Origin of the sequence: Enterobacter sp. BNK-13 (genome assembly GCF_048685015.1) — a bacterium.
GTDB classification, from domain to species: Bacteria; Pseudomonadota; Gammaproteobacteria; order Enterobacterales; family Enterobacteriaceae; genus Enterobacter; species Enterobacter quasiroggenkampii.
Genome location: NZ_JBLQTP010000001.1, coordinates 2,554,846 through 3,010,673, shown reverse-complemented (window position 1 = coordinate 3,010,673; position 455,828 = coordinate 2,554,846). Strand labels below are relative to the sequence as shown.

The window sequence follows — 455,828 nt, the reverse complement described above, 5'->3', positions numbered from 1 at the left end:
CCGTCTGGTGACGGGAAAAAATAACCTATTGCTGACCGTGGGCGGTCCCGCGATTATGCTTGGTGGGTGGCTGTTTATTTTGTTCGTGATTTATCTGTTGCGTGCAATTTCCGCCAATGCGCGAGACAGGGAGCGGGAAAAGACGATCCTCAAAGAAGTTCGTCGGGGCAGACGTGCGCTGCAAATTCTGGCGGCTGAATGCTGCACGGCGCACTCCTCTGCGAATAAACCGTTTACGGCCATTGGCAGCAATCTCGTGAAAAATGAAAATGTCTTTTATCCCCAGATATCCTGGCGCGGGGAAGAAGATACCCGCCTGAGTCAGATAACCCGTACCGGGGGAACCAAAGAAGAGCAGCATCTTCAGGCATTATTCAGGGCGCTAACCCACAAACTGACGCAACCGCTGTCTTTTCTTCCAGCAGACAAGTCCGTAATGATGCTTCTGGAGCACTCCTCATCTATATCTGAGGAGAAAGCCTTCGCCCTTTTTTGGGACGCACTGCAGCAGTCAGGTATTCAGCAACCTGTTTCTATCCTTACCGGGAGAGGTGCGCAGGCGATAGATGACTGGCTCGACCACCATATCCGCAGCGAGTCTGTCCTTCTGGTGGTGTCGTGGCAATACGCCCCACTCAATACCTCAATGTCCGCTGAAGCTATAAGCGGAATACTGCTTGGGAACCGACTGACGCAGGACATCCTTCCGCCGCTGGCCTTTCTTCACCGCCCTGAAGCTGGAGAAGGAGAGCCTGACGCGTTGCACTATGCCATTACTCAGGCGCTCGATTGGGTGCCGGTTAGCACCGAAAAGCCGGAACATCTTTGGCTTAGTGGGGTTGATGCTGAAACCGAAGCGCATGCCACTTTGATGAAAGGTATTAGTGCTACAGGTCTGAAAAATGTCGACCCGCAGATGGGTTTTCATAATTTCAATGATTTTCTGGGTAATCCCGGTAATGCATCACTATGGCTTGCCGTGGCAGGTGCCACACAATCAATACAACAACAACCGGCACATCATTTACTGATTAGCCGCGATCAACAAACTGGAAAGGTCTGGAATATGGTGGTATCCCCTGCGTCTTCCGCTAAGGAAGGCGAAGCATGAGGCGCTTCTTCTCGCTGTTTAAAAAACCGGAAATTGTGTTCTGGCTTGTGGTGTTAATTGCGCTGGTTTGCAGCCTTGCTGTGGTGAGTATCGTCTACTTGCTGCCTGAAAGGTTACAGCTCATCAGGGAAACCTCCGGCTGGTATGCCTGGCTGAGCGGTTCTGTGGCAGCAAGTATTGCACTGGCCATAACTGGAGTATTTCTTTTCTTTGGTGCGCGAGCTGAAGGTAAACGCAGCTTCAGTAAAGAGCGGCAAAATGCGCAGGGTGATGATGTGAAGACGCCAACAAAGAAAGATGTAACTTCCCTATCTGCTGCAGTGACGACCAGTCAACAGATCCTCATCCACCTTCGCCGTCGCTACTCCTTTTTATGGCACAGCAAAGTTCGTCTTCTGCTTGTCACCGGCGATGAGGTGGCAATCGAACAACTGGTACCAGGCCTGCAGGAAAACCAGTGGCTTGAGTGTAATCGTACCGTTCTGATTTACGGCGGGAGTCTGACTGCTGAACCAGACCAGGAAAAATATACCGCGCTACGAAAACTGCGTCGCTGGCGCCCACTGGACGGTATTGTACGCGTCATACCCGCGTCGCTTAATCTGAGCCCACAAACTAGCGACAACGATTTACGTGGGCTGGAAAAAATTAGCGAACTGCTCGGATATTCCGCGCCGGTCTGGCTGTGGCAGCTGTGTGACAGCAAATGGACGCAGGAGAAACGTATTGAACAGGCGGTAGGTGCCAGCTTCCCGCTGCGTGCCAAAGCTGACGATATTACCCATCAGCTTGAGCTGATGCTACCTGCATTGCGGACGCAAGGGGTGAGTCAGGTTATTGAGAGCAATGGCAACGACTTCCTGCTGCGCTTGGGCCAGCACCTCAAAGAAGGCGGTATCGTCCGCTGGACTCAGCAACTGGTGCCATGGCTGTCAGCCTCACAGCCGCGTGTTCCACTGCGTGGCCTGATGTTCAGCCTGCCGGAGAAAAAACCTGCTGAAACGTCAGAAGCTGCAGATGCTGCATCTGTTGACGCTGAGAAGTATGTTCCCGAATCACAGCGTCACGCCCTGATCCTGCCCGTAACCTGGCAGGGCATTGTGGATGACTGCATCCGTGTGCGTGGCCGCCGTGTCGGTATGGCCTGGGAACAGACGCTGGCCTGGACACTGATGACTATCATCGGTATCTGGGGAGCGGGAATACTGCTGTCGTTCGCGATCAACCGCATGCAGATAGTCTCTGTTGCCGAGCAGGCGCATGCGCTGGTGGAGCATCCTTCCGTATCGGATTACCAGCTCACGGCTCTGCATACCCTGCGTAATGACGCCGGCCGCCTGCAGCACCGTATTCAGGAAGGAGCGCCCTGGTACCAGCGCTTCGGTCTGGACCATAACCAGCAGCTGCTCGATGCGTTGCTGCCCTGGTACGGCGTGGCAAACAACCGCCTGATACGCGACCCGGCGAATCAGGCGCTGACACAAAAACTCAGCGCATTGGCAAACTCTGCCCCCAACAGCGACCAGCGTGCACAGCTGGCGAAGCCGGGTTATGACCAGCTTAAAGCCTGGCTGATGATGGCCCGTCCGGATAAAGTCGACGGCGCGTTTTATGCGCAGACCCTGAAAACCGTGCAGCCGACACGAATGGGTATTTCTACCGGTCTGTGGCAAAGCCTGGCGCCGGATTTATGGGCCTTCTACATCACCGAACTGCCTAAGCAGCCACTGTGGAAAATCACACCGGATGCGCAGCTGGTCAGCCAGAGTCGCCAGTTGCTGCTGCAGCAAATTGGGCGTCGTAACGCTGAAAGCACACTTTATGAAAATATGCTCAAGTCAGTGCGTCGTAACTTCGCCGATGTCTCCCTGGAGGACATGACCAGCGGTACCGATGCGCGTCGACTTTTTACTACTGAGGAGGTCGTGCCGGGCATGTTCACCCGCCAGGCCTGGGAAGGTGGCATTCAGCAGGCTATCGAAAAGGCTGCAAATTCCCGCCGGGATGAAATTGACTGGGTGCTGAGTGATTCCCGTAAAGCCGTATCGGCGGATCTGTCGCCAGAAGCGCTCAAAGCACGCCTGACAGAGCGTTATTTCATTGACTTTGCCGGCAGTTGGTTGAATTTCCTTAACAGCCTGCACTGGAACCCGGCAAACAATATTGCGGACGTTACTGACCAGCTTACGCTGATGAGCGATGTCCGCCAGTCGCCACTGATTGCCCTGATGAATACCCTCGCCTGGCAGGGACAGACAGGCCAGCAAAGCGAAGGTCTTTCGGACTCCCTCATCAAATCGGCTAAAGATCTCGTCGGTGGAAAAGATAAACCTGCCATTGATCAGTCTGCGTCAGGGCCGCAGGGGCCGCTGGACGATACCTTTGGCCCGCTGCTACAGCTTCTGGGTAAAAACAAAGGTGGTAATGTCATGTCGGCGGACAACTCCCTGAGTCTGCAGACGTATCTGACCCGTATCACCCGCGTGCGTCTGCGACTGCAGCAGGTGGCCAGCGCTTCTGACCCGCAGGCAATGATGCAGACCCTGGCGCAGACCGTATTCCAGGGCAAAAGCGTGGACCTCACCGACACTCAGCAATACGGCAGCCTGATTTCGGCAAGTCTTGGCGAGGAGTGGAGCGGATTTGGCAGCACAATGTTTGTGCAGCCGCTGACCCAGGCCTGGGAGACCGTGCTTCAGCCGTCGGCTGCCAGTCTGAATGACAAATGGAGCCGTTCGGTTGTCGCGAACTGGCAAACTGCCTTTGACGGTCGTTTCCCGTTTGCTGCCAGCAAAAGCGATGCCTCTTTACCGATGCTGGCTGAATTTGTGCGTAAGGACAGTGGACGGATAGAGCGCTTCTTGTCGACAGAGCTCAACGGTGTGTTGCACAAAGAGGGTAGCCAGTGGGTACCGGATAAGGTCAACAGCCAGGGGTTGAACTTTAACCCGGCCTTCCTGCGGGCCATTAACCAGCTGAGCCAGCTGTCAGACATCCTGTTCACCGATGGCAGTCAGGGCATCAGCTTTGAGCTGCAGGCGCGTCCTGTGCCACAGGTGGTGGAGACGCAGCTGACCATTGATGGACAAAAGCTGCACTACTTCAACCAGATGGCCGACTGGCAAAGCTTCCGCTGGCCGGGAGAGACTTACAAGCCGGGAACGATGCTGACATGGACCACGGTCAACGCCGGTGCGCGTCTGTTCGGGGATTACAGCGGGACATGGGGCTTTATCCGCTGGCTGGACTTGAGCAAGCGTCAGCAGCTTGACCGCAGCCAGTGGATGATGAGCTTTACCGCACCGGATGGTCGCACCCTGCAGTGGGTGCTGCGCTCACAACTTGGAAAAGGCCCGCTGGCGCTGTTGGATCTGCGTGGTTTCAAGCTGCCGGATCACATATTCAGTGTCGACAGCGTGGCCACCGCTCAGGCGCTGATGGCTAATACGGAAAACAATGACATGGAAGGTGTCGAATAATGAGCACATTGCAGAATTTGGTTACCGCCTGTCAGGCTGGCGATGCTCAGCTGCGTGAACAGGCGCAGACGCGCACGGATAACTGGCAGCCCTGGCTTGCTCCGGTAAGCGTAGCCAGTCCGACAGGGGAAGACCCGGGATATGACGATGATTTTCAGCGTATCCGCGAAGAGGTTAATAAGCTCTCCGGGATTGATACTGAACTGATATGCACGCTTGCTGAAAAGTTACTGACCACCACGGCCAAAGACATCCGGATTGCGACCTACTACTGCTGGGCGCGACTGCACCAGGATGGCGAAGCCGGCTTTGCCGAAGGGCTTGAACTGCTTGCCGGATTATTGCAGCGCTACGGCATGCAGCTTCACCCGCAGCGGGACCGAAGCCGCAAGGCTGCACTGGAATGGCTTGCCGGTAGCCGTGTCCTGGACAGTCTGTCACTGTTTCCGGAGGTCATCCGCGAGGATGCACAGCGTACCGCCGGGGCCTTGCTGCTCATCAGTACCCGTCTGGAGACCGAGCCGGAAGCATCGCGGCCAGAGCTGAATGCCCTGTACAGCGGGCTGGAGTCTCGCCTGATGAAGGCCGGGGGTGTGGATGCCGTGGTACCGCAGAACGCAGGGAATAAGGCGCAGTCACAGCCCTTTACGCATGCGACCGAGTCAGATGCGCCGGTTCTGAACCGCATCACCTCCGGTCAGGATTTGCTGGCCCAGGCCCGTACCCTGACGGGATATCTGCGCGAGCAGCCTGATGGCTGGCTAGCCGCACACCGGCTGATGAAAAGCTTGCGCCATGACACGCTGAGAGCGATCCCTGCACCGGATGCCGAAGGGAAAACACGTATCGAACCACCGCGGGCTGACCAGCGGGCAATGCTTAAACGGTTGTACCTGCAACAGAGCTGGCTGGAGATACTGGAGCAGGCGGACAGCACCTTCTCGCGTGGCGCTAATCACCTCTGGCTGGATTTGCAGTGGTATATCCACCAGGCTCTGGTGAAATTGGGGCACGATGTGCTGGCCGATATCATCATCGCCGATCTGAAAGGGCTGCTGAGCCGTCTCACAGGACTTGAAACGCTGGCCTTTAATGACGGAACGCCGTTTGCCGATGAGGTCACGCTCAACTGGATAAATCAGAGCGTGCTGGGCGATTTGTCCAGCTGGCGGGATGAGCCGGTCAGTGCTGCTGGTGAGACAGATAACGATATCCTGCTCCTCGAGCCGGAAGCGCTGGATAAAGCGGACACTGACGGTCTGGATGCCACACTTCACTGGCTCCAGACCCGTCCAGGTTGCGACTCTACAAAAGACAAATGGCTGCTGCGCCTGCTGATGGCCCGCATAGCCGAGCAAAAGGGTAAAAATGAGCTGGCCCTGCATCTGCTGGGTGAACTCGATAGCGCCGCACGGTCAATCACCCTCACGCAGTGGACACCGGCGCTGTTATTTGAAGTGAAATCGCGCCGCCTCAGACTGCTGCGTATGAAAGCCGCTCGTAGTGAAACCGATAAATCACGCCTTCAGCCGGAGATGGACCAGCTTCTGGCAGGTTTGATTGCACTCGATCCGGCCAGCAGTGCAGTGCTTTGCGGTTGAATGGTAAATGAACTCAGGATGTGAAAGATGGCGAAAGGTTATTATCTGGTAAAGGGTGATATGACTACTTGCGGTGGAAAAATTCTTGAAGGTGACCCGACCGACACGGTCATGGGGATCCCTCTAGCCCGGGAGCAGGAGAATGTGACCTGCGGAAAGCATGCTGGCACGTACAAGATAGTGGGACATATTCCTAACAATAATGCCAATGGGCGGAAATATGCGGGTTCGCTGCATAGCACCAGCAGTTGTCCCTGTGGCGCAAAATTTATCCCTTCCCGGCATGAACGTACTTATGGTGGCTAATAACAACATCTGCCATCGTTATGTTTTTTCAACTTATGCTGAAGGTACACCAGGGTGCAGCTGTGCTCTGAATCCAAAGAAAACTAAGTAAAAATAAATATGGACGACTTAACCCTGCGTTATTACGACGCTGAAATGCGCTACCTGCTGGAAGCTGGCGAAGAGTTTGCCCGTGCTCACCCCGAGCAGGCAGCAATGCTCAACCTTGATAAAGCCGGAGCGCGCGACCCGTATGTTGAACGCCTGTTCGAGGGCTTTGCCTTCCTGATGGGGCGCTTGCGTGAAAAGCTCGATGACGACCTGCCTGAACTGACCGAAGGGCTGGTCAGCCTGCTGTGGCCGCATTATCTGCGCACCATACCGTCGATGTCGGTGGTGGAGTTCACCCCTGACTGGCGTGAGATGAAAGAGCAGATGCGCATCGCCAAAGGTTTCGAAGTGAACTCGCGGCCGATCGGCGAGAAGGCCACGCGATGTCGGTACACCACAACCAAAGAGATCACGCTCCTGCCGTTGTCGCTGGAGCAAGCCCGCCTGTCGACTGACCCTGACGGGCGTTCGGTTATCAGCCTGCGCTTTAACTGCAGCCATCTTGCCGACTGGAGTCGTATCGATCTCAGCCAGATCCCGCTCTACTTCAACGCTGATGCACCGCTGGCCTGCGCCATGCATGAAGCCTTTACCATGAACACAGCGCGCCTCTGGATACGGATGCCGGGCGACATGGGCAGAAGACCGCTCGACGGGTATTTCACCGCGCTGGGCTTTGGCGATGATGACGTCCTGTGGCCGAAGGGAAGCAGCAGCTTTAGCGGCTATCAGCTGCTGCTCGAGTACTTCACCTTCCGTGAGAAATTCATGTTCACGGGGCTGCGTGGGCTCGAGACCGTGGCCTTTCCGGCTGAGCTCCCATGGTTTGAAATCGACGTGGTGCTGGCAGAACGCTGGGAGCATGATTTCAGCTTTACCGAAAAGCATCTGCGCCTGAACTGTGTGCCGGTGATTAACCTGTTCCCGCTGGAATCCGATCCGCTGACGCTCAATTCCCTGCAGACCGAATATATGCTGCGCCCGATGCGCGTGCAGGATGGCCATACCGAGATATACGCGGTGGATTCGGTGATGTCATCAAGCCAGCATACCTACGTGCCATTTTCAAGCTTCCGCCACAAGGGCGGAATGATGCGTCATGAAGCCCCGGAATATTACTACCACACCCGCGTGCGCCGTGGCCCGTCGGGATTGCATAACACCTGGCTTATCCTCGGCGGGGAAGCGTTTGATAACCACACGGTGCCGGAGGATGAAAGCCTGTCGCTGACGCTAACCGGCACCAATGGCCAACTACCTCGCAGAGCGTTGCAAAGTACCGTGCTCGATACAGTGATGAAAACCACTTCAGCCAGTATCGCCGTGCGCAACCTGTGTGCGCCGACGCTGCCTTGTTATCCCCCGGCACAGGATCGCTTTCACTGGCGTGTGCTGAGCCATCTCGGCAGCGGCTTCCTGTCGATGATGGACAATGCCGACGTGCTGCGCGGCACGTTGGCGCTGTACGAGTGGACTGACAGCGAGATGAACCGCCGTCGTCTGGAGGCGATTATCGATGTGAAGCACAGTGAAACGGAACGCTTTGAGCAGGGATATCTGGTGCGCGGGGTGCAGATTGAGGTGACGCTTGAGAGCAACGGCTTTGCCGGGCGCGGCGATATCTGTCTGTTCGGCGAGATGCTGAGCCGCTTCTTTGCACTGTACACCGATATCTATCTGTTTAACCGCCTGTTTATTATTCTGCAACCGACCGGAGAGCGCCTGGAATGGGAAGAGAAGCACAACCGCCGTATTCCCGGCTGACCCCGCGGCTGGAGGCCGATCTTCACCGCATCAACTTTTATCGTTTATGCCAGCTACTGGAGAAGCGCCATCCGGACAGGCCGCTGATGGGCTCTACCAGCCATCCGGCGGATGACCCGGTACGCTTTGCGCCGCACCCTGGAATGGGGTTCCCGGCCAGTGAACTGAAGGCTGTCGAGTATGACGAGGGTGATGACAGCAGGCCACCGCTTATCCGCACGACCTTTATGGGGATGTACGGTGTTGATTCGCCTCTACCGACCGCCTATCTCGATGACATTTCCCAGCGCCGGGAAGGACATGAGGCGCTGCAGGGGTTTCTGGATATTTTCAGTCATCGCATCCTGACGCAGTTTTACCGCGTCTGGCGTAAATACTCGTATCCGGCCACGTTTGAGCCCGGAGGTACCGACAGCATTTCGCAGTCGTTATTGGGTCTGGTTGGTCTGGGAATACCGGGCACTGCGAATCATATAGCCACGCCAGTGTCCCGCTTTCTGGCGCTACTGGGTGTGCTGCAGCAGCCGGGCAAAACTCAGGAAGGGATGCAGGCACTGGTGCGCCTGCTGGCGCCCGATACGACGGTGCAGGTGAGTCCGTATTGTCTCCGGCCTGTAGATATTGACAGGCCGCTGGGTTTTTACGGTGACGAAGAGTTTCTTCTTGATGGCAATACGCCTCTGGGTGACGAAGCGATGGATGCCGGCAGCCAACTGCTGGTTGCTCTCGCAACGGACAACGAACAGGAAGCGCAGGGCTGGAAACCGGATGGCCAGTTGTACCTGGATTTCCTGGTAATGCTACGGGTATATCTGGGCTGGCGGTTTAAAGCCAGAATTACCCTGACCACTTCCGTACGTCTGCTGGCCGTTCCACCGCTTGGAGACAATCCTTTCTGGCTGGGACTGAACGGCGTGCTGGGCGCTGATGATGATAGCCTTCCGGATGATATTCCTGAGACCTTTACGACAGAGCTGGGTTATTACAGTGGCCTGGAGCCTGCAAAAACACAACAAGGAAACAGACGTGTTACGTACAAGTTTAATTAAGACTACGCGTTGGCTGATGCCGCTGATAGCACTCACTCTGACGGGCTGTGGGGTAACGCAGAGCGTCACCGACGGTACCAGATCGGCGTTCAATTCTGTGTTCTATAAAAAAATTAAAATCCTGCATCTGGATTTTACCGCACGTGAAGCGCTGAACACCGACTCCCGTGAAAGTAACTCGCTGTCTCAGCCGGTGGTGATAAGGGTTTACCAGCTTAAAGACCGCAAAACCTTTGATAAGACGGTGTATCAGCAGTTGCTTCAGGATGATAGCACCATTCTGAAAGACGACATGCTGGCCAGTCGTGATGTCGTGGTGAAACCGGGTGGCGATGCAAACCTTGATATGCCAATGGAAGAAAAGGCGCAGTTTGTCGCGGTGGTAGGGCTGTTCCGCCATCCGGATATGGACAACAACGCCTGGAAGCAGGTTATCAAACGCAGTGACCTGGATCCGGATAAACCACGTATCCTGGAAGCAGGTGATAACTCTCTGACGCTGCAACCGCTTAAGGACGACTGATGCCCTACGGACATAACACGCCTTCGCTGTATGAAATGTTAACGGGAAATTTTACAGGTGGCCTCAATCTCAACCAGGTCAGTGAGGAAAATCAGGTCATCCTCTCGGTACTGGATAACATGCAGCGTATCCTCAACTGTCGTGCCGGCACGCTGGCGCATCTGCCTGACTACGGCCTGCCGGATATGACCAAAATCCTGCAGGGCATGCCGGGAACGGCCCATGAGCTGATGGGCACTTTGTCTTCCGTCCTGCTCAAATATGAAACCCGCCTGAAAAAAATAACCGTTGTCCTGCTGGAACAGAACGTCCCCGGCGAACTGCGCTATGCCATTGACGCTGAACTTAAAGGGATTGGCCTGGTGCGCTACGGGACTGAATTTATGCCCGAAGGACGGGTCCTGTTAAGGCATCTCAGGCAACAGCAGTATCTCGACACCACTCTTCGTATATAAGGTCCGATAACATCATGTCTGTAAAATTACAGTTCCTGAAGAAGTTGCAGGCACGCCAACCTGCACCTGTTCCTGCCATCAGCAAGAGTCAGGCTGATATTGCAGAGTTTCGCCAGCGAATGGCCCAGCTTCAGGAGCAAATGGACGCGTGGCTGACGGATACGGGACTGAATGTGGAGCCACTGACGGTATCCGTTCCAGATCTGCTGGTGGAGGGCGGGGCTTTTGAGATTTCCGGTATCGTTTTGCGCTATGACAGCCGGGCAGTCAAATTTATGCCGATCTTTCTGTATGGACAGGGCGTCGCCGGTTGTGTCGAGGTGACTTTCTGTTCCGGGGACAAGGTGATTTCTCAAGGACGCCTGTTCATGCGGGTGGGGAACGCAAATGGCTGGATCTTTACTCCCCCTGATACCTCATCCCGGTCCGGACAACGATGGGATGAAGGTGTGTTTTTCGGTCTGATTTTAGCGCTGCTGCCATAGCGATATTTCTGAGTCATTGCACTTTTAAACGCAAAATAGCCCCTCACATCAACTGACGAAATTATCCACACGGATATGTAGGCCCTCCAGGATGACCACACATATAACGTTAAAAACCGGCGGCGACCCGCGCACGCTGCCAGATTACGCTGCTCTCCGCGATGAACTCAGCAAGCTGACGCATCCTGCTCGCCCGGATGTAAACTGGCAATATGTCGAAAAACGCTGTCTCTCTCTGTTTGAACAAAACGGTGTGGAGTTGCAGACTGCGGCCTGGTACACCCTTGCCCGGACTCACCTGTCTGGATTGGCTGGCCTGAACGAAGGGCTGGCGATTCTGGAGGCCCTGATTAGCCATCAATGGGACGTTTTCTGGCCGAAGACGCTACATACTCGTCTGGAAATCCTTACCGGCCTGAGCCAGCGACTGCAGCAGCGTATGCGTATACTTCCACTCAACAACAGCCATCTTAGCGAGCTTTATAGCACTGAAGCGTTGCTTACCCGCCTGAGTGCGGTGCTCCAGCGCCTTGAACTGAAACACCTAAGCCAGTTCGATACGTTACGAACAATGATACGTTCGAATGCTGAACGGCTGGAAAGCAGTAATGACGCATCAGATCAGAATGCACGCATGATGCCCGGTTGCGAAATACCTCAGGAAAGGGCAGAGCCGGTTGACGACGTGAAATGGGTCTATGTTGTGCAGCAGGAAAATCAGCCTGATGCAGAGGGGCTTACGACAGCGCACGGGGCGGTCAGACCATGGAAGCCCTTTGTCGCCGGGATGTGTTCTATGCTGGTGGTCTGCGTCGCCGTGGCGTGGGGAGGGGGCTTTCTGTCCAGACCCGATCCCTTAACGACTCAGGCTGTTGCCTCGCTGGCGCCGTTACCTGAAGCGCTTACACCTGCTCAGCAAGAGGCGTTAGCACAGCGAGGCACTTTATCGTCCACGTTTATCACAGAAACGCAGCAGCAGCTTGCCCGACTGGATAAGTTGCCCCCTGACTGGAATATTTCCTACAGCCTTCAGCTGTTAGCGCAACTCCAGACGGTGCGGCCGGAGGAGGCGAAGCCGCTCGCCGTGCAGTGGCAGCAAAAATTTAACGCGGCAGCGTTGCCTGCTGAGGCCATGAACAGCTGGTATCAGGGAATGATGAAGCTTCAGCAACTGAGCCATCGGCTGAGTAGTCTGGATGAGCAAAAGGGAAAATATATCACGGTGAGTGAGCTTAAATCGGTGGTTTTTTCGACTATACAGTCATTTAACCAAACAATACCGGCTGAAGAACAACTCAGACGCCTGTCACAGCATCCAACAGGAGGTGTGCTTCCTGAAGCCGAAAAGACCCAGCTGGAGTTGCGTCTTAAACAGCTGGCAACGCGTTACGCTCAAATAAAACGGGATTCTTCTTCGCAGTGAATTCTGCGGCGGACAGGCGAATGTGTTCAACAACGCGTGGAGGTCAAAGTGTCCCCTGCAGGAATCGAACCTGCAACTAGCCCTTAGGAGGGGCTCGTTATATCCATTTAACTAAGGGGACGAGGCGGCACGAGTATAGCCTTATTTACACTATGCGTTAAGCGCATCGCCGCCTGACTGCTCAAAGAGTCACCATTCAGGACGATTTTTTTGTCGATTTATCATCATTTTCCCGCGCCTTAAGCTCAGCTTTGCGTTTGTTCGACATGTCGTTACGGATTTGGGCATGGCTTAACAGCGCGAAGATAAACGTTCCGCCGCAGATGTTACCCGCCAGCGTCGGTAGGGCGAACGGCCAGAAAAAATCGCTCCAGTGAAGCGTACCGTTAAAGACCAGATACAGTATTTCAACGGTACCGACCACGATATGCGTGGTATCAGCCAGCGCAATCAGCCAGGTCATCAATATAATCACCACAATTTTGGCACTTCCTGCAGAAGGAAACATCCAGACCATTGTGGCGATGATCCACCCGGAGATGATGGCATTCGAGAACATCTCCACTGGCGTGTTTTTCATCACATCCATGCCGATTTTTACAAACGCGTCCCGGGTGGGTTCATCAAAGATCGGCATGTATTCAAACGCCCAAGCCGCGATGCCTGTGCCGATGATATTACCCAGCAGGACGACGCTCCACAGACGCATCAATAAACCGAAGTTGCCGAGGGTAGGGTTTTGCATTACCGGCAGAACGGCGGTCACCGTGTTCTCGGTAAACAGCTGCTGGCGGGCCATAATGACAATCACAAAGCCGAAGGTATAGCCGAGATTCTCGAGTAAAAATCCGCCGGGTACGCCTTCCAGCTGAACATGAAATATCCCTTTGGCGAGCAGAGATGCGCCCATTGAGAGCCCAGCGGCGATAGCTGACCAGAAGAGGGCCATGGCATCGCGCTCCATCTCTTTTTCACCGTCCTGGCGGATATGCTCGTGGATGGCCATCGCGCGGGAAGGCAGGCGATCTTCATCAATTTCTATTTTCTCGCCGCGCGCTTTCTCCTCGCTTTCAATTTCAATTTCCTCATTGCTCTCGCCAATTTTTTCTTCGCCCACTTCTTTCATATCTGCTCCCGGAGGTTGATCTTTCTGTTAAGCGTAGCGGCTTTTGTCGGGATGCCTGTGGGGATGCTCTTAAATTGGCGGCAATGACAACAAAGGTGATACATCTCTTTCAAAGACATTATAAAATTGCCAGCGAAACGAATTCCAAAAGCCAGGCTATGCTGAGATCAGAGTCACGGTGGTTACTGCCCGTAATTGTGCTCATAGACATCGGTAAACGTGCTGTTACAATCGCTTGCACGTTTACAGACGGAGCGTCAACGGCTCCGTTACGGATGGCAATCAACGATAGCCATACTGAACAGGGAGATATTTATGAAACTTCGGCTGTCGGCGCTTGCGCTGGGCGCGACGATGCTTGTGGGCTGCGCCAGCTCCGGGGAGCAAACGGGACGCTCCGATCCTCTCGAAGGATTTAACCGCTCCATGTATAGCTTCAACTACAACGTGCTGGACCCGTATGTGGTTCGCCCGGTGGCAGTGGCATGGCGCGATTATGTTCCACAACCCGCGCGTAACGGGTTAAGTAACTTTACCAGTAACCTCGAAGAGCCTGCGGTAATGGTGAACTACTTCCTGCAGGGCGACCCGTATCAGGGGATGGTGCACTTTACCCGCTTCTTCCTGAACTCCATTCTGGGGATGGGCGGCTTTATTGACGTCGCTGGCATGGCGAACCCGAAACTGCAGCGTGAACAGCCGCACCGTTTTGGTAGTACGCTGGGGCATTATGGCGTCGGCTACGGCCCTTACGTTCATCTGCCGTTCTATGGCAGCTTCACCGTGCGTGATGATGGCGGTGATATGGTCGATACGCTGTATCCGGTTCTGTCGTGGCTGACCTGGCCGCTGTCGGTAGGTAAATGGACGGTGGAAGGGATTGAAACCCGTGCGCAACTGCTCGACTCTGACGGTCTGCTGCGCCAGTCTTCTGACCCGTACATTATGGTGCGTGAAGCGTACTTCCAGAATCATGACTTTATTGCCAACGGCGGTAAGCTGAAGCCGGAAGAAAATCCAAACGCGAAGGCTATTGAAAACGAACTAAAAGATATCGATTCCGAGTAAATAAAAAAGGTGAGCAATGCTCACCTTTTTTGATTCCAGTACGATTAGAACGCGTAGTTGAAGTTCGTACCGAACAGCCAGGCTTTACCTTCAGAGGTAAACTCGTAAGGGCCTTCCTGGAACGTGACTTTCTGACCGTGCATATAAGAAACGCCCGCATCGATGGATGCATTCTCGTTGAACGCATATGTCGCGCCAGCACTTAACCAGAAGCGGTCCTGATCCGGAATGGAAATAGAACGCTTGTCTGCCGGAACCGGGCTGTCGTCAAATGCGATACCGGAGCGGAAAGTCCAGTTTTTATCGTAGTAGTAGGTGGTACCCAACGCAATACGATAGGCGTCGTGGAAGCTTTCGTCCTTATAGAACAGCGTTTGACCATTGGTTCCGGTCGCTTTCAGCTCCTGGAACTGGCTCCAGCTGGTATAGGCCAGGCTATAGTGGATCGCCCATTGAGGTGCAACGCGGTTGTAACCGGACACTTCCCACATTTCTGGCAAATGCAGTGACAGTGAACCTGGAACGGTCTGGTTTGACGTTCCCCAAGGAATGGTGGTACCCGCACCAGGAACCAGGTTGTTCACCGGCTTCAGGATGCCGCTCTTGTAATCGCCGTCGAAGTCAATTTTCACTTCGGAACGATAGGTCAGACCCCAACGGTTGTTTTTGTCCAGCTCGTACAGGATACCGGCGTTCCAGCCATAGCCCCACTCATCACCTTCAAGACTGGCAATTTTATTGCTGTTTTTTGGCAGGCGAGCAGTTTGCTCTCCGGAGTAACGTTCAATTTTGGCATCGGCGTAGACGGCATCAAAGCCCAGACCAAAGCTCCAGTTATCGTTCAGGCGATAAGCACCGCTCAGGTTCAGGTTCAGCGTAGTAAGGTCTGTTTTACCGCCGTATTCACCAGCCGGATAGTTGCTATTGAACTCGGTAGCAAGGCCGTAGTTAGAGGTTACGGATGCTCCCCAGCCAAACTGTTCATTGATAGGTGCAACGAAGTGCAGGTTAGGGACCCATGCTGTTGGGGCAATATTATCCGCTTTAAGGCTCGCACCAGTGAAAGGCGACTTGCCTGAAATATTGACATCAGGATCGATATAAACCGCACCAGCAGAGAAGGTCGGACGATCAAACATCATGATCAATGCAGGGTTACGACTCGCGTTACCCGCATCATCCGCAATCGCACCTTCCCCCGAATACGCGCGGCCAAGGCCAGAGGAAGAAAATTCGTTTAACTGAAAGCCCGCTGACCATGCGGAAGTGGAGACGAGTGCCACTGCGACTGCCAGCGCAGTCTTGTTGAACAGGGTTTTCTGGCTCATGACCATAACCTCATTGAGTTATTTTTATTCAATAATTGTTACATACCGTAACAGGAGCGCGAAGTGTAGGGTCTGAGGTATGACAGACAAATCAGACCAGTGGCCAGAGTATAGGTCCGACCAGCCTGAATGTTGCAAGTTTGTTTATTAATATTTTCAAACATGTTTCGTGAAACGAGATCTGGTTGGCAAAATTGTGACCATCGCGACTCACCCAAAAGGGTGGTTTTTGTTTTAGATCATTTTTTAGTGTGATATTGGTCACTTATCCGATTTTGCGCCATTAACGGCTGGAGAGAGCCCGAGCCGGGGCGTAAAATAGCAGCATCGTGTTTATCTCGCGCGCTGCGCGAATACAGAGGAAATTGAGCTATGAGTAAATGCAGTGCTGATGAAACCCCGGTTTGCTGCTGTATGGATGTTGGGACCATCATGGACAACACCGATTGCACCGCGTCTTACAGCCGTGTGTTCACCAACCGCGCCGAAGCGGAAGAGACCCTGGCCGCGCTGAGCAAGCGTGCGCGTGATGTTGAATCCGATCCGTGTGAAATCAAGTCGAACTTTACCGAAGTGGAAGGCGGCGTGAAGTTGGACATCGACTTTGTTTTCGCTTGCGAAGCAGAAACGCTGATTTTCCAGCTGGGTCTGCGTTAATCCTTTTTGTCCGGCGGCGCTTCGCTTGCACGGGCCTACGATCGTGTAGGCCGGGTAAGGCAACGCCGCCACCCGGCAACATACCGCACAAATGCCCCTGCCATGCAGGGGCATTTTCTTTTTCTTCTCTGTGTTTTAGCTCGCATTTTTTCGTTTCCCCGATTGGCTGAATGTAAAAAAATGGTTAAGACTATTATCAGGTCAGACCACTTTGCGTTTGCGAAAATTATTTTTACAGGGGAGTGTTATGAGTCAGGCATTACCGCTTATTACCCGTCAGGGCGATCGCATTGCCATAGTCAGTGGATTGCGCACGCCATTTGCGCGTCAGGCAACGGCGTTCCATGGCATACCGGCCGTCGACCTGGGGAAAATGGTAGTGGGGGAGATGCTGGCTCGCAGCGAAATTCCGCCTGAGGTCATCGAACAGCTGGTTTTTGGCCAGGTCGTGCAGATGCCTGAAGCCCCCAACATCGCGCGGGAAATCGTCCTCGGTACCGGGATGAATGTTCATACCGACGCCTACAGCGTCAGCCGCGCCTGCGCAACCAGCTTCCAGGCCGTGGCGAACGTCGCCGAAAGTCTGATGGCGGGTACCATTCGTGCCGGGATAGCGGGTGGAGCGGACTCCTCTTCGGTACTGCCGATTGGGGTCAGTAAAAAGCTGGCGCGTATCCTGGTCGATGCCAACAAAGCCCGCACGACGGGTCAGAAGCTCAAACTCTTCTCGCATTTACGTCTGCGCGATCTGATGCCTGTCCCTCCTGCCGTAGCGGAATATTCCACCGGCCTGCGCATGGGCGATACCGCCGAGCAGATGGCGAAAACCTACGGCATTACCCGTGAACAGCAGGATGCGCTGGCGCATCGCTCGCATCAGCTTGCGGCAAAAGCCTGGTCGGAAGGCAAGCTGAGCGACGAGGTCATGACTGCCTACATTCCGCCCTATCGCGAACCGCTTGCGGAAGATAACAATATTCGCGGCACCTCAACGCTGGCGGATTACGCCAAACTGCGCCCGGCGTTTGACCGCAAGCACGGCACCGTGACGGCGGCAAACAGTACGCCGCTGACGGACGGGGCTGCCGCCGTGATCCTGATGGCGGAATCCCGTGCGAAGGAGTTGGGCATTACTCCCCTGGGCTATTTGCGCAGCTACGCCTTCACCGCCATTGACGTCTGGCAGGACATGCTGTTAGGTCCGGCGTGGTCCACGCCGCTGGCGCTGGATCGCGCGGGGCTGACGTTGGCTGATTTAACCCTGATTGATATGCACGAAGCGTTTGCCGCGCAAACCCTGGCAAACGTCCAGCTGCTGGCAAGCGAGCGTTTCGCACGTGATGTGCTGGGCCGCGCCCATGCCACAGGCGAAGTGGATCAGAGTAAATTCAACGTGCTGGGCGGTTCTATCGCCTACGGTCATCCGTTTGCCGCCACCGGCGCGCGAATGATCACGCAAACATTACATGAACTCCGTCGCCGTGGCGGCGGGTTTGGCCTTGTAACCGCCTGTGCGGCGGGCGGCCTTGGCGCAGCAATGGTTCTGGAGGCTGAATAATGGATATGCCATCTGCATTTAATCTGACGGTTCGCCTCGATAACGTGGCCGTTATCACTATTGATGTGCCTGATGAAAAGATGAATACCCTGAAGGCTGAATTTGGCGTTCAGGTGCGCGCGATGCTAAAGCAGATCCGCGAGAACAAAGCCATTCGCGGCCTGGTGTTTATCTCTGCCAAACCCGACAACTTTATAGCCGGGGCGGATATCAACATGATCGCCCGGGCGCAAAGCGCGCTGGAGGCCGAAGAGCTGGCGCGTCAGGGGCAGCAGGTGATGGCGGAGATCAACAGCCTGCCAATCCCGGTTATCGCCGCGATCCACGGGGCGTGTCTGGGCGGTGGGCTGGAGCTGGCGCTGGCCTGCCATAGCCGTATATGTACCGACGATCCGAAAACCATTCTGGGCCTGCCGGAGGTGCAGCTGGGGCTGCTGCCTGGCTCCGGCGGAACGCAACGTCTGCCGCGCCTGGTGGGCGTCAGCACGGCGCTGGAGATGATCTTAACCGGTAAACAGCTGCGTGCCCGTCAGGCGCTGAAAGCCGGTCTGGTCGATGACGTCGTGCCACAGTCCATTTTGCTGGAGGCCGCCGTTGAGCTTGCGCTGAAAGGGCGTCAGGCAAGACGTCCTCTGCCGGTTCGCGAGCGCGTGCTGGCCGGCCCGCTGGGCAGAACGCTCCTGTTCAACATGGTGGGCAAAAAGACCGAACAAAAGACCAAAGGCAATTACCCGGCGGCAAAGCGGATCCTGGATGTGATCGAAACCGGGCTGTCGCAGGGCAGCAGCAGCGGCTATGCCGCGGAGGCCAAAGCCTTTGGCGAACTGGCGATGACGCCGCAGTCACAGGCGCTGCGCAGCATCTTCTTCGCCAGCACAGAGGTGAAAAAAGACCCAGGCAGCGAGGCATCGCCTGCGCCGCTGCGTGCCGTTGGCGTGCTGGGTGGGGGGCTTATGGGCGGCGGTATCGCTTTTGTTACCGCAAGCAAAGGCAAATTGCCTGTACGCATCAAAGACATTAATCCTAAGGGAATCAACCACGCGCTGCAGTACAGCTGGCAGAACCTTGATCAAAAGGTCAAGCGCCGCCATATCAAGGCAAGCGAACGTGATAAAACCCTGGCGATGATCTCCGGTACGACGGATTACAGCGGTTTTGCGCACCGCGATCTGGTGATTGAAGCCGTGTTTGAGGATCTGGCGCTTAAGCAGCAGATGGTGGCAGACGTTGAGCAGCATTGCGCCCCGCACACCATTTTTGCCTCTAACACGTCGTCATTACCGATTAGCGATATCGCAGCAAAAGCCGCGCGTCCGGAGCAGGTGATCGGACTGCACTTCTTTAGCCCGGTAGAAAAAATGCCGCTGGTGGAAGTTATTCCACACGCGACCACCAGCCCGCAAACCATCGCCACGGTAGTCAAACTTGCGAAGAAGCAGGGTAAAACGCCGATCGTGGTCGCAGACAAAGCCGGCTTCTACGTCAACCGCATTCTGGCGCCCTACATTAATGAAGCCATGCGGCTGCTGACGGAAGGCGAGAAGATCGAGCACGTCGACGAGGCGCTGGTAAAGTTTGGTTTCCCCGTGGGCCCAATCCAACTTTTGGATGAGGTGGGAATAGACACCGGCACTAAAATTATACCTGTACTGGAGGCGGCTTATGGCGATCGTTTTAGCCCGCCTGCAAACATTGTTTCTGCAATTTTGAAGGACGATCGCAAAGGCAGAAAAAATGAACGCGGTTTCTATCTTTACGGCGCGAAAGGGCGTAAAAGCAAGAAACAGGTCGACCCTTCGGTTTATGGGCTTATTTCGACCACCGGTCAGGGAAAACTGTCCGCCGTTCAGTGCGCTGAACGCTGCGTGATGATGATGCTCAATGAAGCGGCGCGCTGCTTTGGTGAGCAGGTAATCAAAAGCGCGCGCGATGGCGACATCGGCGCGGTATTTGGCATAGGTTTCCCGCCGTTCCTTGGCGGCCCGTTCCGTTATATGGATACGCTCGGCGCGGGTGAAGTGGTTGCTATCCTGCAACGTCTGGCTTCGCAATATGGTCCACGCTTTACACCGTGTGAAGAATTATTGCAGATGGCGGAACGGGGCCAGACATTTTGGCCTGCAAGGGAAACTGTCCTCGTAAGCTGAGGTCAAAGAAGGGTAAATCCTGAAGTGAATGAACCTGTTCTGGCGATTTTGTAAACAGAGATTGACTATACTTACGCCATTGAGGTAAAAAACAGCGTTTCATTCACCGAATGGATCAGGCACAATGCCCGGCCATCGGGTTTTCTACCTCTCAGCATTTATCGCGGGTAGTTAACGCCGGTGATTCTGGTTAACAAAAGCGGTGCAATATGCAAGTTTTTATCATGCGTCACGGCGACGCGGCACTCGATGCCGCCAGTGACTCAGTACGTCCTTTGACCGTGTGTGGCTGCGACGAATCTCGTCAGATGGCGACCTGGCTTAAAGGTCAAAAAGTGGACATCGAACGCGTTCTGGTGAGTCCGTTCCTGCGTGCTGAACAGACGCTGGAGGTGGTAGGGGAGTGCATGAACCTGCCTGCCAGCGTGGATGTTCTTCCTGAACTCACCCCCTGTGGCGATGTAGGCCTTGTCAGTGCCTATCTTCAGGCGCTGTGCAATGAAGGTGTTGCGTCCGCGCTGGTCATTTCCCACCTGCCACTGGTTGGCTATCTGGTATCTGAGCTGTGCCCGGGCGAGACTCCGCCGATGTTCACGACATCCGCCATTGCCAATGTGTCTCTGGACGAAACGGGTAAAGGTGTCTTTAACTGGCAAATGAGTCCGTGCAACCTGAGGATGGCAAAAGCCATCTGACGTGACGTGTGATTGTGCGGGGGCGCAAAACAGGCCTCCCGCCGTCCTGTCAGGGTAATTCTGGCGGCTGCCACTCTTCCACTTCAATCAACACCAGCAATGCGGCATCTCCGCCGTACTCTTTGGGTGCCTGATGAAACGCCATCACGTGTGGATGCTGAGCCAGCCACAGCGGCGTCTGTTGCTTGAGGATATGCTTACCGTGGCCGTGCATCACGCAGGCGCAAAAAACATGTTCGCGGCGACAGGCGGCGATCAATGCCCCCAGCTCCTGTTTTGCCTGCATCTGCGTTAAACCATGCAGATCGAGAAACAGCTCCGGCGAATAATCTCCGCGACGTAACTTTTTCAGTTCAAAATGGCTGACGTCTTCGCGCACGTATTTCACCGCACCCTGCGTATTGAGCAGCGGCTGAAATTCATCTGAAAAATAGTGGCTGTTATCCGCCTGCTCCTGCAGCAGCCGTTTGACCGGGACTTCGCTGATTTTTTTACGCTGCGGGCGATGAACGATGGTGTCCTGTGCGATTTTCCGCGTCCCGGTCATTAGCTGGCGGAAGAGCGCCTGATCCTCCTCGCTGAGCGATGTTTTCTTTTTCATTCGTCATTCTCATCTCGTATTTCCGATAGTGTACCCGACTAAACGCATTTTTTAACCTCAAGCGGTACGCGTCATTGCTGATTTATCGCCGTCTTCATGGCAAACTAGCCGCCGAAAATTATGCGAGCATGCCCTGGAGGAAAGAGTGGATAAAATATTTGTCGATGAAGCAGTAAACGAGCTGCATACCATACAGGACATGTTGCGCTGGTCGGTTAGCCGCTTCAGCGCCGCCAATATCTGGTACGGACACGGTACCGACAACCCGTGGGATGAGGCCGTGCAGCTGGTGCTGCCGTCACTCTATCTGCCGCTGGATATTCCGGAAGACATGCGCACCGCGCGCCTGACCTCCAGCGAAAAACACCGCATCGTTGAGCGCGTGATCCGCCGCGTCAACGAACGCATCCCGGTCGCCTACCTGACCAATAAAGCCTGGTTCTGCGGCCACGAGTTCTATGTCGATGAACGCGTGCTGGTGCCGCGCTCGCCGATTGGTGAGCTGATTAACAACCACTTTGAAGGCCTGATCGGCCATCAGCCGCAGCACATCCTGGATATGTGTACCGGCAGCGGCTGTATCGCGATTGCCTGCGCTTACGCCTTCCCGGAAGCGGAAGTCGATGCCGTCGATATCTCCACCGACGCGCTGGCCGTGACCGAGCACAACATTGAAGAGCACGGCCTGATCCATCACGTCACGCCAATTCGCTCCGATCTTTTCCGCGATCTGCCAACGCTGCAGTACGATCTGATCGTCACCAACCCGCCGTACGTCGATGCGGAAGACATGTCCGATCTGCCGAACGAATACCGTCACGAGCCGGAGCTGGGTCTGGCATCAGGATCTGACGGCCTGAAGCTGACCCGCCGCATTCTGGCCTGCGCGCCGGATTATCTGACCGACGACGGCGTTCTGATTTGTGAAGTGGGCAACAGCATGGTACATCTGATAGAGCAGTACCCGGATGTGCCGTTCACCTGGCTTGAGTTCGACAACGGCGGTGACGGCGTCTTTATGCTGACCAAAGCGCAGCTGCTCGACGCGCGCGAACACTTCAGCATCTATAAAGATTAATCCAGCGGGCTTCGGCCCGTTTCACAACGCTCAAACACAAACAACAACATCGGAGCCGTGATGGCAGGAAACAGTATTGGACAGGTATTCCGCGTGACCACCTTTGGCGAGTCGCACGGGCTGGCGCTGGGCTGTATCGTTGATGGCGTACCGCCAGGCATCGAACTGACCGAAGCCGATTTACAGCACGACCTCGACCGTCGTCGTCCGGGCACCTCTCGCTACACCACGCAGCGTCGCGAGCCGGACCAGGTCAAAATTCTCTCCGGCGTCTTTGAAGGACGCACTACAGGCACCAGCATTGGTCTGCTGATTGAAAACACCGATCAGCGCTCCCAGGACTACGGCGCCATCAAAGACGTGTTCCGTCCGGGCCACGCCGACTATACCTACGAACAAAAGTACGGCTTCCGCGACTATCGCGGCGGCGGACGTTCTTCTGCGCGTGAAACCGCGATGCGCGTGGCGGCTGGCGCCATTGCCAAAAAATACCTGCAGCAGAAATTTGGCATCGTTATCCGCGGCTGTCTGACCCAGATGGGCGACATTCCGCTGGCGATCAAAGACTGGGATCTGGTCGAGCAAAACCCGTTCTTCTGTGCCGATGCCGACAAGCTGGACGCGCTGGACGAACTGATGCGGGGCCTGAAAAAAGAGGGCGACTCCATCGGGGCGAAAGTGACCGTGGTGGCCGACGGTGTCCCGCCAGGCTGGGGCGAGCCGGTATTTGACCGTCTCGACGCCGACATCGCCCACGCGCTGATGAGCATCAACGCGGTGAAGGGCGTTGAGATTGGCGACGGTTTTGACGTGGTATCCCTGCGCGGCAGCCAGAACCGTGACGAGATCACGAAGGCGGGCTTCCAGAGCAACCACGCGGGCGGCATTCTGGGCGGTATCAGCAGCGGGCAGCAGATTATTGCCAACATCGCGCTGAAGCCAACCTCCAGCATTACCGTGCCGGGCCACACGATTAACCGCGATGGCGAAGAAGTTGAGATGATCACTAAAGGACGTCACGATCCGTGCGTGGGGATCCGCGCGGTGCCGATCGCAGAGGCGATGCTGGCGATCGTGCTGATGGATCACTTCCTGCGCCAGCGCGCGCAGAATGCGGATGTGACGACCACCATTCCACGCTGGTAAACATGAAAAAAACCGCAATTGCTCTGCTGGCGCTGCTGGCCAGTGGAGCCAGTCTGGCCGCGACGCCATGGCAAAAAATCACCCACCCGGTGGCGGGGAGCGCGCAGTCCATCGGCGCCTTTTCCAACGGCTGTATCGTCGGCGCGCAGGAACTTCCGCTGCAATCAGACACCTATCAGGTGATGCGTACCGACCAGCGTCGCTACTTTGGCCACCCGGATCTGGTGCTGTTTATTCAGCGTCTTGGCAACCAGGTGCATAACCTGGGGCTGGGCACGATGCTGATCGGTGATATGGGGATGCCTGCAGGCGGGCGTTTTAACGGTGGACACGCCAGTCATCAGACCGGGCTGGATGTGGATATCTTCCTGCAGCTGCCGAAAACGCGCTGGACGTCTGCCCAGCTGCTGAAGCCGCAGGCGCTGGATCTGGTGGCGAGCGACGGCAAGCGCGTTGTGCCGTCCCTGTGGACGCGGGAGGTCTCCAGCATGATCAAGCTGGCGGCAGAAGATAACGACGTCACGCGGATTTTCGTCAACCCGGCCATCAAGCAGCAGCTCTGCCTGGATGCCGGAACGGACCGCGACTGGCTGCGCAAAGTGCGCCCGTGGTTCCAGCATCGCGCGCACATGCACGTTCGCCTGCGTTGCCCGGCGAACAGCCTGGAATGTGAAGATCAGCCGCTCCCGCCGCCAGGCGATGGCTGCGGTGCGGAACTGCAAAGCTGGTTTGAACCGGCAAAACCTGGAACCTCTAAGCCTGAGAAGAAGACACCGCCTCCGTTGCCGCCTTCCTGCCAGGCGCTACTGGATGAGCATGTACTTTAATGGATAATTTCGTCGATCTGTTTATGGTGTCACCGCTGCTGCTGGTGGTGCTGTTCTTCGTGGCCATGCTGGCCGGTTTTATTGATGCCCTTGCGGGCGGCGGTGGGTTATTAACCGTACCCGCGCTGCTGGCGGCGGGCATGAGCCCGGCGCAGGCGCTTGCCACCAACAAGCTGCAGGCCTGCGGCGGCTCGCTCTCAGCGTCGCTCTATTTTATCCGCCGCAAGGTGGTGAGCCTGGCCGACCAGAAGCTCAATATCCTGATGACCTTTATTGGTTCCACGTCGGGCGCGCTGCTGGTTCAGCACGTGCAGTCGGATATTTTGCGCCAGATCCTGCCGGTTCTGGTCATCTGCATCGGGCTTTATTTCCTGCTGATGCCGAAGCTCGGCGAGGAAGACCGCCAGCGTCGTCTGCACGGTCTGCCGTTTGCCCTGATTGCCGGGGGCTGCGTCGGCTTTTACGACGGTTTCTTCGGCCCGGGGGCGGGCTCGTTTTACGCGCTGGCGTTCGTGACGCTGGCCGGGTTTAACCTCGCCAAGTCGACCGCTCATGCCAAAGTGCTCAATGCGACGTCGAACCTTGGCGGTCTGCTGCTGTTTATCATTGGCGGCAAGGTCATCTGGGCAACCGGATTCGTCATGATGGCAGGGCAGTTCCTGGGCGCACGCGCGGGTTCGCGTCTGGTGTTAAGCAAAGGACAAAAGCTGATTCGACCGATGATCGTCATCGTCTCGGCCGTAATGAGCGCCAAACTTCTTTATGACAGCCATGGACAGGAGATCCTCACCTGGTTGGGGATGCATTAATGAACAGTACGCATAAATACGAACAGCTGATTGAGATTTTTGACGGCTGTTTTGCTGACGATTTTAATACCCGTCTGATTAAAGGCGACGACGAACCGATCTATCTTCCTGCAGATGCAGAGGTTCCGTATAACCGCATCGTCTTTGCGCACGGCTTTTACGCCAGCGGTTTGCACGAAATTTCGCACTGGTGCATCGCCGGAAAAGCGCGTCGCGAGCTGGTGGACTTTGGTTACTGGTACTGCCCGGACGGGCGTGACGCCGCAACGCAGGGCCAGTTTGAGGATGTGGAAGTGAAGCCGCAGGCGCTGGAATGGCTATTCTGCGTCGCGGCGGGTTTCCCGTTCAACGTGAGCTGTGACAACCTCGAAGGCGACTTCGAGCCAGACCGTATCGTCTTCCAGCGCCGCGTGCATGCGCAGGTGATGGACTATCTTGAGAAAGGCATCCCGGAACGTCCGGCGCGCCTGATTGAGGCCTTACAGAATTATTACCACACGCCGGTGATCACGGCGGAATGCTTCCCTTGGCCGGAAGATCTTTAACAGAGGAAAGAAGATGATCGCAGAATTTGAATCACGCATTCTGGCGTTAATTGATGACATGGTGGAACACGCCAGCGATGATGAGCTGTTCGCCAGCGGTTATCTGCGTGGTCACCTGACGCTCGCGGTAGCTGAGCTGGAAGCAGGTGACGATCACTCTGCCGACGCTGTTCATGAGGAAGTGACCCGCAGTCTGGAGAAAGCCATTCAGGCCGGGGAACTTTCTCCGCGCGACCAGTCTCTGGTGCTGGGAATGTGGGACAATTTATTCCAGCAGGCTAAACGCTAAGCCGCCGCCTTCTCTTCCCTCTCCCTGTGGGAGAGGGTTAGGGTGAGGGCACCAGACCGCGCCCTACTTAACCTTCTTCCCCTTCAGCAGTTTCCGTACCCATAATCGATTCGGATTCAGACCCGCAAGCGTAACCCTGTCCAGCGGAATCGGCTCGTCGCTCATCTGCGCGGCTAACACTTCGGCCAGCAGCGGGGCAGAGCACAGCCCGCGGGAACCCAGTCCGCCCAGCATAAACAGCTCTGGATAGACCGGTGAAGTCACCGCCGTTTCCTGGTGTTCAGCCAGATCCTCATAGGCCGCAAGCGTCGCCTCGTAGTCCGGCACGTTGCCCGCCATCGGCAGATGGTCGCGGGTGGCGCAACGCACGCCGCAGCGCGCGTCACCCTCGCTAACGTCGACCTCTTTCGCCCACGCTGCATCCGGGAAACAGTCAATCAGGCGCTGGCGGTTCTGCAACTGATCCGCCTCGCTGTAGTGCATCTCCGTTTCGCCACGATGATAGCTGGCCCCGATGCAGTGATGGCCGTTAGAGGGATTTTGCGGCGTCAGATAGCCGTCATAGCACAGCACCTGACGCAGTTTGCCGAGCGCAGGCGCGGTCGGGATATGGCTCACCTGGCCGCCGACCGGATAAACCGGCAACGTCGCTGTCTGAATAAACTGGCTGATGTGATGCCCGTTGGCCAGCACAACGCTGGCATGGCTCGCCTCCCTGCCATCAGCGAAACGCAGATCCCAGCGTTCTGTCCGGGTGAGCGATGCAACCTTGTGGCCATACTGCACCGTCAGCCCTCGCGACTGCGCCAGGGCAATGACCGCCGCGGTCAGTTCAGCCGGGCACAGCCAGCCGCCGAGCGGATACTGAATGCCCCCACACCCGGTTTCCACGCCAGCGGTGTCTTTAACCTCTTGCGCGCTCACCGCGCGGGCAATCTCTTCGGGCAGGCCCAGAGAGAGCATCTGCGCGATCTTCTGCTGGCTCTTTTCATCCCAGCCAAGCTGCGTGACGCCGCACCAGTCATGGTCGAACGCCACCGGAAGCGCGTCATACAGGCGACGGGCGAAGGTAAACGCTGCCGGGAAAAACTGGAACAGGGCCGGGTCGTGCGCGCTTAAAAGCGGATAGAGCGCCCCCTGACGGTTGCCGGACGCGCCGCTGGCGGGCGCGTCGTCAGCACAGTAGAGCGTGACCTGCCAGCCGCGCTGGAGAAGCGCGAGCGAGAGCAGGGCGCTGGCGATCCCGCCGCCAACGATCGCCACGTCGCGCGATGCGCTGGCGCGGCGCGCAAACCAGGGCGTCTGAGCGGGGATGTCCAGCGTCTGCTCCATCCTGCCGACCAGCATGTCGCGCTTGCGGCCAAAGCCTTTGGTCTTCTGCATGGTAAAGCCCGCCTCCTGCAGCCCACGGCGGACAAAGCCCGCCGAGGTGAAGGTGGCAAGCGTCGCCCCAGGGCGCGCCAGCCGCGCCATCGCGTTAAACAGATGCTGGCTCCACATGTCCGGGTTTTTGGCAGGGGCAAAACCGTCCAGGAACCACGCGTCGACCTTCTGATTCATCGAATCATCGAGCCTGTCGGTCAGGTCGTTGATGTCGCCGAGCCATAAGTCCAGCGTGACGCGTCCGCCGTCCAGCATCAGACGATAACAGCCGCCGATGTGGGGCGGCCACTGCGCCTGAAGCTGCTCCGCCCAGGGCGCAAGCTCCGGCCAGCGCTGGTGGGCAAGCCGCAGATCGTGCGCGGTGAGCGGGAATTTTTCGAAACTGATGAAATGTAATCTTTGTAGCGTAGCCTCGGGGTGAGCAGCGTGGAACTGGTTAAACGCCTGCCAGAGGGTTAAAAAATTCAGCCCGGTGCCGAATCCACTTTCCGCGACCACAAACAGGCTCCGGGGGTGCGCCGGGAAGCGGGTGCTGAGCTGGTTTCCGTCGAGGAAAACATAGCGAGTTTCTTCGAGTCCGTTATCATTAGAAAAATAGACATCATCAAAATCTCGGGAAACAGGTGTACCCTCAGCGTTGAATTCGAGGTTGGCGGGTTGTATAGCGTTTTGTTTCACGTAAGTTACTCGTCTGACAGGCAGTGGCACGATCTTAACGATGTGAGTCCATCGGTGCAAATTTCCGCAGAAAATGTCTGATCGGACTTGTTCGGCGTACAAGTGTACGCTATTGTGCGACTCGAAACTTACTATAGTGCGACTTACAGAGGTATTGAATGAAACGTGCAGTGATTACTGGCCTGGGCATTGTTTCCAGCATCGGTAATAACCAGCAGGAAGTCCTGGCATCTCTGCGTGAAGGACGCTCCGGGATCACTTTCTCTGAAGAGTTTAAAGATTCAGGTATGCGTAGCCACGTATGGGGTAACGTCAAACTGGACACCACCGGTTTGATTGACCGCAAAGTGGTTCGTTTCATGAACGATGCCTCTATTTATGCTTATCTCTCCATGCAGGAAGCGATCAAAGATTCTGGCCTGAGCGAAGAGGTTTATCAGAACAACCCGCGCGTGGGTTTGATCGCCGGTTCCGGCGGCTCATCTAAAGCGCAGGTATTTGGTGCTGACGCAATGCGTAGCCCGCGTGGTCTGAAAGCGGTAGGTCCGTACGTGGTTACTAAAGCCATGGGTTCTGCGGTTTCCGCATGCCTGGCGACCCCGTTCAAAATCCACGGTGTGAACTACTCCATCAGCTCTGCGTGTGCGACTTCCGCGCACTGCATCGGTAATGCTGTTGAGCAGATCCAGCTGGGTAAACAGGACATCGTATTTGCTGGCGGCGGCGAAGAGCTGGGCTGGGAAATGGCCTGCGAATTCGACGCGATGGGCGCACTGTCCACTAAGTACAATGAGACTCCGGACAAAGCTTCCCGTACCTACGATGCGCACCGTGACGGTTTCGTCATCGCGGGCGGCGGCGGTATGGTTGTGGTTGAAGAGCTGGAGCACGCCCTGGCACGTGGTGCGCACATCTATGCTGAGATCGTGGGCTACGGTGCAACGTCTGACGGCGCTGACATGGTTGCGCCATCCGGCGAAGGCGCGGTACGCTGCATGAAGATGGCGATGCACGGCGTTGACACCCCAATCGACTACCTGAACTCTCACGGTACCTCTACGCCGGTAGGCGACGTGAAAGAGCTGGGTGCGATCCGCGAAGTCTTCGGCGACAACAGCCCGGCGATCTCTGCGACCAAAGCCATGACCGGTCACTCTCTGGGTGCGGCTGGCGTTCAGGAAGCGATCTACTCTCTGCTGATGCTGGAAAACGGCTTTATCGCCCCAAGCATCAATATCGAAGAGATGGACGAGCAGGCTGCTGGCCTGAACATCGTGACCAAACCAACGGAAGCGACGCTGACTACCGTCATGTCCAACAGCTTCGGTTTCGGCGGCACCAACGCCACGCTGGTCATGCGTAAGCTGAAAGCATAAGTTTTATGTTTGATTCAGAAGGGGAGCCATAAGGCTCCCTTTTTTTATGCATTGACAAGCAGCTGATCTCACAGGCAAACTTCACCACTCAACATTATCCTCACGATAATGCGTAAGCGTTTAACGTCAACCAACGCACCTTAATCCTGATAATCAGGTAGAGGGGGCGTGGCATTTCCCCGCCTTACTCTTCATTTCGGAGTAAAGCATGACTGCAGTAACACAAACAGAAACAACCCCTTCAGCGAACGTCTCGCTGTTCCGTATCGCCTTTGCGGTATTTCTGACCTATATGACCGTTGGCCTGCCGCTGCCGGTGATCCCGCTGTTCGTTCATCAGGAGCTGGGCTATGGCAACACCATGGTCGGCATTGCCGTGGGCATTCAGTTTTTAGCCACGGTGTTAACCCGCGGATACGCCGGACGACTGGCGGATCAGCACGGTGCAAAACGCTCGGCGCTGCAGGGGATGTTTGCTTGCGGGCTGGCGGGCGGCGCCTGGCTGCTGGCGGCTCTTCTGCCGGTCGATGCGGCGTATAAATTTGCGCTGCTGGTGCTGGGCCGTTTAATTCTTGGCTTCGGTGAAAGCCAGTTGCTGACTGGTACCCTGACCTGGGGAATGGGGTTGGTGGGGCCAGCACGTTCCGGCAAGGTGATGTCCTGGAACGGCATGGCCATCTACGGCGCGCTGGCCGCCGGTGCACCGCTTGGCCTGCTGATCAACAGCCAGTTTGGTTTTGCGGCGCTGGCTGCCACCACCATGGCGCTGCCGCTGGTGGCATGGGCGTTTAACGGCTCGGTGCGTAAGGTACCTGCGCACAAAGGCGAGCGTCCTTCCCTGTGGAGCGTGGTCGGCCAAATCTGGCAGCCGGGCCTGGGTCTGGCGCTGCAGGGTGTGGGTTTTGCGGTAATAGGGACGTTCGTCTCGCTCTATTTTATGAGCCGCGGCTGGGCGATGGCCGGTTTTACGCTTACCGCGTTTGGCGGCGCGTTTGTTCTGATGCGCGTGCTTTTTGGCTGGATGCCGGATCGCTTCGGCGGCGTGAAGGTGGCGGTGGCGTCGCTGGTCATTGAAACCATCGGTCTTCTGCTGTTATGGAACGCACCCGTGGCATCCGTGGCGCTTCTGGGGGCGGCGCTGACCGGCTGCGGCTGTTCTCTGATCTTCCCGGCGCTGGGCGTTGAAGTGGTGAAGCGCGTGGCCCCTCAGGTGCGCGGGACGGCGCTGGGCGGCTATGCGGCGTTTCAGGATATCTCATACGGCGTTACCGGGCCGCTGGCCGGGCTGTTAGCGACCTCGTTTGGCTATCCGTCCGTCTTCCTGGCCGGTGCGGTTTCCGCGGTGGTGGGGATCGTGGTGACGCTGGTGGCGTTTCGCAGAACGTGAGTCTTTGTTGCCGGGTGGCGGCTGCGCCTTACCCGGCCTACGGTTCGAGCCGTTGTAGGCCCGGTAAGCGCAGCGCCACCGGGCAAAATATCAGGCAACCAGCCAGAAAATCGCCAGCGCAATCAGCAGTGCAATAAACATCAATCCCGGACGCGCAGAGAGGGTTCTGAAGGTCTCCACGACCGGCGCAAACAGCGGGCTGTAGATCGGCTGAACATTTCTCACCTCCGGCACGCCACCTTCACGTTCGGCGCGGCGAACGAAGATCTGGTTGAGCAGGTCCTGCACCTGCGCGGTAGTCAGCACCGTCTGCGGCGTGGCCTGCCAGTTTTGCTGGGCATAATCCCGAATCACCTCGAACTCGTGCGGCTCAAGCGGCTGTTTCAGCGCGGCCTGGACAGTATGCAGGGTAGGGGCGCTCTGGGTGCTGAGCGTCTGGCGAGCCTGGAGCCAGGTCACCAAATGGGTAAACTGTTTGGCCGGGATCAGCTCGCCCGCCTTCACGCCGGACAGCTCCAGCATGGATTGCCAGATGAGCTTCGTCGGCTCGCCGGTGGCCGCGGCCAGCTTGGTCACCATCTGCTTGAGCGTATTGTGCTCGGCGGGCAGCAGCGGACGCTCGGTCGCCGGGCGCACCTGTGGCTGCGGAATCGACAGCTCATTGTTCTGCAGCAGCGTCAGCACGGTTTTGAGCTGATCGGGCGTCAGCTGGCCCAGCGCGGTCTGACCATACTGCTGGCGAATAAAATCACTCACCGCCTGGCGGTTATTTCCTTGGCCCAGCAGCTCCGTCAGCTGAGAAACAATCTGGCGCGTGGTGTGGTTCTGCTGCGCGGTCGTAATACGCTGGTTCAGATTTTGCTCGGCAGCGGGGAAATGGCGCGACTGCAGCGGTGCGTCGTTCCTCACGCCTAAATCATGCTTCACCCCGGCCCAGACTTCCGCGTTTTGCTGCGAAGTCAGCGCAATCAGGCGCGTGATCAGTCGCTCCAGCACGGTGCGCTGTTGCGTGGATAGCGGTTGTTCACCGGCAACGTTTGGCGTGACAGGGCTTTCACCCGGAGGGCGTGGCGGCGTACCTGAAATGGGCTGCATCGTCAAAAATCCTTAAAGTCAAAACTCAGCGTAAACCTGGCAGACGTATATGCCTGGCGGCCAGATTATGGCACACTTGGCAGGTTTTCTTCCTCTCAAACAGGTACTCAGACGTGAAAATCCTCGTTGATGAAAATATGCCTTACGCCCGTGAGCTGTTTAGCCGCCTGGGTAACGTTAAGGCTGTTCCTGGTCGCCCGATCCCGGTCAACGAACTGGACGACGCCGACGCCCTGATGGTGCGCTCGGTGACCAAAGTAAATGAGGCGTTGCTCGCCGGTAAGGCGGTTAAGTTCGTTGGGACCGCAACGGCAGGGACCGATCATGTGGATGATAAATGGCTGAAGCAGGCCGGAATCGGTTTCTCCGCCGCGCCGGGCTGTAACGCGATTGCCGTCGTGGAATACGTTTTCTCCTCGCTGCTGATGCTGGCCGAGCGCGACGGGTTTGCGCTGAAAGACCGCACCGTGGGGATTGTCGGCGTGGGTAACGTCGGCGGGCGCCTGCAAAAGCGCCTGGAAGCGTTAGGGATCCGCACGCTGCTGTGCGATCCGCCGCGCAAAGACAATGGCGATGACGGGGATTTCCGCTCGCTGGACGAGCTGGTTGAACAGTGTGACGTGCTGACGTTCCACACGCCGCTGTTTAAAGAGGGGCCGTATAAGTCGCTGCATCTTGCCGATGAGGCGCTCATTCGCCGTCTGAAGGCTGGCACTATTCTGATAAATGCCTGTCGTGGTCCGGTAGTCGATAACGCCGCGCTGCTGACGTGTCTGAACGAAGGACAAGATCTCAGCGTGGTGCTGGACGTCTGGGAGCCGGAGCCGGACCTCAACGTTGAGCTGCTTAACAAGGTGGACGTGGGCACCGCACATATCGCCGGTTATACCCTCGAAGGGAAAGCCCGCGGCACGACGCAGGTCTTCGAGGCCTACAGCGCCTTTATCGGTCATCCGCAGCAGGTGGCGCTGGATACCTTACTCCCCGCGCCTGAATTTGGCCGCATTACCCTTCACGGCCCGCTCGATCAGGCAACGCTGAAAAGGCTGGTGCATTTGGTGTATGATGTGCGCCGCGATGATGCGCTGCTGCGTAAAGTGGCAGGGATCCCGGGTGAGTTTGATAAGCTGCGCAAGCACTACGTTGAGCGCCGCGAGTGGTCTTCCCTGTATGTCATGTGCGACGATGCGTCGGCGGCGACGCTGCTGCACAAACTGGGGTTTAACGCCGTTCATCACCCGGCGCATTAATGTCTTCTTAATGCTCCCTGTCGGATACTCCGACAGGGACGCTTTTTTATTTCTGGAGTAAACCACCATGTCTGAAGGCTGGAACATTGCCATTTTAGGTGCCACGGGTGCCGTGGGCGAAGCCCTGCTCGAAACGCTTGCTGAGCGTCAGTTCCCGGTGGGCGATATCTATGCGCTGGCGCGTACCGATAGCGCGGGTGAGCATCTGCGTTTTAACAGTAAATCCGTCATGGTTCAGGATGCGGCGGCGTTCGACTGGACGCAGGCGCAGCTGGCGTTTTTCGCCGCAGGCGCTGAAGCCACTGCGGCGTACGTTGAAGAGGCGACCAACGCAGGCTGCCTGGTCATCGACCTGAGCGGCCTGTTCTCCATGGAGCCGGATGTGCCGCTGGTGGTGCCGGACGTGAACCCGTTTGTACTGGCTGATTACCGCAACCGTAACGTCATTGCGGTACCGAACAGCCTGACCAGCCAGCTGCTGACCGCCCTGAAACCGCTGATCGACGACGGCGGCCTGTCGCGCATTACCGTCACCAGTCTGCTGTCCGCGTCCGCAAACGGCAAAAAGGCCGTTGACGCGCTGGCCGGGCAGAGCGCGAAGCTGCTGAACGGCATTCCGATTGACGAAGATGATTTCTTTGGCCGCCAGCTGGCGTTCAACATGCTGCCGCTGCTGCCGGACCGCGAGGGCTCCGTGCGCGAAGAGCGTCGTATCGTCGATGAAGTGCGTAAAATTCTACAGGACGATGGCCTGATGATCTCCGCAAACGTCGTGCAGTCCCCGGTCTTCTACGGTCACGCGCAGATGGTCGGCTTTGAAGCGCTGCGTCCCCTCGCGGCAGAAGAGGCGCGCGATGCGTTTGGCCGCGGGGAAGACATCGTCCTCTCTGAAGAGAGCGAGTTCCCGACCCAGGTGGGCGATGCCACCGGCAGCGCGCATCTTTCCGTTGGCTGCGTGCGTAACGACTACGGTATGCCGGAGCAGATCCAGTTCTGGTCCGTTGCCGACAACGTTCGTTTCGGCGGCGCGCTGATGGCGGTCAAGATCGCTGAAAAACTGGTGCAGGAGTACCTGTACTGATGTCAGACGTGGAACAAAAGCCGGTTCATAAAATTGCCCTCGGTATTGAGTACGATGGCAGTAAATATTATGGCTGGCAGCGTCAGAATGAGGTGCGCAGCGTCCAGGAGAAGCTGGAGAAAGCGCTCTCTCAGGTGGCAAACGAGCCGATTAACGTCCTGTGCGCAGGCCGTACGGATGCGGGCGTTCACGGCACGGGGCAGGTGGTGCACTTTGAAACCACCGCCGTGCGTAAGGATGCCGCCTGGACGCTGGGGGTAAATGCGAATTTGCCTGGTGACATTGCAGTGCGCTGGGTGAAAGCTGTGCCGGATGATTTTCACGCGCGCTTCAGCGCCACCGCGCGTCGCTACCGTTATGTCATCTACAATCAGCGTCTGCGTCCGGCGGTGTTAAGCCAGGGCGTGACGCATTTTTATGAACCGCTCGATGCGGAACGTATGCATCGCGCGGCGCAGTGTCTGATTGGGGAGAATGACTTTACCTCGTTTCGTGCGGTGCAGTGTCAGTCCCGCACGCCGTGGCGTAACGTCATGCACATCAACGTCAGCCGTTTTGGCGCGTATGTGGTGGTGGATATCAAAGCCAATGCCTTTGTACATCATATGGTGCGGAATATTGTGGGCAGCCTGATGGAAGTGGGTGCCGGACACCAGCCGGAGAGCTGGATTGCAGACCTGCTGGCAGCGAAGGACAGAACGCTTGCGGCAGCCACGGCGAAAGCGGAAGGGTTGTATCTGGTCTCGGTAGACTATCCGGATCGGTTTGACCTGCCGAAACCGCCAATGGGTCCGCTGTTTTTAGCGGACTAAACAAAGGTGCAATTAGGGCTTAGACAATATGGACGTAATTCGTTTTTTAATTGATTTCATCCTGCATATTGATGTTCACCTGGCGGAGCTGGTCGCGCAGTATGGCGTCTGGGTTTACGCTATTCTGTTCCTCATTCTGTTCTGTGAAACCGGGCTGGTTGTCACGCCGTTCCTGCCGGGGGATTCCCTGCTGTTCGTTGCCGGGGCGTTATCGGCGCTGCCCACCAACGATCTGAACGTGCATCTTATGGTGGTGCTGATGGTGATTGCCGCCATCGTCGGTGATGCGGTCAACTACACGATTGGACGCGTATTCGGTGAGCGGCTGTTCAGTAATCCGGATTCAAAAATTTTCCGTCGCAGCTATTTAGACAAAACCCATGCGTTTTATGAACGCCATGGCGGAAAAACCATTATCCTTGCGCGCTTTGTGCCTATTGTGCGTACATTTGCACCGTTTGTGGCGGGAATGGGGCATATGTCCTATCGTCATTTTGCCATGTATAACGTCGTGGGGGCGCTGTTGTGGGTGCTGCTGTTTACTTATGCAGGCTACCTGTTTGGCGATCTCCCGGTGGTTCAGGAAAATCTTAAGTTACTGATTGTAGCGATTATTGTGCTTTCCGTACTGCCTGGCGTTATCGAAATCATTCGTCACAAACGTGCGGCGGCAAAGCAAGCGAAGTAAATGCACACTGGCGGTTCGACCACTTTTTTATCCAAAGTTTCGGGCTGTTATGTTTTAATGTGCAACATTCATGGTCTGTTGGAGGCAAAAATGGCATTATTCGCCTCTTATAGCAAAACTGGCATACGACCAGGTTCAGGCAGAAAGGTTATCAATGAGCTGGATTGAACGAATTAAAAGCAACATTACCCCAACGCGTAAAGCGAGCATTCCTGAAGGGGTATGGACGAAGTGTGATAGCTGCGGCCAGGTTCTGTATCGCGCAGAGCTGGAGCGCAACCTTGAGGTGTGTCCGAAGTGTGACCACCATATGCGTATGTCGGCGCGCAACCGCCTGCATAGCCTGCTGGACGAAGGTTCTCTGGTAGAACTGGGCAGCGAGCTTGAGCCAAAAGACGTGCTGAAGTTCCGCGATTCCAAAAAATATAAAGATCGTCTGGCCTCTGCACAGAAAGAGACCGGCGAGAAAGACGCGCTGGTCGTCATGAAAGGCACCCTGCACGGGATGCCGGCTGTTGCCGCTGCGTTTGAGTTCTCCTTTATGGGCGGCTCAATGGGCTCCGTGGTCGGTGCGCGCTTCGTACGTGCCGTTGAGCAGGCGCTGGAAGACAACTGTCCGCTGATCTGCTTCTCTGCCTCCGGCGGTGCGCGCATGCAGGAAGCGCTGATGTCGCTGATGCAGATGGCAAAAACCTCTGCAGCGCTGGCGAAGATGCAGGAGCGCGGTCTGCCGTATATCTCCGTGCTGACCGACCCAACCATGGGCGGCGTCTCCGCGAGCTTCGCGATGCTGGGCGATCTGAACATCGCTGAGCCAAAAGCGCTGATCGGCTTTGCGGGTCCTCGCGTTATCGAGCAGACCGTTCGTGAAAAACTGCCGCCGGGCTTCCAGCGCAGTGAGTTCCTCATCGAGAAAGGCGCCATCGACATGATCGTCCGCCGTCCGGAAATGCGCCTGAAGCTGGCGAGCATCTTGGCGAAGCTGATGAATCTGCCAGCGCCGAACCCGGATGAACCGCGCGAAGGCGTGGTGGTACCGGATCAGGAACCCGAGGCCTGATAACTGAAAAGGGCAGGGCCGGTTGGCGCTGCCCTTTTGCTTTCTAATCTGTTAATGACAACCGGGCATTATGGAAAATAAAAGCATTCCCCAAGCCACGTCGCCCCTGGCCGCGTGGCTTTCTTATCTGGAAAACCTGCACAGTAAAACCATCGATATGGGGCTTGAACGCGTAAGCCAGGTTGCGGCGCGTCTTGACGTGCTCAAACCGGCGCCTTTCGTGTTCACCGTCGCGGGAACCAACGGCAAAGGCACGACCTGCCGTACGCTGGAATCCGTCCTGATGGCGGCGGGTTACAGGGTTGGCGTTTACAGCTCTCCACACCTGGTACGCTACACCGAGCGGGTTCGCGTACAGAACCGCGAGCTGCCGGAATCCGCGCATACGGCGTCGTTTGCTGAAATTGAAGCCGCGCGCGGAGAGATCTCATTAACCTATTTTGAATACGGTACCCTGTCGGCCCTGTGGCTGTTTAAACAGGCGCAGCTGGATGTGGTGATCCTTGAGGTCGGTCTCGGCGGACGTCTTGATGCGACCAATATCGTGGATGCGGACGTGGCGGTGGTGACTTCCATCGCGCTGGATCATGTCGACTGGCTGGGGCCCGATCGTGAAAGTATCGGCCGTGAGAAGGCCGGTATTTTCCGGGCAAATAAGCCCGCGGTGGTTGGCGAGCCGGATATGCCGCATACCATTGCTGACGTGGCGAAGGAGAAGGGCGCGCAGCTGCTGCGCCGCGGTGTTGACTGGCAGTATGAGGTTCAGGACAACGGCTGGCGCTTTAGCGATGCGCAGGGCGCGCTCGACAACCTGCCGCTGCCCCAGGTGCCGCAGCCGAACGCAGCCACCGCGCTGGCGGCACTGCGCGCCAGCGGCCTCGTGGTCAGCGAACAGGCGATCCGCGAGGGCATACAAAATGCGATTCTGCCCGGACGTTTCCAGATTGTGAGCGAGTCACCGCGCCTGATCCTGGATGTGGCGCACAACCCCCACGCGGCGGCGTATCTCGCGGGACGTCTCAAATCGTTACCAAAAACCGGGCGCGTGCTGGCGGTTATCGGTATGCTTCATGATAAAGATATCGGCGGGACGCTGGCCTGCATGGAGAGTGTGGTCGATAGCTGGTATTGTGCTCCTCTGGAGGGGCCGCGCGGCGCGACGGCTGAGCAGCTGATGGAACATCTCGGCAAAGGCGCAATCTACAGTAGCGTGGCGCAGGCCTGGCATGCCGCGATGGCGGATGCTAAACCAGAAGATACCGTGCTGGTGTGTGGTTCATTCCACACGGTGGCACATGTCATGGAAGTGATGGACGCGGGGAGAACCGGTGGCGAGTAAGTTTCAGAACCGTTTAACAGGAACCATTGTGCTGGTCGCGCTCGGGGTGATTATTCTTCCCGGGCTGCTCGACGGGCAGAAAAAGCATTATCAGGATGAGTTTGCCGCGATTCCGCTGGTGCCGAAACCGGGTGACCGCGATGAGCCGGATATGCTGCCCGCGGCGACGCAGGCGCTGCCTGCTCAGCCACCGGAAGGCGCGGCGGAAGAGGTGCGCGCGGGTGATGCCGCCGCACCGTCGCTCGACCCGTCTCGCCTGGCGGCCACGAGCAACAGCGATATCGATCCTGTGCCGGTCGAGCAGCCTAAACCGGTTGAAAAACCGAAGCCGGTTGAGAAGCCGCAGCCGAAACCGCAGCGTGATAAAGCGGCAGAACAGCTCGCCGCGGCGTCAGAGACGCCTCCGCCAGCAAAACCGACGCAGCAGGACGCTGCTGCCCCAACGGGTAAAGCCTATGTGGTGCAGCTCGGTGCATTGAAAAATGCCGATAAAGTCAACGAGGTCGTGAGCAAACTGCGCAGTGCAGGATATCGTGTTTACACTTCACCTTCCACGCCGGTGCAGGGTAAAATTACGCGTATCCTCGTGGGGCCAGAAGCGTCTAAAGACAAACTGAAAGGGTCGCTGGGTGAGCTGAAGCAGATCTCCGGCCTGAGCGGTGTGGTGATGGGCTACAGCGCAAACTAAGTACGACCTGCTCCTTTAAGAGAGAGGCGATAAGCCACGGCGTTGAACATTTTTTCAGCGCCTTTTTTATTTACGCGCGGGAAGGAAATCCCTACGCAAACGTTTTCTTTTTCTGTTAGAATTCGCCCCGAACTGGATGACAGGGCGTTAAATCGTGGGACACATATGGTCTGGATTGATTACGCCATCATTGCGGTGATTGGTTTTTCCTGTCTGGTTAGCCTGATCCGTGGCTTTGTTCGTGAAGCGTTATCGCTGGTGACCTGGGGTTGTGCTTTCTTTGTCGCCAGTCATTACTACACTTACCTGTCTGTCTGGTTCACGGGCTTTGAAGATGAACTGGTCCGAAATGGAATCGCTATCGCGGTGCTGTTTATCGCAACGCTGATTGTCGGCGCTATCGTGAATTACGTGATAGGTCAGCTGGTCGAGAAAACCGGTCTGTCAGGAACGGACAGGGTGCTCGGGATCTGTTTCGGGGCATTACGAGGCGTGCTGATTGTGGCCGCGATCCTGTTCTTCCTGGATACCTTCACCGGGTTCTCCAAAAGTGAAGACTGGCAGAAATCGCAGCTCATTCCAGAGTTCAGCTTTATCATCAGATGGTTCTTTGACTATCTGCAAAGCTCGTCGAGTTTTTTGCCCAGGGCATAAACCCTGAGATGTGGCTTAACGAGGAAAAGACGAATGTGCGGTATTGTCGGTATCGCCGGTTTCATGCCGGTAAACCAGTCGATTTATGACGCGTTAACGGTGCTTCAGCACCGTGGGCAGGATGCTGCGGGTATCATCACCATTGATGCAAACAACTGCTTCCGTTTACGCAAGGCGAATGGCCTGGTAAACGATGTGTTTGAAGCCCGCCATATGCAGCGTCTGCAAGGTAATATGGGGATCGGTCACGTTCGTTATCCTACTGCTGGCAGTTCCAGCGCCTCTGAGGCACAGCCTTTCTACGTCAACTCACCGTATGGCATCACCCTTGCTCATAACGGCAACCTGACCAACGCGCATGAGCTGCGCAAAAAGCTGTTCGAAGAGAAACGTCGCCACATTAACACCACCTCTGATTCTGAAATCCTGCTCAATGTGTTCGCCAGCGAGCTGGATAACTTCCGCCACTATCCGCTGGAAGCAGACAATATTTTTGCCGCGATTGCCGCGACAAACCGTCAGATCCGCGGCGCGTACGCCTGCGTGGCGATGATCATCGGTCACGGTATGGTCGCCTTCCGCGACCCAAACGGCATTCGTCCGCTGGTGCTCGGCAAGCGCGACCTCGGCGATGGCCGTACTGAATATATGGTTGCCTCAGAGAGCGTGGCGCTGGACACCCTGGGCTTCGAATTCCTGCGCGACGTGGCGCCGGGCGAAGCGGTGTATATCACCGAGAAGGGCCAGCTGTTCACCCGCCAGTGTGCCGACAACCCGGTCAGCAACCCGTGCCTGTTTGAATACGTTTACTTTGCCCGTCCGGATTCGTTCATCGACAAGATTTCCGTCTACAGCGCGCGCGTCAATATGGGCACGAAGCTCGGCGAGAAGATTGCCCGCGAGTGGGACGATCTGGACATCGACGTGGTGATTCCTATCCCTGAAACTTCCTGCGATATTGCGCTGGAGATTGCCCGCATTCTGGATAAGCCATACCGTCAGGGCTTCGTGAAGAACCGCTACGTTGGCCGCACGTTTATCATGCCGGGGCAGCATCTGCGTCGTAAGTCCGTGCGCCGCAAGCTGAACGCCAACCGCGCGGAATTCCGCGATAAGAACGTTCTGCTGGTGGATGACTCCATTGTTCGTGGCACCACCTCTGAGCAGATTATCGAGATGGCGCGCGAAGCGGGTGCGAAGAAAGTCTATCTGGCCTCTGCTGCGCCGGAGATTCGCTTCCCGAACGTGTACGGTATTGATATGCCAACCGCCAACGAGCTGATCGCTCATGGCCGTGAAGTGGATGAAATTCGCCAGATCATCGGCGCTGATGGCCTGATTTTCCAGGACCTGAACGATCTCATCGACGCGGTACGTGCCGAGAATCCAGAAATTCAGCAGTTTGAATGCTCCGTGTTCAACGGTATTTACGTGACCAAGGACGTTGACCAGCAGTACCTCGACTATCTTGATTCGCTGCGCAACGACGACGCCAAAGCCGTCCAGCTGCAGAACGATCTTGAAAGCTTAGAGATGCACAACGAAGGTTGATGCTCTGGCAGGTGAGGGCGTATGCCCTCACTTGCAACTCCCCGGAAAATCCTGCACAGTCTGCCCTGAAATCAGTAAGGGCGAAAATCATGAAACGACTCATAGTTGGGCTCAGCGGCGCCAGCGGCGCGATTTACGGCGTACGTTTGTTACAGGTTCTGCGTAACGTGGCGGACGTCGAAACCCATCTGGTGATGAGCCAGGCGGCGCGGCAGACCCTCTCTCTGGAAACCGATCTCTCCCTGCGTGATGTTCAGGCGCTGGCGGATGTCGTTCACGATGCCCGTGATATCGCTGCCAGCATCTCCTCAGGCTCGTTTAAAACAGCCGGCATGGTTATCCTGCCCTGTTCAATTAAAACGCTCTCCGGCATTGTGAATAGCTATACGGACACCCTGGTGACGCGCGCGGCGGATGTGGTGCTGAAGGAGCGGCGTCCTCTGGTGCTGTGCGTGCGGGAAACGCCGCTGCACCTGGGCCATCTGCGCTTAATGACGCAGGCTGCGGAGCTGGGCGCGGTCATCATGCCGCCGGTACCCGCGTTCTACCATCGCCCGCAAACGCTGGACGACGTCATCAATCAGACGGTTAACCGGGTGCTCGATCAGTTTGACATCGACCTGCCCGACGATCTCTTCACCCGCTGGCAGGGTGCCTGAATCTGTGCACAAACCTGGTGCATGAAAAGACAAGTTGCCCTGTTTCAGGGCAATTATGCAACGGCGATCATATCCTCGACATTTAATTCGTTTTTTCCCTTTTTCTCTCTCCGGTTCGTTCGGCAGACCTGCTATCTTTCACCATTAAGGCAATATCGCAACGTTTTATTAACATATTTAACGTCGAAGTTTTGACCAGACGGCAATGTGGCATAAGACCTGCAAGATGAAGCCTGCAACACAACACACAACACAATACATAATAAAATCACGGTACTTGAGGGTAAATGTATGAAGAAGACGGTTCTGGCTCTGTCTTTGCTCGTGGGGTTAAGTGCGGCAGCAGGTAGCTACGCAGCGCTTCCACAGACGGTACGTATCGGTACAGACGCAACCTACGCGCCATTCTCTTCCAAGGATGCGAAAGGCGATTTCGTGGGGTTTGATATCGATCTGGGTAATGAAATGTGCAAGCGCATTGCGGTGAAATGCACATGGGTGGGCAGCGACTTTGACGCGTTAATTCCGTCGCTGAAAGCTAAGAAAATCGACGCCATTATCTCTTCTCTCTCCATCACCGAAAAACGCCAGCAGGAGATTGCCTTCTCTGACAAGCTCTACGCCGCGGATTCTCGCCTGATTGCCCCTAAAGGCTCTCCGATTAAGCCCACCATCGACTCGCTGAAAGGCAAACACGTCGGCGTGCTTCAGGGCTCGACGCAGGAAGGCTATGCCAATGCTAACTGGCGTGAGAAGGGCGTAGACGTGGTGGCTTATCAGAACCAGGATCTGATTTACTCTGACCTGGCGGCAGGCCGTCTGGATGCGGCATTCCAGGATGAAGTCGCCGCGAGCGAAGGCTTCCTGAAGCAGCCTGCGGGCAAAGAATTCGCGTTTGCAGGCCCGTCGGTGAAAGACAAAAAGTACTTTGGTGACGGCACCGGGATTGGCCTGCGTAAGGATGATACCGAGCTTAAAGCCGCCTTTGACAAAGCCTTTGCGGAGCTGCGTAAAGACGGTACTTACGACAAACTGGCGAAGAAATACTTCGACTTCAACGTATACGGTGAATAAACCCTGGCGCTAACGCACTGTAACGGTGCGTTACGGGAGCGGTTGACCCAATACGGTGCATCTGTTGCACCGTATTGGATCGCTTTGTGCATACTTACGCATTTATAATGCAAAAATTCCCGCCTGAAAGGCATTAATCTTTGCCTGACTGAGGGGATTAATGGCACATTAGCACCACCCCGTCGTCGTAAAAATCCCGTATGAAGACAGTTTGTTGAGGACAAATATGAAAAAACTCGTGTTGTCATTATCACTGGTACTGGCCTTTTCCAGCGCCACCGCGGCATTCGCAGCTATTCCGCAGAAAATTCGCATTGGTACCGATCCAACCTATGCGCCGTTCGAATCGAAGAATTCAAAGGGTGAACTGGTCGGTTTTGACATCGATCTGGCCAATGAGCTGTGCAAACGCATCAAAGCACAGTGTACCTACGTTGAGAACCCGCTGGATGCGCTGATCCCCTCCCTGAAAGCGAAAAAAATCGATGTGATCATGTCCTCCCTCTCCATCACCGAAAAACGCCAGCAGGAGATTGCCTTCACCGACAAACTCTACGCGGCCGATTCACGTCTGGTGGTGGCGAAATCGTCTGACATTCAGCCTACGCTGGAGTCGCTGAAGGGCAAACGCGTGGGCGTGCTGCAGGGCACTACCCAGGAAACCTACGGTAACGAACACTGGGCACCGAAGGGGATTGAAATTGTCTCCTATCAGGGCCAGGAAAATATCTACGCTGACCTGACGGCAGGCCGAATTGATGCGGCATTCCAGGATGAAGTCGCGGCTAGCGAAGGCTTCCTGAAAACGCCGGTGGGTAAAGATTACAAGTTTGGCGGCCCGTCCATTAAGGATGTGAAGTTGTTTGGTGTGGGCACCGGTATGGGCCTGCGCAAAGAAGACAACGAGCTGCGTGAGGCGCTGAACAAAGCGTTCGCTGAAATGCGCGCTGACGGCACCTACGATAAGCTGGCGAAAAAGTACTTTGATTTTAATGTTTACGGCGGCTAATCGCCCCGTCATATAACGTGCGGCCCCTCCCACGGTGGGAGGGGAAAAGACACGGTTCCACCACTCACGATACGACAGGGCTCGCGGTATGCTGTACGGATTTTCTGGCGTTATTTTACAGGGCGCGCTTGTCACCCTTGAGCTGGCTATCAGCTCCGTGGTGCTGGCGGTGCTGATAGGTCTGGCAGGCGCAGGGGCGAAGCTTTCGGCTAACAAACCGCTGGCGCTGATCTTTGAAGGCTACACCACGCTTATTCGCGGCGTTCCCGATCTGGTGCTGATGCTGCTTATCTTTTACGGTCTCCAGATTGCGCTGAACAGCGTGACGGACGCGATGGGCATGGGACAAATTGATATCGACCCAATGGTGGCCGGTATTATTACCCTCGGTTTTATCTACGGCGCCTACTTCACCGAAACCTTCCGCGGTGCTTACATGGCCGTGCCGAAAGGTCACATTGAGGCGGCAACCGCATTTGGTTTTACCTCATCACAAACGTTTCGTCGGATTATGTTCCCGGCCATGATGCGCTATGCGCTCCCGGGCATCGGCAACAACTGGCAGGTTATCCTCAAAGCGACAGCGCTGGTCTCGCTGCTCGGTCTGGAAGACGTCGTGAAAGCGACTCAACTGGCGGGCAAGAGCACCTGGGAGCCGTTCTACTTTGCGGTGGTGTGTGGCGTGATTTATCTGGTCTTTACGACCGTCTCCAATGGTGTGCTGCTTCTGCTCGAGCGTCGCTACTCCGTGGGTGTGAAGAGGGCTGACCTGTGATTGAGATTATTCAGGAATACTGGAAATCGCTGCTGTGGACGGATGGCTACCGCTTTACCGGCGTGGCGATTACGCTCTGGCTGCTGATCTCCTCCGTAGTGATGGGCGGTATTCTGGCGGTGTTTCTCGCCATTGGCCGCGTGTCGAACAATAAATTTATCCAGTTCCCGATCTGGCTCTTCACCTACGTGTTTCGCGGTACGCCGCTGTACGTGCAGCTGCTAGTGTTCTACTCGGGGATGTACACGCTTGAGATCGTAAAAGGCACTGAGATGCTGAATGCGTTCTTCCGCAGCGGTCTGAACTGTACGGTGCTGGCGTTGACGCTCAACACCTGCGCCTACACCACCGAAATTTTCGCGGGGGCAATTCGCTCTGTCCCTTACGGTGAGATTGAAGCCGCGCGGGCCTACGGCTTCTCGTCGGTGAAACTGTACCGCTGCATCATTCTGCCGTCGGCCTTGCGTATCGCGTTACCGGCGTACAGTAACGAAGTGATTTTGATGCTGCATTCGACCGCGCTTGCCTTTACCGCGACGGTGCCGGATCTGCTTAAAATCGCGCGCGATATTAACTCCGCGACCTATCAGCCGTTTACCGCATTTGGCATTGCGGCGGTGCTCTATTTAATTATCTCTTATGTTCTGATTAGCCTGTTCCGTAAGGCTGAAAAACGCTGGTTGCAGCATATAAAACCTTCTTCGACGCACTGAGAAAGATGATGGCTGAGAACAAATTAAACGTTATTGATTTGCACAAACGCTACGGCGAACATGAAGTGCTGAAAGGGGTGTCGCTGCAGGCTAACGCGGGCGACGTGATCAGTATCATCGGCTCATCCGGCTCGGGTAAAAGTACCTTCCTGCGCTGCATTAACTTCCTCGAAAAGCCGAGCGAAGGCTCGATTGTGGTGAGCGGGCAGAACATCAACCTGGTGCGTGACAAAGACGGCCAGCTGAAGGTGGCCGATAAGCACCAACTGCGTCTGCTGCGTACGCGTCTGACGATGGTGTTCCAGCATTTTAACCTCTGGAGCCACATGACGGTGCTGGAGAACGTGATGGAAGCGCCGGTTCAGGTGCTTGGCCTGAGCAAGCATGAAGCCCGCGAGCGCGCGGTGAAATACCTGGCAAAAGTGGGCATCGACGAGCGCCAGCAGATGAAATACCCGGTGCATCTCTCCGGCGGTCAGCAGCAGCGTGTCTCCATTGCGCGCGCGCTGGCGATGGAGCCCGAGGTGCTACTGTTCGACGAACCGACCTCCGCGCTCGACCCGGAACTCGTTGGCGAAGTGCTGCGCATCATGCAGAAGCTGGCTGAAGAGGGCAAAACGATGGTGGTGGTGACGCACGAGATGGGCTTTGCCCGTAACGTCTCGAACCACGTGATTTTCCTGCACCAGGGGAAAATTGAAGAGCAGGGGCATCCGGACGAGGTGCTGGCGAACCCGCAAAGCCCGCGTTTGCAGCAATTCCTGAAAGGCTCCCTGAAGTAAGAGGGCATCAGACCGCAGTGCAGGCCAATCGCCCGGTGGCGCTTCGCTTACCGGGCCTACGGGCTGGATGTTCTCCCTCTCCCTGTGGGAGAGGGTCGGGGTGAGGGCATCAGACCGCAGTGCAGCCTAATCGCCCGGTGGCGCTTCGCTTACCGGGCCTACTAATTCCGTTGTCGGCCGGCATATTCCAGCCGGTACACCCAGTCGTCATAGCGCACGCCGTCAATCTCATACGCCTTTTCCAGCACCTGCATACGCACAAACCCGGCTTTCTCCAGCACCCGCACCGAACCGCCGTTGTCCGCCAGCACATACGCGTTAATCGCCTTCACGCCGGTCTGGTTGAACGCATAATCACACACCGCGCGCAGCGCCTCGCTGGCGATACCTTTCCCTTGCGCGGCAGGTACAACCGTATAACCGATATCCGCCTCTTCACGATTCTCTGCGCTGATTTGCAGGCCGATATCGCCCAGCGGCGTATCATCATCCCGGGCGCGAATGACAAACACATGAGCAGCAGCGAGTCGCGCGGCAAACACGCGTCGGGTCTCTTTTTCCGGGGCGATGGCGGCCATATAGCGCATGATGCGGCGATCTTCACGTAGCGAGCGGAAGAAGGCCCAGTCAGTGGGTTCGAAAGGGGTGAGGTGAAGTCGGGGTGTGGTGATGGTTGCCATTGTGACGCCATATCTTCGGAAAATGGCCTGTCACTGTACCATATTCACCGCACCACATCCCCCAGCGCCTCTTCTAATTCATACCAGCGGAACGCAAACCCGGCCGCTTCCAGTCGTTTTGGCAGCGCTCTCTGTCCGCCTAATACCAGAACAGACGCTTCACCCATCAGCAGACGAATGACCGTGGCAGGCACGCGCAAAATTGCCGGACGGTGCAGGGCATGCCCCAGCGCGTGAGCAAACTGTTCATTACGCACCGGATACGGCGCAACCATATTGAACGGCCCGCGCAGATCGTTATCCAGCAGCCAGAGAATCCCGTTGACCATATCGTCGATATGGATCCAGGCCATATACTGACGGCCATTACCAATGGGGCCGCCGAGTCCGAGCCTGAAAGGGGGAAGCATCTTCGCCAAAATGCCGCCTTTTGGTGCCAGAACGACACCGGTCCGCAGCAGGCAGACGCGGGTTCGATCGCTTTGCGCCGCACTGGCGATACGCTCCCACTGGGCGCAGAGTTTGTGGGTAAACTCGTTATGGGGCGGCTCTTCCTCGGTCACCACCACCTCGCCAAGATCGCCGTAGTAGCCCACGGCGGAACCCGAAATCAGCACGGAAGGCGGCGTGTGGCTGTTGCGGATCAGCTCGACCAGCTTTTCGGTGATGTTCCACCGGCTGCTGCATAACAGCTGTTTTTGCTCTTCCGTCCAGCGCTTATCGGCGATGGGTTCACCCGCGAGGTTAATGACGGCGTCGAAGCCGTCCAGATTTTGCTGATCGGCCAGATTTTTCCAGATATCGACACCCGCCCCCAGCACCTGACGCGCTTTCTCCGGGCTGCGCGTGACCACGGTAATGTCGTGATGCAAGGCCTGCAGACGCGCAATGAGGTGACGACCAATCAGGCCTGTACCGCCGGTCAGCAAAATCTTCATACAACCTCCAGGTTTACGCCTGGCGCCGCCAGCTTAACGTCATGGAGACGGAATCGGCGTAGCGCAGGGCGTGAAGTTTATCGATCTCAACTTCAGCATAAGTGACCCAGTGATGTTCGCGTGCGATATCGAGCACATCCTGAGTTAATTTTTCCAGCAGAGAGAAGCGGTTATTCTCCACAAACTGGATAATGTTCTTGGTGATTGTGCGGTAGTTCAGCGCGTCATTGATATCTTCGCTGGCGCGCGCTTTGTCTGCGGGATAGTGAATCACCACGTTAATGACAATATCCTGACGGTTGGCGATCTCTTCCTCTTTGATACCGATAAAGGTACGCAGGCGTAAATTTTTTATACGAATAATGGCGTCTGGCTGTGACATTGCAGGTCTTCTCCGTGTCAGTATTTCCTGCCCATAATACATGAGTGCCTCACAGGCACCCAGCCTCATACCGGGTTAAATTTGCTGGATTTTTTGCATCGCCCGCTCGGTCGCCGGGCGGGTCCGGATGCGCTCGAACCAGTTGTTTACCGCCGGGTAAGAGGCCAGGTCAATTCGGTGTTTTTCATGCGTATTCACCCATGGCCAGCAGGCGATATCGGCAATACTGTAATGATCGCCCCCGAGCCACGGCGTTTTCTTCAGCCGACGGTTCAGAACGTCATAGAGCCGCTGCGTCTCGACCTGATAGCGTTCTATCGCGTAAGGAATGGGCTGCGGGGCGTAAGCGGTAAAGTGATGATTTTGACCCAGCATGGGGCCCAGCCCGCTCGCCTGCCAGAAAAGCCACTGCAGGGTATGGTGACGCTCACGCAGCTCGCCGCTCAGCAGCTTGCCGGTTTTCTCTGCCAGATAGAGTAAAATTTCACCGGATTCAAACAGGCTCAACGGTCTGCCCCCGTCCGCCGGCTGGTTATCAATAATGGCCGGGATTTTATTGTTCGGCGAGATAGCCAGAAAAAGAGGGCTGAACTGTTCGCCTTTGCTGATATCCACGCGAATGATCCTGTAATCCAGCTCGGCTTCTTCAAGAAAGAGGGTGATCTTATGGCCGTTTGGGGTAGGGGCGTAATAAAGGTCGATCATTCTCAACTCCTGTCCATGCGAAGAGTGGTGCCATGACAAATGAGTATAGGTGGTTGTTGTAAATCGTGAGTTTTCATCAAGTGACAGCGAGGCAAAGAGATTATATGTTGAGTAAAAACCGATCAGCCTATGAGGATGTTATGAACCAGCCCGTCATCACGTTGTGGTCCGATGCGAACTTCTTTTCCCCCTATGTTATGAGCGTATACGTTGCGCTGGCCGAAAAAGGGCTCACCTTTACGCTGAAGACCGTTGATCTTGACGGTGGTGAGCATCTTAAACCGCACTGGCAGGGCTACGATCTGACCCGACGCGTGCCGGTGCTGGAGATTGATGGATTTGCCCTGAGCGAATCGTCGGCGATCGATGAGTATCTGGAAGATCGGTTCGCCCCCCCGGAGTGGGAACGTATCTATTCTCACGATCTGCAAAAGCGCGCCCGGGCGCGGCAGATCCAGGCGTGGCTGCGAAGCGATCTGGTGCCGATTCGCGTCGAACGCTCCACGGACGTTGTGTTTGCCGGGGTGAAAAAGCCAGCTCTCAGCGCAGAAGGTGCAGAAAGCGCGCAGAAGCTGATTGAAACCGCCACCTCGCTGCTCGCCCATGGCAACCCAAACCTGTTCGGCGAGTGGTGCATTGCCGATGCCGATCTGGCGTTGATGTTAAACCGCCTGATCCTCAACGGTGATGAGGTGCCGCAACTGCTGGTGGATTATGCCGCGTTCCAGTGGCAGCGTGCCTCCGTGCAGCGCTATGTGGCACTCTCGGCTAAGCGCGCGGGCTGATAAGCCCTGCCGCTTCAGGTATCATGGGGGCAGTCTGTTTTCCCGAGGAGTGACTGATGAAACTGATGTTTGCGTCGGATATCCATGGATCGCTGCCCGCTACCGAGCGTGTCCTTTCCCTGTTTGCACAAAGCGGTGCGCAGTGGCTGATTATTTTGGGCGACGTGTTGAATCACGGCCCGCGCAACGCGCTGCCAGAGGGCTATGCCCCTGCGCAGGTCGCGGAAAAACTCAACCAGTTCGCCTCGCGCATCATTGCCGTTCGCGGCAACTGCGACAGCGAAGTGGACCAGATGCTGCTGCATTTCCCCCTTACCGCACCGTGGCAACAGGTGCTGCTTGAACAACACCGCCTGTTCCTGACCCACGGGCATCTTTTCAGCCCGGATAATCTTCCGGCCCTCGCGGCTGGCGATGTCCTGGTTTACGGTCATACTCATATTCCGGTTGCGGAAAAACGCGGTGAGATTTATCACTTTAATCCGGGCTCGGTCAGCATCCCAAAAGGCGGATATCCTGCGAGCTACGGCATGCTGGAAGGAAATACCCTGAGCGTTATCGCACTTAATGATCAGCAAGTTATTGCGCAGGTAGCGATTAATCCGTAAGTTACACCTCAACTGCAAACGCGCCGAAAGAGCGCTTAGAAGAGAAGGTTTCCCGATGGTGGAGCAGAGTCATTTGGCAAGTACAGAGTGGGTTGACATTGTCAACGAAGAGAATGAAGTGATCGCGCAGGCCAGCCGCGAGCAAATGCGTGCGGAGCGCCTGCGTCACCGTGCGACATATATCGTTGTGCATGACGGTATGGGTAAAATTCTGGTTCAGCGCCGCACGGACACGAAAGATTTTCTCCCGGGTATGCTGGATGCGACTGCAGGTGGCGTCGTCCAGGCGGATGAAGTGCTGCTGGATTCCGCGCGTCGTGAAGCGGAAGAAGAGTTAGGCATTGCCGGTGTGCCGTTTGCCGAGCACGGGCAGTTCTACTTCGAGGATGAACACTGTCGCGTCTGGGGCGGGCTGTTTAGCTGCGTCTCTCACGGCCCGTTCGCCCTGCAGGAAGAAGAAGTCAGCGAAGTGAACTGGATGACGCCGGAGGAGATTACCGCGCGCTGCGACGAGTTCACGCCGGATTCGTTAAAAGCGCTGGCGCTCTGGATGAGCCGCAACGCCAATAACGAATCGACCAAATCAGAGAAAGAGGAAGAGGCTGAGTAAGCTTCAGCAACTCTCTCTTAGACACAGACTGGACGCGATGGGCTTTTGATCGCGCCAGTCTCCGCCATTCAGGCGCTCCAGTAACGCTTTCCCGGCTTCAATGCCAATCTTACGATGCGGCACCGCCATGGTCGTCAGCGGCGGCTGACAGACGCGGCTCACGTCGCTATCGCCAAAACCTACCACCGCCAGATCGTCCGGCACTTTGATTCGCCTGCGCTGGCACTCGTACAGCGCGCCGCAGGCCAGCTCGTCAGAGACGCACACCAGCGCATCCAGCTCCGGCCAGGCCAGCAGGAACTCGGGCAGCTGCGCCGCGCCGGTCGAGAAGCTCGGCGGCATCGCCGCGTTAATGACCCGGTTCGGCGACATATGGTGGCGAAGCATGGCTTTGTACCAGCCCTGCAGATGCTGCTGGAAAATCCACTGCTCCTGGTTGGCACACAGCAGGCCAATATTCTGATAGCCGCGCTTAATGACCATCTCCGTGAGCTCATACATGGCCGCCACGTTATCAATCCCGATATTCATATCAATCGGATCGGCGCGCATGGCGCCCATCTCCATCACCGGAATTGAGGCGTTTTTCAGCCAGTGGCGAACGGTGTCGGTATGTTCAACGCTGAGCAGGATAGCGGCGGCAATGTTCGACGCCAGCAGCGTCTCCAGCAGTTTCTCCTCCTGCTCAAGACGATGCTGGGACTCAGCCAGCATGATCTGATACCCGGCAGGCTGCAGCACCTGCTGTAGCCCGGCGAACATCTCCGAGCAGCCTGCTTCGGAGAGGTTGGGCACCACCATGGCGATCGTCCATGACGATGCCGAGGCCAGGGCACTGGCGGCAAGATTAGGCATATAACCCAGCTCCTGCACGGCAGCTTCAATTTTTTCTCGTAGTTTATCGGAAACCTGTTCGGGCGTGCGAAGCGCACGGGACACGGTCATCGTGCCCACACCGGCAAGTTGTGCGACATCGGCGAGTGTCACTTTACCAGTACTGCGCCGTTTTCGGGTTAGAGACATACACCTTCCTGCTGACCAGACGCGTTCTTATTTTCCTTCGTTTCACGTGACAGGCAGTATACGCCTTAAATCCCTTTTTTTGCTGTGATTTAGCAACGTGATTGCAATTTGATAGCGCTATCACATTTCTGCATGATAACCATTGGTAGCGCTATCTTTGTGATCGCGATCGCAGTCAATCAGTGATGCGTTGAATAAAGTTTGCTCATCTTAAGCGTGTCGCGGGAGTGAAAAGTGCTCAAAAAATGGATATATGATACAACCATCACGCTGCAGGAGAGCGTGGAAGACTGGCCGCAGGCGCTGGAGCTGTGCGCGAAGCCGCTGCTGGATTTGCAGGTGATTGAGCCTGAATACGTCACGGCCATCATCCAGCAGCACCACACGTTAGGACCTTATTATGTGCTGGCACCAGGGCTGGCGATGCCGCATGCGCGGCCGGAGGAAGGCGCCAAAGGACTGGGGTTGTCGTTATTAAAACTAAAACAGGGCGTCTCGTTTGGTGCCGGTGAGTTTGACCCTGTCGACGTCATTATTATGCTCGCGGCACCCGACAAAAATAGCCATATCGAGATGATCTCGTCGCTGGCAGAGTTATTTTCCAGCGATACCGATATGGCCGAACTGCATCAGGTGAATACCCTGGAGGAAATTAAAACGATTATTAACCGCTTCTGATTTAATTCTTTAATCCGGTTTTTCACAACATTACGCGTCTGCGTGATGGGGCGTACTCTACTCAAAATAAGGGGACAACAATGAAAATCATGGCTATTTGCGGTTCTGGCCTGGGCAGTAGTTTTATGGTCGAAATGAATATTAAAAAGGTGCTCAAAAAGCTGGAGATTGAAGCTGAGGTTGAACACTCCGATCTCTCCTCAGCCACGCCGGGCGCGGCCGATCTGTTCGTGATGGCAAAAGACATTGCCGCCAGCGCCAGCGTGCCGGAAAGCCAGCTGGTGGTGATCAACAACATCATCGACATCAACGAACTTGAAGCGCAGCTGCGCGGCTGGTTCGAAAGACAATAACCCTGATAAGGCGAGGTGGATATGTTTATCCTTGAAACGCTGAATTTCGTTGTTGATATTTTAAAAGTCCCTTCGGTGCTGGTGGGTTTAATTGCGTTAATCGGTCTGGTTGCGCAGAAAAAAGCGTTTTCCGACGTGGTGAAAGGGACCATTAAAACCATCCTGGGCTTTATTGTACTGGGCGGCGGCGCCACGGTGCTGGTCGGGTCATTAAATCCCTTAGGCGGTATGTTTGAACACGCCTTTACTATCCAGGGCATTATTCCAAACAATGAAGCGATCGTGTCCATTGCACTGGAAAAATACGGTGCAGCGACCGCGCTGATTATGGCCTTCGGGATGGTGGCGAATATTATCGTCGCCCGCTTTACCCGCCTGAAGTATATTTTCCTGACCGGACACCACACGTTTTATATGGCGTGCATGATTGGCGTGATCCTGACGGTGGCGGGCTTTGAGGGCGTGGGGCTGGTCTTTACCGGGTCGCTGATCCTTGGCCTGATTATGGCTTTCTTCCCGGCGATTGCGCAGCGCTATATGAAGCGCATTACCGGCAACGATGAGATTGCCTTCGGCCACTTTGGCACGCTGGGCTACGTGCTGTCCGGCTGGATTGGCAGCAAGGTCGGCAAAGGATCCCGCTCAACGGAAGAGATGAACCTGCCGAAGAACCTGAGCTTCCTGCGCGACAGCTCGATCTCCATCTCCCTGACCATGATGATTATCTACCTGATCATGGCGGTGAGCGCCGGGCGCGAGTACGTCGAGGCCACCTTCAGCGCCGGCCAGAACTACCTCGTCTACGCCATCATCATGGCGATCACCTTCGCGGCGGGGGTGTTCATCATTCTGCAGGGCGTACGCCTGATTCTGGCGGAAATCGTTCCAGCCTTTACCGGCTTCTCGGAAAAACTGGTGCCGAACGCGCGTCCTGCGCTCGACTGCCCGGTGGTGTATCCCTATGCGCCTAACGCGGTGCTGATTGGCTTCCTGTTCAGCTTCCTCGGCGGGATTGTGGGGCTGTTCATCTGCGGTCAGTTTAGCTGGGTGCTGATCCTCCCGGGCGTGGTGCCGCACTTCTTCACCGGCGCAACGGCGGGCGTGTTCGGTAACGCCACCGGCGGACGTCGCGGGGCAATGATTGGCGCCTTTGCCAACGGCCTGCTGATTACCTTCCTGCCGGTCCTGCTGCTGCCGGTACTGGGCGCCATTGGTTTTGCGAACACCACCTTCTCTGACGCTGACTTCGGCGCGGTCGGGATTGTCCTTGGCAACCTGGCGCGCTTCCTGTCGCCGCTTGCCATCACCGGGCTGGTCGTGGCGCTGTTCGCGCTGCTGGTGGCGTACAACGTCTTCGCGAAAAACAAACCTGCGGGCGGTAACGCGCAGGAAAACACCGGAGCCAAATCATGAATGAGAAAGAGATAACCGAACTCGCGCGTCAGATTCGTCTTGAGACGCTGAAATCCCTGACGCAGCTGGGCTTTGGCCACTACGGGGGCAGCATGTCGGTGGTAGAAACCCTGGCCGTGCTGTCCGGCGCGGTGATGAAAATCGACCCGGCGGATCCGGACTGGCCGGAGCGAGACTACTTTGTCCTGTCGAAAGGCCATGCGGGCCCGGCGCTCTACAGTACCCTGGCGATCAAGGGCTACTTCCCGACAGAAGAGCTGAGTACCCTCAACCAGAACGGCACGCGCCTGCCCAGCCACCCGGACCGCCTAAAAACGCGCGGCGTGGACGCCACTACCGGTTCGCTGGGGCAGGGGATTTCCATCGCGGGCGGCATGGCGCTGTCGCACAGGCTGGCCGGGCGACCGAATCGGGTCTTCTGCATCGTCGGCGACGGCGAGCTGAACGAAGGGCAGTGCTGGGAGGCGTTCCAGTTTATTGCCCACCATCGCCTGAACAACCTGACGGTATTTGTCGACTGGAACAAACAGCAGCTCGACGGCGAGCTGGACGAGATCATCAGCGCGTTTGACCTGGAGGGCAAATTCCGCGCCTTTGGCTTTGACGTGGTGACGGTGAAGGGGGACGACATTCCGGGTCTGCTGGCAGTGACATCGCGCATCCCGACAGCCGATGCGCGTCCGTTAGTCGTCATCCTCGACAGCATCAAAGGCCAGGGGGTGCCGTATCTGGAGCAGCTCAGCAACTCACACCATCTGCGATTGACCGCGGAGAGCAAAGCCGCCCTCAACGAGACGATTCGCCAACTGGAGGCTTCACATGATTAAGGTTGCACCGGCAGGACAGAAAGACGCCGTTGAGATGCGTAAAGTTTACGCTGGTTTCGTGGCAAAACAGATTGAGGCCGGAAGTGACATCATTGCGCTCGAAGCAGACCTGATGAGCTCGATGGCGATGGACGGCGTGGCGCGCGACTATCCGCAGCACGTGATTAACTGCGGCATTATGGAAGCTAACGTCATCGGCACGGCCGCCGGGCTGTCCCTTACCGGACGCAAGCCGTTCGTTCACACCTTCACCGCCTTTGCCAGCCGCCGCTGTTTTGACCAGCTGTTTATGTCCCTGGACTATCAGCGCAACAACGTGAAGGTGATAGCGTCGGATGCGGGTGTGACGGCCTGCCACAACGGCGGAACGCATATGTCGTTTGAGGATATGGGCATTGTGCGCGGGCTGGCGCATTCGGTGGTGCTGGAGGTGACCGACGCGGTGATGTTTGAGGACGTGCTGCGCCAGCTTATCGACCTCGAAGGCTTCTACTGGGTGCGCACCATCCGTAAGCAGGCGCCGAGCGTCTATGCGCCGGGCTCCACCTTCACCATCGGAAAAGGCAACGTGCTGCGCGAGGGGAGCGATATCACCCTGATTGCCAACGGCATCATGGTGTCGGAAGCGCTGGAAGCCGCGCGCCAGCTTGAGCAGGAGGGGGTCAGCGCGGCGGTCATCGACATGTTTACCCTGAAACCCATCGACCGGATGCTGGTGAAAAACTACGCCGAGAAAACCGGGCGCATCGTGACCTGTGAAAACCACAGCATTCACAACGGGCTGGGGTCGGCGGTGGCGGAAGTGCTGGTGGAAACCTGCCCGGTGCCGATGCGGCGGGTGGGTGTCAAGGAGCGTTACGGCCAGGTGGGGACGCAGGATTTCCTGCAAAAAGAGTATGGCCTGACGGCACATGACATTGTATCGGCGGCGCGCGAGCTGCTGTAAATAAAAAAGGCGACCGGTTGAGTGGTCGCCTTTTTGTTGCCCGGTGGCGCTCGCGCTTACCGGGCCTACGGTCCTGTAGGCCGGATAAGCGAAGCGCCATCCGGCAAGACCTTACAATTACTGCTGCTGCGAAGACTGGATCGCCGTCAGCGCGATGGTGTAAACGATATCGTCTACCAGTGCGCCACGAGACAGGTCGTTCACAGGTTTGCGCATGCCCTGCAGCATTGGCCCGATGGAGATCAGGTCGGCAGAACGCTGTACCGCTTTGTAGGTGGTGTTACCGGTGTTCAGATCCGGGAAGATGAACACGGTAGCGCGACCAGCAACCGGTGAGTTCGGCGCTTTGGATTTCGCAACGTCAGCCATGACCGCGGCGTCGTACTGCAGCGGGCCGTCGATCATCAGATCAGGACGTTTTTCCTGCGCAATACGGGTCGCTTCACGTACTTTCTCTACGTCGCTACCTGCACCTGAGGTGCCGGTGGAGTAGGAGAGCATCGCCACGCGCGGCTCGATACCGAAAGCGGTCGCGGAGTCTGCGGACTGGATAGCGATCTCAGCCAGCTGTTCTGCAGTTGGATCCGGGTTGATCGCGCAGTCGCCGTAAACGTAAACCTGTTCAGGCAGCAGCATGAAGAACACGGAAGACACCAGAGAGCTGCCTGGCGCGGTTTTGATCAGCTGCAGCGGTGGACGGATGGTGTTCGCCGTGGTGTGAACCGCACCGGAAACCAGACCGTCAACTTCGTCCTGCTCCAGCATCAGCGTGCCCAGCACCACGTTGTCTTCCAGCTGCTCACGCGCAACGGCTTCGGTCATGCCCTTGCTCTTACGCAGCTCAACCAGACGGGCAACGTAGCTTTCGCGAACCACTTCAGGGTCAACGATTTCGATGCCTGCGCCCAGCTCAACGCCCTGAGAGGCCGCTACGCGGTTGATCTCATCCGGGTTACCCAGCAGCACACAGGTCGCGATGCCGCGCTCTGCACAGATAGCAGCCGCTTTAACGGTACGTGGTTCGTCGCCTTCTGGCAGAACAACGCGTTTGCCCGCTTTGCGCGCCAGCTCGGTCAGCTGGTAACGGAATGCTGGAGGAGACAGACGGCGGCTGCGCTCGGAGGTCGCGGTCAGGGATTCGATCCAGTCTGCGTTGATGTAGCCTGCAACGTATTCCTGAACTTTCTCGATACGCTCGTGGTCATCAACCGGCACTTCCAGGTTGAAGCTCTGCAGGCTCAGGGAGGTCTGCCAGGTGTTGGTGTTCACCATGAAGACCGGCAGGCCGGTAGCGAACGCGCGTTCGCACAGCTTGCTGACGCGTGGGTCCATCTCGTAGGCACCGGTCAGCAGGATCGCACCGATTTCCACGCCGTTCATTGCGGCCAGACAGGCTGCAACCAGAACGTCAGGACGGTCTGCGGAAGTCACCAGCAGGGAACCTGCGCGGAAGTGTTCCAGCATGTGCGGAATGCTACGCGCACAGAAGGTCACGGACTTCACACGACGGGTGTTGATGTCGCCTTCGTTAATCACGGTCGCGTTCAGGTGACGCGCCATGTCGATTGCACGGGTGGCAATCAGATCGAAGCTCCATGGCACCGCGCCCAGAACCGGAAGCGGGCTGGATTCCTGCAGCTTAGCCGGGTCAACTTTGATGACTTTCGCTTTGGACGAGTCGTCGAAGATCTCGGACAGGTCAGGGCGAGTACGGCCCTGCTCATCCACTGGCGCGTTCAGCTTGTTGACGATCACGCCGGTGATGTTGGTATTTTTCGCGCCGCCGAAGCTGCTGCGCGTCAGTTCGATACGCTCGTTCAGCTGTTCCGGGGTGTCAGTACCCTGAGACATCACGAAAACGATCTCTGCGTTCAGGGTTTTCGCGATTTCGAAGTTCAGAGACTGGGCAAACTGGTGTTTGCGGGTTGGCACCAGACCTTCAACCAGCACCACTTCCGCGTCTTGCGCGTTAGCATGGTAGTTGGCGATGATCTCTTCCATCAGCACGTCTTTCTGGTTGCTGGACAGCAGAGATTCAACGTGGCTCATCTTCAGCGGTTCGGCCGCCGGCAGATTGGAGTTCTTGCGAACGATGGTGGTGGTCTGGTCTGGCGCATCGCCACCGGCACGTGGCTGGGCGATGGGCTTAAAGACGCTCAGACGAACGCCTTTGCGTTCCATAGCACGGATAACGCCAAGGCTGACGCTGGTCAGGCCGACGCTGGTTCCGGTAGGGATCAGCATAATAGTACGGGACACGGTTAATCCTCTTTCGTTACCGCCCAAATGGGGCGGGTTACAAAACAGCACCGCCAGCATTGCTGGCGGTGTGGAATCAGGCAGTCAGGCGGTGCGCGTCTTGCGCGATGACCAGCTCTTCGTTAGTTGGGATAACGAGAGCAGGGCGGGTGCCTTCTTTGTTGATGAAGCCAGACTTGCCGAAGCGGGCAGCCAGGTTACGCTCGTGATCAACTTCGAAGCCCAGAACGCCCAGTTTGCCCAGGGACAGTTCACGAACCATTGCCGCGTTCTCACCGATACCACCGGTGAAGATAACCGCGTCCAGACGGCCTTCCATCAGCGCAGTGTAAGAGCCGATGTATTTCGCCAGACGGTGGCAGTAAACGTCCATTGCACGTTTAGCGTCTTCTTTCTCTGCGTAGTTGTCTTCAACGTAACGGCAGTCGCTGGTGACTTCGGTCAGACCCAGCAGGCCAGACTCTTTGGTCAGCATTTTGTTGATCTGGTCAACGCTCATGCCCAGGGTGTCGTGCAGGTGGAAGATGATCGCCGGGTCGATGTCACCGGAACGGGTACCCATCACCAGACCTTCCAGCGGGGTCAGACCCATGGACGTATCAACACATTTACCATTGCGGATAGCCGAAACAGAACCACCGTTGCCCAGGTGGCAGGTGATGATGTTCAGTTCTTCAACCGGCTTGTTCAGCACTTTTGCCGCTTCCTGAGTCACATAGAAGTGGCTGGTGCCGTGCGCGCCGTAACGACGTACGCCGTGCTCTTTGTACAGGCTGTATGGCAGGGCATAGAGGTAAGACTCTTCCGGCATGGTCTGATGGAACGCGGTATCGAATACGGCCACGTTTTTGTCTTTCAGATTCGGGAAGGATTTCAGCGCTTCAGCGATACCGATCAGGTGAGCCGGGTTGTGCAGCGGTGCGAAAGAGGCAGAGTCTTTGATGCCCTGGATCACAGAGTCGTCGATCACGACGGAGCTGGTGTATTTTTCGCCGCCGTGGACGATACGGTGACCAATCGCAGTCAGCTGAGCAGACAGTTCTGGTTTTTGTGCCAGAATAGTGTTAACGATAAAGTTCAGCGCTTCACTGTGAGCGGCGCCTGCACCTAAAGCCGCTTCTTGTTTGCTGCCGTCCATCTTCCACTTGATACGTGCTTCAGGCAGATGGAAACATTCGGCCAAACCAGAGAGGTATTCGTCACCGTTGAGCGCATCGATGATGGCGAATTTCAGTGAGGAGCTACCGCAGTTCAGAACCAGTACTAACTTACTCGACATGGAAGTACCTATTATTGATACGTGGCTAAAAAAACGTCAGTGAGTCTAACAGCGTAACGCATGATGACTCGGACATTTATGATTAACATCATGCCAAACGAACATTGTGGCATGATGGAAGAAATAACTATGATTTTATGCCATTTTGCACAATTTTCAGCCAATGGCATAATATGCAATAATTTGACGAGCTAATGATTCTCGTCTATGGCCCTATCAGGCTGGCACAGGATACCCGATACGGGGTAGAGATGACAAAATATTTTGAACGTTGTCATAGCTTGTTGTGGTTTTGCACGAAAATTTTAATTTTTATATGTGAAGTTGAGGTACAGCCATGTCGACACCAGAGAACCCGTCCGTAAATTTCTTCAGTCTGTTTCGTCGGGGACAGCATTACGCAAAGACGTGGCCAATGGAAAAGCGCCTTGCGCCGATGTTTATTGAGAATCGCACCATCCGCGCCACGCGCTATGCGATTCGCTTTATGCCGCCTGTCGCTATCTTTACGCTGTGCTGGCAGATTGCGCTGGGTGGGCAGCTTGGACCTGCCGTTGCCACGGCGCTCTTCGCATTAAGCCTGCCGATGCAGGGACTGTGGTGGTTAGGTAAACGGTCCATCACGCCCCTTCCTCCTTCTATTTTACACTGGTTTTATGAAGTGCGCGGTAAGCTGGAAGAGGCCGGTCAGGCGCTCGCCCCGGTGGAAGGCAAGCCGGATTACCAGGCGCTGGCGGACACGTTAAAGCGTGCTTTTAAGCAACTGGATAAAACATTCCTCGATGATTTGTGATTGATCATCGAAACGACGACGAAAAGAGGGCACAGTAACAATCAGTTACCGTGTCTTTTTTTTAAGTGCAATGCGCTACAGGAGTCGAAAGATGGAAATGACCCATGCTCAACGTCTGATTTTGTCCAACCAGTACAAGATGATGACTATGCTTGATCCCGATAACGCTGCGCGCTACAGCCGCCTGCAAACCATCGTCGAACGCGGCTTTGGTCTGCAAATGCGCGAACTGGACCGCGAGTTTGGCGAGCTGAAAGAAGAAACCTGTCGCATCGTGATCGACATTATGGAGATGTATCACGCCCTGCACGTCTCCTGGACGAATCTCAAAGATCAACAGTCCATTGACGAGCGCCGCGTCACCTTCTTAGGCTTTGATGCCGCAACGGAAGCGCGTTATCTGAGCTATGTTCGCTTTATGGTGAATACGGAAGGGCGTTATACCCACTTTGACGCGGGTACCCACGGCTTCAACGCGCAGACCCCGATGTGGGATAAATATCAGCGCATGCTGAGCGCGTGGCATGCCTGCCCGCGTCAGTACCATTTAAGCAGCAACGAAATTCAACAAATCATTAATGCCTGACGGAGGTGCGTGTGCAGTGTAGAGGTTTTCTGTTTGATCTGGACGGTACGCTGGTGGATTCGCTGCCGGTTGTGGAACGTTCCTGGTGCCATTGGGCTGACAGACATGGCATCGATCATCAGGACGTGCTGAATTTTATCCATGGCAAACAGGCCATCACCTCGCTACGGCACTTCCTGGCCGGACGCTCTGAGGACGACATTCAGGCGGAGTTCAAATACCTGGAACACATTGAAGCCACCGATACGGACGGCATCACTGCGTTACCGGGCGCGCGCGAACTGCTTGAGCATCTGAACGAGGCGCAGATACCGTGGGCTATTGTCACCTCCGGTTCCGTGCCGGTTGCCCACGCCCGACACAAGGCGGCAGGGTTGCCGACGCCGGACGTGTTTATCACGGCGGAGCGCGTGAAGCGGGGTAAACCGGAGCCTGACGCATTTCTACTGGGCGCTGAACTGCTGGGCCTCGATCCTGCAGAGTGCGTGGTGGTGGAAGATGCGGCGGCTGGCGTACTGGCCGGGTTGAACGCAGGTAGCCACGTCATCGCCGTTAACGTTCCGGCCGGTTCTCCCCGCCTGGAGGAGGCGGATTTGGTGCTGGATTCCCTGACGGCACTGTCTGTTTCAAAAGCCTCTGACGGAGTTGTAACCGTCTCGCTAAAAGTGTAATCCCATGATATGGCCCCACATTGCTGGGGCTTTTTTATGGCAAAATTCCTCATCTTCCACTGACAAGGATAGGTTGTGAACGGTGAACTGATTTGGGTCCTGAGCCTGCTTTTAATCGCCATCATTCTTTTTGCCACGGGCAAGGTACGCATGGACGCCGTCGCCCTGTTTGTTATCGTCGCGTTTGTGCTGAGCGGAACGCTGACGCTGCCGGAAGCCTTCTCCGGATTTAGCGATCCCAACGTTATCCTGATTGCCGCCCTGTTTATCATCGGGGATGGGCTGGTGCGCACCGGCGTAGCGACCATCATGGGGTCGTGGCTGGTGAAGGTGGCGGGCAGCAGCGAAACCAAGATGTTGATCTACCTGATGGTGACCGTCGCCGGACTGGGGGCGTTTATGAGCTCCACGGGCGTGGTCGCCATCTTTATCCCGGTGGTGTTGAGTGTTTCCATGCGGATGCAGAGCTCGCCGTCGCGCCTGATGATGCCCCTGAGTTTTGCCGGTTTGATCAGCGGGATGATGACGCTGGTGGCCACGCCGCCGAATCTGGTCGTTAACAGCGAACTGATCCGGGAAGGATTTGAGGGCTTCAGCTTTTTCAGCGTCACCCCGCTTGGGCTGGTCATTCTGGTCATGGGCGTGGTCTACATGCTGCTGACCCGGTTCGCCCTGAAGGGTGAAAAACAGGACAAAAACAAAGAAGGATGGAAGCGACGCACCTTCCGCGATTTGATTAAGGAGTACCGCCTTACCGGGCGCGCGCGCCGTCTGGCTATTCGCCCCGGCTCGCCGATGGTGGGACAGCGGCTGGATGACCTGAAGCTGCGTGAGCGCTATGGCGCGAACGTGATCGGCGTAGAGCGCTGGCGGCGGTTTCGTCGGGTGATCGTCAACGTCAACGGGGTGTCGGAATTCCGCGCGCGTGACGTCCTGCTGATTGATATGTCCACTGCGGATGTGGACCTGCGCGAGTTCTGCAGCGAACAGTTGCTGGAGCCGATGGTGCTGCGCGGAGAGTATTTCTCCGATCAGGCGCTGGATGTCGGCATGGCCGAGGTGTCGCTGATCCCGGAGTCGGAACTGTTGGGTAAAACCGTGCGGGAGATGGGGTTCCGTACCCGCTATGGCCTGAACGTCGTGGGGCTGAAGCGCGATGGCGTGGCGATGGAAGGGGCAGTGGTGGATGAGCCGATCCTGCTGGGCGATATCTTTCTCGTCGTCGGTAACTGGAAGCTCATTAGCCAGCTCGGACAAAAAGGGCGCGATTTTGTGGTGCTCAACATGCCTGTCGAGGAGAGCGACGCATCGCCAGCGCACAGCCAGGCGCCACACGCGATTTTTTGTCTGGTGCTGATGGTGGCGCTGATGCTGACCGATGAGATCCCCAATCCGGTCGCCGCAATCATCGCCTGCCTGTTGATGGGAAAATTCCGCTGCATTGACGCCGAAAGCGCCTATAAAGCCATTCACTGGCCGAGCATCATTCTCATTGTCGGGATGATGCCCTTCGCCCTGGCGCTGCAAAAAACCGGTGGGGTGGATCTGATCGTTAAAGGCTTAATGGACGTGGGCGGCGGGTATGGGCCGTACATGATGATGGTCTGCCTGTTTATCATGTGCGCCACCATCGGCCTGTTTATCTCGAACACCGCGACGGCGGTACTGATGGCGCCTATCGCGCTGGCGATGGCGAAGTCCATGGGCGTGTCGCCGTATCCGTTTGCGATGATGGTGGCGATGGCCGCTTCCGCGGCATTTATGACGCCGGTCTCTTCACCGGTAAACACGCTGGTGCTGGGACCGGGGAACTATCGATTCAGCGATTTCGTGAAGCTGGGCGTGCCGTTCACCGTGCTGGTGATGGTGGTGTGCGTGGTATTGATACCGGTCCTGTTTCCGTTCTGAGCATTTTGCCGGGTGGCGGCTACGCCTTACCCGGCCTACAACCCCGTAGGCCCTGCAAGCGCAGCGCCGCTGGGCGAAAATCAGAGTGGCGAATCCTGGCTGATCTCATCCAGCGATAAATGGAAGCTCGGTACAAACACCTGCATAAAGTAATCCATCTCTTCGCTGCGGCGGGATTCCAGCGTTTTTTCCAGGCGCGTTTTCGCCAGCAGGAATTCGTTATTCCCTGCGGACAACTCTTCGAGACACTTCAGATAGGCACACAGCGCGTCGGCCTGTTTGACCAGCGACTTTTCATCTTCCGTGTACTGATGCTCGTTGATAAGCGGCTCGAAGATATCACGCAGTTCTTCGGGCACCATCTCAATCAGCTTCTGCTGGGCAATTTTTTCAATAGCCTTATATTCCTGCGCAATTTGCGAGTTGAAATATTTCACCGGCGTAGGCAGATCGCCGGTCAGCACTTCTGACGCATCGTGGTACATCGCCAGCAGGGCGATGCGCTCTGGATTGACCTGACCGTTGAATTTGCGGTTTTTAATGGCGGCCAGCGCGTGAGCGACCATCGCAACCTGCAGGCTGTGCTCTGACACATTTTCCGTGCGGACATTGCGCATCAGCGGCCAGCGGTTGATGAGTTTCAGGCGGGAGAGGTGGGCAAAGAAATGACTCTGACTCATAGGTTACCTTTTGTCTTCACTGCGACAGGCGTTCATTGTGCGGGGAGGGGAGGCAAGATGCAAATTTGCGGATTTTGTAGGCCGGGTAAGCGAAGCGCCACCCGGCCGAAAGGCAATGTTACTGATGGTATCCGGAGAGGAAGCGCCCGAAGCGGCTGATGGCCATTTCCAGGTCATCTTCGCGCGGCAGCGTCACGATACGCACGTGATCCGGCCACGGCCAGTTAAACGCCGTGCCCTGAACCAGCAGCACTTTTTCCTGAAGCAGGAAATCAAGCACCATTTTCTGGTCGTCGTGAATATTGAAGCGCTTCGCGTCAATTTTCGGGAACATATAGAGCGCCCCGTTCGGCTTCACGCAGGAGACGCCCGGGATATCGTTGATCAGTTCCCACGCGCGGTTACGCTGTTCGTACAGGCGACCACCGGGCACGATAAACTCGCTAATGCTCTGATAGCCACCCAGCGCCGTCTGGATCGCGTGCTGCGCCGGAACGTTGGCGCATAAACGCATGGAGGCCAGCATCTCCAGCCCTTCAATATAGCCTTTGGCGTGTTTTTTCGGACCGTTTAACACCATCCAGCCCTGACGGAAACCGGCCACGCGGTAGGTTTTAGACAGGCCGTTAAAGGTGACGGTCAGCAGATCCGGGGCCAGCGCAGCGATTGAGTGGTGCTGTGCCGCGTCGTACAGGATCTTGTCGTAGATTTCGTCGGCGAAGATGATCAGGTTGTGCTGACGCGCTAGCTCGACGATCTCCATCAGCAGTTCTTTTGAGTAGACCGCGCCCGTCGGGTTGTTCGGGTTAATAATGACGATACCGCGCGTGCGGGGCGTAATTTTTGCGCGAATATCGTCCAGGTCCGGGAACCAGTCAGAGGATTCGTCGCACAGATAGTGCACCGCTTTACCGCTGGACAGCGACACGGCAGCCGTCCAAAGCGGATAGTCCGGCGCAGGGACCAGCATTTCGTCCCCGCTGTTCAGCAGGGCCTGCATGGCTTGCACAATCAGTTCGGAGACGCCGTTGCCGATATAGATATCTTCAACGGTAACATCGCGCATACCACGTGCCTGGTAGTGCTGCATGATGGCTTTACGTGCGGAGTAAAGTCCTTTTGAATCGCAATAGCCTTGTGCAGTGGGAAGGTTGCGGATCACATCAACCAGAATTTCATCCGGCGCTTCAAAACCAAATGGCGCAGGGTTACCAATGTTGAGTTTCAGAACCTTGTTGCCTTCTTCTTCAAGGCGTTTTGCCTCTTTCAGAACCGGGCCGCGGATGTCATAACAGACGTTATCTAGCTTGCTGGATTTTTCGATAGGGGACATGAACCTTTAACCTTTTCGCTATTATTGCCGCTCCCTGCCGTGGAAGTCAGCACGGAATAATGTACTCCCCCCTCGCTTCGTTTTGAAGGGTGTGCAGTAGAAGATTTTGTGCGGGGTGCAAATTTTTGATGAATCTTTTTCGCTGTGGGTACGCTTTTTCACTGTCTTAAAGTTGTGCGCATAGCGAGAGCTTAGGTTAAATGTGCTATTAATTTACCAAAATGCTGTATAATGTGCTGTTAAAAATAAGTGGTGAGTTTGACAGCGGTGGCAGTCACCCTGAGTGACTTTTCGTAAAACCTGAATGCTTGATACCTGTTTCTGTAATAGCATACTGTGGATAAAAGTTACCCATGTGAAATTAATGTTAAGTGCCATTAATGAATGGTCTTAATCTAAATTAAAATTTATTTATTATTAACCTATAAAATGCAACTTTAGTTAATTTTAATAAAATTAGTTTAGAAGCTTAACATTCTTCTTTAATCCTTAATATTGCAATAAGACTTATAAATAAAGTGGATTTGGGTTAAGATGTCTTCCAGGAAAGCAGAGGGCAGATGCACGTTTTTTGTATATCTGACCCTGGTTTTCCGAATTAATTGATTGTTATTGTTAGAGTTATCTCTGGCTGGAATGTGTCGCACATCTCCTGCTACGTTGACAGCGCTGCGATACAGATGGCAGAAAAGGTGTTATACCTTTAATGTAATTTACATAAACCTGCGAACATCTAAATATCCTGAACGTTTAAGAGAATAAAAATATCGTCATGAAACGTGCTTTCTGACTGTTGATATAAAGCAGCACAATAACTATCTGTCAGGCAGTCTGCCGGGCCGGGATGCGAGGGAAAATCTTCAGAGGGAATTGCTTAACTGTACACACACAGCTTCAACCCGGGCAGCTCCGCACGAGCAACCTGAAAGTGAATAGATATGATAAATGCAAATCGTCCGATAATGAATCTCGACCTCGATCTGCTGAGAACGTTTGTTGCGGTCGCCGATCTCAACACTTTTGCAGCAGCTGCTGCCGCCGTTTGCCGAACTCAGTCCGCCGTCAGCCAGCAAATGCAGCGGCTGGAGCAACTGGTTGGTAAAGAGCTTTTTGCCCGTCACGGGCGTAATAAGCTCTTAACGGAACACGGTATTCAGCTTCTGGGTTATGCCAGGAAAATTCTTCGCTTTAATGATGAAGCATGTATGTCATTAATGTTTAGCAACCTTCAGGGCGTGCTAACGTTAGGTGCATCTGATGAGTCGGCGGATACTATATTGCCGTTTCTTCTCAATCGTATTAGTTCGGTTTATCCGAAGCTTGCGCTGGACGTGAGCGTAAAGCGCAATGCTTTTATGGTTGAGATGTTAAATGAGAATAAAGTCGACCTGGTGGTCACCACGCATCGTCCCGGGCAGTTTGACTGCCTGACGTTGCGTACATCGCCTACGCACTGGTATTGCGCGGCCGAATACGTGCTGCAAAAAGGGGAGCCGGTGCCGCTGGTGTTGCTGGATGACCCGAGCCCGTTCCGCGATATGGTGCTGACGGCGCTGAATGAGGCTAATATTCCGTGGCGTCTGGCGTATGTGGCGTCCACGCTGCCAGCGGTGCGTGCCGCCGTGAAAGCCGGTCTGGGTGTCACCGCCCGTCCGGTAGAAATGATGAGCCCCGATCTGCGCGTTCTGGGCAAATCCGATGGCCTTCCTGCACTGCCGGATACGGAGTATCTGCTCTGCCACAATTCGTCCAGTCATAACGAACTGGCGAAGGTGGTGTTCGAGGCGATGGAAAACTACCATAACCCATGGCAGTTCGAGCGCGTTACCTCCGAAGGGGGGGATGACTCCCTGATCGTTGAAGGGGATTTTGAGTGATCGCTCGCTCAGAATTCTGGTAACAAAATGTAAGTGTAAAAAAAAGCCACTCGTGTGATTTTCACATGCAGTGGCTTTTTTTTAGCAAAAATACCCGCTTATGACGCGTGGGTTTTCGGGATATTCTATATTTATCAATTAACTAAATGGTTTTGTCTAAAACTTGTCCGTTTTCTGTTCTAACGTCATCCACATCCCTCCTATGTTAAAAAAACAGGAAATATGTTGCCGTTTTCCAGGTTGAATTAACAAAAGCGTGTCGCAGATCAAGAAAATACTCCTATTTGGGGGGAGGAATCGTTGGCAAATCCTGTCAAAATAGGAGGGTTATTTTTTTTACTTCCGAAACGGACACGATTCAACAACATACATTTGACGGAAAGTCATGTACCCACCAGGGTTAAAGGGCACCAAATGTTAATGAGAATCGCTCGATGTAATTTAATGTGAAGAAACCTTTGTTAAAGTTGACAATAGGTTATAGAAAGGAGTAAAAAACCCCATCATTTTGCTGTCTACGTCTCATTTCTGACAGTTAGTGTAAGGTTATTTGTTCCTCCCCATGAATCGATGTGATGCCCATCTGCCAGCAAGAGCAGTGTCGTTGGTATCACTTTTGATGAGTAAGCAATGAGTATGTCAACATCCACAGAAGTCATCGCTCATCACTGGGCATTCGCAATCTTTCTTATTGTAGCCATTGGCCTGTGCTGCCTGATGTTAGTCGGCGGCTGGTTCCTGGGCGGTCGCGCCCGTGCAAGGCACAAAAACACACCTTTCGAATCAGGTATTGATTCAGTAGGTACCGCTCGCTTACGCCTGTCTGCCAAGTTTTACCTGGTAGCCATGTTCTTCGTCATCTTCGACGTGGAAGCGCTTTACCTTTTCGCATGGTCGACCTCCATTCGCGAAAGTGGTTGGGTGGGCTTTGTCGAGGCCGCAATTTTCATTTTAGTGCTACTGGCCGGTCTGGTTTATCTGGTGCGTATTGGCGCGCTTGACTGGACGCCTGCGCGTTCACGTCGTGAACACATCAACCCGGAAAACAGTATCTCTAATCGTCAGCAGTAACAGCGAGGCAATAAGATGGATTATACGCTCACCCGCATAGATCCTAACGGTGAGAATGACCGTTACCCCCTGCAAAAACAGGAGATCGTAACCGACCCCCTGGAGCAAGAAGTCAATAAAAGCGTGTACATGGGCAAACTCGAACATGCCATGCACGATATGGTCAACTGGGGTCGTAAGAACTCCATCTGGCCTTACAACTTTGGCCTTTCTTGCTGCTACGTTGAAATGGTGACGTCATTCACTGCGGTGCATGACGTTGCGCGTTTTGGGGCAGAGGTACTGCGTGCTTCCCCACGTCAGGCTGACCTGATGGTGGTAGCCGGTACCTGCTTTACCAAGATGGCACCTGTTATTCAGCGTCTTTATGACCAGATGCTGGAGCCAAAATGGGTTATCTCCATGGGCGCATGTGCTAACTCTGGCGGTATGTACGACATCTATTCCGTCGTACAGGGCGTAGATAAATTTATCCCAGTGGATGTGTACATCCCGGGTTGTCCGCCTCGTCCGGAAGCCTACATGCAGGCGCTGATGCTGCTGCAGGAGTCCATCGGTAAAGAACGTCGCCCACTGTCGTGGGTCGTTGGCGATCAGGGTGTGTATCGCGCGAACATGCAGTCTGAGCGCGAGCGTAAACGTGGTGAACGTATTGCCGTCACCAATCTGCGTACGCCTGACGAAATTTAATTTGCGCCTGTAGGCCTGGAGAACACCTTCGCATATCACTACTCAAATAGCGCGAAGCCAGGCTCAACAGTCACCACGGACCATTTGCAATGGTGAACAATATGACCGACTTAACCGCGCAAGAAGCCGCCTGGCAGACCCGGGATCATCTGGATGACCCAGTCATTGGCGAACTGCGCAACCGTTTTGGGCCGGATGCCTTTACTGTTCAGGCTACCCGCACCGGGGTACCCGTTGTTTGGGTGAAGCGTGAACAATTGCTGGAAGTTGTCGATTTCCTCAAGAAATTGCCAAAACCGTACGTCATGCTGTTTGACTTACACGGCATGGATGAACGTCTCAGAACGCACCGCCAGGGTCTCCCTGCTGCGGATTTTTCCGTTTTCTACCACCTGATCTCAATAGACCGTAATACGGATATCATGCTCAAGGTGGCATTGTCTGAAAACGACATGCATCTGCCGACGATCACCAAACTTTTCCCGAACGCCAACTGGTACGAGCGTGAAACCTGGGAAATGTTCGGCATGACCTTTGACGGCCACCCGCACCTGACGCGCATCATGATGCCGCAGACCTGGACCGGCCACCCGCTGCGTAAAGACTACCCGGCACGTGCTACCGAATTCGATCCGTTTGAGCTGACCAAAGCCAAGCAGGATCTGGAGATGGAAGCGCTGACCTTCAAACCGGAAGACTGGGGCATGAAGCGCGGTACCGACAACGAGGACTTCATGTTCCTCAACCTCGGTCCAAACCACCCGTCTGCGCACGGTGCATTCCGTATTATTCTTCAGCTCGACGGTGAAGAGATTGTCGACTGCGTGCCTGACATCGGTTACCACCACCGTGGTGCTGAGAAGATGGGCGAGCGTCAGTCCTGGCACAGCTACATTCCGTATACCGACCGTATCGAGTACCTCGGCGGTTGCGTCAACGAAATGCCATACGTGCTGGCCGTTGAGAAACTGGCGGGTATTGTTACGCCGGATCGCGTTAACGTGATTCGCGTCATGCTGTCAGAACTGTTCCGTATCAACAGCCACCTGCTGTACATCTCCACGTTCATTCAGGACGTCGGCGCGATGACCCCGGTCTTCTTCGCCTTTACCGACCGTCAGAAAATCTACGATCTGGTAGAAGCTATTACCGGTTTCCGTATGCACCCGGCCTGGTTCCGTATCGGCGGTGTGGCACACGATCTGCCGCGCGGCTGGGACCGTCTGCTGCGTGAATTCCTCGACTGGATGCCGAAACGTCTGGCGTCTTACGAGAAAGCCGCGCTGCGCAACACTATCCTGAAAGGCCGTTCCCAGGGCGTTGCTGCCTACGGCGCGAAAGAGGCGCTGGAGTGGGGGACGACAGGGGCAGGTCTGCGCGCGACCGGTATTGATTTCGACGTGCGTAAAGCCCGTCCTTACTCTGGCTACGAGAACTTCGACTTTGAAGTCCCGGTGGGCGGCGGCGTGTCCGACTGCTACACCCGCGTGATGCTGAAAGTGGAAGAGCTACGCCAGAGTCTGCGCATCCTTGAGCAGTGCCTCAACAACATGCCGGAAGGCCCGTTCAAGGCGGATCACCCGCTGACGACGCCGCCACCGAAAGAGCGCACGCTGCAACATATCGAAACCCTGATCACCCACTTCCTGCAGGTTTCCTGGGGTCCGGTCATGCCGGCGCAAGAATCCTTCCAGATGATTGAAGCGACCAAGGGTATTAACAGTTACTACCTGACCAGTGACGGCAGCACCATGAGCTACCGTACCCGCGTGCGTACGCCGAGCTTTGCGCACCTGCAGCAGATCCCGTCCGCCATCCGCGGCAGTCTGGTCTCCGACCTGATTGTGTATCTGGGTAGTATCGATTTTGTTATGTCAGATGTGGACCGCTAATTATGCACGAGAATGAACAACCACAAACCGAGGCTTTTGAGCTGAGTGAAGCAGAACGTGCCGCCATTGAGCACGAGATGCACCACTACGAAGACCCGCGTGCGGCGTCCATTGAAGCGCTGAAAATCGTACAGAAACAGCGTGGTTGGGTGCCGGATGGGGCGATCTATGCGATCGCGAAAGTGCTGGGTATTCCGGCAAGTGACGTAGAAGGCGTAGCCACGTTCTACAGCCAGATCTTCCGTCAGCCGGTAGGCCGCCATGTGATCCGCTACTGTGACAGCGTGGTCTGCCACATCACCGGTTATCAGGGCATTCAGGCTGCGATTGAGAAGAAGCTCAATATCAAGCCGGGCCAGACCACGTTCGATGGTCGCTTTACTCTGCTGCCAACCTGCTGCCTGGGTAACTGCGACAAGGGGCCGACCATGATGATTGATGAGGACACTCACAGTCATCTGACGCCGGAAGCGATTCCTGACCTGCTGGAGCAGTACAAATGAAAACTGTAATTCGTACTGCTGAGACGCATCCGCTGACCTGGCGTCTGCGTGATGACAAACAGCCGGTATGGCTCGACGAATATCAGAGCAAAAACGGCTATGCCGGTGCGCGTAAAGCCCTTGGCGGCATGGCGCCGGACGACATCGTTAACGCGGTAAAAGAGTCTGGCCTGAAAGGCCGCGGCGGCGCGGGCTTCTCCACTGGTCTGAAGTGGAGCCTGATGCCAAAAGACGAATCCATGAACATCCGTTACCTGCTGTGTAACGCCGATGAAATGGAGCCGGGCACCTATAAAGACCGCCTGCTGATGGAGCAGCTACCGCACCTGCTGGTGGAAGGCATGCTGATCTCCGCGTTTGCGCTGAAAGCGTACCGTGGTTACATCTTCCTGCGCGGTGAGTACATCGAAGCAGCGGAAAACCTGCGTCGCGCGATTGCCGAAGCCACCGAAGCGGGGCTGCTGGGCAAAAACATCCTGGGTACCGGGTTTGACTTCGAACTGTTCGTGCACACCGGTGCCGGGCGTTACATCTGCGGTGAAGAGACTGCGCTGATTAACTCCCTTGAAGGCCGCCGCGCGAACCCGCGTTCCAAGCCACCGTTCCCGGCCAGCTCCGGCGTGTGGGGGAAACCGACCTGCGTAAACAACGTCGAAACCCTGTGTAACGTTCCGGCTATCCTCGCGAACGGCGTGGAGTGGTATCAGGGCATCTCCTCAAGCAAAGATGCCGGTACCAAGCTGATGGGCTTCTCCGGTCGCGTGAAAAATCCTGGCGTCTGGGAACTGCCGTTCGGTACTACCGCGCGCGAAATTCTTGAAGACTACGCCGGCGGCATGCGCGATGGCCTGAAATTCAAAGCCTGGCAGCCGGGTGGGGCAGGGACAGACTTCCTGACCGAAGCCCACCTTGACCTGCCGATGGAATTCGAAAGCATTGGTAAAGCAGGCAGCCGTCTGGGTACGGCGCTGGCGATGGCTGTCGACCACGAGATCGGCATGGTGTCGCTGGTGCGTAACCTGGAAGAGTTCTTCGCCCGTGAGTCCTGCGGCTGGTGTACACCGTGCCGTGATGGTCTGCCGTGGAGCGTGAAGATCCTGCGTGCAATCGAACGTGGCGAAGGCCAGCCTGGCGATATCGAAACACTTGAGCAACTGTGTCGATTCTTAGGCCCGGGTAAAACCTTCTGTGCCCACGCACCGGGTGCCGTCGAACCTCTGCAGAGCGCGATCAAATATTTCCGCGACGAGTTCGAAGCAGGCATCAAGCAGCCGTTCAGCAATACCCATGCGATCAATGGGATTCAGCCGAACCTGCTTAAAGCGCGCTGGTAACGACAAGAATTTTGATTAACGCTCGGTTTCGACCGAGCCAACTGGAAGCATGCTAATGGCTACGATTCATGTAGACGGCAAAGAATACGAAGTCAACGGGGCGGACAACCTGCTGGAAGCTTGTCTGTCTCTTGGCCTCGATATTCCGTACTTTTGCTGGCATCCGGCGCTGGGCAGCGTCGGTGCTTGCCGCCAGTGTGCGGTGAAGCAATATCAAAACGCGGAAGACACGCGTGGTCGCCTGGTGATGTCCTGTATGACGCCAGCCACCGAAGGCACCTTTATTTCGATTGATGACGAAGAAGCCAAACAGTTCCGCGAAAGCGTGGTGGAGTGGTTGATGACCAACCACCCGCACGACTGTCCGGTTTGTGAAGAGGGCGGTAACTGCCACCTTCAGGATATGACCGTGATGACCGGTCACAGCTTCCGTCGCTATCGCTTTACCAAGCGTACCCACCGTAACCAGGATCTGGGGCCGTTCATCTCTCACGAAATGAACCGCTGCATCGCCTGCTATCGCTGCGTGCGTTACTACAAAGACTATGCAGACGGTCAGGATCTGGGCGTGTATGGCGCGCATGACAACGTCTACTTCGGTCGTCCGGAAGACGGCGTGCTGGAGAGCGAATTCTCCGGTAACCTGGTAGAAATCTGCCCGACCGGCGTCTTCACGGATAAAACTCACTCCGAGCGTTACAACCGTAAATGGGACATGCAGTTTGCGCCAAGCATCTGCCAGCAGTGTTCCCTCGGCTGTAACACCAGCCCGGGTGAGCGCTACGGCGAACTGCGTCGTATCGAAAACCGCTACAACGGTACCGTTAACCACTACTTCCTGTGCGACCGCGGTCGTTTCGGCTATGGCTATGTGAACCTGAAAGACCGTCCGCGTCAGCCGGTTCAGCGCCGTGGCGACGATTTCATTACCCTGAACGCAGAACAGGCGATGCAGGGCGCGGCAGATATTCTGCGCCAGTCGAAGAAAGTGATCGGTATCGGCTCCCCGCGTGCCAGCATCGAAAGCAACTTCGCGCTGCGCGAGCTGGTCGGGGCGGAAAACTTCTATACCGGCATCGCCCAGGGCGAGCAGGAACGTCTGCAGCTGGTACTGAAAGTGCTGCGTGAAGGCGGTATCCATACCCCTGCGCTGCGCGAAATCGAATCCTATGATGCGGTCCTGGTGCTGGGTGAAGACCTGACCCAGACCGGCGCCCGCGCGGCTCTGGCGGTTCGTCAGGCGGTGAAGGGTAAAGCACGTGAAATGGCAGCGGCGCAAAAAGTGGCTGACTGGCAGATTGCGGCGATCCTGAACATCGGTCAGCGCGCGAAGCATCCTCTGTTTGTGACCAACGTCGACAATACCCGTCTGGACGATATCGCGGCGTGGACCTACTGCGCCCCGGTTGAAGATCAGGCGCGTCTTGGTTTTGCCATTGCCCACGCGCTGGACAACAACTCACCGGCCGTTGAGCTGGATCGCGACCTGCAAAACAAGGTTGACGTGATTGTTCAGGCCCTGGCCGGTGCGAAGAAACCGCTGATTATTTCCGGTACCAACGCCGGTAGCGCAGAGATCATTCAGGCCGCAGCCAACGTGGCCAAAGCCCTGAAAGGCCGCGGTGCTGACGTCGGTGTGACCATGATTGCCCGTGCGGTGAACAGCATTGGTCTGGGCATGATTGGCGGCGGCTCGCTGGAAGCTGCGTTAAGCGAACTGGAATCCGGTGCCGCTGACGCCGTGGTGGTGCTGGAAAACGACCTGCATCGCCATGCTTCTGCCGCTCGCGTTGACGCCGCGCTCTCCAAAGCGCCGCTGGTGATGGTGATTGACCATCAGCGCACCGCGATTATGGACAAAGCGCACCTGGTGCTCTCTGCGGCAAGCTTCGCAGAAAGCGACGGTACCGTTATCAACAACGAAGGCCGCGCGCAGCGTTTCTTCCAGGTTTATGACCCGTCTTACTACGACAGCAACACCGTGATGCTGGAAAGCTGGCGCTGGCTGCACTCCCTGCACAGCACCGTGCAGAGCCGTGAAGTGGACTGGACGCAGCTCGACCACGTTATCGACGCGGTGGTGGAAAAACTGCCTCAGCTGGCAGGCATTAAAGATGCCGCGCCTGAAGCGAGCTTCCGCATTCGCGGCCAGAAACTGGCGCGTGAACCGCACCGTTACAGCGGCCGTACTGCAATGCGCGCCAATATCAGCGTGCACGAACCGCGCCAGCCGCAGGATAAAGACACCATGTTCGCCTTCTCCATGGAAGGGAACAACCAGCCGTCTGCGCCGCGTTCGCAAATCCCGTTCGCATGGGCACCGGGCTGGAACTCCCCGCAGGCATGGAACAAGTTCCAGGCTGAAGTGGGCGGCTCCCTGCGCCACGGCGATCCGGGCGTGCGTCTGATTGAAGCTTCCGAAACCGGTCTGGACTTCTTCACCACCGTACCGGCGAGCTTCCAGGCGCAGGACGGTAGCTGGCGTATTGCACCGTACTACCACCTGTTCGGTAGCGACGAGCTGTCCCAGCGTTCACCGGTCTTCCAGACCCGTATGCCGCAGCCGTACATCAAGCTTAACCCGGCGGATGCCGCGAAGCTTGGCGTTAACGCGGGTGCGAACATCGCCTTTAGCTATGACGGCCAGACCATCAGCCTGCCGCTGATTATTTCTGAAAGTCTGACAGCAGGGCAGGTCGGTCTGCCGATGGGTATGCCTGGCATCGCGCCGGTTCTGGCGGGTGCGCGTCTTGATAATCTGCAGGAGGCAAAAGCATGAGTTGGTTAACGCCGGATCTTATCGACATCCTGCTGAGCATTCTGAAAGCGATTGTTATCCTGCTGGTGGTGGTCACCTGCGGCGCGTTCATGAGCTTTGGTGAACGTCGTCTGCTCGGTCTGTTCCAGAACCGTTACGGACCGAACCGCGTGGGCTGGGGTGGTTCACTCCAGCTGGTCGCGGATATGATCAAGATGTTCTTTAAAGAGGACTGGATCCCGCGCTTCTCGGATCGCGTGATCTTTACTCTGGCACCGATGATCGCCTTCACCTCGCTGCTGCTGGCGTTTGCTATCGTGCCGGTCAGCCCGACCTGGGTGGTCGCTGACCTGAACATCGGCATTCTGTTCTTCCTGATGATGGCAGGCCTCGCGGTTTACGCGGTCCTGTTCGCAGGCTGGTCCAGTAACAACAAATACTCGCTGCTGGGTGCGATGCGTGCTTCCGCGCAGACCCTGAGCTACGAAGTGTTCCTGGGTCTCTCCCTGATGGGCGTGGTGGCGCAGGCCGGTTCATTCAACATGACCGACATCGTCAACAACCAGGCCGACATCTGGAACGTTATTCCGCAGTTCTTTGGGTTTATTACCTTTGCCATCGCGGGCGTGGCAGTGTGTCACCGTCACCCGTTTGACCAGCCAGAAGCCGAACAGGAACTGGCCGACGGTTACCACATCGAATATTCCGGTATGAAATTCGGTCTGTTCTTCGTGGGCGAGTACATCGGTATTGTCACCATTTCCGCGTTGATGGTAACGCTGTTCTTCGGTGGCTGGCATGGCCCGTTCTTACCGCCGTTCATCTGGTTCGCGCTGAAAACCGCGTTCTTCATGATGATGTTCATTTTGATTCGCGCAGCGTTACCGCGTCCGCGTTATGACCAGGTAATGTCCTTCGGCTGGAAAGTGTGCCTGCCGCTGACGCTCGTCAACTTGTTGGTAACGGCCGCTGTCATTCTCTGGCAGCAGCCATAAGGGGCAATAGACCATGACCTTAAAAGAATTACTGGTAGGCTTCGGTACCCAGGTACGCAGTATCTGGATGATCGGCCTGCATGCGTTTGCCAAACGCGAAACCCGGATGTACCCGGAAGAGCCGGTATATCTGCCGCCGCGCTACCGTGGCCGTATCGTGCTGACGCGCGACCCGGACGGTTCCGAGCGCTGCGTTGCCTGTAACCTGTGTGCGGTAGCGTGCCCGGTCGGCTGTATCTCTCTGCAGAAAGCCGAGACGGTAGACGGCCGCTGGTACCCTGAGTTTTTCCGCATCAACTTCTCACGCTGCATCTTCTGCGGTCTGTGTGAAGAAGCGTGCCCAACCACGGCGATTCAGCTCACTCCAGACTTCGAGCTGGGTGAGTACAAGCGTCAGGACCTGGTGTACGAGAAAGAGGATCTGCTGATTTCCGGTCCGGGCAAATACCCGGAATATAACTTCTACCGGATGGCGGGTATGGCAATCGACGGCAAAGATAAGGGCGAAGCAGAGAACGAAGCTAAGCCTATCGACGTCAAGAGCCTGTTACCGTAAGGAGAGGGCAATGGAATTCGCTTTTTATATCTGTGGCCTTATCGCCATCCTGGCTACGCTGCGAGTGATCACGCACACCAATCCGGTGCATGCGCTGCTGTACTTAATCATCTCGCTGCTGGCCATTTCCGGGGTGTTCTTCGCACTGGGCGCGCACTTCGCCGGTGCGCTGGAAATCATCGTCTACGCCGGGGCCATCATGGTGCTGTTCGTGTTCGTGGTGATGATGCTGAACCTGGGCGGCTCTGAAATTGAGCAGGAACGTCAGTGGTTAAAACCGCAGGTGTGGATCGGCCCGGCAATTTTGTCGGCCATCATGCTGGTGGTGATCGTTTACGCCATTCTGGGTGTTAACGATCAGGGCATCGACGGCACGCCGATTGGCGCGAAAGAGGTGGGTATCACGCTCTTTGGCCCATACGTTCTGGCAGTGGAACTGGCCTCAATGCTGCTGCTGGCAGGTCTGGTTGTGGCTTTCCACGTTGGCCGCGAAGAGCGTGCTGGCGAGGTGCTGAGCAACCGCACTGACGACCGCGCGAAAAGAAAAACGGAGGAGCGCGCATGATCCCCTTAACACATGGACTGATCCTCGCTGCGATTTTATTCGTTCTGGGTCTGACCGGTCTGGTTATCCGCCGCAATCTGCTGTTTATGCTGATCGGGCTGGAAATCATGATTAACGCCTCCGCGCTGGCCTTCGTGGTCGCCGGAAGCTACTGGGGCCAGACCGATGGTCAGGTGATGTACATTCTCGCCATCAGCCTCGCGGCTGCCGAAGCGAGTATTGGCCTGGCGCTGTTGCTGCAGCTCCATCGTCGCCGCCAGAATCTGAACATCGATTCAGTAAGTGAGTTGCGTGGATGAACATGCTTGCCTTAACCATTATTTTTCCGCTGATTGGCTTCGTGCTGCTGGCGTTTTCTCGCGGCCGCTGGTCTGAGAATCTGTCTGCAACCGTCGGCATGGGCTCTGTTGGCCTGGCCGCGCTGGTGACAGCGTATGCGGGTATCGACTTCTTTAACAACGGGCGTCAGCCTTTCAGCGTGCCGCTGTGGACCTGGATGTCAGTCGGTGATTTCAATATCGGTTTCAACCTGGTGCTGGATGGTCTCTCCCTGACCATGCTCTCCGTGGTCACCGGCGTCGGCTTCCTGATCCACATGTTCGCCTCCTGGTATATGCGCGGTGAAGAGGGTTACTCCCGCTTCTTCGCCTACACCAACCTGTTTATCGCCAGCATGGTGGTTCTGGTCCTGGCCGATAACCTGCTGCTGATGTATCTGGGCTGGGAAGGCGTGGGTCTGTGTTCTTACCTGCTGATCGGTTTCTACTATACCGATCCGAAGAATGGCGCAGCGGCCATGAAAGCGTTCGTCGTGACCCGCGTGGGTGATGTCTTCCTCGCTTTCGCGCTGTTCATTCTTTACAACGAACTGGGCACGCTGAACTTCCGCGAAATGGTGGAACTGGCGCCAGCGCACTTCGCCGCAGGCAACAACATGCTGTGGTGGGCAACGCTGATGCTGCTGGGTGGTGCCGTGGGTAAATCCGCGCAGCTGCCGTTGCAGACATGGCTGGCAGACGCGATGGCGGGTCCAACCCCTGTCTCCGCGCTGATCCACGCTGCGACCATGGTCACCGCCGGTGTCTACCTGATTGCGCGTACCCATGGCCTGTTCCTGATGACCCCGGAAATTCTGCATCTGGTGGGTATCGTCGGTGCGGTCACGCTGGTGCTGGCAGGCTTTGCCGCGCTGGTGCAGACCGACATCAAACGCGTTCTCGCGTACTCAACCATGAGCCAGATTGGTTACATGTTCCTCGCGCTGGGCGTTCAGGCGTGGGACGCGGCCATTTTCCACCTGATGACGCACGCGTTCTTTAAAGCGCTGCTGTTCCTCTCATCCGGTTCGGTGATTCTGGCCTGCCATCACGAGCAGAACATCTTCAAAATGGGCGGACTGCGTAAGTCCATCCCGCTGGTCTATGTCTGCTTCCTGGTGGGCGGCGCGGCGCTGGCGGCACTGCCGCTGATCACCGCGGGCTTCTTCAGTAAGGACGAAATCCTTGCGGGTGCCATGGCGAATGGTCATATCAATCTGATGGTTGCGGGTCTGGTCGGTGCGTTCATGACCTCCCTGTATACCTTCCGTATGATTTTCATCGTATTCCACGGTAAAGAACAAATTCACGCTCACGCAGGGAAGGGGATTACCCATCACCTGCCGCTGATTGTGCTGCTGGTACTGTCCACCTTCGTTGGCGCGATGATTGTGCCTCCGCTGCAGGGCGTGCTGCCAGACACCACCGAGCTTGAGCACGGTCGCGTTCTGACGCTTGAAATCACCTCCGGTGTGGTCGCTATCGCGGGCATCCTGATCGCAGCATGGCTGTGGCTGGGCAAACGTACGCTGGTCACTGCCGTGGCCAACAGTGCGCCGGGCCGCCTGCTGGGCACCTGGTGGTACAACGCGTGGGGCTTCGACTGGCTGTACGACATGATCTTCGTTAAGCCGTTCCTGGGCATCGCGTGGCTGCTGAAGCGCGACCCGCTGAACAGCCTGATGAATATCCCGGCGATCCTTTCCCGCTTTGCAGGCAAAGGCCTGCTGTACAGCGAGAACGGTTACCTGCGCTGGTATGTGGCGTCCATGAGCATCGGTGCGGTTGTCGTGCTGGCGCTGCTGATGGTGTTGCGTTGATCGTTAAGTGAATTTTATTCGAATTCGTTGAAAATCAGGCCCCTGCTGGGGGCCTTAAAAAGGAATGTAAATCGCCATGTTACTACCCTGGCTAATATTAATTCCCTTCATCGGCGGCTTCCTGTGCTGGCAGACTGAACGCTTTGGCGTGAAGATGCCGCGCTGGATCGCGCTGATCACCATGGGATTGACGCTCGCGCTTGGCCTGCAACTGTGGTTGCAGGGCGGTTACTCACTGACCCAGTCTGCGGGCATTCCGCAGTGGCAGTCTGAGTTCATCCTGCCGTGGATCCCACGTTTCGGCATTACGATCCACCTGGCGATTGACGGTCTCTCACTGCTGATGGTGGTGCTGACCGGTCTGCTCGGCGTTCTGGCGGTACTCTGCTCCTGGCGTGAAATCGAAAAATACCAGGGCTTCTTCCACCTGAACCTGATGTGGATCCTGGGCGGCGTAATCGGCGTGTTCCTTGCCATCGACATGTTCCTGTTCTTCTTCTTCTGGGAGATGATGCTGGTGCCGATGTACTTCCTGATCGCGCTGTGGGGCCACAAGGCATCCGACGGTAAAACGCGTATCACGGCGGCAACCAAGTTCTTCATCTATACCCAGGCGAGTGGTCTGGTGATGTTGATTGCCATTCTGGCGCTGGTGTTTGTTCACCACAACGCGACCGGTACCTGGACCTTCAACTACGAAGACCTGCTGAAGACCCCAATGTCGCACGGCGTGGAATATCTGCTGATGCTGGGCTTCTTCATCGCCTTCGCGGTGAAAATGCCGGTGGTTCCGCTGCACGGCTGGCTGCCAGACGCGCACTCTCAGGCGCCAACGGCGGGTTCCGTTGACCTGGCGGGCATCTTGCTGAAAACGGCTGCCTACGGTCTGCTGCGTTTCGCTCTGCCGCTGTTCCCGAACGCCTCCGCAGAATTCGCACCGATTGCCATGTGGCTGGGTGTCATCGGTATCTTCTACGGTGCCTGGATGGCCTTCACCCAGTACGACATCAAGCGTCTGATTGCTTATACCTCCGTTTCCCACATGGGCTTCGTGCTGATTGCTATCTACACCGGCAGCCAGCTGGCGTACCAGGGGGCGGTGATCCAGATGATTGCGCACGGTCTGTCCGCAGCCGGTCTCTTCATCCTGTGCGGTCAGCTGTACGAACGTCTGCACACCCGCGACATGCGTATGATGGGCGGCCTGTGGAGCAAAATTAAGTGGCTGCCAGCGCTCTCCATGTTCTTCGCGGTGGCGACTCTGGGGATGCCGGGCACCGGTAACTTCGTCGGCGAATTTATGATTCTGTTCGGCAGCTTCAAAGTGGTACCGGTGATTACCGTGATCTCCACCTTTGGTCTGGTGTTCGCTTCCGTCTACTCGCTGGCGATGCTGCACCGCGCTTACTTCGGTAAAGCGAAGAGCGAAATTGCTGCACAAGAACTGCCGGGGATGTCGCTGCGTGAGCTGTTCATCATCCTGCTGCTGGTCGTACTGCTGGTGCTGCTGGGCTTCTTCCCGCAGCCGATTCTGGATACTTCGCACAGCGCGATGGGCAATATCCAGCAGTGGTTTGTTAATTCTGTTTCTACTACAAGGCCGTAATTCGCCATGACAATAACTCCACAACAACTGATCGCGCTGCTACCGCTGCTGATCGTCGGATTGACGGTGGTGGTTGTGATGCTCTCCATTGCGTGGCGACGCAATCACTTCCTGAATGCCACGCTGTCGGTCATCGGCCTGAACGCCGCGTTAGTCTCTCTCTGGTTTGTTGGCCAGGGTGGGGCGATGGACGTCACTCCGCTGATGCGCGTTGACGGTTACGCCATGCTGTATACCGGTCTGGTGCTGCTGGCGAGCCTGGCAACCTGTACCTTTGCGTACCCGTGGCTCGAAGGCTACAACGACAACAAAGAAGAGTTTTACCTGCTGGTTCTGATTGCCGCGCTGGGCGGCATTCTGCTGGCGAATGCGAACCACCTGGCCGCGCTGTTCCTCGGCATTGAGCTGATCTCTCTGCCGCTGTTCGGTCTGATTGGTTACGCCTTCCGCCAGAAGCGCTCGCTGGAAGCAAGCATCAAGTACACCATCCTGTCTGCGGCGGCGTCCTCGTTCCTGCTGTTTGGTATTGCGCTGGTGTACGCACAATCCGGTAACCTCTCCTTTATGGCGCTCGGCAAGAGCCTCGGTGACGGCATGCTGCATGAGCCGCTGCTGCTGGCGGGGCTGGGTATGATGATTGTTGGCCTTGGCTTCAAACTCTCTCTGGTGCCGTTCCACCTGTGGACGCCAGACGTATACCAGGGCGCGCCAGCGCCGGTGTCGACCTTCCTGGCGACGGCGAGCAAAATCGCCATCTTCGGTGTGGTTATGCGTCTGTTCCTGTACGCACCGGTGGGTGACAGTGAAGCGGTTCGCGTGGTGCTGGGCATTATCGCGTTCGTCTCCATCATCTTCGGTAACCTGATGGCGCTGAGCCAGACCAACATCAAACGTCTGCTGGGCTACTCGTCTATCTCTCATCTGGGCTACCTGATGGTGGCGCTGATTGCGCTGCAGAGCGGTGAGATGTCGATGGAAGCCGTGGGCGTCTATCTGGCCGGTTACCTGTTCAGCAGCCTCGGCGCCTTCGGCGTGGTGAGCCTTATGTCCAGCCCGTACCGTGGTCCGGATGCCGATTCACTGTTCTCCTACCGTGGTCTGTTCTGGCACCGTCCGATCCTGTCTGCGGTGATGACGGTGATGATGCTCTCTCTGGCGGGTATCCCGATGACGCTCGGCTTTATCGGTAAGTTCTACGTGCTGGCCGTCGGTGTGCAGGCGCACCTGTGGTGGCTGACTGCGGGCGTGGTGATCGGCTCCGCGATTGGTCTCTACTACTACCTGCGCGTGGCCGTGAGCCTGTACCTGAGCGCGCCTCAGCAGCTCAACCGTGATGCCCCAACCAACTGGCAGTACAGCGCTGGCGGTATTGTGGTTCTCATCTCCGCGCTGCTGGTGCTGATCTTCGGTATCTATCCGCAGCCGCTGATTGATATCGTGCAGCGAGCAATGCCATTGATGTAAAAACAAAAAACCCGCCTCGGCGGGTTTTTTATTGCCCAGCGGCGCTACGCTTGCAGGGCCTACGGGTTTTGTAGGTCGGGTAAGCGTAGCGCCACCCGACTAAGCCAGCTGTTTGCGGCTAATCAACGGCCCGTCAATCTTCTTCATCGAGCGGTCCAGCACTTCCTCAATCACTGACGACAGCTCGTTCAGCTCAAACTTCGCGACGTAGCCATCCGCTTTCACCTTACGAATATGGTCTTCGTTGGCGTTGCCGGAAAGGGAAGAGTGGATCACCACCGGAATATCTTTCAGTACCGGGTCGGTTTTGATTTTGCGCGTCAGCGTAAAACCGTCCATCTCCGGCATTTCGAGGTCGGTCAGCACCAGCGCGATCTTATCGGTGATGGGAACGCCTTCAGCCTGCGCCTGTGCGGCCAGAACCCCAATTTTCTCCCACGCCTCTTTGCCGGTGATATGCAGCTGCGCCGGGATCTCCATCGCCTGCAGACCTTTCTCCAGCATCGAGCGCGCCACTTTGGAGTCTTCCGCGACGATGGCGACCGCCCCCGGCTTGATATGGAATTTGGTGGTTTTCAGATTGGTGGCGTGCAGATCGTGGTTGGCCGGAGTGATGTCATACAGGATCTGCTCAACGTCCAGCACCATCGCCAGATCGTTGGTATCGCTCTTCTCGTCAAGACACGCAATGCTGGTGATGTAGCGACCGCTGACGGCAGTTTCCGCCGCGTGCACCTGCTTCCAGTCCAGACGCATGATGTTCTCAACCGACTCCACGGCAAACGCCTGCACGCTGCGCGCGTATTCGGTGATCAGCAGGATATTCAGCCCGGTGGTGGGCTTACAGCCTGCCACGGCAGCCAGGTCGATCACCGGGATCACCTGATCGCGAATATTCACCATTCCCATCAGCGGTGATTTCATCCCGGCGGGTTTCGTGAACTCCGGCATCGGCACAATTTCACGCAGCTTAAAGACGTTAATGCCAAACAGCTCAGATTTATTTTCGTTAAGAGAGGTGCCAAGACGGAACAGCAACAGTTCAAAACGGTTCGACAGGGTCAGATTCGCCCTGTCATCAATATCTTTCTGGAAATTATCCATTCTACCCTCGAGAGAAATGCTGACCTTTTAATCGTTATCGGCATCCTGAGGGAAAAATGAAGGACTAAACGCTGACCTGAGCGAAATCTTCGGCCAGCTCACATTCCGGGAACAGCGCGCGACACTCTGTCAGCAGCTTTTCACAGCCCCGCGTGTCGTAGCGGGAGCTGACGTGGGTGACGATGAGCCTCCCGACGCCCGCGTCACGGGCCAACTGCGCCGCCTGACGCGTCGAGCTGTGGCCCCGGCTGTTGGCTTTCTCTTCCATCGCCGTTTCGAGGGTCGCTTCATGTACCATCACGTCCACGCCCTGGGCCAGCGTGAGCGCCGCCCGGCACGGGGCCGTGTCGCCAAAAATTGCCAGCTTCTTGCCGGGCTGCGGTGCGGCGAGATAATCCTGACCGTTGATGACGCGCCCGTCCTCCAGCGTGACGGTCTCACCGTGCTTCAGGCGCTGGAACAGTGGTCCGGGTTTTACGCCGTCGGCCATCAACGCGGCGGCGTCCAGCGCGCCGGGTTTATCATGCGCGTCAATGCGATAGCCATAGCACTCGACAGGGTGATTTAGCGGCTGAGCACTCACCTTATAATCACCGTCATCGAAAATCAGGCCTTCGCTAATCTCAACGACCTCCAGCGGATAATCCGTCCACGACCCGCTCAGGCGCAGCGTGGTTTCAACAAATTCACGAATACCCGCAGGCCCATAAATCGTCAGCGGGTTGGCGTTACCGACCATCGAGCGGCTGCACAGCAGGCCGGGAAGGCCAAACAGATGGTCGCCATGCAGATGGGTGATAAAAATTTTATCCAGCTTGCCGGGGTGATAAGCGGTGTGTAACAGCTGATGCTGCGTCCCTTCACCACAGTCAAACAGCCACAGCCCGCCGCGGGTGGGGTGTTTAAGATCCAGCAGTATCGCCGTCACATTTCGTGAGCGGGTTGGCACGCCCGCGGACGTACCCAGAAAAATCAGTTCCATAACGCAATCAGCCCTTTGCCGAACGGGGAGGGGTTTAGTATAACGTGATGAACCCCAGGAAGGAGACTGACATGATCCAGTGGCAAGATTTACACCATAGTGACCTCACCGTTCATTCACTTTACGCCGTGCTGAAACTGCGCTGCGAAGTGTTCGTGGTTGAACAGACCTGCCCGTATCAGGACATCGACGGCGACGATCTCGTCGGCGAGAACCGCCATATCCTCGGCTGGCGGAATAACGAGCTGGTGGCGTATGCGAGGATTCTGAAAAGCGAAGACGATTTTGAGCCTGTCGTCATTGGCCGCGTCATCATCAGCGGCAAAGCGCGCGGTGAAAAACTGGGCTATGAGCTGATGGAGAAAACGCTGGAGGCATGCCAGAAACAGTGGCCGAACAAGGCGTTATACCTGGGCGCGCAGGCGCACCTGCAGTCCTTCTACGGCCACTTTGGTTTCGTGCCGGTCACCGAGGTGTACGATGAAGACGGCATTCCCCACATCGGCATGGCGCGGGAAGCGAAGCAGGCGTAATGACGAGTCGTTGGCTATAGTTAGCGGACTGGTGTACTAACATGGAGAAAAATATGTCATTTCAATCCTGGGATACCCGTATCGACGACGACCTGGCCTTACTGAGCGAAACGCTGGAAGAGGTGTTACGTTCCTCGGGCGACCCTGCCGATCAGAAATATATTGAGCTAAAAGCCCGCGCCGAGCAGGCGCTGCATGAAGTGAAAAACCGCGTCAGCCATGCGTCTGATACCTACTACTACCGCGCCAAAAAAGCGGTGTACCGTGCCGATGATTACGTGCATGAAAAACCGTGGCAGGGTATTGGAGTCGGTGCTGCCGTTGGGCTGGTACTGGGGCTGCTCTTAGCCCGTCGTTAGGCCGCTTAACCACTCCCTATACGTGGGTACTGCTATTTATTGCCAGTACCCCGTATAATACGAGGTTTTAACAGGGAGAGGTTCGCGTGAATTCGATTTTCCTCGCGCTGGAGCAATTGCGTACCCAGCTTTCGCAAGCGTTACCCGCAACACCCGGCATACGTCATTTCGACGTCTCTTTCCCGTTAAACGACGCTTTCGACCCTCTCGCCTGGCTTGGGGCGCAGCAGTGCTATCCGCAGTTTTACTGGCAGCAGCGTAACGGCGATGAAGAGCTGGCTGCGCTGGGGGCGGTGATCCCCTTTTCCTCTCTGGCGTTAGCCACGCAGTTTTTGCGCGAGCAAAACGCGGCAGGTGATACCCGTATCTGTGGCCTGAACGCCTTTACTCCGGAGCAGGGCAGCCTCTTTTTACCGCGACTGCTCTGGCGACGCACCGCCGGCACCGCTACGCTGCGTCTGCAGCTCTGGAGTGATTATTCACTTCAGGAAGATGCCCTCGCCGCGCGGGATTTTTTACAGCAACTCCGTCCTGCGAGATCTATCCGTCCGCTATCCGTTCAGGTTGAGCACGAAACCCATCAGCCGCAGCAGGCCGAATGGCTGACGCTTATCCGCAGAGCGACAGAGACCATCGCGCGCGGTGATTTCGAAAAGGTGGTTCTCGCCCGGGCAACCGATATCCGGTTTACACAGCGGGTTAACCCTGTCGCGCTGATGGCGGCCAGCCGCGCCCTGAATTTACATTGCTACCATTTCTGCATGATTTTCGACGCCAGCAACGCGTTTCTTGGCTCGACCCCCGAGCGTCTCTGGCGGCGGCGCGGCACGCTGCTGCGTACGGAAGCGCTGGCGGGCACCGTCGCCAGCCATGCCGATGATGGCCAGGCGCAGCGTCTCGGCGAGTGGCTGCTGAACGACGATAAAAACCAGCGAGAAAATATGCTGGTCGTGGAAGATATTTGCCAGCGTCTTCAGCACTACACGCAGACGCTTGAGGTACTGCCCCCCCAGGTGGTGCGCCTGCGTAAAGTGCAGCATTTGCGCCGCTGTATCTGGACCGAACTCAAACAGGCCGACGACGAGCAGTGCCTGCATATGCTACAGCCGACAGCGGCCGTTGCCGGTTTGCCGCGACAGCCTGCGCGCGAATTTATTCAGAAGGTTGAGCCCTTTAACCGCGAGTGGTACGCCGGTTCTGCCGGGTATTTATCGCCTGACCAGAGTGAATTTTGCGTGGCGTTGCGATCCGCCCGCGTCCAGGATGACTCCCTGCGGCTCTACGCCGGGGCCGGCATTGTCAGCGGGTCTGACCCGGAACAGGAGTGGCAGGAGATCGAAAACAAAGCGGCCGGATTGCGCTCTCTGCTCCTTAGGGATTAATACTGATTCGCGCAATCCCGATTCATATCAAAATTCCAATTTTTTCTATTATTTATACTGTGTCGCATTCTTGATACCGGACAATCTCATGTCAGTAAGTTCTTTTAACCGACGCTGGGCGGCGGTGATCCTTGAAGCCCTGACGCGCCACGGCGTCAGGCACGTGTGTATTGCACCGGGTTCTCGCTCAACGCCGCTGACGCTGGCGGCCGCCGAAAACCGGGCGTTGATTCACCACACCCACTTTGATGAGCGTGGCCTCGGGCATCTCGCGCTGGGTCTGGCGAAGGTCAGCAAAGAACCCGTGGCGGTGATTGTCACTTCCGGTACTGCCGTGGCGAATCTCTATCCGGCTCTGATTGAAGCCGGGTTAACCGGTGAAAAGCTGATTCTGCTGACGGCCGATCGTCCCCCTGAGCTTATCGACTGCGGCGCCAATCAGGCCATCCGTCAGCCGGGACTCTTTTCTTCGCATCCTTCGCAGACGATTTCGCTGCCCCGTCCCACCCAGGATATTTCGGCAAGCTGGCTGGTCTCCACCGTCGATCATGCCATGGAGACGCTGCGCAGCGGGGCGCTGCATATTAACTGCCCGTTTGCCGAGCCGCTCTACGGCGAGCTGGACGATACGGGTCTTGACTGGCAGCAGACCCTCGGCGACTGGTGGCAGAGTGAGAAACCGTGGCTGCGCGAGCAGACGCACCTTGAGAGCGCGAAACAGCGCGACTGGTTCTTCTGGCGGCAGAAGCGCGGCGTGGTTATCGCCGGGCGCATGAGCGCCGCCGAAGGCAAGCTGGTCGCCGAGTGGGCGCAAACCCTGGGCTGGCCGCTGATAGGCGACGTGCTTTCCCAGACCGGGCAGCCGCTGCCGTGCGCGGATCTCTGGCTGGGTAATGCCAAAGCGGTCACCGAGCTGTCGCAGGCGCAGATTGTGGTCCAGCTTGGATCGAGTTTAACCGGCAAACGGTTACTGCAGTGGCAGGCCACCTGCACACCGGACGAATACTGGCTGGTGGACGCGCTGGAAGGGCGTCTTGACCCGGCGCACCATCGCGGTCGTCGTCTGGTCAGCCGTATCGACGCCTGGCTGGCGCTCCATCCGGCTGAAAAACGCAAACCCTGGGCGGTTACCCTCCCGGACCTGTCGCGGCAGGCGTGGGAACTGACCCATGCGCGCTGTGAAGCGTTCAGCGAGGCCGGGCTGGCGCACCGTATTCGCCAGTACCTGCCCGACCAGGGGCAGCTGTTTGTCGGCAACAGCCTGGTCGTGCGGCTGATAGACGCCTTTTCGCAGCTGCCAGCAGGTTACCCGGTGTACAGCAACCGTGGCGCCAGCGGCATCGACGGGCTGATCTCCACGGCGGCGGGCGTGCAGCGCGCCAGCGCGAAATCGACGCTGGCCATCGTGGGGGATCTCTCCGCGCTCTACGATCTCAACGCGCTGGCGCTGCTGCGTCAGGCGTCAGCCCCGTTCGTGCTGATTGTGGTCAACAACAACGGCGGGCAGATTTTCTCCCTGCTGCCTACGCCGCAGAGCGAGCGCGAGCGCTTCTATCTGATGCCGCAGAACGTGCAGTTCGAACACGCCGCGGCGATGTTTAGCCTGAAATATCATCGCCCGGAAAGCTGGGAACAGCTGGGTGCCGCGCTCGGTACAGCCTGGAAACAGCCCGGCGCGACGCTGATTGAGCTGGTGGTGAACGAGGCTGACGGTGCGCAGACCCTGCAAAGCCTGCTGGCGCAGGTGAGCCAGCTGTGATCCTCTCGGGCGTGCAGCAGGCCGGAAAACCAGGCTATCCCTGGCTGGTCTTTTTGCACGGTTTTTCCGGCGATTGCCGCGAGTGGCAGGGTGTTGGGGAGCGACTTCGTGACTACCCCCGGCTGTATCTGGATCTGCCGGGTCACGGTGGATCCCGGCACCTGGGCGTCGAGGGCTTCGACGAGATGAGCGCGTTGCTCACCCGAACTCTGATTAGTTACAACATACTGAAATTCTGGCTCGTCGGGTACTCCCTCGGCGGCCGCATTGCGATGTTCCATGCCTGCCAGCAGCCAAAGGGGCTGTTGGGCCTGACGGTAGAAGGGGGACATCCGGGCCTGCAGGATGCCGATGCGCGACAGGCGCGGCTGGCATCCGACCGCCGCTGGGCAGCACGTTTTCGCAACGAACCGCTGGATAAGGTGTTCGCTGACTGGTACCAACAGCCCGTGTTTGCCTCCCTGACGGACGTCCAGCGCGACGCGCTGATCACCCTGCGCAGCCAGAACAGCGGCGCGGCGCTGGCGATGATGCTCGAGGCAACGTCGCTGGCCGTGCAGCCCGATCTGCGTGCTGCCCTGAGCGCGCGCCATTTCTCTTTTGATTATCTCTATGGCGAACGTGATGAGAAGTTTGCGGCCCTTGCCGCGGAGCTGAACGCTGTTCGCCATGCAATTCCCAACGCCGGACACAACGCCCACCGGGAAAACCCCGATGCGGTTGCGGCAAGTCTGGCTCAGATACTGCGTCTTCGAATAAAGGACACTCTATGATCTACCCTGATGAACACATGCTTTACGCCCCGGTTGAATGGCAGGACTGCTCCGAAGGCTACACCGACATTCGTTACCACAAATCCACCGACGGCATTGCCAAAATCACCATCAACCGCCCGCAGGTGCGTAACGCCTTCCGTCCGCTGACCGTGAAAGAGATGATTCAGGCCCTGGCGGATGCGCGCTACGACGACAACATCGGCGTGATTGTCCTGACCGGCGAAGGCGAGAAAGCGTTCTGCTCCGGTGGCGATCAGAAAGTGCGCGGTGACTACGGTGGATACCAGGACGACGCGGGTACGCATCACCTGAACGTCCTCGATTTCCAGCGTCAGATCCGCACCTGTCCAAAACCGGTGGTGGCGATGGTGGCGGGCTACTCCATCGGCGGTGGCCACGTGCTGCATATGATGTGCGACCTGACCATTGCCGCCGAGAACGCCATCTTTGGCCAGACGGGCCCGAAAGTGGGATCTTTCGATGGCGGCTGGGGGGCCTCCTACATGGCGCGCATCGTCGGTCAGAAAAAAGCCCGCGAAATCTGGTTCCTGTGCCGTCAGTACAACGCGCAGGAAGCGCTGGATATGGGCCTGGTGAACACCGTGGTGCCGCTTGCCGAGCTCGAAAAAGAGACCGTGCGCTGGTGCCGTGAAATGCTGCAAAACAGCCCGATGGCGCTGCGCTGCCTGAAAGCGGCACTCAACGCCGACTGTGACGGTCAGGCGGGTCTGCAGGAGCTGGCGGGCAATGCCACCATGCTGTTCTACATGACCGAAGAGGGTCAAGAAGGGCGCAACGCGTTTAACGAAAAACGCCAGCCGGACTTCAGCAAATACAAACGGAATCCGTAATGCGTCGCGCGCAGGTTTACCGCTGGCAGATACCGATGGACGCGGGCATGGTGCTGCGTGAACGGCGGTTAAAAACCCGTGACGGCTTCTTCGTGCATCTGCAGCAGGGCGAGCGGGAAGGCTGGGGCGAGATTTCGCCTCTGCCGGGCTTTAGCCTCGAGTCGCTGGATGACGCTCAGACGGCCTTGCTGGCGTGGGCGGACGCGTGGCGCGAGGGTGCAAATCCGGCGCTGCCGGAGGTGCCTTCCGCGGCCTTTGGTATCAGCTGCGCGCTGGCGGAGCTGGACGGCAGCCTGCCGGAAGCGGGGAATTACCGCGCGGCGCCGCTCTGCACGGGCGATCCGGACGAGCTGTTCGCGCTGCTCTCCGCCATGCCGGGCGAGAAGGTCGCGAAAATCAAAGTCGGGCTGTATGAAGCGGTGCGTGACGGCATGGTCGCCAACCTGCTGCTGGAGGCGATCCCCGATCTGCATCTGCGTCTGGACGCCAACCGCGCCTGGACGCCGCTCAAGGCGCAGCAGTTTGCAAAGTACGTCAACCCGGCCTACCGCAGCCGCATTGCCTTCCTGGAAGAGCCGTGCAAAACCCGCGAGGATTCGCGCGCGTTTGCCCGCGAAACGGGGATTGCCATCGCCTGGGATGAAAGCCTGCGCGAGGCCGATTTTGAATTTGCTGCAGAGCCCGGCGTCAGCGCGGTAGTGATTAAACCGACGCTGACCGGCAGCCTGGCGAAAGTGCGCGAGCAGGTCGCGGCGGCGCACGCCTTAGGGCTGACGGCGGTGATCAGCTCGTCGATTGAGTCCAGCCTTGGGCTAACCCAGCTGGCGCGCGTGGCCGCCTGGCTAACGCCGGATACGGTTCCTGGCCTCGACACGCTGAACCTGATGCAGGCTCAGCTTCTCCGCCCTTGGCCGGACAGCGCGCTGCCGTGCCTCGACGTCGCGGCGCTGGAGCCGTTGCGATGAGTTTTACCGACTGGCCGTGGCGACACTGGTGCGCGCTGTTTGCCGATAAACCGGCCCTGAGGCTGAACGACGAGGTGCTCAGCTGGCAACAGCTGTGCGCACGCATCGACAGCCTTGCGGCAGGCTTTCACCGGCAGGGCGTGGAGGAGGGCTGCGGCGTGCTGCTGCAGGCCCATAATCATCCGCAAACCCTGCTGGCGTGGCTGGCGCTGCTCCAGTGCGGGGCGCGTATTCTTCCCGTTAATCCGCAGTTGCCGCGCCCGCTGCTGGACGTGCTGCTCCCGCAGATGACGCTGCGCTTTGCGCTGGTGCTGGACGGCAGCTACGACGCTCTTCCTGCCCTGTGCATGCGCGAGACCGCCGATGCGTATTGCGCTGCGTGGCAACCGGCGCGGCTGGCCTCCATGACGCTGACCTCCGGCTCCACCGGGCTGCCGAAAGCGGCGGTCCATACCTGCGAGGCCCACCTTGCCAGCGCGCGCGGCGTTTTGGCGCTGATGCCCTACGGTGAAGACGACGACTGGCTGCTTTCGCTGCCGCTGTTTCACGTTTCCGGCCAGGGGATCTTATGGCGCTGGCTGCAGGCCGGCGCGCGGTTAACCGTACGCGAGAAACAGCCTCTGGAGCAGGCGCTGTGCGGCTGCACCCACGCCTCACTGGTGCCAACCCAGCTCTGGCGTTTGCTGAATGCCCACCAGCCTGTCGCACTGAAAGCGGTGCTGCTGGGCGGGGCGGCCATCCCTGTTGAATTGACCGGACAGGCGCGAGAGCAGGATATACGCACCTTCTGCGGTTACGGTCTGACCGAGTTTGCCTCTACCGTCTGTGCGAAAGAGGCGGACGGCGAGCCGGACGTGGGCTGTGCGCTGCCGGGCAGAGAGGTGCAGGTCGTTAACGGTGAAGTCTGGATCAGGGCGCAAAGCATGGCCTCAGGCTACTGGCGGGATGGCGAACTGATTCCGCTGACCAACGCGCAGGGATGGTTCGCCACACGCGATCGCGGCGAATGGCATGACGGCCGTCTGACGATCCTTGGCCGCATGGACAACCTCTTTTTTAGCGGCGGAGAAGGGATCCAGCCGGAATCGCTGGAGCGCGTTATCGCCACGCACCCGCAGGTTAACCAGGTGTTTATCGTTCCGCTGGACGACGCTGAATTCGGGCAACGTCCGGTGGCGGTCGTGGAGTGCGAGCCGGGAACGGATATCACCTGCTTACCCGACTGGGTCAGGGACAAGGTGGCGCGTTTTGAGCAACCCGTCCGCTGGCTGCTGCTGCCGACTGAACTCAAAAATGGCGGCATTAAAGTTTCGCGTCGCGCGCTGCAGGAGTGGGTTAACGCAACGCTGAAGGGATAATAGCCGTTTCAAATAGTTACAATCTACTGACCGGCCGCACGCAGAGTGCTTGATCCCCGGAAGACCCAGGTTAAAATCTCGCGGTTTTGGGACTTCTCTATAAAAATTGTGCGGGATCACGACAATGAAAAAAGTGGCATTACTGGGCTTCGGCCTGATGGTTGTATCTGCGGCGGCGAACGCCATTAGCATTAACGGCTCGGCGGGTCAGGATTATACCCACCTGGGCTTTGGCATGGGTACCGAGACATCCGGTCTGGCGATGACCGGCGGCTGGACGCATAACGATGACGACGGCGACGCGGCCAGCCTCGGCCTGGGTTTCAACGTTCCTCTTGGCCCGTTCCTGGCGACCGTCGGCGGTAAAGGTATCTATACCAACCCAAATGACGGTGATGAAGGGTACGCGGCGGCAGTGGGCGGCGGTCTGCAGTGGAAAATTGGCGACAGCTTTGGCCTGTTTGGTGAGTACTACTACTCTCCAGACTCCCTCTCAAGCGGTATCGACAGCTATGAAGAGGCCAACGCTGGCGCACGCTGGACCATAATGCGTCCAATCACCATCGAAGCAGGCTATCGCTATCTGAACCTGGCCGGCAAAGACGGTAACCGCGATAACGCGCTGGCCGACGGCCCGTACGTGGGCGTCAGCGCAGGCTTCTAATCTCTCCGGCGCGGCATGCTGTCGCGCCAGTTTCTCTCTGCTCCACCCCGCGTTTGCGCTATAGTGTTTTGACCAAATAAGCGGGAGAACACAATGATTAACGTGGAGATGTTATCCACCGGCGACGAAGTGCTGCATGGACAAATTATTGATACCAATGCTGCCTGGCTGGCCGATCTTTTCTTTGAGCAAGGATTACCGTTAACGCGCCGCAATACGGTGGGCGACAATCTTGAGTCACTGGTCGCTGTTCTGCGCGAGCGCAGTGAACAGTGCGACGTGCTGATTGTGAACGGCGGGCTCGGTCCCACCAGTGACGATCTCAGCGCCCTGGCCGCCGCGACCGCAAAAGGCGAAGGGCTGGTGCTGCATGAGGCGTGGCTCTCGCAGATGGCGCGTTTTTTCTCCGAACGTGGCCGCGTCATGGCCCCCAGCAACCGCAAACAGGCTGAAATTCCCGCCAGTGCTGAACTGGTCGATAACCCGGTCGGTACCGCGTGTGGGTTTGCCATGCAGCTGAACCGCTGTCTGATGTTCTTCACGCCGGGCGTGCCCTCAGAATTTAAAGTGATGGTCGAGCAGCAGATCCTGCCGCGCCTTCGCGATCGTTTTACCCTGCCGGAACCGCCGCTGTGCCTGCGTCTGACCACCTTTGGTCGCTCGGAAAGCGATCTGGCCCAGAGCCTCGATCACCTTCCGCTGCCGCCGGGCGTGTCCATGGGCTATCGCTCCTCCATGCCGATCATTGAACTTAAGCTGACAGGCCCGGCCGAACAGAAAGAGGCGATGCTGGCGTTGTGGCCCGAGGTGCAGCGCGTGGCGGGCGAAAGCCTGATCTTTGAAGGTACGGAAGGGTTGCCCGCGCAGATTGCGAAGCAGCTGCAGGCGCGTCAACTGAGCGTGACCTTAAGCGAGCAGTTCACCGGTGGCCTGCTGGCACTTCAGCTGTCGCGCGTCAACGCGCCGCTGCTGGCGAGCGAAGTGGTGCCGTTCCAGCAGGAGACCCTGGCGCAGACCGCCCGCTGGGCGTCCGAGAGAAGGGTGAAGCATTTTGCCGGTCTGGCGCTGTTTGTCGGCGGGCTGGATGAAGAACATCTCAACTTCGCGCTGGCGACGCCCGAGGGCACCCACGCCCTGCGGGTAAAAATGAGCATTACCCGCCACAGCCTGGCGGTGCGTCAGGAGGTGTGCGCTATGATGGCGCTGAACATGCTGCGCCGCTGGCTGAATGGCAAAGAGGTGGCCAGCGAGCACGGCTGGATTAACGTGGTTGAGTCGCTGTTCGTGGAGTAACGCCTGTGCCGGGGCCTTTCGCCCCGGCCATGTTCACCCGAGCGCCTTTGCCAGCAGCGTAATCGGATGCTCGCAGCGCTTGCTGGTGGACATCTCAATCTGCCACTTGCAGGTTTCGCAGTCCGTCACCACGATATCCGCGCCGCTCTCCTCAATTTGACGGAACAGCGGAGCGCCGATCGCCTGCGACGTTTCGTAGTTTTCACGCTTAAAGCCGTAGGTTCCCGCAATCCCGCAGCAGCGCGAGTCCAGCACCGTCAGCTCCAGCCCCGGGATTAACCGCAGCAGCTCCAGCGTATAGAGCGACCAGCCCATCTTCTCCATATGACACGGCGTGTGATACACCACTTTCAGCGGCAATTTCCCCAGCGGCAACGTCTGCCCGCTGTCCAGCTTGCGCCACAGGAAGCGTGTTGCCAGCTCGATGTGCTCTCGCAGGCCGGTGTTGTCCACGTCCAGCAGATGCGGATACTCATCGCGCAGGGTGAAGGTACAGGTGGACGAGGTCGCCAGCACCGGTATGCCTTTATCGACGATGGCTTCACGCAGGGAGGTGACATTGCTTTGAGCCTGCCTGCGCGCTTTATCGGTAAACCCGTTAGCAATCAGCGGCACGCCGCAGCACTTCTCCTTGCTAAGCAGCTGTACGCCGGTTCCCATGGCGTTCAGCACCTTCAGCAGATCTTTACCCAGCTGCGGATGGTTGTAATTCACATAGCAGCCGTGGAAAAAGGCCACCTGCTCGGCGTACTGCGCCTGCTCCGCCGCCACGGATTTATACCAGCGGCGGAAGGTGCCGTGAGAATATTTCGGCAGGCTGCGGTGATGGTCTATCTTCAGCGTGGCATCCAGCAGTTGGCGCACCGGTTTGAGAGCGGTCGCGGCATTCACGATGGGGGCAAAGGGCGTAGAGACGCTGCCCATCAGATCGGTGTGGCTCAGAATCGCGTCCCGCAGCGACGGCTTTTGCGTACTGTAGCGCGCCCGGGCGCGCTGGATAATATCGCCGATTTTCACATCCGACGGGCAGGCGACTTCGCAGCGTTTGCAGTTGATGCAGTATTTCAGGGCTTCATCGTACAGCTTGCCGTCCTTCAGGCGCAGGCGCTCGCCGTCCGGCCCGGCCTGTTTAGGCCCGGGATAGCGTGGGTTCACGCCGCTGACCGGGCAGACGGTGGTACACACCGTGCATTTGATGCAGCTTTCAAAACGGGTGTCGTTCATTGTTCAGCCTCCATGCGCTGGCTAATCTGCTCTGCCACATACAGCGCCGTGACGGCGCAGACTCCGCCACCGCATCCCTGGGCGATGGGATCGTATCCGCCCAGCAGCGAACCGATGGCAAAAAGAGTACTGACGGGCTTACCGGAAAGCTGAGGATGCAGGTGGTTATCGACAATCACGCCGAACTGCTGCCAGGGCTGCGGCGAGAAGAAATCACTCTGATACCAGTCCGCGCGAGAGGCTCGCTGGCGAACATCCAGCCCCATAATAGCTTCCCGAATGCCTTCCCGGCTGCTTAGCAGCCCGTTGCTGAAGAAACTGCCGCTTGCCAGCACCGTATAGCGGGCGCGAAGCGGAATATCCTCGTGGTTTCGCGTCCAGATTTCGCTTACCGCGCCGTCCACCAGGGTAATTTTCTTCACCTCATCCCCCGCCATCCACACGCCGCCCTGGGCAACAAACTGGCGCTGGAGCTGGGTGTGCAGGCGGATGCCGGGCACGGACGGGGGCAGCGTGGGCAGCAGGCCGAGCGAGCAGGGCAGACGATCCGAGAGCCAGCGCCAGAGCCGGTTGTCGCGTAAACCGAAGCAGGCGGGCATCAGCAGGGCGTCACAGTTATCGCTAAGCGGCCTGAGGGCGTCATACAGCAGCGGCCATTTCTCTTCGTTATCCAGAAAACGGGCGATATTCACCGCGCGAAACTCGCTCGGGTTATCGCGCAGGACATCAAGCTCAGGCAGTTCTATCTCTGCCGTTTCGGCGTTAACGCCCTGGCGACAGAGCGACGCCGCCGCGAGATGGGGCTGGAAATCCAGAAAGCCGCTAATCCCTACCACCCGCACGCGTTCCGCGCGAATGGGGGCAACGGGCACCTCCTCCGGGCTGAGCCACGCGGAACGCAGGGTGCCGAGCGGCGTGACGCGCTGATGATTGAGCCGGGCGCTGCCCTGCAGACGTGCGCCGCAGTCTGCCAGCAGCGCTTCGGTCTCCAGCGCAAAGCGGTCAATATGCTGCGCGCCAATCAGGTGATACGGGTGCTCTGGTGGCAGCTTATCGCGGTACGCTTCGTCTACCAGATCCAGCGAGCCCGACGAGAAGTGCAGGGCGCTCTGCCCCCGGGTGATAATCGCGCAGCGCAGCCCCTGCTTTGTGAGCTTAATGCCGCAGAGCAGGCCCGCCAGCCCGCCGCCGACAATCACGGTATCAAATTTCATCGTGTTGCTCCTTCTCAAGACCGCAAAGCCCCTGGTAGACCCAGCGGGTAAATTCACTTTCACGCAGGGCATCGCCCCAGGCGACAGGCTGAATACCTTTCCAGCGCTCGTTTAAAAACGCGCTGAGCTGATCGAGCGACTGGGTAGCGGTGGTGGTGTGAAAACGCTGCAACAGCCCGGCGGCGCGACAGGCGCACAGCTCGCCCTGGCAGGTGCCCATTCCGACACGGGTGCGTCGGCGCAGATCGAGCAGGCTGGTGACCGTCAGGTTCTCCACCGCGTACTGCACCTCACCGGCGGTGACGGCTTCGCACTCGCACACGAGACTGCGGCTTACTCGTCCTTCACCGAGCCACGGTGGCGTTCTGTCGCCGTGGCGGTATACCGCGGACCCGCGCAGCGGCGCGGGCAGAGAGATGATTTTTTGCAGCGTTTTTTCGGTGGACTGCCGCGATCCTGGCAGCGGCTGTTCTGCCGTCACGCACGGCCTGGTATTCCCCAGCTTGCGGCAGACGGCATCGGTTGCCCACTCGGCCATCAGGCGATAGGTCATCAGCTTGCCGCCGGTGATGGTGATAAACCCGTCCATGCCGTCGCGCACGGCGTGATCGAGCAGCACGATGCCCCGGCTGACGTTACGTCCGCTCGGATCGTTGTCGCTGGCGACCAGCGGACGCACGCCCGCGTAGGCGCGCAGAATGCGCGTCTGCGCCATCACCGGCGCCAGTTTTTCCCCTTCGCGCAGCAGGATATCCACCTCTTCAGCGGTGACGCGGTTGTAGTCAATTTCGCTGTAGTCCACGTGGGTTGAGGTCGTCCCGATTAACGAAATGGTATCTCCCGGCACGAGGATATCGGCATCAGACGGTTTGCGGCAGCGGTTGATCACGTGGTTATTGATGCGGTGGTCGAGGATCAGCAGCGAGCCTTTCGCCGGGAACATGCGCACCGACAGGTCAGCGTATTCCGCAATCCGTTGCCCCCAGATCCCCGCCGCGTTGACCACCACGGTGGCATACAGCTCGCTGTGTTCATTGTATTGCGCATTAAAAAGCCGCACGCCGCAGATGCGGTGGCCTTCGCGGATAAGGCCGGTCACTTCGTGCCCGGTGAGGATATGTGCGCCATGCTCCCGGGCGTCCAGCATGTTGGCTGCGGTCAGGCGGAACGGATCGACGGTGCCGTCAGGGACTTTCACCGCGCCGATAAGCGCCGGGTTAACCGACGGTTCCAGCCCCCGCGCCAGCGCCGGATCCATGGCTTCAGCCTGAATGCCCGCGGCGCTGCAGGCGGTAATAAAGGTGTCCTGAAAGGCGAGGTCATCTTCAGGAAGGGTAATAAAGAGGCCGTCGGTCGGCTCAATGCAGTGGCGGGCGATACGCTTGAGGATCTGGTTTTCAGCAATACATTCGCGTGCGGATTCCGCGTCGGTGACCGCATACCGGGCACCGCTGTGCAACAGGCCGTGGTTCCGTCCGGTTGCGCCCGTGGCGATATCATGGCGTTCCAGAAGCGTAACGCTTAAGCCGCGAAGGGCGCAATCGCGCGCGATCCCGGCGCCGGTTGCGCCACCACCAATGATTATCACATCGCTATAACGAGGATCGTGACTGGTCATTGTTTACCCTCTATATTCGTTTTTTACCATTTAGCCATATTAATTTTGTGGTTTGTTTGATTTCGAACATAAACGCGCGGAATTCGAAAGTGAAACGTGATTTCATGCGCTTTTTTGCGCATTCTGTCATATTTCTGTAACAATCTGTGCGTTGATTCACAGTAACAATCACCGTGATTTCTTAACATCCCCGCCTCTGGAATTCAGGTGCGAGCCACCTGCTCATTCATTTCAAGGCCACGGAGGCTGTTATGCTCAGTATCTTCAAACCTGCGCCCCACAGGGCGCGTCTGCCAGAGGCAGAAATAGATCCGCTCTATCGCCGTCTGCGTTGGCAAATCTTCCTGGGGATCTTCTTCGGGTACGCGGCGTACTACCTTGTACGTAAAAACTTCGCGCTCGCCATGCCGTATCTGGTGGAGCAGGGCTTTTCCCGCGGCGATCTGGGGTTCGCGCTGTCGGGGATATCCATCGCCTACGGTTTTTCCAAATTCATCATGGGCTCCGTATCGGATCGCTCGAATCCGCGCGTGTTCCTGCCCGCCGGTCTGATCCTGGCGGCCGCGGTCATGCTGTTCATGGGCTTTGTGCCGTGGGCAACCTCCAGCATTGCCATCATGTTCGTGCTGCTGTTCCTCTGCGGCTGGTTCCAGGGGATGGGGTGGCCGCCGTGCGGGCGTACCATGGTGCACTGGTGGTCGCAGAAAGAGCGCGGCGGCATCGTGTCGGTGTGGAACTGCGCCCATAACGTGGGCGGCGGTATTCCGCCTCTGCTGTTCCTGCTGGGGATGGCCTGGTTCAACGACTGGCACGCGGCGCTCTACATGCCTGCCTTTGGCGCCATTCTGGTGGCGATTATTGCCTTCGCCCTGATGCGCGATACGCCGCAGTCCTGCGGCCTGCCGCCGATTGAAGAGTACAAAAACGACTATCCGGATGATTACAGCAAGGAGCATGAAGAAGAGCTGACCGCAAAACAGATCTTCATGAAGTACGTGCTGCCGAACAAGCTGCTGTGGTACATCGCGGTCGCGAACGTGTTCGTTTACCTACTGCGCTACGGCATCCTCGACTGGTCGCCAACCTACCTGAAAGAGGTGAAGCACTTCGCGCTGGATAAATCCTCCTGGGCGTACTTCCTGTATGAATACGCCGGGATCCCAGGCACGCTGCTTTGCGGCTGGATGTCGGACAAAGTGTTTAAAGGTAACCGCGGTGCGACGGGCGTGTTCTTTATGACGCTGGTGACCATCGCGACGGTCGTTTACTGGCTTAACCCGCCGGGCAACCCATCAGTAGATATGGCCTGCATGATCGTCATCGGCTTCCTGATTTACGGTCCGGTGATGCTGATCGGTCTGCATGCCCTGGAGCTGGCGCCGAAAAAAGCGGCGGGCACGGCGGCGGGCTTTACCGGCCTGTTCGGCTACCTCGGCGGTTCGGTCGCGGCGAGCGCCATTGTGGGCTACACCGTTGACTTCTTCGGCTGGGACGGCGGCTTTATGGTGATGATCGGCGGTAGCGTGCTGGCGGTACTGCTGCTGATTGTTGTGATGATCGGGGAAAAACGTCACCACGCTGAAGTGCTGGCACGTCGTCAATAAGGAGCTTTGCGATGAAATTAACTCAGTTAGCGACAGGCCTGCTGCTGGCGGGCCTGATGACCGGGTCCGCGCTGGCGGCGGATAAAATCGTTATTGCCCACCGCGGCGCGAGCGGCTATCTGCCGGAGCATACGCTGCCGGCGAAAGCGATGGCCTATGCGCAGGGTGCGGATTACCTGGAGCAGGATCTGGTGATGACGAAGGACGACCAGTTGGTCGTCCTGCACGATCACTATCTTGACCGCGTGACGGACGTGGCGGAGCGCTTCCCGGACCGCGCCCGCAAAGATGGCCGCTTCTACGCCATTGACTTCACGCTGGCGGAGATCCGCTCTCTGAAGTTTACCGAAGGCTTCGAGATTGAAAACGGCAAGAAGGTGCAGGTCTATCCGGGACGTTTCCCGATGGGCAAATCTGACTTCCGGATCCATACCTTCCAGGAAGAGATTGAGTTTGTTCAGGGGCTGAACCACTCAACCGGTAAAAACATCGGCATCTATCCGGAAATCAAAGCGCCGTGGTTCCACCATCAGGAAGGGAAGGACATTGCCGCGAAGACGCTGGAGGTGCTGAAACAGTACGGCTACACCAGCAAGAAGGACAAGGTCTACCTGCAGTGTTTTGATGCCGCCGAGCTGAAGCGCATCAAAACCGAGCTGGAGCCGAAGATGGGCATGAACCTCAACCTGGTGCAGCTGATTGCCTACACTGACTGGAATGAAACCCAGGAGAAGCAGCCGGACGGGACGTGGGTGAACTACAACTACGACTGGATGTTTAAGCCGGGCGCGATGAAGCAGATTGCGCAGTACGCCGACGGCATTGGGCCTGATTACCATATGCTGGTGGCGGAAGGCTCAACGCCGGGCCACGTGAAGCTGACGGCGATGGTGAAAGAGGCGCATGCCAGCAAGATGCAAGTGCATCCGTACACCGTGCGTGCAGACCAGCTGCCGCCGTATGCCACGGATGTGAATCAGCTTTATGAGGTGCTGTATAAGCAGGCGGGCGTGGACGGACTGTTTACGGATTTCCCGGATAAAGCGGTGAGCTTTTTGAAGGATTAACGCTGAAATTGCCGAGTGGCGGCTGCGCCTTACCCGGCCTACGAACTGCGGTTTTGTAGGTCGGGTAAGCAAAGCGCCACCCGACACATTCACATCTCGATCTCGATATCGCCTTTTGCCCGGCAGCAGCAGGGCAAAATTTCCCCTTCGTTGATAAAGGCCAGCGGTTCGGTCAGCCAGTCCACCTGGCCGGCGACCAGACGGCAGCGGCACGAGCCGCAATAGCCTTCACGACACTGGTACTCGACCTCCACCTGATGCGCTTCAAGCGCCACCAGCAGGGAAGGGTGCTCTTCCTGGCACAGCACTTCTGTACCCGAAAGGCTCAGCGTGACGCGCGTCATCAGAGCTGGAAATCGCTCAGGTCGTCGGTGTTGACTTCAGAATCAATCTGACCGACCAGATAAGAACTCACTTCCACTTCCTGCGGCGCGACCTGCACGTTATCGGACACCAGCCAGGTGTTGATCCACGGGATAGGGTTAGAGCGCGTCTGGAACGGCAGGTCGAGGCCGACCGCCTGCATGCGGATGTTGGTGATGTACTCCACGTACTGGCACAGGATGTCTTTGTTCAGGCCAATCATGGAGCCGTCGCGGAACAGATAGTCTGCCCACTCTTTCTCCTGCTGGGCCGCCAGCACGAACAGGTCGTAGCACTCCTGCTTGCACTCTTCGGCGATTGCCGCCATCTCAGGATCGTCCGTGCCGCTGCGCAGCAGGTTCAGCATGTGCTGGGTACCGGTCAGGTGCAGGGCTTCATCACGGGCAATCAGACGGATGATCTTGGCGTTGCCTTCCATCAGCTTGCGCTCGGCAAAGGCGAAGGAGCAGGCGAAGCTCACGTAGAAGCGGATCGCTTCCAGCGCGTTAACGCTCATCAGGCACAGATACAGCTGCTTTTTCAGCGCACGCAGGTTTACGGTGATGGTTTTGCCGTCCACGTGGTGGGTGCCTTCACCCAGCAGATGCCAGTAGCTGGTCATCTCGATCAGCTCGTCGTAGTAATGGGCAATGCCTTCCGCGCGCTTCTGGATCTGCTCGTTGGTGACGATATCGTCAAATACCACCGCCGGATCGTTCACGATGTTGCGGATAATGTGGGTATAAGAGCGGGAGTGGATCGTCTCGGAGAACGCCCAGGTTTCCACCCAGGTTTCCAGCTCTGGAATCGAGATCAGCGGCAGCAGCGCCACGTTCGGGCTACGGCCCTGGATGGAGTCCAGCAGCGTCTGGTACTTCAGGTTGCTGATGAAGATATGTTTTTCGTGATCCGGCAGCGACTGGTAGTCAATACGGTCGCGGGAGACGTCCACTTCTTCCGGACGCCAGAAGAAGGAGAGTTGCTTTTCAATCAGCTTTTCGAAGATGTCATATTTTTGCTGATCGTAGCGTGCCACGTTGACCGGCTGGCCGAAGAACATCGGCTCTTTGAGCTGGTCGTTTTTCGTCTGTGAAAAGGTGGTATATGCCATTGCGGTGAGTCCTGTTGAGATTTTATTGCCCGGCGGCACTGCGTTTGCCGGGCCTACAAAACCGTAGGCCGGGTAAGCGTAGCGCCACCCGGCGAAGTGCTTAGATCTTACATGCGCCGCTTTCGCAGCCATCGTCCTGAATTGACGGAACCAGGTCGTCCTGCGCGTCTTCCGCACCATCACGGGTGTTGTGATAGTACAGCGTTTTCACGCCAAATTTGTAGGCGGTGAGCAGGTCTTTCAGCAGTTGCTGCATCGGAACCTTGCCGGACGGGAAGCGCGTCGGGTCATAGTTGGTATTGGCAGAGATCGACTGGTCGATAAACTTCTGCATGATACCCACCAGCTGCAGGTAGCCGTCGTTGTTTGGCATTTCCCACAGCAGCTCGTAGTTGTCACCCAGCGTCTCGTAATCCGGCACCACCTGACGCAGCACGCCGTCTTTCGAGGCTTTGATGCTGACGTGGCCGCGCGGTGGCTCAATGCCGTTGGTGGCGTTAGAGATCTGCGAAGAGGTCTCAGACGGCATCAGGGCAGAGAGCGTGGAGTTACGCAGGCCGTGCGTTTTAATGGACTCGCGCAGGCCTTCCCAGTCGAGATGCAGCGGCTCGCTGACGATCGCATCCAGGTCTTTCTTGTAGGTGTCGATCGGCAGAATGCCTTTCGCGTAGGTGGTTTCGTTGAACCACGGGCACGCGCCTTGCTCTTTCGCCAGCTCGTTAGAGGCTTTCATCAGGTAGTACTGAATCGCTTCGAACGTCTGGTGCGTCAGGTTGTTAGCGCTGCCGTCGGAGTAACGCTTGCCGTTTTTCGCCAGCCAGTAGGCGAAGTTGATCACGCCGATACCCAGGGTACGACGGCCCATCGCACCGCGTTTCGCTGCCGGGATTGGGTAATCCTGGTAGTCCAGCAGAGCGTCGAGGGCACGAACTGCCAGCACGGCCAGCTCTTCCAGCTCGTCCAGGCTCTTAATTGCGCCCAGGTTGAATGCGGACAGCGTACACAGCGCAATTTCACCGTTTTCGTCGTTCACATCTTCCAGCGGTTTGGTCGGCAGGGCGATCTCCAGGCACAGGTTAGACTGGCGCACTGGCGCAACGACCGGATCAAACGGGCTGTGGGTATTGCAGTGGTCAACGTTCTGGATGTAGATACGGCCGGTAGAGGCACGTTCCTGCATCATCAGGGAGAACAGATCAACCGCCTTCACGCGCTGCTTGCGGATGCTGTCGTCTTTTTCGTATTTGGTGTACAGACGCTCGAACTCGTCCTGATCGGCGAAGAATGCGTCGTACAGGCCCGGGACGTCGGACGGGCTGAACAGGGTAATGTCTTCGCCCTTCAGCAGACGGGTGTACATCAGCTTGTTGATCTGCACGCCGTAGTCCATGTGACGCACGCGGTTGCCTTCGACACCACGGTTGTTTTTCAGAACCAGCAGGCTTTCCACTTCCAGGTGCCACATTGGGTAGAACAGGGTCGCAGCACCGCCGCGTACGCCGCCCTGAGAGCAGGATTTTACTGCCGTCTGGAAGTGCTTATAGAACGGGATACAGCCGGTGTGGAAAGCTTCACCGCCGCGAATCGGGCTGCCCAGCGCACGGATGCGGCCGGCGTTGATGCCGATACCGGCGCGCTGGGAAACGTATTTCACAATGGCGCTGGAGGTGGCGTTGATGGAATCCAGGCTGTCACCACACTCGATCAGCACGCAGGAGCTGAACTGACGGGTAGGGGTGCGCACGCCAGACATGATTGGCGTAGGCAGAGAAATCTTGAACGTCGATACCGCATCGTAGAATCGCTTCACGTAATCCAGACGGGTATCACGCGGGTAGTTTGAGAACAGGCAGGCGGCCACCAGAATGTAGAGGAACTGGGCGCTTTCGTAGATCTCACCGGTTACACGGTTCTGAACCAGGTATTTGCCTTCGAGCTGCTTCACCGCCGCGTAGGAGAAGTTCATGTCGCGCCAGTGATCGATAAACCCGTTCATCTGCTCGAACTCTTCTTCCGTATAGTCTTCCAGCAGATGCGTGTCGTATTTGCCCAGCTCAACCATTTTCACCACGTGATCGTAAAGCTTCGGCGGCTCAAACTGGCCGTAGGCTTTTTTACGCAGGTGGAAAATCGCCAGACGTGCAGCCAGGTACTGATAATCCGGTGCTTCGCGGGAGATCAGGTCCGCCGCCGCTTTGATGATGGTTTCGTGGATATCAGACGTTTTGATGCCGTCGTAGAACTGAATATGAGAACGCAGTTCAACCTGGGAGATAGATACGTTGTTCAGTCCTTCTGCTGCCCAGTCGAGAACTCGATGGATTTTGTCCAGATTGATACGCTCGGTAGTACCGTCGCGCTTTGTCACCAGCAGACTCTGATTCATGTGGGTTTTACCTGTCCGTGAAATAAAAAATATCCCCCGCTTATCCACAGAACCGTCTTGTGACTAACTCTGTGGATAAATACTACATATAGGGGGTTTGCGATAAGAAAAACGCTATATGGTGAGTATTCTAGTATCGAATCTTTTCAGCACAAGGGTTGATTTTGACGTTAAATTGAGGTTGTGAAAGGGTAAAAAAGGCTAAGTCCTCGTACCGTAAGGCCTGGAAGACATGTCAATAATTAAGAAAAAAAATTCAAAATTTGATCGAGTGCTGATTTCTTCAACGGGAGGTCAGAATTGCGCAACATGATGTCGCGCAATCTTTATAAGAATAACGAATGACGTTAGTCGTTTTTGGCGGTTGTGTGCAACATATAGTTAACATCAACGCCCGGTGCGAGTTTGAATTTATTGGTCAGCGGATTGTAGTGCAGGCCGGTGATGTGCTGCTCCTTGAGCCACGTCTGGTCAACCCAGCTTAACAGCTCCGCCGGCTTGATGAATTTCTTCACGTCGTGCGTGCCTTTCGGCACCATGCGCAGCACATACTCCGCGCCGACGACGGCCATCAGCCAGGCTTTAGCGTTGCGGTTGAGGGTTGAGAAGAAGACCTGGCCGCCCGGTTTCACCAGTTTTGCACAGGCGTGCACCACGGACTGCGGATCGGGAACGTGCTCCAGCATCTCCATGCAGGTTACCACGTCGTACTGATGGGCATGTTTTGCCGCATGTTCTTCCACGGTTTCCTGCACGTAGTCTACCTGTATGCCAGACTCCAGCGCGTGAAGACGGGCAACCTGCAGCGGTTCAAAACCCATATCCAGGCCCGTGACGTTCGCCCCTTCGCGCGCCATGCTTTCCGCCAGGATACCGCCGCCGCAGCCGACATCGAGCACTTTTTTACCGAACAGACCGCCGGAACGCTCCGCAATATAGCCCAGACGCAGCGGGTTAATACGGTGCAGCGGTTTGAACTCACCTTCGAGATCCCACCAGCGGGACGCCACCGCTTCAAATTTGGCAATCTCTTCGTGGTCAACGTTGTGAGCCACCGGGGATTTTTCGGCATTCATGGGCGCTTTTACTCCTTATTTAGCAAGACGAATGAGTATATCAGGCAATCCCTGTGAATAAAGCGTATAGGTTTACCTCAATCACCTCGGCTGTGTTATAATTTGCGACCTTTGAATCCGGGATACAGTAGAGGGATAGCGGTTAGATGAGCGACCTTGCGAGAGAAATTACACCGGTTAACATCGAGGAAGAGCTGAAGAGCTCCTATCTGGACTATGCGATGTCGGTCATTGTTGGCCGTGCGCTGCCGGACGTCCGCGATGGCCTGAAGCCGGTACACCGTCGCGTACTATACGCCATGAACGTATTGGGCAATGACTGGAATAAAGCCTATAAAAAATCTGCCCGCGTCGTCGGTGACGTCATCGGTAAATATCACCCACATGGTGATACCGCCGTTTATGACACCATCGTTCGTATGGCGCAGCCATTCTCCTTGCGCTACATGCTGGTAGATGGCCAGGGTAACTTTGGTTCAGTCGACGGCGACTCCGCTGCGGCGATGCGTTATACGGAAATCCGTATGTCGAAAATCGCTCATGAGCTGATGGCCGACCTGGAAAAAGAGACCGTTGATTTCGTCGATAACTACGACGGCACCGAGCGCATCCCAGATGTGATGCCCACCAAGATCCCGAACCTGTTAGTGAACGGTTCGTCCGGCATCGCGGTCGGTATGGCAACCAACATTCCGCCGCACAATATCACTGAGGTGATCAACGGCTGTCTGGCCTATATCGATGATGAAGACATCAGCATTGAAGGGCTGATGACACACATTCCGGGCCCGGACTTCCCGACGGCGGCGATCATCAACGGTCGTCGCGGTATTGAAGAAGCGTACCGTACCGGCCGCGGCAAGATTTACATCCGTGCCCGTGCCGAAGTGGAAGCGGACGCCAAAACCGGCCGTGAAACCATCATTGTTCACGAGATCCCGTATCAGGTGAACAAAGCGCGTCTGATTGAAAAAATCGCCGAGCTGGTAAAAGAAAAACGTGTTGAAGGCATCAGCGCGCTGCGTGACGAGTCTGACAAAGACGGTATGCGCATCGTGATTGAGATCAAACGCGACGCGGTGGGTGAAGTTGTCCTGAACAACCTGTACTCCCAGACGCAGCTTCAGGTCTCCTTCGGTATCAACATGGTTGCACTGCACCATGGTCAGCCGAAGATCATGAACCTGAAAGAGATCCTGAGCGCGTTCGTCCGTCACCGCCGAGAAGTGGTGACCCGTCGTACTATCTTCGAACTGCGCAAAGCGCGCGACCGTGCGCACATCCTTGAAGCGCTGGCGGTTGCGCTGGCCAACATCGACCCGATCATCGAACTGATCCGTCGTGCGCCAACCCCGGCGGAAGCGAAAACTGCGCTGATTTCCCGTCCGTGGGATCTGGGCAACGTCGCCGCGATGCTGGAACGTGCGGGCGATGACGCGGCGCGTCCTGAGTGGCTGGAACCTGAATTCGGCGTGCGTGACGGTCAGTACTACCTGACGGAACAGCAGGCTCAGGCGATTCTGGATCTGCGTCTGCAGAAACTGACCGGCCTTGAGCATGAAAAACTGCTCGACGAATACAAAGAGCTGCTGGAACAGATTGCTGAGCTGCTGCACATTCTGGGCAGCGCAGAGCGCCTGATGGAAGTGATCCGCGAAGAGCTGGAGCTGGTCCGCGACCAGTTCGGCGACGAGCGCCGCACCGAAATCACCGCCAACAGCGCGGACATCAACATCGAAGACCTGATCAACCAGGAAGACGTTGTTGTGACCCTGTCTCACCAGGGCTACGTGAAGTATCAGCCGTTAACCGACTACGAAGCACAGCGTCGTGGCGGTAAAGGTAAGTCTGCAGCACGTATCAAAGAAGAAGACTTCATTGACCGCCTGCTGGTGGCGAACACCCATGACACGATCCTCTGCTTCTCCAGCCGCGGTCGTCTGTACTGGATGAAAGTCTATCAGCTGCCGGAAGCAAGCCGTGGAGCGCGTGGTCGTCCAATCGTTAACCTGCTGCCGCTGGAAGCGAACGAACGTATCACCGCTATCCTGCCGGTACGCGAGTACGAAGAGGGCGTGAACGTCTTTATGGCGACCGCCAGCGGTACCGTGAAGAAGACCGCGCTGACCGAATTCAGCCGTCCGCGTTCTGCCGGTATTATCGCCGTGAACCTGAACGAAGGCGACGAGCTGATTGGCGTGGATCTGACCTCCGGTTCCGATGAAGTGATGCTCTTCTCTGCTGCCGGTAAAGTGGTGCGCTTCAAAGAAGACGCCGTTCGTGCAATGGGCCGTACCGCGACGGGCGTGCGTGGTATCAAGCTGGCTGGCGAAGACAGCGTTGTTTCCCTGATTATTCCGCGCGGTGAAGGGGCTATCCTGACCGTGACGCAGAATGGTTACGGTAAACGTACGGCGGAAGGGGAATACCCAACCAAGTCTCGCGGCACGCAGGGCGTAATCTCCATCAAGGTGACCGAGCGCAACGGTTCCGTTGTCGGCGCGGTGCAGGTGGACGATGCGGACCAGATCATGATGATCACCGATGCCGGTACCCTGGTGCGTACCCGCGTGTCTGAGATCAGCGTGGTGGGTCGTAACACCCAGGGCGTGATCCTCATCCGTACAGCGGAAGATGAAAACGTGGTGGGTCTGCAGCGCGTTGCCGAGCCGGTGGATGACGAAGAGCTCGACTCCATCGACGGTAGCGTTGCGGAAGGCGATGAGGATATCGCGCCGGAAGCCGACACCGACGATGACGTAGCGGATGACGCTGACGAGTAATGTCTCCTGATGCAAAAAAGGGCCGGATTCCGGCCCTTTTCTTTTGCACAAGCAGATAAGTCAACGTTGCGACCTGGCGCGTTTACCGCTACCTTAACCACATTCTTTTGACCCCGACGGCGGAGCCTCGCCCCCTTGAAATACCTCGTCTCCTTTCGTACTACGCTGAAAGTCTCTCGCTATCTGTTTCGGGCGCTGGCGCTCCTGCTTTGGCTGCTGGTAGCCCTGTTCTCGGTGTTTTACATCGTTAACGCCCTGCACCAGAAAGAAGCGGAGATCCGCCAGGAGTTTAACTTAAGCTCCGACCAGGCCCAGCGCTACATTCAGCGAACGTCTGACGTGATGAAGGAGCTGAAGTATATTGCCGAAAATCGTCTGACGGCGGAAAACGGTATCCTTGCGCTTCGCGGGCGTGATGACAAAACCGAAGTCCCGGATTTCCAGCCGCTGTTCCCGGATTCCGATTGCTCCACCATGAGCAATACCTGGCGCGGCTCTCTGGAATCGCTCGCCTGGTTTATGCGCTACTGGCGCGACAATTTCTCCGCCGCCTATGACCTGAACCGCGTCTTCCTGATTGGCAGCGAGAATCTCTGCATGGCTGACTTTGGCCTGCGCGACGTGCCCGTTGAGCGTGACGATGCGCTGAAAAGCCTGCATGAACGTATTGTCAAATACCGCAATGCACCGCAGGACGAGCGCGGCAATAACATCTTCTGGGTGAGCCAGGGCCCGCGTCCGGGCGTGGGCTATTTCTACGCCCTGACGCCGGTTTATCTGGGCAATCGCCTGCAGGCGCTGCTGGGGATTGAGCAGACCATTCGCATGGAAAACTTCTTCACCCCGGGCAGCCTGCCCATGGGCGTGACCATTCTGGATGAAAACGGTCATCAGCTGATCTCACTTGCCGGGCCTGATAACCGTCTGAACGTCGAACCGCACTGGATGCAGGAGCGGTCGTGGTTTGGCTATACCTCAGGTTTCCGCGAGCTGGTGCTGAAGAAGAGCCTGCCGCCTTCGTCGCTCAGTATCGTCTATTCGCTGCCGGTGGATATGGTGCTTGAGCGGATACGCATTCTTATTATGAATGCAATTCTGCTCAACCTGCTGGCCGGGGGCGCGCTGTTCACGCTGGCGCGCATGTATGAGCGGAAAATCTTTATTCCTGCCGAAAGCGACGCCCAGCGACTGGAGGAACACGAGCAGTTTAACCGCAAGATTGTTGCCTCGGCGCCGGTGGGGATCTGTATTCTGCGTACCCAGGACGGGACCAATATCCTGAGTAACGAACTGGCACATAACTACCTGAACATGCTGACGCACGAAGACCGGCAGAGGCTGACGCAAATTATCTGCGGTCAGCAGGTTAACTTTGTCGACGTGTTGACCAGTACGCACACCAACCTGCAGATCAGCTTTGTGCATTCCCGCTATCGCAATGAAAACGTGGCGATTTGCGTGCTGGTGGATGTCTCCGCGCGCGTGAAGATGGAAGAGTCCTTGCAGGAGATGGCGCAGGCGGCAGAGCAGGCCAGCCAGTCGAAGTCCATGTTCCTTGCCACCGTCAGCCACGAGCTGCGTACGCCGCTGTACGGGATCATCGGTAACCTCGACCTGCTGCAGACTAAAGAGCTGCCGAAAGGCGTCGACCGGCTGGTGACGGCGATGAACAATTCTTCCAGCCTCCTGCTGAAGATCATCAGCGATATTCTCGACTTCTCTAAAATCGAGTCCGAGCAGCTGAAAATCGAGCCGCGCGAGTTTTCGCCGCGCGAGGTGATGAACCATATCAGCGCCAACTATCTCCCGCTGGTGGTGCGTAAACAGCTGGGGCTCTACTGCTTTATTGAGCCGGACGTGCCGCTGACGCTGCACGGCGATCCGATGCGCCTGCAGCAGGTCATCTCTAACCTGCTCAGCAACGCCATTAAATTCACCGATACCGGCTGTATTGTGCTGCACGTCTGCCGGGCGGGGGATTACCTGAGCATTCGCGTGCGCGACACGGGGGTCGGCATCCCAGCGAAGGAGGTGGTTCGTCTGTTCGATCCGTTCTTCCAGGTCGGGACCGGCGTGCAGCGTAACTTCCAGGGTACCGGACTGGGGCTGGCGATTTGTGAGAAGCTCGTCAGCATGATGGACGGTGATATCTCCGTGGATACCGAACCCGGCATGGGCAGCCAGTTCACCATCCGCATTCCGCTCTATTCGGCGCAGTATCCGGCAAAAGCCACGGTAGACGGGCTGAGCGATAAGCGCTGCTGGCTGGCGGTGCATAACGCCTCGCTGAATGACTATCTGACGGCACTGCTTACCCACAGCGGCGTGAGGGTGTGCCGCTATGAAGGTCAAACACCGGACGTGGACGATGTGCTGATAGCCGACGAGATGCTGGAACAGCCGTGGCAGGGGAGAGGGTCAGTGCTCTTCTGCCGTCGCCACATCGGTATCCCGGTTGAGCGTGCACCAGGGGAATGGGTACACAGTGTCGCCACCCCGCACGAGCTGTTGAGCCTGCTGGCGCGCATCTACAAAGTGGAACTGGAAGAGAGCGACGGCGCGGGTGGATTGCCGTCACCGGAGTCTCTGGCGTCGGTGAATGACGATATGATGATTCTGGTGGTGGATGATCATCCGATTAACCGTCGCCTGCTGGCTGACCAGCTTGGATCGCTGGGCTACCAGTGCAAAACCGCCAATGACGGCGTGGATGCGCTAAACGTGCTGAGTAAGAATCATATTGATATCGTGCTGAGCGACGTCAACATGCCTAATATGGACGGCTACCGTCTGACGCAGCGCATCCGACAGCTTGGCCTGACGCTGCCGGTGGTGGGCGTAACGGCGAACGCGCTGGCGGAAGAGAAGCAGCGCTGTCTGGAGTCAGGCATGGACAGCTGTCTGTCGAAACCGGTGACGCTGGACGTGCTGAAGCAGACATTGTCGATTTACGCGGAGCGCGTGAGAAAAACGCGGATATAAAAAAGGCCCGGAAGGGCCTTTTTTAATTGCCCGGCGGCACTGCGCTTGCGCGGGCCTGCGGGTTTTGTAGGCCAGGTAAGCGCGAGCGCCACCCGGCATAAACAGCGGAGATCAATCCTTGTCGGTTGCGCTCAGCGTGACGGAGGAGAGATAGTTCAGCAGAGCAATATCGTTATCCACGCCCAGCTTCATCATCGCTGATTTCTTCTGGCTGCTGATGGTTTTAATACTGCGGTTCAGCTTCTTGGCAATCTCGGTCACCAGGAAACCTTCTGCGAACAGGCGCAGAACTTCACTCTCTTTCGGCGACAGGCGTTTGTCACCGTAGCCACCCGCGCTGATTTTTTCCAGCAGACGAGAAACGCTTTCAGGCGTGAACTTCTTGCCTTTCTGCAGCGCCGCAAGCGCTTTAGGCAGATCGGTCGGTGCGCCTTGTTTCAGCACAATCCCTTCGATGTCCAGATCCAGTACCGCGCTCAGGATCGCCGGGTTGTTGTTCATGGTCAGAACAATGATCGAGATATCCGGGAAGTGACGTTTAATATATTTGATGAGCGTGATCCCATCACCGTATTTGTCTCCAGGCATGGAGAGATCGGTAATGAGCACGTGTGCATCAAGCTTTGGGAGGTTATTGATCAGTGCTGTAGAGTCTTCAAATTCACCGACTACATTCACCCACTCGATCTGTTCAAGTGATTTGCGAATACCGAACAGTACAATCGGATGGTCATCGGCAATAATTACGTTCATATTGTTCATGTATAAGGCTACCTTGCTACAGCAAGCTTTTGACGTAGGCGTCAATGTCGCTGATGTATTTTTCAATGCCAGAGGCATCTTTCTCACGAATTAGATGTTCCAGCGTTTCACATAACTGCTTGCCGGGAACCAGATTAAGCATGGCAAACACCCCTTTAAGCCGGTGTGCTGTCTGTGCCAGCGCTGCAAAATCATTCGCAGCGGACTCAGTATACAACCGCTTAACATCATCTGGTACTGTATCAACAAAGAGTGAATAGTATCCGCTGGCGTGAAGCTCGGCATTTTCATTACCGCCTAACGGTGATTCCGCTATCTCTTCCTGCGCCAGCTGCTCTTCTATTAGTTGTAGTACAGCTTCCTGCATCGCATTGCTTATATTAAAGTTGACGCGCAGCTGGCCAGGGCCGATTTTCCGCACGCCTGACTCATCATCGCTTAAAAGCAAGCCGGAGGCAGTAAGATTAGACGGATTATCAGTTAAAAACAGATCAAATTCTTGACTTGCAAGTCTTTCATCCGGCGTGATGCAGGCCGCACCCCAGTTTTCTAACTGACGAACGACAATATTGCGGATCTCGTTCGACGTAACATCGACCATCACCACGACATCATCCAGCAGACGCTCTTCATCTTCTTCCTGCGGATTGGCCGCCATTTTCACGTGCAGAGAATAGCGGGTGCCGAGAGATTCACGGGCCTTGATATTGAGATGGCCGCCGAGCTTACGCGCCAGCTGATCGCACAGCCAGAAGGTTAGGGCATTGGCCTTGCCGTAGCGATCGCTTTGCGTGTCATTCAGGAACGGGAAGTGCAGATTATCAATTTCACTCGTGGTGACGCCTTCCCCGGTGTCCAGGATGCGGAACGTCAGGCGGTCTTCTGCCGACTCCTCCGTACTGACTTCGAGGGTAATCTTGCCGATCTGCGTGGTGGTCACCGCGTACTGAATAATCATCAACAGTATGCGGCGCAGCGCTTCACGATCGCCGTGGCGTTCATCATTTGCCGGGAGATTGTTATTGATCAGCAGCTGCAGCCCTTTGCGCTTAATCACGGGCAGGACTTCCGGAACCACTTCATCGATCAGATCCTGAATGGAGAAGAGGGTGGGGGTTCCCTTCCAGAAATCATTCTCCAGCATGTTCGCCAGCTGGATCTCATCAACCATTCTGACCAGCGAGTCGGCCTGACAGGCAAGCTGGTGGCTTTCTGAGGTATTTAACGCCGCCGCCTGGGTCGCCAGCGTTTTTAACGGCTGCTTAAAGGCATCGCCAATGTTCTGCATAAATGCGGCGCGCCCCTGCTGGTTTTTCTCATACAGTCTTTGCGCCTGCTTGAGCTTTTTATTCACCAGCACTTCGCGATCCTGATCGCGGATAATGAAGATTTGCGTACGTGAAGCCACCTGGCTGCGGAACTGGCGGATTTCGTACAGTTCATTGTTGATGGTGGCCTGAATCACCCCCTGGTGCTGATCCGCCATGGTAGTGATGTTCTGCAGGTTAAGATGCGGCAGCAGATGGTCGGCAATTTTATTGCTCATTACCGTACGATTTGCTTCCTGATCGTGAACTAAGACTCCAAGCGGTAGCACGGAAACAATCTCTTCATTCAGCGCGCGTAATACGCGCAGCTCATTGCTGGTACCAGCCGGGACCGCCGCGGCGTCGCTCTGACGCCCCGACTGGAAGCGGAAGGTGCTGTAGCCAAACAGCGCCAGCGCCAGCAGACCGATATTCAGCAGCAGAGGCAGCAGGATATTTTGCAGCGTGTCGAGCAACAGCGTACCAAACGGCACCTGCCACACCAGACGCATACCGGTCGAGTTCAGGGATGAGGCAATTTCGATTTTTGAACCGTTAAAGGAGATCGATACGCTCTCTGCGGCCTCTTTGTCAGACGCCGCACGCATGTTCTGGGTGCTGCTGTCGGGCTCCAGACGGAAGCTATCGAGCGGCATATCCGGCGGGATTAAATCATTAATGGGTAAATCGAAGGCGACCACCGTCGCCAGATGCCCTGGCTGGTTGAAGGTAGTGCGCAGAGTAAAATAATGACCGTTTTGCCAGGCCAGGCGGCGCAGGGAAGAGAAGCTTTCACGTTCATCAAGGGCGTTCGCCTGCTGCAGCATCTCTGCCCGGCGGGAATCGACGATGCTGCCCACGGTGGTCTCTTTAAACCCGGAAGAGAGATCTTTTAACGGCAGCGTTGAGATCAGGATCATGCTGTTGTCCTGACCGTTCAGATAGTACATCGACCATGGCACCGTTTCGGCGCCCCAGAGGGTATCCAGATAGGTCGAAATACGCTGCGTCATCTCAAGCGTCGCGCTGTCGTGAGAGCCAAAAATAAGCGCCTCAGTCTTACGCTGCGGTTTTTCGAGGTAATAGACATCCTGCTTAAGCCGTGTCTCCTGAAGTCCATCTCCGGATGAGGAGGCCGGTGCAGCTGCAATATTGTCGTAAATCTGCCAGGTGGCGTAGCGCCAGGTATCGATGCGCTTATGCACGGCGTGGGTGATATCGACGACCTGATAGCTCTTGTCCTTCAGCCAGGCATTAACCGCGCTTTGTACCATCACCCCCATGGTCACTAACAGCACAACGATCAAAAGAAGAAAGAAACGGGTGATGCTCCCGGGGAGGAGGGAGAATTTACTCGGGGCGGTGGTTTCAGTCTGACTCATTGATATCTTTAACCCGTCATGGTCATGCTCTGTGGCGATAGGGCAGTATAAAGGGTAATAACTGAATTTCCAGCGCCACTGTCCGGGAAAAGGCGACTTTTTCAACGGACAATATCGGCGGCGGGCGGCGCAGTAAACATGTACAAACACGCCGTGCGCGTACAAATAATAAGTGCGCTCAGCCAGCAAATAGCACGAATTAACAAGAAATTAAGTTTTACATCAATTGTGCGTTCGCGAAGGACGGCCGATGAGAATTTAGTTAATAGTCGTTACAATTTCGGCTCGGTAGCACAAAAAATGAGAAGTTACGTAAAGAAAGGTAAAAAAAAACCGAATGCGAAGCATCCGGCTCAATTAGGGATAAACAGACATTCAAAACTGAATGACGGTAATAAATAAAGTTAATGATGATAGCGAGAGATATTTTAGAGATTAGGTACGATCTTGTTTTGTCATTCAGTGCTGTAACGATTTTTATTATAAACTATTGATTATTATGGTTCTGTTTTTTCTTTTGATTATAAGTGCTAAATTTCTAAGCTATTTGTGCTTTGTAAAAGTTCCTTGATGTTTACATTTTGAAACATGTTGACTGATAAATGAAACATCTTCAAAGTTTTCGTATCATATTCGCGTTGGATTATTCTGTAATTTTGCGGAGAATGAAATTGCCGACTGGTTAATGAGGGTTAACCAGTAAGCAGTGGCAATTATAAGGCATATAACAGAGGGTTAATAAAATGAAAGTTAAAGTACTGTCCCTCCTGGTACCAGCACTCCTGGTGGCAGGCGCAGCAAATGCGGCCGAAATTTATAACAAAGATGGCAACAAATTAGATCTGTACGGTAAAGTTGATGGTCTGCACTATTTCTCTGACGACAAGGGTAACGATGGCGACAAGACCTACATGCGTCTTGGCTTCAAAGGCGAAACTCAGGTTAACGATCAGCTGACCGGTTACGGCCAGTGGGAATATCAGATCCAGGGCAACACCAATGAAGGTGACAACCAGTCCTGGACGCGTGTGGCGTTCGCAGGTCTGAAGTTTGCTGAAGCTGGCTCCTTTGATTATGGTCGTAACTACGGCGTGATTTACGACGTGACCTCCTGGACCGACGTGCTGCCAGAATTCGGCGGTGACACCTATGGTGCCGACAACTTCCTGCAGTCCCGTGCTAACGGCGTGGCAACCTACCGTAACCAGGACTTCTTCGGTCTGGTTGATGGCCTGAACTTTGCTCTGCAGTATCAGGGTAAAAACGGCAGCGTAAGCGGTGAAAACACTAACGGTCGCAGCCTGCTGAACCAGAACGGCGACGGCTACGGTGCATCCGTGACCTATAACCTGGGCGAAGGCTTCAGCGTGGGTGGTGCGATGTCCTCCTCCAAACGTACCGCCGACCAGAATGCAGCTGGCGTATACGGTAAGGGCGATCACGCAGAAGTCTATTCTGGTGGCCTGAAATACGATGCCAACAACATCTATCTGGCAGCGCAGTACTCTCAGACCTACAACGCAACCCGTTTCGGTACCTCTAACGGCAGCAACCCAACTACCGCTTACGGCTTTGCCAACAAAGCGCAGAACTTTGAAGTGGTTGCTCAGTACCAGTTCGACTTCGGCCTGCGTCCATCCGTGGCTTACCTGCAGTCTAAAGGCAAAGACATCGAAGGTTACGGCGATCAGGATCTGCTGAAATATGTTGATGTGGGTGCGACTTACTACTTCAACAAAAACATGTCCACCTACGTGGATTACAAAATCAACCTGGTTGATGAAAATGACTTCACCCGTCAGGCGGGTATCGGTACTGACGATATCGTCGCGCTGGGCCTGGTTTACCAGTTCTAATCGCGTTAACGTGTGACGTAAGGGGGCCTGATGGCCCCCTTTTTTGTGCTTCTCAGATTCTCACAACGCCCCTTTTTTGGTGTACTCTTGCCGCCCTGGCATGAGGATAATAATGAATGGACATGACTTTTTTACGCGCCAGCTTTCTGGCTATGCTTTTTTTCCTAACCGCGTGTAACGATCCCGCGACCGTGGCGAAAACCGATGCACCTGCCGCGACGGTGCTCGAAGGTAAAACGATGGGCACCTTCTGGCGCGTCAGCGTGATGAACCTCGATAAAACACGCACGGATGAACTTCGCGGCAAAATCCAGTCGCAGCTGGACGCCGACGATCAGCTGCTGTCGACCTATAAAAATGACTCGGCGCTGATGCGCTTTAACCTCTCGACCAGCACCTCTCTGTGGCCGGTGAGCGAGGCGATGGCCGATATCGTGACCGAGGCAATGCGCGTAGGTTATAAAACCAACGGGGCGATGGATGTGACCGTCGGTCCTCTGGTGAACCTCTGGGGATTTGGCCCTAATAAACAGCCGGTGAAGACGCCCGAACAGGCGGCCATTGATGACGCCCGCGCCCGGACAGGGCTACAGCATCTGACCGTGATCAACCAGTACGGGCAGCAGTACCTGCAAAAAGATATCCCCGATCTGTTTGTCGATCTGTCGACGGTCGGGGAAGGCTATGCGGCGGATCATCTTGCTGCACTGATGGCGCAGGAAGGAATTTCCCGTTATCTGGTCTCGGTGGGCGGCGCGTTGGTCAGTCGGGGTATGAACGCCAGCGATAAGCCGTGGCGCGTAGCGATTCAAAAACCGACCGATCGGCAAAATGCCGTGCAGGCGATAGTGGATATCAACGGACATGGCATCAGCACCTCCGGAAGCTATCGCAACTATTACGAGCTTGACGGGAAGCGTATTTCGCACGTGATTGATCCGCAGACCGGACGCCCCATCACGCATAACCTGGTCTCGGTAACGGTCATTGCCCCCACCGCGCTGGAAGCGGATGCCTGGGATACCGGATTAATGGTTCTCGGCCCGGAAAAAGCCAAAGAAGTGGTCCGTCAGGAAGGGCTGGCGGTTTATATGATCACCAAAGAGGGCGATGGGTTCAAAACCTGGAGCTCGCCGCAGTTCAACAGTTTCCTGGTCAGCGACAAAAATTAAAAAGCAAGGTTGCGGGTTTTTTATCGGTGGCGCTCAGGCACGCTCTATGTATGCTTATACGAGGAGCCGATCATGAAAAACCCAACCTTAATGACCGATGAGGATCGCTGGCAGGCCGTGCTGGCCCGCGATCCGCTCGCTGACGATCAGTTTGTCTTCGCCGTGCAGACGACGGGTATTTTCTGCCGCCCGTCATGCCGTGCCCGCCACGCGCTGCGTAAAAATGTCCGTTTTTATCCTGATGCCCGGCACGCCACTCAGGCAGGCTTTCGTCCGTGCAAGCGCTGCATGCCGGACAAACGCGATCCGCAGGCGCAGAAGCTGGCAAAAGTAGAACATGCCTGCCGGCTTCTGGAGCAGGATCCCGCGTTAACCCTGGAGAGACTGGCGGAGCAGGTTGCCATGAGTCCTTTCCATTTCCACCGCCTGTTTAAGTCGGTAACCGGCATGACGCCCAAAGCCTGGCAGCAGGCGGCGCGGGGTCAGCGTCTGCGCACCGCGCTTACGCAGGGAGACAAAATTACCGATGCCGTGCTGGCGGCGGGGTTTCCCGACAGCAGCAGCTATTATCGTAAAGCCAACGATGCGTTGGGCATGACGGCGAAGCAGTACCGTAAAGGAGAGGTGGCCGTGCGGTATGCCATCCATGACTGTTCGTTAGGACGCTGTCTGGTTGCCGAAAGCGAGCGGGGGATCTGCGCGATTCTGCTGGGTGACACCGATGCGGAAGTCACCGCAGAGCTTGCCACGCAATTTCCAAAAGCTACGCACGCGCCGCTGGACGACGCCTTTGTGCAGCGGATCCACCAGGTCATTGCCAGTATTGATAACCGCGACGTACCGCTTGCGCTGCCGCTGGATATTCGCGGTACCGCGTTCCAGCAGCGCGTCTGGCAGGCCCTTCGCACTATTCCCTGCGGCGAAACGGCAAGCTACCAGCAGGTGGCGCAGGCGATTGGCCAACCCGGTGCGGTACGCGCCGTAGCAGGCGCCTGTGCGGCAAACACGCTGGCAATTGTGATCCCCTGTCATCGGGTGGTTCGCAACGACGGTGCGCTGTCGGGCTATCGCTGGGGGACGGCGCGAAAAGCGCTATTACTGAAACGTGAGGCGAAACGCCGGGAGGAATAATGCTCGATCTTTTTGCGGATGCTGAACCCTGGCAGGAACCGCTTGCGCCAGGGGCGGTGATCCTGCGCCGCTTTGCTCTCTCCCGTGCGGCGGCGTTGCTTGCCGGTATTGAAGAGGTCACGGCGGTTTCACCGTTTCGCCATATGGTGACGCCGGGCGGCTACACCATGTCGGTGGCCATGGCCAACTGCGGCGAACTGGGCTGGGCGACAAACGAACGTGGGTATGTGTATGCTCCAAACGATCCCACGACCGACCGGCCGTGGCCTCCCATGCCTGAGGTTTTTCAGGCACTTTGTCACGAGGCTGCCGTGGCGGCGGATTATCCGGATTTTCGTCCTGATGCCTGTCTGATTAACCGCTACGCCGTCGGTGCGAAGCTCTCGCTGCATCAGGACAAGGATGAGCCCGATCTGCGCGCGCCTATCGTTTCGGTATCGTTAGGCCTGCCTGCCGTCTTTCAGTTTGGGGGATTACGCCGCAACGATCCGCTCAAACGCATTATGCTGGAACATGGCGATGTGGTGGTGTGGGGCAGGGAATCGCGGCTTTATTATCACGGCATTCAGCCGCTGAAACCCGGCGTCCACCCCCTCACGGGGGAGTACCGCTTTAATCTGACCTTCCGTCAGGCTGGGATGCGTAAACTAAAATAAGAATTATTCTTGATGTCCGCGCAGGGCAGTTTACACTGCTCGCTGATTTTTATTGTCCGGATTGCCTGCATGCAACTACTTCTCCTCGTCTGGCGTCAGTACCGCTGGCCCTTCATCGCCGTTATGGCGTTAAGCCTGGCCAGCGCCGCACTGGGTATTGGCCTGATCGCGTTTATTAACGTTCGGTTGATTGAAATGGTCGACACCTCGCTCTCCGTATTGCCGGAGTTTCTTGGCCTGCTGCTGCTGCTGATGGCGGTTACGCTCGGCTCCCAGCTGGCGCTGACCGCGCTCGGCCACCATTTCGTTTTTCGTTTGCGCAGTGAGTTTATCAAGCGGATCCTGGACACCCAGGTCGAACGCGTTGAGCAGCTCGGCAGCGCCTCCCTGCTGGCGGGGCTGACCAGCGACGTACGCGCCATTACCATCGCGTTCGTTCGTCTGCCAGAGCTGGTGCAGGGGATCATTCTGACCTTTGGCTCGGCGGCCTATCTCGCCTGGCTCTCCAGCAAAATGCTGGCGGTGACTGCGCTGTGGATCGCCATTACCATCTGGGGCGGTTTTGTCCTGGTGTCACGCGTCTATAAACACATGGCGGTGCTGCGCGAAACCGAAGATAAGCTCTATAACGACTACCAGACGGTACTGGAAGGGCGCAAAGAACTCACCCTGAACCGCGAGCGCGCTGAGTATATCTTTAACCATCTCTATATTCCGGACGCACGCGAGTACCGGCATCACATCATTCGCGCTGATACCTTCCACCTGAGCGCGGTGAACTGGTCAAACATTATGATGCTGGGTGCCATTGGCCTGGTATTCTGGATGGCGAACAGCCTGGGCTGGGCGGACACCAACGTCGCGGCAACCTACTCGCTGACACTGCTGTTTTTGCGCACGCCGCTGCTCTCGGCGGTCGGCGCGTTGCCCACCTTACTGAGTGCGCAGGTGGCCTTTAATAAGCTCAACAAATTCGATCTCGCGCCGTTTAAAGCCGAATTCCCGCGCCCGCAGGCCTTCCCTGACTGGCAGACGCTGGAGCTGCGTAACGTCACGTTCCGCTATCAGGACAGCGCCTTCTCCGTGGGGCCGGTCAACCTGACGATCCGCCGCGGCGAGCTGCTGTTCCTGATTGGCGGCAACGGCAGCGGTAAATCGACGCTGGCGATGCTGCTCACCGGGCTTTATCAGCCGCAGTCGGGCGAGATTTTACTGGATGGCAGAGCGCTGAGCGCGGAGAAGCCCGAGGATTACCGCAAGCTTTTCTCGGCGGTGTTCACCGACGTCTGGCTGTTTGAGCAACTGCTGGGCCCGGAAGGGCAGCAGGCCAATCCGGCGCTGGTGGAAAAATGGCTGGCGCAGCTGCAGATGTCCCACAAGCTGGAACTTCAGGACGGTAAAATTCTCAATCTGAAGCTTTCCAAAGGGCAGAAAAAGCGCGTGGCGCTGCTGCTGGCGCTGGCGGAAGAGCGTGACATCATTCTGCTGGATGAGTGGGCGGCGGATCAGGACCCGCACTTCCGCCGCGAGTTTTATCAGGTGCTGCTGCCGCTGATGCAGCAGATGGGTAAAACCATTTTCGCCATCAGCCACGACGATCATTACTTTATTCATGCCGACCGTCTGCTGGAGATGCGCGACGGCAGGCTGAGCGAGCTGACCGGTGAAGAGCGCGATGCAGCCTCGCGTGACGCGGTGGCGCGCACGGCCTGATGCCCTCACCCTAACCCTCTCCCACAGGGAGAGGGGATAATCGTGGCCGTAATGCTGCTTTTTTCTCCATCCCGCCCCGTTGTTTATTCTTATTTACATATCCTCGCGCTATGCTTAATACCAACTTATTTCATGGATTTATGATTGATGTCGGTATTAAAGAAAAACAGCGCCAGACAGCGTGACCAGGAACGTGCGCGACTGATCTGGCTTCTCACGACCGATAAAGCGGTCACCTCTACGCTATTAGGCAAACTGACCCTGGCTGAGCAATATGATGTCGGCACTTTAGCCGACGATATTGCTGAGGTAGGTGCGCTGGTTGCTCACTTACCCCCGCCGGATCTGGCGGATACCCTGGAAGCGCTTCCCTCGGAAGAACGTCACGCCCTGTGGCGGCTGGTGCAGGATCACGAGCGCGGACAGGTGCTGCTTGAGGCCTCCGAAAACGTCTGGGACGACCTGATCGATGAGATGAGCGACCGGGATATTCTCGACGCTCTGCAAACCCTGGATATCGACGAACAGATTTACCTGGTTCAGCATCTGCCGCGAAACCTGACCGGCCGTCTGCTGGCGTCACTGCCTGCCGATGAACGCGCGCGCGTGCGTCAGGTGATGCACTACGAGAAAAACAGCGTCGGCGCGATCATGGAGTTCGGCGTTATCACGGTGCGCCCGGACGTGACGCTCGGCACCGTGCAGCGCTATCTGCGTCGCCTGGGCAAAATGCCGGATAACACCGATAAGCTGTTTGTTACCTCCCGGGATAAAACTCTGCTCGGCGAGCTGGAGCTGAAAACCATCCTGCTCAACAGCACCCAGCGGAAGGTGAGCGAGGTGATGGAAAACGAGCCGATGGTCTTCTCCCCGGAGGACGATGCGGAGAAAGCGGCGCGTACCTTCGAACGTGACGACCTCGTGAGTGCCGCCGTCGTGGACTCCGTCGGCAAACTGATGGGGCGTCTGACCATCGACGAGATCGTTGACGTCGTTTATGAAGAAACCGACAACGACCTGCGTGCGCTGGGGGGGATCAGTGCGGGAGATGACGTCCATGCCTCCGTCGGCAAGGCGGTGAAAACGCGCTGGGCGTGGCTGGCCATTAACCTGTGTACCGCGTTTATCGCCTCCCGCGTAATTGACGGTTTCGAACACACCATTTCGCAGCTGGTGGCGCTGGCCTCGCTGATGCCGATTGTGGCCGGGATTGGCGGTAATACCGGCAATCAGACTATCACGATGATTGTTCGCGCGCTGGCGCTGGAGAATATTCAGCCCGGCAACTTCGCCTTTCTGATCTTCAGAGAGATGGGTGTGGCGTTGATCAACGGCCTGGTCTGGGGCGGCATTATGGGGGGCATCACCTGGTGGTTGTATGACGATATGGCGCTGGGTGGAGTGATGATGCTGGCGATGGTGCTGAATCTGCTGGTGGCATCGATGATGGGCGTTATTATCCCGTTGACCATGACCAAACTGGGACGCGACCCCGCGGTGGGGTCGAGCGTGATGATCACCGCCATCACCGATACCGGCGGTTTCTTTATTTTTCTTGGGCTGGCGACGATTTTTCTGCTTTAAGCCGACACTTAATGCGGGCGGGAAGCAGCACCATGACGATAATCCCGCCCAGCACGCCAATCGCCAGATTGCCGGTTGATACCGTGGCGGCAACGGTCACCAGCATGACGACCGTTTCTGCAATCGGAGCCGTTTTCAGCGTGGCGGGCTGAAGGCTGTGCCAGCTGAAGGTTTTGACGGCGACAATCGCCATAATGCCCGCCAGCACCGCCATCGGGATGTTGGCCATCACGTCGCTGAGCGCCGTCACCAGGATCAGCAGCACGATGCCCGCAGCGAAGGTTGAAATGCGGCTTCGGCCTTTCCCCATCTCCACGTTAACAATGGTTTGTCCGATCATCGCGCAGCCCGCAATACCACCGTAAAATCCGGCCAGGATATTGCCGACGCCTAATCCAATGCTTTCGCGGCGTTTACTTGACGGTGTCGCGGTCAGCTCATCCACCAGCTTTGCGGTCAGCAGGGATTCCAGCAGGCCGACAAACGCGATGCTCAACGCGCACGGCCAGATTATGCTCAGCGTCTGTAGATTGAGAGGGACCAGAAGTTCACTAAGACCCGGCAAGCCGCCGCTCATGGCGCCTTCATCGCCCACGGTCGGCAGGCTTTGCCCGGTTGAAACGGTAAACAAGGTTAACAGCACAATCGCAATCAGTGGGGAAGGGATGCTTTTGATATAGCGCGGCACCCACAGCACGATCAGTATCGTCAGCACGAACAGGCCCACAATCAGCGGGCTTCGGCTCCAGAAATGGGGAACCTGCGCAAAGAAAATCAATATCCCGAGGGCGTTAACAAACCCGGTCATGACCGACTGGGGAATAAAGCGCATCAGCCTTGCCATGCCCAGCACGCCAAACAGAATCTGAATCACGCCAGCCATGAGCACGGCGGGAAGAATGTACTGTACGCCGTGCTGATGCACCATGGGCCCAATAACCAGCGCCACGGAACCGGCCGCGGCCGTGACCATCGCCGGGCGACCGCCCAGTACAGACAGGGCGAGACAGAGCACCACGGAAGCGATCAGGCTGACCTTCGGGTCAACGCCCGCCACCACGGAAAATGAGATGACCTCGGGGATCAGCGCCAGGGCGGTAATCACGCCCGCCAGCGTTTCACGCGTCAGCTGCTTAGGGGAACGCAGCACGCTGGCGACACGGTTTTCGGGAGATAAAGGAGAATGGGGTAGGGACATAACGTTTCGCTGGTTAGGGCAGGCTTCCGTGCGCGCGATCACAAAACGCAACATACTAGCCCGTTAAACCGCCCTTTACCAGACGCTTCGATAATTCCTCACAAACAATCCATCATTAAATTTCACAATTACAATAATTTCGTAACCTTTAAACAATATTTAAAAGTTGTTACCGTGCCCCCGCAGCTTTTTTCACCTGCAATTTCCACGCATCAAGCACTTTTACACTAAGGCATAAATTATGAAAAAAATGACTGCCATGCTCTTTTCTCTGGCCGTGGGGCTTAACACCGTCTCCATGGCGGCGAAAGCTGACGCACCAAAAGAGCAGGAAACGGACGTCCTTTTAATCGGTGGCGGTATCATGAGCGCCACGCTGGGAACCTATCTGCAAGAACTGCAGCCGGACTGGTCAATGACCATGGTCGAGCGCCTTGATGGCGTGGCGCAGGAGAGTTCGAACGGCTGGAACAACGCCGGTACCGGCCATTCGGCACTCATGGAACTGAACTATACGCCGCAGAAAAAGGACGGTTCCATTAGTATCGAGAAAGCGGTAGAGATCAACGAGGCGTTCCAGGTTTCTCGCCAGTTCTGGTCTCACCAGGTCAACAGCGGCGTGCTGCACGACCCGCACTCCTTTATCAATACCGTACCGCACATGAGCTTTGTGTGGGGCGAGCAGAACGTCAACTTCCTGCGCGCGCGCTACGCCGCACTGCAGCAGAGCACGCTGTTCCGCGGGATGAAATACTCTGAAGATCACGCGCAGATTAAAGAGTGGGCTCCGCTGGTCATGGAAGGTCGTGACCCGAACCAGAAAGTGGCGGCGACCCGTACCGAAATTGGTACCGACGTCAACTATGGTGAAATTACCCGTCAGCTGGTGACGTCTCTGAAGAAAAAAGAGAACTTCAACCTGCAGCTCAGCACCGAAGTGCGCGGTTTCAAGCGCAACGCGGATAACAGCTGGAGCGTGACCGTTGCCGATCTGAAAAACAATGAAGCTGAACACGTCATCAGGGCGAAGTTTGTCTTTATCGGTGCGGGCGGCGCGGCGCTGAAGCTGCTGCAGGAGTCCGGCATTCCGGAAGCGGACGACTACGCGGGCTTCCCGGTCGGCGGTCAGTTCCTGGTGTCCGATAACCCGGAAGTGGTGAACCGTCATCTGGCAAAAGTGTACGGTCAGGCTTCCGTGGGCGCGCCGCCAATGTCTGTTCCGCACATCGACACTCGTATGCTTGACGGCAAACGCGTGGTGCTGTTTGGACCGTTCGCGACCTTCTCCACGAAGTTCCTGAAAAACGGCTCCCTGTGGGATCTGCTGAGCGCAACCACCACCTCTAACGTCAAGCCGATGATGGACGTGGGGCTGGATAACTTCGATCTGGTGAAATACCTGATTAGCCAGGTGATGCTCTCTGACGACGACCGTTTCGAGGCGCTGAAAGAGTACTATCCGCAGGCGAAGAAAGAAGACTGGCGCCTGTGGCAGGCGGGTCAGCGCGTACAGATCATCAAGCGCGATCCGAAAGAGGGCGGCGTGCTGCGTCTGGGCACCGAAGTGGTAAGCGATAAGGATGGCACCATCGCCGCGCTGCTGGGTGCGTCACCGGGTGCGTCTACCGCTGCGCCAATCATGCTGCACCTGATGGAAAAAGTGTTTAAAGATAAAGTCGCCAGTCCGGAATGGCAGGCGAAGCTGAAGACCATTATTCCATCCTACGGCACGAAGCTGAACGGTAACGTGAGCGCGACGGAGCAGGAGCTGGAATACACCAGCCGCGTACTGCAGCTGCAGTACATCAAACCGCAGGCTGCGGATGCTGCGCCAAAAGCGGAGCTGAAGCCTCAGCCGGAAAACAAACCGGTTGCGGATATCGCGCTGTAAGGTAAAAAAGCCGGGTGGCGCTGACGCCTACCCGGCCTATGTTCGGTGTTGTTTTGTAGGTCGGGTAAGGCGAAGCCGCCACCCGACTTAATTTCAACGTACGACAGCCTGCTCAATCTTCTCTTCAGCCTTCCACACGCGATACTTCACTTCGACGTTTTCAGGCGTATAAACCACGATCGGCAACTTGCTGTTGTAGCGCAGCAGGCTATTGTCGCCCAGATACGCTGTCACAAATTTCTTCTCTTTCTTGCCATCCGGGCAGGCCATCATGGTGGAGACCGGCGAGGTCACTTTATCAAAGACGTAGTAGTCGTAACCCCAGCCTTCCAGCGTTTTGCTTTCCAGCTGACCACCCAGGCGATGCTGGTTGCAATCCACTTCCAGCGTCTTGCCAATTAACAGCTCTACTTTGAAATTCGCTTCATCCTGCTGTGCCGGCAGCTGGATCACCTGACGCTTCATCCCTTTATCCGCTTTCGGATACGGGGCGACTTTTTCCAGCGGCTGCTTTTTAGGGGTTTCGCTGGCGAAAGCACTGGTGCTGACACACGCGGCGGCGATGAGTGCGATGGCAAATTTAGGTGCGTTTTTCATTGTCATTCCTTTATGTCAAAACGATCCTGCACAGGTTAACATATCAACTATGAATGATTGGTGTTATTTACTTACATTTTCAATATGAATAGCGTAATAAACCACAGATTTGCCATTTAAGTAGAGATTTGTCCTGACGTGGAGTCCGGCAGGCGTTTGTGTTATTTTAGACCCTCTATAATGTTATTCATCTGTAAAAGGGAAGAGAGATGGTTCGTGCAAAACTGAAAACGCCTGAAGGCCGCAAGTTCCTCCTGGCGCTGCTGGTTGTGTTTATGATTGCTGCCGCATGCGTGGGGCGGGCCACCATTGTTGGCGTCATCGAACAGTACAATATTCCTCTCTCTGCCTGGACAACCAGCATGTATGTCCTGCAATCGGCGATGATCTTTGTCTACAGCCTGGTGTTCACCGTTCTGCTGGCCATCCCGCTGGGCATTTTCTTCCTGGGCGGACGTGATAAACACTAGACGCCGATTTGCGATATCGAAGCCATCCTGCGGGGTGGCTTTTTTTATGTCTAATAATTTATATTCGCATTTCCAGGATATTCTGTTTCGAACAAGACAGTTCAACATGAAGCAGGAGATGCGCAATGTTATCCCGGTTTGCAACGCTCAGCCGGATCCCGAAAGGAGTCTGGGTGGTGGGTGGCGTCAGTATGTTAATGGATATCTCCTCGGAGATTATTCACAGCCTGCTGCCGCTGTTTATGGTGACGACGCTGGGCGCCAGCGTTATTTTCATTGGTTTGATTGAAGGTCTGGCTGAGGCTACGGCGCTGTTTATCAAGGTGTTTTCCGGCGCCATCAGTGACTATCTGGGCAAGCGTAAAGGACTGGCGGTTCTGGGCTACGGTCTTGGCGCATTGAGTAAACCGTTGTTCGCTATCGCCTCTTCTTCCGGCATGATCCTTGGGGCGCGCTTAATCGACCGGGTCGGGAAGGGGATACGGGGAGCGCCGCGCGATGCGCTGGTTGCTGACGTTACGCCGCCGGAACTTCGCGGCGCGGCCTTTGGGCTGCGTCAGTCGATGGACACCGTCGGTGCATTTCTCGGGCCGCTGCTGGCCGTAGGATTAATGCTGCTGTGGAACGATGATTTCCGCACGATTTTCTGGATCGCGGTGATCCCCGGCGTGCTCGCCGTGGCGCTGCTTTTCTTCGGCCTGCATGAGCCGAAAACGCCCGTCGAACATAAACGCACGAACCCCATCAAAAAAGAGAACCTCAGGCGTCTCGGGAAAGGCTGCTGGTGGGTCATTGGCCTGGGGGCCATCTTCACGCTCGCACGTTTCAGTGAAGCCTTTCTTGTGCTGCGCGCACAGCAGTCGGGGGTGCCGCTGGCGGTGATCCCGCTGGTGATGGTGGCCATGAATCTGCTCTATTTCCTCTCTGCCTATCCGTTTGGCAAGTTATCGGACGGGATGAGCCACACCCGATTACTGCAGTGGGGGCTGGTGATGCTGATTGGGGCAGATGTTGTGCTGGCGCTGAGCACCCACTGGGCTGGAATGCTTCTGGGCGTTGCGCTTTGGGGAGTGCATATGGGGATGACGCAGGGGCTGCTGGCGGCAATGATTGCGAAAACCGCGCCTGCGGATCTGCGCGGTACCGCCTACGGCATTTTTAGTCTGGTCAGCGGCGTGGGATTGTTAGTCGCCAGCCTGGGCGCCGGGGTCATCTGGGAAACGTTTGGCGCAGAATATACGTTCTATGCCGGAGCGGTGATTTGCCTGGTCACGCTGGTGTACCTGCGCAAAACGCCGGACGAGGCGAAATAAAAAAACCAGCCATAAGAGGCTGGTTTTCAATGTGTTTTTGGTCGGCACGAGAGGATTTGAACCTCCGACCCCCGACACCCCATGACGGTGCGCTACCAGGCTGCGCTACGTGCCGACGCATAGAAAGAATACTACTCGATTCCGTTTCGAATGCAAGGGAATCCGTCGCTAACTGGTTTATTATTAATCAGTTAGCGACGAAGCGCTTCTCATCCGTCAGGACCTGCAGCAGCAGGCTCAGCTGCGGTTTCTGGTCTTTAAGCCGTTCACCCTGCAGGTTATACGTCTGATAATTCCCATTGTTGTTCAGCACCAGCGTCAGCTTCGGCGTGGTCACCACCAGCGTATTATTCCCCGCAGCCGTGACCCAGTTATGGCGGCGCGCGGCGCTGAAGAGATCCTGCCCCTGAGAATACTCGTTGGCTGGCGTGCTGACGTGTAGCAGGCGTTGCATCAGGGTGGTCATCACATCTTTATGCTCGGTAAGCATATTGATGCGCTGCGCCGGCGTACCCGGCCAGTGGATGACCAGCGGAACCTGCAGGTTCGGGCGTGACCAGCTCATGCTCTTCGTCTCGTCACCTAACGGGACGCCATGGCCTGCGGTCACGATCACCACGGTGTTATCCAGCTTGCCGGACTCACGTAGCGCGTCAAGCACGCGGCCAATCTGCGCATCAACATCACCCGCCGCGCGGCCGTAGCGGCGCGCGAAATCACTCTTATTGCTATTAGCAAGCGTAGTGCCGTTAAAGGAGACCCATGAGAACCAGCGGTTATCTTCCTGAGCATAGCGCTGGAGCCAGTTTATCCATTGGCTGGCGGTCTGCGCATCGGACTGATTTTGTGCCGCTGGCAGTGAGAAATCAGACAGCAGCGCCTGGCGGTAGAGCGGGCTGTTAAAGCCATCGGATGAGAACAACCCTAACTGATAGCCCTGCTGATTCAGCCCGGTGATCAGCGCCGCAGGTGTGCGGGTAGAGAGTACGCCGTCCATGTATCCGGCTGAAATGCCATAGAAGAGGCCAAAGATGCCCGCGTCGGTTGTGTTACCGGAGCTCATATGCTGAGTAAACGTGACATTTTGACTCGCGAAATTGGCCAGCGCAGGCATCTGCTTCTCGTAACGGGAATAGTTCAGGCCATCGACGGTGATCAGCAGGACGTTTTGCCCGCGGCCCATATCGCGATAGCGCAGGTCGCTCAGCGGATACTGCACGCTGACGGCTTCCGGGTTACCCTGCTCGATAAGACGTCGCTGGTACTCCTGCGCATCAAGCAGGCCATGTTTTTCGAGGAAGCGACGTGCCGTCATCGGGTACGAGAGCGGCAGGTTCGCGCGCTGCATGGTAATCGGGCGATAGAAGTTCGCATCCGCCCAGATATACATGATGTGCGAACTGATAAAGGAGACGAAGAAGAGCGCGGCGACGGGCTTCGCGTAGTGGCGTCGGCGGGTCAGGCTGCGCAGTTTTTGCCAGCTCCAGGTGGCAAACAGCATCTCAATCAACAGGATCACCGGGACGCTGATAAACATCAGCTGCCAGTCACGGGCCGTTTCGTTCTGGTCGGGGTTAATCACCAGTTCCCAGACGATGGGGTTGAGATGCAGGTGGAAGCGGGTGAACACTTCACTGTCGATAAGCAGCAGCGTCATCCCCACCGTCGCAAGGATGGCGGACAAGAATCGCATCAGACGCTGCGACATGACGATAAACGTCAAGGGGAACAGGATCAGCAGATAGGTGGCGAAAACCAAAAAGCTAAAGTGACCGACAACGCTTATCCAAGAGTAGATACGCCCGGTGAGCGTTGTTGGCCAGTCTGCGACAAACAGATAACGACAGCCAATGACCGTCGCCAACAGAATGTTGAACAGGGCAAACCAGTGCCCCCAGCTGACCATCTGGGAGACTTTTTCACGGTAGCGCTGACGATTCGTCACCATAAACTGTTGTTCGTATCCCTTAATGGGCCGGGTCGTTGCTGACGGACGACTGTAAAGCCTGGGCGAAAGATTTTGCGATCGCCTGACGCTGAGCCGGAGCAACGCTGGTGTTAATCAGGTTGGTGACCATATTTCCCAAAACCATCAGGGAGAGATCGGTCGGCGTTTTATGTTTTTCCAGTACGTTGACCAGCTCACTGAGCAGTTGTTCAACGTGTTCATCACTGTAGCGGGAATGTTGTGGCATAAATCAAAATCAGTTTGTTGATGAAAGGGCAACATATTACCGTAGCAACAGCTTTTTTTCCCCTTTTTTATCTGTTGTTGCACACATGTCCTGGTGGTGGTTGAATACCGCCCGGTCTAAAAGGAGAGTTTATCATGAGTCTGGAAATCAACCAGATTGCCTTGCACCAGCTTATCAAGCGCGATGAGCAAACCCTTGAAGTGGTGCTACGCGATTCGTTACTGGAACCTACGGCGACCGTTGTGGAGATGATGGCAGAGCTGCATCGTGTCTACAGCGCCAAAAATAAAGCCTATGGGCTGTTCAGCGAAGAGAGTGAACTGGCCGATAGCCTGCGCCTGCAGCGCCAGGGTGAAGAGGATTTCCTGGCGTTTAGCCGTGCGGCAACCGGGCGTCTGCGCGACGAGCTGGCGAAATATCCGTTCGCCGACGGTGGGATCGTGCTGTTCTGCCACTACCGCTACCTGGCGGTCGAGTATCTGCTGGTTACCGTGCTGAATAACTTAAGCAGCATGCGCGTGAACGAGCAGCTGGATATCAGCTCGACGCATTATCTGGATATTAACCATGCGGATATCGTGGCGCGTATTGATTTGACCGAGTGGGAAACCAACCCGGAATCGACCCGCTACCTGACTTTCCTTAAGGGACGCGTGGGTCGCAAAGTGGCGGATTTCTTCATGGACTTCCTCGGTGCCAGTGAAGGGCTTAACGCCAAAGCGCAGAACAAAGGGCTGCTCCAGGCGGTGGACGATTTCACAGCCGAAGCGCAGCTTGATAAATCTGAGCGCCAGACGGTGCGCCAGCAGGTTTACAGCTACTGCAACGAACAGCTGCAGGCTGGGGAAGAGATTGAGCTGGAGTCGCTGTCAAAAGAGTTGGCGGGCGTCAGCGAAGTCAGCTTCCAGGAATTTACCGCAGAAAAGGGCTATGAGCTTGAAGAGAGCTTCCCGGCGGATCGCAGCACGCTGCGTCAGTTAACCAAGTTTGCCGGCAGCGGCGGCGGGTTAACCATCAACTTTGATGCGATGCTGCTGGGGGAACGTATCTTCTGGGACCCGGCTACCGATACGCTGACCATTAAGGGGACGCCGCCGAATTTGCGCGATCAGCTTCAGCGCCGCACCTCGGGCGGTAAATAGCAGGCACAAAAAACCCCGCAGAAGCGGGGTTTTTTTTCGACAGGTTTGCGATTACGCGCGAACGAAGTCGATGTGAGTCAGTTTTGGCTTGAACGCGTGACGCTGAACAGCCTGAACTTTCACTTTTTCTTCTTTACCGCCAACAACGATGGTCAGAACTTCGCTGTAGAATTCAGCTTTGGTCTGCAGGTTCCACAGTTTGTCGTGATCCAGTTCGATTGCAACTGGAGCAGCTTCGCCACCGTAAACGATAGCCGGGAACTTGTTAGCGGTACGCAGGCGGCGGCTCGCACCCTTACCCTGCACGTTACGTACTTCTGCTTCGATAGTAAACATTGATTTCTCTCTGTATTTAAAACCCTACTACAGGCGACCCAGCAGCAGGTGAGTGTTCTGCCTCACGGATGTGAAGCGGGCGGCATTTTATACTCAAATGCCCCTCACATCAATGAAAAGTCCCGCTACCCGCGCAATTCGTTGGCGCGACGGAAGCGACCTTCGTAGTCAAAGAGTTTTTCGCGCACCTGCCAGAACTGGCCTTTTTTGCGGGCGACCACAAAATCCGGATGGCGCAATAGCACCTGCTGGCGCACGATATCGGCCACGGTGATCCAGCGCAGGGGCACGCCCGGAGTGCGGGTGTGCGGGCGGATAAACAGCTGTTCGAAGGCCGTTCGCTGGGCAGGCGTCTGAAGCCGGAAGCGCTCGCTGACGTCCGCCCCGTCTTCATCGTAATAGGTGATTTTCAGCCATTCGCCTTTTTCATCGGCGCCGGGCTGCAACGCCATGCCGGAACAGCGCAGCACCAGCGCATCTTTCAGCTTTAATGCCGCTTTCAGCATGTCGTCCGGGTCAACCAGCACCGTGTCGCACTCCCGACAGCGGCGAGCGGCAATGTCATTTTCGGCGTTGCACTGCGGGCAGTTTTTAAAGCGGAAACGAAAATCGCACTGCTCGCGATGCCCGTCATCATCTTCAAACCAGCCCTGACAGCGGCGGCCAAAATGTTCGATCAGCGTGCCGTCGGCGGTGGTTTTGCCCCAGAAGGTGTTGGCAAACCCGCAGGCAGGGCAAAAGACCTGCACGGGCACGTTGTCACTTTTCCCTTTTGGCGCGCCGACCTCAGGCGTATAGAGATCGTGCGGGTTACCGGCATAATCCAGAATCAGGCAGTCGGTTTTCCCCGGCGCCAGACGCAGGCCGCGGCCAACAATTTGCTGATACAGACTGACCGATTCGGTTGGACGCAAAATAGCGATCAGGTCGACGTGTGGGGCGTCAAAGCCGGTGGTCAACACCGACACGTTAACCAGATAGCGGAACTGCTGGGCTTTAAAGGCCTCAATCAGGCTGTCGCGCTCCGGGCCGGGCGTCTCGCCGGTGATGAGCGCCGCGTCGCCGGGGGGCAGTAACCCGGTGATTTCGCGTGCGTGCTCAACGGTGGCGGCAAAGATCATCACCCCTTTGCGCGTCGCGGCGAACTCCTCAATCTGGCTGATGATATGCGGCGTGATGCGCTTTTGCTTTTTCAGCTCCTGGTTAAGATCCGCTTCGCTGAATAACCCGTTGCTCTGCGCCTGCAGGCGGCTGAAGTCGTACTGCACCACCGGCATATCCAGCCGTTCAGGCGGCGTCAGGTAGCCATGTTTAATCATGTAGCGAAGCGGAAGCTCGTAGATGCAGTCGCTAAACAGGGCCTTGTCATCGCCGCGCACCATGCCGTGATAATGGTAACGATAGATCCAGCCTTTCCCCAGACGAAACGGGGTCGCCGTCAGGCCCAGCAGGCGCAGGTGAGGGTTCACCTCTTTCAGGTGGCACAGGATTTGCTGATACTGGCTGTCGTCGTCATCGCTGATGCGGTGACATTCGTCGACAATCAGCAGCGAAAATTCGCTGCGAAACAGATCCAGATTGCGGGCCACCGACTGCACGCTGCCAAACACCACTTTGCCGTGGCTCTCTTTACGCTTTAGCCCGGCGGCGAAAATGTCGGCTTCCAGTCCAAGCGCACAATACTTGGCATGGTTTTGCGCGACGAGCTCTTTAACGTGCGCCAGCACAAGCACGCGGCCGCGGGCCAGACGCGCCAATTCGGCAATGACCAGGCTTTTGCCTGCACCGGTCGGGAGCACAATCGCCGCCGGCTCGCGATGTTTGCGGAACCAGGCGAGGGTGGCGTCAACGGCTTCCTGCTGATAGGGACGAAGTGTAAAAGTCATAGGGTCTCGGTTTCGTTATTCCGCACATATACCCGTCATACTTCAAGTTGCCTGTGCGTTGGCTGCACTCGTTCACCCCGGTCACTTACTTATGTAAGCTCCCGGGGATTCACTCCTTTGCCGCCTTCATGCAACTCGAATTATTTAGGGTATAGATAGTATGCCACGAAACTTTTTCCCTTGAGTGGCGCAACCAGACCATTATACTGAACCGTTCCAGACTGCTTCTTTTTTCGGACCTGTTGTCCGACTTCCTGCACCATTAAGGCTAAAAAGATTTCATGCGACTTGATAAGTTTATCGCTCAGCAACTCGGCGTAAGCCGCGCTATTGCCGGGCGCGAAATTCGCGCCAGCCGCGTTACCGTGGATGGCGACATTGTGAGAGACAGCGCGTTCAAACTGCAACCTGACCATCAGGTGGAGTATGACGGCAATCCGCTGACCCAGCAGCACGGTCCGCGCTACTTCATGCTCAATAAGCCGGAAGGCTACGTCTGCTCAACGGACGATCCGGATCACCCGACGGTGCTCTATTTCCTCGACGAGCCGGTGGCGCACAAGCTGCACGCCGCAGGTCGACTCGATATCGACACCACCGGGCTGGTGCTGATGACCGACGACGGTCAGTGGTCACACCGCATCACCTCTCCACGCCACCACTGCGAGAAAACCTATCTCGTGACGCTGGAGTCACCGGTGTCGGATGACACGGCAGAGCACTTCGCGAAAGGCGTTCAGCTGCATAATGAAAAAGATCTGACCAAACCGGCGGTGCTCGAAGTCATCACCCCGACCGAGGTCCGCCTGACCATCAGCGAAGGGCGCTATCATCAGGTGAAACGTATGTTTGCCGCGGTGGGGAACCACGTTGTTGGCCTGCATCGCGAACGGATTGGTGCGATTGAACTCGATCCCGACCTGGCGCCAGGCGAATATCGCCCGTTAACGGAAGAAGAGATCGCCAGCGTCGGTCTGCCTTCGCACTAATTTCAGGAGAACTCTGTGACCACCAGGCCACACTCGTCGTTCAAAATCGTCTTCATTCTTGGCCTGCTGGCCATGCTGATGCCGCTGTCTATTGATATGTACCTGCCCGCGCTGCCGGTGATTTCCGCGCAGTTTGGCGTCCCGGCGGGCAGCGCGCAGATGACGCTCAGCACCTATATTCTCGGCTTTGCCCTCGGCCAGCTGTTTTATGGCCCGATGGCCGACAGCCTTGGACGCAAGCCAGTCATTCTGGGCGGGACGCTGGTCTTTGCGGCCGCAGCGGTTGCCTGCGCGCTGGCGCAGACTATCGATCATCTGATTATCATGCGTTTCTTCCACGGTCTGGCGGCGGCAGCGGCAAGCGTGGTGATTAACGCCCTGATGCGCGATATCTACCCGAAAGAAGAGTTCTCCCGCATGATGTCGTTTGTCATGCTGGTGACGACGATTGCGCCGCTGGTGGCCCCGATGGCCGGTGGTGCGGTGCTGGTGTGGTTCAGCTGGCATGTAATTTTCTGGATCCTGGCCCTGGCCGCGCTGCTGGCCTCCGCAATGATCTTCTTCTTTATTGATGAAACGCTTCCCGTCGAGCGCCGCCAGAAGTTTCACATCCGAACCACAATTGGTAACTTTGCCTCGCTGTTTCGCCACAAGCGCGTGCTCAGCTATATGCTGGCGAGCGGGTTCAGCTTCGCCGGAATGTTCTCCTTCCTGAGCGCCGGGCCGTTTGTCTACATCGAGCTGAACCACGTTTCGCCGCAGCACTTCGGCTATTACTTTGCGCTTAACATCGTCTTCCTGTTCATTATGACCATCATTAACAGCCGCTTTGTCCGACGGGTGGGGGCGCTGAACATGTTCCGCGCCGGGCTGTGGATCCAATTTGTGATGGCGATCTGGCTGGTGGTGAGCGCGTTTCTGGGCGTGGGCTTCTGGGCGCTGGTGGTTGGCGTGGCGGCCTTTGTCGGCTGCGTGTCGATGGTGTCATCCAATGCGATGGCGGTGATCCTGGATGAGTTCCCGCACATGGCAGGAACCGCATCTTCCCTGGCGGGGACATTCCGCTTCGGCATCGGCGCTATCGTCGGCGCGTTGCTTTCGATGGCCACCTTTACGACGGCATGGCCCATGCTGTGGGCGATGGCTTTTTGCGCAACCAGCTCGATACTCTTCTATCTTTACGCCAGTCGACCGCGAAAAGCGGTCCACTAAAACACAGAGAAGGCCCGGCAGGGCCTTTTTTGTTGATGCATATCAACCAAACCCCGTTCGTTTATGCTGTGTTTGTTTATTTTATGTAAAATCTATTTGTGTAAAAAGTCACATCATTGTATTCAAAAAGGTTGAGTTAGATCGCAGAAACGGGTACATATAGCGCCGACGCGAGCCTGAATACCGATAAAAAAGTGCTGAATAGTGCAGGCTGACGATGATGTGTTACTATAAATGTAAATAAATTGTGAAGTAAATTTTGCTTCCGGGGAACGAACGTGAATACATTACAACTTTCTATTGTCCATCGCTTGCCCCAGAGCTATCGCTGGTCGGCGGGTTTTGCTGGTTCGAAAGTTGAACCGATTCCGCAAAACGTCGCGGGCTGTGAAAACTGCCTGGTGGCGCTCAAGCTGCTGAGCCCGAGCGATGAAAATGCATGGCGGGTGATGGAGCGTCTCAGTCAGGCCCTGACGGATATCGAAGTGGACAGCTCCGTGCTGGAGTGCGAAGGTGAGCCGTGCCTGTTTGTGAAAAGCCAGGACGAGTTTGCTGCCACCTGCCGTCTGAAAAATTTTGGCGTTGCCATTGCCGAGCCTTTCTCCGGCCAGTACCCGTTCTGAGCGCTAGTCTGACGACAACAGCTGGCGCGTGTAGCGCTGCGTTGGCGCGCTAAATACGCGCTGGCAATCACCCTGCTCGACCACCTCTCCCTGACGCAACACAATCACCTGATGGCATAGCGCCCGCACCACCTGTAAATCATGGCTGATAAAGATATAGGCCAGCCGGTGCTTTTCCTGTAACCCTTTCAGCAGCGCCAGGATCTGCGCCTGAACGGTCCTGTCCAGCGACGACGTGGGTTCATCCAGAATAATCAGCTCCGGTTTCAGGATCAGCGCGCGGGCAATGGCGATACGCTGGCGCTGCCCACCGGAAAATTCCGCAGGGTAGCGGTGGCGCGTCTCGGGATCGAGACCCACTTCGGCCATGACCCGCATGACCTCCTGCTCGCGCTGCTGCGCGCTCAGGCCGGGCTGATGGACGCGCAGACCCTCTTCGATAATCTGTAGCACGCTGAGCCGTGGGTTAAGCGAGGAGTTGGGATCCTGAAACACCACCTGCATGCGGGGCCGCACGGGCAGCATCTGGCGGCGGTTCCAGCGGTGCAGCGGCATATCGTCAAACAGGATCTCGCCCTGGGAGGCAATTAAGCGCAGCAGCGCCAGACCGGTGGTGCTTTTACCCGAGCCGGATTCGCCCACCAGCCCCAGGGATTCCCCCGGGCGCAGCGAGAAGCGGAGGTTTTTCAGCACCGGGTTGCGATCGACAATGCGGCGCAGAATACCTTTGCGGATCGGGAACGAGACGGACAGATCCTCAACGCGCAGCAGCGGCGTGCTGTCCGCATCGAGAGGAACCGGGTCGCCGGAGGGTTCGCTGTCGAGCAACCGCTGCGTATAGGGGTGCTGCGGTGCGCTCAGCAGCGTTGACGCCGTATTCTGTTCAACACAGCGCCCGTTCTGCATCACCGCCACGCTGTCGGCCAGCTTTCTGACAATGCTCAGGTTGTGCGTGATAAACAGCAGGCTCATGTTCAGCTCGTCACGCAGTTCCCGCAGCAGCGTCAGTATTTGCGCCTGTACCGTCACGTCCAGCGCCGTTGTGGGCTCGTCGGCTATCAGCAGTTCAGGGCGCGTGAGCAGGGCCATGGCGATCATCACGCGCTGGCGTTCGCCGCCGGAGAGCTGATGCGGAAAATCATTCAGTCGTTTGGCCGCATTGCGTATGCCTGTGCGTTCAAGACAATCCAGAATTTCTCCCCGCGCGGCCTCTTTGCGCATCCCACGGTGCAGGGAGAGCACTTCATAGAGCTGTTTTTCCAGGCTGTGCAGCGGGTTAAGCGACACCATCGGCTCCTGGAAAATCATCGCGATTTTGTTGCCGCGAATGCCGCGCAGGGTCTGTTCGTCGGCGTGCAGCAGCGAACGGCCGTGAAAGAGAATATCCCCTTGCGGGTAGCTCACTGGCGGAGAAGGCAGCAGCCGCAGGATGGAGAGCGCCGAAACGCTCTTGCCTGAACCCGATTCACCCACCAGGGCCAGCGTTTCACCGCGCTGGATCTGCAGCGTCAGGTCGCTGACCACGGTGCGCGTCTCGTCCTGTTTTGAAAAGGCAATCGACAGGTTATCAATACTGAGCAGGGGCTGGGTCATCTTATACCGCCTTGTTCGGATCAAAGGCATCGCGCACGGCTTCGCCAATAAAAATCAGCAGCGACAGCAGCACGGCCACGGAAAGAAAGGCGGCGATGCCTAACCACGGCGCCTGCAGGTTGTTCTTGCCCTGCAGCAGCAGTTCGCCAAGCGATGGGGAACCCAACGGTAACCCGAAACCGAGAAAATCCAGTGAGGTGAGGGTGGTGATGGAGCTACACAGAATAAACGGCAGGAAGGTGAGCGTTGCCACCACGGCGTTGGGCAACATATGGCGGAAAATGATCCCGCGATCGCTCACGCCAAGCGCCTGCGCGGCGCGAATATAGTCGAAATTACGGGTGCGCAGAAACTCGGCCCTTACCACACCGACCAGCGCCATCCAGCCGAACAGGACGGTGATGCCTAATAGCCACCAGAAGTTGGGCTGTACGACGCTGGAAAGCAGGATGATCAGAAACAGCGTCGGCATGCCTGACCAGACTTCAATAATCCGCTGACACCACAGGTCAATCTTCCCGCCGTAGTAACCCTGAACGGCGCCCGCCACGACGCCCATCACGCTTGAGAAGAGCGTCAGCATCAGTCCAAAGAGAAGCGAGATTCGCGTACCGTACAGGATGCGTGCCAGCACGTCGCCGCCGTTAGCATCCGTTCCCAGCCAGTTTTGCGCGGAGGGCGGGGAAGGGAAGGGGCTTGTGGTGGCGAAGTTAATGCTGTTTGCGCCAAAACGTACCGGCGCCCAGAGCGCCCAGCCGTGCTGCTCAATCTGCTGGCGAAGCCACGGATCCTGATACTCCGCCGGTGTCGCAAATGGGCCGCCAAAGTCGCTTTCGCTGTAATTGGCGATGACCGGCACGTACCAGCGATCGTTAAAATGCACCAGCAGCGGTTTGTCGTTGGCGATCAGTTCTGAAAACAGGCTTAAGACAAACAGCACGGCAAAAATCCACAGCGACCAGTAGCCGCGGCGGTTGTGGCGAAAGCGGGCCCAGCGGGCCTGATTGACGGGGCTTAAACGCGGCATCATCGGCCCTCAAAATCGATTCGGGGATCGACCAGCGTATAGCTGATATCGCTGATGATATTCAGCAGCAGGCCAATCAGGGTAAATATATAGAGTGTGCCAAACATCACCGGATAATCGCGCGACACGGTGGCCTCATAGCCCAGCAGCCCCAGGCCGTTGAGCGAGAACATCACCTCTATCAGCAGCGAGCCGGTAAAAAACATACTGATGAACGTGGCCGGAAACCCGGCGATCACCAGCAGCATGGCGTTGCGGAACACGTGTTTCCACATGATCTGCTTCTCGCTCACGCCCTTCGCGCGGGCCGTGACGACGTACTGTTTACGAATTTCATCGAGAAAGGCGTTTTTGGTCAACATGGTGAGGGCCGCAAACCCGCCAATGACCGTTGCCAGAACCGGCAGTGTGATATGCCAGAGATAGTCGGTAATTTTCTGGTACCAGGGCAGGGAACTGAAATCGGCGGAGACGAGCCCTCGCAGCGGGAAAAGGTCGAAATAGCTTCCCCCGGCAAAAAAGACGATCAGCAGGACGGCAAACAGAAACGCCGGGATGGCATAGCCGATAATAATGAACGTGCTGCTCCAGATATCGAACCGGCTGCCGTTGTACACCGCTTTGCGGATCCCGAGCGGAATAGAGACCAGATAGATGATAAGCGTACCCCACAGCCCCAGCGTGATCGAAACCGGCAGGCTTTGCTTGATCAGCGTCAGCACTGACGCACTGCGAAACAGGCTATCGCCAAAATCAAAGCGGATGTAATCCCAGAGCATTTTGAAATAGCGCTCGTGAATCGGTTTGTCAAAGCCGTAGCGGTGGGTGATCTCGGCGATCACTTCCGGATCCAGACCGCGTCCCCCGCGGTAGTGGCTTTCACTGATATTCCCTACGCCGGTTCGCGCATGGCTGGCACCCATCCCTTCACCGCCGCCGCCGGGCATGCCGCCGCTGTTGCCAAATTCAATGGCGGCAATGGCCTGATCGACCGGCCCACCGGGGGCGATTTGCACGATAAAAAAGTTAATCGTGATGATGGCCCACAGGGTAGGGATGACCAGCAGCAGACGGCGGAGAAGATAAGCACCCATGATGATTCCTTATCGCCGCTCAGCGGGAAGTCTGGCGGCTTTGTTAACGTCATACCACCAGGTATCAAAGCCCAGGGAATAGACAGGGCGCACGGCAGGCACGGAGAACTTATCCCAGCGCGCAAGGCGATCTTCGCCCATATACCACATCGGCAACATGTAGTAGTTCCAGGTTAAGACCCTGTCGAGGGCGCGCCCGAGTGGCAGAAGCTTTTCTTTATCCCCCTGCGCCGCCACGATTTTCGCAATCAGCGCATCAATCGCCGGGCTTTTAACCCCCGGCGCGTTGTACGAGGAGTCGATGTAGCTCGAGGCCCAGGAGATTTGCAGGTCCGAGCTGGGCCACGGTTGGGCGGGCCACAGGCGCTGCATCATGTCGTAATCACGGCTGCGCATGCGGCTGGTGATCTGCGCGTTATCCACCTGGCGAATGTTCATGGTCACGCCCAGCCGCTCAAGGTTGTGCTTAAACGGCAGTACCCACTGATCGTTGCCCCCGGACGAGAGCAGCAGCTCAAAGCTGAGCGGCTTGCCCGTTTTGGCATCCACACGTTTTTGATTCTTCAGGTGCCAGCCCGCCTCATCCAGCAGCTTGCTGGCCTTCAGCAGGTTGTCGCGGTCGTAACCGTCACCCTTCGATGCGGGCGGCTGAAACACGGTGGTGAAAACCTGCGGTGGCAGTTCCGCTTTCAGCGGCGCCAGCAGGACCAGCTCGTCGGCTTTCGGATAATCGCGCGCGGCGTATTCGGTATTCTGAAAATAGCTGTTGGCGCGGCTGTAGGCACCGTAAAACAGCGCTTTGTTCATCCACTCAAAATCAAAGGCCAGGGAGATGGCTTCCCGCACCCGGCGATCGCTAAATACCGGACGCTGAATATTAAACGCCAGCCAGCGAGTGTCTTGCGCAGACGCATTTTTGTGCTCGTCTTTGACGATATAGCCTTTAGCAAAATTTTTGCCGATATAGCGGGTCGCCCAGTTTTTGGCGCTGCTCTCGACGCGCAAATCGAAGGCCCCGGCTTTGAACGCCTCAAACGCCACGTTATCGTCGAGGTAGTAATCATAGCGAAGGGTGTCGAAGTTCCAGCGGCCGCGGTTTACCGGCAGATTGGCCGCCCAGTAGTCTTTGACGCGGGAATAGACGACATATTGCCCCATGCGCCAGTCGGTGATGCGGTAGGGGCCGCCAGCCAGTGGTGGCGTTGAGAGCGGGTCGCTCAGCTTATGATCTTTCCAGAACGATTCCGGCATCACCGGCAGCGAGAACAGGCTCAGCATGTTCTCTTTGTTGGGTTCGCTCAGTTCGATGCGCACGGTGAGCGGCGCAATGGCTCTGACTGACGCGCCTTTATACACGATGCGGAACTGGGGCACGCCTTCGGTCATGAATTTATGAAAGGTGAAGGCGACGTCGCTGGCCTTAACCGGTGTGCCGTCGTGAAAACGTGCTCGCGGGTTCAGCGAGATTTCCGCCCAGGCGAAGTTATCTGCGTAGCGCACGTTCTCGGCAATCAGCGGATAATAGCTACCGGGCTCGTCATCGGAGGTGACAAAGAGCGTATCGTAAAGGGATTCCGTCCGCGCGGCCGCCACGCCGCGTAGGGCGTAGCGGTTGAAGTTGTCGAAGGTTCCCGTGGCGGAAAGCGTGACCTTACCGCCCTTCGGCGCGGCAGGGTTGACGTAATCAAAGTGCGTAAAATTGACCGCGTATTTCGGCTCGCCAATGACCGCGAAGGCGATATTTTCTTTGATGGCTTGCGCCTGGCTGGACAGGCTCGTGAATGCCAACATCAGCAACATAAAGCGCATAAGCATCTCGCGGCAGCTCCCTCTTTTACAGACCGGCTCGGTTAAGCTGAATAATAAGTGACGTCGCGGACAATGTGAAATTAATCGCCCTCGGGCGAAATATCAGGACGCCATTCGCGGAACTGCGCCAGCGGCATCGGACGGCTAATCCAGTATCCCTGCAGGAAGTTTACGCCGTGTTCGCGTAGCCAGGCCGCCTGTTCCGGCGTCTCTACCCCTTCGGCGACGGTCGACATATTCAGTCGTCTTGCCAGCGTCAGAACGGCATCCAGCACCGGCGACGTCACGGTCTCAGTACCGATCGCATTAACAAAACCACGGTCTATTTTGAGGTAGTCCATGGTGAAATGCTCAAGATAAATCAGCGCGCTGTGGCCGGTTCCAAAATCATCAATGGCGATTTCAAACCCTTCGTTATGCAGCCATTCGAAGAGGCTGTTGGCTTCCCGATGGTTAAGCATATCGCGCTCGGTAATTTCCAGCACGATCTGGAAATAATCCGGCGGCAGTAACGCTTTGAAGGTGCGCATATCGTCCTTGAAGCTTTCCGCATGCAGATGCCCCGGCGCAATGTTAATGCCCACCTTGGCGCCCGGAGGTAACAGCGTTTGTAATACGGGAGCGTCGTGAATGATAAGATCAAAGAGATGCAGCGTCAGCGGGACAATCAGCTTTTGCGCTTCGGCAAAATTAATAAACGCGTCCGGCGGAATTTCTCCCATTGTCGGGTGTTTCCAGCGCATCAGGACCTCAAGCCCGGTCATCCTGAGCGATTTGGCATCGACGACGGGTTGATAGACCACATAAAACTGACCGCGCTTGATGGCGCTTAAAATTTCTTTACCCGGGTTGAGCCGAATGCTGAGGATGTAGTAGTTAAGCGATCCGGCACAAATACCGCATACCAGGCCGAAAAACAGCGCATAGAGGATTTCATCGCCTGTCCATGCGTCCGCATACAGGTTGATGGTCAGGGGGACGTCTTTCAGTGTCGCCGTGCGGACCGGGATGTCATGCAGTTCGTGTGCATGAACCAGGGTGCTGGACCGCGTCGACAGCGCGTTATCGCCGATGATGATGGCGATACCCGCGAACTCGTCCTGGCGCTCCGTGTAGAGCAGGTAAGGCGTCAGATTAATATTCACTGAGGTGAACACGCCGCCATCCTTTACTAATGGGTTGCGGTACCAGATCGCAATCGCAGGTTCATCAGGCAGCATGGGGGTACCCGGAAGCAGGGCCATATCGATCTGTTTATCGATGTTAAGCTCAGGTATCAGCGTCTTCATCGGGACATTCATCGGGCCTGTCGCGGAAGAGCAGAATGCCATCTTGTCCCTGACCAGCAGGAAAGCGCGAACGTTAATGCTGAAGGCCGCGCGTGAGGTGAGTTCCTGATTGACGTCGTGGCAGGTATTTAGCGTGAGAGGCTGGAGAACATTGACCGCTTTTTTTAAATCGTCGAAATAGCTCCCCATGTAGGCGCTCACATCATTCACCAGGGTGTCGAATTTGACTTCTCGCTTGTGGTAACTCCAGGAAAATTGCAGGGAACCCAGGAGCAGGGCGGTAATGAGACCAGTGATAATACTGAGGATCAGTATCTTGCGATTACTGGAGAAGTAGCGGGTAAGCATAGACGTCGTGATTCCTGAAAAGCCGCTGGATGTATTCAGTGTAACGGGCAAAAAAAAACACTGCCGAAGCAGTGCTTTTTTTCATCATATCGCCAGCCAAGGGATAACCAACGATACAATAGCGATATTAACTGCGGGTCAGTACGCGGCGCGCTTCGTTATAACGCTTCTTCCAGTACGGTTCGTTCATGCTGGAAATGGTCACACCGCTGCTGGTGGAGGCATGTACAAACTGGTCATTACCAATGTAGATGCCCACATGTCGACCTGTCGAACCTGCACGGAACAGAACTAAATCACCGGTGCGCAGTTTGGTACGTGAAATCGACTTGCCCATCTCCTGCTGTTCATAGGTCGAACGCGGAAGATCTAACCCAAATTGCTCGCGGAACGTACGCTGTACAAAACCGGAACAATCAATACCTGTTTTCGTGCTGCCGCCAAGACGATAACGCACGCCTTTCCAGTCAGCATACTGGTCCATAATGCGGGACTTCACGTCCAGATTACGTACCATATTTTCAAATTCATCCTGAGAGGCTTGCAGTGAAGAGGAATCTTCCATTCCCACAACACGCGTCTCAGGATGCATATTCTTTGCGGTGTTCGATGTACTACATGCAGATAACAGTACCGCGACTGCTATCGCCGGGATCCCCCGTAAGATATATCTCAGAAACGGTTGAGATTTGACCATTTTGTTTATTATCCCTTGAAGTCCTTAACGACAAATATCGTTATAAAAATGCCAAACGTGACGAGACTAATTATCTGTTCACATTGAGACAATTCTTTCTGGTCACATTTGTGGCGTAGCGCACAAAATTATTCACCATCGAAATAATTATCCCTATGGGGCAAAACGAGTTCGAGATTAACCGATTGCCAGGGGTATTGCGAGTAAAAAAAGCCTTTTTTTTATAAGAAAATGTGATACAGAAAGTAAAAATCCGTAATTGCTTAAAATGCGGTCAGATCCGAGGCTTTATCGCGCAATTGCTTCATTTTTATCATGAATGTGATGACAAGAATATGACACTGGGAAAAGATCGTGGCGGGAAGGCTATCGGGGATCATGTCGATCCCTGATAGCTCACGTTAATTTAGGTTAGTTATTTGTTCAATTATTGTTGCGCTTTACCGGGAAGGTAGCGATCGAACAGCGCTATTATCCTGTCGCTCAGTGGGGTCATCAAACACCACGGCAGCGCAATCAGCGCAACGGAGAGCGAACCGACGGCAATATCGGTGAACCAGTGAGCGCCAATCATTACGCGCGGGAAGGCAAAAACCACAAAAATAATCAGGGCTATGGCAAACGCTTTTCTGCCGAAATAGCGAAGCATAATTGCGGAAAAAATAAGCAGCATCATGCCGTGATCGCCAGGGAAACTGTCCTTCGACGCATCTTTCGTTGGAATATGCAGCAGCTCACTGACGCGATAAATATCGGTGAAAAAGAGCGTTGGGCTGGAACGCTTAACCGGAATAATCGCGGTGGCCAGCTGGTTAATGATGACAGCAAACAGCAGCATCACCAGACCGATAATCAGAATACGTCGGCGTCCTGCTTTATCTTCTTTCAGCCAGAAAGAGAGCATCAGGCAGCCCATCGCCAGCAGCGAGAAGCCGTCAAAGGCGCGGTTGTTGGTGATGGCCACCAGCCACAGGAACGCGTTGCTCTTCACCAGCTCCTGGTTGAAGAAGTGGAAGAGGGCAGAATCCAGTGGGAACCAGAAACCATGATTCACCGGGATATACCAGGAGAAGAAAAGCGCCAGACCGGCGACATTAAGCAGTAATATCAGGGGAAATCGAGTTGTCATAACGTTCTGCATAGAGTGAAAACTGGGGCAACGTTAGCCGCCCGAACTTAAACGAATCCTCAACAGACTGGACTGGAGGGCATTCCAGTCGGCGTTAACCGCACTAATTAACTCTATTCGGCTGTCGGGCGGCGCCACGTTTTGCGTTTCAATAAAGAAATCGTCGCCCTGGCGGTTGATTCGCACCAGTCCATCCGGCGTGCGCATGATCCCTTTCACGCGATCGACGGGCGCAAGGCGGGCCCACTCCAGGATCCCAATGGTGTCAAAAACGGTTTCAGCATCAAAAATCCATCCGCAGGCCTGATATCCCTGACCGCTGTTCAGATTACGACGCCAGCGCTGGTGCTCCGGCAGACTCAGGGCTGCCAGACCCTGCTTAACCGGGTGACTGTGCGCATGCTCCGCGCTGGCGGGCAGCTCGGTGAGGTTCAGACGAGGCAGGTCAAGCAGGGCGCTATCAATATTCCCCTGGGTGGCCTGCACCCGCGTGCGATTGCCGCCAAAATGCTGCCACCACGCCTCCAGCGCGGCCTGGCTTTCTGGCGTGGCGCGATCTTCCTTGTTGGCGACGATAACGTCCGCCGAGGCGAGCTGATCGCGGAAGTTTTCGTTGGCCACCGCCTTGTCATCCAGAAGCAGACGCGGATCGAGCAGGCACAGGGTGGCGCGCAGATCGATCCACGGCTCGTAAACCGGTGCGGTCAGTAGATCGAGGATCTGCTTCGGGTGACCCAGCCCGGTGGGTTCAATCAGCAGGCGATCAGGTTTGCCATGACGCAGCAGGGTATTGAGCCCGACCTGCATCGGCAGGCCATTGACGCAGCACATGCATCCGCCGGGGATCTCTTTAATCATTGCGCCGCTGGATGACAGCAACGCGCCGTCAATGCCCACCTCGCCAAATTCATTGACCAGCACGGCCCACTTCTCGGCCGGATCTTTATTCGCCAGCAGGTGGAGAATTGAGGTGGTTTTACCGCTGCCGAGAAAACCGGTGATGAGGTTGGTTTTGGTCACGTGCGCTCCGGATGAGAATTGTGATGCTATAACACTGTTCTCTATCCTGGCGAAAAACGGGCCCCGTGAGAAGGGGAAGGGCGAACGGAGGCCTCATCCGTTCGCATTAAGCGCAATAATCGTTAAAGATTTAACGTTTCGATAACAGCCTGACGCGCGCCGTGGCGGGTAATGCGTTCATAGGCCTGGCTGACAGCCTCCACAAAAACGTGATTACGCGCAAGATCGTGACCGAAGACCTCACTCAGCCCCAGCAGCGCGTGGACGCGGCTGGCGTCGCTGCTGGCATTGACGATGGCGCGGATTTTATCGCTGAGGGGATCGCGAACGTCAATTGCGTTTCCGCGTTCGTCGGTACCGCTGACGTAGCGTATCCAGCCGGCCACGCCCAGGGCCAGCAGCGACCACGGCGTATTTCGCTCAAGATGAACGCGGATCCCGTCCAGCATTCTCTGGGGCAGCTTTTGGCTACCGTCCATCGCGATTTGCCAGGTCCGATGCTGGAGGGCCGGGTTGGCAAAGCGTTCGATCAGGCTATCGGCGTATGCCGTGAGGTCGACATCCTTGATGCGCAACGTGGGGGCCTGCTCGTCCAGCATCAGCCGACGGGCGGCTTCGCGGAACGCCGCGTCCTCCATGCATTCATTTATATGAGCGTAGCCCGCGAGGTACCCCAGATACGCCAGGAAAGAGTGGCTGCCGTTGAGCATGCGTAATTTCATCTGCTCCCAAGGCAGCACATCCTGCACCATCTGGACACCCGCCACTTCCCACTCGGGACGCCCGGCGACAAAATTATCTTCTACGACCCACTGAATGAACGGCTCGCAGCTGATGGCGCACGGATCTTCCACGCCGAGCGCGTCGGTGATTTCCGCCAGCGAGGCCTCCGTCGCGGCGGGCACAATCCTGTCGACCATCGTCCCCGGGAAACTCACGTGGCTATCAATCCATTCAGATAACCCTGCGGAACGTTTTTGCGCCATGCCCAGCACCGCGTTTTTCACCACGTGCCCGTTGTCAGGGATATTGTCGCAGGACAGCACGGTAAACGCAGGTAAGCCGCGCTCGCGGCGGCGGTGGAGGGCTTCGACCAGGATCCCAGGGGCAGAATGTGGCTCAGCGGGGTTTTCAAGGTCGTGGACGATCCGGGGGTTATTCAGATCGAGTTTTCCGGTCGCGGGATCGATGCAATAGCCTTTTTCCGTGATGGTGAGCGAGACAATCGCAACCTGAGGCTCGCAAAATTTCTCAATAATGGCGGGCAGAGAGTCCAGCTTTGCGTTCAGGCATTCATGGACAGCACCGACGATAATGGCCTCATTTCCTTCAGCCCCTTTTTCCAGCACGGTGAACAGATGATCCTGCGCGCGCAGCTGGCTCATCAGCACATCGCCGCTGAAAAGGCTAATCTCACAAATCCCCCAGTCGCCGCCTTTTTCATTCAGCACCCGGTTTGTTAACAATGCCTGGTGGGCACGGTGAAACGCGCCAAAGCCAAAGTGGACGATGCGGGAGCGTAATGACTGGCGATCGTAGCGAGGTTGCTGAACCCGGGCAGGAAGGGCGGTGGAGGCAATTGTCTTCATGAGATACACACCTGATTAACCATTAATTAACAATGCCAGTGTAAAGTTATATGACAGCAAATAAAATTGGTGAGCCGTAAATATCCCCGTTATGTGAGTTTGATCAATCAATGTGTGGCGGTGTATTGACCCTTCACGGCAAACATGTATGGTAGTCGTCATTGCAGTAGCACATATTGGTATAACAACTTAAGAGGGTGAGGCAATGGAACAAACCTGGCGTTGGTACGGGCCGAACGATCCGGTTTCTCTTGATGATGTGCGTCAGGCTGGCGCAACGGGTGTCGTCACGGCGCTGCATCATATTCCTAACGGTCAGGTCTGGCCGGTAGAGGAAATACAGACGCGTCAGGCGCTTCTGGCGGAGAAGGGATTAACCTGGTCTGTGGTAGAAAGCATTCCGGTTCATGAAGATATCAAAACCCATTCAGGGGAGTACCAGACCTGGATTGCTAACTACCAGCAGAGCATCCGTAACCTTGCGGCCTGCGGCATTGATACGGTTTGCTACAACTTCATGCCTATCCTGGACTGGACGCGAACCGACCTTGAATATCAGATGCCGGACGGGTCGAAAGCGCTGCGTTTCGATCAGATTGCCTTTGCGGCATTCGAACTGCACATTCTGAAACGCCCTGGCGCCGACGCGGATTACACCGCGGAAGAGCAGCAGCAGGCGCTCGCGTGGTTTAACGCCGCCAGTAACGCAGATATCGAAAAGCTGACCCGTAATATTATTGCGGGCCTGCCGGGGGCTGAAGAAGGGTATACGCTGGATCAGTTCCGCGCCCGCCTGGCGGAATACGGCGATATTGATAAGCAGCAGCTGCGTGAAAACATGGCGTATTTCCTGCGCGCTATCGTGCCGGTTGCGGAAGAGGTAGGGGTTCGCCTGGCCGTACATCCGGACGATCCACCGCGTCCAATCCTCGGCCTGCCGCGTATCGTGTCCACGATTGAAGATATGCAGTGGCTGAAAGAGACGGTCGACAGCATCTATAACGGCTTCACCATGTGTACCGGCTCCTATGGTGTGCGGGCGGATAACGACCTGGTGCGGATGATTGAAACCTTCGGCGATCGTATCCACTTCACGCATCTGCGAGCGACCTGCCGCGAAGAGAACCCAAAAACCTTCCACGAGGCGGCGCACCTGGGCGGTGATGTGAATATGGTGGCGGTGGTAGACGCCATTCTGGCGGAAGAGGCGCGTCGCAAGCAGATTGGCGATGTGCGTCCTATTCCGTTCCGTCCTGACCACGGCCACCAGATGCTGGACGATCTGCGTAAGAAAACTAACCCGGGTTATTCGGCAATTGGCCGTCTTAAAGGGATGGCAGAAGTGCGCGGCGTTGAGCTGGCGCTGAAGATGACGAAGTATCCGGAGCTGCTGTAACCGGAATTGTCGGGTGGCGGCTTCGCCTTATCCGGCCTACAAAAACACAAAAACCGGCTTCAGGGCCGGTTTTTTCGTAGGTCGGGTAAGCGTAGCGCCACCCGACAAATGCCACAATCAGTCAGCGCGGCCCATATAGCGTTTTTCTTCGATATGGATGCGGATCTTCTCGCCAGCAGAGAGGTATTCCGGTACCTGCACAACCAGGCCGGTCGTCAGGGTCGCCGGTTTGTTGCGGGCACTTGCGGATGCGCCTTTGATGCCAGGTGCCGTTTCAACGATTTCCAGATCGACCGTCTGAGGCAGTTCCAGCGCCAACAGCACGCCGTCCCAGGTCAGAACCTGCATGTCTGGCATACCGCCTTCCGGGATGAACAGCAGCTCTTCTTCAATCTGATCTTTGGTGAAGATATACGGGGTGTAATCTTCTTTGTCCATGAACACATATTCGTTGCCGTCGATATAGGAGAAATCAACATAGCGACGGGTCAGGGTGACGGTATCGACGATATCGTCACCTTTAAAGCGCTCTTCCACCTTCAGGCCGGTACGCACATCGGCGAAACGCATTTTGTACAGCGTTGCTGCACCACGGGCGCTTGGTGCCTGAATATCGATATCTTTCACAATCAGCAGTTTGCCGTTGTAATTCAGTACCATACCTTTCTTAATTTCGTTCGCTCTTGGCATTGCAGTAATCCTGTTTACGGGAGGTAAAAAATATCGCGCCAAATTACTCGCGCGCGGCCTTTCAGGCAAGAGGAATTCGTGGCTTTTGCTATCAATACACAAAAGGTGTTACTGTGCGCGCGATGCCCGACTGTACGGGCATCCGCCAGCGAAAGAGAGCATTTATGGATTGCCGTCCCGATTGTGGCGCGTGCTGTACTGCACCGTCCATTTCAAGCCCCATTCCAGGAATGCCCGAGGGCAAACCTGCCAATACCCGCTGCGTTCAGCTCTCGGAAACCAACCTGTGCATGATCTTTGGCTCACCGCTGCGTCCGAAGGTCTGCTCCGGGCTTCAGCCCACGGCCGAAATGTGTGGCAGCACGCGCGAGCAGGCGATGACGTACCTTCTTGAGCTTGAATCGCTCACCGCACCTTAAACGTCTTTAATCTTCGCCAGACAGCCTATCGTCAGCGTACACATCACCAGCGCAATCCAGAACACCGTGTGATAGTTCCAGATTTCGGCCACAACACCGGCCATTGAGCCGGCAATAATCCAGCCCACGCGGGTGGTATTAGTATAAAGGGTGGTGGCAGAGCCTGCCTGGCCCGGCATCAGATCCTGGAAATAGAGCATGCCTATCCCGGCGAGAATGCCAATATAGATGGCGTTCAGCAGCTGTAACGCCAGCAATAGCTCAGGCGTATGTACCGTCAGCATGCCGAGATAGAACAGCAGACCGGCGACGGCGGCGATGCGCATTAAAAAACGTTTCCCGAAGCGCTTTGCGTAATAGCCTGCGATAAGCATGGTCGGGATCTCAAGCCCGGCCGCGGTGCCCATCATGATGCCCGCCAGCTTCTCCGACAGGTGCAGTTCATTAATAATAAACAGCGGCATATTGATGATATAGAGGCTATTGGTGCCCCACATCAGCGTGCAGATCGCGAACAGGAGCAGGGCATCGCGGCGGTTACGGCGCGGCGCTTCCAGCACGCCCGTTGCCACTTTGGGCTCTTTGCGCATGGACGGCAGGAAGAACCACACCAGCGCGCCGCACGCCACAAACGCGACCGCCGCGCTCAGGTACATCACCGTAAAGCCAAAACCCATCGCCAGCGCGTAAGCCAGCGGCGGGCCAATCACCCACGCCAGCGACACCTGTGCACGCAGGACAGAGCTGAACATCACCGCTTCACGTCCGGTATGGTCGGCGTGTTCGCGGGCAAGCGCGAACAGCTGTGGGTTCGCCGTCGAACCAAAGCTGCTCAGGAATACCCCGACGAAAAGCAGAATGAAGTAGTTGCGGTTCCATGCAAACAGAACGCAGGCCAAAACCCCCAGCAGGCAGCAGAAAACGATCAGGCTTTTACGATCGCCTTTTCTGTCGGATCGCCCCGCCAGGAACTGACTGACCAGGATGCCGATGATGGCGCTTCCGGTAAAAAAGAAGCCAACCAGCGCCGGACGAACATGAACCTCATTGGTCAAAAATAAGCTCAGCGTCGGCGTCTGTAACGCACCGGCAATGCCCGTGAAGAAGGCAACAATCAGGAAGGCCGCTGAGGTCAAATCAAAGGGCTTCGGCGAGGCAGCCGCAGGGATGTTATGCATGTTTTATAATTAGCGAGTAGCAGAGAGGGGCGGAGTGTACGCCGTCAGCTAAAAAATAAACAGTGGGTGCGGTCAATGATGCCACGAAAAATCAAAATGGCATTTCATCTTGTATCCACATCGGCTGACCTTAGCTGAAACTGGCTTGCTGAACTTCAGCAAAATTCAGCTGAACGAAGAAGAAATGTGCTGTATCTCTAAATTCTGCAATCTGAAATACGAGTTTTCTTGCAAGGCATTGCAGAAAGCGCAAGACTTTTTGAAACGTTTCAGCGCTATCTTGTTTTAACAAACGGAGCAGGCTAGCGCATTTTTTCTCATTAAAGCTGAAACGATTCAAGTTCAGCAGGAGTGGAGAACCATGTTCCAGTTATCTGTTCAGGATATCCACCCGGGCGCTCAGGCCGGGGATAAAGAAGAGGCTATTCGCCAGGTTGCCGCTGCGCTTGTGCAGGCAGGTAACGTCGCGGACGGCTATGTCAACGGCATGCTGGCGCGCGAGCAGCAGACCTCAACCTTCCTCGGCAATGGGATCGCCATTCCGCACGGCACCACCGACACCCGCGATCAGGTGTTGAAAACCGGCGTTAAGGTTTACCAGTTCCCGCAGGGCGTACTCTGGGGAGACGGTCAGGTAGCCTATGCGGCCATCGGTATCGCGGCCAGCAGCGACGAACACTTAGGTCTGCTGCGTCAGCTGACGCATGTCCTGAGCGATGACGCGGTGGCTGAACAGCTTAAATCCGCCACCACCGCGGAAGAGCTGCGCGCCTTGCTGATGGGCGAAAAACAGAGTGAAGCGCTGAAACTGGATAATGAAACGCTGACGCTGGATGTAGTTGCTTCCGATCTGGTGACGCTGCAGGCGCTGAACGCGGGCCGCCTGAAAGAAGCCGGCGCGGCGGATGCCACCTTTGTGACGCGCGTGATTAACGATAAGCCGTTGAATTTGGGTCAGGGCATCTGGCTGAACGACAGTGCTGAAGGCAACCTGCGCAGTGCGATTGCCGTGAGCCGTGCGGCCACGGCATTTGACGTAGAAGGCGAACGCGCGGCCATGCTGGTGACCGTGGCGATGGCTGATGAACAGCCGGTGTCCGTGCTGAAGCGTCTGGGCGACCTGCTGCTGAACAACAAAGCTGAAAAGCTGCTGAACGCTGATGCTTCCACCGTGCTGGCACTGCTGACCAGTGATGATGCGCTGACGGATGACGTGCAAACCGCGGAGTTCGTGGTGCGTAACGAACACGGCCTGCATGCCCGTCCGGGCACCATGCTGGTGAACACCATTAAACAATTCGAGAGTGAGATTACCGTGGCGAATCTTGACGGCACGGGCAAACCGGCCAACGGCCGTAGTCTGATGAAAGTGGTCGCGCTGGGCGTGAAGAAAGGCCACCGTCTGCGTTTCACCGCGCAGGGTGCCGATGCTGAACAGGCACTGAAAGCGATTGGCGATGCCATCGCGGCAGGTCTGGGGGAGGGCGCATAATGAGCAGACGTGTTGCGACTATTACGCTGAACCCGGCTTATGACCTGGTAGGCTTTTGCCCGGAAATTGAGCGCGGCGAAGTCAACCTCGTGCGTACCACCGGCCTGCATGCTGCAGGCAAAGGGATCAACGTCGCGAAAGTACTCAAGGATCTCGGTATTGATGTCACCGTGGGCGGATTCCTCGGTAAAGACAACCAGGACGGTTTCCAGCAGCTGTTCAGCGAGCTGGGCATTGCCAACCGTTTTCAGGTTGTTCAGGGCCGTACCCGTATCAACGTTAAGCTGACGGAGAAAGACGGTGAAGTAACCGATCTGAACTTCTCAGGCTTCGAAGTGACGCCGTCAGACTGGGAGCGCTTTGTCAACGACTCGCTGACCTGGCTGGGGCAGTTTGACATGGTCTGCGTCAGCGGCAGCCTGCCGTCCGGCGTGAGCCCGGAAGCCTTTACCGACTGGATGACGCGCCTGCGCAGCCAGTGCCCATGCATCATTTTTGACAGCAGCCGTGACGCGCTGGTTGCGGGCCTGAAAGCCTCACCGTGGCTGGTGAAGCCGAATCGCCGCGAGCTGGAGATCTGGGCGGGTCGTAAGCTGCCAGAATTAAAAGATGTGATTGACGCTGCCCATGCGCTGCGCGAGCAGGGTATCGCTCACGTGGTGATCTCGCTTGGTGCAGAAGGCGCGTTGTGGGTTAACGCGTCTGGCGAATGGATCGCCAAACCGCCGTCAATGGAAGTTGTGAGTACCGTTGGCGCAGGGGATTCCATGGTTGGCGGCCTGATTTATGGTCTGCTGATGCGGGAATCCAGTGAACATACCTTACGTCTTGCCACTGCCGTTGCTGCCCTGGCCGTCAGTCAGAGCAATGTCGGTATTACCGATCGTACCCAGTTAGCCGCGATGATGGCGCGCGTTGACTTAAAACCTTTTAACTAACAGCAGGAGAGGAATAATGAAAACGCTGCTGATCATTGACTCCGGTCTCGGACAGGCTCGCGCCTATATGGCGAAGACCTTGCTGGGCGCGGCGGCACAAAAAGCACATCTGGAGATTATCGATAATCCAGGCGATGCAGAACTGGCCATTGTCCTGGGCGACAAAATCCCGGCTGACAGTGCGCTGAACGGTAAAAAAGTGTGGCTGGGCGATATTAATCGCGCGGTGGCACACCCGGAACTGTTCCTGAGCGAAGCGAAAGGTCATGCGTCTGTGTACAGCGCGCCTGTCGCGACGGCACCGGCTACGGCCACGGGCCCGAAACGCATTGTGGCGGTGACGGCCTGCCCGACGGGGGTGGCTCACACCTTTATGGCGGCTGAAGCCATTGAAACCGAAGCGAAAAAACGCGGCTGGTGGGTAAAAGTGGAAACACGCGGCTCCGTCGGTGCCGGCAACGCGATCACCCCTGAAGAAGTGGCTGAGGCCGATCTGGTGATTGTGGCGGCGGATATCGAAGTGGACCTGGCGAAATTTGCCGGTAAGCCAATGTACCGTACCTCCACCGGCCTGGCGCTGAAAAAGACCGCGCAGGAGTTTGATAAAGCGCTGGTAGAAGCGAAGCCGTATCAGGCAACCGGCGCGCGTCAGACAGCGACGGAAGGGAAGAAAGAGTCCGCAGGCGCCTATCGCCACCTGCTGACCGGCGTGTCTTACATGCTGCCGATGGTGGTCGCGGGCGGTCTGTGTATCGCGCTCTCGTTCGCGTTTGGTATCACCGCGTTTAAAGAACAAGGTACGCTGGCGGCTGCGCTGATGCAGATCGGCGGCGGCTCAGCCTTCGCCCTGATGGTCCCGGTACTGGCGGGCTTTATTGCCTTCTCCATTGCTGACCGTCCTGGCCTGACGCCGGGTCTTATCGGCGGCATGTTGGCCGTGAGCACCGGTTCCGGCTTTATCGGCGGTATCATCGCGGGCTTCCTCGCCGGTTACGTCGCGAAGCTGATTAGCTCGAAGCTGAAGCTGCCACAGAGTATGGAAGCGCTGAAGCCGATCCTGATCATCCCGCTGATTTCCAGCCTGGTGGTCGGTCTGGCGATGATTTACCTGATTGGTAAGCCGGTTGCGGGCATCCTGGCGGGTCTGACCCACTGGCTGCAAACCATGGGTACCGCGAACGCGGTTCTGCTGGGTGCAATCCTCGGCGGCATGATGTGTACCGACATGGGTGGTCCGGTGAACAAAGCGGCGTACGCCTTTGGTGTGGGCCTGCTGAGTACCCAGACCTACGCGCCAATGGCGGCGATCATGGCGGCAGGTATGGTGCCTCCGCTGGCGCTCGGTCTGGCGACGATTATTGCCCGTCGTAAGTTCGATAAAGCGCAGCAGGAAGGCGGTAAAGCCGCGCTGGTGCTGGGTCTGTGCTTCATCACCGAAGGGGCGATTCCGTTCGCGGCGCGTGACCCAATGCGTGTGCTGCCGTGCTGTATCGTAGGCGGTGCGGTCACGGGGGCGATCTCTATGGCTGTCGGTGCGAAGCTGATGGCACCACACGGCGGTCTGTTCGTGCTGCTGATCCCTGGCGCCATCACCCCGGTACTGGGCTACCTGCTGGCGATTGTTGCCGGTACGCTAGTGGCGGGTCTCTCTTACGCGGTGCTTAAACGTCCGGAAGCGGAAGTTGTGGCAAAAGCAGCGTAAGCGATAAACAACAAAAAAGCCGGGTTGCATTACGCACCCGGCTTTTTTTATGCCGCCTGTTCAGCGGTTTGCTGAGCCTTTAGCCAGGCAATCTCTTCTGCCCAGATGTCCGGATTAATGGTTTCCAGCACCATCGGAATACCGTCGAAGCGGGCGTCCTGCATAATAAAGCGAAACGCATCGTGGCCAATGTTGCCTTCGCCCAGGCTGTGGTGGCGGTCAACGCGGCTACCAAAGGCGCTTTTCGCATCGTTTAAGTGCATTCCGCGCAGGTACTTAAAACCCACAATGCGCTCGAACTCATCAAACGTGTTTTTCGTTGCCTCGGTGGTGCGCAGGTCATAACCGGCGGCAAACGCGTGGCAGGTATCAATGCACACGCCCACGCGGGATTTATCCTCCACGCCGTCGATAATCGCTGCCAGATGTTCGAACTTAAAGCCGAGGTTGCTGCCCTGACCAGCGGTATTCTCAATCACCGCGGTGACGCCTTTGGTCTTGTCCAGCGTGATGTTGATGGACTCGGCAATGCGCGCCAGGCAGGCATCTTCGTCGATCTGCATCAGATGGCTACCCGGATGGAAGTTCAGCAGCGTCAGCCCCAGCTGTTCGCAGCGCTGCACTTCATCAAGAAACGCCTCGCGGGATTTTTCCAGCGCCTCTTCAACCGGGTGACCGAGGTTGATCAGGTAGCTGTCGTGGGGGAGGATCTGGCCGGGCCCGTAGCGGTATTTCTCACAGGCGGCTTTGAAATCATCAATCACCTCAGCGGTGAGCGGTGCGGCGCGCCACTGGCGCTGATTTTTGGTGAACAGGGCGAAAGCAGTCGCCTCAATTTCGGCGGCACGAATGGCGGCATTCGCAAGGCCACCTGCAGCGCTGACGTGCGCTCCAACATATTTCATAAAGGGACTCCTGTTAACCCGAAATGCTTATGATAGCGGGTTAACAGGAGAAGGATGTAGTGGTTTATGCCATCAGGCTGTGGACCGCGAGGTTAATCGCGCCGCCGCCAACAATCAGCCAGATGAAGAGTACCAGCGCCATCAGCAGCGGTTTCGCACCGGCTTTTTTCAGCGCGCTGACGTGCGTGGTCACCCCCAGGGCCGCCATGGCCATTGCCAGCAGTACGGTATCCAGCGTCACCAGCATATCCACCACCGCTTTCGGCAGCAGATGGAAGGAGTTAAAGATAGCGACCACGATGAACAGGATCGCAAACCACGGAATGGTGATTTTACTTTTCTCACTGCCGCCCGCCGGAGCCAGTTGTTTAACCCGTGCGGCCAGGAAAATCAGGAACGGGGCCAGCATCATCACGCGCAGCATTTTGGCAATCACCGCTGCGTTTTCGGCGTCCGGGTTAATGGCGTGTCCTGCTGCGACCACCTGGGCCACTTCGTGCATGGTCGAACCGATATAGATGCCGTAGGTTTCCGGGCTGAACCAGTGGGCAACCAGCGGATACATGGCCGGGTAGAGGAAAATCGCCAGCGTACCGAAGATCACCACCGTCGCTACCGCCACCGTTACCTTGCTGGCTTCGGCCTTCACGACGGGTTCCGTGGCCAGCACCGCCGCTGCGCCACAGATACTGCTCCCGGCACCGATCAGCCAGCTGGTTTGCCTGTCCAGGCCAAACACTTTCTGGCCGATAAAACAGGCCAGTAAAAAGGTGCTGGTCAGGGTCAGAACGTCGATGGCGATCCCGCTCGCACCCACATCCGCAATCTGCGAAAAGGTAAGACGGAAGCCGTAAAGAATGATCCCAAGACGCAGCAGATGCTGCTTGGCAAAGATTACGCCGCCGTCGCAGGATTTCCAGATATGCGGGTAAACGGTGTTACCCACGACCATGCCGAGCAAAATGGCGAGCGTCAGCGCGCTGAAACCTGCGCCTGCGATGGCCGGGATGCTGCCGCCCCATAGCGCTACGGCGGTGACTGCAGCGCTGAGCGCAAGACCCGGCACGAAGTGCCACACTGTACGATGATGTTGTAAGGTGATTTCTGACATAACCTTCTCCTTTGTCTGGCTAAAGGTTACGGCGCTCTGGCTTAAAAATAAAATTGATTATATACTTATAATCAATCTATATAAGTGGTAAGCAACCATGCACATTACTCTGCGTCAGCTGGAAGTCTTTGCCGAGGTGCTGAAAAGCGGCTCGACGACCCAGGCGTCACAAATGCTGGCGCTCTCACAGTCTGCGGTCAGCGCGGCGTTGACCGATCTAGAAGGACAGCTGGGCGTTCAGCTTTTTGACAGGGTAGGGAAGCGTCTGGTGGTCAACGAGCACGGTCGTCTTCTTTATCCGCGCGCGCTGGCGCTGCTGGAGCAGGCTATCGAAATCGAGCAGCTGTTCCGCGAAGACAACGGCGCGATCCGCGTCTACGCCAGCAGCACCATTGGGAACTACATTCTGCCGGAAGTGATTGCCCGCTACCGCCGGGATTTCCCGAGCCTGCCGCTGGAGATGAGCGTGGGCAATAGCCAGGACGTCATCAACGCAGTGATCGATTTCCGCGTGGATATCGGCCTCATCGAAGGACCCTGCCATAACGTTGATATCATTGCCGAGCCCTGGCTGGAAGACGAGCTGGTGGTGTTTGCGTCCCCGGCCTCGTCGTTATTGCAGGGAGAGGTGACGCTGGAGAGGCTGGCGCAGGCGCAGTGGATCCTGCGCGAGCAGGGCTCCGGCACGCGTGAAATTGTCGATTATCTGCTGCTTTCCCATCTGCCGCATTTCCAGTTAGGGATGGAGCTTGGGAACTCTGAGGCCATTAAGCACGCCGTGCGCCACGGGCTGGGCATCAGCTGTCTTTCCCGGCGCGTTATTGCCGAACAGCTTGAAACCGGATCGCTGGTTGAAATCCCCATCCCGCTGCCGAAGCTAGTGCGCACGCTGTGGTGCATTCATCATCGTCAGAAACACCTTTCCAGCTCCCTGCAGCGTTTTCTGCGCTATTGCGAAATCTGACAGCGTCCCTCACCCCAAAGGGGAGAGGGAAAAATTATGCTTTACTTATAATCCTGGCCGCGTCATGAAGCTCTCTTATAACTGAGTATTTCTGCCGGAAGGAACGCGGATCGTCTGCTACAATCGCGCCTCATTTATTAAATGGACAGCATTTTCATATGGTTTCAGAAATTAAAACCACAGAAGCGCCCACGCTACGTCGTGAACTCAAGGCGCGTCACCTGACGATGATCGCCATTGGCGGCTCAATCGGTACAGGTCTTTTCGTTGCCTCTGGCGCAACGATTTCGGCAGCCGGCCCGGGTGGGGCACTTTTCTCTTATATCCTGATTGGCCTGATGGTGTACTTCCTGATGACCAGTCTCGGCGAACTGGCCGCGTACATGCCGGTATCCGGTTCGTTCTCGACCTACGGTCAAAAATACGTTGAAGAAGGCTTCGGCTTCGCGCTGGGCTGGAACTACTGGTACAACTGGGCGGTCACCATCGCCGTTGACCTTGTCGCCGCACAGCTGGTGATGAACTGGTGGTTCCCGGATACGCCGGGCTGGATCTGGAGCGCCCTGTTCCTGGCCGTCATCTTCCTGCTGAACTACATCTCCGTGCGCGGTTTCGGCGAAGCGGAATACTGGTTCTCTTTGATCAAAGTGGCAACCGTCATCATCTTTATCGTCGTCGGTGTGGCGATGATCGTTGGTATTTTCAAAGGCGCAGAACCTGCGGGCTGGAGTAACTGGACAATAGGCGATGCGCCGTTTGCCGGTGGACTGTCGGCAATGATTGGCGTGGCAATGATTGTCGGCTTCTCCTTCCAGGGAACCGAGCTGATTGGTATTGCTGCCGGTGAGTCAGAAAACCCGGAGAAGAATATTCCGCGCGCGGTTCGTCAGGTCTTCTGGCGTATCCTGCTGTTCTATGTGTTCGCGATCCTGATTATCAGCCTGATCATTCCGTACACCGATCCAAGCCTGCTGCGTAATGACGTGAAAGACATTAGCGTTAGCCCGTTCACGCTGGTCTTCCAGCACGCCGGTCTGCTTTCTGCCGCGGCAGTGATGAACGCCGTTATCCTGACCGCTGTACTGTCAGCCGGTAACTCCGGGATGTACGCGTCCACCCGTATGCTCTACACGCTGGCATGCGACGGTAAAGCACCGCGTATTTTCGCGAAGCTGTCCCGTGGCGGCGTACCGCGTAACGCGCTGTACGCCACTACGGTGATCGCCGGTCTGTGCTTCCTGACCTCTATGTTTGGCAACCAGACGGTGTACCTGTGGCTGCTTAACACCTCCGGGATGACGGGCTTTATTGCCTGGCTGGGGATTGCCATTAGCCACTATCGTTTCCGCCGTGGCTACGTCAAACAGGGTTATGACGTTAACCAGCTGCCGTATCGCTCCGGCTTCTTCCCGCTGGGTCCCATTTTCGCCTTCATTCTGTGCCTGATCATTACGCTGGGACAGAACTATGAAGCGTTCCTGGCGGACACCATTGACTGGGGCGCCGTCACGGCAACCTACATTGGCATTCCGCTGTTCCTCGTCATCTGGTTTGGTTACAAGCTGACGAAAGGAACACACTTCGTTCGCTACAGTGAAATGGAATTCCCGGAACGATTTAAACAATAACCGCACTTCCTCTCTATTAGCCCGCTCGTTTGAGCGGGCTTTTTTATTCCCGCCCCCTGAAACAAAGATATATTTCTTAACAATTTAATTGATAATAATTATCGTTTGCTTTATCGTTATCAAAAATAAGCGTGTCACCGACCCACCGGAGATGTGGGCGGCCAGGAAGACGCTGTGAGCAATGATGATTTGATTGAGTTGTATTTACCTCATGGAGATATGGAATGTTTAGGTTGAATCCCTTCGTCAGGGGAGGACTTTGCGCGTCCGCAATGTCCCTGGCCCTGCCTGTCATCGCAGCGGAATCCGGCGACACAATGGTTGTTACGGCCTCCGCGACCGAGCAAAACCTGAAAGACGCACCGGCAAGCATCAGCGTCATCACCCAGGAAGATTTGCAGCGCAAACCCGTTCAGAACCTGAAAGATGTGTTACGGGATGTGCCGGGCGTGCAGCTCACGAGCGAAGGGGACAACCGTAAAGGGGTAAGTATTCGCGGACTGGACAGCAGCTACACGCTGATCCTGATCGACGGCAAGCGCGTCAATTCCCGTAACGCGGTGTTCCGCCATAATGATTTCGACCTCAACTGGGTGCCGGTTGACGCCATCGAACGAATTGAAGTGGTGCGTGGGCCGATGTCTTCTCTTTACGGCTCCGATGCGCTGGGCGGCGTGGTAAACATTATCACCAAAAAAATCGGCCAGAAATGGACGGGTACTCTGAGCGCCGATTCCACAATTCAGGAACATCGCGACCGTGGAGACACCTACAACGGTCAATTCTATACCAGCGGTCCGCTGGTGGACGGTCTGCTGGGGCTGAAAGCCTACGGTAGCCTCGCAAAGCGTGAGAAAGACGGTCAGCAGAAGTCCTCTACCACGGCGAGCGGTGAAACACCGCGCATTGAAGGCTTCACCAGCCGCGATGCGAATGTGGAGTTCGCCTGGACGCCGTCTGAAAATCATGACTTTACGGCGGGCTACGGTTTCGACCGTCAGGATCGTGACTCGGATTCCCTCGACAAAAACCGCCTTGAGCGTCAGAACTACTCTCTCAGCCACAACGGCCGCTGGGGCGTCGGCAACAGCGAGCTGAAGGTGTACGGCGAGAAGGTGGATAACAAAAACCCGGGCAACAGCAATACGATCACCTCCGAGAGCAACGCGGTGGACGGGAAATACGTGCTGCCGCTGGGCGACATCAACCAGCTGATGACCTTCGGCGGCGAATGGCGTCACGATAAGCTGAAGGATCCGGTCAACCTGACGGGCGGTTCCGGCAGCAGTACGTCGACAAGCCAGTATGCCCTGTTCCTGGAGGACGAGTGGCGTATCTTTGAACCTCTGGCGCTGACCACCGGCATCCGTATGGATGACCATGATACCTACGGCGACCACTGGAGCCCGCGCGCCTATCTGGTCTACAACGCGACCGATACCGTCACGGTGAAAGGGGGCTGGGCGACCGCGTTTAAAGCGCCGTCGCTGCTGCAGCTGAGCCCGGACTGGGTCACCGGCTCGTGCCGCGGTGCCTGTGAGATTGTCGGTAACCCGGATCTGAAGCCGGAAACCAGCGAGAGCTTCGAGTTCGGTCTGTACTACAGTGGGGAAGAGGGCTGGTTAGAGGGCGTGCAGGCCAGCGTGACCACCTTCCAGAATAACGTCGATGACCGCATCAGCATCAGCCGTACGGCCAATGCGAAGCAGGCGCAGAGCTACCCTAACTACGTTGGCCTGAATGCGGACGGTGAACCGATATTCCGCTACTACAACGTCAACAAGGCGCGCATCCGCGGGGTGGAAACCGAGCTGAAATTCCCATTGGCGGACGACTGGAAAGTGACGCTGAACTACACCTACAACGACGGTCGTGATATCAGCAACGGCGGCAACAAGCCGTTGTCCGATCTGCCGTTCCACACTGCCAACGGGACCGTTGACTGGAAGGCGACGCAGGACTGGTCGTTCTATGTTCAGGGCAACTACACCGGTGAGAAACGCGCGCTGACCAGCAGCGACCCAACGCCGGGTGGTTATGTTATCTGGAATACCGGCGCCGCGTGGCAGGCGACGAAAAGCGTGAAGCTGCGTGCGGGCGTGCAGAACCTGCTGGACAAAGATCTGAGCCGCGACGATTACAGCTACACGGAAGATGGCCGTCGCTACTTTGTCGGTGTGGATTATAAGTTCTGATGTAACCTTTATGCCCGGTGGCGCTTCGCTTACCGGGCCTACAAAACCCACGAATGTAGGCCGGGTAAGGCGAAGCCGCCACCCGGCAATCGGCCGCACTTACCCGAACAAATGCTCCGCATGGAAGCGGAGATGATCCTCAATAAAGGACGCAATGAAGTAATAGCTGTGATCGTATCCCGGCTGAATGCGCAGCGTCAGCGGCCAGTCTTTCTGGCGTGCCGCTTCTGCCAGCACCGCAGGCTGCAGCTGTCCGGCGAGGAACTGATCCGCATCGCCCTGATCGATAAGCATCGGGATCGCATTTGCTGAGCTGCTGGCCAGCATCAGCGCGCAGCTGTCCCATGCCTGCCATTTTTCCGCATCCTCACCCAGATAGTGTGTGAAGGCTTTCTGCCCCCACGGCACCTGTGTTGGGTTCACAATCGGGGCAAATGCCGACACGCTGACGTATTTCCCCGGATTTTTCAGCGCCATGATGAGCGCCCCGTGTCCGCCCATTGAGTGGCCGCTGATTGCGCAGCGCTCGCCGACCGCAAACTGCGACTGCACCAGCGCAGGAAGTTCATCGCGAAGATAATCATACATGCGGTAGTGGCGCGCCCAGGGCTGCTCGGTCGCATTGAGATAAAACCCGGCGCCTTTGCCCAGGTCGTATCCGGCATCGTCGGCCACATCATCGCCACGCGGGCTGGTGTCAGGCATCACCAGCGCAATGCCCAGCTCGGCGGCAATACGCTGCGCGCCCGCTTTGGTGGTGAAGTTTTCGTCGTTGCAGGTCAGGCCGGAAAGCCAGAACAGAACCGGTGGATTTTCCGTCGGCGGCAGGAAAATGCTGAACGTCATTGCACAGTTCAGGGTGGTGGAGTCGTGCCGCCAGCGCTGCTGTCGACCTTCAAAACAACGGTGCTCTTCGAGCAGTTCCATGCAGGGATCCTTAATGAGAATGCGTATTCATAAAAACCATAATACAGCCTTTTCATTGACCTGTGAGTAACTTTCACTTTCGCCAGACGGCGAGATGCTGCATCATAAATTTACTTTTCTTTAACAATTGGAGCGGTCATGGCGCTGCGTATTGCGCTCAGTGGGTTTGTCGTGCTGGTGGTGGCGATGGGGATAGGGCGCTTTGCCTTTACGCCCCAGGTGCCGCTGATGATTGCTGCCGGACAGCTTACGCTGACCAGCGCGGGTCTGGTGGCGGCGATGAACTATCTGGGCTATCTGGTGGGCGCGTGGGATGCGATGCGTGCGCACCGCTTCGTTGAAACGCGCCTCTGGCTTGGCATCACCGGCGCGGTGGCGCTGACGCTGCTCTCCGCGGCGGCGGAGAACGCCGTCGTGCACGGCCTGCTGCGTTTTGTCATCGGCTGCATGAGCGGCTGGTCGATGGTACTCATTGCCGCCTGGACTAACGAACGGCTGGGACAGCTGGGTAAACCGGGTCTGAGCGCTGCCGTATTTGCCGGGCCGGGGGCAGGCATTGCGCTGAGCGGCCTGCTCGCCGTCTATATTCAGGCGAAGTCCCTGTCGGCCGGAGCGGCATGGCAAATCTACGGCGTGCTGGCGCTGGTGCTGATTGCCCTGGTGGCGCGCTACCTGCCGCGATCCGGGCAGCTCCATCGACCCGGCACCGCGCCGGAGCCGCTGGTGCTGACGGCGGATTTGACGCGTCTGGTCTGGAGCTACAGCCTGGCCGGGTTTGGCTATATCCTCCCGGCGACCTTCCTGTCGCAAATGGCGGCCGTGCGTTTTCCCGGCAGCCTGTTTGCCCAGTTTGTCTGGCCGATTTTTGGTCTCGCCGCCGTGGTGGGGATTGCGCTCAGTATTCTGTTACGCCATACCTCAACGGCTAACCGCAGGCTGGCTATCGTACTGTGGTTACAGGGGGCGGGCGTGCTGGCGGCCTGGCTGCTGCCGGGGATTGGCGGGTTACTGACAGGCGGGCTGCTGGTGGGCGGCGGCTTTTTGTGTGCTGTGCAGCTCTCTCTTTTATACGGTCGTGAGCTGGCGCCAAACCACACGCGCTATATGGCGGGCCTGCTCACCACCGGGTATGCGATTGGGCAGTTGATTGGCCCCGTCACCTCGGCGTTATCAACCTGGCTTACCCACCGGCTGGAGCCGGCGCTGGGGCTGGCGGGCGTGGCGCTGTTCGTTGGAGGAGCCCTGGTCTGGAATCGTCACGCTGAAAGGCAACAGCAATTGCAATAATTATCGTCGTGAATACTGGATTATGTGCGCCGCCTCACGCACAATGAACGCATACTTTTGCCACAACGAGGGCAAAAGACGCCACACCTGCAGGAGAACAAAATGTCATCACTCAGTAAAGAAGCTGCCCTGGTCCACGAAGCCCTGGTTGCGCGCGGTCTTGAAACGCCACTGCGTCCGCCCGTACAGGACTTGGACAATGAAACCCGCAAGCGTCTGATTGCCGGTCATATGACCGACATCATGGAGCTGCTGAATCTCGATCTGAGTGACGACAGTCTGATGGAGACGCCGCACCGCATCGCGAAAATGTACGTCGACGAAATTTTCTCCGGCCTGGATTACGCCAACTTCCCGAAAATCACCGTCATTGAAAACAAGATGAAAGTGGATGAGATGGTGACGGTTCGCGATATCACGCTAACCAGCACCTGCGAACACCATTTCGTGACCATCGACGGTAAAGCGACCGTGGCGTATATCCCTAAAGACACGGTGATTGGCCTGTCGAAGATCAACCGCATCGTGCAGTTCTTCGCTCAGCGTCCGCAGGTGCAGGAGCGCCTGACCCAGCAGATCCTGACCGCGCTGCAAACGCTGCTGGGCACCAATAACGTGGCCGTCTCTATCGACGCGGTTCACTACTGCGTGAAAGCGCGCGGCGTGCGCGATGCCACCAGTGCGACCACTACAACCTCGCTGGGCGGTCTGTTTAAATCGAGCCAGAATACCCGCCAGGAGTTCCTGCGCGCCGTACGTCACCACAACTAAGTCTTACAGGGCAGGGACCATGGAGCGAAACGTCACGCTCGATTTTGTTCGCGGCGTCGCCATTCTCGGTATCCTGCTGCTTAATATCACCGCCTTCGGTTTGCCGAAGGCGGCGTATCTCAATCCCGCGTGGTATGGCGACATTACCCGCAGTGATGCCTGGACCTGGGCAATCCTCGATCTCTTTGCGCAGGTCAAATTCCTCACGCTCTTTGCCCTGCTGTTTGGCGCAGGCCTGCAGCTTCTCCTCAAACGCGGCACGCGCTGGATCCAGTCGCGCCTGACGCTGCTGGTTATCCTCGGCTTTATCCATGGCCTGTTCTTCTGGGACGGCGATATTCTTCTTGCCTATGGGTTAGTCGGGCTCATCTGCTGGCGCCTCATTCGCGATGCGCACAGCGTTAAAAGCCTGTTCAACACCGGGGTGATGCTCTATGTCATGGGGCTTGGAGTATTGTTGCTGCTGGGGATGATCTCCGGCGAGACGACAAACCGTGCCTGGATCCCGGATGCCGCTAACCTGCAGTACGAGCAGTTCTGGAAGCTGAAAGGCGGTACGGAAGCGATAAGCAACCGCGCGGATATGCTGGGGGACAACCTCCTTGCGCTGGGCGCGCAATACGGCTGGCAACTGGCGGGTATGATGCTGATGGGCGCGTCACTGATGCGCACCGGCTGGCTGAAAGGGGAATTCAGCCTTCGTCACTATCGCCGTACCGGCGCCGGTCTGGTGCTGCTCGGCGTGCTGATTAATCTCCCGGCGGTGATGGTGCAGTGGCATATCCACTGGGATTACCGCTGGTGCGCGTTCCTGCTCCAGGTGCCGCGTGAACTGAGCGCGCCGTTTCAGACCATCGGCTACGCGGCGCTGATCTACGGCTTCTGGCCCTCGCTTTCTCGTCTGTGGATGGTCAGCGCTATCGCCTGCGTGGGCCGCATGGCGTTGAGCAATTACCTCCTGCAAACGCTGATTTGCACCACGCTTTTCTATCGCTTTGGCCTGTTTATGAAATTCGACCGCCTTACGCTGCTGGCGTTTGTTATTCCGGTCTGGGCAGTAAACCTGGCGTTTTCTGTGCTCTGGCTACGCTATTTCCGCCAGGGACCGCTGGAGTGGGTATGGCGTCAGTTAACCGCACGTGCTTCAGGGATATCATTGAAAAATACATCCAGATAACGATCTGGATCACAATCATTAACAAAACGGATGTAAGCGTTTTCATGACTGTGAGCTTCTTCACGTAGTCCCCTTTCTCTCGCTGCCAAAATAGCCACCTTGCTAAACACAGGGGGTGTCTGTGAGTTGCTGCAATCCTTTGAAGGATGGTGAATATGATCACCATTCGTGACGTCGCCCGTCAGGCGGGCGTTTCTGTGGCTACCGTCTCACGCGTGCTGAACAATAGCGCGCTGGTCAGCCCTGAAACCCGTGAAACCGTAATGAAGGCCGTGACCCAGCTCGGGTACCGACCAAATGCCAATGCCCAGGCGCTTGCGACGCAGGTTAGCGACACCATCGGCGTGGTGGTGATGGATGTCTCAGATGCCTTTTTTGGCGCACTGGTGAAAGCGGTCGATATGGTCGCCCAGCAGCATCAGAAATATGTCCTGATCGGCAATAGCTATCATGAGGCTGAAAAAGAACGTCATGCCATTGAAGTGCTGATCCGCCAGCGCTGTAACGCCTTGATTGTCCATTCAAAAGCCTTAAGCGATGAAGAGCTAACCGGATTGATGGAGCAGATCCCGGGTATGGTGCTGATCAACCGCATCGTCCCCGGCTATGCCCACCGCTGCGTCGGGCTGGATAACGTCAGCGGCGCCATGATGGCCACAAAAATGCTCATCAACAACGGGCATCAGCGGATCGGTTATCTGGCCTCCAGCCATCAGATTGAAGATGACGAACTGCGGCGCGAGGGGTGGCAAAACGCCCTGAAAGAGCACGGCATTACGTCATCCGAAAGCTGGGTGGGGACCGGCACGCCGGACATGCAGGGCGGTGAAGCTGCGATGGTAGAGCTGCTGGGCCGCAATCTGCAGCTGTCTGCGGTGTTTGCCTATAACGACAGCATGGCGGCAGGCGCCCTGACGGCGCTGAAGGATAACGGGATTGCGGTGCCACAGCATTTATCACTCATTGGTTTTGATGATATCCCGATTGCCCGTTACACCGACCCGCAGCTGACAACCGTGCGTTATCCCATTGCCTCTATGGCGAAACTGGCGACTGAGCTGGCGTTACAGGGGGCTGCTGGCATGCTGGATCCGGGGGCAACACACTGTTTCATGCCGACTTTAGTGCGTCGCCACTCCGTCGCGGCCCGGCAAACTGTGGTTCCGATCACTAACTGATTACATGTGGTGATGTAACCGTTTTCAATCTGTGAGTAAATTCACAGTATCTTAACAAGGCGCTGACTATGATGTCAGCGTTTTAGGGGCTGAAACGCTATGTAACAGTGATTATTCACTTTCACTATAGCCAATGTGCCGCAAACAACGAATAAAACGCATTTCTGGAGCGTTACCGAACACGGAAGAGAGAAATTTTATAAGTGAACCTCGGCTGTCAGTAACGTTTTATTAACATCTGCCCGCCGCTCGTTATTCACAAGAACTACCCTGCATAAAAAAAACCGGAGATACCATGAATAAGAAGGTGTTGACCCTGTCTGCTGTAATGGCAAGCATGCTTTTTGGTGCAGCAGCGCACGCTGCGGATACCCGTATTGGTGTGACCATCTATAAATACGACGACAACTTCATGTCTGTTGTGCGTAAAGCGATTGAGAAAGATGCGAAAGCAGCGCCAGACGTTCAGCTGCTGATGAACGACTCCCAGAATGACCAGTCCAAACAGAACGACCAGATCGACGTTCTGCTGGCGAAAGGCGTGAAAGCCCTGGCCATCAACCTGGTTGACCCGGCTGCAGCAGGCACGGTTATTGAAAAAGCGCGCGGCCAGAACGTGCCGATCGTCTTCTTCAACAAAGAACCTTCCCGTAAGGCGCTGGATAGCTACGATAAAGCGTATTACGTCGGTACCGACTCCAAAGAGTCCGGTATTATTCAGGGCGATCTGATCGCGAAACACTGGGCGGCGAACCCGAACTGGGACCTGAACAAAGACGGTCAGATTCAGTTCGTGCTGCTGAAAGGCGAACCTGGCCATCCGGATGCTGAAGCGCGTACCACCTACGTTATCAAAGAGCTGAACGACAAGGGCCTGAAAACCCAGCAACTGGCGTTAGATACCGCGATGTGGGATACCGCTCAGGCGAAAGATAAGATGGACGCGTGGCTGTCCGGCCCTAACGCCAACAAAATCGAAGTGGTTATCGCCAACAACGATGCGATGGCAATGGGTGCGGTAGAAGCGCTGAAAGCGCACAACAAATCGTCCATCCCGGTATTCGGTGTGGATGCGCTGCCAGAAGCGCTGGCGCTGGTTAAATCCGGTGCGATGGCCGGTACCGTGCTGAACGATGCCAACAACCAGGCGAAAGCGACCTTCGATCTGGCGAAAAACCTGGCCGATGGCAAAGGTGCGGCAGACGGCACCAACTGGAAAATTGACAACAAAATCGTTCGCGTACCTTACGTGGGCGTCGACCAGTCCAACCTGGCTGAGTTTATCGGTAAATAAAAGAGTTAACTTGTCTCCACTGGGCGCAATTCGTTGCGCCCTTTTATAACGCGATATGCGAGGCCAACAAGGTATAATTATGGTCAGCACAACAACTCAGTCATCCGGTGAATACCTGTTGGAAATGAGCGGTATCAACAAGTCATTTCCCGGCGTTAAGGCACTCGATAATGTTAATTTAAAAGTGCGTCCTCACTCTATTCATGCCTTAATGGGGGAGAACGGTGCGGGTAAATCAACATTATTAAAATGTCTTTTTGGGATCTATCAAAAAGATTCTGGCAGCATTCTTTTTCAGGGGAAAGAGATCGATTTCCATTCAGCGAAAGAAGCACTGGAAAACGGTATCTCGATGGTTCACCAGGAATTAAACCTGGTGTTGCAGCGTTCAGTCATGGATAACATGTGGTTGGGGCGTTATCCCACCAAAGGTGTCTTTGTCGATCAGGATAAAATGTATCGCGACACCAAGGCGATTTTCGACGAGCTGGATATTGATATCGATCCGCGCGCCCGCGTGGGAACATTATCCGTCTCCCAGATGCAGATGATCGAAATTGCCAAAGCGTTCTCCTATGATGCGAAAATCGTCATCATGGACGAACCGACATCGTCATTAACGGAAAAAGAGGTTAACCACCTTTTTACCATTATTCGTAAGTTGAAAGATCGCGGCTGCGGCATTGTGTACATCTCCCACAAAATGGAAGAGATCTTCCAGCTTTGCGATGAGATCACCATCCTGCGCGACGGCCAGTGGATTGCCACACAGCCGCTGGAAGGGCTGGACATGGACAAGATCATCGCCATGATGGTCGGCCGTTCCCTGAACCAGCGCTTCCCGGACAAAGAAAACAAGCCGGGTGAAGTGATTCTGGAAGTGCGCAATCTGACCTCATTGCGTCAGCCGTCTATCCGCGATGTCTCCTTCGACCTGCACAAGGGTGAAATCCTGGGGATTGCCGGGCTGGTAGGGGCTAAGCGTACCGATATCGTGGAAACCCTGTTTGGCATTCGTGAGAAAGCCGAAGGCACCATTACGCTGCACGGAAAGAAAATCAATAACCACAACGCCAACGAAGCCATTAATAATGGTTTTGCGCTGGTGACGGAAGAGCGTCGTTCGACCGGTATTTATGCTTATCTGGATATTAACTTTAACTCGTTAATTTCTAACATTCGCAATTACAAAAACAAAGTCGGGCTGCTGGATAACTCCCGCATGAAGAGCGATACCCAATGGGTGATTGACTCCATGCGCGTAAAAACGCCAGGCCACCGCACCCAGATTGGTTCGCTGTCAGGCGGTAACCAGCAGAAAGTGATTATTGGCCGTTGGTTATTAACTCAGCCAGAAATTCTGATGCTGGATGAGCCGACCCGCGGTATTGACGTCGGCGCGAAGTTTGAAATTTATCAGCTGATTGCCGAGCTGGCGAAAAAGAATAAAGGGATCATTATTATTTCTTCCGAAATGCCGGAATTGTTAGGGATCACGGACCGTATTCTGGTTATGAGCAATGGTCTCGTCGCCGGTATTGTTGACACCAAAACGACAACGCAAAATGAAATTTTGCGTCTTGCGTCTTTGCACCTTTAAGATCAGGGGCTCCTCATGAGTGCGTTAAATAAAAAAAGTTTTCTCACTTACCTGAAAGAAGGCGGTATTTACGTTGTTCTTTTAGTCTTGCTGGCAATCATCATTTTCCAGGACCCTACGTTCTTAAGCCTGCTGAACCTGAGTAACATTCTGACCCAGTCCTCCGTGCGTATTATCATTGCGCTGGGCGTGGCGGGCCTGATCGTGACCCAGGGGACGGACCTTTCTGCCGGTCGCCAGGTAGGTCTGGCGGCGGTTATCGCGGCAACCCTGCTGCAGTCGATGGAAAACGCCAACAAGGTCTTCCCGGAAATGGCCACCATGCCGATTTTCGTGGTGATCCTGATTGTCTGCGCCATCGGTGCGGTGATTGGTCTGATCAACGGTATTATCATCGCCTACCTGAACGTGACGCCATTCATCACCACCCTGGGTACGATGATCATCGTTTACGGTATCAACTCCCTGTACTACGACTTCGTCGGTGCTTCGCCCATCTCGGGCTTTGACAGCGGCTTCTCGACCTTTACGCAAGGGTTTATCGCGCTGGGCAGCTTCCGTCTGTCGTACATCACCTTCTATGCGCTGATTGCGGTCGCCTTCGTCTGGATCCTGTGGAACAAAACGCGCTTTGGCAAAAACATCTTCGCTATCGGCGGTAACCCGGAAGCAGCGAAAGTCTCTGGCGTAAACGTTGCCCTGAACCTGCTCATCATCTATGCCCTGTCCGGCGTGTTCTACGCCTTCGGCGGGATGCTGGAAGCGGGCCGTATCGGCTCTGCAACGAACAACCTTGGCTTCATGTACGAACTGGATGCGATCGCAGCCTGCGTAGTGGGCGGCGTCTCCTTCAGCGGCGGCGTGGGGACGGTGCTCGGCGTGGTGACCGGTGTGATCATCTTCACCGTCATCAACTACGGGTTGACCTACATCGGCGTGAACCCGTACTGGCAGTACATCATCAAGGGCGCCATCATTATCTTCGCGGTTGCGCTGGATTCACTGAAGTACGCCCGTAAGAAGTAATCGTTTCTCGCCATACCCGGCCCGCTCACCGAGCGGGCTTTTTTTATGCCCTATGCCAGATGGGACTCCTCCTGCGTCACAATGCGCTCAAACCAGTCGAGTTCAGAAAGCTTGCAGGCGACCCACTGTTCGGAAAAGGCGTCGCCCAGGCTGTCGGTGAGATACTCACAGCGGGCAAAGGCCTCAATCGCCTCCTGCTGGAACAGCGGCAGTTCGGGTTGGTCGTGCTGCGGCTCAGGGAGATCCCCCTCGTCGATATGTTCCAGCCCGTAAAGCATGCCTGTCAGGATAGTGGCCGCCACCAGATACGGATTCGCATCGGCCCCGGCCAGCCGGTACTCAATGCGACGATTGCCGTCATCCGAGCAGGGAATACGCAAGGCGGCGGAGCGGGTGTTATAGCCCCAGGAGTTAAAGACGGGTTCCGTCAGGTTTTTACGCAGGCGACGAAACGCGTTGACCCCCGGCGCAAGAATGGCGACGGAGGCAGGCATTAGCGCCAGCTGGCCCGCGATGCACAAACGCATCATGCTGCTCAGCGCGTTCACCGGCGAGGCAAAAACGTTTTCGCCACGGCTGTTGTTCAGGCTGAAATGGATGTGCAAACCGCTGCCGGACAGCTGGCTGAAAGGCTTAGCCATAAAGTTGGCCTGAAGACCGTGCTTTTCAGCGACATAGCGGGTCAGGCGGCGCAGGGCCAGCACGTTATCACAGACCTCAACGACGCGCTGGCTGTGCTTCAGGTTTAATTCGTACTGTCCGGACTCGGCTTCCGCTACGACCCCTGACAGCGGGATGCGCTGCAGGTGCGCCAGCTGTTCCAGCTCGTCAAACAGCGCCGCATGCGCCGACGAGGTATCCATGTGAAAACAGCCCTGATTTTGCGGATCGCGTTCGCTCTGTCCCGTCAGGTAAAACTCAATTTCCGGGGCAATGACCGGGAAAAGGCCGTGCTGGTGGAAGCGGGCCACGACGTTCTGCAGTATCGCGCGCGGCTCAAGCGGGCAGGGGTTACCGTCGCTGTCTTTCATCGTCAGCAGGATCTGCGCGGTGTGCTCCGGATCCTGCGGACAGGGGCGCAAAGAGCCGGCGACCGGGACGCACAGCCGGTCGGGTTCATCATAAAGCGGGGCGGCGATGTTTCCCTTCTGATCCATTGAGTAGACGGAAAGCGGAAAATAACAGCCTTTTTCCAGATTCAGCATGCTCTCTACCGAGAGGCGCTTGCCGCGCATCGTGCCGTTGATATCGTTCAGGTAAACGTCAACATGTTTCGTTTGCGGGTAACGTTCCAGATAATCGGCCACTTCCACGGCAACGTTGTGCTGCAGGGCGTCAATTTTTCCATCCAGCCAGAGACCAGAATTAAGTGCGCCAGGGAGTGATAGGCCGGGAAAGTTAAAGTACGGACGGAGACTTTTGAGGAAAAACGCATTCATTATCGAGTTCATAGTCATTCTTCAATGAAGCCGTAGCGGCAATGAACTCAGCTTAAAAGAGCCGACGTAAAGGGGAGATAAAAAGCGTCAGGCCCGGCGTAAAGAAAGTATAAAGGCAGTCCCGCTATTTCTCTTTTTTCTGCATATCGAGCAGCTGCTCAGGCGTGACGGCCGGGTAACCTTGCGCGTCCTCCGGCACTTCGTGCATCGCCGGAATCGGCACCAGCGGGCCTAAAAAGCGTGGTTCGCGCTTAAAGATATACAGATCGGCCAGGGCACCAAAGCGGGCGCCGAACTCGCGGACACGCACGCTCAGCATATCTTTTGGCGACGGCACCGCATAGCACTGCGCCTGAATACCCATATGCAGGGCAATAAACAGCGCACGCTCGCAGTGGAAGCGCTGAGTGATGATGATGAAGTCGTTGGTGTCGAAGACCTTGCGCGTACGCACGATGGAGTCCAGGGTGCGGAACCCGGCGTAGTCGAGCACGATATCGGCAGGATCCACGCCCGCGGCAATCAGGTCCTTCCGCATCGTCACCGGTTCATTGTAGCTTTGCAGGGCGTTATCCCCGCTCAGCAGCAGATAGTTCACCTTGCCGCTGTTGTAGGCGTTCAGCGCGCCCTGGATGCGGTAACGGTAATACTGGTTGATGACGCCGGTGCGGTAATACTTGGCGGTGCCGAGCACCACGCCAACCTGACGATAGGGCAGGTCCTGCAGGTCATCAAAGATGTAGGGGGCGGTTTTCCAGCTCATCCAGCGGTCGAGACCGAGCACGATCAACAGCAGTATGCCGACCAGGACAGACAGGCTGTAAAAAACGCGCTTTAACATGCAGATGGCTCGTACCGAAGGTGAAATTTAACTCAGGCTACTTTACCCGCCTGGTTAGCGCAAGAAACAGCGACTCAACTGAGGGGTTTTTCAGCAAACTGGCGGGCATTTCTGCCCGCCGGAAGGATCACGCCAGCAGTACGCGGTCAATCGTCGTACAGCCCAGCGCTTTAAGCGTTGCGGCAGTGGCATCCCACTGAATCAGCGGCGCATCGGCAATTTCAGCCAGAATGGCGCGCTGAATGTCAGGATAATCATAGCCGTTCAGGCTCAGCAGGTTGAGTGCGCCCTGCAGCGGCGGCAGCGTTGGGTTAAACGCGGCGTTTTCCGCATAGCTGCCGGTGAAAATTCGGCCATCGCGGCACTGCAGCGCCACGCCGCTCGGGGACTTGCTGTACGGCGTGTGGCTCTTGTTGGCGGCGGCAATCGCCGCCTGGCTCAGGTCATCGCCGGACAGGGCGAAACCGTGGTTCTGCTCGTCCATCAGCAGGGTTTTGATCTCCAGATCTTTCGGGCCAAACGCGTCAGGCAGGTAATCCGCCAGCGTGTGCGGCGCGCGGCCTGGCAGATTGATGCGCAGCTGCAGCCCGCTGTTCAGCTCGTTCATAAACTGACGGCAGTGGCCGCACGGAGTGTAGTTAACGGTAATGGCGCTCAGCGCTTTTTCACCGCGCAGCCACGCGTGACTGATGGCGCTCTGCTCGGCGTGCACGGTTTGCTGCATGGTTGCGCCCAGGAACTCCATGTTGCCGCCGAAGTACCAGGTGCCGCTGACGCCGCGCGCAATGGCCCCGACGTTGAAGTGGGAGAGATCGGCCCGCGCGCAGGCGGCAGCCAGAGGAAGCAGTGAGAAAGCCAGCGCGTCTTCGTCCAGTCCCGTTGCCTGTTTCAGCATCGTGACCTGCTCCGCGGTCAGCAGGGCGGGGAAGTGCGCATCTGCCAGAACGGGAGCAAGGGCTGACTGCAAATTCTCTGCAAGCTGGGCGAAAGCAGCTTGAAAACGTGGGTGCATGGCGTTTGCCTCATAAAGGTTAATGGATCGGTAGTTTACGGAGCCGTCAGGGCTTTATATGTGATCCACTTCTCATTATGTATGCAACTTATGAAATCAAAATGAAATTTGCGCGACGCATCGCAAATTTTAGCCCATCACCGCCAGAATAAGCGGGAAAATGAACGGGGCCAGCAGGGAGGTAATAATCCCGCAGATCACCAGTGCCAGGGAGCTAAACGCCCCTTCCTGATAATCCAGCTCCGCGCAGCGGGCGGTGCCCAGCGCGTGCGAGGCGGTGCCCATCGACAGCCCCCGAGCCGCCTTAGTATGAATACGCATCGCGTTCAGCAGGGTGTGCCCAAACACCGCGCCGAGAATACCGACGAAAATGACGCACATCGCGCTGATGGCCGGAATACCGCCGAGGCTGCCCCCAACCGCCATCGCGATAGGCGTGGTCACCGATTTAGGCAGAATAGAGGCGGCAATTTGCGGCGAGGCCCCCATCAACAGCGCCACCGACGTACCGGTGATCATCGCCACCAGGCTACCCACAAAACAGATGGTAATGATGGATTTCCAGCGGGCGCGGATCTGGTGCAACTGCTCGTATAAAGGAAACGCCAGCGCCACGACGGCGGGCTGCAGCAGGTCGTTTAAGATTTTGCTGCCAGCAAAGTAGCGTTCGTAAGGAATGCCGGTGAGCAGGAGGAACGGAATAATCACCACCATCGCCACCAGCAGGGGATTCAGCAAGGGCATTTTGAAACGCGCGGCAAGCTTACGTGCGGCGAAAAAGACTGCCAGGGTGAGCGGCAGCGACCACCAGATATTGTCCATCATTTTTTTGTTTTCTCCCCAATCACGTTACGTTCGCCATGCACCAGATGTGAACTCCAGCTCACCACCAGGAAAACCACCAGCGTACTGACCGCGCAGGAGACCACAATCGGGCCGAACTGGGCTTTGAGCAAATCAAAATACTGCATGACGCCCACGCCGATAGGCACGAAAAGCAGCGCCATATAGCGAATGAGGACGAAGCAGCCGGGGTTGACCCACTTTGCGGGCAGGATTTGCAGCGCCAGCAACACGAAGAGGATCAGCATGCCGATAATGCTGCCGGGGATGGTGATGGGCAGCAGCGACGCGATGAAAATCCCGGCATACAGGCAGGCGTAAATCAGGGCGAATGCGCGCAGATATTGCCAGATAATGTTCAATGATTTGCTCATGGTGAAAGTCCTTGCTGAAACGCATTCATCATACAATTAAACCTAAAAATGTGCCATGGATCACATCATGAATTTTGAGCATACCAGACATTCCGGAATGGAACGTCCGGTATCACCTTACCGGTGCAGGCTACAGTTTAGAGGAAAGGGATTGCGCTGGCGAAACGGCGTGCCAGAGAAGGTATCAGCGACAGGCGGTCAGTTTATCGAGAAAAGAAAACAGCACCTGGTTCATTTCGCGATAATCATGCGAGCGGAGTTTTTCCGCCGTTTCGACAAAACGGAATTCACCCGCGCGGCGGAGGTCACTCTGCGAATGCTCAATCAGCAACTCTACCACCTCCGGCGTCAGCTCCATATGGCACTGGAAACCGTAAACCCGTTCGCTGTATTGCACGATCTGGCGGGGACAGCCCTCGCTGTACGCCAGAACCTTAGCCTGCGGCGTCAACCCAGGCATGTCGTTATGCCAGTGACCGACGTTCAGCACGCTGCCAAAGTCCTCAAACAGCGGGTTCGCCTTGCCTGCATCTGTGAGCCTGACGGGAAATTTGCCGATCTCTTTTTCCGGGCTGTGGCAAAACGCTGCGCCCAGCGCTTCACCGATAAGCTGCGAGCCCAGACAAACGCCTATCACCGTTTTACCTGCCTCTATCGCGCGGCTGATGAGTGCCTTTTCCGCCTGCGCATCAAACCAGGGGCATTCCTCACGCGTGGTGGCGGGGGACTGCGGGCCTCCCATGATGATAAGCAGGTCTGTGTGCCCCAGCGCCTCGGGTACAGGATCGCCCTGATAAACTCTGGTGTAGCTCAGACTGCAGCCGCGACTTTTCCCCCAGATTTCATAGGCGCCTGGCGCCTCGAAATGTTCATGAATAATAAAATGGATGTGCATTGCGTCTCTCTCTGGTTACGTGTACAAGCAGCATCATAAGAGGAAGGGGGGAATGTGAAATGCCAACCGTTATCGATAAAACGCCAATTCACGACGATGCTATCGGATGGTCAAGAGGGGCAATTCGCTATACGCGCGGCGAAGTCGATCCGCCTCACCAGCATTCGCAGGGACAACTTTTGTTTGCCATCAAAGGGGTCATGCTGGTCGAAACCGGCAGCAAACGCTGGGTCATACCGCCACAGCGCGCGCTGTGGATCCCTCCCTTTCAGGAGCATACCTACAGCGTGTTATCCACAACGGAGCTGCGCGCGGTCTGGTTTAGCCCGGCGCTGATAGCGCAATGCGAGCCTTTTAAGCGGAAAGACGAGGTTCACGTGATTATGGCCACAGCGTTGTTCAAAGAGCTGATTGCCGGGCTGTTCAGCGCGGAATACCGGCCAGCCAGTCAGCGCAGCATGGCCGTTTTGCTGCTCGATATCCTCAGTGAAGCTCAGCAAATCTCGGCCGAATTACCGATGCCCGTGGATGAGCGCTTACATCGCATTGCCTGTGACATCATTGCCAACAATCTCTGGGATCTTTCTCTGGAAAGGCTGGCGGAACGGGCCGCGATGTCTGAACGCACGTTTTCACGCGCGTTTATCAACGATACCGGCTTTAGCTTCCGGGCCTGGCGACAGCGTGCCAGGATTTGTGCCTCGCTGGATCTCCTCGCCAACGGATACCCGGTTAAGCAGGTGGCCTGGATGCTGGGCTTTTCCGGCCCGGCGGCATTTGCGGCGGCGTTTCGCGCCATTGTTGGGGCTACGCCGGGTGACTTTCTGCCTGAACAGAAGCGCTTCCCAGCGATATAGAGAGCGGCTACTATAGCGCGTCTTTTTTCACAGGTACTGCTATGCGTGTTTTACTGGCCCCAATGGAAGGCGTGCTCGACTCCCTCGTGCGCGAGCTTCTGACCGAGGTGAACGACTACGATCTCTGCGTGACGGAGTTCCTGCGCGTGGTCGATATGCTTTTGCCGGTAAAATCCTTCTTCCGGCTTTGCCCCGAGCTGCACAACCAGAGCCGGACCTCTTCCGGCACGCTGGTGCGTATTCAACTGCTCGGCCAGTATCCGGAATGGCTGGCGGAAAACGCAGCCCGCGCGGTTGAGCTGGGCTCTTACGGGGTAGATCTCAACTGCGGCTGTCCGTCTAAGCTGGTGAACGGCAGCGGCGGCGGAGCGACGTTGCTGAAAGATCCTGAACTGATTTACCGCGGCGCGAAAGCCATGCGCGAGGCGGTACCCGCGCATTTGCCGGTGACGGTTAAGGTTCGCCTGGGATGGGACAGCGATGCGCGGCAGTTTGAAATCGCCGATGCGGTGCAGCAGGCCGGCGCCACCGAGCTGGTGGTGCATGGCCGTACCAAAGAAGATGGCTACAAAGCCGATCGCATTAACTGGCAGGCGATCGGTGAGATCCGCAAACGCCTCACCATTCCGGTGATCGCCAACGGCGAAATCTGGGACTACGAGAGCGCGCAGGCCTGTCTGAACGCCACCGGCTGCGATGCGGTAATGATCGGCCGCGGCGCGCTGAACGTGCCTAACCTCAGCCGGGTGGTGAAATATAACGAACCGCGTATGCCGTGGGCAGACGTCGTCACGCTGCTGCAAAAATACAGCCGTCTGGAAAAGCAGGGCGACACCGGTTTGTATCACGTCGCGCGAATTAAGCAGTGGCTGAGTTATTTACGCAAAGAGTACGATGAAGCGCTGGGGTTATTTCAGGAGATTCGTACATTACAGACGTCGGCTGATATTGCGCGGGTGATTCAGTCCAAATAATAAGCGTTAAATTGCTCACACTTTTTTAAAACAGAAAACAGTTCCGGTTTTCAACGTGGCGCGACGGTGTTAAGGTGCCACTGTTTTCAACGCAGGATTGTTACTGGTTAACAGGCAAAACCTAAGCGTTTCACAGCATTTTCGCTGTGGAGCGCTTAGGTTTTTTTTTGCCTGTCGTTTACGCAGGAGAGTTATTTGGCTTAGCGCTTTTACTGATTTTTTAAAAAATGAATTCTCGACAGGAAATAGAAAAATTTCCTGCGGCCGGTTACGCACTCAATATTCAATCACAGGTTGTTATTATGGCATATAAAAATAAACTCTATGCGCTCGCCTTATTGGCGATATCCCCGCTGTCGATGGCGCAAGACTGGAACGGAACGGTATTAGGGTTTGAAGCTCCGCCGGAGCCTGTGCTGGGCGAAATGCTCGGCATACGTAAAATCCTTAACGATAACGGTTTTACCTATAATCTCGGATATCTGAATGAAATTGGCTGGAACGGCGGCGGTGGATATAACCACGACTCCCACGTGGCCTATATTGACCAGTTCGCGCTGACCTTCAACCAGGATCTGGAGCGCTGGACCGGTATCCCGGACGCGCGTATCGAGGGGAACATCGTCAACCGTAACCACAATGATGACCTCACCACCAAACGCGTGCAGGACCCGCGTGTCAACTTCAACGATCTGACCCAGGAGAGCTGGGGCGGGCAGTCGATTACCCGTCTGGGCTGGCTGACCTTTGCCCGCAGCTTTGACGACCGGCGTCTGACCTGGCGCATCGGGATGATGAACAAGGTACAAACCTTCGATCAAATTATCCCCTGTGATTTCCAGCTGCTGTCCCAGTGCGGCGGGAAGTCAGCCAACTCGCTGACCTGGAACAACTGGAACGTGCACACCTGGGGCACCACGCTTGCGTATAAACTCACGCCGACGCTAACCCTGAAGGGCGGCGTGATGGAGCAGAATCCGCAGGCCGCAAGCCGCAACCATGCGTGGAGCTGGTCGACGAAGGGCAGCAAAGGGATCTTACTGCCGGTTGAAATCGAAGCGCGTCCACTGATTAACGGCCTGCCGGGCGCGTACAACCTGGGCGTGGTGTTTACCAACGCGCCGCAAACCGATCTCTATCGCGGCAAATCGGGTGGGGCGGGGGCGACGGACCCGGACGGATTCGATACGCACAGCCGGACCTGGTTTATGTACGCCGGACTGAACCAGCAGCTAACGCAGCATCAGGGTGATCCGAATCGCGGGTTGAGTACCTCGTTCAGCATGAGCCTTGCGGATCAGAGCAGTAACTACATGCACCAGGTTTACGCCGCCTCGCTGCGCTACCGCGGGCTGTTTGATGCGCGACCGGAAGACTGGATTGGCTTTGGCTTAACCTGGATTGATATGAGCAGCCAGTACGCCCGCAACCAGCGTTACCTGAACAGCCTGAGCGGCGTAAGTGATTATGATAATCCGGCATATCACCCGGTGCCGGGCCATTCCCTGAACGGAGAGTTTTACTACCGTTTTCGTCCGGTGTCATGGCTTGAACTGCAGCCGGGCATTCAGTACTGGCACCATCCCGGCGGGGTCAGTCGCACCCAGGATGCCTGGGTCACCGAGCTGAAAACGGTGGTGACCTTCTGATATCACCATAGCAAGTTCGATCCGCGTCACGTTTCTGACGCGTGACGCATTGAGGCTACGAATGAAACTGTTAGAGTGCCAGAACTGGATTGTTACTGCTTAGGCAGGCAAAACCTGATTTTCTGGCATCTGCCGGAGGTCAGGTTTTTTTGTTTCTGGGGTTCAGATGAAAATCGCCAAGATACTCAATAATAACGTGGTGGTTGTTCAGGATGAGCGCGGGCGCGAACAGGTGGTGATGGGCCGTGGGCTGGCCTTTCAGAAGCGCGTCGGTGAAGCGCTGGATACCGCGTTGGTTGAAAAGGTGTTTGCGTTACAAAGCGATGAACTGGTGCGTCGGCTCGGAGAGCTGCTGAGTCAAATTCCGCTGGAGGTGATGACCACCTGCGACCGCATCATCGGGCTGGCGGCGCAGCGGCTGGGCAAGCTGCAGGAGAGCTTGTATATCACCCTCACCGATCACTGCTACTTTGCGATTGAGCGGCAGAAGAACGGGTTGGCCATCAAAAACGTGCTGCTGTGGGATATTAAACGACTGTATCCGAAGGAGTTCGAGTTAGGGCAGGAGGCGCGGGCCATTATCGCCAGACGCCTGAACGTCGAACTGGAGGAGGATGAGGCCGGTTTTATCGCCCTGCATCTGGTCACCGCGCAGCTGAACAGCGAAATGCCGGAGGTGATGCACGTGACGCGGGTGATGCAGGAGATCCTGCAGCTGGTGAAGTATCAGCTGCAGCTTGAGTATGACGAAGAGTCGCTCAGCTATCAGCGTTTTGTCACCCACCTGAAGTTTTTTGCCCAGCGGATGCTCACCCGCACCGTGGTGGAAGATGACGATGTCTCGCTGCATACGGCAGTCAAAGACAACTACGCGAAGGCGTGGAAATGCGCCGAGAAAATCGCACAGCACCTGAACAAAAGCTATCAGCGTGAGCTGACAACCGAAGAAATTATGTTTCTCGCCATTCATATCGAGCGGGTGAGAAAAGAGGGGCGTTAAGCCTCAAACAGGATTGTTACTGCACTACGCAGGCAAAACCTGAGCGCGGCCTTCGTCAGAAGGCCGTTCTCGGGTTTTTTTATTTTTTGTACTCAGTCAACAGGTGCCTGCGGGCATCGGATGTAAGGAAATCGAGATGGAATACCAGGCTTTAGCGAAGGATATTCTCGGCCACGTTGGCGGAAAAGAGAACATCGTCAGTCTTGTGCACTGCGCGACCCGGCTTCGCTTCAAACTGAAAGACAATCAACGGGCGGATGCGGAAGGGCTCAAGAAAAATCCGGGCGTGATCATGGTGGTCGAAAGCGGCGGCCAGTTTCAGGTGGTGATTGGCAACCACGTTCACGACGTCTGGCAGGCTGTCCGCAATGAAGCAGGCCTGACCGACGACGCCCCTGTCGTGGAAGAGAAGGGTGAAAAGGGTAACCTGTTGGGCCGTCTGATTGATATCGTCTCCGGCATCTTTACCCCGTTTATCGGCATTCTGGCCGCGTCCGGTATTCTGAAGGGGCTGCTGGCGCTGGCCGTGGTGTGCGGCTGGCTCACGACCGAGAGCGGCACGTATAAAATCTGGTTTGCTGCCAGCGACGCGCTGTTCTTCTTCTTCCCGCTGGTGCTGGGCTATACCGCCGGGAAAAAGTTCGGCGGCAACCCATTCATTACCATGGTGATCGGCGGGGCGCTCACCCATCCAGTGATGATTGCGGCGTTCAACGCCAGCCAGCAGCCGGGCGCGGTGTCGGAAGCCTTTTTGGGCATTCCTGTCACCTGGTTCAACTATAGCTCGTCGGTGATCCCGATTATTCTCGCCGCGTGGGTGAGCTGCTGGCTGGAAAAGCAGAGCACCAGGCTGCTGCCTTCCTCGATGAAAAACTTCTTCGCGCCGCTGATCTGTCTTGCCGTGACCGTGCCGCTGACTTTCCTCGTTATCGGGCCGCTGGCGACCTGGCTGAGCCAGATGCTGGCGAACGGCTATCAGAGTATTTACGTTCTGGCACCGTGGCTGGCGGGCGCGGCGATGGGCGCGCTGTGGCAGGTCTGCGTCATTTTTGGCCTGCACTGGGGGCTGGTGCCGCTGATGATCAACAACCTGGCGGTGCTGGGGCATGACTCCATGCTGCCGATGCTCTTGCCTGCGGTGTTCGGCCAGGTGGGGGCGGCACTGGGCATTTTCCTGCGTACCCGCGATGCGCGTCAGAAAATGCTGGCCGGTTCATCCGTGACGGCAGGGTTTTTCGGTATCACCGAACCCGCAGTGTATGGCGTAAACCTGCCGCTGCGCCGTCCGTTTATTTTTGGCTGCGTGGCAGGCGCTATCGGCGGAGCGATTGTCGGCTTTAGTGACACCCACGTTTACTCTTTCGGCTTCGCCAATATCTTTACTGTCGCCCAGATGATCCCGCCGGGCGGCGTGGACGCCACGCTGTGGGGCGGCATTATCGGTACGGTGGTGGCGCTGGTGCTGAGCTGCGGCCTGACGCTGGTCGCCGGTATGCTAGGAAACACCGCGACAGAAGGGGTGGTCACCGCGGGCGAAAACGATGTGCTATCACCGATGACCGGTACCGTTCTTGCGCTCGACCAGGTGCCGGATACCACCTTTGCCAGCGGCCTGCTGGGCAGCGGCGCCGCGATTATTCCCTCCGATAACAAAGTGGTTGCCCCGTTTGCTGGCGTGGTGGCCTCGCTGTTCCAGACCAAACACGCCATCGGCCTGCTCAGTAACAGTGGAATCGAAGTGTTGATCCATGTGGGTATCGACACCGTGAAGCTCGACGGCAAGCCGTTTACCGCCCATGTGAAGGTCGGTGACACGGTGCAACCCGGCGATCTGCTGCTGGAGTTTGACCGACAGGCGATTATCGATGCCGGATACGATCTGGCGACCCCGATTATTATCAGTAACAGCGATGAGTATCGCGACGTGGTGACCGTGGCGGCAACGTCCGTCAATGCTGGTGCGCCGTTACTCAGCGTAAGCCATCAATAACAGGAGAACGTGATGAAAACTTTCCCGGACGATTTTTTATGGGGCGGCGCGGTTGCCGCGAATCAGGTAGAGGGCGCGTATCTGGAGGAGGGGAAAGGGCTGTCCACCTCTGACGTTCAGCCGCAGGGAGTCTTCGGCCCGGTGGTTGAGCGCGTGGCGGGCGACAGCGGCATCAAGGATGTTGCCATCGACTTCTATCATCGCTATCCGGAAGACATCAAACTGTTCGCGGAGATGGGCTTTAGCTGCCTGCGCGTCTCCATTGCCTGGACCCGCATTTTTCCGAACGGCGACGAGGAGCAGCCGAACGAGGCGGGGCTGGCGTTTTACGACCGGCTGTTTGACGAGCTGGCCGCGCACAACATTACCCCGCTGGTGACGCTGTCGCATTACGAAATGCCGTGGGGGCTGGTGAAGCAGTACGGCGGATGGGGCAGCCGCCAGACTATTGAGTTCTTCGAGCGCTACGCCCGTACCGTGTTTGTGCGCTACAAAGAAAAGGTCAAGCTCTGGCTGACCTTCAACGAGATCAATATGTCTCTGCACGCGCCGATGACCGGCGTGGGCCTGCCGGAAACCAGCAGCAAAGGCGAAGTGTATCAGGCGATCCATCATCAGCTGGTGGCCAGCGCGCTGGCGGTGAAGGCCTGCCATGAGATCGTTCCTGATGGCAGAATTGGCAATATGCTGCTGGGCGGTCTGATGTATCCGCTGACCTGCAAGCCGGAAGATGTTCTGGAAACACTGCAGGAAAACCGCGCCTGGCAATTCTTTGGTGACGTACAGTGTCGCGGTGCCTACCCGGGGTATATGCAGCGCTTCTTCCGCGACAACGGTATTCAGCTTGAGGTCACGGATGCCGACCGCGAGGCGCTGAAATCGACCGTCGATTTTATCTCCTTCAGCTACTACATGACGGGCTGCGTCACCGCGGACGACGCCCTCAACCAGCAGGCGCGCGGCAACATCCTGAGCATGGTGCCAAACCCGCATCTGGCCAGTTCCGAATGGGGCTGGCAGATTGACTCCATCGGCCTGCGTACCCTGCTAAACGTGCTCTGGGATCGCTATCAGAAGCCGCTGTTTATCGTGGAAAATGGTCTGGGAGCAAAGGATAAACCGGACGCGGACGGCACGGTGCAGGATGACTACCGCATCAGCTACCTTAACGACCATCTGGTGCAGGTGCGTGAAGCGATCGAAGACGGCGTTGAGGTGATGGGCTATACCAGCTGGGGCCCAATCGACCTGGTGAGCGCATCAAAAGCTGAACTCTCTAAGCGCTACGGCTTTATTTACGTCGATCGCGATGACAGCGGAAAAGGTACGCTGGCGCGCAGCCGCAAGAAAAGCTTCTACTGGTATAAAGAGGTCATTGCGACGAAAGGCGCGTCGCTGAAAGTTTAATAACGCGATCAACCTGACAGAGGACGTTCACGCTGTCGGGTTGATTATTTTTTATTTGCATAATTAAATTTAAATAATAATTTCGGTGAATACTTTTCCGTATATTTAAATCTATGACAATTTACGCGTTGCCACGCATTACTAAAAAAACAAACAGAATCAAGCGTAATTTGCGCCTTTATTTTTTGAGTATATGGCGTAATGAAACGTTCTTTTATTTTATCTCTGAGTGTTCCCTTTGCATTTATTCTGGCTGCCTGCGCGCCTGAACATGCCACGGTATCTCCCATTAAAACGCAAACCACGGCGGCGTCGGTAAAGACGGTTCTGGCTCATCAGGACTGGCCGAAAAATGAGTGGTGGAAAGCATATAACGATCCTGAACTTAATTCGCTGATCGCGAAAGCATTAAGCGATGCGCCGGATATGCAGATTGCCCGTCAGCGCATTACGCTCGCTGAAGCCCAGGCCAAAGCGGCTATGGCATCCGACGGTCCGCAGATTGATTTTTCAGCGGATGCCGAACGTCAGAAAATGTCCGCCGAAGGGCTGATGGGGCCCTTTGCCATTACCGACCCGGCGGCAGGGACAACCGGGCCGTGGTACACCAACGGCACCTTTGGCCTGACGGCAGGCTGGGATCTCGATCTGTGGGGAAAAAATCGTGCGCAGGTCGAAGCCCGGATAGGCAAAGTAAATGCGCAAAAAGCGGAGCTGGAGCAGACCCGTCAGCTGCTGGCCAGCAGCGTGGCGCGTCTTTACTGGGAATGGCAAACGCAGGCCGCCGTGGGGGAGGTCCTCGCGCAGATCAAACATGAGCAGGACAATATTATCGGCGCCGACCGCGAGCTGTATCAACACGGCATCACCTCCTCCGTGGAGGGCGTCGAAACGGACATCAACGCCAGCAAAACCGAAGAGCAGCTGGCCGGGGTCAACGGGAAGATGAAAGCCATAGAGGCGCGCCTGGTCGCGCTGACCAACGCCCCCTCCGTGAAGCTGACGCGGCACGCCTTGCCGACGGTGGAAGCCTCGTTACCGTCGACGCTCGGCTATGAACTGCTGGCACGCCGCCCGGATCTTCAGGAGGCGCACTGGTATATCGACGCCTCCATGAGCGAGGTGGAGGCCGCCAGAGCAGCGTTCTATCCTGACGTGAACTTGATGGCGTTCTTACAGCAGGATGCCCTCCACCTGAGCGATCTGTTCCGTTCATCCGCGCAGCAGATGGGCGTGACCGCCGGGTTGACGCTGCCAATTTTTGACAGCGGCAGGCTGAACGCCAGCCTGGATATCGCCCAGGCGCAGAACAATCTCTCGGTTGCCAACTACAACAAAGCGGTAGTGGAGGCCGTCAATCAGGTGGCACGCACGGCCAGCGAAGTCGAAACGCTAATGGCGAAGAACAGCCATCAGCAGCAGGTTGAAAAAGATGCGGCACGGGTCGTGGCGCTGGCTCAGGCGCGTTTCAGCGCGGGGATTATTGCGGGCTCCCGGGTCAGTGAAGCCAGAATACCGGCCCTCAAAGAGCACCTCGAAGGCGTGCTGCTGAAGGGGCAATATGTCGACGCTACCCTGCAGCTGACCTCGGCGCTGGGCGGCGGCTATCATCATGGCTAAAAAAGGCCATTATCTATACTTACCTCTTTGCAGTTTTTCAGGAGGTGAGTATGACCAGAGTAGCGATTGTTACCGCATCGGATTCCGGGATTGGGAAAACCACGGCCCTGATGCTGGCTGAGCGCGGGTTTGATATTGGCGTCACCTGGCACTCGGATGAGAAAGGGGCGCTGGAAACCTGCCGCGAAGTCGAAGCGCAGGGACAGCGTGCGGAGGCTATCCATCTTGATTTAAGCACGCTGCCGGAAGGCGCTGAGGCCATTGAAACGCTGATTGCGCGTTTTGGCCGGCTGGACGTGCTGGTCAATAATGCAGGGGCGATGACCAAAGCGCCGTTCCTCGAGATGCCGTTCGACGACTGGCGGAACATTTTCACCGTCGACGTGGACGGGGCGTTTCTTTGTTCACAGATAGCCGCAAGGCAGATGGTGAAGCAGGGGGAAGGGGGGCGGATTGTGAACATCACCTCGGTACATGAACACACGCCCCTGCCGGAGGCCAGCGCCTACACGGCGGCGAAACACGCGCTCGGCGGGTTAACCAAATCCATGGCGATGGAGCTGGTGAAGCACAACATTCTGGTGAACGCCGTCGCGCCGGGTGCCATTGCCACGCCAATGAATGACATGGACGACAGCGAAGTGAAGGAAGGCTCAATGCCGGAAATCCCGCTGGCAAGACCGGGCCACACGAAAGAGATTGCCAGCCTGGTGGCGTGGCTGTGTGACAGCGACGCCAGCTATACAACAGGGCAATCGTTTATCGTCGACGGGGGCTTTATGCTGGCGAACCCGCAGTTTAAGCCGGAGGGGTAGTTTCCTTTCGCCCTCTCCCTTGAGGGAGAGGGCTGGGGTGAGGGGGAACATACGGCTGTAGTGGTCATTCCGTTCACTTTATGTTCTTTGCTACTCTGTAACGACATGACCTGTGAACGTGCCAGGGCGGCTCAGTCTGCACTGAACCCCATATCCAGGACACCAGATCATAGAATCTGGAGGTCCTTATGAGATATCCCTTCCACATCCGTCTTGAGGCTGTTCAGCATTACATGACTGGCCAGTCGAGCATTAAAGAAACAGCCCGTCTGTTCAGTGTTGGCCGAACACCTCTTACCCGCTGGATACGGTCTTACAGGCGTCAGGGGAAGGCCGGGCTGGAGGACCGTCCTGCACGGACCTATACTTCAGCTTTCAGGCTCCGCGTAATCCGTTATGTTGCTGAACACGGGTGCAGCTATGCGGAAGCTTCAGCGCGCTTTGCCATTCCAAATGAGTCGCTCATTCTCGACTGGACAAGACGTTACCGGAAAGGCGGCGCACAGGCGCTTAATACAGCCAAATCCGGGCCCGCTATGTCACAGAAAAAGTTTATACCTGACTCCAGACCGCTCAGTGAGATGACTCCCTCAGAACTTCTGAGAGAGCTGGAATATCTGCGGGCGGAAAACGCATATCTAAAAAAGCTCAAAGCCCTGAGGGAAGAAAAGACTCTCAGGGAACAGCAGAAAAAGCGCGAGTGATACAGAGTCTGCTTGCAGACCACCGACTTGTTTACCTGCTCTGTGCCGCAGGGCTGGCGCGCAGCACGTATTATTACCAGATATCCAGACCCGCAGGTGAGCCGGTTCGGTATGCGGCTGCTGTCAGTGCTATGTTCACGATCAGTCAGAGAAACGCCCAATGCTATGGTTACCGAAGAATGACGGCGGCACTGCGTAATGAGGCCTTCACGCTGAACCATAAAACGGTTCGTATATTGATGAAAAAGTATGATCTGACATGCCAGTTGCGCCGAAGAAAATACCGTTCCTGTATGGCCGGTGGTGGCCCGGCTTCCGATAATCTTCTTGCTCGCAACTTCAGAGCCGAACGCAGTGGGATAAAGTGGTGCACAGACGTGACGGAGTTCCGTGCCGGTGGTCAAAAACTGTTCCTTTCGGCCCTTCAGGATCTGTTCAATAATGAAATTGTGGCCTGGCAAACATCAACCAGTCAGTCGCAACCTCTGGTCTGCAGGATGCTAAAAAAAGCGCTTAATGCATGCAGAAACAAAGAAGGTGCGATGTTGCACAGTGATCAGGGCTGGGCTTACAGAACGCCTGTCTGGCGCAGAATGCTGGCTGATGCAGGCATAACACAAAGTATGTCGCGTAAGGGCAACTGTCTGGATAATGCAGTGATGGAAAACTTCTTCAGTCACCTGAAAGTAGAGATGTATTACAGGAAAAAGTACAGTTCAGTGAAAGAGCTTGAAAGCGATATTGGCAGGTATATTCGCTATTACAATACCGAACGAATCAGTTTAAAAACGGGCGGGATGAGTCCGGTTGAATACCGGACTCTGACAGAACAACAATGAAAGCATGGTGTCCAGGTTTAGGGGTTCAGTGCAATCGCCGCCGCCCTGGCGACCCGGGCTCCCGGCGGTAAATCGCCGCTTCGCGGTCCCCTCAGCTTATTCCTTCAGGCTATCGGGTCGGGCATGAGCCTGCATCCCTGCAGGCCACGCCCTCTCGGCGCATCCCTGCGCCTCGCCCCGGCCTTACGGAAACGCTTCGGCGATTTACAGCCGGACCAGGGTGTTGCCGTAAGTCGTTAATTTTCCTGAAACTATATACATCGCTTCCGGTTAAAAAATTACTGGGGATTACTCAGCCCTGTGGGTTAGGGCATCAGGCCGCACTCACTCCTCATCCCGCGTCTTTTCCCGATGCTTCAGCCACAGTCGAACCGCAATCACCGCCACAACCACCAGAATCAACCACGCCCAGTGCTTCAGGTGCTGGTCGAGATTATGCAGCCAGGGCGCAATCACTTCGCCCCCTACATAACCGAGCGTCGTAAAGATCAGCGCCCAGGCAATCGCGCCCACAATATTGAGCGGCAGAAAAATTTTGGGCGGCAGATGGCTGGCGCCAATCAGTATCGGCCCGATAATGCGAAAGCCATACATAAAGCGGGTGCCAATGACGAACAGATAGGGATGACGTTGAATGAGCCGCTGAGCGCGGCGGATTTTCTTCTGATGCTTTGCGAAACGCTTTAGCAGCGTTGGTCCAAAGCGCAGCCCCAGAAAGTAGAGCAGCTGATCGCCTATCATCCCGCCCAGCGCGACCGCGGCGACGACCAGCGGGAATTTCAGTAACCCCTGATGCGCGGCGACGCCCCCTAACAGCGTGATGGTTTCACCTTCTGCCACGCTACCGATCACCAGCGCGGCATATCCATATTGCTCAATAAGTGCGTTAATATCCATTACGTAACTGTTATCTCCCTCAGCGTGCCTCGTTTAATCATATACCCCATGAATCAACAGCGGGGAAATCAACGGAAATTTCCCACTGTACATAAAATAATCTAAAGCCTGCATTATACTTAAGGTATCGCTGACGGGCCGACAACAAGGGGGCGCTATGAACCATGTCTGGGGACTTTTCTCCCATCCCGATCGTGAAATGCATGTCATTAAAAGTGAGAACGAAACGGTCTCGCATCATTACACGCACCACGTGCTGCTGATGGCTGCGGTGCCGGTAATATGCGCTTTTATCGGAACGACACAAATCGGCTGGAACTTCGGTGACGGCACCGTGGTTCAGCTTTCCTGGTTTACCGGACTCTATCTGGCCATCGTCTTTTATGGCCTGATGCTGGCGGGTGTGGCGGTCATGGGGCGGGTCATTCACTGGATGGCGCGTAACTATCCGCAACGTCCATCGCTGGCGCACTGTATGGTCTTTGCCGGGTATGTCGCGACTCCGCTGTTCTTAAGCGGTATTGTTGCGCTCTATCCACTGGTCTGGCTGTGCGCGCTGATCGGTACTATTGCCCTATTTTACACCGGTTATCTGCTGTATCTGGGGGTTCCAACCTTCCTGAATATCAATAAAGAAGAGGGCCTGAGCTTCTCCAGTTCAACGCTTGCCATCGGGGTGCTGGTGCTGGAGGCGCTACTGGCGCTGACGGTAATTCTTTGGGGTTATGGATACCGTCTCTTCTAAACGCACTGCATTGCTGGCGTAAATGCCAGCAATGCAGCATCTGTTCACGATTATCCTCTGGCGACAACGCCCGCTGACGGCTATGATGCCGAAGCCAGCCTGAGTTTATCCGTCGACCCAGGCGGTGTACGTTATGACGTGCGTGAATAATTATCAGAAGTCTCACCATGCTGAAATTCCGAGTCTCTTTACTTAGCCTGGCGCTGTTGCTGGGTGCGTCCGCTGCCGTGCCGGCCGTCGCCAAAACGCCCGCGGTGACTGCTACCGCCGCTCAGCCGCAAATTGCTTCCGGCAGCGCGATGATTGTCGATCTCAACACCAATAAGGTGATTTACGCCAGCCATCCGGATCTGGTGCGACCGATCGCCTCAATTACCAAATTAATGACCGCGATGGTGGTGCTTGATGCCCATCTGCCGCTGGACGAAAAACTGAAAGTGGATATCAGCCACACGCCGGAGATGAAGGGGATCTACTCCCGCGTGCGCCTGAACAGTGAGATCAGCCGTAAGAATATGCTGCTGCTGGCGCTGATGTCGTCTGAAAACCGCGCGGCGGCGAGCCTGGCGCACCACTATCCGGGCGGCTACGACGCCTTTATCCGCGCGATGAATGCCAAAGCCAAAGCGCTGGGGATGAACAATACGCACTATGTTGAACCGACGGGGCTGTCGATCAACAACGTCTCCACGGCGCGCGATCTGACGAAACTGCTGATTGCCAGCAAACAGTACCCGCTGATTGGTCAGCTCAGTACCACCCGTGAAGAGATGGCGACCTTTGCGAACCCAGCCTATACGCTGCCGTTCCGCAATACTAACCATCTGGTTTACCGGGATAACTGGAATATTCAGCTAACCAAAACCGGCTTTACCAACGCGGCAGGACACTGTCTGGTGATGCGCACCGTGTTTAACGGTAAGCCGGTGGCGCTGGTGGTGATGGATGCCTTCGGCAAATACACGCACTTCGCGGATGCGAGCCGCCTGCGTACCTGGATTGAAACAGGAAAAGTGCAGCCTGTCCCGGCCGCGGCATTGACGTATAAAAAGCAGAAAGCCGAGCAGATGGCGACGGCACAGAACGATTAGGTAAAAGCAAAACGGTAACGCATGTTACCGTTTTTTATGTTTTCTCCCTCTTCCTGTGGGAGAGGGCCGGGGTGAGGGCACCAGACCGCACTGCGTTTATTCCGGCAGCGTCCAGTCGCCGTCGTTGAGCGGGCGCTGCATAATCACCGTATCCCGCCAGTCTCCTTTCTTATAGCCTACGCTGCGCAGCTGACCGACAATCACGAAACCATGTTTTTTATGCAGGCGTAACGAACCGGCGTTGTTATTGCCATCTCCCACTACGGCAATCATCTGCCGCCACGGCCCTTGCTCGCAGCGTTCAATCAGCGCATCCATCAGTGCCGTGCCAAAACCGCGCCCGGTGATGCTGGCATCCACGTAAATCGACTCTTCCAGGGTATAGCGGTAGGCGTGTCGCGGTCGGTAAGGGGTGGCATAGCAGTAGCCCACCACAATGCCGCGGTACAGCGCAATAAGCCACGGTAAACCGTTCTCAGTCACGCTTTTCATACGTTGGCGCATTTCGTCAATGGTCGGGGGGACTTCTTCAAATGACGCGCGCCCGTGAAGTACATGCCAGGCATAGATCGCGGCAATGGCATGCACATCATCGGGAAGGGCATCGCGCACTTCCAGCTCGGTCTCGGATAAAACATCAATAGCCGACATGATGTGCCTGCTCCTCGTTATCGAATGCCGGAGAAACGTTTCTCCGGCGATGAGCAGTTACTCTATTACGATTAAGGAGCGCTTAACAATCTCTCAAATTTGGCTGTAGGAATTAATCAGACGCTTGCGTTATGCGCTGCTCCGCGTCTTCGCTCTCTTTCCAGTATTTCTTCCGCGTTGTTTTACCGATGCCGGGATTCATGCTGTTTGTAGGGTCATTCTCGCGATAAAACTGCTTAAGTGCGTCCGGGGCTTTATAAAGATGTCCGACGTTGTGTTCCGCAGGATATTGTGCGCCACGTTCACGCAAAAGGGCGAGCATCTGCTCCTTCAGTTCGTGTGCATCGACCCCTTTTTTGACGATGTAATCCTGATGGAAGACATAGCACATAAAGTGGCCGTAATAGAGCTTATGCACCAGCTTGCTGTCGATTTCCGGCGGCAGGTGTTCAAACCACTCGGTGTCGTTACGCCGCAGGGCGATATCCAGCGCCAGAATGTCTTCCACCTCTTCGGAATGCACCGCCTGATATCGGATGGCGGCACCAGCGGCGGCAAAGCGGTGCAGAAACGCTTTGCTGCCCTCTTCAGGCGTACAGGCAAAGAAATCCCCTTCGGCGGTTTTGAAGAACTCGGTCAGCCAGGCCTGCGCTTCGGCGATCCCGTCTCCGGCCATTTTCAGCAGCAGGTGATGTTCGTACTTGTCGCGCCAGGTTTTCATTCTCTCCGGCAGATGCGCCGGGAAAACGTTGCCCAGCTTCTGCATAAAGCGGTCGGTGAAGTGGGGTTTGAACAGCGACACTTTCTCCAGCATCGCGTCGGTACGGCCCTTCATGGTGAAGAAGAACGGCATTTTGTCGGTGCCGAGCTTGTCGATCATCAGGAACGTGTCTTTGCCGTAGCGCTCGGCGATGTCGTAAATGTCCCGGTGCATGTACTCGCCCGCCACCGGCAGATGGGTGAATTCGCCCAGAATATGACGGCGGATCTCCGTCAGAACCTCAGGCTGGTTGGTGCCGATGTAAAATACCTGCTGCTTTTTCTCTGCCGGGAACGTGTCGAGACGTACCGCAAAAACGGCCAGCTTGCCCGCGCAGCCGGAGGATTCAAACAGGCGATCCGGGTCGGCGTTATAGCGCGCCGGGGTGTCAGCGTTGATATCCCGCACCCGGGTCACGTAGTCATGGTCGTGCGCATGGCGGCCGTCGTGCTGAACGTCTTCGTCCTTCACGCGATCGTCGTCGAGCTTGCTGAGGATCTGTTCCGGCGTCACGCCGAGATCGATTCCCAGATGGTTCACCAGCGTCAGCTTGCCGTTTTCGTCAATACGGGCAAACAGCGACATCTCGGTGTAGGCGGGGCCACGCTGTACCAGCGAGCCGCCGGAGTTATTGCAGATCCCACCGACCACCGAGGCGCCAATGCAGGAGGAACCGATCACCGAGTGCGGTTCGCGGCCCAGCGGCTTAAGCGCTTTCTCGAGGGAGTAGAGCGTCGTGCCGGGGAACGCGAGCACCTGCTCGCCTTTATCCAGCAGGTGCAGCTTGTCGAGGCGCAGGGTGCTGATAATCACGATGTCACGATCGTAATCGTTGCCGTTCGGCGTAGAGCCTTCGGTCAGGCCGGTGTTGGCCGCCTGCATTAAAATAATCTTGTCGGCGGCGACGCAGGCGCTCAGCACGCGCCACAGCTCCAGCAGCGTGCCGGGGAAAACCACCGCCAGCGCCTCGCCCTGACCGGAGCGGAAGCCCTTGCGGTAGCGGGCGGTTTTAGCCGGGTCGGTAAGCAGGTGAGAGGAGCCAACCAGGCGCGACAGTTCGTTAATAAATGTTTTGTTATCGTCAGTTCGAACAGAAGACATCTTCCACTCCTTGTGGTGGGGCAAATTTCTCGCTGTAAAGCATAGCGCGATTAACTGTTAAGCGGTCGAGTATTCACGAGAAAAATCAGAGAATAACCCTGCAACGATCGGAGGGTTTGTGGCACACTGCGCTTTTCGCACGGTATGGCCGAGATCGTCCGGCGGTTATTGATGAGAGAGTAAAACGACATGAAATGGCTATGTTCTGTAGGTGTCGCCGTCAGCCTGGCGCTGCAACCTGCGCTGGCAGAGGATTTGTTTGGCAATCACCCGCTCACGCCTGAAGCGCGGGATGCGTTTGTCACGGAATTGCTCAAGAAAATGACGGTCGATGAGAAAATCGGCCAGCTGCGTCTGATCAGCGTCGGCCCGGATAACCCGAAAGAGGCCATCCGCGAGATGATCAAAGACGGGCAGGTAGGGGCCATCTTTAATACCGTCACCCGCCAGGATATCCGCAAGATGCAGGACCAGGTGATGGATCTCAGCCGCCTGAAAATTCCGCTGTTTTTTGCCTATGACGTGGTACACGGCCAGCGTACCGTCTTCCCCATCAGCCTCGGCTTAGCCTCCTCCTTTAACCTCGACGCGGTGAAAACCGTCGGGCGCGTGTCGGCTTATGAAGCGGCGGACGACGGCCTGAACATGACCTGGGCGCCTATGGTGGACGTCTCGCGCGATCCGCGCTGGGGCCGCGGCTCGGAAGGATTTGGTGAAGATACGTATTTAACCTCCACGATGGGTAAAACCATGGTGGAAGCGATGCAGGGCAAAAGCCCGGCGGACCGCTACTCGGTGATGACCAGCGTCAAGCACTTCGCGGCCTACGGCGCGGTGGAGGGCGGTAAAGAGTACAACACCGTCGACATGAGCCCGCAGCGCCTGTTCAACGACTACATGCCGCCGTACAAGTCCGGTCTGGATGCGGGCAGCGGCGCGGTGATGGTGGCGCTGAACTCGCTGAACGGCACGCCTGCGACCTCTGATTCCTGGCTGCTGAAAGACGTGCTGCGCGACCAGTGGGGCTTTAAGGGCATCACCGTTTCCGACCACGGCGCGATTAAAGAGCTGATCAAACACGGTACCGCCTCCGACCCGGAAGACGCGGTGCGCGTCGCGCTCAAGTCCGGCATCAACATGAGCATGAGCGACGAGTATTACAGCAAATACCTGCCAGGGCTGGTGAAGAGCGGCAAGGTGACGATGGCGGAGCTGGACGATGCCACCCGTCACGTGCTGAACGTGAAATACGACATGGGGCTGTTTAACGATCCGTACAGCCACCTGGGTCCGAAAGAGTCTGACCCGGCAGATACTAATGCTGAAAGCCGCCTGCACCGCAAAGAAGCGCGTGACGTGGCGCGCGAAAGCCTGGTGCTGCTGAAAAACCGCCTCGACACGCTGCCGCTGAAAAAATCCGGCACCATTGCCGTGGTGGGGCCGCTGGCCGACAGCAAGCGCGACGTGATGGGCAGCTGGTCTGCCGCGGGCGTGGCTGACCAGTCCGTGACCGTGCTGACCGGTATCAAGAGTGCCGTCGGTGAAAACGCCAAAGTGGTTTACGCCAAAGGGGCGAACGTCACCAACGATAAAGACATCGTGACCTTCCTCAACCAGTATGAGGAAGCGGTCAAGGTCGATCCGCGCACGCCGAAGGAGATGATTGACGAGGCGGTGAACGCCGCGAAGCAGTCTGACGTCGTTGTCGCGGTCGTGGGGGAAGCGCAGGGTATGGCGCACGAGGCCTCCAGCCGGACCGATATCACCATTCCACAGAGCCAGCGCGATCTGATCGCCGCCTTGAAAGCCACCGGCAAGCCGCTGGTGCTGGTGCTGATGAACGGTCGTCCGCTGGCGCTGGTGAAAGAAGACCAGCAGGCTGACGCCATCCTGGAAACCTGGTTCGCCGGTACCGAAGGCGGTAACGCCATCGCAGACGTGCTGTTTGGCGATTACAACCCGTCGGGCAAGCTGCCGATGTCCTTCCCGCGCTCCGTCGGGCAGATCCCGGTCTACTACAGCCACCTGAACACCGGTCGCCCGTACAACGCCGACAAGCCGAACAAATACACGTCTCGTTACTTCGACGAAGCTAACGGCCCGCTGTATCCGTTTGGTTACGGCCTGAGCTACACCACCTTCAAGGTTTCTGACGTCAAAATGTCGTCGCCGAGCCTGAAGCGTGACGGCAACGTCACCGCCAGCGTTGAGGTGACCAACACCGGCAAGCGTGAAGGGGCAACGGTGATTCAGATGTACGTTCAGGATGTCACCGCGTCGATGAGCCGTCCGGTGAAACAGCTGCGCGGTTTTGAGAAGGTCAACCTGAAGCCGGGGGAAACCAAAACCATCAGCTTCCCGATCGACGTGGATTCGCTGAAGTTCTGGAACCAGCAGATGAAATATGATGCGGAACCGGGCAAGTTTAACGTCTTTATCGGCGTGGACTCCGCCCGCGTGAATAAAGGCGAGTTCGAGCTGCTGTAACCTTTCCCTCCTTTGCCTCCCCCCGTCCTGCGGGGGAGGCGTCTTACCTTATGCTAAAAAGGCATTTTGACGGTTAATTCCGCCGTTTTAAGCTACGCTTTTCTCTCAAGCCTCTGAAAAAGGCAGCAAAAAAATGAGGATAGCGGAATGACGATTGCAAAGGGGATGTTGGGATCTGCGGTGTTACTGGCGGCGCTGAGCCTGCCGTTACAGGCGGCGGAGCCGATAAAGGTGGGCTCAAAGATCGATACCGAAGGCGCGCTGCTCGGCAATATTATTTTGCAGGTGCTGGAAAGTCACGGCGTGAAAACGGTCAATAAAGTCCAGCTCGGCACTACGCCTGTTGTGCGCGGCGCAATTACCTCCGGCGAGCTGGATATCTACCCGGAATACACCGGCAACGGCGCATTCTTCTTCAAAGATGAAAACGATCCGGCCTGGAAAAACGCCAAAGCCGGGTATGAGAAAGTCAAAAAACTCGACGCGGAACAGAACAAACTGGTCTGGCTGACCCCGGCACCGGCCAACAATACCTGGACTATCGCCGTGCGCAAGGACGTGGCGGAGAAAGGGAAGCTGACCACCCTGGCGGATCTCAGCCGCTACCTGAAAGAGAAGGGCGACTTTAAGCTGGCGGCGTCCGCGGAGTTTATCGAGCGTCCTGATGCGCTCCCGGCTTTCGAAAAAGCGTACGACTTCAAGCTCGACCAGGCTCAGCTGCTCTCGCTGGCGGGCGGGGATACCGCGGTGACCATCAAAGCGGCGGCACAGCAAACCTCCGGCGTTAACGCGGCAATGGCCTACGGCACCGACGGCCCGGTGGCGGCGCTTGGCCTGCAAACCCTGACCGATCCAAAAGGCGTACAGCCGATTTACGCGCCGACCCCCGTGGTGCGCGAGGCGGTGCTAAAAGCGTACCCGGACATTGCAGAATGGCTCAAACCGGTTTTCGAAAAGCTGGATGAAAAAACGCTGCAGCAGCTGAATGCCAGCATTGCCGTCGAGGGACTGGATGCCAAAAAAGTGGCCGCCGACTTCCTGAAGCAACAAGGGCTTGTGAAGTAACGGGAAAAGGCTGTGCCAATAAAATGTCATAACCGCGTCCTGCTGCTGCTGGCCTGTGTGGCCATCACGGCGGTCGCGTTACCGTTTGTCAACGTTGCCCCAAACCGCCTGATGTCGGGGGAGGGCAAAGCGCTCTGGCAGGTCTGGTCGTTTACGCCGGGGTGGCTTGTGGCATCGCTGGGCGCGTGGGTGATCCTGTCGCTCTGGCAGGGACGCCCGGCGCAGTGGCTGACGCTGTTCCTCTCTGAAGGGCTGTTTATCCTCCTGTTCTGGAGCGCCGGGCTGGCGGCGACGCATATGGCCTCGGCGGAAAGTCCGCTGGCGAGAACCACTATCGGCAGCGGCCTGTGGCTGTGGCTGGCGCTCTGCCTGCTGGCCTGCAGCGATGCCATTCGTCGACTCATCGCCAGTGCCGTCTGGCGCTGGGTGCTCAATGCGCAGATATGGTGTATTCCTTTACTCCTGCTGTTCAGCGGGGAACTGAACAACCTCTCGCTGTTAAAAGAGTACGCCAACCGTCAGGAGGTGTTTGATGATGCCCTCGCGCAGCACCTGACGATCCTCTTCGGTACGCTCGTTCCGGCGCTGCTGGTTGGGATCCCCCTTGGCATGTGGTGCTATCGCCATCCTTCACGCCAGGGCGGGGTTTTTGCCGTGCTCAACGTTATCCAGACCATTCCTTCCATTGCGCTGTTTGGCCTGCTGATTGCGCCACTGGCCGGGCTGGTGAAGTCATTCCCGATGCTCGGAACGCTCGGTGTTGCCGGGACGGGGCTAACGCCCGCCCTTATCGCGCTGGTGCTGTATGCCCTGCTGCCGCTGGTGCGCGGCGTGGTCGCAGGTTTAGGCCAGGTCGCACCTGACGTGCTGGAAAGCGCCCATGCGATGGGAATGAGCGCGCGGCAGTGTTTCTGGAAAATTCAGCTCCCGCTGGCGCTGCCCCTGCTGCTGCGTAGCCTGCGGGTGGTGGCGGTCCAGACCGTTGGCATGGCGGTGATTGCGGCGCTGATTGGCGCGGGTGGCTTTGGCGCGCTGGTGTTCCAGGGGCTGTTGAGCAGTGCTCTGGATCTGGTGTTATTGGGCGTGGTGCCCACGATTGCGCTGGCGGTGGTCGTCGACGCACTGTTTGCCTTATGGCTCGCGCTGCTCGGGAGAAGAGCCAATGATTGAATTTCATGATGTCAGTAAAACCTTTGCCGGTCGCCCGGCGGCGAGCCACCTGAACCTGAACTTTGCCGAGGGAGCGTTTTCCGTGCTGATAGGCACCTCGGGGTCGGGCAAGTCCACCACGCTGAAGATGATCAACCGGCTGGTTGAGCATGACAGCGGGCTGATTCGCTTTGCCGGGGAAGAGATCCGCAGCCTGCCGGTGCTGGAGCTGCGTCGTCGGATGGGCTATGCCATACAGTCTATCGGCCTGTTTCCGCACTGGACGGTGGCGCAGAACATCGCCACCGTGCTGCAGCTGGAAAAATGGTCGCGGGCGAAAATCGCCGATCGTGTTGATGAGCTGATGTCTCTGCTGGGGTTAGAGCCCGCGCTGCGCGATCGCTATCCTCACCAGCTTTCCGGCGGGCAGCAGCAGCGCGTGGGCGTGGCGCGCGCGCTGGCGGCCAACCCGCAGGTGTTGCTGATGGACGAACCCTTTGGCGCGCTGGATCCGGTTACGCGCGGGGCGCTGCAGGCGGAGATGACCCGCATTCATCGCATTCTCGGACGCACGATCGTACTCGTGACGCACGATATTGATGAAGCCCTGCGCCTGGCTGACCATCTGGTGCTGATGGATCATGGCGAAGTGGTGCAGCAGGGCTCGCCGCTTGAGCTGTTAACCTGGCCGAAGAACGACTTTGTGCGCGAGTTTTTTGGCCGCAGCGAGCTGGGCGTCAGGCTGCTCTCCCTGCGAACGGTCAGCGACTATATGCGTCGGGAGGCGGTGCCGGTGAGCGGCGAACCGCTGCAGGCGCAGATGAGCCTGCGGGATGCGCTCTCCGCGTTTGTCGCGCGCCAGTGCGAGGTATTGCCCGTTTCGGATGCCCGGGGCGCGCCGTGCGGAACCTTACATTTTCGCGATCTGCTGGCCGGGGAGGTGACGCGTGAAGGCACTGCGTGATCCGCTCCTCTGGCTGGTAGCGCTCTTTGTCGCTTTACTGTTTCTGATGCCCCACAGCGCGGCGCTGTTTAACAGCCTCTTTCCCGGACTGCCGCGGCCGGTCTATCAGCAGGAGAGCTTCATTAATCTCGCCCTGGCGCATCTCTGGCTGGTGGCGCTCTCAAGCGCCATCGCGGTTGTGCTGGGCGTGGGGGCGGGCATCGCGGTCACGCGGCCTGCGGGCCGGGAGTTTCGTCCGCTGGTGGAGACGATTGCGGCCATCGGACAGACGTTTCCGCCCGTGGCGGTGCTGGCGATAGCGGTTCCGGTGATGGGCTTTGGCCAACAGCCTGCCATCATTGCGCTGATATTATACGGCGTACTGCCGGTTCTGCAGGGCACGCTGGCGGGCATCGCGGCGGTACCTGCGTCCGTGCTGAGCGTGGCGGAAGGGATGGGGATGAGTCGCGGCCAGCGGCTGCGTAAGGTTGAACTGCCGCTTGCGGCACCGGTTATCATTGCCGGGATCCGCACGTCGGTCATCATTAACATCGGGACGGCGACCATTGCGTCGACGGTCGGTGCTAATACGCTGGGAACGCCGATCATTATCGGCTTAAGCGGGTTTAATACGGCTTATATTGTGCAGGGAGCGGTGCTGGTCGCGCTGGCAGCAATCGTCGTCGATCGCGCTTTTGAGCGGCTGGCGCTGTACCTCAGCCGACACCGCCGCGAACAATAAACGAGTACCCTGCCAGCATTACGCCGCCGATGCCGCTTACGGCCATCAGGACAAAAAGGGTAATAATGGCCAGTTTGGTTGCCTTCATCATGTGCTCCTGTTGTTAACGGAACAATTATACGGTGAAGCGCAGCTGTTAATGAACCATTAAATGCCGTTATGGCTCATCCGGGCCAAGGGAATAAACCGGGTAACCATTCTCACGCCATTCCGTCAGCAGCTGTTGCTGCGTGGCGGACGGCACTTCGCCACACCAGACCAGCAGGGTCTGGCCGTCGAAAAACTCAGGTCTGAGCTGCGCCAGCGAGTGCGCCAGGACATCCACGCGCCAGCCCTTCTGGGTGGCAATCCACGCTTCCAGCCACAGGCGGGTGGTATCGTGCACGTTCCAGCCCACCACCAGGGCATCTTTGCCGGCTTTGTTCTTCGCCGAGGCAAGGCAGACGGCAATGTAGTTGATCAGCACCCCGTCGAGCATGCTGAGCAGCGCCTGCAGGGTAGACTGTTGGCACTGCAGGCGTCGACGAAGCGGAATGAAAAGATGGGAGATCAGCGTCTGTGCCGGGTAATCGCGGCCCTGCTCTTTTATCCATGCGCGCAGGCGCTGCAGGTTGCCCGCCTGCAGGAGCCGCAGCAGGGTTTCCTGTTGTTCGCGCCAGAGATGCTGCGTATCCGGGTCGTCGTGGCTCAGAAGGGACTTCACTTTGCCGACCTGCACGCCGTTGTCGATCCAGCTCTTAATCTCGCGGATGCGGTCGATATCGGCCTCATTGAAAAGGCGATGACCACCGTCCGTTCTCTGCGGTTTGAGTAATCCATACCGTCGCTGCCACGCCCGTAGGGTAACGGGATTGATATCACAAAGGAGTGCCACTTCACCTATCGTGTAAAGCGCCATATTCGCCCCCTGGCTTACGCGTCCCCAGCTTAACTGTAGACCCACTTTTCCGAACCAGGAAGGATTGATTGATTTTTGAACAAACAATGCGAAGCATGCGCGATATTCAGAAAAAGGTGTGATAACGGACACGATTTTGCGCTTTTATGGGATGCTTCAAAGAAAGTTAAACCGCATCCGTGTATGTTACGCGTTTTTAGCGTGTGCGGTTTTGAGTATGTACGAGTTTAATCTGGTGCTGCTGTTGCTTCAGCAGATGTGCGTGTTTCTTGTCATTGCCTGGCTGATGAGTAAAACGCGCCTGTTTATTCCGCTGATGCAGGTCACCGTACGTCTGCCGCATAAGCTGCTCTGCTACGTCACCTTCTCTATTTTCTGCATCATGGGGACTTATTTTGGTCTCCATATCGAAGACTCTATTGCCAACACGCGCGCGATTGGCGCGGTGATGGGGGGGCTGCTGGGCGGTCCCGTCGTCGGTGGCCTTGTCGGTTTAACCGGGGGGCTGCATCGCTATTCCATGGGCGGGATGACGGCCCTGAGCTGTATGATCTCCACGATTGTGGAAGGTCTGCTTGGCGGCCTGGTTCACAGCTACATGATTAAACGCGGCCGCCCGGATAAAGTCTTCAGCCCGCTCACCGCCGGAGCCATCACCTTTGTGGCCGAAATGGCGCAGATGGCGATCATCCTGCTGATTGCCCGTCCGTTTGAGGATGCGCTGCACCTGGTCAGCAGCATTGCTGCTCCGATGATGGTGACCAATACCGTGGGCGCGGCGCTGTTTATGCGCATTCTGCTCGACAAGCGCGCCATGTTTGAGAAGTACACCTCGGCCTTTTCCGCCACGGCGCTGAAGGTTGCCGCCTCGACCGAAGGGATCCTGCGCCAGGGCTTTAACGAAGAGAACAGCATGAAGGTGGCGCAGGTGCTCTACAAGGAGCTGGATATCGGCGCGGTGGCCATCACCGACCGCGAGCGGTTGCTGGCCTTTACCGGCACCGGTGACGATCACCATCTGCCGGGCAAACCGATCTCCTCAGCCTACACGCTGCGCGCCATTGAAACCGGCGAGGTGGTGTATGCCGACGGTAACGAAGTGCCTTACCGCTGTTCGCTGCATCCGCAGTGCAAGCTGGGCTCCACGCTGGTGATTCCGCTGCGCGGCGAGAATCAGCGGGTGATGGGCACCATCAAGCTGTATGAGGCGAAAAACCGTCTGTTCAGCTCGATCAACCGCACGCTGGGGGAGGGGATCGCCCAGCTGCTGTCCGCGCAAATCCTCGCCGGACAGTATGAGCGGCAGAAAGCCCTGCTGACGCAGTCTGAGATTAAACTGCTGCATGCCCAGGTCAATCCGCATTTCCTGTTCAACGCCCTCAATACGCTTAAAGCGGTGATCCGCCGCGACAGCGATCAAGCTGCCCAACTGGTGCAGTTTCTGTCGACCTTTTTCCGTAAAAATCTGAAACGTCCGTCTGAGATCGTCACCCTCGCCGATGAGATTGAGCACGTGAATGCCTATCTGCAGATTGAACAGGCGCGTTTCCAGTCTCGTCTGCAGGTGTCGCTCTCCGTACCGGATGAGCTGGCGTATCAGCATCTTCCGGCCTTTACCCTGCAGCCGATTGTGGAAAACGCCATCAAACACGGTACGTCACAGCTGCTGGGAACGGGGGAGATAACCATTGCCGCCAGCCGTTTCAACCATCACCTGGTGCTGGATATTGAAGATAATGCCGGGCTTTACCAGCCTTCCGCCTCCGGCGGTTTAGGGATGAGCCTGGTGGATAAACGCCTGCGCGCCCATTTTGGCGATGACTGTGGCATTACCGTCGCCTGCGAGCCCGACCGATTTACCCGTATTACCGTACGACTGCCGCTGGAGGAAAACGCATGTTAAGAGTGCTGATTGTGGATGACGAGCCGCTGGCACGGGAAAACCTGCGCGTTCTGCTGCAGGAGCAGCCGGATATTGAGACTGTGGGGGAATGCGCGAACGCCATTGAGGCCATCGGCGCGGTGCACAAACTGCGTCCGGACGTGCTGTTCCTCGATATTCAGATGCCCCGCATCAGCGGGCTGGAGATGGTCGGCATGCTCGATCCGGAACATCGTCCCTACATCGTCTTTCTGACGGCGTTTGATGAATATGCCGTTAAGGCTTTTGAGGAGCACGCGTTTGACTATCTGCTCAAGCCGATTGAAGAGAAGCGTCTTGAAAAAACGCTCACCCGTTTACGCCAGGAGCGCACGGTCCAGGACGTCACGCTGCTGCCGGAAAACCAGCAGCCGCTGAAGTTTATCCCCTGCACCGGGCACAGCCGGATTTATCTTCTGCAGATGGATGATGTGGCCTTTGTCAGCAGCCGTCTGAGCGGGGTGTTTGTCACCAGCGCGGAAGGGAACGAAGGGTTTACCGAGCTGACCCTGCGCACGCTGGAGAGCCGCACGCCGCTGATTCGCTGTCACCGTCAGTACCTGGTGAATATGGCGCATCTGAAGGAGATCCGCCTGGAAGATAACGGCCAGGCCGAGCTGGTGCTGCGTGCCGGACAAACGGTACCCGTCAGCCGTCGCTACCTGAAGAGTTTGAAAGAGGCGATTGGGCTGTAAAGCTGGTACACTGCGCGCCATTGCATCATCGACATTCGAAGGCTCTATGCTAAGTAACGATATTCTTCGTAGCCTGCGCTACACCCTGAAAGCGAACAATAACGACATGGTGCGCATTCTTGCGCTGTCCGATATGGAATCCACGTCTGCGAGTTTTGACACGTGGATGACCAAAGAAGACGAAGAGGGCTTTGTCCGCTGCCCTGACATCATTCTGTCGGGTTTCCTGAACGGCCTGATTTACGATAAGCGTGGCAAAGATCCGGCCGCACCAGAGCTGGCGCTGGAGCGTCGCGTGAACAACAACACGGTGCTGAAAAAGCTGCGTATCGCGTTCTCGCTGAAAACGGACGATATCGTGGCGATCATGACCGAGCAAAAATTCCGCGTATCCGTGCCGGAAGTGACCGCTATGATGCGCGCACCGGATCATAAAAACTACCGCGAGTGCGGCGACCAGTTTCTGCGTAATTTCCTGCGCGGGCTGACCCACCGGGTGCATCACCCGAAGGCGTGATGTTTAGCCGGGTGGCGGCTTCGCCTTACCCGGCCTACAAAACCCGTAGGCCCGTGCAAGCGTAGCGCCGCCGGGCAAAAAAAAGCCGGAGATAATCTCCGGCTTTTTTGTTATTTCACCTGCTGACCCGGCTTCGCGCCTTCGTCAGGGCTTAACAGGAAGATATCTTTCCCGCCAGGGCCTGCAGCCATCACCATCCCCTCAGAGATGCCGAAGCGCATTTTACGCGGCGCCAGGTTGGCGACCATCACGGTCTGACGGCCGATCAGCACCTGCGGGTCCGGGTAGGCTGAACGGATGCCGGAGAAGACGTTACGCTTCTCGCCGCCCAGATCCAGCGTCAGGCGCAGCAGCTTGTCAGAGCCTTCCACGAACTCCGCGTTTTCAATCAGCGCCACGCGCAGGTCGACTTTGGCGAAATCATCGAAGGTAATGGTTTCCTGAATCGGGTCGTCTGCCAGCGGGCCGGTGACCGGTGCCGCTGCTGCCTTCACCTCTTCTTTAGAGGCTTCCACCAGGGCTTCAACCTGCTTCATCTCGATGCGGTTGTACAGCGCTTTGAAGGTGTTGACCTTGTGGCCGAGCAGCGGCTGCTGGATAGCATCCCAGGTCAGTTCCGTGTTCAGGAACGCTTCAGCACGGGCTGCCAGCTGTGGCAGAACCGGCTTCAGCCAGGTCATCAGCACGCGGAACATGTTCAGACCCATGGTGCAGATCGCCTGCAGGTCGGCGTCACGGCCTTCCTGTTTCGCGACCACCCACGGGGCCTGCTCGTCCACATAGCGGTTGGCAACATCGGCCAGCGCCATGATTTCGCGGATCGCTTTGCCGAATTCACGGCTTTCCCAGGCTTCGCCAACCGCAGCGGCGGCATCGGTGAAGGTTTTATACAGCGCCGGATCGGCCAGTTCGGCAGAAAGCACGCCGTCAAAACGCTTGGCGATGAAGCCCGCGTTACGTGACGCCAGGTTCACCACCTTGTTGACGATGTCCGCATTCACGCGCTGCACGAAATCTTCCAGGTTCAGGTCGATATCGTCGATGCGGGAAGAGAGCTTCGCGGTGTAGTAGTAGCGCAGGCTGTCCGCGTCGAAGTGGTTCAGCCAGGTGCTGGCCTTGATGAACGTCCCGCGGGACTTGGACATCTTGGCACCGTTCACCGTCACGTAGCCGTGAACAAACAGGTTGGTTGGCTTGCGGAAGTTGCTGCCTTCCAGCATGGCCGGCCAGAACAGGCTGTGGAAGTAAACGATGTCTTTACCGATGAAGTGGTACAGCTCGGCAGTGGAATCTTTCTTCCAGTATTCGTCGAAGCTTACGGTATCGCCACGCTTGTCGCACAGGTTCTTAAAGGAGCCCATGTAGCCGATTGGCGCGTCCAGCCAGACGTAGAAGTATTTGCCCGGTGCGTTCGGGATTTCGAAGCCGAAGTACGGCGCATCGCGGGAGATATCCCACTGCTGCAGGCCAGATTCGAACCACTCCTGCATTTTGTTTGCCACCTGCTCCTGCAACGCGCCACTGCGGGTCCACGCCTGCAGCATTTCGCTGAAGGACGGCAGATCGAAGAAGAAGTGCTCGGAGTCACGCATCTCAGGCGTGGCACCGGAAACCACGGATTTTGGCTCGATAAGCTCGGTCGGGCTGTAGGTTGCGCCGCACACTTCGCAGTTATCGCCGTACTGATCCGGGGATTTACATTTCGGACAGGTGCCTTTGACGAAGCGATCCGGCAGGAACATGCCTTTTTCCGGATCGTACAGCTGAGAGATGGTGCGGTTTTTAATAAAACCGTTCTCTTTCAAACGGGTGTAGATCAGCTCCGACAGCTCGCGGTTTTCGTCGCTGTGCGTGGAGTGATAGTTGTCATAGCTGATGTCAAAGCCAGCAAAATCGGTCTGATGCTCCTGACTCATTTCGGCAATCATCTGCTCCGGGGAGATCCCCAGTTGCTGCGCTTTCAGCATGATCGGCGTGCCGTGGGCATCGTCCGCACAGATGAAGTTAACCTCGTGGCCGCGCATTCGCTGGTAACGGACCCAGACATCAGCCTGGATATGCTCCAGCATGTGGCCGAGGTGGATTGAGCCGTTGGCGTACGGCAGTGCGCACGTTACCAGAATTTTCTTCGCGACTTGAGTCATAGTAGGCATTACTTCTTTTAACTGTGAAAAGGGTTTTTGATATTACCAAAAGGGGCATTATTAAGTAAGCACAAACCACGGCCTTTCAGGTAAACTTGTTCATCTAAGGTCTTATTCACAAGAACAAAGGAGTCGGGATGAGTTCTCAATCCCAGGCCAAATCACCGGAAGCCTTACGAGCAATGGTCGCCGGGACGCTGGCTAACTTTCAGCATCCAACCCTGAAGCATAATCTCACTACGCTGAAAGCGTTACACCACGTTGCCTGGCTGGATGATACGCTGCACATTGAGCTGCAGATGCCGTTCGTCTGGACCAGCGCCTTTGACGCGCTGAAAGAGCAGACCAGCTCTGAGCTGCTGCGCATGACCGGCGCGAAGGCGATCGACTGGAAGCTGAGCCACAGCATTGCCACGCTGAAACGCGTGAAAAACCAGCCTGGCGTGAACGGCGTGAAAAACATCATTGCCGTCAGCTCGGGCAAGGGCGGGGTGGGGAAATCCTCTACCGCCGTAAACCTGGCGCTGGCGCTGGCAGCGGAAGGGGCAAAGGTCGGTATTCTGGATGCCGACATCTACGGTCCGTCTATTCCAAATATGTTAGGTGCGGAAAACCAGCGTCCAACCTCACCGGACGGCACCCACATGGCACCGATCATGGCGCACGGTCTGGCGACCAACTCTATCGGTTACCTGGTGACTGACGATAACGCCATGGTCTGGCGCGGCCCGATGGCCAGCAAAGCGCTGCTGCAGATGCTGCAGGAGACGATGTGGCCGGATCTGGATTATCTGGTTCTGGACATGCCGCCGGGCACCGGTGATATACAGCTCACGCTGGCGCAAAACATTCCGGTGACGGGAGCCGTTGTGGTGACCACGCCGCAGGATATCGCGCTGATCGACGCCAAAAAAGGCATCGTAATGTTCGAGAAGGTGGAAGTGCCGGTGCTCGGTATCGTGGAGAACATGAGCATGCACATCTGCAGCAACTGCGGTCACCACGAACCTATCTTCGGTACGGGGGGCGCAGAAAAACTGGCCGCGAAGTATCACACCCAACTGCTGGGACAGATGCCGCTGCACATTACCCTGCGCGAAGATCTGGATAGCGGCAAGCCGACGGTGGTCAGCCGTCCGGACAGCGAATTTGCAGAGATGTATCGTCAGCTGGCCGGTCGCGTTGCGGCGCAGCTTTACTGGCAGGGCGAAGTGATCCCGGGCGAAATCGCGTTCCGCGCGGTGTAACGCCTTCGCGTTGAATTGCCGGGTGGCGCTTCGCTTACCCGGCCTACAACTGCCACTATCACGTAGGTCGGGTAAGGCGAAGCCGCCACCCGACTTTAACCCAACCGATAGTGCATCAAATAATACTCTCCCTCCGGAGACTCCCCCGTCGCCTCAATGTGCCAGCCGTGCCGCTGGTAAAACGCGACAGCCCGCGCATTCTTCACCAGACACTTAAGCGAACCCGTACTGGTAAACGTCTTCTGCACCTGTTCCAGGAGCATTTTCCCGACGCCGTGGCTTTGATACTGCGGGTCAACAAAGAGGTTGTGCAGAAAATTATCGTTCGTCCAGACGGAGGCAAAACCCAGTCGATGGCCGTTCTGCGTGGCAACCCAAATCACTTCGTCACGAGTGGCCGCGTCAAAGTCTTCAAGCTGCCAGTCTGAACTGTCCAGCCATGGCCAGGCTTCACGCCGGGCGTGGAGAAAGAGCGTGCGCAGGAAAGGGCGATCGCTTTCCTGCCAGGGGCGGATCAGGATGGTATTAGCGGTGATAGAAAATATCTCCATTATAGGCTTTGTAGATTTTGCCATCCGCATCGCCAATCAGCACGTAATTCTCGCCCATGTAGGTCCAGTGGGTTCCGGCATCCGGCGCCGGCAGGTTACGCAGCTGGTACTGTTTGATGGTGTACTCCGGCGTTTGATACTGCGCCGGCGCCGTGTCGCCAATCTTGAATTTCGTGAAGTCAGCGATGAACTCTTGTTCTTCATAGGCCTTGATGCCGGAGGGTGCAGCGGCCGTTTGCGGGGCAGAGAATGCAGATCCCGCCAGAGACAGTAATACACCCAGAAGCAGCAGTTTACGCTTAGCCATTTTTTCTCCAGTGATATCGTTACAGATACTTTTCGTCTGCGGGTCGTGCAAAGCGAAGCAGACACTCCATTTTAAGTATCAACGCAGGGTATGTTTGAAAAAAATGTAACAAAAGTGGACGGTTTTGTGTAGCCCAATTGCATGATGTTTATCAGTGTCGGGAATATTGCCAGTGTCTTATATTTTTAATATTTATCATTTCATTTATTAATTCTGAAAATAACTTTTCATATCAAAGTTAGAAAGCGATGCGAATGCTTTCCGCCTGAAGAGCATTTAATATCGCCTTCGAGTGCAGCGTGCTTACCTCCATTTTTTAACAAGACCAGGCAAAGGCTCTGCTTTTTAGAAAGCGGGTGGAGTGCGTTTTATAATGCCAGCAATTTCACTCCAGGAAAGAGTAATCTATTAAATTTCATGATGTTAGCTAAAGTCTTTTTACAGGCTTGACGATAAACGCAACGTTGAAAAGAAATATTTATATTAATGAAAAGTACAACTGCATTTTCGCTCTTATTTCTGAGTATGAGTCAGTTAACGGGGTGTATGTTTTCACCAGGCCAGGACTTAACTGTGTCCGGGAAGAACGTTATTTCGCAGGAAGAGGCAAATTATCAGCTCGAAAAGCGCGTGGAAATATTTCCCCTGACGCCGGAACTGATTGAAAAACTGCGTCCGCCCGTGTCGAAATCTCAGGCAAATCCTAATCTGGATGAGCAGATCAAACGCTGGGAATACCGTATTGGTACGGGTGACATCCTGACGGTCACCGTCTGGGATCACCCTGAATTAACGACGCCGGCAGGACAATATCGTAGCGCGAGCGATGCCGGCAACTGGGTTAACGCCGACGGCACGCTCTTTTATCCCTATGTCGGTAAACTGCGGGTAGCAGGAAAAACGGTTTCACAGGTACGCGACGAGATTACGGCTCGACTGGATAACGTTATTGAGAGCCCGCAGGTGGACGTCAGCGTTGCCGCCTTCCGTTCACAAAAAGCCTACGTCACCGGTGAGGTGGAAAAATCAGGGCAACAACCGATAACCAATATTCCGTTGACGGTGATGGACGCGGTTAACGCTGCGGGTGGGCTCTCGGCGGATGCCGACTGGCGTAACATCGTGCTCACACATAATGGACAGGACGCGCACCTTTCCCTCTATGCCCTGATGCAGCATGGCGATTTGACCCAAAATAAGCTGCTTTATCCTGGCGATATCTTGTTTGTCCCCCGGAACGACGCGCTGAAGGTATTCGTGATGGGTGAAGTGATTAAACAGAGCACGCTTAAGATGGATCGTAGCGGCATGACGCTGGCCGAGGCCCTGGGGAATGCCGGGGGGCTTAACCAAAATATGGCCGATGCAACCGGCATTTTTGTTATTCGGCAGGTATCGAAAAAAGGCGACACCAACAAAATCGCCAATATCTATCAGTTGAATGCGGAAGATGCGTCAGCCATGGTGCTGGGCACGGAATTTCAGCTTGAGCCGTATGACATTGTCTACGTCACCACGGCACCGCTATCACGCTGGAATCGCGTGATCTCCCAGCTGGTACCCACCATCAGTGGCGTACATGACCTGACCGAAACCGTTCGTAACATCAGAGCGTGGCCGCAGTAATGTTCCCTTCAATCTTAGTGGTCTGCACCGGCAATATGTGCCGCTCACCGATTGGTGAGCGGCCATTTTCGGGCAATCAGGAAAAGCCCGTCAGGAATGGGCCTGCCGTTTAAGTTAACAAGGAATGAAGCCGTAATGTCGTCTTCTCAATCAGACAAATATCGTGCTGCGACGCCGCAGAATAACGAAATGGATCTTATTCAGCTGCTTGCTGAGATGTTCGATCACCGGGTAACGATCGCGTGTGTGACACTTCTGTTTACGGTGTGTGCGGGGATCTACGCATTGAGCGCTACGCCAGTTTATCAGGCTGATGCCCTGGTGCAGGTCGAAGCGAAGCAGGGCAACGCGCTGCTCAAGAACCTGACGTCGTTCAGGCCCGATCTTTCACCCGATGTCGCCCCAGAACTTTTACTCCTCAAGTCACGGATGGTCCTCGGCGAGACCGTTGATCAATTAGGGCTGACCTACGAGGTTAGCCAGCGCATGTTCCCCGTTATCGGGGCGCTTTGGCAGCACGTGCAGGGCCGCAAACCGGCGGAAATCACGATTGGCTCGCTGAATATTCCCCTTGTGGAAGGTGAGCCACAAACGCTTTTACTCACCGTTCAGGAGCAGGGGCGATATCATCTTGAGGGGAAAACGCTTGAGGCAGAGGGCGTTGTCGGGAAAGCGCTGGTTAAAGAGGGCGTATCGCTTCTTGTGACATCCCTCAGTGCGGTACCGGGAACGCAATTTACCCTCAACACCGTGACCAGGCTTGACGCGATCAACGCCCTTCAGAGCAGACTTACGATTGCCGAGTCGGCGAAACAGAGCGGTATGATCGCCTTAACGCTAACGGGCGACGATCCCGACAAGACCGCCACGATACTTAATTCGATTGCTGAACATTTTCTCAGCCAGAACATTGCGCGCCAGGAGGCTAAAGATTCCCGCAGCCTCGCGTTCTTACAGGATCAGTTACCTAAAATCAGTCTCGAACTGAATGAAGCCGAGGCACGACTGAATGCTTACCGAGAGCAGCGCGATTCGGTCGATTTATCTCTTGAGGCAAAGTCGGTGCTTGATCAGGTGGTTAACGTGGAAAATCAGCTTAACGAGCTTATATTTCGCGAAGCAGAAGTCTCTCAGCTGTTCAAAAAAGATCATCCGACCTACCGTGCTTTACGGGAGAAGAAACAAACCCTTGAACGGGAGCGCGCACGCCTGAATAGCCGCGTGTCATCCATGCCTTCCACGCAGCAGGAAATATTACGTCTGAGTCGTGACGTTGAATCCGGGCGTACCGTATACATGCAGTTGCTGACACGTCAGCAAGAGCTGAGCATCTCGCGCTCCAGCGCGATCGGGAACGTGCGGATCATTGACCCGGCCATGACGCAGCCAGCTCCGGTTGAACCGCGCAAAGCACTCATTATCGTGTTTGGTATGCTGATGGGGTTGATACTTTCTGCCGGAACGGTTTTAGTGCGTTCAGCCTTTAAGCGGGGCATTACGTCGTCAGAACAACTGGATGAGCTCGGAATGCCGCTGCTGGTGACGCTTCCGCGCTCGGCATGGTTATGGAAAAAAACGCACCTGCGCAGGAGAAACCTGTTTACTTCCCACTGGAAGCACAAGATAGCCAACGTGCCTTTTCTGCCCATCGATCGTCCGGCTGATTCGTTTGTCGAGGCGATACGCGGGCTGCGCACCAGTTTGCATTTTACCATGATGGATACCACAAACCGGATTGTCGTGGTGTCTGGCCCCACGCAGGACTGCGGAAAGACGCTGGTCAGTTCTTCGCTGGCGTCGATTCTGGCGCAGGCCGGACAGCGGGTGCTGTTTATTGATGCGGATATGCGCAAGGGTTATGTCCACAACGTGTTCAGGCTGAATAATCAGCGGGGGTTGTCCAGCGTGCTCGACGGAACGGTCGAGTGGCAGGAGGCGGTTCAACGCTTCGAAAAAGGCGGTTTTGATGTACTGACCTGCGGACCTCAACCTGCCCATCCCGTCGATCTGCTCATGAGTGAATGCCTTCAGGGGATAATGTCGCAGATTGAAAAGCGATATGACATGGTGATTATCGACACTCCGCCTGTGCTTGCCGTCACGGATGCTTTGCTGATAGCCAGAGCCGCCGCCACCACGCTGCTGGTCGCCCGCTTTGGTAAAACAAGCGTTAAAGAGATCGAGACCAGCCTTAAGCGTATGGAACGGATGGGCGTGCAGGTGAGTGGCACGATCCTCAATGACATAGTGAAATCTGCCGCGCTCTATTACAACTCGGGGTACAGCTATTACGATTACGGCTATAGCCCGGAGTAACCCTGGCGCGACACTTCTTTACAGCGTGATGGCGTATTGCCCGTTAAGATGACCTCCATTAAAACATGAGGTCACAATGGATAACCGCAAAATCAATCGACTGCGCCGCTGGGCGCGGGAAGGGATAATACTCGTTCTGCTGACGCTGGCCGTGGTGTGGGGTGTGGATCAATACCGAAAACCGACACTCCCCGCCAGTTTTAGTGCAACGCCGATGACGAGTATCGACGGCAACGTTCACGATATTGCGGCGCTCAGCCAGGATCGTCCGCTGCTGATCTACGTCTGGGCGACCTGGTGCAGCATTTGCCGCTACACGACGCCTGCGGTTAATCAACTGGCAGAAGAGGGCGGGAACGTGGTGAGTATCGCCATGCGTTCCGGTGACAACGCAAAGCTTGAGCGCTGGGTTGATAAGAAACAGCTGAAAATGCCGGTCATTAACGATGCAAACGGTGCTTTGTCGCAGCAGTGGCAGGTGAGCGTCACGCCAACGCTGGTGGTTGTGTCGAAGGGAAACGTGGTCAGTACCACAACGGGCTGGACGAGCTACTGGGGATTAAAATTAAGGATGTGGTGGGCAGGCGAATAAAAATAACCCCTCTCCCGGCGGAAGAGGGGTTTTGTATTACTTAGCCAGAACTTCCTGCGCGGTACGTTCAACCAGAGACAGCAGGATTTTAATATCTTCCAGCGTCACGGTTGGGTTCAGCAGCGTCAGCTTCAGGCAGGTCACGCCGTTATGCTCGGTCACACCGACGTTTGCACGGCCGGATTCCAGCAGTGCGTCACCAATTTTCTGGTTCAGCAGGGCGATACCTGCTTCATCCGTCTGCACCTGTCCGCGGAAGCGGAACAGCACGCTTGCCAGCTGCGGCTGCATAACCAGTTCCAGCGCAGGCTGCGATTTCACGTAGGCCGCAACCTGCTGTGCCAGGGTCACGCCGTGATCGATGATCGCCGCGTATTGCTCCTGACCCAGCGCTTCCAGGCTCATCCACAGCTTCAGTGCGTCGAAACGACGGGTGGTCTGCAGAGATTTGGAGACCAGGTTAGGCACGCCTGCTTCTTCGTCGAACTCAGAGTTCAGGTAAGCCGCCTGGTAGCGCATCAGCTCATAGTGGCGCGCTTCTTTCAGCAGGAACGCGCCGCAGCTGATGGTCTGGAAGAACTGCTTGTGGAAGTCCAGGGTTACGGAATCCACCAGCTCAATGCCGTCCAGGTAGTGACGATACTGCTCAGACATCAGCAGCGCGCCGCCCCAGGCTGCATCAACGTGTACCCAGATGTTCTGCTTCGCCGCCAGCTCTGCAATCGCACGCAGCGGGTCGATAGCACCGGCATCGGTGGTACCTGCCGTCGCGACGATCGCCAGAATCTGCTCGCCGTTCGCATTGCACTGCTCAATTTTCGCCGCCAGATCGGTCAGATCCATGCGGGAGAATTCGTCCGTTTTCACCTGCACCACGGACTGGTAGCCCAGGCCCATCAGCGCCATGTTTTTCTGCACGGAGAAGTGCGCGTTTTCGGAGCACAGTACGCGGATCTTACGCAGATCGCCCACCAGGCCGTCCTGCTGAACGGAGTGACCCTGACGCGCAAAGAACGCATCGCGCGCCAGCATCAGGCCCATCAGGTTGCTCTGGGTTCCGCCGCTGGTGAAGACACCGGCGTCGCCAGCCTGATAACCCACGCGGGTACGCAGCCACTCGATCAGTTTGATCTCAATGATGGTTGCGGACGGGCTTTGATCCCAGGAGTCCATACTCTGGTTAGTGGCGTTGATCAGCACTTCCGCCGCCTGGCTTACGACCAGGCTTGGGCAGTGCAGGTGCGCCACACACTGCGGGTGATGAACGGACAGGCTGTCTTTCAGGAAGAACTCGACGGCGCGTTCAATCGCCGCTTCGTTGCCCAGCCCTTTCGGGTTGAAATCCAGCTTAATACGGTCGCGCAGTTCCGCGACCGTTTTGCCCTGGTACATCTCAGGCTGTTTCAGCCACTGCATCACAGCCTGAGTGCTTTGTTCAATCGCCTGCTGGTAAGCTTCAATGCTCTGCGCAGAGGAGAACAAAATTGGGTTTGAATCAGACATCGTAATCAACAACTCCGGTTACGCCGGGCGAACGCCCGCAGCAAGCAGTGCCTGCTCGAATTTATCCAGGAAGATCTTCAGCTCTTCATCGCTGATCAGCAGAGAAGGCAGCAGACGCAGAACGATACCGTTACGACCACCGCGCTCCAGAATCAGACCGGCTTCGAAGCACTTCTTCTGAATCAGTGCAGACAGCTCGCCGTCGCCTGGGAAGCAGCCCATGTGGTCAGCGGCTTCGTGTGGCTTAACGATCTCAATACCGATCATCATGCCCAGACCGCGCACGTGGCCGATGATCGGATAACGTTTCGCCATCTCTTTCAGCTGGCCTTTCAGCCATTCGCCCTGTGCAGCCACTTTGCCTGCGATGTTCTGATCTTTCAGGATTTTCAGCGTCGTCAGACCGGTGGCCATCGCCAGCTGGTTGCCGCGGAAGGTACCGGTGTGATGACCTGGCGCCCACGCATCGAACTGTTTTTTGATACCGAGCACGGCCAGCGGCAGACCGCCACCGACGGCTTTAGACATCACGATGATGTCTGGCTCAATGCCAGCGTGTTCGAAGGCGAAGAATTTACCGGTACGGGCAAAGCCAGCCTGAACTTCGTCGAGGATCAGCAGAATGCCGTGTTCCTGAGTGACTTTACGGATGCGCTGCAGCCACTCAGCCGGAGCCGGGTTCACGCCGCCTTCGCCCTGAACCGCTTCCAGGATCACCGCAGCAGGCTTACGCACGCCACTTTCAACGTCGTTGATCAGGTTATCGAAGTAGTACGTCAGCGCTTTCACGCCCGCTTCACCACCGATACCCAGCGGGCAGCGGTATTCGTGCGGGTAAGGCATGAACTGGACTTCTGGCATCATACCGTCAACCGCTTCTTTCGGAGACAGGTTGCCGGTCACGGACAGTGCGCCGTGGGTCATGCCGTGGTAACCACCAGAGAAGCTGATGATACCGCTACGGCCGGTCACTTTTTTCGCCAGCTTCAGCGCCGCTTCAACGGCGTCAGCACCGGATGGACCGGTGAACTGCAGGCAGTACTCTTTGCCCTGACCAGGCAGCAGAGAGAGCAGGTATTCGGAAAACGCGTCTTTCAGAGGCGTCGTCAGATCCAGAGTATGTAACGGCAAGCCGCTGGTAATGACATTTTGGATGCTTTTCAGCACATCAGGATGGTTATGGCCAAGCGCAAGGGTCCCTGCGCCTGCTAAACAGTCAAGGTATTCTTTATTATCTGCATCGGTGATCCACACGCCTTCTGCTTTAGTGATGGCTAAAGGCAGTTTGCGCGGATAACTCCTGACGTTAGATTCAAACTCGGCCTGACGGGCCAGATAGGTTTCGTTGCTTTTGTGGGCATCTACGGTGTCAATACGGACTTTATCCGTCATCATATCACTCCTACAACCGCCGCTTCGTTATGAGCCACGATTGAATAAAAAGTTAAAAAACAGATGGGGCCTGAAAAAAACGCCGCCAATATAGAGCCTTTTGCCACGGGGCTCAATGGTTAATTTGTTTACTGTTTTGTGACACGGGGCTGTAACGAGGAAATATCCCCATTTTTAAAATGAAAATTGCATTTTATGCCAAATAAAAACAGCGCGTTACAGGCCGTTTACCCGGTGTGTAAAGTCACAGAAAAGAGTGTGACAAATCGTGCCATCGAACGGCATAAAAGGAGGGTGACGCTTCCTGTTTCTGCGTCCTGGGCAAAAAACGGCGGTTACGTTGCATGCACAACGGAATCACGCGGTAAAAAAGGACTTTCTACGCGCGTGGTTTCCTGATGTTCTTCACCGTTAATAATATGCAGGGCGCTCAGGCGACCAATTTCATAGTGCGGCAGTTGAACCGTCGAGAGAGGCGGCAGGAACAACTCCCCAATGCCCACCATATTGTCATAGCCGATAACGGCAACATCTTCCGGTATGCGAAGTCCTTGCGCCAGTAGCGTCTGATAGACCATAAACGCGATACGATCGTTGCCGCAGATAACCGCGTCGAACCGGGGAGTGCCATTCTGCATGTGCGCCAGCAATACTGACGGAATGTCACGATAGTGCTCATCGCCGAGTGCCATATAGCTGTGCGCCAGGCCGTCCGGATCGAGCCCCGCTTCACGGCATGCACGTTCCAGCCCCTGACGACGTCGGGTTGTGGCCAGATGCCCCTCAGGCAAATGCAGGCAGAGAGGGCGTCGATAACCCTCCGCGAGTAACGCCCGCACGGCGGTATATTGCCCCTGTTCATCATCGGGAATATAGCTGGCGACCTTTTCGCCGTCACTTTCGCAGTTAGCCAGCACGCAGGGAAGGGTGAGTAATTTGGCCGGGAGAGGAACCTGACGTAACCCCATGGTGGTGTAGATAATTCCGTCAGGCCGATGAGAAAGGAGAAGGTCGACAATGGCGTCCGGGTTGTCATCGGTAAACATATTCATCACGAAGCTGTTCCAGCCGTGCATTCTGGCCGTCTCTTCAATCGACAGCGTGATCTCCACCGAGAAAGGCGTCGTCACCGTATCGAGCGCCAGTACGCCTATGGTTTTCGGCGAGGCATGCGCGCCGCGAATTTTCTTGGCGGACAGATCGGGCACGTAGCTGGTTTGCTCGATAGCCCGCTGAACGCGCGCCAGCGTTTCCGGCTTAAGGCGCTCCGGGCTGTTCAGCGCACGGGAGACCGTCATCAGCGATACGTTAGCCAGCTTTGCGACGTCCTTCAGGGAAGCCATTTTCTTACTCCGTTAATGCTCTGTGTGAAAGGGTATACAACTAAGTCGCTGATGTAAAAGGAAGGCTGATGCACAGGCCAGGTCAGGCTTACCTCAGTGATGAATATTTGATCGCGATCTCACTCTCTTAATGTTAACGTTAACTTTCGTGATTAACATCTTAAATTTTTACCAAACAGCATGAGAAAGGATAAATGTTAACGTTACCATTGCGTCATTACTCCAACATGAGAATGTCATGATGAAAACGCATCACTCTCACAGCTACCCTTTATTAAGCGCACTACTCTTTTTCTTTTTTGTCACATGGTCATCTTCCGGCTCGTTGCTCTCTATCTGGCTCCATCAGGAGGTGGGGTTAAAGGCAGGGGATACGGGAGTCATCTATGCCGTGCTGTCCGTCTCCGCGCTGTGCGCGCAAATCTGCTACGGCTTCATTCAGGACAAGCTCGGCCTGCGAAAAAAACTGCTCTGGTTTCTGACCTGTCTGCTCATTCTTTCCGGTCCGGCCTTCCTGCTGTTTGGTTATCTGCTGCAAATTAACGTGTTACTCGGCAGTATTTTCGGCGGGGTTTATATCGGGCTGACGTTTAACGGCGGAATAGGGGTCCTGGAGTCCTATACCGAGCGCGTGGCCCGCCAGAGCCAGTTTGAGTTTGGCAAGGCGAGGATGTGGGGATCGCTGGGCTGGGCAGTGGCAACCTTTTTTGCAGGACTCCTGTTCAACATTAATCCGAAGCTGAACTTCGCGGTGGCGAGCTGCGCCGGGCTGGTGTTTTTTGTGTTGCTGGCACGCCTCCGGGTCTCTTCCGCGCCGCACGCCATGCAGGAGGCGGTATCCGGCGGTAAGGTCACGCTGGAGGATGCATTGCGCCTGCTGACGCTGCCGCGCTTCTGGGCGCTGGTATTTTTTGTTATCGGCACCTGTATTTATGGCGTCTACGACCAGCAGTTCCCGGTCTATTTCTCCTCACAGTTCCCGACGCTGCAGGAAGGAAACGCCATGTATGGCTATCTCAACTCCTTCCAGGTTTTCCTGGAGGCGGCGGGCATGTTTTGCGCCCCGTGGCTGGTGAATCGCCTCGGTGCGAAAAACGGCCTGATTTTCGCCGGAATGGTGATGGCGATGCGTATGGTGGCATCGGGTCTGGTTGAGGGGCCGGTATTGATCTCCATTACCAAGCTATTGCACGCGGTTGAGCTGCCCGTTTTGCTGGTCTCCATCTTCAAATACAACAGCCTGCATTTTGATAAGCGACTCTCTTCCACCCTCTATCTGGTGGGCTTTGCCTGTACAAGCTCGGTGATTGCCTCGGTGCTGTCGCCGCTGGCAGGTTACAGCTATGAGAAATACGGCTTTGCCCAGTCCTATCTCATCATGGGGCTACTGGTCTTCAGCACCACGTTTATCTCCATCTTCCTGTTGCGCTCGGGTAAGTCCTCTTCTGACCCGCTCATGCCGCAACCTTCCACCATCTGATCAAAGAGTAGAGAAATGACGTATTCCATTACGAAAGCAGAACAGGAAATTCAGTCCAGACGCGAAGGGCTCAACCTGCGCTGGTATCCCCGTTACCACCTCGCTGCGCGTGCTGGCTGGATGAACGACCCGAATGGCCTGGTCTGGTTTGACGGCTGGTATCACGCCTTTTATCAACATCATCCCTATTCGACCCAATGGGGTCCGATGCACTGGGGCCATGCGCGCAGCAAAGATTTAGTTCACTGGGAGCACCTCCCGGTTGCGCTGGCACCGGAAGGACCAGACGACAAGGACGGCTGTTTTTCTGGCTCAGCCGTGGTGGATGGCGACACGCTGGCGCTGATCTACACCGGCCACAAATTCCACGGCGATCCCGGCGATGAGGCTAATCTCTACCAGGTTCAGTGCCTGGCAACCAGCCGTGACGGCATCCACTTTGTGCGGCACGGGACCGTCATTGACACACCGCCTGGACTGCACCACTTCCGCGATCCGAAAGTATGGCGTGAAGGGGAGTGGTGGTACATGGTCGTTGGCGCGCGAGAGGGTGATACGGGCCAGGTGCGTGCGTACCGGTCTGCGGATCTGCGCGAGTGGCAGGACAGGGGCGTGCTCGCGGTGGCTGAAAAAGAGATGGGTTATATGTGGGAATGCCCGGACTTCTTCACTCTCGGTGGGAAACGCGTGCTGATGTTTTCGCCTCAGGGACTCACCGCAGACGGATTTAAACATCGCAATCTTTTCCAGAGCGGCTATCTGGTAGGTGAATGGCAGCCAGGTCAGCCCTTTGTGCGTGAAGGTGAATTTGTGGAGATGGATTACGGGCATGATTTCTATGCGCCGCAAAGTTTCCTGACGCCGGATGGCCGACGCATCGTCATCGGCTGGCTGGACATGTGGGAATCCCCGCTGCCGGAACAGGAGGATGGCTGGGCGGGCATGCTTTCTTTACCGCGCGAGCTGACGCTGAGTGCGGATAACCATCTGCAAATGCGGCCGGCCAGAGAAGTTGAAACCCTGCGCGGGGCGTGGTTCCCCTGGCCGATAAGTACGCTTAATAACCAGCAGATGACGCTGGTGGAACACTGCGATGCGATGGAGGTCATTCTGCAATGGGATTGCGCGAACAGCAGCGCGGAGCAATACGGCATTCGTCTCGGCGACGGGCTACGCCTCTATGTTGATACCCAGATGCAGCGCCTGGTGCTGGAGCGACACTATCCAGAGTATGGCCTGTGCGGTACCCGAAGCGTCGCGCTTAACCTGAACGGCGCGCTCAGCCTACGCCTGTTCTTTGACTGCTCTTCCGTGGAGGTGTTTGTTAACGAGGGGGAAGCGTGCCTCAGCAGCCGTATCTATCCGGATACCGGCTGCCGCGAGCTGGCGTTATTTGCCTGGACGGGAGGAGCGTCGCTTATTCATGGCGGGGCGTGGCAGTTAGAGTAAATGTGTATTTAGTCACGAGCTAAAATAAAGCCCCATACAAATGGGGCTATGTAAATTTTATGAGGTGGGAGCGTAATGCTAAGATCACATTTTTGATAATTGTGCGTTTACAACTCTCTCTTTTTCGACAACCAGCTGCATTATATAGCTACCCTTGTGCCATGCCCCCTTATTTGGCTTCCAGCCTTTCGAAAGCAGATATTCAGCAGCATCAGAGATTGGCTTATTCATAACGTGATCCGCTTCACCTGAAAACTGTTTAACATCGCTGCTTGCTTTGGCAAGCTTGCTATCACAACGACCCGCAGCATCCATCACCTGAGTGCAGCCTTCAGGAAGGTGCCTGTGCGCTGACTGTGCAAGTTGAGCAGCATTCTCCAAAGCCTGTTTTTCAGCAGCAGCGTTAATGGCTGTAGTGCGGTTTTGCTCTGCAATATAACAAGCATCTTTACTCACTCCTTTGATTTGACAATCCGCCATCCGTTGAGCGGGTGAGGAACACGCAGCAAGAGATAATATAGCCGCTACCATCATTAACTTTTTCATTATTGCCTCAGTAATTACAATTATAAATATAGGTGCCTAACATCAAGCCGATCCATATCCCTAATAAAATAAAAGTGAGATACAAAACAGCGGAGATAAAAATGTACTTTGTCATTTTCTTTGCGAGCAGCAATGTATTGAGTTATAGCCAGCTGATTAAAACGCATGGGCGAGTTTTTTAGCTCACTGGCATTTTATTTTAATACTCTAGCATCACCATCCGTAAGATGCGGACGCCGCAACAATTTCATCACCGTTGGATGTACCTGATGTAGAGAGGGTAGCGGCTACATTCTCAGCGAACTTATGACGGTAGCCGATCGCATAACCTTGCGCATCTTTGAAGTTGGCAGCACCGACGGCAACCGCGTTATCTGTATCAACGTAATGCAAACCAGCAAGAGAAGCGGCGCCAGCGATACCAGCACGATATTCCTTGCGATCCTCATTCTGCTGATTCTCCAGAGAAGAGAACTTAGCGTTATTTTGACTCTCTAATGCAGTAATACGTGATTCATGATTCGCTAATTGTGCGCTGTGATTCTGAATCGTCGCTTCCTGTGTTTGCTGGCGTGACTGAACCTTAGCAACAGCAGCTTTATTCGCTGCGGCTACCGTTTGTGCATCTACAGCTAAAGATTGCGCATAAGTGCCCGTATTAAATGCCTGAGTCGCTTTGTCAGAGGCATCCTGAAGGGCTTGATCTTGTCTATTCTGATCGGCGTTGAAAATGCTTTTATCTACCTTACTTGCCAGCGCTTGTGTATTAGCATCTGCTTTGTTGTTCGCATTAATGGCGGTGATTTCGGCATGATCAGCAGCGGCTTTAGCGCCAGTAGCATCAGTAAGCGCTGTATCAGCTTTTGCACCAGCAAGCACAGCATCAGATTCAGCTTTATCTACTCTCGTGTTTGTATCAATGATTGCTTGTCCGTTAGTCATAACGCCTTGTAAAGCTGCGTCAGCTTTATCAGTTGCGCTTTTAATTGCATCATCACGCAATAAATTTTCATCTCGCATGTTGATAATATCAGTGCGATTTGTACCAATATCAACACGATTTGCCTCTTCACGATCTGCATTTTGTTGATTGATTTGGGTTTGAGTCCAGCCCAAAGAATCTACAACATCATCAGTGCTGATCGTTGCCGCGAATGTTGCACCAGAAAACACAATACCAAATACAAAAACAGCGGTAGCTGATGTATTTAAACATTTCATATTAAAGCTCTCATCATCAATACAAGAAAAAATTAGGGCGCTATCCTGGCGGGAAGATACAACGTCTTGTTATATCTGTATTAATTCACGATTAACGTTGAAAATTTAAGTTTGATAACTTATTTCGTAACGTGCAGCAACTATCTATGAATGTGTAATTATGATTATTGATCTAAATCATAAATCGCATTAATAGCTAATTTAGTTCGTTGTAATAGAAAAGGTATTACCTGTTAAATATCAATGATATAAGTTTTTAGTTGGTTTGATTTTATGATGTGTATGAAATAAAAACTCATTAATATTTTTTAAGTTTCTTGGCGGGGAAAGATGAAAAATAGGCGGAATAGTTAATGTCAGTTAATGGATTTCTCTCTCTGTTTTATTATTGAATCCTTCTTTAGTTTTGAATGAAAGCAATGCTGAGCCTAACAGTAATCCTGCAGTTTTTTGCTAGAAATATTGTTGTTGAAAACTCAAGCGAAATGTATCTGGATATAAATTTATATGACTTAGTAACAGAATTGTTATACAAAATGGAGAGTCTGAAGGAGGGGCAGGGTAGCCCCATGTTTAAAGCTTTTTTTGCTATGCTTGTTTCTTTTCGTTCCACGCATCGGAATGCAAGATATTGCCATCTTTATAAAGGTGAGTGATTTTCTCGTAGGCTAAAGAAATATCTTCCATATGGCCTGTACCCGTAGCCGTTCGGGTATCGTGCATCACAGGGCTAAAGCTAACTACTTTCACACGTTCTAATGTAATGGTGTAGTAAATTTCCTCTTGCCCGCTGTAGTTGATACGATAGAAATTAAACTCAGCGCTTTTAAGAGTCTGCCCCGTTGCAACAGCTTTAAACAGATAGGGTGATGAACTGTCAATCTCTTTAGTGAAGTTGAATGAGCAATGTTGTCGGCTTCCTGTCACTTTACCTGTTAAATTGTCTGTAGGAATGATCACGCTATGCTGTAAGCTACGTAGTTCTATGCTTCCATCACGTCCATGAACGTCACAAGATCCCATGATCTGAGATCCACCATCATCTTTTAAAATCAAATGTACTGGTACAGCCATTTTTAACGCTCCTTGCTGTTAGTCGTATAACCATCTTCCTGCTTTAGCCGATTCTGCAAACATCCTTACAGTAAGAGGTTTTGAGATTTGCTTTACTGGTTTATCAGTAAACCATCTTCTAAAGAACCACGTTCTAAACCACGGATAATATTTCTGATAATTCATTGCTGACATGTCAATATTAAAAAAACTGTCGTATTTATTAATGCAATAAATTAAATCATCATCGTCTGCATAATCTTGAAGAATATCATCAAGCTCTAACGGTATCAGCTTTCCTGTGAATGTACCTGACACAGGTAACTCTTTACGGAATAGCTCTAAAACTTCCTGATCTGTTACCATATGCGATCTTTCTCGTGTGCGATGGTGTTGTAGTCACGAACGGTTTTATAAACGATTTGACTAATATCGCTCGCTACTATAGCCCAACCAACAACAGGTAATCCACGCCCCACAAAAGCGCCCAGGTTAGTAACATATTTAGGCTTAAGTGTTGTTATGCTCGCTTCTGTAAGAGTTGGAAGTCTTACAGGTAATTCAGTGTTAAGAAGTTGGCGAAGGTATTTTGATGCTATTGACGTACCCGCTATGGTTCCGTAAGGTTTACCTCTTGTTTTTAATAATGGCAGACCCAGAATAATACAGCTCATTGAAATAACATCTTTAATTCCGCCAAATTGATCATTAACTCTATCCAGTAAAATCCAAAAAAATAACTCTCCTGCAGTGATATTGCATACGCCACGATAGAAATATGTTCCATTTAATTCTTCTACTGTATCCATCAGTAACCCTTTAGTTTCAGGCAACATGTTTATTAATCGTACTGCGTGCAAGTGCAAAGGGGAAGCTGTTTTTATGAAAAAGCACTTAAAATCAAAGTGCTGTTGGCTAAATAATTCATTAGCTACTGCTCAATACCATCTCTTACAATGTTAATTATTTCTTTTCTGGGAAGGACCTTTTAGTTGTTTAACTAAAAAGACAGTGTGTAATAGAATGTCGTTGTTCTTTTTGAGCACTCGAAGTCTTTCGCTCCTGCCTTGAGTGAAGAATCATTATCCGAAAGAGTGGGCTTGCTTGAGCCAGCAACTTCCCCTAATCTGGCAAAAAGTAAGCTAATGCTTACCAAATGACTCGGGGTGCCCTTCTTTGTGAAGGCTGAGAAATACCCGTATTACCTGATCTGGATAATGCCAGCGTAGGGAAGTCAGATGCCTTCCCGGTCATCGCTTCTTCACGCAAGGCAGGAGCGAACCCATGCAGCCTGACCTGCTCGATTTACACGTTTTACACCACTTCCGAACCCGTTCTCCACTGACCCATTGTATGACTAACGATGTCGTACAGACCTTTACGGCCAACGTTTTGCTGGCGCTTGGCGCATCCCCGGCGATGGTGATCGAGGCCGAAGAGGCCGAGCAGTTTGCCGCGATAGCCGATGCGCTGCTGGTTAACGTTGGCACGCTGACCGCGCCGCGCGCCCAGTCGATGCGTCGGGCAATTGAAAGCGCGATGGCGGCAGGCAAGCCCTGGACGCTGGACCCGGTTGCCGTGGGCGCCCTGGCGTTCCGCACCCGGTTTTGCCATCAAATTCTTGCCCTGAAACCGGCGGCCATTCGCGGCAATGCCTCTGAAATCCTTGCTCTTGCCGGGATGAGCGCCGGCGGGCGCGGCGTCGATACGACCGATACCGCCGCCAGCGCTGTGCCTGCAGCCCAGGCGCTGGCCCGGCAGATCAATACGATTGTGGTGGTCACCGGCGAGGTGGACTACATCACGGACGGGCAACGTACCCGAACGGTTACCGGCGGTGACCCGCTGATGACGCGCGTGGTGGGCACCGGGTGCGCGCTTTCTGCCGTTGTGGCGGCGAGCTGCTCGCTGCCGGGTGACCGGCTGGATAACATCGCTGCCGCCTGCGGATGGATGAAACGAGCCGGAACGGTCGCCGTTGCGCAGTCGCGTGGCCCAGGCAGTTTTGCCAGCGCGTTTCTGGATGCGCTCTACACGCTGGAGGAGCAGGCATGAAGCGAATTAACGCCCTGACCATTGCCGGCACCGATCCCAGCGGCGGCGCGGGTATCCAGGCAGACCTGAAAACCTTCTCAGCCCTTGGCGCGTACGGCTGCTCGGTCATCACCGCGCTGGTGGCGCAAAACACGCGCGGCGTGCAGTCTGTCTACCGTATCGAGCCGGATTTTGTTGCCGCGCAGCTGGATTCAGTGTTCAGCGACGTGCGCATCGATACCACCAAAATCGGCATGCTGGCCGAAACGGATATCGTTGAAGCGGTGGCCGAGCGGCTTAAACGCTATCAGGTACAAAACGTGGTGCTGGATACGGTGATGCTGGCGAAAAGCGGCGATCCGCTGCTCTCCGCCTCTGCCGTGGAAACGCTGCGCAAAAAGCTACTGCCACAGGTGGCGCTCATCACGCCCAATCTGCCGGAAGCCGCCGCGCTGTTGGGCACATCGCACGCGCAAACGGAACGCGAGATGAAAGCGCAGGGGAACGCGCTGCTGGCGATGGGCTGCGGGGCAGTGCTGATGAAGGGCGGGCATCTGGATGACGCGGAAAGCCCGGACTGGCTCTTCACCCGGGACGGCGAAGTGCGTTTTACCGCGCCGCGCGTGCAGACCAAAAATACCCACGGCACGGGCTGTACGCTCTCGGCCGCGCTGGCGGCGCTGCGTCCCCGGCATGAAGGCTGGGCCGAAACGGTGCGCGAAGCGAAAGCCTGGCTCTCGGCGGCGCTGGCAAAAGCCGATACTCTGGAAGTCGGTCACGGTATTGGGCCGGTTCATCATTTTCATGCATGGTGGTAAGCCAGTATACTGGCAGGAAACACCACGCCTGAGAAAACAGAGATGGAACAAGCGCATACCCGGTTAATCGCTCAACTGAATGAACGGATCGCCGCGCCCGATAACACGCCGCTGTACCTGAAGTTTGCCGAAACGGTAAAAAATGCGGTGCGCAGCGGGGTGCTGGAGCACGGGAATATTTTGCCCGGCGAGCGCGATCTGAGCCAGTTGACCGGGGTGTCGCGCATTACCGTGCGCAAAGCGATGCAGGCGCTGGAGGAAGAGGGCGTGGTGACGCGCGCCCGAGGCTACGGGACGCAAATCAACAATATCTTCGAATATTCGCTGAAAGAGGCCCGCGGCTTCTCACAGCAGGTGGTGCTGCGCGGCCAAACGCCAAATACGCTCTGGGTTAACAAGCGGGTGGTGAAATGCCCGGAAGAGGTGGCGAACCATCTGTCGATCTCCCCGGACAGCGAGGTCTTTTTGCTCAAGCGCATTCGCTATGTGGATGACGATGCGGTGTCGATTGAAGAGTCCTGGGTCCCGGTCGGGTTAATTCCCGACCCGGATGCGATTGGTATTTCTCTCTACGACTACTTCCGCAGCCAGAATATCTTCCCGCAGCGCACCCGCTCAAGGGTGAGCGCCCGCTTGCCGGACAGCGAGTTTCAGGCGCACATTAAGATGGATGAAAAAATACCGGTGCTGGTGATCAAGCAGGTCGCGCTTGACCAGCAGCACCGGCCGATTGAGTACAGCATCAGCTACTGTCGCAGCGACCTATACGTCTTTGTGTGCGAGGAGTAATTCCTCGCGAGTTGGTGCACAATCGCCGCCGCGTTGGCTGACCACCCGGGACGCCACGGCATTACCTAGCAGAACCGCGTCCGCCAGCGACCATCCTCCCGCCAGTCCGGCAAGCGTGCCGCCCGCGTGGCTGTCGCCTGCGCCAATGGTGTCCACGACCGTCGCCGGGAACGCCGGAACAACGCCCGAACTCCCGGCGTCATACCAGGCCGCTCCGTCTTTATCGTGGCGCACAATCAGGGCGGCCCCGAAACGCTGCTGCCACTCTGCACCCAGGTTTTCAGCCACGACATCCAGCCGCCCGGCTGCGATCTCCGCTTCCTGACGATTAAGGGACACGATTGGCCTGCAGGCCATAATTCGCGCCATCAGCGCGTCGGGGATATCCGCAATACGGGGGCCGAAATCGATGAATGCCGTCACCTCCTGCAACCCCTCCAGCCAGCGTGTCAGCAGTTCACCGCACGGTGAGGCCAACTGATAGCCGGACAAATACACCAGGCTGTTTTGCGGGACGTGAAGCGCATCCAGCCAGCGCTGCTGCCACTGGTTTTCCACGCCGCTAAAGGACATAAAGGTGCGTTCGCCGTCAGGCTCAACCAGCGCCAGGCACCAGCCGTTATCGCCTGTCTCGGCCTCCACAGCGCTGTGCAGATCCTGCTTCGCCATGGCGTTGCGGATAATATCCGCCCACACGCCGTGCCCGACGGGCAGAGCGTTTTGCGCCGTAATGCCGAGCCGCTTCAGGGCAATGGCGATATTCAGCGCGCAGCCGCCAATATTCACGCCCTGCTGCTTAAGTTCGATATCGCACCCGCGCCAGGGCAGGGCGTAGGCGTCGGCGATGACGTCAATCACCGCTGCGCCCAGCACCGTCACCGGGCGCGTGGCGTGCAGATTTTCGAGACGTTGGGCAAATGCATTCATACGCCCTCCCTTTGCTCCCTGAAGTGCAGCAGTTTCTCGCAATAATGGCCGAAGTTGAGCTGGTTGACGGCATCGAGTTCGGCTTTGAGCGCCGGGTCAATCGCCTGCACACCGTGGAGCGCACCGCAGATGGCCGTCGCCATGGCGCCAATGGTGTCAGTATCACCGCCCAGATTGGCACATAAAATGGCGCAGCGGTTCGGGTCGGTTTCCGCCAGTTCCACCATCGCAATGGCCGCCGGAACGGACTCAATGGTGCTGGTGCCCGCGCCAATCAGCTGATAAACCTGCTCGCTGGCGGAATCAATACCGTTGGCTTCCCGCACGGTCTTATGCGCCAGCTCAATACGCGCCGCCAGTGACGCGCTGAAGGTGGTGGTTTTCATCTCCTGCGCATAGCGGGCGATCCCCGGCAGGGCATCAACGATGTTCTGCCAGCTTTCGCCGTCGATAGCGCGGGAAACCGCCCAGGCAATCACCACCGCGCCGGCAATGGCGAGGTCCGATTTATGGGTCGGGCTGGAGGCCAGCGCCACCTGTTCAACAAAGTGTTCCAGCCGCGTCGCCGGGAGCAGGCAGCCCAGCGGGGAGGCGCGCATCGCCGCCCCGTTCGTCACGCCGTTGTTTTCCAGTTCGCTGACCGGCTTCCCGTCACGAATCGCATTAAGCGCGATTTTTGAGGTCGGGCCGAGCACATTCTTGTTGAACGCGTCGAAATCGAGCGCCCAGTTCAGGATATGCTTGCCGATAACGTCTGCGTTAATCGCCCCGTCGCACTCAATGATCGCATCGGCGAGGCACAGCGCCATTGAGGTATCGTCGGTGAACTCTGCCTGCCTGAAATAGCAAGCCGCGTTATTTTCTGCCGGGCCGGGTAAAAAGCGGTCGATCCAGCCGAAGTGCGCTTTGACGCGCTTTCTCGGCCACAGCTCCGACGGCATGCCCATCGCATCCCCTAACGCCTGCCCGTAAAGGGCACCGAGAACACGTTCTTGTTTCATTTAACTTCCCCTTGTGTCAGCGCGGTATCGCCATCAACCACCTCAATAGCAGTGATCTCTTTGTCCGATTCGCGGAAAAACAGCATAAACAGCACGGCAATCACGGCAATCATGATTGCGCCAAATGCCCACATTCCGGCCCAGTTGAAGGTCAGCCCATTCACCGGCTCTTTATATGCGAACATTTTTTCCATCATCACGCCGCCCAGGCGGTAACCCAGCAGGCTACCAAAGCCCTGGCAGCACAGCGTAATCAGGCCTTGCGCGGCGGTACGCATGTGCACCGGCGCTTTTTTATCCACGTAGATGTACGCGGTAACGTAGTAGAAGTCGTAGCTCACGCCGTGCAGCAGAATGCCGAGGAACAGCAGGGCGTAGGTGAAGTACTGTTCCGCACCGCCGTAAACGAAGAACCCGTAGCGGATGGCGGCCGTGATCAGACCCAGCAGTAAGACCTTCTTAATACCAAAGCGTTTGGTAAAGAACGGCAGCGCCAGCATAAAGAAGATTTCAGAGAACTGGCCGAGCGTCATCCAGCCGGTGGCGTTTTTCATTCCCACTTCGGTGAGATAGCCGTTGGCGAAGATGTAATAGAAGGCCAGTGGCATGGCGAACAGAAACGAGCAGAAGAAGAACACGAGGAAGTTTTTGTCGCGCAGCAGGATCAGCGCGTCCAGCCCCAGCATTACTTTGAAGTCCAGCTTGCCGGTACTTTTCGGCGGCGTGTTCGGCAGGAAGAGGGCAAACACGCCGAGCAGGGCGGAGCTGGCTGCCGTCATCAGCAGAGGAATATTGGTATCGGAAATATCGCTATAGCCCAGCATCTGCGGCAGGAAGCCGCACGCCAGCCCGGAGGCGATCCAGCCGATAGTGCCCATTACGCGGATACGCGGGAAATCGGCCTCGACGTCATCCACGTTCGCGAAGGCAATACTGTTGGTCAGCGCGATGGTGGGCATATAGGTCAGGGAGTAAACCAGCAGCAGCGGGAAGAAGGTGCTGAACTGGGTTTGTTGTGCGGCGAAGTACATCAAAATCGCGCCGGCAAACATCAGCACCGCCAGTACTTTCTGCGCGGCGAAGAAGCGGTCCGTCAGCGATCCGACCAGAATTGGGGAGAGGATTGCGGCAATGGCGGTACAGGCATAAGACCAGCCGATTTCCCCGGCGGTAAAACCGCTTTTGCTCAGCCACAGCCACAGCGGCACAAACCACGCGCCCCAGATAAACCATTCAACAAACATCATGAATGACAGTTGGACTTTCGTTTTCATTTTTTAATCCTGCATGTCAGAGAGGGTACGCCTTTAACATACCATTATATAATACCTTTTAAATACCTTTGTGGCGATTGTTTGATCAATGTAACAGTTTTGTTGTACACGAATCGAGCCAGCAGATTGTGCTGAAAAAAAATGCAAAAGGTGGAAAATCTGTTAAGTCGGTACCAGGCTTAGTCTGCCCATAAATAATGGGACTGGATAAACACACACCGACACGACGTCGGACTTACGGGAGTATCACATGACTGATATTGCGCAGTTGCTTGGCAAAGACGCCGACAGCCTTTTACAGCATCGTTGTATGACCATTCCAGCCGACCAGCTCTATCTGCCGGGTCATGACTACGTCGACCGCGTGATGGTCGATAACAACCGTCCGCCTGCGGTTCTGCGAAACATGCAGACGCTCTACAACACCGGGCGGCTCGGTGGCACCGGATATCTCTCCATTCTGCCGGTAGACCAGGGCGTTGAGCACTCGGCGGGCGCCTCCTTCGCGGCGAATCCGCTCTATTTCGATCCGAAGAACATTGTTGAGCTGGCGATTGAAGCGGGCTGTAACTGCGTGGCCTCCACCTACGGCGTGCTGGCCTCCGTCTCGCGTCGCTATGCCCACCGCATTCCGTTCCTCGTGAAGCTGAACCACAATGAAACCCTGAGCTACCCCACCGAATATGACCAGACGCTCTACGCCAGCGTCGAGCAGGCGTTCAATATGGGGGCGGTTGCCGTTGGGGCGACGATTTACTTTGGCTCTGAACAGTCCCGTCGTCAGATTGAAGAGATCTCTGCGGCGTTTGAGCGCGCGCACGAGCTGGGTATGGTGACCGTGCTGTGGGCGTACCTGCGTAACTCGGCGTTCAAAAAAGACGGCGTGGATTACCACGTGTCGGCCGATCTTACCGGCCAGGCGAACCATCTGGCGGCGACCATTGGCGCAGACATCGTGAAGCAGAAAATGGCCGAGAATAACGGCGGCTATAAGGCGGTGAACTTTGGTTACACCGATGACCGCGTTTACAGCAAGCTGACCAGCGATAACCCGATCGATCTGGTGCGCTACCAGCTGGCGAACTGCTATATGGGACGTGCTGGGCTGATTAACTCCGGCGGCGCGGCGGGCGGCGATACTGACCTGTCAGACGCGGTGCGTACGGCGGTTATTAACAAACGCGCGGGCGGCATGGGGCTGATCCTGGGTCGTAAGGCGTTTAAGAAATCGATGGCCGACGGCGTGAAGCTGATCAATGCGGTGCAGGACGTCTATCTGGACAGCAAAGTCACGATTGCCTGACCTGAGGGCGAAGTGTTGGCCGGGTAAGGCGTAGCCGCCACCCGGCAATACCATCAGCGCAAAAGCACACAGTCCGGCGGCAACCGACACTGCAGCGCGCCGGGCAACACCTCAATGCGGAACTGTGTTCCGCTTAGCGGCTCTCCGTCGAGGTTAAACGTCATCCCGTGCGGGGCATTGACCTCAAACCATGCGGATTTCCCATCAATGATATTCGGACTCTCTTCCGGCTGCGTCAGCGTGGTAAACAGCGCGGGCAGCAGGCCATCGCCCGTGAAAATCCGCAGCTGTAGCTGACCGTCATTGATCAGCGCCTCCGGGCACAGCTGCTGGCCGCCGCCAGCCTGTCGACCATTGCCAATGCCAATGACCAGCGCGTCACCCTGCCACTGAAAATCCTCGCCGCGAATTTCGCAGCGGTCAGGCTTGAGGGTATCCATGCGCATCAGACCGTGGATCAGATACGACACGCCGCCCAGCGCCGCCTTCAGCTTTTCCGGCGTTTCGCTGGTGATGCGCGTGCCGAACCCGCCGGTGGCCATATTGATAAAGCAGGTTTTGTCATTCACCTGCGCAATATCAACCGCGGTGGCTTTACCGAGGATCGCCAGCTGGAGCGCTTTTTCTAACGCCTCCGGGATCCCGGCGCTGGTGGCAAAGTCATTGGCGGTGCCGAGCGGTAAAATACCCATCACCGGGCGGTTTGCCGGGGGCAGGTCGATCAGTGCTGACGCGATTTCATTGATGGTGCCATCGCCGCCGCCTGAAATGATGGTGTTGACGCCAAGCCCGAGGGCTTCATTGATATAGCGTGCCGCGTCGCCTTTTTCCCAGGTTACCCTGACGTGGATCCGCGCGCCGTCGTCACGCAAATCCTGAATTGCCTGACGCAGGAGATCGTTGCCCGCACTTTTGCCATTGAGAATCAATAAACTGTCTGGATAGGTTGCCATCCGCGCTGCTCCCTTTTTTAGCGTTAGTAAGAGTGTATAGCAGAGAGAAAAAAAGCGGGTAAGAACAGGATGAAAGGAACAAAATAAGCCCGAAAGCGCGTTACACTCCAGCGATGATATGAATGTAATCACAGGAAAGTGATGATGAATAAAATTTTGGTAAGCGCGTGCCTGATGGGCTTCAGGGTTCGTTATAACGGAAGTGAAAAAGCGAGAATGAACGCGCAACTCGCTCGCTGGCAACAGGAACAACGTCTGGTTATCCACTGCCCTGAACTGGCTGCCGGGCTGTCTGTACCGCGTCCTCCGGCAGAGATTATGTCTGCTGATGGCAAAGACGTAATGCGCGGGCAAGCCAGAATTATTGAAAATACCGGGCAGGACGTGACCGCACATTATCAGCTTGCAGCCTGGCTTGCGCTACGCGCTGCTCAGGAGTCGGGGTGTAGCGCTGCATTATTAACCGATGGCAGCCCAACGTGCGGCAGTGAGTTTATTTATGACGGATCGTTTCGCGGCATACATCAAGCGGGGAAGGGGGTTGCGGCATCGTTGCTCGCAGAGCATGGGATCGCCGTGTTCTCAGAGAAGCAAATCGACGAACTCATTGCCTGGATTGAGGAGAGAGAAGGCAAAAAATAAGCCCGCGTAAGGGAGATTACGCAGGCTAAGGAGGTGGTTCCTGGTACAGCTAGCATTTATGGGTTATGTTTTTCAGCGGGGGGATAATACCCGTATTGAACGAAGCGGTATGTGATCCGATTCTAAGAATTATCCCAGCGCGAAAAAATTTCCCTGATTGACTATTTGCCGTGTGGGTTACGGGTGCTTTCACCGTTGAAGTTACGCATCAGCAGCGCGAACTTCAGCTCCACCTCTTCCGGAACCGGCAGCCAGACGGTATGCCCGTCACCCGGCGCCACCTCAATCGCTTCGCCTTTGCCATTTTCCAGATGCTCCAGCGTGAAGTTCATGTTGCCCTGCGGGGTCATCAGCTCCAGGCTGTCGCCTTTGGTGAACTTGTTTTTCACCGCGACGGCCGCCAGCGCGCCTTTACGCTCGCCGGTGAAGTCACCGACAAACTGCTGGCGCTCGGAAACGGAGTAGCCGTGCTCGTAGTTCTGGTAGTCGTCGTGGGTATGACGGCGCAGGAAGCCTTCGGTATAGCCGCGATGCGCCAGGCCTTCCAGAGTTTCCAGCAGGCTGGTATCGAACGGTTTACCGGCGGCCGCATCGTCGATGGCTTTGCGGTATACCTGCGCGGTACGCGCGCAGTAGTAATAGGATTTGGTGCGGCCTTCAATCTTCAGGGAGTGCACGCCCATCTGGGTCAGGCGCTCGACGTGGGCGATGGCGCGCAGATCTTTCGAGTTCATGATGTAGGTGCCGTGCTCGTCTTCAAAGGCTGTCATGTACTCGCCCGGACGTTTGGCTTCTTCAATCATAAACACGCTGTCGGTTGGCGCGCCGATGCCCAGCGTCGGCTCAACATTGGTCACCGGGATCGGCTCATGCTTGTGGACGATGTTGCCGATGTCATCCTCTTTGCCTTCCTGAACGTTATATTCCCAGCGGCAGGCGTTGGTGCAGGTGCCCTGGTTCGGGTCACGCTTGTTGATATAGCCAGAAAGCAGGCAGCGACCGGAGTAGGCCATGCACAGCGCGCCGTGAACGAAGATTTCGATTTCCATATCCGGCACCTGGGTGCGGATCTCTTCGATCTCTTCCAGCGAAAGCTCGCGAGACAGGATGACGCGGGTCAGCCCCATCTGCTTCCAGAACTTCACCGTTGCCCAGTTGACGGCGTTAGCCTGTACGGAGAGGTGGATATCCATCTCCGGGAAGTTCTCCCGAACCAGCATGATTAAACCCGGGTCCGACATGATCAGCGCGTCCGGCCCCATATCTACCACCGGCTTAAGGTCACGGATGAACGTTTTCAGCTTGGCGTTGTGCGGCGCGATGTTGACCACCACGTAGAATTTTTTACCCAGAGCGTGCGCCTCGTTGATGCCGAGCTGCAGGTTCTCGTGGTTGAATTCGTTGTTACGCACGCGCAGCGAGTAGCGCGGCTGGCCCGCATACACGGCGTCGGCGCCATAGGCGAAAGCGTAACGCATATTTTGCAGCGTTCCCGCCGGGGAAAGGAGTTCCGGTTTAAACATGTTTGTTCTCGTTCTGATGACAGGTCAGATCCGCGTGCACCAGGTGCAGCGGTAAGGGGAGATCCCCCACTTTAAGGGCGGGCATTGTAGCGCTGCGGGGCAGGGAGGTAAAGTTATTGTGCCGGGCGGCGGCTTCGCCTTACCCGGCCTGGATTGACCCTCTGCTGGCTAGGCTATTCTGCACGCATCCGCTTCCCAGCGATACCCCACGCCATACACCGCGCGGATAAACGACTGCTCGGCGTCCAGCGCCTCCAGCTTGCGGCGCAGGTTTTTAATGTGGCTGTCGATGGTGCGGTCGGTCACCACGCGGTAATCGTCGTACAGGTGGTTCAGCAGCTGTTCGCGGGAGAAGACTTTTCCCGGCTCGTGGGAGAGGGTTTTCAGCAGGCGGAACTCCGCAGGCGTCAGGTCCAGCAGCTTGCTGCGCCAGCTCGCCTGAAAGCGGCTTTCGTCGACAATCAGCGGGCTTTCGGCGTCCAGCACCTGAAGCTCGCGCTGCGGCCTGCAGCGGCGCAGAATGGTTTTCACGCGGGCGACTACCTCGCGCGGACTGTAGGGCTTGCAGATATAGTCGTCCGCGCCGATTTCGAGCCCCAGCAGGCGGTCAATCTCTTCAATTTTGGCGGTGACCATGACGATCGGGACGTCGGAGAAGCGGCGAATTTCCCGGCACAGGGTCAGGCCATCGGTCCCGGGAAGCATCAGATCCAGCAGGATCAGGTCAGGTGGGGTCTGGCGCACGTACGGCAGCACCTGGTCGCCGTGGCTTATCAGTGACGGGGCATAGCTGGCCGCGCGTAAATAGTCGATCAGCAGCTGTCCCAGCTTGGGTTCGTCTTCGACGATCAAAATGCGCGGCGTGTTTTCGTCAATCGGTAACTCGGTCATACTTCTCTCGATAAATCCCGTTCCAGAGGTAACTCTACTGTAATGCTAACCCCGCCAAAAGGCGAATGGGCGGCACGGATCGTGCCATTATGCGCCTCGACGATGTTAACGCAAATCGCCAGCCCCAGACCGGATCCGCCACTGGCGCGATTGCGGGAGCCTTCGGTACGGTAAAAACGTTCAAACAGTTTTTCCAGCTGCGCGTCCTGCACGCCGGGTGCGGAATCCGCGAAGGTAAGGGCAAAGCGCCCGTTTTCCTGTCTGCCGGAAATCAGCAGCCCGCCGCCGCTGTCGGTATAGCGCAGGCTGTTTTCCAGCAGGTTGTTGAACAGCTGCATCAGCCGATCTTTGTCGCCAAACACCACCGCGCTGTCCGGCAGGGAGAGGTCGATTTTCAGGTTGCGGCTGGCAAAGCGTTCGCGGAAGGCGCCGCTCGCCACCTCCAGCACGTTAATGACGTCTACGGGCGCCTTCTGATAGGCCAGCGCGCCTTCGTCGGACATGGAGAGCTGGTGGAGATCGTCCACCAGCTTGGTGAGCGTGCCCACCTCCGCCTGCAGGGAGGCCACCGATTCGGGCGTAAACTGGCGCACGCCGTCCTGAATGGCCTCGAGCTCGCCGCGCAGCACCGCCAGCGGCGTACGCAGCTCGTGTGAAATATCGGCCATAAAGTCGCGGCGCATCTGCTGGTTTTTCTCGAGCGTGCTGGCGAGCTGGTTAAAGTCCTGCGCCAGCTTGCCCAGTTCGTCCTGGCTGCGGGTATCGACGCGGGTGGTGAAATCCCCGGCGGCGAGCTTGTGCGTGCCTTCCACCAGGCGTTTCACCGGGGCGAGCAGACCGCGCGCCAGCGGGAAGGTGGCGAGCGCGGCGAGCAGCGTGGAGAGCGCGACAATCAGCCAGCTTGTCCGACGCTGCTGGCGGTCAAAGTTGATGTCGGTGTTGCGCGTCAGGCGCTCCACCGGGGAGGCGATAACCCAGCCAACGGTGGCGTTATTCACTTTAATCGCCCGCCGGGTACCGTCCGGCGGTATCGGCGCGCGCGGCCCAACCAGGGGGCGCATATCCTGGTCGATTACCCAGAACTGGGTGCGCCAGCCGTGCGGCGGCATGCCCGGGCCCGGACGATCGTCGCCGGTATCGTGCTCCAGCGAGCGCAGGATCTGGAAAATAAAGCGATCATTGTTGCGCAGAAAACGCCAGTTGCCGTGCTGGGCGTACTGTTCACTCAGCGCATCGCTCAGTCCCTGCAAACGCTGCTCATTGCCATGCTTGATGTAATCAATAAAGCCGCGCTCGAAGCTGACCCGCACCGCCCAGTGCATGGTGATCAGCAGGACGATACAGGTGGCGAAGATCGCTACAAAGAGCTTGCCGGTAATACCCGGACGCCAGAATTTCATGAGCCACTCCTTTTGCCGCGCCTAATCACGACGTTCTTGCTGGTATCATCCGGCACTCTGGCGAAGATTAAAGCGGGCAGGGCGATGATGATCGCCATGCTGAGGTAGGTATACATAAAGACCTGATGCGCCACCGGCGTGTCGACGCTGAGGTGATGCTGACCGTACATGCCGAGCAGTAACCCCGCAATAGTCACGCCCACGCTCATGGAGAGCTGCATCACCATCGACAGCAGGCTGTTGCCGCTGCTCGCCAGATCGTCCGGCAGGTCTTTTAGCGTCAGGGTATTCATCGACGAGAAGCGCATGGAGTTGATGATCCCCTGGCAGAACAGCACCAGCGGCAGGACGTAGTACCAGCCCATCAGCGCCACGGCCATAAACAGCAGACTGACCAGCGCCAGCCCCAGCGTGGCGGCCACCAGCACGTGTCGATAGCCAAAGCGGTTCACCACCTGCACCACAATGCGCTTCATTCCCATGCTGCCGAGCACCATCGGGATCATCATCAGGCCCGCGTGGAATGGCGAAAAACCCATGCCAATTTGCAGAAAAACGGGCGTCATAAACGGCAGCATCCCGCTGCCGATGCGTCCGGCGAAGCTGCCAGACAGGCCCAGACGGTAAGTGGGGTTTTTAAACAACGCCAGGCTGAACAGCGCCTTGTCGTTTCCTCTGGCGTGCCACAGATACCACAGTATGGCGGTAACACCGAGCGCGATCAGGAGCCCGAGCGTCAGGGGCGAAATCCCCAGTCCTTTTTGCCCGTCGAGCGCCAGGGTAAGCGTGGCCATACCCGCCGCCAGCAGGATAAAGCCAAAGAAATCAAAGCGCCGGGTCTGCATTTTGTAGTTCGGCATCAGCGTCAGGGTGGCCATCGCGCCGATGATGCCTACCGGGAGGTTGATTAAGAAGATCCAGTGCCAGGAGGCGTACTCCACCAGCATGCCGCCCAGCGCCGGGCCCAGCAGCGGCCCCACCTGACCGGGCAGGGTGACAAAGGTCATCGCCGCCATGTACTGCTCGCGCGGCACAATCTTCATCACCGTTAACCGCCCTACGGGCACCATCATCGCCCCGCCGATGCCCTGCAGCACGCGCGCCATGACCAGCTGGTCGAGGGTATTGGCCTGGGCGCAAAACAGCGAGCCGGTGGTAAACAGCACGATGGCGGTAAAGAAGATATTCCGCACGCCGACCTTATCGGCCAGCCAGCCGCTGGCGGGCAGCATCACGGCAACCGTCAGCACGTAGGAGACAATCACCATGTGCATATGCAGCGGGCTCTCCCCCAGGCTTTTCGCCATGGAGGGGAGGGCGGTGTTGACGATGGTCGTATCCAGCGACTGCATAAAGAAGCCGAAGGCGACTATCCATAATTGCCAGCGAACGTTAGCGGGGAGATCTGTCATCTACTCAGTCACCGTGGTTCTGTTTTTACGCGAAAAGCGCAGCCGCAGGCGGTCGAAGAACAGATAGACCACCGGCGTGGTGTACAGCGTCAGCAGCTGGCTCATCACCAGGCCGCCGACAATGGTGATCCCCAGCGGCTGGCGCAGCTCTGAGCCGTCGCCGCCCGAGATCACCAGCGGCAGCGCGCCAAACAGCGCCGCCAGGGTGGTCATCATGATCGGACGAAAGCGCAGCAGGCAGGCCTGGAAGATGGCCTCTTCCGGCGAGAGGTTGCCGTTGCGCTGGGCGTCCAGCGCGAAGTCCACCATCATGATGGCGTTTTTCTTCACGATGCCGATCAGCAGCATGATCCCGATAAGCGCGATAAGGCTGAACGGCGCGCCGAACAGCTCCAGCGCCAGCAGTGCCCCCACGCCCGCCGACGGCAGCGTCGAGAGGATGGTCAGCGGGTGCACGTAGCTCTCATACAGCACGCCCAGCACAATATAGACCGTGGCGATGGCGGCCAGAATCAAAATCACCTGCGAGTTCATCGTCTCCTGGAATACCTGCGCGGTCCCGGCAAAGCTGCCGCGCACGGTAGACGGCACGCCAAGCTGGGTCATCGCGCGGTTGATTGCATCGCTGGCCTCAGACAGTGACGAACCGGCGGGCAGGTTAAAGGAGATGGTCGATGCTGCCGAAAGCCCCTGATGGTTCACCGACAGCGGCGCGTTGGCAGGCTGCCAGCTGGCGAAGTAGGAGAGCGGAATCGCCTTGCCGTCGTTGTTAATCACAAACATTTTGTCCAGGGCGCTGATGTCCTGGGTGTAGCGCGGGTCAACTTCCATCACCACCTTATACTGGTTCATCGGCTGGTAGATGGTGGAGATCTCGCGCTGACCGAAGGCGTTGTTCAGCAGGCTGTTGGCGGCTTCAACGTTGATACCCAGCCGCGACATGGTTTCACGGTCGTAGGTCAGGGCCATCTCGGCGCCGTTGTCCTGCTGATCGGAGTTTACGTCCGCCAGTTGGGGAAGGGCGGCCAGCGCCTTGCGGATCTTCGGCTCCCACTCGCGCAGGGCAGCCAAATCGTCCGAGAGTAACGTGTACTGATAGCTGGCGTTCGCTTGTCGCCCGCCGACGCGGATATCCTGAACGGCCATCAAAAACAGGTTTGCCCCCGGCTCTTTGGCGAGCTTCACCCGCAGGCGGTCAATCACCTGCTGGGCGGTTTCGTTGCGCTCGCCGCGCGGTTTCAGGGTAATAAACATCATCCCGCTGTTGACGCGCGACCCGCCGGTAAAGCCGGTCACGTTATCCACGGCTTTGTCTTCCCGAATGATCTTCATAAAGTCCTGCAGCTTGCCGCGCATGGCCTGGAAAGAAATGCTCTGGTCCGCCTGAATTCCGCCCATCAGCACGCCGGTGTCCTGCTCCGGGAAGAAAGTTTTCGGGATGGTGATATACATCCACACGTTGAGCACGATGGTGCCTATCAGCACCAGGCCGACCAGACGCGTATGGTTCAGCACCCACTTCAGCGATTTACCGTAGCCTTCCTGCATTGCCATCAGGAAACGGCCAAAGCCTTTGCGGCGCGGCTGCGAGTGCGGTTTGCTGCGCTTGAGCATCCAGCCGCACATCATTGGCGTCAGCGTTAGGGAGATCGCCAGCGAAATGCCGATCGCGACGGAGAGGGTGACGGCAAACTCGCGCAGCAACCGGCCCGGCAGCCCGCCCATCAGCAGCAGCGGCAGGAACACCGCCACCAGCGACAGGCTCATGGAGAGCACTGTAAACCCCACCTCGCGCGTGCCCTGCAACGCAGCCTGCAGCGGCTTCACGCCCGCTTCCAGATGGCGGGAGATGTTCTCCAGCACCACGATGGCGTCATCCACCACGAAGCCCGTCGCAATCGTCAGGGCCATCAGCGACAGGTTGTTGAGGCTAAACCCGCACAGATACATGGCGGCAAAGGTACCGATCAGCGAGACCGGCACGGCCACCGCCGGGATCAGCGTCGCGCGGCCAGAGCGCAGGAACAGGAAGACCACCAGGATCACCAGCGCGACGGAGATCACCAGCGTTTGCTCCACCTCTTCCAGCGAGGCGCGAATGGTCGGGGAGCGATCCTGGGCAATTTGCAGATCGATTGCTGCCGGGATGGTCTCCTGCAGGTCCGGAAGACGGGCGCGAATGCTGTTCACCGTCTCAATAATGTTGGCCTCCGGCAGCTTGCGGATCATCAGCAAAATCGCCGGTTTGGCGTTGGTCATCCCGGCGTTGCGCACGTCCTGCACCGAGTCGGTGACGCTGGCCACGTCGCTTAAGCGCACCGCCGCACCGTTGTTATAGTGAATGATGAGCGGTTGATATTCCGCCGCGGTTTTCAGCTCGTCGTTGGTGTGGATCTGCCAGCGGTGGCTGTTATCCTCAATCGCCCCCTGCGGTTTACGCACGTTGGCGTTGCTGATGGCGGAGCGCACGTCATCCAGCGACACGCCCTGGTTAAACAGCGCCTGCGGGTTTAACCCCACGCGCACGGCGGGCAGGGAACTCCCACCGACGCTCACGTCGCCGACGCCGTTAATTTGTGAGATTGTCTGCGCCAACTGGGTAGACGCAAAATCGTACAGCTGCCCCTGCGAGTAGGTATCCGAGGTCAGCGTCAGGATCATGATCGGCGCGTCGGACGGGTTGGCCTTGCGGTAGGTCGGACGGCTCGGCATCCCGCTCGGCAGCAGGCTCTGTGCGGCGTTGATGGCCGCCTGCACGTCGCGCGCCGCGCCGTTGATATCCCGGTCGAAGCTGAACTCCAGAATAATGCGCGTGCTGCCCAGCGAGCTGCTGGAGGTCATCTCGTTGACCCCCGCAATCCGCCCGAGCGAACGCTCCAGCGGCGTGGCAACGGAAGAGGCCATGGTTTCCGGCGAGGCGCCCGGCAGCGAGGCGCTGACCATGATCACCGGGAAATCTACCTGCGGCAGGGGCGCCACCGGCAGCAGCCGGAAGCCCAGCACGCCGCAGAGGGTAATGGCGAGCGAGATTAATATCGTCGCCACCGGGCGATAAATGAAGAGGGCGAAAAACTTCACTTATGCCTCCTCTTCACGTTTCGGGAAGCGGCTTTTGGTCCACAGCGCCAGGCGGTCAAACAGCAGGTAGATCACCGGCGTGGTGAACAGCGTCAGCACCTGGCTCACCAGCAGACCGCCGACCATGCCGATACCCAGCGGTCGGCGCAGCTCCGCGCCGACGCCGGTGCTCAGCATCAGCGGCAGCGCGCCCAGCAGGGCGGCCAGCGTGGTCATCAGGATGGGACGAAAACGCAGCAGGCAGGCCTGGAAAATCGCATCGCGCGGCGACATGCCCTGCTCGCGCTCGGCGGCCAGGGCAAAGTCGATCATCATGATGGCGTTTTTCTTCACGATCCCGATAAGCAGGATGATGCCGATGATGGCAATCACGTCCAGCTCGCTGCCCGCCAGCATTAATGCCAGCAGTGCCCCCACGCCCGCCGTCGGCAGGGTAGAGAGGATGGTGATCGGGTGGATAAAGCTTTCGTACAGCACGCCGAGCACGATGTACATCGCCACGACCGCCGCGACGATCAGCCAGATGGTGTTACCCAGCGCGGCCTGAAACGCCAGGGTGCTGCCCTGGAACTGGGTCTGAATGTCGGACGGGAAGCTGAGATCTTTCTCAGCCGCCTGAATGGCCTCCACGGCTTCGCCGAGTGAATAATTGTCCGGCACGTTAAAGGAGATGGTGGTGGACGGGAACTGATCCAGATGGTTAATCGACAGCGGGGTATAGCGTTCTTCCACCGTGGCGATAGCGCTCAGCGGCACAATGCCGCCATCTTTGCTGGTCAGGCGCACCGAGTCCAGCCCCGCCAGGCCGGGCGTATTTTCGGTGTTGTGCTCCAGCACCACGCGGTATTGGTTCGCCTGGGTGTAGATGGTGGAGATCAGGCGCTGACCGAAGGCGTTGTACAGGGCGTTATCCACGTCCGCCATGGTAATACCCAGACGGCTGGCGGCGTCGCGGTTGACGTTCACATACGCCGCCAGGCCCTTGTCCTGCCAGTCGCTGCTGACGTCCGAGAGCTGCGGCAGGGTTTTGAGTTTATCCACCAGCTGCGGCACCCAGGTGCTGAGCGCGTCCAGCGAGGTGGCCTGCAGCGTGAACTGGTACTGCGTGCGGCTGACCTGGGTATCGATGGTCAAATCCTGAATCGGCTGCAGGTAAAGCTCAACGCCCGGCACGCGGGCCACGGCGTTTTGCAGCCGCTCAATGACGGCGTTGACGCGATCGTCGCGCTCATCCAGCGGCTTGAGGTTGATCTGCAGGCGCGCGCTATTGAGCGACGGGTTGGTGCCGTCGACGCCCACGTAGGAGGTCAGGCTCTCGACCGCCGGATCTTTCATAACAATCTCAGACACCTGCTGCTGGCGCTGCGCCATATTGGCGAAGGAGACCGACTGCGGGGCCTGAAGCGTGCCCTGAATAATGCCGTTGTCCTGGATGGGGAAGAAGCCTTTCGGAATGAAAATCCACAGCATCACGCTGAGCGCCAGCGTGCCGAGCGCCACGCCGAGCGTCGCCCACGGGTGGTTAAGGACTTTCGTCAGCACGCGACCGTAGGCGGCAATAATGCGCTCGAACATGCGCTCGGAGGCGCGCGAGAAGCGGTTTTGTTTGCGCAGCGACTCGTGGCTCAGCATGCGGGCGCACATCATCGGCGTCAGGGTCAGCGATACCACCGCGGAGATCAGAATGGCGACCGCCAGCGTGACGGCAAACTCGCGGAACAGCCGCCCGACAATATCGCCCATAAACAGCAGCGGGATCAGCACCGCAATCAATGAGAAGGTCAGCGAGATAATGGTAAAGCCGATTTCACCTGCGCCTTTCAGCGCAGCGGCCAGCGGTTTTTCGCCTTTCTCGATATAGCGCGAGATGTTCTCGATGACGACGATGGCATCATCCACCACGAACCCGGTGGCGATGGTGAGCGCCATCAGCGTCAGGTTGTTGATCGAAAAATCGAGGAACACCATCACCGCAAAGGTGCCGACCAGCGAGAGCGGTACGGCGACGGCGGGAATAATGGTCGCCGGAACGTTGCGCAGGAACAGATAAATGATCATCACCACCAGTGCAATCGCCAGCATTAGCTCAAACTGGGTGTCGGTGACCGATGCGCGAATGTTGGTGGTGCGGTCGGAGAGCACCTTCACGCTGACTGACTTCGGCAGGCTTTCGATCAGCTGCGGCAGCATGGAGCGGATGCTGTCGGCGGTTTCGATGATGTTAGCACCCGGCTGGCGTTGCACGTTCATCACGATCGCCTGCTGCTTGTTGGCCCATGCCCCCAGCCAGCTGTTCTCCGCGCCTTGTTCTACGGTCGCCACGTCGCCCAGACGCACTGGCGCGCCGTTCTGGTAGGCGATAATCAGCTGACGATATTCGTCGGCGGACTGCATCTGGTCGTTCGCCGAGAGCGTCACGGCGCGGGTTGGGCCGTCCAGCGAGCCCTTCGCCGAGTTGACGTTCGCGTTGCTGATGGCGCTGCGGATGGTTTCGCTGGTGAGCCCCAGCGCGGCAATGGCCTGCGCGTTCAGCTTGACGCGCACCGCCGGGCGCTGGCCGCCCGCGAGGGTGACGAGGCCAACGCCGGAGACCTGAGAAATTTTCTGCGCCACGCGCGTTTCGACCATGTCTTCGACCTGGGTCATCGGCATGGCGGAGGAGGTGACGGCAAGCGTCATGATCGGCGGATCTGCCGGGTTCACCTTGCTGTAGACCGGTGGGTTAGGCAGGTCTGACGGCAGCAGATTGGTAGCGGCGTTGATGGCGGCCTGCACTTCCTGCTCGGCGACATCCAGTGACAGCGTCAACTGGAACTGCAGCGTCACGACGGATGCCCCGCCAGAACTCTGGGAGGACATCTGTTTTAGCCCCGACATCTGGCCGAACTGGCGCTCCAGCGGGGCGGTAATGGCGGACGTCACCACGTCCGGGCTGGCCCCGGGATAGAGGGTGACAACCTGAATCGTTGGGTAATCCACCTCCGGCAGCGCCGAGACGGGCAGGAAGCGATAGCCGATAATCCCGGCGAGCAGGATCGCCACCATCAGCAGCGTGGTGGCGACAGGACGGAGGATAAACAGGCGTGACGGCCCACCTGTAGAGCCCGGCGGCAGCACCTGCATCAGGAGGTCGCTCCCTGTTTCGCAGGTTCAACCACTTCCACTTTGGCCCCTTCGGTCAGACGGTCAATGCCGTCGGTGACCACGCGGTCGCCTGCGGAAAGCCCGGCGCTGATGACCACCGTCTGGCTGTCCTGAATTCCGGTTTTTACGAGATGCTTGCTGACTTTATTGTCGCTGTTAAGCACCCAGACAAAGTTACCTTCATTACCCATCTGCAGTGCAGCGGTGGGGATCACCACCGCGTTCTCTTCGGTGGCGACCAGCATGCGTGCATTGACGAACTGGTTCGGGAAGAGGGCATCGTCCTGGTTATTAAAGCGCGCCTTCAGCTTGATGGTGCCGGTGGTGGTGTCGATCTGGTTATCCAGACTGAGCAGGGATCCTTCACTCAGTTTCTGCTTGTTGGTGCGGTCCCAGGCTTCCACTACCAGGCCTTTACCGGCTTTTTGCGCCTGCATGACGGTCGCGATATCGCTTTCCGGCAGGGTAAAGACTAAATCAATCGGGTGGGTCTGGGTGATCACCACGATGCCCGTGGTGTCGCCGCTGGAGATTTGGTTGCCGATATCGACCTGCTTCAGGCCGACGCGTCCGTCAATCGGCGCGGTGATGCGGCTCCAGTCCAGCTGCAGTTGGGCGCTGGCCACGGCGGCTTCGTCTGCTTTGATGGTGCCCTGCGTTTCGCTGACCAGCGACTGCTGGGTATCCAGCTCCTGACGGGACACCAGATTCGTTTTCACCAGTTGCTGGTAGCGGGCTAAATCGCGCCGGGCGTTGGCGAGGGTCGCGTTGTCTTTCGCGAGCTGTCCCTGCGCCTGGGCGAGGGCGACCTTAAACTGGCTCGGGTCGATTTCCGCCAGCAGGTCACCAGCCTTAACCTGCTGACCTTCCTGGAAGTGGATCGCAATGAGCTGGCCGTCGACGCGGCTGCGCACCGTGGCGGTGTTGGCGGCGGTAATGGTCCCGAGACCGGTGAGATAGCGAGGAACGGCTTTATTCACCGCCGTCGCCGCCTGGACCGGCGCCAGCGCGCCGCCACGCATACCGTGTCGCCCTCCGCCCACGGGGCGCTGAGTCTGGCTGGTGGCACCGGCGGGTGCGGCGGAGTTCGCGGATTGGCTGTGCCAGTACCAGGCGGCGGCAAGGGCCACCACAATGATGCCAGCGGCGATTGCCCAGCGGGATTTGTTACTGCCTTTCATCGTTATACGTTCTCATCCTGAATACTTCGGGGAATGATACTAGTTTAGTCAGGCAACACAGCGGAAAAATGGAGGAAATATGGAAGACTGTCGGGAATTGTCTGAGTGTTGCCGGGTGACGCTTCGCTTACCCGGCCTACAAGGTAAATGCGAACGGCAATGGAAGTTGCCGTTTTTGGTGTTTTGTGGGAGATAGCACCAGACCGCACCACAACAACACACGTTTTGTAGGCCGGGTAAGGCGAAGCCGCCACCCGGCACAACCGCACTAGCTAAACATCACCTGCGCCCAGCGTGCCAGACCGGCGGTAACGGAGCCAAAGTCATCACCACCCGCAATCGGAATACCCGGCAGCTGTTCGGCCAGCGCTTTCTTGATCAGCGGTGAACGGGCACTTCCCCCGGTCAGGTAAATCACGTCCGGCTTCTCTTTGCCGTTCTCCAGCGCGAGCTGCACCTGTTCCAGAATGCGCTGTAGCGGCTGGGCAAGCGCCGTCTCCAGCCCGTCCTGCGAAATGGCGGTGGCCAGTTCGTCACTGATAAACGGCAGGGAGACCGCATGCTCAGCGCGGTCGGAAAGGGCGATTTTGCTCTCTTCCGCCGTACGCACCACGCGGTAGCTGAGGCGCTGACGCCACACTTTATAGAGCAGGGCGACTTTCTCGCCATCCTGAGCATCGCGCACCAGATCGTTAAGGAAGCGGCCGTTGGCGGTGCTGTAAAAATCACTCTGTGCCGGCACGTCGTTGATGGCAATCGCGTTCCACCACGGCAGGATCGGCAGCGCGATGCCTTTCTCCGTTTGTCCCCCCATGCCGAGCAGCGGCATCAGGCTCTTGAATGCCAGGGCGATGTCAAGATCGTTCCCGCCTACGCGGCAGCCGCTGTGCCCCAGCAAGCTGTTTTCGCGGTCGCGCCGGTTATGCCACTGCGGCCCCATCAGCAGCAGCGAGCAGTCCGTCGTGCCCCCGCCGATGTCCACGACTAATACGCGCTTCTCTTCCGTCAGCGTGGCTTCGAAGTCCAGCCCTGCGGCAACGGGTTCATACTGGAATACCACGTCGCGGAAGCCTGCGCGGTGCGCCGCGCGTTCCAGGATCCCCTGCGCCTGCTGGTTGGCCTCATCGCCGCCCAGCCCCTGGAAGTTGATCGGACGACCAATCACCGCCTGGGTAATCGCGTCGGAGACCTGCGTCTGCGCCTGGTTGCGGATGTGCAGCATCATCGCACACACCAGGTCTTCGAACAGCGCGACCTGCTGCGGCTTCAGGCCGCTGGCACCGAGGAAGGATTTTGGCGACTTAACGAAATAGACCTCTTCGGGGTCTTCAATGTAGTGTCCGAGCGAGGAGAGGCCGAACTGCACGCTGGACGGCGTAACGTCGATATCTTCCTCGCGGTTGAAGCTGACCGCACGGCGTAACAGCGCCTGGGTTTCCGCCGCCGAAGCCGGAACCTGATGGTGGCGGAACAGCCATTCGCTCACTGCTTCACGCGTCGGTGCGCAGAGCATTGACGGCAGCAGCGTGCTCTCTTTTTCCATTTTCAGGAGCCGTGGCTGCCCGTTTTGCATAATCGCAACCGAGCAGTTTGCCGTACCGTAGTCAAATCCAATAAACACGATGAATCCCCATGCCGGTGAGAAGGGGCGAGACTTTAACGAAATGTCCGCATGGCGACAACAGGAATATGAAAGCAAGGCGAAACAGGACCTTTCCGTTTATGCTGTGAAGAACCCAAAAGGAGAGATGATGTACACCCTGAACTGGCTTCCCCCTTACGACTGGCAGTGGATGTTTGGCTTTCTTGGCGCGCGTGCGGTGACGGGCATTGAAACCGTCACGCACGACTACTACGAGCGCAGTTTTGCCTGCGAGGGACATCAGGGGATCTTCCGCGTGACGCCGGATATCGCAACCCACACGCTGGCCGTGACCCTCAGCCCGGGGTTAATTCCGGTTGCGCAGCCGTGCCTTGAGCGCATCGAACGCCTGTTCGATCTTGCCTGCAATCCGCAGCATATCGCGGAGACGCTGGGCGATCTCGGTGCTGCAAGGCCGGGCTTACGTTTGCCGGGAGCGATGGATGCGTATGAGCAGGGCGTCCGGGCGATTCTCGGACAGCTGGTGAGCGTGGCGATGGCGGCGAAGCTGGCGTCACGCGTGGTGGCGTTATGCGGTGAACCCGTGGCGGATTGTCCAGGCTATCTCTGCTTCCCCACGCCGGAAGCGCTGGCGGCAGCGGACCCGCTGGCGCTGAAAGCGTTGGGCATGCCAGTAAAGCGCGCGGAGTCGCTGATTCATCTGGCGCAGTCGGTTATCGACGGAACATTTCCGCTTTTCCCGCCCGCGAATATAGAAGAGGGGATGAAGGCGCTACAGCAGCGGCCGGGGATAGGGCGCTGGACGGCAAATTATCTGGCCCTGCGCGGCTGGCAGGCGAAAGATGTGTTTCTGCCGGATGATTACCTGATTAAACAACGCTTCTCCGGAATGACGCCCGCGCAAATTCGTCGTTATGCCGAACGCTGGACGCCGTGGCGCTCCTACGCGCTGTTGCATATCTGGTATACCGACGGCTGGGCACCGTCAGTTGATCGCGAAATAACTGGTGTTGAGCAGAAGATCTAATGGCTGCGGCTCGGCGATGGTGTCACCAAAGATAAAATCGATGCCGATACCGGAGAGCGTATCCATCATGATGGGCTGGTTACAGGGGCCTGCAATGGTTTTCATTCCCAGACGCTGGGCGTGGCCCTGAACAATGGTCACCATCATCTCATCCATTAGATTGCCGTACACGTTGGTTACCACCTCCGCATCCAGCATCAGATAGTCGGCCATGTTCGCGGTCAGGTGGGTAAAGACGTTCATATCGCGTCCCACCTGGCTAAAGATCACGCGGCAGCCCGCCTGGCGGAGCTTTTGCAGACCCCGATGCAGGTTCTTATCCGGATTGCACACCACATCGGCAGAGATAACCAGATGCAGCAGACGGCCCGGCATCGGGCTTTTATCCAGCAGGTCAAGCAATTCATCCACCAGCGTCACGCTGGCTAAACCGGCCTCCGAGAGCGGCAGCGCCACACCCATGCCTTTACTGGCGATCTGGGCGGCTGAGGTGCGGAAAAACTCGCTAAAGATTCGCCTGTCGAGGGCGTGCAGAAGCTCTGGCTCCGCCAGGCCCGAGCGGAAGGCATGCTCTTCCTGAACTTCGCCCTGGCTGGTCCACAGGCGTAACGACAGCAGCCAGAAATTACTGCTCTCAGGGATGCGCGGTGAGGCGACGCTGCGGGCAATCATCATCAGATGATTGTCTTTAATCATGTGCCACTGTTCATCAAGCGACATCATGCTGCGCGTGTGGTGATCCCGCTCCTGCTGGGGTTCATACACTGTCACCATGCCACGTCCGCTGTTTTTTGAGGCGTAACAGGCAATGTCCGCCTGCGACATGATCTCCGACGCCTGATGATTATTTTCATCAATCAGCGTGATGCCGGCGCTGGCGCCGATCCGGTGCAGGCGGCCTTCCCACATAAAGTGATAGTCGTTGATGGCATGAATCAGACGACCGGCGATATAGCGCGCGCTTTCCAGGTTGCAGTCCGGTAACAGTAACCCGAACTCGTCCCCGCCCAGGCGCGCCAGCACGTCGCTGGAGCGGAGCATGGTCAACATCAGGGAAGCCAGTTCCCGCAGCAGGGCATCGCCCGCTGCGTGGCCAGCCGTGTCATTGACGGCTTTGAAGCGATCGAGGTCGATAAACACCAGGGCATGACGCTGGCGCGTTTCACGAACGGTCTGCAGGAGGCGTTTAAGATGATTTTCGAAGCTGACCCGGTTAGCCAGATGGGTCAGGGCATCGTGGGAGGCGCTGTAGCTGAGCTGGCGCAGCATTTTGCGCGACTCGGTCACGTCCTGAATCACGATCACCGAGCCGATATTCTGTCCATCCAGCGTGCTGAGCGGCGTAATGCTGTAGTGGATATCAAAATTGCCGCCGGTACGGCAGTTCAGCACCACGTCCTGATCGATATCGGAACGGGACATATCGCCGCTGTGAATATTCTCCATCAGCGGCCCTTTTTCACCAAAGGTGATGTGTAACACCTTCAGGATCGGCTGACCAATAGCTTCGGTCTGCAGCCAGCCGCTCATTTTCTCGGCGACAGGGTTCATAAAGGTGACGTTCATGTTGATATCGGTGCACAGCACTGCTTCACCGATGGAGTCGAGGGTAATGTGCAGACGCTCTTTTTCCTGGAAAAGCGCCTCGTTAAGCTGCTTAACCTCGGTCATGTCCATGTTGATGCCGAGCAGCCGTTCGACTTCCCCCTGCTTATTGAGCACCCGGTTCGCCAGGGAGCGAATATGACGCACGCCTTCCTTCACGCGAATGCGGAATTCCAGCTTAAACGGCAGACGGGAAATCAGAGAGTCCCGCAGCACCTTCTCTGCGTGGGCGCGATCTTCCGGCAGCATCGTGTCGTGCCAGAGCTGCCAGGTGGGCTTGATGTGCGGCGGAATTTCATACAGCTCAAACATCCGCTTATCCCAGCTAATAACGTCGGGTTCCAGATCCCACTCCCAGATGCCGATGCCCCCTGCTTCGTTTGCCAGGGTGATGCGCTCCATCAGGCGTTTATTGACCCACTCTGTCTGCTTCAGGTCGTTAATGTCTTCAATCTGGGCGATAAAATAGAGCGGCGAGCCGTCGGCATGGCGCACCACGGAGACGGCAAGAAGCGCCCAGACCACTTCCCCGTCGCGCGTGTAATAGCGCTTTTCGAGAGTATAGGTATTGATGTCGCCGTTAATGAGCTGTTCGAGCTGCTCCAGGTCGGTATTCAGATCTTCTGGCCAGGTAAGCTGCTGGAAGGTCAGCGACTGGAGCTCCGTCTGGCTGTAGCCGAGGAAATTGCACAGTGCCTTGTTCGCCTGAAGCCATTTTCCTTCGATGCTGACCAGCGCCATACCGATGGCAGAATATTCCATTGCGTTACGAAAACGCTCTTCGCTTTCGGTGATGTGTTTACGCTCGGCGCGGAAGGCATACATCACCATGGTCATCACGTTAGCGGGCAGGAGCAGCATCAGGAACGGCAGCCAGGGGGCGTTCAGCATCGGCCCGGCGTGCTGGGTGGTCAGCGCCAGAGGGTTGCGGGCAATCATCAGCGACACCACCATCACGGTGACCAGAAACACCATGAACGCTTCCATCCGCGGCAGGCGCACGGCGCTCCACATCAGCAGAACGATCACGCAGGTGAAGGGCCACGGCAGCCAGGTGATGGCTGCCCAACTGAGGGCTAACGTCACGGCCAGCGTGGTCAGCGTTTCCAGCAGCAACCGCGGATCGCGGTGGCGCAGCAGATAATGCGGCTTAAACAACAGCCCTAGCGGCACCAGCGCCAGCGCGCCAATCGCTTCTGACAATACCCAGACGAAGAAATTACGCAGGGGCTCTGGGCCGGGGGCCAGCAGGGTCACCAGAATACCGCCCACCAGCGGAGGCACCAGTGCGCTGCCGATGGCCACGCGGATCCAGTCGTTCAGATTCTGCAGCGGGTTGTACCATGGGAGCCATTTGCGCAGAAACAGCGCACCAATAGCGGCCTCAATGACGTTGATCGAAGGATAGATGAGGCTGACCGATCCCCAGGAGAACAGCATCCACGAGGCCAGAACATTGCCGAACGAGCAGGCCAGGGCAATGCCCGGCCACATTTTTCCGGCATGGCGGTAAAACGCCACCATCATAATGGCGGTGGGGAACCAGAGCGGAGCCAGCAGGGTGCCGAAACGGGTGAGTTCCAGCGAAAATAAGGTAAAGATAAAGGTGACCAGGCCCAGACAGACAAGTCGTGTTAAAGGATGTGGGGTAGTCACCAAAACCCGCTGGTATTGTTTATTCATTACCGCTTTATCCAGAGACGCCATGCCGTCAGGGAAGATGTCCGAACGCGTGAATTTGATAATTTGGTTTATGCTAGTACAAACAATTTACAATTCATATGGTGACCGCTCAGAATTTGACACCACAGACTTATTAAATACTTACTCCGTTAAAAAAAACGGTGAAACGGTGAAAAAATGGTCATTTAAATTTCATTCAGGGAATAAGTTGTCACTTTTCGGCCAGTCTCGCAGAACCTGTGCATTCGACTGGTATCACGCCCGCGAAATCCCTATAATTGCCGCGTTTGACGCTCCGGCGTCGTCCTTCCTTAACATCCAGGTTAATCAGGTCGCTAAATTTATGACTGATAAGTCTCATCAGTGCGTCATTATAGGCATCGCCGGCGCATCGGCTTCAGGTAAAAGTCTAATTGCCAGTACGCTTTATCGCGAACTGCGTGAACAAGTAGGTGATGAGCATATCGGCGTCATTCCCGAAGACAGCTATTACAAAGATCAATCCCATCTGTCGATGGAAGAGCGCGTTAAAACGAACTATGACCACCCAAATGCAATGGATCACAGCCTGCTGTTCCAGCATTTAGAAGCGCTTAAGAGCGGCCAGGCGATTGAACTGCCCGTTTACAGTTATGTCGAACATACCCGTACCAAGGAAACGATCCGCATCGAGCCGAAAAAGGTCATTATCCTTGAAGGCATCCTGCTGCTGACCGATGCCCGCCTGCGTGAATCCATGAACTTCTCGATTTTCGTCGATACCCCGCTGGATATCTGCCTGATGCGCCGCATCAAGCGTGACGTTAATGAACGCGGCCGTTCAATGGACTCCGTGATGGCGCAATACCAGAAAACGGTCCGCCCAATGTTCCTGCAGTTTATTGAACCCTCCAAACAATACGCCGATATTATCGTGCCGCGCGGAGGTAAAAACCGCATTGCGATTGATATCTTAAAAGCGAAAATCAGCCAGTTTTTTGAATAAGCCGCGTGAATTGTGTACCGTTCAGAGATAACCTGGTTTTACCCTGAGCGCTTACCGACTCAGGGTACGTTGCATGAAAGGAGAAAGAGGCGTGCGTCTTTGTGATCGCGATATAGAAGCCTGGCTGGATGAAGGCCGTTTGTCTATTACCCCGCGTCCACCTGTTGAGCGTATCAATGGGGTGACCGTTGATGTCCGGTTGGGGAATAAATTCCGCACCTTTAGCGGCCATACCGCACCGTTCATCGACCTCAGCGGTCCGAAGGACGAAGTCAGCGCCGCGCTCGATCGCGTGATGAGTGATGAAATCGTTATCGACGACGGCGAAGCCTTTTATCTGCATCCGGGAGAACTGGCGCTGGCGGTTACATTTGAATCCGTCACCCTGCCTGCGGACCTCGTCGGCTGGCTTGATGGCCGCTCTTCGCTGGCGCGACTGGGGCTGATGGTACACGTGACCGCGCACCGTATCGATCCAGGCTGGTCAGGACGTATCGTGCTGGAATTCTTCAATGCCGGTAAATTGCCGCTGGCGCTTCGTCCGGGCATGATGATCGGCGCGTTGAGTTTTGAACCGCTGTCAGGCCCGGCAGACAGGCCGTATAACCGCCGCCAGGACGCAAAATATCGCGACCAGCAGGGTGCGGTTGCCAGTCGTATTGATAAAGACTGATCGTTAGTCCATTGAGGATGCCATGAGAAGAGTTCTGACAACGCTGATGATTTTGCTGGTGGTGCTGGTGGCTGGCCTTTCGGCGTTGGTTCTGCTGGTTAACCCCAATGACTTCCGCGCTTACATGGTGCGGCAGGTCGAGGCACGCAGTGGTTATCAACTGAAGCTTGATGGGCCGCTGCGCTGGCACGTCTGGCCGCAGCTCAGTATTCTCTCTGGCCGCATGTCGCTCACGGCGCCGGGGGCATCCCAGCCGCTGGTTTCCGCAGACAACATGCGCCTTGATGTGGCGCTGATTCCGCTCATTTCCCATCAGCTGCAGGTGAATCAGGTGATGCTGAAAGGCGCGGTGATTCAGCTCACCCCGCAAACCGAGGCCGTGCGTGCTGCTAACGCGCCGGTGGCACCGCGCGAAAACACCCTGCCTGATGAGCCGTCTGATACAGGCTGGTCCTTTGATATTGGCAAACTGAAAGTGGCCGATAGCGTACTGGTTTTCCAGCATGAGCACGAAGAGCAGGTCACCGTTCGCAACATTAACCTGCAGATGGAACAGGATGCACACCATATTGCGTCGGTGGAATTCAGCGGGCGCGTGAACCGCGATCAGCGCGATCTGACCCTGTCGCTGAATGCCAGCGTTAACGCGTCAGACTATCCGCACCAGCTCACCGCCGACATTCAGCAGCTTGACTGGCAGCTGACGGGGGCCGATCTTCCTACCCAGGGGATCGCCGGGCAGGGGACGCTGCAGGCCGTGTGGCGCGAGGAACAAAAACAGCTGGAGCTGGATAACCTCAACCTGCAGGCAAATGACAGTAGTCTGAAAGGGCAGGCCAGCGTCACGCTCGAAGAAAAGCCGAAGTGGGTGCTGAATCTGCAGTTTGACAAGCTCAACCTGGAAAATCTGTTGCCGCCTCTGCCAGCCAGCGCCACGGACAGCAATGCGGCGCAGACGGGGCAAAGCCAGGCAGCGGTATCACGCCCGGTTATTTCGTCGAATCTCGATCAGCCTGACTATAACGCCCTGCGCGGATTCACGGCGGATATTCTGCTGAAAGCCACTAGCCTGCGCTGGCGCGGCATGGACTTTACCGACGTGAGCAGCCAGATGTTTAACCATAACGGTTTGCTGGTGATCTCCGAACTGAGTGGCAAGATGGGCGCAGGGCACCTCTCGCTGCCCGGCACGCTGGATGTCCGTAAAGACGTTGCCAGCGCCGAATTCCAGCCGCGTCTCGATAACGTTGAGATAGGAACCATCCTGAACGCGTTTAACTACCCGATATCCCTGACGGGGCAGTTGACGCTGGCGGGGGACTTCTCCGGCACGAAAATTGATGCCGAGGCTTTCCGTCGCGAGTGGCAGGGACAGGCGCATCTTGATCTGAAAAACTCCCGTATGGAAGGGCTCAACTTCCAGCAGCTGGTGCAGCAGGCGGTAGAGCGCAGCAGCGATGTGAAAGCCCAGGAGAACTACGACAGCGCCACGCGACTCGACAGCTTCACCACGGACCTGACGCTGGACAACGGACAACTCTCTCTCGACGGAATGCAGGGTACCTCTTCACTCTTATCATTGACGGGCGAAGGTAAGCTGGATCTGGTCAAAGAGACGGCGGACACGCGCTTTAACGTGCGGGTACTTTCCGGCTGGCAGGGAGAAAGTAAGCTCATCGACTTCCTGAAAGAGACGCCGGTCCCATTGAGCGTATACGGCAAATGGCAGGCTCTGAATTATAGCCTCCAGGTGGATCAGATCCTGCGCAAGCATTTGCAGGATGAAGCGAAACGTCGGCTGAGCGGCTGGGCGGATCGTAATAAAGATTCGCAGGACGGCAAGGATGTGAAGAAGTTGCTGGATAAACTGTGATGCCTGTTGCGCCGGGTGGCGGCTTCGCCTTACCCGGCCTACAAAAGCCTGATGCCGTTGCGCCACCCGGCTTTTTTACACCTCAAAATCCAGCTCTTCCTCATCCCGCAGCGGTATCAGCTGAACTTTCTGCACGCGATGGTTTTCAATTTGTAGCGTTTTAAGCAGATAGTCGCCTACCTGAACCTCTTCCCCCGGCTTCGGGATACGCTGCAGATACTCCATCAGCAGACCGGCAATGGTGTGATATTCCCGCTTTTCATCCAGCGGCAGCGGCACATATTGCACCAGATCTTCCAGCGGCATATGGCCGTTTGCCGTCCACGAGCCGTCGGCGTTTTTCTGAATGTCGTGGCGGGCATCAATCTCATCCACCTCGTTTGGCAGATTACCGGCAATGGTTTCCATCACGTCGCTGAGCGTGACCAGTCCTTCCACCGAACCAAACTCATCCACTACAAAGGCAAAGTGGGTCCGCGCGTTACGGAACTGCTCAAGGGCGGAAAGTAACGGCAGCCCCTCCGGGAAGACCAGCGGCTGGCGAACAAGGACGCGGAGATTGAGCGGCTCGCCGTGAAGCTGCTGCTGGAGCAGGTCAATGACGTGCACCACGCCCAGCAGCTCCTCTTCCGTTTCCCCGCCGGTCACCACCACGCGTGTGTGCTGGTTTTTATCCAGCAGGGCGCGAATGTGCGCTTCCGGGGCCGTCAGGTCAATATGCTCTATATCATGCCGCGACGTCATAATGCTGCTGACCGTACGCTGGTTAAGATTGAGCACCCGCTCAATCATTCGTCGTTCCTGCGGGTCAAAGATCTGCCCGTCACTGTGGTCGGCCAGCATGGCGGAGGATTCGGCGTCCAGCTCCGCATCCTCTTTCTTACCGCTTAGCAGCCGCATGACCGTGTCGGCCGTACGCTGACGCAGAGTCTGATTTGCGGAAAGGAAGCGGCGGCGGTTGAATATCGCCAGCTGGTTAAGCGCTTCAATCATGACGGAGAACCCGATGGCGGCATACAGGTAGCCTTTCGGAATATGGAAGCCAAAACCGTCGGCCACCAGGCTAAAGCCAATCATCAGCAGGAAGCTCAGACAGAGGATCACGATGGTGGGGTGACTGTTCACAAAACGGGTCAGTGCCTTGCTGGCCATGACCATCAGCGTGATGGCAATAATGACCGCGGCCATCATCACCGCAAGATGGTCCACCATCCCGACGGCGGTGATCACCGAGTCCAGGGAGAAGACCGCATCCAGCACCACGATTTGCGCGACCACCGGCCAGAATTTTGCCCCGCGGCGCTGGGTCGGGTTCTCACTGTCTTTGCCTTCCAGCCGCTCGTTGAGCTCCACGGTAGCTTTGAACAGCAGGAACAGGCCGCCGAAGAGCATGATCAGATCGCGGGCGCTAAAGCTCAGACCGTGGATGGAGAACAGAGGCTGAGTGAGCGTGACCAGCCAGGAAATAGAGGCCAGCAGCAGTAGCCGCATGACCATCGCCAGCAGCAGCCCCGTTACGCGCGCGCGATCGCGCTGGGAAGGGGGCAGTTTTTCAGCGAGGATGGCGATAAAAACCAGATTATCAATCCCGAGCACCAGCTCGATGACGACCAGCGTAACCAGCCCGGCCCAGATTGAGGGATCGGCAATCCATTCCATAGTAGTAGCAATACCTTCTGTAACATGACGAATGACACAATTCGATCATGGATAAAGCTGGGGGAAATTGCAATGTCAGTATGAGATTTCTCTCAATAATCATTAAATTAATAATACCGGGAATAATAAGTCTAATTCATCAAGAAAGTCTGTATTTATCTGAAATAACAAAATTAAGAAATATCGCATTAAAAGGTGTTCAATGATAACGCTGTCAATATAAAGAAATTCTTAAAAATAAACTGCTTTTCTAAACAAATTCTTAAAATTTGGTGTTCGGAACCCGTTTTCTTGCCTGTTTTGAGATTAGCTGTTACAAGATTAATAGCCTGAAAAAGGATATCTTCTGTTACTGGTAGTTGTTTTTTTTTGAGCGACTAACGAAATAGTGCCTGCGTATTATGAATGCTCCATTTATTTCAAATGCAAAAAATCTGGCGATTTTTTGCCTGCAATTCATCGTGTTATAGCGTATTGGTAGCTGGAAGCCAAGGGCGGTAGCGTGCCTGGATGTGTGTGGATGAGCCATGATTCCGTTGTCAACAGTGACTGGCCAAATAACGTTTTTTTTAGGAATGATGCTAGTTATATTTTTATTTAATTAGCTACATTCTTAATGCATTTTAGATTCACACGTATTTAAATTGCACAGGATAATTACTCTGCCAAAGTGATAAATAATCAATGATGAACTCCAAAATGAAATTGATACCATTATTGGTGTCTGTGACCTTGATGAGCGGTTGCACTGTCTTTCCCGGCAGCAATATGTCAACAATGGGCAAGGATGTGATCAAGCAACAGGATGCCGATTTTGATCTCGACAAAATGGTGAATGTTTATCCACTTACGCCTCGTCTGGTCGAACAATTACGCCCACGTCCAAACGTTGCCCAGCCGAATATGTCACTGGACCAGGAAATTGCGTCCTACCAGTATCGTGTAGGGCCTGGAGACGTCATTAACGTGACCGTCTGGGACCACCCCGAACTGACCACGCCAGCGGGTCAGTACCGTAGCTCAAGCGACACCGGTAACTGGGTGCAGTCAGATGGCACCATGTTCTATCCCTACATTGGTAAAGTCCATGTGGCAGGGAAAACGCTTGCCGAGATCCGTAGTGATATTACCGGCCGCTTAGCGCAGTACATCGCCGACCCGCAGGTGGACGTTAATATCGCCGCATTCCGCTCGCAAAAAGCCTATATCTCCGGCCAGGTGAACAAATCCGGTCAGCAGGCTATCACCAACGTTCCTCTGACCGTACTGGATGCCATTAACGCCGCGGGCGGGTTAACCGACGGCGCCGACTGGCGCAACGTGGTACTGACCCACAACGGGAAGGAGCAGCGCATTTCGCTTCAGGCGCTGATGCAAAACGGCGATCTGACCCAGAACCGCCTGCTTTACCCGGGCGACATCCTCTATGTACCACGCAATGACGATCTCAAAGTCTTCGTGATGGGTGAAGTGAAGAAACAAAGCACCCTCAAGATGGACTTCAGCGGTATGACGCTGACCGAAGCGCTGGGCAATGCTGAGGGTATCGATCTGACGACCTCTAACGCGACCGGCATCTTCGTCATCCGTCCGCTGAAAGGTGAGGGCAGTGCGAAAGGCAAGATTGCCAACATCTACCAGCTGGATATGTCCGATGCGACCTCTCTGGTGATGGCGACGGAGTTCCGTCTCCAGCCATACGATGTGGTGTATGTCACTACCGCACCGGTTGCCCGCTGGAACCGTCTGATCAACCAGTTGCTGCCAACCATCAGTGGCGTTCGCTACATGACGGATACGGCGCGCGACATTCATACCTGGTAATCCGCGATGTTTAACAAAATTCTGGTGGTATGCGTGGGGAACATTTGCCGTTCCCCTACGGCTGAACGGTTGTTGAAACACTACCAGCCCGAACTGACCGTTGATTCGGCAGGGCTGGGTGCACTGGTCGGTAAAGGTGCCGATGAGCGCGCAACGATCGTGGCGCGGGATCATCACCTCTCTCTCGACGGGCATGTTGCCCGCCAGGTCACTGGCCGCATGTGCCGCGAGTATGACCTGATTCTGGCGATGGAAAAACGCCATATTCATGCGCTGTGCGATATCGCTCCGGAGATGCGCGGTAAGGTGATGCTGTTTGGACACTGGGACAATGAACGTGAAATCCCCGATCCCTACCGCAAAAGCCATGAGGCCTTTGAGGCGGTTTACACCTTACTTGACCAGTCTGCCCAACAGTGGGCGCAGGCACTGAAAGCTCAGCAGGGATAACAATGACCGAAAAAACAAGACCTTCTGCCGCCCCGACTTCGGGCAGTGATGAAATTGATATTGGACGCCTGGTCGGCACTGTTGTAGAGGCAAAATGGTGGGTGCTGGGCATTACCGCCGTGTTTGCCGCTGCGGCCGTCGTCTACACGCTGTTTGCCACCCCTATCTACAGCGCCGATGCACTGGTGCAGATCGAGCAGAATACCGGCAACTCGCTGGTGCAGGACATTGGCTCTGCGCTGGCGAACAAGCCGCCGGCCTCCGATGCTGAAATTCAGCTCATCCAGTCACGTCTGGTGCTGGGTAAAACGGTCCACGACCTTGGCCTTGATATCTCCGTCACCAAAAATACCTTCCCGATCTTTGGTGCGGGCTGGGATCGGTTGATGGGCAGAAACAACGACACGGTCAAGGTCACTGACTTTGTGCTGCCAAAAGGGGCGGCCGATCAGACCTTTACCCTGACGGTACTTGGCCCGAAACAGTACCAGCTGACCAGCGACGCGGGCTTTAGCGCGCGCGGTGAAGTGGGGCAGATGCTCACCAAAGATGGCGTCAGCATGATGGTCAGCGCGATCAATGCCCAGGAGGGCGGTGAATTCACCGTCACGAAATTCTCCACGCTGGGGATGATCAACAATCTGCAAAACAACCTGACCGTCACCGAAAACGGTAAGGATACCGGCGTGCTGAGCATGACCTTTACCGGTGAAGATAAGGATCAGATCCGCGACATCCTGAACAGCATTACCCGCAACTATCTTGAGCAGAACGTCGAGCGTAAGTCTGCTGAAGCGGCGAAAAGCCTGGCCTTCCTCGCGAAACAGCTCCCGGAAGTACGCGGCCGTCTGGATGATGCTGAGAACAAGCTGAACGCCTACCGTCAGGATAAAGACTCCGTTGACCTGCCGCTGGAGGCAAAATCGGTCCTCGATTCGATGGTCAATATTGATGCGCAGCTTAACGAGCTGACCTTCAAAGAGGCGGAGATTTCCAAGCTTTACACCAAACGCCACCCGGCCTACCGCACCCTGCTGGAGAAACGCCGCACGCTGGAAGAGGAGAAGGCGAAGCTCAATGACCGCGTGACCGCGATGCCGAAAACCCAGCAGGAGATCGTGCGTCTGACCCGCGACGTGGAGTCCGGACAGCAGGTTTATATGCAGCTGCTGAACAAGCAGCAGGAGCTGAAAATCACCGAGGCAAGCACCGTGGGTGACGTGCGCATCGTCGACCCGGCCATTACCCAGCCTGGCGTGCTGAAGCCGAAGAAAGCGCTGATCATTCTCGGCAGCATTATTCTCGGCCTGATGCTCTCCATCGTTGGCGTGCTGCTGCGTTCGCTGTTCAACCGCGGTATCGAAAGCCCGCAGGTGCTGGAAGAAAACGGTATCAACGTCTATGCCAGCATTCCGCTGTCTGAGTGGCAAAAATCCCGTGACAGCGTCAAAACCATCAAAGGCGTTAAGCGTTACAAACAGAGCCAGCTGCTGGCGGTGGGTAACCCAACCGACCTCGCTATCGAAGCGATCCGCAGCCTGCGCACCAGTCTGCACTTCGCCATGATGCAGGCTAAAAATAACGTCCTGATGTTAACCGGCGTCAGCCCGTCAATCGGTAAAACCTTTGTCTGCGCCAACCTGGCGGCAGTGGTCAGCCAGACCAACAAGCGTGTGCTGCTGATCGACTGCGATATGCGCAAAGGCTACACCCACGAACTGCTGGGTACCAACAACGTTAACGGTCTGTCGGAAATCCTGCTTGGCAAAGGTGATATCAGCCAGAGCGCGAAGCCCACTACGGTGCCGAAATTTGACCTGATCCCTCGTGGGCAGGTGCCGCCTAACCCGTCCGAGCTGCTGATGAGCGAGCGTTTTAGCGAACTGGTGGAGTGGGCGAGCAAAAACTACGACCTGGTGCTGATCGATACGCCGCCGATTCTGGCCGTGACCGACGCGGCCGTTGTTGGCCGCCATGCGGGTACCACGTTGATGGTGGCGCGTTACGCGGTGAACACCCTGAAAGAGGTGGAAACCAGCCTGAGCCGCTTCGAGCAGAACGGGATTGAGGTTAAAGGGGTGATCCTGAACTCCATCTTCCGTCGCGCGACCGGCTATCAGGATTATGGCTATTACGAGTACGAATATAAGTCTGACAGTAAATAACAAAACACCCCCCACACCCCTCACCCTAACCCTCTCCCCAAAGGGGAGAGGGGACTGTTCGGTGCTGGATTTGGGGGACGAACGTAATGATAACCACTGGCTGCCTTTCACCCTCTCCCCTTTGGGGAGAGGGCCGGGGTGAGGGGAAAAAATGACCACACAACGCCCTTTGATTTCTATCTATATGCCGACATGGAATCGTCAGCAGCTGGCGATCCGCGCAATCAAGTCGGTGTTACGTCAGGATTACGATAACTGGGAGCTGATCATCGTGGATGACTGCTCTTCCTCGTATGAACAGCTGCAAAAATTTGTGACTGACCTCAACGACCCGCGGGTGGTTTATACACATAACGCCATTAACTCCGGCGCCTGTGCTGTGCGTAACCAGGCGATTATGCAGGCCAAAGGGCAGTATCTGACCGGCATCGACGACGACGACGAATGGACGCCGAACCGCCTGTCTGTCTTCCTGTCGCATAAAGAGCAGCTGGTCACGCACGCGTTCCTGTATGCCAACGACTATGTCTGTCAGGGCGAGGTGTACTCGCAGCCTGCCAGCCTGCCGCTCTATCCGAAATCACCGTACTCTCGCCGCCTGTTCTACAAGCGCAACATCATTGGTAACCAGGTCTTTACCTGGGCGTGGCGCTTCAAAGAGTGCCTGTTCGATACCGAACTGAAGGCTGCGCAGGATTACGATATCTTTCTGCGCATGGTGGTGGAATACGGCGAACCGTGGAAGGTCGAAGAGGCCACGCAGATCCTGCACATCAATCACGGGGAGATGCAGATTACCTCCTCGCCGAAAAAATTCTCGGGTTACTTCCATTTTTACCGCAAGCACAAGGACAAGTTTGACCGTGCCAGCCGTAAATATCAGCTCTTTACCCTCTATCAGATCCGCAATAAGCGCATGAACTGGCGCACGCTGCTGACGCTGTTGTCCGTTCGTAACGGCAAGCGCCTGGCTGATGGACTTCGGGGGAAATAATGTTTCTGGAAGATTGCCGCGCTAACAGCTGGAGCCTGCGTCCGTGCTGCATGGTTCTGGCGTACCGCATCGCGCATTTTTGCTCGGTGTGGCGTAAGAAAAATGTCCTGAACAACATCTGGGCGGCACCCGTGCTGGTGCTGTATCGCATCATCACCGAATGCTTTTTTGGCTATGAAATTCAGGCCGCGGCCACCATTGGCCGCCGCTTTACCATCCACCACGGCTATGCGGTGGTGATCAACAAGTTCGTGGTCGCCGGGGATGATTTCACCATCCGCCATGGGGTGACCATTGGCAACCGTGGGCCAGACAGCCTGGCCTGCCCGGTCATTGGCAATAACGTCGAGCTGGGCGCAAACGTGGTGATCATTGGTGACATTACGATTGGTAACAACGTCACAATTGGTGCGGGCAGCGTGGTGCTGGACACCATTCCGGATAACGCGCTGGTGGTGGGAGAAAAAGCCCGCGTGAAGGTGATTAAATGAATATTTTGCAATTTAACGTACGCCTCGCAGAAGGCGGAGCGGCAGGGGTGGCGCTGGATCTGCACCAGCGCGCGCTGCAAAAAGGACTTCAGTCTCGTTTTATTTATGGTTATGGCAAGGGCGGCAAAAAAAGCGTCAGTCACGATAACTTCCCGCAGGTGCACAAGCACACGCCGCGCCTGACCTCGATTGCCAATATCGCGTTGTTCCGTCTGTTTAACCGCGATCTGTTTGGCAACCTGAATACGCTTTATCGCACGGTGACCCGCACTACCGGCCCGGTTGTGCTGCATTTTCACGTGTTGCACAGCTACTGGCTAAATCTGGAAGAGGTGGTGGCGTTCTGTCAGAAGGTGCAGGCCCACAAGCCCGACACCCGCTTCGTCTGGACGCTGCACGATCACTGGAGCGTAACCGGCCGTTGCGCGTTTACCGACGGCTGCGAAGGCTGGAAAAACAACTGCCAGAAATGCCCGACGCTGAGCAACTATCCGCCAGTGAAGGTGGATCGCGCGCACACTCTGGTGGCCGGCAAGCGCCAGCTTTTCCGCGACATGCTCTCGCTCGGCTGCACGTTTATCTCCCCGAGCCAGCACGTGGCCGATGCCTTCAACAGCCTGTACGGGGCAGGGCGCTGCCAGATTATTAACAACGGCATCGACGTGGCGACGGAAGCCATTCTCGCCGAGCTGACGCCGGTGGCAGAAACCGCGGGCAAACCGAAGATCGCTATCGTTGCGCATGACCTGCGTTACGACGGGAAAACCAACCAGCAGCTGGTGCGCGACATGATGGCGCTGGGTGACAAAATTGAGCTCCATACCTTCGGCAAATTTTCACCGTTCGAAGGGGCTAACGTAGTGAACCACGGGTTTGAAACCGATAAGCGCAAGCTGATGAGCGCGCTGAATGAAATGGATGCGCTGGTATTCAGCTCCCGCGTGGATAACTACCCGCTGATCCTCTGTGAAGCGCTCTCCATCGGCGTGCCGGTGATTGCCACCCACAGCGATGCGGCACGCGAAGTGCTGGAAAAATCGGGTGGGAAAACTTTTGCCGAGCAGGAGGTCCTGCCGCTGGTGCAACTGCCGAAGGCGCAGATCGCTCAGGCTGTTTTTGGCACTGACCTGGAATCGTTCCGCAACCGCAGCCGCAAGGCCTACAGTGGACAACAGATGCTGGAGGAGTATGTCTCGTTCTATCAGAATCTGTAGTTATCTGCTGCTGCCGCTGATCTATCTGCTGGTCAACGTCAAAATTGCCCAGCTCGGCGAAAGCTTTCCGATAACCATCGTCACCTTCTTGCCCGTTCTGCTTCTGCTGTATGTCGATAAAATCAACCTGAAGAAGCTGATGATTGCCTTAGGGTTGGGTACGGGCCTGACGCTGTTCAACTACATCTTTGGCCAGTCGCTGGATGCCAGTAAATACGTCACCTCGACCATGCTGTTTGTTTATATCGTTATTATTATCGGAATGGTCTGGAGTATTCGCTTCAAAACGATTTCTCCGCACAATTATCGGAAAATCCTCAGGTTCTTTTATATTGCCGTTGCGTTAATTGTTATGCTTGCTGCCATGGAGATGGCGCAAATTATTCTTACCGGCGGCAGTAGCCTGATGGAGATAATTTCGAAATATCTCATTTACAGCAACAGCTATGTTTTGAACTTCATCAAGTTCGGCGGGAAGCGTACCACGGCACTCTATTTTGAACCGGCGTTTTTCGCTTTGGCGTTAATCTCAATTTGGCTCAGCATCAAACAGTTTGGTATCAAAACGCCTAAGACCGATGCTATGATTCTTGCAGGAATCGTTCTGTCTGGATCGTTCTCAGGGGTAATGACATTTATCCTGTTTTACCTGCTGGAATGGGCGTTTCAGTACCTGAACAAAGATGCGATTAAGAAAAAACTGCCGCTGGCGATTATCTCCCTGACGGTATTTATGGTGGGCGTGATATTTGCCTTCCCATACATCTCAGAACGACTGGGTGATTTGGGAACGGAAGGCTCATCGTCCTATTATCGCATCATTGGACCGCTGGTGATGGTGGGTTATTCCTTAACCCATATAGATGGTGTAGTAAGATTCGGCTCACTTTACGAATATGTTGCATCATTCGGAATCTTTAACGGTGCGGATGTCGGTAAAACCATAGACAATGGTCTGTATCTGTTAATTATTTATTTTTCGTGGTTCGCCGTACTGTTGACGCTGTGGTATCTGTTTAAAGTTTTCAAAATGATGATTAACGCGTTCGGGGATAACCAGAACTTTCGCGTGCAGCTTTATCTGTTTACGCCGGTGTCGCTGTTTTTTACCGGGTCAATATTTAGTCCGGAATATGCTTTCTTGATTGTCTGTCCGTTTATTCTGCGCAAAGCGCTTAATATTACGAACGTATGACGAAATGAGGTGATTTATGTTTCTTAGCGTCATTACTGTCGCTTTTCGTAATTACGAAGGGGTGGTAAAAACCTGGCGCTCGCTGCGCAACCTGGCGCGCGATCCAAGCCTCACCTTTGAGTGGATTGTGGTCGACGGCGGCTCGAACGATGGCACGGCGGAGTTTCTGGAAAAACTCAACGGTGAGTTCAACTTACGTTACATCAGCGAGAAAGATAAAGGCATCTACGATGCGATGAACAAAGGCATCAATATGGCGCAGGGCCGTTATGCCATCTTTCTGAATTCGGGTGATATTTTCCATGATAACGTGGCGCTTTTTGCCCGTCAGCTGGCGCGCCAGAAAGAGGACGCCATGTATATTGGCGATGCGCTGCTCGATTTTGGCGACGGACATAAAGTGTGTCGCAGCGCTAAGCCGGGCTGGTATATCTATCACAGTTTACCTGCCAGCCATCAGGCCATTTTCTTTCCGGTAAAAGGTCTGAAAAAACAGCCTTACGATTTGCAGTATAAAGTGTCTTCCGATTATGCGCTGGCCGCCAGTCTCTATAAGTCAGGTTACCCGTTCCGCCGAATTAAAGGGCTGGTATCTGAATTTTCAATGGGTGGTGTGTCAACCTCGAATAATCTGGAATTGTGCCAGGATGCCAAAAACGTGCAGCGTAAAATATTACGCGTGCCGGGGTTCTGGGCGGAATTATCTTATTTTTTACGCGTGCGCACCACGAGTAAAACGAAAGCCTTATATAACAAAGCCTGAATATAAGGAAACGTAATGCAGGATCTGAACGGTTTCTCCGTACCGAAAGGTTTTCGGGGGGCTGGCGGTATTAAAGTGCAGCTATGGTGGGCCGTTCAGGCCACCTTATTTGCCTGGTCACCACAAATACTGTACCGCTGGCGAGCATTTTTATTGCGTCTGTTTGGCGCAAAAATAGGAAAAAACGTAGTCATTCGGCCTTCGGTGAAAATTACCTACCCCTGGAAATTAACGCTTGGGGATTACGCCTGGGTAGGGGATGACGCGGTGTTATATACCCTGGGCGAGATTACGATTGGCGCAAATTCGGTGGTTTCACAGAAATGTTATTTGTGCACCGGCAGCCATGACTTTATGAGTCAGCATTTTGATATTACCGCTTCGCCTATTGTGATTGGCGAAAAATGCTGGCTGGCAACGGATGTTTTTGTTGCACCGGGTGTTTCTGTTGGCGATGGCACGGTCGTTGGTGCCCGCAGCAGCGTTTTTAAATCGCTACCGGCAAATAAAATTTGCCGTGGCAACCCCGCAGTGGTGATACGCGAACGCGTTGAAACTGATTAAATTCATAAGTAGAGGAATATAAACATGTCTAAAGTCGCTCTCATCACCGGCGTTACCGGGCAGGATGGTTCTTACCTGGCAGAGTTACTGCTGGAAAAAGGTTATGAAGTACACGGTATTAAACGTCGTGCGTCTTCTTTCAACACCGAACGTGTCGATCATATTTACCAGGATCCTCACGCGGCGAACCCGAAATTCCACCTGCACTACGGCGACCTGACCGATACCTCCAACCTGACCCGTATCCTGCAGGAAGTGCAGCCGGATGAAGTCTACAACCTGGGCGCGATGAGCCACGTTGCGGTCTCCTTCGAGTCTCCGGAATACACCGCTGACGTGGACGCCATGGGTACGCTGCGTCTGCTGGAAGCGATTCGCTTCCTCGGCCTTGAGAAGAAAACCCGTTTCTACCAGGCATCCACCTCTGAGCTGTACGGTCTGGTGCAGGAAATTCCACAGAAAGAGACCACGCCATTTTATCCGCGCTCTCCGTACGCGGTAGCGAAACTGTACGCTTACTGGATCACCGTGAACTACCGTGAATCCTACGGCATGTACGCTTGTAACGGCATTCTGTTCAACCACGAATCTCCACGTCGCGGCGAAACCTTCGTGACCCGCAAAATCACCCGCGCTATCGCCAACATCGCGCAGGGTCTGGAATCGTGCCTGCACCTCGGCAACATGGACTCCCTGCGTGACTGGGGCCATGCCAAAGACTACGTGAAAATGCAGTGGATGATGCTGCAGCAGGAACAGCCAGAAGACTTCGTGATCGCCACCGGCGTGCAGTACTCCGTTCGTCAGTTCGTTGAAATGGCTGCTGCGCAGCTGGGCATCAAGCTGCGCTTCGAAGGCACCGGCGTGGAAGAGAAGGGCATCGTGGTTTCCGTGACCGGCCATGACGCACCGGGCGTGAAGCCAGGCGACGTGATTGTGCAGGTTGACCCGCGCTACTTCCGTCCTGCTGAAGTGGAAACCCTGCTGGGCGACCCAACCAAAGCGCACGAGAAGCTGGGCTGGAAACCAGAAACCACTCTGCAGGAGATGGTTTCCGAGATGGTAGCCAAAGATCTTGAAGCAGCGAAAAAACACTCTCTGCTCAAGTCTCATGGCTACGAGGTTGCCATCGCGCTGGAGTCCTGAGAATGACAAAACAACGTATTTTTGTCGCCGGTCATCGCGGAATGGTGGGTTCCGCGATTGTTCGCCAGCTCGAACAGCGTGGTGACGTCGAAGTGGTTGTCCGCACGCGCGACGAGCTTAACCTGCTCGACAGCCGTGCGGTACAGGACTTCTTTGCTAACGAACGCATTGACCAGGTGTATCTGGCGGCGGCGAAGGTGGGCGGCATTGTTGCCAACAACACCTACCCGGCGGATTTCATCTACGAAAACATGATGATTGAGAGCAACATCATTCACGCGGCGCATCTGCACAACGTGAACAAACTGCTGTTCCTCGGCTCATCCTGTATTTACCCGAAAATGGCGAAACAGCCGATCGCCGAAAGCGAGCTGCTGCAGGGTACCCTGGAAGCCACCAACGAGCCGTACGCCATTGCCAAGATTGCCGGGATCAAGCTGTGCGAGTCCTACAACCGTCAGTACAACCGCGACTATCGCTCGGTGATGCCGACCAACCTGTACGGACCGCACGACAACTTCCATCCGAGCAACTCGCACGTGATCCCGGCGCTGCTGCGTCGTTTCCACGAGGCAACCGCCGAGAACGCGCCGGATGTGGTGGTGTGGGGCAGCGGTACGCCGATGCGTGAATTCCTGCACGTGGACGACATGGCTGCGGCCAGCATTCACGTGATGGAGCTGGATCGCGAAGTGTGGCAGGAGAACACCGAGCCGATGCTGTCGCACATCAACGTGGGCACCGGCGTGGACTGCACCATTCGCGAGCTGGCGCAGACCATCGCGCAGGTGGTGGGCTACAAAGGCCGCGTGGTGTTTGATGCCACGAAACCGGACGGCACGCCGCGCAAACTGCTGGACGTGACCCGTCTGCATCAGCTGGGCTGGTATCACGAGGTGTCACTGGAGCAGGGGCTGGCAAGCACCTATCAGTGGTTCCTGGAAAACCAGCACCGCTTCCGGGGGTAATGATGTTTTTAAGTCAGGAAGATTTTGCCACGGTAGTGCGTTCCACTCCGCTCATCTCGATTGATTTGATCGTGGAGAACGAACGCGGCGAGTTCTTGCTGGGGAAACGAACCAACCGTCCTGCGCAGGGCTTCTGGTTCGTGCCCGGCGGGCGCGTGCAAAAGGATGAGACGCTTACCGATGCGTTTGAGCGTCTCACTCTGGCGGAACTGGGTCTGCAGCTGCCGATGGCAGCGGGCCAGTTTTACGGGGTCTGGCAGCACTTCTATGACGATAACTTTTCAGGCACCGGGTTCACCACGCACTACATCGTGCTGGGGTTCCGCCTGAAGGTGAGTGAGGCAGACCTGCGTCTGCCTGATTCTCAGCACGACGACTACCGCTGGCAGACGCCAGAGGCGCTGCTGGCGAGCGACAATGTGCATGACAACAGTCGCGCCTATTTCCTCGCTGAACGTCAGTCCGGGGTGCCGGGCTTATGAAGATCCTCGTATACGGAATCAACTACTCGCCGGAGCTAACCGGTATCGGGAAATACACCGGCGAGATGGTCGAGTGGATGGCGAGCCAGGGACATGACGTGCGGGTCATTACCGCGCCGCCGTACTACCCGGAATGGAAAGTGGGGGAGCGCTACTCAAGCTGGCGCTACCGTCGCGAAGAGGGTGCAGCGACCGTCTGGCGCTGCCCGCTGTATGTGCCTAAGCAGCCCTCAACGCTTAAACGGTTGATTCATCTCGGCAGCTTTGCTCTGAGTAGTTTCTTCCCGCTGATGGCGCAGCGTCGCTGGAAGCCGGATCGCATCATCGGCGTGGTGCCGACGCTGTTTTGCACGCCGGGCATGCGTCTGCTGGGCAAACTCTCCGGCGCGCGCACCCTGCTGCACATTCAGGATTATGAAGTTGACGCCATGCTGGGCCTGGGGATGGCAGGCAAAAGCAAAGGCGGCAAGGTGGCGAAGCTCGCCAGCGCGTTTGAGCGCAGTGGCTTACACAACGTGGATTACGTCTCAACGATCTCGCGCTCGATGATGAACAAGGCGCAAGAGAAAGGCGTCCCGGCGGAGAAGGTGATCTTCTTCCCGAACTGGTCCGAAGTGGCGCGTTTTCGCGACGTGACTGAGCGAGATGCTCAGGCGCTGCGCGCGCAGCTCGGTTTGCCTGAAGATCAAAAAATCATTCTTTACTCAGGCAATATCGGCGAAAAGCAGGGGCTGGAGAGCGTGATCGAGGCGGCTCAACTGCTGAAAGAACATCCATGGATGTTTGTGATTGTCGGGCAGGGTGGTGGAAAAGCGCGGCTGGAAAAAATGGTCAGCGAACGCGGCCTGACCAACGTGAAATTCTTCCCGCTTCAGTCTTACGAGGCATTGCCTGCGCTGCTGAAGATGGGCGACTGCCATCTGGTGGTGCAAAAGCGCGGCGCGGCGGATGCGGTGCTGCCGTCCAAGCTGACCAACATTCTGGCAGTGGGCGGTAACGCGGTGATTACGGCCGAAGCCGAAACTGAATTAGGCCAGCTGTGTGACAGCTATCCGGGGATTGCCGTGTGCGTAGAGCCGGAATCGGTCCCGGCGCTGGTCACTGGCATTGAACAGGCACTTGCCATGCCAAAAATGAACACGGTGGCACGTGAATATGCCGAACGCACGCTCGAGAAAGAGAACGTGCTGAGCCAATTTATTGCAGATATACGGGGATAAATCATGAGTCAAACCACTTTGTATCCGGTTGTGATGGCTGGTGGCTCTGGTAGCCGGTTGTGGCCGCTGTCCCGCGTGCTCTATCCAAAACAGTTCCTCTGCCTGAAAGGGGATCTCACCATGCTGCAGACGACGGTAAACCGTCTCCACGGCGTGGAGTGTGAAAGCCCGGTGGTGATCTGTAACGAACAGCACCGCTTTATCGTTGCCGAGCAGCTGCGCCAGCTGAACAAACTCACAGAAAATATCATCCTGGAGCCTGCCGGACGCAATACCGCACCGGCTATCGCCCTGGCGGCGCTGGCAGCAAAACGCAGCAGCCCGGATTGTGACCCGCTGATGCTGGTGCTGGCGGCAGACCACGTGATCCAGCAGGAAGAGGCCTTCCGTGACGCAGTGCGTGCGGCCATTCCTTACGCTGAGAGCGGCAAGCTGGTGACCTTCGGTATCGTGCCGGATCTGCCGGAAACCGGCTACGGCTACATCCGTCGCGGCAACGTGACGCCGGGTGAAGGCGACAGCGTGGCGTTTGACGTGGCGCAGTTCGTTGAAAAACCCAATCTTGAAACCGCGCAGGCGTATGTCGCCAGCGGGGAATATTACTGGAACAGTGGGATGTTCCTGTTCCGCGCCGGACGCTATCTGGAAGAGCTGAGCAAATATCGCCCGGATATTCTGCAAGCCTGCGAGAAAGCGATGGCGGTGGTGGACCCGGATCTCGACTTTATCCGCGTGGATGAAGAGGCCTTCCTCGCCTGTCCGGAAGAGTCCATTGACTATGCGGTGATGGAACGCACGGCAGATGCCGTTGTGGTGCCGATGGATGCGGGCTGGAGCGATGTCGGCTCCTGGTCCTCCCTGTGGGAGATCAGCGCCCATACCCCGGAGGGTAACGTCCATCACGGTGATGTCATTAGCCACAAAACGGAAAACAGCTACGTCTACGCCGAGTCTGGCCTGGTCACCACGGTCGGGGTGAAAGATCTGGTGGTGGTCCAGACCAAAGACGCCGTGCTGATTGCCGACCGTAACGCCGTGCAGGACGTTAAAAAAGTGGTGGAGAAGATCAAGGCGGATGGCCGTCACGAGCACCACATTCATCGCGAAGTCTACCGTCCGTGGGGGAAATATGACTCCATTGACGCAGGCGACCGTTATCAGGTGAAACGCATCACCGTGAAGCCGGGCGAGGGGCTGTCGGTGCAGATGCACCATCACCGCGCCGAGCACTGGGTGGTGGTCGCGGGTACCGCCAAAGTCACGATCGACGGTGAAGTCAAACTGCTGGGTGAAAACGAGTCCATTTATATTCCGCTGGGGGCGACGCACTGTCTGGAGAACCCGGGGAAAATTCCTCTCGACTTAATTGAGGTGCGCTCCGGCTCGTATCTGGAAGAGGACGATATCGTGCGCTTCCAGGACCGCTACGGACGGGTGTAGCCCTCAGCATCATGCCCGGTGGCGCTGCGCTTACCGGGCCTACGAATGACAAAAAAATCAATTTGGCCATTAAGTGGTCAGGACCGACTGTTGCCTGAAAAAGGGGTCATCATGGAAAAATTAACCTGTTTTAAGGCCTACGATATTCGCGGCAAGCTGGGCGAAGAGCTGAATGAAGACATTGCGTGGCGCATTGGTCGTGCGTACGGCGAATATTTAAAACCGCAGACCATCGTGCTGGGCGGCGACGTGCGTCTGACCAGCGAATCCCTGAAGCTGGCTCTGGCGAAAGGGCTGCAGGATGCGGGCGTGGACGTGCTGGACATCGGTCTTTCCGGAACCGAAGAGATTTACTTTGCCACTTTCCACCTGGGCGTGGACGGCGGTATTGAAGTGACGGCCAGCCACAACCCGATGGACTACAACGGCATGAAGCTGGTGCGCAAGGGCGCCCGCCCGATCAGCGGCGACACCGGCCTGCGCGATGTGCAGCGTCTGGCGGAAGCCAACGATTTCCCGCCGGTGAACGAGGCGAAGCGCGGCAGCTACAAAAAAATCAACCTGCAGAAAGAGTACATCGACCACTTGCTGAGCTACATCAACGTGGCGAACCTGAAGCCGCTGAAGCTGGTGATTAACTCCGGTAACGGCGCGGCCGGCCCGGTTGTCGATGCCCTTGAAGCGCGCTTTAAGGCACTGAACGTGCCGGTGACCTTCGTGAAAGTGCATAACACCCCGGACGGCAACTTCCCGAACGGTATTCCTAACCCGCTGCTGCCGGAGTGCCGCGACGACACTCGCAACGCGGTGATTGAGCACGGCGCGGACATGGGCATCGCCTTTGACGGTGATTTCGACCGCTGCTTCCTGTTCGACGAGAAAGGGCAGTTCATCGAGGGCTACTACATTGTCGGCCTGCTGGCAGAAGCGTTCCTCGAGAAAAACCCGGGCGCGAAAATCATTCATGACCCGCGTCTGTCCTGGAACACCGTCGACGTGGTGTCTGCCGCAGGCGGCACGCCGGTGATGTCCAAAACCGGCCACGCCTTCATCAAGGAGCGCATGCGCGAAGAAGACGCCATCTACGGCGGCGAGATGAGCGCCCACCACTACTTCCGGGACTTTGCCTACTGCGACAGTGGAATGATCCCGTGGCTGCTGGTCACCGAGTTGCTGTGCCTGAAGGGGCAGACCCTGGGCGAGCTGGTGCGCGACCGTATGGCGGCGTTCCCGGCGAGCGGGGAGATCAACAGCAAGCTGGCGCAGCCGGCCGAGGCGATTGCCCGCGTGGAGCAGCACTTTGCGATTCACGCGCTGGAAATTGACCGTACCGACGGCATCAGCATGGCGTTCCCGCAGTGGCGCTTTAACCTGCGCTCGTCCAACACCGAGCCGGTGGTGCGCCTGAACGTGGAGTCCCGTGCGGACACCGCGCTGATGGAAGCCCGAACGAAGGACATTCTGGCGCTGTTGAACCAGTAATAACTGCCCCTCCCGGTGGGAGGGGGAACCGAATACAGGAACAACGATGACGAATCTAAAAAAACGCGAACGAGCGAGAACGAATGCATCGTTAATCTCTATGGTGCAGCGTTTTTCTGATATCACCATCATGGTCGGTGGATTGTGGGCGGTGTGTCGGATCAGCGGGCTGCCGTTCTTATATATGCATCTTCTGATGGCCCTGATTGCGCTGGTCGTGTTTCAGATGATCGGCGGAATGACCGATTTCTACCGCTCGTGGCGCGGCGTCAAAATGACCACCGAACTGATGCTGTTGCTGCAGAACTGGACCCTGAGCCTGATCTTCAGCGCAGGCCTGGTGGCGTTCAGCCATGATTTTGATAATCGCCTCGTGACCTATCTCTGCTGGTATCTGTTAAGCAGCGTCGGCATGGTAGTGTGCCGCTCCCTGATCCGCTTTGGCGCGGGCTGGCTGCGCAACCGTGGCTATAATCGTCGCTTTGTGGCGGTAGCAGGCGATCTGCCCGTCGGCAGGGTGCTGCTCGACAGCTTCCGCAAAGAGCCGTGGTTAGGCTTTGAAGTGGTCGGGATTTATCACGACGCGAAGCCTGGCGGCGTGCCTGCCGATTGGGCGGGCAACTACGACCAACTGATTGACGATGCGAAGGCCGGCAAAATTCACAACGTCTACATCGCCATGCAGATGAAAGACGACTCCCGCATTAAGCAGCTGATGCGCGAGCTGGCGGATACGACCTGTTCAGTGCTCCTGATCCCGGACGTGTTTACCTTTAACATCCTTCATTCGCGTATTGAAGAGGTGAACGGCGTGCCGGTCGTACCGCTGTACGACACGCCGCTGTCCGGTATTAACCGCGTGCTGAAGCGTCTGGAAGATATCGTGCTCTCTTCGCTGATTCTTCTGCTCATCTCTCCGGTGCTGTGCTGCATTGCCCTCGCGGTGAAGCTGAGCTCTCCTGGACCGGTTATCTTCCGTCAGACCCGCTACGGCATGGACGGTAAGCCGATTATGGTGTGGAAATTCCGCTCCATGAAGGTGATGGAGAACGACAAGGTCGTGACCCAGGCCACGCAGAACGATCCGCGCGTCACCCGCGTCGGGAACTTCCTGCGCCGCACCTCGCTGGATGAACTGCCACAGTTTATCAACGTCTTTACCGGCGGGATGTCGATTGTTGGCCCGCGTCCGCACGCGGTGGCGCATAACGAGCAGTACCGCTCGCTGATTGAAGGCTACATGTTGCGCCATAAGGTGAAGCCGGGCATCACCGGTTGGGCGCAAATCAACGGCTGGCGCGGCGAAACCGACACGCTGGAAAAAATGGAAAAACGCATCGAGTTCGATCTGGAGTACATCCGCGAGTGGAGCCTCTGGTTCGATATCAAGATTGTTTTTCTGACTATCTTCAAAGGTTTCGTGAACAAAGCGGCGTACTAAGATGAGCTTACGTGAAAAAACCATCAGCGGCGCCAAGTGGTCAGCGATGGCGACCATCGTCATCATTGGCCTCGGCCTGGTGCAGATGACGGTGCTGGCGCGCATTATCGATAATCACCAGTTCGGCCTGCTGACCGTCTCGCTGGTGATCATCGCGCTGGCCGATACGCTGTCTGACTTTGGTATCGCCAACTCGATTATCCAGCGCAAAGAGATCAGCCATCTTGAGCTGACCACGCTCTACTGGCTGAACGTGGGGCTGGGGATTTTCGTGTTTGTGCTGGTGTTCCTGCTGAGCGACACCATCGCCAGCGTGCTGCACAACCCGGATCTCGCCCCGCTGATGCGCACGCTGTCGTTTGCGTTCGTGGTGATCCCCCACGGGCAGCAGTTCCGCGCGCTGATGCAGAAAGAGCTGGAGTTCAATAAGATCGGCATGATCGAGACCAGCGCCGTGCTGGCGGGCTTTACCTTTACCGTCGTGAGCGCCCATTTTTGGCCGCTGGCGATGACCGCCATCCTCGGTTACCTGGTGAACTCTGCCGTGCGTACGCTGCTGTTCGGCTACTTTGGGCGTAAAATTTACCGTCCGGGACTGCATTTCTCTCTTGCGTCCGTCTCGTCCAACCTGCGCTTTGGCGCGTGGCTGACGGCGGACAGCATTATCAACTACGTGAACACCAACCTCTCGACGCTGGTGCTGGCACGTATTCTCGGCGCCAGCGTGGCGGGGGGCTACAACCTGGCCTACAACGTCGCGGTGGTGCCGCCGATGAAGCTGAATCCGATTATCACCCGCGTGCTGTTCCCGGCGTTTGCCAAGATTCAGGACGACACCGAAAAGCTGCGCGTTAATTTCTACAAGCTGCTTTCGGTGGTGGGGATTATCAACTTCCCGGTGCTGCTGGGGCTGATGGTGGTGTCCAGCAACTTCGTGCCGCTGGTGTTTGGCGAGAAGTGGAACGGTATTATCCCGATCCTTCAGCTGCTGTGCGTGGTAGGGCTGCTGCGCTCCGTGGGGAACCCGATTGGGTCCCTGTTGATGGCTAAAGCGCGCGTGGACATCAGCTTTAAGTTCAATGTGTTCAAAACCTTCCTGTTTATTCCGGCAATTATCGTCGGCGGACACATGGCGGGCGCCATTGGCGTCACGCTGGGCTTCCTGCTGGTGCAGATCGTCAATACCGTCCTGAGCTACTTCATCATGATTAAACCGGTGCTGGGCTCCAGCTACCGTCAGTACATCCTGAGCCTGTGGCTGCCGTTCTATCTCTCATTGCCGACCCTGGCGGTGAGCTACGGTCTGGGCGCGATCCTCAGCGGCCATCTGCCGCTGGCCGCGCTGCTGGCGGTGCAGGTTGCCGCGGGGGCGCTGGCCTTCGTCGTGATGATCGTACTTTCTCGCAATGCGCTGGTCGTTGAGATGAAGCGCCAGTTTTGCCGTAACGAAAAAATGAAAACGCTGCTTCGCGCAGGCTAGTTCTTTAAGAGGCCATTATGAAATTATTAATTCTTGGCAACCATACCTGCGGCAACCGTGGCGACAGCGCCATCCTGCGCGGTTTACTGGATGCGATTAACACCCTTAAGCCTGAGACCGAAGTGGACGTGATGAGCCGTTATCCGGTCAGCTCATCCTGGTTACTGAACCGCCCGGTGATGGGCGACCCGCTTTACAGCCAGATGAAACAGCACAACAACGCCGCGGGCGTGATGGGCCGCGTGAAAAAAGTGCTGCGTCGTCGCTACCAGCATCAGGTGCTGCTTTCCCGGGTGACCGATACCGGCAAGCTGCGCAACATCGCCATCGCGCAGGGCTTCACTGACTTTGTTCGTCTGCTGTCCGGCTATGACGCCATTATCCAGGTCGGCGGTTCATTCTTCGTCGATCTCTACGGCGTGCCGCAGTTTGAGCATGCGCTCTGCACGTTCATGGCGAAAAAGCCGCTATTTATGATTGGCCACAGCGTGGGGCCTTTCCAGGATCCGCAGTTTAACCAGCTCGCAAACTATGTCTTCGGCCACTGCGACGCGCTGATCCTGCGCGAGTCGGTCAGCCTTGAGATGATGAAGCGCAGCGAGATTGACACGTCAAAAGTTGAGCACGGCGTGGATACCGCCTGGCTGGTGGATCACCAGGACGACAGCTTCCAGCCGAGCTACGCGGTGCAGCACTGGCTCGACGTGGCGGCGAAACAGAAAACCGTCGCGATTACCCTGCGCGAGCTGGCGCCCTTCGATAAACGTTTAGGCACGACGCAGGCGGCGTATGAGCAAGCGTTCGCCGACGTGGTGAACCGCGTGCTGGACAGCGGGTACCAGGTGCTGGCGCTGTCCACCTGTACCGGCATCGACAGCTACAACAAAGATGACCGCATGGTGGCGCTGAACCTGCGCAACCTGGTCAATGACCCGTCACGTTATCACGTGGTGATGGATGAACTGAACGACCTGGAGATGGGCAAGCTGCTCTCCGCCTGCGACCTGACGGTGGGCACCCGTCTGCACTCGGCCATTATCTCTATGAACTTTGGCACGCCAGCCATTGCCATTAACTATGAGCACAAGTCCGCCGGGATTATGCAGCAGCTCGGTATGCCGGAAATGGCGGTGGATATTCGTCATCTGCTGGATGGATCGCTCGGCGCCATGGTGGGGGACACGCTTGGCCAACTGCCTGCTATCAATGAACGTCTGGCGATGGCGGTGAAAGCCGAGCGCGAGAAGGGCATTGGGATGGTGAAATCGGTACTCGATCGCGTACGGGAGGGGAAATGAAGGTTGGTTTCTTCTTACTGAAATTTCCACTGTCGTCCGAAACGTTTGTTCTGAACCAAATCACCGCGTTTATCGATATGGGATATGACGTGGAGATTATCGCCCTGCAAAAGGGCGATACCCAAAATACCCATGCGGCGTATACCCAGTATGGGCTGGAGGCAAAAACCCGCTGGCTGCAGGATGAGCCGTCCGGGAAGCTGAGTAAGTTGCGCCACCGCGCCAGTCAGACCTTACGTGGGATCCATCGCGCGTCGACGTGGCGGGCGCTGAATGTCTCCCGCTATGGATCAGAATCACGCAATCTGATCCTGTCTGCCATCTGCGGGCAAACGGCGCAGCCGTATCGTGCCGACGTGTTTATCGCCCACTTTGGCCCGGCAGGCGTCACCGCCGCGAAGCTGCGCGAACTGGGCGTAATTGACGGTAAAATTGCGACCATTTTCCACGGTATCGACATCTCCAGCCGCGAAGTGCTGAACCACTACACGCCGGAATACCAGCAGCTTTTCCGGCGTGGCGACATGATGTTGCCGATCAGCGAACTGTGGGCCGGACGCCTGAAAAACATGGGCTGCCCGGGAGAGAAAATTGCCGTGTCGCGCATGGGCGTGGATTTAACGCGCTTTACCCGCCGTCCGGTGAAAGTGCCGGGTAAACCGCTGCAGATCATCTCCGTCGCGCGCCTTACCGAGAAGAAAGGGCTGCATGTGGCGATTGAAGCCTGCCGCCAGCTGAAAGCGCGTGGGGTGGATTTCCACTACCGCATTCTCGGGATTGGGCCGTGGGAGCGTCGTCTGCGCACGCTTATCGAACAGTATCAGCTGGAAGATGTCGTAGAGATGCCGGGCTTCAAGCCGAGCCACGAGGTCAAGGCCATGCTTGATGAGGCAGATGTGTTCTTGTTGCCTTCCGTAACGGGGGCCGATGGCGATATGGAAGGCATTCCGGTGGCGCTGATGGAGGCAATGGCCGTGGGTATACCGGTGGTCTCGACCCTGCATAGCGGGATCCCGGAGCTGATTAAGTCTGACTATTCCGGCTGGCTGGTGCCCGAGAATAACGCCATGGCGCTCGCCGATCGGTTAGCTGCTTTCAGCGACATCGACCAGCAGGCGCTGGAGCCCGTGCTGCACAATGCCCGACAAAAAGTTGAAGCCGATTTTAACCAGCAGGTGATTAACCGTCAGTTAGCCAGCCTGCTGCAAACGTTGTAATGCCGAGGATGTATGCTGAAAAAGATTACCCGACGCACCTTTGTCTCGTCTCTGTCCGTTCTGGCGGCCACGCCGCTGCTGTCGTCCCGCATTGCGCAGGCGGCGAGTGGAAGAACGGTCTCTGTTAAACAGTACAATAACAACGACTGGATCGCGGCCTTTAAGCAGGCGTTTAATGACGGGGACACGGTCGTTGTCCCTGCCGGGCTGACCTGTGAAAACATCAACACGGGTATTTTCATTCCCGACGGTAAAACGCTGCTGATCCGCGGGGCGTTAACCGGCAATGGCCGCGGCCGCTTTGTTCTGCAGGAAGGCAGCAAAGTGATAGGGGAAGGCGAGGGACGGACAGAGAATATCACTCTCGATGTACGTGGCTCCGACTGCGTAATTAAAGGGCTGGCCATGAGCGGTTTTGGCCCTGTAACGCAGATCTACATCGGCGGTAAGAAACCCAGCGTGATGCGCAATTTGCTAATTGATAACATCAGCGTGAGTCAGGCCAACTACGCTATCCTGCGCCAGGGTTTCCACAACCAGGTGGACGGCGCTCGCATCACCAACAGCAAATTTAGCCATCTGCAGGGCGATGCGATCGAATGGAACGTCGCTATCAACGATCGCAATATCCTGATTTCCGACCATGTCATCGATAACATCAACTGCACCAACGGCAAGATCAACTGGGGCATCGGCATTGGCCTCGCCGGCAGCACCTACGACAACGACTACCCGGAAAAGCAAACCGTTAAGAACTTCGTGGTGGCCAACATCACCGGCAGCAACTGTCGCCAGCTGGTGCACGTGGAAAACGGGAAACACTTTGTTATCCGCAATATTAAGGCCAAAAATATCACCCCTGACTTCAGTAAAAAGGCAGGAATAGACAACGCCACGGTGGCCATTTATGGCTGTGATAATTTCATTATTGATAATGTCGATATGGTCAACAGTGCGGGAATGTTAATCGGCTATGGGGTTATAAAAGGCGATTATTTGTCCATCCCGCAGAACTTTAAGCTCAATAATATTCACCTCGATAACCGCCAGCTTGCGTATAAATTGCGCGGAATACAGATTTCATCCGGTAATGCGACCTCGTTTGTGGCGATTACCAACGTGGAAATGCAGCGTGCTACGCTGGAACTGCACAACAAGCCGCAGCATCTTTTTTTACGCAACATCAATGTGATGCAGGAAGCTGCCGTGGGGCCCGCCCTGAAGATTAACTTCGACCTGCGCAAGGATGTGCGAGGAAAATTCATGGCGAAAGACGAGACGCTGCTGTCGCTGGCGAACATAAAAGCCGTTAATGAGAAGGGGCAAAGCTCGGTGGATATTGACCGGGTCGACCAGCAGGTGGTGAATGTGGAAAGGCTGAACTTTGCGCTTCCGCACAGATAATCGACAATAATCTGTTTTGAGACTATTCCTGGCATAAAAGCGCGATCGAATCAGATTACAACTACAGAAATATGTGATGCTAAGGCGTAACATTGCTTAAGGGTTACGGCAAATCATGCTGGCGAAAACAGGTTTAAGAGCTATAATTCGTCAACCATTTTAAGGTGGAAGAAATAATGATTAATTTGAAAGCAGTCATTCCGGTAGCAGGCCTGGGCATGCATATGCTGCCAGCCACAAAAGCCATTCCTAAAGAGATGCTGCCGATCGTCGATAAGCCAATGATTCAGTACATTGTCGACGAGATTGTTGCTGCAGGGATCAAAGAAATCGTCCTGGTTACGCACTCGTCCAAGAATGCGGTAGAAAACCACTTCGACACCTCTTACGAACTCGAAGCGTTGCTTGAGCAGCGCGTTAAGCGTCAACTGCTGGCGGAAGTGCAGTCTATTTGTCCGCCGGGCGTGACCATCATGAACGTGCGTCAGGCGCAGCCGCTGGGTCTGGGACACTCTATTCTTTGTGCCCGTCCGGTTGTGGGTGACAACCCCTTCATCGTTGTGCTGCCGGATATCATTATTGATAACGCGTCTGCCGATCCGCTGCGCTACAACCTGGCGGCAATGGTGGCACGTTTCAACGAAACGGGCCGTAGCCAGGTGCTGGCGAAGCGCATGAAAGGCGATCTCTCCGAGTATTCCGTAATTCAGACCAAAGAAGCGCTGGAGACGGAAGGGCAGGTTAGCCGCATCGTTGAGTTCATCGAAAAACCGGATCAGCCGCAGACGCTGGATTCTGACCTAATGGCGGTGGGCCGTTATGTTCTGAATGCCGATATCTGGGCCGAGCTGGAAAAAACTGAACCAGGTGCCTGGGACCGTATTCAGCTCACCGACGCGATTGCTGAGCTGGCGAAGAAGCAGTCTGTCGATGCGATGCTGATGACTGGTGAGAGCTATGACTGCGGTAAGAAGATGGGCTATATGCAGGCGTTCGTGAACTATGGACTGCGTAACCTGAAGGAAGGGGCGAAGTTCCGCAAGAGAATTGAGAAACTTCTGGAACAGTAAGTCAAATCCTTAACAAATGAATCGGGTAGCAACGAGTACGAGGAGGCTGTTCCAGCTTCTGTAATTACTCTTGCTACCTTTTTTATTGTAATAGAATCAATGTCTAAGGCACTTTTTGCTGAGTGTTGACATGATGGTTTAGTCTGAGATTTTCCCTTGTCTTCAAACCTATTTAAGTGGAGAATATCAGATTAGCATTCTGTGCCTATTTGATAACAACAGGCACTGGTTCTCATTGCATAGTAGCTAACATTTTTATTGTTTTCAGTGCACTGGTAGCTGGAGAGCCAGGGGCGGTAGCGTGTTTAAAATTTGGCGCGTTGCAAGGTAACCACTCAAAAATAATGTTCGCGATTTAACATGGCGATGCAATACGGAATAGTCTCGTGAAAATACTTGTTACTGGTGGTGCAGGTTTTATTGGATCTGCAGTAGTTCGTCATATTATTAATAACACTCAGGATTCTGTCGTTAACGTAGATAAATTAACCTACGCGGGGAACCTGGAATCTCTGTCAGAAATCGAAAATGATCCCCGTTATGCCTTTGAACGGGCTGACATCTGTGACGGCAGTGCTATGTCGCGCATTTTCGCTGAGCATCAACCTGATGTTGTAATGCATCTTGCCGCCGAGAGCCATGTAGACCGTTCAATCACAGGCCCTGCAGCCTTTATCGAAACCAACATTATCGGTACCTATGTATTGCTGGAGGCTTCGCGTCAGTATTGGTCTCAACTGGACGACGGCCGCAAATCGGCGTTTCGTTTCCATCACATCTCCACCGATGAAGTGTATGGCGACTTGCCGCATCCTGATGAAGTACCTGCCGGTAGCGATCTTCCGCTGTTCACCGAGACCACGCCATATTCGCCAAGTAGTCCTTACTCCTCTTCTAAAGCATCCAGCGATCATTTAGTGCGCGCGTGGCGTCGTACCTACGGTCTTCCGACGCTGGTGACGAACTGTTCGAATAACTACGGTCCATACCACTTCCCGGAAAAACTGATTCCGCTTATTATCCTGAACGCTCTGGCAGGTAAACCGCTTCCTGTGTACGGGAACGGTGAGCAGATTCGCGACTGGCTGTTTGTCGAAGATCATGCATGCGCGTTATACAAAGTGGTAACTGAAGGTACTGTGGGCGAAACCTACAATATCGGTGGTCACAATGAGCGTAAAAATATTGAAGTCGTGAAGACAATTTGCACCATTCTGGATGAAATTATTGCCGATAAGCCTGCAGGCATTACTCACTTCGCCGATCTTATTACCTATGTAACCGACCGTCCGGGACACGACCTGCGCTACGCCATTGATGCCAGCAAAATTAAAAACGATCTGGGATGGGTGCCTCAGGAAACCTTCGAGTCAGGTATCCGTAAAACGGTTGAGTGGTATTTGAGCAACGAAAGCTGGTGGAAGCGGGTAATGGATGGCTCCTATGCGGGCGAACGTCTGGGACTGGCGGAATAATAAAGGAAAATATGATGAAAGGTATTGTACTTGCTGGTGGTTCCGGAACCCGTCTCTATCCGATTACGCAAGGTGTATCTAAACAGTTGCTTCCTGTTTATGATAAGCCAATGATTTTCTACCCAATTTCTGTACTGATGCTGGCAGGTATCCGTGAGATTTTGGTCATTACTACCCCGGAAGATATGCCTTCGTTCAAACGTCTGTTAGGCGATGGCTCGCAATTTGGGATTAGCTTATCTTACGCGGTTCAGCCATCCCCGGATGGCCTGGCGCAGGCATTTATTATTGGTGAAGAGTTTATCAATAATGAACCTTGTGCTCTGGTGCTGGGTGATAATATTTACTTTGGTCAGAGCTTTGGTAAAAAACTGGAAGCGGCTTCACAAATGACCAGCGGAGCAATGGTCTTTGGTTATCAGGTGCAGGATCCTGAGCGGTTTGGCGTGGTTGAATTCGATGAGAACTACAAAGCGCTGTCCATCGAAGAGAAACCGTTAAGACCAAAATCAAACTGGGCGGTGACCGGTCTCTATTTCTACGATAAGCATGTAGTCGAAATGGCTAAACAGGTTAAACCTTCCGCCCGTGGTGAACTTGAAATTACGACCCTTAACCAGATGTATCTCGAGCAGGGGAAATTGCAGGTTGAATTGCTGGGGCGTGGTTTTGCATGGCTGGATACGGGTACTCACGACAGCCTGGTCGAGGCTTCCCAATTTATTCATACCATTGAAAAACGTCAGGGGATGAAAGTGGCTTGCCTTGAGGAAATTTCATATCGTAATGGATGGATGAGCAAGGACCAGGTTGAGGAACAAGCTAAAAAGCTTGCTAAAACTGAATATGGCCGTTATCTCAAAGTATTAATTAGCGAATAAATAATATTTGCCTCCCTGCTGTTAAAGTTATCGTTTAATTTACACAGGGAGATATATTGTTTGGCATTTTCGATATGTTTTATCAATATATATATTGATATTAGAATTGAAAGAAATACATATGAAACCTGCCAAAATTGAATTCACTAAGGAAAGAAAACATCTGCAGGGATTGTGTATAAACGCAACAATCAAGTGTTATAAATAATTTCTTATGAAGGGGCAGTTTCGTGAAAGTCATTGATACAATTATACACGACGTGAAAATTATTGAGCCAAGAGTTTTTGGGGATGAACGTGGTTTTTTCCTGGAAACCTTTGAGAAGAAACGTTATCAAGAAATGCTCAATATAGATCTCGACTTCGTGCAGGATAACCATTCGCGTTCAACTAAAGATGTCCTTCGTGGTCTACATTTTCAAAAAAATAATCCACAGGGTAAATTAGTTCGTGTTGTAAGTGGTGCAGTATTTGATGTTGCTGTTGATATTCGCCCGGATTCAAAAACTTATGGCCGATGGGTTGGTGTTGAGCTCTCAGCCGAGAATAAAAATCAACTTTGGATCCCACCTGGACTCGCGCATGGTTTTTGCGTTCTCACGGATACCGCCGACTTTGAATATAAGTGTACTGATTATTATTATCCGGAACATGAAGGATGTTTGCTTTGGAATGATGAAGAGGTCGGTATTGAATGGCCCGTGACCAATCCAAAACTTTCTGAAAAGGATAAAAAAGGTCTTACTTTGGCGAATCTTTATAAATGAGAGTACTGCTAACCGGAGCTCAAGGTCAGTTAGGACAAAGTCTTAGCAGACGTATCCCGCAAGACTGGATTTTACTAGCGGCAGATAAAATATTCCTCGATATTGCTAACGAACGCAATGTTTATGATGTCATTTCTGATTTTAAGCCTGATGTCGTAATAAATACTGCTGCTTTCACTTCCGTTGATGATGCTGAAACTAATGTTGATTTTTCTGAAAACGTGAATAATTTAGGCGCTAAATATGTCGCTCAGGCATCATCAAAATATGGTGCTAAACTTATCCATGTTTCCACAGATTATGTTTTCGATGGTAACAGCAGTGAACCGTATACCGAGAAAGACACCGTAAAATCACTTAACGTATACGGCAGTACAAAACACAAGGGGGAACTGGAGGTTCTTAAAAATCATGCTGGTGCTATTATAATAAGAACATCTTGGGTATATAGTGAATATGGAAAGAATTTTTTAAAAACCATATTTAATTTGGTTGAGAAAAATCAAGATATTAAAGTTGTATACGATCAGGTTGGCGCGCCTACATATGCGCCGGATATTGCAAATTTGATTATTGATATAATCAAAGAAGGAACACTCCAACCTGGTCTCTATCATTACAGCGGTGATACTGTAATGAGCTGGTATGATTTTGCCAATAAAATCGCTGCAGCTATAACATTTTCACAATCTAAAGTTGAACCAATTAGTACTGCAGAATATAAAGCCATCGCCAGGAGACCCAAATATAGTGTTTTAAATTGCGATAAAATAGAAAAGTTTGGTTACAAACGTTCCTGTTTTTCACAAGGCTTTGAACAAAGTGTTCGTGCTCTAATTGATGAAAGTAAAAAATTATGAATTCGTTTATTAATGAGATAGTTGAGTATCGACAAGTTTTAAGACAACTAATTCATCAACAGATTACTATGAGGTACAGAAGGACTTTCTTTGGTTTTCTCTGGACCTTACTGAATCCATTACTAAATATGGCGATTATCGCAGTGGTATTTTCGCTGGTAATGAAGTTTCAGGTTAATGAATACGCTATATTTTTATTTGCCGCGATGATACCCTGGTCAGTTTTTTCTAACTCTCTTAACCAGGGGGGGGAGCATTACTGGCGAATGAATCTTTGTTTAAAAAAATATATCTACCAAAACAATTGTTTGTAATATCCGTAGTTATCTCAACATTGGTGGATTCACTGCTTAGCACTGCTTGCTTGTTTATTATAGCTTTGATACTGGGTGCTAAAATATCGTCTGCTCTATTTTTCCTGCCCGTTGCATTTCTGCTTTTGGTCATGTTTTCTCTTGGTGTCACGTTTATACTTTCAATTGTGACTGTTTATTATAGGGACGTACAATATCTTATTGGGGTTGTATTACAAGCATTATATTTTGCCACACCAATCATTTATCCGATAACTGCTATACCAGAAAAGTTCCATGTGATATTTACATGGAATCCACTTGTATATTATATTGACCTCTTCCGTTCGCCAATTTATTCAGGAACCTTACCTGAAACTCAATCGCTAATAATATGCTCTGTTTGTTCGTTGCTGAGTATTATCTTCGGTATCATCTATTTTAGACGCAATGACGCAAAAGTTATATTTAGGTTGTAAATATGAATTCTGAAATAGTTCTTAAAAATGTTGGATTGCAGTTTGCACTGCATCACAATAAAAATTCAAGTTTAAAAGAGTTGTTCGCTGATTTATTCTCCAGAACTCATCAGAAAAAAAATGATACCTTTTTAGCTCTAAATAATATTAATTTGGAAATTAACCACGGTGATAGGTTAGGCATTATTGGACACAATGGAGCAGGTAAGAGCTCTTTATTGAAAATTTTGTGCAAAATTTATACGCCAACGAGTGGTACGATTGATATAAAAGGTAAAGTAGCACCACTACTTGAGATAGGTGCAGGTTTTAATCCGGAGTTGAGTGGTAGAGAAAATATTTACCTCAATGGAACGATTCTTGGTTATAATTTAAAAAGATTGAAAGAAATTGAGCCAGACATCATTAATTTCTCTGAGCTTGAACAATTTATAGACACGCCGGTAAAATATTATTCGACTGGTATGTATATGAAGCTGGCGTTCTCAATCGCTACCGCTACTCAGCCTGATATTCTAATTCTTGATGAACTTTTCGCTGGCGGTGATGCCGATTTTATCAAAAAAGCACAGGCAAGAATGAAAGCGATGATAGAAGATTCCAATATTATGGTGTTTGTTTCTCACCAAATGGATCTTTTGCTTGAACTTTGCAATCGAGTTATTTGGGTTGACCATGGCAATATCATTGCTGATGGCAAACCTGATGAAATTATTAATCAATATTTGAAAAAATGAGTGGTAATGTTTAATGCGCAGGATTGCCTTTTATCTTTTTTATGACGAATTTGGTGAAGTTGATGATTATATCCCAACCAAGCTGACTGCATTAAAGGAATTTGTCGAAGATATTGTTGTTGTTTCGAATTCGAAAATGACCGTCGCAGGAAGGGCAAAGCTTGAAAAGATTGGGGCTACTGTTTTCTGCCGAGAAAATGTGGGCTTCGATGTTTGGGGTTATAAAGAAGGAATGGAAACTATTGGCTATGATGAATTAGCCAGTAAATACGATGAGGTTATTTTACTCAATTACACCTTCTTTGCCCCGATTTTCCCTTTTTCCGAACTTTTCAATGAAATGGATAGCAGGGCGTGTGATTTCTGGGGGATTAGCGAACATAACGAAATGGTTCCAAATCCGTTTACAGGAACTGGAGTCTTGCCTCGTCATATACAATCTCATTTCATTGCAATTCGCAAGAAAATGTTAAACTCCATTGAGTTTAAAAAATATTGGCAAGATATGCCAATGATTAATAGTTATACTGATTCTGTTTTAAGTCATGAATCACGCTTTACGTCTCATTTCCAGGCAATGGGCTTCACATCATCTGTTTATATAAGCAATGATAACTACCCATCAGATTACCCAACATTCATTGACGTTAAGCGAACTATTGAAAATAGATGTCCAATTCTTAAACGTCGTTTATTTTTCCATGATCCAATGTGGCTTGACATTAACTGTGTAGATCTACGCGGAGCTGTGGAGACCATCGAGAAGACAAGTGATTACGATATTGGTCTTATCAATCAAAATATTAATCGCACAGTAAAACCACGCATTCTTTACACAAATCTGGAACAGTTAAGGATCTTGCCTGATAATTATCCTTCTCCAGAGTATAACAACGTAGGGAATCCGGAACCAAAAATTGCTGTTCTTGCTCATGTATTTTATTCAGATATGTGGGAAGAAATTTATTCTTATATAAAAAATATTCCTTATAAATATGATTTGTATATTTCAACCTCAAGCGAAAAAGATGCATCCATACTAAGAGAAAAAACGAAAGATATCGGGAAGTATGTTGAGGTTCGCGTCGTTGAGGAAAACAGAGGACGTGATATGTCCTCATTATTTATCACATTTAAGGACATTGGTACCAGTGATAAATATGATTATATCTGTCGCTTACACTCGAAAAAATCCCCGCAGAATGGATTTGCACGTGCTGATTCGTTTAAAAAACATCTCTATGAGAACCTTCTCGGGTCACCAGAATATATTACCAACGTTATTGGTTTGATGAATAAGCGTAATGATATAGGAATAATTTGTCCACCGCTTGTTCACATCGGTTTCCCTACAATGGGCCATGCCTGGTTTGCAAACTATTGGCCAACAAGTGAATTATGTAAGAAGCTTGGCGTTGTTGTTCCATTGGATGATGACACTCCTGTTGCAGTATATGGGACGATGTTCTGGTTCAGGCCCGCTGCTTTACGTCCTTTATTTGAGCATAATTGGAAATGGACAGATTTTAATGCTGAGCCAGCGCATGTCGATGGTAGTTTATCGCATGTTCTTGAGCGCATTATTAGTTATGTAGCAAAAAATGAAGGATTTAGTGTTTATAGTGTAATGACACCAACTCAAGCAGAAAAGAATTATGCTAAGTTAGAATTTAAGCATCAGAAAATTATGTCTGCCCTGCCTAATGGTGACGTTTACTGGCAATATTCAAGCTTGCTTAGGTTGTTTACCGAAACTAAATCGGGTAAACCGGATTTCCTTGCTGTATTAAGCGGATGTTCAAGACTGCTGTTTAGTTCGTTTAGACGTACGGTTTGGGATAAATATCCTCGTGTGGCTAAAACGCTATATGGACCATATCGTTTAACGAAAAAAGCCTATAAACTTGTAAAATTTAAGAAGAACAACTGATTATGAAAATTGCTGTTACTGGTGCTGGTGGTTACATAGGTAAACATGTCGTGAAAGCATTGACTTCAATGCATCACGATGTTGTCGCAATAACATATCCCGGTTCAAGAAATACGATTACATCGGAAGTTCTTGAAATGGATATTTTAGATGCGAGTGATGATAAAATCATTGAAGTTTTCTCTGACTTTGATGCTGTGCTTCATCTAGCCTGGAGTGCTGGTTTTAACCATCACGATCAGGGTCATATCGCTAATGTTATGAACCACTATCGATTTTTAAAAGCCTTGATTAGCGCAGGTGTACAAAATATTTCAGTGGCCGGAACCATGCATGAAATAGGTTATCATGTTGGGGAGATTACTGAAAAGACGGCTTGTAATCCTAGTAACCCTTATGGGATCGCGAAAAATTTCTTACGCCAGATCTGCACTTATGAAATGGAAAAGGCCGGAATTTCATTAAAATGGCTGCGTATGTATTACATAACTGGTGATGACAGAAACAGTAATTCAATTTTCTCAAAAATAATGGCTGCAGAAGATGCCGGTAAAGAAACTTTCCCACTTAACAGTGGAGAAATGCTGTATGATTTTATCGACGTTGAATGCCTTGCAAAACAAATCGCGACAGCGACTATCCAGACAGAGGTTGCTGGAGTGATTAACTGCAGTAGCGGCAAACCGAAAAGTTTACGTACAGCAGTAGAAGAGTTTATAGAACAGCATAGACTCAAAATTAAACCAGTTTATAATGTATTCCCAGCTCGTGCCTATGACTCTCCAGCTATCTGGGGTAATAGTAATAAAATTGAGCAAATCATGGCAAATGGTTGCACTGATGACAAGCAGGGATAATTCTCAGCCACATAAGGTTATAGCAATTGTTGTAACCTTTAATCCTGTAACAACCAATCTATCGTCACTTGTCTCTCAGTTAGAGACACAATCCTATCGAACTATTATCGTCGACAATGGTAGTGACAATATTGAGGATATTTCCAGGCTTCAGACTTCCTGCTCTAACGTTGAGCTTTTGTCCCTTTCTGATAATATCGGTATTGCCGCTGCTCAAAACAAAGGTATCCGCCATGGTCTTACTCTTGGCGGAGATTTTACATTATTCTTTGATCAAGATAGCAGTATAGCTGAAGATTTTGTCAGCAAAATGGTCGAAGATTTTGTATCTCTTAAGCAGAGTTACAATATTGCTGCTCTTGGACCAACACTGCAGGATAGCCGCTATAAAAAAATATATCCTGTAATTAGAATGTCCAGGCATGGCTTACGCACTAAAATCATTCCCGATATAACATCATCTAAACCTGTTGAAGTGTCATGCATTATTGCCTCAGGATGTCTTGTCGATAATAAGGTTTTATTGTTAGACAACCTTATGGACGATTCACTTTTCATTGATTATGTTGATACTGAATGGTGTTTAAGAGTTATTAGCCGTGGTTTTAAAATCTTTATTACTCCAAATGTCATTATGCAGCATGAAATAGGTGATGCTCATATTGAAATGTTGGGGTTTGTTATTCCTGTTCACTCTGCATGGCGCCGTTATTATCGAGTCAGGAATGGTGTATTTATGTTAAAAATGCCTCACATTCCAAAGCTATTAGCTATTCGGGAAATTGTTTTTTCTTTTGTGCATCAAATGATTTTACTTTTTAAAAGTAAAAACATTGAATACCTGAAGGTATATTTCCGTGCAATGTCAGATGCAGTCAGAAAATTATTATGATACACATAATAGTAGTAAGTCATTTTCATGATGATTATATCAAGTCATTAATTAATAAAATTAATGATTCTCAGTTTGATGCGAGCTCTCTATTTAGAATATACATAAAAGATAATGTAAATAGCCTTGGATTGCGAGAGTTTTGCGCGAGCGAAAAGATTTGTTATATTCCATCTCTTGAGCGTTCGGGGTTTTCACGCAATAACAATCATGCTGTTGCAAAGATAATTGAAGATTATTGCGTTAATTTTCAGGAAGATTATTTCTTATTTCTCAATCCAGACGTATTGGTCGATGCTGACACGCTTAAACAATTAAGTGGAATACTTGCATGCCATAAATATGATCTCTTTACAGCTGATCTCTACAAAGATCAGAATTTGACTGTACGAGATCCCTCAGTCAGACATTTTCCCAAATTAGTTAACTTCTTTACTTCGTATTTTCTGGGTTATAATAAAAGTATAATAGATCGCTCTGATATTAACACTCATCAGGTTGTTGACTGGTGCGCCGGTTCTTTTTTAGGGATGAAATGCTCGGTTTTTAATCAAATCAATGGTTTCGATGAGCAATTTTTTATGTACTGTGAAGATATCGACATTTGTATCAGAGCAAAAAATGCAGGTTATAAATTAGTCTATCTTCCTGAATTAAAAGTAGTACATTTTAGTCAAAATGATAATAGAACATTGTTTAGCAAACATTTTCTATGGCATCTGAAAAGCGTTATGTACATGTTTCGTAAACATGTTTTAAAAGTCTGTTGAAATTAAAGGCGATCGGAGAACGTGTAAATTGCAATTACTTCAGATGGTAATTCAGTATGCCTCGCTGCGTAACATTTTTTGGTCTGAAATGTTTTCCGAAATGTGCACTTAAGGTTAAACAGATGGGACAAGAAGTTTACATGGCTACTGTTCATCGCAATAAATTTTAAGTTAACATGTTTACACTTTGTATCGCCGGGAAGAATCCGCTGGCGTATCCACACCTGACAGGAGTACGTAATGTCCAAACAACAAATCGGTGTTGTCGGTATGGCTGTTATGGGGCGCAATCTGGCGCTCAACATCGAAAGCCGTGGCTATACCGTTTCCGTTTTCAACCGTTCCCGTGATAAGACCGAAGAAGTGATTGCCGAGAACCCAGGCAAGAAACTGGTTCCTTTCTATACGGTGAAAGAGTTCGTTGAGTCTCTGGAAACGCCTCGTCGTATCCTGTTAATGGTGAAAGCAGGTGCAGGTACCGATGCTGCTATCGACTCTCTGAAGCCTTACCTCGAAAAAGGCGACATCATCATTGATGGCGGTAACACCTTCTTCCAGGACACCATCCGTCGTAATCGTGAACTTTCTGCTGAAGGCTTCAACTTCATCGGCACCGGTGTTTCCGGTGGTGAAGAGGGCGCGCTGAAAGGCCCATCTATCATGCCTGGCGGCCAGAAAGATGCATACGAACTGGTTGCACCTATCCTGACCAAAATCGCAGCCGTGGCTGAAGATGGTGAGCCTTGCGTAACCTATATCGGTGCGGACGGTGCAGGTCACTATGTGAAAATGGTGCACAACGGCATCGAATACGGCGATATGCAGCTGATTGCGGAAGCATACTCTCTGCTGAAAGGCGGCCTGAACCTCACCAATGAAGAGCTGGCGGAAACCTTCACCGAGTGGAACAAAGGCGAGCTGAACAGCTACCTGATTGACATCACCAAAGATATCTTCACGAAGAAAGATGAAGAGGGTAAATACCTGGTTGATGTGATTCTGGATGAAGCAGCGAACAAAGGCACCGGTAAATGGACTAGCCAGAGCTCTCTGGATCTGGGTGAACCACTGTCTCTGATCACCGAATCTGTCTTCGCGCGTTACATCTCTTCCTTGAAAGAGCAGCGCGTGGCGGCATCTAAAGTGCTGTCTGGCCCGCAGGCTAAACCAGCGGGTGATAAAGCGGAGTTCGTTGAGAAAGTGCGTCGTGCACTGTACCTGGGGAAAATCGTTTCTTACGCGCAAGGCTTCTCTCAGCTGCGTGCGGCATCAGACGAGAACAACTGGGATCTGAACTATGGTGAGATCGCGAAGATCTTCCGCGCGGGCTGCATCATTCGTGCGCAGTTCCTGCAGAAAATCACCGATGCCTATGCTGAAAACGCCGGTATCGCCAACCTGCTGCTGGCACCGTACTTTAAGAAAATTGCGGACGAATACCAGCAGGCGCTGCGTGACGTGGTTGCCTACGCTGTGCAGAACGGTATCCCGGTTCCGACCTTCTCTGCTGCAGTAGCCTACTATGATAGCTATCGTGCTGCGATACTGCCGGCTAACCTGATTCAGGCACAGCGTGACTACTTCGGCGCACATACTTACAAGCGTACTGATAAAGAAGGTGTGTTCCACACGGAATGGCTGGATTAATCTGATTTAACCTCAGGTTGTATGCAAACCCGGAGATATTCTCCGGGTTTTTTTTACATCAAAATAATCACCAAATGTTCGAAGTAGTCTGAATGTTGTCACGAGACGGGCTAATCCTCTGGCTTCGCCTTGACAGTCCCACAAGGCAGGAGGTAAAAAGCCCAACAGTCATTGGTTATCATGATGGTCCTCGGGTCATCTTAACAGTTCACTTACAGAAGTTACTCGCAAATGAAAATAACTATTTCCGGTACAGGGTATGTAGGTCTCTCCAACGGTATTCTTATTGCTCAGAATCACGAAGTGGTCGCGCTAGATATCGTTCAGGCCAAAGTGGACATGCTCAATAAGAAGCAGTCCCCGATTGTAGATAAAGAGATTGAAGAGTATCTGGCAACGAAGCCGTTAAACTTCCGCGCTACGACTGACAAGCGTGATGCTTACGTGGGGGCAGAATATGTGATTATCGCCACCCCTACAGATTACGATCCCAAAACCAACTATTTTAATACCTCAAGCGTTGAGTCGGTCATCCGTGATGTCATTGAGTTCAATCCAGATGCGGTCATGATCATTAAATCCACCATTCCGGTTGGTTTTACCCAGTCGGTTAAAGAGAAGTACGGTATCGATAACGTTATTTTCTCGCCAGAATTCTTGCGTGAAGGTCGCGCGCTTTACGATAACCTGCATCCATCACGAATCGTGATTGGCGAACGCTCTGAGCGTGCAGAGCGCTTTGCGGCGCTGTTGCAGGAGGGCGCGACGAAGAAAGATATTCCGACGCTCTTTACCGACTCAACAGAAGCGGAAGCCATCAAGCTCTTTGCCAACACCTATCTGGCAATGCGTGTTGCTTACTTCAATGAACTGGACAGCTATGCTGAGAGCCTTGGACTTAACAGTCGTCAGATCATCGAAGGTGTTTGCCTCGATCCACGAATTGGTAACCATTATAACAATCCCTCTTTTGGCTACGGCGGTTACTGTCTGCCTAAAGATACTAAGCAGCTATTGGCAAACTATCACTCCGTTCCAAACAATATTATCTCGGCGATTGTGGACGCCAACCGCACACGTAAAGATTTCGTGGCGGACTCCATTCTTTCCCGTCAGCCTAAAGTGGTGGGCGTCTATCGTCTGATTATGAAAAGTGGATCCGACAACTTCCGCGCTTCATCCATTCAGGGGATCATGAAGCGTATCAAGGCCAAGGGTGTACAGGTCATTATTTATGAACCTGTCATGCAGGAGGACGAGTTCTTCCATTCGCGCGTTGTGCGGGATCTAAATGCATTCAAGCAAGAAGCCGATGTAATCATTTCTAACCGCATGGCTGAAGAACTGGCGGATGTTGCAGATAAAGTCTACACGCGCGATTTATTTGGTAGTGACTGATTGAACATTCTGGCACCCCAACCTATGGTGGTGCCAGTTTGAGCTGTCTATTTATAATTATGCGCATCGTTCCTACCTAAGTGATTTCTCATATCGAATGTCCATTGAATTGCTGATATTTATTCAATAGTATTACATTCGCTATCTATATTTCTGTTTTTGAAATGACCACTGGAATATGATAAATGAACAATAATAATGTAACAACTTCAAATATGCGTCTATTTGCGCCAGATTTCATAAGAGTGATATCATTTTTTATGATCGTATTGTTCCATTATAATGTGGAAATATATTACAACTACCCCGGTTTTTTAAAGCTCGGTGAATTGTCCTATTTCGGTCAGACAATGGGTGATGTTGGCATTTCTATGTTTATCATTATTTCCGGGTTGTCTTTGGTTATCAGCACCAAAGACAATAATGACTATGTTCTTTTTCTGAAAAAAAGAGTGCTTGCAATATTCCCATCGTTTTGGATAAGTTATTTAATTGTTGCTGCACTTATGCTAATTATCAAAGGCAGTTTTGTTGGAGATGGGCATTATTGGAAATTTATTCTCTCAATAATTGGTCTTGATGGCTTTTTTCTTTATCGGATGCAGAACTATTATCTGGTGGGGGAATGGTATACAGGTTATATGATTATCACATATCTATTCTTTCCTGTGCTGTATGAAGCTATCAAGAAAATGCCAGTAATTGCATGGGGAGTCGTGTCAGCTATATTTTTTGCTGTTGGACTTAACTATCAAAAACTGTTCTCTGTTTATATTAATTGTAATCCTCTTATGCGGTTGCCAGATTTTTTATTTGGCATGAGCTATGCTTATTTTATTTTAAAGGACAAAAAAAATCGTCTCTATGCAATGTTAGCAGGAATGTTAGCCTTAGCTATTGCAGTTCCTGCTCGTGAAAGCATAATGCCGCAACTGTACATGTTAATTTTTGGTGTTTCTTTATTTTCAATAGCTGTTTATTTGATTGAGTTTTTGGGATGTATAGACTGGCTCAGAAACATTACCAGTTATTTTGCAAAACATGCATTCGTTGCATTTTTATTTCATCATCAGATTCTCTATTTTGTCATGAGTAAAATTGGCGGGCGTATTTCTTCAGGGCTTGAGTCTTTGTGTGTGTTTTTATTTATACTTTTCTCAAGTGTTGTTATGGCAATATTGACGGAGCCCTTAGTCAGGATCTTAACTAAAAAAATGAGAGCTATCTTGTTACCTTCTGTTTCGACTTCCAGTCGTTAATTATACTCATGAAGACGCATCTGGGAAAACGGATGCGTCTTTTACGTTGTTTATTGGAATTTTGATAGTAAGTTGTCTTATTTTTAAATAGCCAGAAATAAAAATACTGCAACCACGACAAAGCTATCAGGAATGACTTCTGATATATAATTAAAACATGCTGATGTTGGCGGTGTTATATTGTTAACCCAAAATGAAAAATCCACCTTTAAAAAGGTGGATAGAGAGGGTTTTTAAATATTATGCCTGTGTATAGTTTTAAAGCTTATAAAAAGCCCGATACCAGTTCACAAAATTCTTCACGCCTTCCTTCACCGACGTTTTCGGCTTAAACCCAATCACGTCATAGAGCGCCGTGGTATCCGCGCTTGTTTCGAGCACGTCACCTGGCTGAACAGGCATCATATTTTTATCCGCTTCTTTGCCTAACGCTTCTTCCAGCGCGGTGATGTAATCCATCAGCTCTACGGGCGCACTGTTGCCAATGTTGTAAACACGGTACGGCGCAGAGCTGGACGCCGGAGACCCTGTCTCAACGGTCCAGTTCGCATCGGCCTGAGGGATAACATCCTGCAGGCGAATAATAGCTTCAACAATATCATCGATATAAGTGAAGTCGCGCTTCATCTTGCCATAGTTGTAAACATCAATACTTTTGCCTTCAATCATGGCCTTAGTAAATTTAAACAGCGCCATGTCCGGACGGCCCCATGGCCCATACACGGTGAAAAAGCGCAGGCCGGTCGTCGGGAGATTGTAAAGATGAGAGTAGGTATGCGACATCAGTTCGTTGGATTTTTTCGTCGCGGCATACAAGGAAACCGGGTGATCAACCGAGTCATCGGTGGAGAAAGGCATCTTTCGGTTCAGGCCGTAAACAGAGCTGGAAGAAGCATACAGTAAATGCTGCACCTTGTTGTGTCGGCAGCCTTCCAGTACGTTGAGATGGCCGATAAGGTTTGATTGCGCGTAAGCGTGCGGATTTTCCAGAGAGTAACGTACGCCAGCCTGCGCGGCGAGGTGGATCACGCGGTCAAACTTCTCAGCTGCAAACAACGAGGCCATCCCTTCGCGATCGGCCAGATCCAGCTTATGGAAAGTGAAATTGTCGGATGTAAGCAGATCCAGTCGCGCTTGCTTCAGATTGACATCGTAATAGTCATTAAGGTTATCAATTCCTACAACCTGATGTCCTGCCTGCAGCAGGCGCTCGCTGACGTGGAAACCGATAAAGCCGGCAGCGCCGGTGACCAGAAATTTCATCTTCAACCTCAATGTTAAATGAGTAACTCTTAACGCATAGAATCGTGCGTTTACACTATCGGCTGATGATACCCGCTCACGGAAGGAATGATAACTGCTTTATTACAGGAAAAGGGGAGCGAGCGCTCCCCCGGTAGGATGTTTATTTATGTCTTTTACGTAAATTCTCAATCACCGCCGTCAAATCCAGCGCCTGATCCTGCAGGAGCACCAGCAGGTGATACATCAAATCAGAGGCTTCATTCGTCAGCTCCTCGCGATCATGCACGGTCGCGGCCAGCGCAGTCTCAACGCCTTCTTCACCCACCTTCTGCGCGATTCGCTTGGTGCCGCTGGCGTACAGCTTCGCGGTATAAGAACTCTCGGGATCTGCCGTTTTACGTTCTGCCAGCAGTTGCTCCAGTTGATACAGGAAAAGCCACTGATGACTCGCCTCGCCGAAGCAGCTGCTGGTGCCCTTATGGCAGGTCGGACCGATTGGGTTTGCCAGCACCAGCAGGGTATCGTTATCGCAGTCAGGCGTAATGCTGACCACGTTCAGGAAATGACCCGAGGTTTCCCCTTTGGTCCACAGACGCTGTTTCGTGCGGGAGTAAAACGTCACTTTGCCGCTTTCGATCGTTTTCGCCAGCGCGTCCTGGTTCATATAGCCCAGCATCAGCACTTCGCCTGAGATGGCATGCTGGACAACCACCGGCAGTAATCCATCCGTTTTTTCCCAGTCCAGCTGCGCCTGTTGTTGCTCTGTTAACATACCCTGATCTCCACGCCCTGGTCGGCCAGGTACGTTTTTAACTCACCAATATTAATAATCTGTTTGTGGAACACGGAAGCGGCCAGCGCGCCGTCCACGTTAGCATCGCGGAAGGCTTCGAGGAAATGTTCCATGGTGCCCGCGCCGCCCGATGCAATCAGCGGAACGTGGCAGACTGCACGGACTTTTTTCAGCTGCTCGAGGTCATACCCGTTACGCACGCCATCCTGGTTCATCATGTTCAGCACAATCTCGCCCGCGCCACGTTTCTGCACTTCCTGCACCCAGTCGAGCGTTTCCCACTGCGTCACGCGCGTGCGGCTTTCGTCACCCGTATATTGATTGACGTGGTACTTGCCCGTTGCGACGTCATACCAGGTGTCGATCCCAACCACAATACACTGCACGCCAAAACGATCGGCGAGGCGAGTAATCAACTCCGGGTCGGCCAGGGCAGGGGAGTTGATGGAAATCTTGTCGGCACCAAACGAGAGAATTTGGGCCGCATCGTCAGCGGATTTAATCCCGCCCGCCACGCAGAACGGAATATCGATCACTTCCGCCACGCGAGCTACCCAGCTTTTGTCGACTACGCGGCCATCGCTGGACGCGGTAATATCGTAGAACACCAGCTCGTCTGCGCCTTCATCAGCATAGCGTTTTGCCAGCGGAACGATGTCGCCAATGATCTCGTGGTTGCGGAACTGCACGCCTTTCACGACCTGGCCGTCACGTACGTCCAGGCAAGGGATTATCCGTTTTGCCAGCATTGAATCGCCTCCGTCACCGTAAATTTACCTTCCAGCAGGGCTCGGCCCACAATCACGCCCTGTACGCCCGTTCCGCGCAGCGCGGCAATATCGTTTAAATCACCAATTCCGCCCGAAGACTGGAACGCCACCTGCGGATAACGCGCGCAGATCTCTTCATACAGCGAGACGTTGGAGCCCGCCAGCGTGCCGTCACGGGAGATATCCGTGCACAGCACGTGCTTCAGGCCAACGGGGAGATACATCTCGACCAGCGCCTCCAGCGTCACGCCAGAGTTTTCCTGCCAGCCGCTGACCGCCACCTGCTTATTACCTTGTTCATCAATGCGCACGTCCAGCGCCAGTACCAGCGCGTCGGCGCCAAAGCGGCGGAACCAGCCTTTTACGATCTCAGGCTCTTTCACCGCGGTTGAACCGACCACCACGCGCGCTACGCCCGCGTCCAGCAGTGCCGCAACGTCATCTTCTGTACGTACGCCGCCGCCCACCTGTACCGGCACATCAACACCGGCAACCAGATTTTTCAGCAGAGGGATCTGGCGTTTTGCCGGGTCTTTCGCACCTGTTAAATCGACCAGATGCAGCACCTGAGCCCCCTGGGCGGCATAATCCTGCAGACGCGGCAGCGGATCGTTTCCGTAGTCTCGCTGCTGCCCGTAATCGCCCTGATGAAGACGGACAACCGTGCCGTCAATTAAATCTAACGCGGGAATAATCATCACATCTCCAGGAAGTTTTTCAGCAGCTGCGCGCCCGCGGCGCCTGAGCGCTCCGGGTGAAACTGTACGCCGAAGAAATTGTCTTTCTGCACGGCTGCGGTAAACGCCTCGCCGTAAGTGCACTGGGCGATCGTATTCACGTTCACCGGCATGGCGTAGCTGTGTACGAAGTAAAAATACGCGCCGTCTTCAATGCCGCGAAAAAGCCTGTCGCCCGCTTTGGCGTACACGCGGTTCCAGCCCATATGCGGCAGAGGCAGACCGTGGTCGGTCATCTTCGGCACGTCTTCGTCGATAATGCCCAGCAGGTCAACGCCGTTATTCTCTTCGCTGCGGCGGCCAAGAATCTGCATGCCCAGGCAAATCCCCAGCACCGGCTGGGTACAAGCCTTGATCAGATCGACCAGCTCGCGCGTGTGGATCTGAACCATCGCCGCCTGCGCAGTGCCCACGCCCGGCAGGAATAACTTGTCGGCACGCAGCACCACGTCCGGGTCACGGCTGACCACCGGCTCGTAGCCGTGGCGCGCAATCGCCGACTTTACGGAGTTCAGGTTGGCGCATCCGGTATCCAGAATCACCACGTTCATTACAGGACTCCTTTTGATGAGGGCAGGGCGTCACCTTCCACGCGGATTGCCTGGCGCAGCGTGCGGCCGAAGGCCTTGAAGAGACTCTCTACGCGGTGGTGGTCGTTCTTGCCTTTGGTCTTAAGGTGCAGCGTCAGGCCCATGGTGTAGGACAATGAACGGAAGAAGTGCTCCACCATTTCGGTGCTCAGATCGCCCACGCGCTGGTAATTGAAGTCTGCTTTATATTCCAGGTGCGGACGTCCGGAGATATCCATCGCACAGCGCGCCAGACACTCGTCCATCGGCAGGACAAAGCCAAAACGGTTGATGCCGCGTTTATCACCGAGCGCCAGCTTGAGGGCTTCACCCAGCGCCAGGCCGGTATCTTCCACGGTATGGTGATCGTCAATATAAAGATCGCCTTTTACCGTGATCTCCATGCGGAAACCGCCGTGGGTGGCAATCTGATCCAGCATGTGGTCGAAGAAACCCACGCCGGTGTGGATCTTGCTGCCGCCTTCGCGGTCCAGCCAGACCTTCACATCAATCTGCGTCTCTTTGGTGTTACGTTCAACGTGCGAGTAGCGGTCACGTTTTGTCAGTTGTTCGCCAATCATCGCCCAGTTAAGGTTGTTATGGTCGTAGCGAAGCCCCGCGATGCCCATGTTTTCCGCGAGCGTAATATCAGTGATGCGATCGCCGATGACATAGCTGTTGGCCTTATCCAGCACATCCTCTGCCAGATAGCGCTCGACAAGCTTCACCTTTGGCTTACGGCAGTCACACTCATCGGCTGGCATGTGCGGGCAAATCAGCACTTCATCAAACACCACGCCCTGAGAGGTCAGCACCTGCATCATTAAATTATGCGGGCCGTCAAAGTCTGCCTGCGGGAAGCTGTCGGTACCCAGACCGTCCTGGTTGGTGATCATCACCAGCTTGTATCCGGCTTTTTGCAGCTTGAGCAGCACCGGGATCACGTCAGGTTCAAACGCCAGCTTGTCGAATCGGTCGACCTGAAAATCAGCTGGTGGCTCCGAAATAAGGGTGCCGTCACGATCGATGAAAAGGATCTTCTGGGTCATACTTTCTCCGCTTTCAGGGCGTCAATTACGCGCTGGCTCTCTGCGCGGGTGCCGACGGTAATGCGCAGGCATCCGCTCAGAGAAGGTTGTTTATTCTGGTCTCGTAAGATAATGCCCTGATCCCACAAAGATTTAAATACGGCGCTGGAGGCGGTAAAGCGCACCAGGATGTAGTTGGTTTCCGAGTCGAATACCTGCTCCACGCACGGGATATCCTTCAGGGCGGTCACCAGGTACTGACGTTCCTCCAGGATTTGCGCCACGCGCTCGCGCATCGCGTTAATCCCCTGAGGCGTCAGCGCCTGTGCCGCAATATCGGCAACCGGCGTCGAGAGGGGGTACGGAGCGATCACCTTCAGCAGCAGGTCGATGACCTCTTTATTCGCCAGGGTGAATCCGCAGCGCAGACCCGCGAGGGCGAAAGCCTTCGACAGCGTACGCAGCACCACCAGGTGCGGATACTCTTCCAGCCAGCCTGCCAGCGTTGCCTGCGGGCAGAACTCGATGTAGGCTTCGTCGGCGACCACCAGCGCTTTTCCGCGCGTCATCTCCAGCAGGGTTCGGATATCCTGTGGGTTAATAATCTGGCCGGTCGGGTTGTTTGGGCTACAGACAAAGACGACTTTTACGCCGTCAAGATTGTCGGCAATGCCCTGCAGATCCAGCTGCCAGTTCTCCAGGGAGAGCACGTTGCGGCACGCCACCCCAAAGGTTTCCGCGCTGACGCTGTACATGCCGTAGGTCGGCTGGCAGTACATGACGGCGTCTTTGCCCGGCTCGCAGAACGCGCGGATCAGCAGCTCAATGCCCTCATCCGCGCCGCGGCTGACCAGCACCTGCTCTGGCTTCACGCCAGCATACTGCGCGTAGTTTTCGATTACCGCCTTCGGCTGACACTCCGGATAACGGTTCAGCGTTTGCTGCGACAGCTCAAACTGCACCGCCGTTGGATATTCGTTGGCGTTCAGCCAGACATCCCCTTTACCGCCCAGACGACGCGCAGATTGATAGGGCGTCAGGCGACGGACATTTTCGCGGGCTAATTCTTCAATGTTCATGCTTGCTCCTTCAGGGCTGCAACGCGCAGCGTAACGGCATTTTTGTGGGCGGTCAGACGCTCGGCGGCGGCCAGAGTTTCAATGGTGGACGCCAGTGAGGCAAACCCTTCGCGGGAGAGTTCCTGCACGGTCATGCGTTTCTGGAAATCCGCCAGTCCCAGGCTGGAACAGGTTGAGGTATAGCCATACGTTGGCAGCACGTGGTTGGTGCCGGAGGCGTAATCGCCCGCGGACTCCGGAGACCAGTCGCCGAGGAACACCGAGCCCGCGCTGGTAATGCTGTCGACCAGATCGCGCGCGTTGCGGGTCTGAATGATCAGGTGCTCCGGGCCGTACTGGTTAGAAATGGCAATGCACTGCTCAAGATCGCGCGCCACAATCAGGCGGCTGGCCGCTAACGCCTGGCGTGCCGTGTCGGCGCGGGGCAGATCGGCAAGCTGACGCTCCACGGCTTCGCCCACGCGTTTCGCCATATCGGCATCCGGCGTCAGCAGGATGACCTGCGAATCCGGGCCGTGTTCCGCCTGGGAAAGCAGGTCGGACGCGACGAAATCCGGCGTGGCGCCGCTGTCGGCAATCACCAGCACTTCAGACGGGCCGGCAGGCATATCGATGGCCGCGCCGTCCAGACGCTGGCTGACCTGGCGCTTGGCTTCGGTCACATACGCATTGCCCGGGCCAAATATTTTATCGACCTTAGGAATGGCGTCTGTGCCAAACGCCAGGGCCGAAATCGCCTGCGCGCCGCCCACTTTATAGACCGCCTGCACGCCGCACAGCTTCGCCGCATACAGAATCTCGTCGGCTATCGGTGGCGGCGAGCACAGCACCACTTTCTGACACCCGGCAATGCGCGCGGGTGTCGCCAGCATCAGTACGGTGGAGAAAAGCGGGGCAGAGCCGCCGGGAATATAGAGGCCGACGGAGGCAACCGGGCGGGTTACCTGCTGGCAACGCACGCCGGGCAGGGTTTCCACATCCACGGTCTGCAGCTTTTGCGCGGTGTGGAAAGTATCAATGTTTTTCACCGCAACGGCCATCGACTGCTTGATGTCATCACCCAGACGATTGCTGGCATCAGTCATTTCCTGCTCGGTAACCTGTAATGCGCCGACTTCCGTCTTATCAAACTTTGCACTGTATTCACGCAGCGCGTCATCGCCGCGGGCTTTGACGTTATCCAGGATCTCCGCCACGGTGCGCGAGATGCTTTCAGAGGCGGAAATCGCCGGGCGCATCAGCAGCTCGCGCTGCTGTGCGTCGCTACAAGTATTCCAGTCGATGATTGTGTTAAAGCTCATGGCCATTACTCCATCATCTTCTCAATCGGCAGCACCAGGATGGAGCTTGCGCCCAGCGCCTTCAGTTTTTCCATGGTTTCCCAGAACAGGGTTTCGCTGCTCACCATGTGCATCGCCACGCGCTGCTGATCGCCCGCCAGCGGCAGGATGGTTGGGCGCTCGGCGCCCGGCAGCAGGGCAATGACTTCATCCAGACGCTCGGTTGGGGCGTGCATCATGATGTATTTGGATTCACGCGCCTGAATGACGCCCTGAATACGGGTCAGCAGTTTGTCGATCAGCTGCTGCTTAGCGTCGGCCATCTCGCCGTCACGCTGAATCAGGCACGCTTTGGAGCGGTAGATCACCTCCACTTCGCGCAGACCGTTCGCTTCCAGCGTCGCGCCGGTAGAGACCAGGTCACAGATGGCGTCCGCGAGACCCGCACGCGGCGCCACTTCAACAGAACCGTTCAGCAGACAGGATTTAAACTGCACGCCTTTCTGATCCAGATAGCGCTTTAACAGGTGAGGGTAGGAGGTGGCGATACGTTTGCCGTTCAGCGCCGCCGGGCCGTCCCACGCTTCATCAACCGGCGTTGCCAGCGACAGGCGGCAGCCGCCGAAGTCCAGACGACGCAGGGTGAAGTAACGCGGGTCTTCGCCCTGCGCGCGGCGGGTCAGCAGCTCTTCTTCCAGTACGTTTTCGCCGATGATGCCGAGGTCAACGACGCCATCCATGACCAGGCCGGGAATATCGTCATCACGCACGCGCAGAATGTCGATGGGCATGTTTTCAGCCAGAGCAATCAGGCGCTGGGTGTGCAGGTTAATTTTAATCCCGCAGCGGGCCAGCAGTTCGCGTGAATCGTCACTCAAACGGCCTGATTTTTGAATAGCTATGCGTAAACGTGAGTTATCTAACATTCTTTATTCCTCGTTAACCTGTTTTAACCTGTCTGAATTCGGTCCAAAAAAAAGCCCCCGGAAGAAGATCTTCCGGGGGCTTTTTCATGCGTTCATGCACCACTGGAAGATCCAAACGTCTTCCAGCACACATCGCCTGAAAGACTAGTCAGGATGATGGTGATGATGGTGGTGTTTAAATTGAACGCGTGTCATATAAATTCTCGATGAATGCTTATTCATTTGATGTCTTTTAACCTAAACCAGTTGTGCGACATATTGCAAGGGCTTTTTTTGATCATTAATTCATTTCATATTGATGCTATGAATTGTGTGTTCTGCCGGGCTGGCGTAGCCTTATGAAAGACGAGTAAGAGTCAGGAGAATTCGCATGAAAAAGGTCGCGATTGTCGGTTTAGGATGGCTCGGAATGCCGCTGGCGATGTCATTAGCCGCGAAAGGCTGGCAGGTGACCGGGAGCAAGACCACCCGAGATGGGGTCGAAGCAGCGCGCATGTGCGGTATTGATGGCGTTGAACTGCGTCTGGAGCCGGAACTGGTGTGTGATGCGGACGATCTGGACACCCTGATGAACGTCGATGCGCTGGTAATTACGCTACCCGCGCGGCGCAGCGGCCCGGGCGAATCATTTTACCTGCAGGCGATGCAGGAGATTGTCGACAGCGCGCTGGCGCATCATGTTCCGCGCATTATTTTTACCAGCTCGACGTCGGTCTATGGTGAGGTTGAGGGCGTAGTAAAAGAGACTTCCGAGCGCCGTCCCGTTACGGCGAGCGGTCAGGTTCTGAAAGAGCTGGAAGACTGGCTGCATCATCTTCCCGGCACCCAGGTTGATATCGTACGTCTGGCGGGGCTGGTAGGCCCGGGTCGTCATCCGGGACGCTTTTTTGCCGGGAAGTCGGCGCCAGATGGCCAACATGTTGTCAATCTTGTGCATCTTGATGATGTGGTTGGCGCGATTGAGCTACTCTTACAGGCTCCGAAAGGCGGACACATCTATAATATATGTGCACCGTCTCATCCGGCGCGCAGCACGTTTTACCCGCTGATGGCACGTCAGCTGGGCCTGGCTCCGCCGGTCTTTGGTGAGGCAAAGGATGGCAGTAAAGGCAAAATTGTTGATGGCAATCGCATTTGTCATGAGCTGGGGTTTGAGTATCAGTATCCCGATCCGCTGGTGATGCCCATGGAATAAATCCCGCAGCGGAGACCGTCGCACACCGAAAGGGGGCGAGCATGAAACCGCTGCTGGATGTTCTTATTATTCTGGATGCACTGGAAAAAGAGGGAAGCTTTGCCGCTGCGTCGGCAAAACTCTACAAAACCCCTTCGGCCCTGAGCTATACCGTCCAAAAACTGGAAAGCGACCTCAATATCCAGATCCTCGATCGCTCCGGGCATCGCGCCCGTTTTACCCGCACCGGACAGATGCTGCTGGAAAAAGGCCGTGAAGTCCTCCATACCGTTCGTGAACTCGAAAAACAGGCCGTCAAACTTCACCAGGGATGGGAAAACGAGCTGGTGATTGGCGTGGATGACACTTTCCCGTTTTCTCTCCTGACGCCGCTGATTGAGGCTTTCTATCAACACCACAGCGTGACGCGGCTGATCTTTATCAACGGCGTGCTGGGGGGCTCCTGGGATGCCCTAACCCAGGGCAGGGCGGATATTTTTGTCGGTGCACTCCACGAGCCTCCCCAGTTAAGTGAGTTTGGCTTTGCGCGTCTGGGCGTGCTGGAGCAGGTGTTCGCCGTAGCGCCCCATCATCCGCTGGCTCAGGAAGCTGAGCCGCTTAACCGCCGCGTGATTAAAGGCTACCGCGCCATCGTGGTCGGGGACAGCTCTCGCCCGGAATGTGCGGTTTCCTCGCAGCTGCTTGACGAGCAGGAGGCCATCACCGTTTTCGACTTTAAAACCAAGCTGGAGCTGCAAATCAGCGGTCTGGGCTGCGGTTATTTGCCCCGCTATCTGGCACAGCGGTACATTGACAGCGGTGCGCTTGTTGAAAAACAGGTACTTGCTCAAAACAGCCATGAATCGGTATGGGTGGGCTGGAATGAGCAAACCGCCGGGCTCGCCAGCGCCTGGTGGCGGGACGAAATTTTAGCAAATAGTGCTATCGCTGCTGTATATGCTCAGGGCAGTGCCGAGAAATCAGCCAGTTAGAAAAAAGAAAATTACCCGCTGCGTTGCAAAGTATTGCCTTTTGTATCCGATGTGGGGCAAAATGCGGCCGCTGCAACCAAATGAATAATCGACGATATAAAAGGCGTCGGTTATTTTTTTTTGCATGTACGAAACGAAACTAAAAACCAAGAGGCCGGGCTTCGTACCGGATAGATATTTACTAAAATCCGACAGTTGTTGTCGCTGAGGAAGAAAGAAATGGGGCAATTTTTCGCTTACGTGGCGGTTATCACCGTAAAGGAGATTAACTATGTCGCATAACGCAACTCCAAACACCTCTCGCGTGGAATTACGTAAAACGCTTACGTTGATTCCGGTTGTTATGATGGGCCTGGCCTATATGCAACCGATGACGCTGTTCGATACATTCGGTATCGTATCGGGCCTCACCGACGGTCATGTGCCGACGGCTTACGGCTTCGCGCTGATTGCGATCCTCTTTACCGCGCTGAGCTACGGTAAGCTGGTGCGTCGCTATCCGTCTGCGGGTTCCGCCTACACCTATGCCCAGAAATCCATCAGCCCGACGGTTGGCTTTATGGTGGGCTGGTCTTCGCTGCTCGACTATCTGTTCGCGCCGATGATCAACATTCTGCTGGCAAAAATCTATTTTGAAGCGCTGGTGCCATCGATTCCCTCGTGGATGTTCGTCGTGGCGCTGGTGGCCTTTATGACGGCCTTTAACCTGCGCAGCATCAAGTCCGTTGCCAACTTTAACTCTGTTATCGTTGTGCTTCAGGTTGTGCTGATTGCGGTTATTCTTGGCATGGTTATTTACGGCGTATTCCACGGCGAAGGCGCGGGCACCCTGGCGAGCAGCAAACCGTTCTGGTCTGGTGATGCGCATGTGATCCCGATGATTACCGGGGCAACCATTCTGTGCTTCTCCTTTACCGGTTTTGACGGGATCAGCAACCTGTCTGAAGAAACGAAAGATGCAGAGCGCGTGATTCCTCGTGCCATCTTCCTGACGGCGCTGATTGGCGGTCTGATCTTTATTTTCTCAACCTATTTCCTGCAGCTGTATTTCCCGGATATCTCTCGCTTCAAGGATCCGGATGCGTCTCAGCCGGAAATCATGCTGTATGTGGCGGGTAAAGCGTTCCAGGTCGGCGCGCTGATCTTCTCCACCATCACCGTACTGGCGTCCGGTATGGCCGCGCATGCAGGCGTTGCACGTCTGATGTACGTAATGGGCCGCGATGGCGTATTCCCGAAAAGCTTCTTCGGCTACGTGCATCCAACCTGGCGTACCCCGGCGATGAACATTATCCTGGTCGGTGCGATCGCGCTTCTGGCGATTAACTTTGACCTGGTGATGGCAACGGCGCTGATTAACTTCGGTGCGCTGGTGGCGTTCACCTTTGTTAACCTGTCGGTTATCTCTCAGTTCTGGATCCGTGAAAAGCGTAACAAGACGCTGAAAGATCACTTCCAGTATCTGTTCCTGCCGATGTGTGGTGCCCTGACCGTGGGCGCGCTGTGGGTTAACCTGGAAGAGAGCTCGATGGTGCTTGGCCTGATTTGGGCGGGTATCGGCCTGGTTTACCTGGCCTGCGTCACGAAGAGCTTCCGTAACCCGGTTCCTCAGTACGAAGACGTCGCGTAAGACTGTGTCGGGTGGCGGCTACGCCTTACCCGACCTACATACCCCGTAGGCCCGCGTAAGCGCAGCGCCACCGGGCAAAAAAAAAGCCGGAGACATCGCCTCCGGCTTTTTTATACCCATCGATCAAACTATCTCTTGCGCGTACTGGTACAGGGATTTCAGCAGTGCCTGTTTCTCAGCATTCCCTTCATACTGGCCATAAAGCATTTCAAGCTCCTGTGCGTAGTTGTGCAGATACTCTGGCGTAAACACGTTGCGACGGTGCTGCAGCCAGCGTTCCTGCTCTGCTTCATCCAGGGTTCCCGGGTAATTACGCGCGCGGTAATTAAACATCAGCTTTTCGATGCGCTTATCAGCGAAGGTGATATCCAGCGCCGGTAAGTTACGCGGCTCGGTTTGCAGAACGATATTCATGGCCGCGCGATCGGCATCACTGAAGAAACCGTTATACAGCTGGGCGTCCACGTTTTCAGACGGCACGAACGGCTCGGCTTCGGCAAAGATGGCGACCACTTTCTCGCGCACCTGCGGATTTTCACGCAGCACTTTGAGATTATCGAGGCAGTGCTGGCGGTTTATGCCCAGCCTGTCAGCATCTTCCGGGCGCAGCGTATTCGCCTGCGCCAGGACCGGACATTTATTGATATGCACCAGTTTGACCGGCACCGCAGGCAGATCGCCGAGTTCATTCTTCGGCGTGTACAGCCGTTCACGCAGGGTATCGCTGTCGAGCTCCAGCAGCGGTGAAATATCGCCCGCCAAATCCACCATGATGACCGCATTACGGTTGTCCGGATGCCACGCCAGCGGCGCGACCCAGCTGGTATTGCCGCGCCATGCGCCAAACATGCCGGAAATATGCACCAGGGGTTTCATCTGCGGTACGTCGATAAGGGTCATAAGCTTCTGCTTGCTGCGATGGCTGAGCAGATACTCGAACAGTCGTGGCTGCGCGCTTTTCACCAGCTTCGCCATGGCAATGGTGGCATAGACGTCCGCCATCGCGTCGTGGGCATTGCTGTGCTCAATGCCGTTGGCGCGCGTCAGGTGTTCCAGCCGGAAGCTGGTCAGCCCTTCCTCATTTTCCGGCCAGTGAATGCCCTCAGGACGCAGGGCGTAGCAGGCGCGCATGATGTCGAGCAAATCCCAGCGCGAATTGCGGTTCTGCCAGCTCCAGGCATAGGGATCGTAGAAGTTACGATAGAAGATGTTGCGCGTCACTTCGTCATCGAAGCGGATGTTGTTGTAACCGACCACGCAGGTGTTGGGGACGGTAAACAAGTCGTGGATGCGTCGGGCGAATTCTGCCTCGTTAACGCCTTTTTCCCGCGCTTCCTGAGGGGTGATCCCGGTGACCATGACCGCGCCGGGCTGCGGCAGATAGTCATCCGCAGGCTTGCAGTAAAAGACCTCGGGCTCGCCAATGATGTTGAATTCGTCGTCGGTACGGATGGCGGCAAACTGCGCCGGTCGGTCCAGCGCCGGGTGCGTGCCAAAGGTTTCGTAATCGTGGAACAAAAAAGTCGGGCGAGCGGCAGAGTCAGACACCAGTAATACCATCCTGTTAAAAAATGACGTCACTATGGTAAACGATCGTGCGGGTCAGACCGAATAAAAAGCGCCGCCGCGTCGCAAATTTGCGCGCCAGCTTCAGAGAAAAATCTGCGTTCTGTCACATTTTTTTGCAATTAAGCCAGGTAACGACATCAGAACTCCCGTAAAAAGGTCATCGATTTTTAATGACCTGAGGATATACCGTTGAAACGCCGTCTGTTTATTGCTGTTTCTTTACTCGCTTCGAGTGTCTCATCTGCTTTTGCGGCCGAACCACTGGATTTTTCGCCGCAGCCTCCGGCCATTCAGGCGGGCTCCTGGGTGCTGATGGATTACACGACTGGTCAGATTTTAACGGCGGGCAACGAACATCAACAACGTAATCCGGCGAGCCTGACCAAGCTGATGACGGGCTATGTGGTGGATCGGGCCATTGATAGCCACCGCATTACCCCGGATGACATCGTCACCGTAGGACGTGATGCCTGGGCAAAAGGGAACCCGGTGTTTGACGGTTCATCGCTGATGTTCCTGAAAGAGGGCGATCGCGTCTCCGTGCGCGATCTGAGCCGCGGCCTGATTGTCGATTCCGGCAACGACGCCTGCGTGGCGCTGGCCGATCACGTGGCGGGTGGGCAGCCGCAGTTTGTGAAGATGATGAACGACTATGTGCAGAAGCTGAACCTGCGCGATACGCATTTTGAAACCGTCCACGGGCTGGACGCGCCCGGCCAGCACAGCTCGGCATATGACCTGGCCGTTCTCTCCCGGGCCATCATCCACGGCGAGCCTGAGTTTTATCATATGTACAGCGAAAAGAGCCTGACCTGGAACGGAATCACCCAGCAAAACCGTAACGGCCTGCTCTGGGATAAGACCATGAACGTGGACGGGTTGAAAACGGGGCATACCTCAGGGGCCGGTTTTAACCTGATTGCGTCTGCCGTAGACGGCCAGCGCCGTTTAATCGCGGTGGTGATGGGGGCGGATAGCCCGAAAGGGCGCGAAGACCAGGCCCGGAAACTGCTGCACTGGGGGCAGCAGAATTTCGATACGGTGCAGATCCTGCATAGCGGTAAAAAAGTAGGGACAGAGCGCATCTGGTACGGCGATAAGGAGCAGGTGAAACTGGGCACCGATCAGGACTTCTGGCTGGCCTTGCCGAAAGCGGAGGTTCCCAACATCAAAGCCAAGTACGTTCTGGATAAAAAAGAACTGGAAGCGCCGATTGCTGCGCATCAGCGGGTCGGGGAGATTCAGCTCTATGACCGCGACAAGGTGGTAGCCCACTGGCCGCTGGTCACGCTGGAAGCCGTTGATAAAGGCGGCCTGTTCTCTCGTCTGAGCGATTATCTGCACCACACGCTCTAACGGCAGATGAGCAGACTGGCAGGGTTGCGAGTCTGCTCACATAATAAACACTCCTCGTTTGCTGATAATCATAATCCCGTTTTGTAGTGTATAAATATACAGTGATGAGCGGAGGCAGTATGGACTACAGCATTACGCAGCAACAGAAACGTAAGATTGCCGGTTTTCATTTGGTCGGCCCGTGGGAACACACGGTAAAACGGGGCTTTGAACAGCTGGTCATGTGGGTCGACGGGCGTCACATTGAGCCGCTGGAGTGGGTGGCGGTCTATTACGATAACCCGGATGAAGTCCCGGCAGAAAAACTGCGCTGTGATACGGCCGTGACGGTACCGGATGATTTCGTCATCCCGGAAAACAGCGAAGGCGTCATGATGACGGAAATCGCGGCCGGGGATTATGCCGTGGCGACGGCGCGCGTGGAAAACTACGACTTCGCCACGCCGTGGTATCAGTTCTTCAATTCCCTGCTGCAGGACAATAAGTACCAGATGGCGCTCAAACCCTGCTTCGAGCGCTATCTCAATGACGGCAATGCGGACGGCTACTGGGATATCGAAATGTATATCGCCGTCGAGCACAAAACGGTTTAAGCCTGCTAAATGAAGGGTTTTTCAGCCGGGAGCGATCCGCCCGGCTGAAAACACAGTACAATTGTGCTTTGCCGTGTAGCTGGAGAGCGGGTGTGCGTCCCGACAAATCATTAACCCCTTTTGAAATTCGGTTGTACAAACACTACCGCGTGGTGCACGGGTGTCGCATCGCGCTGGCGTTCGTGTTGACGTTTGTCCTGGTGCGTTTGCTGGAGGTTCCGGAAGGAACGTGGCCGCTGATCACGCTGGTGGTGGTGATGGGACCCATCTCGTTTTGGGGCAACGTTGTCCCGCGCGCTCTGGAGCGTATTGGCGGGACCGTGTTAGGTTCGGCCCTGGGGCTCATTGCCCTGAAGCTGGAGCTGATCTCGTTCCCGGTCATGCTGGCATGGTGCGGTGCCGCCATGTTCCTGTGCGGCTGGCTGGCGTTGGGTAAAAAGCCTTATCAGGCGCTGCTGATCGGTATTACTCTCGCGGTGGTGGTCGGTGCACCCGCCGGGGATATGACCACGGCGCTTTGGCGAAGCGGGGATGTCATCCTGGGTTCACTGCTGGCGATGCTCTTCACCGGTATCTGGCCGCAGCGCGCTTTTCTGCACTGGCGTATTCAGATGGCCAGCTACGTCACTGCGTTTAACCGCGTCTATCAGGCCGGTTTTTCCCCGAATCTGGTTGAGCGCCCGCGCCTGGAAAAGCACCTGCAGACCATCCTTAACGACGTGGTCAAAATGCGCGGCTTGATCACGCCAGCCAGCAAAGAAACCCATATTCAGAAATCAATTTTCGAAGCTATTCAGACGGTGAGCCGCAATCTGGTCTGCATGCTTGAACTGCAAATCAACGCACACTGGGCCACGCGACCCAGCCATCTGTTGATGCTTAACGCGCAGACTCTCAAAGAGACCCAGCAGATGACGCAGCAAACGCTGTTGACCATCGCCCATGCGCTCTACGAAGGTAACCCGCAGCCGATCCTGGCCAACAGCGAGCGTCTGAATGAGATCGTTGCGGAACTGAAGCAGTTAATCAATGAGCGCCAGAGCGATAACGTGGCGGAAACGCCTATTCATGGCTACGTCTGGCTGAGCATGGAACTGGCGCGGCAGCTTGAGCTGTTATCGCACCTGATTTGCCGGGCGCTGCGCAAATAAAAGGCGTATGTGACGCCTGCTGCTTCGATTCAGCAGCAATTGGGGTTATGATAGCTTTAAACGATATACTCATTGTCATTCGCGGCCGCTGTCAGTAAGGTTATTGTTACAACGGTTGCTTTAACGAATCCGAATCTCACATTATCAGGGGTGTAAAAATGGAAACTACCAAGCCTTCGTTCCAGGATGTTCTGGAATTCGTCCGCCTGTTCCGCCGCAAAAACAAACTGCAGCGTGAAATCCAGGACGTTGAGAAGAAGATCCGTGACAACCAGAAACGTGTTCTGCTGCTCGACAACCTGAGCGACTACATCAAGCCAGGCATGAGCGTTGAAGCTATTCAGGGCATCATCGCCAGCATGAAGAGCGACTATGAAGACCGTGTTGATGACTACATCATCAAAAATGCTGAGCTGTCCAAAGAGCGTCGTGACATCTCTAAAAAGCTGAAAGTGATGGGCGAAATCAAAAACGGCGAAGCAAAAAGCGAGTAATCGCAGCGAATAGTGAAAAAGGCTCTCTGGTGACAGAGAGCCTTTTTTTATGGTTCAGAACGCGGCTGTAGCTGGTAAATCCAGGCTTGAACCTGCTCGCCTTCAGAGGTGGTCACCGTGACCTCAACCCGATCGTAGCCGTCTTCAAACTCATCCAGCATTGACCAGTGTGCGGCAAGGCGATCAGAGATAAACAGATAGCCTTCGACGCGGGGGCCATCGGGGTGGAGCACGATCCCCGGGAAGTCCGCCGCAGCGCCCCAGCCGCGTTCGTAGAACGTACCGGAGACGAAACCGGCCAGCCATTCGCCACCGATGTTTTCAAGAATATGCGCATTTGAGTGGCCCGGGCGCAGCGTGCCGTAGACAAACAGAGCGTTCATTTTCCCTCATCCGCAAAGCAAAAAGCCTGCTTTAAAAGCAGGCTTTTTAAATTTGGCTCCTCTGACTGGACTCGAACCAGTGACATACGGATTAACAGTCCGCCGTTCTACCGACTGAACTACAGAGGAATCGTTGTGGAGGCTTATCTTAGCGGCGAAAAAAGTTTTGTCAAACCTGATCTTAGGGAAAAGCGACTGATTGCTGATTCTGTCGTCAGTTTGTTGTAAATCCACACATCTTTTTCCGGAAAATACTTTGCAGGATGAGCATTTCTCCCCCATTATTTGAAATGGAGTTTCAACTTTTCTCGCTAAGGTCCATTTTGAACGTCACTGCCTCCTTACGCCAGGCGATCGCGCGCACGCCATGGTATGCAAAACGTAAAAGCTATCGGGTTCTCTTCTGGCGTGAAATCACCCCTCTTGCCGTGCCTATCTTCCTGGAAAATACCTGCGTCCTGCTGATGGGGGTGCTGAGCACCTTCCTGGTGAGCTGGCTGGGAAAAGAGGCGATGGCGGGGGTTGGTCTGGCGGACAGCTTTAACATGGTGGTGATCTCGTTCTTTGCCGCCATTGACCTCGGCACGACGGTGGTGGTGGCCTTTAGCCTCGGCAAGCTAGATCCCAAGCGTGCGCGCGAGGCGGCACGCCAGTCGCTGATGATCATGACTGTCTTTTCGGCCGTTCTGGCGGCGGTGATCCACTATTTCGGCAAAGAGATCATCGATTTTGTCGCCGGGGAGGCCACGAACGAGGTTAAAGACCTGGCGCTGACCTATCTGGAGATGACCGTCATCAGCTATCCGGCGGCGGCCATCGCCCTGATTGGCAGCGGCGCGCTGCGCGGGGCAGGGAACACTAAAATTCCGCTGCTGATCAACGGCGGAATGAATATCCTGAATATTATCATCAGCAGCGTGCTGATCTACGGCGTATTCTCGTGGGACGGGCTGGGCTTCGTCGGTGCAGGACTGGGGCTAACCATTTCACGCTATATCGGTGCAGCGGCGATTATCGGCGTGCTGATGGCGGGGATCACCCCCTCGCTGCGCCTCACGCTGAAGAGCTATTTCCGCCCCTTTAATTTCGCCATTATCTGGGAAGTTATGGGGATCGGCATTCCCGCAAGCATTGAATCGGTGCTGTTTAATGGCGGGAAATTGCTGACGCAGATGTTTGTCGCCGGGATGGGCACTGACGTGATCGCCGGTAACTTCATCGCCTTCTCCATTGCCTCGCTGATTAACCTGCCGGGTAACGCGCTGGGCTCTGCATCGACCATTATCACCGGGAAACGGCTCGGGAAAGGGCAGATCGGCCAGGCGGAGCGACAGCTGCGCCACGTTTTCTGGCTGTCGACCATCGGACTGACCGTGATTGCCTGGGGAACCGCGCCGTTTGCCGGGCTGATGGCCTCGTTCTATACCCATGAAGACGACGTTAAAGAGGTTGTAAAAGTCCTCATCTGGCTCAATGCGGCTTTTATGCCTATCTGGGCGGCCTCATGGGTACTGCCTGCCGGGCTGAAGGGCGCGCGCGACGCCCGCTTTGCGATGTGGGTGTCGATGCTTGGCATGTGGGGATGTCGCGTCGTGGCGGGGTATACGCTTGGGGTAATGCTCGGATGGGGTGTGATCGGCGTCTGGCTGGGGATGTTCCTGGACTGGGCCGTGCGGGGCGGGCTGTTCTACTGGCGTATGGTCAGCGGGCGCTGGCTGTGGAAATATCCGCGACAAAATGCCTGACAATTGTGCGAAGTGGAGAATAAATCGTCAAACGATCGGAAATATGCATTCTGCCTTTGACATCCCGGGAGCGCATCGATAATATGCGCCCCGTTCACACGATTCCTCTGTAGTTCAGTCGGTAGAACGGCGGACTGTTAATCCGTATGTCACTGGTTCGAGTCCAGTCAGAGGAGCCAAATTTGAAAAGCCTGCTTTTAAAGCAGGCTTTTTGCTTTTCTGCGTCGGGTAAAATTGTCGGGTGGCGGCTTCGCCTTACCCGACCTACAAAAACCTCGAATCGTAGGCCGGGTAAGGCAAAGCCGCCACCCGGCAAAAGCCGCACTATCCGTTCACACGAACCGGCGCCGTCGCCTCTACCAGCCACGGACGCGCATCGCTGTTCACCAGCGGTGACAGCGCCTCGCGTACCTGCTGGTGATACGCATCCAGCCACTGCTTTTCCTGCTCGCTCAGCAAATGCAGCTCAACCTGGCTTAAGTCGATCGGGATCAGCGTCAGCGAGGCAAACCTGCAGAACCCTGGACGGCTCTCCACAATCTCCACCTGGTTTTCAATACGAATACCGTGGCTATCGCCCAGATAGTATCCCGGTTCAATCGTCATGATATTGCCCGCCACCAGCAGCCACGGGTTGACCTTTTTGGCAATGCGATGCGGATTCTCATGGATAAGAAGCTGATGACCCACGCCATGCCCCGTGCCGTGATCGTAATCCAGTCCCATCTCCCACAGCGGACGACGCGCAAAGGCATCCAGCTGATGTCCCTGAGTCCCGGAAGGGAACTGCAGGGTAATCAGCGACAGGAAGCCTCTCAGCACGGCGGTGTAGTGCAGGCGCTGCTGCGGATCGACCTTACCCCATGCCAGCGTGCGCGTGGCGTCGGTCGTGCCATTCATGTACTGACCGCCGGAATCGTTAAGGTAAAAATGGTCATGACCGATGGGCTTGTTGCTGGCCTCGCTCGAATGATAGTGGCACATCGCCGCATTGCTCGAAGAGGCGGAGATGGTCGCAAAACTCTGCTCGATGAACCCGGGCTGCTGTTGACGGAACGCCAGCTGCTGCGCCTGAACTTCCAGCTCTGTCAGCGGATTCCCTGCCTCCTCGCGCAGCGGCACTTCACGGCTCAGCCAGGCGAGGAAGTTGACCCAGGCGGCGCCGTCCTGGTGATGACACGCGCGATAACCGGCCAGCTCAATCGGGTTTTTGGTGGCTTTCATCAGGGTGATGGGGTCGGTCCGCCAGACAATCTCTCCCCGGGGTTCGATGGCAAAGCGCAGGGCGACCGGCGCGGAATCGGCATCAACCATCACCCGTTTTCCTGCAGCAATTTGCTGGCAGCGTTCGACAAAGGCGTCCTGCGGCGCAATGGTAAACGCATTGCGCACGTCTTCCGGCAGGGCGCCGAGCTTGCTGTCGTTAACAAACCACTCAACGTGGCCGTCACGGCCCAGAAGAGCAAAAGAGAGCGGTACCGGGCTGTAAGGGATATCCGCGCCACGGACGTTTAACAGCCAGGCGATATTATCCGGCAGGGTAACGGCGAGATAATCGGCATTGCTTGCAGCCAGCACGGCGGCGACGCGCTGACGTTTATCAGCACTGCTTTCACCGCTGTATTCAACCGGCATTTCCCGGATAAGCCCCGCCGGTGCGGCAGGGCGGTCAGTCCATAGTGTGTCAAACGGCGAGGCTTTCAGCGGGACCAGCTCGCACGGCGTGGCAGACAGCTGCTCAAACTCCGAGTTGGTCATCAGCAGCGCGTCAAAACCGATGCGCGTCCCGGCCTCAGCGTTTTCCGTCAGCCATTCAGCCAGCGGCTCGTTGTGCAGGTGGCGGATCTCTACCTCATCCGTATTGACCTGAACGCGGGCCTGAACCTGATAGCGCCCGTCAACGAACAGCAGCGCTTTATTTTTCAGCACCAGCGCCACACCGGCCGAACCGTCAAAGCCCGTCAGCCAGGCCAGCTTTTCGTCGTAGGGCGCGCAGTATTCGCTCTGCCATGCATCCGCACGCGGGACGATCATCCCGTCGAGATGGCTGGCCTCAAGCCAGTGGCGCAGGGCAGAGAGCGGAGATGTGCTGGACATGGTTATTCCTTATCGTTATTAGCGGAACGGCGGCTCGTTGAAGGTGCGCAGCTTGCGGGAATGGAGCCGGTCACCTTCTGCCCGCAGCAGGTCAATGGCGCGAATGCCAATTTGCAGATGTTCGGATATCGCCCCTTCATAGAAACGGTTGGCCTGGCCGGGCAGCTTAATTTCGCCGTGCAGCGGCTTATCGGAGACGCACAGCAGCGTGCCGTACGGGACGCGGAAGCGATACCCCTGCGCGGCAATGGTGGCGCTCTCCATATCAATCGCCACCGCGCGGCTCAGGTTGAACCGCAGCGCGGAGGCGGAATAACGCAGCTCCCAGTTGCGGTCATCCGTCGTCACTACCGTGCCGGTACGCAGGCGCTGCTTAACCTCTTCACCCGGCATGCCGCTGACCTCTTTGGTGGCGTCATACAGCGCACGCTGCACTTCGGCGATGCTCGGGATTGGGATATCCGGCGGCAGCACCGCATCCAGCACGTGGTCATCACGCAGATAGGCGTGGGCAAGCACGTAGTCGCCAATCAGCTGGCTTTCACGCAGGCCGCCGCAGTGGCCGATCATCAGCCACACGTCCGGACGCAGCACCGCCAGATGGTCGCAGATGGTCTTGGCATTTGACGGGCCCACGCCGATGTTAATCAGCGTAATGCCCTGACCGTCGGCGGTGATCAGGTGCCAGGCGGGCATCTGATGTTTTTTCCAGGCCAGGTCGGAAATGGCCTGCTCGGGCGCTTCGGTCTCCGCAGTGATCCAGATCCCTCCCGCACAGGAGAGCGCGATATACGGGCTTTCCGGGTCGAGGATCTGGCTGCAGCCCCAGCGGACAAACTCGTCAACGTAGCGGGTGTAGTTGGTAAAGAGGACGAACGGCTGGAAATGTTCGACGGGCGTGCCGGTGTAGTGGCGCAGACGCGCCAGGGAGAAATCGACCCGGCGGGCATCAAAGTGCGACAGGGGAGAAAATTCTGCCGGGTGATAGATCCCATCGGCCGTCTCATCGCCAATCTGCGACAGTTCCGTCGTCGGGAAGTGGCGGGTTAGCCCCGCGCTCATCGAACGGTCGAGGGTTAACGCCGAACCGTCAATCACGTAGGGGTATGGAATTTCATGCTGCGAGGGCTCAACGTGAATGTGCGCGCCGTAATCCTGATACAGCAGCGTAAGTTGTTCTTCGAGGTACGGGCGGAACAGGGCCGGGCGGGTGACGGTGGTGCTGTAGCAGCCGGAGTGGGTAAAACGGGCGTAGGCACGGGTTTTCGGTGTTGTGCTGGCGCTGCCGTCCCAGGTCACAGAGAGCGATGGATAAACAAAAAGGCCCTCGGTTCTGGCCTTTTCGTCGGGAAGTTTCCCTGTTTCGATATATTCGCTGATGGCGCTGCGCAGCGCGTTGACGGACTGTTCATACAGCGCGTCGAGTTTTTCCAGCGCCTGAGCCGGGGTCAGGCTGGAGCCCTTATTATTCATCTCTGTCTCCTTGTTCCACAGGTGTGCGACTCTACCCGATAGTATGTCACACGCCTGTGAAACAAAAGTGAGATCAGCGGTGGCTCGTCTCTTTCATCAATAGCGCCGTTGCCGCCGACAGCAGGCAACCGGCCAGCAGATAAACCGCCACGCTGTGCCAGTTACCCCCGGAGAAGGTCACCAGCGCGGCGGCAATAAACGGCGTAAACCCGCCGCCGACCACGCTTGCGACCTGGTAGCCCACGCCCGCGCCGCTATAGCTGTAGCTGGCGCCGAACAGTTCGGTAAACATCGGCTGCTGCACGCAGACCACCATATCGTGAGCGATGTTCGCGAGCATGATGGCAAAGAAGACAATCCAGAAGATCGACTGCGCCTCCAGCGCCATAAAGAATGGCCAGGCGCAGAGGCTCCCAATCAGCGCGCCGGTGATGTAGACGCGACGGCGGCCAAACCGGTCCGCCAGCCAGGCGAAGCAGGGTATTGTCAGACAGCTGATCCCGCCGACCAGCAGGCCGATATTCAGGAACAATTCACGGGGCAGGCCGAGATTCTGCGTCGAGTAGTTCAGCGCAAAGGCGGTGACGATATACATCGTCAGCAGCTCGCACAGGCGCAGGGCGATAATTTTCAGAAAAGCGCCAGGGTGCCGAATCAGGGCTTCCATCACCGGCAGCCGCTTTTTGACGGCCAGTTTTTCCTGTTGCTGCTGTTCGAATTCAGCGGACTCCTCCATGCCGTTACGGATCCACAGTGCGGCAATCACCAGCACGATGCTGAAGATGAACGGAATGCGCCAGCCCCAGCTCAGGAACTGCTCGTCGGTGGTGAGCTGGCTGATTAACGACACCAGCCCTGTAGAAAGCAACAGCCCTACGCCGTACCCGACCTGCACGCCGCTGCTGTAAAACGCTTTCTTATTTTTTGGCGCGCTCTCAACGGATAGCAGCGCCGCGCCGCCCCATTCGCCGCCCACGGCGAAGCCCTGAATGGCGCGTAATGTCACCAGCAATACCGGGGACCACCAGCCAATGGCGGAAAACGACGGGAGAATGCCAATTAGCGCGGTGGCGATCCCCATCATCCAGACGGTGAGCATCAGCATGCGCTTGCGGCCCAGGCGGTCGCCGAAGTGGCCGAAGATCACCCCGCCCAGCGGGCGAAACAGAAAGCCGACGCCGAAGGTGGCAAACGCGGCGAGCGTACCCATCGCAGGGCTGATCTGGGGGAAGAATTCACGGTTAAACACCAGCGCGGCGGTAATGCCGTAAAGCAGAAAATCATACCAGTCGACGACGGCACCCGCGAAGCTGCCGAGTGCGGCGCGGCGGGCGCGATTGAGCGAAGGTGTCTCCTCGTTGGGACGATCGGAGATGAGGGTGGAGTCCATAGTTGTCCTGTCCGTACTGATTTTTTAATTATTGATATAAGAAAAGGTCACTCACATTGCGCCCGTCATATAAACGGAACCTATGAGACTACCGCGACAAAACGCCTGAGAAAACGTTTTTATCTTTCCGGAAGGTGCTGAATAAATAAATTTCATCCACATCTGCGGCGAGATAATTGCCTCTTCTGGCTTCGTTAAGTGCTGAATGGTTTACAGTAATAGTGACCGCCGCGTGAGTTAAGCTGAGGGAATAACGATGCAACGCACCTTTTCGGCATTCTGGATGATTCTGTTTTTATTCGTCGCACCGCTTCAGGCGGAGCCCAACGTCTATGGCGAGCAACGCATCAGCGGCTGGTGGAATGCGTTGACGGAAGACATTTCGCAAACCTGGGCGCAGCCTCAGCGTTACGATCTGTACCTGCCGTTTCTGAGCTGGCACGCTCGCTTTATGTACGACAAAGAAAAAACCGACAAGTACAACGAAATGCCGTGGGGAGGTGGGCTGGGCGTTTCCCGCTATAACGAAGAGGGTAACTGGAGCGCGCTTTTCGCGATGATGTTCAAGGACTCGCACAACGAATGGCAGCCCGCGATGGGCTATGGCTGGGAGAAGGGCTGGTATCTGGATAATGCCAGAGATTTCCGCCTTGGGCTCGGTGCCGCCGCGGGCATCACGGCGCGCGATGATTTTGCGAACTATGTCCCGCTACCGTTCATCTTCCCGCTTTTTTCGGCCAGCTATCAGCGCGTTACCGTCCAGTTCACCTATATTCCCGGGACTTATAACAACGGCAACGTGCTCTTTGCCTGGCTGCGCTTAGGCTTTTAAAGGGTGATCACCTTTTTTGCCACGGCGTTAGACAATACCAGCATGGAGAAGAGAACAGAGGTGACGAACGTAAGTACAATCAACGCCAGCTTCATGCCGAGTGACGTCACCGGTATCAGCGCCGTCAGCAGATGAAACACCGAGTAGTGCACAATATATACGCCAGTCATCGTTTTGCTGATGGCGGCCAGTATGGACTCCTTAAACTCAGCATTGCGGCGAAAGCGCACGCCGTTCGCCGCAATCACCAGGGCAATAATCAGGATGTAGATCTGCGAGCCGGTGAGGATAAAGGCGTTTCTGTCGGCCTTAAACAGGGCAAAAAAGAAGTGGCGCTCGTAAAACCAGGTGAAGAGATAGATAAACGGGATGGCGATAACCGCCGCCCGGACTACATTTTTGCGGCTTATCCACTCGGCGATTTTAGGATCGCAGAAGAGTTGCCCCGTCAGATAAAACAGCAGCCACGTCCACAGTCGATACTGCGGTGAAAGAGAAAGGGCGTGCGTTTCAGGATAAAGCGCCGATAACAGATCGTATCCGTAGGAAAAGAACAGCAGGGCAGCAATCGCGCCGCAGAACAGCGATCTCCGCTGGCTAAGCCACTCTACCGCCGGGTGGAAGGTGTAAATCACGACAAAGGCGAACACGAACCAGGGCTGGATTAAATACCCGCGCTGATAAGGCTCCCACAGGTAGTAGATCGTTATCCAGAACAGAAAAACAATCACAAGACTTTTAATTTTACCCAGCTGCCAGCGCGTGCCGTGCCGGGATTGTCCGTCGAGATAGCCCGACACCACAAAAAACAGCGGTGTAGCGATCGTCGAGATAAAGGTTAAAAACCCCAGGATCCAGTGATAGTCATAATCATAATGATCCCAGGTATTGTAGATGGTGAAGAAGGTCACCGCCGTCATACAGCCCAGCGTCTTGATAATGTTCAGCCCTGTCGCATTCATTGTTGTTTGGCTTCGTCCTTACGATGGAAACACGCATAGATCACGGGGAGTACCAGTAGCGTCAGGATTGTAGCAAACCCCAGTCCAAACATAATCACAACAGCCATGCTCTGGAAGAAAACATCCAGCAGTAGCGGAGCCAGGCCAAGTACGGTCGTGAACGCGGTGAGCAGGATAGGGCGCAGGCGCGAGGTGGCGGCATAAACGATCGCGCTGTGCTGATCCTTTTGCGTTTTCTGCTGTTCGATCTCTTCCACCAGCACGATGCCGTTGCGGATGAGCATTCCGCTCAGGCTCAGCAGACCAATCAGCGCCATAAAGCCAAAGGGAATGCCGGTAATTAAAAATCCTGGTGTGACGCCAATCAACGCCAGCGGTACGGTCAGCCAGATTGCGACGGCATTTTTTACCGAGCTGAACATCAGCACCGTAATGACAAACATCACCAGATACCCGAGAGGCAGCGTTGTGAACAGCCCTTGCTGCGCTTCACTGGAGTTTTCCGCATCGCCCCCCCACTCGATGCTGTAACCGTGTGGCAGGGGAAGGGCATCTACCTGCGGCTTCACGCGGGCGAGAATATCGCCGGAGGTTTGTTGGGTCAGCGGGTCCGGGTCCGTCTGAACCGTCAATACCCGCGAGCGGTCGCGTCGAAGAATGAGCGGATCTTCCCACTCCAGAGAGAAGCGACTGACGACGTTACTCAGCGGGATATACTGCTGCCGCGCCTGGCTCCACACCAGCACGTTGTTCAGGTGGCTGGCATCCAGCCTTTCGCTTTCCGGGGGCCTCACCACCACGGGCAGCAGGTCGCTGCCTTCCCGATACAACCCCGCCCGGCTGCCGGAGAAATTCATCTCCAGCGCGTTGTCGACGTCCTGTTTATCCACGCCAAGCTCGCGTCCCAGCGCGGCAACGTACTGCGGGCGGATCACTTTGCTGCGGTTTTGCCAGTCGTTTCGGACGCTCCCCGTAGCCGGATCGCGCGCCAGAATATCGTCCACCTGGCTGGCAATCAGACGCAGCCTGTCAGGATCCGGGCCTTTAATGCGCACTTCAATGGCGCTGTCGCCGGAAGGGCCAAACATCACCCGTTTCGTGCTGGCGTTCACCTGCGGGTAGTTTCGCGCGATGTACTCGTCAACGTGGCGGGTCAAGGAGGAAATGTTACGCTGGTCATCCATGCGCACCATGATCTGCGCATAGTTGCTGTACTGCCGCTGTCCGCTGTAGGTCAGAATAAACCGCATGCTCCCCTGACCGATGGTAGAGACGGTGGTTTCCACGCCGGGCTGGCCCTTGATGGTTTTCTCAATATCACCGGTCATTTTCTCGGTCCATTTGATATCGGTCCCGTAGGGTAACCACAGGTCGACAAAGAAAATCGGCGTATTGGACGACGGGAAAAAGTTTTGCCGCACCGCGCCAAACCCCCAGACAGACGCGGCCAGCAGGGCGGCCATCACTACCAGCGTCGGTGCCTTATGGTGCAGCAGCGTGTTAAGCAGGCGCTGATAGAGGCGGTAGAGACGTTTGTCGTAAGGATCTGACTCGTCAGTGGTGCCCGGCGCGCTGTCGTTTTTAAACAACCACCACTTAATCATCACCGGGGTCAGGGTGAGCGCCGAGAACCAGCTCAGCATCAGGGAAATCAGCAGCACCTGGAAGAGGGATTTACAGTATTCCCCGGTGGAATCCTGCGACAGCCCGATAGGCGCAAACGCAAGGATAGCGATCACCGTCGCCCCCAGCAGCGGCAGGGCGGAGCGACGGATGATAGTGTTAACGGCGGTTAATAGCGGGGAGCCCTGCTGTCGGGCAATCAACACCCCTTCGACAATGACGATGGCGTTATCCACCAGCATGCTGAGGGCGATAATCAGCGCCCCAAGCGAGATGCGCTGTAGCTCAATGCCCCAGAGATACATAATCAGCAGCGTGCCCAGCACGTTAAGCGCGAGGGAAAACGCGATGATGATCCCGCTGCGTACGCCCATAAAGATCAGCAGCACGCCGATAACAATCGCCAGCGCCATCAGGAAGTTAATAATAAAACCGTTAACAGAGTGGCCCACTTCGGCTGCCTGATCGTAAAACAGGTCTATCTGTATGCCTGCCGGTTTTTCCGCCGACATCTGGTTTAGCTTCGCCTCCAGCGCGTGGCCCACGTCGATCACGTTCACGCCGGGAATAAACGAGACGCCCATGGTGACGGCTTTTTTGCCGTTGGCATGGTAGATACTGGCTGGCGATTCGTTCAGCCCGCGCGACAGCGTGGCGATATCCCGCAGACGCGTCGCCGCCCCGGTGCCAGAAGGCGTGATGATGAGATCCGCCAGTTCATCCAGATTCTCGAACTCACCGGTCGGGTGCAGACGAATGGATTCGCTGCCGGAGGTGATTTCTCCGGCGCTTGAAACGACGTTAAGCCTGCTGAGCAGGGCGGAAAGCTGGTTCAGGGTAATGCCGCGCGCGGCCATTTTGGTCAGGGAAATATCGATATTGACCTGTTGGCTAATCGCTCCACCGATGGCAACCTTCGCGACCCCGGGGACCAGAATCAACTCGCGGCGCAGCTGCTCCGCGTATCTCACCAGTTCAGGATTACTGAATTCATCCCCGGAAATGGCGAAGAAGAAGCCGAACACGTCGCCGAAATCGTCATTCACAAAGGGCGTGACGACGCCGGGCGGGAACTGACGCGAGGCGTCGCCCACGCGGCGGCGCAGTTCATCCCAAATCTGCGGCAGTTCGTTTGAGTGATAGCGTGACGCGATGTTAACGGTGATTTGCGACAAACCGTTTGAAGAGATGGAGCTCACGTTGTCCAGATAAGGCAACTGTTGAAGGGCATTCTCCAGCGGCAGCGTCACCTCTTCTTCGACCTGCTGAGCTGATGCGCCGGGGTAGTGGGTGACGACCACTGCGGTTTTGATGGTAAAGGCGGGATCTTCCAGCCTGCCGATATTCAACAGCGCGAAAATACCCCCGATGCCCAGCAGCAGAATCGTTAGCCAGACGCGAACAGGGTTATTAATAAATTGACGAGAGATATCCATTACAGTCCCCGTTCACGCGTCCAGATACGCACCGGCTGGTTAGCATGCAGCTCTCCAACGCCTGCGGCTACCACGCGCTCACCCGCCTTAAGCCCGCTGGTGATCACCACGCCTTCGGTAATCACTTGCCCCACGCTGACCTTGCGGTCTTCAAGATGGAGCGTGTCGCCTTCTCCCGCCACAACCCAGACGTGCGGCTCATTGCGCGGGCTGTTGTCCGGGTTAAAGACTGCCTCAACCGGTACGACCAGCGCCTGAGTGCCCGCGCCAGCCGGGAGGTTAGTTAAATTAATGGTCACCGTACCGCTTACGCCACCGACGGCGGGAAAATCATCTGGCCGCGGCATGGTGAGTATTACCTGCCAGGTCAGGGTATTACTGTCGCTGCTGCCCGAGTGTTCTTTATAAACGGCGGTAAATTCCCGATCCGGAATGGCGTTAATTCTCACTACCGGGCGATACTGCGCGTTGCGAATATCAAAGGTCTTAAACAGGTTTTCAGGGATGCTGAACACCACGTCAAGCAGATCGGTGCGGGTTAACGTCGCGATGGGCTGACCGGCAGACACCACCTGATGGTTTCGGACATGTACGCTGGCCGCCGTCCCGCTGAAGGGGGCGACAAGCGTCATTTGATTCAACTCTTCTCGGGCGATCTGTAGCGCCGCATTCGCCGAATCGCGGTTCGCACGCTGCACGTCCATTTCGGCTTTCGAAATCGCCTGGCGGCCCGCCAGCGTCTGGAAGCGATCGAATTGCCTCTGGGCCAGCGTCGCCGCCGTTTGTCTGTCATTAACCCGCTGCTGGGCTTCACGGGCATTCAATCTTGCAAGCTGTTGACCCTGCTTGATGACTGCGCCCTGACGCACATCGAGCGCTTCAATTTGACCTGCGCGCTTGAAGGAAAGGTCTGTGGCATCGCCCGATTCAATGCGGGCGGGAAAAACGCGCTGCTGGGCGTTACCGGGAACCGTCACCTCCGCTACTTTTACCATTCTGGGCAGGGGGGAGACGTCTTTGGGTTTCGGGTCGCACGCTGTGAGCGTTAACAAAACGAACGGTAAAAGAGAGAGGTAGCGGTTCACTGTATTCCCCTAATAAATAACTGTTTTATTTATTCCATAACCTGGACAGGGGTGACACTATTCTGCCAGAACAGTGACGACCATATAGGTAAATAAACCAATCGCCGTGCTGGCGATAATGGCAAGCGCAATAAACATACCCAGTCGGATCAGGCTTATACCATACATACATTCCTCCATGAGCCGGAAGCGGTGGCTAACTATGAGCATAGTCGGCGAAAAGATAAATGTTAAATAACCATTAGCAGTGGGGAAGCGCTAAACCTGATATTCCTGTGCTACGTTTAATATTATTCATCTCTTTTTACCGTAACTGGCATTAAGGGCAACCCCCTGCATTTAATGCGTTTTTATGCTTCATTCACTCTCATGTTGGTTATAAAAAGGATGCTCGATATGTATAAAAACATTCTCGTTCCGGTGGACGTCTACGAGACAAGCCTGGCGGATAAAGCGTTGCAACATGCACAGTTTCTGGCGCAAAGCGCATCGGGTGACATTCATTTGCTGCACGTCATGCCCAAATTTTCAGCCGAACTGACGCGCGGTTTTATTTCAGATGCGCGCAAGATGGATGAATATATGATTAATAATTCGAAAGAAAAACTGTCTGACCTGGTCAAAAAATTGAATCTGCCAGAAGAGCGGGTTCATCTCCATGTTCGTAGCGGAAATGTTCGTGATGAGGTTATTAAGCTGGCGGATGAACTTGCTGCTGGCGCGATTATTGTCGGCTCTCGAAATCCAAATATTCAAACCCATTTGTTAGGATCGGAGGCGGCAAGTATTGTCCGTTACGCCCATGTTCCTGTTTTCGTTATTCGTTAATTACATGAAAGCAAGGTGATTTCTGAATAGAACCTGAGGAAGGAACGATGAAAACAGGAAAACCTGAACGTCCGTATTATCAACAAACCGTTGACGAAACCCTGTCGAATATCCACTCCACCCTGGAAGGCCTTAGCGGCACTGAGGCATCAGCCCGACTTCAGCAGCATGGTGAGAATGCTTTGCCGCAAAAAAAGGGCAAACCCGCCTGGCTGCGCTTCCTGGCGCATTTTAACGATGTATTGATTTACGTTCTGCTGGTGGCCGCGTTGCTTAAGCTCTTTATGGGCCACTGGGTAGACATGTTCGTGATCCTGGGGGTTGCCATCATTAACGCGCTGATTGGCCATATCCAGGAGAGCAATGCTGAAAAATCGTTGCAGAGTATTCGCAATATGCTCTCCAGCGAAGCCGTGGTGGTACGACAGGGGAATCATGAAACGATCCCCACCACGTCGCTGGTCCTGGGGGATATCGTGGTGATCCGCGCCGGGGATCGTATTCCTGCGGACCTGCGTGTGATTGAAGCGCATAACCTTCGCGTGGAGGAGGCCATCCTGACCGGCGAATCCACCGTTGTTGAAAAAAACAGCGATGCGTTAAGCGGAGAACTGCCTTTAGGTGACCGGTATAATCTGCTTTACTCAGGCACCACCGTCAGCTCCGGCGGCGGTAAAGGCGTGGTGGTGGCAACCGGGGGCGAGACCGAACTTGGCCACATCAATCAGATGATGTCCGACATTGAAAAGCACCGCACGCCGCTGATGGTGCAGATGGATAAGCTCGGTAAAACCATCTTCATTACTATCCTGGTCATGATGGTGGCGCTGTTCGTCTTTAGTCTCCTGTTCCGGGATATGCCGGTTTCTGAACTGGTGCTGTCGCTTATCAGCCTCGCCGTTGCCGCCGTGCCGGAAGGCCTGCCGGCCATCATTTCCATCATCCTTTCGCTTGGCGTACAGGCCATGGCGCGTCGCAAGGCCATCATTCGTAAGTTGCCCACGGTGGAAACCCTGGGCGCAATGACGGTCATCTGCTCGGATAAAACCGGCACCCTGACGATGAATGAAATGACGGTCAAAGCGGTGATTACCGCTGAGACGACCTATCGCGTTGAGGGCGACAGCTACGAACCGGTGGGGAATATTCACCCCGTAGATGACCCGACGCCCGTCAGCGTGACGCAGGGTTCCCTGCTGGAACGCTACCTGCGCACCATTGACCTCTGTAATGACAGCCAGCTGATCAAAGACGAGCAGGGGCTGTGGAAAATCACCGGGGGGCCGACCGAGGGCGCCCTGAAGGTGCTGGCGGCAAAAATCCCGCTCCCAGCGCTTGATACGGAAATGCGCAGTAAAATCCCGTTTGATTCGCAGTATAAATACATGTCCACGCTCTACCGGCTGGGCGAAGAAGAGGCGATTTTAATCACCGGCGCGCCGGACGTCCTGTTCCGCCTCTGCCAGTACCAGCAGACGAATGACGGACTGCAGCCGTTCGATCAACCTTACTGGGAAGGCAAGATCGAAGAGTATGCCCGGGAAGGGTTGCGTATGGTGGCTGCGGCCTGGAAACCTGCCCGCGAGGGACAGCGCGAGCTGGATCACCCGGACCTGCGTGATGGCGTGATCCTGCTGGGTATTGCGGGAATGATGGATCCGCCCCGTCCGGAGGCCATTACCGCGATTGCCGACTGTCTGCAGGCCGGGATTCGCGTGAAAATGATCACCGGCGACCACCCGCAAACGGCCATGAGCATTGGGCAAATGCTGGGGATTGGTAACGCTGCAAGCGCTATCACCGGACGCGAGCTGGAGGCGATGGACGACCGTCAGCTGAGCGACGCCGCGCAGCAGTACGATATTTTCGCCCGAACCAGCCCGGAGGATAAATTCCGCCTCGTGCAGGCCCTGCAAAGTAAACAGGAAGTGGTGGGCATGACCGGGGATGGCGTAAATGATGCCCCGGCGCTCAAACGGGCGGATGTGGGTATCGCCATGGGGATTAAGGGGACAGAGGTCACCAAGGAAGCCGCCGACATGGTGTTAACGGATGACAACTTTGCCACCATTGCCAGTGCGGTGCACGAGGGGCGTCGTGTTTACGATAACCTGAAAAAAACGATTCTCTTCGTTATCCCGAGCAACATTGCGCAGGCCCTGCTAATCATCATCGCGCTGCTGGCGGGGAACCTGATCCCGCTGACGCCGGTGCTGATCCTGTGGATGAACATGGCGACGTCGGCAACGCTGTCGTTTGGCCTGGCGTTTGAAGCGGGTGAGAAGGACATCATGAACCGGCCACCGCGTAAGGCGAATCTGCATGTGATGGACGGCTATGCCATCTGGCGCGTGGTGTTTGTCGGTCTGATGATTGCCATCAGCGCTTTCGTGCTGGAAGCCTGGCTACAGCCGCGCGGTTACTCAGCGGAATTTATCCGCACCGTGCTGCTGCAAACCCTGGTGACCGCGCAGTGGTTTTACATGCTTAACTGCCGCGTTAATGACGGCTTCTCGCTGAGCAAAGGCCTGCTGGCGAATAAAGGGATTTGGATCGTGAGCGGTGTACTGCTGGCGCTACAACTTCTTATCATTTACGCACCGTTCATGCAGATGCTGTTTGGCACCGAAGCACTGCCGTTCCGCTACTGGGTCATCACCTTCCTGATTGGTTTTGTGATGTTCCTTATTGTCGAGGCGGAAAAAGTGCTGACGCGCAGATGGCGCAAAACCGAGGCGTAATAGCGTAAACTGAGAAAGCCTGCCTGAGTCGAGGCTTTCTCTTTTTTGAGCACAGGAAATTATGATGCGATTTACCTGGTTCGTCCTTACGCTGTGTGCCGCTGTACCCGGCGCGTTTGCCGTAACCTATCCCTTACCGCCGGAAGGCAGTCGTCTGGTGGGAACCCCGATTATCATCACCGTTCCCGAGCGCAATACGTTACCGCTTGAGGCCTTTGCCGCGCAGTACGGGCAGGGGCTAAGCAATATGCTGGAAGCGAACCCGGGGGTGGATCCTTTCTTGCCCAAATCCGGCACCCGGCTGGTGATTCCCCAGCAGCTGATTTTGCCCGATACCGTCCGCGAGGGGATTGTCGTTAACGTCGCGGAAATGCGTCTCTACTATTATCCACCGGGCAGCAATACCGTTGAAGTGCTGCCCATCGGCATCGGTCAGGCCGGGCGCGAAACCCCGCGTAACTGGGTAACGGCGGTTGAACGTAAGCAGGTGGGGCCAACCTGGTCTCCGACGCCGAATACGCGCCGTGCCTATGCGGCAGAGGGAAAAACGCTGCCTGCCTTCGTGCCCGCCGGACCGGATAACCCGATGGGGTTGTATGCGATCTATATTGGCAGGCTGTATGCCATACACGGCACAAACTCGAATTTCGGCATTGGACTGCGGGTGAGTCAGGGCTGTATTCGTCTGCGCAATAATGACATCAAATACCTTTTCGATAATGTCCCCGTTGGAACCCGCGTACAGCTTATCGATCGGCCCGTTAAAGTCACCACGGAACCGGACGGCAGCCGCTGGGTGGAGGTTCACGAGCCATTATCACGTAACCGTGCGGAGTTTGAATCGATCCGGAAAGTGCCTCTGCCAATGTCAGCCGCGCAGCGGACGCAGTTGATAAACGAGGGGGCGGGAGCCGAACTGGAACGGCGGTCAGGGATGCCGGTGAAGCTTGCTTATTGAGGCTGTGTTGCCCGGTGGCGCTGCGCTTACCGGGCCTACAGTCCTGTAGGTCGGGTAAGGCGAAGCCGCCACCCGATAATTTTACCCGACGCAGAAAAGCAAAAAGCCTGCTTTAAAAGCAGGCTTTTCAAATTTGGCTCCTCTGACTGGACTCGAACCAGTGACATACGGATTAACAGTCCGCCGTTCTACCGACTGAACTACAGAGGAATCGTGTGAACGGGGCGCATATTATCGACCTGCGTTCACCTTGTCAAAGGGTGGATCGCCGCCTTTTGATCGTTTGCTGACAAAATCGGCAAAGTGATGTTTTTGACAGCGGAATGCACCGCTTTGGTGCGGGTATACCTCTAATGGGGCAGATCATAAACTGCTGTTTCGGTAATAAAACCCCCCTCCATGATTAGGTTTCCTTATTTTCAGGCGTTTAGCGCCCAATTCAGACCGCCTGGTAAAAGTGGCATTCATATTGCAAAACCTGTTCAACAACGACAGCCGGTTCCGGCACAGCATTTCGAACAGGGGGCAAAATGAACTTAAGACGACTGAAATACTTCGTAAAAATCGTCGATATCGGCAGCCTGACTCAAGCGGCAGAAGTGCTGCATATCGCGCAGCCTGCGCTGAGCCAGCAGGTGGCTACTCTGGAAGGCGAGATGGATCAGCAGCTGTTGATCCGCACCAAACGCGGCGTCACGCCAACGGAAGCCGGTAAGATCCTGTATACCCATGCGCGCACCATTCTTCGCCAGTGTGAACAGGCGCAGCTGGCGGTGAATAACGTGGGGCAGACCCTGAGCGGGCACGTGTCCATCGGGCTGGCGCCGGGAACGGCGGCATCGTCCATTACCATGCCGCTGCTGCAGGCCGTCCGCGCTGAGCTGCCTGAAGTGCTGGTCTATCTGCACGAAAACAGCGGTTCTGTCCTGAATGATAAACTGCTCAGTGGCCAGCTGGACATGGCGGTCCTTTACGATCGCTCCCCGGTTGCCGGGATCACCAGCCAGCCGCTACTGAAAGAAGATCTCTACCTCGTGGGCACCCGCGACTGCCCGGGCCAGAGCGTCGACCTTACCGCCGTGGCGGAAATGAACCTCTATCTGCCGCGCGACTACAGCGCCGTGCGCGTGCGTGTGGACGAAGCGTTCTCCCTGCGCCGCCTGACGGCCAAAATCATCGGCGAAATCGACTCGATCTCCACGCTGACCGCAGCCATTGCCAGCGGCATGGGGGTGACCGTTCTGCCGGAATCCGCAGCACGCTCGCTGTGCAGTGCGGCAAACGGCTGGATGGCGCGGATCACCACGCCTTCTATGAGCCTGCCGCTGTCGCTGAACATGTCCGCACGCGGTTCGCTGTCGCCACAGGCGCAGGCGGTAAAAGAGATTTTGATGTCGCTGGTCAGCAAGCCTTCGCTTGAGAACCGTGAACTCCAGCTCGTGAGCTGATATTCCATAAAAGCATAAGATGCTGGTTTTTATTATTTGTTCTGCAGCTCGGCTGACTCTAACAATAGAGCTATGTCAGATGCGCCGGAGTGAATCGTGAATTTCCAGCAACTTAAAATTATCCGTGAGGCGGCCAGGCGGGACTACAACCTGACCGAGGTCGCCAATATGCTTTATACCTCCCAGTCCGGCGTCAGCCGCCATATCCGCGAGCTGGAAGAGGAACTGGGTATAGAGATCTTTATCCGTCGCGGCAAGCGGCTGCTCGGCATGACGGAGCCGGGTAAGGCTTTGCTCACCATTGCTGAGCGGATCCTCAACGAGGCCAGCAACGTGCGTCGCCTGGCGGATCTCTTCACCAATGACGCCTCGGGCGTGCTCACCATCGCCACCACCCACACCCAGGCGCGCTACAGCCTGCCGCCGGTGATTAAAGCGTTCCGCGAACTTTTCCCTGACGTCCGTCTGGAGCTTATCCAGGGCACGCCGCAGGAAATTGAAGTGCTGCTGCAAAACGGTGGGGCGGATATCGGCATTGCCAGCGAACGCCTGAGCAATGATCCGCTGCTGGTGGCTTTCCCCTGGTTCCGCTGGTACCACAGCTTATTACTTCCGGTCGATCATCCGCTGAATCAGGTTTCACCCCTGACGCTGGAAGACATTGCGAAATGGCCACTCATTACCTACCGCCAGGGGATCACCGGACGCTCGCGTATTGATGAAGCTTTCAACCGTAAAGGATTAACGCCGGACATCGTGCTGAGTGCGCAGGATTCTGACGTGATCAAAACCTACGTCGAACTGGGGCTGGGCATTGGCCTGGTGGCGGAACAGTCCAGCGGAGAACGCGAAGACGGGAACCTGGTGCGTCTTGACACGCGTCATCTGTTTGACGCCAACACCGTATGGCTTGGCCTGAAGCGCGGACAGCTGCAGCGCAACTATGTGTGGCGCTTTATCGAGCTATGCAATGCCGGGCTGTCGGTGGATGAGATTAAACGTCAGGTAATGGAGCCGGAAGAAGTGGCGATTGATTATCAGATTTAGGTGCGGGTTTGCCCGGTGGCGCTGCGCTGACCAGGCTCATTGACTGAATAAACGTCCCGATAACCGTACTGGTGACGGCAACCCGATCGGGAGCGTAGGTGGTCGGACGCGTCTTTAGCAGCGCATTCCATTCCCTGCAGGCCGCCAGCAGCTGGACTGTAATGCGATCGACACAGGCACCGTGCTGCTTTTCTTCCGGGCGCAGGTTGTGCTCATACACATTTTGTACCCCTTTCACTGCGCCGTATCCCTGGCCTTACTGGCTGGTGACATCGCAGTTAACGGAGGCGAAGCCGGAGGTGGCTCTCTTTGTCGAGTGGCTGGATGAGGAAGTGGCGGCCTGGCGTCAGCTCTCGGAGTTCTGAACTCTTTTTTACGGTACTGCTCGCAATGCGGTGAATGCCTGACGGGTGATTCATCGAAATACTCCTGCACGTCTTCAGCTTTCGCGTAAAAACACATGAATCATGCACATTCTCTCAGGATAATTGCTGCTATAGCTTTACTGCTATATAGCTTTTGATCTATATTCACGGAGGAAGTGTGTGGACAATTAACACGACGGACAGGTTTGATTGCTGGTTTCGTTCACTTGACGATACTGACCGGGCCTGCGTGCTGGCAGCACTGCTTGTTTTGCGAGAAAAGGGGCCGGCTTTGTCGAGACCCTATGCCGATACGCTTAAAGGCTCTCGTCACAGTAACATGAAAGAGCTGCGCATTCAGAGTAAGGGCGATCCGTTGCGGGCATTTTTCGCGTTTGACCCAAATCGAACCGGCATTGTGCTTTGTGCTGGCAACAAGGCAGGCAACGAAAGACGATTTTACGATGAGATGCTTCTGGTGGCTGACCGGGAATTCACTCACTGGTTGAATACATTAAAAGAGAGGACGTTGCGCGATGGGCAGAAACCTTGAGCAGCTTATAGCGGATGAAAAACCGGATGTTGTTGCCAGCGCTCAGGCAATGGCGGCCGACATTTTGCTTAACATTCACCTGGCAGAGCTACGTGAAAAGGTGCAAAAAACGCAGGTTGAAATGGCGCAGGCGCTGGGCATCAAGCAGCCCACCGTCGCGATTATGGAAAAGCCAGGGCGCGATCTGAAACTCTCTTCACTTAAGCGCTACGTTGAGGCAGCGGGTGGAAAGCTTAAGCTTGACGTTGAGCTGCCGGATGGCTCGCACTATGAGTTTGTGCTGTAGGGCAAAAGCAGCTTTTTCAAATTTAGCTCCTCTGACCGGGAGCGCCTTTGCCAGTAACGGGCGAATAAATAAGCTAAATCTCATTTCCCTTTCTATTGGTGTTGGGGACATGCTGCTGCATCAATTCAACGATCCAATCAATAAAAACGCGCAGTCTGGCGTTGACATGGCGGTTAGGCGGAAATGCCAGGTACAGGGGCATTGGCTTAATACGCCAATGTTCGAACAGCCGAATCAAGGAACCACAAGCCTGATGCGCTTCTGCCATATAGACCGGCAGCGCAATCACGCCTAATCCCGCTAACCCAGCTTCGAGGTAAGCATTGCCATCATCCACTGCAAGCACGTAGCTGCCCTTGATTTCAATATGTTCACTCTCTCTGTGCAGTACCAGAGGATCAATCTTACCGGTGCGTGAGGACAAGAATCCCACTATGCGATGGTCGGTGTTTTCCAGCTCACGCGGATGCGCAGGGGAGCCAAGGCGTTCCACATAGCTCGGTGCGACGTAAACACCGATTTGCAAATCGCCGACATGGCGCGCGATCAGGGACTGGTCGTTGATTTCGCCACCGCGCAGGACGCAATCCACGTTGTCGCCGATCAGATCCACCACCCGGTCACTCACGCCCAGGTCGAATTGAATATCAGGATAGCGTGCGTGAAAAGCCGGCAGCGCGGGCACCAGCACCAGGCGGGCGAGAGGAGTGGGCACATCTATCCGCAGGCGTCCCCTGGGCGTCATCGTCGCGCTGGACAGGCTGTTTTCAGCATCTTCCATGTCCGCCAACAGGCGGATGACGCGCTCGTAGTAGATCGCGCCATCGGGAGTGACGCCGAGCCTGCGGGTGGTGCGATGGAGCAATTTGACGCGCAGGCGCGCTTCCAGTTGCTGAATAAGCTGCGTCACCGTGGTTTTGCTCATATGAAGCGTTTGGGCAGCCTTTGTGAAACTGCCTGCCTCCACCACGCGAGCAAAGGCGCGCATCGCATCGAAACGATCCATCACTTGTCCTCTCTTTTAACCGATTGTTTGGATATTACAAACAATGATGGACAAAGTCGCTTGTTTATCCGCCCGATCTGGCGCCTGTAAAGTGTCTGTATGTTCACCGGGCAGATTTCGCCCCATTACAAAGGTATAAATATGACAGCACGCGAAGCAGTTTTCCCCTCCGGTCGGCAGGCGCTCTATGAGCGCAATCGGTATTCACCCGCCATCAAATCCAACGGTTTCTTGTTCGTTTCGGGGCAGGTGGGTAGTCGCGAGGATGGTTCGCCTGAGCCCGATCTGAAAGCGCAGGTCAGGCTGGCCTTCGATAATCTTAATGCTGTCCTCGCGGCTGCGGGCTGCACGTTCAGTGACGTGGTTGACGTGACCCTCTTTGTCGTCGACCCCGAGTCAAACCTCGACGCTATCTGGAGTATCCTGCCAGAATATTGGGGGGAAGCGCCTTACCCTACGTTGACGGGGATCGGCGTGACGTGGCTGTACGGATTCCAGTTTGAGATAAAGGTGATTGCCCGGCTGCCCTGAGCGTTATGAGCTTTCCGCCAGTCGAAAATAAGACAGAGGAAAAATGATGAAAGCAGCGGTTTATTGCCCGGTGGCGCTGCGCTTACCGTGCCTACGGTCCCGTAGGTCGGGTAAGGCGAAGCCGCCACCCGACAATTTTACCCGACGCAGAAAAGCAAAAAGCCTGCTTCAAAAGCAGGCTTTTCAAATTTGGCTCCTCTGACTGGACTCGAACCAGTGACATACGGATTAACAGTCCGCCGTTCTACCGACTGAACTACAGAGGAATCGTGTGAACGAGGCGCATAGTAGCGACCTCACTACGCCTTGTCAAAGGGTGAAAACGCACTTTTCGTTCGTTTGCCGACAATTTCAGCAAATCGCTGATTTTATAGTAAATTTGCTTCGAAATTACACAGCAAATTGCGCCGCCCGCAGGCGGCGCGCAGGATTAGAACAGAACGGAGTAGTTCAGACCAAACGTCCGCCCGCGGCCTTTGTAGGTATAAAGACCCGGTGCACCGTAGGTTGGGCTATACAGCCCCGGCGCGCGCTGGCCCCAGGCGGTGGTGTAGTCTTTGTCCAGCAGGTTTTCCACGCTGAAGCTGACTTTACCCACCGGCAGGGCGTAGCTGCCCAGGAAGTCGACCGTGTTGTAGCCATCGATCTTCTTGCCGTCGGCGTCAGAGACGTCAAAGGTCTGCGTGCTCTGTACGCGCAGGGTCCAGTCGCCCGGCGCCCAGTTGACCCACGCGCTGGCTTTTGACGGGCTGGCGCTGTCGACCGTCAGCTTCTCCCATTTCCCGTTTTCGCGGGTTTCAGACTTAATGGCGTTAAAGTTCGCGCCCGTGCTCCAGTCGCTGTCGGTGAAGAAATAGTCCACCTGACCTTCCACCCCGAAGATACGACGCTTGTCGTCTTCCAGGTTGATGGTCATGTCCGTCTTGTTGATGGTGATGGTTTTATCCGAGAGCGAGTAATACGCCGCAACCTGCGTGCGCAGGTTATCCCCGGTGTAGCGCCAGCCCAGCTCATAAGCGTTGACCTTGATACCGTCCAGCTTCGAGTCGTTCACGTTGACGCTGTTCAGCAGGCGATAGTGACCGTTGCTGAGCTGATAGGTCCCGGAGCCGTAGTACTTCGCCAGGTCCGGAATTTCGAAGCCCTGGGAGAAGTTAAACCATACCTGCTGCTGTTCGGTCAGGCGACCAAGGATCCCGGCGTTAAACAGGAAGTTGTTGTAATCGGTTTTCCCACCCGGCACCGCGTCGGCGGAGGTGGCTTTCCCGGTAGCGATGGCCTGCTGCTGGGTGTAACCGACAAAATCGTCCACCTTGTTCTCGGTGTACTGGTAGCGCACGCCGCCGCTCAGGGTGATGGCGTCAATATCGTAGCTGGCCTGCAGGAACGGGGCGAGGTTGGTGATGCTGTAGCCCGGGTAGCGGCCCACGTTGTAGGCGTTATCCAGCTCCATGCCGCCGCTCGCTGCAGCTTTGCTCAGGTTAAAGAACTGCTGGTTGGCGTCGAAGGTTTCGTGGTCGGCATCCATACCCCAGGTCAGCGTTAAATCGTCCACCGGCTTGCTGTTCAGCGTCAGCTTGCCGCCGTAGAAATCAGTTTTCTGCTGCGACGCGCCGATGCTGCTGACCACGCCTTTGGTCAGGGTCGGGAACGGATAGTAGGTCAGGCTCTCGTCGCGATAGTAAATCTGCGCGACCAGATCCTGGCCCCAGAAATCGGTATTGGAGTACTGCAGGTTGATCAGATGGCGCTCGGTACCCGGCACGCGGTCAGAATCGAGGTTACCTTTGTTGTACGCGGTCGCATCCCCCGTGACCGCCGAGAAGTTCTTCCCGAGATACAGACCATGCTTGCCGTCGGACTCGCTCTTGTAGTACTGAGTGGTCAGTTGCAGCTGCTGGTGATCGTCAATATTGAGGGTGCCTGTGCCCATCACATCGATACGGTCGGAATACTGTAAGCCGGTCTGGGTGTTATCAATAATCACCTCGTCGCCGTTGCCATCATACCAGCCGCCGTAGCGCTGATACGACACCGACAGACGACCGGAAGCCTTATCGTTGCCGCCGCTGACCGCTGCCGATACGTTCTCATCATGGTCGTTGTGGCTGTTGAACCCGCTTTTAGCACCCGTCTGGAACTCGACTTCGGTCTCAGGCTGGCCCTTTTTGGTAACGATATTCACCAGACCGCCGGTGCTGCCGCCGCCGTAGAGTGACGTGGCACCGGAGATGACTTCGATACGGTCAATGTTGAACGGATCGATAGAGTCGAGCTGGCGGCTGTCGCTGCGGGACGAGTTCAGGCGCACGCCGTCCACCATCACCATCATGGAGCGGCCGCGCAGGTTCATGCCGTAGTTGGTACGTCCCTGGCTGCTGACGTCCATACCCGGGATCAGCTGTGCCAGCACTTCTTTAATCTCTTTCCCGCCCTGAACCTGCTGCTCAATTTCAGCCCGCTCAATAACCCAGGTGGTCTGCGCCATCTCCGCCACGCTGCGGTGCGCGCGGCTGGCGGAGACCACGATATTTTCTTCCTTTTGTTCTTCCGCCCACGCAGAGGTAGAAAGCATTGCAAGCAAGCAAGGATTTAAAACCCAAAGATGAGAACGTTTCATTGTTATGTTGACCCTGATTGTGTGTGTCAGTACTCGGTGGTTTTTGCTAATGATTTAAAAACCTGACTGTTCTCCGGGCTGGTGGTGCTTCGCCAGTGGATAACGCCAGGGGTGGTAGCCAGCTCAAACGGCTCGTCGGCGTGCGCGCGATTCAGAATGCGCGCCGCGCGCCAGGCCATCAGGCTGAGCTGGGGTTCGGCAATGCCGAGACGGTGCATCCCGGCATTCACGGCGAACAGGCGGTTGCTCTGCGGACCGTCCCATTCGAGGGTGAAATCGTTGTTGATGCAGAAGGCTTCGTCCGTATCCAGATGCAGGCGGTGAGACAGCGGCGCCAGGAACGCAGGCTGCACGGCGCGATAGCCGGTGGCAAAGATCGTCACGTCGCTCTCCAGCTGCTCGCGGCCGCCGTCAAGGTGATGCTGTATGCTCAGGCGCTGGCCGTTTTCCAGGCGCGTCAGGGCTGTCACCGAGCGGGACGGCATCAGGTGCGCCCAGGGTTTTTCACGCAGTACTTCGAAGCGGTGGTACATGGCGCGGTAAATCGCCAGCAGGGACTCGGTGGTGATGCCGTCGGAGGTCATCTTCTGCTCGTGCAGCATCTGCCGACGCGCCTCTTCACCGAGTGTGGAGAAGCTGTCCACGTACTCCGGCGTGAAATACTCGTTAGCAAAGGCGGCTTCATCCAGCGCGTTGTAGTTGTTGCGGCGCGAGACCCAGTTCAGGCTCAGCGGCTGGCCCCATTCGCCACGGAAAATATTCAGGAACAGGTCGGCGCCGCTCTGGCCGCCGCCGACGACGGTGACGCGCTTGCCCGTAAGATCCGGCGTGCGCAGCATCATCTCGCTGGCGTGGAAGCAGGTATCGTCCTGCACGGTGACGCAGTCCGGCAGGTTGATCTGCTTACCGATCCCTACGCAGACGTGGCGCGCCAGGAAGCGGTCGCGCTGGGTCACCACCTCAAACAGGCCGCTTTTCTCATCAAAGCTCACCTGCTGTACCTGCTGGCTAAAGGACAGGTTGGTGAGGTTGTCCGCCGCCCAGCACAGGTAATCGGCAAACTCTTCCCGCGAAACGGTGCGCTGTTCGGTGGTCAGGAAGCGGTAGAACTTTTTACGCTGCACCAGGTAGTTCAGGAAGCTGTGGCGGTTGGTCGGCTCCACGGCGCTGACCAGATCCTTCAGGAAGCTGGTCTGCATGTGGCAGTCCGGCACCATCATTCCCGGGTGCCAGGAAAAGTGCGGTTTGCGCTCAAGAAACAGCGAACTAAAGCCGTCCAGCCCTTCCGCCAGCGCGGCGATGCTGAGGTTAAACGGGCCGATACCAATGCCGATGAAATCATAGGTTTTCATTGCGCTGACTCCCGGGAGGCCAGAAAAAGAGGGTTATCAAGGTCGGTGACGTAGTTCGGCAGCATGCGGCTGCCGCCGTCGTGTTCGGAGAAGGTCAGTTTGACCGGGTTGAGGATCACGCGAATAATCTGCGGCTTAAACAGGTCGAACTTCGCGAAGCGATCGGCAAGCTCGGGGTGCGCGGCCATATAGCGGTGCAGAACCCCGGCGAGGATCTGATAGAAACGCGTTTCGCTGACGCCGCTTTGCAGCGTGAGGCGTGAGATAAAACGCAGCACCGTCACAAAGTTGCCGGTTTGCAGATCGTGAATGATGTAATCCGCGCTCAGGCGCGCCGTAACGGCCTTCACCTGTTCCGGCAGGCTCTGGGCCTGAGGAAAATCTTCATCCACCAGGCGCATATCGCCCTGAAAATCCTTCAGCAGGATGCGCTGCGGGATATAATCCTTCATCACCAGCGTCACGTTCTGGCCGTGGGCGATCAGCGCCACGCCGTAGCGGCAGAGCAGGTGATAGAACGGGATCACCGATGCCTCAAACAGCTTTTCCAGCCATGCCTCGGCGCTTAACCCGGAGCGGCTGATCCACGCGTCGATCAGCGCACACCCGGCGTTGTCGGTTTCCATTAGCGCCGCCAGGAGCACCGCCTGTTCGCCGTCCTGCAGATAGCAGGACGGGTTCTCGCGCCAGATCACGCCCAGCATCTCCTGATAGCGATAGGGCGCTTTCGGCAGCGCCGCATAGCCCGGGTGCGACAGGTATCCAGCAGCGGGCTCACCCAGCACCTGCGCGCCAGAGCGGGCAAGCGTGGCGTCGCTGGCGAACTGCTGCTGCAGCCAGCGCGAGGCCAGCGGCCCGGCGGCAATGTATTTGCCCGGAATACCGCGATAGCAGGAGGTGTTGTAGATCGTCAGCGGGAGCTTGATGTCAAACGGCGCGCGACGGCTGGCGTTGGTGAGCGTGCGCAGGGACTGCTGCGCCAGGTACTCATCGCCAAACTCGCCCAGCTCAACCATCTCACCGCGCGCCAGCTGCGCCAGGAAATGAATGGCGATCTTCTGCTGCCATTGCCACGGGTGCAGCGGCACCGGCAGCCAGCTCTCGTCGAGACCCAGCGCCTGCCAGCGGGCGTCAAAGCGGGCGCGCTCGGCGTTGTCCATGGCGCTGGCCAGCAGGGCGCTGATATCGCAATCGACGTCGCTGCTCCAGATCAGATGCTCCCGCTGAACGGCAACCCAGTGCAGACGAAAACGTCCGCGATACTCAGGCGCGTACTGACGCAGCGCGTCCAGACCCCAGCCGCGGCGGCCTTTGTTGAAAATAAACTTCGGGTGGCCGCGCATCAGGCACTGTAATTCGTCCGGATCGAGGTGGATCAGCGCGTCCGCGTCCAGCGCTTCACGCGCCTGCAGCAGCTGTATGTCGCCACGCAGCGTGGCGTAGAGATCTTCCATGTGCTCCGCCGTCTGCGCGTCGCTCATCTCCAGCACCGTCGCCAGCTGCAGCAGCGCGCTTTCCGCTTCGACGGCATCGCCGCTGGCGGTGGTCAGGCTGTCCGGGTCGATATGCAACCAGCCCCAGATCCCGCGCGTGGCGCAAAACTGCCAGGACTCGTTGCCCATGGTGATGCGCCAGGCGTCAGACGCAAGCGGCTCGGCGCGCAGGGTGCGTTCATACTCCAGCTCGGCGAGGATCTTCGCCACCATCTCGCGGTTCACTTTTTCCCAGAGCGCGTTCACAGGCCCACCTCGCTGAAGAAGCGGTGACGCTGGCTCATAATGAGACGCGAGCGCTTGTGCGGGAAGTCGAACTCTTTCACCGTGTCGAAACCGGCAGAGTCCAGATGGCGGAACAGGCGCTGGTTGTCGAAGCGCGGCTCGGCGACAATCCGCGTGGTGCGCGGTTCATCGAGATACAGGTAGTGGCTCAGGCCGCGCAGCCAGCTGCGGATGTACTGCGCACCGCGCCAGTTCTCTTCGCCCACCAGCATGTGCAGCCCGCGGTCAAACGGCTGCCAGCGGTAGTGGCGGCCAATGCGGTCTTCCGCCGCCCAGTAGAGTTCAAAATAGCCGAACGGCTGGTCGTCGAAGCAGCCGATAACCGGGTAGCAGTAGGTCGAGTCGAGCTGACGGCGCAGGTAGTTTTCCTGCTCGGCCTGCGGGCCCGCCATCTCCCAGAAGGCGTTCACGCGCGGGTTGTTCATCCAGCGGGTAAAACGTTCGCCGTCCAGCGCCACGTCGGCCACGCGGAAGCTCAAAGTGCGCTTTATTTGCGGATCGTAACGGCGATACACCTCGCCCTGCGGGCGACGAGGACGCAGCGGGAAGTACAGTTGACGGCTCTCGTCAAACTGCATTCCGCCGCTCGCCTGATGCCGTTCGCCTTTCAGCCACAGCGACAACTGCCAGAAGGCATCGCGCGCCAGATAATCACCATGGGCCAGGCCAAACAGCGCCTGCGCCTGGGGTTCATCCTGCCAGTCCGCCCACGGCAACGTAATGCCGGTCAGCGCGGGGGCGGCCACAAAAAGCTGATCCAGGGCTTCCACCAGCCAGCCGTCCGGGATCCCCTTCAGACGCTCCAGCACCGCGCTGCCGTCGAGACCCAACGCCAGCGGCAGGGTGCGATCCGTTGCGGTGCAGCGAAAGCCATAGCCGGAATGGACGATATTCGCGATAGCCATCACGCCTTCTCCTTGTAGAACGGGTTGCTAAAGTCGAAATAGATCACCGCCGGATCGGCGATGGTGTTTTCATTGCGATCGTGCAAGTAGCAGAAGAAGTTGCCTTTGCAGTTCCAGGTCGGGCTGTCGAGCACGTAGTCGAGGCAGCGGGTCTGCTTCGCCGTGCGGCGCAGTTCCGCCAGCGCGTCGCGCACCCGGGACATCAGGCTCTCCTCGCTGTCAAAACCGGCGGCAGCAAGGGCGGCGGTAACGGCAAGGGTAGAGTTCAGCAGCAGGTAGTAAGGGAAGTAGCGCAGCAGCTGGCTCTCGCCAAAGCGGTTTTCCACCTCAGTTTCGCCAGCTTCTTTCAGCCACGCGTCGGCGCTTTCGGTCCACGCGCTGCCCTGGCAGTCGCGATAGATCAGCCCGACCGGGAAATCCTGCTGCATCTCAACGAGGATATTTTGCTGGTGCGCCAGCAGGACCAGACCGTAGTCCGCTTCGGCGCTGAACAGCGGAAGCAATACGCGGCCGCAGTAGGCGTCCAGCCAGCAGCGGGCGGCATGGGCGAGCGGTAAATCAAGACGCTGGCTCAGACGGCGCACCGCCGCAGCGAGCAGGCTGTCACCGCCGTCCGGCGCGGCCTGCGTCAGGCTCACCAGCACGTTGGTCTGGGTGGCTGGCGTATCGAACAGCAGATTAACGCGCAGGGCCATCAGGCTCTCTTCCTGAATGACGCCGCTGTCATCGCGCAGTCCCGCCCAGCCGTCCTCCTGCATCACGCGCATGGTCGGGTAGCGCGCCTGTAATTCCTGCCAGCGTTCCGTTTTTGCCAGACGCGCCAGGCGCATGCCGCGCTTCACCTCTTTCACCGACAGCGTGCGCACGGAGTTGGTCAGGCGCACGCTGAGGGAGAACTTAATCATGTCGCTGTTGGTCTCGCTGTACAGCGAGCGGGAGGAGCTGGTGGGCAGCCACTGTGCGCCCGCTTCACCCAGATCCTGCAGTGAACCGTTTTCCGCCAGACGCTGGCACCAGTCTTGCTCCAGCAGATAGTCGGCTTGCCACGGGTGCATCGGCAACAGCCAACGGGTGTCGGTGAAGTGGCCGAGCAGCTCGGGCGCGCTCTGGGCCGCAAAGCGCAGCAGACGTTCACGCAGGGAGACGTTCAGGCTGTCGCCGGCAACGAGCGTGCTCTCAACGGCAAACCAGCGCAGCGGGAAGCGGGAGGCGAAATCAGGCAGGTAGCGACGCGCCTCGGTTTCGTTGAACGGCTCGTGCGACTTCGGTGCCGGATGAAACGCATGGCCGACCAGCAGCGCCTGTTCCGCGTCGGCAAACGTCAGCGGCTTATCGCGCAGGGTTGCCCAGCGGTGGCGTAAATCAATCGCCTGCCATGTATGGACATGGCTTTCGAGAACGCGCTGCTTAAAACGCGCCAGCGTATCGGCATCCAGCGAGCCTTTTACGGACGGTTTTTCAAGAATTAAATCAACCAGTTGAGAGAATGTGACGGCGTCACTGCGGTCGCTGTTGCTCTGAATAAGCGTTGCCGGGAAACGGTACTGATGATGCTGGGTGGGAGAGAAATAGCGTACCGGCACCCGAAGCGCCTGGGTTTGGGAAAGCGGGATATGGATCTCAGATAGCGCATCCGCATCGGTAGCGGGGAGATAGCGCCAGTCCTTCGTTTCGCGCAACAGGGCGTTTAAAAAACACTGGGCTGCAACGTCTGTACCGGCGGCGCGGAGCAGAGCACGCATAGATGTACCTCATTCCATGATTGATAATAATTCTCGTTATGATATTCATTCTGTTTACAGTCGCAACCATTTTTGCAATATTTGTTTTCATAAACTTCATAATTTCCACACATTTATTGACACTATGTTCACATTCTCATGCGCGCTGACTCTGAAACCTTGACGGAAAACGTCACCTCAAAAGCTAACTGGCCCCTGGCGCTATCTGCGGGTTTACTGGGCATCGGGCAAAACGGTTTGCTGGTGATGCTCCCGCAGCTGGTCACCCTGACCGGGCTGTCACTCTCGGTCTGGGCCGGGCTGTTGATGTTTGGATCCATGCTCTTTTTACCGGCATCACCCTGGTGGGGGCGTCAGAGCGAGCGGAAGGGGTGTAAGTCCGTCATGCTGGCCTCACTAAGCGGCTATCTGGCCAGTTTTGTTGTGATGGCGCTGGTGGTCTGGGCGATGGCGGCCGGAAGGCTGGATACGGTCTGGGGGCTGGCGGGGCTTATATTCTCGCGCCTGCTCTACGGACTGACGGTCTCGGGGCTGGTGCCTGCGGCCCAGACGTGGGCGATTCAGCGTGCGGGACTGGAGAAAAGAATGGCGGCGCTGGCGACGATCAGCTCCGGCCTCAGCTGCGGGCGTTTGCTCGGCCCACCGCTGGCGGCGCTGATGCTCAGCGTTAATCCGGTGGCGCCGCTCTGGCTGATGGCGGTTGCGCCGCTTATCGCTCTGCTGCTGGTGCTTCGCGAAGTCGCTGACCCGCCGCTGCCACCGGTAGCCCACCAGGCAACCCGCCTGCAGGCCTCCATGCTGCCGTTCCTGCTGCTGGCGCTGCTGCTGGCGGCGCTGGTGAGCCTGATGCAGATTGGCCTGTCACCGCATCTTAGCCCGTTGCTGGACGGTAACGCTCGGGAGATCAGCCATCATGTCGCGCTCCTGCTGAGCCTGGCCGCGCTGGCCACGCTCGCGGCACAGTTTCTGGTGGTCCGCCCGCAGCATTTCAGCCCGGTGACATTGCTCTGCATCGCGGCGGTGCTGATGGTGGCAGGGCTTGGGCTGATGTCTGTTGCCGGTTTAATGTTGTTCTACGTGGGGATTGTTATCACGTCACTCGGGGCGGCGATGGCCACGCCGGGCTACCAGCTTCTGCTGAACGATCGGCTGACGACGGGGAAAGGCGCGGGCGTCATCGCCACCAGCCACACGTTAGGCTACGGCGTCAGCGCACTGCTGGTGCCGGTCGTGACGCGCTTTTACGGGGAGCAGGCTTTAACAGTGGCCGCATGGGGAATGGCGGTGCTGTTTTTAGCCCTGAGCATAGGGGTATGGTCAACTGAGCGTACCCCTGCTGAAAAAGCTTAATGAACCTGGCGGGACGAATGCCCGCCAGACCCCTCATTCTGCCGCAGGCGCTGGAGCGGATCCTGCTGATAAAACTGGCAGAAACGTTGCCACAGGGCCGGGAAACGGGGCGCGAAAAGCTCTGGCGCGCTGAAGAAATACTCGGAGAGCACCGCAAAGCACTCAGCCGGGTCGGTTGCCGCATAGGCGTCAATGCTGGCCGCGCTCTCGCCCACAAGGTCTATTTCATCCTGAATGTTATCCATCGCCGCGTGCAGGTCGTGCTCCCAGCCCGCGACCTCGCGAAGCGGGATCAGCGGAACGCCGCTGGCGCGATCGCCGTTGCGGGTATCCAGCTTGTGCGCCACCTCATGAATAATCAGATTAAAACCGGAGGCGTCGAACGAGTCCTGAATATCGAGCCAGTTGAGGATTATCGGCCCTTGCTGCCAGCTTTGTCCGGATTGCACCACGCGCTGGTTATGCACCAGTCCAATGTCGTCCTGCCATTCGTCATCCACCACGAACGGCGCGGGATAGATAAGCACTTCGTGGAAACCGTCCAGCCACTCAATGCCGAGTGCAAGCACCGGCAGACAGAACAGCAGGGCGATGCGGGCGTTTTTCAGGGGATCGAGTTCAAACCCCTGCAGTGGCACCAGGCGTTTTTGCTGTAAAAAACGATCCGCCAGTTGAACCAGCTTCGATTGTTCATCCGGGTTTAGGTTAGCCAGAACAGGGATCGTCAGCGCGTCATCCCATGGCAGCGCTACATCCCGGCCAGCCTCATTCGTTTTCCAGGGCCACTTTATCATCGCTTTGCTCGCAAACTCGTCACTTGAACAAAAATGGGAAAGTCAGGTTCGGTTAAGATGCCAGAAAATCGCTCACTGCGACAAATCCAGCCTGAATAAACTATCATTTCGTACGTAGCGGTGGGTAGCGGTTTGCGGGCATCACCTTCATTTTGTGAAGTCTGTCGTGGCCTTTATCCGCAGGTGGGGTGAATTAATCAGTGCGGTATTGAAAAGATGAGCGATTTCAAAGGTAACAAGCAGGACCTGCCCAGTCGACTGTGTGTGCACTGCCAGCGGCCCATGACGTGGCGCAAGAAATGGGCGAAATGCTGGAATGAGGTTAAATACTGTTCTGAGCGTTGCCGCAGGAGCCACCGTTGACCGAGCTGCGTCTGATCCTGGGCGATCAGCTTAATCCGCATCACAGCTGGTTTGATACCTGCAGTTCGAACGTCATTTACGTGATGCTGGAACTCCGGGCAGAAACCGCCTACGTGCTTCATCACGCCCAGAAAGTTATCGCTATCTTCGCCGCCATGCGCGCGTTTGCCTCTGCATTAAAAGAGAAGGGGCATCGGGTGAGGTATGTCCGACTCTCCGATGGCTCAAACCGCGGCGCGCTGGAAGACAATCTCAACGCGCTTGTCGCGCATTACGGCGCGGACAGGGTGATATGGCAGGAGCCCGACGAATGGCGTCTTGATACGCAGCTGCAGGCGTGGGCGAAGACGGTCTCCGTTGAAACGGCCTGCGTCAGCAGTGAGCATTTTTTCACCATTCGGGAACAGGTCAGCGCGTTCTTTGCGTCACGCAAAAGCTGGCGAATGGAGTACTTTTATCGGGAAATGCGTCGTCAGCACGGCGTCCTGTTAACCTCTGAAGGCGAGCCGGAAGGGGGGAAATGGAATTTCGATGCTGAAAACCGCAAGCGCTGGTCCGGCGAGCCTCCCGCGCCGGTGGACGCGCGTCCCTGCCACGATCGTTCCGCCTTATGGGCGGAGATCCAACGCTGCGGCGTAAAGACCTTCGGCGAACCGCAGGCCGACAATTTTCGCTGGCCGCTCAACCGTGTGGAAGCCAAAGCCAGGCTGGATGATTTTATCGCGCACGTGCTCCCGCAGTTTGGAAACTGGCAGGACGCGATGCACGCGGAGGAACCTTTTCTTTTCCACTCGTTAATTTCATTCGCGCTGAACGCTAAAATGCTTAATCCGCGGGAAGTGGTCGCGGCCGCCCAGCAGGCGTGGCGTTCGGGCCACGCGCCGCTGCCTGCCGTTGAAGGGTTTATCCGACAAATTCTCGGCTGGCGGGAGTATGTGCGCGGGATCTACTGGTCGCAGATGCCGGGCTATCGGGAGCTGAATGCCTTAGACCAGCACGCCCCGCTGCCGGACTGGTTCTGGACGGGGAAGACGCAGATGCGCTGCCTGGCGCATGCCGTTGGGCAGTCGCTCACCGAGGCTTACGCCCACCATATCCAGCGCCTGATGGTCATCGGAAACTTTAGCCTGCTCAGCGGCCTGTCGCCGCAGGCGGTCCATGAATGGTATCTGGGCGTCTATATTGACGCCTTTGAGTGGGTGGAGCTGCCCAACACCCTCGGCATGAGCCAGTTTGGCGATGGCGGGTTACTGGCCAGTAAACCCTACGTCTCGAGCGCGTCATATATTCATAAGATGAGTAATTACTGTCAGGGGTGCCGGTATCAACACAACCAGCGTACCGGCGAGCAGGCGTGCCCCTTCAATGCCCTTTACTGGGACTTCTTTGCGCGCAATAAGGCGCGTCTCGGTAACAATCCCCGCCTGGGCATTGTCTTTAAACAGCTAGCGGACATGACGGAAGAGGATCGGCAGGCCATTGCGGACCGCGCGGGGTACGTCCGCCTGCATCTCAACGACCTCTGATCGGTATTTCAACGCCTGGGCGGTTGCGGCAGGTCAATAAGACGCTATTATTTTTGACTTTGTTGCGTATTCCCTGACAGGACATCCAGACGCTATGCCCGTGAATTTTGACCTTAACGATCTTTATGCTTTCAGAGCGTTAGTGGAATACGGTAACTTCCGTGTCGCCGCTGAATCTATCTGTTTATCCCAGTCGGCGCTGAGCCGCAGGATTGAAAAGCTGGAAGCCGCGCTGGGAAACAGGCTGTTCGATCGCACTACCCGCCGCGTGGCGCTGACGCTCTACGGACAAAACTTTGCCGAGCGCTCCGCGCAGCTGCTCGACAGCGTTGAGTCAATGCTCGCGGATGTCGATAAGGCCAGTGAAGAGCGGACGGGGCTGATCACGGTTGCCACGGTACCTTCCGCGGCCTGTTACTTTATGCCTGACGTGATCCGGCGTTTTCAGTCTCGCTATCCGCGTGTTCGCATTAAGCTCATCGACAGCAGCGCGGGCAATGTGATTGACGCCGTGGCCCGCAGCCAGGCGGATTTTGGTATCTGCTTTGCAGGAAACCTGCCGTCTGAAATCGAATTTTTCCCGCTGGTGGAGGATGTCTACGTCGCGGCGTGCAGAAAGGATCATCCCCTCGCGCAGAAGAGTCACCTGACGTGGAAGACGTTTTACCAGCAGGATTATATCTCCCTCGATAAAACGTCAGGCAACCGCAATCTGCTCGACCGGATGCTGGGGGATATCGTTCCCGAGCGACCCAGCGTCTGCGAAACACGTCACGTTACCACAATGCTCGGTATGGTTGAGGCGGGGATCGGCATCGCTGCCGTTCCCGCCATGTCAATGCCGACCTCAGAGCACACGCTGTTGACGCATCTGCCGCTGATGGCGCCGGAAGTGAAACGCACCGTGGGGCTTATCCGGCGCCGGGGGCGCATCCAGTCTTATATTGCGGCTGAACTGGAAAAGCAGATCACCGAGCAGTATCGCCGGACGTAACGGGGAGCATCCCCGTCTCCGTAATGACGGCCCTTGAGGGCGGTGAGGCGAGATAGGTCAACAGCGCTTTCCCCTCCTCGGGATGTTCTGCATGGCGGGTAACCGCGCCCGCGAAGCGCGTGATGTATTGCACATTGTCAGGGATTTTCCCGACAAAGGTGACGCCCTGAACCGGCAACAGCTCGCTAACCTGCTGGAAACCGAGAGTGTATTTTCCTTTGGCCACTTCTGAGGCGACCGGAATACGCTCGACCTTTGTCGCTTTACCCGCCACCTCTTTTTCTATTCCCAGCTTTTTGAATAACGCCTGGCTGACGTACCTGCCGCTGGCGCTGTCAGAGTAGGCGATAGAGCTGGCCTGCAGCAGCGTTTCACGCAGTTTCCCATCGCTGCTGATATCCGGTACTTTCGCTCCTTTTTTTACCACCATGCCAACGGGAGAATCCGCGAGTTCCGTTCGCGAACCCGGCTGGGTCTGGCTGGCCTTTTCGAGCTTTTCCAGCGCATCGCCCACCATAATCACCACGTCGGCCTTCTCGCCGCGCGCCAGTCGGTTTGGGATCGCCTGCGGCGTATTGCCCATTGAGGGACCGGGGATGATCACAATTTTATCCCCGGTCCGTTGTTCATATTCCGGGGCCAGCTTTTCAAGGGCGGCTTTAAAACCGCCTGAGATCATCACCTTCACGTCCTGGGCAAAGGCATTGACGCTCAGGAACGTCAGCACCAGCGCGCTGGTGGTATAGAGATAAGTGCGTTTCATATTGCCCCCTCTGACTTGACGGTGTTTTGCAGCGATACCGCGCGGCGGCGGTAGAGGTAGAGCGTCGCCAGCAGGGCACATACCGCGGCGAAGCTCATCCAGTAGCCCGGCGAGGCTTTGTCGCCGGTGTATTCAATCAGCGCGGTGGACATGACCGGGGTAAAGCCGCCAAAGACCGCCGTTGCCAGGCTGTAAGCCAGCGAGAAGCCCGCCACGCGCACTTCAGCCGGCATAATTTCCGTCAGAGCCGGGATCATTGCGCCGTTATAGAGGCCGTAGAGGAAGGAGAGCCACAGCAGCACGCTCAGCATCATCGAGAAGCTGGGCGCGCTCGCCAGCAGCGTCAGGGCCGGGTAGCTGGTCGCCAGCGCCAGCAGGGTCATGGCAATCAGCACCGGCTTGCGCCCGAAGCGATCCGACAGGGCACCGCCCACCGGCAGCCAGATGAAGTTAGAGATCGCCACCAGCAGCGTGACCAGCAGGCTGTCCGACGCGCTCAGCATTAGCACCTTTTTGCCAAAGGTGGGCGCATAAACGGTGATCAGATAAAAGGCCGTGGTGGTCATCGCCACCATCAGCATGCCCGCGACCACCACCTGCCAGTTGCCAAGCAGCGTTTTAAAGACCTGACGCATCTCCAGATGATGGCGACGCGCGCTGAACTCTTCCGTCTCTTCCAGCTTGCGGCGCAGGAAGAAGATAAACGGCACGATTAAACAGCCGAACAGGAACGGGATGCGCCAGCCCCATTCGCGGATGGCGCTCTCTTCCAGCATCGCGTTCAGCGCAAAGCCCATTGCGGCGGCGACCATAATGGCGACCTGCTGGCTACCGGACTGCCAGCTGGTGTAAAAACCCTTGCGGCCCGGCGTGGCGATTTCAGCCAGATAGACCGACACGCCCCCAAGCTCCGCGCCGGCGGAAAAGCCCTGTAGCAGACGGCCCGTCAGCACCAGCAGCGGCGCCCACAGACCGATACTTTGATAAGACGGAATAAGCACGATCAGGAAGGTCCCCGCCGCCATGATGGACAGCGTGACAATCAGCCCCTTTCTGCGCCCCACCTTGTCGATATAGGCACCAAGCACGATGGCGCCGATTGGACGCATCAAAAAGCCTGCGCCGAAGACGGCGAAGGTCATCATCAGCGACGCAAATTCACTGCTCGCCGGGAAGAACGTGTGGGCGATGTAGGTGGCATAGAAGCCGAACAGAAAGAAATCGAATTGCTCAAGAAAGTTGCCGGACGTGACGCGAAGTATCGCGCCCGCTTTCGACCGTACGGTTGCAGGTGAGGTTGAGGAAAACATGGTTATCTCCAGTTTATTGTTGACGTTTTACGCGTCTGTTTCTGAAAACTGGATCAGGATGAGGAATTAGATAAGCGCAAATGCCGCATCGACTGATGCATTTCTTGCATGAATATAATTCGGCTGATAAATACAATTAATGGCAACAATAACTTAACAAACCGTTGGCTTTTTATTCACCAATATTGTGTAAGTCTCTGATATTGCGATTTTGTGATGTGGCGCAGAGGCCCGTTTCAGAATGCGCCGGGTAACCGCTTCATTACCCGGCGGATGCATTTTAGCGCAGCGCCCTGGCAATCGCGCTAAACATCAGAGAAGCTTCCAGCGGCTGGGCGCTGAAGGACGGCTCCGCCTGCGGCCAGGTAGACCACTGGACGATGACCAGATTTTCCTTCGGGTTCACCACGATCATCTGCCCGAAAATGCCCAGCGCCCAGAGCGAACCTTTCAGCGAATCCTGTGCCGTCGGCTCTACGCCCGTGGCGTTCGCGGGCACTTCATTGTTCCACCACTGATAGCCGTACAGCCCCCCGGGATGGGCGTCTGATACCGAGCCTTTGGCCTTCGTCCAGTCTGACGACTGCCGGATCCAGTTTTCCGGCAGGATGGTCTTACCGTTCGGCAGCGTACCGTTGTTCAGGATAAATTGCCCGAAGCGTCCCCAGTCCTCCAGCGTGGCGTTAAAGCCGTGCGCGCCGACATCGTGCTGGCCTTTGCTGTAGGCATGCCACACGCCGTCGCTCGCCATGCCGTAAGGCTGCCAGATGCTTTTCTCCAGATAGGCTGCGAGCGTCATGCCGGTGGCCCGCTCCAGCACGTCACCCAGCAGCCAGGCGCCACCCGAAGAGTAAGACCAGTTCTCTCCGGCCGGATGCGCTCTGCGTAACCCCTTCACCAGCTTGCGCACGCAGTCATAGGTACCCGGCTTCGCCTCGCACTCGGTGAGCTGCGCAAAGTCGGAGTGGGGGTTGGTGTAATCCTCGTTCCAGGCCACGCCGGAGGTATGGGTGATCAGCTGTTTGAGCGTCACGCCATCCCACGCGGTGCCTTTCAGGTCGGGTTCATACCGCGTGATCCGATCGTCAAGCGAGTGGATCTTTCCCTCTTTGAGGGCCACGCCCACCAGCGCCGATACCACCGATTTCCCAACCGAGCGTGAGGTCCAGAGCGTCGAGTCGGTATTGCCCTCTCCAAGATACTTCCAGGCGATTTTGCCGTCCTTCAGTACCAGCATGCCGCTGACGTTCTGGCGCTGGAGGTACTCCTGAAGGCCGTAGCGCCTGCCGTTGACCTGATAGTGTGCGTCCGTGAGCGGCTTGTCCGACATTTGCAGCGGCACGGCGTTACCGTGGCGGAAACGATCCCCGGCGTAGTTGCGGTAGTCATTGCGAAAGCCCACCACGCGATCGGCCTGGCTCCAGGTGAGCATCTTATGGGGGTCAGGCAGCGTGGTGTCGAAGGGGGCTGGGCAGGCGCTGAGGTCGGTGCCTTTACAGGCCGCCACTGCCGCAGGGGAGAGCAGGGTGCTGAAGACAAGGCCCGCCAGCAGGGCATGGTTTACTTTTCTGTTTTTCATATCCGTCTCTTACAGGTTAGGAACGGCTTCAGTTTAAAAACCCCGGGGCTATAATAAAAAACGCGTAGCGGGGGAAAATCCCCCCAAAAAACAGAAGGAGCGTAGCGTGGCGGGACTGATTTACTCTTTTGCACAGCTCGAGGCATTTACCGCCGTGGCCGAGAACGGGAGCCTGAGTAAAGCCGCGGTGGCGCTGAAGAAGGACCGAACGACGCTTCGCGATCTGGTTGATTTTCTTGAGGATGGGTTAGGCTACGCGCTGTTTATTCGCGACGGCCGCACCCTGCGGCTCACGCCCGAAGGGGAGCAGCTTCAGCGCCAGGCGCACCTGCTGATGCGGCAGGTAAAAGCCTTTGAGGCGTTTGCCAGAGAGGTACCGCACGGTGCCACGCTGGACCTGACGCTGGTCTACGATCCTTTTACGCCCAGAGCCTTTCTGCACGGGGTGATTGCTGAAATGGCGGTGCGAAAAATCCGCCTGAGCCTTATTTGCGCCTCGCGGGATGAATCAGAACGGCTGCTGGCGAACAACGACGCGGATCTCGCCATCTGCCAGGCACGCAACCGCAGCGTGGGCAATGATATGGAGTGGCGCGCCCTGGGTGCCATCGATATGGATTTTTATGCCGCCAGCGGGCTGTTTGCTGACCGTTCTTCGCCTCTGTCGCTGCTCGATCTCTCCCTGGTGCCCCAGGTCATCATGCACCCCGCCTCGGACGAGCCGGTGGCACGCCGCCTGCAGATTTCCGGGCATACCCTCTTTACCAATGAACCGGAGATGCTGCGCGGTTTGCTGGAGCGCGGCTGCGGCTGGGGATTCTTACCGACGCATTTTCACGCCGGGCAGTGGCAAAACGTAAAAAGGCTGCACACCGAAGTGGGCAGCCAGGGGATTGGTCAGACGATGGTCACCATCTGGAAGCCGGGAAGCGACAAGCGCAGCACGATCGCTGAAACGCTGTCGCTCTTGCCGGACGTATGGAAGCACTCAGCGCTGTGAACAGCCTTTACACTGCTGGTTCTGGATCTGCTGGAAGAAATCGTTGCCTTTGTCATCCACCAGGATAAACGCCGGGAAGTTCTCGACTTCAATTTTCCAGATGGCTTCCATGCCCAGCTCAGGATACGCGACGCACTCCAGGCTCTTAATGCTGTTTTGCGCCAGCACCGCCGCCGGGCCGCCGATGCTGCCCAGGTAGAAGCCGCCGTGCTTATGGCAGGCGTCCGTCACCTGCTGGCTGCGGTTGCCTTTTGCCAGCATGATCATGCTCGCGCCGTGGGACTGCAGTAAGTCCACATACGAATCCATGCGCCCTGCGGTGGTTGGACCGAGTGAGCCAGACGCGTAGCCTTCCGGCGTTTTGGCTGGGCCCGCGTAGTAAATCGGATGATCTTTGACGTACTGCGGCAGTTCTTCGCCGTTGTCGAGCAGCTCTTTCAGCTTCGCGTGGGCGATGTCGCGCGCCACGATGATGGTTCCGTTCAGCGACAGGCGGGTAGAGACCGGGTGCGCGGAAAGCTGCGCCAGGATCTCATTCATCGGCTTGTTCAGGTTGATGCTGACCACATCGCCTTCGCCCTGCTGGCGCAGCGATTCAGGAATGTACTGGCCCGGGTTGTGCTCCAGCTTCTCAATCCAGATCCCGTCGCGGTTGATTTTCGCTTTGATATTGCGGTCCGCGGAACAGGAAACTCCCATGCCAATAGGGCAGGACGCGCCGTGGCGCGGCAGGCGGATCACGCGGATGTCGTGGGCGAAGTATTTACCGCCAAACTGCGCGCCGAGGCCGAGGTTCTGTGCTTCCTGGAGCAGCTCCTGTTCCAGCTGAACATCGCGGAACGCCTGGCCGTGTTCGTTGCCTTCCGTTGGCAGCGCGTCGTAGTAGCGCGTGGAAGCCAGCTTCACGGTTTTCAGCGTGGCTTCCGCCGAGGTTCCGCCGATAACAAAGGCAATGTGGTACGGCGGGCAGGCTGCCGTCCCCAGGGTACGCATCTTCTCAACCAGGTAATTTTTCAGCTTAGCCGGGGTGATCAGCGCTTTGGTTTCCTGGTAGAGATAGGTTTTGTTGGCAGAGCCGCCGCCTTTCGCCATGCACAGGAATTTGTATTCATCGCCGTCAACGCTGTAGAGATCGATCTGCGCGGGCAGGTTGGTACCGGTATTCACCTCTTTATACATATCCAGCGCCGCATTCTGGGAGTAGCGCAGGTTGTCTTCAATGTAGGTGTTATACACGCCCTGGCTCAGGGCCGCTTCGTCACCGCCGCCGGTCCAGACGCGCTGGCCTTTTTTACCCATGATGATCGCGGTGCCGGTATCCTGGCAGGTCGGCAGCACGCCTTTGGCCGCGATTTCGGAGTTGCGCAGGAACTGCAGGGCAACGTACTTATCGTTCTGGCTGGCTTCCGGGTCGTTGAGGATGGCGGCAACCTGCTTCTGGTGGGAAGGACGCAGCATAAATGCGGCGTCGTGGAAGGCCTGCTGCGCCAGCAGGGTCAGCGCTTCCGGCTCCACTTTCAGGATTTCCTGGCCTTCGAACTCGGCAACGGAGACGTGCTCTTTGGTCAGCAGGTAGTATTCAGTGTCGTCATGCGAAAGAGGGAAGGGGTTCTGGTAGTAAAACGGTTTGTTTGACATAGCTTGCTCCACAAAAATAAAACCGCCGGAAGAAACATCCGGCGGTCGGAAATCAGAACATCATGGACATCCACGGATAGCCAATCAGCAGCAGGGCCGCCAGGAAGATGGCACCGAAGATTGTGCCGAGGCGCCAGTAGTCTTTGGTTGGCAGGTAGCCGCTACCGTAGTAGATCGGGCTTGGGCCAGTACCGTACGGGGTGATGATCCCCATCACGCCCAGCGAGGTCACCATCAGCAGAACGAACACTTCCATATTCATGCCCGGAATGGTGGAGGCGATGGTCAGCATCGCTGGCAGCAGCGCCGTGGTGTGCGCGGTGGTGCTGGCAAACAGGTAGTGCAGCAGGTAGAACGCCAGCAGCAGGACGATGGTCGCCACGCCCGGAGAGATACCGCTCATTAACAGACCGCCTTCTTTACCCAGCCAGCTGATAAAGCCGGTAGAGGAGAGGCCGTCCGCCAGCGCAACCAGGGTGGCGAACCAGACGAAGGTGTTCCACGCGGCTTTGTTACCGGTGATATCGTTCCACTCCAGCACGCCGGTCCACAGCATCAGGCCGACGATGAGCAGGGCAGCCATAGCGGGTTCAATCCACGCGGCGGCGAAGATCCACATCAGCAGCGCACAGCACACGAACACCAGCAGCAGGATTTCATTGCGGGACAGTTTGCCCAGTTTTTCCAGCTCACGGGTCGCCCACAGCGGCACTTCGTTGTTCACCTTCACTTCTGGCGGGTAGAACCAGTAGGCCAGTAGCGGCATGGCCAGAATCAGCAGGATACCCAGCGGCAGGAAGGCGAGGAACCAGGTACCCCAGGAGATATCGATCCCAACCGTACTTTTCACCAGCGCCAGCGCCAGCAGGTTCGGCGCGAGGGCGGAGAGGAACATTGAACTGGTGATACAGGCCGCGGTGATCGCCACCCACATCAGGTACGAACCAATTTTACGCGCGCTTGGGTCGTTCGGTTTAGAACCGTACAGCGGCGGCAGGTTAGCGATAATCGGGTAGATGGTCCCGCCGCTGCGCGCGGTGTTGGACGGGGTGAACGGTGCCAGCAGCAGGTCAGCAAACGTAATCGCGTAACCGAGCGTCAGGCTGCGACGGCCGAGGTATTTCACCAGAATCAGCGCCAGACGGCGGCCGAAGCGGGTTTTGTCATAGCCTGCGGCGAACATGAAGGCACCGAAAATCAGCCAGACGGTCGAGTTACCAAACCCGCTCACCGCCCACTTAAAGGAGGCGCCTGCCAGCTTGAATTTCGGATCAGCCAGCTGTTCAGGACTGAACAGCACCCACTGGCTGCACAGGGCAATGGCGACCACGCCGGTCAGACCGATCACCGCGCCCGGCAGCGGTTCGAAGATCAAACCCACGATCACGCCGACGAAAATGGCGAAGTAGTGCCATGCGTAAGGAGGCAGCCCTTCCGGTACTGGAACAAACAGCAGCAGTACGGCGACGATGACGGGCAGTGCCATCATCAGCAGACGTTTTGCGTTTCCATTTGATGCCTGGTTCGCCACAGGGGGCGTTACAGCAGTTTTTGTATTCATAGTTTCACGTCTTAAGTTGTCAAAGATTCGGTCGTACTGAATAAACAAAATCACTTTCTTAAGTTTCTTTGCTTTTTTTAGTTATTAAAGGTGCGGTTTTGTATTTTCAGTAATAGCAATTTAACGCTTTTACGGTGGCGCTAAATTAAAAAATGATGATGTTTTTATATTGCGCTTTTGGATGCCATAACTATTGATCGCGATCAAAAAAACAGAATTGCAGCGTTATTTTTATGCTTTTATTAATAACCACTCAGGCGTATGTGGGTATTACCTGTTTTATTGGTTTGTTTTATCATTTTCGTAACATTTATTTTTTCTTTGTTTTATATCTTGTTGTTTTTAATGGTTTTTCATGCGTGATGGAAATTGGTTTTACCAATTTTTATTTAACGAATTTTAAATTATTGTGAATGACTGAATTACATTCGCTAACACCAATGTGTTATTTATGTTATTGCAGGGATTAAATAGTTTTTTAACTAACGCAATAACTTTAGAAACTAAAAAAATCATTATATTAATATCATGACATCGGCAAATAACGACGAACTAAAAACTAATCCGATAACGAATTCTTAATTTTTTAAAAGTTTGGAGTTTCTAATATGAGCACTAACGAACGTATTCTTAGCCCCTTCACATTACCGAATGGCACTGAACTGAAAAACCGTTTGTTAATGGCCCCTATGACCACCTGCACCGGCTATTACGACGGCACCGTTACCAGTGAACTGGTGGAGTACTATCGTGCCCGTTCAGGCAGTATCGGCACCATCATTGTGGAGTGCTGCTTCGTCGACGATCTCGGTCTGGCCTTCCCGGGCGCGATCGGGATTGATAATGATGAGAAAATTGCCGGGCTGGCGAAAATCGCGGAGGCGATCAAATCCAAAGGCTCTAAGGCTCTGCTGCAGATCTACCACGGCGGCCGCATGGTTGACCCGAAACTGATCGGTGGCCGTACGCCGGTTGGCCCAAGCGCCGTTGCCGCGCCGCGTGAGGGCGCAGCAACGCCAGTGGCACTGACTGGCGAAGAAGTCGAAGGCATGATCGGCAAGTTTGGTGAAGCGGTGCGCCGCGCCATCCAGGCCGGCTTCGACGGCGTGGAAATCCACGGGGCAAACACCTATCTGATTCAGCAATTCTATTCGCCAAACTCTAACCAGCGTGACGACGAGTGGGGCGGCAGCCGCGATAATCGCGCGAAGTTCCCGCTGGCGGTTCTGGATATCACCCACAAAATGGTGCGCCAGTACGCGGACGACGCCTTTATTATTGGCTACCGCTTCTCCCCTGAAGAGCTGGAAGTGCCGGGCATCCGCTTTGAAGACACCATGTACCTGCTGGAAAAACTGGCGGCGCGCGGCGTGGATTACCTGCACTTCTCCGTCGGCGCGACCCTGCGTCCTTCCATTGTCGACACCCAGGACCCAACGCCGCTTATCGAAAAATACTGCGCGATGCGTTCTGAAACGCTGGCGCAGGTTCCGGTCATGGGCGTGGGTGGCGTGGTAAATGCCGCCGATGCCAATGAAGCGCTGGAACACGGTTACGACCTGATTGCCGTGGGCCGTGCCACCATCGCCTATCCGGACTGGACCGACCGCATCGCGGCCGGGGAAACGCTGGAGCTGTTTATGGACAGCACCCAGCGCGAGGCGCTGAATATTCCTGAACCGCTGTGGCGCTTCTCGCTGGTGGAAGCGATGATCCGCGACATGAGCATGGGCGAATCAAAATTCAAACCGGGCATGTTCACCGAGAAGGTGCAGGACGACGCGAATGAGCTGGTGATTAACGTCAGCCTGGAGACTGACCGCATTGCGGATATCGAGCTTGCGTCTGGCCCGAGCGAAGACATTGAGTTCGTCACCAGCTTTGAAGAGATCCGCACCCGCATTCTGGATGCCAATACCCCGCACGTGGATGCCATCACCGGCGCAACCAGCCAGAGTGAAGCGGTGAAGAAAGCGGTCTCTAAAGCGATGCTGAAATCCAGCAAAGCGCGGGCAGCGGAAGAGGGCGTTGACCCGAACGAAACCCGCAGCGTGGACGTGGTGGTTGTCGGCAGCGGCGGCGCCGGTCTGGCGGCGGCGATTCAGGCTCACGACGAAGGCGCGAGCGTGCTGATTGTTGAGAAAATGCCAACCATCGGCGGGAACACCATTAAAGCCTCTGCCGGGATGAACGCCGCTGAAACCCGCTTCCAGCGCGTGAAGGGCATTCAGGACAGCAAAGAGCTGTTCTACCAGGAAAGCCTGAAAGGTGGCGGCAACAAGAACAACCCTGAACTGCTGCGCCGCTTCGTCGAGAACGCGCCGCAGGCAATTGAGTGGCTGGCAACCCGCGGCATCATGCTGAACGACATCACCACCACCGGCGGGATGAGCATCGACCGTACTCACCGTCCAAAAGACGGTTCTGCGGTGGGCGGTTACCTGATTAGCGGCCTGGTGCGTAACGTCAACAAACGCAATATCGAGGTGATGCTGGATACTTCCGTCAGCGACATCCTCTTCGAAAACGGTGAAGTCACCGGCGTGCGCCTGACCACCGAAGAGAATGAAACCATCACCGTGGCAGCGAAAAGCGTGATTGTGGCAACCGGCGGCTTCAGCGCTAACAGCCAGATGGTCGTGAAATACCGTCCGGATCTGGAAGGTTTCGTCACCACCAACCATAAAGGGGCGACCGGTGGCGGTATCGCGCTGCTGGAGCGCATTGGGGCAGGCACTGTCGATATGGGCGAAATTCAAATTCACCCAACCGTAGAGCAGAAAACCTCGTACCTGATTTCCGAATCCATCCGCGGGGGCGGGGCGATTCTGGTCAATCAGAAAGGGGAACGCTTCTACAACGAAATGTCGACCCGCGATAAAGTCTCGGCGTCAATCATCGCCCTGCCGGAGAAATACGCTTACATCGTCTTTGACGAGCATGTACGCGCCAAAAACAAAGCCGCGGATGAGTACATTGCCAAAGGCTTCGTGACCAGCGCCAGCTCGCCGAAAGCCCTGGCGGAAGCGCTCGGCATGGATTACCACGCTTTCCTGGCGACCCTGGAACGTTATAACGGTTTCGTTGAAAAACAGCATGATGACGACTTTGGTCGTACCACCGCGCTGCGTGCGCCCATCAATGAAGGGCCATTCTACGCCATTCAGATTGCGCCGGGCGTGCACCACACCATGGGCGGCGTGACCATCAACACCGAAACCTGCGTGCTGGACAGCAACCACAACGTGCTGCCAGGCGCGTTTGCAGCCGGTGAAGTGGTCGGCGGGATCCACGGTGCTAACCGTATCGGCGGTAACGCGGTGGCAGATATCATTATTTTTGGTACCCTTGCAGGACATCAGGCGGCTCTGCGTTCGAAAATGAGGTAAGGCTCCTGCTTCCCAGGCCGGATACGCGCAGCGTTATCCGGCATTTTCCCCGGCGGCGCGGTGCCTGCCGGGGCTTCAGCTGAGGACTCCTGCCATGCCTGATAGCCATCGCGTTTACAGTTACTCCGCCGTCCTGATGGGGTCACCCATCCTCCTGAAGCTCTTCTCCCATGACGAAGCCCTCGCGTCCCGCGTGTTTCGCCTGATCAAACAGTACGAAGACCTGCTCACCGTCAACCGCGCGCACTCGCAGGTGATGGACATCAACCATGCGGCCGGCCAGCATCCGGTCACCGTCAGTCGGCCAGTGTTTGATCTGATCCGCTGTGCAAAAGCGGCAAGCCTCCTCAAGGAAAGCGCCTTTAATCTGGCAATCGGTCCGCTGGTGAAGCGCTGGAAGATTGGTTTTCAGGGGGACAGCGTTCCGCCTGCCGATGAAATCACGTCGCTGCTGGCAATTACCCGCCCAGAGGATGTTCTCCTTGATGAGGCCAGCAGCAGCGTGTTTCTGACCCGGGCGGGGATGGAGATCGATCTGGGGGCGATTGCCAAAGGCTATATCGCCGACAGGGTGCGGGATTACCTGCGTAAAGAGGGCGCTGAGCTGGGGCTGATTAACCTTGGCGGAAACATTCAGACCTTAGGCTCCCCGGAAGGGGGCTGGAGCGTTGGGCTGAAAAAACCGTTCGCCGGGGATGCGCTGATCGGCACGATGGTCGTCGAGAACCTCTCCGTCGTGACGTCGGGAACGTACGAGCGCTACTTTGAACACAACGGCAAACGCTATCACCACATTCTCGATCCGCGCACCGGGTATCCGCTGGACAACGAACTGGACAGCGTGACCATCATTTCAAAAGATTCCATCGACGGCGATATCTGGACCACGCTGATGTACGGCATGGGCGTGGAGAAGGGCTGCGCCGCGCTGCGTGCGCGTCCAGACATAGAAGCGATCTTTGTGACCAAAACAAAAGAAGTGGTGTTCTCTTCAGCACACCACTTCCGCTTTACCCTGCTGGACGATACCTACCGCGTTACTGGCAGTATTGCTTGAGCAGGCCCGTCTGCTCCGGCTGGAGACGGTAGCGATACACCGGACGCCCGGTGGCGCCGTAGTGAATGCTGGTGAACAGAATATTGATTTGCGCCAGCCAGATCAGATATTTGCGGCAGGACACGCGGGAAATATTGACCGCGTTTGCCAGGTCATCGGTAGAAAACTCCGTCTCCGGGTGTGCGTCAATCCACTGGCAAATCGTGCGCAGCGTTTGCGGCGTTAACCCTTTCGGCAGCTTTTTGCTGTCTGCCAGTTCCGGTGCCCCGCCGTGGATCAGACGGTCGACGTCCGCCTGCTCGTAATACTGATGCGACTCCATCAGGCTGTGCTTTGCCTTCCAGCCGTTCAGCGCCTCTTCAAAGCGTGGGAACTGGAACGGCTTTATCAGATAATCCACCACGCCATAATGGATGGAGGTCTGGATCGTGGCGGCGTCGGCGGCCGAGGTGATCATGATCACATCGATTTGGCGGCCGGATGCGCGAATGACGGGCAGCAGATCCAGCCCGTTATCCTGCTGCATATAGACATCCAGCAGCACCAGATCGACAGGATGGCTGGGGTCATTAATGATGGCCTCGGCCTGGTTTAGCGTGGAGGCGACGCCACAGCAGGTAAAGCCTTCAACACGGTTGACGTACAGACGGTTGAGGTCGGCCACCATGGCGTCATCATCGACAATTAATACATTTATCACGCGATATTCCTCTCGCTATCCCAGGGGATGTGAACAAAAAATTGGGTAAATACGCCGGGCTCAGACTCGACGCTGATATCGCCGCCAAGGTTCTGAATCTGCTGGCGAGCAAGGAACAGCCCAACGCCGCGGTTGTCGCCTTTTGTTGAGAAGCCCTTTGTAAAAATAGACTCCAGCTGAGTGGGATCAATGCCGGGGCCATCGTCGCTGACTTCACAGCTGAGCCAGCCATTCTGATAATGCAGCAGCAGGCCAATCTCACCTTCCTGCTGTCCTTCCATCGCGTCGAGCGCATTTTCAATGAGGTTGCCCAGCGCGGTGATCAGCACCGCGACCTGCTCTTCACTTGCGGTATCCGGAATCTGGCTTTCATCCGCCAGCGTCAGGGTGACGCCCGCTTCTTTCGCCCGGTTGATTTTACCCAGCAGGAACCCGGCTACCACCGGGGATTTTACCTTGCTCTGTATCGTACCGATATCCGTCTGGTAATGATGCGCCGTCTGCAGGATGTACTCTTCCAGCTTGTCGTAGCGCTTCATGTGCAGCAGGCCCAGGATCACATGCAGTTTATTCATAAACTCGTGTGTATGGGCGCGCAGGGCATCGACGTAATTCACCATGCCATCAATACGCTGCATCAGCTGGCTGATTTCCGTTTTATCACGGAAGGTGGTGATGGCACCGATCACCCGATCCTGGCTTTTCACCGGGACCATGTTGCACAGCAATAGCCGGCCGTTGCAGCTGATCTCCTGATCCTGGCGCGCGACGCCCGTCTTCGAGACGTCACGCAGGCTGGCCAGCAGGGGGGCGCTGGTGTTTTCGGTCTGCTTGCCGGACGGGAGAAGCAATATTTCTCTGGCGGTCTGATTGATCATCGTCACGCGCCCGTGAATATCAACTGCCAGCACCCCCTCACGAAGCGACTGCAGCATCGCCTGGCGTTGTTCGAACAGGGCGGAAATTTCGTAGGGTTCGAGTCCGAACAGGATGCGTTTCAGGACCCGCACCAGACCCCAAATCGCCATCGAACTCATAAAAATGCTGAACAAAATGGTCCAGACGGCGTTTAGCCGCCCGCGGGTAATCTGTTCTTCCACCTTATTGAGGGAGATACCGACCACCACCACGCCAATCTGCTCGTGCTGGCCGTCGTAGACGGGGGTAAATACGCGCAGCGCTTCGGCGAGCGCGCCCCGGTTAACCGATACGTTCTCTTTGCCTTCCAGCGCGGGCGTTAAATCGTCGCCGATAAAATGCAGCCCCAGCAGCGCCTCGTTCGGGTGAGAATAGCGGATCCCGCGCATATCGGTGACCACGGTGAACAGCAGATCGTTTCGTTTCGTCACCGCCTGGGCGATGGGCTGAATAATATTCTCCTGCGGCGCCTGCATCAGGCCGCGCTGTATCTCGGGGCTGTCGGCGAGGGTGCGGGCAATGCCGAGCGCGGTGTCTTTAACATCATCGCGTGTGGCGCGGGTGATCTGCACCGAATAGAGCGCAAAGACCACCAGCAGCACTGAGCCGATAATCGCGCATACCATCAGCGTGACCAGCGTATTGAGTTTCATGGGGCGCTTGCGCGTCGGAAGGAAAGGCTGCAAATCGCTCATCAATACTCCGCGATGATTAAGTAAGGGGGTAATTATCGCCGATGACGCGCTTTTCTTAAAGCCATGTAAAGGCGTGGATTTGGTCCTCTTTTCGTGACCCTCCTCGCAGGTCATCTATATAAAACACTTTATAGTGTGTGGGTACTCATAATAAGGAGGCTGTTTATGAGCATTCTGCTTACCGGTTCGGTCAAGGAAAGACGGCACGCCAGCACGATGAATATCGATCGATTGTCCACGCTGGACATGCTGAAAGTCATTCACCAGGATGATGCACTCATTTCTGCTGCACTCACCCCTTGCTTACCTGTGATTGCCCGCGCGGTGGATAACGCTGCCGCGACCCTCAATCACGGTGGCCGTCTGGTGATTGTCGGGGCGGGACCGTCTGGTCGGGTCGCGCAACAGGTTGCCGATGACTATGCGCCGGGCAAAACCCCCGTGGTGGCCGTCACGGCAGAAGAGGGGGAAGGGAGCTACGAGCGCGGCGTTGCCGATCTGCAGGCCATTAAGTTTGGTGAACACGATATGATGCTGGCCGTGACCGTCAGCGGAAAAACACCGTGGGTGTGGGGGGCAATGCGCCATGCATGGTCGCTGGGGGCGCCGGTCGCCGTTATTACCGGCGATGCGCAAAGTGAAGCCGCGCAGCTGGCGAGTATGGTTATTGCTCCCGAACTGGGGGCCGATGTGGTGGCAGGCTATCTCAACACCAAAGCGGGGATTGCGCAGAAAATGATCCTCTCGATGATCACCACCGGGCTGGCCGTTCGGACAGGGCGCGTTTACAGCAACCTGCGGGTGGATCTCGAGGCAAGCAGTACCAAATGGGCTGAACGGCAAATCGCCATTGTGATGGAAGCGGGGGGATGCTCCCGGGCGGAGGCAAAAGCGGCGCTGGAGAGCTGTAACCATCACTGTAAAACGGCGGTATTGATGGTGCTGACAGGGCTGGATGCGTGGAAAGCCCATGAACTGCTGGCGCAGAATAACGGGTTCATCCGCGTGGCGCTGCAGGAAGCGCCATAACACAGACCGCGAAGAAATAAAAAAGGCCGCAGATGCGGCCTTTGGTATTTTTAAAGATTAGAACTGGTAGGTCATGCCTACGCCAACGATGTCGTCGGTGGAAATACCATATGCGTCATACAGCGCTTCGTCCTGATCCAGCATGTTGATTTTGTAATCAACATAGGTGGAGAAGTTTTTGTTGAAGCTGTAGGTCATGCCCAGGTCGATGTAGTTAACCAGATCCTGATTGAATCCCTGACCGTCCAGGTCTTTACCTTTTGAGTAAACCCATGCCAGGGAAGGACGCAGACCGAAGTCGAACTGGTACTGTGCAACCGCTTCAAAGTTCTGAGTCTGGTTGGCGATACCAAAGTTGCCAATAGGTGTCATGTTGCGGGTTTCCGCATACATCATCGCCAGGTAGACGCTGTTAGCATCGTATTTTGCGCCAACAGTCCAGGCTTCGGCTTTTTCGCCACCCGCAAAACCCACACCTTCAAGGCTCTTACCGTAAGCTACCTGGTCGTTGGTACGATCAGAAGAAGAGTACGCCGCACCCAGGCTCAGGCCGGAGAGCTCGCCAGAGAAGTCATAGGAGGTAGACATACCGAAGCCGTCACCGTTCTGGAAGCGCACGTCTTTATGACCGTTTTTCGTACCTTCCTGATCTTCATTAGCGTTTGCACTTTCGTTAGCACCCTGATACTGCAGCGCGAAATTCAGACCCTCAACCAGACCGAAGAAATCGCTATTACGGTAGGTTGCCAGACCGTTGGCACGGCCATTCATAAAGTTATCGGTCCAGGTGTAAGAATCACCGCCAAATACCGGCAGCATATCAGTCCAGGCTTCAACGTCGTACACGACGCCGTAATTACGGCCATAATCAAATGAACCGTATTCGCCATATTTCAGGCCAGCGTAGGCTAGACGGTTAAAGGATTTGTCACCCGCGCCTTCGGTATCGTTAGCGAACGTTTTATATTCCCACTGACCGTAACCGACCAGATCGCGAGTAATCTGGGTTTCGCCTTTGAAACCAACCTGTACATAGGTTTCATCGCCATCATCACCAGGGTTGTCAGAGAAGGTATGACGCGCGTCAACCTTACCGTACAGGTCAACTTTGTTGCCATTTTTGTTATACATTTCAGCCGCATTCGCTGCGCCTGCCATTAATAACGCGGGTACCAGAAATGCCAGAACTTTTCTTTTCATTATATATTCCCTTTAAAGATAATTTATATGAATATATGTAATCACCCTCCGTAATTACAGGCTCGATACTATTCTATGGCTTGTGATTTAGTTTCAAAAATAAATGTAATTAAATTCGATGAAATATTTCAAATTATTTCTATTAATCTCTTTATTTTTCTTGTGAATTATTGGGACGGATTTATAAGGAGTAATTATTATTAAATATTTCCCAGCGCTATTTTTAAATTTATTTAATTTGGCTATGTTATAATTCACCTTCTTTTAAACAACAGGACATGATGATGGAACTGGCCCGGTGGCAGCATGGCTTTGAGCGCTGGCTCAAGGAAAATCACCAGAACGACGATACCGCACATGATATTTCGCATTTTCGTCGGGTGTGGATGACGGCGCAAAAAATCATGGTTCACCACACGGCCGAGCCGCGGGTGATTCTGGCCGCCTGCTATTTTCACGATATTGTCAGCCTGCCGAAAAACCATCCCGAACGCAGCCAGTCGTCACGGCTTGCTGCTCGCAAGACGAGCGAGATACTGCGCCGCGACTTCCCGGACTTTCCGCCCGAGCATATTGCCGCCATCGCGCACGCGATTGAGGCGCACAGCTTCAGCGCCGGCATTGCGCCGCAAAGTATAGAAGCCAAAATTGTGCAGGACGCTGACCGGCTGGAAGCGTTAGGCGCTATCGGCCTGGCGCGCGTTTTTGCCGTCTCGGGCGCACTGGGCGTACCACTATTTGACGCGGACGATCCCTTTGCCGATGCGCGTCCCCTCGACGACCGCGCGTTTGCCCTCGACCATTTTCAGACCAAGCTGCTGCGTTTGCCTGATACAATGCAAACGGACATGGGCCGCGAACTGGCACGTCACAATGCCGATTTCCTGATCCAGTTTATGGCGAAACTCAGCGCCGAATTACACGGCGACTGCCTCGGGCTGGATAGCCAGGTGCTGAGCCGCTTCCGTCGCAGTTTGCGCAACTGAACTGTGGTAATCTGTTCCCAGTCTTTACTCTCCGGTTAAAAGAATGCAGGAAAATCGATCAGTGACAGAGCCCGCGCCCGCGCAGGCTGAGAAATCAACGGCAACGGTGCAGGCCTTACTGCGCCAGCTGTTGGATATCTATGATGCTAAAACGCTGGCCAGCCTGCTGGTGGCGCACGGCGAGAGCCACTGGAGCCCGGCGATCCTTAAACGTCTGCTGACCAGCGAGCGAGCAGGGCGTCGCCTGAGTGAAGGCGAGTTTCGTTATCTGCAGAACCTGCTTCCGCGTCCTTCTGCCGCACACCCGAACTATGCCTTCCGGTTTATCGATCTGTTTGCCGGTATCGGCGGCATTCGTCACGGTTTTGAAGCCATCGGTGGACAGTGCGTGTTTACCAGCGAGTGGAACAAGCACGCCGTGCGCACCTACAAGGCAAACTGGTACTGCGATCCGCACGAGCATCATTTTAACGCGGATATCCGCGATGTGACCCTGAGCCATAAAAGCGGCGTGAGCGATGAACAGGCCGCCGAGCACATTCGTCAGACGATCCCGGCGCATGACGTGCTGCTGGCAGGCTTCCCGTGTCAGCCGTTCTCGCTGGCCGGCGTCTCCAAAAAGAATGCCCTTGGACGCGCCCACGGTTTCGCCTGCGATACGCAGGGAACGCTGTTTTTTGACGTGGCGCGCATTATTGACGCCCGTCGTCCGGCCATTTTTGTGCTGGAAAATGTCAAAAACTTAAAAAGCCACGACGGCGGGAAAACCTTCCGCATTATCATGCAAACGCTGGATGAGCTGGGTTATGACGTGGCCGATTCAGAGGACATGGGCGCGGACGATCCTAAAATTATTGATGGGAAACATTTCCTGCCCCAGCATCGCGAACGTATCGTGCTGGTGGGCTTCCGCCGCGATCTCAATCTGAAAGGCGATTTCACTCTGCGTGATATTCCTTCTCTGTATCCCGAGCGCCGCCCCACCGTGGCCGATCTGCTGGAACCCGTCGTCGACGCGAAATTTATCCTGACCCCGGTGCTGTGGAAATACCTCTACCGCTATGCCAAGAAGCACCAGGCGAAAGGCAACGGCTTCGGCTTTGGGATGGTAAACCCGAACGATCCGCACAGCGTCACCCGCACGCTGTCTGCTCGCTACTATAAAGACGGCGCGGAAATCCTGATCGACAGAGGCTGGGACAAGGCGCTGGGTGAAAAAGATTTCGACGATCCGCACAACCAGCGCCATCGCCCACGGCGCTTAACGCCGCGCGAATGCGCCCGGCTGATGGGCTTTGAGACGCCGCAGGGTTATCGTTTCCGCATCCCGGTGTCGGACACCCAGGCGTACCGCCAGTTTGGTAACTCGGTGGTGGTTCCCGCGTTCGCGGCTGTCGCAAAGCTGCTGGCCTCGCGCATCCGACAGGCGGTGGCACTTCGTCAGGGTGAGGCCGTCAATGACGGATGTTCACGATAAGGCGACGCGCAGTAAAAACATGCGTGCCATCGGCACGCGTGACACCGCCATTGAAAAGCGCCTGACCGCGCTGCTGACGCAGGCGGGGTTTGACTTCCGCGTGCAGGATCCCGCCCTGGCGGGACGCCCGGATTTCGTCATCGACGCCTGGCAGTGCATCATCTTTACCCACGGCTGTTTCTGGCACCATCACGACTGCTACCTGTTTAAAGTCCCGGCGACGCGCACCGATTTCTGGCTGGATAAGATTGGCAAGAACGTCGAGCGCGACAGGCGGGATCTGGCCACGCTGATGGCGCAGGGCTGGCGGGTGCTGATCGTCTGGGAGTGTGCGCTGAGAGGCAGATTAAAGCTGAACGATGCCGATCTGAGCGAACGGCTGGAAGAGTGGATCTGCGGCGGCGGCCAGACCGCGCAGATCGACACGCAGGGCATTCACCTGCTTACGGTTTCTCCACCTCGCAAGGCGTGACCACCGGTTTTGCCGGCAGCAGATATTTGCCCAGCGTGACCAGCACGACGGCAAACACGATGATCCCAAGAGCAATCCATTCCACAGGTGAGAGCGTTTCTCCCCCCAGTCCCGTTCCGAGCAGCACGGCCACGACCGGGTTGACGTAGGCGTAGCTGGTGGCGACAGCCGGAGAGACATTGCGGATCAGGAACATATAGGCGTTAATGGCGATGATAGAGCCAAACAGCGCCAGGTAGCCAACCGCCAGAAAGCCCGACAGCGGCGGCAGGGTCGTCAGCGTTTCTCCCGTCAGCGCGGAAGCCAGCAGCAGGACAATCCCCGCGGCAAGCATCTCAATCGCACCGGCCATCATGCCGGTCGGCAGTTCGATACGCGACCCGTAGACGGAACCCAACGCCCAGCTCATCGAGCCAATCAGGATAATCACCGCGCCCCACGGATTCCCGCTCAGGTTGCCGCCGCTGTTGAGCAGAACAATGCCGGCCAGGCCAATCCCAATCCCCAGCCATTCCAGCTTGCGGGTGCGGATGCCGAAAAGGCGGCTAAAGCAGAGGGTAAACAGCGGTACGGTGGCAACGACCACGGCGGCGATCCCGGACGGGACGTTCTGGTGCTCGGCAATCGTCACAAACCCGTTACCCACCGCCAGCAGCAGCAGGCCGATCAGGGCAGCATTCAGCATCGGGCGTAGCGGGGGAAGCTTATGCCCGCGCAGGAGCAGGAAGGCCAGCAGCAGGATGCCCGCCGAGAGGAAGCGAATGCCCGCCATCATCAGCGGCGGCCAGCTCTCCACGCCGATGCGAATGACAAAGTAGGTTGACCCCCAGATGATGTACAGCGAAAAGAGTGCCCCGATAAGCGGTAGCAATTGCCGGAAACGCATAATCCCTCACGACGAAATAAAAAGTTCGCTGATAGTAAACGCGAAAACTATCTCGCTGGCGAGCCCTTTAATTGTGTGGCAGATGTGAATTTTTTGTTGACGTAAGGTGCCTGTTTCCGGGTTGGCGCTTTTGCTCCATACTATTCACTTAATTACCAAAAAATGAAGGATTAAGATTTTGGCAGGAAGTAGCTTATTAACATTGCTGGATGATATTGCCACCTTACTGGACGACATTTCAGTGATGGGGAAACTGGCGGCGAAGAAAACCGCAGGCGTGCTGGGCGATGATTTATCGCTTAACGCCCAGCAGGTGAGTGGGGTGAGGGCAAACCGTGAACTGCCGGTGGTGTGGGGCGTGGCGAAAGGCTCCTTCCTGAACAAGGTGATTCTGGTGCCGCTGGCGCTGCTGATCAGCGCGTTTATTCCCTGGGCCATCACGCCGTTACTGATGATTGGCGGGGCATTTCTCTGCTTCGAGGGCGTGGAGAAGGTGCTGCACTCCTTTAGCGCGCGCAAGCAGAGCGATACGCCGGAGGTGCGCCAGCAGCGTCTTGAAGCGCTGGCCGCGCAGGATCCGAAAACCTTCGAGCGCGATAAGGTCAAAGGTGCTATTCGGACCGACTTTATCCTGTCTGCGGAAATCGTCGCGATTACGCTGGGCATTGTCTCTGACGCGCCGCTCCTGAATCAGGTCCTGATCCTCTCCGGCATCGCGATTCTGGTCACCGTGGGCGTGTATGGTCTGGTGGGGCTGATCGTCAAGCTGGACGATATTGGCTACTGGCTGGAGGAAAAATCGAGCGCGGTAGCAAGAGGCATCGGCAAAAGCCTGCTGGTGCTGGCCCCGTGGCTGATGAAGAGTTTGTCGGTGGTGGGCACGCTGGCGATGTTCCTCGTGGGCGGCGGAATTGTGGTTCACGGCATTGCGCCGCTGCACCATGCCATCGAACATTTCTCCTCCACGCAGGGGGCCGTTATCGCGGCGATTCTGCCTACGCTGCTGAATCTTGTGCTGGGCTTTATCATTGGCGCTATCGTCGTCGCGGCGGTGAAGCTGGTTGAGAAAATTCGCGGCACGTCGCACTAATTGTTACCCGCGGCAGGATGCAAAAAGACCATTCCTCGTCTAAATTGAAACAGTTTCACCCTGATACAGGAGGCAGGTATGGTCTTTTTGGTCAGTGATGAAGTTAAGCCTAAGAAGGGCGGCCCACGTATGATCGTCACCGGGTATTCCAGCGGAATGGTGGAATGTCGGTGGCACGATGGCTATAGCATCAAGCGGGAAGCATTCCGTGAAGATGAGCTTCAGCCGGGTGACGGGCAGCACCAGCGGGACAAGGCTTAATCACATAACGCCCGGCTTTGCCGGGCGTTTTTATCTCAGGTTTCGGGTAAAGAGCAGTAATCAGGGAGTGTGTGTGCAGCGCGATACCTTTGTTGTAAGACAAACTTTTTTGCAATGGCTGCATAAGCGTAGCAATCCGGGGCGGATTGTTAATCTCTGTTTTCTGATCGTTCTGGTGTTTTCCACGCTCCTGACCTGGCGTGAGGTGGTGGTGCTGGAAGAGGCGTACATCTCCAGCCAGCGCAACCATCTGGATACGGTGGCCAGTTCGCTGGACAGGCAGTTACAGAACAGCGTCGACAGGATGCTGTTGTTCCGCCAGGGCATGCATGATGCAATCGAGACGCCGCTGGCCTTTGATGTCTTACAGGATGCGGTGTCACGCTTTAATACCGTCCGCATGCTCCCCACCTGGCAACTTGCCGTTGATAAAAAGCGCACGCTTCCCCTTAACGGGGTCTCGGATGCATTCGTGGATAAAACCACCCTTCTGAACCGGGACGCTGAGCGCATCAGTCATGAAATTTCTGCCGCACTCGAAGTGGGGTATCTGCTCAGGCTGGCATCATCGAGAGCGCAAACAGAAGCGCGGGTGATCTACGTCTCTCGCGCCGGATTTTTCCTTTCCACGGATACGCCGGATCGGGCGGGCGATATTACCGCCCGCTATTATCATCTGGTCACGCAGTCCTGGTTTACCCAGCAGTCAGAACGTAACAATCGCGCGCGCGCCGTGCGCTGGTTTATCTCTACCCCTTCATCCTGGACCGGGGATGAACGCACGATCACCGCCAGCGTCCCCATCTATTTCGATCACTACTGGTACGGCGTCGTGGCGATGGACTTTACCTTAGACACGATGCAGCGTCTGCTGACCGACGCGACGGAAGACCGGACGGAGGGGGAGTATCAGCTGTACGATACCCGGCTTAATATGATAGCCACCTCTGCCCACGCGGGAAGCCTGGTTAACCATTTTGACGAACGCGAAACGGCGCAGATTGCCCAGGCGATTGAGCATGATACCGGCGGCGGGACCCGCCTCGGGAGCCGATTTATCACCTGGGAGCGGCTCGATCACTTCGATGGCGTCGTCCTGCGGATCCACACCCTGCATGAAGGGGTGCAGGATGATTTCGGCAGTATCAGTATCGTGCTGGCGCTGCTGTGGGCGCTCTTTACCGCCATGCTGTTGATCTCGTGGCTGGTGATCCGTCGGATGGTGAGTAACATGTACACGCTTCAGCACTCCCTCCAGTGGCAGGCCTGGCACGATCCGTTGACACGGCTCAATAATCGCGGCGCGCTGTTCGACCGCGCCAAATTGCTGGCGGAAACCTGCCGCCAGCAGGCGCTGCCGTTCTCGGTGATTCAGATCGATCTCGACCATTTTAAAAGCATTAACGACCGTTTCGGCCATCAGGCCGGTGATAAGGTGCTTTCCCATACGGCAGGCGTGATTGCCAGCGCGTTACGCAAGAATGATGTGGCCGGGCGCGTCGGCGGAGAAGAGTTTTGTGTGGTCCTTCCCGGCATTGGTCTGGAGGAGGCGAGAGGCGTCGCTGACCGCATTCGTTGCCGAATCACCAGTAAGGAGATCCTGGTGAAGAAGAGCACCACCCTGCGCATCAGCGCGTCGCTGGGCGTCAGCAGCGCGGATGAAACGGGCAACTACGATTTTGAACAGCTGCAGTCCGTGGCGGACGTCCGGCTCTATCAGGCTAAGCAGAGCGGGCGTAACCGGGTCGTGTGGCGGGATCAGGACAGGAAGTGATCCAGCCCCTCCTGCCAGCCTGACGGGCCGGTCTGTTGGGTGTGATAGACCCGCTCGGGGTTATCGTCCCGTAGCGTGATACCCTGGCGGTTAATCCCCTTGATGATCACCGCGAAGTCCATGCTGTCGAGCAGCGGCGCATCGTTAGGGCCATCGCCGAGCCCCAGCGTGGTGGGCTCGATCTCTTCCTGTTCGCGATACTGTTCAATCAGCCAGTTAACCGCCACATCTTTACCGCAGCGGGCGTCGAGAATATGCCAGAAGCGCGCCCCCTGCACACACTTCAGGCCGATGTATGCCAGCTGCTCTTCAAACTGGACCAATTTCTCGTCGGTATCGCGCCAGATGAGCGTGACGGAGGCTTCATGCTTGCGGGCAAGCGTCGAACGGTAGCGCGTCAGTCCGGTCCACTCGCTGATAACGTGCTCATCCACATCGTCAAAGGTGGTGAATTTAAAGCCCGTCTGCAGACGAATCTGCTCGATTCGCGGGCGAATATCCCGGTGCGTCATCCCCCGGATCTGACGCTGGACCTTGTCCCAGCGCACGTCAGGCTGTATTACCGCGCCGTTCTCGGCAATAAACGGCAAGCCTTCCAGCCCCAGATCCTGCTGAATATCCAGCATCTCTGCCGCGGTTTTGCTGCTGCAGAGAATAATCGGAATCTGGTTATCCTGTAGCCTGTCCAGCCAGGGCATTGCGGGTTGCCAGTCGTAGGTATGAATATCCAGCAACGCGCCATCCAGGTCAGAAAAAATCAGCAAGGTATCCCGCAGTGAAGGCATAGTGACTCCCGATGACGGTTGCGTTTCGTTCTAAGAAAATTCTTAAAAAATAACCGAATTGTTAACAGATGAAATGGGAACAATCCCTGGCAAACCCGCATTCAGCGTAAGTTATTGCTCATAACGAAAAGCATTATGTTAAAAATATTATATTCATCATAAGAATATATGCTTGTCAGACAAATTCGTTGGGGATAGTGTGGCTTGTACATCAGATTTCCTGGTGTAACGAATTTTCAAGTGCTTCTTGCATAAGCAAGTTTTGATCCCGGTCATCCCCATGACCGGGATTTTTTTCGCCCTAACGATTGGCTTCCGACACGCTAAAGTCGTGAATATCGAGCTCGAAGGCCTCCGCCAGCTCACGATAGGTGTGATAATCCCTTCCGTTAACAATGACGCGGTCCGAATTGTCGTCCGTCCTGCGGACTTCTGACTCGCTAATCTCATTGATGGCGGCCAGCAGGGCATCGACATCCACCTCGACTTCGCGCTTGATGGTGTCGCTGTACTCTTTATCGGTCTTCATTGCGGGGTTCCTCATTCAGCCGGGTCCATCGCTAAGTATAGACTGTAGATAAAAACGCCATTCACACCGGGCGGCGATGTGCGATTTTGCGTTTTGTTCTACACTGGCTCAAAACCAGAGGAGGAATGTATGAAGGTCAACGATCGGGTAACCGTTAAAACGGACGGTGGGCCGCGCCGCCCGGGTGTGGTGCTGGCAATTGAAGAGTTTAGCGAAGGTACAATGTACCTGGTATCACTGGAAGACTACCCGCTCGGCATTTGGTTTTTTAACGAACTGGGGCATCCGGACGGTATTTTTGTTGAGAAAGCAGACTAACACGGCGTCGGGTAGCATATCGCGTGCCCGACACCCTCTGCAGAAGCAAAAATCTCTGGCCAGGCCAGAGATCAAAGGTAGGGTGCACAGGGTCTTAAGCGACTAACGCATGTTGACGAAAATCCCGTTCGTCACATTATCGGTCAGGCGTACCACGTGGTAGATCACTTGCTTATTATGCGTTTTAATTTTCCGTTTAATATTTCCTTTGTGTGATGAAACGGTTTTCGCTTTAATATTCATCTGGTCGGAGATCTGAATAGTTCCTTGTCCCGCCATCCACATTCGCAGCATACTTGATTCAGTCCTGCTTAATGATAGGGTGGGTAAGTTAACCGCTCCTACATTTTTAACTTCTTTATTCAAATAATCACCCAAAATGTCATCCAGCGACTCGGGTTTAATCGATTTAGAACTGATCAATAAATTTTTACGGACCAACAAATACTCATCGAAATGGATATTCGCGATCGCCATAAAAACAATAAACAGGGTTTTTGGATGCTGATTAATGATTTGCTTAATGTGCTGACTGTTGGCTGGATCGTGAATGAAACAGTCCTCATTAATAAACACCACGCCTGGTTTTAGTTCGTCACAAGCGGCTGCGAGTTCGTCAACGGTGTGTGCATCGTTGATGTCTCTCTTTCTTACCCCTCTGCTTGCCAGGTACCCGGTTAACCCTAGCCGGGTGTAGCTGCATAAATCCATAATGATCGTTGACATGGCATACCCTCACTCAATGCGTAACGATAATTCACCATCTGCCTGAGAGCTCAAAACAGCCATACGGGATGGAAAAAAATAATAAACCTGTGAGCATGACAAAGACTTTCAGGCGGACTCACTATCCCGTAAAGTTACGTATAATTTGCCAGGAATCTTCTTAAAGTAAAGTAAATATTAAGTATTGTGAGGTGGTTAGAAACAATTAAACCGCGTCAGATATATCCTGGAAGATGTTTTTCGCGTTTTATTTTAGGAATATCCTCAGAAAGACAGTAGCAACAGTACGGTCTATTATTTACGAGGCAGTTCGCTGACAATATCCGCTAACAGGTTGAATATCTCGCCGAATAAATGTTCACAGAAGGGAGCGATAAGTGGCATCAGTAATGACATTAATAAAATTCCGACCGTCAGCGTCAACGGAAAACCAATGACAAACACCGAAAGCTGCGGCGCCATTCGGTTCAGTAAACCTAATGCCAGGTTGACGGTCAGCAGCAGGGTGATGATCGGCAGCGCCAGCATCAGCCCATTCAGGAAGATCAGCCCCGCGGCGCGGGTGAGCGCCAGGAAAGCGTTGCTGTTCACCGGGTTTTCGCCAATCGGCAGCGTATGGAACGTGTCCACCAGCATGGAGATAAGCCACAGATGGCCGTTGAACGACAGGAACAGCAGCATGGCGAGCAGATCGATAATGCGCGCCAGCACGGGCATGTTGAGATGACTGCCGGGATCGACAAACGTGGCGAACGATAACCCCATCTGCAGGCCAATCAGTTCCCCCGCGGTACGCACGGCGGCAAAAGCGAGCTGCATGGTAAAGCCGACGGCAACGCCAATCATCACCTGCTGCAGGGCGACCCACACCGCATTCGCCGAGAAGATCGGAATATCCACGGGAGGGAGAGACGGTGCGACGATAATGGAGATGATAATCCCCAGCCCCACTTTGACACGCTTGGGTATCGATTTCTCGCTGAGAATGGGGGCGGTGGAGATCAGCGCCATGATGCGCAGCATCGGCCAGAAGTAGACGCCGAGCCACTGAACCCACTGGTCGCTGGTGAAGTTCAGCATCGTCAGGTCAGCCGATGATGTACGGCAGATTGGTAAACAGGTTGCGCATATAGTCCAGCAGCAGGTTCAGCATCCACGGTCCGGCCACGATAATCGCCACGAACACGGCGATGATTTTCGGGATGAACGACAGCGTCATTTCGTTAATCTGCGTGGCGGCCTGCAGAATACTGATAATCAGACCGGTAACCAGCGCGACAAGCAGCAGCGGAGCGGCAACGGCAATCGCGATTTTCATCGCCTCCGTGCCCATCATCATGACCGATTCGGGTGTCATTGCCGTTCCTTAACTGTAGAAACTCTGCGCCAGCGAGCTGACCAAAAGCTGCCAGCCGTCGACCAGTACAAAAAGCATGATCTTAAAGGGCAGGGCGATGGTCGCGGGCGGCACCATCATCATCCCGAGCGCCATCAGGACGCTGGCGATCACCAGGTCGATAATCAGGAACGGAATAAAGATGGTAAAGCCGATCTGGAACGCGGTTTTCAGCTCGCTGGTCACATAGGCGGGCAGCAGAATACGCATGGGTACCGCTTCTGGTCCCTGCAGCTCGCCGGTGTTGGACAGGCGGGCAAAGAGGGCCAAATCCGCTTCGCGCGTCTGGCGCAGCATAAATTCCCGCAGCGGCTGCGCGCCTTTATCCAGCGCTTCCTGCATGGAGATTTTATCTTCGCTGAACGGCTGATAGGCGTCGGTGTAAATCTTATCGATCACCGGCGACATAATGAAAAAGGTCAAAAACAGCGCCAGTCCGAGCAGAACCTGGTTTGGCGGAGCGGAAGGGGTGCCGAGCGCGTTTCGCAGCAGACCAAAAACGATGATGATGCGGGTGAAGCTGGTCATCATCAGCAGGATAGCCGGAATAAACGTCAGCGAGGTGATGAACACCAGCGTCTGAACCGGAAGCGACCAGCTTTGGCCGCCGCCTGCGAGAGGGGTTGACACCAGACCGGGCAGTTGCGCATAGACCGCGGGAGCAAACAGGCCAACGCCCGCAAGCGTCAGGGATAACAAACGGCGCATCAGGATCTCCCGGAACGCTTAAGCAAACTCTTCATCACGGACTGGAAATCCGCAGGGGCCTCTGCACGCTCGTCCACCACAGCAGGGGCGGGCGGCAGCTTATGTAATACGCTGATGTTTGACGCCGTGACGCCCAGAACCAGACGCGCATCGTCCACCTCGACGATGACCACGCGTTCACGTGGTCCCAGGGTGGTGCTGGCGCTGACCTTCAGCCCGCGGGCGCCGGCAGTTTTCCCCGCCAGGCCAAAGCGCTTCGCCAGCCAGGCGGCGATAAGAATAAAGGCAATAATACCGAACAACGCCCCGCTCACCTGGAGCAGAGGTGAGCCGGGAACGGCAGAAGGTTGCGATAGTGTTGCCTGGGTTTTCATGCTTAACGGCTCAGACGACGCATACGTTCAGACGGGGTAATGATGTCGGTGATACGTACGCCGTATTTATCGGCTACCACCACCACTTCACCCTGAGCAATCAGATAGCCGTTGATCAGAATATCCAGCGGCTCGCCGGCCAGGCCGTCAAGGGCCACCACGGAACCCTGCGTCAGGCGCAGCAGCTCTTTAATGGTCATACGGGTGCGTCCCAGTTCAACGGTCAGCTTAACCGGGATATCCATAATCAGGTCGATGTCCTGCAGCGTGCCGCTGACATCACCGCCGCCGAGCTGCTGGAATACGGCATCCGCTGCGCTTTTGGCCGGGGTCGCTTTTTGCTCGTTTAACGCGTCAGCCCACAGATCGTCCAGTGCTCCGCTGTTTTCATCGGACGGATTGTTCATGTCACTCATTTGGGCTGTTCCTCATTCAGCGAATTCAAAATCGGGTTGATCAAGTGCTCAACGCGTAACGCATACTGACCGTTAATCGTGCCGTACTGGCTTGTCAGCACGGGGACACCATCCACATGGGCAATAATGCGGTCGGGTTTTTCTATCGGCAAAACATCACCGGGTTGTAATTTCAGGATCTGAGATAACCGCAGCGGGATATCGGCGAAGCTCGCCACCAGCTCAAGCTGCGAATGCTGGACCTGGCGGACCAGGTTTTCACGCCAGTTCTGGTCTTCGTTGCGGGAGTTCTCCAGCGGCGGGTTAACCAGCAGCTCGCGCAGCGGTTCGATCATGCTGAACGGCAGGCAGATGTTGAACTCGCCGGTCAGGTTACCGATCTCCACGTGGAACGGGGTGTTAACGACGATATCGTTCGGGGAGGTGGTGATATTGGTAAATTTCACCTGCATCTCAGAACGGACGTACTCCACTTCCAGCGGGTTAATCGCTTTCCACGCGTCGCTGTAGGACTCCAGCGCCAGCTTCAGCATGCGGTTAATGACGCGCTGTTCGGTGTGGGTGAATTCACGACCTTCTACTTTGGTCGGGAAACGCCCGTCGCCGCCGAACAGGTTATCCACCGCAATGAACACCAGGCTTGGGGAAAACACCACCAGACCGGTGCCGCGCAGCGGCTTCAGATGAATCAGGTTAAGGTTGGTTGGCACCGGCAGGTTGCGGGCAAACTCATGATACGGCTGAATGCGGATCGCACCGACCGTGATATCCGGGCTACGACGCAGCAGGTTAAACAGCCCCATACGGAACTGACGTGCAAAACGTTCGTTAATGATCTCCAGCGCCTGCAGACGTTCACGTACCACGCGACGCTGGGTATTCGGGTCATAGGGACGAATATCGCTATCGCCGCCGATACCCGGTTGCGGATCATCACTTTTATCGCTGTCGCCGTTGAGCAGCGCATCGATTTCTGCCTGAGAAAGAATACTGTCGCCCATGTCGTTACCGCAGAATGAAGGCTGTATACAGAACGTCAGTGACTTCCTGCTTAGGTTGGCCGTTTACCAGCGGGGTCGCCAGCGTTTGTTTAATGGCGTCGACCAGCTTTTGCTTACCCACATCGGTGGCCAGCGCCGAAGCGTCCTGACGAGAGAACAGCAGCAGAAGGCGGCTACGCACCTCCGGAAGATAATCATTCAGACGCGCGCGCGTGGCTTCATCCTTCAGGCGCAGTGTAATACCGACGTACAGCACACGATCCGCGTCACCGAGATTCACGGTGAAGGTGTCCAGAGGGAAAAATACCGGCGCCGGTGGCGGTGCAGGTTCGGCTTTGGCCGCAGCGGTCGAAGGTTCCTGCTGCATACGCCAGTAACTATAGCCCGCGGTAGCGCAGGCGGCGAGCGTGATCAACACCAGCAGCGGGATCCAGATGGAACGCTTACTTTTTTTGGTGATAGCGGAGTCAGTCATCTGATACGAGCTTCCTGTTTCGGTACAGCTTAATAAGGTGATTATCCCGTGTCCTGCTGTCGTCAAAGCGTGGAAAAGACGGGGATAATCACGCTACCTCTGGCGTTTAGGCGAAGATGTCTACGGCACTGTTACCGCGCGCGGCGGATTGCAGGGCGGCAGGAACGGGCAGTAGTTCATCGCTCTCTTCATTAAAACCGCCGGTGTTGCCGGAACGCGAAGCCTGGTGCTGCTGCTGGGATGAGGACTGCTGCTGCCCGGCAAAGCTCTCGCTGCTGACGCTGCTCTGCGCAAGCTGAATGCCGTTCTCCGCCAGTGAGGTCCGCAGTACCGGCAGCGCGGCTTCCAGCGCCGCACGAACATGGCTGTGCGCAGAGACCATCTGCAACTGCGCCTGGTTATCATCCAGCTTAAGCGAAATTTGTACCTGACCCAGATCTTCCGGGTGCAGACGCAGCTCGGCCGTCTGCTGGCCCTGTTTGGTGAACAGGGTGATGTGCTGGCTCAGGGACTGCTGCCATTCATGCGTGCCCAGAGGCTGGCTTAACACCGGCGCGGGAGCAACGGTGGCGGCCGTCTGACTGGTTGCATGGCTGGACATAATCGGTGCCAGGGTAGCCGTCGGCGATGATGAAGAGGAGGCGCTGGCGAGCTCCTGCTTCTCTGCGGTTGCGGCCACGACCGGCGTCGCCGGCGCGTTGCCCGACAGGGCCGGGTCGCTGTTTTTCGCCTGACTCTGATAAGGCGCAGCACTCTGCGCTTTATCATGGCTTCCCGGAAGCGCGTTCAGGGACGGTTGGCCCGCGCCGTTTTGCGCAAGCGCCGCTGTACTCAGCGTTGCGGTGGCGGAGACGCCGTCACTGCCAGCTACACGAGAGGCGGTAGTTTGCTGGTGCGGCAGCATCGCCATCAGGGCGCTCAATCCGGCCAGCTCCTCTTCGCTCAGCTCGCTTTTACCGTCATCTTTGCTGTTCGCGGCATTGATCGTCTTCAGTGCGTCACCTTTAGACAGCGGCACCAGTCCGGAAACCAGCGTATCAAGCGAGGTGACGGGCGCCGTCTCGTCGCCATTCAGCGCGGTTTGGCGCGAGAGCAGGTCGGCAATTTTGGCCTGCAGGGTGGTATCCCCTTTGGCGTCCTGAGCAACGTGGGACAGCTTGCTGCCGGCGGCTTTCAGGTCAGCCAGGGTCAGTGGTGCATCTTTGCCCTTGCCCGTCGCGTCCGACAGGGCGCCCGCGAGCAGCGCGAGAAAGTCCTGTGCACCGTCGGTGCCTTTCCCCGTCTGCGTACCGCCTGACAGGTCGCTGTCGCTCATCAGCAGTTGTTGCAGTGTGATCATTCCGGTTTCCTCATTGATGCGCGCTGGGCAAACTCATCCATTTTTTTCTGATCCAGACGGTTTTCCGCCAGGGTCGTTGCCGCAATCTGTCGGTCCTGTAAGGTCTGCCAGGCCTGCAGTCGCTGCTTCTTCTCGCGCCAGAAATTCAGCGCGGTATCGACTTTCTGGGTCCACTGGTGAAGCTGCTGGCGATGCTGATCTATCGCCTTCTCCAGCGTCTGGATAAACTGCTGATAGTTAATCCAGCGCTGGCTTCCAATGCCCTGTGTCATATCGGTATTGAGGTTGGTGCGATATTCATGCTGATAGTCGATTAACATCTTCAACTGTTCTTCAGCCTGCTGGCACCCGCGTCGCATTGCGCCAAGCTGCAATGCGGCATCATCAACTTCTTTTTCAGCCAGATCTTTCAGCGTTGATAACGCGCTGTTTTGCGCCATGACCTTCGCCCTCCACCTGTGTTACACCTGCGGGAAAATCAGCTCCAGTGCCTGAATTGAATCTTCCCAGTTGGCACGTTCAAAAATGCCTTGTTGCAAAAATGCCTCCAGCTGCGGCCACAGGGTAATCGCTTTGTCGAGCATCGGGTCGCTGCCTTTGGCATACGCCCCCACACTGACCAGATCGCGGTTGCGCTGGAAGCTGGAGAGGAGTTGTTTAAAGTTACGCACGCGGGCGTAGTGCTTCTCGGTTATCAGCGCCGTCATTGCGCGGCTGATAGAGGCTTCAATATCAATTGCCGGATAGTGTCCGGCTTCGGCGAGACGACGCGACAGCACAATATGACCGTCAAGGATCGCGCGTGCGGAGTCGGCAATCGGATCCTGCTGGTCATCGCCTTCGGTCAGCACCGTATAGAACGCGGTGATGGAGCCGCCGCCGCTGATACCGTTCCCCGCACGTTCCACCAGGGCAGGGAGTTTGGCGAAGACCGAAGGCGGGTAGCCTTTGGTCGCCGGTGGCTCACCGATAGCCAGCGCGATTTCACGCTGCGCCATCGCGTAGCGGGTCAGCGAATCCATGATCAGCAGCACGTGCTTGCCGCGGTCACGAAAATCTTCGGCGATGCGGGTGGCATACGCTGCCCCCTGCATACGCAGTAACGGCGACACGTCCGCCGGTGCGGCAATGACCACTGAGCGGGCACGGCCTTCCGCACCCAGAATGTTTTCAATGAAATCTTTAACTTCGCGACCGCGTTCGCCGATCAGGCCCACAACGATAACATCCGCCTGGGTATAGCGCGCCATCATGCCGAGCAGAACGGATTTACCCACGCCTGACCCGGCGAACAGGCCCATACGTTGTCCGCGTCCCACGGTCAGCAGGGCGTTAATCGGGCGTACGCCGGTATCGAGCACATGCTCGATAGGGGTTCGCTGCAGGGGGTTAAACGGCTGGGTGATTAATGCGCCGGTTTCGGTGGTGTCCGGCGAGGGCAGCCCGTCGAGCGGCTTCCCGCTGCCGTCCAGCACGCGACCCAGCAGGGCAGGACCAAGCGGCAACTGCTTCCCGCTTTGCAGCCCATCGCCAGACGTGTTTTTGGCATACACGCGCGCGCCGGGCAGAATGCCTTCCACCTCTTCAAGCGGCATCAGGAACAGGCGCTGGCCGTTGAACCCGACCACTTCGCTTTCCACTTCACGCGTTTCCAGACCGTCCTGACGCTCGATCACACAGGTCGCGCCCAGCGGCAGCTGCAGGCCGGTGGCCTCCAGTACCAGACCGGTGGCGCGCGTCAGTCGCCCATAACGACGAACAGAGGGCAGTTGCGCCATCTTCGTCTCAAAATTGTCGAGCGTGGTGAGCCAGCGGGTGAGGCGTGCGGTCATCAGACGACTCCCGGTGCCGCCAGGCGGCACAGTTCCTGCCAGCGGGTGGCGACGCTGGCATCCAGATCGCCTTCATCGGCTGAGACTTTGCAGCCGCCGTGATGTAACGACGGATCGCCGCGCAGACGCCAGCCGTGCAGGTTTAGCGTCGCGCCCAGGCTCTCTTCCACGCGCTGCAGGTCGTCCGGATGGACGCGCAGCTGCGGCTTACCGCTGAACAGCGGCTCCTGCTGCAGCAGGCCCTGAATTTGTTTGATCAGCGCTGTGTTATCCACGACGGGCGTCTGGCCGATCACCTGACGCGCGGCTTCCAGCGCCATCTGCATCAGTCGCGAGGCAATCACGCTGTCCAGCGCGTCCAGCGTGTGCTGAAACTCGCTGACCAACTGCTGCATGCGGGCATGGATCGGCGCCTGCTGCTGGCGCGCCTGATCGATACCGTGCTCTAGCCCTTTTGACAGGCCTTCCTGATACCCCAGCTCGTGGCCTTTCTGCCGGCCTTCGTTCAGACCGGCATTGTAGCCCTGCTCGTGCGCCTGCATTTGCAGCTGAGCCAGCATCTGTGCTTGCTGCTCTTCTTCGCTTAGCTCAGGCTGTTCGACGTCCGGGTCAAGCTCCTCGGTCGGGATCACGGCTGGCGTGAACTCGGAGAGGGGAGGGGCCAAATCGTCCGGCGTCCAACGCTTCCACGGCAGCTCATTAGACATAGGTGTCGTCTCCGCTGCCAATCACCATCTCGCCGGTTTCCGCCAGACGACGAACAATAAGCAGAATGGCTTTCTGTTCGTTTTCCACCTGAGACAGACGAACCGGGCCGCGGTTGGCAAGGTCGTCGCGCAGGATATCGGCCGCACGCTGAGACATGTTGCGCAGGAACTTCTCGCGCAGCGGCTGCTCGGCGCCTTTGAGGGCGATAAGCAGCGACTCGGAATCCACTTCCTGGAGCAGGCGCTGGATGCTGCGGTCGTCCACTTCGACGAGGTTTTCGAACAGGAACATCTCGTCGATGATTTTCTGTGCCAGCTCGCCGTCGAATTCGCGAACCGCCGTAATGACGGCCTCTTCCTGCTGCGTTTTCATCAGGTTGATGATTTCCGCCGCCGTTCTCACGCCGCCCATTTTGCTGCGCTTGAGGTTCTGGCCGTCGAGCAGGTTGTTCAGCACCTCGGTCAGCTCCGCCAGCGCGGCAGGCTGGACGCCGCCGAAGGTGGCGATACGCAGCATCACATCGTGACGCAGGCGCTCTTCGAACAGCGCCAGAATATCGGCCGCCTGACCACGTTTGAGGTGGACAAGGATGGTGGCGATAATCTGCGGGTGCTCGTCGCGAATAAGGTCGGCGGCACTCTGCGGTTCCATAAAGTTGAGCGTTTCGATACCGCTGGCGGTATCGCGCGTTTCCAGAATATCTTCCAGCAGGCTGGCGGCACGCTCTTCGCCCAGCGCCTTGACCAGCACGGAACGCAGGTAGTCGTTGGCGTTGACGTTCAGCGCGGCAAACTGTTCGGCTTCCTGCTCAAACTCCGACAGCACTTCGGTCAGCTGCTTGTTGGAAATTTGACGCACGTTGGCCATGGCCGCACTGAGAATCTGTACCTCTCGCTGGGAGAGGTGTTTAAACACCTCTGCTGCGCGATCTTCGCCAATGGTCATCAGCAGGATGACGCTTTTATCGGTGCCCGTAAGCGTATTACTCATGTTCGTTACCCATCCACTGGCGGATGACCAGCGCCACGACGCGCGGATCGTTATCTGACATTTCGCGAATGCGCTGGCTCATCACCTCGGCACCCATGCGCTGGTTAGCACGGCGTTGCTGCATCTGTTCATCTTTACTGAGGCGAACTTCAACCGCTTCTTCCGTTTCCTGACGCGCATTCATCTGCTCGCGAGCCGCTTTTTCAGCTTCAGCACGGCGCTGGAGCTGTGGACGAACGCCCTTACGCCACAGCAGCCACGCGACAATCAGCACCAGCAGCCAGCGCCCTGCGGACATCAGCTGGTCGATAAACGCCTGCTGTTGCCAGAACGGCAGTTCACCGCCGGTCTCTTCAACCGAGTTGAACGGTGAGTTCACCACGTTGAGGGTATCGCCACGCTTCTCGGAGTAACCCATCGCTTCGCGGGTCAGGTTTTCAATCTGCTTCATCTGCTCGGCGGTCAACGGCAACGGTTTGCCATCCGCCAGCGTTTTGTAGTTCACCACTACCGCAACAGAGAGACGCTGAATATCGCCCACGTTCAGTTTAGTGTGGCGAATCGTTCTATCCACTTCGTAGTTCGTGGTTTCGTTACGGCTGGTGTTTCGTGGGCCGCTGTTATTCGCCGTAGAGGTGGTCTGCTGATTATTTTGCTGACCGTTCTGCTGATTGGCCGGCGGCGTAGAGATCGGCGCCGCGTTTGCCGGGGCAGGCTGGTTAGACAGCGCGCCCGGCACGCCGCCCGGGTAGGCACCGCCAACCTGCTCGCTGGAGTTGATTTGACGCGAACGCATGACCGCCTGAGCCGCATCGCCGTTCGGACTGTACTGCTCTTCGGTTTGTTCTTTATTCGAGAAGTCGATCTGCGCGGTGACCTGCGCGTGCACGTTGCTGTTGCCCACAACCGGGCCGAGGATCGCTTCGATACGACGCTGGAGACGGCTTTCGACATCGGCGGCATATTTCAGCTGCGCGTCATTCAGATCGCGACCGGCGGTGTTGGATTGCGTCAGCAGGTGACCGCTCTGGTCAACCAGCGTCACGTTACCCGGCGGCAGACCGGCGACGGCGCTGGAGACGAGATGCGTCACCGCGCTGATTTGCCCTTCGTCCAGCGCGCGGCCAGGCTCAAGGTTCACGGTCACGGAAGCCGAAGGTGATTTCTGTTCGCGGACAAATAAGGAAGGTTTAGGCATCGCCAGGTGCACGCGGGCGCTCTTCACCGGGCCTAATGTTTCAATGGTGCGGGCCAGTTCACCTTCCAGCGCACGCTGGTAGTTCACCTGCTCGCTGAACTGGCTGATACCGAATTTTTCCTGATCCAGCAGCTCAAAGCCTACCGCGCCGCCTTTCGGCAGCCCCTGCTGGGCCAGGCGCAGACGCAGTTCGTGCACCTTATCTGCCGGGACCTCCAGCGCACCGCCATTATCGGCAAAGCGATAAGGGATGTTCATCTGGGTCAACTGGGTGACGATGGCGCCGCCATCCTGATCGGAAAGGTTACTGTAGAGCGTCCGGTAATCAGGGCTTTTCGCCCACAGGACCATCGCTACAAGGATCGCAATTGCGGCAGCGCCTGCCACGATCAACGGGATTTTAGGATTCGCGCGAAGGCGGTTCATCCACTCGAGTGATTTATTTTGCGGCGCTGTCGATGCTGTTGCACTCATTGCGCACCTCTTAAATCCTGGTGGTTTACGTTATTCGTGTAGAGAAACAAAACTGACTCCCGGGTCGGCAAACACGACAAAAGTTCCATATTGATGGCCCTGCCATTATTTGATGATTCGTGATTTTCTATGCGTCAAATAACCTGGTTTTTTCATGCTATTTACCGCCATTATCTTATTGACAAGCTGTTAGTCTTGACCGCGTAAAAAACCATCCAGGGGAGAGTCATGGCTATACAGGGCATTGAAGGGGTAATCAGTCAGTTGCAGGCAACGGCGATGACGGCCCGTAACCAGAATGTGGCAGATCAGCAGCCGAGCATCAGCTTTGCAGGGCAACTGCATGCCGCTCTTGACCGTATCAGTGATACCCAGACCGCAGCGCGCACTCAGGCTGAGAAGTTCACCCTCGGCGAGCCGGGCGTGGCGCTGAATGATGTGATGACCGATTTGCAAAAAGCCTCGGTTTCTCTGCAGATGGGGATCCAGGTGCGTAACAAGCTGGTGTCGGCCTATCAGGAAGTGATGGGGATGCAGGTCTAAGACCTGTCGATCTTCGCTGGCAGCCGCAGCGCTTTAATGCCACAATATTTTTTTCTTCGAATGCAGGAAAGATGATGAAAAAAATAGCAATTGCTGGCGCGCTGCTGGCACTGACCGGGTGCGTTCAGGTAGATAATTATAACGACGTGATCAAGCATCCTGTCCCGTCGCAGTTGGCGGGATACTGGCAGTCGAAAGGGCCGCAGAGCAACATGGTCAGCCCTGAAGCGATTGCCACGCTGGTGGTGACGGAAGAGGGCGATACGCTGGACTGCCGTCAGTGGCAGCGCGTGATTGCCGTGCCGGGTAAAATCATGCTGCGTTCAGACAGTTATTACAACGTGACGCGTAAGCTGGATATCTATCCGCTGGAGCGCGATGGCTCGACGCTTGAGTACGACGGGCTGGAGCTGCAGAAGGTCGATCGCCCAACGGTTGAGTGTGCCGATTACCTGAGCAAGAATCCGCTGGCGAGTAAACTACCGTAGCCGTTTTTTTGCCGGGTTGCGGCTTCGCCTGACCCGGCCTACAAAAGTACCGTCCCGTAGGCCGGGTAAGCGTCAGCGCCACCCGACTTTGTTTCTACAACGCATCCTCAATCACCCACACGCTGACGCTTCCGCCTTTGCAGGTAAACGTTCCTTCGCCATCCGCCGCCGTGGTGACCGTTTCTTCGCGATTGCCGAGAAAATCACGCCACGTTTTATTACCGTAGTTTTCCCCCAGGCAAATCACCTTCTCTCCGTCGTCGCCGTTTGACATCACCACCACGCAGCCGGGATCGTCATCCGTACCGCTGCGGCTGAAGGCGATGCAGTTAGGATGGTCAAAAAACAGCGTCTGCACGCCATGGGCAAAACGCTGGCGCGCGAGGATCAGCTCGTGGAGCTGCTCAATGACCGGCATATCAATATGGTACGTTTCTCCGTCTCCTCCCGTATCGTCATAGCTGGCACCAAAGAGGTCCGGATAAAAGACGCTCGGCACGCCATTTTCCCGCAGCAGGATCAGCGCATACGCCAGCGGTTTAAACCAGGCTTCGACCGGGGCTTCCAGCGCCTGCAAAGGCTGGGTGTCATGGTTCGCGACGAGAGTCACCGCATGAAACGGATCGGCTTCCACCAGCGTGCCGGTGAAGATTTGGCTCATGTCGTAATCCCGACCCTGACGCGACGCCTCGTGGAATTTCATCTGCAGGGGGGCATCAAACAGCATGGTTTTGCCTTCGACCTGGTTAATATAGGCCTGAAGCTTATCCACCTCGTGGGACCAGTATTCCGCCACGATAAACAGCGGCTGGTCGGCGACTTCCTGGACGTGCTCAATCCACTCTTTGTAGAACCAGGCGGGTATATGCTTGACGGCGTCCAGACGAAAACCGTCGCAGCCCGTCTGTTCCATGACCCAGCGGGCCCAGTATTTGATCTCCTCGGTGACGGCGTGATTGCGAAAGTCGATATTTTCGCCCATCAGATAGTCGAAGTTACCCATCTCATCATCAACCTGATCGTTCCAGCCTTCGCCGGTGTAGTCGTTGACGATTTTAAAAATGCCGTCTTCATCGGGGTTTTCAATGTGGTCGACGCCGCTGAAGCATTTGTAGTCCCAGATGAACTGGGAATATTGCCCGGCGCGGGCAGGGAAGGTATAGCGGGTCCAGGCTTCACACTCGATGACCTCATCATCGATTTGCGTGCGATCCTGCTCGTTCACGCGCTGAACGCGCACAGGCTCTTTTTCATCGGCACCCATTTTGTGGTTGACCACCACGTCCAGCAGCACGGCAATGTCGTTGCGCTTGAGGGCGTCGATGGCCTCCAGCAGCTGCGCTTTGTCACCGTATTTGGTGGCGATACTGCCTTTCTGGTCAAACTCGCCCAGATCGAACAGGTCATAGGAGTCATAGCCGACAGAATACCCGCCTGACGCGCCTTTATAGGCGGGCGGTAGCCAGATCATGTTAATGCCGATTTCGTTAAGATTGGGTGCTAACGCCGTGACCTCTCGCCACAATTCACCGCCAGCAGGGTAGTACCAGTGAAAACATTGTAACAGGGTGGGGTTTTTCATCATCCTTGCTCCAGAAGCCATTGGCAGACTTCTGGAGTATGGATGAAGAAATCATAGTTGTGTGTCGCGGGTAAAACTTTCTGGATAAAGAATATTCCCTGACAGCTTTCCATAGGTAGACGTGATGGATTGCTGTTTGCCGGTTTGATCGATCAGACTGCGCAGTTCGTCCATGCGGACTTTCAGCAGCGCCTTAAGCGCATTTTCATTTTCAAGGATCATTTCCAGCAGCGCACGCGCTTGCTCAACCTGAGCCGGAGGGCATGACATGATGGGCGTTTGAGAAATCCTTTCCACCAGTTGTACGTAATGCATTTCCTGCTCGATAAGCGCATCCCATTGACCAGAATGTGCGAGATTTAGCATAGCAATGCTCTGAGCATGTAACGCCTGCCAGTGGCTAAGCGCTGCGCTGGGATTATTCATCAAAATTATCCTGAAATAGAGGACGCATTGGGGCCGATTTGCTTCCACGCATCCGCAATGTTGTTTAATAAACCCTCGACTTCAACAATTGCGTCTACGTCATTACTGACATTTGCCAGTAACAAACGTCGAACCATATATTCGTACAAGGAGGCAAGGTTACCGGACAACTCGCTCTCAACCTCCATGTTCAGTCCTGCTTTTAAACCGTTATCGATGATGTTGATGGCTTTGGATAACGCTTCGCCTTTCTCACGAATTTGTCCGGCTTCCAGGAACAAACGCGCGCGAACAAGGGCGCTATGCGCCCCGTCGAACAACATGACAATCAGCTGGTGTGGACTGGCATTCATCACTGCGCTTTCGACTCCTATCTGCTGATAGGATTGAACACCAGAGGTCTTATACATTTCCACTCCTCAATGCGACGACTATTTTTGTGAGAACTGTTGGGTCAGGTAGTTGGCTGTACTGGTCATTTTGGTGACTAATACGTCCAGGCTGGTGAACTGGGTTTTGTAACGTGCCATGGTGGCTTCAATTTGGGCATCCATGGCATCGTAGCGTTCGCCCAGGGTTTTCAGCGTTTTGTTGATCCCATCTTTCGCGTTCTGGATCACCCCGGCGCTGCCGGTACTGGTGCTGAGCATGGTATCCAGTGTTTTACTCATCTGGGTGGCCATGCCGGTTGTTTTTCCGTCGCCGACAAAGTACTGCTGTACGGCGTTCGGGTTATCGGTAAGCGCTTTTTTCAGCTTATCGGTATCCACTTTTAGGTTACCGATAGTGCCGTCCGATCCTTTTACCGGGTCCTGGGTAATCCCCAGTTGGGCCATGATCTGAACCGAGCCGGCCTGCACTTCGGTCAGCAGACCGCGCAGTTGAGACTGGATCCCACGCACGTTAGCATCACCGACCAGCGCGCCGTTGCTGGTAGACTGGCTGCCGGAGCCTGCATCGACCGGCACATATTTCGTCAGGCTGTTAATGGTGGACTGCAGCGAGTTGTACGCCGTGACCCAGTCTGTAATCGCCTTCTGGTTTGCATCCGTTGCGCGCGAAACCTCAAGGGTTTCATCGGCTTTGCTTTCGGCCTTCACCGAGAAGGTGACGCCAGGCAGCGCATCGGTAATGGTATTCGATTGACGCTCGATAGAGATGTTGTTCACCACCACGATGGCGTTCTGTGCGTCGGTGTTCACCGTCAGCGCGCCCGTTTTGGTGGTTGAGTCGTAGCCAATGGCGCTTTGCAGCTTGGCGTCGCCAGTGACGCTGACGGTCATCGCACCATCGGTACCGGTGGTTTTTGATGACAGCATCAGGCGGTAATCACCGTCTTTCGCTTTAATGACGCTGGCGGTAACGTTGCCGTTCGCTTTATTAATGGCGCTCGCGATCCCGGCCAGCGACGTATCGCCATCGGCCAGCGTGACCTCTAAAGGCGTTTTCGTGCCCGGCTGGGTGATGGTGATTTTACGCGTCGTCCCTGTCGTATCGCCGAGCAGATCCGTGTTGTTTGCATAGGAGCCGGTAGTGAGCGCCTGTGCTTTTGCAACCTGGTTGACGTTAACCACAAAGGAACCCACGGACGCATCAGCTGTCGTCGTGGCGGTAAAGGCCGTGTTGGTGCTGCTCACGGACGTTGAGTTCCAGGTGGTGGCTTTACCCAGTGCAGCGGTGGCAGTCTGCAGCGATGTCATGGCGCTCTGCAGCTTGCCGTAAGCGCTTAACTGTGCGTTATACGTTGATTGCTGGGAAGTAATCGTCGTCAGCTTGGTTTTCTCTGCCGCTTCCAACTGATTATATAAATCCCCGAGTCCTGCAGAACCTATCCCGAGGTTACTGATAGTAGCCATGCATATTTTCCTTAAAATACGAAAGTAGTTCAGGACTCTTATCGGCCTCTTAACGTAAAAGTTTACGATGGTGAGAAAAAAATAATCCAAAGAATAGGCACGTCCTGGCGGGGTAAATGAAAGGATTGCACTTTAGGATCATTATCACTGCATTGAAAACACGAATAAGTGTGTGCCTTTTTTGTCATCTCTTTGCGCGTTAAAAAAGCGTAAATAATAACGCGCTGACGGACCTTAATTGATTTTTTAAAAATAAATCCGTTAATAATCAGTTGGTTGTAATTTTTTCAAAATTGATTCTAAAGTCTTTTGGGGACCCGTCGATAACCTTGTTGACGGTGAGAGACGCTGTGAGTGTTAGGCACCGGACCTAAAACCCAATTTTTGAAGGAAACAAAATTATGGCAGTTATCAATACTAACCTGTTGTCCCTGACCACTCAGAACAACCTGAACAAATCTCAGTCTTCTCTGGGCACTGCTATCGAGCGTCTGTCTTCCGGTCTGCGTATCAACAGCGCGAAAGACGATGCCGCTGGTCAAGCGATTGCAAACCGCATGACCTCCCAGATTAAAGGCATGAACCAGGCTGCACGTAACGCCAACGACGGTATCTCCATGGCGCAGACTGCTGAAGGTTCTCTGAACGAAATCAACAGCAACCTGCAGCGTGTTCGTGAACTGGCTGTTCAGGCAAAAAACGGCACCAACAGCGCATCTGACCTGGCCTCTCTGCAGGATGAAGTAAAAGCACGTCTGGATGAAATCGACCGTGTTGCGGGCAAAACTGACTTCAACGGCATCAAACTGCTGGACGGTACTGCTGGTGCAGTTAAAATTCAGGTTGGTGTAAACGACGGCGACACCATCGATCTGGACCTGAGCGGTGCTAAAGCTGACTCTACTACTCTGGGCGTGAACGCTATCGACCTGAAAGCATTGGCTGGTACTGAACTGGATACCATTGACAAAGCTATCGCTAAAGTTGATACCGCTCGTTCTGGCCTGGGTGCTGTGCAGAACCGCTTCACTTCTGCAATCAACAACCTGAACAACACCTCTAACAACCTGTCTGCTGCTCAGTCCCGTATCCAGGACGCTGACTACGCAACTGAAGTTTCCAACATGTCTCGCGCGCAGATCCTGCAGCAGGCTGGTACTTCTGTTCTGTCTCAGGCAAACCAGGTTCCACAGACTGTTCTGTCTCTGCTGCGTTAATTTTACGCACGAAACCCCGCTTCGGCGGGGTTTTTTTATCTCTGCTATTTGAGAATCCGCCCGTGAAACAAATCAGTGTCACTCAACCAAAGCTGGTCGCAGATTTTTCATGTGTCGGTGGGGAATGCCGCGAACATTGTTGTCAGGGCTGGACCATCGCATTTGATAAATCCTCCGTTAATCGCTATCTGAACAGTAAAAATGCCGCCATTCGTCACACAGCGAAAACGGCGATAAAAGTTACCAAAAAACAGTATGGCAACTGGGGCGAAGTGATTTTCCATACGGAAAGTAAAAACTGTCCGTTCATGGATACGGAAAAACTCTGTTCTATTCACAGCGCCATGGGCGCGCAGGCCTTAAGTCCAACCTGTTCGTCGTTTCCACGGACAAACCGGGTCTATAAAAATGAAATCGAAAAATCATTGAATCTCTCGTGTCCGGAAGTCACCCGACTTCTGTTGAACGATCGGGAGTCTATGTCGATGATGGAATCGGTCATTGTCCAGCAGGACGTCAATACTGCGCCGATGATTGATTTAAAGGCAAAAGTCATCAATCTCTTCTGCCAGAATATATTCAGCGTTGAGGACGTTAGCGTTGAAGAACAGGCCTACGCCGTGGTGAAGTTCCTCATGGTGGCTGAAAAACTCGAAAACCTGGAAGAAAATATCGGCACGCTCGAAACGGTTTATTTCTCGCTGGTTAACGAACTGGTGAGCGGTAAAATCAAGACGGAGCTGGGCGGATTTAATCAGAACTACAGCCTGAAATTCGCGTTAATTTCGCTCATCCAGAGCTACTTTACGAAGAAAGCGACGGCCCGCGGCGGTGCGGTATTAAACCGTTATTTTAACCAACTTTATCAACAATTTGAGTCTGTGGGTGACACCGTGCCGGCAGAGAAGGTCATGGAGAACATCGAGTCCGTCTGGCGCGATGTGGCGGGTAGTTACCTGGCGACCAATGACCACTCATTTAAGAACTTTTTTAAATACAAACTCTGGGAGCAGGGGTTCCCGCAGAGCAACGGTCGCAGCATGTTGAATAATCTTTATTTAATCGTTGCCGAGTACTATTTCCTGAAAACGTTACTTGCCGGTCAGGCTATCGTGGCGGGGAAAATTGAACAAGATAATATCATTGATGTTATTTACAGCTTCCACTCCCTTAGCCAACATAATCAGGAAGCGGGAAAGCTCTTTCATCAACATATAGATAGCGTCAAACTGGGCGACGATCTTTCATTGTTGCAACTGTTAATTTAGGCAGAAAAGTTGCCCCGGTTGAGGGCAACCTCAGAATAACCTCACTTTATCCCCCTTTTTCATCCAATTGAACGCCCTGCAGAATCGGATAATCATGCCGATAACTCAACTAACGCAGGGCTGTTTATCGTGAATTCACTCTATACCGCTGAAGGTGTAATGGATAAACACTCGCTGTGGCAGCGTTATGTCCCGCTGGTGCGTCACGAAGCATTGCGCCTCCAGGTGCGCTTGCCGGCGAGCGTGGAACTCGACGATCTGCTACAGGCGGGCGGTATCGGGTTATTGAATGCAGTTGACCGATACGACGCTCTGCAAGGAACGGCATTTACGACTTACGCAGTTCAGCGTATTCGTGGTGCGATGCTGGACGAGCTGCGCAGCCGTGACTGGGTGCCGCGCAGTGTTCGCCGCAACGCACGCGAAGTGGCGCATGCGATGGGGCAGCTGGAACAGGAACTGGGACGCAACGCAACGGAAACTGAAGTGGCGGATCGTCTTGGCATTGCTGTTGAAGAGTATCGTCAGATGTTGCTCGATACCAATAATAGCCAACTCTTCTCTTATGACGAGTGGCGAGAAGAGCATGGCGATAGCATCGAGCTGGTGACGGATGAGCATCAGCAAGAAAACCCGTTACACCATTTAATGGAAGGGAATTTACGCCAGCGCGTCATGGAAGCTATTGAAGCTCTGCCTGAACGCGAACAGCTGGTATTGACCCTTTATTACCAGGAAGAGCTTAACCTCAAAGAGATTGGCGCTGTTCTGGAGGTGGGAGAGTCGCGGGTGAGCCAGCTGCACAGCCAGGCCATTAAACGCTTACGAACCAAGCTGGGTAAGTTATAGGTGATTGATTCACCTTAAAAATGCCGCACAACGTATTGACAACCAGGAGTTATCATGACGGTGCAGCAATCAAAAAGACGGCCTTTAAGCCGCTACCTGAAAGACTTTAAACACAGCCAGACGCATTGCGCCCACTGTAACAAGTTACTCGATCGTATCACGCTGGTTCGCCGTGGCGAAATCGTCAATAAGATCGCGATTTCGCGCCTCGACACGTTGATGGACGAAGCAGCATGGCTCGAAGAGCAAAAAGAGTGGGTGGCGCTTTGCCGTTTCTGTGGCGATCTCCACTGCAAAGAGCAAAGCGACTTCTTCGACATTATCGGCTTCAAGCAATTCCTGTTTGAACAAACGGAGATGAGCCACGGCACCGTTCGCGAATATGTGGTTCGCCTGCGTCGCCTCGGACAACATCTGACCGTGAACAACATTTCCCGCGATCTGCTGAAAACCGGTTATCTGGACGAGAACCTGGAGCCGTGGCTGCCTGCGACCAGCACCAACAACTACCGAATTGCGCTGCGCAAGTATGCACAATATAAGGTACAAATGCCGGGTGCCATAAAGCAGAAAGCCCACGCCGGAACAACTTCTGATATATATTAAAAAAGAATAAGATGTAGCGCAGTCGCCTTTGACGTTGCAGGCGATTTCTCTACACTACGTAAAAATTCCACTATATCGGGGTATTTATGAAATTTGCACTTCTGGGTCGTCAGGCGCTGATGGGTGTTATGGCCGTTGCGCTGGTTGCAGGCATGAGCGTGAAAACGTTCGCCGCAGAAAACCTGCTGAATAAAGTGAAAGAGCGCGGTACGCTACTGGTCGGGCTGGAAGGAACCTATCCTCCGTTCAGCTTCCAGGGCGATGACGGTAAGCTGACCGGTTTTGAAGTGGAGTTTGCTGAAGAGCTGGCGAAACACCTCGGCGTGAAAGCGTCCCTGAAACCGACCAAATGGGACGGTATGCTGGCGTCGCTGGATTCGAAACGTATTGATGTGGTCATCAACCAGGTCACCATTTCTGACGAGCGTAAGAAGAAGTATGACTTCTCCACCCCGTATACCGTATCCGGTATTCAGGCGCTGGTGAAGAAAGGCAACGAAGGTGGGATTAAAACTGCCGCGGACCTGAAAGGGAAGAAAGTCGGTGTCGGTCTGGGAACCAACTACGAAGAGTGGCTGCGCCAGAACGTGCAGGGCGTAGATATCCGTACCTATGATGATGACCCGACGAAGTACCAGGATCTGCGCGTGGGCCGTATCGACGCCATTCTGGTTGACCGCCTGGCGGCGCTGGATCTGGTGAAGAAAACCAACAACACCCTGGCGGTCGCGGGTGATGCGTTCTCTCGTCAGGAATCCGGTGTGGCTGTTCGTAAAGGTAACGAAGACCTGGTGAAAGCGATTGACGCGGCGATTGCGGATATGCAAAAAGACGGCAGCCTGAAAGCGCTTTCCGAGAAGTGGTTCGGGGCAGACGTCACGAAATAAGTTTCGGACGTAAAAAAAGGCGCTTTTAAAAGCGCCTTTTTTATTTCTTACGCTTCTGCGTGCATAATGAAAAATATCACATTTTATCAGAGTTACCGGAGCATCCATGTCACTACAGAATTTAACGCGCTTTCCTCGCCTGGAGTTTATCGGCGCGCCGACGCCGCTGGAGTATCTGCCGCGATTTTCTGATTATTTAGGGCGCGATATTTTTATTAAGCGTGATGACGTGACGCCCATGGCGATGGGGGGCAACAAGCTGCGCAAGCTGGAGTTTCTGGCGGCGGACGCCCTGCGTGAAGGCGCGGATACGCTCATTACTGCCGGGGCCATCCAGTCCAACCACGTTCGCCAGACGGCGGCCGTAGCGGCGAAACTTGGGCTCCACTGCGTGGCGTTGCTGGAAAACCCGATTGGCACGCGGGCTGAAAACTATCTCACCAACGGTAACCGCCTGCTGCTGGATCTGTTTAACGTGCAGGTTGAGATGGTTGACGCGCTGACCGACCCGAGCGCCCAGCTCGATGAGCTGGCGACGCGTCTGGAAGCGCAGGGGTTCCGCCCCTACGTTATCCCCGTCGGCGGGTCGAATGTGCTGGGTGCGATGGGGTATGTGGAAAGCGCGCTGGAGATCGCGCAGCAGTGCGAGGGCGCGGTAAGTCTTTCCTCCGTGGTGGTCGCGTCCGGCAGTGCGGGCACCCATGCCGGGCTGGCGGTGGGGCTGGAGCAACTGCTGCCGGACGTCGAACTGATTGGCGTGACGGTGTCCCGCAGCGTCGCGGATCAGAAGCCAAAAGTGGTTACGTTACAGCAGGCGGTCGCAGAGCAGCTGGAGCTGAAGGCAAAGGCCGATATTCTGCTCTGGGATGACTATTTTGCGCCGGGTTACGGCACGCCGAACGAAGAGGGAATGGAAGCGGTGAAACTGCTGGCGCGACTCGAAGGCATACTGCTCGATCCGGTCTATACCGGCAAAGCGATGGCCGGACTGATCGACGGCATTGCGCAAAAACGCTTTAAGGATGAAGGGCCGATTTTATTTGTCCATACCGGCGGAGCGCCTGCGCTGTTTGCCTACCATCCTCATGTCTAAAAATCAGGTCGAAAAATAATAATGCAAGAAAGTATTCAACTGGTTATTGATTCTCTGCCGTATCTGCTGAAAGGTGCGGTATTTACGTTACAGCTTAGTATCGGCGGGATGTTCTTTGGGCTGGTTCTGGGATTTGTGCTGGCCTTGATGCGCATGTCGCCCATCCTGCCGGTGCGCTGGCTGGCGCGCTTTTATATCTCCGTGTTTCGCGGTACGCCACTTATCGCCCAGCTCTTTATGATTTACTACGGCTTACCGCAGTTTGGAATCGAGCTGGATCCGATCCCGGCGGCGATGATTGGCCTGTCGCTCAATACCGCGGCGTACACCTCCGAAACCCTGCGTGCGGCCATCTCCTCCATTGACAAAGGGCAGTGGGAAGCGGCGGCCAGTATCGGGATGACGCCCTGGCAGACGCTGCGCCGCGCCATTCTGCCGCAGGCGGCGCGCGTGGCGCTTCCGCCGCTCAGCAATAGCTTTATCAGCCTGGTGAAAGATACCTCCCTGGCGGCAACGATTCAGGTTCCGGAGCTTTTCCGTCAGGCACAGCTCATCACCTCCCGTACGCTTGAGGTCTTTACCATGTATCTGGCCGCCTCGCTGATTTACTGGGTGATGGCGACAGTGCTCTCTGCTCTGCAAAACTATTTCGAAAACCAGCTTAACCGCCAGGAGCGTGATCCAAAATGAGTGCAATTGACGTCAAAAACCTGGTGAAAAAATTCCACGGTCAAACGGTGCTCCACGGGATCGATCTGGAGGTCGAGCAGGGCGAAGTGGTGGCGATTATCGGACCGAGCGGTTCGGGAAAGACGACGCTGCTGCGCAGCATTAACCTGCTTGAACAGCCGGAAGGCGGTACCATCCGGGTCGGGGAGATAACGATTGATACCGGGAAATCCATCAGCCAGCAGAAAGGGTTGATTCGCCGCCTGCGCCAGCATGTCGGCTTTGTTTTCCAGAACTTCAATCTTTTCCCACATCGTACGGTGCTGGAGAACATCATTGAAGGACCGGTTATCGTTAAAGGTGAGCCCAAAGAGGAAGCGACGGCGCGGGCTCGCGAACTGCTCGCCAAAGTTGGGCTGGCAGGAAAAGAGACCAGCTATCCGCGTCGCCTCTCTGGCGGCCAACAGCAGCGCGTGGCGATAGCGCGTGCGCTGGCGATGCGCCCTGACGTGATCCTGTTTGATGAACCGACCTCTGCGCTCGATCCGGAACTGGTGGGTGAGGTGCTGAACACCATTCGCCAGCTGGCACAGGAGAAACGTACGATGGTGATCGTGACCCATGAAATGAGCTTTGCGCGCGATGTCGCTGACAGAGCCATCTTCATGGATCAGGGGCGGATTGTGGAGCAGGGGCCAGCGAAAAGCCTGTTCGCTAACCCTCAACAGCCGCGAACCCGTCAATTCCTTGAAAAATTCCTTATGCAGTAGCATTTTTGCACGCATTTGCTCCAGAAATTTACTCTGGAGCAAATTATTCTCCCTCTGGACGAGGTCCCCTGTTTTTTTATTCCATCCGGATCGGATAAACCTTATCGATAGTAAAGTTAATTGTGCTATTGCCGATATTTTGTGGTTAGAAAAAAGTTTTCTGTGTTAGCTTATATTCACCATAATAATGATTATCTGTTCAGAGGCTTCATTTAGTAAGTATGAAGGATTTAGACTTTTTCACCTGGCGACGGGAATGCTCCCTCCGGTTTCAGGAATTGACCTGTGCCGCCGAGGTATATCAGGAGCTGGAGCGTCAAACTCAGGCGCTGGAATTCGATTATTATGCGCTCTGTGTGCGCCATCCCGTGCCATTTACGCGCCCTAAGATCTCCCTGCATACCACTTACCCAAAACTGTGGATGGCGCAATATCAATCCGCGAACTATTTCGCGATCGATCCGGTTTTAAAACCGGAGAATTTCATTCAGGGGCATCTCCCCTGGACAGACGCATTATTCGCTGAGGCGCAGGAATTATGGCATAGCGCCCAGGACCACGGTTTACGCGCCGGAATAACGCAGTGCCTGATGCTGCCGAATCATGCGCTCGGCTTCCTGTCTGTTTCCCGTAGTCGCGTACAGGAAGGGCCATTAGCCCATGAGGAAATAGAACTGCGGTTGCAAATGCTGGTGCAAATGGCTTTAACCTCCCTGATGCGTTTTGACCATGAGATGGTCATGCCGCCCGAAATGAAATTCAGCAAGCGCGAGCGTGAAATTCTGAAATGGACTGCGGAAGGGAAGACGTCAGCGGAAATAGCGATCATCCTCTCGATCTCAGAGAATACCGTTAACTTCCATCAGAAGAATATGCAGAAGAAATTTAACGCGCCCAATAAGACTCAGATCGCGTGCTATGCGGCGGCAACGGGACTGATCTGACTCCGTAAAACGTTCTGCGTGACAGACGAGCGAACGGCTGAATGCACTGCATCCAGCCGTTTTTTGTTACTGGCGGTAGGCTTGCTTGATTTGCTTAACGGTGTTAGCAAATACCGCTGATTCAGCCTGTTCTTCCATCTCCGCGATTTGTTTTTCCATTTTAATGATCACACGGCCGGCATCAGCCTGGCCCATCGCCTGCAGCATCAGCGTCAGCAGTGCCTTCAGGCAGTTTACTTCCTGTGCCAGTTCCTGGTTATTCTCCGCAGTGGCAAATTCAGGTGTGCTCATTTATTTTCCTCATTATTAAACGGCGCTAGAGCGCGACGACGAAAGTCAAGGCGGCGGAGTATACCACAAGCTAACGCAAAAAATGCAGCGGTTGTTTTTCGTACTTTTACGCGGGTGTTTAATTGCGTAAACAGATCGTACCGGTAAACTCAACCAAGTTAATGACTATTAATTGTTTAGGTCGGGTCCGCTTGCCGTTAATTATTGTTACAAAAAGTTGTTCCCTGTTTTTGTGCAGGTTAAGGCAGCACGTTTTTTTGTAACTTTTTGAATACAGATGATTAAAAAAAGCCGCAAGAGCCCTAAAAACACGGGCTCTCTTTCCACCGCCTGTACAGGCTAATTTCCAAAAACGAGAGCAAAATCGAATAGCCGGTTTTTATAACGTTTTAATCTTGTCATGAAAACCGTTAATATAAACCAAATTATCACTCAGTAGCGTTATCCCTATTCTGGAGACATTTCCTTTGATCAACGTCCTTCTTGTTGATGACCACGAACTGGTGCGCGCAGGGATACGACGCATTCTTGAAGATATTAAAGGTATTAAAGTTGCCGGTGAGGCATGCTGTGGTGAAGATGCGGTAAAATGGTGCCGTACTCACTCCGCCGATGTGGTGCTGATGGATATGAACATGCCCGGTATCGGTGGTCTTGAGGCAACACGCAAAATCGCGCGTACCTTTGTAGACACCAAAGTCATCATGCTGACCGTGCATACCGAAAATCCACTGCCCGCGAAAGTGATGCAGGCGGGGGCCGCGGGTTACCTGAGTAAAGGTGCTGCACCGCAGGAAGTCGTCAATGCTATCCGTTCCGTGTTTGCCGGACAGCGTTACATTGCGTCCGACATCGCTCAGCAGATGGCGCTGAGTCAGATCGAGCCTGAGAAAACCGAATCACCGTTTGCCAGTTTGTCCGAGCGTGAATTGCAGATTATGCTGATGATCACCAAAGGTCAGAAGGTGAATGAGATCTCGGAACAACTGAATCTCAGCCCGAAAACGGTAAACAGCTATCGTTATCGGATGTTCAGTAAACTGAACATTCATGGTGACGTCGAACTGACGCATCTGGCCATCCGACATGGTTTGTGTAATGCGGAGACGTTGTTAAGTCAGTGAGTGATGTGTTCGATTCAAAAGCATTTCTGAAAACCGTAACCAGCCAGCCTGGCGTCTATCGCATGTATGACGCTGGCGGTACGGTTATCTATGTGGGGAAGGCTAAAGATCTTAAAAAACGCCTTTCCAGCTATTTTCGCAGCAACCTGGCCTCCCGTAAGACCGAAGCGCTGGTCTCACTCATCCAGAATATTGATGTCACCGTCACGCACACGGAGACAGAAGCGCTGCTGCTTGAGCACAACTATATTAAGCTGTACCAGCCGCGCTATAACGTTCTGTTGCGCGATGATAAATCCTATCCGTTTATCTTTCTGAGCGGCGACACCCATCCGCGCCTCGCCATGCACCGTGGTGCAAAACATGCGAAGGGTGAATATTTCGGACCGTTCCCCAACGGCTATGCCGTGCGTGAAACGCTGGCGCTGCTGCAAAAAATCTTCCCGATCCGCCAGTGTGAAAACAGCGTTTACCGTAACCGCTCGCGCCCGTGCCTGCAGTACCAGATTGGACGCTGCCTGGGGCCGTGCGTGGCCGGGCTGGTGAGTGAAGACGAGTATGCCCAGCAGGTGGAGTATGTGCGCCTGTTCCTGGCCGGTAAAGACGATCAGGTGTTAACGCAGCTGATCGCGCGGATGGAAAAAGCCAGCGCCGCACTCGAGTTCGAAGAGGCCGCGCGTATCCGCGATCAAATCCAGGCGGTGCGCAGAGTCACGGAGAAACAGTTTGTCTCGAATACCGGTGACGATCTCGACGTGATCGGCGTGGCCTTTGACGCCGGGATGGCCTGCGTGCATGTGCTGTTCATACGCCAGGGCAAAGTGCTCGGCAGCCGCAGCTATTTCCCGAAAGTGCCTGGCGGTACCGAACTGGGTGAAGTGGTGGAAACCTTTGTCGGCCAGTTCTATCTGCAGGGGAGCCAGATGCGCACGCTGCCTTCTGAGATCCTGCTCGATTTTAATCTTGACGATAAAACCCTGCTGGCCGATTCGCTCTCTGAACTGGCGGGGCGCCGGGTCAATGTACAAACCAAACCGCGCGGCGATCGTGCGCGCTATCTGAAGCTGGCGCGAACCAACGCGGCAACGGCGCTGAGCACGAAGCTGTCGCAGCAGTCGACGGTGCACCAGCGTTTAACGGCCCTGGCGGCGCTGCTGAAGCTGCCGGAAGTGAAACGGATGGAGTGTTTCGACATCAGTCATACGATGGGGGAACAGACGGTCGCGTCCTGCGTGGTGTTTGATGCTAACGGTCCGCTGCGCGCCGAGTATCGCCGCTATAACATCACCGGCATCACGCCGGGCGATGACTATGCGGCGATGAATCAGGTGCTGCGTCGTCGCTATGGTAAAGCCATAGAAGAGAGCAAGATCCCGGATGTGATCCTGATTGACGGCGGGAAAGGGCAACTCGGCCAGGCGAAAGCGGTATTTGAATCGCTTGATGTCAGCTGGGATAAACACCATCCGCTGCTGCTGGGCGTCGCAAAAGGGGCCGATCGTAAGGCCGGTCTGGAGACACTGTTCTTCGAGCCGGAAGGTGAGGGCTTCAGCCTGCCGCCGGACTCTCCGGCGCTGCACGTCATTCAGCATATTCGCGATGAATCGCACGATCACGCCATCAGCGGTCACCGTAAAAAACGGGCGAAGGTGAAAAACACCAGCTCACTCGAGACGATCGAAGGCGTGGGGCCAAAACGTCGCCAGATGCTGCTGAAGTATATGGGCGGATTGCAAGGATTACTCAACGCCAGCATGGAGGAAATTGCAAAAGTGCCGGGTATTTCGCAAGGGCTGGCAGAAAAGATCTACTACTCGTTGAAACATTGAGGGCTCTGTAGCAACATAGAGCTAAATTTTACTGACAACAAATAGTTACCGTCACTATGCAATATAATATCCCTACGTTGCTCACTCTTTTTCGTGTCGTACTCATTCCGTTCTTCGTGCTGGCGTTTTACCTGCCGGTTGTCTGGGCACCCTTTGCCTGCGCATTGATCTTCCTTATCGCAGCGGTAACAGACTGGTTTGATGGCTACCTTGCGCGCCGCTGGAATCAAAGCACCCGTTTCGGCGCCTTCCTCGATCCGGTGGCGGATAAGGTGATGGTCGCGATTGCGATGGTGCTGGTGGCTGAGCACTATCATACCTGGTGGGTGACGCTGCCCGCGGCAACCATGATCGGCCGTGAGATTATTATCTCTGCGCTGCGCGAGTGGATGGCGGAACTGGGGAAACGCAGCAGCGTGGCGGTCTCCTGGATTGGAAAAGTGAAAACGACGGCGCAGATGGCGGCGCTGGTTTGGATGCTCTGGCGTCCGAACGCCTGGGTTGAGTGGGCGGGGATTGGCCTCCTGTGGGTGGCGGCAGTCCTGACGCTGTGGTCAATGCTGCAATATTTGAACGCTGCGCGCGGGGATTTGCTTGATCAGTGATCGTTTCGCCGTAATTTTCAGCAAACGATCCGGGGATGCAAAAAATAACGTTGACTCATAACGTCATATCAGTAGAATGCAACGCATCGAACGGCGGCACAGTCAGCCGGACGATAATGAAATCAAGTGGTTAGACATTTACTTGATGACATGCGGGAATAGCTCAGTTGGTAGAGCACGACCTTGCCAAGGTCGGGGTCGCGAGTTCGAGTCTCGTTTCCCGCTCCAGATTAAAGACATGCGCAGTAGCGGGTGTCAGTTTGAAAAGTTTTACGGCGCGTTAGCAAAGCGGTTATGTAGCGGATTGCAAATCCGTCTAGTCCGGTTCGACTCCGGAACGCGCCTCCACTTTCTTCCCTGGCCGGATGGTGGAATCGGTAGACACAAGGGATTTAAAATCCCTCGGCGTTCGCGCTGTGTGGGTTCAAGTCCCACTCCGGCTACCATGGGAAAACTAGAATAAAATCAATGATAAGCAGTGTCGTATAAACCACCGAAAGGTGGTTTTTTATTGCTTATTTTCCGCCATTCGCCATTGTTTCGCCATTCGACTTCGCCATAGAAAGAGGGCATTACTGCCCCCCAACCACCGGGACTACAGATATTTTGCGGTTATATCGTGCAGTCTGCGAAGCATTTTTGTGGCCCGATATTTCCTGTTTTTCATGCAGCGTTCCTTCCAGATCAGATATCCCTTTAGCTTTCAGGTCATGGAACGTGAAGTTAAATTCGAGCTCAGGAAATTTTTCTGCGGCTAACTTTTTCGCCTTCATCCACTGAGCATTAAAAGCATCACGTGTATAACGAGAACCAGACTGCTGGTGGATTACGTAAAGGCTCACCATACCACTATTTAAAGGCAGAGAATCAGCCAGGGTGACCGCATTTGACAGGCGTACTATCCACGCCTTTATCTGACTCACTGCCGTCTTGCTTTGCTGAATTAAAATCCCTTCATCCAGTATCTGACTCTTTTTAAGATCCAGAATGTCTCCCTGGCGTGCGCAGCATAAATAGGCCAACTCCATGGCAATCTTCACTGGTACCGACGAAACGCTGAAGAGTGCATCATATTCTTTGTCCGTCACGTACCGGGTGCGCGCCTGCTCTTTAAACTGCTTCACACCCTGGCATGGATTCATTTTCACTTTGCCGCGCTCATATGCCCACCTGAACACCCTAGACATAAAGGCTTTCTCCCGGTTCGCCTGAACTCTGCTCTTAACCCCCCTCTTATCCATATACTTTCTGATGTGCTCTGGCTTGATATTTTCTGTTTTCATTTTTCCGAAAACGACATTTACCTTTGAACCATATTTCCGGTAATCCTTTCTGGTCTCTGTTGCCAGCTCATGGAAGTCACCAGAGTTAAAAAACTCTTCGCATAGGGCATGGAAATTGGAACCAACCTTGATATCGTTGATGAAGTTTTCATAGGCTGACCAGACCTGAGACTTGGTTAGATCGTGGTTGCACAATCTGACTGTTCTTCCGTCAGGGGTTCTGAACTCATATGCTGATTTGCCCCGGCGAACGCGGGGCGGCATCCAGTTATCATCTGGGTTTTTGCGGATTCTGGGCATTACATGTCCTTAAAGTTTGGTTCTTCTTCCTCTGGATTGTTCACTACCAGCTTTAGGCCTGCAGGGTTGGTTACATGATCCCATGTAGTTCCTGGCCTGCCGTCTTTTCGTGGCACGAAAAATACACCGCTCTCTTTCAGCGCGCGACACTGAAGGGAAGGGCGACGATAACCAGTAAGCTGATAGAGGTCATCAGGGGTAAGAAAACGTTGGCTTTGTCCGCTCATCGTATAGCTCTCCACTTAACCGGCTGCACCCGGCTATCTCTTATAGAAAATGCAAGATGAGCAACCACCACGGAGCCCATCATTGCAGGTACGACATCTTTTTGTTTCGGTGTAATAGAGCTGGTGGACCATCTCCTTCGGCATGAGAACCGGCATCGGCACGCGGATAACCAGCTTTTTGAGCCTGTCGATTTCTCCGGCCAGTTCAAGCAGGCGGGAGCGACAATCCTCCGCCTCCTCTCGCCACCAGGCTACGTCGGCTTTGAGGCGGCGCATGCGCCGCTGTTTGAGTTTGCTCACCATGGCAGCCACCCCATACCCTGAAGTGCACTGATGACCAGCAGCACGAAAATTACTGCGTCGAATGGGTTAGGCATCATCCACCTCTGGCTTTTTGAAATTAGCCTCAATGGACTCACCAAGGCGCTTTAACCAATCAGCCAGTTTAAGCGCCGCTTCTTCCGGAGTTTTCTGCCCGGGGAAATCAGTGATGATGATGCTGGCTTGATGATTGCCAAAACCATCCCTGTTTATCACCATTCCCTGCTCAAGCACCGTCTGCTGGTTGCTGTGCTTTACGTAGTAACGAGCCTCAGAGTTTCCAGTGCTACGCTCTTTGACGTAAGAGACAAGCTCCACCTCAGTGGTAACAGTTTTTCCTTTCGCATCCTCGACGCGCTGAATCATTGCCCTGAAAGTGTCGGCCATCACTTCATCTCCGACTTCGGCGCTGCTGATATCATCGCCGCCCAGCACAACTTAGCCCGGTGCGCCGCCTGCTGACATCCACTCATGGCGTCGTATGCTTCCCATTCCTTCTCATCGCTAAAGCTCTCATCTGGCTCAGATTCAAAGCCTTGGACGATCATATCCTCTGTCGGCTCGACCGGCACAGCAACCCAGCCATCTGGCACCGCTCTTTTCACGCCTGCATCGAAGCACTCACGCTGCGTCATCGTGTAGCCTGGATAATCCGGCATTACTGCAGTCTCACCCGGACCTACCGGAGCCGGCGGTGCCGCTTCAAGTTCAGCAATGTGATTCCTTTGCCAGTCGACGAAATCAGTCAGTGATTCGACGTTGTACTTTTCGCAGAGTGCGTCATGAATTGCGGCTTTGCGCTGAAGTTCGGTGTCGGCACCCTGAAGCATGGCGGCGCAGTGGTTCCACCAAGCAGCTCGAATGATGGCATCACCAATACTCATGTCGGGGTTCTGACGACACAGTCCCTCCCAGTGCTGGACGGGAAGAGCTACCGGCGCTGGCGGGGCTGTGTATACAGCAATCAGATCCTCGCCGGGGTTGCGCCACATCCATTCGCGTCTCGCGACTCCAGCCTGAAAGTTTCGGAATGCCTGTGGGTCTGCATATGCCACAGCCTCCGCTTCGAGCGATGCCAGCGCCAGTTTCATCGCAGCCAGCGTGTTGCTGTCGTCTTCGTCCAGGCCGAACGGGATTTCATCGCGGGCAGCTTCCATGTCGGCAATTTTCTGCTGCAGCCATTGTTTGGTAATAGTGCTCATGATGCCTCTCCTTCCCGATACTTTTCGAACCAGAATACTACTGGCTTCTCCACTACCTCGATAAGGCCGAAACGCTCCGCTGTGCGGAAGTTTATGCAGCTCTTGCGCCCTCGCTCGACCTGAAGAGATACCTGCTTTCTGAACATTTCCAGCGAATAGGACGTTTTCAGTAAGTTGCAGGGCGCACATGCCGGGAATAGGTTTTCCAATCTTTCAGCCTCTGGCCTGTAGAACTCACCCGTCGCTTTCAGTTTGAAGATGCCTTTCGCAGCAGCCTTCATACACTGCTCAGATTTTCGCAGCACCGCCTCAACGTGGTCAGCATGCCAGCCCTTTTCGGGAAGTTCGCAACCACAATAAGCACAGCGACCACCGAACTTCATGCGCAGCTCTGCGCGCTGTTTTTTCGTCAGTGCCATGCTCAATCTCCTTTACCGGCTGCGGCGGCGATCATTTGCAGATATTCGTCTGCATCCTGAACCCATTGACCACCAACGCCGTAATAGCGGTGCGTAACAATGTCGATAGTTGCCATAGGTTCATGCTCAAGTAGCTGGCGCAGAAAGCCTTCGAGGTCGCCAGCGCTATGCTTGATTACCGGAGCCTTTCCGGGATGGCGAACAACGAGGAATTGATTTCCATCTTCACGCACCTCCAGCTCAGCAATCCGCTTCTCTGAGGCTTCCAGCTTTGCCTCAGCCTCTTTCAGCTTCTTTTGCATCCGATCGTGGCCGTCAACGATTTTGCATACCTCACGCTGTATAGTTTCCTCAGACCTTTCCAGCGCCTCGCGAAATACGCGCATGCTGACCACTTTCTGAGGCAGCTCGCTGACGTAATGCAGTGGCGTGAAGAGTTCACGACGAGCCATACGAGCGGCCACGATGAGAATGATGTTTCCTGATTCGCGTGCTGATTCAGCAGTCAAAGCCTGTTTGTCGATGTTGCTCATTGGGCGGCTCCTTTCGTGAATGCTTTGACGAATGCATGGCGATCTTCATCACTGAGAAATGATTGTCTCTCTTCATGCTCTCCGCCTTTGTGAAGCTGGACGGTGGAATCTTCGAGAAACTCTTCCGCATACTCGCCAGATAATCCGTCAGCGGCTGGCAGCACGGAGTTTGCCAATTCTTCTTTGGTGTCCAGAATCATGCGCACCACGTCGAAGACTTCAGCCAGCGGTTTATCAACGAAACCGTGATTGAATGCAGCGGCAAGGCGACTGGCGGCATAGTTGATACCTTCGTTTCTGGCATGCGCACGTACTTCAGCCAGGAAAGCGTCGGTAGCTGGGGTTTTGATAGCGTCAAATTCCTCCATTACTGCCCCAAGCGCCTCTTGCTGGCAAACCACCTCTAGCCGCCCCTGCCAGCCCGTGCCTTCACCGTTCAAGTCGTCATACATCTCGTTCAGCTTATCGCCAAACGCCTTCAACCCCGCATTCTCCGCAGCCAGCGCCGCGCATCTGGCTTCAGACTCGGCCAATTTATTGCGCAGACCATCAGCACAATCATGCGCGCCAATGCGACCTCTCTGGAAAGAAAATCCGCAGTCGCAATAAAAAACATTATTTTTTTCGGTAATCATGACGTTGCTCCATGGCGATGAGCGGAGATAGCTTTGTGCTCGTCGATAATTTCCAGCACTTCTGCATGGACCAATCCTTCGAGAGAGATAACACCTGTGTCGCTTATACCTGCCAGGCTGATCAGCTCTACAAGACGACGCGCTTTCTTAACGCTAATTTCTGGCGCTATAACGCTGCGAGTGACTTTCTTCTTACCTCTGGCAGCAGCAGAAGCTTTGTCCTTCTGAAGAACCTCACCTGCCTTTTCACCGAACTCTTTTACGCGTTCAACGGCCACATCTACTGACACGGACCCAGATTTAACTTCTTTCTGAACGTCGTGGTTTGCTGTGCTAAGTAGCAGGAGCTTTTCGACAGTAGGAACAGACTTGTTGACCAGTTTTGCGATCTCGCTGGTGGTCTGATTGAAGGCGTTATGCAGCTCCTGGATAACTGCAGCCTGTTCCATATCGGAGAGCGGCAGTTGGTTGTTACTGGTCATGATGCGCGCCAGTCGCTGAACATCGCTACCGTTGAACGGCATGATGTGGATGCGGTCCACTGGTTTGCCAGCTTCAGCACAGCGCGCATAGCAGCGACGACGGCGGTGGCCTTCCACAACCCATACGCCACCTTCATCACGGGCGATAACTTCCAGTGGTGGAACTGATCCGCCGTTCATCAGGTAGTTGAACAGGTCATCATCAGCCTGGCGGGTGCGTTCATCGTCTTCACGCTTGTTGAAACCTTCACGAACGTGGATATCGGAAAGAGCGATAAACATTCCGGTATCGGTGCGCTTAATTACACCAGCCTTGGTCATTTGCTTGAATGAGTTAGCCATTAGAGAACAACCTCGTTATTCAGGGAAATTACGACACGAGGCAGCTCACGGAGTTCTCGCTGAGCTTCCAGCAGGTGCATGTTGGTAGGCGTTTTGGTGTGGCGCTCTTCTATGCGGTCGCACTCTTTGGCCCAACTGGTGACATCCTCACGTAGCGTAGCGTTCTGCTGCGCGAGTTCCTTCCGCTGCGCCATCGCTTCACACAGCGCGACGCTGGTATAGTCAAGGCGGTTAGCCAGTTCGTTAACCATCCAACCATAAGCGGCAGGAAGGAGAGGGGCGGCCTTGCGAGCTGCGTCAATAAGCTGCTCTCTGGTCATGCGTGGTTGTAACTCGGTGACGTTCTGTGTGTTCGTCATGGTTAGTTTCTCCGTGTTATAAGCGCTCTGCACAGCGCTGATTTTTGGTTGCACGAATCCCTCGCCGGATGGCGACAAAAATTAAAGGGTTTTCGTTTTAGTAAGCACCCAACCAGGGCACTTAGTGAAACGGGCGGCTGCCACCGCCAGTTAGCTTCTCCACAATTGGGAGCGCGTTCCCCTGAGTTGATTTAACGACTGAGGCCTCTCAAGGAACCGGCTGAACGCGCTTTCAGTTGTGAAAAGGGGCGGTCGACATTAAGGACATTCACAACTGCCGACCGCCAAGACTACACACAGCATCTGGTACAGCTACTACGGTTTACCACGGTCCTAACGTGATGTGGTTGTGATGCCGGAGCCGCTCTCCGGTTCGGCAAAGCTATGCTTACCAGGCTTTATTCACCACAACTGGAAGCGCACTCCGCCAGTTAACAAACCGATCCCCATCACTGAAAGAGGAATGCGCTTTCATGTTGTGTGCCGGTCTTTCCCGGCTGTCAGTTCTTTATTGCCATTTGAACTCATCGGCCTAACGAGTTTTAACGACCTTTCCCGTTTGCATAATCTTGTCGCGGCGGTTATCGCTGCCGAAGCGCCACTGTCCAGGACATTTAAAAGGACCGTCTCCAAGTGGTAACTCTTCCAGTCCCGCTAAGCACCCTGCTAGATGCTTAACGTGATTGGCTGCCCTCGTCTCTTCCGAGGTGTCACACCTGATCGCCACGCTGGTGAAACGTCTCTGGCTGTCGTACACAACTGGCTTGCACATTCCGGCTACCCGCTGGATCTGGATACTGAAAGGAATCCCCGGACCGCTGCGGCACATGTGCCATATACCGTACTGCTTACTACCACACCGGCGCGGGTAACTGTCAGTACCCGTGGTATGATTTAAATGTACCTTTAGTTACCTTTATGGTCAAGCGGTGAATGTACTTTTTGTTACCTTAAGGGGCGAAAAAAATGCCAGAAGGATATCTGGCATTGGAAATGAATAACTTAGATGTTCTGAGTTATCTGAACTACCTTACCCACAATTCGGCAGTTTCCATCTATTTGGATAGGTTTAAATGCAGGATTTAGGGGCATTAAGTACGCGTAAGGGCTATCCCAGACAAGCTTTTTGACCGTTGCTTCAGCTGATCCATCAAGTATCGCCACCACAATTTTTCCATAAAGGTCATCAAGCTGGCCATAATGAGGCTCAACAATAACGATCGAACCTTCTGGAATGGAAGGTAGGCCGTGAGGGTTGGTCATTGACTCACCGCGAACTACCAGGCCGAATACTTCATCAGAAACATTTGCAGTGGTTTGTGTCCATGAAATCACATCAGAAAGCCTTGAGCATGCATAAGTATCAGTCCACATCCCGGCCTGAACAGCTGAGATAATAGGTACTGCCGTTGGTGGCTTAAGGAACGGAACAACTTTAGTATCGTCCTGAGTTTCCTCACCTTGACCGTAAAGAATCCATTCTGGAGTTGTCTGCAGCGCCATTGCCAGCTGGTGGAGGTTCTCACCATCAGGCTTGGTTGTACCGCTCTCCCATTTAGTCACGGAAACACGGCTGACGCCCAAGCGTTTAGCTAGGGTCTGCTGCGTTATGTCGAGCTGAACTCGACGGGATCTTATTCGGTCTTTCATCTCTGTTTTCATGTAACCAATGTTACATTGATTCCTTGTAACTGTTGTTTGCTATTTGATGTACCTTTTGTTACCTTTAAGGCGTGAGTTAATCAGGAGGAACCATGCGTAAATCAGAAGTCATTGAGCACTTCGGCGGTGTATCAAAAACTGCAAGTGTTCTTGGGATTTCCCACCCGGCAGTTTGCCGCTGGGGTGAAGTAATCCCACAAAAGCAAGCGTTCGTCATCGAGCGAATTACGAAAGGCAAGCTTAAGTACGATGCGAGCCTTTATCAAAAGGCTACAGATTCAGCTGCTTGAAAGTAACTACAAAAGGAAAATCAACATGGTAGAGCCAAGCCTGAAAGAAGTAGTGAAAGCGATGTGTAAAGCGTACCCCGGAGGCCGTGAGGCTATGGCCGGTGCTCTCGGAATGTCAGTGACGCAATTTAACAACAACCTGTACGAGAAGAACGGCTGCCGCTTTTTCGAAGTGAACGAGCTGGAGGCGATGGAAGACATTTCAAACACGTCTCTCCTGGCTGATTACTTCGCGCAACGTCGCGGCGCTCTGCTGGTGGAAGTTCCGCAGCTTGAAGACCTCGATCGTGTAGACCTGTTCACCCGGGCAATGAGAACTGCAGCAGCACGCGGTCAGGTTGATCAGATCATTCAGAAGGCGCTGGAAGATGGAGTGATTGAACCGCATGAAGCGGAAGAAATTAACGAGTATCACCGCCGTCATCTGGCTGCGCGTGAAGAAGAAATCCGCGCGATTGTCGCGCTGTTTAGCCGTAAGCAAAGCCAAAAAAAGTGACGCCCGCGAGTGTGCAGCTCCGGGCGTCTTGGCGTGTCGTATTCAGTGGAGAAACTAACGCATGAACAGTTTAAACCGATTGAGACCAGCGAAGCAATTCAGATGCCTTCCGCTGGTGGGAAAAGATTCCCCGTTCGGCTATGTGGAGAGATTAAACGACCAGACTGGTGCGAACAACTACCAGCCTGAGAACGCGATGGTAGAGGCTTTTGCTCAGATGAACGAGAAGGGGCGTGAGGAATGGCTGAAGTTAACCGGCGATTCAAAGACCACTACGGCGTCCCGGTCCGTGTCATCAGATGGGAGCCACAGACTCGACGCGTTATATACCTTCGCGAAGGGTACGATCATGAGTGCTTCAGCCCTCTTGAGCAATTCCAGCGTAAATTTACAGAGTTAAAGGACGACCATGAGCCTGTTGATGCCATCCCGGCCAATAGTGATAAACCCTGACCTTGCATACAGCATTGGCCTGAATGAGGCTATTGCGTTGCAGCAGGTTAACTACTGGCTTAAAGAAACCACCTCCGGACTGGAGCGTGACGGCGTGCGCTGGATTTACAACACCAACGAGCAGTGGCTGGAGCAGTTCCCGTTCTGGTCTGAGTCTACGCTGAAGCGCACATTCACCCGCCTGAAGCAGCTCGGCGTGCTCAAAGTTGAGCAGCTGAACAAGTCTCAGCGCGACATGACGAACTACTACACGATCAACTACGAAAGCGAGCTTTTAGATGAGGTCAAAGTGACCAAATCGAAGAGTTCAAAATGCACTCTTCCATCAGGTCAAAATGAACCGATGGAAGAGGTCAAAGTGGAACGCTCCATCGGTTCAAAACGAACCGCTCTCATCAGGTCAAATTGCACTGATGTTCTTACAGAGAATACAACAGAGAATACTACAGATATTAAAAACCCTATTTGTCCGGTTGCGCCGCAACCAGACGGTGATGTGTTGATCACCGAACAGGCTAAACAGGTTTTAACCCATCTGAACCAGGTAACCAGTTCGCGTTATCAGGTTTCAACAACCTCGCTGCAAAATATTCGTGCCCGAATCGGGGAGGGCTACACCGTTGAAGAATTGTCGCTGGTGGTGGACTACTGTAACGCCAAGTGGAGCGAAGACCTGACGATGGCGGCCTACCTTCGACCACAGACGCTTTTCCAGCCGTCCAAGTTCCCTGGCTACCTGAAGTCAGCGAACAGTTGGCTTAAAGCTGGCCGTCCACCGCGTGTTAACGGTGAGTGGCTCCGTGAAGATGGCGTATTCAAATCCAGTTTTAAGAATACCGATTACAGCAAAATTCCTGACGGTTTCAGGGGGTAAATACATGAGCCTTTTGAAAGATATTCAGATTTTCATCGCCACCAACCCTGGCTTAACGAACAAAGAGATTGCGGCATCAATGCCACAGTACGACGTTCATGCTGTTCAGCGCGGGGTATGCCACCTGGTCAAACTGAATCGCGCTACCCGCCAGCACAACGGCAAGTGCTAGCAGTATTTTGCTAAAGCGCCGGGTGGGGATGTGAGCGAAGGGCGTTCTGCACTGAAAATTAACCGGGCTGACGCACCAGCTGCATCAGAACAGGAAGCCGCACCGAACCCGGTAGTAACCGCGATGATGGAAAAAGCACAAGGCCTCTTTGAAAAGGGGCTCTTCCAGCGTGCGGCTACGGTTCTGATGGAAGCATTCAACCGCTCAAAAGACGAAGAGCAGCGAATGAAGATACTGATTGAGCGCCAGCGCTGCCTGAGCATGGTACCGAAAATAAAAACGCCTACTGACGCATGGTGTCTGGCAGGTCAGGGGAGGAATATCTGATGAAAAACTCACTGGTTTTGGTTCTCTCAATTACTGACACCTTCGATTTTTCAGGGGCTTAATTTATGACCTATCAATTACACGTAGGGCGCTGCGAAGAGGTCCTAAAATCACTACCTGATAACTCCGTTGATGCCATCGTGACTGATCCGCCTTACGGTCTGAGCTTCATGAACCACAAATGGGATTACGACGTTCCCACCGTTGAGCAGTGGCAGGAATGCCTGCGCGTCCTTAAGCCTGGCGGACATCTTATGGCGTTTGGCGGCTCCCGTACATATCACCGGCTTGTCGTTAACGTAGAGGATGCCGGGTTCGAAATCCGCGACCAAATCCTCTGGATTTACGGCAGTGGCTTTCCAAAGTCGCATAACCTCGATGGCGATTTTGATGGCTGGGGAACGGCTCTGAAGCCTGCGCATGAACCGATCGTCATGGCGCGCAAACCTTTCAAAAAAACAGTGTCGGCGAACATGGCTGAGCACGGCACCGGGGCGATCAATATCAATGCCTGCCGCATCCCTACCTACGAGGCGCTAAATGGCGGTGCTGGCGGTTTGCTTTCACACCATCGTGATGGTACCGAACTTGTCGCCGATTACGAGCAGGAACCAGAAGGTCGCTGGCCGGCAAACATCATTCACGATGGAAGCGATGCTGTAGTGTCAGCTTTTCCGGATGCGAAAGGCCAGCAAGGGTCGCTTACCGGAAATGAGCCCAGTTCGAAAATGGGAGCGGCTAATTGCTACGGGCAAATGGACCGGCGACACGAATCAACTCCACGCATCGATAGTAGCAAAAGCGCCGCCAGGTTCTTCTACTGCGCCAAGGTAAAACCGAAAGAGCGCGATGAAGGTCTCGAGAGATTCATTGCGACGTCAGCCAGCGACATGACCGGCGGACGCAAAGAAGGGAGCGTCGGCATAAACGACCCGCGAGCCGGTGCCGGGCGTACCAAAGGTGCGAAAAACAATCACCCCACCGTTAAGCCGATCGCACTGATGTGCTATCTCTGCAGGCTGATTACTCCACCTGGCGGTACCGTGCTTGATCCATGGATGGGTAGTGGGAGTACAGGTAGGGCAGCCACCGAGGAAGGTTTTAACTTCATCGGTATCGACCTGAATCCAGATTACGTAACCATTGCTTCGGCACGAATTGCTCACTCCTTCAAAAAGACGACGGAGGCTGCTTGAAAAAACTATCAATCGAGCAGGAGAACACGCTTCGTGACGTTGCCCGTCAATGCTCAGATGCCATTAAGAAAGCCCTGAAGAAAAAGCCGAAGCCAAGCTGGAACGTCGTTGTACCTCCGATCCTGAAGGAGTACCACGAGAAGGTTAAACCGATGGGCGTCAGCCTGGTGATGTTCAATAGCGTAATCGGACGCCTGAACGGGCGTTATGGAGTCGAGTCATGATCGAATTAACGCCGCGTCAAAGTGAAGTGTATGAAGCTATCAAGGTTCACATTGAAAAGGTTGGCTTCCCACCAACGTTGATAGAGCTTGCAGAACTGATTGGTTGCTCATCGCAAAACGCTGCTGCTGAGCACGTGAAGGCGCTTAAGAAAAAGGGTTACATCTCCATTGCTCCTGGCGTTGCCAGGGGCATTTCCGTTGTCAAAACTGATTGGGTTGCAGATCCGGTATCGATCGTTAGAGACCTTTTATCTGGTGGAGACAAGGCGAGAGATAACGCTGTTGAATGGCTGAAAAAACAGGGAGTGACTTTATGAAACTGGTGCTCCCGTTCCCGCCGAGCGTAAACACTTACTGGCGAGCCCCGAATAAGGGGCCGTTAAAAGGCCGTCATCTTATCAGCGCCAAAGGCAGGGCATATCAAAGCGCTGCCTGTGTGGCTATCGTCGAGCAGCTTCGCTTCCTTCCAAAACCTTCAACAGCACCAGCTGCCGTCGAGATTATGTTGTATCCACCTGACGAACGGCGCCGCGACATCGACAACTACAACAAGGCTCTGTTTGACGCGCTTACTCACGCTGGCATCTGGGAGGATGACAGCCAGGTGCAGAGAATGCTGGTGGAGTGGGGGCCGAAAGTACCCGGTGGACGAGTAGAGATATCGATCAAGAAACATGAACCTCTGGCGGGTGCAGCCGCCTGATAAGTGGAGAAGAGCATGAATCAGATGAATATCACCGTAATGTGTCCGACTCACCACGCCGCAGCTATGGGTCAGCAAATAACGATGTCCAGCCGTGAGATTGCAAAGCTGGTTGACTCGCGCCACAGCAACGTCTGTGTAACCATCGAGCGCCTCATGAATTCTGGCGTAATTGGGGGGTATGCTGCATTGCAGTACACCCACCCTCAGAACCAGCAGGTTTACCACTACTACGAAGTTAACAAGCGAGACAGCTATGTGATCGTCGCGCAGCTGTGCCCGGAGTTTACCGCCCGTCTGGTTGACCGCTGGCAGGAACTGGAGAGCGGGGCCGGGATGGTGGTACCGCAAACACTACCTGAAGCACTTCGCCTCGCTGCCGACCTTGCTGAACAGAAGCAACGCCTGAGTGAAGAACTGGCCATAGCAGCGCCTAAGGCTGAATTTGTTGATCGTTATGTCAAAGCCACTGGCTCAATGACGTTCCGGCAGGTTGCCAAGCTCCTTAACGCCAAAGAACCCGACTTCGCGATGTTCCTCATTGAGAACGGCATCATGTACCGGTTAAACCGTGTTCTTACACCAAAGAGCAAGCACATCGAAGCAGGGCGCTTCGAAGTTAAGACAGGGACCACCAACCAGACTAACTACGCATTCAATCAGTCCCGCTTTACTGCAAAGGGCGTGCGCTGGATTGGCGGCCTGTGGGCTGAACATATCGCTAAGGGGCAAATTGCGTGAAAGCCATACTGACACCTGAAGTCGCGCCAATGTCCGGGGTTGTGCTGTTTCGCCCTGGTAACGAACTGTTGTGGCTGTTTCGTCGTGGCCGGGTAGTGATTGAAACACCATCCGAAGCAATCCAGCATCTGCCATCTGGACTGATTCCTGAAGCACACCAGCCACTGACGGATGATGTCAGTGTGCAGGAGCTTTTCCTGAATGAGAGAGTTATTCAGCGTGCTGGTGGACTGAGTGGCCTTGATGCCTGGCTGGAACGTAAATTCGAATGTCAGTGGCCGCACAACGAATGGCACTCAAAGGACTTCACTCTGCTACGCCACGCCCCCGGCAGCATTCGCCTGTGCTGGGGATGCGATAACCAACTGCGTGAACAAACTACTGAAAGACTGGCAGGAATTGCCATGCAGAACCTGGTAAAATGGCTGCTCGAAAGGGTGAATATCATGCTGGGTTTCAGCGCTGACCACACCCTGACGCTGCCGGAGTTTTGCTGGTGGATGGTACGTAACGATCTGGCTGACCTGATTCCTGAATCAGTGGCTAACCAGGCGCTCCGGATTACGCCTGAATCGCACACCTCAGTGATGCGGGAAAGCGATATTGTTCCCTCATTACCGGCAACTGAAATACTCCAGGAGAAAGTTAAGAAGATAGTCTCGGTGAAGGTCGATCCTGAATCACCGGAATCTTTCATGCTGAGGCCGAAGCGCCGCCGATGGGAGAACGATAAGTACACCCGCTGGGTGAAGTCGCAGCAGTGCAGTTGCTGCAATAACCCGGCAGACGACCCCCACCACCTGATTGGCCACGGGCAGGGTGGAATGGGTACCAAAGCGCATGACCTGTTTGTGATACCGCTGTGCAGAGCGCATCACGATGAGTTGCACGCTGATCCTGTGGCATTTGAAGCGAAATACGGCGACCAGTTGGTGCTGTTATTTCGGTTTTTAGATCGTGCGCTGCAAATCGGCGTACTGGCGTAAGTGGAGACGCAAGATGATCAATCCTTCTGAAGTTGGCAAATCCGGCGAGATGGTTCGCCTTCGCACTCTCGAAAGCATCTGGGTACAGGGTAAGCTCCGCATGTGGGGTCGCTGGTCTTATATCGGTGGAGGCTCTGGAGGAAACATGTTCAACCAGCTGCTTGCTTCCGGGAAAATTACCAAGACCGCAATTAACGATGCACTGCGCCGCATGAAAAAATCCGGCATCACTAAACCTGAGCTGGAAGCATACCTGCGTGAAATTCTCGACAGCAAAAACAAAAGCGGCCTGGCGTTCTGCTCCGACGAAGAGGGCCTTAAGGTGGATGGTGTTATTGCTTCCGTCCTGATGAATGACGACTACCGATCACTTTATGGCGTCATCGTCGACCGCCACCGACTCCGTAAGAGCAAACTGCGGATGGCCAAGGAGCTTAATGCAAAACATCCTAACTGGACCCTCATCACATGCCGACGCCGCATTGACACCTGGATAAGTTTGGCAGAATCGATCCTGTACGCTCCAATTTGTGACGCGTTTGGCACAAATGGCGACAGATTTAAGTTGCATAGTGAGCAAGAAAGTGCTTAAATTGTGTTAAGCTCGGGACGTTAAAGCGAATTGAGCTACAAAACATAAAGAACCCGCTAAGTCGCGGGTTTTTTTATATCTTAATGACCCTGCAATGCTTTATTGCTTTTGGAGCCTTAATAAATATAGGGCTCAAAATGGTATCAACAGGTGTTACGCTCCTTCTTTGCCAGATGGCCCTGTACTCTTTCTGATAAGAATATTTAATATCTTTTGTTTGAGCAGGGTGTAACTTAGCATCTATAAAGTAAGGATATTCCTTATCCATATAAGTGATTTCGCCATGCCATACCATATCACCTGCTGTTCGTCTTATCTTATTCGTCAAGGCATTGATAAATAAAATAGGGTTAAAAATCTCTATGCAAGTGTCGCAATCAAATTCATTCATCGCTTTTCTGCTTGGTTCTGTAGTCATGCAGAAAACATAGAAATCTTCCGAACTGATTTCACGGACTAACTTCATACCAGTTATTGATGATCCAGCGCCTAAATCCATAAAGCCACTGAGAAATGATGATTGAGATTCAGTCATTTCATCAATATACAAAGTCTGGTCTATACCCATAAATGGGAAATGAGAACCTTCTTTTTTATCTCCGATGGCTTCATTGAAAGTCTCGTTTTTTTTGAAATCTAAAAGAGTTCCTATTCTCAATGTTCCATTCTGGAAAAACATTTCCGCATGCTCTGATTTTATGTATTTGTAAAGCAAATCTCTTACCTCCTATTAGATGGTATGTATTTTATTAAAATATGTATTTTGAACCTTTACAGATAAAAAGAAAACTTTCCCCTCAATTTTTATGAGAGGACTCACGGCAATAAGAGGGGGCTAAATGTCCGCAGAACCGATATCTGCTACGGCAACTGCTGGTGTTGCTGCCGGTACTACCGGAATCACCTTCGCCACGATGTTTCCAGAAGCTACGCCTGCCGTAATGCTTTGCTCACTTGCCGGGGCCGCTCTTTACGTCCTGAGTAGTGAAGACCACAAACTCTGGAAGCAGATACTGTTCGCGCTTATCTCGTTCATTGGCGGGATTTACTGCGCAGCAACAGCATCTGAAATCATCGCGGCGCTTATCAATGCGGCATTAAGTCACCTTTCTCCGCCAGTTGCCGTGAAAGTATCTCCAGCCATTGGTGCGCTGGCGGCCTCAACGGTTTCTGTCACCGTCCTGCTTCGCGTTCTCAAGCGCTCGAAGACAGGAGACTTACCCGGATTGAAGGGGGAAGAATGACGTGGCAAACACTGATCCTGAACATTAACGCTGTTGCATGCATCCTTATCACCATACGTCTGATGTTCTTCAGGAAGCGGAGCTTACGCCGTCGACGTCTGATGGAATTTCTCGCGTATGGGCTGATCCTCGCACCAGCGTTTACCGCTTTCCGCATCTGGCATGGTGATTACGTGCAGGTCGACTATGGAGAGCTGGTTGTCAATCTTGTTGTCTGCATTGCCGTATGGCGAGCAAGGGGCAACATCGCAAGAATCGCAGGGGAAAGCACAACGTGACCAAAGACGAAATATTTAATGCCATCCTCGGCAAAGAGGGCGGGTACGTTAATCACCCCGACGACAAAGGCGGCCCAACAAACTGGGGGATCACACAAGCGGTAGCTCGCGCCCACGGATTCACCGGAGATATGCGAAACCTGACACGCCAGCAGGCGCTGGATATCCTGACGGCTGATTACTGGACAGGGCCACGCTTCGACCTTGTTTCTGAGGTATCACCAGCTATCGCTGCCGAACTGTGCGATACCGGCGTTAACATGGGCCCATCGGTGCAGACCAAATGGTTTCAGCGTTGGCTGAACGTGTTCAACATTCAGGGCACGCTATATCCCGATCTGATTGCCGATGGCTTTATCGGTCCGCGAACCATCAGCGCGTTAAAAAGCTATCTTTCCCGGCGCGGAAAAGAGGGTGAGCTGGTTATGCTTCGGGCCCTGAATTGTAGCCAGGGTCAGCGTTATCTCGAACTGGCGGAACAGCGCAGCGCGAACGAGGCGTTTGTTTATGGCTGGGTAAAGGAACGGGTGGTTATATGACGCTTGAGATGATCACCGGACTCGTTGTAGCAGTATTTGCTGCTATCGCTGCCGCGTTTGGCCTAGGTCATTCACGCGGAACCAGCAAAGCGGAAGCGAAAGCAGACCAGCAGCGCACCGAAGATAACGCAGCGGCAACGGTCGCAGCAGCAGAACGCCGGGTTGAGACAACTAAAGAGGCCAGCAATGTACAGCAGACTGTTAACCACATGCCTGATGACAATGTTGATCGCGAGCTGCGCACAGACTGGACCCGCAAGGGTTGAGGTAGTGGACACGGCTTGCGACTGGGTTAAACCCATTTACGGAACGGATCACGACTGGGATGTACTGGATAAGCAGACGAAGAAAGACATCCTGGCGCATAACAAAGCGTGGCAGGCGAACTGTCAGGAAATGAAAAACAGAGAACAGGCCTTTTAATTGGATTTATTGGACTGTAAAGAATTCCTCAAAATAATCTATTAATCGAATAAGTTGATGAGTAGCTTCGTTAATATCGAAGATTAAAACTATCCATATGGCAGCAAGCAACATCAGGATAACGTAAAGCACATACATCACTAACCTCATTCAGACTGTCCATAGCATTGTTATCGATTATAGATGTCACAAATCTAAGTTACAGACAAGCAAAAATAGGCCTCGTACAGTCGGGGCTTTTTTATGCGCATCGCACGCGCACATCAAAGAAAGTCTTTCAGCTGTGAGCCTGGGCAAACCGTTAACTTTCGGCGGCTTTGCCGTGCGACAGGCTCACGTCTAAAAGGAAAATCCATATGCAATTAGGCAGCAAATCGAAAGCAGGCCTGAGAACCTTCCTTCGCAGTGACGCAATCGTTATTGCAGATAAAAAAGGAAATCCAAGAGTGGTTATCGGTGCCGTTAAGGAAGACGGAAACAAACTCATAAGTGGCAAACCTTCATCTTTTAATAAGTGCGGATTCTGACGGGAGGTTTTATGCAGGTCACTATTGATGGTGTCCCATACGCTCCCGCCAGCGTCGCTTCATCGCGGATCGGCATTGCAATATCCACACACCAGCGCGCTGACGTTCTGAAGCGAGCGCTCGAACAGCACATGAAGCACCTGCCAGCTGGAGCGCTGGTGGTGGTTGTAGATGATGGTTCGAAACCGGCCGCGGTAGGACCTGACGGCGTGCAGTTGCTTCGCCATGAAACATCACTCGGCATTGTTGCTTCGAAGAACGCCAGCCTGTCAGCCCTGATGGATGCCGGGTGCGAACATCTTTTTTTATGGGATGATGACGCCTGGCCCATCGCTGACAACTGGCACCTCCCTTACATCGAATCACCTGAACCGCACCTGGCTTACCAGTTTCTGGATCTGGCCGGTCGCAATAAGCTTCACGACATGGCGGAGCTGTACCGTGATGATAAGCATGTTGCTTACACCGGTCAGCGCGGGGTGATGCTTTACTACCACCGCAGCGCCATCGAGAAGGTAGGCGGATTCGATCCGGTATACGGTCGCGGCATGTACGAACACAGCGATCTCGCCCTGCGCATTCATAACGCTGGATTGACTACGTGGGCTTATGCCGATGTAACTGATTCAGAAAAGCTGATTCATTCTCTTGATGAGCATGAGGCCGTGGAGCGTTCGGTACCGAAACCAGACCGGCAGGCGCTGGTGGAACGTAACGTTAAAATCCACAACGAACGGCGTGATGCCGGGTTTACCGGTTACGTGGAGTATCGGCGGCAGCGTGACGTGGTTATCACTACGTTACTAACCAGCCAGCCAGACCCGCAGCGCGGTACGAAAATGGCCGCCTCACCTGACATGCTGGCTAAATGGGCCTCATCGCTCCGGAATTGTGGCCGTATCGCGCTGGTGGATGAACTGCAGACGGCACCGGCAGACGTTGAGCTGTACCGCGTTCCTGACGTGAAGATGAATGTCTACTTCCGACGCTGGCTGCATATCTGGCAGCACCTGCGCGATCACCCTGAATATCGGTTCGTCTGGTGTACCGATGGTACCGACGTCGAAATGCTTCGCGCGCCGTGGGAAGAAATGCAGCCCGGGACTGTTTACGTCGGTTCTGAACCGAAGACCTACGCCGACACCTGGGCGAAACAGAATCATCCTGAGCGTATCTATCAGGAATTCATTGAAGCGCACCGGAACGATGTGATGCTTAACGCTGGTCTTCTGGGCGGTACCCGCGCTGATGTCATGGCGTTTGCTCACGGCATCATCCGTCTTTACTACAGGATCGAGAGTTATCGTTTCTGGAAGAAAGAACAGGTTGGCGCTGCGGTGGGCGATATGCTGGCGTTCGGCATTGTCGCGAAGTCATTTGCTGACAGGCTTGTCACCGGCCCTCTGGTACATACCATTTTCAAAACTGATGGTATCGGTGGGGAGGCCACATGGTGGAAACACAAGTGAAGTTTGTTGTGGTTGGCCATCATTCCCGCTTTGCCTCAGCAGCATTGCTGGCTGGTGAACTTGGTGCACACCTGCTTATCGATGAAGGGAATCACGGGGCTAACTGGAATCATCGACGCGCGCTTGAGTGGGCTGCCTGCCAACCCTGCCGGGTGGTGGTGCTGGAAGACGACGCATTGCCGGTACCCGGATTCACCGAAAAGGTAACCGACTGGTTAGCGCGCTGCCCAGATGACCTTCTGAGCTTTTACCTCGGAACTGGTCGGCCTCCTCAGTACCAGATGCAAATAGCCGAACGGCTAATCATTGCTGATAAAGCTCGATATGAATTCATTTCGTTTCCTCGGCTGATTCATGGTGTTTGCTACAGCGTACCGCCTCACCGTATAAACCGTGTGCTATCTCGATGGGACAGTGATAAGCCTGCCGATTTTGCAGTGGGTGATGCCTGGGCCGGTTCAGTGGTCTATCCGTGTTACTCGCTGGTGGACCACGCTGACGGCGAACCGGTTGAGCGCCACCCTGACTCAGCGCCTCGAACAGAACGCCGCAGGGCGTGGAGGTTAGCCTAATGCCTGCGTTAATACCGAGGGCATGCCGCAAGCGTGGTTGTCCTGGCACAACCACAGACCGCTCAGGCTATTGTCCCAAGCACCTTAACGAAGGCTGGCAGCAGCATCAGCGAGGGCAGAGCAGGCATCAGCGAGGTTATGGCAGCAAATGGGACAGGCTGCGCCCAATCGTTCTCGACAGAGACAAACACCTTTGTCAGGAATGCCTGCGAAATGGAAGGTACACGCCCGCTGAGACGGTGGACCACATCACCGCCAAAGCAAATGGGGGGACCGATGACCTGTCCAACCTCGAAAGCCTCTGCAAGCCTTGCCACAGGGCGAAGACAGCGGTCGAAAGACTTAAATGATATCAATTCTCATTTGAATCAACCGAGGGGGAGGGCGGGTTGAAAGTTCAGGAACGACGCGCCAAAGGACCGCCGCCTAGCCTCTTTTCACATCGCCGCAGGTTAGAAAACTTTTTTTAGGGGTCCCCCATTCGATGATTAATAGGAGTTTTCGATTATGTCTGGACCACCGAAAACCCCGACCCATCTACGTTTGGTGAGGGGTAACCCATCAAAACGCCCGATCAATGAGAACGAACCAAAACCCCCTTCAGGGGTACCCCCAACGCCGAAGCATTTCGACAAGCAGGGGAAATACTGGTTTAAACGGATGGCCGACGAGCTTGATGCTATCGGTGTGATGTCTCAGCTGGACGCCAGAGCCCTTGAGCTGCTGGTTGAGGCTTATACCGAATACCGGCATCACTGCGACACGCTTGAAGTTGAGGGTTACACCTACCGGACCGAAACGCAGAGCGGGGATGTGCTGATAAAGGCTCACCCGGCGGCCATCATGAAAGCTGATGCCTGGAAACGTCTGCGCGCCATGCTCGGTGAGTTTGGTATGACGCCAGCCAGCCGTTCTAAGGTGAATGCCAAAGGTCCTGATGCGGTTGATCCGCTGACCGAGTTTATGAATGCGAGGGATTAATGGCTAAGGTTGCAGAAGGCATCCGCTACGCCGAGAGGGTGGTTGCGGGGGAGATTATTGCCTGTGAGTATGTGCGCCTTGCCTGCCAGCGTTTTCTTGACGATCTGGCACATGGCGAAGAGCGCGGTATTTTCTTCAGTGAGCCGCGCGCGCAGCACATTCTGAATTTCTATAATTTTGTGCCTCACGTAAAAGGCGCGCTGGCAGGCCAGCCTATCGATCTGATGGACTGGCATGTTTTTATCCTGATTAATATTTTTGGTTTTGTTATCCCACTGGTTAACGAAGAAACGGGAGAAATCGTCCTGCGTAAGGACGGCAGCGGTCGGCCGGTGATGGTTCGGCGTTTCCGTACAGCAGATGTTGAGGTGGCCCGTAAAAATGCCAAATCAACGCTTTGCTCCGGCGTAGGGCTATATATGGCTGGTGCCGACGGCGAGGGCGGGGCGGAGGTTTATTCCGCTGCTACAACCCGTGACCAGGCGAGAATTGTTTTTGAAGACGCGAAAAATATGGTCAAGAAGGCGAAAGCCACTCTTGGGCGGATCTTTGAATTCAACAAGCTCGCTATCTACCAGGAGCAAACGGCCTCCAAATTCGAGCCATTATCGTCAGATGCAAATAACCTCGACGGCCTGAACATCCACTGCGCCATCGTCGACGAGCTGCATGCTCATAAAACCCGTGACGTCTGGGACGTTCTTGAGACGGCCACCGGCGCGCGCCTGCAATCTCTGCTTTTCGGTATCACCACTGCCGGCTTCAACAAAGAAGGCATCTGTTACGAACTACGCGATTACGCAATCAAGGTCCTGCGTGGTTTCAACAGCGATGTGGAAGGTGCAGTGAAAGACGATACTTTCTTTGCCATCATCTACACCCTGGACGAAGGCGATGATCCCTTTGATGAAACCGTCTGGCAGAAGGCGAATCCGGGACTGGGTATCTGTAAGCGCTGGGATGACCTGCGCCGCTTGGCTAAAAAGGCGAAAGAGCAGGTTTCAGCCAGGATTAACTTTTTCACCAAGCACATGAATATCTGGGTTACCGCTGAGTCGGCCTGGATGGACATGATGAAGTGGGAAAAGTGCGAGTTTATCGCCCCGCAGCACGAACTTAAAACCTATCCATTATGGGTTGGTGTTGACCTTTCAAACAAAATTGATATCTGCGCTGCGGTGAAAGTATGGCGGTCACCAGATGGGCATGTTCACGCTGATTTTAAATTCTGGTTGCCCGAAGGTCGTCTCGACAAATGCTCCCGTCAGATGGCCGAACACTATAAAAACTGGGCTCTAATTGACAAACTGATCCTGACGGATGGTGATGTTATTGACCACGCTCAAATTAAGGAAGAACTGCAACAGTGGGTTGCTGGTGAGAACCTGAAAGAAATTGGCTTCGATCCGTGGAGTGCCACGCAGTTCAGCCTCGCGCTGGCAGAGGAAGGTTTGCCGCTGGTGGAAGTGCCGCAGACGGTCCGCAATTTCTCCGAGGCGATGAAAGAGGTCGAGGCGCTGGTATACGGAGGCCGCTTCCATCACAGCAACCATCCGGTGATGAACTGGATGATGTCCAACGTAACCGTCAAACCTGACCGTAACGAGAACATTTTCCCGAATAAGTCCACACCTGAGGCCAAGATTGATGGCCCTGCGGCCTTGTTCACAGCAATGAGCCGCGTTCTGGTTAACGGTGGCAACGACCAGCAGGATCTCTCCGGATTCTTTAATAATCCCATCATGGTAGGTTTCTGATGAAAAAAAACAAACGGCCAGGCAGGGTTAAAAGTGCTCTGCTTAACTGGCTTGGTGTGCCTATCAGCCTGACTACCGGCACGTTCTGGGAGGAATGGTTTGGTACCAGCAGCAGCGGAAAGGTGGTAACGGCCGATAAAGCCATCCAGCTATCGGCTGTATGGGCATGCGTAAGGCTGTTAAGCGAGTCTATTTCAACCCTTCCGCTGAAAATATACGTTAGACAGCCTGACGGTTCGCGTAAAGCGGCAACCGACCACCCGGCTTATTCTGTACTGTGTCGTCGTCCCAATTCAGAAATGACTCCATCACGCTTTATGTTGATGGTGGTAGCCAGTATTTGCCTGCGCGGGAACGCCTTCATTGAGAAGAAATTCATCGCGAATCGCCTGGTTTCGCTGGTGCCTTTGCTGCCGCAGAACATGGTGGTTAAACGTCTTACTACCGGAGCGCTGGAATACAAATACACTGAAAACGGTAACGAGCGCGTCATTCCCGTCAAAAACATCATGCACATTCGCGGATTCGGTCTGGATGGCGTTTGCGGCATGATGCCGATGAAAACGGGCCGGGATGTGATCGGTGCCGCCATGGCTGTTGAAGAATCTGCGGCAAAGATATTTGAACAGGGGCTTCAGAGTTCAGGTTTTCTCTCCGCTGAAAATGCTCTCAGTGATGAACAACGTGAAAGGCTTCGTGGCTACATGGCTGCATTTACCGGCTCTAAAAATGCTGGAAAGATAATGGTACTTGAAGGCGGGTTAAAGTATCAGGGCGTCACCATGAACCCTGAAGATGCCCAGATGCTGGAAAGCCGTTCTTTCAGTATTGAGGAAATTTGTCGCTGGTTTCGCGTGCCGCCTTTCATGGTCGGTCATACCACGAAACAAAGCAGCTGGGCATCCAGTCTTGAGGGGATGAACCTGCAGTTCCTGACGCATACCCTTCGACCGCTGCTGGTAAATATTGAGCAGGAAATTGGCCGGTGCTTACTCGACAGCGATGACGAAGTGTTTGCAGAATTCTCTGTTGAAGGTCTACTGCGAGCCGATAGTGCCGGTCGCGCGGCATACTATACAAGCGCGCTTCAGAATGGCTGGATGTCCCGAAATGATGTTCGCCGTCTGGAGAACATGCCACCGATTGAAGGGGGCGACATTTACACCGTTCAGCTCAACCTGACGCAACTGAAAAATCTCGAAAGCAGCAACCCTGCTGTTCAGGCACTGGCCCTGCGAGAGCTGCATAACCACGTATTCCCCGATATTTCCTTTGAACAATCTCCGCTGAAACAGGCCGCTTAGGAGCACTTTCCTGATGAGCAAAAAACAACTTCCGGTAGCACCGGCGGGTCGCCCCTGCGCGCGCGTTACCTGTGAAACATTACCGTCCGCACTGGACCGCTGGGACGGCGGGATCAAAGCGGCGGCCACCGACGATAACAGCATTTCTGTTTTTGATGTGATCGGGCAGGACTACTGGGGCGAAGGGGTAACAGCTAAACGTATTGCCGGTGCGCTTCGGGCTATGAACGGCGCCGACGTCACGGTGAATATCAACTCACCGGGCGGCGACATGTTCGAAGGTCTGGCTATTTATAACCTGCTCCGCGAATACGAAGGCCGTGTAACGGTGAAGGTGCTGGGCATTGCCGCCAGCGCCGCCTCGATAATTGCGATGGCCGGGGATGATATTCAGATTGGCCGCGGTGCCTTCCTGATGATCCACAACTGCTGGGTATACGCGATGGGAAACCGCCATGATTTTGCAGAACTGGCACAGTCACTGGAACCCTTCGATACCGCTATGGCTGACATCTACGCGGCGCGCTCCGGCCTTGATATGGCCGCTGTGCAGAAGCTGATGGACGCGGAAAGCTATATCGGTGGCAGTGATGCTGTGGCGAAGGGACTGGCAGACAGCCTGCTTTCTGCTGATGCGGTCAGCGACGGCGACGAATCGCCTGCTGCTGCGCTTCGCAAACTAGATGCATTGCTGGCCAAGACCAACACACCGCGCTCTGAGCGCAGAAAACTCATTAAAGCCTTATCCGGTGGCATGCCTGGCGCTGTCACCACCAACGACGGTACGCCGGGCGCTGCCGAAGACATCAAACCTGAAACCATCAATTCACTTGAAAGCGCCCTGGCGGCGTTAGTCAAATAAGGACCCTTTATGTCTGAAGTAAACGATATTCTGAAAAAAGTCACGGCCAGCATTGAAGAGGCAACCGGCAAGTTCAACGCGAAAGCAGAAGAAGCAGTGAAGGAGGCGCAGAAGTCCGGCAAGCTGTCAGAAGAAACAAAGGCAGCCGTCGATAAAATGGCTTCTGAGTTCAACGCACTGCGTGAGGCAGAAAAAACGCTGAAGGCAGCTATGGGCGAACTGGAGCAACATGTTGCCCAGATGCCGCTGGCAAACGCGAAGCATGTTGTGGAGTCAATCGGTCAGCAGGTGATCTCTGCTGAAGCGCTGAAAACCTTTGCCTCCGGGGTGGAAGGTGGCAAACGTATCAGCATCCCGGTGAAGGCTGCCCTGACTTCTGCTGATGTGCCTGATGGCGTTATCGAACCACAGCGAATTCCGGGCATCGATACGGCACCGAAGCAGCGCCTGTTTATCCGCGATCTGATTGCGCCTGGCCGCACTTCCTCCCCTGCTATTTTCTGGGTGCAACAGACTGGCTTTACCAACAACGCGAAAGTGGTTCCTGAAAATACACAGAAACCATACAGCGAAATTGAGTTTACGCCGAAAATCACTGGCGTAAGCACCATCGCTCACCTGTTCAAAGCCTCAAAGCAGATCCTGGATGACTTCGCACAGCTGCAGTCAACCGTTGATGCAGAAATGCGCTACGGACTGAAGTACGCGGAAGAGCAGGAAATTCTCTTCGGTGATGGTACCGGCGTGCATCTGCACGGCATTGTTCCTCAGGCGTCGGCATTTAACCCGGCGTTTACTGTAGAACAGCAGAGCGGTATTGACGATCTGCGTCTGGCAATGCTGCAGGCGCAACTGGCGCGCTTCCCGGCATCCGGCCACGTTCTTCACTTCATTGACTGGGCGCGGATCGAACTGACCAAAGACAGCCTGGGCCGATACATTCTGGCTAACCCTGCGGCGCTGACTGGACCGACGCTTTGGGGCCTGCCGGTTGTAGCCACGGAAGCGGCGGCCTTCCAGGGTAAATTCCTGACTGGTGCTTTCAACGCTGGGGCGCAAATCTTCGACCGCGAAGATGCGAACGTGGTTATCTCCACGGAGAACGCCGACGACTTCGAGAAAAACATGATCACCATCCGTTGCGAAGAACGTCTGGCGCTGGCTGTGAAACGCCCTGAGGCGTTCGTGTACGGTTCATTCAGCACCGGCGCGGGGAGCTGATAAATATTGCGGCCTTCGGGCCGCTTTTTTTGGGGCAAACAGATGCTTGATCAGAATGTGGTGAAACAGCATTGCCGCATTGATACCGACTTTACGGGTGATGATGCTCTGCTGGAGATTTACACAGGTGCGGCGGCGCGTTACGTCCAGACATGGACAAGGCGAACGCTCTATGAAAACCAAAGCTCCCCTGGCTACGCAGACGACCCGGACCCGATTTTACTGAATGATGATGTTAAAGCGGCCATGTTACTGCTGATAGGTCACTGGTACGCGAATCGTGAATCTGTGGTTATCGGTGAGACTGTGGCTCAGGTTCCCTTCGCCGTAGAAGCTCTTCTTCAGCCTTACAGGATTTATGGCCTATGAGTTCTTTACGTGCTGGCGAGCTTAACAAACGCATCAGATTAGAGAAACTGGAAATTCAGCGAGGGCCGCTTGGCGAACCTCTCCCGTCAATCGCGGTGGAAGTTGCGACTGTATGGGCAAAGGCTGAAAACGTATCCAATCGAAAAATCCGCACAATAGACCAGCAGCAGGTGGTTGAAACTTGGCTATTCACGATCCGGGTTCGTCCAGACATTCAGGCTGACTGGAAAATAACGTGGAATGAAGAGGTCTTCACCGTACGCGCTGTTGACCGTAGCAATCATGATCGATGTGTAATTACGGCTGAAAGGGATATACGACATGATAGAACAGGCAATTAAAACTTCGCTTGAACGTCTGTCCGGAATGGCTGTTTATCCTCTCCTGCTGCCAGACAACGAGCAAAACGGCATTACTTTTCAGCTGATTTCAGATCCTGATATCGAAAACGGCATGGTGCGCACAGGACTGATAGCTGGCCGCTTTCAAATCTCTATGTACAAAGTGGGTGATTACACCGGGCTGGTAAAACTGGATAAAGCTATCTGGGCTAACTGGAAAGGCATTATCCACGGTGAGCTTGAAGGTTATCCGGTTCAATATGTCCAGCGTGGAAATATTCTGCAGGACAAGGCGACCCTTACCAGCAACCAAGTTCAGTACAGGCTCATCCGCGATTACGTACTTTATTTTTATGAGGAGTCATCATGATCCGAATGGAGGTGAAAGGGCTTCAGGAACTCGAACGTCAGCTCCTTGCCCTTGGTGAAAAGGTTGGTACACAGGTTTTACGGGATGCCGGGAAAGCGGCTCTTGAGCCTGTTATGGAGGATATGAAAGCGCATGCTGGTTATGACGAATCAGCTAAAGATGAGCACATGCGCGATTCAATAAAAATCCGCTCATCTTCTTCGAAAGCTAAAGGCAATGCGGTTGTTTATCTTCGTGTTGGCCCGAGCAAAAAGCACTTCATCAAAGCGCTGGCGCAGGAGGTGGGGACCGTTAAGCAGGTCGCCAGCCCCTTCATTCGTCCAGCGCTGGATTATCAGAAAGCGAAAGTTCTACGCATCCTTGCGATAGAAATACGCGACCGCATTGAAAACCATCGGTAGCGCTAGCTGCCACCTTCAAAGAGAGAGAAATTATGGCTGACAAAACTTCGCCAGAGTACGCGATGCTGCCTGCTGGCACCGTCGTTATGTGGGGCGCCGCGGGCAGCGACGTCGCAACAATGAAACCCCTCATCAACTGTAAAGCACTGGGTGCTACTGGTCAGACGGGCAGCTTTGTAGACTGCACTACGCTGATTGATACCAGTAAACAGTTTATTTCTGACCTGCCTGAAGGCCCGGAAAAATCGCTGGGCTTTATCGACGATCCAGCCAATCAGGACTTTGCCGATTTCCTCAACGCAGCAGAGAACCGAGAAACCGTGCAGTTTTACGTTGAACTGCCAAACGGACGAACAGCGAATATGATCCTGGCGCTGTCCGGCTGGCAGATGAATGAAATCACTGCCCCGGCAAGTGAAGTCATTCAGATTACCGTTCAGGGAAAACAGAACAACATCACCTGGGGTACTGCAGCGGGCAGCTGATTACCGAAATGCTTGTTGGCCGCCTTCTGGCGGCTTTTTATTATCTAACTCTCAGGAAAAACTATGTCTACTATCGATGTTTCTGCACTGAAATCAGCTCTTCTGAAGCCTAAAAGCGCCGTTGTTACCACAGAAATTTTTGGCACCACCGTTCATCTTCGCCGAATGACTGCTGGCGAACTTATCGATCATGAAGAAGCGCTGCGTGACAGTCAGATCGCCGAAGATGCCCGTAAAGCTTCAGAGCTCAGCGTACAGCTGATTGTCGACTGCCTTGTTCAGCCTGACGGCAGCCTTATCGCAGCTGAAGACAAACCAACTGCAGCAGAGCTGCTGCAAGCGCATGACAACGTGGCGCTGCTGGACGCTATTGCCACCGTTAAAAAGCATGCTATTGGCAAGCTTGAGGATGCGGAAAAAAACTAACCAACTCGCCCTGGCTTGAGCTGATTTTCTGGCTGGCTGACCGCTGGGGCGAGCCCGATCCGTCAAAGATAGCTTCACTCCCGGTAGAAACTCTCTACCACTGGCGCGCGTATTTCCTGCGTACCGGTGCTATTAGCCGTCCAGGCGAGGAGAGTGGGCCACCCCCTGAAACCCCGCCTCCCGCTGCAGTCAGTAATGTTGACGATCAGTGTGCGGCCGTTATGAGAGCATTAATGTAATGGCTGACGTTGCCTCCCTTGCCGTCGGGCTGCATCTCAACGCAGCCAATTTTAAATCTCAGCTGATGGGCGCATACGGCGATGCTGAGAACTCCTCAAAGCGTTTCAACCGTAACGCGCAAGAAGATGCTAAAAAGACAGAAGAAGCCTATGCCAGGATGGGTAAAACCATTACCAGTGTTGCTGGTCGTCTGGCAGGTTTTGCGGGTGCCGGTTTGTCTCTTGGCGCAATCATCACGACAACCCGAGAATACGGGCAGGCTCTGTCCGATCTGTCAGCCATCACTGGTGCGACGGGAACTCAGTTAAAGACGCTCGATGAAGCGGCTCAGGAAATGGGGCGCAGCACGGAATACAGTGCGAGCCAGGCTGTGGAAGCTCTGAAGTTGATGGCGTCTGCTAAGCCTGAACTTCTTCAGACCGCAGGCGGGCTTACTGCGGCGACAAAGAGCGCGCTTACGCTTGCTCAGGCCGCAGGCTCAACTTTGCCTGACGCAACCCGTACTCTCGCACTTTCACTTAATCAGTTCGGAGCAGGGGCTCAGGAAGCTGACCGTTATATCAACGTGCTGGCAGCTGGCGCCAAGTTCGGGGCATCCGAAATCGCAGATACAGCCGCAGCCATCAAAAATGGTGGTGTGGCCGCTGCACAGGCAGGAGTCGGTTTTGAAACGCTGAACGCAGCGATTCAGGTTCTTGCAGAGCGTGAAATCAAAGGCGGTGAAGCAGGTACCGCGTTAAGAAACGTGATCCTGTCCCTTGAGAAAGGCACTGACAAAACACTAAAACCTTCAGTCGTAGGTCTCAGTGGCGCGCTGGAAAACCTGTCGAAGAAAAATCTTTCTACCGCACAGGCTGTAAAACTTTTCGGGGTTGAGAATATCAATGCGGCCTCCGTGCTGGTGGACAACCGCAGCAAACTTGATGCATTAACCCAGGCCCTCACCGGCACCCAGACTGCTCATGAGCAGGCCGCTATTCGCGTAAATAACCTGAATGGCGACATCATGGGGCTGACCAGTGCGTTTGAAGGCATGATCATTAAGATTGGTCAAAGCAGTACCGGCCCACTGCGTTCAGGCATTCAGTCAGTAACCGATGGAATAAACCTGCTCACCGATAATTTCAATGCTGTTGCAAGCGTAGCTTTGTACACATTGATCCCCGTTCTCTCGACAAAACTAACTGCAGGTCTTCGCGAAAACGTAAGCGCCTGGCAACAAAATCAGGCAGCCATAAAAGCTGCGGCTGCTGCCCAGGCTGATGGTGCACGCAAAACGCTTGAATCAACTGCCGCCACCCTTAAGCGAAATGATGCCGAGTTTGGGTACTACCGCCAGATGGAGAAGACCGCCAGGCAGCAAGGCCTGAACGTTAATTACCAGGGGGAGTTTAACCGGTTAATTCGAGAAGAAACCGAGCAAACGAATCTGGCAACCCGAGCGAAAATGCAGCTGGCTGCAGCAAATCGCCAGGTCTCAGTATCTGCTCGGGCCGCCTCGGTTGCAGTTGGACTTGCTCGCGGGGCTTTAGCACTGGTTGGTGGACCGTTTGGCGCAGCAATGCTGGCAGGTTCGGCGCTACTGTATTTTCATCAGCAGGCGAAGGATGCCCGGCAGTCAGCAATTAACCTCAAGGATGCTGTTATTGAGACTACTGCTGCGCTGATGCAGATGTCTGATAAACAACTGGCCGTTAAGCAGATTGACCTGCAAGACCAGTATGAAAATCAGGTCACCCAGCGCAACCAGCTGATCAAGGAGATTCAGGACGCAGACAGCAGGCTTGATAGCCTCGGTGGTTTTGACCCATTCCGACAGAAAAAAGGCGTAGAGGACAGCAAAAAACGCGCTGAAGCTGATCTCGAATCTGTGAATAAGGGGTTAGAAACAACACAGTCTAATCTTGAGAACGTCAGTAAGGCACGGTTTTTGGTCCAGACAGGGATTGCAGATCAAGCCAAATCGCTCGCGAGTGACATCAAAACTATTACTGCGGAGACGGCTAAGGCCGGTGAGGGGGTCACTACTCCGTGGACCGGTGAAGATACTCAAAAGGCCAGGAAGGATACAGTCAATCAGTACCTTCAGCTGCGCAGGGAGATTGAAGAGGCTCATGCAACCAGCCTTGGCAAAATTGATCTTCAGGAAAAAGCCAGCCAGGAAAAGCTAATCGCAGCCGCCCGTAAAAATGGAACCAGTGAGCAGGACCTGCAACGCACGCTGCTGATGAATGCTGAGAATTACCAGAAGCAACGCGCAGAACTTGCTGAGCAGTTCTCACCCGCGCGATCGGCAATCAATCAGGAAAAGGAGGCAAGCCAGGAGCTGAAGTCGCTTCTTGATGCCCGTCTACTTACTGAAAAGGAGTTTATGGCAGCGCGTGTCACCCTTTCACAGGAGACATCGCGACAAATCCTACAGGCCCAGGCTAATGCTATTTCAGCACCACGTCTTGAGCTTGCAGGGGACGTTGATCCGCTCGCCCAGCAAAGAAATCAACTCGTACAGCAGCAAAGCCTGATCGAGACCTATTATCGCAATGGCGCAGTAAGTAAGCAGCAGTACGAAATGCTGATGCAGAAGAGCAGTAAAGATTCTGCTGATGCTCAGTATCAGACCGCGCTGGAATTATATCGCTCACAGAGTGACTTCAATAATCTGGCGATCGGCTTAGTGGAGGCTACTCGGGAGCGTACCACTAATGTCCTGACGGGGCTGTTGACTAAAACCCAGACCTTTAAAGAGGGCATGATCAACCTGTTCTCCACGCTGACTCAGTCGATAATTCAGAACCTCGTCGATATGGCAGCCCAGGCTTTGCTAACTAATACGATTCTGAGTTCCATCATGAGCGTAGGTTCGAGTGTGTTTGGTGCTGTTGGTAGCGGTGCGGCGGCCAGTTCAGGGACAGCAATTGCCGATTATGGGAGCAACTTCCAGTTCAATGCTAAAGGCGGCGTTTATTCCTCCTCAGACTTGAGTGCTTTCAGCGGGCAGGTCGTAGATAACCCTACGTTTTTCGCATTCGCGAAAGGGGCTGGGATAATGGGGGAGGCGGGACCAGAAGCGATCATGCCTTTGACCCGCACAGCTGATGGTTCCCTTGGGGTGCGTGCTGTTAATGGTGGTGGAGCGGGAGGCGACATGGCGCCGAAGGTTTATATCACTATTGATTCAAAAGGTAATACATCCACACAGTCTCCCTCAGGGCTGGAACAGTTCGGTGCTGATGTAGGGCGTTTTGTCGATCAGCGATATAAGCAAAATGTCATGCGTGATATCCGCCCTGGTGGTGATATCTGGAATGCAATGAAAGGAACCCGATAAACATGGCTATCGAAACCTTCTCCTGGAGCCCCAGAGTTAGCCCGACGCAAACCGTTTCGTTCAGGACAAGAAGCGCTAAGTTTGGGGATGGTTACGAGCAGATTTCTGGCGACGGTATCAATCCTCGTAGCCAACAATGGGAAATGAATTTTGTTGGAACTGAGGAATACATTCAGTCGATAAAAACCTTTCTTGACAGGCATGGAGGTACAAAAGCGTTTCAGTGGAAACCACCGCTTGAGCAGCTCGGCTTATATCGTTGTGCTGAGTATAAGCCCACACCGATGGGCGGTGAGAACTACTCCCTTTCCGCAACTTTCCAACAGGCATTCAAACCATGAGTCTCAATGCAGATTATCAGAAGCTTGAGCCCGGCGATGCAGTCAGGCTTTATGAGGTCGATGGAACGGCCTTTGGTACAGGCGAGGTGCTTAGATTTCACAGCTACAACCTGGCTCATACTGAGGCTGAAATTGTCGCAGCAGGGGGAGACGAAAATAATCTCCCGGCTAAATCAATCTGGTGGCAGGGTGAGGAGTATAAAGCCTGGCCCTGCCAGATTGAGGGGATCGAAGCGTCTACGAGTGGAAGCAGCGCGCAGCCAAAATTATCGGTGGCTAACCTTGATAGCTCCATAACGGCACTCTGCCTGGCTTATGACGATATGCTGCAGGCGAAAGTGACAATCCATGACACGCTGGGAAAATATCTTGACGCGATTAACTTTGCCGACGGCAATCCAACAGCTGATCCGACCCAGGAAAAGTTGAAGGTTTTCTACATCGATGCAAAGAGCAGTGAAACGAACGAAGTGGTTGAGTTCACGCTATCCAGCCCGATGGACCTGCAGGGGCAAATGATCCCGACGCGACAGCTTCATTCCCTGTGTACCTGGTGCATCCGGAATAAATATCGCACTGGCGACGGCTGCGACTATGCCGGAACCCGCTATTTCGATAAAAACAACAACCCAGTAAGCGATCCGTCGCTGGATGAATGCAACGGCACGCTGACGGCCTGCAAACTCCGATTCGGTGAAAATAACGAACTCTCGTTTGGTGGCTTCCCCGGCACGTCTTTGATCAGGAGTTGATATGCGTCAGAAAACCATCGATGCGATTATGGCGCATGCTGCAGGTGAATATCCTCGCGAGTGCTGTGGCGTGGTGGCGCAGAAAAGCCGCGTTGAGCGGTACTTCCCCTGCCGAAATCTTGCCGAGGCGCCGGAGGACAATTTTGTCCTCTGCCCGGAAGATTACGCAGTTGCTGAGGACTGGGGTACGGTGATCGCCATCGCTCACAGCCACCCTGACGCCACGACGCAGCCGAGCGAACTGGATAAGGCGCAATGCGATGCAACGCTTTTACCCTGGCACATCGTGAGCTGGCCTGAGGGGGATTTACGCACCATCCAGCCGCGCGGAGAACTGCCGCTGCTGGAGCGTCCGTTTGTGCTTGGACACTTCGACTGCTGGGGGCTGGTAATGAGCTATTTCCGGCAAACGCACGGCATCGAGCTCCACGATTACCGGGTGGATTATCCTTGGTGGGAAAACGACTATCCGGACAACTTTTATCAGGATTGCTGGTATGAGTGCGGATTCCGTGAATTCGACGGGCCCCCGAAACCCGGCGATATGGTGATCATGCAGGTCCAGGCTGATAAGTGGAATCACGCGGGAATTCTGCTGGAGGGAAATATGCTGCTGCACCACCTGTACGGCCATCTGAGCCAGCGTGTGCCGTATGGTGGCTACTGGCAGGAAAGAACGATGAAGATTCTACGTTACAAATCTCTATGCTAACCTTTACGAAATTTCAAAGGAGCATGAAAATGAAAAAGCTATTCTTGGTGCTAGTTATTGGTTTGGCTGGCTGCTCTGTAAACTCCCTCGAATCCCAAAAGCCTATTCTTTCTGAGCACACTTCAAAGAGTGCAGATCAGGTTAACAGATGTCTGGCCCCTAAATGGGTGGAGCTTCGATCTTCAAGTTCCAGCATACCAACTGAGTCAGGTTACAAAATAACAGCTTCTGACGATATTTTCGGGGCCCTTTCAGTGGTGAATATCGATAAATCAGAAGCAGGCGGAAGCGATGTTAAAGTTTACGCCGTCGCGAAAGGATGGAACGATCACTGGGCTACGGCTGCCAGATCATGCCTTTGAAAAGTAAAAAATAATCTAAGCCACCTTCTGGTGGCTTTTTTTATGGAGAAAGAAAATGTCAGAGGTCATGACCCGAATTGAGCTCGGCGGTGTTTTGGGTAAAACCTACGGAAAGGTTCACCATCGATTAATACGCACAACCGCTGAGGCGATCAACTCTCTTACAAAAACTATAAACGGGCTGGAGAAATTCCTGATCACCAGCAAAACAAGGGGCCTGACTTACGCCGTCTTCAAAGATAAAAAAAATATCGGAAAGGATGATTTTGGTTTTCCGGTAACCGGTGAAGTTATTCGAATTGTCCCGGTTGTAATAGGAAGTAAAAAAGCCGGTGTATTACAGACAATTCTTGGCGCCGTGCTCGTCGTTGTTGGGGTAGCCATTGGCTATTTCACAGGTGGCACTCTATCAGCAGTGGGATACGGGGCTGCGAAATTCGGTGCAGCCATGATGCTGGGAGGTGTTGTCCAAATGCTATCTCCTCAACCTGCAGGTCTGGTCAGCAAACAAAGCGCAGATAACCGTGCATCATACGCATTCGGTGGTGTAACAAACACCGCGGCGCAAGGCTACCCGGTACCGCTCCTTTATGGCCGTCGGCAGATAGGCGGAGCGATTATTTCTGCCGGAATTTATGTCGAAGATCAGCAGTAGATAACTAACTTTTTTCTGGCCACCTTCGGGTGGCTTTTTTTATGGGCGCAATATGGCTACAGAAAAAGTGTTAAAGGGCCGCAAGGGCGGCAGCTCAAGTTCCCGAACCCCAACCGAACAGCCTGATGATCTGCAATCTGTAGCGAAGGCAAAAATCCTCGTTGCGCTTGGGGAAGGGGAGTTTGCAGGGCAGCTAACCGGCAAAGATATCTATCTGGACGGAACGGCCTTGGAGAATGCTGACGGCTCCCAAAACTTCAGCGGCGTAACGTGGGAATTTCGCGCGGGAACGCAGGCGCAAAATTACATTCAGGGTATTCCCGGTACCGAAAACGAAATCAGTGTAGGAACTGAGGTATCAAGCGCTACAGCATGGACGCGCACCTTTACCAATACGCAGCTTTCAGCAGTTCGCCTGCGTCTGAAATGGCCCTCGCTTTTCAAACAGGAGGACGACGGCGATCTGGTGGGTTACTCTGTCAATTATGCGATTGACCTTCAGACGGATGGCGGCACATGGCAGACGGTGCTCAATACCAGCGTGACCGGCAAAACGACGTCTGGTTATGAGCGCAGCCACCGTATCGATTTACCGCAGGCTGGCAGCACCTGGACAATCCGCCTGCGTAAGATTACCTCTGACGCCAACAGTGCGAAGATCGGCGACACGATGACGCTGCAGAGCTTCACTGAGGTGATTGACGCCAAGTTACGCTATCCCAACACAGCGCTACTCTACATCGAATTCGATTCCAGCCAGTTTAACGGCTCTATCCCGCAGATCTCCTGCGAGCCTCGCGGGCGTGTTATTCGTGTGCCAGATACCTACGACCCTGAAACACGCACTTATAGCGGTACGTGGACAGGTGCGTTTAAGTGGGCATGGACGGATAACCCTGCGTGGATTTTTTACGACCTGGTTGTTTCTGACCGGTTCGGCCTCGGGCACCGTTTGACCGCTGCGAATATTGATAAATGGACGCTTTATCAGGTTTCCCAGTATTGCGATGAGATGGTACCAGACGGCAAAGGGGGCAACGGTACCGAACCACGTTATACCTGCAACGTATATATCCAGGACCGTAACGACGCTTACACTGTGTTGCGTGATTTTGCCGCTATCTTCCGCGGCATGACTTACTGGGGCGGGGATCAGATTGTCGCCCTGGCTGACATGCCGCGTGATGTTGATTACAGCTATACGCGCGCGAACGTTGTTGATGGTCGCTTCACCTATTCGAGCAGCACCACTAAAACCCGATACACCACAGCGCTGGTATCCTGGTCCGATCCGGATAACGCCTACGCTGACGCGATGGAGCCTGTATTTGAGCAGGCGCTGGTGGCACGTTACGGCTTTAATCAACTGGAGATGACGGCTATCGGATGCACCCGGCAATCAGAAGCAAACAGAAAAGGCCGTTGGGGCATTCTCACCAACAATAAAGACCGTGTTGTTTCGTTCGATGTCGGCCTGGATGGAAACATACCACAGCCGGGCTACATCATCGCCGTGGCAGACGAACTGCTATCCGGAAAGGTTATGGGCGGCCGCATCAGCGCCGTTAACGGTCGCGTTATCAAACTTGACCGTGTGGCAGATGCGGCAGCAGGTGATCGCCTAATTCTCAACCTACCTTCCGGAGCGTCGCAGAGCAGGACCATTCAGGCCGTGAACGGTGAATCAGTCACAGTCACCACGGCATACAGTGAGACGCCACAGGCCGAAGCTGTTTGGGTGGTGGAATCTGACGAGCTCTACGCGCAGCAGTACCGCGTTGTCAGCGTAACCGATAACGATAATGGAACCTTCTCGATCACCGCCGCATGGCACGATCCGGATAAATATGCCCGTATCGATACTGGCGCAATTATCGACCAGCGGCCAATCAGTGTAATACCTCCTGGTAATCAGTCCCCGCCAGCGAACATCGTGATCAGCTCGTTTTCAGTGGTTCAGCAGAATATCAGCGTCGAGACCATGCGCGTGAGCTGGGACCATGCACAAAATGCTATTGCCTATGAGGGGCAGTGGCGCCGCAACGACGGAAACTGGGTGAACATGCCTCGCAGCTCCACCACGTCATTTGACGTCCCGGGGATTTATGCCGGGCGTTACCTGGTGCGCGTGCGCGCAATCAATGCCGCTGAAATATCTTCAGGATGGGGATATTCAGAAGAGAAGACACTGACCGGCAAAGTAGGTAACCCCCCTAAGCCAGTAGGATTCACAGCCACGGGCATTAACTGGGGGATTCGTCTTAACTGGGGTTTCCCGGCAAACACCGGCGATACGCTAAAAACGGAAATTCAGTACACTGCCAACAGTGACTTTTCAGATCCACTCTTGCTCTCAGACGTGCCTTATCCCTCTGCGGAATACACCCAGCTCGGCCTTAAAGCAGGGCAGGAATTCTGGTACCGCGCGCAGCTGGTCGACAGAACGGGTAACGAGTCTGGGTATACCGACTGGATCAGGGGGATGTCTAACGATAACGCCGATGATTATCTGGGCGATATCGCAGACGATTTCCTAACCTCTGCCGACGGGGAACGCCTAACCGGTGACATCGATACCAACATTGAGGGAATACTGCAGAACGCTCTGGCGAACCACGGAACAGTTGAGCACCAGTGGGCACAATACGGAGAAGTGCGTGCCGATATTCTGGTGGTTAAAACGACGATTGCTGAAGTTGATAAGGCAATGGCCGAACTGTCAACGCAGGTGCAGGCGCAGATTGATGATGTTACTGCAGCACTGGAGGACAAACTTACCGCCGTCGTTGATGCCTCTGGCGCTTCGGCTATCTACACCCTCAAAACAGGCGTGAGGATAAACGGCATCATGTATAACGCCGGGATGTCGATTGCCGTTCTGGCGCAGGCAGGGCAGCCGATTGTTACCCGAGTAGGTTTCAACGCTAACCAGTTCGTACTGATGAGTGGCAGTGGCGATACCCAGTATTCGCCGTTCGCTGTGGTTAATGGACAGGTCTTTATCAGCTCAGCGTTTATTCAGGATGGCACGATCACCAATGCCAAAATCGGTAACTTTATCCAGTCCAACAATTATGTTGCAGGGTCGCAGGGATGGCGAATTGATAAAAGCGGGACGTTCGAAATTAACGGCGTAGCTGGAGGGGGAAGAATGCTGATATCCAGCACCCTTATTCAGATTTACGACAGCAACAACGTGCTGCGCGTCAGAATGGGGTTATGGTAATGCCACAAGGTTTGCAATGCTGGGATAGTGCAGGGCGTATTGCTGTAGATCTTACTGATTATGCAATCAGGTATATAGGGAGCACTTCTGTAACGTTTGCAGCCGGAGAAACGGTTAAAGACGTTTACTTTTCGGGTATAACTCAGGATGGCTCATTTATAACGATTGTAACGACGGGAGTAACTGCGAATGAATATTATTGCCGCGCTTTTAATGGCGGCTTCACTGCATTCTATTTACCGATCACCGGCAGTCCAGCATTCACTTTCACAGTTGAGGTTTATAACTTTCAATGAGCGGATTCGAAGTTTACAACAGTGCCGGAAAGTTGCTCGTTGACTCACAAAACAGGTCCACCCTTTTTTATGATCAGCGCTTGCTTGGCGCTGTTACGGATAAAGGGTTTTACCGCGTGGATAGTCCGTTCGGTGACGGAAGTACACTGGGTTTCACCCAGCAACAATTCTGGAATGACGGAACATTGCGATGGCTTAAACTTGATGTGAATAAGTATGGTTTGCCCGGAGCTGAGCTTCTTGAAGACAATGCTGGGAGCATGATTCGCACGACGAGAAACATCGGAATGCAGAGTGGTTACCTGGATGTTTTCGATAGTGCCGGAAACCTCATCTGGAGCGCAGCTTCAGCATCGAAAATGCCCCGGGTTGTTGGCTTCTTTGATGTCCCTGCAAACTATGACCTTCAGAACAATACCTTTGTGTTAAACCTCAGCTTTACCCCGTGGATTCTGGTAAATAACTGCCCCGGAAACCTCAGTGATGATGGAGGGGTAACTGGTTACTCAGGTATTGCTCTGAAATGGACTGGATCGCAATTGCAGGGCCGATACATCTCAAAAAATCAGCGCAGCTGGAGCCAGACACTTCAGGGGCGTGGATTACGAATCCCCATCGCTCAGTTTGTCGGAATTTGATACTGGCGGGACGCGTGGGTATTGAGTAGCGATCATGTCTTGCTTTACACCTTTTGCAGGTTCGAAGCGGTATACGACATCAAGCTTATCTGTTTTCTTATAACAGATATTGCTGATCCGCTTATTTATATGTCGGCTGAAAATGCCATTGCTGCTATCAGAAATAACGTTAACTTTCCTTTTTGCACAGTCGATGTTGACGTGAATATCACCACCAAGTGATAAGCGCGCTGCATCTACTGGGTAATCCATTTTGAAATTATATTCTCTTTCATGGCCAGAGCAGCCAAACATAAAAAATGTTATAGCTGTGAGTAAAAGACGAGTTTTCATGTAATTCCCTTTTGTTGTTATGGGTGAATTTTAATCTAATGATGGGTTTTTTCTCAAACACAAAAGGGTTTTTATCCTCAAAAATTTGACCTCGCTCCGGCGGGGTTTTTTATTTCCCGAAAGGAGCGCATATGTCTGCAGGAACTATCACCCTGACAAATGGGTCCGCTATTGTTGGCGGTACCGGAACCTCATTCGCAACCGAACTCGCAGCTGGTGACTTTATTGTCTCTACTGTGGGCGGCGTGTCGTACACATTGCCCGTAAAATCGGTAGAGAGTAATGCGCAACTTACGCTGGTCAGCAACTTTACCGGGCCAACGCAATCCGGCGCGGCCTGGTCAGCTGTTCCCCGCGTAGCACTCAACATGGTCACTGCCGCGCTGGTGGCGCAAAGTGCTGAAGCGCTGCGTGGACTGAATTACGACAAACAGAACTGGCAACGAATTTTTTCTGGAAGCGGCAATGTAACGGTAACTCTGCCGGATGGAACAACATGGACGGGCCCAGCCTGGAATAGCATCACCACTTCTCTCGCAGGCAAGGCGGCAAAAGGTGCAAACAATGACATCACATCGCTCAGCGGGCTTACTACAGCTCTGTCCGTAGCTCAGGGTGGTACTGGTTCGACAACCGCGTCAGGCTCTCGCACAAACCTCGGTTTGGGAGACAGCGCCACGAGGAACGTCGGAACCGCTGCGGGAACGGTTGCAGCCGGTAATGATTCTCGTCTTGATACTCTTGATGGAAAGACCGGAGGGGGGGTAACTGGCCACACCTTCTTTAAAATTGTTCAGAATACACTTCCAGCGGTGGGAGCAACGGTAGCATCGACAACTCAAACAACCAGTGGTGCAACCCCGGCTCAGTTGCAGATGTTTTGTCAAATTGCTTCTGCTGGCCAGAGATACGGTTTTTTACGTCTTTACCAGGACACTGCTTATAAAGACTGGTACATGGACTATAACAGCGGAAACGCTTACGCACCTGCATCATGGGTAAACAATTCAGATCGACGTATTAAAGACAAAATCAACCCGATTGATGACCCGCTTGGAAAAATGAAGAAAGTGCGTGGCTATACCTGGGTGCGTAAAGATGATCAGATGAAAGGAGCATTTGGTATTGGTTTTGTGGCACAGGAAATTCAGGAAATTATCCCTGAGGCCGTTTGTTGCTCCCGAGAAGGCTCGGTAACTGTGGATGGCGAAGAGATAGAAAATTCATTAGCACTATCCCCTGGTGAGATTGCTGCAGCTCTGCACCATGAAGCCATCCTGGCACTGATGGAAAAGATTGACGAGTTAACCCTGAAAGTGGAAGTGCTTCAATCTGGAAGCTGAAGAAGCAGCAGCCCGTCGTATGCAAGAACGGGCTGCGGCTGGTTGCTCAGTGTTCATGCCCAAGCAAACGTGGGAAATATTACCTGAACAATATCTACAGGCCAACCTGGCGAACTGTCGGGAACTCTGAAACAAGCCACATATCAGATTCTTCAAACATTTCCTCCAGCATGCGGTTCAGTTTTTCCCGATCACTTTTGCTGGCATCGCTATTCAGGCCGTTTGCCTGCATCGGCTTCACCTTCACTTCGGCATCAGGGAAAATCTGGTGCACCCGCTTCGTCAGCTCGGCCAGAATGATCTCTCTGGCCCCTTCGAGCCCCTCAACATTACGCTTGTCATAAACCAGCTCAATAAACATCACTCTCCATCCTTGCTGACTTGATCTGAAGATTTAAAAATACTACTGTATATGTATACAGTCAATGGCAAGTGAGGGTGCTGCTATGCCTCGTCAATATGATATTCACGCAGCTTTTTTAGCCTCTATAGAACAGAATCCAAATGGCTACCTTTGCCTAAAAACGAACAAATTCATCAATAATTTGCGTGAGAGGAACTGGCATTTCAGCCAGACAGACGCGAACGCATGGATTGAGAGATACCAGCCAGATTTTGCTGACAAGACGACGGACGGAAGCGATAACCGTTACTGGATCTTGCGTAACATGGGGAGGATTTTCTGATGGGCTTTCCTTCACCGGCAATGGATTACCAGGAACAGCGGTTAACCATAGATCTGCTATGCGGAATAGACGGGAACTGCAGGGTAATAGAAACGTCATGTGGTTGGGCTGTCATTAACGTTTCCATGAGGCCAGAGCAGGGGGATACGCTACTGGTAAGAATGGATAACAGGAAGGAGTTTGCAAAGCTGTACGGGGCGGCATTGATAACTGAAGATGGTGAAGCGATAGAAGGCGATGCACTCGATGATGTGGAGGTTTTTGGAGTGTTAACACATAGCCTCAACCGGGTTAGGAACGATGATTGCCCGGCGATTTGATGCACGGTTACACCATCATTCACCAACATAATTTTACGGCAACAAAAAACCAGCCATAAAAGGCTGGTTCTCAATGTGTTATTTGTCGGCACGAGAGGATTTGAACCTCCGCCCCCCGACACCCCATGTTGGTGCGCGGCACGAAAAAGTTTCGCCATTATGACTTTTTGATACCCGTAAGTAGTTGATTCTTCTGATCTAAAAATTATGAATTAATGGCGAAAAATAAGTGTATGTGTTTGATTATTATAGATAACACGCGTGATTTAAAATCCCTCGGCGTTCGCGCTGTGTGGGTTCAAGTCCCACTCCGGCTACCATGGGAAACAAAGAATAATCAAAGCAATAAGCAGTGTCGTATAAACCACCGAAAGGTGGTTTTTTATTTTCTGAATTTCACTCTTCCGTCATTCCAGCTATTCAAAAGTATCCTGGCCGGCTACATATTTACGTCTTCATATTGATTTCTTGCCCCGATAATGCAACTCAACTGGTGCGTGGGGTGATGGGGTTTATGTAGGCATATCTGGAATCGATTAGGATTATGATGTTGAAGATATCATGAGCGGGAGAATGGAATGGGAGGGCAACCCTCCCGATTCGTTATTTTGCAAATAAACAATCTCGTCCAGCTGGTGCACCCATTACTCGGATCATTTTTTTACAAATCACAGTGACCTGCTGACCTTTTTTCAATGCTACGGCGGTGGACTTTTCTGAGTTTTCCATCTCCATTCGTGCAGGCATGAACTGGTTGTCTGTTTGTAAGCCGATGATAATGGAGTCTGTAAAATCTTTATCAATGGACTGTACAACACCCTTGACTGCGATGAGCTTACCCTTCATGTTTTCATCGGTTGCGACTTCATTCTCTTCATAAGCTTTAAAAAGCTCTTTCGCGGAGGTCGTATACACTTCTTTTTGCGGTACTGACTTCTGCGTATCCGTAACGGATGCAGAAGACGAAGTCGCGCCTGCTTGCGATTTGTCGTCTTTACCGACGATGTATCCCAGAACCATCAAAGCAATAAAGATATAGAAAATCCATTTAATAAATTTCTTCATGTAATTACCTGTTAGCTAATAGTTTTACTGTGTGAGAATGTGAAGATATCACTTTATTACTTTATCGCATAAGGACGCTTATTGCATATAAAAAGGATTTACACGAGTAAATTATTTTATCCCTTTTCAAGGGAAGCATTATTGGGATATCACGAAAGGCTAGCTTCGGACTATATGTGGTTTGTTGGTGCATGAACATTGTGTAGTTACACCCCACCCAAATACGCCTTCCTCACCTCCTGATTCCCCAGCAATTCCTCACCGCTGCCGCTCAGCCGGATCTGTCCGTTCACCATCACATACCCCCGGTCAGACAGCTTCAACGCATGGTGCGCATTCTGCTCCACCAGAAAAATGGTCATACCGCTGCGGGCCAGCTCTCGCAGCGTCTGGAAGATCTGCTTCACCACAATCGGGGCTAAGCCCAGGCTGGGCTCATCCAGCAGCAGCAGCTTCGGACGGCTCATCAGCGCCCTGGCGATCGCCAGCATCTGCTGTTCTCCGCCGGACATGGTCATCGCGCGCTGTTTACGTCGCTCTTTAAGGCGAGGGAAAAGGTCAAACATGGTTTGCATATCTTCAGCTGCAAACTGATTGCCGATGGGAATGGTCCCCATCAGCAGATTCTCTTCAACGGTCATATCCGGGAAGATTCGTCTGCCTTCCGGTGCCTGCGCAATGCCGCCGGACGCGACGTAGTGGGTGGATTGATGGCTGATGTCTTCACCACAGAACATGATCTGCCCGCTGCGGATACGGGGTTGACCAAAGATGGACATTAGCAATGTCGATTTACCCGCGCCGTTTGCGCCAATCAGCGCCACGGTTTCCCCCTTATTCACCTCAAGAGAGACCTGCTTCAGCGCCTGAATGACGCCGTAAAACACATCCACCTCGCGAAAAGCCAGCAGCGGTTCGCTCATAGGGAGACCTCGCTTTCATCCGTGCCCAGGTAGGCGGCAATGACCTTTTCATCATGCTGGATCTGCTCGGGTTTCCCCCTGGCAATCACATCGCCGTGGTCGAGCACGATAATGTCGTCCGAAATTTCCATCACCATCCCCATATCATGCTCAATCAGCAATACCGTGATGTCATGATGATCCCGCAGAAAGCGAATAATCCCGCTCAGCTTGTGCGTTTCAACCGGGTTCAGCCCTGCGGCGGGTTCATCCAGACAGATCATTTCCGGCCCGGTACACATTGCCCGGGCGATTTCCAGACGCCGCTGCTGGCCGTAGGACATTTCTCCCGCCAGGCGATTGGCGCACTCCACCAGATCCACCACTTCAAGCCAGTAAAAGGCTCTGTCCAGGGCGTCGCTTTCCGCCCGCCGGTAGGACGGCGTATTCAGGATCCCGGCGAGCAGATTGCGGTTCACCCGCATATGCTGCGCCACCAGCAGATTTTCCACGACCGACATCTCGCGAAAAAGACGGATATTTTGAAACGTGCGCGCCAGCCCGGCTCGGTTGACCAGATGGGTTCCGCCGAACATTTTGTAGAACAGACGCTGCCCGAGCTGCGCGGGGTTAATCCAGTCGCCGGGCTGGAATTTTTGGCCGAGTACCTGAATAACGTTGGTCGTTTTATGGTGGGTATTAAATAAAATGCTGCCGCCAGAGGCTCTGTAGAAGCCTGTCAGGCAGTTAAAGACGGTTGTTTTTCCCGCCCCGTTTGGCCCAATCAGGGCGGTAATGGAGCCGCGCTGCACGTCCAGGTTGACGTCATTCAGGGCCTTAATCCCGCCAAAATGCATCATCAGATGCTCAACGCGTAATATTGTTTCGTTCATGGCGCGACGCCCTTACGCACGGCAAACCCGCTGCGGTTAATGCGGATCAAACCGCGTGGACGCCAGATCATCATGACCACCATCAACATGCCAAACAGCAGGACGCGGTACTCGGCAAAACTGCGCAGCAGTTCCGGCGTGACCGTGAGCACGAAGGCGGCCAGCACCACGCCCAGCGTCGAGCCCATACCGCCCAGCACCACAATGGCGAGGATCAATGCCGATTCAAAGAAAGTAAAGGAGGTTGGATTCACGAACCCCTGATAGGTAGCGAAGAACACCCCGGCAATGCCCGCGGTCGACGCACCCAGCGTAAAGGCGGAAAGCTTCACCAGAACATGGTTCAACCCCATTGAGCGGCAGGCAATTTCGTCTTCACGCAGGGCTTCCCACGCCCGGCCAATCGGCATGCGCGTCAGGCGGTGCTTGATGTAGAGCACCAGCATCACCACCAGAAAGAGCACCGCATAGATAAAGATAAACTTCATGTTCGGGTTGTAGGTCAGGTGGAAAAACTCGTGGAAGGGCACGCCGCCTTCTTTCGCGCGTCGTCCAAATTCCAGACCGAAAAAGGTCGGGGGAGGGGCAGACACGCCGTTGGGTCCGCCGGTGAAGGTCAGCCAGTTGTTCAGTATCAGGCGAATGATCTCCCCGAATCCGAGGGTGACGATGGCCAGATAGTCACCGTGCATGCGCAGCACCGGGAAGCCGAGCAGGGCGCCTGCGGCGGCGGCCATGATTGCCGCGAGCGGCAGCATGCTCCAGAACCCCAAGCCGAGATACTGGTATCCCAGCGCCAGGCCGTACGCACCAATCGCATAGAACGCGACATACCCCAGATCCAGCAGACCGGCCAGGCCCACGACGATGTTCAGTCCCAGGCCAAGAAGCACGTAGATCAGCCCGAGAATGGCGACGGTCAGCACATACTTGGTGGCGACAAACGGGAAGCAAACTGCAAGAGCAATCACCAGGGGAATGATCCAGCGCATGCGGCTTTTGTAGTCCGGTGGCCGGACATAAACGCCCGCGCTGTCGGCCTCGAAGCGCGCCTGGAAACGGGCCCCGGCAGCGGTACCTAAAAAAGCGCTCAACAGAAAACGCCCGAACATGACGATGCCCACCATCCAGGCCAGGCGCTGCCCGGCGAAGGTAAAGCTATACCCGTCCAGCACCACGCCCGCGATGGGGCCGAAGATAATCAGCGCAACCAGCCCGGAAAAAATCGCGTCCAGAATGCAGCGTTTAAGTGAAAAACCGTGTGATGTCATCATTCTCTCCCTCACACTTTGGCCACTATTGGGCGCCCGAGCAGTCCCTGGGGACGGAAAATAAGGATCATGACCAGCAGGCCGAACGAGAAGACGTCTTTATAGTCCGAGTTCACCATGCCTGAGAACTGCGCTTCCGCCACGCCGAGAATGAGGCCACCGAGCATGGCGCCCGGGAGGGAGCCGATGCCGCCGAGTACCGCTGCAGTAAAGGCTTTAATACCGATCACGAACCCGACGTAGAAATCAAAGGTGCCGTAGTTCATGGTGATCAGCACACCCGCCAGACCCGCCATCGCCGCGCCGATGACAAAGACCAGCGAAATAATCCGGTCGGTGTTAATGCCCAGAATGGAGGCCATCTTGCGATCCTGCTGGACCGCGCGGCACATCCGTCCCAGCCGGGTACGGTTGATTATCCAGGTGAGCACCAGCATGCCGGCAAACGAGGCAACCAGGATAAACACTTTGGTGTAGGTTATCTGCACGAACCCTTCGCCCAGATGCAGGCGAATGACGCCGTCCAGCATGGTCGGTACCCCTTGCTGGCGCGGGCCCTGGCTCAGCTGCGCGTAGTTTTGCAGGATAAGCGACATCCCGATGGCGGAGATCAGCGGTGCCAGGCGCGTGGAGTTGCGTAGCGGCTTGTAGGCGATACGCTCGATAGTCCAGCCGTACACCCCGGTAACCACAATGGTGAACACCAGCGTGCCGAGGATCAGCAGCGGGAACGACTGCAGGCCGAAGAACGAGAGCAGCGCCAGGCCAATAGCGCAGAGATAGGCGGAAATCATATACACTTCGCCGTGGGCGAAATTAATCATGCCGATAATGCCGTACACCATGGTGTAGCCGATGGCGATCAGGCCGTAGACGGAACCCAGCGTTAAACCATTGATTAACTGTTGCAGGAAGAATGTACTCATCTTAGCGCGCTCGTTTTATAGGCTGCGCGAGCCGCGCAGCCTGATGTTTATTACGCGCCGACGGGCGAGCCCGTCGGCGTTGAGCGTGACTCCGTCCCGTTACTGCACTTCCTTATACTTTCCTTTGTCGTCCCACTGGTAAACCACGTAGTCAGAGACCTTCAGATCGCCTTTGCTGTCCCAGGCTTTTTTGCCCATCACCGTGTCGACGGAATTGGCCTTCAGCCACTCGCTGGCTTTGGCAGAATCCTTGCCGCCGGTGGCCTTGAAGGCCGCGGCAATCGCCTGTACGGAGGCATAGGAGTAAAGCGTGTAACCTTCCGGCTCGAATTTACCGGCGCGGAATTTCTCGATAACCGCTTTGCCGTCCGGGATCAGGCGCGGGTCTTTACCGAAGGTCATGTAAATGCCATTGGTATATTGCGGGCCACCCGCCGCGGTCACCATCTCCTCGTTGACGATGCAGTCCCCGGAGAAGAATTTTGCCTGTACGCCCTGTTCACGCATCTGGCGAACCAGCGGACCGGCTTCCGGGTGACAGCCACCGAAGAACACGACGTCCGGTTTTTGCGCACCGATCTTGGTGACCAGCGCGTTAAAGTCTTTTTCACCGCGGGATAACCCCTCGTACATCACATCCTGAACCCCGCGTTTCGCCAGCGCCGCTTTGGTGGCGTCAGCCAGACCCTGACCATAGGTGTCTTTGTCGTGAATGATCACCACGCGTTTAGCTTTCAATTTGTCGATGATGAAGTCGCTGGCAACCTGACCCTGCTGGTCGTCGCGGCCGCACATGCGGAACATATCGCTCATGCCGCGTTCGGTAATCAGCGGGTTGGTTGAACCGGGGGTAATGGCGATGATCCCCGCATCGCTATACACCTCGGAGGCGGGCATGGTGGAAGAGGAGCAGAAATGGCCGACCACGGCGTTGACTTTATCCTGGTCAACTAAACGGTTGGCAACGGCGACGGCCTGCTTCGGCTCGCAGGCGTCATCTCCCTGAACCAGTTTGATCTTCTCACCATTAATGCCGCCGGCGGCATTAATGTCTTCAGCAGCCTGCGTTGCGCCGTGCCAGTATTGATCGCCATAGGTGGCGTTCGGTCCCGTGAACGGACCGGCCACGCCAATCACAATATCTGCCCGGGCGGAAAACGCCGTCACCAGACAACCGGCCAGCACAAGAGAAAGAGGAGTTCTGATAAATTTCAGCGACATTATTATGTTCCTTAGCAAAGAGGTTTTTGCACCACGGCGTAAACCCGAACGCCCGACGGCGCAGCCAATCCGAAACACGAGCAAGAACAAAATGCACTAAACGAACAAGATACAGACGGCATCCTGCATATACGGCGAGGTATCCCTGCGCAGCATCGCGCGAAGAACATCAAGCAAAAACGTTGCCAGAATGGTTAACCCATTGACGGGCTTGTGACATGTTTGAGTATAGAGCGCCGCGTTATGCCGCCTTGCGGGAGGAGAAGAAATTACAGCGGAGATCACATATCGTTAACAATAAAGCCCATAAGTTGTGCAAAGGTCACGGTTTGCACGTTTTTGCAGCAATAAAGACCTAAACTTCAGCCCGGAGAGGCGTGAGATATGTGTTAGGATCTTTTCTTTTTTGCAGGAGTGTCAGCGATGACTGAAGGCCCATTGAATGAAAGCGAGATGGCGTGGCTTGAAGAGACGTTAATGTCTTACGGTCATGATGACGCGTCCGTGATTGACGTGTCCGAACTGGACGGCATGCTTACCGCAGTGCTTTCCGGTCCTGTTGTCGTTGAGCCAGATGCCTGGCTGGTGGCGGTGTGGGGCGGCGAGAAATATATCCCGCGCTGGAAAAACGATCGTGAGATGAACCGTTTTATCGATCTCTGCTTTAAGCACATGAACGATATTGCCGAGCGCCTGAGCGAATACCCGGATCAGTTCGAACCGATGTTTGGCTATAACGACGTGGACGGTGAGAGTTATACCGTGGTGGAAGAGTGGTGCTACGGCTATATGCGCGGCGTGGAGCTGACGGACTGGTCAGCCTTGCCGGAGGCCCTGAAGGCCGATCTTGATACGATTGCGCTGCACGGTACAGAAGAGAACAGCGACAAGTTGGATGAACTGTCCGAAGAGGAGTACATCGCCAGCATCGAGAGCATCCAGCCTGCGGCGCTGCGCCTGTATAACTACTGGGCGAACAACCCGCAACAGCCGGAAGCGAAGAAGCCGATTGTGAACGGCACGAAGGTCGGGCGTAACGATCCGTGTCCTTGTGGCAGCGGGAAGAAGTATAAGAGCTGCTGTTTGCACTGATCAATTTTTTATTAACTTAGGTGGATTTGTTTCGTTCACCTCCAGTCAGTAGAAAATAATACGATCTTTACCTGTGAACGAGATAAGGGGGCCACCGCGGCCCCCTTATCGATCCCCGCGGCCCCGCGGAAAATCGGTGCTTCGCACTGCGCTCACCTCACGACCGTCTGCCTGCGGTCGGCTCAACTCGACATTCTGTCTCGCTTCGCCTCTGGCCGCCATCCATGGCGTCCAGCCCTTGTCCCCCGGTCTCCGGTTCGCCGATTTTAGCGGGGATGCAACACCCGTGCCCCATGCAGACGATGAAGAAGGTGGAGGGAGCGGGAGTCCGGCTAAAATCGCCGAATCGTTTCCTGGAGGCCGGGGCGACGCGCATGGATGCGCGGCGAGGGCGGCTTTACAGGGATGTTGCATCCGCCCGTCCCCGAAAAGCCGTAAGGAATAAGATGAGGGCACCGCGAAGCGGCGATTTTCTTGCCGGGAGCCGGGATTGTTAAGGGGGCGGCGATAGCCCCCTTAACACGTTCACCGCAGCGGACAAAACAGGTAGCAGAAGAGTATTAGTGAACGGAATTATCCACTGCTATTACATAGAAAATGGACTTGCCATTGAGATATACATTTCAACCCACTTCCGGCAGCATCCCGGCTGCAATCAACACCTGCACCAGAATAATCACTACCCCGCAGCCAAACACAACGCACAGCAGCGGTTTTCCCCCCGCCACGCGGTAACCCTGCTGCGGATGCTGCTGGCGGCTCTTCCAGGCCAGCAGGGAGGGGAGGAGCAGAGCAAGGATCGAGAGCGCCACTCCCGCGTAGCCCAGCGCCATCACAAACCCGCGCGGATAAAACAGCGCGAACGCCAGCGGCGGCAGGAAGGTGATCGCCCCCGTCTGTAACCGTCCTGCGGCAGTATTGCGACGCTGGAACAGGTCGGCCAGATAATCAAACAGGCCAAGCGCCACGCCCAGGAACGAGGTTGCCAGCGCCAGGTCGGCAAACAGGTGTACCGCCAGCTCCACGTGCGGCGAGGTGACAACCTCGCGCAGTGCCAGCAGAAAACCGTTCAGTCCAGCGTGTTGCGCCATCAACCCAATAAAGGTTGAAGAGTCGATGCTGCCCAGGGTCACCAGCTGCCAGAAAATATAGGCGATCAGCGGGATCGCGCTGCCGATCACAAAGACGCGGCGCAGCTTGCGAATATCGCCGTTCATATAGCTGACGATGCTCGGCACGCTGCCGTGGAAGCCAAACGAGGTGAAAATGACCGGGATCGCGGAAAGCGCCAGACCTTTTTCCAGCGGCAACGTCAGCAGGTTGACCTTATGCACGTGCGGCGCCAGCAGAACCAGCATGACAATCAGGAAAAGAATTTTGGCGCTGAACAGAAAACGGTTAAACAGATCGACCAGCGACGTCCCGACGCAGACCACGCCGCCGCCGATGAGCGCAAAGAAGATGGCGCCCGTCGCAGGGGTAATGTCAGAGCCAAACCAGTCGTTGACGCTGGAGGCGATCAATTCCCCGGCGCCGCTGATATAGGCGGCGGTCAGGGCGTACATCAGGAACATCATGCTAAAGCCGGTGATCCACTGGCCATAGCGTCCCAGATAGCGCGCCGCAAGCGAACCCAGACCGGTATCGGCGGGTACGTGCTGGTAAACCTCAAGCAGCAGCAGGGCGGTGTAACACATCAGCGCCCAGAGCGTGCCCAGCAGCAGCAGGGTCATGCCAAATCCCACGCCCGCGGCTGCCAGAGGCATTGCCAGCATTCCTGCGCCAATTGTCGTTCCGGCGACGATAAAAATACTTCCCAGAGTTCTGTTTTTCACGCTTTCCTCTACAACGCTTCTTAACCGCGACAAAATCTGCGGCGCAGAGTAAGGGAAAAGCCGTAACTCGTCAAATCACCGTTACAAGTGGTGTAAAAAATGGTTTACGTATTGATGACC

At 55.4% G+C, this 455,828-nt stretch carries 422 protein-coding genes, 9 tRNA genes, 5 pseudogenes, 1 riboswitch and 1 other annotated feature (1 of these 438 running past the window's edge); of the genes and pseudogenes, 273 read left to right on the top strand and 163 right to left on the bottom strand.

Going from position 1 to position 455,828, the window contains the following annotated elements:
• From ACMGGQ_RS14535 to ACMGGQ_RS14490, 10 genes and pseudogenes are all read left to right on the top strand, one after another.
• Positions 1-1,111, top strand: the 3' portion of a protein-coding gene (locus ACMGGQ_RS14535; RefSeq protein ID WP_420290205.1) for a hypothetical protein. It extends 113 nt beyond the left edge of the window; 1,111 of the gene's 1,224 nt are visible here — the last part of the coding sequence; its start codon lies beyond the left edge, outside the window; its stop codon occupies positions 1,109-1,111.
• Positions 1,108-4,590: an ImcF-related family protein gene (locus ACMGGQ_RS14530; protein ID WP_420290204.1), complete on the top strand. Its 3,483-nt coding sequence runs from the start codon at positions 1,108-1,110 to the stop codon at positions 4,588-4,590. The genes ACMGGQ_RS14535 and ACMGGQ_RS14530 overlap by 4 nt, the downstream gene beginning before the upstream one ends.
• A complete protein-coding gene (tssA, locus tag ACMGGQ_RS14525) occupies positions 4,590-6,191 on the top strand; it encodes a type VI secretion system protein TssA (protein ID WP_420290203.1) in 1,602 nt (533 codons plus the stop codon). The genes ACMGGQ_RS14530 and tssA overlap by 1 nt, the downstream gene beginning before the upstream one ends.
• Before the next feature lie 27 nt (positions 6,192-6,218).
• Positions 6,219-6,488 (top strand): annotated as a pseudogene (locus ACMGGQ_RS14520) (PAAR domain-containing protein); the annotation flags it as partial.
• Positions 6,489-6,596: 108 nt separating this feature from the next.
• Positions 6,597-8,351 carry a type VI secretion system baseplate subunit TssF gene (gene tssF, locus ACMGGQ_RS14515; protein WP_420290202.1) on the top strand — a complete coding sequence of 585 codons (1,755 nt, stop codon included), beginning with the start codon at positions 6,597-6,599 and terminating at the stop codon, positions 8,349-8,351.
• The gene (gene tssG, locus ACMGGQ_RS14510; protein WP_420290201.1) at positions 8,315-9,400 is read left to right on the top strand and encodes a type VI secretion system baseplate subunit TssG; all 1,086 of its coding nucleotides are present in this window, start codon (positions 8,315-8,317) and stop codon (positions 9,398-9,400) included. Before tssF ends, tssG begins: the two co-directional genes overlap by 37 nt.
• Complete coding sequence (tssJ, locus tag ACMGGQ_RS14505) at positions 9,378-9,923, top strand: type VI secretion system lipoprotein TssJ (RefSeq protein ID WP_048029648.1); 546 nt, start codon at positions 9,378-9,380, stop codon at positions 9,921-9,923. Before tssG ends, tssJ begins: the two co-directional genes overlap by 23 nt.
• A complete protein-coding gene (tssE, locus tag ACMGGQ_RS14500; protein ID WP_420290200.1) occupies positions 9,923-10,378 on the top strand; it encodes a type VI secretion system baseplate subunit TssE in 456 nt (151 codons plus the stop codon). The genes tssJ and tssE overlap by 1 nt, the downstream gene beginning before the upstream one ends.
• 14 nt (positions 10,379-10,392) lie before the next feature.
• Positions 10,393-10,863, top strand: coding sequence for a hypothetical protein (locus tag ACMGGQ_RS14495; protein ID WP_048029650.1), 471 nt, complete (start codon positions 10,393-10,395; stop codon positions 10,861-10,863).
• Positions 10,864-10,954: 91 nt separating this feature from the next.
• Entirely contained in the window at positions 10,955-12,286 is a 1,332-nt protein-coding gene (locus tag ACMGGQ_RS14490; protein WP_420290199.1) for a VasL domain-containing protein, read from the top strand.
• Between the two features lie 49 nt (positions 12,287-12,335).
• Here ACMGGQ_RS14490 and ACMGGQ_RS14485 read toward each other — a convergent pair.
• Both ACMGGQ_RS14485 and ACMGGQ_RS14480 read right to left on the bottom strand, forming a co-directional pair.
• Positions 12,336-12,407: transfer RNA gene (locus ACMGGQ_RS14485), tRNA-Arg, on the bottom strand.
• Positions 12,408-12,482: 75 nt separating this feature from the next.
• Positions 12,483-13,412: a formate/nitrite transporter family protein gene (locus ACMGGQ_RS14480; protein WP_045908749.1), complete on the bottom strand. Its 930-nt coding sequence runs from the start codon at positions 13,410-13,412 to the stop codon at positions 12,483-12,485.
• Positions 13,413-13,727: 315 nt separating this feature from the next.
• Here ACMGGQ_RS14480 and mlaA point away from each other — a divergent pair, with 315 nt between their 5' ends.
• Positions 13,728-14,480, top strand: coding sequence for a phospholipid-binding lipoprotein MlaA (mlaA, locus tag ACMGGQ_RS14475; protein ID WP_023336447.1), 753 nt, complete (start codon positions 13,728-13,730; stop codon positions 14,478-14,480).
• A 44-nt stretch (positions 14,481-14,524) separates the two neighbouring features.
• Here mlaA and fadL read toward each other — a convergent pair whose 3' ends face one another.
• Complete coding sequence (gene fadL, locus ACMGGQ_RS14470; RefSeq protein WP_045908748.1) at positions 14,525-15,808, bottom strand: long-chain fatty acid transporter FadL; 1,284 nt, start codon at positions 15,806-15,808, stop codon at positions 14,525-14,527.
• A 372-nt stretch (positions 15,809-16,180) separates the two neighbouring features.
• Between fadL and ACMGGQ_RS14465 the strand changes: the two genes are divergently transcribed.
• The 4 genes from ACMGGQ_RS14465 (at position 16,181) to sixA (ending at position 20,865) form a co-directional block, all read left to right on the top strand.
• Positions 16,181-16,465, top strand: coding sequence for a YfcZ/YiiS family protein (locus ACMGGQ_RS14465; protein WP_229226189.1), 285 nt, complete (start codon positions 16,181-16,183; stop codon positions 16,463-16,465).
• Positions 16,466-16,712: 247 nt separating this feature from the next.
• The gene (gene fadI, locus ACMGGQ_RS14460; protein WP_420290198.1) at positions 16,713-18,023 is read left to right on the top strand and encodes an acetyl-CoA C-acyltransferase FadI; all 1,311 of its coding nucleotides are present in this window, start codon (positions 16,713-16,715) and stop codon (positions 18,021-18,023) included.
• A complete protein-coding gene (gene fadJ / locus ACMGGQ_RS14455; protein ID WP_420290197.1) occupies positions 18,023-20,170 on the top strand; it encodes a fatty acid oxidation complex subunit alpha FadJ in 2,148 nt (715 codons plus the stop codon). Before fadI ends, fadJ begins: the two co-directional genes overlap by 1 nt.
• A 209-nt stretch (positions 20,171-20,379) precedes the next feature.
• Complete coding sequence (sixA, locus tag ACMGGQ_RS14450) at positions 20,380-20,865, top strand: phosphohistidine phosphatase SixA (protein WP_032623034.1); 486 nt, start codon at positions 20,380-20,382, stop codon at positions 20,863-20,865.
• 49 nt (positions 20,866-20,914) lie between these two features.
• Here sixA and smrB read toward each other — a convergent pair whose 3' ends face one another.
• On the bottom strand, positions 20,915-21,466 hold the full coding sequence (smrB, locus tag ACMGGQ_RS14445; RefSeq protein WP_008502613.1) for an endonuclease SmrB: 552 nt from the start codon (positions 21,464-21,466) through the stop codon (positions 20,915-20,917).
• A 145-nt stretch (positions 21,467-21,611) separates the two neighbouring features.
• Here smrB and prmB point away from each other — a divergent pair, with 145 nt between their 5' ends.
• The 6 genes from prmB to ACMGGQ_RS14415 are packed head-to-tail and all read left to right on the top strand — an operon-like array spanning position 21,612 to position 26,160.
• Complete coding sequence (gene prmB / locus ACMGGQ_RS14440; RefSeq protein WP_008502612.1) at positions 21,612-22,544, top strand: 50S ribosomal protein L3 N(5)-glutamine methyltransferase; 933 nt, start codon at positions 21,612-21,614, stop codon at positions 22,542-22,544.
• 60 nt (positions 22,545-22,604) lie between these two features.
• Positions 22,605-23,690, top strand: coding sequence for a chorismate synthase (aroC, locus tag ACMGGQ_RS14435; protein ID WP_045908745.1), 1,086 nt, complete (start codon positions 22,605-22,607; stop codon positions 23,688-23,690).
• 2 nt (positions 23,691-23,692) lie between these two features.
• Positions 23,693-24,517 carry a penicillin-insensitive murein endopeptidase gene (gene mepA / locus ACMGGQ_RS14430; RefSeq protein ID WP_420290196.1) on the top strand — a complete coding sequence of 275 codons (825 nt, stop codon included), beginning with the start codon at positions 23,693-23,695 and terminating at the stop codon, positions 24,515-24,517.
• On the top strand, positions 24,517-25,326 hold the full coding sequence (locus ACMGGQ_RS14425; RefSeq protein WP_045908744.1) for a sulfite exporter TauE/SafE family protein: 810 nt from the start codon (positions 24,517-24,519) through the stop codon (positions 25,324-25,326). Before mepA ends, ACMGGQ_RS14425 begins: the two co-directional genes overlap by 1 nt.
• Positions 25,326-25,871, top strand: a complete 546-nt coding sequence (locus tag ACMGGQ_RS14420; RefSeq protein ID WP_048029666.1) for an elongation factor P hydroxylase — start codon at positions 25,326-25,328, stop codon at positions 25,869-25,871. Before ACMGGQ_RS14425 ends, ACMGGQ_RS14420 begins: the two co-directional genes overlap by 1 nt.
• Positions 25,872-25,884: 13 nt before the next feature.
• Positions 25,885-26,160 carry a YfcL family protein gene (locus tag ACMGGQ_RS14415; RefSeq protein ID WP_008502607.1) on the top strand — a complete coding sequence of 92 codons (276 nt, stop codon included), beginning with the start codon at positions 25,885-25,887 and terminating at the stop codon, positions 26,158-26,160.
• 63 nt (positions 26,161-26,223) lie between these two features.
• Here the strand turns inward: ACMGGQ_RS14415 and mnmC are convergent, their stop codons facing one another.
• The gene (gene mnmC / locus ACMGGQ_RS14410; RefSeq protein WP_420290195.1) at positions 26,224-28,221 is read right to left on the bottom strand and encodes a bifunctional tRNA (5-methylaminomethyl-2-thiouridine)(34)-methyltransferase MnmD/FAD-dependent 5-carboxymethylaminomethyl-2-thiouridine(34) oxidoreductase MnmC; all 1,998 of its coding nucleotides are present in this window, start codon (positions 28,219-28,221) and stop codon (positions 26,224-26,226) included.
• Between the two features lie 158 nt (positions 28,222-28,379).
• Here mnmC and fabB point away from each other — a divergent pair, with 158 nt between their 5' ends.
• A complete protein-coding gene (fabB, locus tag ACMGGQ_RS14405; RefSeq protein WP_014832795.1) occupies positions 28,380-29,597 on the top strand; it encodes a beta-ketoacyl-ACP synthase I in 1,218 nt (405 codons plus the stop codon).
• A gap of 208 nt (positions 29,598-29,805) precedes the next feature.
• On the top strand, positions 29,806-30,984 hold the full coding sequence (locus ACMGGQ_RS14400; protein WP_039023974.1) for an MFS transporter: 1,179 nt from the start codon (positions 29,806-29,808) through the stop codon (positions 30,982-30,984).
• 90 nt (positions 30,985-31,074) lie between these two features.
• Here ACMGGQ_RS14400 and flk read toward each other — a convergent pair whose 3' ends face one another.
• The gene (gene flk, locus ACMGGQ_RS14395; protein WP_045908740.1) at positions 31,075-32,079 is read right to left on the bottom strand and encodes a flagella biosynthesis regulator Flk; all 1,005 of its coding nucleotides are present in this window, start codon (positions 32,077-32,079) and stop codon (positions 31,075-31,077) included.
• A 113-nt stretch (positions 32,080-32,192) separates the two neighbouring features.
• On the opposite strand from flk, the gene pdxB reads away from it, so the two are divergent.
• From pdxB to hisP, 15 genes are all read left to right on the top strand, one after another.
• Positions 32,193-33,329 carry a 4-phosphoerythronate dehydrogenase PdxB gene (pdxB, locus tag ACMGGQ_RS14390; RefSeq protein WP_069720437.1) on the top strand — a complete coding sequence of 379 codons (1,137 nt, stop codon included), beginning with the start codon at positions 32,193-32,195 and terminating at the stop codon, positions 33,327-33,329.
• Between the two features lie 67 nt (positions 33,330-33,396).
• Positions 33,397-34,410, top strand: coding sequence for an aspartate-semialdehyde dehydrogenase (locus ACMGGQ_RS14385; RefSeq protein WP_111967581.1), 1,014 nt, complete (start codon positions 33,397-33,399; stop codon positions 34,408-34,410).
• Positions 34,410-35,222 carry a tRNA pseudouridine(38-40) synthase TruA gene (truA, locus tag ACMGGQ_RS14380; RefSeq protein ID WP_008502600.1) on the top strand — a complete coding sequence of 271 codons (813 nt, stop codon included), beginning with the start codon at positions 34,410-34,412 and terminating at the stop codon, positions 35,220-35,222. The genes ACMGGQ_RS14385 and truA overlap by 1 nt, the downstream gene beginning before the upstream one ends.
• Before the next feature lie 28 nt (positions 35,223-35,250).
• Positions 35,251-35,910 (top strand): DedA family protein, encoded by a 660-nt coding sequence (locus tag ACMGGQ_RS14375; protein WP_008502599.1) that lies wholly within the window; start codon positions 35,251-35,253, stop codon positions 35,908-35,910.
• A gap of 154 nt (positions 35,911-36,064) precedes the next feature.
• Positions 36,065-36,970: an acetyl-CoA carboxylase, carboxyltransferase subunit beta gene (gene accD / locus ACMGGQ_RS14370; RefSeq protein WP_023312564.1), complete on the top strand. Its 906-nt coding sequence runs from the start codon at positions 36,065-36,067 to the stop codon at positions 36,968-36,970.
• A gap of 70 nt (positions 36,971-37,040) precedes the next feature.
• Positions 37,041-38,309 carry a bifunctional tetrahydrofolate synthase/dihydrofolate synthase gene (gene folC / locus ACMGGQ_RS14365; protein ID WP_262790491.1) on the top strand — a complete coding sequence of 423 codons (1,269 nt, stop codon included), beginning with the start codon at positions 37,041-37,043 and terminating at the stop codon, positions 38,307-38,309.
• Positions 38,299-38,997, top strand: a complete 699-nt coding sequence (dedD, locus tag ACMGGQ_RS14360; protein ID WP_045908737.1) for a cell division protein DedD — start codon at positions 38,299-38,301, stop codon at positions 38,995-38,997. The genes folC and dedD overlap by 11 nt, the downstream gene beginning before the upstream one ends.
• Positions 38,998-39,162: 165 nt before the next feature.
• Positions 39,163-39,651 (top strand): colicin V production protein, encoded by a 489-nt coding sequence (cvpA, locus tag ACMGGQ_RS14355; protein ID WP_000262116.1) that lies wholly within the window; start codon positions 39,163-39,165, stop codon positions 39,649-39,651.
• 33 nt (positions 39,652-39,684) lie between these two features.
• Positions 39,685-41,202, top strand: a complete 1,518-nt coding sequence (gene purF, locus ACMGGQ_RS14350; RefSeq protein WP_021241570.1) for an amidophosphoribosyltransferase — start codon at positions 39,685-39,687, stop codon at positions 41,200-41,202.
• An 89-nt stretch (positions 41,203-41,291) separates the two neighbouring features.
• Positions 41,292-41,861, top strand: a complete 570-nt coding sequence (locus ACMGGQ_RS14345; protein ID WP_048224260.1) for a UbiX family flavin prenyltransferase — start codon at positions 41,292-41,294, stop codon at positions 41,859-41,861.
• Positions 41,862-42,152: 291 nt separating this feature from the next.
• On the top strand, positions 42,153-42,935 hold the full coding sequence (gene argT / locus ACMGGQ_RS14340) for a lysine/arginine/ornithine ABC transporter substrate-binding protein ArgT (RefSeq protein WP_023616063.1): 783 nt from the start codon (positions 42,153-42,155) through the stop codon (positions 42,933-42,935).
• A 226-nt stretch (positions 42,936-43,161) separates the two neighbouring features.
• Positions 43,162-43,944, top strand: coding sequence for a histidine ABC transporter substrate-binding protein HisJ (gene hisJ, locus ACMGGQ_RS14335; protein WP_008502592.1), 783 nt, complete (start codon positions 43,162-43,164; stop codon positions 43,942-43,944).
• A gap of 88 nt (positions 43,945-44,032) precedes the next feature.
• Positions 44,033-44,719, top strand: coding sequence for a histidine ABC transporter permease HisQ (locus tag ACMGGQ_RS14330; protein WP_014832782.1), 687 nt, complete (start codon positions 44,033-44,035; stop codon positions 44,717-44,719).
• Positions 44,716-45,432 (top strand): ABC transporter permease, encoded by a 717-nt coding sequence (locus ACMGGQ_RS14325; protein WP_008502590.1) that lies wholly within the window; start codon positions 44,716-44,718, stop codon positions 45,430-45,432. The genes ACMGGQ_RS14330 and ACMGGQ_RS14325 overlap by 4 nt, the downstream gene beginning before the upstream one ends.
• Before the next feature lie 8 nt (positions 45,433-45,440).
• Complete coding sequence (hisP, locus tag ACMGGQ_RS14320) at positions 45,441-46,214, top strand: histidine ABC transporter ATP-binding protein HisP (protein ID WP_045908735.1); 774 nt, start codon at positions 45,441-45,443, stop codon at positions 46,212-46,214.
• A gap of 161 nt (positions 46,215-46,375) precedes the next feature.
• On the opposite strand, the gene ACMGGQ_RS14315 is transcribed toward hisP, so the two are convergent.
• From ACMGGQ_RS14315 to yfcG, 4 genes are all read right to left on the bottom strand, one after another.
• A complete protein-coding gene (locus ACMGGQ_RS14315; RefSeq protein ID WP_252073039.1) occupies positions 46,376-46,894 on the bottom strand; it encodes a GNAT family N-acetyltransferase in 519 nt (172 codons plus the stop codon).
• Between the two features lie 44 nt (positions 46,895-46,938).
• Complete coding sequence (locus ACMGGQ_RS14310) at positions 46,939-47,832, bottom strand: TIGR01777 family oxidoreductase (protein WP_045908733.1); 894 nt, start codon at positions 47,830-47,832, stop codon at positions 46,939-46,941.
• Between the two features lie 13 nt (positions 47,833-47,845).
• On the bottom strand, positions 47,846-48,214 hold the full coding sequence (gene folX / locus ACMGGQ_RS14305; protein ID WP_023616057.1) for a dihydroneopterin triphosphate 2'-epimerase: 369 nt from the start codon (positions 48,212-48,214) through the stop codon (positions 47,846-47,848).
• Between the two features lie 75 nt (positions 48,215-48,289).
• The gene (gene yfcG / locus ACMGGQ_RS14300; protein ID WP_032646621.1) at positions 48,290-48,919 is read right to left on the bottom strand and encodes a GSH-dependent disulfide bond oxidoreductase; all 630 of its coding nucleotides are present in this window, start codon (positions 48,917-48,919) and stop codon (positions 48,290-48,292) included.
• A 140-nt stretch (positions 48,920-49,059) separates the two neighbouring features.
• Here yfcG and yfcF point away from each other — a divergent pair, with 140 nt between their 5' ends.
• Genes yfcF through yfcD form a run of 3 tightly spaced genes read left to right on the top strand, consistent with a single transcriptional unit; the run spans position 49,060 to position 50,922 of the window.
• Positions 49,060-49,704, top strand: a complete 645-nt coding sequence (yfcF, locus tag ACMGGQ_RS14295; RefSeq protein WP_420290194.1) for a glutathione transferase — start codon at positions 49,060-49,062, stop codon at positions 49,702-49,704.
• Positions 49,705-49,760: 56 nt separating this feature from the next.
• The gene (gene yfcE / locus ACMGGQ_RS14290; RefSeq protein WP_063622172.1) at positions 49,761-50,312 is read left to right on the top strand and encodes a phosphodiesterase; all 552 of its coding nucleotides are present in this window, start codon (positions 49,761-49,763) and stop codon (positions 50,310-50,312) included.
• Positions 50,313-50,367: 55 nt separating this feature from the next.
• Positions 50,368-50,922 carry an NUDIX hydrolase YfcD gene (gene yfcD / locus ACMGGQ_RS14285; protein WP_025757169.1) on the top strand — a complete coding sequence of 185 codons (555 nt, stop codon included), beginning with the start codon at positions 50,368-50,370 and terminating at the stop codon, positions 50,920-50,922.
• 3 nt (positions 50,923-50,925) lie between these two features.
• Here the strand turns inward: yfcD and ACMGGQ_RS14280 are convergent, their stop codons facing one another.
• On the bottom strand, positions 50,926-51,945 hold the full coding sequence (locus ACMGGQ_RS14280) for a LacI family DNA-binding transcriptional regulator (protein WP_024908958.1): 1,020 nt from the start codon (positions 51,943-51,945) through the stop codon (positions 50,926-50,928).
• Between the two features lie 234 nt (positions 51,946-52,179).
• On the opposite strand from ACMGGQ_RS14280, the gene ACMGGQ_RS14275 reads away from it, so the two are divergent.
• From ACMGGQ_RS14275 to ACMGGQ_RS14255, 5 genes are all read left to right on the top strand, one after another.
• Complete coding sequence (locus ACMGGQ_RS14275; protein WP_048029678.1) at positions 52,180-52,623, top strand: PTS sugar transporter subunit IIA; 444 nt, start codon at positions 52,180-52,182, stop codon at positions 52,621-52,623.
• An 80-nt stretch (positions 52,624-52,703) separates the two neighbouring features.
• The gene (locus tag ACMGGQ_RS14270) at positions 52,704-52,976 is read left to right on the top strand and encodes a PTS sugar transporter subunit IIB (RefSeq protein ID WP_024908960.1); all 273 of its coding nucleotides are present in this window, start codon (positions 52,704-52,706) and stop codon (positions 52,974-52,976) included.
• A gap of 21 nt (positions 52,977-52,997) precedes the next feature.
• A complete protein-coding gene (locus tag ACMGGQ_RS14265; RefSeq protein ID WP_023617386.1) occupies positions 52,998-54,389 on the top strand; it encodes a PTS ascorbate transporter subunit IIC in 1,392 nt (463 codons plus the stop codon).
• A complete protein-coding gene (locus ACMGGQ_RS14260) occupies positions 54,386-55,216 on the top strand; it encodes a transketolase (RefSeq protein ID WP_420290193.1) in 831 nt (276 codons plus the stop codon). Before ACMGGQ_RS14265 ends, ACMGGQ_RS14260 begins: the two co-directional genes overlap by 4 nt.
• A complete protein-coding gene (locus ACMGGQ_RS14255; protein ID WP_048029680.1) occupies positions 55,209-56,162 on the top strand; it encodes a transketolase family protein in 954 nt (317 codons plus the stop codon). The genes ACMGGQ_RS14260 and ACMGGQ_RS14255 overlap by 8 nt, the downstream gene beginning before the upstream one ends.
• A gap of 117 nt (positions 56,163-56,279) precedes the next feature.
• Here the strand turns inward: ACMGGQ_RS14255 and pta are convergent, their stop codons facing one another.
• Both pta and ackA read right to left on the bottom strand, forming a co-directional pair.
• The gene (pta, locus tag ACMGGQ_RS14250; protein WP_008502877.1) at positions 56,280-58,421 is read right to left on the bottom strand and encodes a phosphate acetyltransferase; all 2,142 of its coding nucleotides are present in this window, start codon (positions 58,419-58,421) and stop codon (positions 56,280-56,282) included.
• 76 nt (positions 58,422-58,497) lie between these two features.
• The gene (ackA, locus tag ACMGGQ_RS14245; RefSeq protein ID WP_045334289.1) at positions 58,498-59,700 is read right to left on the bottom strand and encodes an acetate kinase; all 1,203 of its coding nucleotides are present in this window, start codon (positions 59,698-59,700) and stop codon (positions 58,498-58,500) included.
• Between the two features lie 337 nt (positions 59,701-60,037).
• On the opposite strand from ackA, the gene yfbV reads away from it, so the two are divergent.
• From yfbV to ACMGGQ_RS14225, 4 genes are all read left to right on the top strand, one after another.
• Positions 60,038-60,493: a terminus macrodomain insulation protein YfbV gene (gene yfbV / locus ACMGGQ_RS14240; protein WP_008502875.1), complete on the top strand. Its 456-nt coding sequence runs from the start codon at positions 60,038-60,040 to the stop codon at positions 60,491-60,493.
• 91 nt (positions 60,494-60,584) lie between these two features.
• Complete coding sequence (locus ACMGGQ_RS14235; RefSeq protein ID WP_008502874.1) at positions 60,585-61,079, top strand: YfbU family protein; 495 nt, start codon at positions 60,585-60,587, stop codon at positions 61,077-61,079.
• 11 nt (positions 61,080-61,090) lie between these two features.
• Entirely contained in the window at positions 61,091-61,750 is a 660-nt protein-coding gene (locus ACMGGQ_RS14230) for a sugar phosphatase (protein ID WP_045908726.1), read from the top strand.
• A gap of 75 nt (positions 61,751-61,825) precedes the next feature.
• Complete coding sequence (locus tag ACMGGQ_RS14225) at positions 61,826-63,658, top strand: SLC13 family permease (protein WP_023344589.1); 1,833 nt, start codon at positions 61,826-61,828, stop codon at positions 63,656-63,658.
• A gap of 80 nt (positions 63,659-63,738) precedes the next feature.
• Here ACMGGQ_RS14225 and yfbR read toward each other — a convergent pair whose 3' ends face one another.
• Together yfbR and alaA are read right to left on the bottom strand one after the other, a co-directional pair.
• Positions 63,739-64,338 (bottom strand): 5'-deoxynucleotidase, encoded by a 600-nt coding sequence (yfbR, locus tag ACMGGQ_RS14220; protein WP_008503531.1) that lies wholly within the window; start codon positions 64,336-64,338, stop codon positions 63,739-63,741.
• A 118-nt stretch (positions 64,339-64,456) separates the two neighbouring features.
• Positions 64,457-65,671, bottom strand: a complete 1,215-nt coding sequence (gene alaA / locus ACMGGQ_RS14215) for an alanine transaminase AlaA (RefSeq protein ID WP_008500204.1) — start codon at positions 65,669-65,671, stop codon at positions 64,457-64,459.
• A gap of 938 nt (positions 65,672-66,609) precedes the next feature.
• Here alaA and lrhA point away from each other — a divergent pair.
• From lrhA to nuoN, 14 genes are all read left to right on the top strand, one after another.
• The gene (gene lrhA / locus ACMGGQ_RS14210; protein WP_021241557.1) at positions 66,610-67,548 is read left to right on the top strand and encodes a transcriptional regulator LrhA; all 939 of its coding nucleotides are present in this window, start codon (positions 66,610-66,612) and stop codon (positions 67,546-67,548) included.
• 630 nt (positions 67,549-68,178) lie between these two features.
• A complete protein-coding gene (nuoA, locus tag ACMGGQ_RS14205; RefSeq protein ID WP_006176516.1) occupies positions 68,179-68,619 on the top strand; it encodes an NADH-quinone oxidoreductase subunit NuoA in 441 nt (146 codons plus the stop codon).
• Between the two features lie 15 nt (positions 68,620-68,634).
• Positions 68,635-69,309, top strand: coding sequence for an NADH-quinone oxidoreductase subunit NuoB (nuoB, locus tag ACMGGQ_RS14200; protein ID WP_003861482.1), 675 nt, complete (start codon positions 68,635-68,637; stop codon positions 69,307-69,309).
• An 89-nt stretch (positions 69,310-69,398) separates the two neighbouring features.
• A complete protein-coding gene (gene nuoC / locus ACMGGQ_RS14195; RefSeq protein ID WP_023312537.1) occupies positions 69,399-71,201 on the top strand; it encodes an NADH-quinone oxidoreductase subunit C/D in 1,803 nt (600 codons plus the stop codon).
• Between the two features lie 2 nt (positions 71,202-71,203).
• Positions 71,204-71,704, top strand: a complete 501-nt coding sequence (gene nuoE / locus ACMGGQ_RS14190; protein ID WP_063622169.1) for an NADH-quinone oxidoreductase subunit NuoE — start codon at positions 71,204-71,206, stop codon at positions 71,702-71,704.
• Complete coding sequence (gene nuoF, locus ACMGGQ_RS14185; protein ID WP_008500209.1) at positions 71,701-73,038, top strand: NADH-quinone oxidoreductase subunit NuoF; 1,338 nt, start codon at positions 71,701-71,703, stop codon at positions 73,036-73,038. Before nuoE ends, nuoF begins: the two co-directional genes overlap by 4 nt.
• A 55-nt stretch (positions 73,039-73,093) precedes the next feature.
• A complete protein-coding gene (nuoG, locus tag ACMGGQ_RS14180; protein WP_021241554.1) occupies positions 73,094-75,817 on the top strand; it encodes an NADH-quinone oxidoreductase subunit NuoG in 2,724 nt (907 codons plus the stop codon).
• Positions 75,814-76,791 carry an NADH-quinone oxidoreductase subunit NuoH gene (gene nuoH, locus ACMGGQ_RS14175; RefSeq protein WP_008500211.1) on the top strand — a complete coding sequence of 326 codons (978 nt, stop codon included), beginning with the start codon at positions 75,814-75,816 and terminating at the stop codon, positions 76,789-76,791. The genes nuoG and nuoH overlap by 4 nt, the downstream gene beginning before the upstream one ends.
• A 13-nt stretch (positions 76,792-76,804) precedes the next feature.
• The gene (nuoI, locus tag ACMGGQ_RS14170; protein WP_003861491.1) at positions 76,805-77,347 is read left to right on the top strand and encodes an NADH-quinone oxidoreductase subunit NuoI; all 543 of its coding nucleotides are present in this window, start codon (positions 76,805-76,807) and stop codon (positions 77,345-77,347) included.
• A 10-nt stretch (positions 77,348-77,357) separates the two neighbouring features.
• Positions 77,358-77,912, top strand: a complete 555-nt coding sequence (gene nuoJ / locus ACMGGQ_RS14165) for an NADH-quinone oxidoreductase subunit J (RefSeq protein ID WP_008500212.1) — start codon at positions 77,358-77,360, stop codon at positions 77,910-77,912.
• On the top strand, positions 77,909-78,211 hold the full coding sequence (nuoK, locus tag ACMGGQ_RS14160; protein WP_003861496.1) for an NADH-quinone oxidoreductase subunit NuoK: 303 nt from the start codon (positions 77,909-77,911) through the stop codon (positions 78,209-78,211). The genes nuoJ and nuoK overlap by 4 nt, the downstream gene beginning before the upstream one ends.
• The gene (gene nuoL, locus ACMGGQ_RS14155; protein WP_023325763.1) at positions 78,208-80,049 is read left to right on the top strand and encodes an NADH-quinone oxidoreductase subunit L; all 1,842 of its coding nucleotides are present in this window, start codon (positions 78,208-78,210) and stop codon (positions 80,047-80,049) included. The genes nuoK and nuoL overlap by 4 nt, the downstream gene beginning before the upstream one ends.
• A gap of 76 nt (positions 80,050-80,125) precedes the next feature.
• Positions 80,126-81,655 carry an NADH-quinone oxidoreductase subunit M gene (nuoM, locus tag ACMGGQ_RS14150; RefSeq protein WP_008500214.1) on the top strand — a complete coding sequence of 510 codons (1,530 nt, stop codon included), beginning with the start codon at positions 80,126-80,128 and terminating at the stop codon, positions 81,653-81,655.
• A gap of 6 nt (positions 81,656-81,661) precedes the next feature.
• Positions 81,662-83,119 carry an NADH-quinone oxidoreductase subunit NuoN gene (nuoN, locus tag ACMGGQ_RS14145; protein WP_024908971.1) on the top strand — a complete coding sequence of 486 codons (1,458 nt, stop codon included), beginning with the start codon at positions 81,662-81,664 and terminating at the stop codon, positions 83,117-83,119.
• A 99-nt stretch (positions 83,120-83,218) separates the two neighbouring features.
• Here nuoN and ACMGGQ_RS14140 read toward each other — a convergent pair whose 3' ends face one another.
• Complete coding sequence (locus tag ACMGGQ_RS14140; RefSeq protein WP_032652809.1) at positions 83,219-84,223, bottom strand: chemotaxis protein; 1,005 nt, start codon at positions 84,221-84,223, stop codon at positions 83,219-83,221.
• 64 nt (positions 84,224-84,287) lie between these two features.
• Complete coding sequence (rbn, locus tag ACMGGQ_RS14135; protein ID WP_420290192.1) at positions 84,288-85,205, bottom strand: ribonuclease BN; 918 nt, start codon at positions 85,203-85,205, stop codon at positions 84,288-84,290.
• A 71-nt stretch (positions 85,206-85,276) separates the two neighbouring features.
• On the opposite strand from rbn, the gene ACMGGQ_RS14130 reads away from it, so the two are divergent.
• The 10 genes from ACMGGQ_RS14130 (at position 85,277) to ACMGGQ_RS14085 (ending at position 95,145) form a co-directional block, all read left to right on the top strand.
• The gene (locus ACMGGQ_RS14130; RefSeq protein WP_232929093.1) at positions 85,277-85,738 is read left to right on the top strand and encodes a GNAT family N-acetyltransferase; all 462 of its coding nucleotides are present in this window, start codon (positions 85,277-85,279) and stop codon (positions 85,736-85,738) included.
• A 53-nt stretch (positions 85,739-85,791) separates the two neighbouring features.
• Positions 85,792-86,097, top strand: a complete 306-nt coding sequence (elaB, locus tag ACMGGQ_RS14125) for a stress response protein ElaB (RefSeq protein ID WP_008500219.1) — start codon at positions 85,792-85,794, stop codon at positions 86,095-86,097.
• Between the two features lie 86 nt (positions 86,098-86,183).
• Entirely contained in the window at positions 86,184-87,479 is a 1,296-nt protein-coding gene (gene menF, locus ACMGGQ_RS14120; RefSeq protein WP_223539304.1) for an isochorismate synthase MenF, read from the top strand.
• A gap of 88 nt (positions 87,480-87,567) precedes the next feature.
• Positions 87,568-89,238: a 2-succinyl-5-enolpyruvyl-6-hydroxy-3-cyclohexene-1-carboxylic-acid synthase gene (gene menD, locus ACMGGQ_RS14115; RefSeq protein WP_420290191.1), complete on the top strand. Its 1,671-nt coding sequence runs from the start codon at positions 87,568-87,570 to the stop codon at positions 89,236-89,238.
• Entirely contained in the window at positions 89,235-90,011 is a 777-nt protein-coding gene (menH, locus tag ACMGGQ_RS14110; protein WP_048224223.1) for a 2-succinyl-6-hydroxy-2,4-cyclohexadiene-1-carboxylate synthase, read from the top strand. The genes menD and menH overlap by 4 nt, the downstream gene beginning before the upstream one ends.
• Positions 90,008-90,865: a 1,4-dihydroxy-2-naphthoyl-CoA synthase gene (gene menB, locus ACMGGQ_RS14105; RefSeq protein ID WP_039023994.1), complete on the top strand. Its 858-nt coding sequence runs from the start codon at positions 90,008-90,010 to the stop codon at positions 90,863-90,865. Before menH ends, menB begins: the two co-directional genes overlap by 4 nt.
• Positions 90,865-91,830 (top strand): o-succinylbenzoate synthase, encoded by a 966-nt coding sequence (menC, locus tag ACMGGQ_RS14100; RefSeq protein WP_420290190.1) that lies wholly within the window; start codon positions 90,865-90,867, stop codon positions 91,828-91,830. Before menB ends, menC begins: the two co-directional genes overlap by 1 nt.
• Entirely contained in the window at positions 91,827-93,188 is a 1,362-nt protein-coding gene (gene menE, locus ACMGGQ_RS14095; protein WP_420290189.1) for an o-succinylbenzoate--CoA ligase, read from the top strand. The genes menC and menE overlap by 4 nt, the downstream gene beginning before the upstream one ends.
• Before the next feature lie 124 nt (positions 93,189-93,312).
• A complete protein-coding gene (locus ACMGGQ_RS14090; RefSeq protein ID WP_196365123.1) occupies positions 93,313-93,852 on the top strand; it encodes a YfaZ family outer membrane protein in 540 nt (179 codons plus the stop codon).
• A gap of 93 nt (positions 93,853-93,945) precedes the next feature.
• Positions 93,946-95,145 carry a nicotinamide mononucleotide deamidase-related protein YfaY gene (locus tag ACMGGQ_RS14085; protein WP_045908716.1) on the top strand — a complete coding sequence of 400 codons (1,200 nt, stop codon included), beginning with the start codon at positions 93,946-93,948 and terminating at the stop codon, positions 95,143-95,145.
• A gap of 33 nt (positions 95,146-95,178) precedes the next feature.
• On the opposite strand, the gene glpC is transcribed toward ACMGGQ_RS14085, so the two are convergent.
• From glpC to glpA, 3 genes are read right to left on the bottom strand one after another with little or no spacing between them, the layout of a single operon-like run.
• Positions 95,179-96,369, bottom strand: coding sequence for an anaerobic glycerol-3-phosphate dehydrogenase subunit GlpC (glpC, locus tag ACMGGQ_RS14080; protein ID WP_126289564.1), 1,191 nt, complete (start codon positions 96,367-96,369; stop codon positions 95,179-95,181).
• Positions 96,366-97,583: a glycerol-3-phosphate dehydrogenase subunit GlpB gene (gene glpB / locus ACMGGQ_RS14075; protein WP_420290188.1), complete on the bottom strand. Its 1,218-nt coding sequence runs from the start codon at positions 97,581-97,583 to the stop codon at positions 96,366-96,368. Before glpB ends, glpC begins: the two co-directional genes overlap by 4 nt.
• Positions 97,573-99,201, bottom strand: coding sequence for an anaerobic glycerol-3-phosphate dehydrogenase subunit A (gene glpA, locus ACMGGQ_RS14070; RefSeq protein ID WP_420290187.1), 1,629 nt, complete (start codon positions 99,199-99,201; stop codon positions 97,573-97,575). Before glpA ends, glpB begins: the two co-directional genes overlap by 11 nt.
• A 251-nt stretch (positions 99,202-99,452) precedes the next feature.
• On the opposite strand from glpA, the gene glpT reads away from it, so the two are divergent.
• Both glpT and glpQ read left to right on the top strand, forming a co-directional pair.
• Entirely contained in the window at positions 99,453-100,805 is a 1,353-nt protein-coding gene (glpT, locus tag ACMGGQ_RS14065) for a glycerol-3-phosphate transporter (RefSeq protein ID WP_045354273.1), read from the top strand.
• 11 nt (positions 100,806-100,816) lie between these two features.
• Positions 100,817-101,872 (top strand): glycerophosphodiester phosphodiesterase, encoded by a 1,056-nt coding sequence (gene glpQ / locus ACMGGQ_RS14060; RefSeq protein WP_048029690.1) that lies wholly within the window; start codon positions 100,817-100,819, stop codon positions 101,870-101,872.
• Between the two features lie 89 nt (positions 101,873-101,961).
• Here the strand turns inward: glpQ and yfaE are convergent, their stop codons facing one another.
• The 4 genes from yfaE to ubiG all read right to left on the bottom strand — a co-directional run bounded on the left by yfaE (position 101,962) and on the right by ubiG (position 106,808).
• On the bottom strand, positions 101,962-102,216 hold the full coding sequence (yfaE, locus tag ACMGGQ_RS14055; RefSeq protein WP_025757202.1) for a class I ribonucleotide reductase maintenance protein YfaE: 255 nt from the start codon (positions 102,214-102,216) through the stop codon (positions 101,962-101,964).
• The gene (gene nrdB / locus ACMGGQ_RS14050) at positions 102,216-103,346 is read right to left on the bottom strand and encodes a class Ia ribonucleoside-diphosphate reductase subunit beta (protein ID WP_045908711.1); all 1,131 of its coding nucleotides are present in this window, start codon (positions 103,344-103,346) and stop codon (positions 102,216-102,218) included. Before nrdB ends, yfaE begins: the two co-directional genes overlap by 1 nt.
• 100 nt (positions 103,347-103,446) lie before the next feature.
• Positions 103,447-105,732: a class 1a ribonucleoside-diphosphate reductase subunit alpha gene (nrdA, locus tag ACMGGQ_RS14045; protein WP_045908710.1), complete on the bottom strand. Its 2,286-nt coding sequence runs from the start codon at positions 105,730-105,732 to the stop codon at positions 103,447-103,449.
• Between the two features lie 347 nt (positions 105,733-106,079).
• Complete coding sequence (gene ubiG, locus ACMGGQ_RS14040) at positions 106,080-106,808, bottom strand: bifunctional 2-polyprenyl-6-hydroxyphenol methylase/3-demethylubiquinol 3-O-methyltransferase UbiG (RefSeq protein WP_045908709.1); 729 nt, start codon at positions 106,806-106,808, stop codon at positions 106,080-106,082.
• Positions 106,809-106,954: 146 nt separating this feature from the next.
• Here ubiG and gyrA point away from each other — a divergent pair, with 146 nt between their 5' ends.
• Positions 106,955-109,591, top strand: coding sequence for a DNA topoisomerase (ATP-hydrolyzing) subunit A (gyrA, locus tag ACMGGQ_RS14035; protein ID WP_048224205.1), 2,637 nt, complete (start codon positions 106,955-106,957; stop codon positions 109,589-109,591).
• 135 nt (positions 109,592-109,726) lie between these two features.
• Complete coding sequence (rcsC, locus tag ACMGGQ_RS14030; RefSeq protein ID WP_048224202.1) at positions 109,727-112,573, top strand: two-component system sensor histidine kinase RcsC; 2,847 nt, start codon at positions 109,727-109,729, stop codon at positions 112,571-112,573.
• Between the two features lie 111 nt (positions 112,574-112,684).
• On the opposite strand, the gene rcsB is transcribed toward rcsC, so the two are convergent.
• Both rcsB and rcsD read right to left on the bottom strand, forming a co-directional pair.
• The gene (rcsB, locus tag ACMGGQ_RS14025; protein ID WP_003859405.1) at positions 112,685-113,335 is read right to left on the bottom strand and encodes a response regulator transcription factor RcsB; all 651 of its coding nucleotides are present in this window, start codon (positions 113,333-113,335) and stop codon (positions 112,685-112,687) included.
• 16 nt (positions 113,336-113,351) lie between these two features.
• Positions 113,352-116,024 carry a phosphotransferase RcsD gene (gene rcsD, locus ACMGGQ_RS14020; RefSeq protein ID WP_045908706.1) on the bottom strand — a complete coding sequence of 891 codons (2,673 nt, stop codon included), beginning with the start codon at positions 116,022-116,024 and terminating at the stop codon, positions 113,352-113,354.
• 743 nt (positions 116,025-116,767) lie between these two features.
• Between rcsD and ACMGGQ_RS14015 the strand changes: the two genes are divergently transcribed.
• The 6 genes from ACMGGQ_RS14015 to mgtE all read left to right on the top strand — a co-directional run bounded on the left by ACMGGQ_RS14015 (position 116,768) and on the right by mgtE (position 124,136).
• Entirely contained in the window at positions 116,768-117,880 is a 1,113-nt protein-coding gene (locus ACMGGQ_RS14015; RefSeq protein ID WP_048224198.1) for a porin OmpC, read from the top strand.
• Between the two features lie 116 nt (positions 117,881-117,996).
• A complete protein-coding gene (apbE, locus tag ACMGGQ_RS14010) occupies positions 117,997-119,052 on the top strand; it encodes an FAD:protein FMN transferase ApbE (RefSeq protein WP_045908705.1) in 1,056 nt (351 codons plus the stop codon).
• Between the two features lie 72 nt (positions 119,053-119,124).
• Positions 119,125-120,183, top strand: coding sequence for a bifunctional DNA-binding transcriptional regulator/O6-methylguanine-DNA methyltransferase Ada (ada, locus tag ACMGGQ_RS14005; protein ID WP_420290186.1), 1,059 nt, complete (start codon positions 119,125-119,127; stop codon positions 120,181-120,183).
• Positions 120,183-120,839, top strand: coding sequence for a DNA oxidative demethylase AlkB (gene alkB / locus ACMGGQ_RS14000; protein WP_069720456.1), 657 nt, complete (start codon positions 120,183-120,185; stop codon positions 120,837-120,839). Before ada ends, alkB begins: the two co-directional genes overlap by 1 nt.
• Before the next feature lie 69 nt (positions 120,840-120,908).
• A complete protein-coding gene (locus ACMGGQ_RS13995) occupies positions 120,909-122,552 on the top strand; it encodes a multidrug ABC transporter permease/ATP-binding protein (RefSeq protein ID WP_045908765.1) in 1,644 nt (547 codons plus the stop codon).
• 147 nt (positions 122,553-122,699) lie between these two features.
• A complete protein-coding gene (gene mgtE / locus ACMGGQ_RS13990) occupies positions 122,700-124,136 on the top strand; it encodes a magnesium transporter (protein WP_045414667.1) in 1,437 nt (478 codons plus the stop codon).
• Here the strand turns inward: mgtE and ACMGGQ_RS13985 are convergent.
• On the bottom strand, positions 124,099-125,388 hold the full coding sequence (locus tag ACMGGQ_RS13985; protein WP_420290185.1) for a SulP family inorganic anion transporter: 1,290 nt from the start codon (positions 125,386-125,388) through the stop codon (positions 124,099-124,101). The two genes, mgtE and ACMGGQ_RS13985, sit on opposite strands and share 38 nt — an antisense overlap.
• 187 nt (positions 125,389-125,575) lie before the next feature.
• On the opposite strand from ACMGGQ_RS13985, the gene mqo reads away from it, so the two are divergent.
• Positions 125,576-127,225, top strand: a complete 1,650-nt coding sequence (mqo, locus tag ACMGGQ_RS13980) for a malate dehydrogenase (quinone) (RefSeq protein WP_048029696.1) — start codon at positions 125,576-125,578, stop codon at positions 127,223-127,225.
• A gap of 93 nt (positions 127,226-127,318) precedes the next feature.
• On the opposite strand, the gene eco is transcribed toward mqo, so the two are convergent.
• Positions 127,319-127,822 carry a serine protease inhibitor ecotin gene (eco, locus tag ACMGGQ_RS13975; RefSeq protein ID WP_420290184.1) on the bottom strand — a complete coding sequence of 168 codons (504 nt, stop codon included), beginning with the start codon at positions 127,820-127,822 and terminating at the stop codon, positions 127,319-127,321.
• A 209-nt stretch (positions 127,823-128,031) separates the two neighbouring features.
• Between eco and ACMGGQ_RS13970 the strand changes: the two genes are divergently transcribed.
• Complete coding sequence (locus ACMGGQ_RS13970) at positions 128,032-128,292, top strand: DUF2534 family protein (protein ID WP_010433451.1); 261 nt, start codon at positions 128,032-128,034, stop codon at positions 128,290-128,292.
• Between the two features lie 125 nt (positions 128,293-128,417).
• On the top strand, positions 128,418-129,605 hold the full coding sequence (locus ACMGGQ_RS13965; RefSeq protein ID WP_196365112.1) for an MFS transporter: 1,188 nt from the start codon (positions 128,418-128,420) through the stop codon (positions 129,603-129,605).
• A gap of 38 nt (positions 129,606-129,643) precedes the next feature.
• On the opposite strand, the gene ACMGGQ_RS13960 is transcribed toward ACMGGQ_RS13965, so the two are convergent.
• From ACMGGQ_RS13960 to ACMGGQ_RS13950, 3 genes are all read right to left on the bottom strand, one after another.
• A tRNA-Pro gene (locus tag ACMGGQ_RS13960) sits at positions 129,644-129,720 on the bottom strand.
• 72 nt (positions 129,721-129,792) lie between these two features.
• Complete coding sequence (gene yejM / locus ACMGGQ_RS13955) at positions 129,793-131,553, bottom strand: LPS biosynthesis-modulating metalloenzyme YejM (RefSeq protein WP_229226157.1); 1,761 nt, start codon at positions 131,551-131,553, stop codon at positions 129,793-129,795.
• A gap of 19 nt (positions 131,554-131,572) precedes the next feature.
• Positions 131,573-131,800, bottom strand: a complete 228-nt coding sequence (locus ACMGGQ_RS13950; RefSeq protein WP_008500958.1) for a YejL family protein — start codon at positions 131,798-131,800, stop codon at positions 131,573-131,575.
• A gap of 134 nt (positions 131,801-131,934) precedes the next feature.
• Here ACMGGQ_RS13950 and yejK point away from each other — a divergent pair, with 134 nt between their 5' ends.
• Positions 131,935-132,942 (top strand): nucleoid-associated protein YejK, encoded by a 1,008-nt coding sequence (yejK, locus tag ACMGGQ_RS13945; protein ID WP_008500957.1) that lies wholly within the window; start codon positions 131,935-131,937, stop codon positions 132,940-132,942.
• A gap of 51 nt (positions 132,943-132,993) precedes the next feature.
• On the opposite strand, the gene rplY is transcribed toward yejK, so the two are convergent.
• Positions 132,994-133,278: a 50S ribosomal protein L25 gene (gene rplY / locus ACMGGQ_RS13940; RefSeq protein ID WP_008500956.1), complete on the bottom strand. Its 285-nt coding sequence runs from the start codon at positions 133,276-133,278 to the stop codon at positions 132,994-132,996.
• 125 nt (positions 133,279-133,403) lie between these two features.
• Positions 133,404-135,164, bottom strand: a complete 1,761-nt coding sequence (locus ACMGGQ_RS13935; protein WP_048028181.1) for a DEAD/DEAH box helicase — start codon at positions 135,162-135,164, stop codon at positions 133,404-133,406.
• A gap of 281 nt (positions 135,165-135,445) precedes the next feature.
• Here ACMGGQ_RS13935 and rsuA point away from each other — a divergent pair, with 281 nt between their 5' ends.
• From rsuA to ACMGGQ_RS13920, 3 genes are all read left to right on the top strand, one after another.
• Positions 135,446-136,153 carry a 16S rRNA pseudouridine(516) synthase RsuA gene (gene rsuA, locus ACMGGQ_RS13930; RefSeq protein ID WP_021241522.1) on the top strand — a complete coding sequence of 236 codons (708 nt, stop codon included), beginning with the start codon at positions 135,446-135,448 and terminating at the stop codon, positions 136,151-136,153.
• A gap of 15 nt (positions 136,154-136,168) precedes the next feature.
• Positions 136,169-137,365, top strand: coding sequence for a Bcr/CflA family multidrug efflux MFS transporter (locus ACMGGQ_RS13925; protein WP_045334334.1), 1,197 nt, complete (start codon positions 136,169-136,171; stop codon positions 137,363-137,365).
• Between the two features lie 278 nt (positions 137,366-137,643).
• Positions 137,644-137,988 carry a YejG family protein gene (locus ACMGGQ_RS13920; RefSeq protein ID WP_008500952.1) on the top strand — a complete coding sequence of 115 codons (345 nt, stop codon included), beginning with the start codon at positions 137,644-137,646 and terminating at the stop codon, positions 137,986-137,988.
• A gap of 3 nt (positions 137,989-137,991) precedes the next feature.
• Here the strand turns inward: ACMGGQ_RS13920 and yejF are convergent, their stop codons facing one another.
• From yejF to ACMGGQ_RS13875, 9 genes are all read right to left on the bottom strand, one after another.
• The gene (gene yejF / locus ACMGGQ_RS13915; protein WP_420290183.1) at positions 137,992-139,581 is read right to left on the bottom strand and encodes a microcin C ABC transporter ATP-binding protein YejF; all 1,590 of its coding nucleotides are present in this window, start codon (positions 139,579-139,581) and stop codon (positions 137,992-137,994) included.
• A 1-nt stretch (position 139,582) separates the two neighbouring features.
• Positions 139,583-140,608: an ABC transporter permease gene (locus ACMGGQ_RS13910; protein WP_048224178.1), complete on the bottom strand. Its 1,026-nt coding sequence runs from the start codon at positions 140,606-140,608 to the stop codon at positions 139,583-139,585.
• The gene (locus ACMGGQ_RS13905; RefSeq protein WP_008500949.1) at positions 140,608-141,702 is read right to left on the bottom strand and encodes a microcin C ABC transporter permease YejB; all 1,095 of its coding nucleotides are present in this window, start codon (positions 141,700-141,702) and stop codon (positions 140,608-140,610) included. The genes ACMGGQ_RS13910 and ACMGGQ_RS13905 overlap by 1 nt, the downstream gene beginning before the upstream one ends.
• A 9-nt stretch (positions 141,703-141,711) precedes the next feature.
• A complete protein-coding gene (locus ACMGGQ_RS13900; protein ID WP_262805022.1) occupies positions 141,712-143,517 on the bottom strand; it encodes an extracellular solute-binding protein in 1,806 nt (601 codons plus the stop codon).
• Between the two features lie 74 nt (positions 143,518-143,591).
• On the bottom strand, positions 143,592-145,148 hold the full coding sequence (locus ACMGGQ_RS13895) for a cyclic di-GMP phosphodiesterase (protein ID WP_045334347.1): 1,557 nt from the start codon (positions 145,146-145,148) through the stop codon (positions 143,592-143,594).
• 127 nt (positions 145,149-145,275) lie between these two features.
• Complete coding sequence (mepS, locus tag ACMGGQ_RS13890; RefSeq protein ID WP_008500946.1) at positions 145,276-145,845, bottom strand: bifunctional murein DD-endopeptidase/murein LD-carboxypeptidase; 570 nt, start codon at positions 145,843-145,845, stop codon at positions 145,276-145,278.
• A gap of 427 nt (positions 145,846-146,272) precedes the next feature.
• Positions 146,273-146,974 carry a phosphatase PAP2 family protein gene (locus ACMGGQ_RS13885; protein ID WP_164712107.1) on the bottom strand — a complete coding sequence of 234 codons (702 nt, stop codon included), beginning with the start codon at positions 146,972-146,974 and terminating at the stop codon, positions 146,273-146,275.
• 33 nt (positions 146,975-147,007) lie between these two features.
• The gene (locus tag ACMGGQ_RS13880) at positions 147,008-147,994 is read right to left on the bottom strand and encodes a CobW family GTP-binding protein (RefSeq protein WP_420290182.1); all 987 of its coding nucleotides are present in this window, start codon (positions 147,992-147,994) and stop codon (positions 147,008-147,010) included.
• Positions 147,995-148,116: 122 nt separating this feature from the next.
• The gene (locus ACMGGQ_RS13875; protein ID WP_420290181.1) at positions 148,117-149,583 is read right to left on the bottom strand and encodes a mannitol dehydrogenase family protein; all 1,467 of its coding nucleotides are present in this window, start codon (positions 149,581-149,583) and stop codon (positions 148,117-148,119) included.
• Between the two features lie 205 nt (positions 149,584-149,788).
• On the opposite strand from ACMGGQ_RS13875, the gene uxuA reads away from it, so the two are divergent.
• Positions 149,789-150,979, top strand: coding sequence for a mannonate dehydratase (gene uxuA / locus ACMGGQ_RS13870; RefSeq protein WP_420290180.1), 1,191 nt, complete (start codon positions 149,789-149,791; stop codon positions 150,977-150,979).
• A gap of 117 nt (positions 150,980-151,096) precedes the next feature.
• Here the strand turns inward: uxuA and yeiP are convergent, their stop codons facing one another.
• Positions 151,097-151,669, bottom strand: a complete 573-nt coding sequence (yeiP, locus tag ACMGGQ_RS13865; RefSeq protein WP_008500940.1) for an elongation factor P-like protein YeiP — start codon at positions 151,667-151,669, stop codon at positions 151,097-151,099.
• Between the two features lie 164 nt (positions 151,670-151,833).
• Here yeiP and ACMGGQ_RS13860 point away from each other — a divergent pair, with 164 nt between their 5' ends.
• Positions 151,834-152,088: a YkgJ family cysteine cluster protein gene (locus tag ACMGGQ_RS13860; RefSeq protein WP_045908692.1), complete on the top strand. Its 255-nt coding sequence runs from the start codon at positions 151,834-151,836 to the stop codon at positions 152,086-152,088.
• Here ACMGGQ_RS13860 and setB read toward each other — a convergent pair.
• Complete coding sequence (gene setB / locus ACMGGQ_RS13855) at positions 152,085-153,266, bottom strand: sugar efflux transporter SetB (protein WP_395299447.1); 1,182 nt, start codon at positions 153,264-153,266, stop codon at positions 152,085-152,087. The two genes, ACMGGQ_RS13860 and setB, sit on opposite strands and share 4 nt — an antisense overlap.
• Before the next feature lie 361 nt (positions 153,267-153,627).
• On the opposite strand from setB, the gene fruB reads away from it, so the two are divergent.
• From fruB to fruA, 3 genes are read left to right on the top strand one after another with little or no spacing between them, the layout of a single operon-like run.
• Positions 153,628-154,758 (top strand): fused PTS fructose transporter subunit IIA/HPr protein, encoded by a 1,131-nt coding sequence (gene fruB / locus ACMGGQ_RS13850; protein ID WP_420290179.1) that lies wholly within the window; start codon positions 153,628-153,630, stop codon positions 154,756-154,758.
• Complete coding sequence (gene fruK / locus ACMGGQ_RS13845) at positions 154,758-155,696, top strand: 1-phosphofructokinase (RefSeq protein ID WP_008500936.1); 939 nt, start codon at positions 154,758-154,760, stop codon at positions 155,694-155,696. Before fruB ends, fruK begins: the two co-directional genes overlap by 1 nt.
• A 16-nt stretch (positions 155,697-155,712) precedes the next feature.
• Complete coding sequence (fruA, locus tag ACMGGQ_RS13840) at positions 155,713-157,398, top strand: PTS fructose transporter subunit IIBC (protein ID WP_063622106.1); 1,686 nt, start codon at positions 155,713-155,715, stop codon at positions 157,396-157,398.
• Positions 157,399-157,445: 47 nt separating this feature from the next.
• On the opposite strand, the gene nfo is transcribed toward fruA, so the two are convergent.
• Entirely contained in the window at positions 157,446-158,303 is an 858-nt protein-coding gene (nfo, locus tag ACMGGQ_RS13835; RefSeq protein WP_023294038.1) for a deoxyribonuclease IV, read from the bottom strand.
• A 64-nt stretch (positions 158,304-158,367) separates the two neighbouring features.
• A complete protein-coding gene (locus tag ACMGGQ_RS13830) occupies positions 158,368-159,414 on the bottom strand; it encodes a YeiH family protein (RefSeq protein WP_023294037.1) in 1,047 nt (348 codons plus the stop codon).
• Positions 159,415-159,511: 97 nt separating this feature from the next.
• Between ACMGGQ_RS13830 and yieE the strand changes: the two genes are divergently transcribed.
• From yieE to cirA, 3 genes are all read left to right on the top strand, one after another.
• Positions 159,512-160,378, top strand: a complete 867-nt coding sequence (yieE, locus tag ACMGGQ_RS13825) for a DNA-binding transcriptional regulator YeiE (protein ID WP_045908684.1) — start codon at positions 159,512-159,514, stop codon at positions 160,376-160,378.
• A 158-nt stretch (positions 160,379-160,536) separates the two neighbouring features.
• Positions 160,537-162,006 (top strand): amino acid permease, encoded by a 1,470-nt coding sequence (locus tag ACMGGQ_RS13820; RefSeq protein ID WP_008500931.1) that lies wholly within the window; start codon positions 160,537-160,539, stop codon positions 162,004-162,006.
• A gap of 224 nt (positions 162,007-162,230) precedes the next feature.
• Positions 162,231-164,201: a catecholate siderophore receptor CirA gene (gene cirA / locus ACMGGQ_RS13815; RefSeq protein WP_048224122.1), complete on the top strand. Its 1,971-nt coding sequence runs from the start codon at positions 162,231-162,233 to the stop codon at positions 164,199-164,201.
• A 99-nt stretch (positions 164,202-164,300) separates the two neighbouring features.
• Here cirA and fghA read toward each other — a convergent pair whose 3' ends face one another.
• The gene (fghA, locus tag ACMGGQ_RS13810; RefSeq protein ID WP_069720468.1) at positions 164,301-165,128 is read right to left on the bottom strand and encodes an S-formylglutathione hydrolase; all 828 of its coding nucleotides are present in this window, start codon (positions 165,126-165,128) and stop codon (positions 164,301-164,303) included.
• Positions 165,129-165,266: 138 nt separating this feature from the next.
• Here fghA and ACMGGQ_RS13805 point away from each other — a divergent pair, with 138 nt between their 5' ends.
• From ACMGGQ_RS13805 to mglC, 7 genes are all read left to right on the top strand, one after another.
• Complete coding sequence (locus tag ACMGGQ_RS13805) at positions 165,267-166,415, top strand: YbfB/YjiJ family MFS transporter (RefSeq protein ID WP_045908681.1); 1,149 nt, start codon at positions 165,267-165,269, stop codon at positions 166,413-166,415.
• A gap of 102 nt (positions 166,416-166,517) precedes the next feature.
• Positions 166,518-167,186: a GTP cyclohydrolase I FolE gene (gene folE / locus ACMGGQ_RS13800; RefSeq protein ID WP_008500927.1), complete on the top strand. Its 669-nt coding sequence runs from the start codon at positions 166,518-166,520 to the stop codon at positions 167,184-167,186.
• A 19-nt stretch (positions 167,187-167,205) separates the two neighbouring features.
• Positions 167,206-168,363 (top strand): DUF418 domain-containing protein YeiB, encoded by a 1,158-nt coding sequence (yeiB, locus tag ACMGGQ_RS13795; RefSeq protein ID WP_032675203.1) that lies wholly within the window; start codon positions 167,206-167,208, stop codon positions 168,361-168,363.
• A 155-nt stretch (positions 168,364-168,518) separates the two neighbouring features.
• On the top strand, positions 168,519-169,541 hold the full coding sequence (gene galS / locus ACMGGQ_RS13790) for an HTH-type transcriptional regulator GalS (protein ID WP_414455765.1): 1,023 nt from the start codon (positions 168,519-168,521) through the stop codon (positions 169,539-169,541).
• A 295-nt stretch (positions 169,542-169,836) separates the two neighbouring features.
• Positions 169,837-170,835, top strand: coding sequence for a galactose/glucose ABC transporter substrate-binding protein MglB (mglB, locus tag ACMGGQ_RS13785; RefSeq protein WP_008500923.1), 999 nt, complete (start codon positions 169,837-169,839; stop codon positions 170,833-170,835).
• 79 nt (positions 170,836-170,914) lie between these two features.
• On the top strand, positions 170,915-172,435 hold the full coding sequence (mglA, locus tag ACMGGQ_RS13780) for a galactose/methyl galactoside ABC transporter ATP-binding protein MglA (RefSeq protein WP_008500922.1): 1,521 nt from the start codon (positions 170,915-170,917) through the stop codon (positions 172,433-172,435).
• Between the two features lie 15 nt (positions 172,436-172,450).
• Positions 172,451-173,461 carry a galactose/methyl galactoside ABC transporter permease MglC gene (mglC, locus tag ACMGGQ_RS13775; RefSeq protein WP_008500921.1) on the top strand — a complete coding sequence of 337 codons (1,011 nt, stop codon included), beginning with the start codon at positions 172,451-172,453 and terminating at the stop codon, positions 173,459-173,461.
• A gap of 50 nt (positions 173,462-173,511) precedes the next feature.
• Here the strand turns inward: mglC and ACMGGQ_RS13770 are convergent, their stop codons facing one another.
• From ACMGGQ_RS13770 to ACMGGQ_RS13745, 6 genes are all read right to left on the bottom strand, one after another.
• On the bottom strand, positions 173,512-174,900 hold the full coding sequence (locus ACMGGQ_RS13770) for a glutamine synthetase family protein (protein ID WP_420290572.1): 1,389 nt from the start codon (positions 174,898-174,900) through the stop codon (positions 173,512-173,514).
• Positions 174,901-175,024: 124 nt separating this feature from the next.
• Positions 175,025-175,741: an outer membrane permeability protein SanA gene (sanA, locus tag ACMGGQ_RS13765; protein ID WP_008500918.1), complete on the bottom strand. Its 717-nt coding sequence runs from the start codon at positions 175,739-175,741 to the stop codon at positions 175,025-175,027.
• A gap of 127 nt (positions 175,742-175,868) precedes the next feature.
• Positions 175,869-176,753, bottom strand: a complete 885-nt coding sequence (gene cdd, locus ACMGGQ_RS13760) for a cytidine deaminase (RefSeq protein WP_045908678.1) — start codon at positions 176,751-176,753, stop codon at positions 175,869-175,871.
• Positions 176,754-176,882: 129 nt separating this feature from the next.
• Entirely contained in the window at positions 176,883-177,578 is a 696-nt protein-coding gene (locus ACMGGQ_RS13755) for a CidB/LrgB family autolysis modulator (protein ID WP_008500916.1), read from the bottom strand.
• Positions 177,575-177,970, bottom strand: a complete 396-nt coding sequence (locus tag ACMGGQ_RS13750; protein WP_045908676.1) for a CidA/LrgA family protein — start codon at positions 177,968-177,970, stop codon at positions 177,575-177,577. Before ACMGGQ_RS13750 ends, ACMGGQ_RS13755 begins: the two co-directional genes overlap by 4 nt.
• Before the next feature lie 184 nt (positions 177,971-178,154).
• Complete coding sequence (locus ACMGGQ_RS13745) at positions 178,155-178,865, bottom strand: type 1 glutamine amidotransferase (RefSeq protein WP_126534655.1); 711 nt, start codon at positions 178,863-178,865, stop codon at positions 178,155-178,157.
• Between the two features lie 59 nt (positions 178,866-178,924).
• Here ACMGGQ_RS13745 and ACMGGQ_RS13740 point away from each other — a divergent pair, with 59 nt between their 5' ends.
• The 9 genes and pseudogenes from ACMGGQ_RS13740 (at position 178,925) to ACMGGQ_RS13700 (ending at position 190,720) form a co-directional block, all read left to right on the top strand.
• Positions 178,925-179,722, top strand: a complete 798-nt coding sequence (locus ACMGGQ_RS13740) for an AraC family transcriptional regulator (RefSeq protein WP_148769715.1) — start codon at positions 178,925-178,927, stop codon at positions 179,720-179,722.
• Positions 179,723-179,763: 41 nt separating this feature from the next.
• Positions 179,764-180,696: a tRNA dihydrouridine(16) synthase DusC gene (gene dusC / locus ACMGGQ_RS13735; RefSeq protein WP_045908673.1), complete on the top strand. Its 933-nt coding sequence runs from the start codon at positions 179,764-179,766 to the stop codon at positions 180,694-180,696.
• 359 nt (positions 180,697-181,055) lie between these two features.
• A complete protein-coding gene (locus ACMGGQ_RS13730; protein ID WP_420290571.1) occupies positions 181,056-182,345 on the top strand; it encodes a carbohydrate porin in 1,290 nt (429 codons plus the stop codon).
• 166 nt (positions 182,346-182,511) lie between these two features.
• Positions 182,512-183,345, top strand: a complete 834-nt coding sequence (gene licT / locus ACMGGQ_RS13725) for a BglG family transcription antiterminator LicT (protein ID WP_023616723.1) — start codon at positions 182,512-182,514, stop codon at positions 183,343-183,345.
• A 29-nt stretch (positions 183,346-183,374) separates the two neighbouring features.
• Positions 183,375-185,335 (top strand): annotated as a pseudogene (gene bglF, locus ACMGGQ_RS13720) (PTS beta-glucoside transporter subunit IIABC); the annotation flags it as partial.
• 12 nt (positions 185,336-185,347) lie between these two features.
• Entirely contained in the window at positions 185,348-186,742 is a 1,395-nt protein-coding gene (locus tag ACMGGQ_RS13715; RefSeq protein WP_420290178.1) for a glycoside hydrolase family 1 protein, read from the top strand.
• Positions 186,743-186,943: 201 nt separating this feature from the next.
• Complete coding sequence (gene mdtQ, locus ACMGGQ_RS13710; RefSeq protein WP_325841151.1) at positions 186,944-188,362, top strand: multidrug resistance outer membrane protein MdtQ; 1,419 nt, start codon at positions 186,944-186,946, stop codon at positions 188,360-188,362.
• A gap of 50 nt (positions 188,363-188,412) precedes the next feature.
• The gene (locus tag ACMGGQ_RS13705; RefSeq protein ID WP_023615867.1) at positions 188,413-189,177 is read left to right on the top strand and encodes an SDR family oxidoreductase; all 765 of its coding nucleotides are present in this window, start codon (positions 188,413-188,415) and stop codon (positions 189,175-189,177) included.
• A 188-nt stretch (positions 189,178-189,365) separates the two neighbouring features.
• A protein-coding gene (locus tag ACMGGQ_RS13700; RefSeq protein ID WP_348957715.1) for an IS3 family transposase occupies positions 189,366-190,720 on the top strand; the annotation gives its coding sequence in 2 pieces (ribosomal slippage) (positions 189,366-189,816 and positions 189,816-190,720; 1,356 coding nt in all).
• 324 nt (positions 190,721-191,044) lie between these two features.
• On the opposite strand, the gene ACMGGQ_RS13695 is transcribed toward ACMGGQ_RS13700, so the two are convergent.
• Positions 191,045-191,617: a DedA family protein gene (locus ACMGGQ_RS13695; protein ID WP_008500905.1), complete on the bottom strand. Its 573-nt coding sequence runs from the start codon at positions 191,615-191,617 to the stop codon at positions 191,045-191,047.
• 157 nt (positions 191,618-191,774) lie between these two features.
• Here ACMGGQ_RS13695 and ACMGGQ_RS13690 point away from each other — a divergent pair, with 157 nt between their 5' ends.
• Together ACMGGQ_RS13690 and pbpG are read left to right on the top strand one after the other, a co-directional pair.
• Entirely contained in the window at positions 191,775-192,362 is a 588-nt protein-coding gene (locus ACMGGQ_RS13690) for a Yip1 family protein (protein WP_023312454.1), read from the top strand.
• 167 nt (positions 192,363-192,529) lie between these two features.
• Positions 192,530-193,453, top strand: a complete 924-nt coding sequence (pbpG, locus tag ACMGGQ_RS13685) for a D-alanyl-D-alanine endopeptidase (protein WP_045908667.1) — start codon at positions 192,530-192,532, stop codon at positions 193,451-193,453.
• A 96-nt stretch (positions 193,454-193,549) separates the two neighbouring features.
• Here pbpG and ACMGGQ_RS13680 read toward each other — a convergent pair whose 3' ends face one another.
• Together ACMGGQ_RS13680 and dld are read right to left on the bottom strand one after the other, a co-directional pair.
• Positions 193,550-194,104, bottom strand: a complete 555-nt coding sequence (locus ACMGGQ_RS13680; protein WP_045908666.1) for a GNAT family N-acetyltransferase — start codon at positions 194,102-194,104, stop codon at positions 193,550-193,552.
• 112 nt (positions 194,105-194,216) lie between these two features.
• A complete protein-coding gene (gene dld / locus ACMGGQ_RS13675; RefSeq protein ID WP_045908665.1) occupies positions 194,217-195,965 on the bottom strand; it encodes a D-lactate dehydrogenase in 1,749 nt (582 codons plus the stop codon).
• A 189-nt stretch (positions 195,966-196,154) separates the two neighbouring features.
• Between dld and bglX the strand changes: the two genes are divergently transcribed.
• From bglX to ACMGGQ_RS13650, 5 genes are all read left to right on the top strand, one after another.
• On the top strand, positions 196,155-198,452 hold the full coding sequence (gene bglX, locus ACMGGQ_RS13670) for a beta-glucosidase BglX (RefSeq protein ID WP_420290177.1): 2,298 nt from the start codon (positions 196,155-196,157) through the stop codon (positions 198,450-198,452).
• Between the two features lie 147 nt (positions 198,453-198,599).
• A complete protein-coding gene (gene osmF / locus ACMGGQ_RS13665) occupies positions 198,600-199,517 on the top strand; it encodes a glycine betaine ABC transporter substrate-binding protein OsmF (protein WP_420290176.1) in 918 nt (305 codons plus the stop codon).
• Between the two features lie 12 nt (positions 199,518-199,529).
• Positions 199,530-200,687 (top strand): ABC transporter permease, encoded by a 1,158-nt coding sequence (locus ACMGGQ_RS13660; RefSeq protein WP_420290175.1) that lies wholly within the window; start codon positions 199,530-199,532, stop codon positions 200,685-200,687.
• Positions 200,680-201,630 carry an ABC transporter ATP-binding protein gene (locus ACMGGQ_RS13655; RefSeq protein ID WP_420290174.1) on the top strand — a complete coding sequence of 317 codons (951 nt, stop codon included), beginning with the start codon at positions 200,680-200,682 and terminating at the stop codon, positions 201,628-201,630. Before ACMGGQ_RS13660 ends, ACMGGQ_RS13655 begins: the two co-directional genes overlap by 8 nt.
• On the top strand, positions 201,614-202,351 hold the full coding sequence (locus tag ACMGGQ_RS13650) for an ABC transporter permease (RefSeq protein WP_045908661.1): 738 nt from the start codon (positions 201,614-201,616) through the stop codon (positions 202,349-202,351). Before ACMGGQ_RS13655 ends, ACMGGQ_RS13650 begins: the two co-directional genes overlap by 17 nt.
• Here the strand turns inward: ACMGGQ_RS13650 and ACMGGQ_RS13645 are convergent.
• Positions 202,326-202,439, bottom strand: coding sequence for a protein YohO (locus tag ACMGGQ_RS13645; protein ID WP_008500895.1), 114 nt, complete (start codon positions 202,437-202,439; stop codon positions 202,326-202,328). The genes ACMGGQ_RS13650 and ACMGGQ_RS13645 overlap by 26 nt on opposite strands.
• Positions 202,440-202,508: 69 nt before the next feature.
• The gene (gene mlrA / locus ACMGGQ_RS13640) at positions 202,509-203,249 is read right to left on the bottom strand and encodes an HTH-type transcriptional regulator MlrA (RefSeq protein WP_048224086.1); all 741 of its coding nucleotides are present in this window, start codon (positions 203,247-203,249) and stop codon (positions 202,509-202,511) included.
• A 217-nt stretch (positions 203,250-203,466) separates the two neighbouring features.
• On the opposite strand from mlrA, the gene ACMGGQ_RS13635 reads away from it, so the two are divergent.
• The 3 genes from ACMGGQ_RS13635 to ACMGGQ_RS13625 are packed head-to-tail and all read left to right on the top strand — an operon-like array spanning position 203,467 to position 206,382.
• The gene (locus ACMGGQ_RS13635; protein WP_024908145.1) at positions 203,467-205,152 is read left to right on the top strand and encodes a sensor histidine kinase; all 1,686 of its coding nucleotides are present in this window, start codon (positions 203,467-203,469) and stop codon (positions 205,150-205,152) included.
• On the top strand, positions 205,146-205,865 hold the full coding sequence (btsR, locus tag ACMGGQ_RS13630; protein WP_420290173.1) for a two-component system response regulator BtsR: 720 nt from the start codon (positions 205,146-205,148) through the stop codon (positions 205,863-205,865). Before ACMGGQ_RS13635 ends, btsR begins: the two co-directional genes overlap by 7 nt.
• Positions 205,866-205,911: 46 nt before the next feature.
• Positions 205,912-206,382 carry a DUF1456 family protein gene (locus tag ACMGGQ_RS13625; RefSeq protein ID WP_008500891.1) on the top strand — a complete coding sequence of 157 codons (471 nt, stop codon included), beginning with the start codon at positions 205,912-205,914 and terminating at the stop codon, positions 206,380-206,382.
• Positions 206,383-206,492: 110 nt separating this feature from the next.
• On the opposite strand, the gene metG is transcribed toward ACMGGQ_RS13625, so the two are convergent.
• The gene (gene metG / locus ACMGGQ_RS13620; RefSeq protein WP_420290172.1) at positions 206,493-208,526 is read right to left on the bottom strand and encodes a methionine--tRNA ligase; all 2,034 of its coding nucleotides are present in this window, start codon (positions 208,524-208,526) and stop codon (positions 206,493-206,495) included.
• A gap of 137 nt (positions 208,527-208,663) precedes the next feature.
• Here metG and apbC point away from each other — a divergent pair, with 137 nt between their 5' ends.
• Entirely contained in the window at positions 208,664-209,773 is a 1,110-nt protein-coding gene (gene apbC, locus ACMGGQ_RS13615; RefSeq protein WP_045908656.1) for an iron-sulfur cluster carrier protein ApbC, read from the top strand.
• Positions 209,774-209,868: 95 nt separating this feature from the next.
• Here the strand turns inward: apbC and ACMGGQ_RS13610 are convergent, their stop codons facing one another.
• Positions 209,869-210,348, bottom strand: a complete 480-nt coding sequence (locus ACMGGQ_RS13610) for a GNAT family N-acetyltransferase (RefSeq protein ID WP_048028256.1) — start codon at positions 210,346-210,348, stop codon at positions 209,869-209,871.
• On the bottom strand, positions 210,299-210,631 hold the full coding sequence (locus ACMGGQ_RS13605; protein WP_008500887.1) for an RcnB family protein: 333 nt from the start codon (positions 210,629-210,631) through the stop codon (positions 210,299-210,301). Before ACMGGQ_RS13605 ends, ACMGGQ_RS13610 begins: the two co-directional genes overlap by 50 nt.
• Positions 210,632-211,117: 486 nt before the next feature.
• Here ACMGGQ_RS13605 and ACMGGQ_RS13600 point away from each other — a divergent pair, with 486 nt between their 5' ends.
• From ACMGGQ_RS13600 to ACMGGQ_RS13585, 4 genes are all read left to right on the top strand, one after another.
• Positions 211,118-212,257 (top strand): polysaccharide export protein, encoded by a 1,140-nt coding sequence (locus tag ACMGGQ_RS13600; RefSeq protein WP_420290171.1) that lies wholly within the window; start codon positions 211,118-211,120, stop codon positions 212,255-212,257.
• Positions 212,257-212,370 (top strand): hypothetical protein, encoded by a 114-nt coding sequence (locus ACMGGQ_RS13595; RefSeq protein WP_205246186.1) that lies wholly within the window; start codon positions 212,257-212,259, stop codon positions 212,368-212,370. The genes ACMGGQ_RS13600 and ACMGGQ_RS13595 overlap by 1 nt, the downstream gene beginning before the upstream one ends.
• 22 nt (positions 212,371-212,392) lie before the next feature.
• Complete coding sequence (locus ACMGGQ_RS13590; RefSeq protein WP_420290170.1) at positions 212,393-214,573, top strand: polysaccharide biosynthesis tyrosine autokinase; 2,181 nt, start codon at positions 212,393-212,395, stop codon at positions 214,571-214,573.
• Between the two features lie 76 nt (positions 214,574-214,649).
• On the top strand, positions 214,650-215,165 hold the full coding sequence (locus ACMGGQ_RS13585) for a protein disulfide oxidoreductase (RefSeq protein WP_420290169.1): 516 nt from the start codon (positions 214,650-214,652) through the stop codon (positions 215,163-215,165).
• Between the two features lie 36 nt (positions 215,166-215,201).
• On the opposite strand, the gene ACMGGQ_RS13580 is transcribed toward ACMGGQ_RS13585, so the two are convergent.
• The 3 genes from ACMGGQ_RS13580 to ACMGGQ_RS13570 form a co-directional block, all read right to left on the bottom strand.
• Entirely contained in the window at positions 215,202-216,668 is a 1,467-nt protein-coding gene (locus tag ACMGGQ_RS13580) for a pyridoxal phosphate-dependent decarboxylase family protein (RefSeq protein ID WP_045908652.1), read from the bottom strand.
• 18 nt (positions 216,669-216,686) lie between these two features.
• Complete coding sequence (locus ACMGGQ_RS13575) at positions 216,687-218,063, bottom strand: diaminobutyrate--2-oxoglutarate transaminase (RefSeq protein WP_420290168.1); 1,377 nt, start codon at positions 218,061-218,063, stop codon at positions 216,687-216,689.
• Between the two features lie 332 nt (positions 218,064-218,395).
• Positions 218,396-219,403 carry a LacI family DNA-binding transcriptional regulator gene (locus ACMGGQ_RS13570; RefSeq protein ID WP_420290167.1) on the bottom strand — a complete coding sequence of 336 codons (1,008 nt, stop codon included), beginning with the start codon at positions 219,401-219,403 and terminating at the stop codon, positions 218,396-218,398.
• A gap of 238 nt (positions 219,404-219,641) precedes the next feature.
• Between ACMGGQ_RS13570 and ACMGGQ_RS13565 the strand changes: the two genes are divergently transcribed.
• On the top strand, positions 219,642-220,883 hold the full coding sequence (locus tag ACMGGQ_RS13565) for an MFS transporter (RefSeq protein ID WP_420290166.1): 1,242 nt from the start codon (positions 219,642-219,644) through the stop codon (positions 220,881-220,883).
• 15 nt (positions 220,884-220,898) lie between these two features.
• Positions 220,899-222,332, top strand: a complete 1,434-nt coding sequence (locus ACMGGQ_RS13560; RefSeq protein WP_420290165.1) for a glycoside hydrolase family 32 protein — start codon at positions 220,899-220,901, stop codon at positions 222,330-222,332.
• Positions 222,333-222,416: 84 nt separating this feature from the next.
• Here ACMGGQ_RS13560 and ACMGGQ_RS13555 read toward each other — a convergent pair whose 3' ends face one another.
• From ACMGGQ_RS13555 to ACMGGQ_RS13535, 5 genes are all read right to left on the bottom strand, one after another.
• On the bottom strand, positions 222,417-222,878 hold the full coding sequence (locus ACMGGQ_RS13555; protein WP_420290164.1) for a hypothetical protein: 462 nt from the start codon (positions 222,876-222,878) through the stop codon (positions 222,417-222,419).
• Between the two features lie 213 nt (positions 222,879-223,091).
• A complete protein-coding gene (locus tag ACMGGQ_RS13550; RefSeq protein WP_420290163.1) occupies positions 223,092-224,099 on the bottom strand; it encodes a YadA C-terminal domain-containing protein in 1,008 nt (335 codons plus the stop codon).
• Between the two features lie 588 nt (positions 224,100-224,687).
• Entirely contained in the window at positions 224,688-225,173 is a 486-nt protein-coding gene (locus ACMGGQ_RS13545; protein WP_045908646.1) for an Hcp family type VI secretion system effector, read from the bottom strand.
• Between the two features lie 18 nt (positions 225,174-225,191).
• Complete coding sequence (locus ACMGGQ_RS13540; RefSeq protein ID WP_025913229.1) at positions 225,192-225,518, bottom strand: DUF1493 family protein; 327 nt, start codon at positions 225,516-225,518, stop codon at positions 225,192-225,194.
• Positions 225,512-225,961, bottom strand: coding sequence for an STM2901 family protein (locus ACMGGQ_RS13535; RefSeq protein ID WP_420290162.1), 450 nt, complete (start codon positions 225,959-225,961; stop codon positions 225,512-225,514). Before ACMGGQ_RS13535 ends, ACMGGQ_RS13540 begins: the two co-directional genes overlap by 7 nt.
• A 343-nt stretch (positions 225,962-226,304) precedes the next feature.
• Positions 226,305-226,401: riboswitch (TPP riboswitch) on the top strand.
• 35 nt (positions 226,402-226,436) lie between these two features.
• Here ACMGGQ_RS13535 and thiM point away from each other — a divergent pair.
• From thiM to ACMGGQ_RS13520, 3 genes are read left to right on the top strand one after another with little or no spacing between them, the layout of a single operon-like run.
• Positions 226,437-227,207: a hydroxyethylthiazole kinase gene (gene thiM, locus ACMGGQ_RS13530; protein WP_229226133.1), complete on the top strand. Its 771-nt coding sequence runs from the start codon at positions 226,437-226,439 to the stop codon at positions 227,205-227,207.
• The gene (gene thiD / locus ACMGGQ_RS13525; protein ID WP_048028285.1) at positions 227,204-228,004 is read left to right on the top strand and encodes a bifunctional hydroxymethylpyrimidine kinase/phosphomethylpyrimidine kinase; all 801 of its coding nucleotides are present in this window, start codon (positions 227,204-227,206) and stop codon (positions 228,002-228,004) included. Before thiM ends, thiD begins: the two co-directional genes overlap by 4 nt.
• A gap of 42 nt (positions 228,005-228,046) precedes the next feature.
• Complete coding sequence (locus tag ACMGGQ_RS13520; RefSeq protein ID WP_420290161.1) at positions 228,047-228,793, top strand: GntR family transcriptional regulator; 747 nt, start codon at positions 228,047-228,049, stop codon at positions 228,791-228,793.
• Here the strand turns inward: ACMGGQ_RS13520 and ACMGGQ_RS13515 are convergent.
• From ACMGGQ_RS13515 to ACMGGQ_RS13505, 3 genes are read right to left on the bottom strand one after another with little or no spacing between them, the layout of a single operon-like run.
• The gene (locus ACMGGQ_RS13515; RefSeq protein ID WP_325819104.1) at positions 228,767-229,720 is read right to left on the bottom strand and encodes a PfkB family carbohydrate kinase; all 954 of its coding nucleotides are present in this window, start codon (positions 229,718-229,720) and stop codon (positions 228,767-228,769) included. The two genes, ACMGGQ_RS13520 and ACMGGQ_RS13515, sit on opposite strands and share 27 nt — an antisense overlap.
• Positions 229,717-230,721, bottom strand: coding sequence for an ADP-ribosylglycohydrolase family protein (locus tag ACMGGQ_RS13510; RefSeq protein ID WP_420290160.1), 1,005 nt, complete (start codon positions 230,719-230,721; stop codon positions 229,717-229,719). Before ACMGGQ_RS13510 ends, ACMGGQ_RS13515 begins: the two co-directional genes overlap by 4 nt.
• A complete protein-coding gene (locus ACMGGQ_RS13505) occupies positions 230,718-231,995 on the bottom strand; it encodes a nucleoside permease (RefSeq protein ID WP_045908640.1) in 1,278 nt (425 codons plus the stop codon). Before ACMGGQ_RS13505 ends, ACMGGQ_RS13510 begins: the two co-directional genes overlap by 4 nt.
• A 250-nt stretch (positions 231,996-232,245) precedes the next feature.
• Here ACMGGQ_RS13505 and fbaB point away from each other — a divergent pair, with 250 nt between their 5' ends.
• On the top strand, positions 232,246-233,298 hold the full coding sequence (gene fbaB / locus ACMGGQ_RS13500) for a class I fructose-bisphosphate aldolase (protein ID WP_008500869.1): 1,053 nt from the start codon (positions 232,246-232,248) through the stop codon (positions 233,296-233,298).
• A 53-nt stretch (positions 233,299-233,351) separates the two neighbouring features.
• Here the strand turns inward: fbaB and yegS are convergent, their stop codons facing one another.
• A complete protein-coding gene (gene yegS / locus ACMGGQ_RS13495; RefSeq protein ID WP_045908639.1) occupies positions 233,352-234,251 on the bottom strand; it encodes a lipid kinase YegS in 900 nt (299 codons plus the stop codon).
• A 141-nt stretch (positions 234,252-234,392) separates the two neighbouring features.
• Here yegS and ACMGGQ_RS13490 point away from each other — a divergent pair, with 141 nt between their 5' ends.
• Positions 234,393-234,893 carry a DUF523 domain-containing protein gene (locus tag ACMGGQ_RS13490; protein ID WP_420290159.1) on the top strand — a complete coding sequence of 167 codons (501 nt, stop codon included), beginning with the start codon at positions 234,393-234,395 and terminating at the stop codon, positions 234,891-234,893.
• 161 nt (positions 234,894-235,054) lie between these two features.
• On the opposite strand, the gene yegQ is transcribed toward ACMGGQ_RS13490, so the two are convergent.
• The 8 genes from yegQ to yegD all read right to left on the bottom strand — a co-directional run bounded on the left by yegQ (position 235,055) and on the right by yegD (position 249,143).
• Positions 235,055-236,416 (bottom strand): tRNA 5-hydroxyuridine modification protein YegQ, encoded by a 1,362-nt coding sequence (gene yegQ, locus ACMGGQ_RS13485; RefSeq protein ID WP_008500866.1) that lies wholly within the window; start codon positions 236,414-236,416, stop codon positions 235,055-235,057.
• Positions 236,417-236,584: 168 nt separating this feature from the next.
• The gene (gene baeR, locus ACMGGQ_RS13480; RefSeq protein ID WP_024908120.1) at positions 236,585-237,307 is read right to left on the bottom strand and encodes a two-component system response regulator BaeR; all 723 of its coding nucleotides are present in this window, start codon (positions 237,305-237,307) and stop codon (positions 236,585-236,587) included.
• The gene (gene baeS, locus ACMGGQ_RS13475; RefSeq protein WP_039025016.1) at positions 237,304-238,707 is read right to left on the bottom strand and encodes a two-component system sensor histidine kinase BaeS; all 1,404 of its coding nucleotides are present in this window, start codon (positions 238,705-238,707) and stop codon (positions 237,304-237,306) included. The genes baeR and baeS overlap by 4 nt, the downstream gene beginning before the upstream one ends.
• Complete coding sequence (locus tag ACMGGQ_RS13470; protein ID WP_420290158.1) at positions 238,704-240,119, bottom strand: MFS transporter; 1,416 nt, start codon at positions 240,117-240,119, stop codon at positions 238,704-238,706. The genes baeS and ACMGGQ_RS13470 overlap by 4 nt, the downstream gene beginning before the upstream one ends.
• Positions 240,120-243,197 carry a multidrug efflux RND transporter permease subunit MdtC gene (mdtC, locus tag ACMGGQ_RS13465; RefSeq protein WP_048224040.1) on the bottom strand — a complete coding sequence of 1,026 codons (3,078 nt, stop codon included), beginning with the start codon at positions 243,195-243,197 and terminating at the stop codon, positions 240,120-240,122.
• On the bottom strand, positions 243,198-246,320 hold the full coding sequence (locus ACMGGQ_RS13460; RefSeq protein WP_420290157.1) for an MdtB/MuxB family multidrug efflux RND transporter permease subunit: 3,123 nt from the start codon (positions 246,318-246,320) through the stop codon (positions 243,198-243,200). It abuts the gene before it with no gap.
• Complete coding sequence (locus ACMGGQ_RS13455; protein ID WP_420290156.1) at positions 246,320-247,522, bottom strand: MdtA/MuxA family multidrug efflux RND transporter periplasmic adaptor subunit; 1,203 nt, start codon at positions 247,520-247,522, stop codon at positions 246,320-246,322. Before ACMGGQ_RS13455 ends, ACMGGQ_RS13460 begins: the two co-directional genes overlap by 1 nt.
• 268 nt (positions 247,523-247,790) lie before the next feature.
• Positions 247,791-249,143, bottom strand: coding sequence for a molecular chaperone (gene yegD, locus ACMGGQ_RS13450; protein WP_196365086.1), 1,353 nt, complete (start codon positions 249,141-249,143; stop codon positions 247,791-247,793).
• A 130-nt stretch (positions 249,144-249,273) separates the two neighbouring features.
• Between yegD and alkA the strand changes: the two genes are divergently transcribed.
• A complete protein-coding gene (gene alkA, locus ACMGGQ_RS13445) occupies positions 249,274-250,152 on the top strand; it encodes a DNA-3-methyladenine glycosylase 2 (RefSeq protein ID WP_420290570.1) in 879 nt (292 codons plus the stop codon).
• On the opposite strand, the gene ACMGGQ_RS13440 is transcribed toward alkA, so the two are convergent.
• The gene (locus ACMGGQ_RS13440; protein ID WP_262796452.1) at positions 250,111-253,440 is read right to left on the bottom strand and encodes a diguanylate cyclase; all 3,330 of its coding nucleotides are present in this window, start codon (positions 253,438-253,440) and stop codon (positions 250,111-250,113) included. The genes alkA and ACMGGQ_RS13440 overlap by 42 nt on opposite strands.
• A 343-nt stretch (positions 253,441-253,783) precedes the next feature.
• Here ACMGGQ_RS13440 and udk point away from each other — a divergent pair, with 343 nt between their 5' ends.
• The 3 genes from udk (at position 253,784) to asmA (ending at position 256,971) form a co-directional block, all read left to right on the top strand.
• Entirely contained in the window at positions 253,784-254,425 is a 642-nt protein-coding gene (gene udk, locus ACMGGQ_RS13435; protein WP_334399673.1) for a uridine kinase, read from the top strand.
• Positions 254,426-254,516: 91 nt separating this feature from the next.
• The gene (gene dcd, locus ACMGGQ_RS13430) at positions 254,517-255,098 is read left to right on the top strand and encodes a dCTP deaminase (RefSeq protein ID WP_024908111.1); all 582 of its coding nucleotides are present in this window, start codon (positions 254,517-254,519) and stop codon (positions 255,096-255,098) included.
• A gap of 22 nt (positions 255,099-255,120) precedes the next feature.
• The gene (gene asmA / locus ACMGGQ_RS13425; RefSeq protein ID WP_235404543.1) at positions 255,121-256,971 is read left to right on the top strand and encodes an outer membrane assembly protein AsmA; all 1,851 of its coding nucleotides are present in this window, start codon (positions 255,121-255,123) and stop codon (positions 256,969-256,971) included.
• 75 nt (positions 256,972-257,046) lie between these two features.
• On the opposite strand, the gene ACMGGQ_RS13420 is transcribed toward asmA, so the two are convergent.
• Positions 257,047-258,630, bottom strand: a complete 1,584-nt coding sequence (locus tag ACMGGQ_RS13420; protein ID WP_235404544.1) for a TerC family protein — start codon at positions 258,628-258,630, stop codon at positions 257,047-257,049.
• 684 nt (positions 258,631-259,314) lie between these two features.
• Between ACMGGQ_RS13420 and ACMGGQ_RS13415 the strand changes: the two genes are divergently transcribed.
• From ACMGGQ_RS13415 to ACMGGQ_RS13250, 34 genes are all read left to right on the top strand, one after another.
• Positions 259,315-260,454: a polysaccharide export protein gene (locus tag ACMGGQ_RS13415; RefSeq protein WP_420290155.1), complete on the top strand. Its 1,140-nt coding sequence runs from the start codon at positions 259,315-259,317 to the stop codon at positions 260,452-260,454.
• A gap of 6 nt (positions 260,455-260,460) precedes the next feature.
• The gene (gene wzb / locus ACMGGQ_RS13410) at positions 260,461-260,904 is read left to right on the top strand and encodes a low molecular weight protein-tyrosine-phosphatase Wzb (protein WP_045908628.1); all 444 of its coding nucleotides are present in this window, start codon (positions 260,461-260,463) and stop codon (positions 260,902-260,904) included.
• Between the two features lie 2 nt (positions 260,905-260,906).
• The gene (gene wzc, locus ACMGGQ_RS13405; RefSeq protein WP_048028312.1) at positions 260,907-263,069 is read left to right on the top strand and encodes a tyrosine-protein kinase Wzc; all 2,163 of its coding nucleotides are present in this window, start codon (positions 260,907-260,909) and stop codon (positions 263,067-263,069) included.
• 151 nt (positions 263,070-263,220) lie between these two features.
• The gene (gene wcaA, locus ACMGGQ_RS13400; protein ID WP_045908626.1) at positions 263,221-264,063 is read left to right on the top strand and encodes a colanic acid biosynthesis glycosyltransferase WcaA; all 843 of its coding nucleotides are present in this window, start codon (positions 263,221-263,223) and stop codon (positions 264,061-264,063) included.
• Complete coding sequence (gene wcaB / locus ACMGGQ_RS13395; RefSeq protein ID WP_039025009.1) at positions 264,063-264,554, top strand: colanic acid biosynthesis acetyltransferase WcaB; 492 nt, start codon at positions 264,063-264,065, stop codon at positions 264,552-264,554. The genes wcaA and wcaB overlap by 1 nt, the downstream gene beginning before the upstream one ends.
• On the top strand, positions 264,551-265,768 hold the full coding sequence (wcaC, locus tag ACMGGQ_RS13390; protein WP_045908625.1) for a colanic acid biosynthesis glycosyltransferase WcaC: 1,218 nt from the start codon (positions 264,551-264,553) through the stop codon (positions 265,766-265,768). Before wcaB ends, wcaC begins: the two co-directional genes overlap by 4 nt.
• Complete coding sequence (gene wcaD, locus ACMGGQ_RS13385) at positions 265,743-266,963, top strand: colanic acid polymerase WcaD (protein WP_045908624.1); 1,221 nt, start codon at positions 265,743-265,745, stop codon at positions 266,961-266,963. The genes wcaC and wcaD overlap by 26 nt, the downstream gene beginning before the upstream one ends.
• Positions 266,964-266,979: 16 nt before the next feature.
• The gene (wcaE, locus tag ACMGGQ_RS13380) at positions 266,980-267,726 is read left to right on the top strand and encodes a colanic acid biosynthesis glycosyltransferase WcaE (protein ID WP_420290154.1); all 747 of its coding nucleotides are present in this window, start codon (positions 266,980-266,982) and stop codon (positions 267,724-267,726) included.
• Between the two features lie 15 nt (positions 267,727-267,741).
• A complete protein-coding gene (gene wcaF / locus ACMGGQ_RS13375; protein ID WP_008499422.1) occupies positions 267,742-268,290 on the top strand; it encodes a colanic acid biosynthesis acetyltransferase WcaF in 549 nt (182 codons plus the stop codon).
• Between the two features lie 24 nt (positions 268,291-268,314).
• Positions 268,315-269,436, top strand: coding sequence for a GDP-mannose 4,6-dehydratase (gmd, locus tag ACMGGQ_RS13370; protein ID WP_003863514.1), 1,122 nt, complete (start codon positions 268,315-268,317; stop codon positions 269,434-269,436).
• Positions 269,437-269,438: 2 nt separating this feature from the next.
• The gene (gene fcl, locus ACMGGQ_RS13365) at positions 269,439-270,404 is read left to right on the top strand and encodes a GDP-L-fucose synthase (RefSeq protein ID WP_013097874.1); all 966 of its coding nucleotides are present in this window, start codon (positions 269,439-269,441) and stop codon (positions 270,402-270,404) included.
• 2 nt (positions 270,405-270,406) lie between these two features.
• The gene (locus tag ACMGGQ_RS13360; protein ID WP_045418617.1) at positions 270,407-270,886 is read left to right on the top strand and encodes a GDP-mannose mannosyl hydrolase; all 480 of its coding nucleotides are present in this window, start codon (positions 270,407-270,409) and stop codon (positions 270,884-270,886) included.
• A complete protein-coding gene (gene wcaI, locus ACMGGQ_RS13355; protein WP_063622063.1) occupies positions 270,883-272,106 on the top strand; it encodes a colanic acid biosynthesis fucosyltransferase WcaI in 1,224 nt (407 codons plus the stop codon). Before ACMGGQ_RS13360 ends, wcaI begins: the two co-directional genes overlap by 4 nt.
• Before the next feature lie 3 nt (positions 272,107-272,109).
• Positions 272,110-273,546: a mannose-1-phosphate guanyltransferase gene (cpsB, locus tag ACMGGQ_RS13350; protein ID WP_045908620.1), complete on the top strand. Its 1,437-nt coding sequence runs from the start codon at positions 272,110-272,112 to the stop codon at positions 273,544-273,546.
• Between the two features lie 111 nt (positions 273,547-273,657).
• Entirely contained in the window at positions 273,658-275,028 is a 1,371-nt protein-coding gene (gene cpsG, locus ACMGGQ_RS13345) for a colanic acid biosynthesis phosphomannomutase CpsG (protein ID WP_420290153.1), read from the top strand.
• A gap of 46 nt (positions 275,029-275,074) precedes the next feature.
• Entirely contained in the window at positions 275,075-276,469 is a 1,395-nt protein-coding gene (wcaJ, locus tag ACMGGQ_RS13340) for an undecaprenyl-phosphate glucose phosphotransferase (RefSeq protein ID WP_045908619.1), read from the top strand.
• 1 nt (position 276,470) lies between these two features.
• Positions 276,471-277,949, top strand: a complete 1,479-nt coding sequence (wzxC, locus tag ACMGGQ_RS13335) for a colanic acid undecaprenyl disphosphate flippase WzxC (RefSeq protein WP_032646471.1) — start codon at positions 276,471-276,473, stop codon at positions 277,947-277,949.
• A 17-nt stretch (positions 277,950-277,966) separates the two neighbouring features.
• The gene (gene wcaK / locus ACMGGQ_RS13330; protein ID WP_235403186.1) at positions 277,967-279,247 is read left to right on the top strand and encodes a colanic acid biosynthesis pyruvyl transferase WcaK; all 1,281 of its coding nucleotides are present in this window, start codon (positions 277,967-277,969) and stop codon (positions 279,245-279,247) included.
• On the top strand, positions 279,244-280,464 hold the full coding sequence (gene wcaL / locus ACMGGQ_RS13325; protein ID WP_048030841.1) for a colanic acid biosynthesis glycosyltransferase WcaL: 1,221 nt from the start codon (positions 279,244-279,246) through the stop codon (positions 280,462-280,464). The genes wcaK and wcaL overlap by 4 nt, the downstream gene beginning before the upstream one ends.
• A 12-nt stretch (positions 280,465-280,476) precedes the next feature.
• Entirely contained in the window at positions 280,477-281,868 is a 1,392-nt protein-coding gene (wcaM, locus tag ACMGGQ_RS13320) for a colanic acid biosynthesis protein WcaM (RefSeq protein ID WP_048030840.1), read from the top strand.
• 176 nt (positions 281,869-282,044) lie between these two features.
• The gene (gene galF, locus ACMGGQ_RS13315; RefSeq protein ID WP_039266717.1) at positions 282,045-282,938 is read left to right on the top strand and encodes a GalU regulator GalF; all 894 of its coding nucleotides are present in this window, start codon (positions 282,045-282,047) and stop codon (positions 282,936-282,938) included.
• 386 nt (positions 282,939-283,324) lie between these two features.
• The gene (gene rfbB, locus ACMGGQ_RS13310; RefSeq protein ID WP_420290152.1) at positions 283,325-284,413 is read left to right on the top strand and encodes a dTDP-glucose 4,6-dehydratase; all 1,089 of its coding nucleotides are present in this window, start codon (positions 283,325-283,327) and stop codon (positions 284,411-284,413) included.
• A 14-nt stretch (positions 284,414-284,427) separates the two neighbouring features.
• A complete protein-coding gene (gene rfbA, locus ACMGGQ_RS13305; protein WP_420290569.1) occupies positions 284,428-285,294 on the top strand; it encodes a glucose-1-phosphate thymidylyltransferase RfbA in 867 nt (288 codons plus the stop codon).
• A gap of 230 nt (positions 285,295-285,524) precedes the next feature.
• Positions 285,525-286,061, top strand: coding sequence for a dTDP-4-dehydrorhamnose 3,5-epimerase (rfbC, locus tag ACMGGQ_RS13300; protein WP_039266714.1), 537 nt, complete (start codon positions 285,525-285,527; stop codon positions 286,059-286,061).
• Positions 286,058-286,921 (top strand): dTDP-4-dehydrorhamnose reductase, encoded by an 864-nt coding sequence (gene rfbD / locus ACMGGQ_RS13295; protein ID WP_420290151.1) that lies wholly within the window; start codon positions 286,058-286,060, stop codon positions 286,919-286,921. Before rfbC ends, rfbD begins: the two co-directional genes overlap by 4 nt.
• A 274-nt stretch (positions 286,922-287,195) precedes the next feature.
• Positions 287,196-287,693 (top strand): ABC transporter permease, encoded by a 498-nt coding sequence (locus ACMGGQ_RS13290; protein ID WP_420290150.1) that lies wholly within the window; start codon positions 287,196-287,198, stop codon positions 287,691-287,693.
• A gap of 2 nt (positions 287,694-287,695) precedes the next feature.
• Positions 287,696-288,430, top strand: coding sequence for an ABC transporter ATP-binding protein (locus ACMGGQ_RS13285; RefSeq protein ID WP_045908612.1), 735 nt, complete (start codon positions 287,696-287,698; stop codon positions 288,428-288,430).
• A gap of 13 nt (positions 288,431-288,443) precedes the next feature.
• A complete protein-coding gene (locus ACMGGQ_RS13280) occupies positions 288,444-290,360 on the top strand; it encodes a rhamnan synthesis F family protein (RefSeq protein ID WP_420290149.1) in 1,917 nt (638 codons plus the stop codon).
• A 2-nt stretch (positions 290,361-290,362) separates the two neighbouring features.
• Positions 290,363-291,217, top strand: a complete 855-nt coding sequence (locus ACMGGQ_RS13275; RefSeq protein WP_045908610.1) for an NAD-dependent epimerase/dehydratase family protein — start codon at positions 290,363-290,365, stop codon at positions 291,215-291,217.
• Complete coding sequence (locus ACMGGQ_RS13270; protein WP_045908609.1) at positions 291,201-292,109, top strand: glycosyltransferase family 2 protein; 909 nt, start codon at positions 291,201-291,203, stop codon at positions 292,107-292,109. Before ACMGGQ_RS13275 ends, ACMGGQ_RS13270 begins: the two co-directional genes overlap by 17 nt.
• Positions 292,106-292,879, top strand: coding sequence for a glycosyltransferase family 2 protein (locus tag ACMGGQ_RS13265; RefSeq protein WP_420290148.1), 774 nt, complete (start codon positions 292,106-292,108; stop codon positions 292,877-292,879). The genes ACMGGQ_RS13270 and ACMGGQ_RS13265 overlap by 4 nt, the downstream gene beginning before the upstream one ends.
• Before the next feature lie 240 nt (positions 292,880-293,119).
• Positions 293,120-294,526, top strand: coding sequence for an NADP-dependent phosphogluconate dehydrogenase (gndA, locus tag ACMGGQ_RS13260; RefSeq protein ID WP_420290147.1), 1,407 nt, complete (start codon positions 293,120-293,122; stop codon positions 294,524-294,526).
• Positions 294,527-294,757: 231 nt separating this feature from the next.
• Positions 294,758-295,924 (top strand): UDP-glucose 6-dehydrogenase, encoded by a 1,167-nt coding sequence (ugd, locus tag ACMGGQ_RS13255; protein WP_045908606.1) that lies wholly within the window; start codon positions 294,758-294,760, stop codon positions 295,922-295,924.
• A 185-nt stretch (positions 295,925-296,109) separates the two neighbouring features.
• Positions 296,110-297,183 (top strand): acyltransferase family protein, encoded by a 1,074-nt coding sequence (locus ACMGGQ_RS13250; protein ID WP_420290146.1) that lies wholly within the window; start codon positions 296,110-296,112, stop codon positions 297,181-297,183.
• Between the two features lie 258 nt (positions 297,184-297,441).
• Here ACMGGQ_RS13250 and ACMGGQ_RS13245 read toward each other — a convergent pair whose 3' ends face one another.
• The 10 genes from ACMGGQ_RS13245 to hisL form a co-directional block, all read right to left on the bottom strand.
• Complete coding sequence (locus ACMGGQ_RS13245; protein ID WP_420290145.1) at positions 297,442-298,446, bottom strand: NAD-dependent epimerase; 1,005 nt, start codon at positions 298,444-298,446, stop codon at positions 297,442-297,444.
• A 142-nt stretch (positions 298,447-298,588) separates the two neighbouring features.
• Entirely contained in the window at positions 298,589-299,200 is a 612-nt protein-coding gene (gene hisIE, locus ACMGGQ_RS13240) for a bifunctional phosphoribosyl-AMP cyclohydrolase/phosphoribosyl-ATP diphosphatase HisIE (protein ID WP_045908603.1), read from the bottom strand.
• Entirely contained in the window at positions 299,194-299,970 is a 777-nt protein-coding gene (gene hisF / locus ACMGGQ_RS13235) for an imidazole glycerol phosphate synthase subunit HisF (RefSeq protein ID WP_061714814.1), read from the bottom strand. Before hisF ends, hisIE begins: the two co-directional genes overlap by 7 nt.
• Complete coding sequence (hisA, locus tag ACMGGQ_RS13230) at positions 299,952-300,689, bottom strand: 1-(5-phosphoribosyl)-5-[(5-phosphoribosylamino)methylideneamino]imidazole-4-carboxamide isomerase (protein ID WP_023616231.1); 738 nt, start codon at positions 300,687-300,689, stop codon at positions 299,952-299,954. Before hisA ends, hisF begins: the two co-directional genes overlap by 19 nt.
• Complete coding sequence (gene hisH / locus ACMGGQ_RS13225) at positions 300,689-301,279, bottom strand: imidazole glycerol phosphate synthase subunit HisH (protein WP_420290144.1); 591 nt, start codon at positions 301,277-301,279, stop codon at positions 300,689-300,691. The genes hisA and hisH overlap by 1 nt, the downstream gene beginning before the upstream one ends.
• Positions 301,279-302,346 (bottom strand): bifunctional histidinol-phosphatase/imidazoleglycerol-phosphate dehydratase HisB, encoded by a 1,068-nt coding sequence (gene hisB / locus ACMGGQ_RS13220; RefSeq protein ID WP_048223958.1) that lies wholly within the window; start codon positions 302,344-302,346, stop codon positions 301,279-301,281. The genes hisH and hisB overlap by 1 nt, the downstream gene beginning before the upstream one ends.
• A complete protein-coding gene (gene hisC / locus ACMGGQ_RS13215; protein WP_021241431.1) occupies positions 302,343-303,404 on the bottom strand; it encodes a histidinol-phosphate transaminase in 1,062 nt (353 codons plus the stop codon). The genes hisB and hisC overlap by 4 nt, the downstream gene beginning before the upstream one ends.
• Positions 303,401-304,705, bottom strand: coding sequence for a histidinol dehydrogenase (gene hisD / locus ACMGGQ_RS13210; protein WP_420290143.1), 1,305 nt, complete (start codon positions 304,703-304,705; stop codon positions 303,401-303,403). Before hisD ends, hisC begins: the two co-directional genes overlap by 4 nt.
• A gap of 5 nt (positions 304,706-304,710) precedes the next feature.
• Positions 304,711-305,610 carry an ATP phosphoribosyltransferase gene (gene hisG / locus ACMGGQ_RS13205; RefSeq protein ID WP_000886595.1) on the bottom strand — a complete coding sequence of 300 codons (900 nt, stop codon included), beginning with the start codon at positions 305,608-305,610 and terminating at the stop codon, positions 304,711-304,713.
• Positions 305,611-305,655: 45 nt separating this feature from the next.
• Positions 305,656-305,779 (bottom strand) — a sequence feature (His leader region).
• Positions 305,755-305,805 carry a his operon leader peptide gene (gene hisL / locus ACMGGQ_RS13200; protein ID WP_001364200.1) on the bottom strand — a complete coding sequence of 17 codons (51 nt, stop codon included), beginning with the start codon at positions 305,803-305,805 and terminating at the stop codon, positions 305,755-305,757. It overlaps the preceding feature by 25 nt.
• A 175-nt stretch (positions 305,806-305,980) precedes the next feature.
• Between hisL and ACMGGQ_RS13195 the strand changes: the two genes are divergently transcribed.
• The 4 genes from ACMGGQ_RS13195 (at position 305,981) to plaP (ending at position 309,406) form a co-directional block, all read left to right on the top strand.
• Positions 305,981-306,805 (top strand): SDR family oxidoreductase, encoded by an 825-nt coding sequence (locus ACMGGQ_RS13195; RefSeq protein WP_045908599.1) that lies wholly within the window; start codon positions 305,981-305,983, stop codon positions 306,803-306,805.
• Between the two features lie 41 nt (positions 306,806-306,846).
• Complete coding sequence (locus ACMGGQ_RS13190; protein ID WP_045908598.1) at positions 306,847-307,776, top strand: LysR substrate-binding domain-containing protein; 930 nt, start codon at positions 306,847-306,849, stop codon at positions 307,774-307,776.
• Positions 307,777-307,995: 219 nt separating this feature from the next.
• Positions 307,996-308,058, top strand: a complete 63-nt coding sequence (yoeI, locus tag ACMGGQ_RS13185) for a membrane protein YoeI (RefSeq protein ID WP_100245854.1) — start codon at positions 307,996-307,998, stop codon at positions 308,056-308,058.
• Positions 308,048-309,406, top strand: coding sequence for a putrescine/proton symporter PlaP (plaP, locus tag ACMGGQ_RS13180; protein ID WP_008499462.1), 1,359 nt, complete (start codon positions 308,048-308,050; stop codon positions 309,404-309,406). Before yoeI ends, plaP begins: the two co-directional genes overlap by 11 nt.
• A 123-nt stretch (positions 309,407-309,529) precedes the next feature.
• On the opposite strand, the gene sbcB is transcribed toward plaP, so the two are convergent.
• Complete coding sequence (gene sbcB, locus ACMGGQ_RS13175; RefSeq protein WP_370974986.1) at positions 309,530-310,966, bottom strand: exodeoxyribonuclease I; 1,437 nt, start codon at positions 310,964-310,966, stop codon at positions 309,530-309,532.
• A 198-nt stretch (positions 310,967-311,164) separates the two neighbouring features.
• Between sbcB and dacD the strand changes: the two genes are divergently transcribed.
• The 4 genes from dacD to ACMGGQ_RS13155 all read left to right on the top strand — a co-directional run bounded on the left by dacD (position 311,165) and on the right by ACMGGQ_RS13155 (position 314,569).
• On the top strand, positions 311,165-312,331 hold the full coding sequence (gene dacD, locus ACMGGQ_RS13170) for a serine-type D-Ala-D-Ala carboxypeptidase DacD (protein ID WP_032646438.1): 1,167 nt from the start codon (positions 311,165-311,167) through the stop codon (positions 312,329-312,331).
• A gap of 119 nt (positions 312,332-312,450) precedes the next feature.
• A complete protein-coding gene (sbmC, locus tag ACMGGQ_RS13165) occupies positions 312,451-312,924 on the top strand; it encodes a DNA gyrase inhibitor SbmC (RefSeq protein ID WP_420290142.1) in 474 nt (157 codons plus the stop codon).
• A gap of 92 nt (positions 312,925-313,016) precedes the next feature.
• Positions 313,017-314,075 carry an FUSC family protein gene (locus ACMGGQ_RS13160; protein ID WP_045908595.1) on the top strand — a complete coding sequence of 353 codons (1,059 nt, stop codon included), beginning with the start codon at positions 313,017-313,019 and terminating at the stop codon, positions 314,073-314,075.
• A 158-nt stretch (positions 314,076-314,233) separates the two neighbouring features.
• Complete coding sequence (locus ACMGGQ_RS13155; RefSeq protein WP_008499467.1) at positions 314,234-314,569, top strand: DUF496 family protein; 336 nt, start codon at positions 314,234-314,236, stop codon at positions 314,567-314,569.
• A 47-nt stretch (positions 314,570-314,616) separates the two neighbouring features.
• Here the strand turns inward: ACMGGQ_RS13155 and ACMGGQ_RS13150 are convergent, their stop codons facing one another.
• Positions 314,617-314,952, bottom strand: a complete 336-nt coding sequence (locus tag ACMGGQ_RS13150; protein ID WP_104950581.1) for a gamma-glutamylcyclotransferase family protein — start codon at positions 314,950-314,952, stop codon at positions 314,617-314,619.
• 53 nt (positions 314,953-315,005) lie between these two features.
• Positions 315,006-315,081 (bottom strand) — tRNA-Asn (locus tag ACMGGQ_RS13145).
• Positions 315,082-315,242: 161 nt separating this feature from the next.
• Between ACMGGQ_RS13145 and emmdR the strand changes: the two genes are divergently transcribed.
• Both emmdR and ACMGGQ_RS13135 read left to right on the top strand, forming a co-directional pair.
• Positions 315,243-316,697: a multidrug efflux MATE transporter EmmdR gene (gene emmdR, locus ACMGGQ_RS13140; RefSeq protein ID WP_139125340.1), complete on the top strand. Its 1,455-nt coding sequence runs from the start codon at positions 315,243-315,245 to the stop codon at positions 316,695-316,697.
• Between the two features lie 103 nt (positions 316,698-316,800).
• Positions 316,801-316,876: transfer RNA gene (locus ACMGGQ_RS13135), tRNA-Asn, on the top strand.
• 145 nt (positions 316,877-317,021) lie between these two features.
• Here ACMGGQ_RS13135 and ACMGGQ_RS13130 read toward each other — a convergent pair.
• From ACMGGQ_RS13130 to shiA, 3 genes are all read right to left on the bottom strand, one after another.
• Positions 317,022-318,794 carry an aminopeptidase P family protein gene (locus tag ACMGGQ_RS13130; protein WP_420290141.1) on the bottom strand — a complete coding sequence of 591 codons (1,773 nt, stop codon included), beginning with the start codon at positions 318,792-318,794 and terminating at the stop codon, positions 317,022-317,024.
• An 18-nt stretch (positions 318,795-318,812) separates the two neighbouring features.
• Positions 318,813-320,267: an AMP nucleosidase gene (locus tag ACMGGQ_RS13125; protein ID WP_045908120.1), complete on the bottom strand. Its 1,455-nt coding sequence runs from the start codon at positions 320,265-320,267 to the stop codon at positions 318,813-318,815.
• A 73-nt stretch (positions 320,268-320,340) separates the two neighbouring features.
• Entirely contained in the window at positions 320,341-321,657 is a 1,317-nt protein-coding gene (gene shiA, locus ACMGGQ_RS13120; protein WP_420290140.1) for a shikimate transporter, read from the bottom strand.
• Between the two features lie 256 nt (positions 321,658-321,913).
• Between shiA and pagP the strand changes: the two genes are divergently transcribed.
• A complete protein-coding gene (gene pagP, locus ACMGGQ_RS13115; protein ID WP_045908122.1) occupies positions 321,914-322,489 on the top strand; it encodes a lipid IV(A) palmitoyltransferase PagP in 576 nt (191 codons plus the stop codon).
• Here the strand turns inward: pagP and ACMGGQ_RS13110 are convergent.
• From ACMGGQ_RS13110 to ACMGGQ_RS13100, 3 genes are read right to left on the bottom strand one after another with little or no spacing between them, the layout of a single operon-like run.
• Positions 322,486-323,451: an acyltransferase gene (locus ACMGGQ_RS13110; protein ID WP_063622046.1), complete on the bottom strand. Its 966-nt coding sequence runs from the start codon at positions 323,449-323,451 to the stop codon at positions 322,486-322,488. The genes pagP and ACMGGQ_RS13110 overlap by 4 nt on opposite strands.
• Complete coding sequence (locus ACMGGQ_RS13105) at positions 323,448-326,510, bottom strand: efflux RND transporter permease subunit (RefSeq protein WP_420290139.1); 3,063 nt, start codon at positions 326,508-326,510, stop codon at positions 323,448-323,450. Before ACMGGQ_RS13105 ends, ACMGGQ_RS13110 begins: the two co-directional genes overlap by 4 nt.
• On the bottom strand, positions 326,510-327,595 hold the full coding sequence (locus tag ACMGGQ_RS13100; protein WP_181575591.1) for an efflux RND transporter periplasmic adaptor subunit: 1,086 nt from the start codon (positions 327,593-327,595) through the stop codon (positions 326,510-326,512). Before ACMGGQ_RS13100 ends, ACMGGQ_RS13105 begins: the two co-directional genes overlap by 1 nt.
• A 396-nt stretch (positions 327,596-327,991) precedes the next feature.
• Between ACMGGQ_RS13100 and ACMGGQ_RS13095 the strand changes: the two genes are divergently transcribed.
• The 3 genes from ACMGGQ_RS13095 (at position 327,992) to ldtA (ending at position 332,122) form a co-directional block, all read left to right on the top strand.
• The gene (locus ACMGGQ_RS13095) at positions 327,992-328,423 is read left to right on the top strand and encodes a universal stress protein (RefSeq protein ID WP_028019628.1); all 432 of its coding nucleotides are present in this window, start codon (positions 327,992-327,994) and stop codon (positions 328,421-328,423) included.
• A gap of 47 nt (positions 328,424-328,470) precedes the next feature.
• Positions 328,471-331,164: a cation-transporting P-type ATPase gene (locus tag ACMGGQ_RS13090; RefSeq protein ID WP_420290138.1), complete on the top strand. Its 2,694-nt coding sequence runs from the start codon at positions 328,471-328,473 to the stop codon at positions 331,162-331,164.
• 61 nt (positions 331,165-331,225) lie between these two features.
• Positions 331,226-332,122: a L,D-transpeptidase gene (ldtA, locus tag ACMGGQ_RS13085; RefSeq protein WP_420290137.1), complete on the top strand. Its 897-nt coding sequence runs from the start codon at positions 331,226-331,228 to the stop codon at positions 332,120-332,122.
• Between the two features lie 134 nt (positions 332,123-332,256).
• Here the strand turns inward: ldtA and ACMGGQ_RS13080 are convergent.
• Positions 332,257-332,332, bottom strand: a tRNA-Asn gene (locus tag ACMGGQ_RS13080).
• Between the two features lie 320 nt (positions 332,333-332,652).
• Here ACMGGQ_RS13080 and nac point away from each other — a divergent pair.
• Complete coding sequence (nac, locus tag ACMGGQ_RS13075; RefSeq protein ID WP_045908128.1) at positions 332,653-333,570, top strand: nitrogen assimilation transcriptional regulator NAC; 918 nt, start codon at positions 332,653-332,655, stop codon at positions 333,568-333,570.
• A 96-nt stretch (positions 333,571-333,666) separates the two neighbouring features.
• Positions 333,667-334,617, top strand: a complete 951-nt coding sequence (gene cbl, locus ACMGGQ_RS13070; RefSeq protein ID WP_028013741.1) for an HTH-type transcriptional regulator Cbl — start codon at positions 333,667-333,669, stop codon at positions 334,615-334,617.
• A 19-nt stretch (positions 334,618-334,636) separates the two neighbouring features.
• Here the strand turns inward: cbl and ACMGGQ_RS13065 are convergent.
• Positions 334,637-334,852, bottom strand: a pseudogene (locus tag ACMGGQ_RS13065) (glutathione S-transferase); the annotation flags it as partial.
• On the opposite strand from ACMGGQ_RS13065, the pseudogene ACMGGQ_RS13060 reads away from it, so the two are divergent.
• The 3 genes and pseudogenes from ACMGGQ_RS13060 to ACMGGQ_RS13050 all read left to right on the top strand — a co-directional run.
• Positions 334,845-334,982 (top strand): annotated as a pseudogene (locus ACMGGQ_RS13060) (transcriptional regulator); the annotation flags it as partial. The pseudogenes ACMGGQ_RS13065 and ACMGGQ_RS13060 overlap by 8 nt on opposite strands.
• Before the next feature lie 178 nt (positions 334,983-335,160).
• Positions 335,161-335,535 carry a type II toxin-antitoxin system RelE/ParE family toxin gene (locus ACMGGQ_RS13055; RefSeq protein WP_069718932.1) on the top strand — a complete coding sequence of 125 codons (375 nt, stop codon included), beginning with the start codon at positions 335,161-335,163 and terminating at the stop codon, positions 335,533-335,535.
• Positions 335,519-335,821, top strand: coding sequence for an XRE family transcriptional regulator (locus tag ACMGGQ_RS13050; protein WP_069718933.1), 303 nt, complete (start codon positions 335,519-335,521; stop codon positions 335,819-335,821). Before ACMGGQ_RS13055 ends, ACMGGQ_RS13050 begins: the two co-directional genes overlap by 17 nt.
• 73 nt (positions 335,822-335,894) lie before the next feature.
• Here the strand turns inward: ACMGGQ_RS13050 and ACMGGQ_RS13045 are convergent, their stop codons facing one another.
• Positions 335,895-336,827, bottom strand: coding sequence for a LysR substrate-binding domain-containing protein (locus tag ACMGGQ_RS13045; RefSeq protein ID WP_196346870.1), 933 nt, complete (start codon positions 336,825-336,827; stop codon positions 335,895-335,897).
• 141 nt (positions 336,828-336,968) lie between these two features.
• Between ACMGGQ_RS13045 and ACMGGQ_RS13040 the strand changes: the two genes are divergently transcribed.
• Positions 336,969-337,358: a RidA family protein gene (locus ACMGGQ_RS13040; RefSeq protein ID WP_414455678.1), complete on the top strand. Its 390-nt coding sequence runs from the start codon at positions 336,969-336,971 to the stop codon at positions 337,356-337,358.
• A 190-nt stretch (positions 337,359-337,548) separates the two neighbouring features.
• Here ACMGGQ_RS13040 and ACMGGQ_RS13035 read toward each other — a convergent pair.
• From ACMGGQ_RS13035 to ACMGGQ_RS13010, 6 genes are all read right to left on the bottom strand, one after another.
• Positions 337,549-337,624: transfer RNA gene (locus ACMGGQ_RS13035), tRNA-Asn, on the bottom strand.
• Positions 337,625-337,788: 164 nt separating this feature from the next.
• The gene (locus ACMGGQ_RS13030) at positions 337,789-339,978 is read right to left on the bottom strand and encodes a TonB-dependent siderophore receptor (protein WP_420290136.1); all 2,190 of its coding nucleotides are present in this window, start codon (positions 339,976-339,978) and stop codon (positions 337,789-337,791) included.
• Positions 339,979-340,004: 26 nt separating this feature from the next.
• The gene (locus ACMGGQ_RS13025; RefSeq protein WP_223539215.1) at positions 340,005-341,330 is read right to left on the bottom strand and encodes a lysine N(6)-hydroxylase/L-ornithine N(5)-oxygenase family protein; all 1,326 of its coding nucleotides are present in this window, start codon (positions 341,328-341,330) and stop codon (positions 340,005-340,007) included.
• On the bottom strand, positions 341,327-343,069 hold the full coding sequence (iucC, locus tag ACMGGQ_RS13020) for an aerobactin synthase IucC (protein WP_420290135.1): 1,743 nt from the start codon (positions 343,067-343,069) through the stop codon (positions 341,327-341,329). Before iucC ends, ACMGGQ_RS13025 begins: the two co-directional genes overlap by 4 nt.
• Positions 343,066-344,013: a GNAT family N-acetyltransferase gene (locus ACMGGQ_RS13015; RefSeq protein WP_420290134.1), complete on the bottom strand. Its 948-nt coding sequence runs from the start codon at positions 344,011-344,013 to the stop codon at positions 343,066-343,068. Before ACMGGQ_RS13015 ends, iucC begins: the two co-directional genes overlap by 4 nt.
• The gene (locus ACMGGQ_RS13010; RefSeq protein WP_420290133.1) at positions 344,013-345,755 is read right to left on the bottom strand and encodes an IucA/IucC family protein; all 1,743 of its coding nucleotides are present in this window, start codon (positions 345,753-345,755) and stop codon (positions 344,013-344,015) included. Before ACMGGQ_RS13010 ends, ACMGGQ_RS13015 begins: the two co-directional genes overlap by 1 nt.
• Positions 345,756-345,893: 138 nt before the next feature.
• Here ACMGGQ_RS13010 and ACMGGQ_RS13005 point away from each other — a divergent pair, with 138 nt between their 5' ends.
• A complete protein-coding gene (locus tag ACMGGQ_RS13005) occupies positions 345,894-347,105 on the top strand; it encodes an MFS transporter (protein WP_420290132.1) in 1,212 nt (403 codons plus the stop codon).
• Here ACMGGQ_RS13005 and mtfA read toward each other — a convergent pair.
• A complete protein-coding gene (gene mtfA / locus ACMGGQ_RS13000; protein ID WP_048223906.1) occupies positions 347,102-347,899 on the bottom strand; it encodes a DgsA anti-repressor MtfA in 798 nt (265 codons plus the stop codon). The two genes, ACMGGQ_RS13005 and mtfA, sit on opposite strands and share 4 nt — an antisense overlap.
• A gap of 216 nt (positions 347,900-348,115) precedes the next feature.
• Here mtfA and ACMGGQ_RS12995 point away from each other — a divergent pair, with 216 nt between their 5' ends.
• The 3 genes from ACMGGQ_RS12995 to ACMGGQ_RS12985 all read left to right on the top strand — a co-directional run bounded on the left by ACMGGQ_RS12995 (position 348,116) and on the right by ACMGGQ_RS12985 (position 350,782).
• Positions 348,116-348,262: a DUF2256 domain-containing protein gene (locus ACMGGQ_RS12995; protein WP_071530926.1), complete on the top strand. Its 147-nt coding sequence runs from the start codon at positions 348,116-348,118 to the stop codon at positions 348,260-348,262.
• Complete coding sequence (locus ACMGGQ_RS12990; protein ID WP_420290131.1) at positions 348,259-349,788, top strand: cryptochrome/photolyase family protein; 1,530 nt, start codon at positions 348,259-348,261, stop codon at positions 349,786-349,788. Before ACMGGQ_RS12995 ends, ACMGGQ_RS12990 begins: the two co-directional genes overlap by 4 nt.
• Before the next feature lie 94 nt (positions 349,789-349,882).
• Complete coding sequence (locus ACMGGQ_RS12985; RefSeq protein ID WP_045908141.1) at positions 349,883-350,782, top strand: LysR family transcriptional regulator; 900 nt, start codon at positions 349,883-349,885, stop codon at positions 350,780-350,782.
• Here ACMGGQ_RS12985 and ACMGGQ_RS12980 read toward each other — a convergent pair.
• From ACMGGQ_RS12980 to ACMGGQ_RS12970, 3 genes are all read right to left on the bottom strand, one after another.
• A complete protein-coding gene (locus tag ACMGGQ_RS12980) occupies positions 350,757-351,545 on the bottom strand; it encodes a substrate-binding domain-containing protein (protein ID WP_420290130.1) in 789 nt (262 codons plus the stop codon). The two genes, ACMGGQ_RS12985 and ACMGGQ_RS12980, sit on opposite strands and share 26 nt — an antisense overlap.
• Positions 351,542-352,855: an MFS transporter gene (locus tag ACMGGQ_RS12975; RefSeq protein ID WP_196351845.1), complete on the bottom strand. Its 1,314-nt coding sequence runs from the start codon at positions 352,853-352,855 to the stop codon at positions 351,542-351,544. Before ACMGGQ_RS12975 ends, ACMGGQ_RS12980 begins: the two co-directional genes overlap by 4 nt.
• Before the next feature lie 280 nt (positions 352,856-353,135).
• On the bottom strand, positions 353,136-354,434 hold the full coding sequence (locus ACMGGQ_RS12970) for a serine hydrolase domain-containing protein (RefSeq protein WP_420290129.1): 1,299 nt from the start codon (positions 354,432-354,434) through the stop codon (positions 353,136-353,138).
• A gap of 106 nt (positions 354,435-354,540) precedes the next feature.
• On the opposite strand from ACMGGQ_RS12970, the gene ACMGGQ_RS12965 reads away from it, so the two are divergent.
• Positions 354,541-355,434: a LysR family transcriptional regulator gene (locus tag ACMGGQ_RS12965; protein WP_420290128.1), complete on the top strand. Its 894-nt coding sequence runs from the start codon at positions 354,541-354,543 to the stop codon at positions 355,432-355,434.
• On the opposite strand, the gene fumA is transcribed toward ACMGGQ_RS12965, so the two are convergent.
• Together fumA and ACMGGQ_RS12955 are read right to left on the bottom strand one after the other, a co-directional pair.
• A complete protein-coding gene (gene fumA, locus ACMGGQ_RS12960; RefSeq protein WP_420290127.1) occupies positions 355,423-357,072 on the bottom strand; it encodes a class I fumarate hydratase FumA in 1,650 nt (549 codons plus the stop codon). The genes ACMGGQ_RS12965 and fumA overlap by 12 nt on opposite strands.
• Positions 357,073-357,124: 52 nt before the next feature.
• Complete coding sequence (locus ACMGGQ_RS12955; RefSeq protein WP_008500292.1) at positions 357,125-358,633, bottom strand: anion permease; 1,509 nt, start codon at positions 358,631-358,633, stop codon at positions 357,125-357,127.
• Positions 358,634-359,241: 608 nt separating this feature from the next.
• Here ACMGGQ_RS12955 and ACMGGQ_RS12950 point away from each other — a divergent pair.
• Positions 359,242-362,022, top strand: a complete 2,781-nt coding sequence (locus ACMGGQ_RS12950; protein WP_420290126.1) for a flavocytochrome c — start codon at positions 359,242-359,244, stop codon at positions 362,020-362,022.
• Between the two features lie 94 nt (positions 362,023-362,116).
• Positions 362,117-363,079: an FAD:protein FMN transferase gene (locus ACMGGQ_RS12945; protein ID WP_420290125.1), complete on the top strand. Its 963-nt coding sequence runs from the start codon at positions 362,117-362,119 to the stop codon at positions 363,077-363,079.
• Here the strand turns inward: ACMGGQ_RS12945 and dcuR are convergent.
• The gene (gene dcuR, locus ACMGGQ_RS12940; protein WP_262823584.1) at positions 363,060-363,779 is read right to left on the bottom strand and encodes a two-component system response regulator DcuR; all 720 of its coding nucleotides are present in this window, start codon (positions 363,777-363,779) and stop codon (positions 363,060-363,062) included. The two genes, ACMGGQ_RS12945 and dcuR, sit on opposite strands and share 20 nt — an antisense overlap.
• Positions 363,776-365,392: a sensor histidine kinase gene (locus ACMGGQ_RS12935; protein ID WP_048029384.1), complete on the bottom strand. Its 1,617-nt coding sequence runs from the start codon at positions 365,390-365,392 to the stop codon at positions 363,776-363,778. Before ACMGGQ_RS12935 ends, dcuR begins: the two co-directional genes overlap by 4 nt.
• A gap of 165 nt (positions 365,393-365,557) precedes the next feature.
• On the opposite strand from ACMGGQ_RS12935, the gene ACMGGQ_RS12930 reads away from it, so the two are divergent.
• Positions 365,558-366,421, top strand: coding sequence for an N-acetylmuramic acid 6-phosphate etherase (locus ACMGGQ_RS12930; protein ID WP_252073106.1), 864 nt, complete (start codon positions 365,558-365,560; stop codon positions 366,419-366,421).
• A gap of 57 nt (positions 366,422-366,478) precedes the next feature.
• Here ACMGGQ_RS12930 and ompC read toward each other — a convergent pair whose 3' ends face one another.
• Positions 366,479-367,621: a porin OmpC gene (ompC, locus tag ACMGGQ_RS12925; protein ID WP_420290124.1), complete on the bottom strand. Its 1,143-nt coding sequence runs from the start codon at positions 367,619-367,621 to the stop codon at positions 366,479-366,481.
• A 284-nt stretch (positions 367,622-367,905) separates the two neighbouring features.
• Here ompC and ACMGGQ_RS12920 point away from each other — a divergent pair, with 284 nt between their 5' ends.
• The 3 genes from ACMGGQ_RS12920 to ACMGGQ_RS12910 all read left to right on the top strand — a co-directional run bounded on the left by ACMGGQ_RS12920 (position 367,906) and on the right by ACMGGQ_RS12910 (position 370,556).
• Complete coding sequence (locus ACMGGQ_RS12920) at positions 367,906-368,607, top strand: phosphohydrolase (RefSeq protein WP_420290123.1); 702 nt, start codon at positions 367,906-367,908, stop codon at positions 368,605-368,607.
• A gap of 61 nt (positions 368,608-368,668) precedes the next feature.
• Entirely contained in the window at positions 368,669-370,084 is a 1,416-nt protein-coding gene (locus ACMGGQ_RS12915; protein ID WP_045908154.1) for a DNA cytosine methyltransferase, read from the top strand.
• The gene (locus tag ACMGGQ_RS12910; RefSeq protein WP_262805072.1) at positions 370,065-370,556 is read left to right on the top strand and encodes a very short patch repair endonuclease; all 492 of its coding nucleotides are present in this window, start codon (positions 370,065-370,067) and stop codon (positions 370,554-370,556) included. Before ACMGGQ_RS12915 ends, ACMGGQ_RS12910 begins: the two co-directional genes overlap by 20 nt.
• On the opposite strand, the gene yedA is transcribed toward ACMGGQ_RS12910, so the two are convergent.
• Positions 370,528-371,442, bottom strand: a complete 915-nt coding sequence (gene yedA / locus ACMGGQ_RS12905; protein ID WP_045908156.1) for a drug/metabolite exporter YedA — start codon at positions 371,440-371,442, stop codon at positions 370,528-370,530. The genes ACMGGQ_RS12910 and yedA overlap by 29 nt on opposite strands.
• Positions 371,443-371,620: 178 nt before the next feature.
• Between yedA and ACMGGQ_RS12900 the strand changes: the two genes are divergently transcribed.
• The 3 genes from ACMGGQ_RS12900 (at position 371,621) to dgcQ (ending at position 374,567) form a co-directional block, all read left to right on the top strand.
• Positions 371,621-372,532 (top strand): DUF808 domain-containing protein, encoded by a 912-nt coding sequence (locus tag ACMGGQ_RS12900; RefSeq protein ID WP_008500306.1) that lies wholly within the window; start codon positions 371,621-371,623, stop codon positions 372,530-372,532.
• Positions 372,533-372,610: 78 nt separating this feature from the next.
• A complete protein-coding gene (locus ACMGGQ_RS12895; protein WP_023618677.1) occupies positions 372,611-372,793 on the top strand; it encodes a YodC family protein in 183 nt (60 codons plus the stop codon).
• 73 nt (positions 372,794-372,866) lie between these two features.
• A complete protein-coding gene (dgcQ, locus tag ACMGGQ_RS12890) occupies positions 372,867-374,567 on the top strand; it encodes a cellulose biosynthesis regulator diguanylate cyclase DgcQ (protein WP_420290122.1) in 1,701 nt (566 codons plus the stop codon).
• Here the strand turns inward: dgcQ and ACMGGQ_RS12885 are convergent.
• Both ACMGGQ_RS12885 and yodD read right to left on the bottom strand, forming a co-directional pair.
• Positions 374,552-375,352, bottom strand: a complete 801-nt coding sequence (locus ACMGGQ_RS12885) for a mannosyl-3-phosphoglycerate phosphatase-related protein (protein WP_229226087.1) — start codon at positions 375,350-375,352, stop codon at positions 374,552-374,554. The genes dgcQ and ACMGGQ_RS12885 overlap by 16 nt on opposite strands.
• Positions 375,353-375,653: 301 nt before the next feature.
• Positions 375,654-375,881, bottom strand: a complete 228-nt coding sequence (gene yodD, locus ACMGGQ_RS12880) for a YodD family peroxide/acid resistance protein (RefSeq protein WP_013097742.1) — start codon at positions 375,879-375,881, stop codon at positions 375,654-375,656.
• 129 nt (positions 375,882-376,010) lie between these two features.
• On the opposite strand from yodD, the gene dsrB reads away from it, so the two are divergent.
• Positions 376,011-376,199, top strand: coding sequence for a protein DsrB (gene dsrB, locus ACMGGQ_RS12875; protein WP_008500312.1), 189 nt, complete (start codon positions 376,011-376,013; stop codon positions 376,197-376,199).
• A gap of 102 nt (positions 376,200-376,301) precedes the next feature.
• Here the strand turns inward: dsrB and rcsA are convergent, their stop codons facing one another.
• From rcsA to fliF, 14 genes and pseudogenes are all read right to left on the bottom strand, one after another.
• On the bottom strand, positions 376,302-376,925 hold the full coding sequence (gene rcsA, locus ACMGGQ_RS12870) for a transcriptional regulator RcsA (protein ID WP_008500313.1): 624 nt from the start codon (positions 376,923-376,925) through the stop codon (positions 376,302-376,304).
• 287 nt (positions 376,926-377,212) lie between these two features.
• Positions 377,213-378,005 (bottom strand): annotated as a pseudogene (gene fliR, locus ACMGGQ_RS12865) (flagellar biosynthetic protein FliR); the annotation flags it as partial.
• A gap of 7 nt (positions 378,006-378,012) precedes the next feature.
• A complete protein-coding gene (gene fliQ / locus ACMGGQ_RS12860; protein WP_008500315.1) occupies positions 378,013-378,282 on the bottom strand; it encodes a flagellar biosynthesis protein FliQ in 270 nt (89 codons plus the stop codon).
• 9 nt (positions 378,283-378,291) lie between these two features.
• Entirely contained in the window at positions 378,292-379,029 is a 738-nt protein-coding gene (gene fliP / locus ACMGGQ_RS12855; protein WP_008500316.1) for a flagellar type III secretion system pore protein FliP, read from the bottom strand.
• Complete coding sequence (gene fliO / locus ACMGGQ_RS12850) at positions 379,029-379,403, bottom strand: flagellar biosynthetic protein FliO (RefSeq protein WP_028016024.1); 375 nt, start codon at positions 379,401-379,403, stop codon at positions 379,029-379,031. The genes fliP and fliO overlap by 1 nt, the downstream gene beginning before the upstream one ends.
• Before the next feature lie 2 nt (positions 379,404-379,405).
• Positions 379,406-379,819 (bottom strand): flagellar motor switch protein FliN, encoded by a 414-nt coding sequence (gene fliN / locus ACMGGQ_RS12845; protein WP_008500318.1) that lies wholly within the window; start codon positions 379,817-379,819, stop codon positions 379,406-379,408.
• A complete protein-coding gene (fliM, locus tag ACMGGQ_RS12840; protein ID WP_008500320.1) occupies positions 379,816-380,820 on the bottom strand; it encodes a flagellar motor switch protein FliM in 1,005 nt (334 codons plus the stop codon). The genes fliN and fliM overlap by 4 nt, the downstream gene beginning before the upstream one ends.
• Positions 380,821-380,824: 4 nt before the next feature.
• Entirely contained in the window at positions 380,825-381,295 is a 471-nt protein-coding gene (gene fliL / locus ACMGGQ_RS12835) for a flagellar basal body-associated protein FliL (RefSeq protein WP_021241388.1), read from the bottom strand.
• A 106-nt stretch (positions 381,296-381,401) separates the two neighbouring features.
• Positions 381,402-382,634 (bottom strand): flagellar hook length control protein FliK, encoded by a 1,233-nt coding sequence (gene fliK / locus ACMGGQ_RS12830; RefSeq protein ID WP_262766028.1) that lies wholly within the window; start codon positions 382,632-382,634, stop codon positions 381,402-381,404.
• The gene (gene fliJ / locus ACMGGQ_RS12825) at positions 382,631-383,074 is read right to left on the bottom strand and encodes a flagellar export protein FliJ (protein ID WP_021241386.1); all 444 of its coding nucleotides are present in this window, start codon (positions 383,072-383,074) and stop codon (positions 382,631-382,633) included. Before fliJ ends, fliK begins: the two co-directional genes overlap by 4 nt.
• A 21-nt stretch (positions 383,075-383,095) precedes the next feature.
• Positions 383,096-384,466 (bottom strand): flagellar protein export ATPase FliI, encoded by a 1,371-nt coding sequence (gene fliI, locus ACMGGQ_RS12820; protein WP_045908161.1) that lies wholly within the window; start codon positions 384,464-384,466, stop codon positions 383,096-383,098.
• A complete protein-coding gene (fliH, locus tag ACMGGQ_RS12815) occupies positions 384,466-385,173 on the bottom strand; it encodes a flagellar assembly protein FliH (RefSeq protein ID WP_045908162.1) in 708 nt (235 codons plus the stop codon). Before fliH ends, fliI begins: the two co-directional genes overlap by 1 nt.
• Positions 385,166-386,164 (bottom strand): flagellar motor switch protein FliG, encoded by a 999-nt coding sequence (gene fliG / locus ACMGGQ_RS12810; protein WP_008500327.1) that lies wholly within the window; start codon positions 386,162-386,164, stop codon positions 385,166-385,168. The genes fliH and fliG overlap by 8 nt, the downstream gene beginning before the upstream one ends.
• A complete protein-coding gene (fliF, locus tag ACMGGQ_RS12805; RefSeq protein ID WP_048029395.1) occupies positions 386,157-387,836 on the bottom strand; it encodes a flagellar basal-body MS-ring/collar protein FliF in 1,680 nt (559 codons plus the stop codon). The genes fliG and fliF overlap by 8 nt, the downstream gene beginning before the upstream one ends.
• A 228-nt stretch (positions 387,837-388,064) precedes the next feature.
• On the opposite strand from fliF, the gene fliE reads away from it, so the two are divergent.
• Both fliE and yedD read left to right on the top strand, forming a co-directional pair.
• Complete coding sequence (gene fliE / locus ACMGGQ_RS12800) at positions 388,065-388,379, top strand: flagellar hook-basal body complex protein FliE (protein ID WP_008500329.1); 315 nt, start codon at positions 388,065-388,067, stop codon at positions 388,377-388,379.
• Between the two features lie 74 nt (positions 388,380-388,453).
• On the top strand, positions 388,454-388,867 hold the full coding sequence (yedD, locus tag ACMGGQ_RS12795) for a lipoprotein YedD (protein ID WP_234083871.1): 414 nt from the start codon (positions 388,454-388,456) through the stop codon (positions 388,865-388,867).
• A gap of 94 nt (positions 388,868-388,961) precedes the next feature.
• On the opposite strand, the gene amyA is transcribed toward yedD, so the two are convergent.
• From amyA to fliD, 4 genes are read right to left on the bottom strand one after another with little or no spacing between them, the layout of a single operon-like run.
• Positions 388,962-390,449, bottom strand: coding sequence for an alpha-amylase (gene amyA, locus ACMGGQ_RS12790; RefSeq protein WP_262805274.1), 1,488 nt, complete (start codon positions 390,447-390,449; stop codon positions 388,962-388,964).
• Between the two features lie 51 nt (positions 390,450-390,500).
• The gene (gene fliT, locus ACMGGQ_RS12785) at positions 390,501-390,875 is read right to left on the bottom strand and encodes a flagella biosynthesis regulatory protein FliT (protein WP_045908165.1); all 375 of its coding nucleotides are present in this window, start codon (positions 390,873-390,875) and stop codon (positions 390,501-390,503) included.
• A gap of 5 nt (positions 390,876-390,880) precedes the next feature.
• Positions 390,881-391,285 (bottom strand): flagellar export chaperone FliS, encoded by a 405-nt coding sequence (fliS, locus tag ACMGGQ_RS12780; RefSeq protein WP_196351795.1) that lies wholly within the window; start codon positions 391,283-391,285, stop codon positions 390,881-390,883.
• A gap of 21 nt (positions 391,286-391,306) precedes the next feature.
• Positions 391,307-392,731: a flagellar filament capping protein FliD gene (fliD, locus tag ACMGGQ_RS12775; RefSeq protein WP_233096248.1), complete on the bottom strand. Its 1,425-nt coding sequence runs from the start codon at positions 392,729-392,731 to the stop codon at positions 391,307-391,309.
• Between the two features lie 401 nt (positions 392,732-393,132).
• On the opposite strand from fliD, the gene ACMGGQ_RS12770 reads away from it, so the two are divergent.
• From ACMGGQ_RS12770 to sdiA, 9 genes are all read left to right on the top strand, one after another.
• On the top strand, positions 393,133-393,948 hold the full coding sequence (locus ACMGGQ_RS12770; protein WP_198925388.1) for a flagellin: 816 nt from the start codon (positions 393,133-393,135) through the stop codon (positions 393,946-393,948).
• Between the two features lie 62 nt (positions 393,949-394,010).
• A complete protein-coding gene (gene fliB / locus ACMGGQ_RS12765) occupies positions 394,011-395,216 on the top strand; it encodes a flagellin lysine-N-methylase (RefSeq protein ID WP_420290121.1) in 1,206 nt (401 codons plus the stop codon).
• Between the two features lie 129 nt (positions 395,217-395,345).
• Positions 395,346-396,065 (top strand): RNA polymerase sigma factor FliA, encoded by a 720-nt coding sequence (locus ACMGGQ_RS12760; RefSeq protein ID WP_008500338.1) that lies wholly within the window; start codon positions 395,346-395,348, stop codon positions 396,063-396,065.
• 54 nt (positions 396,066-396,119) lie between these two features.
• The gene (fliZ, locus tag ACMGGQ_RS12755) at positions 396,120-396,671 is read left to right on the top strand and encodes a flagella biosynthesis regulatory protein FliZ (protein ID WP_008500339.1); all 552 of its coding nucleotides are present in this window, start codon (positions 396,120-396,122) and stop codon (positions 396,669-396,671) included.
• Positions 396,672-396,757: 86 nt separating this feature from the next.
• A complete protein-coding gene (gene tcyJ / locus ACMGGQ_RS12750; RefSeq protein ID WP_045908169.1) occupies positions 396,758-397,558 on the top strand; it encodes a cystine ABC transporter substrate-binding protein in 801 nt (266 codons plus the stop codon).
• 106 nt (positions 397,559-397,664) lie between these two features.
• Positions 397,665-398,651, top strand: a complete 987-nt coding sequence (dcyD, locus tag ACMGGQ_RS12745; protein WP_420290120.1) for a D-cysteine desulfhydrase — start codon at positions 397,665-397,667, stop codon at positions 398,649-398,651.
• Between the two features lie 21 nt (positions 398,652-398,672).
• Positions 398,673-399,341 carry a cystine ABC transporter permease gene (gene tcyL, locus ACMGGQ_RS12740; protein WP_014884380.1) on the top strand — a complete coding sequence of 223 codons (669 nt, stop codon included), beginning with the start codon at positions 398,673-398,675 and terminating at the stop codon, positions 399,339-399,341.
• Complete coding sequence (tcyN, locus tag ACMGGQ_RS12735; protein ID WP_008500343.1) at positions 399,338-400,090, top strand: L-cystine ABC transporter ATP-binding protein TcyN; 753 nt, start codon at positions 399,338-399,340, stop codon at positions 400,088-400,090. The genes tcyL and tcyN overlap by 4 nt, the downstream gene beginning before the upstream one ends.
• Before the next feature lie 221 nt (positions 400,091-400,311).
• Positions 400,312-401,034, top strand: a complete 723-nt coding sequence (gene sdiA, locus ACMGGQ_RS12730; RefSeq protein WP_045908171.1) for a transcriptional regulator SdiA — start codon at positions 400,312-400,314, stop codon at positions 401,032-401,034.
• 66 nt (positions 401,035-401,100) lie between these two features.
• On the opposite strand, the gene ACMGGQ_RS12725 is transcribed toward sdiA, so the two are convergent.
• Positions 401,101-401,325: a DUF2594 family protein gene (locus ACMGGQ_RS12725; protein WP_420290119.1), complete on the bottom strand. Its 225-nt coding sequence runs from the start codon at positions 401,323-401,325 to the stop codon at positions 401,101-401,103.
• A gap of 467 nt (positions 401,326-401,792) precedes the next feature.
• Between ACMGGQ_RS12725 and uvrY the strand changes: the two genes are divergently transcribed.
• The 6 genes from uvrY to ACMGGQ_RS12695 all read left to right on the top strand — a co-directional run bounded on the left by uvrY (position 401,793) and on the right by ACMGGQ_RS12695 (position 405,329).
• Positions 401,793-402,449 (top strand): UvrY/SirA/GacA family response regulator transcription factor, encoded by a 657-nt coding sequence (gene uvrY / locus ACMGGQ_RS12720; RefSeq protein ID WP_008500346.1) that lies wholly within the window; start codon positions 401,793-401,795, stop codon positions 402,447-402,449.
• On the top strand, positions 402,446-404,278 hold the full coding sequence (gene uvrC / locus ACMGGQ_RS12715; RefSeq protein ID WP_126533632.1) for an excinuclease ABC subunit UvrC: 1,833 nt from the start codon (positions 402,446-402,448) through the stop codon (positions 404,276-404,278). The genes uvrY and uvrC overlap by 4 nt, the downstream gene beginning before the upstream one ends.
• Positions 404,279-404,334: 56 nt before the next feature.
• The gene (gene pgsA / locus ACMGGQ_RS12710) at positions 404,335-404,883 is read left to right on the top strand and encodes a CDP-diacylglycerol--glycerol-3-phosphate 3-phosphatidyltransferase (protein WP_008500348.1); all 549 of its coding nucleotides are present in this window, start codon (positions 404,335-404,337) and stop codon (positions 404,881-404,883) included.
• 152 nt (positions 404,884-405,035) lie between these two features.
• A tRNA-Gly gene (locus ACMGGQ_RS12705) sits at positions 405,036-405,111 on the top strand.
• A gap of 46 nt (positions 405,112-405,157) precedes the next feature.
• Positions 405,158-405,231: transfer RNA gene (locus ACMGGQ_RS12700), tRNA-Cys, on the top strand.
• 11 nt (positions 405,232-405,242) lie between these two features.
• Positions 405,243-405,329: transfer RNA gene (locus tag ACMGGQ_RS12695), tRNA-Leu, on the top strand.
• Positions 405,330-405,455: 126 nt separating this feature from the next.
• On the opposite strand, the gene ACMGGQ_RS12690 is transcribed toward ACMGGQ_RS12695, so the two are convergent.
• The 11 genes from ACMGGQ_RS12690 to ACMGGQ_RS12640 form a co-directional block, all read right to left on the bottom strand.
• Positions 405,456-406,466 carry a tyrosine-type recombinase/integrase gene (locus tag ACMGGQ_RS12690; protein WP_420290118.1) on the bottom strand — a complete coding sequence of 337 codons (1,011 nt, stop codon included), beginning with the start codon at positions 406,464-406,466 and terminating at the stop codon, positions 405,456-405,458.
• Positions 406,466-406,693, bottom strand: coding sequence for a DUF4224 domain-containing protein (locus tag ACMGGQ_RS12685; RefSeq protein ID WP_016063584.1), 228 nt, complete (start codon positions 406,691-406,693; stop codon positions 406,466-406,468). The genes ACMGGQ_RS12690 and ACMGGQ_RS12685 overlap by 1 nt, the downstream gene beginning before the upstream one ends.
• A 33-nt stretch (positions 406,694-406,726) precedes the next feature.
• A complete protein-coding gene (locus tag ACMGGQ_RS12680; RefSeq protein ID WP_032675115.1) occupies positions 406,727-406,996 on the bottom strand; it encodes a hypothetical protein in 270 nt (89 codons plus the stop codon).
• Between the two features lie 66 nt (positions 406,997-407,062).
• Complete coding sequence (locus tag ACMGGQ_RS12675) at positions 407,063-407,401, bottom strand: hypothetical protein (protein WP_199006198.1); 339 nt, start codon at positions 407,399-407,401, stop codon at positions 407,063-407,065.
• Complete coding sequence (locus tag ACMGGQ_RS12670) at positions 407,401-408,216, bottom strand: hypothetical protein (protein WP_420290117.1); 816 nt, start codon at positions 408,214-408,216, stop codon at positions 407,401-407,403. Before ACMGGQ_RS12670 ends, ACMGGQ_RS12675 begins: the two co-directional genes overlap by 1 nt.
• Positions 408,213-408,635 carry an HNH endonuclease gene (locus ACMGGQ_RS12665; protein ID WP_420290116.1) on the bottom strand — a complete coding sequence of 141 codons (423 nt, stop codon included), beginning with the start codon at positions 408,633-408,635 and terminating at the stop codon, positions 408,213-408,215. Before ACMGGQ_RS12665 ends, ACMGGQ_RS12670 begins: the two co-directional genes overlap by 4 nt.
• A gap of 2 nt (positions 408,636-408,637) precedes the next feature.
• On the bottom strand, positions 408,638-409,168 hold the full coding sequence (locus ACMGGQ_RS12660) for an ead/Ea22-like family protein (protein WP_420290115.1): 531 nt from the start codon (positions 409,166-409,168) through the stop codon (positions 408,638-408,640).
• Positions 409,165-409,803, bottom strand: coding sequence for a hypothetical protein (locus tag ACMGGQ_RS12655; RefSeq protein WP_420290114.1), 639 nt, complete (start codon positions 409,801-409,803; stop codon positions 409,165-409,167). The genes ACMGGQ_RS12660 and ACMGGQ_RS12655 overlap by 4 nt, the downstream gene beginning before the upstream one ends.
• Entirely contained in the window at positions 409,800-410,627 is an 828-nt protein-coding gene (locus tag ACMGGQ_RS12650) for a chromosome partitioning protein ParB (RefSeq protein WP_420290113.1), read from the bottom strand. The genes ACMGGQ_RS12655 and ACMGGQ_RS12650 overlap by 4 nt, the downstream gene beginning before the upstream one ends.
• Positions 410,627-410,986, bottom strand: a complete 360-nt coding sequence (locus ACMGGQ_RS12645; RefSeq protein ID WP_420290112.1) for a hypothetical protein — start codon at positions 410,984-410,986, stop codon at positions 410,627-410,629. The genes ACMGGQ_RS12650 and ACMGGQ_RS12645 overlap by 1 nt, the downstream gene beginning before the upstream one ends.
• A 1,002-nt stretch (positions 410,987-411,988) precedes the next feature.
• Complete coding sequence (locus ACMGGQ_RS12640; RefSeq protein WP_185807072.1) at positions 411,989-412,648, bottom strand: LexA family protein; 660 nt, start codon at positions 412,646-412,648, stop codon at positions 411,989-411,991.
• Between the two features lie 92 nt (positions 412,649-412,740).
• Between ACMGGQ_RS12640 and ACMGGQ_RS12635 the strand changes: the two genes are divergently transcribed.
• From ACMGGQ_RS12635 to ACMGGQ_RS12575, 13 genes are all read left to right on the top strand, one after another.
• The gene (locus ACMGGQ_RS12635; RefSeq protein ID WP_016530206.1) at positions 412,741-412,938 is read left to right on the top strand and encodes a Cro/CI family transcriptional regulator; all 198 of its coding nucleotides are present in this window, start codon (positions 412,741-412,743) and stop codon (positions 412,936-412,938) included.
• A gap of 25 nt (positions 412,939-412,963) precedes the next feature.
• Positions 412,964-413,434: a YmfL family putative regulatory protein gene (locus ACMGGQ_RS12630; protein WP_063417610.1), complete on the top strand. Its 471-nt coding sequence runs from the start codon at positions 412,964-412,966 to the stop codon at positions 413,432-413,434.
• Between the two features lie 240 nt (positions 413,435-413,674).
• Positions 413,675-413,887, top strand: a complete 213-nt coding sequence (locus tag ACMGGQ_RS12625; protein WP_073961580.1) for a DUF4222 domain-containing protein — start codon at positions 413,675-413,677, stop codon at positions 413,885-413,887.
• The gene (locus ACMGGQ_RS12620) at positions 413,844-414,761 is read left to right on the top strand and encodes a conserved phage C-terminal domain-containing protein (RefSeq protein WP_420290111.1); all 918 of its coding nucleotides are present in this window, start codon (positions 413,844-413,846) and stop codon (positions 414,759-414,761) included. Before ACMGGQ_RS12625 ends, ACMGGQ_RS12620 begins: the two co-directional genes overlap by 44 nt.
• Before the next feature lie 4 nt (positions 414,762-414,765).
• Complete coding sequence (locus tag ACMGGQ_RS12615) at positions 414,766-414,933, top strand: hypothetical protein (protein ID WP_420290110.1); 168 nt, start codon at positions 414,766-414,768, stop codon at positions 414,931-414,933.
• Between the two features lie 30 nt (positions 414,934-414,963).
• Complete coding sequence (locus ACMGGQ_RS12610; protein ID WP_420290109.1) at positions 414,964-415,260, top strand: hypothetical protein; 297 nt, start codon at positions 414,964-414,966, stop codon at positions 415,258-415,260.
• A gap of 65 nt (positions 415,261-415,325) precedes the next feature.
• Positions 415,326-416,456 (top strand): DNA-methyltransferase, encoded by a 1,131-nt coding sequence (locus ACMGGQ_RS12605; protein WP_420290108.1) that lies wholly within the window; start codon positions 415,326-415,328, stop codon positions 416,454-416,456.
• Entirely contained in the window at positions 416,453-416,680 is a 228-nt protein-coding gene (locus tag ACMGGQ_RS12600; protein WP_420290107.1) for a hypothetical protein, read from the top strand. Before ACMGGQ_RS12605 ends, ACMGGQ_RS12600 begins: the two co-directional genes overlap by 4 nt.
• Positions 416,677-416,997: a LexA family transcriptional regulator gene (locus ACMGGQ_RS12595; protein ID WP_420290106.1), complete on the top strand. Its 321-nt coding sequence runs from the start codon at positions 416,677-416,679 to the stop codon at positions 416,995-416,997. The genes ACMGGQ_RS12600 and ACMGGQ_RS12595 overlap by 4 nt, the downstream gene beginning before the upstream one ends.
• A complete protein-coding gene (locus tag ACMGGQ_RS12590) occupies positions 416,994-417,383 on the top strand; it encodes a RusA family crossover junction endodeoxyribonuclease (RefSeq protein ID WP_023338483.1) in 390 nt (129 codons plus the stop codon). The genes ACMGGQ_RS12595 and ACMGGQ_RS12590 overlap by 4 nt, the downstream gene beginning before the upstream one ends.
• Before the next feature lie 84 nt (positions 417,384-417,467).
• Entirely contained in the window at positions 417,468-418,124 is a 657-nt protein-coding gene (locus ACMGGQ_RS12585) for a phage antirepressor KilAC domain-containing protein (RefSeq protein ID WP_420290105.1), read from the top strand.
• Complete coding sequence (locus ACMGGQ_RS12580; RefSeq protein WP_420290104.1) at positions 418,121-419,110, top strand: DUF968 domain-containing protein; 990 nt, start codon at positions 418,121-418,123, stop codon at positions 419,108-419,110. Before ACMGGQ_RS12585 ends, ACMGGQ_RS12580 begins: the two co-directional genes overlap by 4 nt.
• 13 nt (positions 419,111-419,123) lie before the next feature.
• Positions 419,124-419,702 carry a DUF1133 family protein gene (locus ACMGGQ_RS12575; protein ID WP_420290103.1) on the top strand — a complete coding sequence of 193 codons (579 nt, stop codon included), beginning with the start codon at positions 419,124-419,126 and terminating at the stop codon, positions 419,700-419,702.
• 73 nt (positions 419,703-419,775) lie between these two features.
• On the opposite strand, the gene ACMGGQ_RS12570 is transcribed toward ACMGGQ_RS12575, so the two are convergent.
• Positions 419,776-420,417: a hypothetical protein gene (locus ACMGGQ_RS12570; protein WP_420290102.1), complete on the bottom strand. Its 642-nt coding sequence runs from the start codon at positions 420,415-420,417 to the stop codon at positions 419,776-419,778.
• A 124-nt stretch (positions 420,418-420,541) separates the two neighbouring features.
• Between ACMGGQ_RS12570 and ACMGGQ_RS12565 the strand changes: the two genes are divergently transcribed.
• The 29 genes from ACMGGQ_RS12565 (at position 420,542) to ACMGGQ_RS12425 (ending at position 443,821) form a co-directional block, all read left to right on the top strand.
• Positions 420,542-420,946 carry a putative holin gene (locus ACMGGQ_RS12565; RefSeq protein WP_049121639.1) on the top strand — a complete coding sequence of 135 codons (405 nt, stop codon included), beginning with the start codon at positions 420,542-420,544 and terminating at the stop codon, positions 420,944-420,946.
• Entirely contained in the window at positions 420,943-421,224 is a 282-nt protein-coding gene (locus ACMGGQ_RS12560; protein ID WP_000220248.1) for a phage holin family protein, read from the top strand. The genes ACMGGQ_RS12565 and ACMGGQ_RS12560 overlap by 4 nt, the downstream gene beginning before the upstream one ends.
• The gene (locus tag ACMGGQ_RS12555) at positions 421,173-421,763 is read left to right on the top strand and encodes a glycoside hydrolase family 108 protein (RefSeq protein ID WP_420290101.1); all 591 of its coding nucleotides are present in this window, start codon (positions 421,173-421,175) and stop codon (positions 421,761-421,763) included. Before ACMGGQ_RS12560 ends, ACMGGQ_RS12555 begins: the two co-directional genes overlap by 52 nt.
• Entirely contained in the window at positions 421,760-422,029 is a 270-nt protein-coding gene (locus ACMGGQ_RS12550) for a hypothetical protein (RefSeq protein ID WP_420290100.1), read from the top strand. Before ACMGGQ_RS12555 ends, ACMGGQ_RS12550 begins: the two co-directional genes overlap by 4 nt.
• 4 nt (positions 422,030-422,033) lie before the next feature.
• A complete protein-coding gene (locus ACMGGQ_RS12545; protein WP_248269890.1) occupies positions 422,034-422,186 on the top strand; it encodes a hypothetical protein in 153 nt (50 codons plus the stop codon).
• A 356-nt stretch (positions 422,187-422,542) separates the two neighbouring features.
• Complete coding sequence (locus tag ACMGGQ_RS12540) at positions 422,543-422,713, top strand: hypothetical protein (RefSeq protein ID WP_158409082.1); 171 nt, start codon at positions 422,543-422,545, stop codon at positions 422,711-422,713.
• 11 nt (positions 422,714-422,724) lie between these two features.
• The gene (locus ACMGGQ_RS12535) at positions 422,725-424,182 is read left to right on the top strand and encodes a glycosyltransferase family 2 protein (protein ID WP_420290099.1); all 1,458 of its coding nucleotides are present in this window, start codon (positions 422,725-422,727) and stop codon (positions 424,180-424,182) included.
• Positions 424,164-424,754 carry a hypothetical protein gene (locus ACMGGQ_RS12530; protein WP_420290098.1) on the top strand — a complete coding sequence of 197 codons (591 nt, stop codon included), beginning with the start codon at positions 424,164-424,166 and terminating at the stop codon, positions 424,752-424,754. The genes ACMGGQ_RS12535 and ACMGGQ_RS12530 overlap by 19 nt, the downstream gene beginning before the upstream one ends.
• Positions 424,754-425,104, top strand: a complete 351-nt coding sequence (locus tag ACMGGQ_RS12525; protein WP_032619870.1) for an HNH endonuclease — start codon at positions 424,754-424,756, stop codon at positions 425,102-425,104. Before ACMGGQ_RS12530 ends, ACMGGQ_RS12525 begins: the two co-directional genes overlap by 1 nt.
• A gap of 157 nt (positions 425,105-425,261) precedes the next feature.
• Entirely contained in the window at positions 425,262-425,735 is a 474-nt protein-coding gene (locus ACMGGQ_RS12520; RefSeq protein ID WP_058679251.1) for a phage terminase small subunit P27 family, read from the top strand.
• The gene (locus ACMGGQ_RS12515; protein WP_126349044.1) at positions 425,735-427,492 is read left to right on the top strand and encodes a terminase large subunit; all 1,758 of its coding nucleotides are present in this window, start codon (positions 425,735-425,737) and stop codon (positions 427,490-427,492) included. Before ACMGGQ_RS12520 ends, ACMGGQ_RS12515 begins: the two co-directional genes overlap by 1 nt.
• On the top strand, positions 427,492-428,796 hold the full coding sequence (locus tag ACMGGQ_RS12510) for a phage portal protein (RefSeq protein WP_126349043.1): 1,305 nt from the start codon (positions 427,492-427,494) through the stop codon (positions 428,794-428,796). The genes ACMGGQ_RS12515 and ACMGGQ_RS12510 overlap by 1 nt, the downstream gene beginning before the upstream one ends.
• A 13-nt stretch (positions 428,797-428,809) precedes the next feature.
• Positions 428,810-429,658, top strand: a complete 849-nt coding sequence (locus ACMGGQ_RS12505; RefSeq protein WP_063217331.1) for a head maturation protease, ClpP-related — start codon at positions 428,810-428,812, stop codon at positions 429,656-429,658.
• A gap of 9 nt (positions 429,659-429,667) precedes the next feature.
• Entirely contained in the window at positions 429,668-430,879 is a 1,212-nt protein-coding gene (locus ACMGGQ_RS12500; protein ID WP_126349041.1) for a phage major capsid protein, read from the top strand.
• Between the two features lie 42 nt (positions 430,880-430,921).
• On the top strand, positions 430,922-431,248 hold the full coding sequence (locus ACMGGQ_RS12495; RefSeq protein WP_113787962.1) for a head-tail connector protein: 327 nt from the start codon (positions 430,922-430,924) through the stop codon (positions 431,246-431,248).
• Positions 431,245-431,589: a phage head closure protein gene (locus tag ACMGGQ_RS12490; protein ID WP_420290097.1), complete on the top strand. Its 345-nt coding sequence runs from the start codon at positions 431,245-431,247 to the stop codon at positions 431,587-431,589. Before ACMGGQ_RS12495 ends, ACMGGQ_RS12490 begins: the two co-directional genes overlap by 4 nt.
• Positions 431,570-431,959 carry a hypothetical protein gene (locus ACMGGQ_RS12485; protein ID WP_165472977.1) on the top strand — a complete coding sequence of 130 codons (390 nt, stop codon included), beginning with the start codon at positions 431,570-431,572 and terminating at the stop codon, positions 431,957-431,959. The genes ACMGGQ_RS12490 and ACMGGQ_RS12485 overlap by 20 nt, the downstream gene beginning before the upstream one ends.
• Positions 431,956-432,360: an HK97-gp10 family putative phage morphogenesis protein gene (locus ACMGGQ_RS12480; protein ID WP_115465886.1), complete on the top strand. Its 405-nt coding sequence runs from the start codon at positions 431,956-431,958 to the stop codon at positions 432,358-432,360. The genes ACMGGQ_RS12485 and ACMGGQ_RS12480 overlap by 4 nt, the downstream gene beginning before the upstream one ends.
• Positions 432,361-432,392: 32 nt before the next feature.
• Positions 432,393-432,845, top strand: coding sequence for a major tail shaft subunit (locus ACMGGQ_RS12475; protein WP_032104401.1), 453 nt, complete (start codon positions 432,393-432,395; stop codon positions 432,843-432,845).
• Positions 432,846-432,908: 63 nt separating this feature from the next.
• Positions 432,909-433,271 carry a phage tail protein gene (locus tag ACMGGQ_RS12470; protein ID WP_165472975.1) on the top strand — a complete coding sequence of 121 codons (363 nt, stop codon included), beginning with the start codon at positions 432,909-432,911 and terminating at the stop codon, positions 433,269-433,271.
• Between the two features lie 238 nt (positions 433,272-433,509).
• A complete protein-coding gene (locus tag ACMGGQ_RS12465; protein ID WP_420290096.1) occupies positions 433,510-436,839 on the top strand; it encodes a phage tail tape measure protein in 3,330 nt (1,109 codons plus the stop codon).
• Positions 436,840-436,841: 2 nt separating this feature from the next.
• Positions 436,842-437,180 (top strand): phage tail protein, encoded by a 339-nt coding sequence (locus ACMGGQ_RS12460; protein ID WP_058691597.1) that lies wholly within the window; start codon positions 436,842-436,844, stop codon positions 437,178-437,180.
• On the top strand, positions 437,177-437,932 hold the full coding sequence (locus tag ACMGGQ_RS12455) for a phage minor tail protein L (RefSeq protein WP_420290095.1): 756 nt from the start codon (positions 437,177-437,179) through the stop codon (positions 437,930-437,932). Before ACMGGQ_RS12460 ends, ACMGGQ_RS12455 begins: the two co-directional genes overlap by 4 nt.
• A gap of 1 nt (position 437,933) precedes the next feature.
• Positions 437,934-438,644: a C40 family peptidase gene (locus ACMGGQ_RS12450; RefSeq protein WP_165472972.1), complete on the top strand. Its 711-nt coding sequence runs from the start codon at positions 437,934-437,936 to the stop codon at positions 438,642-438,644.
• Between the two features lie 29 nt (positions 438,645-438,673).
• On the top strand, positions 438,674-439,006 hold the full coding sequence (locus tag ACMGGQ_RS12445) for a hypothetical protein (protein WP_223861874.1): 333 nt from the start codon (positions 438,674-438,676) through the stop codon (positions 439,004-439,006).
• A gap of 55 nt (positions 439,007-439,061) precedes the next feature.
• Entirely contained in the window at positions 439,062-439,661 is a 600-nt protein-coding gene (locus ACMGGQ_RS12440; protein WP_420290094.1) for a tail assembly protein, read from the top strand.
• A gap of 52 nt (positions 439,662-439,713) precedes the next feature.
• Entirely contained in the window at positions 439,714-442,887 is a 3,174-nt protein-coding gene (locus tag ACMGGQ_RS12435; RefSeq protein WP_420290093.1) for a host specificity protein J, read from the top strand.
• Positions 442,881-443,183 (top strand): hypothetical protein, encoded by a 303-nt coding sequence (locus tag ACMGGQ_RS12430; protein WP_071283790.1) that lies wholly within the window; start codon positions 442,881-442,883, stop codon positions 443,181-443,183. Before ACMGGQ_RS12435 ends, ACMGGQ_RS12430 begins: the two co-directional genes overlap by 7 nt.
• Positions 443,180-443,821 (top strand): hypothetical protein, encoded by a 642-nt coding sequence (locus tag ACMGGQ_RS12425; RefSeq protein ID WP_047747559.1) that lies wholly within the window; start codon positions 443,180-443,182, stop codon positions 443,819-443,821. Before ACMGGQ_RS12430 ends, ACMGGQ_RS12425 begins: the two co-directional genes overlap by 4 nt.
• On the opposite strand, the gene ACMGGQ_RS12420 is transcribed toward ACMGGQ_RS12425, so the two are convergent.
• Complete coding sequence (locus tag ACMGGQ_RS12420; protein ID WP_129694340.1) at positions 443,786-444,154, bottom strand: hypothetical protein; 369 nt, start codon at positions 444,152-444,154, stop codon at positions 443,786-443,788. The two genes, ACMGGQ_RS12425 and ACMGGQ_RS12420, sit on opposite strands and share 36 nt — an antisense overlap.
• 131 nt (positions 444,155-444,285) lie before the next feature.
• On the opposite strand from ACMGGQ_RS12420, the gene ACMGGQ_RS12415 reads away from it, so the two are divergent.
• Positions 444,286-445,497, top strand: coding sequence for a tail fiber domain-containing protein (locus ACMGGQ_RS12415; RefSeq protein ID WP_420290092.1), 1,212 nt, complete (start codon positions 444,286-444,288; stop codon positions 445,495-445,497).
• 94 nt (positions 445,498-445,591) lie between these two features.
• On the opposite strand, the gene ACMGGQ_RS12410 is transcribed toward ACMGGQ_RS12415, so the two are convergent.
• Complete coding sequence (locus ACMGGQ_RS12410) at positions 445,592-445,858, bottom strand: DinI family protein (protein WP_248202462.1); 267 nt, start codon at positions 445,856-445,858, stop codon at positions 445,592-445,594.
• A gap of 85 nt (positions 445,859-445,943) precedes the next feature.
• Between ACMGGQ_RS12410 and ACMGGQ_RS12405 the strand changes: the two genes are divergently transcribed.
• On the top strand, positions 445,944-446,183 hold the full coding sequence (locus tag ACMGGQ_RS12405; protein ID WP_420290091.1) for a hypothetical protein: 240 nt from the start codon (positions 445,944-445,946) through the stop codon (positions 446,181-446,183).
• Positions 446,183-446,503 (top strand): hypothetical protein, encoded by a 321-nt coding sequence (locus ACMGGQ_RS12400; protein ID WP_126348852.1) that lies wholly within the window; start codon positions 446,183-446,185, stop codon positions 446,501-446,503. The genes ACMGGQ_RS12405 and ACMGGQ_RS12400 overlap by 1 nt, the downstream gene beginning before the upstream one ends.
• 603 nt (positions 446,504-447,106) lie before the next feature.
• On the opposite strand, the gene ACMGGQ_RS12395 is transcribed toward ACMGGQ_RS12400, so the two are convergent.
• The 6 genes from ACMGGQ_RS12395 to ACMGGQ_RS12370 form a co-directional block, all read right to left on the bottom strand.
• Positions 447,107-447,568 (bottom strand): OB-fold putative lipoprotein, encoded by a 462-nt coding sequence (locus ACMGGQ_RS12395; RefSeq protein ID WP_229226083.1) that lies wholly within the window; start codon positions 447,566-447,568, stop codon positions 447,107-447,109.
• Between the two features lie 206 nt (positions 447,569-447,774).
• Positions 447,775-448,491, bottom strand: a complete 717-nt coding sequence (locus ACMGGQ_RS12390) for an ABC transporter ATP-binding protein (protein WP_229226082.1) — start codon at positions 448,489-448,491, stop codon at positions 447,775-447,777.
• Entirely contained in the window at positions 448,488-449,363 is an 876-nt protein-coding gene (locus ACMGGQ_RS12385) for an ATP-binding cassette domain-containing protein (protein ID WP_420290090.1), read from the bottom strand. Before ACMGGQ_RS12385 ends, ACMGGQ_RS12390 begins: the two co-directional genes overlap by 4 nt.
• Positions 449,360-450,634: a high-affinity branched-chain amino acid ABC transporter permease LivM gene (livM, locus tag ACMGGQ_RS12380; RefSeq protein WP_196347263.1), complete on the bottom strand. Its 1,275-nt coding sequence runs from the start codon at positions 450,632-450,634 to the stop codon at positions 449,360-449,362. The genes ACMGGQ_RS12385 and livM overlap by 4 nt, the downstream gene beginning before the upstream one ends.
• Positions 450,635-450,645: 11 nt before the next feature.
• The gene (locus ACMGGQ_RS12375; RefSeq protein ID WP_032646250.1) at positions 450,646-451,560 is read right to left on the bottom strand and encodes an ABC transporter permease subunit; all 915 of its coding nucleotides are present in this window, start codon (positions 451,558-451,560) and stop codon (positions 450,646-450,648) included.
• Between the two features lie 99 nt (positions 451,561-451,659).
• Positions 451,660-452,781 (bottom strand): branched-chain amino acid ABC transporter substrate-binding protein, encoded by a 1,122-nt coding sequence (locus tag ACMGGQ_RS12370; RefSeq protein WP_023312277.1) that lies wholly within the window; start codon positions 452,779-452,781, stop codon positions 451,660-451,662.
• 423 nt (positions 452,782-453,204) lie between these two features.
• Between ACMGGQ_RS12370 and ACMGGQ_RS12365 the strand changes: the two genes are divergently transcribed.
• Complete coding sequence (locus ACMGGQ_RS12365) at positions 453,205-453,873, top strand: YecA family protein (RefSeq protein WP_420290089.1); 669 nt, start codon at positions 453,205-453,207, stop codon at positions 453,871-453,873.
• Positions 453,874-454,496: 623 nt separating this feature from the next.
• On the opposite strand, the gene tyrP is transcribed toward ACMGGQ_RS12365, so the two are convergent.
• Entirely contained in the window at positions 454,497-455,708 is a 1,212-nt protein-coding gene (tyrP, locus tag ACMGGQ_RS12360) for a tyrosine transporter TyrP (protein WP_024909783.1), read from the bottom strand.
• Positions 455,709-455,828 lie beyond the last annotated feature (120 nt).

What these genes read in the sequence shown, in the direction of transcription:
- ACMGGQ_RS14530 (WP_420290204.1), top strand. Translation starts at nt 1,108, where the DNA reads ATGAGGCGCTTCTTCTCGCTGTTTAAAAAACCGGAAATTGTGTTCTGG.
- tssA (WP_420290203.1), top strand. Translation starts at nt 4,590, where the DNA reads ATGAGCACATTGCAGAATTTGGTTACCGCCTGTCAGGCTGGCGATGCT.
- tssF (WP_420290202.1), top strand. Translation starts at nt 6,597, where the DNA reads ATGGACGACTTAACCCTGCGTTATTACGACGCTGAAATGCGCTACCTG.
- tssG (WP_420290201.1), top strand. Translation starts at nt 8,315, where the DNA reads ATGGGAAGAGAAGCACAACCGCCGTATTCCCGGCTGACCCCGCGGCTG.
- tssE (WP_420290200.1), top strand. Translation starts at nt 9,923, where the DNA reads ATGCCCTACGGACATAACACGCCTTCGCTGTATGAAATGTTAACGGGA.
- ACMGGQ_RS14495 (WP_048029650.1), top strand. Translation starts at nt 10,393, where the DNA reads ATGTCTGTAAAATTACAGTTCCTGAAGAAGTTGCAGGCACGCCAACCT.
- ACMGGQ_RS14490 (WP_420290199.1), top strand. Translation starts at nt 10,955, where the DNA reads ATGACCACACATATAACGTTAAAAACCGGCGGCGACCCGCGCACGCTG.
- ACMGGQ_RS14480 (WP_045908749.1), bottom strand. Translation starts at nt 13,412, where the DNA reads ATGAAAGAAGTGGGCGAAGAAAAAATTGGCGAGAGCAATGAGGAAATT.
- mlaA (WP_023336447.1), top strand. Translation starts at nt 13,728, where the DNA reads ATGAAACTTCGGCTGTCGGCGCTTGCGCTGGGCGCGACGATGCTTGTG.
- fadL (WP_045908748.1), bottom strand. Translation starts at nt 15,808, where the DNA reads ATGAGCCAGAAAACCCTGTTCAACAAGACTGCGCTGGCAGTCGCAGTG.
- ACMGGQ_RS14465 (WP_229226189.1), top strand. Translation starts at nt 16,181, where the DNA reads ATGAGTAAATGCAGTGCTGATGAAACCCCGGTTTGCTGCTGTATGGAT.
- fadI (WP_420290198.1), top strand. Translation starts at nt 16,713, where the DNA reads ATGAGTCAGGCATTACCGCTTATTACCCGTCAGGGCGATCGCATTGCC.
- fadJ (WP_420290197.1), top strand. Translation starts at nt 18,023, where the DNA reads ATGGATATGCCATCTGCATTTAATCTGACGGTTCGCCTCGATAACGTG.
- sixA (WP_032623034.1), top strand. Translation starts at nt 20,380, where the DNA reads ATGCAAGTTTTTATCATGCGTCACGGCGACGCGGCACTCGATGCCGCC.
- smrB (WP_008502613.1), bottom strand. Translation starts at nt 21,466, where the DNA reads ATGAAAAAGAAAACATCGCTCAGCGAGGAGGATCAGGCGCTCTTCCGC.
- aroC (WP_045908745.1), top strand. Translation starts at nt 22,605, where the DNA reads ATGGCAGGAAACAGTATTGGACAGGTATTCCGCGTGACCACCTTTGGC.
- mepA (WP_420290196.1), top strand. Translation starts at nt 23,693, where the DNA reads ATGAAAAAAACCGCAATTGCTCTGCTGGCGCTGCTGGCCAGTGGAGCC.
- ACMGGQ_RS14425 (WP_045908744.1), top strand. Translation starts at nt 24,517, where the DNA reads ATGGATAATTTCGTCGATCTGTTTATGGTGTCACCGCTGCTGCTGGTG.
- ACMGGQ_RS14420 (WP_048029666.1), top strand. Translation starts at nt 25,326, where the DNA reads ATGAACAGTACGCATAAATACGAACAGCTGATTGAGATTTTTGACGGC.
- ACMGGQ_RS14415 (WP_008502607.1), top strand. Translation starts at nt 25,885, where the DNA reads ATGATCGCAGAATTTGAATCACGCATTCTGGCGTTAATTGATGACATG.
- fabB (WP_014832795.1), top strand. Translation starts at nt 28,380, where the DNA reads ATGAAACGTGCAGTGATTACTGGCCTGGGCATTGTTTCCAGCATCGGT.
- ACMGGQ_RS14400 (WP_039023974.1), top strand. Translation starts at nt 29,806, where the DNA reads ATGACTGCAGTAACACAAACAGAAACAACCCCTTCAGCGAACGTCTCG.
- flk (WP_045908740.1), bottom strand. Translation starts at nt 32,079, where the DNA reads ATGCAGCCCATTTCAGGTACGCCGCCACGCCCTCCGGGTGAAAGCCCT.
- ACMGGQ_RS14385 (WP_111967581.1), top strand. Translation starts at nt 33,397, where the DNA reads ATGTCTGAAGGCTGGAACATTGCCATTTTAGGTGCCACGGGTGCCGTG.
- truA (WP_008502600.1), top strand. Translation starts at nt 34,410, where the DNA reads ATGTCAGACGTGGAACAAAAGCCGGTTCATAAAATTGCCCTCGGTATT.
- ACMGGQ_RS14375 (WP_008502599.1), top strand. Translation starts at nt 35,251, where the DNA reads ATGGACGTAATTCGTTTTTTAATTGATTTCATCCTGCATATTGATGTT.
- accD (WP_023312564.1), top strand. Translation starts at nt 36,065, where the DNA reads ATGAGCTGGATTGAACGAATTAAAAGCAACATTACCCCAACGCGTAAA.
- folC (WP_262790491.1), top strand. Translation starts at nt 37,041, where the DNA reads ATGGAAAATAAAAGCATTCCCCAAGCCACGTCGCCCCTGGCCGCGTGG.
- cvpA (WP_000262116.1), top strand. Translation starts at nt 39,163, where the DNA reads ATGGTCTGGATTGATTACGCCATCATTGCGGTGATTGGTTTTTCCTGT.
- purF (WP_021241570.1), top strand. Translation starts at nt 39,685, where the DNA reads ATGTGCGGTATTGTCGGTATCGCCGGTTTCATGCCGGTAAACCAGTCG.
- ACMGGQ_RS14345 (WP_048224260.1), top strand. Translation starts at nt 41,292, where the DNA reads ATGAAACGACTCATAGTTGGGCTCAGCGGCGCCAGCGGCGCGATTTAC.
- argT (WP_023616063.1), top strand. Translation starts at nt 42,153, where the DNA reads ATGAAGAAGACGGTTCTGGCTCTGTCTTTGCTCGTGGGGTTAAGTGCG.
- hisJ (WP_008502592.1), top strand. Translation starts at nt 43,162, where the DNA reads ATGAAAAAACTCGTGTTGTCATTATCACTGGTACTGGCCTTTTCCAGC.
- ACMGGQ_RS14330 (WP_014832782.1), top strand. Translation starts at nt 44,033, where the DNA reads ATGCTGTACGGATTTTCTGGCGTTATTTTACAGGGCGCGCTTGTCACC.
- hisP (WP_045908735.1), top strand. Translation starts at nt 45,441, where the DNA reads ATGGCTGAGAACAAATTAAACGTTATTGATTTGCACAAACGCTACGGC.
- ACMGGQ_RS14315 (WP_252073039.1), bottom strand. Translation starts at nt 46,894, where the DNA reads ATGGCAACCATCACCACACCCCGACTTCACCTCACCCCTTTCGAACCC.
- ACMGGQ_RS14310 (WP_045908733.1), bottom strand. Translation starts at nt 47,832, where the DNA reads ATGAAGATTTTGCTGACCGGCGGTACAGGCCTGATTGGTCGTCACCTC.
- folX (WP_023616057.1), bottom strand. Translation starts at nt 48,214, where the DNA reads ATGTCACAGCCAGACGCCATTATTCGTATAAAAAATTTACGCCTGCGT.
- yfcG (WP_032646621.1), bottom strand. Translation starts at nt 48,919, where the DNA reads ATGATCGACCTTTATTACGCCCCTACCCCAAACGGCCATAAGATCACC.
- yfcF (WP_420290194.1), top strand. Translation starts at nt 49,060, where the DNA reads ATGAACCAGCCCGTCATCACGTTGTGGTCCGATGCGAACTTCTTTTCC.
- yfcE (WP_063622172.1), top strand. Translation starts at nt 49,761, where the DNA reads ATGAAACTGATGTTTGCGTCGGATATCCATGGATCGCTGCCCGCTACC.
- yfcD (WP_025757169.1), top strand. Translation starts at nt 50,368, where the DNA reads ATGGTGGAGCAGAGTCATTTGGCAAGTACAGAGTGGGTTGACATTGTC.
- ACMGGQ_RS14280 (WP_024908958.1), bottom strand. Translation starts at nt 51,945, where the DNA reads ATGTCTCTAACCCGAAAACGGCGCAGTACTGGTAAAGTGACACTCGCC.
- ACMGGQ_RS14270 (WP_024908960.1), top strand. Translation starts at nt 52,704, where the DNA reads ATGAAAATCATGGCTATTTGCGGTTCTGGCCTGGGCAGTAGTTTTATG.
- ACMGGQ_RS14265 (WP_023617386.1), top strand. Translation starts at nt 52,998, where the DNA reads ATGTTTATCCTTGAAACGCTGAATTTCGTTGTTGATATTTTAAAAGTC.
- ACMGGQ_RS14260 (WP_420290193.1), top strand. Translation starts at nt 54,386, where the DNA reads ATGAATGAGAAAGAGATAACCGAACTCGCGCGTCAGATTCGTCTTGAG.
- ACMGGQ_RS14255 (WP_048029680.1), top strand. Translation starts at nt 55,209, where the DNA reads ATGATTAAGGTTGCACCGGCAGGACAGAAAGACGCCGTTGAGATGCGT.
- ackA (WP_045334289.1), bottom strand. Translation starts at nt 59,700, where the DNA reads ATGTCGAGTAAGTTAGTACTGGTTCTGAACTGCGGTAGCTCCTCACTG.
- yfbV (WP_008502875.1), top strand. Translation starts at nt 60,038, where the DNA reads ATGTCGACACCAGAGAACCCGTCCGTAAATTTCTTCAGTCTGTTTCGT.
- ACMGGQ_RS14235 (WP_008502874.1), top strand. Translation starts at nt 60,585, where the DNA reads ATGGAAATGACCCATGCTCAACGTCTGATTTTGTCCAACCAGTACAAG.
- yfbR (WP_008503531.1), bottom strand. Translation starts at nt 64,338, where the DNA reads ATGAGTCAGAGTCATTTCTTTGCCCACCTCTCCCGCCTGAAACTCATC.
- alaA (WP_008500204.1), bottom strand. Translation starts at nt 65,671, where the DNA reads ATGTCCCCTATCGAAAAATCCAGCAAGCTAGATAACGTCTGTTATGAC.
- lrhA (WP_021241557.1), top strand. Translation starts at nt 66,610, where the DNA reads ATGATAAATGCAAATCGTCCGATAATGAATCTCGACCTCGATCTGCTG.
- nuoA (WP_006176516.1), top strand. Translation starts at nt 68,179, where the DNA reads ATGAGTATGTCAACATCCACAGAAGTCATCGCTCATCACTGGGCATTC.
- nuoB (WP_003861482.1), top strand. Translation starts at nt 68,635, where the DNA reads ATGGATTATACGCTCACCCGCATAGATCCTAACGGTGAGAATGACCGT.
- nuoC (WP_023312537.1), top strand. Translation starts at nt 69,399, where the DNA reads ATGGTGAACAATATGACCGACTTAACCGCGCAAGAAGCCGCCTGGCAG.
- nuoE (WP_063622169.1), top strand. Translation starts at nt 71,204, where the DNA reads ATGCACGAGAATGAACAACCACAAACCGAGGCTTTTGAGCTGAGTGAA.
- nuoF (WP_008500209.1), top strand. Translation starts at nt 71,701, where the DNA reads ATGAAAACTGTAATTCGTACTGCTGAGACGCATCCGCTGACCTGGCGT.
- nuoG (WP_021241554.1), top strand. Translation starts at nt 73,094, where the DNA reads ATGGCTACGATTCATGTAGACGGCAAAGAATACGAAGTCAACGGGGCG.
- nuoH (WP_008500211.1), top strand. Translation starts at nt 75,814, where the DNA reads ATGAGTTGGTTAACGCCGGATCTTATCGACATCCTGCTGAGCATTCTG.
- nuoI (WP_003861491.1), top strand. Translation starts at nt 76,805, where the DNA reads ATGACCTTAAAAGAATTACTGGTAGGCTTCGGTACCCAGGTACGCAGT.
- nuoJ (WP_008500212.1), top strand. Translation starts at nt 77,358, where the DNA reads ATGGAATTCGCTTTTTATATCTGTGGCCTTATCGCCATCCTGGCTACG.
- nuoK (WP_003861496.1), top strand. Translation starts at nt 77,909, where the DNA reads ATGATCCCCTTAACACATGGACTGATCCTCGCTGCGATTTTATTCGTT.
- nuoL (WP_023325763.1), top strand. Translation starts at nt 78,208, where the DNA reads ATGAACATGCTTGCCTTAACCATTATTTTTCCGCTGATTGGCTTCGTG.
- nuoM (WP_008500214.1), top strand. Translation starts at nt 80,126, where the DNA reads ATGTTACTACCCTGGCTAATATTAATTCCCTTCATCGGCGGCTTCCTG.
- nuoN (WP_024908971.1), top strand. Translation starts at nt 81,662, where the DNA reads ATGACAATAACTCCACAACAACTGATCGCGCTGCTACCGCTGCTGATC.
- ACMGGQ_RS14140 (WP_032652809.1), bottom strand. Translation starts at nt 84,223, where the DNA reads ATGGATAATTTCCAGAAAGATATTGATGACAGGGCGAATCTGACCCTG.
- rbn (WP_420290192.1), bottom strand. Translation starts at nt 85,205, where the DNA reads ATGGAACTGATTTTTCTGGGTACGTCCGCGGGCGTGCCAACCCGCTCA.
- ACMGGQ_RS14130 (WP_232929093.1), top strand. Translation starts at nt 85,277, where the DNA reads ATGATCCAGTGGCAAGATTTACACCATAGTGACCTCACCGTTCATTCA.
- elaB (WP_008500219.1), top strand. Translation starts at nt 85,792, where the DNA reads ATGTCATTTCAATCCTGGGATACCCGTATCGACGACGACCTGGCCTTA.
- menD (WP_420290191.1), top strand. Translation starts at nt 87,568, where the DNA reads ATGTCAGTAAGTTCTTTTAACCGACGCTGGGCGGCGGTGATCCTTGAA.
- menB (WP_039023994.1), top strand. Translation starts at nt 90,008, where the DNA reads ATGATCTACCCTGATGAACACATGCTTTACGCCCCGGTTGAATGGCAG.
- menC (WP_420290190.1), top strand. Translation starts at nt 90,865, where the DNA reads ATGCGTCGCGCGCAGGTTTACCGCTGGCAGATACCGATGGACGCGGGC.
- menE (WP_420290189.1), top strand. Translation starts at nt 91,827, where the DNA reads ATGAGTTTTACCGACTGGCCGTGGCGACACTGGTGCGCGCTGTTTGCC.
- ACMGGQ_RS14090 (WP_196365123.1), top strand. Translation starts at nt 93,313, where the DNA reads ATGAAAAAAGTGGCATTACTGGGCTTCGGCCTGATGGTTGTATCTGCG.
- ACMGGQ_RS14085 (WP_045908716.1), top strand. Translation starts at nt 93,946, where the DNA reads ATGATTAACGTGGAGATGTTATCCACCGGCGACGAAGTGCTGCATGGA.
- glpC (WP_126289564.1), bottom strand. Translation starts at nt 96,369, where the DNA reads ATGAACGACACCCGTTTTGAAAGCTGCATCAAATGCACGGTGTGTACC.
- glpB (WP_420290188.1), bottom strand. Translation starts at nt 97,583, where the DNA reads ATGAAATTTGATACCGTGATTGTCGGCGGCGGGCTGGCGGGCCTGCTC.
- glpA (WP_420290187.1), bottom strand. Translation starts at nt 99,201, where the DNA reads ATGACCAGTCACGATCCTCGTTATAGCGATGTGATAATCATTGGTGGT.
- glpT (WP_045354273.1), top strand. Translation starts at nt 99,453, where the DNA reads ATGCTCAGTATCTTCAAACCTGCGCCCCACAGGGCGCGTCTGCCAGAG.
- glpQ (WP_048029690.1), top strand. Translation starts at nt 100,817, where the DNA reads ATGAAATTAACTCAGTTAGCGACAGGCCTGCTGCTGGCGGGCCTGATG.
- yfaE (WP_025757202.1), bottom strand. Translation starts at nt 102,216, where the DNA reads ATGACGCGCGTCACGCTGAGCCTTTCGGGTACAGAAGTGCTGTGCCAG.
- nrdB (WP_045908711.1), bottom strand. Translation starts at nt 103,346, where the DNA reads ATGGCATATACCACCTTTTCACAGACGAAAAACGACCAGCTCAAAGAG.
- nrdA (WP_045908710.1), bottom strand. Translation starts at nt 105,732, where the DNA reads ATGAATCAGAGTCTGCTGGTGACAAAGCGCGACGGTACTACCGAGCGT.
- ubiG (WP_045908709.1), bottom strand. Translation starts at nt 106,808, where the DNA reads ATGAATGCCGAAAAATCCCCGGTGGCTCACAACGTTGACCACGAAGAG.
- gyrA (WP_048224205.1), top strand. Translation starts at nt 106,955, where the DNA reads ATGAGCGACCTTGCGAGAGAAATTACACCGGTTAACATCGAGGAAGAG.
- rcsB (WP_003859405.1), bottom strand. Translation starts at nt 113,335, where the DNA reads ATGAACAATATGAACGTAATTATTGCCGATGACCATCCGATTGTACTG.
- rcsD (WP_045908706.1), bottom strand. Translation starts at nt 116,024, where the DNA reads ATGAGTCAGACTGAAACCACCGCCCCGAGTAAATTCTCCCTCCTCCCC.
- ACMGGQ_RS14015 (WP_048224198.1), top strand. Translation starts at nt 116,768, where the DNA reads ATGAAAGTTAAAGTACTGTCCCTCCTGGTACCAGCACTCCTGGTGGCA.
- apbE (WP_045908705.1), top strand. Translation starts at nt 117,997, where the DNA reads ATGGACATGACTTTTTTACGCGCCAGCTTTCTGGCTATGCTTTTTTTC.
- ada (WP_420290186.1), top strand. Translation starts at nt 119,125, where the DNA reads ATGAAAAACCCAACCTTAATGACCGATGAGGATCGCTGGCAGGCCGTG.
- alkB (WP_069720456.1), top strand. Translation starts at nt 120,183, where the DNA reads ATGCTCGATCTTTTTGCGGATGCTGAACCCTGGCAGGAACCGCTTGCG.
- ACMGGQ_RS13995 (WP_045908765.1), top strand. Translation starts at nt 120,909, where the DNA reads ATGCAACTACTTCTCCTCGTCTGGCGTCAGTACCGCTGGCCCTTCATC.
- mgtE (WP_045414667.1), top strand. Translation starts at nt 122,700, where the DNA reads ATGTCGGTATTAAAGAAAAACAGCGCCAGACAGCGTGACCAGGAACGT.
- ACMGGQ_RS13985 (WP_420290185.1), bottom strand. Translation starts at nt 125,388, where the DNA reads ATGTTGCGTTTTGTGATCGCGCGCACGGAAGCCTGCCCTAACCAGCGA.
- mqo (WP_048029696.1), top strand. Translation starts at nt 125,576, where the DNA reads ATGAAAAAAATGACTGCCATGCTCTTTTCTCTGGCCGTGGGGCTTAAC.
- eco (WP_420290184.1), bottom strand. Translation starts at nt 127,822, where the DNA reads ATGAAAAACGCACCTAAATTTGCCATCGCACTCATCGCCGCCGCGTGT.
- ACMGGQ_RS13970 (WP_010433451.1), top strand. Translation starts at nt 128,032, where the DNA reads ATGGTTCGTGCAAAACTGAAAACGCCTGAAGGCCGCAAGTTCCTCCTG.
- ACMGGQ_RS13965 (WP_196365112.1), top strand. Translation starts at nt 128,418, where the DNA reads ATGTTATCCCGGTTTGCAACGCTCAGCCGGATCCCGAAAGGAGTCTGG.
- yejM (WP_229226157.1), bottom strand. Translation starts at nt 131,553, where the DNA reads ATGGTGACGAATCGTCAGCGCTACCGTGAAAAAGTCTCCCAGATGGTC.
- ACMGGQ_RS13950 (WP_008500958.1), bottom strand. Translation starts at nt 131,800, where the DNA reads ATGCCACAACATTCCCGCTACAGTGATGAACACGTTGAACAACTGCTC.
- yejK (WP_008500957.1), top strand. Translation starts at nt 131,935, where the DNA reads ATGAGTCTGGAAATCAACCAGATTGCCTTGCACCAGCTTATCAAGCGC.
- rplY (WP_008500956.1), bottom strand. Translation starts at nt 133,278, where the DNA reads ATGTTTACTATCGAAGCAGAAGTACGTAACGTGCAGGGTAAGGGTGCG.
- ACMGGQ_RS13935 (WP_048028181.1), bottom strand. Translation starts at nt 135,164, where the DNA reads ATGACTTTTACACTTCGTCCCTATCAGCAGGAAGCCGTTGACGCCACC.
- rsuA (WP_021241522.1), top strand. Translation starts at nt 135,446, where the DNA reads ATGCGACTTGATAAGTTTATCGCTCAGCAACTCGGCGTAAGCCGCGCT.
- yejF (WP_420290183.1), bottom strand. Translation starts at nt 139,581, where the DNA reads ATGACCCAGCCCCTGCTCAGTATTGATAACCTGTCGATTGCCTTTTCA.
- ACMGGQ_RS13910 (WP_048224178.1), bottom strand. Translation starts at nt 140,608, where the DNA reads ATGCCGCGTTTAAGCCCCGTCAATCAGGCCCGCTGGGCCCGCTTTCGC.
- ACMGGQ_RS13905 (WP_008500949.1), bottom strand. Translation starts at nt 141,702, where the DNA reads ATGGGTGCTTATCTTCTCCGCCGTCTGCTGCTGGTCATCCCTACCCTG.
- ACMGGQ_RS13900 (WP_262805022.1), bottom strand. Translation starts at nt 143,517, where the DNA reads ATGCTTATGCGCTTTATGTTGCTGATGTTGGCATTCACGAGCCTGTCC.
- ACMGGQ_RS13895 (WP_045334347.1), bottom strand. Translation starts at nt 145,148, where the DNA reads ATGCTTACCCGCTACTTCTCCAGTAATCGCAAGATACTGATCCTCAGT.
- mepS (WP_008500946.1), bottom strand. Translation starts at nt 145,845, where the DNA reads ATGGTCAAATCTCAACCGTTTCTGAGATATATCTTACGGGGGATCCCG.
- ACMGGQ_RS13885 (WP_164712107.1), bottom strand. Translation starts at nt 146,974, where the DNA reads ATGACAACTCGATTTCCCCTGATATTACTGCTTAATGTCGCCGGTCTG.
- ACMGGQ_RS13875 (WP_420290181.1), bottom strand. Translation starts at nt 149,583, where the DNA reads ATGAAGACAATTGCCTCCACCGCCCTTCCTGCCCGGGTTCAGCAACCT.
- uxuA (WP_420290180.1), top strand. Translation starts at nt 149,789, where the DNA reads ATGGAACAAACCTGGCGTTGGTACGGGCCGAACGATCCGGTTTCTCTT.
- yeiP (WP_008500940.1), bottom strand. Translation starts at nt 151,669, where the DNA reads ATGCCAAGAGCGAACGAAATTAAGAAAGGTATGGTACTGAATTACAAC.
- ACMGGQ_RS13860 (WP_045908692.1), top strand. Translation starts at nt 151,834, where the DNA reads ATGGATTGCCGTCCCGATTGTGGCGCGTGCTGTACTGCACCGTCCATT.
- setB (WP_395299447.1), bottom strand. Translation starts at nt 153,266, where the DNA reads ATGCATAACATCCCTGCGGCTGCCTCGCCGAAGCCCTTTGATTTGACC.
- fruB (WP_420290179.1), top strand. Translation starts at nt 153,628, where the DNA reads ATGTTCCAGTTATCTGTTCAGGATATCCACCCGGGCGCTCAGGCCGGG.
- fruK (WP_008500936.1), top strand. Translation starts at nt 154,758, where the DNA reads ATGAGCAGACGTGTTGCGACTATTACGCTGAACCCGGCTTATGACCTG.
- fruA (WP_063622106.1), top strand. Translation starts at nt 155,713, where the DNA reads ATGAAAACGCTGCTGATCATTGACTCCGGTCTCGGACAGGCTCGCGCC.
- nfo (WP_023294038.1), bottom strand. Translation starts at nt 158,303, where the DNA reads ATGAAATATGTTGGAGCGCACGTCAGCGCTGCAGGTGGCCTTGCGAAT.
- ACMGGQ_RS13830 (WP_023294037.1), bottom strand. Translation starts at nt 159,414, where the DNA reads ATGTCAGAAATCACCTTACAACATCATCGTACAGTGTGGCACTTCGTG.
- yieE (WP_045908684.1), top strand. Translation starts at nt 159,512, where the DNA reads ATGCACATTACTCTGCGTCAGCTGGAAGTCTTTGCCGAGGTGCTGAAA.
- ACMGGQ_RS13820 (WP_008500931.1), top strand. Translation starts at nt 160,537, where the DNA reads ATGGTTTCAGAAATTAAAACCACAGAAGCGCCCACGCTACGTCGTGAA.
- cirA (WP_048224122.1), top strand. Translation starts at nt 162,231, where the DNA reads ATGTTTAGGTTGAATCCCTTCGTCAGGGGAGGACTTTGCGCGTCCGCA.
- fghA (WP_069720468.1), bottom strand. Translation starts at nt 165,128, where the DNA reads ATGGAACTGCTCGAAGAGCACCGTTGTTTTGAAGGTCGACAGCAGCGC.
- ACMGGQ_RS13805 (WP_045908681.1), top strand. Translation starts at nt 165,267, where the DNA reads ATGGCGCTGCGTATTGCGCTCAGTGGGTTTGTCGTGCTGGTGGTGGCG.
- folE (WP_008500927.1), top strand. Translation starts at nt 166,518, where the DNA reads ATGTCATCACTCAGTAAAGAAGCTGCCCTGGTCCACGAAGCCCTGGTT.
- yeiB (WP_032675203.1), top strand. Translation starts at nt 167,206, where the DNA reads ATGGAGCGAAACGTCACGCTCGATTTTGTTCGCGGCGTCGCCATTCTC.
- galS (WP_414455765.1), top strand. Translation starts at nt 168,519, where the DNA reads ATGATCACCATTCGTGACGTCGCCCGTCAGGCGGGCGTTTCTGTGGCT.
- mglB (WP_008500923.1), top strand. Translation starts at nt 169,837, where the DNA reads ATGAATAAGAAGGTGTTGACCCTGTCTGCTGTAATGGCAAGCATGCTT.
- mglA (WP_008500922.1), top strand. Translation starts at nt 170,915, where the DNA reads ATGGTCAGCACAACAACTCAGTCATCCGGTGAATACCTGTTGGAAATG.
- mglC (WP_008500921.1), top strand. Translation starts at nt 172,451, where the DNA reads ATGAGTGCGTTAAATAAAAAAAGTTTTCTCACTTACCTGAAAGAAGGC.
- ACMGGQ_RS13770 (WP_420290572.1), bottom strand. Translation starts at nt 174,900, where the DNA reads ATGAATGCGTTTTTCCTCAAAAGTCTCCGTCCGTACTTTAACTTTCCC.
- sanA (WP_008500918.1), bottom strand. Translation starts at nt 175,741, where the DNA reads ATGTTAAAGCGCGTTTTTTACAGCCTGTCTGTCCTGGTCGGCATACTG.
- cdd (WP_045908678.1), bottom strand. Translation starts at nt 176,753, where the DNA reads ATGCACCCACGTTTTCAAGCTGCTTTCGCCCAGCTTGCAGAGAATTTG.
- ACMGGQ_RS13755 (WP_008500916.1), bottom strand. Translation starts at nt 177,578, where the DNA reads ATGATGGACAATATCTGGTGGTCGCTGCCGCTCACCCTGGCAGTCTTT.
- ACMGGQ_RS13750 (WP_045908676.1), bottom strand. Translation starts at nt 177,970, where the DNA reads ATGAGCAAATCATTGAACATTATCTGGCAATATCTGCGCGCATTCGCC.
- ACMGGQ_RS13745 (WP_126534655.1), bottom strand. Translation starts at nt 178,865, where the DNA reads ATGCACATCCATTTTATTATTCATGAACATTTCGAGGCGCCAGGCGCC.
- ACMGGQ_RS13740 (WP_148769715.1), top strand. Translation starts at nt 178,925, where the DNA reads ATGCCAACCGTTATCGATAAAACGCCAATTCACGACGATGCTATCGGA.
- dusC (WP_045908673.1), top strand. Translation starts at nt 179,764, where the DNA reads ATGCGTGTTTTACTGGCCCCAATGGAAGGCGTGCTCGACTCCCTCGTG.
- ACMGGQ_RS13730 (WP_420290571.1), top strand. Translation starts at nt 181,056, where the DNA reads ATGGCGCAAGACTGGAACGGAACGGTATTAGGGTTTGAAGCTCCGCCG.
- licT (WP_023616723.1), top strand. Translation starts at nt 182,512, where the DNA reads ATGAAAATCGCCAAGATACTCAATAATAACGTGGTGGTTGTTCAGGAT.
- ACMGGQ_RS13715 (WP_420290178.1), top strand. Translation starts at nt 185,348, where the DNA reads ATGAAAACTTTCCCGGACGATTTTTTATGGGGCGGCGCGGTTGCCGCG.
- mdtQ (WP_325841151.1), top strand. Translation starts at nt 186,944, where the DNA reads ATGAAACGTTCTTTTATTTTATCTCTGAGTGTTCCCTTTGCATTTATT.
- ACMGGQ_RS13705 (WP_023615867.1), top strand. Translation starts at nt 188,413, where the DNA reads ATGACCAGAGTAGCGATTGTTACCGCATCGGATTCCGGGATTGGGAAA.
- ACMGGQ_RS13695 (WP_008500905.1), bottom strand. Translation starts at nt 191,617, where the DNA reads ATGGATATTAACGCACTTATTGAGCAATATGGATATGCCGCGCTGGTG.
- ACMGGQ_RS13690 (WP_023312454.1), top strand. Translation starts at nt 191,775, where the DNA reads ATGAACCATGTCTGGGGACTTTTCTCCCATCCCGATCGTGAAATGCAT.
- pbpG (WP_045908667.1), top strand. Translation starts at nt 192,530, where the DNA reads ATGCTGAAATTCCGAGTCTCTTTACTTAGCCTGGCGCTGTTGCTGGGT.
- ACMGGQ_RS13680 (WP_045908666.1), bottom strand. Translation starts at nt 194,104, where the DNA reads ATGTCGGCTATTGATGTTTTATCCGAGACCGAGCTGGAAGTGCGCGAT.
- dld (WP_045908665.1), bottom strand. Translation starts at nt 195,965, where the DNA reads ATGTCTTCTGTTCGAACTGACGATAACAAAACATTTATTAACGAACTG.
- bglX (WP_420290177.1), top strand. Translation starts at nt 196,155, where the DNA reads ATGAAATGGCTATGTTCTGTAGGTGTCGCCGTCAGCCTGGCGCTGCAA.
- osmF (WP_420290176.1), top strand. Translation starts at nt 198,600, where the DNA reads ATGACGATTGCAAAGGGGATGTTGGGATCTGCGGTGTTACTGGCGGCG.
- ACMGGQ_RS13655 (WP_420290174.1), top strand. Translation starts at nt 200,680, where the DNA reads ATGATTGAATTTCATGATGTCAGTAAAACCTTTGCCGGTCGCCCGGCG.
- ACMGGQ_RS13645 (WP_008500895.1), bottom strand. Translation starts at nt 202,439, where the DNA reads ATGAAGGCAACCAAACTGGCCATTATTACCCTTTTTGTCCTGATGGCC.
- mlrA (WP_048224086.1), bottom strand. Translation starts at nt 203,249, where the DNA reads ATGGCGCTTTACACGATAGGTGAAGTGGCACTCCTTTGTGATATCAAT.
- ACMGGQ_RS13635 (WP_024908145.1), top strand. Translation starts at nt 203,467, where the DNA reads ATGTACGAGTTTAATCTGGTGCTGCTGTTGCTTCAGCAGATGTGCGTG.
- btsR (WP_420290173.1), top strand. Translation starts at nt 205,146, where the DNA reads ATGTTAAGAGTGCTGATTGTGGATGACGAGCCGCTGGCACGGGAAAAC.
- ACMGGQ_RS13625 (WP_008500891.1), top strand. Translation starts at nt 205,912, where the DNA reads ATGCTAAGTAACGATATTCTTCGTAGCCTGCGCTACACCCTGAAAGCG.
- metG (WP_420290172.1), bottom strand. Translation starts at nt 208,526, where the DNA reads ATGACTCAAGTCGCGAAGAAAATTCTGGTAACGTGCGCACTGCCGTAC.
- apbC (WP_045908656.1), top strand. Translation starts at nt 208,664, where the DNA reads ATGAGTTCTCAATCCCAGGCCAAATCACCGGAAGCCTTACGAGCAATG.
- ACMGGQ_RS13610 (WP_048028256.1), bottom strand. Translation starts at nt 210,348, where the DNA reads ATGGCAAAATCTACAAAGCCTATAATGGAGATATTTTCTATCACCGCT.
- ACMGGQ_RS13605 (WP_008500887.1), bottom strand. Translation starts at nt 210,631, where the DNA reads ATGGCTAAGCGTAAACTGCTGCTTCTGGGTGTATTACTGTCTCTGGCG.
- ACMGGQ_RS13600 (WP_420290171.1), top strand. Translation starts at nt 211,118, where the DNA reads ATGAAAAGTACAACTGCATTTTCGCTCTTATTTCTGAGTATGAGTCAG.
- ACMGGQ_RS13595 (WP_205246186.1), top strand. Translation starts at nt 212,257, where the DNA reads ATGTTCCCTTCAATCTTAGTGGTCTGCACCGGCAATATGTGCCGCTCA.
- ACMGGQ_RS13590 (WP_420290170.1), top strand. Translation starts at nt 212,393, where the DNA reads ATGTCGTCTTCTCAATCAGACAAATATCGTGCTGCGACGCCGCAGAAT.
- ACMGGQ_RS13585 (WP_420290169.1), top strand. Translation starts at nt 214,650, where the DNA reads ATGGATAACCGCAAAATCAATCGACTGCGCCGCTGGGCGCGGGAAGGG.
- ACMGGQ_RS13580 (WP_045908652.1), bottom strand. Translation starts at nt 216,668, where the DNA reads ATGTCTGATTCAAACCCAATTTTGTTCTCCTCTGCGCAGAGCATTGAA.
- ACMGGQ_RS13575 (WP_420290168.1), bottom strand. Translation starts at nt 218,063, where the DNA reads ATGATGACGGATAAAGTCCGTATTGACACCGTAGATGCCCACAAAAGC.
- ACMGGQ_RS13570 (WP_420290167.1), bottom strand. Translation starts at nt 219,403, where the DNA reads ATGGCTTCCCTGAAGGACGTCGCAAAGCTGGCTAACGTATCGCTGATG.
- ACMGGQ_RS13565 (WP_420290166.1), top strand. Translation starts at nt 219,642, where the DNA reads ATGATGAAAACGCATCACTCTCACAGCTACCCTTTATTAAGCGCACTA.
- ACMGGQ_RS13560 (WP_420290165.1), top strand. Translation starts at nt 220,899, where the DNA reads ATGACGTATTCCATTACGAAAGCAGAACAGGAAATTCAGTCCAGACGC.
- ACMGGQ_RS13555 (WP_420290164.1), bottom strand. Translation starts at nt 222,878, where the DNA reads ATGAAAAAGTTAATGATGGTAGCGGCTATATTATCTCTTGCTGCGTGT.
- ACMGGQ_RS13550 (WP_420290163.1), bottom strand. Translation starts at nt 224,099, where the DNA reads ATGAAATGTTTAAATACATCAGCTACCGCTGTTTTTGTATTTGGTATT.
- ACMGGQ_RS13545 (WP_045908646.1), bottom strand. Translation starts at nt 225,173, where the DNA reads ATGGCTGTACCAGTACATTTGATTTTAAAAGATGATGGTGGATCTCAG.
- ACMGGQ_RS13540 (WP_025913229.1), bottom strand. Translation starts at nt 225,518, where the DNA reads ATGGTAACAGATCAGGAAGTTTTAGAGCTATTCCGTAAAGAGTTACCT.
- ACMGGQ_RS13535 (WP_420290162.1), bottom strand. Translation starts at nt 225,961, where the DNA reads ATGGATACAGTAGAAGAATTAAATGGAACATATTTCTATCGTGGCGTA.
- thiM (WP_229226133.1), top strand. Translation starts at nt 226,437, where the DNA reads ATGCAGCCTGACCTGCTCGATTTACACGTTTTACACCACTTCCGAACC.
- thiD (WP_048028285.1), top strand. Translation starts at nt 227,204, where the DNA reads ATGAAGCGAATTAACGCCCTGACCATTGCCGGCACCGATCCCAGCGGC.
- ACMGGQ_RS13520 (WP_420290161.1), top strand. Translation starts at nt 228,047, where the DNA reads ATGGAACAAGCGCATACCCGGTTAATCGCTCAACTGAATGAACGGATC.
- ACMGGQ_RS13515 (WP_325819104.1), bottom strand. Translation starts at nt 229,720, where the DNA reads ATGAATGCATTTGCCCAACGTCTCGAAAATCTGCACGCCACGCGCCCG.
- ACMGGQ_RS13510 (WP_420290160.1), bottom strand. Translation starts at nt 230,721, where the DNA reads ATGAAACAAGAACGTGTTCTCGGTGCCCTTTACGGGCAGGCGTTAGGG.
- ACMGGQ_RS13505 (WP_045908640.1), bottom strand. Translation starts at nt 231,995, where the DNA reads ATGAAAACGAAAGTCCAACTGTCATTCATGATGTTTGTTGAATGGTTT.
- fbaB (WP_008500869.1), top strand. Translation starts at nt 232,246, where the DNA reads ATGACTGATATTGCGCAGTTGCTTGGCAAAGACGCCGACAGCCTTTTA.
- yegS (WP_045908639.1), bottom strand. Translation starts at nt 234,251, where the DNA reads ATGGCAACCTATCCAGACAGTTTATTGATTCTCAATGGCAAAAGTGCG.
- ACMGGQ_RS13490 (WP_420290159.1), top strand. Translation starts at nt 234,393, where the DNA reads ATGATGAATAAAATTTTGGTAAGCGCGTGCCTGATGGGCTTCAGGGTT.
- yegQ (WP_008500866.1), bottom strand. Translation starts at nt 236,416, where the DNA reads ATGTTTAAACCGGAACTCCTTTCCCCGGCGGGAACGCTGCAAAATATG.
- baeR (WP_024908120.1), bottom strand. Translation starts at nt 237,307, where the DNA reads ATGACCGAGTTACCGATTGACGAAAACACGCCGCGCATTTTGATCGTC.
- baeS (WP_039025016.1), bottom strand. Translation starts at nt 238,707, where the DNA reads ATGAAATTCTGGCGTCCGGGTATTACCGGCAAGCTCTTTGTAGCGATC.
- ACMGGQ_RS13470 (WP_420290158.1), bottom strand. Translation starts at nt 240,119, where the DNA reads ATGACAGATCTCCCCGCTAACGTTCGCTGGCAATTATGGATAGTCGCC.
- ACMGGQ_RS13460 (WP_420290157.1), bottom strand. Translation starts at nt 246,320, where the DNA reads ATGCAGGTGCTGCCGCCGGGCTCTACAGGTGGGCCGTCACGCCTGTTT.
- ACMGGQ_RS13455 (WP_420290156.1), bottom strand. Translation starts at nt 247,522, where the DNA reads ATGAAAGGCAGTAACAAATCCCGCTGGGCAATCGCCGCTGGCATCATT.
- alkA (WP_420290570.1), top strand. Translation starts at nt 249,274, where the DNA reads ATGTACACCCTGAACTGGCTTCCCCCTTACGACTGGCAGTGGATGTTT.
- ACMGGQ_RS13440 (WP_262796452.1), bottom strand. Translation starts at nt 253,440, where the DNA reads ATGAATAAACAATACCAGCGGGTTTTGGTGACTACCCCACATCCTTTA.
- udk (WP_334399673.1), top strand. Translation starts at nt 253,784, where the DNA reads ATGACTGATAAGTCTCATCAGTGCGTCATTATAGGCATCGCCGGCGCA.
- asmA (WP_235404543.1), top strand. Translation starts at nt 255,121, where the DNA reads ATGAGAAGAGTTCTGACAACGCTGATGATTTTGCTGGTGGTGCTGGTG.
- ACMGGQ_RS13420 (WP_235404544.1), bottom strand. Translation starts at nt 258,630, where the DNA reads ATGGAATGGATTGCCGATCCCTCAATCTGGGCCGGGCTGGTTACGCTG.
- ACMGGQ_RS13415 (WP_420290155.1), top strand. Translation starts at nt 259,315, where the DNA reads ATGATGAACTCCAAAATGAAATTGATACCATTATTGGTGTCTGTGACC.
- wzb (WP_045908628.1), top strand. Translation starts at nt 260,461, where the DNA reads ATGTTTAACAAAATTCTGGTGGTATGCGTGGGGAACATTTGCCGTTCC.
- wzc (WP_048028312.1), top strand. Translation starts at nt 260,907, where the DNA reads ATGACCGAAAAAACAAGACCTTCTGCCGCCCCGACTTCGGGCAGTGAT.
- wcaA (WP_045908626.1), top strand. Translation starts at nt 263,221, where the DNA reads ATGACCACACAACGCCCTTTGATTTCTATCTATATGCCGACATGGAAT.
- wcaB (WP_039025009.1), top strand. Translation starts at nt 264,063, where the DNA reads ATGTTTCTGGAAGATTGCCGCGCTAACAGCTGGAGCCTGCGTCCGTGC.
- wcaC (WP_045908625.1), top strand. Translation starts at nt 264,551, where the DNA reads ATGAATATTTTGCAATTTAACGTACGCCTCGCAGAAGGCGGAGCGGCA.
- wcaD (WP_045908624.1), top strand. Translation starts at nt 265,743, where the DNA reads ATGTCTCGTTCTATCAGAATCTGTAGTTATCTGCTGCTGCCGCTGATC.
- wcaE (WP_420290154.1), top strand. Translation starts at nt 266,980, where the DNA reads ATGTTTCTTAGCGTCATTACTGTCGCTTTTCGTAATTACGAAGGGGTG.
- wcaF (WP_008499422.1), top strand. Translation starts at nt 267,742, where the DNA reads ATGCAGGATCTGAACGGTTTCTCCGTACCGAAAGGTTTTCGGGGGGCT.
- gmd (WP_003863514.1), top strand. Translation starts at nt 268,315, where the DNA reads ATGTCTAAAGTCGCTCTCATCACCGGCGTTACCGGGCAGGATGGTTCT.
- fcl (WP_013097874.1), top strand. Translation starts at nt 269,439, where the DNA reads ATGACAAAACAACGTATTTTTGTCGCCGGTCATCGCGGAATGGTGGGT.
- ACMGGQ_RS13360 (WP_045418617.1), top strand. Translation starts at nt 270,407, where the DNA reads ATGTTTTTAAGTCAGGAAGATTTTGCCACGGTAGTGCGTTCCACTCCG.
- wcaI (WP_063622063.1), top strand. Translation starts at nt 270,883, where the DNA reads ATGAAGATCCTCGTATACGGAATCAACTACTCGCCGGAGCTAACCGGT.
- cpsB (WP_045908620.1), top strand. Translation starts at nt 272,110, where the DNA reads ATGAGTCAAACCACTTTGTATCCGGTTGTGATGGCTGGTGGCTCTGGT.
- cpsG (WP_420290153.1), top strand. Translation starts at nt 273,658, where the DNA reads ATGGAAAAATTAACCTGTTTTAAGGCCTACGATATTCGCGGCAAGCTG.
- wcaJ (WP_045908619.1), top strand. Translation starts at nt 275,075, where the DNA reads ATGACGAATCTAAAAAAACGCGAACGAGCGAGAACGAATGCATCGTTA.
- wzxC (WP_032646471.1), top strand. Translation starts at nt 276,471, where the DNA reads ATGAGCTTACGTGAAAAAACCATCAGCGGCGCCAAGTGGTCAGCGATG.
- wcaK (WP_235403186.1), top strand. Translation starts at nt 277,967, where the DNA reads ATGAAATTATTAATTCTTGGCAACCATACCTGCGGCAACCGTGGCGAC.
- wcaL (WP_048030841.1), top strand. Translation starts at nt 279,244, where the DNA reads ATGAAGGTTGGTTTCTTCTTACTGAAATTTCCACTGTCGTCCGAAACG.
- wcaM (WP_048030840.1), top strand. Translation starts at nt 280,477, where the DNA reads ATGCTGAAAAAGATTACCCGACGCACCTTTGTCTCGTCTCTGTCCGTT.
- galF (WP_039266717.1), top strand. Translation starts at nt 282,045, where the DNA reads ATGATTAATTTGAAAGCAGTCATTCCGGTAGCAGGCCTGGGCATGCAT.
- rfbA (WP_420290569.1), top strand. Translation starts at nt 284,428, where the DNA reads ATGAAAGGTATTGTACTTGCTGGTGGTTCCGGAACCCGTCTCTATCCG.
- rfbD (WP_420290151.1), top strand. Translation starts at nt 286,058, where the DNA reads ATGAGAGTACTGCTAACCGGAGCTCAAGGTCAGTTAGGACAAAGTCTT.
- ACMGGQ_RS13285 (WP_045908612.1), top strand. Translation starts at nt 287,696, where the DNA reads ATGAATTCTGAAATAGTTCTTAAAAATGTTGGATTGCAGTTTGCACTG.
- ACMGGQ_RS13280 (WP_420290149.1), top strand. Translation starts at nt 288,444, where the DNA reads ATGCGCAGGATTGCCTTTTATCTTTTTTATGACGAATTTGGTGAAGTT.
- ACMGGQ_RS13275 (WP_045908610.1), top strand. Translation starts at nt 290,363, where the DNA reads ATGAAAATTGCTGTTACTGGTGCTGGTGGTTACATAGGTAAACATGTC.
- ACMGGQ_RS13270 (WP_045908609.1), top strand. Translation starts at nt 291,201, where the DNA reads ATGACAAGCAGGGATAATTCTCAGCCACATAAGGTTATAGCAATTGTT.
- ACMGGQ_RS13265 (WP_420290148.1), top strand. Translation starts at nt 292,106, where the DNA reads ATGATACACATAATAGTAGTAAGTCATTTTCATGATGATTATATCAAG.
- gndA (WP_420290147.1), top strand. Translation starts at nt 293,120, where the DNA reads ATGTCCAAACAACAAATCGGTGTTGTCGGTATGGCTGTTATGGGGCGC.
- ugd (WP_045908606.1), top strand. Translation starts at nt 294,758, where the DNA reads ATGAAAATAACTATTTCCGGTACAGGGTATGTAGGTCTCTCCAACGGT.
- ACMGGQ_RS13250 (WP_420290146.1), top strand. Translation starts at nt 296,110, where the DNA reads ATGAACAATAATAATGTAACAACTTCAAATATGCGTCTATTTGCGCCA.
- ACMGGQ_RS13245 (WP_420290145.1), bottom strand. Translation starts at nt 298,446, where the DNA reads ATGAAATTTCTGGTCACCGGCGCTGCCGGCTTTATCGGTTTCCACGTC.
- hisIE (WP_045908603.1), bottom strand. Translation starts at nt 299,200, where the DNA reads ATGTTAACAGAGCAACAACAGGCGCAGCTGGACTGGGAAAAAACGGAT.
- hisF (WP_061714814.1), bottom strand. Translation starts at nt 299,970, where the DNA reads ATGCTGGCAAAACGGATAATCCCTTGCCTGGACGTACGTGACGGCCAG.
- hisA (WP_023616231.1), bottom strand. Translation starts at nt 300,689, where the DNA reads ATGATTATTCCCGCGTTAGATTTAATTGACGGCACGGTTGTCCGTCTT.
- hisH (WP_420290144.1), bottom strand. Translation starts at nt 301,279, where the DNA reads ATGAACGTGGTGATTCTGGATACCGGATGCGCCAACCTGAACTCCGTA.
- hisB (WP_048223958.1), bottom strand. Translation starts at nt 302,346, where the DNA reads ATGACCCAGAAGATCCTTTTCATCGATCGTGACGGCACCCTTATTTCG.
- hisC (WP_021241431.1), bottom strand. Translation starts at nt 303,404, where the DNA reads ATGAACATTGAAGAATTAGCCCGCGAAAATGTCCGTCGCCTGACGCCC.
- hisD (WP_420290143.1), bottom strand. Translation starts at nt 304,705, where the DNA reads ATGAGCTTTAACACAATCATCGACTGGAATACTTGTAGCGACGCACAG.
- hisG (WP_000886595.1), bottom strand. Translation starts at nt 305,610, where the DNA reads ATGTTAGATAACTCACGTTTACGCATAGCTATTCAAAAATCAGGCCGT.
- ACMGGQ_RS13195 (WP_045908599.1), top strand. Translation starts at nt 305,981, where the DNA reads ATGAAAAAGGTCGCGATTGTCGGTTTAGGATGGCTCGGAATGCCGCTG.
- ACMGGQ_RS13190 (WP_045908598.1), top strand. Translation starts at nt 306,847, where the DNA reads ATGAAACCGCTGCTGGATGTTCTTATTATTCTGGATGCACTGGAAAAA.
- plaP (WP_008499462.1), top strand. Translation starts at nt 308,048, where the DNA reads ATGTCGCATAACGCAACTCCAAACACCTCTCGCGTGGAATTACGTAAA.
- sbcB (WP_370974986.1), bottom strand. Translation starts at nt 310,966, where the DNA reads ATGGTATTACTGGTGTCTGACTCTGCCGCTCGCCCGACTTTTTTGTTC.
- sbmC (WP_420290142.1), top strand. Translation starts at nt 312,451, where the DNA reads ATGGACTACAGCATTACGCAGCAACAGAAACGTAAGATTGCCGGTTTT.
- ACMGGQ_RS13155 (WP_008499467.1), top strand. Translation starts at nt 314,234, where the DNA reads ATGGAAACTACCAAGCCTTCGTTCCAGGATGTTCTGGAATTCGTCCGC.
- ACMGGQ_RS13150 (WP_104950581.1), bottom strand. Translation starts at nt 314,952, where the DNA reads ATGAACGCTCTGTTTGTCTACGGCACGCTGCGCCCGGGCCACTCAAAT.
- emmdR (WP_139125340.1), top strand. Translation starts at nt 315,243, where the DNA reads ATGGAGTTTCAACTTTTCTCGCTAAGGTCCATTTTGAACGTCACTGCC.
- ACMGGQ_RS13130 (WP_420290141.1), bottom strand. Translation starts at nt 318,794, where the DNA reads ATGTCCAGCACATCTCCGCTCTCTGCCCTGCGCCACTGGCTTGAGGCC.
- ACMGGQ_RS13125 (WP_045908120.1), bottom strand. Translation starts at nt 320,267, where the DNA reads ATGAATAATAAGGGCTCCAGCCTGACCCCGGCTCAGGCGCTGGAAAAA.
- shiA (WP_420290140.1), bottom strand. Translation starts at nt 321,657, where the DNA reads ATGGACTCCACCCTCATCTCCGATCGTCCCAACGAGGAGACACCTTCG.
- pagP (WP_045908122.1), top strand. Translation starts at nt 321,914, where the DNA reads ATGCAACGCACCTTTTCGGCATTCTGGATGATTCTGTTTTTATTCGTC.
- ACMGGQ_RS13110 (WP_063622046.1), bottom strand. Translation starts at nt 323,451, where the DNA reads ATGAATGCGACAGGGCTGAACATTATCAAGACGCTGGGCTGTATGACG.
- ACMGGQ_RS13105 (WP_420290139.1), bottom strand. Translation starts at nt 326,510, where the DNA reads ATGGATATCTCTCGTCAATTTATTAATAACCCTGTTCGCGTCTGGCTA.
- ACMGGQ_RS13095 (WP_028019628.1), top strand. Translation starts at nt 327,992, where the DNA reads ATGTATAAAAACATTCTCGTTCCGGTGGACGTCTACGAGACAAGCCTG.
- ACMGGQ_RS13090 (WP_420290138.1), top strand. Translation starts at nt 328,471, where the DNA reads ATGAAAACAGGAAAACCTGAACGTCCGTATTATCAACAAACCGTTGAC.
- ldtA (WP_420290137.1), top strand. Translation starts at nt 331,226, where the DNA reads ATGATGCGATTTACCTGGTTCGTCCTTACGCTGTGTGCCGCTGTACCC.
- nac (WP_045908128.1), top strand. Translation starts at nt 332,653, where the DNA reads ATGAACTTAAGACGACTGAAATACTTCGTAAAAATCGTCGATATCGGC.
- ACMGGQ_RS13050 (WP_069718933.1), top strand. Translation starts at nt 335,519, where the DNA reads ATGGGCAGAAACCTTGAGCAGCTTATAGCGGATGAAAAACCGGATGTT.
- ACMGGQ_RS13045 (WP_196346870.1), bottom strand. Translation starts at nt 336,827, where the DNA reads ATGGATCGTTTCGATGCGATGCGCGCCTTTGCTCGCGTGGTGGAGGCA.
- ACMGGQ_RS13040 (WP_414455678.1), top strand. Translation starts at nt 336,969, where the DNA reads ATGACAGCACGCGAAGCAGTTTTCCCCTCCGGTCGGCAGGCGCTCTAT.
- ACMGGQ_RS13030 (WP_420290136.1), bottom strand. Translation starts at nt 339,978, where the DNA reads ATGAAACGTTCTCATCTTTGGGTTTTAAATCCTTGCTTGCTTGCAATG.
- ACMGGQ_RS13025 (WP_223539215.1), bottom strand. Translation starts at nt 341,330, where the DNA reads ATGAAAACCTATGATTTCATCGGCATTGGTATCGGCCCGTTTAACCTC.
- ACMGGQ_RS13015 (WP_420290134.1), bottom strand. Translation starts at nt 344,013, where the DNA reads ATGGCTATCGCGAATATCGTCCATTCCGGCTATGGCTTTCGCTGCACC.
- ACMGGQ_RS13010 (WP_420290133.1), bottom strand. Translation starts at nt 345,755, where the DNA reads ATGCGTGCTCTGCTCCGCGCCGCCGGTACAGACGTTGCAGCCCAGTGT.
- ACMGGQ_RS13005 (WP_420290132.1), top strand. Translation starts at nt 345,894, where the DNA reads ATGCGCGCTGACTCTGAAACCTTGACGGAAAACGTCACCTCAAAAGCT.
- mtfA (WP_048223906.1), bottom strand. Translation starts at nt 347,899, where the DNA reads ATGATAAAGTGGCCCTGGAAAACGAATGAGGCTGGCCGGGATGTAGCG.
- ACMGGQ_RS12995 (WP_071530926.1), top strand. Translation starts at nt 348,116, where the DNA reads ATGAGCGATTTCAAAGGTAACAAGCAGGACCTGCCCAGTCGACTGTGT.
- ACMGGQ_RS12985 (WP_045908141.1), top strand. Translation starts at nt 349,883, where the DNA reads ATGCCCGTGAATTTTGACCTTAACGATCTTTATGCTTTCAGAGCGTTA.
- ACMGGQ_RS12980 (WP_420290130.1), bottom strand. Translation starts at nt 351,545, where the DNA reads ATGAAACGCACTTATCTCTATACCACCAGCGCGCTGGTGCTGACGTTC.
- ACMGGQ_RS12975 (WP_196351845.1), bottom strand. Translation starts at nt 352,855, where the DNA reads ATGTTTTCCTCAACCTCACCTGCAACCGTACGGTCGAAAGCGGGCGCG.
- ACMGGQ_RS12970 (WP_420290129.1), bottom strand. Translation starts at nt 354,434, where the DNA reads ATGAAAAACAGAAAAGTAAACCATGCCCTGCTGGCGGGCCTTGTCTTC.
- fumA (WP_420290127.1), bottom strand. Translation starts at nt 357,072, where the DNA reads ATGTCAAACAAACCGTTTTACTACCAGAACCCCTTCCCTCTTTCGCAT.
- ACMGGQ_RS12955 (WP_008500292.1), bottom strand. Translation starts at nt 358,633, where the DNA reads ATGAATACAAAAACTGCTGTAACGCCCCCTGTGGCGAACCAGGCATCA.
- ACMGGQ_RS12950 (WP_420290126.1), top strand. Translation starts at nt 359,242, where the DNA reads ATGAGCACTAACGAACGTATTCTTAGCCCCTTCACATTACCGAATGGC.
- ACMGGQ_RS12945 (WP_420290125.1), top strand. Translation starts at nt 362,117, where the DNA reads ATGCCTGATAGCCATCGCGTTTACAGTTACTCCGCCGTCCTGATGGGG.
- ACMGGQ_RS12935 (WP_048029384.1), bottom strand. Translation starts at nt 365,392, where the DNA reads ATGAGCGATTTGCAGCCTTTCCTTCCGACGCGCAAGCGCCCCATGAAA.
- ACMGGQ_RS12930 (WP_252073106.1), top strand. Translation starts at nt 365,558, where the DNA reads ATGAGCATTCTGCTTACCGGTTCGGTCAAGGAAAGACGGCACGCCAGC.
- ompC (WP_420290124.1), bottom strand. Translation starts at nt 367,621, where the DNA reads ATGAAAAGAAAAGTTCTGGCATTTCTGGTACCCGCGTTATTAATGGCA.
- ACMGGQ_RS12920 (WP_420290123.1), top strand. Translation starts at nt 367,906, where the DNA reads ATGGAACTGGCCCGGTGGCAGCATGGCTTTGAGCGCTGGCTCAAGGAA.
- ACMGGQ_RS12910 (WP_262805072.1), top strand. Translation starts at nt 370,065, where the DNA reads ATGACGGATGTTCACGATAAGGCGACGCGCAGTAAAAACATGCGTGCC.
- yedA (WP_045908156.1), bottom strand. Translation starts at nt 371,442, where the DNA reads ATGCGTTTCCGGCAATTGCTACCGCTTATCGGGGCACTCTTTTCGCTG.
- ACMGGQ_RS12895 (WP_023618677.1), top strand. Translation starts at nt 372,611, where the DNA reads ATGGTCTTTTTGGTCAGTGATGAAGTTAAGCCTAAGAAGGGCGGCCCA.
- ACMGGQ_RS12885 (WP_229226087.1), bottom strand. Translation starts at nt 375,352, where the DNA reads ATGCCTTCACTGCGGGATACCTTGCTGATTTTTTCTGACCTGGATGGC.
- yodD (WP_013097742.1), bottom strand. Translation starts at nt 375,881, where the DNA reads ATGAAGACCGATAAAGAGTACAGCGACACCATCAAGCGCGAAGTCGAG.
- dsrB (WP_008500312.1), top strand. Translation starts at nt 376,011, where the DNA reads ATGAAGGTCAACGATCGGGTAACCGTTAAAACGGACGGTGGGCCGCGC.
- rcsA (WP_008500313.1), bottom strand. Translation starts at nt 376,925, where the DNA reads ATGTCAACGATCATTATGGATTTATGCAGCTACACCCGGCTAGGGTTA.
- fliQ (WP_008500315.1), bottom strand. Translation starts at nt 378,282, where the DNA reads ATGACACCCGAATCGGTCATGATGATGGGCACGGAGGCGATGAAAATC.
- fliP (WP_008500316.1), bottom strand. Translation starts at nt 379,029, where the DNA reads ATGCGCCGTTTGTTATCCCTGACGCTTGCGGGCGTTGGCCTGTTTGCT.
- fliO (WP_028016024.1), bottom strand. Translation starts at nt 379,403, where the DNA reads ATGAAAACCCAGGCAACACTATCGCAACCTTCTGCCGTTCCCGGCTCA.
- fliN (WP_008500318.1), bottom strand. Translation starts at nt 379,819, where the DNA reads ATGAGTGACATGAACAATCCGTCCGATGAAAACAGCGGAGCACTGGAC.
- fliM (WP_008500320.1), bottom strand. Translation starts at nt 380,820, where the DNA reads ATGGGCGACAGTATTCTTTCTCAGGCAGAAATCGATGCGCTGCTCAAC.
- fliL (WP_021241388.1), bottom strand. Translation starts at nt 381,295, where the DNA reads ATGACTGACTCCGCTATCACCAAAAAAAGTAAGCGTTCCATCTGGATC.
- fliK (WP_262766028.1), bottom strand. Translation starts at nt 382,634, where the DNA reads ATGATCACACTGCAACAACTGCTGATGAGCGACAGCGACCTGTCAGGC.
- fliJ (WP_021241386.1), bottom strand. Translation starts at nt 383,074, where the DNA reads ATGGCGCAAAACAGCGCGTTATCAACGCTGAAAGATCTGGCTGAAAAA.
- fliI (WP_045908161.1), bottom strand. Translation starts at nt 384,466, where the DNA reads ATGACCGCACGCCTCACCCGCTGGCTCACCACGCTCGACAATTTTGAG.
- fliH (WP_045908162.1), bottom strand. Translation starts at nt 385,173, where the DNA reads ATGTCTAATGAGCTGCCGTGGAAGCGTTGGACGCCGGACGATTTGGCC.
- fliG (WP_008500327.1), bottom strand. Translation starts at nt 386,164, where the DNA reads ATGAGTAATACGCTTACGGGCACCGATAAAAGCGTCATCCTGCTGATG.
- fliF (WP_048029395.1), bottom strand. Translation starts at nt 387,836, where the DNA reads ATGAGTGCAACAGCATCGACAGCGCCGCAAAATAAATCACTCGAGTGG.
- fliE (WP_008500329.1), top strand. Translation starts at nt 388,065, where the DNA reads ATGGCTATACAGGGCATTGAAGGGGTAATCAGTCAGTTGCAGGCAACG.
- yedD (WP_234083871.1), top strand. Translation starts at nt 388,454, where the DNA reads ATGAAAAAAATAGCAATTGCTGGCGCGCTGCTGGCACTGACCGGGTGC.
- amyA (WP_262805274.1), bottom strand. Translation starts at nt 390,449, where the DNA reads ATGAAAAACCCCACCCTGTTACAATGTTTTCACTGGTACTACCCTGCT.
- fliT (WP_045908165.1), bottom strand. Translation starts at nt 390,875, where the DNA reads ATGAATAATCCCAGCGCAGCGCTTAGCCACTGGCAGGCGTTACATGCT.
- fliS (WP_196351795.1), bottom strand. Translation starts at nt 391,285, where the DNA reads ATGTATAAGACCTCTGGTGTTCAATCCTATCAGCAGATAGGAGTCGAA.
- fliD (WP_233096248.1), bottom strand. Translation starts at nt 392,731, where the DNA reads ATGGCTACTATCAGTAACCTCGGGATAGGTTCTGCAGGACTCGGGGAT.
- ACMGGQ_RS12770 (WP_198925388.1), top strand. Translation starts at nt 393,133, where the DNA reads ATGGCAGTTATCAATACTAACCTGTTGTCCCTGACCACTCAGAACAAC.
- fliZ (WP_008500339.1), top strand. Translation starts at nt 396,120, where the DNA reads ATGACGGTGCAGCAATCAAAAAGACGGCCTTTAAGCCGCTACCTGAAA.
- tcyJ (WP_045908169.1), top strand. Translation starts at nt 396,758, where the DNA reads ATGAAATTTGCACTTCTGGGTCGTCAGGCGCTGATGGGTGTTATGGCC.
- dcyD (WP_420290120.1), top strand. Translation starts at nt 397,665, where the DNA reads ATGTCACTACAGAATTTAACGCGCTTTCCTCGCCTGGAGTTTATCGGC.
- tcyL (WP_014884380.1), top strand. Translation starts at nt 398,673, where the DNA reads ATGCAAGAAAGTATTCAACTGGTTATTGATTCTCTGCCGTATCTGCTG.
- tcyN (WP_008500343.1), top strand. Translation starts at nt 399,338, where the DNA reads ATGAGTGCAATTGACGTCAAAAACCTGGTGAAAAAATTCCACGGTCAA.
- sdiA (WP_045908171.1), top strand. Translation starts at nt 400,312, where the DNA reads ATGAAGGATTTAGACTTTTTCACCTGGCGACGGGAATGCTCCCTCCGG.
- ACMGGQ_RS12725 (WP_420290119.1), bottom strand. Translation starts at nt 401,325, where the DNA reads ATGAGCACACCTGAATTTGCCACTGCGGAGAATAACCAGGAACTGGCA.
- pgsA (WP_008500348.1), top strand. Translation starts at nt 404,335, where the DNA reads ATGCAATATAATATCCCTACGTTGCTCACTCTTTTTCGTGTCGTACTC.
- ACMGGQ_RS12690 (WP_420290118.1), bottom strand. Translation starts at nt 406,466, where the DNA reads ATGCCCAGAATCCGCAAAAACCCAGATGATAACTGGATGCCGCCCCGC.
- ACMGGQ_RS12685 (WP_016063584.1), bottom strand. Translation starts at nt 406,693, where the DNA reads ATGAGCGGACAAAGCCAACGTTTTCTTACCCCTGATGACCTCTATCAG.
- ACMGGQ_RS12680 (WP_032675115.1), bottom strand. Translation starts at nt 406,996, where the DNA reads ATGGTGAGCAAACTCAAACAGCGGCGCATGCGCCGCCTCAAAGCCGAC.
- ACMGGQ_RS12675 (WP_199006198.1), bottom strand. Translation starts at nt 407,401, where the DNA reads ATGGCCGACACTTTCAGGGCAATGATTCAGCGCGTCGAGGATGCGAAA.
- ACMGGQ_RS12670 (WP_420290117.1), bottom strand. Translation starts at nt 408,216, where the DNA reads ATGAGCACTATTACCAAACAATGGCTGCAGCAGAAAATTGCCGACATG.
- ACMGGQ_RS12665 (WP_420290116.1), bottom strand. Translation starts at nt 408,635, where the DNA reads ATGGCACTGACGAAAAAACAGCGCGCAGAGCTGCGCATGAAGTTCGGT.
- ACMGGQ_RS12660 (WP_420290115.1), bottom strand. Translation starts at nt 409,168, where the DNA reads ATGAGCAACATCGACAAACAGGCTTTGACTGCTGAATCAGCACGCGAA.
- ACMGGQ_RS12655 (WP_420290114.1), bottom strand. Translation starts at nt 409,803, where the DNA reads ATGATTACCGAAAAAAATAATGTTTTTTATTGCGACTGCGGATTTTCT.
- ACMGGQ_RS12650 (WP_420290113.1), bottom strand. Translation starts at nt 410,627, where the DNA reads ATGGCTAACTCATTCAAGCAAATGACCAAGGCTGGTGTAATTAAGCGC.
- ACMGGQ_RS12645 (WP_420290112.1), bottom strand. Translation starts at nt 410,986, where the DNA reads ATGACGAACACACAGAACGTCACCGAGTTACAACCACGCATGACCAGA.
- ACMGGQ_RS12640 (WP_185807072.1), bottom strand. Translation starts at nt 412,648, where the DNA reads ATGAAAACAGAGATGAAAGACCGAATAAGATCCCGTCGAGTTCAGCTC.
- ACMGGQ_RS12635 (WP_016530206.1), top strand. Translation starts at nt 412,741, where the DNA reads ATGCGTAAATCAGAAGTCATTGAGCACTTCGGCGGTGTATCAAAAACT.
- ACMGGQ_RS12630 (WP_063417610.1), top strand. Translation starts at nt 412,964, where the DNA reads ATGGTAGAGCCAAGCCTGAAAGAAGTAGTGAAAGCGATGTGTAAAGCG.
- ACMGGQ_RS12625 (WP_073961580.1), top strand. Translation starts at nt 413,675, where the DNA reads ATGGCTGAAGTTAACCGGCGATTCAAAGACCACTACGGCGTCCCGGTC.
- ACMGGQ_RS12620 (WP_420290111.1), top strand. Translation starts at nt 413,844, where the DNA reads ATGAGCCTGTTGATGCCATCCCGGCCAATAGTGATAAACCCTGACCTT.
- ACMGGQ_RS12615 (WP_420290110.1), top strand. Translation starts at nt 414,766, where the DNA reads ATGAGCCTTTTGAAAGATATTCAGATTTTCATCGCCACCAACCCTGGC.
- ACMGGQ_RS12605 (WP_420290108.1), top strand. Translation starts at nt 415,326, where the DNA reads ATGACCTATCAATTACACGTAGGGCGCTGCGAAGAGGTCCTAAAATCA.
- ACMGGQ_RS12595 (WP_420290106.1), top strand. Translation starts at nt 416,677, where the DNA reads ATGATCGAATTAACGCCGCGTCAAAGTGAAGTGTATGAAGCTATCAAG.
- ACMGGQ_RS12590 (WP_023338483.1), top strand. Translation starts at nt 416,994, where the DNA reads ATGAAACTGGTGCTCCCGTTCCCGCCGAGCGTAAACACTTACTGGCGA.
- ACMGGQ_RS12585 (WP_420290105.1), top strand. Translation starts at nt 417,468, where the DNA reads ATGTCCAGCCGTGAGATTGCAAAGCTGGTTGACTCGCGCCACAGCAAC.
- ACMGGQ_RS12575 (WP_420290103.1), top strand. Translation starts at nt 419,124, where the DNA reads ATGATCAATCCTTCTGAAGTTGGCAAATCCGGCGAGATGGTTCGCCTT.
- ACMGGQ_RS12565 (WP_049121639.1), top strand. Translation starts at nt 420,542, where the DNA reads ATGTCCGCAGAACCGATATCTGCTACGGCAACTGCTGGTGTTGCTGCC.
- ACMGGQ_RS12560 (WP_000220248.1), top strand. Translation starts at nt 420,943, where the DNA reads ATGACGTGGCAAACACTGATCCTGAACATTAACGCTGTTGCATGCATC.
- ACMGGQ_RS12555 (WP_420290101.1), top strand. Translation starts at nt 421,173, where the DNA reads ATGGCGAGCAAGGGGCAACATCGCAAGAATCGCAGGGGAAAGCACAAC.
- ACMGGQ_RS12550 (WP_420290100.1), top strand. Translation starts at nt 421,760, where the DNA reads ATGACGCTTGAGATGATCACCGGACTCGTTGTAGCAGTATTTGCTGCT.
- ACMGGQ_RS12540 (WP_158409082.1), top strand. Translation starts at nt 422,543, where the DNA reads ATGCAATTAGGCAGCAAATCGAAAGCAGGCCTGAGAACCTTCCTTCGC.
- ACMGGQ_RS12535 (WP_420290099.1), top strand. Translation starts at nt 422,725, where the DNA reads ATGCAGGTCACTATTGATGGTGTCCCATACGCTCCCGCCAGCGTCGCT.
- ACMGGQ_RS12530 (WP_420290098.1), top strand. Translation starts at nt 424,164, where the DNA reads ATGGTGGAAACACAAGTGAAGTTTGTTGTGGTTGGCCATCATTCCCGC.
- ACMGGQ_RS12525 (WP_032619870.1), top strand. Translation starts at nt 424,754, where the DNA reads ATGCCTGCGTTAATACCGAGGGCATGCCGCAAGCGTGGTTGTCCTGGC.
- ACMGGQ_RS12520 (WP_058679251.1), top strand. Translation starts at nt 425,262, where the DNA reads ATGTCTGGACCACCGAAAACCCCGACCCATCTACGTTTGGTGAGGGGT.
- ACMGGQ_RS12515 (WP_126349044.1), top strand. Translation starts at nt 425,735, where the DNA reads ATGGCTAAGGTTGCAGAAGGCATCCGCTACGCCGAGAGGGTGGTTGCG.
- ACMGGQ_RS12510 (WP_126349043.1), top strand. Translation starts at nt 427,492, where the DNA reads ATGAAAAAAAACAAACGGCCAGGCAGGGTTAAAAGTGCTCTGCTTAAC.
- ACMGGQ_RS12505 (WP_063217331.1), top strand. Translation starts at nt 428,810, where the DNA reads ATGAGCAAAAAACAACTTCCGGTAGCACCGGCGGGTCGCCCCTGCGCG.
- ACMGGQ_RS12500 (WP_126349041.1), top strand. Translation starts at nt 429,668, where the DNA reads ATGTCTGAAGTAAACGATATTCTGAAAAAAGTCACGGCCAGCATTGAA.
- ACMGGQ_RS12495 (WP_113787962.1), top strand. Translation starts at nt 430,922, where the DNA reads ATGCTTGATCAGAATGTGGTGAAACAGCATTGCCGCATTGATACCGAC.
- ACMGGQ_RS12490 (WP_420290097.1), top strand. Translation starts at nt 431,245, where the DNA reads ATGAGTTCTTTACGTGCTGGCGAGCTTAACAAACGCATCAGATTAGAG.
- ACMGGQ_RS12485 (WP_165472977.1), top strand. Translation starts at nt 431,570, where the DNA reads ATGATAGAACAGGCAATTAAAACTTCGCTTGAACGTCTGTCCGGAATG.
- ACMGGQ_RS12480 (WP_115465886.1), top strand. Translation starts at nt 431,956, where the DNA reads ATGATCCGAATGGAGGTGAAAGGGCTTCAGGAACTCGAACGTCAGCTC.
- ACMGGQ_RS12475 (WP_032104401.1), top strand. Translation starts at nt 432,393, where the DNA reads ATGGCTGACAAAACTTCGCCAGAGTACGCGATGCTGCCTGCTGGCACC.
- ACMGGQ_RS12470 (WP_165472975.1), top strand. Translation starts at nt 432,909, where the DNA reads ATGTCTACTATCGATGTTTCTGCACTGAAATCAGCTCTTCTGAAGCCT.
- ACMGGQ_RS12465 (WP_420290096.1), top strand. Translation starts at nt 433,510, where the DNA reads ATGGCTGACGTTGCCTCCCTTGCCGTCGGGCTGCATCTCAACGCAGCC.
- ACMGGQ_RS12460 (WP_058691597.1), top strand. Translation starts at nt 436,842, where the DNA reads ATGGCTATCGAAACCTTCTCCTGGAGCCCCAGAGTTAGCCCGACGCAA.
- ACMGGQ_RS12455 (WP_420290095.1), top strand. Translation starts at nt 437,177, where the DNA reads ATGAGTCTCAATGCAGATTATCAGAAGCTTGAGCCCGGCGATGCAGTC.
- ACMGGQ_RS12450 (WP_165472972.1), top strand. Translation starts at nt 437,934, where the DNA reads ATGCGTCAGAAAACCATCGATGCGATTATGGCGCATGCTGCAGGTGAA.
- ACMGGQ_RS12445 (WP_223861874.1), top strand. Translation starts at nt 438,674, where the DNA reads ATGAAAAAGCTATTCTTGGTGCTAGTTATTGGTTTGGCTGGCTGCTCT.
- ACMGGQ_RS12440 (WP_420290094.1), top strand. Translation starts at nt 439,062, where the DNA reads ATGTCAGAGGTCATGACCCGAATTGAGCTCGGCGGTGTTTTGGGTAAA.
- ACMGGQ_RS12435 (WP_420290093.1), top strand. Translation starts at nt 439,714, where the DNA reads ATGGCTACAGAAAAAGTGTTAAAGGGCCGCAAGGGCGGCAGCTCAAGT.
- ACMGGQ_RS12430 (WP_071283790.1), top strand. Translation starts at nt 442,881, where the DNA reads ATGGTAATGCCACAAGGTTTGCAATGCTGGGATAGTGCAGGGCGTATT.
- ACMGGQ_RS12425 (WP_047747559.1), top strand. Translation starts at nt 443,180, where the DNA reads ATGAGCGGATTCGAAGTTTACAACAGTGCCGGAAAGTTGCTCGTTGAC.
- ACMGGQ_RS12420 (WP_129694340.1), bottom strand. Translation starts at nt 444,154, where the DNA reads ATGAAAACTCGTCTTTTACTCACAGCTATAACATTTTTTATGTTTGGC.
- ACMGGQ_RS12415 (WP_420290092.1), top strand. Translation starts at nt 444,286, where the DNA reads ATGTCTGCAGGAACTATCACCCTGACAAATGGGTCCGCTATTGTTGGC.
- ACMGGQ_RS12410 (WP_248202462.1), bottom strand. Translation starts at nt 445,858, where the DNA reads ATGTTTATTGAGCTGGTTTATGACAAGCGTAATGTTGAGGGGCTCGAA.
- ACMGGQ_RS12405 (WP_420290091.1), top strand. Translation starts at nt 445,944, where the DNA reads ATGCCTCGTCAATATGATATTCACGCAGCTTTTTTAGCCTCTATAGAA.
- ACMGGQ_RS12400 (WP_126348852.1), top strand. Translation starts at nt 446,183, where the DNA reads ATGGGCTTTCCTTCACCGGCAATGGATTACCAGGAACAGCGGTTAACC.
- ACMGGQ_RS12395 (WP_229226083.1), bottom strand. Translation starts at nt 447,568, where the DNA reads ATGAAGAAATTTATTAAATGGATTTTCTATATCTTTATTGCTTTGATG.
- ACMGGQ_RS12390 (WP_229226082.1), bottom strand. Translation starts at nt 448,491, where the DNA reads ATGAGCGAACCGCTGCTGGCTTTTCGCGAGGTGGATGTGTTTTACGGC.
- ACMGGQ_RS12385 (WP_420290090.1), bottom strand. Translation starts at nt 449,363, where the DNA reads ATGAACGAAACAATATTACGCGTTGAGCATCTGATGATGCATTTTGGC.
- livM (WP_196347263.1), bottom strand. Translation starts at nt 450,634, where the DNA reads ATGACATCACACGGTTTTTCACTTAAACGCTGCATTCTGGACGCGATT.
- ACMGGQ_RS12375 (WP_032646250.1), bottom strand. Translation starts at nt 451,560, where the DNA reads ATGAGTACATTCTTCCTGCAACAGTTAATCAATGGTTTAACGCTGGGT.
- ACMGGQ_RS12370 (WP_023312277.1), bottom strand. Translation starts at nt 452,781, where the DNA reads ATGTCGCTGAAATTTATCAGAACTCCTCTTTCTCTTGTGCTGGCCGGT.
- ACMGGQ_RS12365 (WP_420290089.1), top strand. Translation starts at nt 453,205, where the DNA reads ATGACTGAAGGCCCATTGAATGAAAGCGAGATGGCGTGGCTTGAAGAG.